351 protein-coding genes, 7 tRNA genes, 1 rRNA gene, 2 pseudogenes, 2 riboswitches and 1 other annotated feature (1 of these 364 running past the window's edge) are annotated in these 392,500 nt (G+C 37.3%); of the genes and pseudogenes, 311 read left to right on the forward strand and 50 right to left on the reverse strand.

Annotated elements, in window-relative coordinates:
• From EUBELI_RS00085 to rsmI, 15 genes are all read left to right on the forward strand, one after another.
• A 23S ribosomal RNA gene (locus EUBELI_RS00085) occupies positions 1-502 on the forward strand (it extends 2,386 nt beyond the left edge of the window).
• Positions 503-664: 162 nt separating this feature from the next.
• A tRNA-Asp gene (locus EUBELI_RS00090) sits at positions 665-738 on the forward strand.
• Between the two features lie 53 nt (positions 739-791).
• Positions 792-864: transfer RNA gene (locus EUBELI_RS00095), tRNA-Val, on the forward strand.
• Positions 865-872: 8 nt separating this feature from the next.
• Positions 873-944: transfer RNA gene (locus EUBELI_RS00100), tRNA-Thr, on the forward strand.
• A 45-nt stretch (positions 945-989) separates the two neighbouring features.
• A tRNA-Tyr gene (locus EUBELI_RS00105) sits at positions 990-1,071 on the forward strand.
• 49 nt (positions 1,072-1,120) lie between these two features.
• Positions 1,121-1,194 (forward strand) — tRNA-Met (locus EUBELI_RS00110).
• A gap of 4 nt (positions 1,195-1,198) precedes the next feature.
• Positions 1,199-1,271, forward strand: a tRNA-Phe gene (locus EUBELI_RS00115).
• A gap of 92 nt (positions 1,272-1,363) precedes the next feature.
• Positions 1,364-2,404 (forward strand): L,D-transpeptidase family protein, encoded by a 1,041-nt coding sequence (locus EUBELI_RS00120; protein WP_012738297.1) that lies wholly within the window; start codon positions 1,364-1,366, stop codon positions 2,402-2,404.
• 20 nt (positions 2,405-2,424) lie between these two features.
• Positions 2,425-3,828, forward strand: coding sequence for an aminotransferase class I/II-fold pyridoxal phosphate-dependent enzyme (locus tag EUBELI_RS00125; protein ID WP_012738298.1), 1,404 nt, complete (start codon positions 2,425-2,427; stop codon positions 3,826-3,828).
• The gene (locus EUBELI_RS00130) at positions 3,816-4,418 is read left to right on the forward strand and encodes a nucleoside/nucleotide kinase family protein (RefSeq protein ID WP_012738299.1); all 603 of its coding nucleotides are present in this window, start codon (positions 3,816-3,818) and stop codon (positions 4,416-4,418) included. Before EUBELI_RS00125 ends, EUBELI_RS00130 begins: the two co-directional genes overlap by 13 nt.
• Positions 4,408-4,848: a YaaR family protein gene (locus EUBELI_RS00135; protein WP_012738300.1), complete on the forward strand. Its 441-nt coding sequence runs from the start codon at positions 4,408-4,410 to the stop codon at positions 4,846-4,848. The genes EUBELI_RS00130 and EUBELI_RS00135 overlap by 11 nt, the downstream gene beginning before the upstream one ends.
• A 51-nt stretch (positions 4,849-4,899) precedes the next feature.
• Positions 4,900-5,895: a DNA polymerase III subunit gene (locus EUBELI_RS00140; protein WP_012738301.1), complete on the forward strand. Its 996-nt coding sequence runs from the start codon at positions 4,900-4,902 to the stop codon at positions 5,893-5,895.
• A gap of 14 nt (positions 5,896-5,909) precedes the next feature.
• Positions 5,910-6,824 (forward strand): PSP1 domain-containing protein, encoded by a 915-nt coding sequence (locus EUBELI_RS00145; protein WP_012738302.1) that lies wholly within the window; start codon positions 5,910-5,912, stop codon positions 6,822-6,824.
• Entirely contained in the window at positions 6,817-7,536 is a 720-nt protein-coding gene (locus EUBELI_RS00150; protein ID WP_012738303.1) for a tRNA1(Val) (adenine(37)-N6)-methyltransferase, read from the forward strand. The genes EUBELI_RS00145 and EUBELI_RS00150 overlap by 8 nt, the downstream gene beginning before the upstream one ends.
• A gap of 13 nt (positions 7,537-7,549) precedes the next feature.
• On the forward strand, positions 7,550-8,428 hold the full coding sequence (gene rsmI, locus EUBELI_RS00155) for a 16S rRNA (cytidine(1402)-2'-O)-methyltransferase (RefSeq protein WP_012738304.1): 879 nt from the start codon (positions 7,550-7,552) through the stop codon (positions 8,426-8,428).
• Between the two features lie 4 nt (positions 8,429-8,432).
• On the opposite strand, the gene EUBELI_RS00160 is transcribed toward rsmI, so the two are convergent.
• Positions 8,433-9,050, reverse strand: a complete 618-nt coding sequence (locus EUBELI_RS00160) for a TetR/AcrR family transcriptional regulator (RefSeq protein ID WP_041687853.1) — start codon at positions 9,048-9,050, stop codon at positions 8,433-8,435.
• A gap of 401 nt (positions 9,051-9,451) precedes the next feature.
• On the opposite strand from EUBELI_RS00160, the gene EUBELI_RS00165 reads away from it, so the two are divergent.
• From EUBELI_RS00165 to EUBELI_RS00175, 3 genes are all read left to right on the forward strand, one after another.
• Positions 9,452-11,542 (forward strand): efflux RND transporter permease subunit, encoded by a 2,091-nt coding sequence (locus EUBELI_RS00165; protein WP_012738306.1) that lies wholly within the window; start codon positions 9,452-9,454, stop codon positions 11,540-11,542.
• Positions 11,543-11,558: 16 nt separating this feature from the next.
• Entirely contained in the window at positions 11,559-13,943 is a 2,385-nt protein-coding gene (locus EUBELI_RS00170) for a hypothetical protein (RefSeq protein WP_012738307.1), read from the forward strand.
• Positions 13,944-14,208: 265 nt separating this feature from the next.
• Entirely contained in the window at positions 14,209-15,549 is a 1,341-nt protein-coding gene (locus EUBELI_RS00175) for an ATP-binding protein (protein WP_012738308.1), read from the forward strand.
• Positions 15,550-15,594: 45 nt separating this feature from the next.
• On the opposite strand, the gene EUBELI_RS14300 is transcribed toward EUBELI_RS00175, so the two are convergent.
• Together EUBELI_RS14300 and EUBELI_RS00180 are read right to left on the reverse strand one after the other, a co-directional pair.
• Positions 15,595-15,753, reverse strand: a complete 159-nt coding sequence (locus EUBELI_RS14300) for a hypothetical protein (RefSeq protein WP_012738309.1) — start codon at positions 15,751-15,753, stop codon at positions 15,595-15,597.
• Between the two features lie 30 nt (positions 15,754-15,783).
• Positions 15,784-16,221 (reverse strand): MarR family winged helix-turn-helix transcriptional regulator, encoded by a 438-nt coding sequence (locus EUBELI_RS00180; protein WP_012738310.1) that lies wholly within the window; start codon positions 16,219-16,221, stop codon positions 15,784-15,786.
• Between the two features lie 159 nt (positions 16,222-16,380).
• Between EUBELI_RS00180 and EUBELI_RS00185 the strand changes: the two genes are divergently transcribed.
• From EUBELI_RS00185 to EUBELI_RS00230, 10 genes are all read left to right on the forward strand, one after another.
• Positions 16,381-17,394, forward strand: a complete 1,014-nt coding sequence (locus tag EUBELI_RS00185) for a sugar kinase (protein ID WP_022099174.1) — start codon at positions 16,381-16,383, stop codon at positions 17,392-17,394.
• Positions 17,395-17,454: 60 nt separating this feature from the next.
• The gene (locus tag EUBELI_RS00190) at positions 17,455-18,846 is read left to right on the forward strand and encodes a sodium:proton antiporter (protein WP_049777825.1); all 1,392 of its coding nucleotides are present in this window, start codon (positions 17,455-17,457) and stop codon (positions 18,844-18,846) included.
• A gap of 16 nt (positions 18,847-18,862) precedes the next feature.
• Positions 18,863-19,846, forward strand: a complete 984-nt coding sequence (locus EUBELI_RS00195; protein ID WP_012738313.1) for a cytidylate kinase-like family protein — start codon at positions 18,863-18,865, stop codon at positions 19,844-19,846.
• A 389-nt stretch (positions 19,847-20,235) separates the two neighbouring features.
• Complete coding sequence (gene ileS / locus EUBELI_RS00200) at positions 20,236-23,433, forward strand: isoleucine--tRNA ligase (protein WP_041688344.1); 3,198 nt, start codon at positions 20,236-20,238, stop codon at positions 23,431-23,433.
• Between the two features lie 518 nt (positions 23,434-23,951).
• Positions 23,952-24,437: a DUF2500 domain-containing protein gene (locus EUBELI_RS00205; protein WP_012738315.1), complete on the forward strand. Its 486-nt coding sequence runs from the start codon at positions 23,952-23,954 to the stop codon at positions 24,435-24,437.
• An 89-nt stretch (positions 24,438-24,526) separates the two neighbouring features.
• A complete protein-coding gene (locus EUBELI_RS00210; protein ID WP_012738316.1) occupies positions 24,527-25,897 on the forward strand; it encodes a hypothetical protein in 1,371 nt (456 codons plus the stop codon).
• A 7-nt stretch (positions 25,898-25,904) separates the two neighbouring features.
• Positions 25,905-28,001, forward strand: a complete 2,097-nt coding sequence (locus EUBELI_RS00215) for an ABC transporter permease (RefSeq protein ID WP_012738317.1) — start codon at positions 25,905-25,907, stop codon at positions 27,999-28,001.
• 154 nt (positions 28,002-28,155) lie between these two features.
• Positions 28,156-30,630: a glycogen/starch/alpha-glucan phosphorylase gene (locus EUBELI_RS00220; RefSeq protein ID WP_012738318.1), complete on the forward strand. Its 2,475-nt coding sequence runs from the start codon at positions 28,156-28,158 to the stop codon at positions 30,628-30,630.
• A 141-nt stretch (positions 30,631-30,771) separates the two neighbouring features.
• Positions 30,772-31,575: a M23 family metallopeptidase gene (locus tag EUBELI_RS13455; RefSeq protein WP_012738319.1), complete on the forward strand. Its 804-nt coding sequence runs from the start codon at positions 30,772-30,774 to the stop codon at positions 31,573-31,575.
• Positions 31,576-31,755 (forward strand): hypothetical protein, encoded by a 180-nt coding sequence (locus tag EUBELI_RS00230; protein ID WP_012738320.1) that lies wholly within the window; start codon positions 31,576-31,578, stop codon positions 31,753-31,755. It abuts the gene before it with no gap.
• Here EUBELI_RS00230 and trhA read toward each other — a convergent pair whose 3' ends face one another.
• The gene (gene trhA, locus EUBELI_RS00235) at positions 31,756-32,406 is read right to left on the reverse strand and encodes a PAQR family membrane homeostasis protein TrhA (RefSeq protein ID WP_041688348.1); all 651 of its coding nucleotides are present in this window, start codon (positions 32,404-32,406) and stop codon (positions 31,756-31,758) included.
• Positions 32,407-32,645: 239 nt separating this feature from the next.
• On the opposite strand from trhA, the gene EUBELI_RS00240 reads away from it, so the two are divergent.
• Positions 32,646-33,446 (forward strand): tRNA threonylcarbamoyladenosine dehydratase, encoded by an 801-nt coding sequence (locus tag EUBELI_RS00240; RefSeq protein WP_012738322.1) that lies wholly within the window; start codon positions 32,646-32,648, stop codon positions 33,444-33,446.
• A gap of 107 nt (positions 33,447-33,553) precedes the next feature.
• Positions 33,554-34,492 carry a cysteine synthase A gene (gene cysK, locus EUBELI_RS00245; RefSeq protein ID WP_012738323.1) on the forward strand — a complete coding sequence of 313 codons (939 nt, stop codon included), beginning with the start codon at positions 33,554-33,556 and terminating at the stop codon, positions 34,490-34,492.
• A gap of 53 nt (positions 34,493-34,545) precedes the next feature.
• Here cysK and EUBELI_RS00250 read toward each other — a convergent pair whose 3' ends face one another.
• The 6 genes from EUBELI_RS00250 to EUBELI_RS00275 form a co-directional block, all read right to left on the reverse strand.
• The gene (locus tag EUBELI_RS00250) at positions 34,546-36,126 is read right to left on the reverse strand and encodes a glucose-6-phosphate isomerase (RefSeq protein WP_012738324.1); all 1,581 of its coding nucleotides are present in this window, start codon (positions 36,124-36,126) and stop codon (positions 34,546-34,548) included.
• A 169-nt stretch (positions 36,127-36,295) separates the two neighbouring features.
• Entirely contained in the window at positions 36,296-36,844 is a 549-nt protein-coding gene (locus EUBELI_RS00255; protein ID WP_041687854.1) for a ferritin family protein, read from the reverse strand.
• 168 nt (positions 36,845-37,012) lie between these two features.
• Positions 37,013-37,414, reverse strand: coding sequence for a Fur family transcriptional regulator (locus EUBELI_RS00260; protein WP_012738326.1), 402 nt, complete (start codon positions 37,412-37,414; stop codon positions 37,013-37,015).
• 18 nt (positions 37,415-37,432) lie between these two features.
• On the reverse strand, positions 37,433-38,497 hold the full coding sequence (locus tag EUBELI_RS00265; RefSeq protein WP_012738327.1) for an undecaprenyldiphospho-muramoylpentapeptide beta-N-acetylglucosaminyltransferase: 1,065 nt from the start codon (positions 38,495-38,497) through the stop codon (positions 37,433-37,435).
• 52 nt (positions 38,498-38,549) lie between these two features.
• Entirely contained in the window at positions 38,550-39,353 is an 804-nt protein-coding gene (locus EUBELI_RS00270; RefSeq protein ID WP_041687855.1) for a radical SAM/SPASM domain-containing protein, read from the reverse strand.
• Positions 39,346-39,594, reverse strand: coding sequence for a TIGR03905 family TSCPD domain-containing protein (locus EUBELI_RS00275; RefSeq protein WP_012738329.1), 249 nt, complete (start codon positions 39,592-39,594; stop codon positions 39,346-39,348). The genes EUBELI_RS00270 and EUBELI_RS00275 overlap by 8 nt, the downstream gene beginning before the upstream one ends.
• A 183-nt stretch (positions 39,595-39,777) precedes the next feature.
• Between EUBELI_RS00275 and EUBELI_RS00280 the strand changes: the two genes are divergently transcribed.
• From EUBELI_RS00280 to EUBELI_RS00290, 3 genes are all read left to right on the forward strand, one after another.
• On the forward strand, positions 39,778-40,470 hold the full coding sequence (locus EUBELI_RS00280) for a 5'-methylthioadenosine/adenosylhomocysteine nucleosidase (RefSeq protein WP_012738330.1): 693 nt from the start codon (positions 39,778-39,780) through the stop codon (positions 40,468-40,470).
• Positions 40,471-40,548: 78 nt separating this feature from the next.
• Positions 40,549-40,743, forward strand: a complete 195-nt coding sequence (locus EUBELI_RS00285; RefSeq protein WP_022099195.1) for a hypothetical protein — start codon at positions 40,549-40,551, stop codon at positions 40,741-40,743.
• 33 nt (positions 40,744-40,776) lie between these two features.
• A complete protein-coding gene (locus tag EUBELI_RS00290) occupies positions 40,777-41,739 on the forward strand; it encodes a D-2-hydroxyacid dehydrogenase (protein WP_012738332.1) in 963 nt (320 codons plus the stop codon).
• A 98-nt stretch (positions 41,740-41,837) separates the two neighbouring features.
• Here EUBELI_RS00290 and EUBELI_RS00295 read toward each other — a convergent pair whose 3' ends face one another.
• The gene (locus EUBELI_RS00295) at positions 41,838-42,110 is read right to left on the reverse strand and encodes a hypothetical protein (RefSeq protein WP_012738333.1); all 273 of its coding nucleotides are present in this window, start codon (positions 42,108-42,110) and stop codon (positions 41,838-41,840) included.
• A gap of 1 nt (position 42,111) precedes the next feature.
• A complete protein-coding gene (gene dtd, locus EUBELI_RS00300; protein ID WP_012738334.1) occupies positions 42,112-42,558 on the reverse strand; it encodes a D-aminoacyl-tRNA deacylase in 447 nt (148 codons plus the stop codon).
• Positions 42,559-42,961: 403 nt separating this feature from the next.
• Between dtd and EUBELI_RS00305 the strand changes: the two genes are divergently transcribed.
• The 4 genes from EUBELI_RS00305 (at position 42,962) to EUBELI_RS00320 (ending at position 48,435) form a co-directional block, all read left to right on the forward strand.
• Positions 42,962-44,191 (forward strand): 6-phosphofructokinase, encoded by a 1,230-nt coding sequence (locus EUBELI_RS00305; RefSeq protein ID WP_041687856.1) that lies wholly within the window; start codon positions 42,962-42,964, stop codon positions 44,189-44,191.
• Between the two features lie 140 nt (positions 44,192-44,331).
• Complete coding sequence (locus EUBELI_RS00310) at positions 44,332-44,787, forward strand: MarR family winged helix-turn-helix transcriptional regulator (RefSeq protein WP_012738336.1); 456 nt, start codon at positions 44,332-44,334, stop codon at positions 44,785-44,787.
• Positions 44,781-46,526 carry an ABC transporter ATP-binding protein gene (locus EUBELI_RS00315; RefSeq protein ID WP_012738337.1) on the forward strand — a complete coding sequence of 582 codons (1,746 nt, stop codon included), beginning with the start codon at positions 44,781-44,783 and terminating at the stop codon, positions 46,524-46,526. The genes EUBELI_RS00310 and EUBELI_RS00315 overlap by 7 nt, the downstream gene beginning before the upstream one ends.
• Before the next feature lie 10 nt (positions 46,527-46,536).
• The gene (locus EUBELI_RS00320; RefSeq protein ID WP_012738338.1) at positions 46,537-48,435 is read left to right on the forward strand and encodes an ABC transporter ATP-binding protein; all 1,899 of its coding nucleotides are present in this window, start codon (positions 46,537-46,539) and stop codon (positions 48,433-48,435) included.
• Positions 48,436-48,498: 63 nt separating this feature from the next.
• On the opposite strand, the gene EUBELI_RS00325 is transcribed toward EUBELI_RS00320, so the two are convergent.
• The gene (locus EUBELI_RS00325) at positions 48,499-49,722 is read right to left on the reverse strand and encodes a 6-phosphofructokinase (protein WP_012738339.1); all 1,224 of its coding nucleotides are present in this window, start codon (positions 49,720-49,722) and stop codon (positions 48,499-48,501) included.
• A 171-nt stretch (positions 49,723-49,893) separates the two neighbouring features.
• On the opposite strand from EUBELI_RS00325, the gene EUBELI_RS14530 reads away from it, so the two are divergent.
• The 7 genes from EUBELI_RS14530 to EUBELI_RS00360 all read left to right on the forward strand — a co-directional run bounded on the left by EUBELI_RS14530 (position 49,894) and on the right by EUBELI_RS00360 (position 57,381).
• Positions 49,894-50,589 (forward strand): HD domain-containing protein, encoded by a 696-nt coding sequence (locus tag EUBELI_RS14530; protein WP_012738340.1) that lies wholly within the window; start codon positions 49,894-49,896, stop codon positions 50,587-50,589.
• Positions 50,586-51,278, forward strand: coding sequence for an NUDIX domain-containing protein (locus EUBELI_RS00335; RefSeq protein WP_012738341.1), 693 nt, complete (start codon positions 50,586-50,588; stop codon positions 51,276-51,278). The genes EUBELI_RS14530 and EUBELI_RS00335 overlap by 4 nt, the downstream gene beginning before the upstream one ends.
• Entirely contained in the window at positions 51,275-51,898 is a 624-nt protein-coding gene (locus EUBELI_RS00340) for a flavin reductase family protein (protein ID WP_012738342.1), read from the forward strand. Before EUBELI_RS00335 ends, EUBELI_RS00340 begins: the two co-directional genes overlap by 4 nt.
• A gap of 103 nt (positions 51,899-52,001) precedes the next feature.
• Positions 52,002-53,534: a peptidoglycan DD-metalloendopeptidase family protein gene (locus tag EUBELI_RS13460; RefSeq protein ID WP_049777827.1), complete on the forward strand. Its 1,533-nt coding sequence runs from the start codon at positions 52,002-52,004 to the stop codon at positions 53,532-53,534.
• Between the two features lie 205 nt (positions 53,535-53,739).
• Complete coding sequence (locus EUBELI_RS00350) at positions 53,740-55,035, forward strand: UDP-N-acetylglucosamine 1-carboxyvinyltransferase (RefSeq protein WP_012738344.1); 1,296 nt, start codon at positions 53,740-53,742, stop codon at positions 55,033-55,035.
• 121 nt (positions 55,036-55,156) lie between these two features.
• On the forward strand, positions 55,157-56,665 hold the full coding sequence (locus EUBELI_RS00355; protein ID WP_012738345.1) for a sensor histidine kinase: 1,509 nt from the start codon (positions 55,157-55,159) through the stop codon (positions 56,663-56,665).
• Between the two features lie 26 nt (positions 56,666-56,691).
• On the forward strand, positions 56,692-57,381 hold the full coding sequence (locus EUBELI_RS00360) for a response regulator transcription factor (protein WP_041687857.1): 690 nt from the start codon (positions 56,692-56,694) through the stop codon (positions 57,379-57,381).
• A 128-nt stretch (positions 57,382-57,509) separates the two neighbouring features.
• On the opposite strand, the gene EUBELI_RS00365 is transcribed toward EUBELI_RS00360, so the two are convergent.
• A complete protein-coding gene (locus EUBELI_RS00365) occupies positions 57,510-58,187 on the reverse strand; it encodes an RluA family pseudouridine synthase (RefSeq protein WP_012738347.1) in 678 nt (225 codons plus the stop codon).
• Positions 58,188-58,319: 132 nt separating this feature from the next.
• Here EUBELI_RS00365 and EUBELI_RS00370 point away from each other — a divergent pair, with 132 nt between their 5' ends.
• The gene (locus EUBELI_RS00370) at positions 58,320-59,390 is read left to right on the forward strand and encodes an AI-2E family transporter (protein WP_012738348.1); all 1,071 of its coding nucleotides are present in this window, start codon (positions 58,320-58,322) and stop codon (positions 59,388-59,390) included.
• A gap of 93 nt (positions 59,391-59,483) precedes the next feature.
• The gene (proS, locus tag EUBELI_RS00375; RefSeq protein WP_012738349.1) at positions 59,484-60,923 is read left to right on the forward strand and encodes a proline--tRNA ligase; all 1,440 of its coding nucleotides are present in this window, start codon (positions 59,484-59,486) and stop codon (positions 60,921-60,923) included.
• Positions 60,924-61,000: 77 nt separating this feature from the next.
• Here the strand turns inward: proS and EUBELI_RS00380 are convergent, their stop codons facing one another.
• Positions 61,001-62,254: a CCA tRNA nucleotidyltransferase gene (locus tag EUBELI_RS00380; protein ID WP_012738350.1), complete on the reverse strand. Its 1,254-nt coding sequence runs from the start codon at positions 62,252-62,254 to the stop codon at positions 61,001-61,003.
• A 201-nt stretch (positions 62,255-62,455) separates the two neighbouring features.
• On the opposite strand from EUBELI_RS00380, the gene EUBELI_RS00385 reads away from it, so the two are divergent.
• From EUBELI_RS00385 to EUBELI_RS00415, 7 genes are read left to right on the forward strand one after another with little or no spacing between them, the layout of a single operon-like run.
• Positions 62,456-63,577: a protein kinase family protein gene (locus EUBELI_RS00385; RefSeq protein ID WP_012738352.1), complete on the forward strand. Its 1,122-nt coding sequence runs from the start codon at positions 62,456-62,458 to the stop codon at positions 63,575-63,577.
• Between the two features lie 46 nt (positions 63,578-63,623).
• Entirely contained in the window at positions 63,624-65,012 is a 1,389-nt protein-coding gene (locus tag EUBELI_RS00390; RefSeq protein ID WP_165437528.1) for a PEGA domain-containing protein, read from the forward strand.
• A gap of 5 nt (positions 65,013-65,017) precedes the next feature.
• Positions 65,018-66,208: a DegT/DnrJ/EryC1/StrS family aminotransferase gene (locus EUBELI_RS00395; RefSeq protein ID WP_012738354.1), complete on the forward strand. Its 1,191-nt coding sequence runs from the start codon at positions 65,018-65,020 to the stop codon at positions 66,206-66,208.
• Between the two features lie 42 nt (positions 66,209-66,250).
• Complete coding sequence (locus EUBELI_RS00400) at positions 66,251-66,970, forward strand: sugar transferase (protein WP_012738355.1); 720 nt, start codon at positions 66,251-66,253, stop codon at positions 66,968-66,970.
• Between the two features lie 7 nt (positions 66,971-66,977).
• A complete protein-coding gene (locus EUBELI_RS00405; protein ID WP_012738356.1) occupies positions 66,978-68,033 on the forward strand; it encodes a glycosyltransferase family 2 protein in 1,056 nt (351 codons plus the stop codon).
• Positions 68,033-69,898 carry a polysaccharide biosynthesis protein gene (locus tag EUBELI_RS00410; protein ID WP_012738357.1) on the forward strand — a complete coding sequence of 622 codons (1,866 nt, stop codon included), beginning with the start codon at positions 68,033-68,035 and terminating at the stop codon, positions 69,896-69,898. Before EUBELI_RS00405 ends, EUBELI_RS00410 begins: the two co-directional genes overlap by 1 nt.
• Before the next feature lie 43 nt (positions 69,899-69,941).
• Entirely contained in the window at positions 69,942-71,252 is a 1,311-nt protein-coding gene (locus EUBELI_RS00415) for a hypothetical protein (RefSeq protein WP_012738358.1), read from the forward strand.
• Positions 71,253-71,276: 24 nt separating this feature from the next.
• On the opposite strand, the gene rfbC is transcribed toward EUBELI_RS00415, so the two are convergent.
• The 4 genes from rfbC to rfbA form a co-directional block, all read right to left on the reverse strand.
• Positions 71,277-71,888: a dTDP-4-dehydrorhamnose 3,5-epimerase gene (gene rfbC / locus EUBELI_RS00420; protein ID WP_012738359.1), complete on the reverse strand. Its 612-nt coding sequence runs from the start codon at positions 71,886-71,888 to the stop codon at positions 71,277-71,279.
• 21 nt (positions 71,889-71,909) lie between these two features.
• Positions 71,910-72,827, reverse strand: coding sequence for a dTDP-4-dehydrorhamnose reductase (gene rfbD / locus EUBELI_RS00425; protein ID WP_012738360.1), 918 nt, complete (start codon positions 72,825-72,827; stop codon positions 71,910-71,912).
• 31 nt (positions 72,828-72,858) lie between these two features.
• A complete protein-coding gene (gene rfbB, locus EUBELI_RS00430) occupies positions 72,859-73,878 on the reverse strand; it encodes a dTDP-glucose 4,6-dehydratase (RefSeq protein ID WP_012738361.1) in 1,020 nt (339 codons plus the stop codon).
• A 65-nt stretch (positions 73,879-73,943) separates the two neighbouring features.
• Positions 73,944-74,843: a glucose-1-phosphate thymidylyltransferase RfbA gene (rfbA, locus tag EUBELI_RS00435; protein ID WP_012738362.1), complete on the reverse strand. Its 900-nt coding sequence runs from the start codon at positions 74,841-74,843 to the stop codon at positions 73,944-73,946.
• 135 nt (positions 74,844-74,978) lie between these two features.
• On the opposite strand from rfbA, the gene EUBELI_RS00440 reads away from it, so the two are divergent.
• From EUBELI_RS00440 to EUBELI_RS00710, 56 genes are all read left to right on the forward strand, one after another.
• Positions 74,979-76,223, forward strand: coding sequence for a MerR family transcriptional regulator (locus tag EUBELI_RS00440; RefSeq protein WP_012738363.1), 1,245 nt, complete (start codon positions 74,979-74,981; stop codon positions 76,221-76,223).
• A 98-nt stretch (positions 76,224-76,321) separates the two neighbouring features.
• Positions 76,322-77,479, forward strand: a complete 1,158-nt coding sequence (locus tag EUBELI_RS00445) for a glycosyltransferase family 4 protein (RefSeq protein ID WP_012738364.1) — start codon at positions 76,322-76,324, stop codon at positions 77,477-77,479.
• Positions 77,480-77,494: 15 nt separating this feature from the next.
• The gene (locus EUBELI_RS00450; RefSeq protein ID WP_012738365.1) at positions 77,495-78,787 is read left to right on the forward strand and encodes a glycosyltransferase family 4 protein; all 1,293 of its coding nucleotides are present in this window, start codon (positions 77,495-77,497) and stop codon (positions 78,785-78,787) included.
• Positions 78,788-78,860: 73 nt separating this feature from the next.
• Positions 78,861-79,946, forward strand: a complete 1,086-nt coding sequence (locus EUBELI_RS00455; protein ID WP_012738366.1) for a hypothetical protein — start codon at positions 78,861-78,863, stop codon at positions 79,944-79,946.
• Position 79,947: 1 nt separating this feature from the next.
• On the forward strand, positions 79,948-81,546 hold the full coding sequence (locus EUBELI_RS00460) for an MBOAT family O-acyltransferase (RefSeq protein WP_012738367.1): 1,599 nt from the start codon (positions 79,948-79,950) through the stop codon (positions 81,544-81,546).
• Between the two features lie 24 nt (positions 81,547-81,570).
• Positions 81,571-82,362, forward strand: a complete 792-nt coding sequence (locus EUBELI_RS00465; RefSeq protein WP_012738368.1) for an ABC transporter permease — start codon at positions 81,571-81,573, stop codon at positions 82,360-82,362.
• A gap of 22 nt (positions 82,363-82,384) precedes the next feature.
• A complete protein-coding gene (locus EUBELI_RS00470) occupies positions 82,385-83,653 on the forward strand; it encodes an ABC transporter ATP-binding protein (protein WP_012738369.1) in 1,269 nt (422 codons plus the stop codon).
• Between the two features lie 16 nt (positions 83,654-83,669).
• A complete protein-coding gene (locus EUBELI_RS00475; protein WP_012738370.1) occupies positions 83,670-86,171 on the forward strand; it encodes a glycosyltransferase family 2 protein in 2,502 nt (833 codons plus the stop codon).
• 15 nt (positions 86,172-86,186) lie between these two features.
• Positions 86,187-88,181 (forward strand): glycosyltransferase family 2 protein, encoded by a 1,995-nt coding sequence (locus EUBELI_RS00480; RefSeq protein ID WP_012738371.1) that lies wholly within the window; start codon positions 86,187-86,189, stop codon positions 88,179-88,181.
• Positions 88,182-88,209: 28 nt separating this feature from the next.
• Positions 88,210-89,280 carry a mannose-1-phosphate guanylyltransferase gene (locus EUBELI_RS00485; protein WP_022099227.1) on the forward strand — a complete coding sequence of 357 codons (1,071 nt, stop codon included), beginning with the start codon at positions 88,210-88,212 and terminating at the stop codon, positions 89,278-89,280.
• A gap of 52 nt (positions 89,281-89,332) precedes the next feature.
• Positions 89,333-90,145 (forward strand): glycosyltransferase family 2 protein, encoded by an 813-nt coding sequence (locus tag EUBELI_RS00490; protein WP_012738373.1) that lies wholly within the window; start codon positions 89,333-89,335, stop codon positions 90,143-90,145.
• A gap of 9 nt (positions 90,146-90,154) precedes the next feature.
• Positions 90,155-90,997: a LicD family protein gene (locus tag EUBELI_RS00495; RefSeq protein ID WP_012738374.1), complete on the forward strand. Its 843-nt coding sequence runs from the start codon at positions 90,155-90,157 to the stop codon at positions 90,995-90,997.
• A gap of 9 nt (positions 90,998-91,006) precedes the next feature.
• Positions 91,007-92,269, forward strand: coding sequence for a lipopolysaccharide biosynthesis protein (locus tag EUBELI_RS00500; protein WP_012738375.1), 1,263 nt, complete (start codon positions 91,007-91,009; stop codon positions 92,267-92,269).
• Positions 92,266-93,150: a LicD family protein gene (locus EUBELI_RS00505; RefSeq protein WP_012738376.1), complete on the forward strand. Its 885-nt coding sequence runs from the start codon at positions 92,266-92,268 to the stop codon at positions 93,148-93,150. The genes EUBELI_RS00500 and EUBELI_RS00505 overlap by 4 nt, the downstream gene beginning before the upstream one ends.
• A 24-nt stretch (positions 93,151-93,174) precedes the next feature.
• A complete protein-coding gene (locus tag EUBELI_RS00510; protein ID WP_022099228.1) occupies positions 93,175-93,876 on the forward strand; it encodes a glycosyltransferase family 2 protein in 702 nt (233 codons plus the stop codon).
• Positions 93,873-94,241 (forward strand): DUF2304 domain-containing protein, encoded by a 369-nt coding sequence (locus tag EUBELI_RS00515; protein ID WP_012738378.1) that lies wholly within the window; start codon positions 93,873-93,875, stop codon positions 94,239-94,241. Before EUBELI_RS00510 ends, EUBELI_RS00515 begins: the two co-directional genes overlap by 4 nt.
• Before the next feature lie 21 nt (positions 94,242-94,262).
• Positions 94,263-96,029, forward strand: coding sequence for a DUF2142 domain-containing protein (locus tag EUBELI_RS00520; RefSeq protein WP_012738379.1), 1,767 nt, complete (start codon positions 94,263-94,265; stop codon positions 96,027-96,029).
• A 53-nt stretch (positions 96,030-96,082) separates the two neighbouring features.
• Positions 96,083-97,747, forward strand: coding sequence for a sulfatase-like hydrolase/transferase (locus EUBELI_RS00525; protein ID WP_012738380.1), 1,665 nt, complete (start codon positions 96,083-96,085; stop codon positions 97,745-97,747).
• A gap of 145 nt (positions 97,748-97,892) precedes the next feature.
• Positions 97,893-99,368: an APC family permease gene (locus EUBELI_RS00530; RefSeq protein WP_012738381.1), complete on the forward strand. Its 1,476-nt coding sequence runs from the start codon at positions 97,893-97,895 to the stop codon at positions 99,366-99,368.
• 9 nt (positions 99,369-99,377) lie between these two features.
• Complete coding sequence (locus EUBELI_RS00535; RefSeq protein WP_012738382.1) at positions 99,378-100,298, forward strand: NTP transferase domain-containing protein; 921 nt, start codon at positions 99,378-99,380, stop codon at positions 100,296-100,298.
• 29 nt (positions 100,299-100,327) lie between these two features.
• Entirely contained in the window at positions 100,328-101,899 is a 1,572-nt protein-coding gene (locus tag EUBELI_RS00540) for an amidohydrolase (protein WP_012738383.1), read from the forward strand.
• A gap of 13 nt (positions 101,900-101,912) precedes the next feature.
• Entirely contained in the window at positions 101,913-103,673 is a 1,761-nt protein-coding gene (locus EUBELI_RS00545) for a phosphotransferase (RefSeq protein ID WP_012738384.1), read from the forward strand.
• A gap of 202 nt (positions 103,674-103,875) precedes the next feature.
• Positions 103,876-105,777 carry a membrane protein insertase YidC gene (gene yidC / locus EUBELI_RS00550; RefSeq protein ID WP_012738385.1) on the forward strand — a complete coding sequence of 634 codons (1,902 nt, stop codon included), beginning with the start codon at positions 103,876-103,878 and terminating at the stop codon, positions 105,775-105,777.
• Positions 105,778-105,799: 22 nt separating this feature from the next.
• On the forward strand, positions 105,800-107,611 hold the full coding sequence (locus tag EUBELI_RS00555) for an aminotransferase class I/II-fold pyridoxal phosphate-dependent enzyme (protein WP_012738386.1): 1,812 nt from the start codon (positions 105,800-105,802) through the stop codon (positions 107,609-107,611).
• 16 nt (positions 107,612-107,627) lie between these two features.
• On the forward strand, positions 107,628-107,846 hold the full coding sequence (locus tag EUBELI_RS00560; protein ID WP_012738387.1) for a hypothetical protein: 219 nt from the start codon (positions 107,628-107,630) through the stop codon (positions 107,844-107,846).
• A gap of 109 nt (positions 107,847-107,955) precedes the next feature.
• Positions 107,956-108,456, forward strand: a complete 501-nt coding sequence (locus EUBELI_RS00565; protein ID WP_012738388.1) for a GtrA family protein — start codon at positions 107,956-107,958, stop codon at positions 108,454-108,456.
• Positions 108,457-108,468: 12 nt separating this feature from the next.
• Entirely contained in the window at positions 108,469-110,028 is a 1,560-nt protein-coding gene (locus EUBELI_RS00570; RefSeq protein WP_012738389.1) for an amino acid adenylation domain-containing protein, read from the forward strand.
• Between the two features lies 1 nt (position 110,029).
• Positions 110,030-111,268, forward strand: a complete 1,239-nt coding sequence (locus EUBELI_RS00575; RefSeq protein WP_012738390.1) for a diaminopimelate decarboxylase family protein — start codon at positions 110,030-110,032, stop codon at positions 111,266-111,268.
• A gap of 104 nt (positions 111,269-111,372) precedes the next feature.
• Entirely contained in the window at positions 111,373-111,597 is a 225-nt protein-coding gene (locus EUBELI_RS00580) for a hypothetical protein (RefSeq protein ID WP_022097299.1), read from the forward strand.
• Positions 111,598-111,620: 23 nt separating this feature from the next.
• Complete coding sequence (locus tag EUBELI_RS00585) at positions 111,621-113,210, forward strand: MBOAT family O-acyltransferase (protein WP_012738392.1); 1,590 nt, start codon at positions 111,621-111,623, stop codon at positions 113,208-113,210.
• 18 nt (positions 113,211-113,228) lie between these two features.
• On the forward strand, positions 113,229-114,305 hold the full coding sequence (locus tag EUBELI_RS00590) for a hypothetical protein (RefSeq protein WP_012738393.1): 1,077 nt from the start codon (positions 113,229-113,231) through the stop codon (positions 114,303-114,305).
• Complete coding sequence (locus tag EUBELI_RS00595; RefSeq protein ID WP_012738394.1) at positions 114,295-115,350, forward strand: hypothetical protein; 1,056 nt, start codon at positions 114,295-114,297, stop codon at positions 115,348-115,350. Before EUBELI_RS00590 ends, EUBELI_RS00595 begins: the two co-directional genes overlap by 11 nt.
• The gene (locus EUBELI_RS00600) at positions 115,347-116,396 is read left to right on the forward strand and encodes a hypothetical protein (RefSeq protein WP_041687858.1); all 1,050 of its coding nucleotides are present in this window, start codon (positions 115,347-115,349) and stop codon (positions 116,394-116,396) included. Before EUBELI_RS00595 ends, EUBELI_RS00600 begins: the two co-directional genes overlap by 4 nt.
• 184 nt (positions 116,397-116,580) lie before the next feature.
• Positions 116,581-116,667, forward strand: a tRNA-Leu gene (locus tag EUBELI_RS00605).
• Positions 116,668-117,063: 396 nt separating this feature from the next.
• Entirely contained in the window at positions 117,064-122,259 is a 5,196-nt protein-coding gene (locus EUBELI_RS00610) for a right-handed parallel beta-helix repeat-containing protein (RefSeq protein ID WP_012738396.1), read from the forward strand.
• Positions 122,260-122,372: 113 nt separating this feature from the next.
• The gene (locus EUBELI_RS13465; protein ID WP_012738397.1) at positions 122,373-123,353 is read left to right on the forward strand and encodes a transglutaminase domain-containing protein; all 981 of its coding nucleotides are present in this window, start codon (positions 122,373-122,375) and stop codon (positions 123,351-123,353) included.
• A 106-nt stretch (positions 123,354-123,459) separates the two neighbouring features.
• A complete protein-coding gene (locus tag EUBELI_RS13470) occupies positions 123,460-126,255 on the forward strand; it encodes a C1 family peptidase (protein WP_012738398.1) in 2,796 nt (931 codons plus the stop codon).
• A 91-nt stretch (positions 126,256-126,346) separates the two neighbouring features.
• The gene (locus EUBELI_RS00625; protein ID WP_012738399.1) at positions 126,347-130,027 is read left to right on the forward strand and encodes a pectate lyase family protein; all 3,681 of its coding nucleotides are present in this window, start codon (positions 126,347-126,349) and stop codon (positions 130,025-130,027) included.
• A 119-nt stretch (positions 130,028-130,146) separates the two neighbouring features.
• Positions 130,147-130,926 carry a DUF4422 domain-containing protein gene (locus EUBELI_RS00630; RefSeq protein WP_012738400.1) on the forward strand — a complete coding sequence of 260 codons (780 nt, stop codon included), beginning with the start codon at positions 130,147-130,149 and terminating at the stop codon, positions 130,924-130,926.
• A gap of 28 nt (positions 130,927-130,954) precedes the next feature.
• The gene (locus tag EUBELI_RS00635; RefSeq protein ID WP_012738401.1) at positions 130,955-132,070 is read left to right on the forward strand and encodes a glycosyltransferase family 1 protein; all 1,116 of its coding nucleotides are present in this window, start codon (positions 130,955-130,957) and stop codon (positions 132,068-132,070) included.
• 14 nt (positions 132,071-132,084) lie between these two features.
• Positions 132,085-132,366 carry a hypothetical protein gene (locus EUBELI_RS13475; RefSeq protein WP_012738402.1) on the forward strand — a complete coding sequence of 94 codons (282 nt, stop codon included), beginning with the start codon at positions 132,085-132,087 and terminating at the stop codon, positions 132,364-132,366.
• Between the two features lie 86 nt (positions 132,367-132,452).
• Positions 132,453-133,130, forward strand: a complete 678-nt coding sequence (locus EUBELI_RS00640; RefSeq protein ID WP_165437529.1) for a galactofuranosyltransferase — start codon at positions 132,453-132,455, stop codon at positions 133,128-133,130.
• 34 nt (positions 133,131-133,164) lie between these two features.
• On the forward strand, positions 133,165-134,382 hold the full coding sequence (locus tag EUBELI_RS00645; protein ID WP_012738404.1) for a hypothetical protein: 1,218 nt from the start codon (positions 133,165-133,167) through the stop codon (positions 134,380-134,382).
• Between the two features lie 4 nt (positions 134,383-134,386).
• Positions 134,387-135,844, forward strand: coding sequence for a flippase (locus EUBELI_RS00650; protein ID WP_012738405.1), 1,458 nt, complete (start codon positions 134,387-134,389; stop codon positions 135,842-135,844).
• Positions 135,845-135,866: 22 nt separating this feature from the next.
• Entirely contained in the window at positions 135,867-136,982 is a 1,116-nt protein-coding gene (glf, locus tag EUBELI_RS00655; protein WP_041688373.1) for a UDP-galactopyranose mutase, read from the forward strand.
• A gap of 34 nt (positions 136,983-137,016) precedes the next feature.
• A complete protein-coding gene (locus tag EUBELI_RS00660) occupies positions 137,017-138,012 on the forward strand; it encodes a glycosyltransferase family 2 protein (protein ID WP_041687859.1) in 996 nt (331 codons plus the stop codon).
• A gap of 19 nt (positions 138,013-138,031) precedes the next feature.
• The gene (locus EUBELI_RS00665; RefSeq protein ID WP_012738408.1) at positions 138,032-139,114 is read left to right on the forward strand and encodes an acyltransferase; all 1,083 of its coding nucleotides are present in this window, start codon (positions 138,032-138,034) and stop codon (positions 139,112-139,114) included.
• A 146-nt stretch (positions 139,115-139,260) separates the two neighbouring features.
• Positions 139,261-139,629 carry a hypothetical protein gene (locus EUBELI_RS00670; protein ID WP_041687860.1) on the forward strand — a complete coding sequence of 123 codons (369 nt, stop codon included), beginning with the start codon at positions 139,261-139,263 and terminating at the stop codon, positions 139,627-139,629.
• 54 nt (positions 139,630-139,683) lie between these two features.
• The gene (locus EUBELI_RS14305) at positions 139,684-139,944 is read left to right on the forward strand and encodes a hypothetical protein (RefSeq protein WP_012738410.1); all 261 of its coding nucleotides are present in this window, start codon (positions 139,684-139,686) and stop codon (positions 139,942-139,944) included.
• A 154-nt stretch (positions 139,945-140,098) separates the two neighbouring features.
• Positions 140,099-141,529: a sugar transferase gene (locus EUBELI_RS00680; RefSeq protein ID WP_012738411.1), complete on the forward strand. Its 1,431-nt coding sequence runs from the start codon at positions 140,099-140,101 to the stop codon at positions 141,527-141,529.
• A 10-nt stretch (positions 141,530-141,539) separates the two neighbouring features.
• Positions 141,540-143,021 (forward strand): LCP family protein, encoded by a 1,482-nt coding sequence (locus EUBELI_RS00685; RefSeq protein ID WP_041687862.1) that lies wholly within the window; start codon positions 141,540-141,542, stop codon positions 143,019-143,021.
• 29 nt (positions 143,022-143,050) lie between these two features.
• Positions 143,051-144,814, forward strand: a complete 1,764-nt coding sequence (locus EUBELI_RS00690) for a DUF4012 domain-containing protein (RefSeq protein WP_012738413.1) — start codon at positions 143,051-143,053, stop codon at positions 144,812-144,814.
• Between the two features lie 62 nt (positions 144,815-144,876).
• Positions 144,877-145,398 carry a DUF6512 family protein gene (locus tag EUBELI_RS13480; RefSeq protein ID WP_148231321.1) on the forward strand — a complete coding sequence of 174 codons (522 nt, stop codon included), beginning with the start codon at positions 144,877-144,879 and terminating at the stop codon, positions 145,396-145,398.
• 117 nt (positions 145,399-145,515) lie between these two features.
• On the forward strand, positions 145,516-145,884 hold the full coding sequence (locus tag EUBELI_RS00700) for a GntR family transcriptional regulator (protein WP_012738415.1): 369 nt from the start codon (positions 145,516-145,518) through the stop codon (positions 145,882-145,884).
• A complete protein-coding gene (locus tag EUBELI_RS00705) occupies positions 145,881-146,792 on the forward strand; it encodes an ABC transporter ATP-binding protein (RefSeq protein ID WP_012738416.1) in 912 nt (303 codons plus the stop codon). Before EUBELI_RS00700 ends, EUBELI_RS00705 begins: the two co-directional genes overlap by 4 nt.
• Positions 146,785-148,890 carry an ABC-2 family transporter permease gene (locus EUBELI_RS00710; RefSeq protein WP_012738417.1) on the forward strand — a complete coding sequence of 702 codons (2,106 nt, stop codon included), beginning with the start codon at positions 146,785-146,787 and terminating at the stop codon, positions 148,888-148,890. The genes EUBELI_RS00705 and EUBELI_RS00710 overlap by 8 nt, the downstream gene beginning before the upstream one ends.
• Before the next feature lie 191 nt (positions 148,891-149,081).
• On the opposite strand, the gene EUBELI_RS00715 is transcribed toward EUBELI_RS00710, so the two are convergent.
• On the reverse strand, positions 149,082-149,336 hold the full coding sequence (locus tag EUBELI_RS00715; protein ID WP_012738418.1) for a hypothetical protein: 255 nt from the start codon (positions 149,334-149,336) through the stop codon (positions 149,082-149,084).
• Between the two features lie 127 nt (positions 149,337-149,463).
• On the opposite strand from EUBELI_RS00715, the gene EUBELI_RS00720 reads away from it, so the two are divergent.
• The 10 genes from EUBELI_RS00720 (at position 149,464) to EUBELI_RS00765 (ending at position 163,782) form a co-directional block, all read left to right on the forward strand.
• The gene (locus tag EUBELI_RS00720) at positions 149,464-150,204 is read left to right on the forward strand and encodes a glycosyltransferase family 2 protein (protein ID WP_012738419.1); all 741 of its coding nucleotides are present in this window, start codon (positions 149,464-149,466) and stop codon (positions 150,202-150,204) included.
• Between the two features lie 40 nt (positions 150,205-150,244).
• Positions 150,245-152,059 carry a glycoside hydrolase family 25 protein gene (locus EUBELI_RS00725; protein ID WP_012738420.1) on the forward strand — a complete coding sequence of 605 codons (1,815 nt, stop codon included), beginning with the start codon at positions 150,245-150,247 and terminating at the stop codon, positions 152,057-152,059.
• Positions 152,060-152,140: 81 nt separating this feature from the next.
• Positions 152,141-154,129 (forward strand): glycoside hydrolase family 25 protein, encoded by a 1,989-nt coding sequence (locus tag EUBELI_RS13485; protein WP_012738421.1) that lies wholly within the window; start codon positions 152,141-152,143, stop codon positions 154,127-154,129.
• A gap of 85 nt (positions 154,130-154,214) precedes the next feature.
• The gene (locus EUBELI_RS00735) at positions 154,215-155,666 is read left to right on the forward strand and encodes a hypothetical protein (RefSeq protein ID WP_041687863.1); all 1,452 of its coding nucleotides are present in this window, start codon (positions 154,215-154,217) and stop codon (positions 155,664-155,666) included.
• A 53-nt stretch (positions 155,667-155,719) separates the two neighbouring features.
• Positions 155,720-158,092, forward strand: coding sequence for a type I phosphomannose isomerase catalytic subunit (locus tag EUBELI_RS13840; protein ID WP_012738423.1), 2,373 nt, complete (start codon positions 155,720-155,722; stop codon positions 158,090-158,092).
• Positions 158,093-158,162: 70 nt separating this feature from the next.
• Complete coding sequence (locus EUBELI_RS00745) at positions 158,163-158,909, forward strand: polyprenol monophosphomannose synthase (RefSeq protein WP_012738424.1); 747 nt, start codon at positions 158,163-158,165, stop codon at positions 158,907-158,909.
• Positions 158,910-159,000: 91 nt separating this feature from the next.
• Positions 159,001-160,017, forward strand: a complete 1,017-nt coding sequence (gene galE, locus EUBELI_RS00750; RefSeq protein WP_012738425.1) for a UDP-glucose 4-epimerase GalE — start codon at positions 159,001-159,003, stop codon at positions 160,015-160,017.
• 10 nt (positions 160,018-160,027) lie between these two features.
• Complete coding sequence (gene glmM, locus EUBELI_RS00755; protein ID WP_012738426.1) at positions 160,028-161,380, forward strand: phosphoglucosamine mutase; 1,353 nt, start codon at positions 160,028-160,030, stop codon at positions 161,378-161,380.
• Between the two features lie 366 nt (positions 161,381-161,746).
• Complete coding sequence (locus EUBELI_RS00760; RefSeq protein ID WP_012738427.1) at positions 161,747-162,178, forward strand: protease complex subunit PrcB family protein; 432 nt, start codon at positions 161,747-161,749, stop codon at positions 162,176-162,178.
• 20 nt (positions 162,179-162,198) lie between these two features.
• Positions 162,199-163,782, forward strand: a complete 1,584-nt coding sequence (locus tag EUBELI_RS00765) for a DUF3794 domain-containing protein (RefSeq protein WP_041687864.1) — start codon at positions 162,199-162,201, stop codon at positions 163,780-163,782.
• 50 nt (positions 163,783-163,832) lie between these two features.
• Here EUBELI_RS00765 and EUBELI_RS00770 read toward each other — a convergent pair whose 3' ends face one another.
• Positions 163,833-164,435, reverse strand: coding sequence for a hypothetical protein (locus tag EUBELI_RS00770; RefSeq protein WP_012738429.1), 603 nt, complete (start codon positions 164,433-164,435; stop codon positions 163,833-163,835).
• A 66-nt stretch (positions 164,436-164,501) separates the two neighbouring features.
• Positions 164,502-165,884 carry an MATE family efflux transporter gene (locus EUBELI_RS00775; protein WP_012738430.1) on the reverse strand — a complete coding sequence of 461 codons (1,383 nt, stop codon included), beginning with the start codon at positions 165,882-165,884 and terminating at the stop codon, positions 164,502-164,504.
• A 215-nt stretch (positions 165,885-166,099) separates the two neighbouring features.
• Between EUBELI_RS00775 and EUBELI_RS00780 the strand changes: the two genes are divergently transcribed.
• The 7 genes from EUBELI_RS00780 to EUBELI_RS00815 all read left to right on the forward strand — a co-directional run bounded on the left by EUBELI_RS00780 (position 166,100) and on the right by EUBELI_RS00815 (position 172,337).
• Entirely contained in the window at positions 166,100-166,933 is an 834-nt protein-coding gene (locus tag EUBELI_RS00780) for an AraC family transcriptional regulator (protein ID WP_012738432.1), read from the forward strand.
• A 90-nt stretch (positions 166,934-167,023) separates the two neighbouring features.
• Positions 167,024-167,890: a 4-(cytidine 5'-diphospho)-2-C-methyl-D-erythritol kinase gene (gene ispE / locus EUBELI_RS00785; RefSeq protein ID WP_012738433.1), complete on the forward strand. Its 867-nt coding sequence runs from the start codon at positions 167,024-167,026 to the stop codon at positions 167,888-167,890.
• A 52-nt stretch (positions 167,891-167,942) separates the two neighbouring features.
• Complete coding sequence (locus EUBELI_RS00790; protein WP_012738434.1) at positions 167,943-168,611, forward strand: GntR family transcriptional regulator; 669 nt, start codon at positions 167,943-167,945, stop codon at positions 168,609-168,611.
• A gap of 124 nt (positions 168,612-168,735) precedes the next feature.
• Positions 168,736-169,371 (forward strand): stage II sporulation protein R, encoded by a 636-nt coding sequence (gene spoIIR, locus EUBELI_RS00795; protein WP_228003414.1) that lies wholly within the window; start codon positions 168,736-168,738, stop codon positions 169,369-169,371.
• A 22-nt stretch (positions 169,372-169,393) separates the two neighbouring features.
• Positions 169,394-169,885 carry a DUF1934 domain-containing protein gene (locus tag EUBELI_RS00800; protein ID WP_049777832.1) on the forward strand — a complete coding sequence of 164 codons (492 nt, stop codon included), beginning with the start codon at positions 169,394-169,396 and terminating at the stop codon, positions 169,883-169,885.
• Positions 169,886-169,913: 28 nt separating this feature from the next.
• Positions 169,914-171,365, forward strand: coding sequence for a nicotinate phosphoribosyltransferase (locus EUBELI_RS00805; protein ID WP_041687865.1), 1,452 nt, complete (start codon positions 169,914-169,916; stop codon positions 171,363-171,365).
• Between the two features lie 531 nt (positions 171,366-171,896).
• Entirely contained in the window at positions 171,897-172,337 is a 441-nt protein-coding gene (locus EUBELI_RS00815) for a hypothetical protein (RefSeq protein ID WP_012738439.1), read from the forward strand.
• Between the two features lie 658 nt (positions 172,338-172,995).
• Here EUBELI_RS00815 and EUBELI_RS00820 read toward each other — a convergent pair.
• Both EUBELI_RS00820 and EUBELI_RS00825 read right to left on the reverse strand, forming a co-directional pair.
• Positions 172,996-173,733, reverse strand: a complete 738-nt coding sequence (locus tag EUBELI_RS00820) for a lysophospholipid acyltransferase family protein (RefSeq protein WP_012738440.1) — start codon at positions 173,731-173,733, stop codon at positions 172,996-172,998.
• A 57-nt stretch (positions 173,734-173,790) separates the two neighbouring features.
• The gene (locus EUBELI_RS00825; RefSeq protein WP_012738441.1) at positions 173,791-174,819 is read right to left on the reverse strand and encodes an FAD:protein FMN transferase; all 1,029 of its coding nucleotides are present in this window, start codon (positions 174,817-174,819) and stop codon (positions 173,791-173,793) included.
• A 187-nt stretch (positions 174,820-175,006) separates the two neighbouring features.
• Between EUBELI_RS00825 and tig the strand changes: the two genes are divergently transcribed.
• The 3 genes from tig (at position 175,007) to EUBELI_RS00840 (ending at position 179,422) form a co-directional block, all read left to right on the forward strand.
• A complete protein-coding gene (gene tig, locus EUBELI_RS00830; protein WP_041687867.1) occupies positions 175,007-176,194 on the forward strand; it encodes a trigger factor in 1,188 nt (395 codons plus the stop codon).
• Between the two features lie 180 nt (positions 176,195-176,374).
• Positions 176,375-178,039 (forward strand): SulP family inorganic anion transporter, encoded by a 1,665-nt coding sequence (locus tag EUBELI_RS00835; protein ID WP_041688387.1) that lies wholly within the window; start codon positions 176,375-176,377, stop codon positions 178,037-178,039.
• Between the two features lie 6 nt (positions 178,040-178,045).
• On the forward strand, positions 178,046-179,422 hold the full coding sequence (locus tag EUBELI_RS00840) for an MATE family efflux transporter (RefSeq protein WP_012738444.1): 1,377 nt from the start codon (positions 178,046-178,048) through the stop codon (positions 179,420-179,422).
• A gap of 306 nt (positions 179,423-179,728) precedes the next feature.
• On the opposite strand, the gene metK is transcribed toward EUBELI_RS00840, so the two are convergent.
• A complete protein-coding gene (gene metK / locus EUBELI_RS00845) occupies positions 179,729-180,910 on the reverse strand; it encodes a methionine adenosyltransferase (RefSeq protein WP_041687868.1) in 1,182 nt (393 codons plus the stop codon).
• A gap of 164 nt (positions 180,911-181,074) precedes the next feature.
• Positions 181,075-181,173: riboswitch (SAM riboswitch) on the reverse strand.
• A gap of 143 nt (positions 181,174-181,316) precedes the next feature.
• Here metK and EUBELI_RS00850 point away from each other — a divergent pair.
• On the forward strand, positions 181,317-182,417 hold the full coding sequence (locus EUBELI_RS00850; protein ID WP_012738446.1) for an HD-GYP domain-containing protein: 1,101 nt from the start codon (positions 181,317-181,319) through the stop codon (positions 182,415-182,417).
• Positions 182,418-182,426: 9 nt separating this feature from the next.
• On the opposite strand, the gene spoIIID is transcribed toward EUBELI_RS00850, so the two are convergent.
• From spoIIID to EUBELI_RS00880, 6 genes are all read right to left on the reverse strand, one after another.
• Entirely contained in the window at positions 182,427-182,684 is a 258-nt protein-coding gene (gene spoIIID / locus EUBELI_RS00855; RefSeq protein ID WP_012738447.1) for a sporulation transcriptional regulator SpoIIID, read from the reverse strand.
• Positions 182,685-182,778: 94 nt separating this feature from the next.
• Positions 182,779-183,477 (reverse strand): YoaK family protein, encoded by a 699-nt coding sequence (locus EUBELI_RS00860; RefSeq protein WP_012738448.1) that lies wholly within the window; start codon positions 183,475-183,477, stop codon positions 182,779-182,781.
• A 90-nt stretch (positions 183,478-183,567) separates the two neighbouring features.
• A complete protein-coding gene (locus tag EUBELI_RS00865; RefSeq protein ID WP_118265326.1) occupies positions 183,568-185,103 on the reverse strand; it encodes a sodium:solute symporter family protein in 1,536 nt (511 codons plus the stop codon).
• A 145-nt stretch (positions 185,104-185,248) separates the two neighbouring features.
• Entirely contained in the window at positions 185,249-187,312 is a 2,064-nt protein-coding gene (locus EUBELI_RS00870; RefSeq protein WP_012738450.1) for a carbohydrate-binding domain-containing protein, read from the reverse strand.
• Between the two features lie 102 nt (positions 187,313-187,414).
• Positions 187,415-188,293 carry a YitT family protein gene (locus EUBELI_RS00875; protein ID WP_012738451.1) on the reverse strand — a complete coding sequence of 293 codons (879 nt, stop codon included), beginning with the start codon at positions 188,291-188,293 and terminating at the stop codon, positions 187,415-187,417.
• 46 nt (positions 188,294-188,339) lie between these two features.
• Positions 188,340-188,777 carry a MerR family transcriptional regulator gene (locus tag EUBELI_RS00880; protein ID WP_012738452.1) on the reverse strand — a complete coding sequence of 146 codons (438 nt, stop codon included), beginning with the start codon at positions 188,775-188,777 and terminating at the stop codon, positions 188,340-188,342.
• A gap of 306 nt (positions 188,778-189,083) precedes the next feature.
• Here EUBELI_RS00880 and EUBELI_RS00885 point away from each other — a divergent pair, with 306 nt between their 5' ends.
• The 3 genes from EUBELI_RS00885 (at position 189,084) to EUBELI_RS00895 (ending at position 192,091) form a co-directional block, all read left to right on the forward strand.
• The gene (locus EUBELI_RS00885) at positions 189,084-189,362 is read left to right on the forward strand and encodes a hypothetical protein (protein ID WP_041687869.1); all 279 of its coding nucleotides are present in this window, start codon (positions 189,084-189,086) and stop codon (positions 189,360-189,362) included.
• 536 nt (positions 189,363-189,898) lie between these two features.
• Positions 189,899-191,089: an aminotransferase-like domain-containing protein gene (locus EUBELI_RS00890; RefSeq protein WP_041687870.1), complete on the forward strand. Its 1,191-nt coding sequence runs from the start codon at positions 189,899-189,901 to the stop codon at positions 191,087-191,089.
• Positions 191,090-191,104: 15 nt separating this feature from the next.
• Positions 191,105-192,091: a D-isomer specific 2-hydroxyacid dehydrogenase family protein gene (locus EUBELI_RS00895; protein WP_012738455.1), complete on the forward strand. Its 987-nt coding sequence runs from the start codon at positions 191,105-191,107 to the stop codon at positions 192,089-192,091.
• On the opposite strand, the gene EUBELI_RS00900 is transcribed toward EUBELI_RS00895, so the two are convergent.
• Complete coding sequence (locus EUBELI_RS00900; protein WP_012738456.1) at positions 192,088-192,945, reverse strand: LysR family transcriptional regulator; 858 nt, start codon at positions 192,943-192,945, stop codon at positions 192,088-192,090. The genes EUBELI_RS00895 and EUBELI_RS00900 overlap by 4 nt on opposite strands.
• Before the next feature lie 76 nt (positions 192,946-193,021).
• On the opposite strand from EUBELI_RS00900, the gene EUBELI_RS00905 reads away from it, so the two are divergent.
• The 12 genes from EUBELI_RS00905 (at position 193,022) to EUBELI_RS00955 (ending at position 202,844) form a co-directional block, all read left to right on the forward strand.
• The gene (locus EUBELI_RS00905; RefSeq protein WP_012738457.1) at positions 193,022-193,936 is read left to right on the forward strand and encodes an AEC family transporter; all 915 of its coding nucleotides are present in this window, start codon (positions 193,022-193,024) and stop codon (positions 193,934-193,936) included.
• A 210-nt stretch (positions 193,937-194,146) separates the two neighbouring features.
• Entirely contained in the window at positions 194,147-195,493 is a 1,347-nt protein-coding gene (locus EUBELI_RS00910; RefSeq protein WP_041688393.1) for a sodium-dependent transporter, read from the forward strand.
• Positions 195,494-195,684: 191 nt separating this feature from the next.
• On the forward strand, positions 195,685-195,834 hold the full coding sequence (locus tag EUBELI_RS14310; RefSeq protein ID WP_012738460.1) for a hypothetical protein: 150 nt from the start codon (positions 195,685-195,687) through the stop codon (positions 195,832-195,834).
• A gap of 510 nt (positions 195,835-196,344) precedes the next feature.
• Positions 196,345-196,779: a cupin domain-containing protein gene (locus tag EUBELI_RS00915; RefSeq protein ID WP_041687871.1), complete on the forward strand. Its 435-nt coding sequence runs from the start codon at positions 196,345-196,347 to the stop codon at positions 196,777-196,779.
• A gap of 83 nt (positions 196,780-196,862) precedes the next feature.
• Positions 196,863-197,273: an aldo/keto reductase gene (locus tag EUBELI_RS00920; RefSeq protein ID WP_012738463.1), complete on the forward strand. Its 411-nt coding sequence runs from the start codon at positions 196,863-196,865 to the stop codon at positions 197,271-197,273.
• A gap of 35 nt (positions 197,274-197,308) precedes the next feature.
• A complete protein-coding gene (locus EUBELI_RS00925; RefSeq protein WP_012738464.1) occupies positions 197,309-198,022 on the forward strand; it encodes a LytR/AlgR family response regulator transcription factor in 714 nt (237 codons plus the stop codon).
• Complete coding sequence (locus EUBELI_RS00930; protein WP_012738465.1) at positions 198,019-199,389, forward strand: GHKL domain-containing protein; 1,371 nt, start codon at positions 198,019-198,021, stop codon at positions 199,387-199,389. The genes EUBELI_RS00925 and EUBELI_RS00930 overlap by 4 nt, the downstream gene beginning before the upstream one ends.
• Positions 199,390-199,566: 177 nt before the next feature.
• On the forward strand, positions 199,567-200,367 hold the full coding sequence (locus EUBELI_RS00935) for a FlxA-like family protein (protein ID WP_172676012.1): 801 nt from the start codon (positions 199,567-199,569) through the stop codon (positions 200,365-200,367).
• A gap of 21 nt (positions 200,368-200,388) precedes the next feature.
• Positions 200,389-201,144 carry a hypothetical protein gene (locus tag EUBELI_RS00940; protein ID WP_228003413.1) on the forward strand — a complete coding sequence of 252 codons (756 nt, stop codon included), beginning with the start codon at positions 200,389-200,391 and terminating at the stop codon, positions 201,142-201,144.
• 65 nt (positions 201,145-201,209) lie between these two features.
• Positions 201,210-201,806: a hypothetical protein gene (locus EUBELI_RS00945; protein ID WP_012738468.1), complete on the forward strand. Its 597-nt coding sequence runs from the start codon at positions 201,210-201,212 to the stop codon at positions 201,804-201,806.
• 27 nt (positions 201,807-201,833) lie between these two features.
• Positions 201,834-202,592 (forward strand): hypothetical protein, encoded by a 759-nt coding sequence (locus EUBELI_RS00950; protein ID WP_012738469.1) that lies wholly within the window; start codon positions 201,834-201,836, stop codon positions 202,590-202,592.
• 33 nt (positions 202,593-202,625) lie between these two features.
• Positions 202,626-202,844, forward strand: a complete 219-nt coding sequence (locus EUBELI_RS00955) for a hypothetical protein (protein WP_012738470.1) — start codon at positions 202,626-202,628, stop codon at positions 202,842-202,844.
• 75 nt (positions 202,845-202,919) lie between these two features.
• Here EUBELI_RS00955 and EUBELI_RS14955 read toward each other — a convergent pair whose 3' ends face one another.
• Positions 202,920-203,075, reverse strand: coding sequence for a hypothetical protein (locus EUBELI_RS14955; protein WP_012738471.1), 156 nt, complete (start codon positions 203,073-203,075; stop codon positions 202,920-202,922).
• A gap of 535 nt (positions 203,076-203,610) precedes the next feature.
• On the opposite strand from EUBELI_RS14955, the gene EUBELI_RS00960 reads away from it, so the two are divergent.
• The 3 genes from EUBELI_RS00960 (at position 203,611) to EUBELI_RS00970 (ending at position 207,642) form a co-directional block, all read left to right on the forward strand.
• Complete coding sequence (locus EUBELI_RS00960) at positions 203,611-203,985, forward strand: winged helix-turn-helix transcriptional regulator (protein ID WP_022097110.1); 375 nt, start codon at positions 203,611-203,613, stop codon at positions 203,983-203,985.
• 145 nt (positions 203,986-204,130) lie between these two features.
• Positions 204,131-205,966, forward strand: coding sequence for an NAD(P)-binding protein (locus tag EUBELI_RS00965; RefSeq protein WP_041687872.1), 1,836 nt, complete (start codon positions 204,131-204,133; stop codon positions 205,964-205,966).
• Positions 205,960-207,642 carry an NADH-dependent [FeFe] hydrogenase, group A6 gene (locus tag EUBELI_RS00970; protein WP_012738474.1) on the forward strand — a complete coding sequence of 561 codons (1,683 nt, stop codon included), beginning with the start codon at positions 205,960-205,962 and terminating at the stop codon, positions 207,640-207,642. The genes EUBELI_RS00965 and EUBELI_RS00970 overlap by 7 nt, the downstream gene beginning before the upstream one ends.
• Positions 207,643-208,094: 452 nt before the next feature.
• Here the strand turns inward: EUBELI_RS00970 and EUBELI_RS00975 are convergent, their stop codons facing one another.
• Positions 208,095-209,309, reverse strand: coding sequence for an IS256 family transposase (locus EUBELI_RS00975; protein ID WP_041687873.1), 1,215 nt, complete (start codon positions 209,307-209,309; stop codon positions 208,095-208,097).
• A 193-nt stretch (positions 209,310-209,502) separates the two neighbouring features.
• Between EUBELI_RS00975 and EUBELI_RS00980 the strand changes: the two genes are divergently transcribed.
• The 12 genes from EUBELI_RS00980 to EUBELI_RS01030 all read left to right on the forward strand — a co-directional run bounded on the left by EUBELI_RS00980 (position 209,503) and on the right by EUBELI_RS01030 (position 221,283).
• A complete protein-coding gene (locus tag EUBELI_RS00980) occupies positions 209,503-210,984 on the forward strand; it encodes an aminoacyl-histidine dipeptidase (RefSeq protein WP_012738476.1) in 1,482 nt (493 codons plus the stop codon).
• 58 nt (positions 210,985-211,042) lie between these two features.
• Positions 211,043-212,218 (forward strand): DUF819 family protein, encoded by a 1,176-nt coding sequence (locus EUBELI_RS00985; RefSeq protein WP_041687874.1) that lies wholly within the window; start codon positions 211,043-211,045, stop codon positions 212,216-212,218.
• Positions 212,219-212,543: 325 nt separating this feature from the next.
• Positions 212,544-212,921, forward strand: a complete 378-nt coding sequence (locus EUBELI_RS00990) for a hypothetical protein (RefSeq protein ID WP_041687875.1) — start codon at positions 212,544-212,546, stop codon at positions 212,919-212,921.
• Between the two features lie 103 nt (positions 212,922-213,024).
• Positions 213,025-214,311, forward strand: coding sequence for a DUF2971 domain-containing protein (locus tag EUBELI_RS00995; protein WP_041687876.1), 1,287 nt, complete (start codon positions 213,025-213,027; stop codon positions 214,309-214,311).
• A 289-nt stretch (positions 214,312-214,600) separates the two neighbouring features.
• On the forward strand, positions 214,601-215,503 hold the full coding sequence (locus tag EUBELI_RS01000; protein WP_012738480.1) for a hypothetical protein: 903 nt from the start codon (positions 214,601-214,603) through the stop codon (positions 215,501-215,503).
• Between the two features lie 233 nt (positions 215,504-215,736).
• Positions 215,737-216,597 (forward strand): FRG domain-containing protein, encoded by an 861-nt coding sequence (locus tag EUBELI_RS01005; RefSeq protein WP_012738481.1) that lies wholly within the window; start codon positions 215,737-215,739, stop codon positions 216,595-216,597.
• 595 nt (positions 216,598-217,192) lie between these two features.
• Positions 217,193-217,450 (forward strand): hypothetical protein, encoded by a 258-nt coding sequence (locus tag EUBELI_RS01010; RefSeq protein WP_156327325.1) that lies wholly within the window; start codon positions 217,193-217,195, stop codon positions 217,448-217,450.
• A gap of 317 nt (positions 217,451-217,767) precedes the next feature.
• Positions 217,768-218,820 (forward strand): helix-turn-helix domain-containing protein, encoded by a 1,053-nt coding sequence (locus EUBELI_RS01015; protein WP_012738483.1) that lies wholly within the window; start codon positions 217,768-217,770, stop codon positions 218,818-218,820.
• Between the two features lie 23 nt (positions 218,821-218,843).
• Positions 218,844-219,383: a flavodoxin family protein gene (locus tag EUBELI_RS01020; protein WP_012738484.1), complete on the forward strand. Its 540-nt coding sequence runs from the start codon at positions 218,844-218,846 to the stop codon at positions 219,381-219,383.
• 287 nt (positions 219,384-219,670) lie between these two features.
• Positions 219,671-219,778: a type II toxin-antitoxin system RelE/ParE family toxin gene (locus EUBELI_RS14910; RefSeq protein WP_148231323.1), complete on the forward strand. Its 108-nt coding sequence runs from the start codon at positions 219,671-219,673 to the stop codon at positions 219,776-219,778.
• Complete coding sequence (locus EUBELI_RS01025; protein WP_012738485.1) at positions 219,765-220,061, forward strand: helix-turn-helix domain-containing protein; 297 nt, start codon at positions 219,765-219,767, stop codon at positions 220,059-220,061. Before EUBELI_RS14910 ends, EUBELI_RS01025 begins: the two co-directional genes overlap by 14 nt.
• Positions 220,062-220,209: 148 nt before the next feature.
• Entirely contained in the window at positions 220,210-221,283 is a 1,074-nt protein-coding gene (locus tag EUBELI_RS01030; RefSeq protein ID WP_012738486.1) for a PBECR4 domain-containing protein, read from the forward strand.
• Positions 221,284-221,407: 124 nt separating this feature from the next.
• Here EUBELI_RS01030 and EUBELI_RS01035 read toward each other — a convergent pair whose 3' ends face one another.
• Entirely contained in the window at positions 221,408-222,160 is a 753-nt protein-coding gene (locus tag EUBELI_RS01035; RefSeq protein ID WP_041687878.1) for a helix-turn-helix domain-containing protein, read from the reverse strand.
• A 172-nt stretch (positions 222,161-222,332) separates the two neighbouring features.
• On the opposite strand from EUBELI_RS01035, the pseudogene EUBELI_RS01040 reads away from it, so the two are divergent.
• The 5 genes and pseudogenes from EUBELI_RS01040 to EUBELI_RS01060 all read left to right on the forward strand — a co-directional run.
• Positions 222,333-223,146: pseudogene (locus EUBELI_RS01040) on the forward strand (site-specific integrase); the annotation flags it as partial.
• A 183-nt stretch (positions 223,147-223,329) separates the two neighbouring features.
• Complete coding sequence (locus EUBELI_RS13490; protein WP_012738489.1) at positions 223,330-224,616, forward strand: hypothetical protein; 1,287 nt, start codon at positions 223,330-223,332, stop codon at positions 224,614-224,616.
• Positions 224,617-224,652: 36 nt separating this feature from the next.
• On the forward strand, positions 224,653-225,468 hold the full coding sequence (locus EUBELI_RS01050; protein ID WP_012738490.1) for a hypothetical protein: 816 nt from the start codon (positions 224,653-224,655) through the stop codon (positions 225,466-225,468).
• A 393-nt stretch (positions 225,469-225,861) separates the two neighbouring features.
• Entirely contained in the window at positions 225,862-227,313 is a 1,452-nt protein-coding gene (locus EUBELI_RS01055; protein ID WP_012738491.1) for a hypothetical protein, read from the forward strand.
• Positions 227,314-227,456: 143 nt separating this feature from the next.
• Positions 227,457-227,915: a low molecular weight protein-tyrosine-phosphatase gene (locus tag EUBELI_RS01060; RefSeq protein ID WP_041687879.1), complete on the forward strand. Its 459-nt coding sequence runs from the start codon at positions 227,457-227,459 to the stop codon at positions 227,913-227,915.
• A gap of 132 nt (positions 227,916-228,047) precedes the next feature.
• Here EUBELI_RS01060 and EUBELI_RS01065 read toward each other — a convergent pair whose 3' ends face one another.
• Positions 228,048-228,551, reverse strand: a complete 504-nt coding sequence (locus EUBELI_RS01065) for a GNAT family N-acetyltransferase (protein WP_012738493.1) — start codon at positions 228,549-228,551, stop codon at positions 228,048-228,050.
• Between the two features lie 365 nt (positions 228,552-228,916).
• On the opposite strand from EUBELI_RS01065, the gene mreB reads away from it, so the two are divergent.
• The 47 genes and pseudogenes from mreB to EUBELI_RS13505 all read left to right on the forward strand — a co-directional run bounded on the left by mreB (position 228,917) and on the right by EUBELI_RS13505 (position 281,552).
• Complete coding sequence (gene mreB / locus EUBELI_RS01070; RefSeq protein ID WP_012738495.1) at positions 228,917-229,915, forward strand: rod shape-determining protein; 999 nt, start codon at positions 228,917-228,919, stop codon at positions 229,913-229,915.
• Between the two features lie 103 nt (positions 229,916-230,018).
• Positions 230,019-230,789 (forward strand): flagellar basal-body rod protein FlgF, encoded by a 771-nt coding sequence (gene flgF / locus EUBELI_RS01075; RefSeq protein WP_012738496.1) that lies wholly within the window; start codon positions 230,019-230,021, stop codon positions 230,787-230,789.
• Between the two features lie 39 nt (positions 230,790-230,828).
• On the forward strand, positions 230,829-231,662 hold the full coding sequence (locus EUBELI_RS01080; RefSeq protein ID WP_012738497.1) for a flagellar hook-basal body protein: 834 nt from the start codon (positions 230,829-230,831) through the stop codon (positions 231,660-231,662).
• Positions 231,663-231,676: 14 nt separating this feature from the next.
• A complete protein-coding gene (locus EUBELI_RS01085; protein WP_012738498.1) occupies positions 231,677-232,111 on the forward strand; it encodes a hypothetical protein in 435 nt (144 codons plus the stop codon).
• 40 nt (positions 232,112-232,151) lie between these two features.
• A pseudogene (recD2, locus tag EUBELI_RS01090) lies at positions 232,152-234,408 on the forward strand (SF1B family DNA helicase RecD2).
• 46 nt (positions 234,409-234,454) lie between these two features.
• Positions 234,455-235,186 (forward strand): ComF family protein, encoded by a 732-nt coding sequence (locus tag EUBELI_RS01095; protein ID WP_012738501.1) that lies wholly within the window; start codon positions 234,455-234,457, stop codon positions 235,184-235,186.
• A gap of 51 nt (positions 235,187-235,237) precedes the next feature.
• Positions 235,238-235,657: a flagellar protein gene (locus EUBELI_RS01100; RefSeq protein WP_041687880.1), complete on the forward strand. Its 420-nt coding sequence runs from the start codon at positions 235,238-235,240 to the stop codon at positions 235,655-235,657.
• Between the two features lie 137 nt (positions 235,658-235,794).
• Positions 235,795-236,076 carry a flagellar biosynthesis anti-sigma factor FlgM gene (flgM, locus tag EUBELI_RS01105; protein ID WP_012738503.1) on the forward strand — a complete coding sequence of 94 codons (282 nt, stop codon included), beginning with the start codon at positions 235,795-235,797 and terminating at the stop codon, positions 236,074-236,076.
• Between the two features lie 14 nt (positions 236,077-236,090).
• The gene (locus EUBELI_RS01110) at positions 236,091-236,603 is read left to right on the forward strand and encodes a flagellar protein FlgN (protein ID WP_012738504.1); all 513 of its coding nucleotides are present in this window, start codon (positions 236,091-236,093) and stop codon (positions 236,601-236,603) included.
• A 194-nt stretch (positions 236,604-236,797) separates the two neighbouring features.
• Positions 236,798-238,738 (forward strand): flagellar hook-associated protein FlgK, encoded by a 1,941-nt coding sequence (gene flgK, locus EUBELI_RS01115; RefSeq protein WP_012738505.1) that lies wholly within the window; start codon positions 236,798-236,800, stop codon positions 238,736-238,738.
• 35 nt (positions 238,739-238,773) lie between these two features.
• Positions 238,774-240,345 (forward strand): flagellar hook-associated protein FlgK, encoded by a 1,572-nt coding sequence (gene flgK / locus EUBELI_RS01120; protein WP_012738506.1) that lies wholly within the window; start codon positions 238,774-238,776, stop codon positions 240,343-240,345.
• Positions 240,346-240,360: 15 nt separating this feature from the next.
• The gene (flgL, locus tag EUBELI_RS01125; protein ID WP_012738507.1) at positions 240,361-241,917 is read left to right on the forward strand and encodes a flagellar hook-associated protein FlgL; all 1,557 of its coding nucleotides are present in this window, start codon (positions 240,361-240,363) and stop codon (positions 241,915-241,917) included.
• A gap of 60 nt (positions 241,918-241,977) precedes the next feature.
• Positions 241,978-242,433, forward strand: coding sequence for a flagellar assembly protein FliW (fliW, locus tag EUBELI_RS01130; protein WP_012738508.1), 456 nt, complete (start codon positions 241,978-241,980; stop codon positions 242,431-242,433).
• Position 242,434: 1 nt separating this feature from the next.
• Positions 242,435-242,656, forward strand: coding sequence for a carbon storage regulator CsrA (gene csrA / locus EUBELI_RS01135; RefSeq protein ID WP_012738509.1), 222 nt, complete (start codon positions 242,435-242,437; stop codon positions 242,654-242,656).
• 128 nt (positions 242,657-242,784) lie between these two features.
• On the forward strand, positions 242,785-243,237 hold the full coding sequence (locus EUBELI_RS13495) for a flagellar protein FlaG (RefSeq protein WP_012738510.1): 453 nt from the start codon (positions 242,785-242,787) through the stop codon (positions 243,235-243,237).
• 3 nt (positions 243,238-243,240) lie between these two features.
• On the forward strand, positions 243,241-245,355 hold the full coding sequence (gene fliD, locus EUBELI_RS01145; RefSeq protein ID WP_012738511.1) for a flagellar filament capping protein FliD: 2,115 nt from the start codon (positions 243,241-243,243) through the stop codon (positions 245,353-245,355).
• A gap of 48 nt (positions 245,356-245,403) precedes the next feature.
• Positions 245,404-245,790 carry a flagellar export chaperone FliS gene (fliS, locus tag EUBELI_RS01150; RefSeq protein WP_012738512.1) on the forward strand — a complete coding sequence of 129 codons (387 nt, stop codon included), beginning with the start codon at positions 245,404-245,406 and terminating at the stop codon, positions 245,788-245,790.
• A 9-nt stretch (positions 245,791-245,799) separates the two neighbouring features.
• Positions 245,800-246,273 carry a hypothetical protein gene (locus tag EUBELI_RS01155; protein WP_012738513.1) on the forward strand — a complete coding sequence of 158 codons (474 nt, stop codon included), beginning with the start codon at positions 245,800-245,802 and terminating at the stop codon, positions 246,271-246,273.
• 148 nt (positions 246,274-246,421) lie between these two features.
• The gene (locus tag EUBELI_RS01160; RefSeq protein ID WP_041687881.1) at positions 246,422-247,234 is read left to right on the forward strand and encodes a flagellin N-terminal helical domain-containing protein; all 813 of its coding nucleotides are present in this window, start codon (positions 246,422-246,424) and stop codon (positions 247,232-247,234) included.
• A 77-nt stretch (positions 247,235-247,311) separates the two neighbouring features.
• On the forward strand, positions 247,312-249,318 hold the full coding sequence (locus tag EUBELI_RS01165; protein WP_012738515.1) for a LicD family protein: 2,007 nt from the start codon (positions 247,312-247,314) through the stop codon (positions 249,316-249,318).
• A 33-nt stretch (positions 249,319-249,351) separates the two neighbouring features.
• A complete protein-coding gene (locus tag EUBELI_RS01170) occupies positions 249,352-251,598 on the forward strand; it encodes a LicD family protein (protein WP_012738516.1) in 2,247 nt (748 codons plus the stop codon).
• A gap of 278 nt (positions 251,599-251,876) precedes the next feature.
• Entirely contained in the window at positions 251,877-252,017 is a 141-nt protein-coding gene (locus EUBELI_RS14320; protein WP_012738517.1) for a hypothetical protein, read from the forward strand.
• A gap of 467 nt (positions 252,018-252,484) precedes the next feature.
• The gene (locus EUBELI_RS01175) at positions 252,485-253,549 is read left to right on the forward strand and encodes a hypothetical protein (RefSeq protein ID WP_148231324.1); all 1,065 of its coding nucleotides are present in this window, start codon (positions 252,485-252,487) and stop codon (positions 253,547-253,549) included.
• A gap of 12 nt (positions 253,550-253,561) precedes the next feature.
• Complete coding sequence (locus tag EUBELI_RS01180; RefSeq protein ID WP_012738519.1) at positions 253,562-254,842, forward strand: radical SAM protein; 1,281 nt, start codon at positions 253,562-253,564, stop codon at positions 254,840-254,842.
• A gap of 14 nt (positions 254,843-254,856) precedes the next feature.
• Entirely contained in the window at positions 254,857-255,798 is a 942-nt protein-coding gene (locus EUBELI_RS01185; RefSeq protein ID WP_012738520.1) for a polysaccharide pyruvyl transferase family protein, read from the forward strand.
• 3 nt (positions 255,799-255,801) lie between these two features.
• A complete protein-coding gene (locus EUBELI_RS01190) occupies positions 255,802-257,607 on the forward strand; it encodes a methyltransferase domain-containing protein (protein ID WP_012738521.1) in 1,806 nt (601 codons plus the stop codon).
• A 4-nt stretch (positions 257,608-257,611) separates the two neighbouring features.
• Complete coding sequence (wecB, locus tag EUBELI_RS01195; protein ID WP_012738522.1) at positions 257,612-258,712, forward strand: non-hydrolyzing UDP-N-acetylglucosamine 2-epimerase; 1,101 nt, start codon at positions 257,612-257,614, stop codon at positions 258,710-258,712.
• On the forward strand, positions 258,712-259,803 hold the full coding sequence (locus EUBELI_RS13500; protein WP_012738523.1) for a glycosyltransferase family 2 protein: 1,092 nt from the start codon (positions 258,712-258,714) through the stop codon (positions 259,801-259,803). The genes wecB and EUBELI_RS13500 overlap by 1 nt, the downstream gene beginning before the upstream one ends.
• A gap of 22 nt (positions 259,804-259,825) precedes the next feature.
• On the forward strand, positions 259,826-261,193 hold the full coding sequence (locus tag EUBELI_RS01205; protein WP_041687882.1) for a glycosyltransferase family 4 protein: 1,368 nt from the start codon (positions 259,826-259,828) through the stop codon (positions 261,191-261,193).
• A gap of 10 nt (positions 261,194-261,203) precedes the next feature.
• A complete protein-coding gene (locus EUBELI_RS01210; RefSeq protein ID WP_148231325.1) occupies positions 261,204-262,133 on the forward strand; it encodes a class I SAM-dependent methyltransferase in 930 nt (309 codons plus the stop codon).
• 24 nt (positions 262,134-262,157) lie between these two features.
• A complete protein-coding gene (locus EUBELI_RS01215; RefSeq protein WP_012738526.1) occupies positions 262,158-264,023 on the forward strand; it encodes a polysaccharide biosynthesis protein in 1,866 nt (621 codons plus the stop codon).
• Positions 264,024-264,040: 17 nt separating this feature from the next.
• A complete protein-coding gene (locus EUBELI_RS01220; protein ID WP_041687883.1) occupies positions 264,041-265,795 on the forward strand; it encodes a rhamnan synthesis F family protein in 1,755 nt (584 codons plus the stop codon).
• Positions 265,796-265,816: 21 nt separating this feature from the next.
• Positions 265,817-266,449 carry a LicD family protein gene (locus EUBELI_RS14580; RefSeq protein WP_012738528.1) on the forward strand — a complete coding sequence of 211 codons (633 nt, stop codon included), beginning with the start codon at positions 265,817-265,819 and terminating at the stop codon, positions 266,447-266,449.
• 12 nt (positions 266,450-266,461) lie between these two features.
• Positions 266,462-267,217: a LicD family protein gene (locus EUBELI_RS01230; RefSeq protein WP_012738529.1), complete on the forward strand. Its 756-nt coding sequence runs from the start codon at positions 266,462-266,464 to the stop codon at positions 267,215-267,217.
• 14 nt (positions 267,218-267,231) lie between these two features.
• Complete coding sequence (locus EUBELI_RS01235; protein ID WP_012738530.1) at positions 267,232-268,359, forward strand: glycosyltransferase family 32 protein; 1,128 nt, start codon at positions 267,232-267,234, stop codon at positions 268,357-268,359.
• A gap of 110 nt (positions 268,360-268,469) precedes the next feature.
• Entirely contained in the window at positions 268,470-269,507 is a 1,038-nt protein-coding gene (locus tag EUBELI_RS01240; protein WP_041687884.1) for an ATP-binding protein, read from the forward strand.
• 26 nt (positions 269,508-269,533) lie between these two features.
• Entirely contained in the window at positions 269,534-270,190 is a 657-nt protein-coding gene (locus tag EUBELI_RS01245) for a ribulose-phosphate 3-epimerase (RefSeq protein WP_012738532.1), read from the forward strand.
• On the forward strand, positions 270,187-271,659 hold the full coding sequence (locus tag EUBELI_RS01250) for a CDP-glycerol glycerophosphotransferase family protein (protein WP_012738533.1): 1,473 nt from the start codon (positions 270,187-270,189) through the stop codon (positions 271,657-271,659). Before EUBELI_RS01245 ends, EUBELI_RS01250 begins: the two co-directional genes overlap by 4 nt.
• 9 nt (positions 271,660-271,668) lie before the next feature.
• Positions 271,669-272,343 (forward strand): IspD/TarI family cytidylyltransferase, encoded by a 675-nt coding sequence (locus EUBELI_RS01255; RefSeq protein WP_012738534.1) that lies wholly within the window; start codon positions 271,669-271,671, stop codon positions 272,341-272,343.
• 21 nt (positions 272,344-272,364) lie between these two features.
• Complete coding sequence (locus tag EUBELI_RS01260) at positions 272,365-273,381, forward strand: galactitol-1-phosphate 5-dehydrogenase (protein WP_012738535.1); 1,017 nt, start codon at positions 272,365-272,367, stop codon at positions 273,379-273,381.
• A complete protein-coding gene (locus EUBELI_RS01265) occupies positions 273,381-274,442 on the forward strand; it encodes a glycosyltransferase (RefSeq protein WP_012738536.1) in 1,062 nt (353 codons plus the stop codon). The genes EUBELI_RS01260 and EUBELI_RS01265 overlap by 1 nt, the downstream gene beginning before the upstream one ends.
• A gap of 107 nt (positions 274,443-274,549) precedes the next feature.
• Complete coding sequence (locus tag EUBELI_RS01270; protein WP_012738537.1) at positions 274,550-275,362, forward strand: flagellin N-terminal helical domain-containing protein; 813 nt, start codon at positions 274,550-274,552, stop codon at positions 275,360-275,362.
• 91 nt (positions 275,363-275,453) lie between these two features.
• Positions 275,454-275,876 (forward strand): hypothetical protein, encoded by a 423-nt coding sequence (locus EUBELI_RS01275; protein WP_012738538.1) that lies wholly within the window; start codon positions 275,454-275,456, stop codon positions 275,874-275,876.
• Positions 275,877-275,878: 2 nt separating this feature from the next.
• Positions 275,879-276,544 carry a glycosyltransferase family protein gene (locus EUBELI_RS01280; protein ID WP_012738539.1) on the forward strand — a complete coding sequence of 222 codons (666 nt, stop codon included), beginning with the start codon at positions 275,879-275,881 and terminating at the stop codon, positions 276,542-276,544.
• A complete protein-coding gene (locus EUBELI_RS01285; RefSeq protein WP_012738540.1) occupies positions 276,544-277,746 on the forward strand; it encodes a CgeB family protein in 1,203 nt (400 codons plus the stop codon). The genes EUBELI_RS01280 and EUBELI_RS01285 overlap by 1 nt, the downstream gene beginning before the upstream one ends.
• An 8-nt stretch (positions 277,747-277,754) precedes the next feature.
• A complete protein-coding gene (locus EUBELI_RS13850) occupies positions 277,755-279,695 on the forward strand; it encodes a class I SAM-dependent methyltransferase (RefSeq protein WP_012738541.1) in 1,941 nt (646 codons plus the stop codon).
• Positions 279,696-279,710: 15 nt separating this feature from the next.
• Positions 279,711-281,552: a CDP-glycerol glycerophosphotransferase family protein gene (locus EUBELI_RS13505; protein WP_012738542.1), complete on the forward strand. Its 1,842-nt coding sequence runs from the start codon at positions 279,711-279,713 to the stop codon at positions 281,550-281,552.
• Between the two features lie 18 nt (positions 281,553-281,570).
• On the opposite strand, the gene EUBELI_RS01300 is transcribed toward EUBELI_RS13505, so the two are convergent.
• The gene (locus EUBELI_RS01300) at positions 281,571-282,749 is read right to left on the reverse strand and encodes a CgeB family protein (RefSeq protein ID WP_041687886.1); all 1,179 of its coding nucleotides are present in this window, start codon (positions 282,747-282,749) and stop codon (positions 281,571-281,573) included.
• 128 nt (positions 282,750-282,877) lie between these two features.
• Here EUBELI_RS01300 and EUBELI_RS01305 point away from each other — a divergent pair, with 128 nt between their 5' ends.
• The 3 genes from EUBELI_RS01305 (at position 282,878) to EUBELI_RS01315 (ending at position 285,709) form a co-directional block, all read left to right on the forward strand.
• Positions 282,878-284,269, forward strand: a complete 1,392-nt coding sequence (locus EUBELI_RS01305; protein WP_012738544.1) for a class I adenylate-forming enzyme family protein — start codon at positions 282,878-282,880, stop codon at positions 284,267-284,269.
• 14 nt (positions 284,270-284,283) lie between these two features.
• A complete protein-coding gene (locus tag EUBELI_RS01310; RefSeq protein WP_148231326.1) occupies positions 284,284-285,264 on the forward strand; it encodes a LicD family protein in 981 nt (326 codons plus the stop codon).
• A gap of 85 nt (positions 285,265-285,349) precedes the next feature.
• On the forward strand, positions 285,350-285,709 hold the full coding sequence (locus EUBELI_RS01315; protein ID WP_012738546.1) for a hypothetical protein: 360 nt from the start codon (positions 285,350-285,352) through the stop codon (positions 285,707-285,709).
• Between the two features lie 74 nt (positions 285,710-285,783).
• On the opposite strand, the gene fliD (EUBELI_RS01320) is transcribed toward EUBELI_RS01315, so the two are convergent.
• Positions 285,784-287,115 (reverse strand): flagellar filament capping protein FliD, encoded by a 1,332-nt coding sequence (gene fliD / locus EUBELI_RS01320; RefSeq protein WP_148231327.1) that lies wholly within the window; start codon positions 287,113-287,115, stop codon positions 285,784-285,786.
• Between the two features lie 287 nt (positions 287,116-287,402).
• Here fliD (EUBELI_RS01320) and rpmG point away from each other — a divergent pair, with 287 nt between their 5' ends.
• The 15 genes from rpmG (at position 287,403) to EUBELI_RS01395 (ending at position 305,305) form a co-directional block, all read left to right on the forward strand.
• Complete coding sequence (gene rpmG / locus EUBELI_RS01325) at positions 287,403-287,552, forward strand: 50S ribosomal protein L33 (protein WP_012738549.1); 150 nt, start codon at positions 287,403-287,405, stop codon at positions 287,550-287,552.
• A gap of 22 nt (positions 287,553-287,574) precedes the next feature.
• On the forward strand, positions 287,575-287,778 hold the full coding sequence (gene secE / locus EUBELI_RS01330) for a preprotein translocase subunit SecE (protein WP_012738550.1): 204 nt from the start codon (positions 287,575-287,577) through the stop codon (positions 287,776-287,778).
• Positions 287,779-287,793: 15 nt separating this feature from the next.
• On the forward strand, positions 287,794-288,330 hold the full coding sequence (gene nusG / locus EUBELI_RS01335) for a transcription termination/antitermination protein NusG (protein WP_012738551.1): 537 nt from the start codon (positions 287,794-287,796) through the stop codon (positions 288,328-288,330).
• 157 nt (positions 288,331-288,487) lie between these two features.
• Positions 288,488-288,913 (forward strand): 50S ribosomal protein L11, encoded by a 426-nt coding sequence (gene rplK / locus EUBELI_RS01340; protein ID WP_021865796.1) that lies wholly within the window; start codon positions 288,488-288,490, stop codon positions 288,911-288,913.
• A gap of 72 nt (positions 288,914-288,985) precedes the next feature.
• Positions 288,986-289,681, forward strand: a complete 696-nt coding sequence (gene rplA, locus EUBELI_RS01345; protein WP_012738553.1) for a 50S ribosomal protein L1 — start codon at positions 288,986-288,988, stop codon at positions 289,679-289,681.
• A gap of 75 nt (positions 289,682-289,756) precedes the next feature.
• Positions 289,757-289,901: a sequence feature (ribosomal protein L10 leader region), on the forward strand.
• Between the two features lie 76 nt (positions 289,902-289,977).
• Positions 289,978-290,481, forward strand: coding sequence for a 50S ribosomal protein L10 (gene rplJ, locus EUBELI_RS01350; RefSeq protein ID WP_012738554.1), 504 nt, complete (start codon positions 289,978-289,980; stop codon positions 290,479-290,481).
• 82 nt (positions 290,482-290,563) lie between these two features.
• On the forward strand, positions 290,564-290,929 hold the full coding sequence (gene rplL, locus EUBELI_RS01355) for a 50S ribosomal protein L7/L12 (RefSeq protein ID WP_012738555.1): 366 nt from the start codon (positions 290,564-290,566) through the stop codon (positions 290,927-290,929).
• A gap of 293 nt (positions 290,930-291,222) precedes the next feature.
• A complete protein-coding gene (gene rpoB, locus EUBELI_RS01360; RefSeq protein ID WP_012738556.1) occupies positions 291,223-295,200 on the forward strand; it encodes a DNA-directed RNA polymerase subunit beta in 3,978 nt (1,325 codons plus the stop codon).
• A gap of 18 nt (positions 295,201-295,218) precedes the next feature.
• Positions 295,219-298,836, forward strand: coding sequence for a DNA-directed RNA polymerase subunit beta' (gene rpoC, locus EUBELI_RS01365; RefSeq protein WP_012738557.1), 3,618 nt, complete (start codon positions 295,219-295,221; stop codon positions 298,834-298,836).
• 218 nt (positions 298,837-299,054) lie between these two features.
• Positions 299,055-299,474 (forward strand): 30S ribosomal protein S12, encoded by a 420-nt coding sequence (gene rpsL, locus EUBELI_RS01370; RefSeq protein WP_041687887.1) that lies wholly within the window; start codon positions 299,055-299,057, stop codon positions 299,472-299,474.
• 219 nt (positions 299,475-299,693) lie between these two features.
• Complete coding sequence (gene rpsG, locus EUBELI_RS01375; RefSeq protein WP_012738559.1) at positions 299,694-300,164, forward strand: 30S ribosomal protein S7; 471 nt, start codon at positions 299,694-299,696, stop codon at positions 300,162-300,164.
• A 24-nt stretch (positions 300,165-300,188) separates the two neighbouring features.
• Positions 300,189-302,351 (forward strand): elongation factor G, encoded by a 2,163-nt coding sequence (fusA, locus tag EUBELI_RS01380; protein ID WP_012738560.1) that lies wholly within the window; start codon positions 300,189-300,191, stop codon positions 302,349-302,351.
• A 121-nt stretch (positions 302,352-302,472) separates the two neighbouring features.
• Entirely contained in the window at positions 302,473-303,666 is a 1,194-nt protein-coding gene (gene tuf, locus EUBELI_RS01385) for an elongation factor Tu (protein ID WP_012738561.1), read from the forward strand.
• A 105-nt stretch (positions 303,667-303,771) separates the two neighbouring features.
• Positions 303,772-304,320: a histidine phosphatase family protein gene (locus EUBELI_RS01390; RefSeq protein ID WP_012738562.1), complete on the forward strand. Its 549-nt coding sequence runs from the start codon at positions 303,772-303,774 to the stop codon at positions 304,318-304,320.
• A 160-nt stretch (positions 304,321-304,480) separates the two neighbouring features.
• The gene (locus EUBELI_RS01395; RefSeq protein ID WP_012738563.1) at positions 304,481-305,305 is read left to right on the forward strand and encodes a C39 family peptidase; all 825 of its coding nucleotides are present in this window, start codon (positions 304,481-304,483) and stop codon (positions 305,303-305,305) included.
• A gap of 59 nt (positions 305,306-305,364) precedes the next feature.
• Here EUBELI_RS01395 and EUBELI_RS01400 read toward each other — a convergent pair whose 3' ends face one another.
• On the reverse strand, positions 305,365-306,705 hold the full coding sequence (locus tag EUBELI_RS01400) for an MATE family efflux transporter (protein WP_012738564.1): 1,341 nt from the start codon (positions 306,703-306,705) through the stop codon (positions 305,365-305,367).
• 162 nt (positions 306,706-306,867) lie between these two features.
• Between EUBELI_RS01400 and EUBELI_RS01405 the strand changes: the two genes are divergently transcribed.
• Together EUBELI_RS01405 and EUBELI_RS01410 are read left to right on the forward strand one after the other, a co-directional pair.
• A complete protein-coding gene (locus EUBELI_RS01405; RefSeq protein WP_022097717.1) occupies positions 306,868-307,380 on the forward strand; it encodes a Gx transporter family protein in 513 nt (170 codons plus the stop codon).
• Between the two features lie 15 nt (positions 307,381-307,395).
• Positions 307,396-307,788 (forward strand): NusG domain II-containing protein, encoded by a 393-nt coding sequence (locus tag EUBELI_RS01410; protein ID WP_049777837.1) that lies wholly within the window; start codon positions 307,396-307,398, stop codon positions 307,786-307,788.
• Here EUBELI_RS01410 and EUBELI_RS01415 read toward each other — a convergent pair whose 3' ends face one another.
• Complete coding sequence (locus tag EUBELI_RS01415) at positions 307,789-308,679, reverse strand: class I SAM-dependent methyltransferase (RefSeq protein ID WP_012738567.1); 891 nt, start codon at positions 308,677-308,679, stop codon at positions 307,789-307,791.
• A 169-nt stretch (positions 308,680-308,848) separates the two neighbouring features.
• Between EUBELI_RS01415 and EUBELI_RS01420 the strand changes: the two genes are divergently transcribed.
• The 41 genes from EUBELI_RS01420 (at position 308,849) to EUBELI_RS01620 (ending at position 335,846) form a co-directional block, all read left to right on the forward strand.
• The gene (locus EUBELI_RS01420; RefSeq protein WP_049777838.1) at positions 308,849-311,038 is read left to right on the forward strand and encodes a SulP family inorganic anion transporter; all 2,190 of its coding nucleotides are present in this window, start codon (positions 308,849-308,851) and stop codon (positions 311,036-311,038) included.
• Positions 311,039-311,058: 20 nt separating this feature from the next.
• Positions 311,059-312,879, forward strand: coding sequence for an ABC-F family ATP-binding cassette domain-containing protein (locus EUBELI_RS01425; RefSeq protein WP_012738569.1), 1,821 nt, complete (start codon positions 311,059-311,061; stop codon positions 312,877-312,879).
• Positions 312,880-312,964: 85 nt separating this feature from the next.
• On the forward strand, positions 312,965-314,287 hold the full coding sequence (locus EUBELI_RS01430; protein ID WP_012738570.1) for a zinc ribbon domain-containing protein: 1,323 nt from the start codon (positions 312,965-312,967) through the stop codon (positions 314,285-314,287).
• 361 nt (positions 314,288-314,648) lie between these two features.
• A complete protein-coding gene (gene rpsJ / locus EUBELI_RS01435) occupies positions 314,649-314,963 on the forward strand; it encodes a 30S ribosomal protein S10 (RefSeq protein ID WP_012738571.1) in 315 nt (104 codons plus the stop codon).
• Between the two features lie 166 nt (positions 314,964-315,129).
• Positions 315,130-315,765, forward strand: a complete 636-nt coding sequence (rplC, locus tag EUBELI_RS01440; RefSeq protein WP_012738572.1) for a 50S ribosomal protein L3 — start codon at positions 315,130-315,132, stop codon at positions 315,763-315,765.
• Between the two features lie 28 nt (positions 315,766-315,793).
• Positions 315,794-316,414: a 50S ribosomal protein L4 gene (gene rplD, locus EUBELI_RS01445; protein ID WP_012738573.1), complete on the forward strand. Its 621-nt coding sequence runs from the start codon at positions 315,794-315,796 to the stop codon at positions 316,412-316,414.
• On the forward strand, positions 316,414-316,713 hold the full coding sequence (gene rplW, locus EUBELI_RS01450; RefSeq protein ID WP_012738574.1) for a 50S ribosomal protein L23: 300 nt from the start codon (positions 316,414-316,416) through the stop codon (positions 316,711-316,713). Before rplD ends, rplW begins: the two co-directional genes overlap by 1 nt.
• A gap of 56 nt (positions 316,714-316,769) precedes the next feature.
• Entirely contained in the window at positions 316,770-317,612 is an 843-nt protein-coding gene (rplB, locus tag EUBELI_RS01455) for a 50S ribosomal protein L2 (RefSeq protein ID WP_022097711.1), read from the forward strand.
• 56 nt (positions 317,613-317,668) lie between these two features.
• Positions 317,669-317,944 carry a 30S ribosomal protein S19 gene (gene rpsS, locus EUBELI_RS01460; protein ID WP_012738576.1) on the forward strand — a complete coding sequence of 92 codons (276 nt, stop codon included), beginning with the start codon at positions 317,669-317,671 and terminating at the stop codon, positions 317,942-317,944.
• Between the two features lie 28 nt (positions 317,945-317,972).
• The gene (gene rplV / locus EUBELI_RS01465; RefSeq protein WP_012738577.1) at positions 317,973-318,359 is read left to right on the forward strand and encodes a 50S ribosomal protein L22; all 387 of its coding nucleotides are present in this window, start codon (positions 317,973-317,975) and stop codon (positions 318,357-318,359) included.
• A 30-nt stretch (positions 318,360-318,389) separates the two neighbouring features.
• A complete protein-coding gene (rpsC, locus tag EUBELI_RS01470) occupies positions 318,390-319,067 on the forward strand; it encodes a 30S ribosomal protein S3 (RefSeq protein ID WP_012738578.1) in 678 nt (225 codons plus the stop codon).
• Complete coding sequence (rplP, locus tag EUBELI_RS01475) at positions 319,067-319,504, forward strand: 50S ribosomal protein L16 (protein ID WP_012738579.1); 438 nt, start codon at positions 319,067-319,069, stop codon at positions 319,502-319,504. Before rpsC ends, rplP begins: the two co-directional genes overlap by 1 nt.
• Positions 319,494-319,694, forward strand: a complete 201-nt coding sequence (gene rpmC / locus EUBELI_RS01480) for a 50S ribosomal protein L29 (protein ID WP_012738580.1) — start codon at positions 319,494-319,496, stop codon at positions 319,692-319,694. The genes rplP and rpmC overlap by 11 nt, the downstream gene beginning before the upstream one ends.
• A 43-nt stretch (positions 319,695-319,737) precedes the next feature.
• Positions 319,738-319,995 carry a 30S ribosomal protein S17 gene (gene rpsQ / locus EUBELI_RS01485; protein ID WP_012738581.1) on the forward strand — a complete coding sequence of 86 codons (258 nt, stop codon included), beginning with the start codon at positions 319,738-319,740 and terminating at the stop codon, positions 319,993-319,995.
• 39 nt (positions 319,996-320,034) lie between these two features.
• Positions 320,035-320,403, forward strand: a complete 369-nt coding sequence (gene rplN / locus EUBELI_RS01490) for a 50S ribosomal protein L14 (protein WP_012738582.1) — start codon at positions 320,035-320,037, stop codon at positions 320,401-320,403.
• Between the two features lie 11 nt (positions 320,404-320,414).
• The gene (rplX, locus tag EUBELI_RS01495; RefSeq protein WP_012738583.1) at positions 320,415-320,726 is read left to right on the forward strand and encodes a 50S ribosomal protein L24; all 312 of its coding nucleotides are present in this window, start codon (positions 320,415-320,417) and stop codon (positions 320,724-320,726) included.
• Between the two features lie 21 nt (positions 320,727-320,747).
• Positions 320,748-321,287, forward strand: a complete 540-nt coding sequence (rplE, locus tag EUBELI_RS01500; protein ID WP_022097710.1) for a 50S ribosomal protein L5 — start codon at positions 320,748-320,750, stop codon at positions 321,285-321,287.
• Positions 321,288-321,304: 17 nt separating this feature from the next.
• Positions 321,305-321,490 carry a type Z 30S ribosomal protein S14 gene (locus EUBELI_RS01505; RefSeq protein ID WP_012738585.1) on the forward strand — a complete coding sequence of 62 codons (186 nt, stop codon included), beginning with the start codon at positions 321,305-321,307 and terminating at the stop codon, positions 321,488-321,490.
• Between the two features lie 52 nt (positions 321,491-321,542).
• Positions 321,543-321,944, forward strand: a complete 402-nt coding sequence (rpsH, locus tag EUBELI_RS01510) for a 30S ribosomal protein S8 (protein WP_041687891.1) — start codon at positions 321,543-321,545, stop codon at positions 321,942-321,944.
• A gap of 96 nt (positions 321,945-322,040) precedes the next feature.
• Positions 322,041-322,583: a 50S ribosomal protein L6 gene (gene rplF, locus EUBELI_RS01515; RefSeq protein WP_022097709.1), complete on the forward strand. Its 543-nt coding sequence runs from the start codon at positions 322,041-322,043 to the stop codon at positions 322,581-322,583.
• Positions 322,584-322,600: 17 nt separating this feature from the next.
• A complete protein-coding gene (gene rplR / locus EUBELI_RS01520) occupies positions 322,601-322,969 on the forward strand; it encodes a 50S ribosomal protein L18 (RefSeq protein ID WP_012738588.1) in 369 nt (122 codons plus the stop codon).
• Between the two features lie 19 nt (positions 322,970-322,988).
• Positions 322,989-323,498, forward strand: coding sequence for a 30S ribosomal protein S5 (rpsE, locus tag EUBELI_RS01525; RefSeq protein ID WP_022097708.1), 510 nt, complete (start codon positions 322,989-322,991; stop codon positions 323,496-323,498).
• 40 nt (positions 323,499-323,538) lie between these two features.
• Entirely contained in the window at positions 323,539-323,721 is a 183-nt protein-coding gene (gene rpmD / locus EUBELI_RS01530; RefSeq protein WP_022097707.1) for a 50S ribosomal protein L30, read from the forward strand.
• A 22-nt stretch (positions 323,722-323,743) separates the two neighbouring features.
• Entirely contained in the window at positions 323,744-324,184 is a 441-nt protein-coding gene (rplO, locus tag EUBELI_RS01535; protein ID WP_041687892.1) for a 50S ribosomal protein L15, read from the forward strand.
• 1 nt (position 324,185) lies between these two features.
• Positions 324,186-325,505 (forward strand): preprotein translocase subunit SecY, encoded by a 1,320-nt coding sequence (secY, locus tag EUBELI_RS01540; RefSeq protein ID WP_012738592.1) that lies wholly within the window; start codon positions 324,186-324,188, stop codon positions 325,503-325,505.
• 120 nt (positions 325,506-325,625) lie between these two features.
• The gene (locus EUBELI_RS01545; protein WP_012738593.1) at positions 325,626-326,267 is read left to right on the forward strand and encodes an adenylate kinase; all 642 of its coding nucleotides are present in this window, start codon (positions 325,626-325,628) and stop codon (positions 326,265-326,267) included.
• A gap of 6 nt (positions 326,268-326,273) precedes the next feature.
• Complete coding sequence (locus EUBELI_RS01550; RefSeq protein WP_012738594.1) at positions 326,274-326,543, forward strand: KOW domain-containing RNA-binding protein; 270 nt, start codon at positions 326,274-326,276, stop codon at positions 326,541-326,543.
• Between the two features lie 16 nt (positions 326,544-326,559).
• Positions 326,560-326,778: a translation initiation factor IF-1 gene (infA, locus tag EUBELI_RS01555; RefSeq protein WP_012738595.1), complete on the forward strand. Its 219-nt coding sequence runs from the start codon at positions 326,560-326,562 to the stop codon at positions 326,776-326,778.
• Positions 326,779-326,896: 118 nt separating this feature from the next.
• Entirely contained in the window at positions 326,897-327,010 is a 114-nt protein-coding gene (rpmJ, locus tag EUBELI_RS01560; protein ID WP_003022746.1) for a 50S ribosomal protein L36, read from the forward strand.
• A 315-nt stretch (positions 327,011-327,325) separates the two neighbouring features.
• Positions 327,326-327,700 (forward strand): 30S ribosomal protein S13, encoded by a 375-nt coding sequence (rpsM, locus tag EUBELI_RS01565; RefSeq protein ID WP_012738596.1) that lies wholly within the window; start codon positions 327,326-327,328, stop codon positions 327,698-327,700.
• A gap of 33 nt (positions 327,701-327,733) precedes the next feature.
• Positions 327,734-328,129, forward strand: a complete 396-nt coding sequence (gene rpsK, locus EUBELI_RS01570; RefSeq protein WP_012738597.1) for a 30S ribosomal protein S11 — start codon at positions 327,734-327,736, stop codon at positions 328,127-328,129.
• Between the two features lie 20 nt (positions 328,130-328,149).
• Complete coding sequence (rpsD, locus tag EUBELI_RS01575; RefSeq protein WP_012738598.1) at positions 328,150-328,743, forward strand: 30S ribosomal protein S4; 594 nt, start codon at positions 328,150-328,152, stop codon at positions 328,741-328,743.
• Between the two features lie 57 nt (positions 328,744-328,800).
• On the forward strand, positions 328,801-329,769 hold the full coding sequence (locus EUBELI_RS01580) for a DNA-directed RNA polymerase subunit alpha (RefSeq protein WP_012738599.1): 969 nt from the start codon (positions 328,801-328,803) through the stop codon (positions 329,767-329,769).
• A 69-nt stretch (positions 329,770-329,838) separates the two neighbouring features.
• Entirely contained in the window at positions 329,839-330,375 is a 537-nt protein-coding gene (locus EUBELI_RS01585; protein WP_012738600.1) for a bL17 family ribosomal protein, read from the forward strand.
• A gap of 83 nt (positions 330,376-330,458) precedes the next feature.
• Positions 330,459-331,340: an energy-coupling factor transporter ATPase gene (locus tag EUBELI_RS01590; protein WP_041687893.1), complete on the forward strand. Its 882-nt coding sequence runs from the start codon at positions 330,459-330,461 to the stop codon at positions 331,338-331,340.
• Positions 331,321-332,166 (forward strand): energy-coupling factor transporter ATPase, encoded by an 846-nt coding sequence (locus tag EUBELI_RS01595; protein WP_012738602.1) that lies wholly within the window; start codon positions 331,321-331,323, stop codon positions 332,164-332,166. The genes EUBELI_RS01590 and EUBELI_RS01595 overlap by 20 nt, the downstream gene beginning before the upstream one ends.
• 10 nt (positions 332,167-332,176) lie before the next feature.
• Positions 332,177-332,986: an energy-coupling factor transporter transmembrane component T family protein gene (locus tag EUBELI_RS01600; RefSeq protein WP_022097703.1), complete on the forward strand. Its 810-nt coding sequence runs from the start codon at positions 332,177-332,179 to the stop codon at positions 332,984-332,986.
• 63 nt (positions 332,987-333,049) lie between these two features.
• Positions 333,050-333,811: a tRNA pseudouridine(38-40) synthase TruA gene (gene truA / locus EUBELI_RS01605; protein ID WP_012738604.1), complete on the forward strand. Its 762-nt coding sequence runs from the start codon at positions 333,050-333,052 to the stop codon at positions 333,809-333,811.
• Positions 333,812-334,003: 192 nt separating this feature from the next.
• Entirely contained in the window at positions 334,004-334,432 is a 429-nt protein-coding gene (gene rplM / locus EUBELI_RS01610) for a 50S ribosomal protein L13 (RefSeq protein WP_012738605.1), read from the forward strand.
• A gap of 30 nt (positions 334,433-334,462) precedes the next feature.
• Positions 334,463-334,867, forward strand: coding sequence for a 30S ribosomal protein S9 (gene rpsI, locus EUBELI_RS01615; protein ID WP_012738606.1), 405 nt, complete (start codon positions 334,463-334,465; stop codon positions 334,865-334,867).
• A gap of 202 nt (positions 334,868-335,069) precedes the next feature.
• A complete protein-coding gene (locus tag EUBELI_RS01620) occupies positions 335,070-335,846 on the forward strand; it encodes a Cof-type HAD-IIB family hydrolase (RefSeq protein ID WP_012738607.1) in 777 nt (258 codons plus the stop codon).
• A gap of 73 nt (positions 335,847-335,919) precedes the next feature.
• Here the strand turns inward: EUBELI_RS01620 and EUBELI_RS01625 are convergent, their stop codons facing one another.
• Together EUBELI_RS01625 and EUBELI_RS01630 are read right to left on the reverse strand one after the other, a co-directional pair.
• Positions 335,920-337,938, reverse strand: a complete 2,019-nt coding sequence (locus EUBELI_RS01625) for a hypothetical protein (protein WP_041687896.1) — start codon at positions 337,936-337,938, stop codon at positions 335,920-335,922.
• Between the two features lie 30 nt (positions 337,939-337,968).
• Complete coding sequence (locus EUBELI_RS01630) at positions 337,969-338,790, reverse strand: AraC family transcriptional regulator (RefSeq protein WP_012738609.1); 822 nt, start codon at positions 338,788-338,790, stop codon at positions 337,969-337,971.
• Between the two features lie 209 nt (positions 338,791-338,999).
• Between EUBELI_RS01630 and EUBELI_RS01635 the strand changes: the two genes are divergently transcribed.
• From EUBELI_RS01635 to EUBELI_RS01650, 4 genes are all read left to right on the forward strand, one after another.
• On the forward strand, positions 339,000-341,882 hold the full coding sequence (locus EUBELI_RS01635; RefSeq protein WP_012738610.1) for a hypothetical protein: 2,883 nt from the start codon (positions 339,000-339,002) through the stop codon (positions 341,880-341,882).
• 155 nt (positions 341,883-342,037) lie between these two features.
• On the forward strand, positions 342,038-343,078 hold the full coding sequence (locus tag EUBELI_RS01640) for an FAD:protein FMN transferase (RefSeq protein WP_012738611.1): 1,041 nt from the start codon (positions 342,038-342,040) through the stop codon (positions 343,076-343,078).
• A 147-nt stretch (positions 343,079-343,225) separates the two neighbouring features.
• Complete coding sequence (locus tag EUBELI_RS13510) at positions 343,226-344,638, forward strand: FMN-binding protein (protein ID WP_012738612.1); 1,413 nt, start codon at positions 343,226-343,228, stop codon at positions 344,636-344,638.
• A gap of 89 nt (positions 344,639-344,727) precedes the next feature.
• Positions 344,728-346,185 carry a penicillin-binding Tp47 domain C-containing protein gene (locus EUBELI_RS01650; RefSeq protein WP_012738613.1) on the forward strand — a complete coding sequence of 486 codons (1,458 nt, stop codon included), beginning with the start codon at positions 344,728-344,730 and terminating at the stop codon, positions 346,183-346,185.
• 93 nt (positions 346,186-346,278) lie between these two features.
• Here EUBELI_RS01650 and EUBELI_RS01655 read toward each other — a convergent pair whose 3' ends face one another.
• The 5 genes from EUBELI_RS01655 to sstT all read right to left on the reverse strand — a co-directional run bounded on the left by EUBELI_RS01655 (position 346,279) and on the right by sstT (position 350,732).
• Positions 346,279-347,028 (reverse strand): DUF4097 family beta strand repeat-containing protein, encoded by a 750-nt coding sequence (locus tag EUBELI_RS01655; RefSeq protein ID WP_012738614.1) that lies wholly within the window; start codon positions 347,026-347,028, stop codon positions 346,279-346,281.
• Between the two features lie 2 nt (positions 347,029-347,030).
• Positions 347,031-348,011 (reverse strand): permease prefix domain 1-containing protein, encoded by a 981-nt coding sequence (locus tag EUBELI_RS01660; RefSeq protein ID WP_012738615.1) that lies wholly within the window; start codon positions 348,009-348,011, stop codon positions 347,031-347,033.
• Positions 348,012-348,014: 3 nt separating this feature from the next.
• Complete coding sequence (locus tag EUBELI_RS01665; protein ID WP_012738616.1) at positions 348,015-348,353, reverse strand: PadR family transcriptional regulator; 339 nt, start codon at positions 348,351-348,353, stop codon at positions 348,015-348,017.
• A 215-nt stretch (positions 348,354-348,568) separates the two neighbouring features.
• Complete coding sequence (locus EUBELI_RS01670; protein ID WP_041687897.1) at positions 348,569-349,483, reverse strand: amidohydrolase family protein; 915 nt, start codon at positions 349,481-349,483, stop codon at positions 348,569-348,571.
• A 25-nt stretch (positions 349,484-349,508) separates the two neighbouring features.
• The gene (gene sstT / locus EUBELI_RS01675) at positions 349,509-350,732 is read right to left on the reverse strand and encodes a serine/threonine transporter SstT (protein ID WP_012738618.1); all 1,224 of its coding nucleotides are present in this window, start codon (positions 350,730-350,732) and stop codon (positions 349,509-349,511) included.
• Between the two features lie 132 nt (positions 350,733-350,864).
• Between sstT and EUBELI_RS01680 the strand changes: the two genes are divergently transcribed.
• The 8 genes from EUBELI_RS01680 to EUBELI_RS01715 all read left to right on the forward strand — a co-directional run bounded on the left by EUBELI_RS01680 (position 350,865) and on the right by EUBELI_RS01715 (position 361,031).
• Positions 350,865-351,983: an SLC13 family permease gene (locus tag EUBELI_RS01680; protein WP_012738619.1), complete on the forward strand. Its 1,119-nt coding sequence runs from the start codon at positions 350,865-350,867 to the stop codon at positions 351,981-351,983.
• 37 nt (positions 351,984-352,020) lie between these two features.
• Positions 352,021-353,583, forward strand: a complete 1,563-nt coding sequence (locus tag EUBELI_RS01685) for a hypothetical protein (RefSeq protein ID WP_012738620.1) — start codon at positions 352,021-352,023, stop codon at positions 353,581-353,583.
• A complete protein-coding gene (locus tag EUBELI_RS01690; RefSeq protein ID WP_012738621.1) occupies positions 353,570-354,382 on the forward strand; it encodes a TPM domain-containing protein in 813 nt (270 codons plus the stop codon). The genes EUBELI_RS01685 and EUBELI_RS01690 overlap by 14 nt, the downstream gene beginning before the upstream one ends.
• Positions 354,383-354,413: 31 nt before the next feature.
• Positions 354,414-355,766 carry an AAA family ATPase gene (locus tag EUBELI_RS01695; protein ID WP_012738622.1) on the forward strand — a complete coding sequence of 451 codons (1,353 nt, stop codon included), beginning with the start codon at positions 354,414-354,416 and terminating at the stop codon, positions 355,764-355,766.
• A 360-nt stretch (positions 355,767-356,126) separates the two neighbouring features.
• Complete coding sequence (locus EUBELI_RS01700) at positions 356,127-356,663, forward strand: histidine phosphatase family protein (protein ID WP_012738623.1); 537 nt, start codon at positions 356,127-356,129, stop codon at positions 356,661-356,663.
• 560 nt (positions 356,664-357,223) lie between these two features.
• Complete coding sequence (locus EUBELI_RS01705; RefSeq protein WP_041687898.1) at positions 357,224-358,651, forward strand: hypothetical protein; 1,428 nt, start codon at positions 357,224-357,226, stop codon at positions 358,649-358,651.
• Positions 358,652-358,663: 12 nt separating this feature from the next.
• The gene (locus tag EUBELI_RS01710) at positions 358,664-359,995 is read left to right on the forward strand and encodes a M18 family aminopeptidase (RefSeq protein WP_012738625.1); all 1,332 of its coding nucleotides are present in this window, start codon (positions 358,664-358,666) and stop codon (positions 359,993-359,995) included.
• A gap of 16 nt (positions 359,996-360,011) precedes the next feature.
• Positions 360,012-361,031 (forward strand): tRNA dihydrouridine synthase, encoded by a 1,020-nt coding sequence (locus EUBELI_RS01715; RefSeq protein ID WP_041687899.1) that lies wholly within the window; start codon positions 360,012-360,014, stop codon positions 361,029-361,031.
• Positions 361,032-361,053: 22 nt separating this feature from the next.
• Here EUBELI_RS01715 and EUBELI_RS01720 read toward each other — a convergent pair whose 3' ends face one another.
• Positions 361,054-361,818 carry an SDR family NAD(P)-dependent oxidoreductase gene (locus EUBELI_RS01720; RefSeq protein ID WP_012738627.1) on the reverse strand — a complete coding sequence of 255 codons (765 nt, stop codon included), beginning with the start codon at positions 361,816-361,818 and terminating at the stop codon, positions 361,054-361,056.
• 636 nt (positions 361,819-362,454) lie between these two features.
• Here EUBELI_RS01720 and EUBELI_RS01725 point away from each other — a divergent pair.
• From EUBELI_RS01725 to EUBELI_RS01745, 5 genes are all read left to right on the forward strand, one after another.
• A complete protein-coding gene (locus EUBELI_RS01725) occupies positions 362,455-363,006 on the forward strand; it encodes a YcxB family protein (RefSeq protein ID WP_012738628.1) in 552 nt (183 codons plus the stop codon).
• 81 nt (positions 363,007-363,087) lie between these two features.
• Complete coding sequence (locus EUBELI_RS01730) at positions 363,088-364,461, forward strand: citrate/2-methylcitrate synthase (RefSeq protein ID WP_041687900.1); 1,374 nt, start codon at positions 363,088-363,090, stop codon at positions 364,459-364,461.
• 25 nt (positions 364,462-364,486) lie between these two features.
• Positions 364,487-365,782 carry a 3-phosphoshikimate 1-carboxyvinyltransferase gene (gene aroA, locus EUBELI_RS01735; protein ID WP_012738630.1) on the forward strand — a complete coding sequence of 432 codons (1,296 nt, stop codon included), beginning with the start codon at positions 364,487-364,489 and terminating at the stop codon, positions 365,780-365,782.
• The gene (locus EUBELI_RS01740; RefSeq protein WP_012738631.1) at positions 365,779-366,960 is read left to right on the forward strand and encodes a CgeB family protein; all 1,182 of its coding nucleotides are present in this window, start codon (positions 365,779-365,781) and stop codon (positions 366,958-366,960) included. The genes aroA and EUBELI_RS01740 overlap by 4 nt, the downstream gene beginning before the upstream one ends.
• Before the next feature lie 137 nt (positions 366,961-367,097).
• Positions 367,098-367,991, forward strand: a complete 894-nt coding sequence (locus EUBELI_RS01745; protein ID WP_012738632.1) for a hypothetical protein — start codon at positions 367,098-367,100, stop codon at positions 367,989-367,991.
• An 80-nt stretch (positions 367,992-368,071) separates the two neighbouring features.
• Here EUBELI_RS01745 and EUBELI_RS01750 read toward each other — a convergent pair whose 3' ends face one another.
• Positions 368,072-369,505, reverse strand: coding sequence for a serine hydrolase domain-containing protein (locus EUBELI_RS01750; protein WP_012738633.1), 1,434 nt, complete (start codon positions 369,503-369,505; stop codon positions 368,072-368,074).
• A gap of 160 nt (positions 369,506-369,665) precedes the next feature.
• Here EUBELI_RS01750 and EUBELI_RS01755 point away from each other — a divergent pair, with 160 nt between their 5' ends.
• Complete coding sequence (locus EUBELI_RS01755; protein ID WP_041687901.1) at positions 369,666-370,835, forward strand: cation diffusion facilitator family transporter; 1,170 nt, start codon at positions 369,666-369,668, stop codon at positions 370,833-370,835.
• Here EUBELI_RS01755 and ymfI read toward each other — a convergent pair whose 3' ends face one another.
• Complete coding sequence (ymfI, locus tag EUBELI_RS01760; protein WP_041687903.1) at positions 370,836-371,567, reverse strand: elongation factor P 5-aminopentanone reductase; 732 nt, start codon at positions 371,565-371,567, stop codon at positions 370,836-370,838.
• 615 nt (positions 371,568-372,182) lie between these two features.
• Between ymfI and hpf the strand changes: the two genes are divergently transcribed.
• From hpf to EUBELI_RS01860, 20 genes are all read left to right on the forward strand, one after another.
• Positions 372,183-372,710: a ribosome hibernation-promoting factor, HPF/YfiA family gene (gene hpf / locus EUBELI_RS01765; RefSeq protein WP_012738636.1), complete on the forward strand. Its 528-nt coding sequence runs from the start codon at positions 372,183-372,185 to the stop codon at positions 372,708-372,710.
• A 194-nt stretch (positions 372,711-372,904) separates the two neighbouring features.
• The gene (gene secA, locus EUBELI_RS01770; RefSeq protein ID WP_041687905.1) at positions 372,905-375,472 is read left to right on the forward strand and encodes a preprotein translocase subunit SecA; all 2,568 of its coding nucleotides are present in this window, start codon (positions 372,905-372,907) and stop codon (positions 375,470-375,472) included.
• A 72-nt stretch (positions 375,473-375,544) separates the two neighbouring features.
• Positions 375,545-376,663, forward strand: coding sequence for a peptide chain release factor 2 (gene prfB, locus EUBELI_RS01775; protein WP_012738638.1), 1,119 nt, complete (start codon positions 375,545-375,547; stop codon positions 376,661-376,663).
• A gap of 49 nt (positions 376,664-376,712) precedes the next feature.
• On the forward strand, positions 376,713-377,213 hold the full coding sequence (locus tag EUBELI_RS01780; protein ID WP_012738639.1) for a chemotaxis protein CheW: 501 nt from the start codon (positions 376,713-376,715) through the stop codon (positions 377,211-377,213).
• On the forward strand, positions 377,206-378,822 hold the full coding sequence (gene malQ, locus EUBELI_RS01785; RefSeq protein WP_012738640.1) for a 4-alpha-glucanotransferase: 1,617 nt from the start codon (positions 377,206-377,208) through the stop codon (positions 378,820-378,822). The genes EUBELI_RS01780 and malQ overlap by 8 nt, the downstream gene beginning before the upstream one ends.
• A gap of 128 nt (positions 378,823-378,950) precedes the next feature.
• Positions 378,951-379,037, forward strand: a riboswitch (cyclic di-GMP riboswitch).
• A 76-nt stretch (positions 379,038-379,113) separates the two neighbouring features.
• Positions 379,114-379,905 (forward strand): CAP domain-containing protein, encoded by a 792-nt coding sequence (locus EUBELI_RS01790; RefSeq protein ID WP_041687907.1) that lies wholly within the window; start codon positions 379,114-379,116, stop codon positions 379,903-379,905.
• A 408-nt stretch (positions 379,906-380,313) separates the two neighbouring features.
• Positions 380,314-380,763 (forward strand): ACT domain-containing protein, encoded by a 450-nt coding sequence (locus tag EUBELI_RS01795; RefSeq protein WP_012738642.1) that lies wholly within the window; start codon positions 380,314-380,316, stop codon positions 380,761-380,763.
• Positions 380,764-380,795: 32 nt separating this feature from the next.
• A complete protein-coding gene (locus tag EUBELI_RS01800) occupies positions 380,796-382,013 on the forward strand; it encodes a homoserine dehydrogenase (protein ID WP_012738643.1) in 1,218 nt (405 codons plus the stop codon).
• Positions 382,014-382,034: 21 nt separating this feature from the next.
• Positions 382,035-383,351, forward strand: coding sequence for an aspartate kinase (locus tag EUBELI_RS01805; protein WP_012738644.1), 1,317 nt, complete (start codon positions 382,035-382,037; stop codon positions 383,349-383,351).
• A 24-nt stretch (positions 383,352-383,375) separates the two neighbouring features.
• On the forward strand, positions 383,376-383,846 hold the full coding sequence (locus tag EUBELI_RS01810) for a hypothetical protein (RefSeq protein ID WP_049777843.1): 471 nt from the start codon (positions 383,376-383,378) through the stop codon (positions 383,844-383,846).
• Between the two features lie 115 nt (positions 383,847-383,961).
• The gene (locus tag EUBELI_RS01815) at positions 383,962-386,253 is read left to right on the forward strand and encodes a Tex family protein (protein ID WP_012738646.1); all 2,292 of its coding nucleotides are present in this window, start codon (positions 383,962-383,964) and stop codon (positions 386,251-386,253) included.
• A 12-nt stretch (positions 386,254-386,265) separates the two neighbouring features.
• Positions 386,266-386,799 carry a YcxB family protein gene (locus tag EUBELI_RS13515; protein ID WP_012738647.1) on the forward strand — a complete coding sequence of 178 codons (534 nt, stop codon included), beginning with the start codon at positions 386,266-386,268 and terminating at the stop codon, positions 386,797-386,799.
• Between the two features lie 19 nt (positions 386,800-386,818).
• Positions 386,819-387,250: a tRNA (adenosine(37)-N6)-threonylcarbamoyltransferase complex ATPase subunit type 1 TsaE gene (tsaE, locus tag EUBELI_RS01825; protein WP_012738648.1), complete on the forward strand. Its 432-nt coding sequence runs from the start codon at positions 386,819-386,821 to the stop codon at positions 387,248-387,250.
• Complete coding sequence (tsaB, locus tag EUBELI_RS01830) at positions 387,247-387,948, forward strand: tRNA (adenosine(37)-N6)-threonylcarbamoyltransferase complex dimerization subunit type 1 TsaB (protein WP_012738649.1); 702 nt, start codon at positions 387,247-387,249, stop codon at positions 387,946-387,948. The genes tsaE and tsaB overlap by 4 nt, the downstream gene beginning before the upstream one ends.
• On the forward strand, positions 387,938-388,387 hold the full coding sequence (gene rimI / locus EUBELI_RS01835) for a ribosomal protein S18-alanine N-acetyltransferase (RefSeq protein WP_012738650.1): 450 nt from the start codon (positions 387,938-387,940) through the stop codon (positions 388,385-388,387). Before tsaB ends, rimI begins: the two co-directional genes overlap by 11 nt.
• 55 nt (positions 388,388-388,442) lie before the next feature.
• Positions 388,443-389,357 carry a ribonuclease Z gene (locus tag EUBELI_RS01840; protein ID WP_012738651.1) on the forward strand — a complete coding sequence of 305 codons (915 nt, stop codon included), beginning with the start codon at positions 388,443-388,445 and terminating at the stop codon, positions 389,355-389,357.
• A gap of 3 nt (positions 389,358-389,360) precedes the next feature.
• Positions 389,361-389,948: a DUF6715 family protein gene (locus EUBELI_RS13520; protein ID WP_012738652.1), complete on the forward strand. Its 588-nt coding sequence runs from the start codon at positions 389,361-389,363 to the stop codon at positions 389,946-389,948.
• 10 nt (positions 389,949-389,958) lie between these two features.
• Positions 389,959-390,990, forward strand: a complete 1,032-nt coding sequence (tsaD, locus tag EUBELI_RS01850) for a tRNA (adenosine(37)-N6)-threonylcarbamoyltransferase complex transferase subunit TsaD (protein WP_041687908.1) — start codon at positions 389,959-389,961, stop codon at positions 390,988-390,990.
• On the forward strand, positions 390,990-391,673 hold the full coding sequence (gene ispD / locus EUBELI_RS01855; protein WP_012738654.1) for a 2-C-methyl-D-erythritol 4-phosphate cytidylyltransferase: 684 nt from the start codon (positions 390,990-390,992) through the stop codon (positions 391,671-391,673). Before tsaD ends, ispD begins: the two co-directional genes overlap by 1 nt.
• A 57-nt stretch (positions 391,674-391,730) precedes the next feature.
• Positions 391,731-392,435 (forward strand): hypothetical protein, encoded by a 705-nt coding sequence (locus EUBELI_RS01860; RefSeq protein ID WP_012738655.1) that lies wholly within the window; start codon positions 391,731-391,733, stop codon positions 392,433-392,435.
• Positions 392,436-392,500 lie beyond the last annotated feature (65 nt).

Below are 392,500 nucleotides of genomic sequence, written 5' to 3' on the forward strand. Positions count from 1 at the left end.
GGTATGAAAGTGGGATTGCCATCGCTCAACGGATAAAAGCTACCCTGGGGATAACAGGCTTATCACTCCCAAGAGTTCACATCGACGGAGTGGTTTGGCACCTCGATGTCGGCTCATCGCATCCTGGGGCTGTAGTAGGTCCCAAGGGTTGGGCTGTTCGCCCATTAAAGCGGTACGCGAGCTGGGTTCAGAACGTCGTGAGACAGTTCGGTCCCTATCCGGCGTGGGCGTAGGATATCTGAGAGGAGCTGTCCTTAGTACGAGAGGACCGGGATGGACTGACCTCTGGTGCACCGGTTGCATTGCCAAATGCATAGCCGGGTAGCCAAGTCGGGACGGGATAAACGCTGAAGGCATCTAAGCGTGAAGCCCCCCTCAAGATGAGATATCCCATAACGTAAGTTAGTAAGACCCCTTGAAGACGACGAGGTAGATAGGCAGAAGGTGGAAGTGTGGTGACATATGGAGCTGATCTGTACTAATAGGTCGAGGGCTTAACCAAGAGAAAAGGTTAAGACGGTTTGGATAGAACAAAGAGAGTTATTCTTAAGAGTAATCGGATGAAAAAGTATTTGCAAAGACAGATATGATATGATATATTTAATGTGCAGTTTTGAAGGAGCAATCTTTCAAAAGAGTTTATCTCTTAATTGCGAAAGCGATTGGCCTGGTGGCTCAGCTGGTTAGAGCGCCGCCCTGTCACGGCGGAGGTCGTGGGTTCGAACCCCATCCGGGTCGTTGTTATCATTTCCCAGATGATAACTTGCTGGAAACAGCTCACAATTATATATGGGGTCTTAGCTCAGCTGGGAGAGCATCTGCCTTACAAGCAGAGGGTCACAGGTTCGAGCCCTGTAGGCCCCATCAATTTTGCCGACTTGGCTCAATGGCAGAGCAGCTGATTTGTAATCAGCAGGTTGTTGGTTCGACTCCGACAGTCGGCTCTATATTAATAATGTGAGAGCATTATTAGTATTAATTTAATAGATGGGTGGATTCCCGAGTGGCCAAAGGGGACAGACTGTAAATCTGCTGGCACTGCCTTCGAAGGTTCGAATCCTTCTCCGCCCACTTTGATGTATATTTTACATCTATTTAACATAATATATATAGTGAATGCCGCGGGGTAGAGCAGCTCGGAAGCTCGTCGGGCTCATAACCCGAAGGTCACAGGTTCAAATCCTGTCCCCGCTACTAAGCCTAGATAGCTCAGTCGGTAGAGCAGAGGACTGAAAATCCTCGTGTCACTGGTTCGATTCCGGTTCTAGGCACTTAAAGCTGTTTCGTGATGAAACAGCTTTTTTTGCGTTAAAAACATTTATAAACACATATTATTTTTTTGTAATGGACAAAGGAGGATATTATGTCAAAAGGAAACATTAATTATAAATATTTAAAAAGAAGAAAGTCATGGTTCAGGAGAAATCTGACACTTGTTATATTTATTGCTGTTGTTGTGATTGCTATTGCAGGAGCAGTAACTGCTGGAATTATGTTGTCTCATTATAATAAGGAAAAACAGGATGATAATCATGGGAGTAATGATGAACAGACAGTTGTTTCAACAGAAGAGACAACAGCGGCAAGGGAAGTTGTGTGGATTGATAATAAAGAGCCTGAATCAAAAGAACAAGAATACATTGCACCAGAAGGAGTTTATCTTCCATATTTTATTAAAGTAAACAGAGCTGCTAACTGTGCTACAGTGTATGGGATTGATGAGAATGGAGAATACACTATACCAGTCAAAGCATTTGCAACATCATGTGGAAAAGCAGGCGACGAAACTATTGTGGGTGACAATTATGTAACATCAGATAAGTACGAATGGGGATATATGGTTGATGGTACTTATGGACGTTATGCATTCAGAATAAGTGGAGGTTATCTGTTCCATTCTGTTCCATATTATTCAATGAATAAGGGTGATCTGGAGGATGGACAGTACAATAAGCTTGGTGATTATGCTTCTCTTGGATGCGTTAGAATGTGCGTTAGGGATGTAAAGTGGATATATGATAACTGTCCATCGGGAACAGGTGTAACTATATATGATGATGCAGTTAATCCTGGACCACTTGGTAAGCCGGATTCTATAAAGATTTCAGAGGACAGTGCATATGCCGGCTGGGATCCTACAGACCCTGACGAGAATAATCCGTGGAATGCTTATAGTGCTAAGATAGAAGGGGCAAAGGACATTCAGACAAAGATTGGTCAGAGTATAGATGTAATGACAGGGGTTACTGCAACTGATACTTGTGGTAATGATATTACTGCAAAGATTGTGACTGTTGGAAGATATACATTTGACCAGACAGGTACTTATGATATTAAGTATGAAGTTACAGATGCAATTGGAAGCCATGATGAAGTAACAGTAAAGCTTATGGTTACAGAATAAGAGATAATGGAGTTGTATTGATGGGAAATATAGATATTCTGGAAAAACTTGAAGAGTATTCAAAAGCTGGTTATGTGCCGATGCATATGCCGGGAGGAAAGCGCAATACTGAATATGCAAGTACTTCAGAACTTGATATTACCGAGATTGACGGATTTGATAATATGCATAATGCGGATGGTATTATTAAAAATGCGTCTGACAGGGCAGCAAAATTGTATGGAGCAGATAAAACACTGATGCTTGTAAATGGAAGTACAGCAGGAATATTATCAGCTATATGTGGTGCGACGAAAAGAAAAGGAAAGATTATCGTTGCAAGAAACTGTCATGTGTCAGTGTACAATGCATTGATTATGGCACAGTTAGAGCCAGTATATGTTATACCGGAGGTTGATAATGATACAGGAATATACAGAGGACTATCATTAGAACAGATTAGAAAATGTGTTGAAAATAACAGGGATGCACAGGCGGTTATTATAACTTCTCCGACTTATGAAGGTGTTGTGTCAGAGGTAAGGGAGATTGCCAGTTATCTGCATGAAAAAGGAATACCACTTATAGTTGACGAAGCGCATGGGGCACATTTTGAATTCAGTGAGGAATTTCCAGAGTCGGCAGTAAAAGCTGGGGCTGACATTGTAATTAACAGTATTCATAAAACATTACCGGCACTTACACAGACTGCACTTCTACATATTTCTGGAAATTATGTAGATTATGATAAAGTGGAAAGATTTTGGAATATATATCAGACAACCAGCCCCTCATATATTCTTATGGCGAGTATTGACAGGTGTATGAGAATTATTGAAGAACAGGGAGATTATATTTTTAAGGATTATATCAAAAGACTTAAGAATTTAAGAGAAAATATTGCAAAACTTAATAATATAAGATTGATGGATAGTGATGATATTTCTAAGATTATTCTTATATGTGATGATGGAAAGTACCTGTATGACAGGTTATTGGATGAATATAAGGTGCAGCTTGAGATGGCATCATTTAAATATGTTATTGCAATGACTTCAGTTGCTGATAAACAGGAGTATTATGACAGATTTCTTAGTGCATTGAAGGAGATTGATGAAAGCTGGAAAGTTGAAAGCAAAGACAGTGAAAATGATGTAGGGGAAAGCTTAGGGTATGCGATTAACAACAAGCCGGAAGTATGTATGTGTCCGGCAGATGCAATTGATTTAATGGATGAAAATGGATATGAAGATTTATCTGTTAATTCACCTGATATATGTGGTAGAATAAGTATGTCATCGGTTCTTATATACCCACCGGGAATGCCTGTTGTTAATGTAGGCGAGCGGATTACCGGTGATGTATGCAGAATTATTAAGAGTGCGATAAATGCCGGGCTGGAAGTACCCGGTCTTAAGGAAGGAAAGATAAGATGCCTGAGATAGCATTTATTATGGGAAAAAGCGCGTCCGGCAAGGATAAAATATATAAAAACCTAATTGAAGATGAAAGTCTGAAGCTTAATACTGTTATATTGTATACAACAAGACCAATGAGAGCCGGGGAGACCGATGGGGTTGAGTATTTTTTTGTAAATGATGAGACAGCTGTTAAGATGCAGGAGAGCGGCAGGATTGTTGAACTGAGAGAATATAATACTGTGTATGGTGTGTGGAAGTATTTTACAGCTGATGACGGACAGATTGACCTTAACAGTGGTAACAGGTATCTGGTTATAGGAACGCTTGAAGCGTATGATAAATTCTGTGAATTCTATGGAAAACAGCATATTATGCCGATATATATTGAGGTAGAAGATGGATTGAGACTCACAAGGGCTATCCACAGAGAACAGAAACAGGATAATCCACACTATGAGGAAATGTGCAGAAGATTTCTTGCAGACAGTGAGGATTTTTCAGAAGAGAATATTGCTAAGGCTGGTATTACAAGAAGGTTTAGCAATAATGGAGAGTTAGAGGATTGCATTAGTGAAGTTAAAAGTGCCATATTAGGAGGTATGTATGGATATTAAGGTTAAAGATATAGCACCGGCTAATCAGACCACTCCGGTTAAAGCACAGGAAAAATCAGATGATAGTTTTAAGTTTACACTGATTAGCAATATTGAGGAGAAAGACCTTCAGGAAAAACTGGGAAATATGATGCAGGAAATTACCGAGCAGGGTGAAAAGATTGCAAAGCATATGGATATAAGAGATATGAAGAAGTACAGAGAGCTTGTTAAAGGATTTCTAAATGAAGTTGTAAACAGATCACACAAGTTTTCAAGAGAGAACTTTCTTGACAGAAGGGGAAGACACAGGGTGTATGGAATTGTTAAGATGGTAGATGAAAATCTTGATAATCTTGCCAGAGAACTGGTAAAAGATGAAAAGGATCATCTTGCAATAGTCGGAGCTATTGATGATATCAGGGGATTGTTATTAGATATTTCAACATAGGAGCATTATGTGTTATAATATTACAGATAAGTAACGAAAAGAGGAATAAGTATGGGTAATTTTTCAGACATATATGGATATGAGACTATTAAAGAACATTTGCAGAGTGCAATATCTATGGGAAAGGTATCTCATGCTTATGTAATCAGCGGAGGACTTGGTTCAGGAAAGAAGCTTATTGCCAGCACATTTGCACAGACACTGCAGTGTGAGGCGGGCGGTGTTGAGCCTTGCGGGGTGTGCCATTCCTGTGTGCAGGCAGCAGGCAGGAACCAGCCGGATATTATCTGGGTTGGACATGAGAAGCCGGGAAGTATTGGTGTTGATGATATAAGAGACCAGCTTGTATCGGATATGCAGATTAAGCCTTACAGCAGTCCTTACAAGATATACATTATTGATGAAGCAGACAAGCTTACTGTTGCAGCACAGAATGCAATGCTTAAGACAATTGAAGAGCCGCCGGCTTATGGAATTGTTATTCTGCTTGCTAATAATCCGGATGTTTTCTTACAGACTATTCTGTCAAGATGTGTTGTGCTTGATCTTAAGCCACTAAAGGATGATATAGTTATTAAATATCTTAAAGACCACTATGATAATATCAGTGATTACGAGTGTAAATTTGCAGCAAGATTTGCAGCTGGACGAATCGGCAGGGCAATGACTATGGTTGAATCTACTGAGTTTGCAGAGTTAAGACGTGATGTAATGGATGTTATTAAGAATGCTAAGGATATGGATTCGACTGATATTATGACATCGGTGAAAAGAGTTACCAATTATAAGCTGACTATTGATGATTATCTTGACCTTATGCTTATGTGGTACAGGGATGTACTTATGTTTAAGAGTACGAATGATACTAATCTGCTCATATTTAATGACCAGATGACACTGATAAAGAGTCAGGCACAGACTATGTCATATGAAGGTTTACAGGATATTATTAATTCTATTGACAGGGTTAAGGTGAGACTTCAGGCAAATGTTAATTTTGATCTGGTTATTGAATTGCTTATTATGGCGATTAAGGAAAATTCATAGAATGGAGAGTATAGATGACTAAAGTTGTTGGAGTTAGATTCAGACAGGTTGGAAAGATATATTTTTTTGCACCTGGGAAATATTCAGTCGAAACAGGACAGCATGTTATTGTTGAGACTGCCAGAGGAGTTGAATATGGACAGGTTGTTCTAGGTGAAAGAGAAGTTGAAGATACAGCGGTTATCCAGCCTCTAAAGGCAATCATAAGGATTGCAACACCAGAAGATGATGAAAGAGAATTAAAAAACAGAGAAAAGGAAAAAGAAGCATTTAAGATATGTCTTGAGAAGATTGCAAAGCATAATCTTGATATGAAGCTTATTAAGGCTGAGTATACATTTGACAATAATAAGGTGCTGTTCTATTTTACTGCTGATGGAAGAATTGATTTCAGAGAGCTTGTTAAGGATCTTGCTGCAGTATTTAAGACAAGAATTGAATTAAGACAGATTGGAGTAAGGGATGAGACTAAGATTCTTGGTGGAATTGGTTCCTGCGGAAGACCTTTATGTTGTGCCACATTTTTACCAGAATTCAATCCGGTATCTATTAAGATGGCTAAGGAGCAGAATCTGTCACTTAATCCAACTAAGATTTCAGGTGTGTGTGGACGACTTATGTGTTGTTTAAAGAATGAGCAGGATACATATGAGGAATTAAATAGTCATCTGCCTAATGTGGGAGATTCTGTTACTACACCAGATAAACTGGTTGGTGAGGTTTCAAGTGTCAATGTTTTAAGGCAGAGAGTTAAGGTATTAATAACTCATGATAATGACGAAAAGGAACTTAAGGAATATCCGGTTGAGGAACTTCGTTTTAAGAGAAAAAGAAGATTTGATAAGGTCAGAATTGATGATGATAAGGAACTTAAGGCACTTGAGGAATTAGAAAGAAAAGAAGGAAAAGCCCATATTAGTGATGATTAATGAACGAATTGATGATTTGATGAGAGATGGACTAAAGCTTATACAGAATACAGATATTTTCTGTTTTGGAATGGACGCAGTGCTGTTGTCTACTTATGCCATGGCAGGGAAGAAAGACAGGGTGCTGGACATGGGTACAGGTAATGGTATTATTCCGGTGCTTATGCAGTCTAAGAATCCAGGTAGCACATACAGTGCTCTTGAGATTCAGGAGGGAAGCGCACAGCTTGCCAGAAGAAATGTGGAGCTTAATCATCTTGAGGACAGAATCAGTGTTGTTAAGGGTGATATTAAGGAAGCTTCCACTATATTTGGGGAAGCTTCTTTTAATGTTGTGACGAGCAATCCGCCATATATGAATGAAAATCACGGTATTGTTAATCCGGACAGTGCCAAGGCAATTGCAAGGCATGAGCTTCTGTGTAGTCTTGATGATGTTATAAGGGAAGCAAGCCGTTGTCTTAAATCTAAAGGGAAAATGTATATGGTTCACAGACCGAACAGACTTGTTGATATATTTGACACTATGAGAAAGTATCATCTTGAGCCGAAGAGAATGAGGCTGGTGTATCCTTATGTGAATAAGGCTGCCAATATGGTGCTTATAGAAGCGGTTAAGGGTGGTAATTCCCAGCTTATAGTTGAAGAACCGCTTATTGTATACAAGACGGACGGTACTTACACTGATGCGCTTCTAAAAATGTATGAATAGATAGAGGTTTATTATGGATAATGAAAAAAATGTAAAGAAAGACGGACCGGGTATGCTGTATCTGTGTGCAACGCCTATTGGTAATCTTGAGGATATTACTTACAGGGTTCTGCGTGTGCTTTCAGAAGCAGACCTGATTGCAGCAGAGGATACAAGAAACAGTATTAAGCTGCTTAATCATTTTGAAATAAAGACACCTATGACAAGCTATCATGAATTTAATAAGTATGATAAGGCAAAGGTTCTTGTTGATAAAATATTAGGTGGAATGGATGTGGCTGTAATTACTGATGCAGGAACTCCAGGAATATCAGATCCTGGTGAGGAGCTTGTAAAGCAATGCAGGGCAGCAGGTATCAGGGTTACTTCACTTCCGGGACCGGCTGCATGTATAACTGCACTCACAATGTCAGGACGCGAGACAAGAAGATTCGCATTTGAAGCATTTTTACCAGCGGATAAGAATGAGAGAAAAGAAGTTCTTGCAGAGTTAGCATGTGAAACAAGGACTATGATTATATATGAAGCACCGCATAGACTTACTAAGACACTTGCAGAACTGCAAGATACGCTTGGGGGCGACAGATTGATTACTATATGTAAGGAGCTTACCAAGAGATATGAGAATTCTATGGAATTCACGCTTGAATCTGCATGTGAATATTATGAAAATAATGAGCCGAGAGGCGAATATGTGCTTGTGATTGCCGGAAAGAGCCGTGAGCAGTTAAAGGCCGAGGCAAGAAAGCAGTGGGAAAACATGAGTGTGGCAGAACATGTGCAGATGTATATGTCGCAGGGTATGGACAAGAAAGAAGCCATGAAAGCTGCGGCAAAGGACAGAGGTGTGTCAAAGAGGGATATATATCAGGAGCTTGAAGGGAAAGCGTAAGCAGCTACTGGATAGTGTGCTCTCTTATGATTGCGCGTACTGTCTTGAAGAGGTAAGGTTTGATAGTATCTATGTCAGCAGGTTCTTTATAAAGAATTGCGCTGTAGCAAGTTGAACTTACAAGCTCAACAATAAGGAAGAGCATTATTTCAGGCTCTTCAAGTGAGATATCCTCAGCGTTAATCATTTCATAATATACATCTTTAAAGTTAATATCATCAGATGCAACCTTAGTTGTGAGAGCTTCCTTGAAGATTCCCCAGCTAAGGTTTTTTGATATAAATGTAAGAAGAGTCTGATTAGAATTCAGTTCATCTACAATATGATTAATTATAAATATTATTTTTTCTTCGAAACCTAACTGTTCGTTCTTTTCTTTAGAAAATTCCTCTAAATCAGCGACGGCATTCTTAAATAATTTACTTGATTCATGTGATATAAGACGGTTTCTTATATCATACTTATCCTTAAAATACAGATAAAATGTACCCTTAGCAATACCTGCTTTCTGAGAAATTTCCGCAATAGAAGTCTTCGTAACCCCCTGGGTAGTAAAGAGATTAAATGCAGTATTCAGCAGAGAAGTAAGTTTCTGTTGTTTGTTAGCTTCAAGCTTTCCCATATCAATCACTCACCTTTATTAGTGTTAATTATTAGTTGGTTATAGTGTGTATTATGAGTTGGTATGGTAATTGATTTCAGGTGCTTTGGAGCCACCGGCACTTAACAAGTTGCAGGAACTGCAACGAGTTTAGTGTCCGCTGTGAGCGACAAGCAGCGCAAGCGTGCCTGAAATTGATTACCATGCCAACTCATTCATAAATACATTATACACCAACTCAATTATAAAATAAATATTAAAAAATGACTTTTGGTCAATTTTCTATTGACTATGTGTTTTGAGGTGCTATAATGTCAACTGAAATTGAAAATGACTATCGGTCATATTTGTTAAAGACATGAATACTTATATGACTAAGGGTTGTTGGCATTTGCATCTTACAGAAAGGCGTGGTTATTTATATGAAAAAGTTTGGAAAAGTTGTTGTTAAGTTAAGAATTCCAATTCTGGTTCTTAGCTTCCTGCTGTTGATTCCATCAGTTCTTGGTTACTTTAATACCAGGGTTAATTACGATATCCTGTATTATCTGCCAAGTGATATCGACACTATGCAGGGACAGGACATTTTGCTTGATGATTTCGGAAAGGGCGCTTATGCAATGGTCGTCGTTGACGGAATGAATAAGTCAAATGTTTCTAAGTTGGTAAAGAAGGTTGAGGGGGTTGACCATGTAGCGTCAGTTATCTCTTATAGTGGAATAGTAGGAGATGATGTTCCTTCAGAAATTCTTCCTGATAAGTTCCGTTCTTATTTTGAAAATGAGGATTCAGGAGCTACATTGTTTGCAATATTCTTTGATGATACAACATCAAGTGACGATACAATGAAGGCTATTCAGGAAGTAAGAGATGTTACGGATAATCAGTGTTATATTGCCGGTATGTCTGCTGTAGTTACAGATACTAAGACAATGGCAGAAAAGGAGACTCCTTTTTATGTACTTGTAGCGGTTGTTCTTGTATGTATCGTACTTGCTATATTTATGGATTCATTCCTTGTACCAGTATTCTTTATGTTAAGTATAGGTATGGCAATTGTGTATAACCTTGGTTCTAATTATTTCTTAGGTGAGGTTTCATACATAACGAAAGCACTGGCAGCGGTACTTCAGCTTGGTGTAACTCTGGATTATTCTATATTCTTATGGCACAGTTACAAGGAAGCTAAGGAAGAAACTCCAGATGATCATCAAGAAGCTATGGCGGTTGCTATTGGGAATACACTTACATCAGTTGTTGGTTCTTCCATAACAACTGTTGCAGGATTCATCGCACTCTGCTTTATGAGCTTTACACTTGGTCTTGACCTTGGTGTTGTTATGGCAAAGGGTGTTGTATTGGGTGTTATTGGTTGTGTTACAATACTTCCTTCCCTTATTCTTACATTTGACAAGGCTCTTGAGAAGACAATGCATAGAGAGATTATGCCGAATTTTGATAAGCCGGCAAGATGGATAGTTAATCATTCATGGATATTCCTTATAATATTCGTTCTGCTTCTTGGCCCGGCAATCTACGGATATAACAATACTAAGGTTTACTATGATTTATCTGATACACTTCCAGAGAAGCTTAACTGTTCGCAGGCTAACAAGCTGCTTGCCGACAACTTTGACGGAACTAATTCTATATATATGATTCTTGCAGACAGTAATCTTTCAGCAGAGGATTCTAATGCAATGATGAATGAGGTAAATGATCTGGACGGAATTTCATTTGCATTAAGTATTGACTCAGCACTCGGTGGAGAAATCCCTACGGAAATGCTTCCTGATTCGCTTGTTTCAGAGCTTAAGGGTGATGAATACCAGATTATGATGGTATCAACTAATTACACAATTGCTTCTGATGAAATCAATGACCAGATTAATAAGGTTGATGCAATTGCAAAGAAGTATGATGCTAAATCTATGGTAATTGGAGAAGCTCCTTGTACTAAGGATCTTATCACTATTACTGATAAGGATTTTAAGACAGTTAGTGCAGTTTCAATTGTTGCGATATTCTTTATTATTTTCTTCGTATTAAAGTCAATATCTCTTCCGGTTATTCTGGTTGCTGCTATTGAATTTGCTATATTTGTTAATATGGGTATTCCATATTATACAGGAACAACGATACCATTTATATCTTCGGTAGTAATCGGAACTATTCAGCTTGGTGCGACAGTCGATTATGCAATTCTTATGACTACAAGATATAAGAGAGAAAGAGCCGCTGGTAACTCTAAGAAAGAGGCTATATCAATAGCACTTGGAACATCTATTCCATCTATTATTGTCAGCGCACTTGGTTTCTTCGCAGCAACATTTGGTGTAGGTATGATAGCCAGTGTTGATATGATTGCTTCACTTTGTACACTTATGGCACGAGGCGCAATCATCAGTATGTTTGTCGTTATATTTGTTCTTCCATCACTTTTCGTATTGCTTGATAAGGTGATTATTCATACAAGTTTAGGTTTTAAGCCGAAGAAGAACAGTCAAAATTAAATTAGGAGGATTTATTATGGTAAAGAAGAATTTATTCAGATATAGTTCAGTTTTAATGTGTGTTGTTCTTACTGCGGCAAGTCTTGTTGGCTGCGGTGCTAATACAGCTGCAACAACAGGAACGGATACAGCTTATGTAACAGAGATGGCAGCAGGCAGTACAGAGGCTACGATTACACAGGCAATAACTAATGAGCTTGCAGTGTCTAACAAGAGCACACTTGCAACTAACACAAGACAGGAAACTGTTTATGTATTCAATGACGCTTCAGGTAACAAGAATCACATCACTGTCAACGAAAAGATTACAGACGCTAACGGCAATGAGACTCTTAATAAGACTGAGTCAAGTGAAAATGCGCCAGTAACAATGAAGGTTACTTACAAGCTTGATGGCAAGGAAATTAAGCCGGAAGACCTGGCTGGAAAGAGCGGAAAGGTTACAATACGCTTTGATTACACTAATAATCAGAAGAAAACTGTAACAATTAATGGTAAAAAGCAGACAGTTGCCGTACCATTTACAATGATTACAGGCATGATGCTTCCAACAGATGTATTCTCAAATGTTGAGGTTACTAATGGTAAGCTTACTAAGGTCGGTGATAATATTGTGGCAGTCGGTATGACAATGCCAGGACTTAAGGATACTATGAATCTTAAGTTTAATGATAAGTCACTTGACCTTGATATTCCTGAGTATTTTGAATTAACAGCAGATGTTAAGAATTTCTCACTTGATATGACAATGTCTGTTGCAACATCTAATCTTCTTTCAGATATGAATGCTGATGACATTACTTTAGATGATTTAAAGAAAACTGTTGCTTCATTAGATGATGCAGCAACACAGCTTGCAGACGGAACGGTTACATTACAGGATGGAACACAGCAGTTAAGTGATGCAATTCCGGCACTTACTGATGGTGTTGACCAGTTAAATACAGGTGCTTCTTCTCTTAAGGATGGTATATATGCATACGCAGATGGCGCTGCAAGTGCATATGAGGGTTCAGTTTCACTTAATGACAACATGAAGACATATGCGGACGGAATCGGAACTCTTTATAATACTCTTAAGGATAACAATCTTGACAGCAGTGTTGCTTCGGCAGCTAAGGGGGCAGGTGATCTGGCAGCAGGCGCTGCAACACTTGATGCAGGAATTGATAGTGCTTTATCTGGTGCAGGAGCGCTTGTTACTGGGGCAAAGTCATTGACAGATGGAACGGGAGAATTGGCAACGGGTGCAGCAGCATTAGCTGAAGGAGCAGATAAAATAGGTGGAACATTAACATCAGGAATGACAGAAGCAAAACAAAAATATGATAATGCGTATGACAGTTTTTATCAGTTAGCAATGGCAGTTATTGGTGGAAAATTAGGATATAATCCGGCTGCAATGACAGGTGAGCAGAAAATTACAGCTGCGACAACACTTGCTAATGTAGGTATATCTGCTACAGCAGATATTACAGATGAAAATCAGTGTACCAAGGCAGCCGCATTTATAATGCAGAACTATAATGATACAGACATTACAACAGGTAAGATTGGTATAAGAACAGCAATGGTTAGTGCATTAACAGCTAAATATGCAGCAGCAGATACAGAACACAAATATACATTAGATCAATTAAAAGCAAAGGCAAATAGTGATTCAGACGCAAATCTTGTAGCTATTTCCAGTGGACTTTCACAGGCTTATAAGGCATACGGTCTACTTAATGATACGATGACATCCCTTACAGCTGGCGGAGAGAACAGTTTCTTTAATGGAATTACTAAATTGAATGAAGGAGCAGGTCAGGTTAATACTGGTGCAAATGCCCTTAAAGCAGGAATTGACCAGTTAAGCGCTGGTGCAGGACAGTTAAGTGCAGGTTCTAAGCAGCTTAAAGCAGGCCTTGGTACATTAAGCACAGGTCTTAACACACTCAGCACATCAGTTGGTTCATTCTCAACTTACAAGGAGGGAACTCTCTGCTCAAGTTTATATGCATTAAATCTTAATGCAGGAAAGTTACAGCAGGAAGGAACAGAAGCCCTTCAGAGCGGACTTTCACAGCTTACAGCTAATAATGATACATTAAAGAGTGGAGCTTCACAGCTTGCTGATGGAACAGCTACCTTAAAGGATAGTTCAGGAACACTTGCAGATGGAGTTACACAGTTAAACGAAGGTGCAATTACATTAAAGGATGGAATGGCACAGTTTAACAGCGAAGCAATTGAGCCTATCACAAAGCTTGTAGACTCAGACGCACAGACAGCCGTTGATACAATCAAGGCAGTAGTTAAGGCAGGTCAGGAATACAATTCATTCTTAGGCAAGTCAGATGACAAAGCCGGAAGTGTAACATTTGTCTATAAGACAGCAGGCATCACAGCCAATAAATAAGCTTTTTTCTTTCAAACACTTTCATATAAAGATGGAACAGCCACCCGCGGGGAAACCTAAGGGTGGCTGTTTCCATATGTTATATATGAATAAATGTTAATATTACAAGGTATAATCTATATGAACGGGGATTTCGCAAAATATTATACTTAATGAATGGGGATTTGGGTAGAAATCGAGGTAATATGAATGGGGATTTGCGCGAAAATGGTATTTACACGAACGGGGATTTGCGTTATATTATATTAAAAGGGGTGATAATACTATGGGAAAACCTGTGTTTAAGAGAAAAATATATGAAGAAATACTTGAGTGGAAAGAGAAACGAAGCAATAAATATGCACTTTTAATAAAAGGCGCAAGACGAGTTGGGAAGTCTACGATAGCAGAAGAATTTGCCAAGAATGAGTTTAAATCTTATATATTAATTGACTTTGCACATACAAGTAAGGAAATTATAGAATTATTTGATGATACTTATAATCTGGATTTTTTCTTTTTAAAATTACAACAGTTAACAGGTGTCAGATTATATAAGAATGAATCTGTGATAATATTTGACGAAGTACAGCTGCTTCCAAAGGCACGGCAGGCAATTAAATATCTTGTTGCTGATGGAAGATATAAATATATTGAGACGGGTTCTCTTTTGTCAATAAAAAAGAATACAAGAGATATATTAATTCCGAGTGAGGAACATAAGATATCGATGTATCCAATGGATTTTGAAGAATTTTTGTGGGCTATTGGTGATGATATAACTGCTGACACGATTAAGATGTTATTAAAGAATAAAAAAGCTGCCGGCAATGCCATGCATAGAAATCTTATGAGGGTTTTCCGGTTATATATGCTTATAGGAGGAATGCCGCAGGCAGTAGAAACTTATATAGAGCAAAATAATTTACAGGCAGTTGATGAAGTAAAAAGAGAAATTGTTGATTTGTATGAGGAAGATTTTACTAAAATTGACGGAACGGGACTTGCAGGAGATATTTATGACGCTATTCCAGCCAACCTTAGCAGTAATGCGTCAAGGTATGTTTTGTCTAATGCAAGAGAAGGAACCCGTGCAGAGCAGGTGCGTGAATTAATACCAGATATGCTCAGTTCATTTACAGTTAATATTGCTTATCATGCTAATAATCCTGGTGTAGGAATGTCATTAACTAAAGATTCTGGAAGATATAAGTTGTTTTTATCTGATGTTGGATTATTTGTGACACTTGCATTTAAGGATAAGAATTATATTGATAATGTGATATATAATAAGCTTCTTTCAGATAAACTTGATGCTAATTTAGGGTATATATATGAAAATGTTGTAGCTCAGATGTTAACTGCGAAAGGCAATAATCTCTTTTACTACACAATGGATAGTGATACATCTAATCATTTGTATGAAATTGATTTCCTGATTTCAGTAAGAGATAAAATATGCCCGATTGAAGTAAAATCCGGTAACTACAGAAGTCATAAGTCATTAGATGTATTTTGTGACAAATTTAGTAATCGCATAAGTGATAAATATGTTGTTCATACTAAAGATTATAAATGGGAAAATGCCATTAATTATATTCCAGTATATATGGTGCCGTTTTTATAAAAAAATCAAGTAGAATTGTTATGTAATAATTCTACTTGATTATAATTAATTATTATTCTTATGTTTCTTGATTATCTCTTCATATCTGCGCTGGGAAGCTTTTTCTTCCTCAGTAAGTTCTTCTGGCGCGTCTTCAATATCGTTAAGCTGTGCAAATACATCAGCTAAATCGTCTAAATTGAGTAAATTCTTGTTGTCTGGCATAATACCCCTCCTTTATTAAGCTGATTGTTATTATGGAATCTGATGGAAGAAATCTTCCAGCCGTATAAATGTTTTCGTAAGAACCTCAGCTTCTTCTTTTGTTAAATCCTTTGTGATATGTCCAATCATATCCTTGTGAAAATTCTCATGATGTCTGTATGCGGCAATTCCTTTGTCTGTAAGAGAAGCATAGACTATACGGCGGTCTTTCTCACCGCGCTTTCTTATCACATAGCCTTTCTTGACAAGTCCGTTGATTCCGACTGTAAGAGTTCCCATTGTTACTCCAAGTGACTTGGAAATTGTGGACATAGTACGAGGTTCTTCAATGCCGATTGCTTCTATAATATGCATATCTGTAACAGAAATATCCTTAAATTCTTCTGTGATAAGAGCCCTTTCTTCAATGTTCAAGATATCATTGAACAAGTCTACAAGCACAGAATTCAGAGACTCAAATATATCCATAAACACGTACCTTAACCTTACTTATTAATAAAATAATTATATCTTATTAAAAAGTAATATGCAAGTTTGCAATTTGAACAAATGTGGTGTAATATGTCATTGGAATATGCAAAACTGGGTATTTGATGCCCTTAATCTATTATGACGTTGGAGGAAGACATGAAATTTATAGCAATTGGTGAATTGATGTTGAGATTATCACCACCTAACTATGAAAAACTTGTAACTACACATGATTTCAGAGTTAATTATGGCGGAGCAGAGGCAAATGTAGCGGTTTCCCTTGCAAACCTTGGTGTTGATTCAACATTTTTTACAGTATTACCTAACTCAGACCTTGGAAAGTCAACTATTAATTATCTTAAGTCTAATGATGTGCATACCAAGCACATTATAAGATCAGAAGGAAGAATGGGACTTTATTATCTGGAAGAAGGTGTTTCTGTCAGACCTTCACAGGTAATATATGATAGAGCTGATTCTGCATTTGCAGAATACGACTATAAGGATGTTGATTTCGAGGAGATTCTTAAGGATTATGACTGGCTCCATATTAGCGGTATCACTCCTGCTCTTTCTTACAACTGCCGTAAGATGATGGATATGGCAGTTAAGGCAGCTAAGAAGATGGGACTTACTGTCAGCTTCGACCCTAACTGGAGAAGTACGCTCTGGTCATTCGAGACTGCAAGAGATGTTCTTAGTAAGTACCTTCCTTATGTTGATGTGCTTATTGGAATCGAACCTATCCATGTATACAGAGAAGATGGAACTGATGTTAAAGACGGTCTTACAATGGACCCATCATTTAAGGACATGGACAGAGTATTTAAGGCAATAGACGAGCAGTATCATATGAAGGCTATTGCAAGAACTGTAAGATATGTACACTCAGGAAGCAACAACTCTTTAAAGGCTTTCTATTATACTAACGGAGAGACTTATGAGAGCAAGACAATTAATTTTGAGATAGTAGACCGAGTTGGTGGCGGCGATGCATTTTCATCAGGACTTATCTATGCCCTTATGGACAATATGACTCCTGAAGATACTGTTAACTTCGCTGTTGCTTCTTCAGTAATGAAGCATGCTATCAGAGGTGATACTAATATCACATGTGTTGACCACATTAAGAGACTTATGAAGAATTCGTCTTTCGATGTGCAGAGATAATTTAATATTAAGATTACCTGTTCCGTGTGTGGAACAGGTTTTTTTACGGAGGCTTAAGTTATGAGTATTAATATTTGTCCAATGGTTGCACTGGCAGCCGAGCTGACGAATGTGCCTTTATGGCTTTGTATACCATTTGCATGTCTGCTTTTGTGTATAGCCATAATTCCACTTGTAAAAGGAGAATGGTGGGAAAAGTACAGACCATTTGCTGTAATATTCTGGTCACTGCTTTTCATAATTCCGTTCGCAGTTAAGTATGGTGCTGGAACAGCAGCAGAGACTGTACTTGAATGTCTGGTAAATGATTATCTTACATTCATTGTACTGCTTTTTGGTTTGTTCTGCGTAGCAGGTAACATAACAGTTGAGGGAAGTCTTGTTGGTTCACCAAGAGTAAATGTTATTCTTCTTGGAATAGGAACCTTTCTTTCAAGCTGGATTGGAACGACAGGTGCGTCAATGCTTCTTGTAAGACCTGTTATTAAGATGAATTCTTGGAGAAGAAATAAGGCTCACATTATGGTGTTCTTCATTTTCCTTATATCTAATATGGGAGGAAGTCTTACACCTATCGGTGACCCACCACTTCTTATGGGATTTTCAAGAGGTGTTCCTTTCTTCTGGAGTATAAGATTCTTTCCGATACTGCTCCTTAACATGATTATTCTTCTAACAGTGCTTTATTTTATTGACAAGAGAGCATACAGGAAGGATATAGCAGCAGGTTATATGCCGGAGATTAAGGAAAATGAGCCACTTATAAGATTTGAGGGATTACATAATATTATATTCATCGTAATTATTGTTGTAGCAGTTATATTAAGCGGAGTACTTCCGGATGTATCATTTTTCCAGAATGCTGCCGGCGAGGTAATCTCAATTCCTATATTTGGAGAGGTTAAGCTTGCAATTACTTCACTTATTGAAGTGGTTATGATTCTTTTAGCCGCATTTTTATCATTCAAGACAACTAATGCAGAGATAAGAAAGAAGAACCATTTCACATGGGGTGCCATTCAGGAAGTTGCTGTACTTTTTATAGGTATATTTATTACTATGCAGCCAGCTCTTATGATTTTAAAGAGCGCAGGTGCGGAACTTGGACTTACACATCCATCACAGATGTTCTGGGTAACGGGTGCACTTTCAAGTTTCCTTGATAATACACCAACTTACCTTGTATTCCTTACAACGGCTGGTTCAATGGGATTTGTGTCAGGACTTACAACAGCTCTTGGAGTTGTTCCTGCAAAAATGCTTACAGCAATATCATGTGGCGCGGTATTTATGGGAGCAATAACTTATATCGGTAATGCACCTAATTTCATGGTTAAGTCAATATCAGATGAAAATGGTGTTAAGATGCCAAGCTTCTTTGGGTATATTGTGTGGTCATTGTGCTGCCTTGTACCAGTATTCCTTATTGACACACTGTTATTCTTTATATAATTAGGAGGTGCGCATTATGGCAGATAATGATAAAATAACTGAACTTGCGAACAGAATATACGCACTGGATGAGAAAGTATATAAAGCTACAGGTTCTAATCTGGGACGTGTATATCAGGGAAACAAGGAAAAATGTATTAATGATTTAAGAGATTTGCTTAAATCCAGTGCGGATTCTTCAGTTCTTAGAAGTGAGCTTGCACTTATAAGTAATATGGCAAGAACCACTAAAAAGAATCCTCAGCTTCATAAAGAAATAATGCATGAATATGGTGAGATATTTGATGAAGCAATGGCTATGCAGGAAGCGAGAGAGGGAAATGATATTATTGACCCGGAGCATGCAGAGCTTAATATGTCCAATCTTGCAAACAGATTTGGAAAGGACGACAATCTTATTATATGCATAGGCCGTTCATATGGCTGTGCCGGAACAGATATTGGTTTCAAGCTTGCTGATAAGTTAAGAATCAGCTATTATGATGTATCTATCATGAACGAGATATTACAGCGTAATGAAGAACATGAAGAAACTGACAGAGCTTTATTCCAGAATAAAACAGCAAGGACACCGGCTCAGTGGTGGAGAGATTTTAGGAAGTACCATGGTCTTTCAAGGTCGGATGTACAGTTCTTTAATACATCTAAGAAGCTGGTCGATTTAGCAAAGCAGGAACCATATGTTATCATGGGAAGATATGCGGATAATATTCTTACTAAGAACCACATTCCTCATATAAGCATATTTATCACAGCTCCTAAGAAGCTGCGTATACAGAGAACTTACCATACAAGCAAAGAGAAGCTTACTTATAAGCAGGCTGCGAAGTATGTTTCAAAAGAGGATAAGGCACATCTTAAAAGATACGCATTCTATACAGGCAAGAAGTGGGGCGAAGCAGATAATTACGACCTCACAATTAACAGTTCAACTTATGGAATTGACGGAAGCGTAGATCTGATTATGAGAATTGTGGCTAAGAATCAGCTTGACAACTAAACATTTATTATATAAAATCTAATCAAATGCATTGACGAAGACAGTAGGTTGGAGTGAAAAGCATGAGCGAGCCGGGATGGTGAGAGCCGGTGCGAGTACTATCTATCCGAACATCACTTCTGAGCATCTTCGCTGAAATCATCACGAGACTAAGCGGGGACGGTAATCCCATCGTCAGGTTAAAGCCAGGGACGCATATGATAGTATGTCGTAATCATTCAGATTTTAGGATAAGTATGTTACCCCTCTGTTGTATTACGGCAGAGGGGTTTTTCGTAAGAAATGAGTCTGCAGGCAGCCATCAGGCTTGCTTGTATGACAGATTTATGACGAATGCCCGTAATGTACTAGAAAATATAAGCCACAAGGCAAGAAAGGAAGCTGCAATGATTTATCAGAAAGTTTCTGCGGATATGAAGTTCGTAGACAGAGAAAAAGAAGTTGAAAAGTTCTGGAAAGACAATGATATCTTCCAGAAGAGTATTGATAACAGAAAGGAAGGCCCAACTTACACATTCTATGACGGACCTCCAACTGCTAATGGTAAGCCACATATTGGACATGTACTTACAAGAGTTATTAAGGATATGATTCCAAGATACAGAACAATGAAGGGTTATATGGTTCCTCGTAAGGCCGGATGGGATACACATGGACTTCCTGTTGAGCTTGAGGTTGAGAAGATGTTAGGTCTTGATGGCAAGGAACAGATTGAAGAATATGGTATTGAGCCATTTATCAAGCATTGTAAGGAATCTGTATGGAAATACAAGGGTATGTGGGAGGATTTCTCATCTACTGTTGGTTTCTGGGCTGATATGGATAACCCATATGTAACATATGACAATAACTTTATCGAGTCTGAATGGTGGGCTTTAAAGCAGATCTGGGATAAGGGTCTTCTTTATAAGGGCTTCAAGATTGTTCCTTACTGTCCTCGTTGTGGTACACCTCTTTCTTCACATGAGGTTGCCCAGGGCTACAAGACTCTTAAAGAGCGTACAGCAGTTGTAAGATTCAAGATTGTTGGAGAGGATGCATATTTCCTTGCATGGACAACAACTCCTTGGACACTCTGCTCTAATATTGCTCTTTGTGTTAATCCAGATGAGACTTATGCGAGAGTTAAGGCAGCAGATGGATTCACATACATCATGGCAAAGGCACTTCTTGACAAGGTTCTTGGTGGAATCGAGAGAGAAGAAGGCACACCTGCTTATGAGATTATTGAAGAATACAAGGGTAAAGACCTTGAATATAAGGAATATGAGCCACTTTACCAGTGTGCAAAGGATGCCGCTGACAAGCAGCACAAGAAAGCATTTTTCGTATACTGCGATAATTATGTAACTATGGAAGATGGTACTGGTATCGTTCATATTGCACCTGCATTTGGTGAAGATGATGCAAGAGTTGGTAGAAAATATGACGCTCCATTTGTTCAGATGGTAGACGAGGCTGGTGTTATGAAGCCTGAGACTCCATTTGCAGGAATGCGTGCTAAGCCAACTAAGAAGGAGATGGAAGCAGGCGCTATCAACTGTGATGTTGAGGTTCTTAAGGAACTTGAGGGCAGAGGAATCCTCTTCTCAGCACCTAAGGTAGAGCATGAATATCCTCATTGCTGGAGATGTGATACACCACTTATCTACTATGCAAGAGAGTCATGGTTTATCAAGATGACAGACCCAGAAGTTAAGGCTAACTTAATTGCTAATAATAAGACAATCAACTGGATTCCAGAGACAATCGGTACAGGACGTTTCGGAGCATGGCTTGAAAATGTTCAGGACTGGGGAATTTCACGAAACAGATACTGGGGTACACCTCTTAATATCTGGCAGTGTGAGGACTGCGGTGAGATGATGTCTATCGGAAGTATCGAAGAACTTAAAGAAAAGTCAGACAATTGTCCAGATAATATTGAGCTTCACAGACCATATGTTGATGCAGTTACATGTAAGTGTCCTAAGTGTCAGGGAACAATGAAGAGAGTTCCAGAAGTTATCGACTGCTGGTTCGATTCAGGTTCAATGCCATTTGCACAGCACCACTATCCATTTGAGAATAAAGAATTATTCGAGCAGCAGTTCCCAGCTAAGTTCATATCTGAAGCTGTTGACCAGACAAGAGGATGGTTCTACTCATTACTTGCTATCTCAACACTGCTCTTTAACAAAGCTCCATATGAGAATGTTATCGTTCTCGGACATGTTCAGGATGCAGATGGACAGAAGATGAGTAAATCAAAGGGTAACGCTGTTGACCCATTTGACGCATTACAGAAGCATGGTGCTGACGCAATCCGCTGGTACTTCTACGAGAATTCAGCTCCTTGGGTTCCTAACAGATTCAAGGATGAGTGGGTTTCAGAAGGTCAGAGAAAGTTCATGGGAACATTCTGGAACACATATGCATTCTTTGTACTGTATGCTAATATTGATAATTTTGATGCTACTAAGTATCAGCTTGAATATGACAAGCTTTCAGTTATGGACAAATGGTTATTATCAAAGCTTAATTCTTTGGTTAAATTCGTTGATAATAACCTTGAGAACTACAAGATTACAGAGACTGCAAGAGCGCTTGAGGACTTCACTGACGAGCTTTCTAACTGGTATGTAAGAAGAAGCCGTGAAAGATTCTGGGCTAAGGGAATGGAGCAGGATAAGATTAATGCTTACATGACTCTTTACACAACACTTGTAACTCTTGCTAAGATTTCTGCACCAATGGTTCCATTCATGACAGAAAGCATTTATAGAAATCTTGTATGTAGCATTGATAAAAATGCGCCTATTTCAATACATTTATGCGACTTCCCTAAGGTTAATGAGCAGTTCATTGACAAGAAGCTTGAGGAGACTATGGATGATGTATTAGACGCAGTTGTTATCGGACGTGCATGCCGTAATTCAACTAATATCAAGAACCGTCAGCCAATTGGCAAAATGTTTATTAAAGCAGACTGGAAGCTTGATGAGTTCTATACAGCTATCATCGCTGATGAGCTTAATGTTAAGGAAGTTGAATACACAGATGATGTCAGAGCATTTACATCATACTCATTCAAGCCACAGATGAAGACTCTCGGACCTAAGTACGGAAAGCTTCTTAATGCAATCAGAACAGCTCTTACAGAGGTTGACGGTAACGCAACTATGGATAAGCTTAACGAGTCAGGAAGCTTCGAGTTAAATGTTGAAGGTCAGGCTATTGAGCTTTCTAAGGACGATGTTCTTATCGAGATGACTCAGAAGGAAGGATTTGTTGCAAGCAGCGACAAGGGAATCACTGTCGTACTTGATACTAACTTAACTCCAGAGCTTATCGAGGAAGGTTTCGTAAGAGAGGTTATCTCTAAGGTTCAGACTATGCGTAAGGACGCTGGTTTCGAGGTTATGGATAAGATTAATCTCTATGTATCAGGCAACGACAAGATAGCTGATATTGTTAATAAGAATGCCGCTCAGGTTAAGACTGTAGTTCTTGCACAGGATATTATCACAGACAAGACTGCCGGATTTGAGAAGGAATGGGATATCAATGGCGAGAAGGTTACACTTGCTGTTGAGAAGCTTGCTTAAGCAGGATAACTAAATAAATGTTAAATAAAGCTGTGTGCTGGTCTTTCGGGGCTGGGGCACAGCTTTTTTGCATGCAGTAGTGGGATTTTTTATTTGTATATGTTATATTTTAATCAGAATGGTATTATATCATGTTGGAAAATTGTATATGACAATGACGGAAAGCCATATACACTGAAGCTTGTGGATAAGGACATTTTTGCTGATTAACAGTAATGATTATTGCTAATATGTCATGTCAAGTGCAGAATGTACCATATATTACCAAATGTGCCATTTTGTATATATTAATCTTAAGATATGGAGATAATTGACATATATTAATATCTATGATAATATTTAATTAGAAAAGAGCTGGATATGCAGGTGATGCTGCATATGGTTCATCGGGACATTTGCAATATTATATTTGGGCACATGAGAGAAGTAATAATTCACATTGATATTATTGTATAGAAAAGGATAGGCTTTTAATAGCACAGATATATTGATATATTTGATGAAAGGGGTGCTTTTTTATGACAACATTCACTCAGATTGGCGCAGTGGGAACAACTGATAATTTGGAGGTCGCACCACACTGGTTAGGCGTGTTAATACTAACTGTATTTGCAGTAGTTGTGATTGCTATATTTATATTTATGGCAAAAGATTTTATCATGCAGGTGTTGTCTAAAAGAATCACAACGACAGCAACTCTTGCATCTAAATTTCAGGAGGAATATGTTAATAAGCGGATGTATGCTGGAACTGGAGCTATCCAGGAAGGACTTGCAGAGAAAGGAATTGCTTATTATTTTACCATGAATCTTGATACTGGAAAAATAGTTACTTTTCCAGTATCTAAGGATATGTATGATGTCTATGCGGAAGGAACGAAGGGAATACTTACATATAAGTATAAAACATTGATGTCCTTTGAGGCAGAAACAGAAGGAACCAAGGTCAGAAAAGATATAAGCGATTTAGAGGGATATTTTGTATCGATGCAAGATAAGTTATAAAATTGCGAACTATAAACATGTGCTGCTTGAGAATCCTAAATGAGTTTTCTTAAGCAGCATTATTTATTAAGATAAAGGGGGAGATTCTATTGAAGAAGGCAGTATTAGCAATATTGATTGCAGGAATGGCTGTATTAACAGCATGTAGTAATAATAATACGGTTAAGAAAGATGACAATGTTTATAAATATTCTGATTATGAATATAAAGATGAGGCTCAATTTTATATGAAGAAAAATGCTGCGGCTGCGGAAAAAGGATATTATTATCTTTCAAATTCTCCAGTTAGCGGTGAGAATTATAAATTTATGTATTACTATGATATGATTAATAACAATAGCGTAGCGTTATGTTCAAAAGTAGATTGTGCGCATGATGATGCAGAGTGCGAGGCATATTTGTCAGATTATGAATGCTTAGGAAGCGCAGTATGGTATTATGATGGAAGAATATACATGATAGAAAAGACAAAGGAGAAGGATATCCTTGTGTCTTATGATAAAACATTAAGAGATAAGAAAACGGAAAAGACATTATCAATAGATGGAATGTCCATATCATCAGCATGGGGTGAAATTAAATATGCGGATGTTGTCAATGGATATATGTATTATCTTCTATATAGTGACTCAGGGATGCTTATGTGTAAGGCGAATCTTGATAATTCATCTGAACCAGAAATAGTAAAGAAATATAATGCACCGTTTAGTGGTGGAACTGATTTCATAGTTACTGACTTGGCATCACTTAATGCAATAGATAATAAAATTTACATTAATCGCAGAATGAGCATATCATTAGAGGCAGAAGAATATATTGTGGAATGTCTTGATACAGATACGGGAAATATTGATTGCTTTATTGATATAACTAGTGATGACGAATTATCTGAGAAAGCAGAATCTAAATATTGGGTTACATCAGAATTATTTTATGACAAAGATGACAACATGTATTTTGCAGGAGTAGATTCAAGTGCATGGTGTCTTTATAGAATGAATCTTAAAACACAGGAAATAAGTGAAGTATTTAAACTGGATAATAAATCAAACAGAAATTATACAAAACTTGCAGGATATGATGGACAGTATTTTTATGTATTTGATAAACCAGACCTTTCTAAAGGGAAAAAGAATATTACAACTGATGATAAAAATATTGTTTATATAGTGGATACAAATGGCGAGATAAAAGATACTTTAGAATTTAATAAGGATCGTACTAAGATGATTGCTGATGTAGATATATTGGGAGGAGACAGAAGATATTTGTTAGTGACAACAACAGACACAGATATTCAACAGTTCAAAGCATCATCTGGCTTAATGGACAAATATGAGAAGATGGTAAAAGAACTTGGAAATAAACCTAAAATAATTAAAGTATGTTTAAGTGCAGTGTTGGACAAAGCTGACATTGGAACAGGAAACAAGGAGTGGATACAGATTACTCCGGAATAGGAGCAAAATGGAATTATTGAGAGTTTTACGGAAAAGTGTTGTATTTATTGCTATTTTTCTTGGAATAATAATCTGGTTGAGCATTTTTAAGATTAATAACACGAATGATAAAAAAGTATATGCTTATTATAATCAGTTGATGTATGAATATGCTAATCAAACAGAAATGATTGGATCATTAACATACAGCAGGTATGCACATGATAAAGGAGATGACTACGAAGCTGACAGGGAATATATTGAAGAAGCAATAAAACTTTTACAGGAAAAATATAAATATGTCAATGCTTCTGATATGTCAAGGGCAGAGAATAATTACAAGAAAATTATTAGCAGTACATTATTTGCAGAGGAGCAAAGCTACTATGTACTTAATGCGCAAAAGTATATGGCAGATTTGGAAAGCAGAGGGGAAATCAATTTCTCTATCACTAATACTACTGCTATAGAAAAACTGGTATCAGACAAGCAACTTCCGGTTATTTTTCTGATGATGATGATATTTGTGCTTATAACTTTTATGGAAGAGTTTGAAAATAATATGTTTCTTCAGATTAGAGGCAGTAAAAATTCCAGAAAAGTATTACCAGTAAAAAGATGTTTTATTATATTGCTTATATCAATAGTGCTTTCATTTGTTTTTAATGGTGTCATTCTGGCAATATATAAGAATATTTATGGCTGCAACATGGGAAGTCCGATACAGAATTCTTATATGTTTAATATGTTCCCGTTAAAGACAAATGTAGCTGCATTTTTTATTATATATTGTATAACATTTGCGATAGCTATGAGTGTGTTGTCATGGCTGGTATATTTTGTTTTCCTTATTACCGGTAATTACAAATTATCAATAGCAGGAACTGGGTTGTTTTTAGTTTTTGAATATATAATTAATATTAATATATCATCTAAGAGTGCATTTTCATTTTTAAAATACATAAATTTTTCAAATGTATTGTTTCCGGGGCAGTCATATTACATATATGAAAACTGGGGAACGGATAATTTTATTACTGATATTCAGAGTACGGCTTGGATTCTGACAATATTACTGGCAATAACAGGATTGATAGGAGTATATATTACATATTCTCATAAATATGCACAGGGCAGGAAGAGTGCCATAACAAAAATAATAGAAAAGTGCTCTCAGTTTATACAGATGTTATTGGGAAAAGTTCCTTTATTTGTATCTGAATTATATAAGACTTTTATATTACAAAAGGGAATAATATTGCTTGCTGCTGCTGTTTATTTATTGATATCATGCAGAATGTACAGAGGTGTTGATTACAGTAATACGGATTTTTCAATGAATAATTTTTATTCTATGTTTAGTGGAAATACCGGAGATAAAGAGTGTGAAGCATATATTGAGGAATGTCGTAATGCTGTCGAAGAGTTAGGAAAAAAATCAGAGACAGATGCTAATTATAAATATAAATTCCGTGAAGCAAGTCAGACTCTTGAAAATATGGAGAATTGTCTGAAGTATGTAAGAAAAGTTAATGAGGAAAAAGGGATAGAAGCTAGAATTGTAAATCCCGCTGCTTATGAGGATATATTTGGCTCAAGGAAATATCAGAACACGGAAAGTCAGAATCTTGTATGCGTAATATTTCTTATTCTCATAATATCAGGTGAATATGTATATGAAAAAAGATGCCATATGATAGCTTTTCTTAACACTTCAAAAGAGAGAAGCAGTGTAAAGGCTGTTAAATTATTAAAAATACTTATTATATCATTTCTTATATGGGGACTTTCTGCATTTATTGATATTTTTAATATATGTCAGTTGTACAGATTAGAACAATTGTCAGCACCAATTCAGAGCCTTCAGATTTTTTATGACCTTCCTTTTAATATCAGCATAGCCGGGTATATGGTAATTGGTCAGGCATTCAGACTGGTTTTATTATTAATAATGTCAATTGGAATATATGGAATTACAAGGGCTTTAGATTATAAAGGCTGTCTTGTAATTACATTTATGGTGTTTGTTATGCCATATATGTTATTTAAATTAGGTATTAATTCTATGAGATATTTTTCTGTTGAGATTCTGATGGATTTTGGAAGAATTATAGGAAAATATTGAAAATATGGCTTGAGAACAATTGAATAATAAAGTTTGCATTTGTAAATATTATTATGTATAATTAAAACATCTATTGTGGGGCGGATTATAATTTTTACAAGGTATTATCGGCGTATTGGGGAGCCGTCCATATTCAGAAGGGAGTTTTAAATACATGGCGACAAGTTTAACACAGAATTTCAGTAAGGAAGAATTCAAGAAGAATGTAATCAGTAATTGTAAGTCTCTTTATAGAAAGAATATTGAAGAGGCTAATGATCAGGAAGTTTTCCAGGCAGTTTCTTATGCTGTTAAGGATATTATTATTGATAAATGGATTGCCACCCATAAGCAGTATGAGAAGGACGATCCTAAGATGGTTTATTATATGTCTATGGAGTTCCTTATGGGACGTGCACTTGGTAACAACATGATTAATCTCTGTGCTTATGATGAGATTAAGGAAGCACTTGACGAGCTTGGTCTTGATATTAATGTTATTGAGGATCAGGAGCCGGACGCAGCTTTAGGTAATGGTGGTCTTGGCCGTCTTGCTGCATGTTTCATGGATTCTTTAGCAACTCTTGAATATCCTGCATATGGATGTGGTATCCGTTATAAATATGGTATGTTCAAGCAGGAGATTAAGGACGGATATCAGGTAGAAGTTCCTGATAACTGGTTAAAGGATGGCAACCCATTTGAAATTAAGAGATCTGAATACAGATATGAAGTTAAATTCGGTGGATATGTTCGTTCTTACAGAGATGAAAAGACTGGAAGAGATATGTTTGTTCAGGAAGATTACCGTTCTGTAATCGCTGTTCCATATGATATTCCTGTTCTTGGATATGGCAATAACACTGTTAACTCTCTTAGAATCTGGGACGCAGAGCCTGTTAATACATTTAACCTTAACTCTTTCGATAAGGGTGATTACCAGAAGGCTATTGAGGAGGAGAACCTTGCAAAGAATATCGTTGAGGTACTTTATCCTAATGATAACCATTATGCCGGTAAGGAATTAAGACTTAAGCAGCAGTATTTCTTCGTATCAGCAAGTGTACAGAGAGCTGTTGACAGATATAAGTCAATGAATAATGGGGATGTTAAGAACATTTATAAGAAGGTTACTTTCCAGCTTAATGATACACATCCAACTGTTGCAGTTGCAGAGCTTATGCGTATCCTTATGGATGAGAACGGACTTGAATGGGATGAGGCATGGGATATCACAACTAAGACTGTTGCTTATACTAACCATACAATTATGGCTGAGGCACTTGAGAAGTGGCCTATTGAGTTGTTCTCAAGACTTCTTCCAAGAATTTACCAGATTGTAGAAGAGATTAACCGTCGTTTCGTAGAAGAGATTAAGGCTAAATATCCTGGAAATCAGGAGAAGGTTCGTAAGATGGCTATTATCTATGACGGACAGGTTAAGATGGCTAATCTTGCAATTGTTGCCGGATATTCTGTTAATGGTGTTGCAAAGCTCCACACAGAAATCTTAAAGAAGCAGGAGTTAAGAGATTTCTATGAAATGATGCCAGAGAAGTTTAATAATAAGACTAACGGTATTACTCAGAGAAGATTCTTAAAGCATGCTAACCCACTTCTTTCTGACTGGATTACAGATAAGATTGGTGATGGATGGGTTACAGATTTAAGCCAGCTTGAAAAGCTTATGCTCTATGTTGATGATCCTAAGGCTCAGCAGGATTTCATGCAGATTAAGTATAAGAACAAGGTTCGTCTTGCCAAGTATATCAAGGAAAATAACGGAATTGATGTTGATCCTAATTCTATCTTTGATGTACAGGTTAAGAGACTTCATGAATATAAGAGACAGTTACTTAATATCTTACATGTTATGTATCTGTACAATCAGATTAAGAGAAATCCTGATTATGATATGGTTCCAAGGACATTTATCTTTGGTGCCAAGGCAGCAGCAGGATACAAGATTGCTAAGCAGACAATCAAGCTTATCAATAATGTAGCTAACGTTATTAATAACGATGCTTCTATCAAGGGCAAGATTAAGGTTGTATTCATTGAGAACTACAGAGTATCTAATGGTGAGATTATATTTGCGGCAGCAGATGTAAGTGAGCAGATATCTACAGCTTCTAAGGAGGCTTCAGGTACAGGTAACATGAAGTTCATGCTTAATGGTGCAATTACTCTTGGTACTATGGATGGAGCAAATGTTGAGATTGTTAATGAAGTTGGTGCTGAAAATGCACAGATATTTGGTCTCAGCTCTGATGAAGTTATACGTTTCGAGAATGAGGGCGGATATGATCCTATGGAAATCTTTAACAATGATCAGGAAATAAGAGATGTTCTTATGGAACTTATCAATGGAAAATATTCTCCAGAGGATACAGAGATGTTCAGAGATATCTACAATTCTCTTCTTAACAATGATGGAGGCAGAAGAGCAGATACTTACTTTATTCTTAAGGACTTCCGTTCATATGCAGAGGCTCAGAGAAAGATTGATGAAAGATACAGAGATACTAACGGCTGGGCTAAGACTGTTATGACTAATACAGCCAAGGCAGGTAAGTTCTCATCAGACAGAACTATTGAAGAGTATGCTACAGAAATCTGGAAGCTTACTAAGACTCCTGTTGAGATGTAATATCGGATTTGTCAGAAGATTATTGAATATTTCCCCGCACTTTGTGTGCGGGGATTTTTACATTTAAAAACAGTATAAACTTTACGAATCTGGAAAACATATTAACATCAAAGCTTTGCGAAATGATAGGAGGATGTTAGTATGGCGAATGTAAGAACGCGAGGAACCGACAAGGTTAAGGTTGTGTCAGCGGTTATTACGCTGGCAGTTATTGTTGCACTTGTGTTTGGGATATTTTCAGTAGCACAGAATGTTAAGAAATCTAAGAACAACAATCTGGTCAATCTGAATGAAACTGAAGGAAATGTGGCTATCAAGACAGATGATGACCCGGATATTCCAGTGGAAGAACCTACAGTAGGTGATGATGATATTATTAATGCCAACGCAAGAGCAAGCATGTCTGATGATGGTGATGGAACTGAGGATGAGGTTACGGAGCAGACAAAGGAGTCTCAGACAGAGGAACAGACGGTCAAGCCTATGACTGAAGCGGAGGTTATGGCAAATGCTATAAGTAAGTATACATTTGACCAGGGAGAGCTTATATACTGGCCTGTCAGCGGAACTGTTACGCTTGGATATAATATGGATTCTACTGTGTATTTTAAGACTCTTGGCATGTACAAATGCAGTCCTGGTATGGTAGTTGCTTCAGATGTCGGAACTAAGGTATGTGCAGCGGCATCAGGTGTAGTTGTTGATGTTGCTGAAAACACTGAAACAGGACTTACTGTAAGGCTTGCAGTAGGTAATGGGTATGAGATGACAACAGGTATGCTTTCAGATGTGAATGTTAAGATTGGAGATACAGTTACAGCCGGTCAGCTTCTTGGTACCGTGGCCGAGCCAACAGCATACTATAAAGAAGAGGGCCCAGGAATATATTTTGCAATGACAAAGGACGGTATTCCTGTTAACCCGATGGATTTCCTCGGTGAATAAATGTTGACAATACGCGTAAAACCGGCACCTGTTAATGATTTTACAAGCAATGTGTGCGGAGAAACAGCCGGCAGTCTCCATTATATAAGTGGGATAACGCCTGAAAGGGCAAAGCAGGTGCTTAATATAGATAAAGGCGGCGGGAATCCGCCGCTTACATATTTTATGGGTGTGTGGTGATTACATAATCGCAACAAAGTTGTACATCAGTATGAAGTGGCAGAGGCTTCCAGCCATAACAAATACATGAAAGATTTCATGTGTTCCGAAGTTAGGGTGCTTTGCGTTAAATGCAGGCATTTTAATTGCATATATTACGCCGCCAATAGTGTAGAAGATTCCGCCGGCGAGAAGCCAGAAGAAAGCGGCTCCGGCAAGTGCTGAATATATCTGAGGAAGAGCCATAACACATGTCCAGCCCATTACAATGTAGAGAACTGAAGATATCCACTTAGGACAAGTTACCCAGAGAAGCTTGAATGTGATAGCAAGAATGGCGATTCCCCACACGATGCCAAACATAACATAGCCATATATATTATGAAGTACAATTAGGCAGACTGGAGTGTATGAGCCTGCGATAAGAACAGGAATCATGCAGTGATCAAGCCTTTTCAGCACAATATTGACATTACTTGATATATCAAATGTGTGATAAGTTGTGCTTGCTGCATACAGAAGAATCATACTTACCATAAATACAGTCATTGAAACAATAGATACGGTTGTTCCATAAGAGGCTGCTTTAAGAATAAGTGGGAATAATCCTGCAATTGCACAGAGCATGCCGATAAAATGTGTTATCGAACTGCCAGGGTCTTTAATAATCATCTGGGCCTTTATCTTAGTGTGTATATTATCATTCTGTAAATGAAGTGCTGGTGCAAAAGTTGTCATAATAAATCCCTCCTCTTATAATGACATGTAGTATTAAAAACTACATCTTGTTGACATGATAATATAACAAATGGTTTGATAATGCAAGCGTTTTATATAAAATTAATAATTATTGACATACCATGTAAGTAGGAATTAAAATTTAGATACAAAAAGCAAAGAAAGGACAAACTATGTTAAATCAGTTTTCAAGAACAGAGCTTCTGTTTGGAAAAGAAGCTATGGATATATTAGAAAATTCCCGTGTCGCAGTATTTGGTGTAGGCGGCGTTGGTGGATATACAGTGGAGGCACTTGTAAGAAGCGGTGTAGGTGCGATTGATGTGATAGATGATGATAAGGTGTGTCTTACCAATCTTAACAGGCAGATTATTGCAACAAGAAAAACAATAGGACAGTATAAGACAGATGTGTGCAAAGAGAGAATTCATGATATTAATCCGAATTGTGAGGTTACTGTACACAAATGTTTTTTCCTTCCGGAGACTAAAGATCAGTTTGATTTTTCAAAATATGACTATGTAGTTGATGCGGTTGATACTGTAACAGCCAAGATAGCACTTGTAATGGCGTGTCAGGAAGCAGGAACCCCGATTATAAGCAGTATGGGTGCTGGTAATAAACTTAATCCGGCGGAATTTGAGGTTGCTGATATATATAAGACATCGGTATGCCCGCTTGCCAAAGTTATGAGAAGAGAATTAAAGAAGAGGAATGTTAAGCACCTTAAGGTCGTATACTCTAAGGAAAAGCCCGTTCGTCCTATTGAGGATATGGGAATCAGCTGTCGTACTAATTGCATATGTCCTCCGGGAGCAGCCCACAAATGTACAGAAAGACGCGATATTCCGGGTTCAACTGCATTTGTACCATCTGTTGTAGGACTTATAATTGCCAGTGAAGTTATTAAAGATATTACACATGATGCAATGGTTAAAACCCGTCATGAAAATGGTGTTGACATTGAAGGCTGATAGTGGTATTTTATATTCAACAACACATTTACACATCAAGTTAGTAGGTTAATGGGAACGCAAAAGCATATTTGCAAATGCATTCATAATAAGGAGGAAAATAAAACATGAGTAAAGTAATTAATAGTGCATTGGAACTTATTGGAAACACACCTCTTCTTAACGCAAGCCGTTACGCTAAGAATGCAGGAATTGAAGGAGTTACACTTCTTACAAAGCTTGAGTATCTTAACCCGGCTGGTTCAGTTAAGGACAGAGTTGCCCTTGCTATGATTGAGGACGCTGAGAAGAAGGGTGAGCTTAAGCCAGGAGCAATGATTATAGAACCAACATCAGGTAATACAGGTATTGGTCTTGCTGCAGTTGCAGTTGCTAAGGGATACAGAGCAGTTCTTACTCTTCCTGATACAATGTCAGTTGAGAGAAGAAATCTTCTTAAGGCTTATGGTGCAGAGATTGTTCTTACAGAAGGCGCTAAGGGTATGAAGGGTGCTATCGCTAAGGCTGAGGAATTAAAGGAGCAGAATCCTGGTTCAGTAATCTTAGGCCAGTTCGTAAATCCAGCTAACCCAGCAGTTCATAAGGCTACAACAGGTCCTGAAATCTGGGAGCAGACAGAAGGAAAGGTTGATATATTTGTTGCAGGTGTGGGTACAGGCGGAACTGTTACAGGTGTTGGTGAATACCTTAAGTCACAGAACCCGGATGTAAAGATTGTTGCTGTAGAGCCAGCTACAAGCCCGGTTCTTTCAAAGGGAGAGGCAGGACCACATAAGATTCAGGGTATTGGTGCAGGATTTGTTCCAGATACACTTAATACTAAGATATATGATGAAGTTATCGCAATCGAGAATGAAGATGCATTCGTAGAGGGTAGAAGCTTTGCAAAGAGCGAGGGTATACTTGTTGGTATCTCTTCAGGTGCAGCACTTAAGGCAGCACAGATACTTGCAGCCCGCCCAGAGAATGCAGGAAAGACAATTGTTGCACTTCTTCCAGATTCAGGTGACAGATATCTTTCAACAGCACTTTTTAATGAACAGTAATATATTAGAAAAAAGGCAGGGACTTGAAAATTTCAAGTCCCTGCCTTTTTTCGTTAGATATTAAGTAAATCACTATATACCTTTAAAGCACCATCTGTATCATGAGCAAGTACCTTCTTGGCAAGTACTTTACCAAGCTGGACACCTTCCTGGTCAAAGCTGTTGATGTTCCATACGAAGCCCTGGAACATAATCTTGTTTTCGAAGTGAGCAAGTAAAGCACCAAGTGTCTTAGGAGTAAGTTTGTCTCCGATAATAATGCTTGAAGGTCTTCCGCCCTTGAAGTTCTTGTTAAGGTTCTCATCTGACTTTCCGCATGCAAATGCGACAATCTGAGCAGCAACATTTGCACAAAGCTTCTGCTGGCTTGTGCTGTCCTGAATTGTAACATCTGTTTCTAACTGGTTGTTCTTAAATCCGATGAACTGTAATGGCACAATGTCAGTTCCCTGATGAAGAAGCTGGTAGAATGAATGCTGACCGTTAGTTCCCGGTTCACCAAAGATAACTGGTCCTGTAGGATAAGTAACTGGCTCACCAAATCTGTTTACTGACTTACCGTTAGATTCCATATCAAGCTGCTGAAGATGAGCAGGAAAACGGCTTAAAGCCTGTGAATATGGAAGAACGGCTGTACAAGGATAACCTAATACATTTCTTTCGTATACACCGATAAGGGCATCTAACATCTCAGGGTTCTTGCGCATATCAGGATTAGCTGATAACTTGTCCTCCTCTGCAGCACCATCAAGGAATTCTGCAAATACTTCAGGTCCGAAAGCAAGTGATAATACTGCACCGCCAACTGATGAAGTAGAAGAGAAACGACCTCCGATATAATCATCCATGAAAAATGCGTCTAAATAATCATCACTCTTGGCAAGTGGTGAAGTCTCGCTTGTTACAGCAATCATGTGCTTAGAAGGATCAAGTCCTGCCTTCTTTAATGCATCCTTAACAAATGATTCATTAGTAAGAGTCTCAAGAGTTGTTCCTGACTTAGAAACAAGTACGAATATAGAATGTGCAACATCAGTAGAAGCAAGCACTGCGGCAGCATCATCTGGATCAACATTGCTTATGAACTTAGCTTCCATCTTAAATGCATTGTTCTTCTTAGCCCAGTTCTCAAGTGCTATGTACATTGCACGAGGACCGAGGTCGCTTCCGCCAATACCAATCTGAACAACAGTAGTGAACTTCTCACCGGCTGCATTAGTAATCTCACCGTTATGTACCTTGTTAGCAAATTCTGCAATTCTTTCCTGCTGTGTCTTGTAAAATGTTCTCTTATCAACGCCATCAGCTTCAACTGCGTCACCTAACTGTCCTCTTGTCATATGATGGAGAACAAGTCTCTTCTCACCAGTGTTAACAACTTCTCCGTTATATAAAGCCTTAAACTTGTCTGCAAGCTGAGCCTCATCAGCGAGCTTTTCAAGTGCAGCAAGCACATTTTCATTAACCTGCTTAGATGCGTAGTTATATGAAAGTCCGGCAGCCATAGGTACGCTGTAATTCTTAACGCGTTCTGCACCATTATCACCAGACATAACCTCTGTAAGACAGGCTGGCTTAACATCTGCTAACTCCTTGTAAGATGAAAGTGTGTCTAAATTGTTCCATGAAACCATAATCCATATCTCCTTCTCTACAAATATTTAATTACACAATAAATTATAACAAAATTATACTATTTAAGGTTGTCGAATTCAAGGAAAAGGAGAAATTAAAAAGAGGAATAAGTCCAAAAACTTATTCCTCTAAAAATCCTTATATTATCCGATTCTATTGGTTTTACAATTAACCAAAGTATCTCTTAAGAAGTCCCTCGAATGCCTTACCATGTCTAGCCTCATCTCTAGCCATCTCATGAACTGTATCATGGATTGCGTCAAGGTTAGCAGCCTTAGCTCTCTTAGCAAGGTCAGTCTTACCTGCTGTTGCGCCGTTCTCAGCTTCAACTCTCATCTCAAGATTCTTCTTAGTGCTGTCTGTTACAACTTCGCCGAGGAGTTCAGCGAACTTGGAAGCATGCTCAGCTTCTTCCCAGGCAGCCTTCTCATAGTAAAGACCGATTTCTGGATAACCCTCTCTGTGAGCAACTCTTGCCATAGCAAGGTACATACCAACCTCTGAACATTCACCTTCAAAGTTAGCTCTTAAATCAGCAACGATATCCTCGCTTACGCCCTTAGCTACGCCAACAACGTGCTCAGCAGCCCATTCTCTTTCTCCTGTCTGTGCAGCGAACTTGCTTGCTGGTGCCTTACATACTGGACAGACGAAATCTGCTGGAAGAGATTCTCCTTCATAAACATAACCACAAACTGTACATACATACTTCATAATAATAATCTCCTTTCGTTTATAAACATAACAGGCATGAGCCTGAACTCTACTTATCGGAACTTCTGAAAATGTTTCATCAGTTCGTAACTAGAATATAACATAAATAAATCAGCTTGTCAATAAAAATAGGAATGATTACTATTTTTATTTTGCTGACTTGTAAAAACGTTAATTTTCCGAAGCACATTTTTCACACAATCCATAGAAGCAGACTGAACCAGCCTCGATTTTGCCCGGAAAATGTGATGAAACATTAGCTCCGAGGTTTTCAAGGATTTCATTGTCTGATGGATTGGTAATATCAATTAAACATTTGCATCTTCTGCACTGAAAATGCAGATGCGGCTTCGTATTGGCATCGTAATGAACGAAACCGTCCTCACATGGAACAGTAACGGCTTCGCCATGCTCCACAAGAAAGGAAAGGTTTCTATAAACTGTTCCAAGACTTATGCTTGGAAAATCATTTTTGACAAATGTGTATACAACATCGGCAGTTGGGTGGTCTTTGCGTGACATAAGAAATGTTTTGATAGCGTCACGCTGACGGCTATGTTTAACAGCGCCCATAAAATCACCTCCGGATTATTATTTACTATTATCTTTAATTAAATTCATAATTTTGTCAATAGAATCCTGCTGCTCACTTTTTTCCATATTAATGATGTACTGGTGTCTGTCAGCATAAAGCTTGCGGACTGCGGCAAGTAAGGTATCCTTATTCATATCCTCCTCCGTAAGAACCATGGAATAACCATGCTCCTTGAAAGAATTGGCATTAAGAATCTGGTCGCCACGGCTTGCATTAGCAGAAAGCGGAATCAGAAGATTAGGCTTCTTGAGAGCAAGCAGTTCGCATATGGCATTGGCACCCGCACGCGAGATAACAATAGAACTGATTGCGAAAAGGTCGCGCATCTGCTCGCTTATGTACTCGAACTGGACATAGCCGGGAGTTCCATTGAGAGAATCGTCCATCTTTCCTTTTCCACACAGGTGAACAACCTGAAAATCCTTAAGAAGTTCAGGTAAAATGCTTCTTACAGCATCATTTACATGGACAGCGCCAGTACTTCCGCCGACAACAAGAATAATAGGTTTGTCAGTTGTGAAGTTGCAAAGGTCAAGTCCGGCAGCTTTGTTGCCAAGCAAAAGCTCCTGTCTGATAGGAGAACCTGTAAGAACAGCTTTTCCTTCAGGAAGGTACTTGAGTGTCTCTGGGAAATTGCAGCATATTTTAGTTGCTTTTCTCATAGCAATCTTGTTGGCAAGGCCGGGTGTCATATCAGATTCGTGGATAATTACTGGAATATGACGGCTTCCGGCGGCAAGAACAACAGGTACAGACACGAAGCCTCCCTTAGAAAATACGATATCAGGTTTGATTTTTTTCATAAGTCTCTTAGCCTGAAAAAGTCCATGAAGCACACGGAATGGATCAGACAGATTCTTAAGACTTCTGTATCTTCTTAATTTGCCGGATGAAATACCATAATAAGGAATTCCAAGATCTTCAATAAGAGTTTTTTCAATACCGGTATATGAACCGATATAGAAAACCTCGTAGCCGGCTTCCTTAAGGCTTGGAAGCAGGGCAATATTAGGTGTTACATGTCCGGCAGTACCACCACCGGTAAGTACTATTTTTTTCATAGGTCATTCTCCTGAAAATATAATAAAATGTCCGATTTGTTCAAATGTATCATTACATTTTATGAGCAAATCTTTCCTTAAAGCTGCAATGCATGCAGAGCGGTTCGACCGCAGTCTTTTTCTTGAATCCTTCCATAAATGCAACGCTTCGTGGGCTTGAAAGGATTTCCTCAAGTGTTGAATCAAGAATATTGCCAAGAGCCATCACACCGTTACCGTCAAGACAGCATGGAACGACAGTTCCGTCACACAGAATAGCCATATGCTGGCGGAGTCCCTGACAGAATCCGCGCTCATTGCAATAAGTGCTGTTCACATCAGGCCATTCAAACGGAGACTGAACATTAATATAAAGATGTCTCTTGATTGTGCAGTTCTTCTCACCAAACAGAAAAGGCTCTTTCTTAGTATTCCAGAGTCTTAGTGAAATCTCTGTTTCAGTCTTATCAAGAAGCGTCTCGCAGGATTCAAAAAGATTATGAATATAAGAATCCATGTCAATGCAGTCGTTATCGTCAGCGCTGTGAAGCGACACATTAATCTGATGTACAGGATACTCCAGTAAAACCGGAAGCTTCTCTTTAATAAGAGTGGCATTGGTAGTAAGATTTACTGTCATATCAGCGTCCTGACATATCTTAAGAATTTCACCAAGCTGTGGATGCAGAAGCGGCTCACCTTTAACATGAAGATAAATGTAATTAGTATAATGTCCGATTCTTTCAATCACTGTGCGGAATTCGTCCACACTCATAAAATGTGGTTTTCTCAGAGTTTCCTGACAGAAAGAACAGTGCAGGTTGCAGCTGCTTGTTATCTCGACATAAACTCTTTTAAATCGCGCGACACTATTCATTATCTTTCTTATATTCCTTTAAGGCTTTGGCAAGCTGGTCAGGACATGATGTGTCCTTATAGCCACATTTGATACCGTCCATTCTTTTGATAGCTTCGTCAATGTCCATGCCCTCGATAAGAGCAGCAACGCCCTGAGTATTGCCGGCACATCCGCCAGTGAAATGCACATTAACAACCTTTCCATCAACAACATCAAAATCTATCGCGCGTGAACATACGCCTGAAGTCTTAAATTTCATAAAAATCTCCTTACTTATCTTTTTTTACAGTATAACACTTTTACATGATATGAAAAAGCATAAGTTGTTTTATTGCAAATGTTCAATTATAATGTATGCAGTTAGAAATGAATATATTAAGGAGGCTAAAATCCTCTCCTCGCCAAGGGGCTCGGATTTTGCTTCGCAAAACAAGGAGGATTTATGATAGGTATTATTGGTGCAATGGACGAAGAAGTAGAACAGCTTGTTGAGGTGATGGAGATTACCCGCGAGGAAACTAAGGCATGCATGACATTTAAAGCAGGAAAGCTTGCCGGGAAAGATGTTGTTATTGTAAGAAGCGGAATCGGTAAGGTTAATGCAGCGGCATGCACACAGATTCTTGTCGATGACTTCAAAGCAGACTACATTATTAATACAGGAATCGCTGGTTCACTTAAGGCAGAGATTGATATTGCAGATGTTGTTATTTCATCAGATGTTCTTCATCATGACATGGATGCGACAGGATTTGGATATCCTTTAGGACAGATTCCAAGAATGGATACACTTTCATTTGCAGCAGACGAAAGACTTATTAAACTTGCTGGCGAGGCTTGTAAAAATGCAGTTCCGGAAATCGGAGTACATGTCGGCAGAGTTGTAAGCGGCGACCAGTTCATATCAGACAAGGCTGTTAAGGAGAGAATCAGCAGCAATTTCGATGGCTTCTGTACAGAGATGGAGGGAGCAGCGATAGCACAGGTTTCTTACCTTAATAAAGTTCCATTTGTAATATTAAGAACTATATCAGATAAGGCTGATGACAGCGCAACAATGGATTACCCTGCATTTGAAAAGCTCGCAATTGCTAACAATGTCAAGGTTATGAAGGAACTTGTTGCAAATATTTAATCAGACGGTGGTTCGACAATATCTGCTTTAATTAAGATGTATAATGCGGTAGTATTCAATGTCTTTTGGGAGGTTTGTATGCAGACTGTATTAATAGCAATCAGGAATTATGCAGATGATGACAGCGGAAATGTCGATATACATAGCAGGCTGACTGTAAAACCATTTAAGAAAATGAAAGGCGCAGGACGACTTTTTTTACTAAAAAATGTAGACAGGGAGCTTGTGAAACTAAATAAACAGTACAGGGAAATTATTAAAAATGTACGATAATTATGCAAAAATGTGCAGAAACGGAGGATTATTATGAAGATACTTATGTTGGAAACTATGACATACGGGGATGATATTTCGCTTGAGCAGTTTAACAGGCTTGGCGAGGTTGTGACATACAGCTTAAGTTCTTATGAGGAAGCTGTTGCAAGAATGAAAGAGCATAATCCTGATGTCGTTATTATTAATAAAACTAACATGAACGCAGAGTGCATGGCAGCTGCGCCTAATCTTAAGATGGTGGCAGAGGCAGCTACAGGCTACAACAATATTGATATAGAATATGCCAAAGCGCATGGAATAAGGGTTGCCAATGTTGCCGGATATTCAACACAGTCAGTTATACAGCACACATTTGCACTTGCATTTTATCTTATCGAGAAGATGAGATATTATGATGACTTCGTAAAGAGCGGTGAGTATGCCGAGTGGCCTTGCTTCTCACATTTTGCAAATGTGTTTCACGAACTGGCAGGAAAGACATGGGGAATTGTCGGACTTGGCAATATAGGAAGAGGCGTTGCTAAGATTGCGGCAGACTTTGGCTGTAATGTAATATACTATTCAGCAAGCGGTCACAGCTATGATGTGCCATACGAAAGATATGAGCTTGATGAATTTTTGAAGAAATCGGACATTGTGTCAATTCATGCACCGCTTAACAAATATACAGAAAATCTGTTTAATTATGAGACACTTAAGAAGATGAAGAGCAGCGCAGTTATTCTGAATCTTGGACGTGGCCCGATTGTTAATGACGCAGACCTTGTAAAAGCGCTTAACGAAGGCGTGATTGCAGCGGCAGGACTTGATGTAATAACTACTGAGCCGGTTGTTAAGGACAATCCTCTTCTTACAATTAAGGACAGCAACAAGCTTATCGTTACCCCTCATGTTGCATGGGCGACATACGAGGCGAGAACCCGCCTGATGGACGAGATATATCTTAATATCAGGGCATATATGGACGGGGAAGAGCGAAATGTTATTGTTTAATGTATGGTAATAATTAGATGTTAAAAAGAAGAATGCTTTTTTAAAACGCAATATATCAAATAAGATTGATATTCTTCGCGCAAAAAGTCAATGAATTTCTAATCTTCCTCAATAACCTCAATTTCCATATAAGCAAATTCGATATCTTCAACAAAGTTATCTTTAGTGAAGCGTACTTTCGAGTGGCGCTGGAATTCTGAAACATTGGAATCGAGCCAGATTGGCTCGGCAAGGTCGAATTCATAGCATGCGTCATGAATAGCAGCGAATATTTTGCGGGTTCTGTTTAAATCAGAATCCGCATTTTTAATTACAGTGTCTTTGATAAGATGCCCTCTGTCGTCAAAGAGCTTACACCACATTCTAAACATATCAGAAATCCTCACTATCTATCAGTATTGTGAATGGACCGTCGTTTTCAAGGCTGACCTTCATATCAGCACCGAATCTGCCGGTTTCAACTTTAGGAACACGTTCACGGCACATTGCCACAAATTTTTCATAAAGGGCGTTAGCCATATCAGGCGCGCCGGCATTAGTAAAGCTTGGACGGTTGCCTTTGCGGCAGTCCGCATAAAGTGTAAACTGGCTTACAATAAGCAGCTCGCCACCGACATCTGCCAGTGACAGATTAGTTTTGCCATTCTCGTCCTCAAAAATACGCATTTTGCATATCTTGTCTACATATTTTGGAAGCATTTCTTCTGTATCGTCCTGACCAGCCCCGAAAAGAATCAGAAGCCCATGTCCGATATTTCCAACAACTTCGCCATCTATCTTAACATTTGCATGATTAACACGTTGTATTACGAATCTCATATTAAACTCCTTAAATGTGTGAATAACTGAATATTATACGCTTAGGGGGGATGTGTCAACTTGTTAAGGAACATTATTATTATATGAGTTTTATCTTCTGTCTGCCGATTTAGACGCCGTTTCCTATAAAATTTAAAAATAAGTTAACTTTATAGGTAGAATTTGAGAAAAATAGGTGTATTTTGAAAAAAATGTTGTGAAAATGCAGAAAAAGACCTATAAGATGACTTCAAAAGAAAATTTATAGGAACATTTTGCTGTGTAGACAGCTTAAATGATAGAAAATGGCTGAAATGTTCCTATAAGAAAATAAAAAATGCGACTACCGATAGGTATCATGTTGCAATCAATAATCGACAGGTGATACAATCTAAGCAACAGCAATAAGGTAGGAGGCATGAGTATGTTAAAGAATATTCTGGTAGGTCAGTCAGGCGGACCGACATCGGTTATTAATTCATCATTATATGGAGTGATTGAGGAAGGACTTAGAAATAAGGAAAAGATTGGCACTGTGTATGGCATGGTGCATGGAATTGAGGGATTTCTGGCAGGCAATTTCATTAATCTTTCTGAAGTGGCAGATAATGAGCCAATTGATAGATTAAAGATAACACCGGCTTCTTTTCTTGGAAGTTGCAGGTATATGCTTCCAGAAGATTTAGGGGATAATGTGTATGATAAATTGTTTGATACATTTGCACAGATGAACATTGGATATGTGTTCTATATTGGTGGCAATGATTCAATGGATACAGTGTCAAAATTATCAAGAGTGGCATTATTGAAGAAATCGGACATAAGATTTATAGGTGTACCTAAGACAATTGATAATGATCTTGTAATGACAGATCATACTCCAGGGTATGGTTCAACTGCAAAATATGTTGCTTCAACATTAAAAGAAATTATACTTGACGCAACATGTTATGCACATCCGTCTGTGACAATTGTTGAACTTATGGGAAGGCATGCAGGCTGGGTTACAGCGGCATCAGTACTTGCTAGAACAGAGTATAGCAGAAATCCTTATCTTATATATATGCCAGAGCATGCATTTGATATGGAAGAATTCAAGAAGTCACTTAAGGCGGCACTTGAACAGGAAACTGCAGTTGTTGTGTGCGTATCAGAAGGAATTGCGGACAAAGACGGCAGATTCATATGTGAATATGCAGATGCAGCATCGGTTGATGGTTTTGGACATAAGATGCTTACAGGCTGTGGAAAGTATCTTGAAAATTATGTTAAAGCAGAATTTGGAATCAAATGCAGAAGTATTGAGCTTAATCTTCCACAGAGATGTTCATCACTTCTTGCTTCAGCAACAGATATTGATGAAGCCGAAAAAGCAGGAAAGGCAGCGGTTGTAGCAGCTCTTGACGGTGAAACTGGAAAAATGATTACGTTTGTAAGAGATGATACTAACGGATATGAGATTAATTACGGACTTGCAGATGTGAACGATATATGCAATAAGGAAAAGAAGTTCCCAGCAGAATGGATAACCGCAGATGGAACAGATATTTCTGATGAGTATATTAAGTATGTAAGACCACTTATTCAGGGAACTAATATTGCGGAGTATTCAGATGGGGTGCCGGTTCATCTGAAGCCTGCTTATTACAGATAACATTAAATATTAAATAAAAATAAAAATGACAGCACGCTATTGACAGCGTGCTGTCATTTTTGTAATATATCAAAGCTACTTAAGAATTTTATTAAAAGAATGGCAGGTTAGGATGCCGTTTTGTTACGAAGGGAGCAGATATGCAGCGGGAGTCACTCCATTGTGGAGAGCTTATAAAGCGTCTTAATGATATTCTTGGAAGATGTTCCAATGAGGAGTTAAGAGCAGATGACATGACATCTTCACAGGTTAAGATGCTTATGATGATTAATGAAACTAAAGATGAATGTATTACGCTTAAGGAGCTTGAGAAGCACTTTGGCGTAGCCCAGGCGACAATAGCGGGAACAGCAGCGAGGCTTGAAAAGAAGGGAATGATAGAAAGCTTCTATGACCCTTCGGATAAAAGAGTCAAGCATGTGAGAATAACAGACAAGGGCAGAACCATGTGCGTTCATGCAGGTAAGGCAATGCATGACAAAGAAAAATGGTTTCTTTCATCGCTTTCTGCTGACGAAAAAGAAGAATTACACCGTCTGTTACAAAAAGTATACGATGATGTGAATAACTGTGAAAGGAAGTGTAAGAAATGTTAAAAACTTTATCAGCATATATTGGTGAGTATAAAAAAGTCTCGATAAAAACGCCAATATATATAATTGTTGAAGTGCTTATGGAAATACTTATTCCGTTTGTTACGGCAAGTATTATCGATAAGGGTATTCAGGCGGGAGACATGAGCAAGGTGTTGATGTACGGTGGACTTATGCTTGTGCTTGCATTTATAAGTCTATTTGCTGGAATTCAGGCAGGAAAATATTCGGCTTTGGCCTCTACCGGCTTTGCATGTAATTTAAGAGAGGGAATCTATTCGAATATCCAGAATTTCGCATTCTCTAATATAGACAAATACAGCACAGCAGGTCTTATTACCCGTATGACTACTGATGTTACAAATGTGCAGAATGCATATCAGATGATTCTTAGAATTGCGGTAAGAGCACCACTTATGATGATATGCAGTATGGTTATGTGCTTTATTATCAATCCTACATTAAGTTTTATATTCTTAGGTGCGCTTATTCTTCTTGGATTTGTACTTTTCTTTATTATATATAAGGTTACTCCAATATTCACAGAAGGTTTTGCTAAATATGATGATTTAAATGCGAGTGTTCAGGAGAATGTCACAGGAATCAGAGTTGTCAAAGCATTTGTAAGAGAAGACCATGAGAATAAGAAATTCAGTAAGGCTGCCGGGAATCTTTACAAAATATTTGTTAAGGCGGAATCATGGCTTGCATTCAACAATCCTATTATGATGTTTGTTATATACGGAAGTATTATTGCACTTTCATGGTTTGCAGCACATTTTATTACTGATGGAACTATGACAACGGGTAACCTGACATCAATGTTTTGCTATGTAATGAGCATGATGATGTCACTTATGATGCTTTCTATGATATTTGTTATGGTTTCGATGAGTGTGGCGAGTGCAAGACGAATTGCTGAGGTTCTTAATGAGAAGGCTGATATTACTAATCCGGAGAATCCGGTTATGGAAGTACCTGACGGAAGAATTGATTTCAACCATGTGAACTTCACATACAAGAAAGACAGCGACAAGGATGCTCTTGAAGACATAGATATCCATATAAATGCGGGCGAAACAATCGGTATTATAGGCGGAACGGGCTGTGGAAAGTCAAGCTTCGTTAATCTGATAAGCCGTCTGTATGATGTTAAGGATGGTTCTGTATGCGTAGGCGGAATTGATGTAAGAGACTACGACCTTGAAACTCTTCGTAATGAGGTTTCAGTTGTTCTTCAGAAAAATGTGCTTTTCTCAGGAACTATTCTTGATAATTTGAGATGGGGCGATGAAAATGCGTCTGAGGAGGATTGCATAGAAGCCTGCCGTCAGGCCTGTGCAGATGAATTTATCGAGAGAATGCCTGATAAATACAATACATGGATTGAGCAGGGGGGAAGCAATGTTTCCGGTGGTCAGAGACAGAGACTTTGTATCGCAAGAGCACTGCTTAAGCACCCGAAGGTTCTTATTCTTGATGATTCAACAAGTGCTGTTGATACAGCCACAGACGCTAAGATTAAGAAAGCATTTGCAACAAAGATACCAGGAACTACCAAGATTATCGTATCACAGAGAATTTCAAGTATTCAGGACGCAGACAGAATATTGGTGCTTGAGAATGGCTGTGTGAGTGGTTTTGATACTCATGAAAATCTTGTTGAGAACAATAAAGTTTACCGCGAAATCTACGAGGTCCAGACACAGGGCGGCGGTGATTTTGACGAGGCAGGAGAATAGGAGGCAGCATATGGATAAGAATATTGATATGAAGAATAAGAAGAATAAAGAAAATCCACTTCATCTTATGAAGAGGCTGCTTGGATATATTTTAAAGAATTACAAGTTTTCGTGTATAGCAGTGCTTGTGTGCATTCTTGTTTCAGCACTTACAACACTGATAGCAACGCTGTTTATCCAGAAGCTTATTGACAGTTATATTATTCCGCTGACACAGTCAGCAGTACATGATTATGCACCGCTTGCAGGCGCACTTATTAAGCTCGCTGCAGTTCTTATGGTCGGTGTATTATGTTCATATTGCTACAACAGAATTATGGTAAATGTTGGTCAGGGAACTTTAAAGAAGTTGAGATTAGAGCTGTTTACTAATATGGAGTCACTTCCTATTAAGTATTTTGATACTCATGCACACGGCGATATCATGTCAGTATATACTAACGATATCGACACATTAAGACAGCTTATAAGTCAGAGTATACCTCAGGTCATCAATTCATGCATTACACTTGTATCTACATTTGTAAGTATGATTGTGCTTGATATTCCGCTTACAATCGTATCGGTTGTGATGGTTGTTATTATGCTTTATGTAACTTCCAAGCTGAGTGCACTTTCCGGAAAATATTTCGTTGAGCAGCAGAAGGATATCGGTAAGGTTAACGCTTATATCGAAGAAATGATGGAAGGACAGAAGGTTGTCAAGGTGTTCTGCCACGAGGACAAAAGTATTGAGCAGTTTAAGGAGATTAACAACAGGCTTCGTGAGAGTGCCAATAACGCTAACAAGGTTGCTAATATCACAATGCCTGTTAATGGTAATATAGGTAATATCAGCTATGTATTATGTGCAATAGTTGGTGGTATTCTTGCTCTGAGTGATTTTTCAGGACTTACAATTGGTACACTTGTTGCTTTCTTAAGTCTTAACAAGAGCTTTACACAGCCTGTAACACAGATAAGCCAGCAGGTGAGCAGTATCGTTATGGCGATGGCTGGTGCCGGAAGAGTATTTGAGTTATGTGACGAGAAGCCGGAGGTTGACGAAGGTTTCGTTGAGCTTGTAAATGTAAGATACAACAAGAACAATGAGCTTATTGAGACTAAAGAAAATACTGAGATGTGGGCATGGAAGAAGCCGGCAAAGGACGGCAGTAGTGCAGAGTACACAAGACTTGCTGGTGATGTAACATTTGACGGAGTTGACTTTGGCTATAATCCGGACAAAATGGTACTTCACGATATTAAAATGTATGCTACACCGGGACAGAAGATTGCATTTGTCGGAAGTACCGGAGCAGGAAAAACTACAATTACTAATCTTATCAACAGGTTCTATGATATTCAGGATGGTAAAATCAGATATGATGGAATTAACATCAACAATATTAAGAAAAATGATTTAAGACGAAGCCTTGGTATCGTTCTTCAGGATACTAACCTCTTTACGGGTACAATCATGGATAATATCAGATACGGAAGGCTTGAGGCGAGTGATGAGGAATGCATCGCAGCAGCAAGACTTGCCAATGCTGATGGATTCATCAAGAGACTTCCGGATGGCTATAATACTGTGCTTTATGGCGGAGGTGCTAATTTAAGCCAGGGACAGAGACAGCTTCTTGCAATTGCAAGAGCAGCGGTAGCAGACCCACCTGTACTTATTCTTGATGAAGCTACTTCATCTATTGATACAAGAACAGAGCGACTTGTCCAGAAGGGTATGGATGCGCTTATGTCAGGAAGAACATCATTTGTTATTGCCCACAGACTTTCTACAGTCCGCAATGCAGACTGTATTATGGTTATGGAGCAGGGAAGAATTATCGAGCGTGGAACACACGACCAGCTCATGGAAGAGAAGGGCAGATATTATCAGTTGTATACTGGTAAGAGCATATCAGCGTAGACAGAAACAAAAAAGCAGGTGAGGAAAATCCTACCTGCTTTTTATTATGTAATAAGATTATTATTATGCATTAATATTAAGATGTCTTGGAAGACCGTCTACCATGATTGGTGAAAGCTCAGCCTGGATAAGTGGTCTGATGTAGTGGATGAGGTCGTCTGTTACGAAGTCATCATCTGTAATCCACTCAAGAGGAACTTTCTTCTCGATGTTAGCAATCTGGTGAACATCATTAGTCTCTGTGATGCACATATATGGATCATCAGAAACTCTCTTAAGAACAACAACCTTACCTGTCTCGCCTTCAAATGCAGCCTTAACAGCAGCACCACCAACGTTGTATGCTTCTGTGATATCTGTACGGCTTGTCATATGAGCTGCACAACGCTGAAGTGTTGAAAGCTCGATAGCACGAGTCTTGATGCCAAGTTCAGCACCAATCTTGTTAGCAAGGAATTTAGCTGAGCCAGCAAGCTGCTTGTGACCAAATGCATCTACGAATTCTACATGCTCTGAAAGCTCGAATACATATCTTCCGTCAGCAACCTTAATACCTTCTGAAACAGCGATAACCATTGAACGGCCCTTAGCTGCAATTTCTTTAACTCTTGCCATGAAATGGTCGATATCAAATACTTTCTCTGGAAGGTAGATAAGGTCTACACCTTCGCAGTCATCACTCTTTGCAAGAGCAGCAGCGGCTGTAAGCCATCCGGCATTACGTCCCATAATCTCTACAATAGTAACTGTAGGATAATCATATACAAGACCATCTCTGATGATTTCCTTCATAGTAGCTGCGATAAACTTGGCAGCAGAACCAAATCCTGGTGTGTGGTCTGTAACAGCTAAGTCATTATCAATAGTCTTAGGTACACCCATGAATTTAATATCGCTTCCGGTTACGATTGCGTAATCAGATAACTTCTTGATAGTATCCATTGAGTCGTTACCACCAATATAGAAGAAATATTTGATATCAAGATCATCAAGAATCTTGAAAATCTTATCAAATGTTTCTCTGTCTTCGCTTATCTCAGGAAGCTTGTACCTGCATGAACCAAGATAAGATGAAGGTGTTCTCTTTAATAAATCAATATCCATTGTTGAGTTAATCTTCTCTGAAAGGTCAACATACTGACCATCAAGAAGTCCCTTAATACCGTGGAGCATACCATAAACTTTCTTAGCTCCTCTGTCTATGGCTGTCTTATATACCCCAGCAAGACTTGAGTTGATAACAGAAGTAGGTCCTCCTGACTGTCCAACTATAACATTACCATCCATATTATATTCTCCTCCGAATCATATTTCTGCATAAAAAATGCAAGTGATTATGTGCATAGTTTAGCACAATTTCTATAATCATACAACTTAAATGTTGAATATATTAATAATTATATTTATGCAAATGTACAGGCTTTTATGATATAATTTTCAAGGTGATTTTAATGCCGCATGTACAAGATTATGAGATTATGTTTATGGGCAGGAATGGAGATTAATATGTCAGTTAAGATTAATTCTTACAAAGGGAGAAGCATAAGACAGGTATACAAGGAGAGAATCAAGAAGGATGAATATTCTAATGCGATTGACAGAATATGTAATAGATATAAGTTAGGACACATTAAGCAGAATGAGTCTGGCAGGGAATATAAGAACAGGATGAATAAGCTGTTTTCAGATGATGTGATACAGAGTATGAAGAAATATTCGCATCATGGACGTACAAGCCTTTTCGGGCACAGTGTACATGTTTCTTATTATAATTATCTTGTGTGCAAGAAATTACATCTTGATGAGAAGGCAGGAGCTAAGGCAGGACTTTTACATGACCTGTTTCTGTACGACTGGCACAAGTATTCGCCTGGGAAGGGTGAGAGACTTCATGGTTTTGAGCATCCTACAAAGGCACTTAAGAATGCAGGAAAGTATTTTGATATAACAGAAAAAGAGGGAGACATGATTGCAAAGCATATGTTTCCATTGACAGTTACACCACCAAAATATAAAGAAACATTTGTTATTGTACTTGTAGATAAATTCTGCAGCTTTAATGAGGTGCTGGATGATTTCATACACAGGAAGTTCTGTGGAGCAAAGGATACAAGAATTAAATGGTTTGGTGCAGGTAAGGGAGAGAAACGATGAAATATTTAAGTGAAGAGCAGAATAAATGTTTTGTGGGAACGGGAGAACTTAATAAAGCTGGTGATAGTCTGGCTGTTTTCCTTGACAAATACGACCCTGATAAATATCAGAATCCATGCAACACTGTGGATACGCTTGTATTTACAAAGGAAGATTCACAGGTTAAGAGAATTCTTCTTATAAAAAGAGGAAATCATCCATGTATTGGATTGTGGGCGTGTCCGGGAGGCTTTGTTGAGTTTAAAGAGAATCTATATGATGCGGCTTTAAGAGAGCTTCAGGAGGAAACTGGTCTGCATGATATTGAAGCAGAACAGCTTAAATCATATGGCGATTATGACCGTGACCCAAGAACAAGGATTATTACAACAGCATTTGTTGCATTGATAGATGAAGGCAGCCAGAAGGCTCAGGCTGGTGATGATGCAAGAGAGGCCGGATGGTTTGATATATCAGATGAACTGGTTAATAAGACAGAGGATAAGTCACTTATTAAGGAAGAATGGCTGTGCAGGCTGTCCAATGCTGATAAGAATATTAATATCTGTGCAAGGGTGGAAGTTACCTATAGAAAAGGTATTCTTAAGAACCGCACATATAAGGTTGTTGACGGCGATGGGCTGGCAGCAGACCATGCGGCTATTATACTGGAAGGATACCATCATGTTAAGGAGGCATTTAACGCATGAGTGAGAAGATAAAGAAGAACGAGAAAGCTAAGAAGCAGACATGGAGAGCCGGCAATATGCTATATCCTGTGCCTGCTGTTATGGTAAGCTGTGCAAGAAAAGGAGAGAAGCCTAATATTATTACGGTTGCATGGGCAGGAACTGTATGCTCTGATCCGGCGATGGTTTCGATATCTGTAAGAAAAGAACGCTACAGCCATGACATTATTAAGGAAACAGGAGAATTCGTTATTAATCTTACAACAAGAAAGCTTGCGAGAGCCACTGATTATTGTGGAGTAAAATCTGGCAGGGACGTTGACAAATTTGCAGATATGCATCTTACAGCAGCACCGTCAGTTAAGATTGAAGCTCCAGCAATTGCAGAAAGTCCTGTCAATATCGAATGTAAGGTAAAGCAGGTGTTAGAGCTTGGAAGCCACGATATGTTTATAGCAGAGGTTATGGCTGTAAATGTAGATGAAAGCCTGTTAGATGAGAAGGGAACACTGCATTTGTCAGACGCAGACCTTATTGCATATTCGCATGGAAGATATTATGGACTTGGTGATTTCATAGGTAAGTTCGGATATTCCGTACAGAAGCCTTCTAAGCCAAAATCTTCCAGAAAGAAAAAATAGGGTTTACAAACCCAATATCCTGTGTTAGTATAATTGTTACGAAATTGTTACAAATATATTACAAGAAGATAACTATATATTAACATAGTATTTGGAGGAACTCATGGAACGCTTGTCAAGATATGGCAGACGAATGAAGCTCACAATGATTAACACAATGACAGTTGCGAGCCTTGTCTGTATTATAGCAATTCCATTTTTGACTAAAAATTTATTAAAAACGGAAGCTGATTATTATAGTATAACAATTAATGGCATGAAGGTTGGTGCAGCCAACACTGAAGAAGAGGTTATTATTGCTCTTGCTTCAGCAAGACAGGAATTAAGTGCACAGTATAGTGATGTTGTGTATATGGATCCTGACATTGAGATTAATAAAGAAAGCAGGAATGTTGCACAAAGAATGAGTGTGAATCAGTTGTCAGGCGCTATTTACAGTTATATGTTCGATAATGTTATGGATGTTGATTTCCATATGTATTATACAGTAAGACTTGGAGATTTCGTTGTTACATTGGAGTCTAAGGAAGATGTAATAAAGTTATTTGAGAAGCTGATACAGAAGTATGATCCGAACAATGCATTTACAGTGTCTCTTGATACACTTGATGCTGCTACAGGAACTTATACTGTTTCAGTTAATGAGAAGGCTAAAGAAAGTACAGCAGCAGAGATTGTTTCATCAGCTATCAGTGGTACAGCGGTATCACAGGATGGGCAGACTGTTGCTGACGGAGACGGGCTTACAGGTATTGGTTTCAGTAATGATGTGGTTGTTGTTGAAGTACCGGCAGATAATGCTGTAACAACTTCAGTTACAGATGCCTATGAAAATATAACTAAGGAGCATGCTGAAAAGACAGTATATACTGTTCAGGCAGGAGATGTTTTATCAGTTATTGCCCAGAATAACGGACTTACAATATCAGAGTTATTAAGTCTTAATTCTAATCTGACAGAGAATAGTGTTATTGCACCAGGAGACTCAATAATTATTACTGTTCCAAAGTCAGAGATATCAGTTATAACAACTTATCAGATGAGTTATGAGGAGGATTACGAAGCAGAGCCTAATTATGAGGATGATAATACTAATTACAGAGGAACCAATACTGTTATATCTGAAGGCACTGTAGGACACAGAGCAGTAATAGCAGAGGTTACTTATACTAATGGTAATGAGACTGGAAGAACATATGTAAAGGAAGATATTATTAAGGAATCTGTTCCTAAGACTATTGCGGTTGGAACACTTACCCCTCCAACATATTTAAAGCCGGTAGCTGGAGGTTCGTTCTCGTCAGGATATGGCTACAGATGGGGAAGTCTTCATAAAGGTGTTGACTGGTCTGTAACACAGGGAACAACAGTTACAGCAGCAGCAGCAGGAACTGTAACAAGAGCAGGATGGTTTGCTGATTATGGATATTGCGTAGATATAACGCACAGTAACGGAACAATGACAAGATATGGTCATCTTAGTTCTATAAATGTAAGCGTTGGACAGAGCGTATCACAGGGACAGGCTATTGCCGCATCAGGTAATACAGGCTACAGTACAGGCCCGCATCTTCATTTTGAAATATGGGTTGGAGGTTCTCCTGTTAATCCGCTTAACTATGTTAATAAGTACTAGAGTGATAAAATTACCGGATATTTTTATAAGGCTGCCCTGATAAAGGACAGCCTTTGTTATGTGACAAATTGCAATTTTTTGCATATAATTATAACAAGGGTGAATTTGCCATATTTTTATAAATGTATTTGCAACGAAAATCTTTACAAATCAAAGTTCTGTGATATACTTTATAAGATGTGACTATTATGTTTAGAGGTGCTATATGGAACAATATGTTGTCAAGGGTGGAGTGCCACTCAGAGGAAAAGTTTCCATTGGTGGTGCGAAGAATGCAGCTTTAGGTATTCTTGCAGCAGCAATTATGACAGATGATACTGTAACAATTGAAAATGTACCTAATGTTAGAGACACAAGAGTTTTACTTCAGGCTATAGAAGGAATTGGTGCTAAGGTTAAGTATGTTTATAACAATTCCGTTCAGATAAATGGTGGTTCAATCTGTGATACCAATGTAGAATATGATTATATAAGAAAAATAAGAGCATCTTACTATCTGTTAGGTGCTTTACTTGGTAAGTACAATGAGGCTCATGTTGCACTCCCAGGAGGATGCAATATCGGAAGCCGTCCAATTGACCAGCATATCAAGGGCTTTAAGGCACTTGGTGCGGATGTTGATATAGATTGTGGAGTTGTACATGCAAAGGCAGAGAAGCTTACAGGAGCTCATGTTTATTTTGATGTTGTAACAGTTGGTGCAACAATTAACCTTATGATGGCTTCATGTATGGCAGAGGGAGACACTATTCTGGAAAATGCGGCTAAGGAACCGCATATAGTTGATGTAGCGAATTTCCTTAATTCTATGGGTGCTAACATTAAAGGTGCAGGAACTGATGTAATCCGTATCAAAGGCGTTAAGAGACTTCACGGATGTACTTATTCTATTATTCCGGATCAGATTGAGGCCGGAACATTTATGATGGCAGCAGCAGCTACACATGGTGATGTTGTTATTCAGGATATTATTCCTAAGCATATGGAATCAATATCTGCAAAGTTAATTGAGATGGGATGCAGGATTGAGGAAGGTGATGACAGCTTAAGAGTTATAGCAGAGGGCTGTACACTTAGGAGTACTAATGTTAAGACTTTGCCATATCCTGGATTTCCAACGGATATGCAGCCACAGATTTCAGTTGTACTTGCACTTGCTGAAGGTTCAAGTATGGTAACTGAGAGCATATTTGAGAACAGATTCAAATATGTAGATGAGCTTGGAAGAATGGGTGCCAAGATTAAGGTTGAGGGTAACACAGCCTATATTGAAGGTGTTAAAAGTTTTTGTGGTGTGCAGCTTAATGCTCCGGATTTAAGAGCTGGTGCGGCACTTGTTATTGCTGCGCTCGCAGCAGATGGTATATCAGAGATTGATGATATTGAGTATATCCAGAGAGGTTATGAGGATTTTGAAGGAAAGATTACTAACCTTGGTGGAATTATTAAAAGAGTTGATTCAGAGAGAGAACTTCAGAAGTTCAGGCTCAAGATAGGTTAATTGCAGGCTGTAGCGGATATTCCGTTACAGCTGTTTTAATTTATATTTAATAAAATTAATACATTTGTAATGTTACAAATATCCCTGTATATGGTAGTATTGAGAGGAAAAGGGGTTAATTATGAAGCTAAAGAATAAGTTGTATATTTCTTTCTGTATTATGGTTATACTTCCTGTGCTTCTGAGTGGTCTTGCTCTGGGAGGTCTGTATTGTGTACAGAAGGAAAGCATTGAGAGAACATATAATGTAGATGATGGGGCAATTCTCGTTGGCGTATATTCACCTATAATACTTTTTGGAAAGATTACTGACAGCATATATAAGGATATGAAGACGGAGGTTGATACTTCGCCGGAGCAGTTTACTAATAAGGAATATCTTGATGAATTATCAGGAGAGCTGTCATCTAAGATGTCCTGTCTTGTTGTAAGAAGGAATGGAATTATTATATATAATTCAACAGAAGCACCAGACAGCGAAATTGTAAAGATTCTTCCTGATTATTCTGCTGATGAAGAGAATGTTTCTGATGTTGGAACTTACAAGGGGGGAGAGTACCAGAGTCTTATAAAACAGCTTAATTTTAAGGATTCAGAAGATAATTTTTACAGCGTGTCAATTGTTACTTCATTGAAACAGATTCTTCCACAGGTTAAGACATTTATAATGCAGGTTATATTTGTTATAATTATGGTGTTAATTATTACAAGTCTTGGACTTACTCTGTGGATATACAGTTCTATTGTTAAGCCACTTAATAAGCTGAAGCTTGCAACTGATAATATTAAAGAAGGCAATATGGATTTCGAGATGCCAAAGGTATCTAATAATGAAATCGGAGATGTATGCCGGGATTTTGAGGAGATGAGAGTCGTACTTAAGCAGAGTGCGGAGGATAAGATTAAGTCTGATGCCGAGGAAAAGGAGCTTATCAGAAATATTTCACATGACTTAAAGACACCGCTTACGGCTATTAAAGGATATGTGGAAGGCTTGCGTGACGGAATTGCCAACACGCCTGAAAAGCAGGCTAAGTATATCCAGACTATTGCTAACAAGGTTAATGATATGGACAAGCTGATTGATGAGCTTACTATATATTCAAGGCTTGATACTAACAGGGTTCCATATACATTTGTCAGATGTAATGTAAGTGACTATTTTGGAGACTGTTGTGAAGAGATAGGCACTGAGCTTGAGGCAAGCCAGATTGAACTGGAATATAATGACCATCTTACTGAGCCGGCATATATGAATGTTGATCCGGAGCAGCTAAAGAGGGTTGTTAATAATATTATAAGTAACTCAGTTAAGTATATGGCTGAGGGACGACAGGGAAAGATTAAGATTGACCTGTACGATGAAGGCGACTACATTCATGCAATATTCTCAGATAACGGTATTGGCATTGCAGCTAAAGATGTTGAGAGAATATTTGAGCGTTTCTATAGAACTGATGAATCAAGAAACAGCAAGCATGGTGGAAGTGGTATAGGCCTTGCAATTGTTAAGAAGATTGTTGAGGACCACAAAGGAAAAATATGGGCAGAGAGTGTAGAGGGCGAAGGCACGACCATGCATCTTAATCTGCTTAAAGCAAAGGATGAAGAGAATCCTGAGAATGCATAATGAAACTACACGAAAGGGGACTGGCTATGAGCAAGATATTAATTGTAGAAGATGAAGAGAGTATTGCAGATATTGAGAAGGATTACCTTGAACTTAACGGATATGAGGTTGAGGTATGTAATGATGGAACAAGTGGCCTTGCGGCTGCACTGCATGAGGATATTGATATGTGTATCCTTGATATTATGCTTCCCGGAACTGATGGTTTCGAGATATGCAAGCAGGTAAGAGAAGTTAAGGATATTCCTATTATCATGGTATCTGCCAAGAAGGAAGATATTGATAAGATAAGAGGGCTTGGAGTTGGTGCGGATGATTACATGACCAAGCCATTCAGCCCTAGTGAGCTTGTTGCAAGAGTAAAGGCACATCTTGCAAGATATGACAGACTTGTAAGTAATTCTAAGAACAATAACAATATTATTGAAATCAGAGGAATAAAGATTGATAAGACAGCAAGAAGAGTATTTGTTAATGGTGAGGAGAAGCCATTTACAACAAAGGAATTCGACCTTCTTACGTTCCTTGCAGAGAATCCTAACCATGTCTTCACTAAGGAAGAACTTTTCAAGGAAATCTGGGATATGGATTCAATCGGTGACATCGCAACTGTAACTGTCCACATCAAGAAAATCAGAGAGAAGATTGAGCTTGATACAAGCAAGCCTCAGTATATTGAGACAATCTGGGGAGTAGGGTACAGATTTAAAATGTAAAAGACTAAACTTATAGGCTATACCATAATGCAGAATGAGTTTGAAAACATACAAATTGACCTACTAGTTATGAATAGAAAGCTTGTTCAATAGGTAATTGGCCACATCCAGCAAAATACCAGACAGTATCACCCAATCGAAAACTCAGGTGTAACTCTGAATGTTTCATTCTCAATTGTAAGTGAAACAGCGCACAGTGCAATCTGGTTTCTTTTAAATGCCACTGCTTTAACGGCGTTATCCATGCCGCAATCAGCAGTGGCATATTTATAATCTCCAACAAGCGGGTGCCTGCGGCTTGCAAACTGTACTCTTATCTGGTGATGTCTGCCGGTAATCAGATGTATTCTTACATGTGTAATGTCTTTAACTTCATCATAAGATATCACTTCATATTCAAGCTTTGAAAGCTTTGCTTCTTTATCATTAGCGGCGGCGTCTGCCGGAACTATGGCTGATGTGTTCGTTCTTCCATCTTTCTTTAAATAATCAACAAAAGTTCCTTTTGATTCGGATAGTTTTCCACATATTAAAGCTTCATATTGTTTATTAAATCCGCCCTCCTTCTGCATTAGTGTGGAATACTTTGCTGCTGCAGACTTATTCTTTGCAATAAGCACAAGTCCCGAAACCGGCCGGTCGAGGCGGTTGATTATTGCTGCATATGCAGGCTTTCCCTGTGAAGCGTTGTAAGTCATAACTTCGCTTACAAGGTCCAAATCAAATCCTTTCGCACCCTGGGATAGCTGTCCGGCTGGTTTATTCACTATAATAATGTCTTTAGTTTCGTGTATTATATTAAGCATGGTTGTGTCCTTTTTATGTTTTTATTAAGAATACATGCGTTTTAATAATTAATCAACAACATTCGGCGAATAAATGTCCCAGCCACGCACACACTAATTAAACGATAAGTATTAGCAGGTGTGAGGTGGCATATGGGTGAAAATGTGTGGGATTTCAGGAAGCGGCTGACATTGCTTTTTGGCAGTGCCGTTATTATTGCGGTGGTTTTCTTTATATTCAAGGTGCTTTTTTATTATGTGTGGCCGTTCATGCTTGCATTCTGTTTTGCGGTGCTGCTTCAGAAGCCGATAGTGGGGCTGGCGAAACTTTTAAGGGAGAAAAAGACTCTTGCTGCGAGTATAGTTGTAACAATGGTGACGCTTATAATTCTTTCAGTGCTGTTGTATGTCGGTTATATGGCGTTTCGCGAACTTAAAGATTTCATAGCTAATTTTGATGAGAACATTAACAGCCTTGATGGGCAGTTTAAGCTTGTATGCTGCCGTATTGATGGCTGGATTAAGTTGAAAGAAGGCTGCAGTTACGCATTTTTTGAAAAATGTAAAGGGATAATTATAGATGGAGACGGACAGCAGATGTTCTTTACAATTATGAGAAAACATTCTGTTCCGGTTATAACATGGTGCGTTATGGCGGTTGCCGGACTTGTGGTGTGCTTTATTGGAACGATATATGCGGCGGCTGGAATTGAGAAGTACAGAAGCTGGCGGGAGAACACTATATTTAAGGGCGAAGTCGGGGCGGTGCATGTGGGACTTCGCAATTTGATAAATGTATATTTCAGGGTGCAGCTTATTATAATGTCGATAAATATTGTGGTGTGTTCAACAGCATTTTTAATGATAGGCAATCCTTATGCGATTCTTCTTGGTGTGCTGACTGGGATTATTGACGCACTTCCGATATTTGGTACGGGAACAGTACTGATACCATGGGCTGTGGGAAGCCTGCTTTTCGGACATGTGAAAAATGCGGTGATTCTTGTGGTGTTGTATATTGTCACATATTTTGTGAGGGAGATTATGGAGTCAAAATGTATGGGTGACAGAATGGGAATTGCACCATTTACAATGCTTGCGGTTATATATATCGGGATACTTGTGTATGGGGTTGTCGGATTTATTCTTGGACCAATATCATATTGTATAATAAAAGCACTTGTTCTTTACTTGAAAAGCATTTTAGAACATGATAAACTCTAGTGGTGCCGTCAATGGCAGGCGGACAATGCGAAGCAGCATTCGCATCAGGCTCCGTATGAAACGGGTCTGTAATGTCATAGAAAGAGGTTTATTATGGCAGAAGATAAGAAATTAGTAGAAGCGATTACATCCATGAAAGAGGATTTCGCTCAGTGGTACACAGATGTGTGTAAGAAGGCAGAGCTTATGTCTTACTCAAGCGTCAAGGGATGCATGATTTTTAAGCCGGCTGGATATGCAATCTGGGAGAATATTAAGAATGAGATGGACAGAAGATTCAAGGAAACAGGTGTTGAGAATGTTTATCTTCCAATGTTCATTCCAGAGAGCCTTCTTGAGGTTGAGAAGGATCATGTAGAAGGATTTGCACCAGAAGTTGCATGGGTAACTTATGGCGGACTTAATCCACTTCAGGAAAGAATGTGTGTAAGACCTACATCAGAGACACTTTTCTGTGATTTCTATAAAGATGAGATACAGTCATACAGAGATTTACCAAAGGTATATAACCAGTGGTGTTCAGTTGTAAGATGGGAGAAGGAGACAAGACCATTCCTTCGTTCAAGAGAGTTCTTATGGCAGGAAGGCCATACAGCACATGCTACAGCAGAAGAGGCTGAGGCACGTACACAGCAGATGCTTAACCTTTACGCTGACTTCTGTGAGGAAGTTCTTGCAATTCCTGTAATTAAGGGACGTAAGACTGATAAGGAGAAGTTTGCAGGTGCAGAGGCTACGTATACTATCGAGGCGCTTATGCATGATGGTAAGGCCCTCCAGTCAGGTACAAGCCATAACTTTGGTGATGGATTTGCCAAAGCATTTGGTATCCAGTACACAGATAAGGATAATAAGTTAAAATATGTTCACCAGACTTCATGGGGAACAACAACAAGACTTATCGGTGCTGTTATCATGACTCATGGTGATGATTCAGGACTTGTGCTTCCACCTAAGGTTGCACCTGTTCAGGTTGATGTTATTCCTATTATGCAGAAGAAGGCAGGCGTTCTTGACAAGGCTTATGAAGTTGGCCAGGCTCTTAAGGCAGCAGGACTTCGTGTTAAGGTTGATGATTCAGATAAGAATCCTGGCTGGAAGTTCTCTGAGCAGGAGATGCGTGGTATCCCTGTAAGAGTTGAGATGGGACCAAGAGATATTGAGGCTAATCAGGCTGTTATTGTTCGTCGTGATACAAGAGAGAAGATTACTGTATCCATCGATGAGCTTGCAGACAGAATTCCAGAAATTCTTGATACTATCCAGAAGGATATGCTTGAGAGAGCAAGAGCTCACAGAGAAGCTCATACATATACAGCTCTTAATTATGATGAATTCAAGGATACAGCAGCTAATAAGGCTGGATTCATCAAGGCTATGTGGTGTGGAGACCAGGCTTGTGAGGACAAGATTAAGGAAGATACTACATGTACATCAAGATGTATGCCATTTGCACAGGAGAAGTTAAGTGATGTGTGCGTATGCTGTGGTAAGCCGGCTAAGGCTATGGTTTACTGGGGTAAGGCATATTAATTCTAAGAAGTGTTAATTATAATAACCCTCATCGGATTTGCCAGAAGGCAGCCGGTGAGGGTTATTTTATGATTATATTATTTGATATGTTCAATCATTGCAATAAGAGTAGCTTTATCATTGAGCTTAGGGTTCTCTATAACGATATCAAGCAGGGATTTCAGTGTTTCACCGATTTCGTGTCCCTGAAGGCCATATTCAATAAGGTCATTTCCTGATATGTCGAGGGCTTTTATTGTAAAACAGTCACCGCGTGCAAGAATATCTGTCCCAAGACGCTTTAATGTGAGAAGATGCTTTACCTTCGCCGGATTACTTATTCCTGTGATGTCTTCAGATGCCTGGATTACAGCCATCATAAGCTCATGCCACAGAGGCAGGAAATCTCTGCCATACTGATTAAGGGCAGTACGAACGGCCGGCTCAGTTTCTTCTATATCAATCTTTGATAATTTAACAAGCTTAGATACTGTGTCAACAGTCTTGTTATCCAGTTTAAGTGCTCGAAGTGTCTTAGCTGCTTCGTCAGGTGTAGAAGCTATGAAAAGTGCAGCATAGCGTAAGTATATATTATCAGGTGTGTGTTGTAATGTTGCAAGTATTTTGCGCTTATAGCGGCTCTTTAGGGAATTGTCAATTACCGGAAGAATCGGCTCAAAAAGTCCTGCTTCTGAATATTGAGCAACATAATCGGGATGTGCAGACATAAGTGTTTTGCCAAGCTCTACATGCACACGCTCCATGCTTATTTTGCTGATTGATGGGGCAAGCTTTTTAATTGCATTCCATGTTGCTTCATCAATGGTAAAGCCAAGCTGTGCAGAAAATCTTATGGCACGCATCATTCGCAGAGCGTCCTCTGTAAATCTTAATTCTGGTTCACCAACGCAGCGTATTATTTTTGCATCCAAATCATCAAGACCGTTAAATTCATCAACAAATCCATCAGTGTCGTTGTATGCCATGGCATTTATCGTAAAATCACGGCGGCACAGGTCATCAACAAGCCTGTCTGAAAATTCTACAGATTTCGGATGCCTGCCATCCTCGTATTCGCCATCAATTCTGTATGTTGTAACTTCGTATCCGGTTTTATCTATCATTATAGTGACGGTTCCGTGGGCGATTCCAGTATCAACAGTTCTTTTAAAGAAAGTTTTTATCTGTGATGGAACAGCAGAAGTGGTTATATCCCAGTCATCCGGGTTTCGACCAAGGATACTGTCTCGTATACAGCCGCCAACAGCATAGGCTTTGAAGCCGTGTTCTTCAATTGTATGTATAATGTTCCTGACAGCTTCCGGCATGTCAATATGAAAGTTTTCAGGCATAATTTTCCCCCGCAGTATTGTTTGATTTATATGTGGATTCAGATTCCATATTTGTCTATTATAAGAGAAAAATGCATTTTCATCAAGATAATGATTGTAGTAAATCGCAGGAATATAGAAGCATTTAATTTCATAAGATAAGGCAGACGCAGGCGTATGAGAATACAGTGTCTGTATTAAGTGCGGAAACGGGGGGGCTTTATGAACGAAAAATCATTAGAATGTCTTAAATTTTATGATATGCAGATTAAAAAGATGGTTAAGGGAAGAGGTGGAGTAATTCTTTTTACAGACAGAGGATGCAGGCTGTTCCTTGAATGTACAAGAAATGACGGATTTTACTACAGGGATGATGCTGTTACAAATGCAGTTCGTGAGGCTGGATTTAACAGGGTTGATACCTATGTAAGAAACGACGACGGGGAATTGTTCACATCAGGAGAGGATGGGCGCAGATATGTTATGAAGAAATGGTTTAGTGGAAGAGAGTGCGATGTAAAGTCTGCAAATGATGTGACGGAGGCAGTCAGAACGCTTGCGCGGCTGCACATTTGTTTAAATGTAGTTTCTGCTAAAGGTGTAAAATATGTGTGTGACAATGGAAGCCAGAATATAAATAAACAGTGGGAGTGTATGGCGTTGTCAGAGTTGGAAGGTGAGAAACCGGAGGCAGAATTGAAAGCAAGTGAAAGCTGTGTGCAGAATGTTGTGCGGTTCGACAAAGGAAGCGGAATAAGACAGAATGTTGACAGGCATACAAGAGAGATTAAGAAGGCTGCTAATTATATGAGAGGCAAGAAAAAGAAAAATGAATTTGAGCAGATAGCGCTTGGAGCTATAGATCAATTTTACGATGAAGCAAGTGAAGCGGGGGCGTGTATAAAATCACAGCGGTTTGATGCGCGTTTTGAAAGAATGGAGCAGACAAATGAACTTGTACACGGAAGCTATAATTATCATAATGTTTTTCTGGATGCAGATGGCAGTGAAAATGCTGTTACTAATTTTGAAAAATGTCATAATGACTGTCAGGTTGCAGATTTGTACCAGTTTCTAAGGAAGGTCATGGAAAAGCATGACTGGGATATTAATATAGCATACAGGCTTGTTGATGAATATGATAAATTAAAGCCTCTTGATGATGATGACCTTGACATGCTGGCAGCAATGTTAAGCTTTCCAGAGAAATTCTGGAAGATTATCAACCAGTATTATAATGCTGGAAAAGCGTGGGTTCCTGCTAAGAATATTGAAAAGCTCAAAACAGTAATAGCGCAGAATATGCGTAGAAGAGAATTAATTGATAAAATGTGTGGTCTGTGATAAAATTGGAGGATACGAGGGGAAAAGTTATTTGTGAGGAATGCTTATGAAACGAATGTATAATTGGATACATATTTTGAGGCAGGCAGCAGTTATAGGGATGATGCTTGTGCTGTTTTTAAGTCAGACAGCATGTACAGCTTCTGGCAGTAAGAAAGGAAATGCAATGGTACCGGGAAGCAGTATAACGCCGGCACCAACAGTTAATAAAGATATAAAGGGAGATGGTGAGAATCCAACCTTTACAGGTGTGTTGAGTCTTCAGGATTTTAGCGGGTTTAAAATGCGCTTTGTTGATATAAACAGTGGAACAGAATATGAGGTGCCATATTCAGGTGGTACGGATATCCAGGATGCCTATGGTAAGGTAAAAGCGGCATCTACCATGGATGTGGGTGGCATATATGATGTATATGTTGATAAAAAAGGCAAGGCGGCGAAGATTTATGGAAGCAGTAATTCCTGGGTAAGATACGATGTTTCAGGAATAACTGTAGATGAAAGTTCAAGAAAAATAAGTATTGGTGCATCCAATATGGTATATGAAAGCTACACAGTGGTACTTTCAGGAGATGAAAGAATAAGTATTGCACAGCTTGTTGATCAGGATAAGATGGTCATAAGAGGCATAGGAGACAAAGTCTATTCTGTTGAAGTAACAGACGGACACGGATATCTTAAGGTTACCGGTACAGATGCACTTAATGGAGGCTATATAAGTATAGGAAACAGACAGCTTCTGGGTATTACCAGGGATATGCTGGTGACTGCACCTGTTGGTACATTTACGGTTAATGTCCGTAATGGTAGCCTGTCAGCAAGTAAGACTGTTACTATATCAAAGGATGCAACTACCACAGTTGATTTTTCAGAAGTCCAGACGGATCCTGTTAAAACAGGTGCGGTTAATTTCTCGGTTACTCCGTCCGGTGCAGTAATGAGTATAGATGGAACTGAGGTTGATTATTCATCCCCTGTTTCTTTGACTTATGGAACTCACAGAATTAAGCTGGTAGCCAACAATTATCAGGAATACTCTGAGATTATAAATGTTAACTCAGCTTATGTTACGAAGGTTATCGATATGACTTCATCCGGTACATCAACAAGTACAGCGGCTGATAATACAAGTGGATATAAGGTATCAATAACAGCACCTAAGGGAGCGGTACTTTATGTTAATAGTGAATACATAGGAACTGTTCCGTGTTCATTTGATAAATCATCTGGAAAGAAGACGATTACACTTTCGCAGAATGGATATAATACAGTTAGTTATACAATATCAATTGCTAATACAGCAGGAGACCTGACATATGCATTTCCAGAAATGATAAGTGGAGGTACCCAGGAGACTACAACACAGGTACAGGTTCCAACAGTCACTCCTGCAACAACAAAGTCATCTACAAAGCAGAGTACGAAAAGGAGATAAGAGTTATGAATATTTTATTTTCACCACCAGATATAACCGAGGAAGAGATTCAGGCAGTTTCTGAGGCTTTAAGGTCAGGATGGATTACAACAGGTCCAAGAACTAAAGAGTTTGAAAGAAATATTGCTCAGTTTACAGGCTGTAACAGGGCGGCATGTCTCAATTCAGCTACAGCATGTCTTGAGACTGCACTCCGCCTGTTAGGAATCGGTGAGGGCGATGAGGTTATTGTACCGGCATACACTTATACAGCATCTGCAAGTGTCGTTGCGCATGTTAATGCAAAGCTTGTTCTTATTGATGTTGAAAAGGACACATATCACCTTGATTATGACGCGCTTGAAGCTGCAATTAATGAGAGTACCAAGGCTGTAATACCTGTAGATATAGGTGGTGTTATGGTTGACTATGACAGGATAAGAAAGATTGTCGAGAGTAAAAAGAATATATTTAAGGCTTCAACACCCCTTCAGGAGGCACTTGGCAGAGTTGCAATTGTTGCTGATTCTGCACATGGTTTCGGAGCAAGTGAGGGTGGTGTTATGAGTGGAATGAAGGCTGACTTTACAAGCTTTTCATTTCATGCAGTCAAGAACCTTACAACAGCAGAAGGCGGAGCTCTTACATGGAGAAGTATTCCGGGAGTTGATGATGAGGATATATATAAGCAGATAATGCTTTACTCACTTCACGGACAGTCTAAGGATGCGCTTGCAAAGACTAAGCTTGGTGCATGGGAATATGATATCAAAGGAACTTATTACAAATGTAACATGACTGATATTATGGCTTCTATTGGGCTTGTACAGCTTAAGAGATATCCGGGACTTCTTAAGAGAAGAAGAGATATAATTGAGAGATATACACAAGGGATTGCAGCCGATGATGTGGATATTATGAAGCATTTTACAGATGAATATACTTCAAGTGGTCATCTGTATCTTGTAAGGCTTCTTGGAAAGGATGTTAAGGAGCGTAATGAACTGATTACAAGACTTGCTGAGGCAGGTGTTGCAACTAATGTACATTATAAGCCGCTTCCAATGCATACGGCATATAAGAACATGGGATTTGATATTAAGGATTTTCCACATTCATATAATATGTATCGTAATGAGATTACACTGCCGCTTCATACATGTCTTACTGATGAACAGGTAGAATATGTAATAGAGCAGTTTAACAGAATGAAATAATCGGACATTAGTTATACAACAACAAAAAGGGGATTGATTACGATGGAGTTAAGACCATGGCAGCTTCTTCCTGATGAAATGAGAACTAAGGAAGTAAGAAAATACTATAATATACTTATGAAACACAGAATGTGGTTAGAGATGAAAAGAGTGCTTGATGTTATTGTTGCTGGTATTATGCTGGCAGTTTTAATTATTCCAATGGGAATAATTGCACTTGCAATCAGACTTGATTCACCGGGACCTGTTTTTTTCAGGCAGGCGAGAGTAACACAGTATGGAAGAATTTTTCGTATATACAAGTTCAGGACTATGGTTGACAATGCAAGTAAGCTAGGGGCAGCAGTGACTGTAGATAATGATTCAAGAATCACTAAGGTTGGAGCATTTTTACGCAAATACAGAATGGACGAGTTTCCTCAGCTTTTTAATATACTTGCAGGGGATATGACTCTTGTCGGAACAAGACCGGAAGTTCCTAAGTATGTTAAGAAGTACACTAAGGAGATGTATGCGACACTTCTTCTTCCTGCCGGACTTACATCAAGGACAAGTATTGCTTATAAGGATGAGGACAAGCTTCTTGGTGAGGCTGTTGATGAAAAAAGTACAGATAATATATATCTGAATGAAGTGTTACCGGCAAAAATGCGTTATAACCTTGAAAGTATGAAACATTTTGGCGTGAAGGCTGATGCGGCTGTATTGTGGGATACATTTACATCAGTAGTTGGAAGTGAAAGAATGACTGTTAAGAAGTAGGTAGAGTATGTTTATTACAATTGCCGTTATTGCATATAACGAGGAGAGTACGATAAAGAATATTCTTGATGACATAAGCAGGCAGGATTATGATCATAGTCTTATGGAGGTTGTGCTTGTTGATTCTGCATCCACGGATGGAACAAAGGCTGTTATGCAGAAGTTTGCTGATGAGAATAAGATGGGAGCAAGACAGATAATCGTGCTTGACAATCCTAAGAAGACGCTTCCGTGTGGATGGAACGTGCTGCTCGATAATTATGCAGGGGAAGCTGTTATAAGAGTTGATGCGCATGCACATATCCCGGTGGATTTTGTCAGCAAGAATGTTAAAGTATTAGAAGAAGGCGAGATGGTTGTCGGTGGTGTCCGACCTAATATAGTTGATGAAGAGACACCATGGAAGGATACGCTGCTTCTTGCTGAGAGTTCGATGTTCGGCTCAAGCATAGCACCTTACCGTAATGGTGGGAATGGAACGGAAGAAAAGATATATATGAAATCGTTGTTCCATGCTGCATATAGAAGGGAAGTTTTTGAAAAAATCGGACATTATAATGAGGCTCTTGCAAGAACTGAGGATAATGAAATTCATTACCGTATGAGAAAAGCAGGGTTTAAATTAAGATTCTGTCCGGATATAATATCGTACCAGCATACAAGAAGTTCACTTCCTAAGATGCTTAAGCAGAAATATGCTAATGGATACTGGATTGGAAAGACAAGCAAGGTATGTCCAGGATGCCTTTCTATATATCATTTTGTTCCATGGGCTTTTGTCATGGCTATTATTGTTACAACAGTTGCAAGTGTGTCATGTAAGCTGCTTGCTGTGAAGTCGATTTTTTCGCGTATTGTATATGGACTTACAGGACTTATGTGGGGAGCATACTGGCTGTTGGCAGTAGTTATGTCGATTGTTGCAGTAATAGGAGCAAAGAAGGAGCGCAATAAAACATGTTTTGCATTGCCATTTTTATTTTTTCTGTTGCATATTTCTTATGGAATTGGTACAGTATGTGGGTTAGCAGCTAAAAAGCCTGCTAAAGAAACGAGGAACTGATGATGGGTGAAACTAAAAAGGACAGAATACAGCTTCTGGTAAGAAGATTTTTCTTGTTTTTAACAGATACATTTTTACTGAATGCATGTGTATATCTGTCGCTTATTATGAGATTTGATGTAGGTATTGTATCTATTGAACCTCAATATATTAACAATTATGTAGACAATATGCTGTTCTATACAATAATATCGCTGCTTATATTCTGGGTGTTCAGATTATATCACAGTCTGTGGCAGTATGCGAGTATAGCTGAGGTGTACAGGATTGCTGAAGCATGTATTACTGTAGAAGTGGTACATTTCTTAAGTAATAAGATGGTGGGTAATATGCTTCCTAGAAGCTGCTATTTTAATGCGGCAATATACCTTATTATTGCAATATGTGCAAGTCGTTTTATGTACAGAATGATAAGAACTGTTCTTAACAAATACAGAAATATTAAGACTTCCAACAATGTAATGATTATTGGTGCCGGAGAGGCAACTAATGTCATTATGAGAGAAATACAGAATTCGAGCTATCTTGCCAATTCTAATATTGCATGTATTATTGATGATGACCGCCGCAAGGTTGGTAAATACATACGAGGCGTCAAGGTTATAGGAACAAGGGACAAGATTAAGGAAGCAGCAAAGCTTTATGATATTGATGAGATTATATTTGCAATTCCATCAGCATCTAATGAAGTTAAAAGGGATATATTAAACATTTGTAAAGAGACTGATTGTACTCTTAAGATTCTGCCAGGTGTATATCAGATGGTAGATGGAGAGATTAATGTTAATTCTATCCGTAATGTTGATGTGCTTGACCTTCTTGGAAGAGACCCGATTGAAGTAGATATTGAATCTATCATGGGTTATGTTAAGGATAAGGTCATTATGGTAACAGGTGGTGGCGGTTCTATTGGTTCAGAGCTGTGCCGCCAGCTTGTAAGTCACAAGCCTAAGCAGCTCATTATATTTGATATATATGAGAATAATGCCTATGATATTCAGCAGGAATTAAAGATTAATTATCCTGATGCCAATGTTGTTACTCTTATTGGTTCGATAAGAAATGTTTCAAGACTTGAAAGCGTATTTGCACAGTATAAGCCAGATATTGTATATCATGCAGCAGCACATAAGCATGTACCGCTTATGGAAGTCAGTCCTGATGAGGCTGTTAAGAATAATGTTGTTGGTACATGGAATGTTGCAAGGATGGCTGATAAGTATGGGGTTAAGAAGTTTGTTATGATAAGTACAGATAAGGCTGTTAATCCAACTAATGTAATGGGAGCAACAAAGCGTATCTGTGAGATGATTGTTCAGACATATAACGGGATATCCAAGACAGATTTCGTTGCTGTAAGATTCGGTAATGTACTTGGAAGTAACGGCTCAGTCATTCCTCTTTTTAAGAGACAGATTGAGGCTGGCGGACCGGTTACGGTTACAGATCCTAATATTATAAGATATTTCATGACTATACCAGAGGCGGTTTCACTTGTTCTTCAGGCAGGTGCATATGCCAAAGGTGGAGAGATATTCATTCTTGATATGGGTGAGCCTGTTAAGATTGATGACCTCGCAAAGAACCTTATCAGATTGTCAGGTTATACACTTGGCGTTGATATGGAGATTAAATATACGGGACTCAGACCAGGAGAAAAATTATATGAGGAACTTCTTATGAAAGAGGAAGGACTTCAGGAGACAGACAACAAGCTTATTCACATTGGAAAACCAATTGAGTTTGATAAAGAGAATTTCTTTAATAACCTTGAGAAGCTTAAGGAAGAAGCTTATTCAGAAACAGGTAATATAAGAGAATCACTTAAGAAGGTGGTTGTTACTTACCATCCGGATGAACATTAATTTTATCTGGCTATAGAATGTATTTATATGGGGGAGAAGGTATATGGGGATATATCAGAAGTTAAAGTTTTTTATTGGAAAGGTAACTGTGCTTATTATGGCAGTTATCTTTCCTTTTGCTGTTATTGTACAGAACAGAAAAGTATCGTCTTTTTTTTGTAATGTTTTTATAGTGATGGCGCTGCTGGTATTACTGTGTGCGGTTATTAATGAGTTGGTTAACAGTAAAGATGCTTTTAAGGATTTTATAGCTGCGGATGTAAAAAGCAGATATGTTGTGTCAGGCATTCTGATATTTTTGGCAATAATGTGGTGTTTTATATCACCAGCTATAGGCTGCGAATTTAGTGGAGCAGGAAGCAGAATTCAGGGAATGTTATTTTTTATAGGATGTGCATGTATATATATTGTTATATCTGAATGTTATTCGTATGAAGAAACAGATATGGCGATTATGATTTTTGCATCTGTAATTATAAATATAATTACAATATTGAGGTTCTTAATTTCTGCTAAAGGCTGTACAGATGAGTATTGTATGTATACGGTTATGATGTTTGCAGTTTGTGTATATTCATTCCTTTTATCAGATGATAATAAAAAAATATATTACCTGGCAGCGGCTTGTTTATGTGAAATGGGGCTTATATCTGCAACAGGTAATATGGCTGTTACGGGTATGGTAATAGTGCTTCTTGTTATGCTGCCAATAGCATTAAGAAAATATGAATGCTTTACGAGATATGAACTTATAGTGCTTATGATTTTTATTCTGGGAAGGCTGTTTGCATATATAAATGTATTTACAAATAAGGTTACTGCATTGCCTGTGTCATCAGCATTTCTTACATCATATAAGACAACGGCATTTATAATAGCCGGTTGTATAATATATATGATGCTTATAATATTTGATGATAGAGTTAAGGGATGTATAAAAAATATCAGAAAAGTTGTGTTAAACCGTATATATATGTGTATTACAGGATTGGATATAATTGGGATAATTACAATCGTTATGATTAATAACTATAGAAATAATTATACTTTTTATCTAATGATTTTTATAGGAATTATTCAGATATTGATGTCTGTTGCAGTGTTTATATTTACAACGCATAGTGTGTTGGAATCGATAGAGGACAGGACTAAACCAGAAAAAGATATTAGCAATAGCAATGATGATTATTTGCTGCAGGGATATGGAAGCAGATATATGATAACGGCAATAGGAATAGCGGCAATAGCATACATTCTGCAGGGAACAGGAAATCTTTTTGAATTTGAGGTCTTCCCGGTGTTTATATGTTTTGTAGCAATAATGAGTACATATAATAAAAACTGCGGTTCATAAGAGCCGCAGTTTTTATTATAATAACTAATCAAACTTAAATGTGTTCTCAAGTGTATCCCAAAGCTGATCCTTATCACTTAAGTTGAGCTTTGTTCCATCGCTTAAAGCATAGCCTTCGCCTGAAGCTGAGCCATTGTAAGTGCCTGTAAGCTCTGGCCATTCAATACCGATTGCAGGGTCATTCCATGCGAGACCACCCTCGTCGTTAGGATGATAGAAGTCATCGCACTTGTAGCAGAATTCCGCTGTATCAGTAAGAACGAGGAATCCATGTGCAAATCCCTTAGGGATAAGGAACTGCTTCTTATTCTCCTCTGTGAGAAGGATTCCGTACCACTTTCCATAAGTTTCAGAGTCTGTACGAAGGTCAACAGCTACATCAAAAACAGCTCCCTTGATAGCTCTTACAAGCTTTGTCTGTGGGAAATGCTTCTGGAAGTGAAGACCACGAAGAACACCCTTAGTACTCATAGACTGATTGTCCTGAACAAAGTTAATATTGATACCAGCTTCTTCCATATCACGTTGGCTGTATGTTTCCATAAAATAACCACGGTTATCGCCGTGAACAGCAGGAGTGATGACACAAAGTCCTTCGATACCTGCGACATTCTTTTCAATTGTAATCTGTCCCATGATAAAATCTCCTTTGAAATATTAAATCTCACCGATTTCCTTTAAGAATCTGTGAAGAGCATCCTGCCATGTTGGAAGCGGAGTGAATCCGTTAGCAGTAAGCTTGCTCTTATCTAAACGGCTGTTAAAAGGTCTTGCAGCTTTAGAAATGCCGTATTCAGCAGTAGTTACAGGTGTAACCTTAGTAGAAAGACCTGCCTGTGCATAGATTTCCTTAGTAAAGTCATACCATGAAATGTATCCACCTTCATTAGTTGCATGGTAATAACCGTATTTGTCAGTTTCAACCATATCAACAAGAAGTCTTGCAAGATCTAATGTGTAAGTTGGTGTACCAATCTGGTCGTTGACAACACGAACCTCGTCATGAGTCTTTCCTACATTAAGCATAGTCTTAATAAAGTTCTTTCCATTAACACCAAATACCCATGCAATACGCACGATAAAGTATTTATCAAGAGTGTTAGAAACAGCAAGTTCTCCGGCAAGCTTAGTCTCTCCATATACATTAAGAGGCTTGTAGTCCTTGCAGTCTGGTTCCCAAGGTGTTTCACCCTGACCATCAAATACATAATCAGTACTGATGTATACCATCTTGCAGTCAAGCTGTTTGCAGACATTGGCAATATTCTGAGTACCATCTGCATTGATAGCCTTAACCTTGGCTTTCTTATCATCATCTTCAGCAGCGTCAACGGCTGTCCATGCTGCGCAGTGAATTACAACATCAGGTGAAACCTTAGTGATAACTTCAGAAACCTGGGCAGCATCAGTTATATCCATAGGTACATATTCGGCTGTTGTGACAGCGCTTCCATCAGCAACTCCTGAATATTCAGGTGCGATGTCGCTGCCAACGCCTGTATGACCTCTGCCTATCAGTTCATTCATAACGTCGTGGCCAAGCTGACCGCCAACGCCGGTAACTAATATCTTCATGTCAAATCTCCTTACAGAATAAATGTGTTAATTAGCGGTTGCTATACATTTTCTCATAGTAGTTCTGATATTCGCCAGAAATGATTGTCTCCCACCATTCCTTATTATCAAGATACCACTGAATTGTCTTCTTGATACCATCTTCAAACTTAGTTTCTGGAAGCCATCCTAATTCATTGTGAATCTTAGTTGGGTCGATAGCGTAACGCATATCATGTCCCTTTCTGTCACCTACATGAACGATAAGTGATTCAGGCTTGCCAAGCTCCTTGCAGATAAGCTTAACGATATCAATATTTCTCTTCTCGTTGTGTCCACCAACGTTGTATACTTCACCAACACGTCCCTTGTGGATGATAAGGTCGATAGCCTTGCAGTGATCCTCAACATAGAGCCAGTCACGAACGTTAAGACCTTCGCCATAAACTGGAAGTGGCTTATCGTTAAGAGCATTAGCAATCATAAGAGGGATAAGCTTCTCTGGGAAGTGGTATGGTCCATAGTTATTAGAGCATCTTGAAATAGTAACAGGAAGTCCATAAGTTCTGTGGTAAGCAAGAACAAGTAAATCTGCGCCAGCCTTTGATGAGCTGTATGGGCTTGATGTATGGATTGGTGTCTCTTCTGTGAAGAAAAGGTCAGGTCTGTCAAGTGGAAGATCGCCGTATACTTCATCAGTAGATACCTGATGGTATCTCTGAATACCGTACTTTCTGCAGGCATCCATAAGAACCTGTGTACCAAGAATATTAGTTATAAGGAAAACTTCCGGGTTCTCGATAGAACGGTCAACGTGTGATTCAGCAGCGAAGTTTACAACCATATCTGGATGCTCTTCTTCGAAAAGTTTGTAAACAGCTTCGCGGTCTGTGATGCTTTCCTTAACGAATCTGAAGTTAGGGTTAGACATAACAGGCTCAAGAGTTGAAAGATTACCTGCATATGTGAGGCAGTCAAGACAGATGATTCTGTAGTCTGGGTATTTGTTTAACATGTGAAATATAAAGTTACTTCCGATAAATCCGGCTCCACCGGTAACAATAATTGTCATAATTAATCTCCTTAATATTTAAAATGTGTTCTTATATGAAAAATGTTTTAACTAAATGTACTTAATTATTCATGAAGCTTGTCGACATATTTGCCGTCTAAGACATCCTTTAAGTACTGACCATACTGGTTCTTCTTTAATACTTCATATACCTTGAGGACGTCATCTTTGTTAATCCAGCCGTTTAAGTAAGCGATTTCTTCAAGACATGCAATCTTTCTGTGCTGATGAGTCTCAACAGTCTTAACAAAGTTAGTAGCTTCTACAAGACTTTCATGTGTTCCTGTATCAAGCCATGTAAATCCCTGACCGAGAAGCTCTACATTTAAAGTACCCTTATCTAAGTAGATACGGTTAAGATCAGTAATCTCAAGCTCGCCTCTTGCAGATGGCTTTAAGTTCTTAGCGTATTCAACAACCTTGTTGTCATAGAAGTAAAGACCTGTTACACAGTAGTTGCTCTTAGGCTGTGCTGGCTTTTCCTCGATAGATACGGCCTTTCCTTCATTATTAAATTCAACAATACCAAATCTTTCAGGATCATCAACATAGTAACCAAATACTGTTGCACCCTTTCCTGATTCAGCATTCTCAACAGCTGCCTTAAGTCTCTTCTTAAGACCGTGACCTGCAAATATATTATCACCAAGAACCATGGCAACAGTGTCATCACCGATGAATTCCTCACCGATAATAAATGCCTGTGCAAGTCCGTCCGGGCTTGGCTGTACAGCGTAAGTAAGGTTGACACCGAACTGGCTTCCGTCCTTTAAAAGCTCTTTGAATCTAGGAGTATCCTGTGGTGTAGAGATGATAAGAATATCTCTGATACCAGCACTCATAAGAACTGAGAGTGGATAATAAATCATTGGCTTATCATAGATTGGAAGAAGCTGTTTACTAGTTACCATTGTGAGTGGGTAAAGGCGTGTGCCAGAACCACCAGCTAAAATAATACCCTTCATAATTGAAGTTCCTCCTTGTTTGTTAAAATGTTATGTTAATTTTCAAGTAGACATTTTTTAAGTCATGTATATAATAAAAGGTGACGCAGCGTCACCTTCAAGTGTTTTTTGAAAAATTTTTACAAGGAGTAATATATGCATAAAGAGGGATATTATTCTTCAGGGGAATTTGCGAAGAAAGCAAATGTTTCGGTAAGGACTATAAGATATTATGACCAGCAGAACATATTAAAGCCATCACTTCTTACTGATGAGGGAGTGAGATTTTATACGGATTCAGATTTTACAAGGTTACAGCAGATATTATTGCTTAAATATCTTGGATTTACACTGGATGATATAAGAAATATGACAATTGGTGATTCAGATTATCATGTGCTAAAGAATTCACTTGAACTTCAAAAGCGAATGATACAGGACAAGATTGCACAGATGCAGCTTGTATGTAAAGCTATTGAAGAAACAGAAGACTCTATTAAAGAGGGAAAAGGAGTTGACTGGAGTAATATGCTGGAGATTATCCATCTTACTAATATGGAAGACAGCATGAAGAATCAGTACATTAATGCTGGAAATATATCTGCAAGAATTAATCTTCATAACAGGTTTTCAGTTAATAAACAGGGATGGTTTCCGTGGGTATATGAGCAGTGTGGTATTGTTAAGGGGATGAGAATTCTTGAGATTGGGTGTGGTGATGGAACATTGTGGGTTGACAATATAGGTCAGCTTGCCATGACAGGAAAGAGAAATGAATTTTCAGGGAAGAAAAAAAACATATATATAGAGCTTACAGATATATCAGAAGGCATGATAAGTGATGCGAGAAGAAATATAAAAAAAGCAACAGAGAGCTGGAAGGAAAGAGATATTGATGTGTCATTCAGGTTCAGAGTGGCTTCATGCGAAAAGACAGGGGCAAAAGATGAATCGTATGATCTGGTGATTGCTAATCATGTGCTGTTTTATTGTAAAAATGTCAATAAGGCACTTGATGAAATTGTGAGGGTGTTAAAGCCTGGAGGAGTGCTTGTGTGCAGTACATATGGCAGCAGGCATATGCAGGAGATAAGCCGCCTTGTGTCGGGATATGATAAGAGAATTGCACTTGAAGCAGATAAGCTTTTTGAAAAATTCGGACTTGATAATGGAGATAAGATATTAAAAAAACATTTTTCAGATGTTGAGAGAAGAGATTATAAAGATGCGCTTGTTGTTGATGAAGCAGAACCGCTGGTAGATTATATACTATCATGTCATGGCAATCAGAAAGAGTACCTTGTGGATAAGTATACAGATTTTAAAAAATATGTAGAGAAAAAGCTTGTGAAACCTATGACAATAACCAAAGAGGCTGGTGTATTTGTGTGTAGAAAATAATGTATAGCAATTATATCTATAATATGGTAAAATCAAAAGAAACATGTTTTGTTACAGGGATAGTTTGAACATGCATATTATGGAAATACTCTGATAGAATGAAAGATTATTTATTGGGGGCAGAGAATACAGTTATGAAGAAATTAAAGATTGCTGTTGATGCAAGAACTTTAGGCAGCAGACCAAGCGGTGTGGGCATGTATCTTAATGACTTCTTAGAACAGCTCATAACATATGATGAATTTGAATGGATTCTTTTTACAGATGTTAAAGAGAGTGAATATATTAAGAGATTTGAGGCTAGAGGAATCAAGGTTATTGAATGGGGAAAGCCTGTATATAAAAGTGTCGGAGTGTATGCATATTTTGCATTTGTTAAGAAGGAATTAAAGCAGGTGAAACCGGATATATTCTGGGAGGTTAATTCGATTATACCTATTAATCTTAGTGGAAGCTTTAAGACACTTATTACAATACACGATATGTTTCCTATTCAGTATGTAAGATACTTTGGAAAAATATACAGCTATTATTTTAAGTTTAATCTTGGTGTGACTTTAAGACATACAGATATGATTCTGTATAATTCGGAGCAGACTAAGGATGATACAGAGATGTATTTTCCAAAGGCTAAGAAGATTCCAAGCTGCAATGCCTACATTATATCTAATCCGCTTACAAGATATGTACCGCCTAAGGATGAGAATTATTTCTTGTATGTAGGTAATATGGAGAAGCGTAAGGGCGTTGATATCCTTATTAAAGCGTACAGAAGATACAGGGAAGAAGGCGGAACAAGACCTCTTATTCTTGCTGGTAAGATGCAGGAGGATGATATTGAGCAGCTTCTTGAGACTGCACTTACAGAGGTTGAAGGTCTTACTTATCTTGGTTATGTATCACACACTACAAGATATGACCTGTATAACAACTGCTCATGCTTTGTGTTTCCTTCCATGGCAGAAGGCTTCGGAATGCCTATATTAGAGGTAATGAAGCATAATAAGCCAATACTTGCAAGTAATCTTAAAATATTTGACGAGGTAGTAGGTGACTGTGTGGAAAGATTCAGTCTTGCCGGTGATGATGATGATAAGGTTATAAGTCTTGCGAATGGAATGAAGAATATAGATAAGAAGATTAATTCTGGACTTGTTGATGAGAATGCATACAGACATGCGTTGGACAAGTATACACCGGAAAGACTTGGTGGTATGGTGAGAGACTTTATTAACAGCCAGATGAATAACAGATAGAATGTTGAGGTTTATATGGGTTTATCAAAATTTTTTCTTAATACGGGAGAAGCATTGAGACCGGTGCTGACAAAGATTATTCCTATGAAGCTTTTAAGTAAGATGAAAGCAGGGATAATTAATAATGCCACAGACAAGCTGTCGGCTGATTCTATTGAAAAATATGAGGCAGGAAGATACAAATGTGGTGCCAATATAATAGGTAATATTAAGGGCGATAACGGACTTGGACAAAGCGCAAGAATTATGTGCAGGCTGCTTGATGAGAATAAAGAACCTCATGTTATAAGGGATTTCTTTGTTCCACCAGGAGGTTCAAGAAGCAATGATACGTATGATGACAGATTCACAGAGGAGCTTCCTTTTGATGTGAATATTATTCATGTTAATGCAAGTGAATTCATGGTAGCATATTTAAGCCTTGGAAAAGAAGTATGGGATTACAGATATAACATAGGATACTGGGCATGGGAGCTGGAGACATTTCCAGAAGAGTGGCTTCCGGCATTCAAGCTTGTTGATGAAGTCTGGACACCGTCTGATTTTGTTACGAATACTTTGAAGAAATACACAGACAAGCCTGTAATAACAGTTCCGCACTGTGTTGCACCGCAGACGGATACTGTGAAGTTTGATAGAAAGCATTTTAATCTTCCAGAAGATAAGTTCTTATTCCTTGTAATGTATAACAGTGGAAGCGTTATGGAAAGAAAGAATCCGCTTGCCGCTATTAAAGCATTTAAAGAAGCGTTCTGCAAAGATGAACAGATGAAAGAAAAATACAAGGATGTCGGACTTGTTATCAAGATAAGCGAGGCAGAATTATCTGCAGAAGATGAAAAGATTATTGGTTCTGTAATAGAGGACTGCGATAACATTTATTATATGTGCGGTCATATGGGAAGATGTGAGGTTAATACACTTCTTGCAGATGTGGATGTGTATGTTTCGCTCCACCGTTCAGAAGGCTTCGGACTTGTTATGGCTGAGTCAATGTATGTTGGTACACCTGTTATTGCAACTGACTGGTCGGGCAATACAGAGTTTATGAACAGTGATACAGCATGCATGGTCGGTTACGACATGATAGAGCTTGATAAGGACTATGAGCCGTTCAAGAAGGGCAATGTATGGGCTGATGCACATGTTGATGAGGCAGCAGACTATATGAGAAGGCTTTATGAGGATAAGGATTTCTACGAAAGAATTGCTGGGAATGGTCAGAAATATGCAAGGGAACATCTGGCGTATAAGCGTTCTGCGGATATTGTCAGCGAGAGGTTAAAGAAAATTCATGGAGAGAATTGATTGACAGGGAAATGAATGCGTAATATTATCAGTAATCGATATTTTGTAAAAAGATGATATATAGAAGGTAGTTATGAAAAAATTTAAACCAATAATAAGGTGCGTAATATTCTTAGCTGGACTTGCAGCTATAATGGGAGTGATTGATTTTGCCTGCGTACAGACAGGCTATGTTAATTACATTTTAAGAAATGTGTGTGCTAAGGATAATGGTACTGATTATGATACAGTTGTAATCGGAGCATCACATGCAAGGGCATCATCTGATCCGGAGCAGATTGATAAGAATGCGGGAACATATTCGATTAATATGGCAATTCCGGGAGAAACAGTAAAAGATTCGTATTATGTACTCGAAGAGACATGCAGAACTAATGATATTAAGACAGTTATTCTTGATATTGATTATCAGTATTATTTCAATCCTCCTAAAGAAGGATTCTATACTGAACAGTTTATCCAGTGCCAGATGAACTGGGGTTCATATGTAAAGTGGCAGTATATATATGATAACATGAATCGTATGGAAATAAGAAATGTTTTCACAAGAAGACAAGCATGTGATTTTACACTTACCAGTATGAAAGAAAATATCAAACAGAAATTATCAAAGGGTTACAAAGATGCAGATATTTATTCTCTTGATGTAGATGGTGGAACATATGCTGGAAGAGGCTATTTCTATATTAAGCCTGTTAGTGGAGAACTGGCAGGTAAAGAACTTATAAAAAGCTGGAGTGTAAGAAGCAGAGAGCAAATTACAGGTTATCCTCTGAAGTATATTAAGAAAATAATAAAATATTGCAGAGATAATGATATTGATCTTATCGCAGTAACATCTCCAATAACTCCAAGCAGTGTAGGTACTCTTCATATGGAGAATGTTCATAATACAATAAATAATCTGCTGGTAGAGAATGGAATCTTCTATTATGATTTCAACATGGCAAGACAGGATGTACTGCCAAGAACAGATTCGGACTTTGTTGATAAAGAAGGACATATGAATGGAGAATTTGCAAAAGAATATTCAGAATTTCTTGGCAAAGTTATTAAAGAACATAAACAGGGAACTAAAGATATTAATAGATATTTCTACAGTTCATATCAGGAAATGTATGATACTGATGCAGGGCTGTACGGGGTAGTGGAGAAATAAAATGTCATTTACAACAGCGTTATTTTGGTTTTTTATATTAATCGGAGTAGTTATATATTATGTACTTCCATCTAAAGTAAGATGGATGTGGTTACTTGTGTTAAGTTATCTGTATTATTTTTCATTTAATGTGAAGAATAGTCTTTTCATGGTTGCAGCATCGCTTGTTATATATCTCGCGGCGTTAGCAATGGAATACATACAGGATAAGTCAGATGCATATCTGAAAGAACACAAGGCAGAGATTGACAGGGAACAGAAGAAGAAACTTAAGAATTCTGTTAAGCATAAGAAGAGAATAATACTTGTAATAGCAATGCTTATTAATTTCGGAGTACTTGCAGTATTAAAATATGGTGGTTTTATCACAGGCAATATTACAGCAGTTCTTAATAAGATAGGAATTGATAAGACTGTGTATGCATTAAGCAATTATGTGATGCCACTTGGTTTATCATTCTTTACATTCCAGTCAATATCTTATGTTATTGATATATATCAGGGGAAATACAGAGCAGAAAGGAATCCATTCAGGATATGTCTTTTTGTATCGTTCTTCCCTCAGATTATGCAGGGACCTATTGGAAGATTTGATAAGCTGCAGAAAACACTTTTTGCAGGTAATGCATTTAATCTTCAGAATATACAGTTTGGTATTCAGAGAATATTCTGGGGACTGTTCAAGAAGATGATTCTTGCAGACAGGGCTGGAGTATTTGTAGCAATGATATTCAACAAGCCTGATGAATACGGTGGAGCAATGGCAATAATAGCGGTGCTTATGTATTCAATCCAGTTATATGCGGATTTTTCAGGTGGTATTGATATAGTAATCGGTGTTGCGCAGCTTTTTGGTGTAACTATGGATGAGAACTTCAGACAGCCATATTTTAGTAAATCAATCGGAGAGTTCTGGAGAAGATGGCATATTACACTAGGTACATGGATGAAGGATTATGTCTTCTATCCATTCTGCTTGTCAAAGGCTATGAACAAGTTCGGAAAGTGGGGCAAGAAGCATCTTGGTGAGCATGTTGGCAAGACGCTTCCTATATGTCTTTCTAATCTTCTGATATTTTTTATAGTTGGTATATGGCATGGAGCAGAATGGCGTTATATCATGTATGGTATGTATAATGGAGTAATAATAGCATTCAGTAACCTTGTAGAGCCACTTTATAAAAAATGCTTACATGCATGTCATATTAACCCACATAAGAAGTGGTGGCAGTGTGTGCAGATATTAAGAACATTTATACTTGTTAATATCGGATGGGTATTCGATTGCAGTGCAGCAGGTATGGGTTCTGCAGTCAGAATGATAAAACGAATGATTACAGACTTAAGATTTGACCAGCTTAACGCTGTAATGTTCAAGAGTATTGGTTTAAAGTCGGCCGATTACATAATTCTGGCAATCGGATGCGTTGTTGTATTAATAATAAGCATACTTAAAGAAAGAGGAGTACAGATAAGAGCTGCCGTAGCAGCAAAGCCAATAGCTGTAAGATGGCTTATTTATTACGGTCTTATAGTAGCAATATTTGTTCTGGGATATGCAAGTGACGCTGGAAGCGGATTCTTATATGCGAATTTCTGACAGCCATAATTAAATGGAGGATTTATGAAACATTTAAAGGAAATGTATGAATACAGAGAAATGATATTTTCTCTGGTAAAGAAAGATTTACGTGGAAGATACAAGGGCTCTGTGCTCGGATTTATGTGGACATTTATTAACCCGTTGTTACAGCTTTTAGTGTTTACACTGGTTTTCTCAATAATTATGAGAGCCAATTATGAGCAATATTATCTGTTCCTTTTCGTAGCGCTTGTACCATGGATGTTTTTCGGCTCAAGTGTTCAGGATGGTTCAACATGTATAATGCGTGAATCTAACATGGTTAAGAAAATATATTTTCCAAGAGAGGTTATTCCAATATCTACAGTAACAAGTGCATTCATTAATATGATTCTTACATTTGTTGTTGTGTTTATCGTTCTTCTTATCTCAGGAAGAGGAATTAATCCGGTTGCATTATTATATCTTCCTGTTGTAATGATTGTTGAATATATATTATGTCTTGGAATTGGACTTATAGTTTCTGCACTTACTGTTTATTTAAGAGATTTACAGTACATTCTTGGAATTGTAGTTATGGCATTACAGTATATGACACCAGTTATGTATGGCGCTGATATGGTAGAGAATGCTAATGTTCCACAGATATTAAAGACAATATTTAACTTAAATCCAATGACACCAATAATCAATATATACAGACAGATTCTTTACTATAAGGAAATTCCAGATTTGTCTACATTATTGGTTGCTATTATAACAGGCGTTGTTTTTGTTATTCTGGGAGCAATTATATTCAGAAGACTTCAGCGCGGATTCGCAGAAGAGTTTTAATGTTTAAGAAAGTGAGATAAGTATGCTTAACAACGAGAATTCAATCGAAGTAAGGAATGTATCCAAAAGCTTTAAAGTGTATTTTGATAAAGGCAATGAACTTAAAGAGAAAATGCTGTTCTGGAAGAGAAACAGATATGAAAACAGAGTTGTTCTTAATAATATAAGTTTTACAGTAAAGAAGGGTGAGGCAGTAGGTCTTATTGGAAGAAACGGCTGTGGTAAGAGTACAACACTTAAGCTGTTGACTAAGATTATATATCCAGACAGCGGTTCTATTGAAATGTGCGGAAGAGTTTCAAGTCTTCTTGAACTTGGAGCAGGATTCCACCCTGACATGAGTGGAAGAGAAAACATATACACTAATGCTGCGATATTTGGTCTTACTAAGAAAGAGATAGATGAAAGACTTGAGGATATTATCGAGTTTTCAGAATTACAACAGTTTATTGATAATCCTGTAAGAACATATTCATCAGGTATGTACATGAGACTTGCATTCTCAGTAGCTATTAATGTTAATGCAGATATCCTTCTTATTGATGAGATTCTTGCTGTAGGTGATGCGAATTTTCAGGCAAAATGTTTCAACAAGTTAAGAGAGATTAAGGCTAATGGAACAACTATTATTATTGTATCACATGCTCTTGGACAGATTGAAGAGATATGTGATAAGTCAATCTGGATTAAAGATGGACAGATTGAGCAGGAAGGTGATCCAAGAGAAGTTGACATTGCTTATCTTGATTATATGAATCAGGAAAGATTAAGCAAGGATGAGCAGGAAAGAGCCAGAATCTTAAGAATTGAAGCAGAGCAGAGAAGACTTAAGAAGGCTGAGGAAGAGAATAAAGAAGGTGGTAACGATAAGCGTTACGGAAGTTTCGAGGCAAGAATTAATGATGTTATCTTGTCTTGTGATGACGGCAATAGGACAGAAACTCTTGAAACAGGAAGAAAAGCCGTGATAGAGATAGATTATTCTGTTGAGACTCCGGTAAAAGAAGTTCATGCAAGATATATGATTTACAGAATTGATGGTCAGTTATGCAGCGGAAGCAGTACTAAGATAGACAGACTTGATGCATTTGACCTTGAGAAAGATGGAAAGATTGTTATTGAGTTTGACAGTATGACACTTACAAGAAGCCAGTACTGGGTTGATATAGTGCTTGAGAAAGCTGATGGAACACCAATTGATTATTATAAAGAAGCAGCAAGGTTTAATGTTGTATCAGGAATTGAAGATATGGGTGTTGCAAGAATTGAGCATACATGGAAGAACTGTTAATTGAAAGGTAGTAGCTATGAAAAAGAGTGATAATGTAATTAATATACAGCTTTCAGATAATCAGGGAAAACTTCATATTAGAATTGCAGGCTGGTATATTCCTAAGGATTTTGATGATTATTCATTTGAATTATTTATTAATGGGGGAAAAATAGAGTGCAGTGTTGAACATATAACAAGAGAGGATAAGCTAGATCTTCTTATAAGTAACAATCTAAAGCGAGACAGCAAGATAGGATTCATTATTAAAACAGATGTTAATAAGAGCGATGTTAAGACTATTGAATTATATGTAGTTGATGCAGGGGTAAGAAGTAAGATTGCAAGTGCTGATGAGAAGGATGTTGTATATACGGTACAGGATCAGATATTACAGTATAATATAGACAGAATATGGCCGGAAAAGACTATCGATGACAAGCATGTTTACAGGGTAGCAGGATGGGTTGTTGCACAGGAAGGTGATGTTGTAATCAATATGACAGATACAAGCAATAATCCGCTTGAATTCAAGAATGTGCGCTGTGAACGTCTTGATTTAATTGATAATGGTTATACAGAAGATGAAAAAAAAGCGGTTGGATTCACAATTACAATAGATGAAAAACCTGGATATGTATTACATTTTAAGTCGGATGCCAAGAGCATTGATATTAATATAGATGAAGAGATTAAGAGACAGAGAAGAATTTACAATATAGATAAGACCAAGAGAATGATTAAGGCTGTAACACCACATAATGTCGCACGCCTCTGTCATCACATAAGATTATATGGATTTAAAGATCTTAAAGAGTATGTATATGGCGGATTATATGGCGTTATGGATCAGGCTGAGATATATAAGAAGTGGTTTGCAATTCATAAAGCTACACAGGAAGAGCTGGATAATCAGAAAAAGGTGAAGTTTGCTTATGAACCAAAGGTAAGTATTATTGTTCCAACATATAATACACCTATTAAGTATCTCGAAGAGATGATCCAGTCAGTAATTAACCAGTCATACAGTAACTGGCAGCTTTGTATAGCAGATGGAAGCTGCGGTAATGCAAAGCTTGAGAAGGTTCTTGAAGATTATCATAAGAAAGATTCAAGAATTGTATATAAGCTGTTAGACAGTAATAAGGGAATTGCAGGCAATACTAATGCTGCACTTGAACTGGCTGACGGTGAGATAACAGGGCTTCTTGATCATGATGACACATTAGAGCCAGATGCTTTATATGAAGTTGTTAAAGCATTTCAGGATAAGATGGTTGATGCTGTATATACAGATGAAGATAAGATATTAGGACCGGATTGGATAAATGTTGATCCTAATTTTAAGACAGATTACAACATTGATTTGTTAAGATCTCATAACTATATAACACATTTCTTCTGTGTTAAGACAGAGCTTCTTAAGGAAATCGGTGGCTTTAAGGCTGATTATGATGGTGCACAGGATTATGATGTTATATTAAGATGTACTGAGAAAGCCCGTAAGACTGAGCATATTGCCAAGATATTATATCATTGGAGAATGCATGATAATTCTACAGCAGCTAATCCAGCAAGTAAGGCATACTGCCATGAAGCAGGAAGAAAGGCTGTTGAGGACCATCTTAAGAGACTTGGAATACCGGCTAAGGTTGAACTTTGTAAGTTATTCGGAGGGAGCAGGGTTATATATGAGACACCAGGAAATCCGCTTGTTTCAATTGTAATTCCTAATAAGGATCATATTGATGATCTTGATAAATGTGTACGTTCACTGTTTAATGTCAATACTTATAAGAATATAGAAGTTATTATTGTTGAAAATAACAGTACGCAGAAAGAAACATTTGAATATTATGACAGTATACAGAAGGAATATTCTAATGTTAAGGTGTTGGTGTGGAAGAGAGAATTTAATTATTCTGCAATTAATAATTTCGGTGTTAAGGAAGCAAAAGGTGATTATATCTTACTGCTCAACAATGATACTGAAATGATTGCACCGGATTCTATATCAGACATGCTTGGTTACTGCATGCGTCCGGATGTGGGAATTGTTGGTGCCAAGTTATTGTACCCGGATGGAACAATCCAGCATGCTGGTGTAATTATCGGACTTGGCGGAATTGCAGGACATGCATTCATAGGTCTTGATGCTAACCAGTACGGATATATGTCAAGAGCATATCTTTCAAGCGATTATTCTGCGGTTACAGCTGCATGCCTTATGATATCAAAGGAAATATACAACGAAGTAGGAGGTTTGTGTGAACAATATGCAGTTGCATTTAATGATGTTGATTTCTGCATGAAAGTCAGAAGCAAGGGATACCTTGTAGTATATGATGCATTTTCACAGTGGTATCATTATGAATCTAAGTCAAGAGGATATGAAGATACTGAAGAAAAGCAATTAAGATTCAAAGGCGAGATTGATACATTTAAGAGCAAATGGCAGAAAGAATTAGATGAAGGAGATCCTTTCTATAACAGGAATTTCCCTCTTAACACAGAATCATATACACTGGAATTAGAGTAATTATCAGAGGTAAAAATGTTTTTAACGAGAGCAGCACAGATTATTGGAAAAGAAGGCTTTAAGACATTCGGGTATGCATTACAACAGAAGATGCATCAGAATATGACAGATGAGAAAGCTTATAGCATTTATCAAAAAAAAATCGCACCAAAACAGCGTATTACTGATAATAAGGCTGACTGCACAGCAATATGCAGACATAGTGGAAGCTATGAAAGCATGCTGGCAGCAGTGTCTGGAATGGATGCTGAATATATAGCCGTGTGTGATGAAAGCTGTGAATTCGATAAAGATTATACAGCAATTGTTTCACATTATATAAGGATTCAGAAAAGGGCAGGACGCAGTCTTATATATATATATACTGATTCGGAAAAGTATAATCAGGAAGCTGGATGCGGACTTCCTGACTGCAAGCCTGATTATTCATGGGATACACTGTTATCTTACAATTATATTGGCGATGCATTTGTTGCAAAGAAGAATGCTCTTATAGATGCTATTAATGAATGTAAGAATCATGGCGCGGTTGATAATATTAATTATTATGAATTGTCTTTAATAATTCTTTCAAAGTGTAAGACGTCAGATGTTGGGCATATCCATCAAGTGCTTGTTAAGGACATAAGAACTGACAGTAAATCATACAGGACTGCTGATGACGGAATGGCAGCTTTTAAGAAAATGATTCTGGAAAGTTCAGAAATTAATGTGAACATCGTAGCAGATAAGCATGATTCAGCAGTTGAGCATGTGCATTATATTACGAATGAATATGATCTGGTGAGTATAATTATTCCATCAAAGGATAATCCAGACATATTAAAATGCTGTTTACAGAGTATCCGCAAGTTCACGAAATATATTAATTACGAAATTGTTGTTGTTGATAACGGAAGTAATGACAGCAACAGAAAAGAGTATGAGAAGCTTGTAGATACATTTGAAGGACAGGCATCATATGTGTATGAAAAGGCAGATTTTAATTTCTCACATATGTGTAATATTGGAGCAGCTAAAGCAAAAGGTAATCTGTTGCTGTTCCTTAATGATGATATTGAAATAATCGGACAGGATTATGAAGACACAGACTGGCTTTCAGTACTTGTCGGACAGGCAAAGCAGGAAAGTACCGGCGCGGTTGGTGCAAAGCTTCTGTATCCGGACTCATCATATATCCAGCATGTGGGTGTAATTAATTATGAATCAAGCTGTTTTGCACATCTGTATGCGAAGGCAGTTGATGATGAGAATATCAAGGCTCACAGGAATTACGCTGATTATGACTGCCTGTGTGTTACAGGAGCATGCTTTATGATTGAGAAGGCTAAATTCGATAAAGCTGGTGGATTTGATGAAGCATTTGAAGTAACACATAATGATGTTGATATATGCCTGACTTTGTATGAACAGGGATATTACAATGTCTTAAGAAATGACGTGGTCCTTTTTCACCATGAATCATTCTCAAGAGGTGATGATGAGGTTGATGAAGAAAAGAACAGACGTAATATGCATGCAAGGGATATGACATATGAAAAACATCCAAAGCTTGAGAAATATGACCCTTTCTATAGTCCGCTTCTTACGCAGACGGAGAATAACTACAGATTCGGAGATGAGATATATTCTGTAATATACAGAAAACCTCAGAAAGCTGACAGATTAAGGCCGGCTGCAGGATATATGGAAGTATCACCTACAGTTAAGGTGACAGAAACAGGGTATCATGATGATATGCAGCTTAGGGGATTTGCATATAACGGAAATAAAGTGTATTATAATCCCGTAATTTTTCTGTGGAATGAACAGAATTGTTATAGGATTAAGGTACAGTCAGTATGTGACAGAGTATTTCATTTAAGAAAAGGTGTGGATAAGAACATTAACTATGCACCGTTTTTTTGTGGAATAGATACAACGGATATGGAAAGCGGCACATATAGATGTGCTATCAGAGCTGATGGTAAATATTATGATGCACAGACAGATGTCGTAATTGATGGTTAAAACAATATGGCAGAACAAGGAGGAATTTATGAAGACTACAGCACTTATTATGGCAGGTGGTAAGGGAGAGCGATTCTGGCCAAAGAGCCGTGTTAATATGCCAAAACAGTTCCTTTCTCTTACAGATGACGGAAAGACTATGATACAGCTCACGGTAGAGCGAATCAGCCCATTGGTTGATATTAAGGATGTTTATGTTGCTACTAACAAGAACTACAGAGAACTTGTAAAGCAGCAGCTTCCAGGTATTCCAGAGGAGAATATCTTATGTGAGCCTGTTGGAAGAAATACAGCACCATGTGTAGGTCTTGGAGCAGTTCATGTTGCAAGCAAATATGATGATGCAGTTATGATTGTACTTCCATCAGACCACCTTATTAAGAATAATGAGGTGTTTGCAGATACATTTAAAGAAGCTGTTCAGATTGCAGAAGAGGGGGCTAACCTTGTAACGGTAGGTATTACTCCGAATTATCCAGAGACAGGCTATGGTTATATTAAGTATAATCAGGATGACAAGAAGAATAATGCTTATTCAGTTGAAAAGTTCGTTGAGAAGCCAGACCTTGAGACAGCTAAATCATACCTTGCTGACGGAACATATCTGTGGAACAGTGGAATGTTCGTATGGAAGGTATCTACAATATTAGACTGCTTTAAGAAGTTCATGCCGGATACATATGAAGGCTTATTAAAGATTAAGGCAGCAGTTGGAACAGCAGATGAAAATGCAGTGCTTGAGGCAGAATTCCCTAATCTTGAGTCACAGTCAGTTGACTACGGTATTATGGAGAAGGCAGATTCTATCTACACACTTCCAGGCAACTTCGGTTGGGATGATGTAGGTTCATGGCTTGCAGTAGGAAGAATCAAGAAGAATGATGATAACAGCAATGTAATTAACGGCAATGTAGTTGCAGTTAATACTAGGGGCTGTGTAATAGAAGGTGGCGAAAAACTTATTGCCACAGTTGGTTTAAGAGATATCGTAGTTGTTGATACTAAAGATGCAACTCTTATTACAACTAAAGAGAATGCAGGCGAAATCAAGCAGGTGCTTGCAAAGCTTCGTGAAGAAGGAAAGAATGAGTATCTGTAGAAGATAGTATGAAAATACATATGCTTAAAACAAGGCGTTTGGAGGAACTATAATGACAAAGGAACATGTCAATACTAATCATACATTTGCGATATGCGCTTATAAGGAGAGTCCATATCTTGAAGAGTGTATTACATCACTTATGGAACAGACTGTAAAGTCAGAGATATTTATTGCTACATCTACACCTAATAAGTATATTGACGACATAGCAGCAAAATATAATTTAAAGGTGTATGTCAATGAGGGAGAAAGCGGAATTACACAGGATTGGAATTTTGCTTATTCTAAAGTACAGACAGATTATGTCACTATAGCTCATCAGGATGATAAATATGCGCCTGAATATGTAGAGAATCTGTTAGCGTATACAGCTAAAGCTAAAAAGCCGCTGCTTTTCTTTACCGATTATGCAGAGATAAGAAATGGCGAGATTGTAACAACCAATAAGATTCTTAAAGTAAAGAGAATAATGCTTTTCATAATGCGTCCAAAGGCAATGTGGGGAAGCAGATTTATAAGAAGAAGAGTGTTATCGCTTGGCTCACCAATATGTTGTCCATCAGCAACATATTACAGACCTAATCTTATGAAGCAGGTATTCCTTAATGGATTCAGAGCTGATGAAGACTGGGAAGCATGGGAGAGATTATCAAAGCTTAAGGGAGACTTTATATTCTGTAATAAGATACTCACATATCACAGAATACATGAGGACTCAGAGACAACTAAGATTCTTAATGATAATAAGAGATCTGAAGAAGATTACATTATGTATCAGAAGTTCTGGCCCAAATGTATTGCTAAAATGCTTACTAAGGCATACAGCAAGAGTGAAGAATCTAATAATATGAAGCAGGGATAGGAGTTAACGATGAAAGAATACGATGAGGCAACCCTTAAAAAGGTACAGCAGACAGAGATGGAAATTCTTAGAGATTTCATCAAAGTGTGTGACGAGAATAATCTTACATGGTTTGGTGATGCCGGATCAGGAATCGGGGCAATAAGACATAAGGGATTCATTCCATGGGATGATGATATTGATGTAATGCTTCCTAGAAAAGATTTCGACAAGATGATGGAAGTTATTAAAAGAGATTACAGCGATAAGTATTCAATTGCCAATGTTGAAACAATGAAGAATTATCCATTGATGACAACAAGAATTATGATGAAAGGAACAACATTTATAGAGGAACCTCTTAAGAATATCAAATGTGATCTTGGAATATTCCTTGATGTGTATCCGCTTGATAATATATCAGATGATGAGGAAGAACTTAAAAAGCAGGCTAAAGCTGCCTGGTTCTGGAGCAAGCTTCTTATTCTCAGACATGTTGCGTTCCCGGTACTTCCTTATAAGGGAGTTAAGGCTAAGATAACACATATTGCAACAGCAATTATTCATGCCGGACTTGTTGTGTTCAGAATTTCACATAACTGGATTGCTGGCAAATGCTTAAAGATTGCATCAAGATATAATGATGTGGATACTAAGAGAATGGCATTCTTATTTGATACAGATCCATATTATCATATAATGTTAAAGGATGAGATATATCCATTACAGATGTATGATTTTGAAGATATTAAGATGCCTCTTCCAGCCAACGAAGATGAGAAGTTAAGAAATATGTATGGAGATTATATGCAGCTTCCTCCAGTTGAAAAGAGAAAGAATCATTACCCATATAAATTGGAATTTAAAGACTAAGAGGTATATATGAATATTATTTCAAGAATAATGGGTGTGGATAAGACACCAGAAGATAAGTACAAATATATCTGGTTTACAATGGGAACAGCATGTTTCGCACTTGCCACGCTTGTTATGACAATTGTTATAAGCCGTTTCTTAGGTGAGGCTAAAGCGGGAATGTTCTCGATTGGTCTTTCAATTGCACAGTGGCTTGTTACAATAGCCTATTTCGAAATAAGAACATATCAGGTTACTGATGTTAAGAATGAGTATCCTTTTGGATATTATTTCACTTTAAGACTTATGATGTGTCTTATAACATTTCTGGCAAGCATAGTATACGTTGTATTTAACGGCTACAGTCCGGAGAAAGTTACTGTTATATTGCTTGTATGTATCTATAAGATACTTGATTCGGTAGCTGATACATTTGAAGGTGAATTCCAGAAAGAGGAAAGAATAGATATGTCCGGTAAATCAGAGTTTTACAGGATATTCTTCAGTATACTGGTTCTTGTTGTAACAGTAATTATAACAAGAAATCTGATATTCTCTCTGATATGTATGAATGTAGTTGCATTGCTTATAATTCTGTGTCTTGATGCATCTGTTGCAGCAGGCAGGGTTAAGATATGTATTGTCAGGGATTACAGAAGAGTTTTCGTACTTTTTAAAGTGTGTCTGCCTCTTGCTATAAGCACATTTTTAAGTAACTATATTATCAATTCATCGAAATTATCTGTTGACAGAATGTTAGGTGATGCAGCACAGCTGTATTATACGGCGGTATTCATGCCTAATATGGTAATTAATCTGTTTAGTGGTATAATATTTAAGCCGATGCAGACATCAATGGCTGTTAATTATTATGAGAAGAAGTATAAGAATTTCTGGCACATAATATTCAGGATGTTTGCTATAATAGCAGGATTTACACTTATATGTGAGGTCGGGGCATATATACTGGGAATACCGGTTCTGTCATGGCTTTATGGTGTTAATCTTAAGGATTACAAGATGACACTGCTTCTGCTTCTGTTATGTGGAGGCGTTAATGCGGTCAATATAATATTCTATTATGTACTTGCCATAATGCGTAAGCAGAAATACATGACTATTCTGTATCTTATTGTATGCGGAGTTGCGCTGATTATTATGGATCCGATTACAGGCAGACTTGGTCTTAACGGAGCTGCACTCGGCTATCTGATACTTGTTGTGTTATTAGGCGTATTATTGATGGGATATATCTTATACCAGATTAGAAAGGATAGAAAAAGACAATGAGCCAGAATGAACAGTATGATCCAAAGGTTTTGAGAAAGTTACAGCTTGCAGAATTAGAGGTGTTTAAAGATTTTATTAAAATATGTGATGAGAACGGACTTTCATATTTCCTGTTTGCAGGATGTGCAATCGGAGTTGAGAGACATAAAGGATTTATTCCATGGGATGATGATATAGATATCGGAATGCTCAGAGATGATTATGAGAAGGTTCTGAAGATATATAGAGAGAAATATACAGATAAGTATGTAGTTCTTGATATAGATTCACAGGAAACATTTCCTTTCTATAATGCAGAGATAGCAAGAATTGGAACTAAGAATATACCATATGTATTCAAGGATGCTAATGTTCCTATGGGAATTGATATTGCGCTTTATCCTTATGATAATGTTCCTGATGATGCCAAGAAGAGAAGAAGACAGAGATCATCAGTATTCTTCTGGAGCAAGTTAAGAATATTAAGAGAATTCAAGAAACCTGTGCTTTTCATGCATGGATGGAAGAGAAAAGTTGTAAGTGCAATGTGTATAGTAATGAACAGATTACTTACATGGACACATTTCTCAAGAAAATTCATCAACAGACGTTATATGAAGAGCGCACTTAAGTATAACAATGAGAAGACAAGATGGGTTGCATGTTTCTTTGGTGAGATGGATCCTTTAAAGCAGGCTATAAAGTTAGATGACCTGTTCCCATTGGTTGAAAAGCCATTTGAAGATATAATGGTTAAAGTCCCTAAGAATAATGATGTATTTCTTAAGAGAATGTTTGGCGATTATATGAAGATGCCACCAGTAGAGAGCAGAAAGAATCATGTACCTGAGGTTCTGGAGTTCGGACCATTTGATGAGGAACTGAAAGATATTGATATTTAAAGCATGGACAATTATGGAGAAAATATGAAAAAACTTATAATAATTCCAGCATATAACGAGAGCGAAAGTATAGAGAAGACAGTCAGAGATATTATAGAGAATGCACCATCATTTGATTATGTAGTTATCAACGACTGCTCAACTGATAATACACGACAGATATGTGAAGATAATGGATTTAATATTGTTAATCTGCCAGTTAATCTGGGAATAGGCGGAGCTGTTCAGACAGGATATCTGTATGCAGAAAGATATGGATATGATATTGCTGTACAGGTAGATGGTGATGGACAGCATGATGCGAAATTCCTTGGAGAGATGGCTGATTATCTTGAAAAGAATGACCTTGATATGGTTATAGGTTCAAGATTCATAGAAAAACAGGGATTCCAGTCATCTAAGGCAAGACGAATTGGAATTAACTATTTCACTGGCTTGATAAAGTTATGTACAGGTCAGAAGATAACAGACCCTACATCAGGATTAAGACTTATAGGAAGACGTACAATAGTACAGTTTGCCAAGAAGTATCCTAAGGATTATCCAGAGCCGGAAACAGTTGTGGCAATATTAAAGAAAGGTTTCAAGGTGGCTGAGATTCCAGTTGTCATGAGAGAAAGACAGGGCGGAAGCTCATCAATAACACTTAAGAAATCAGTATATTATATGGTTAAGGTTACACTGGCAATATTGTTTGAGAATTTCAGAGGAGATAAGCATAGATGAGTATAAGAATTAAATGCGTTATAATTGTTGTTCTTATATTAGGACTGTTAAAGATATTAGGTCTTATCAAGAAGAACAAACTGGAATTAAAATATGCACTTTCATGGCTTTTTCTGGAGGTTGGAATATTAATAATTACATTAATACCTAATCTTCTTAATGTTATATCAAAGGCACTGGGAATATATAATGAGATTAATATGTTGTTCTTTTTAGGGTTTGTCTTTATTATACTTGTTATATTCTCGCTTACAATGTCGCTTTCAAGAAACTCGGAAAGAGTAAGAAAGATGGTACAGGAGATTGCATTGAATAGTTATGCTAATGATAAGAAGGAATCGGGTGAAATAACAAAGGAAGTTTAATGGTATTATTTGGAGGATATAATGTCAGAAGTTAAAATGATTAACAAAAGAAAAAAACTTATAGTAACTTTTATAATAATGCTGATACTGGTATTTTTATTTAACAGAGCTATGTACTGGTCAGAATTCAGTACATGGAAAAATAAATTGTTTGTTGGTGTAATAAGCATATTTGGTGTTATATGTATACCATTATTGCTGACTTATATAAAAGCTGCATCTGATTATATAGATACTTTCATAGCTAATAAGATAAATCAGATAAAGTATCTTGCTGCTCATTGGAAGAAGACACTTTTATTTACTTGCATATTCGCTATTATAATAGCAGCCGCCGTTTTATTGGAGAAAATTATCTTCAGTAGAATTTATGATGGATATTCTAACTTGAGGATGTATTTTTTCGTTGGAACGGGAATACTTATTTTTGCAATTGTATTATGTGGCAAGATAGCATATAAACGTGTAGAAGTATTATTTGCAGCAGCAGCATTAATAATGGGACTCACATATATAATGGTTTCACCAAGACATTTACTTGTGACATGGGATGATGAGACACATTATTTAAGAAGTGTTTCTCTCGCGGATGTTTTTGATAATACTAAGTTTAATGCGGAAGGTTTATTCTATGATTCTCAGCCCGCTGCATATATGTATACACAAGGAGATTTAACACAGGAAGAGTTTAAGGCAATTCTTGATAATGTTGAATATCAGTATGAACAGAAACGTACAGATAACAGATTTGGAAGTGAAGTGGGAAAGGAGTTTGTTGCTTATACCCCTGCTGCAATTGGAATAATTATGGGAAAAGCGCTCAGATTATCGTTCTTCCATACATTTTTGCTATCCAAAATGGTGATACTTTGTACATATGTTTTATTAATGTATTTCGCAATAAAAAAACTAAAAAATGGTAAAGTACTTTTGGCTGTTATTGGATTATCCACAACAACAATGTTTATGGCATCTTCAATGTCATATGACTTTTGGGTTATTGGATTTACAACATTAGGATATTCATTCTTTATTTCGGAACTTCAGAATAGAGATAAAAAATTAGAATATAGAAATATTATAATGATGAATATATGCTTTTTACTTGGAATAGCTCCCAAAGCAATATATTTTGTTATAATGTTTGTTCTTTTATTTATGCCTGTTGATAAATTTAAGGATAAAAAGCAAAGAAGGATATATTATTCTATTATTGTAGGTGTGGCAATATTCCTTATGATGACATTCCTTCTGCCGATGTTAATTAATTCTCCAGGAACAGGAGACTCAAGAGGTGGATCAGATGTTAATTCAACTGAACAGATAAAGTATATACTTTCAAATCCTATAGAGTATTCAGGTACATTATTAAATTTTCTGAAAGATTATCTTAACCTTGATTATGCTTCAGAATTTATTAGTTCTATGGCATATATGGGATATGGAATTGGTACTGCAATTACATTAATGCTTATTGCAGCGTTAATGTACATAGACAGAGGTGAAGAGAAAGTAAGAATGCCATATGTAAGAGCTTCATATTTCTTTAGTGCGGCCGTATGTGTAGTACTGGTAGCGACAGCATTATATATATCATTCACAGCAGTTGGTGCAGACTATATTGCGGGATGCCAGCCACGCTATCTGCTTCCGTTGTTATTCCCAATGGCATATTTTATAGGTGTCGATGGTGTGACAACAAAAATTAATAAAAATGCTATGGCAGTAGCAGCAGTGAGTATAATGTCATACTTCTTTATGAATAATATGTGGGCTACATGTTTTTAATAATGTAAGAAAAATTTCATTGAAAGCGGCAGCTAACTAACAGGGAGATTACTATGAAGAAGATAAAAGATAAATTAATAACGATTTATCCTCAATTGATATTTCTTATTGTAACATTCTGTATATTTATGCCGGCATCATTATTTCTTGGTAATCTTGATGAATTTGCAGTAGGTTTCACGGCACTTATACCGCTTCTTATAGCAGCATCGTTAATTACGGCAGCAGTTGTTATACTGATAGGTCTGATTGTGCCAAAGAAGATATGTAACATATACGCAGCGGTCATATTTGGCGGTGCATTAGCTGCTTATGTGCAGGGGAATTTTCTTAATCCGGATTTTGGTGTCCTTAATGGAAGGCAGATTCAGTGGAGCCAGTTTAGGGTAAATGCAATAATAAGTACAGTTGTATGGATAGTACTTATAGTTGTTCCTGCAGTTGTTGTATGCTTTAAGAAAGATATAATGACAAAGATAATGAAGTGGGGCAGCCTGTTTCTTTCAAGTATACAGATTGTTACACTTGTAGTGCTTATAGTGGCTTCTAAGAGAACTGTTGATTATTCATATGTAGTTACAAAGAATGATGAGTTTGCGTTATCTTCGCAGGGCAATGTGGTGGTATTCATTGTTGATACACTTGATAATGATGATGCACAGAATTATGTTATTGACAGATACAGTGAAGAGCTAAAGGATTTTACTTATTTTGATAATATGATAGGCGGCGGTGCACCTACAGCACTTGGGGTTCCACTTATGCTTACAGGTTATCAGTATGATACCACACAGTCACTGGCTGATTACAGAAAGAAAGCATATGAAGAAGGTTCGCTTATTCAGGACATGTCAGATAACGGATATGATGTTAAGTTGTATACTTCAAGTGAGTATCTTAATGGAGTTAATCAGGAGGCAGTAGCCAATACTGCAGGTGGACAGAAATACAGAATATCAGACAAAGTTCAATTCTTTAAGAATATATATAAAATGTCGGCATTCTATGCATTTCCACAGATTATAAAACAGTATTTCTGGTTTTATGGTGATGATTTTGCAGCATGTCAGGCTCCAAAGAATAACAATATTATTCAATATGAACTGGATGATTCACAGTTGTATGCTGATTTTAATAATAATGGCGGTATAACAGTTGATGCTGGAAATAAAACATTTACACTGTATCATATGGTAGGGGCACATGCACCTTATGAGATGAATGAACAGTGTGTAGATGTGGGAGAAACAGAGACTTCTCTTGATAAGCAGATACAGGGTGTGTTCAGATATATTAATGAATATATGCAGCAGATGAAGGATAAAGGTGTGTATGATAACAGCACAGTTATAATTACAGCCGACCACGGCGGATATAGATTGTATGAACGTCCTGCTGTATTTGTGAAAATGGCTGATACTCATAATGATGTAATGCAGGTTAATTCAGATTCTGTAACATTTAAGAATCTGTATGCTACTTATGGCAAGGCAGCACTTGGACAGAAGAGTAATTATGGGAATACGCTTTTTGATATGGATGGTGTTTCTCAGTCAAGATATCATGTTGCACCATGGGATGTGTCAAAAGGTATGTACCCGGCAGATGAATATCTTAAAAACAGAGATTATTCGGTGTTCAGAATAGATGGGTACGCTGTTAATCCACAGATATCTGTAATTAAAGATGAGCAGCAGATGAAGAATATTAATAATTGATGATGAAGCAGCAGCTATAGCCATGGAAGGTTTATAGCTGTTGCTTTTATACTGGTAATTTAGTTTATTATCTGATATAATCCATTTTGTTCACGCAGATGGACAAAAATATGACCGAATGAATAAACTGTGAGAGGGGATATTTATGAACGAGAATAATCAGCTGGTTCGTGCTTTAGGGCTTAAAGAATCAATTAGTATGACAATTGGAACAGTTGTAGGTGTAGGACTTTTTACCTGTGGTTCAGCACAGATAGGAAGTGTAGGATCATGGATAATAGGATTCACATTTGTTGCACTTCTTATATCTATATGGCCATGTCTTATATATGGAGAGATGTCTGCAGCACTTCCTTGTGCGGGTGGAACATATAATTATGCCAAGAGAGGACTTAACAGAGTATGGGCTAATATGGCAGGATGGCATTATATAGTATCTGTTGTAGCTATTGGTGCAGGTGAGACGCTTGCATTTGCCAATTATTTTAAGATTCTTATGGAACAGCTTGGAATAAGCATTGTTAAGCTTGATTCAAGAATTATAGCTATTATCCTTGTTGCAGTTTTCCTTATTCTTAATTTCAGAGGTATTGAGCAGTCAGGTAAGGCACAGACAGCATTTATGTTTTTCTTCTGGGGCTGTTCAGTGTGCTGGTTCCTTTATATGATACCTAAGGTTCATGTTGAATATTTTGGTGGAATAGCAATGAACTCATTGCCTCCATTTAATGAGATGATGTATATATTTGGTCTTGTATGGTGGTGCTATACAGGATTTGAGACATGTGTATCTATGGGTGCAGAGACTAAGTACCCACAGTATACACTTCCAAGAGCATTAAAGATTTCGGTATTTATGGTATTTGCACTTAACGCATTATTCCAGTGGTTTCTTGTAGGTCTTGTACCTAAGGAGTTTTATGGAATTCTCGCAGCGGCAGATGCTCCATATGCAGAAGGACTTAAGGCGGTCGGACTTGTTGGATTTCCTATTATACTTTTATGTATCGGTATTGCATTTGGTGGTGATTTATCTACTATTAATCCAGGAATTGCTGCACCTGCAAGATACATTTATACAATGGCAGAAGATGGCGCATTACCAAAATTCCTTGGAAAGATTCATCCAAAGTTCAAGACACCATATGTTGCTGTTATTGTGGTTGGTGTTATCAATTTTATACTTATTGCAACAGGTTCAATTAATTACATAGCGTCAGTATCGCTTATATCACTTGCTATATGTTATATGATAGGCTGTCTTTCATATATGGGGCTTAAGAAGAAGTATCCTGATATGAAGAGACCTTATAAAGCACCTCTTGGAGTTGTTGGATGTATATTTACAATTGTTGTGTATTGCTTCATGTTAATATTTGCGGATAAGGCAGCACTTATTACATCAGGAATCATAACAGTATTATGTGTAATATTTTATTTTGCATATTCTCACAGAAAAGAGTGTGTTATGCCGACAATTGAGGAAGAAATTGGCGTTATAGAAGAGCCGGATGAGCAGACTAAGGCTAAGATGGACAGACAGTACACCATATGGAAGGTATGCACAATTATTGTTACATGCATTGCACTTGGAATCTATATAATTCCAATGGTGCTGTAAGGAGGAAATATGAATCGTTATCAGTTTGAAGTACTTACATATATTGAAAAGAATGGTAAGAAAGATTATCCGATGAGAACTCTTTCAGATACATTAAAGATTTCAGGAACAGCTATATCCAAGGCACTTGATGAGTTAGAAAATGATGTGCTTATTAAAAGATGTGAAGACCAGATGGAGATTACCGAAAAAGGTCTTGAGGCACTTGAGCCATACCGCGTAAAGAGAGCGGTTATTATGGCAGCAGGATTTGGTTCAAGAATGGTTCCTGTTACATTAGACAGACCAAAGCCAATGGTTGCTGTTAATGGAGTAAGAATTATTGATACATTACTTGATGCACTTGTTTCTGTAGGAATTAAGGATATAACTCTTGTGAGGGGTTATAAGAAAGAAAAATTTGATGAGATTCTTGATAAATATCCATTTATCAATCTTATTGATAACGATATATATGATAAAACCAATAATATATCATCAGCAATGGCAGCATTAGAACATATTGACCAGTGCTATTTATGTGAAGCAGACCTGTATATATCTAATCCGGCTATTATCACAAAGTATCAGTACTGCAGCAATATCCTTGGCTCTTATTCATTAGAGACTGATGACTGGAGCTTTAAGCTTGATAATGGACATATAACAGATTACCAGAAGGGTAATACATATTGCTTTAATTATTATGGAATATCTTACTGGACAAAGGAAGACAGTGCAAGATTAAGAGAAGACTTTGCACAGGTATATAATGAAGAGCCGGAGGGTAATGATTATTTCTGGGAATTCATTCCATTAGTACTTCGCAAGGAAAGATATGCGGTAGAGGTAAGACCTTGTGAGAAATCAGATATTATGGAGATAGATAATTTTTATGAGCTGGTACAGTTAGATTCTTCTTATAAGGATTATCCGGGACAGGAACAGTAAATGCAGATATAAAGGGAAGGTGAATGTCTATGATATGTTATAAGGGAAAGGTTCTTACAGTTGACAGCAATGATACAGTAGCCGGTTATCTCGTTGAGGATAAAGGAAGAATTGTGTATGTTGGTAACGAACTGCCAGAACAGTATAAGAATGTGCAGACAGTTGAACTCGGAAAGAAGGTGCTGGTTCCGGCATTCGTAGATACACACCAGCATATGGCATCATTTTCTACATTTCACGCAGGACTTAATGTTATGGATGCAGAGTCAAATGAAGAGATTGCACAGATGGTTAAAGAATTCGTGCAGTCAAGCGGTAATAAAAAGACACTTATAGCATTCGGTGCGTCACCATATTCAGTTAAAGAAGGAAGACTTATAAGCAGGAAAGAATTAGATAAGGTTTGCCCTGATAAGGAAATCATGGTTGTCAAATATGATGGACATGCGTGTGTAATTAACAGCAAGCTTCTTGATAAGCTGAAGGGGAAAGTAAGTAAGTTAAGAGGTTATCACGAAGATACCGGCGAGATGAATCAGGAGGCATTCTTTGAATGCTCTAATTACATTACCAATTCACTTTCTATTATTGAACTGTTTAAGAATATGCAGAGTGCCATTGATTTTCAGGCGTCTCATGGAATTGGCTGTATTCATACTGTAAGTGGTGTGGGTTTTACAGGCAATCTTGATATTACATTTGAAAAAATATTTGCAAAATCCTTAACTAATGGATTTCAGGTAAGAGTATTCCCACAGTCAATGAATGTTGATGTCGCATTAAAGAGAAAGCTGCCAAGAATAGGCGGGTGTTTTGAATGTGCGCTTGATGGATGTTTCGGTTCACACGATGCAGCTATGAATGAACCATATATTGATTCTTTAGGCGGTGACGGAGTACTTTATTATGATGATGAAAAGGTTATTGATTTCTGCAAGAAGGCTAACAGAGCCGGACTGCAGATAGAGATGCATGCGATTGGGGATAAAGCGTTTGACCAGGCATGCAGGGCACTTAAGGCGGCACTTGACGATTATCCAAGAAAAGATCACAGACATGGAATTATACATGACTGTCTTCCAACTGAAGAGGGAATTAAGATATGCAGGGACTATAATATACAGATGCCTGTACAGAGCGCTTTCATTAACTGGAAACAGGAACCTGATGAGTATCTTGAAAGCATTATGGATAAAGAAAGAACAGAAAGACTTAATCCGCTCAGAACATTTAATGAGAACGGAATAGTTGTTTCATGTGGTTCTGATGCTCCATGTACATCACCGGATCCTATTGTATGGATTGACAAAGCTGTTAATAATATGAATCAGTCTCAGGCAGTATCGGTTCAGGAAGCACTAAGGATGTGTACATATAATGGATATTATGTAACATTTGACGAGAAGGAAAGAGGAAGTCTTGAGGCAGGAAAGATTGCCGATATGGTGGTTCTTTCAGATGATTTGTATTCGGTTGACAAGAAGGACATAAAGAACATTAAGGTAGAGGGACTTATACTTTCAGGAAAGAAGTATGAATTATGCAGAGAAAATGTAATCAAAGCAGTGATTCGAGGAGTGTTCTCAGGAAACATGGCATAAGGAGATATGTATAATGAGAAAAGAAGAGTTTTATGTATTGAACAGTTTGTATAATGGAAGCATTGGCAGAGCAGGCTGCACTTATGATGTTGAGGAGACAAAAGCTCTTAATGACACAAATATTTATAATAAACTTGTAAAAACAGGGTATATTGAAAAAGAGTCTGGTAGTCTTACAAAGACTGGATTAGAGGCACTTGAACCATACAGGGTTAATAATGCCGTTATTCTTGCAGCTGGCGCATCTACACGTTTTATTCCTTTATCACTTGAACAGCCAAAGGGTCTTTTTGAAGTTAAGGGTGAACGTCTGATTGAGAGACAGATAAAGCAGCTTCAGGATGCTGGCATTAAGAATATTACAGTTGTACTTGGCTATAAGAAGGAGATGTTTTACTATCTTGAAGACAAGTATGGTGTAAAGTTCATTATTAATGATTCATTTAATATAAAGAATAATATAGAAAGTCTTTATCTTGCAAGAAAAGAACTTAAAAATACTTATATATGCGTAAGTGACAGTTATTATATCGAGAATCCTTTTAATCAGTTTGAATATCATACATTTTATTCAGGTTATTATGGAAAGGAAACAACAGATGAAGTATATGCAAGAGCTGACGGATTTGGAAAGATAACAAGAATTGCCAAGGATAATAAGATTGATGGATATGTTCTTATGGGACATTCATTCTGGAGAAAAGAATTCTCAGAAGCATTTATTAATCAGGTTGAAGCTGTACGTGAATCTGGGGTTTATAATAACTGCTATTGGGAGATTCTTGTAAAAGATAAGCTGGATGAGCTGCCTGATATATTCTTTAAAGAGTATCTTCCAGGTAATATATTCGAGTTTGACTATTTCGATGAGCTTAGAAAGTTTGATTCACAGTATCTTGGACATACACATAGTGAGATTATAAGGAATATCAAGCTTGTATTCAGATGTGATGAGGAAGATATAATTGATTTCAGGAATGTAAGCGAAGGAATGACCAACACATCATTTATATTCAAGATTGACGGAATTGATTATATATACAGACATCCAGGCGATGGAACAGAAAGTATAATCAATAGAAGAAATGAAAAAAAATCACTTATTAAAGCCAAAGAAGCTGGTGTAGATCCTACATACATATATGCAGATGTTAATGAGGGCTGGAAGATATCCATATTCATTCCAGAATTCAGAGAACCTGATTATAATTCTTTTGAGGACTCAAAGAAGATATTGGCTGTTTTAAGAAAGCTGCATAAGGCAGATATAACAGCCGATTATGGAATGAAACCTTGGGAAGATGCACTTGATATGGAGAAGCTTCTTGAGAAGAAAGATCCTGTGTGCTTCGTTCAATATGAAGGACTTAAGAACAACATAGGACAGTTGTATAAGATGACTCTAGCAGATGGAGTTGAAAAATGTTTCTGTCATGGCGATACATATAAGCCAAACTGGATGATAAGACCAGATGGAAGTGTTATACTTATTGACTGGGAGTATTCTGGATATTCTGACCCGGGAATTGATGTTGGATATTATGTGGTTGATGCCATGTATGATTTTGATAAGGCTGAGGAATTCATAAAGGAATACCTTCAGGAAGATTATAATGAGACAACAAGATTTCATTATATGGCATATGTTGCTATTATTGCGTACTACTGGTTTGTATGGGCTATGTACAGGGAATCATGTGGTGCAGACATGGGAGAGGCATTGGAGAACTGGCGAGACATGGCAGTTAAATATGCTGAGTACCTTTTGAAATAAATAATATTAAAAGGACACTGTATTATGTAAGAACAGTGTCCTTTTTTGTGTGCAAAACATGTAAAATTTATATTGGATATGTAAAAAAAGTATATCGGATATGTAAAAACACCTTTCAATAATTGATAATAAGTGATATGATTAATTATTGTGTTGGATGATTTTGACATAATCAATCAAATCTTCAAAAGAGGAGTTATTTATGGAAATATTATCGACAGCCTTAGGTTATGTAATGAATTTTTGTTACAAACTACTGCATGATTATGGATTGGCAATTATATTATTCACTCTGATAAGTAAGATAGTTCTCTTACCAGTATCAATCTGGGTACAGAAGAATTCAATCAAAATGGTTAAGATGCAGCCTGATATTAACAGGATTCTTATTAAACATTATGGTGATAAGGATGAGATAGCAGAGGAACAGTCTAAGCTTTATAAAAAAGAAAAATATAATCCACTGGCATCACTTATACCTCTTATTATACAGATAATACTTCTGCTTGGAGTTGTTGCTGTTATTAAGGATGGAATTAACGAAGGTGTTGCGAACATGAAGTTCTGTGGTTATGACCTTACATGGATTACCACAAAACAGTGGGGATTATCAATAATTACACCAATTATAGCAGGTGTATCAGCATGGCTTTTATGTGTTGCACAGAATGCAAGTAATGTATTACAGGCAGAACAGAGTAAGCTTAATAAGTATGGTATGATGATATTTTCAGTAGGTCTGTCATTATATTTAGGATGCTTTGTATATGCAGGAGTAGCTCTTTACTGGACTGCCAGCAACATATTTGCAATTCTTCAGTTATATCTTCTTAACTGGGCTATTAATCCTAAGAATTATGTTGATTATGAGGCTCTTGAGGAAACTAAGAAAGAACTTGCAGAGATTGAAGCTCTTGGTACGAAAAAGGGTAAAAGAAACAAAGAAGATATTAAGAGAGAAAAAGCTGATTATAAAAAGTTTTTTTCTGTTGTTAATAAACATCTTGTCTTCTATTCAGAGGGCTCAGGTTTCTATAAGTATTTTAAAGGGATAATTGAATACATACTTAACAATACGAATATTACAATTCATTATGTAACAAGTGATCCTGATGATCAGATATTCAGAATTGCAGAAAAAGAAAGTAAGATTAAGCCTTATTATATAGGGGAAAAGAAACTTATAACACTTATGATGAAGATGGATGCAGACGTTGTTGTTATGACTATGCCTGATATTGAGAATTATCACATTAAGAGAAGTTATATCAGAAAAGATATTAATTATGTTTATGTTCCTCATGGCATGGACAGCCTTAATATGACAATGCGAACCGGTTCAATGGATCATTATGATTCTGTATTATGTACAGGAAAGATTCAGAAAGAAGAAATAGAAAAAACTGAAGAAGTGTATAATCTTCCTAAGAAGGAGCTTGTTGAGTGGGGATATTCATTGCTTGATGAGATGCGTGAGGATTATGCAAAGATGCCAAAGAAGGAAAATGATATTAAGTCAATACTTATTGCTCCATCATGGCAGAAAGATAATATTGTAGACAGCTGTCTTGAGGACATACTTGATAATCTTAAGGGGCATGGTTATAAGATTACAGTTCGACCACACCCACAGCATGTAAGACATATGCCTGAGAAGATGGAAAGACTTAAAGAAAGATATAAGGATGATACAGATATAGAGATTCAGACTGATTTTTCATCAAACAGTACTGTTTTTGAAGCAGATCTTATGATTACAGACTGGTCAGGTATAGCATATGAATATGCTTATACTACATGTAAACCGGTTCTTTTCATTGATACACCAATGAAGATAATGAATCCTGAATACAAAAAGATTGGAATTGAGCCACTTAATATATGGATGAGATATGAAATCGGGCGAGTACTTAAGCTTGATGAAATTGATAAGACAGCTGATACAGCAGCAAAGATGCTGGCAGCTTCTGATACATATAAGGACAGCATAGACCAATTTGTTAAAGAATATGTGTATAATCTTGGAAGTAGTGCATCGGTTGGAGCTAAATATATTATTCAGGAAATTCAAAAAGCAATAAAAAGACATAAGGAACAAGAGTAGAGTCAGATTATAGGAGGGGATTATGCAGGCAATTATTTTAGCAGCAGGAATGGGAAAGCGTTTAAAAGAACTTACCCAGAATAATACCAAATGTATGGTAAAGGTTAATGGAGTATCGCTTATAGATAGGCTTTTGCATCAGCTTGAGAAACATCATCTCTCAAGAATAGTGATTGTTGTGGGTTATGAAGGACAGAAGCTGATTGATTATATAGCGACATTAGGAATTAAGACACCAATTTCATATGTTGACAATGCGGTATATGATAAGACAAACAATATTTATTCACTTGCGCTGGCAAAGAATTATCTTATGGAAGAAGATACTCTGCTTTTTGAATCAGATGTAATTATTGAGGATTCTGCAATTGATGAACTTGTAAAAGATCCGAGAGATACACTTGCCATGGTAGATAAATATGAGAGCTGGATGGATGGTACATGTGTAAAGCTTGACGAATATGATAACATTGTTGCATTTGTTCCAGGAAAGAGCTTTGATTTTAAGGAAAAAGAGGAATACTATAAAACTGTAAATATCTACAAATTCAGCAAACATTTTTCACAGGATATATATGTTCCTTTCCTTGAGGCATATTGTAGTGCATTGGGAGAAAATGAATATTATGAACAGGTTCTTAGAGTTATAACGATGCTGGACACACCTGGAATTAAAGGTATGAGATTATCAGGTCAGAAATGGTATGAAATAGACGATGAGCAGGATCTTGATATAGCAACAACACTTTTTGCTCCGGATGATGAGACAAGAATTAACCTTATGCATAAAAGATATGGAGGATTCTGGAGATATCCGGGATTGTTGGATTTCTGTTATCTTGTTAATCCTTATTATCCGCCTAAAAAGCTTAAGGATGAACTGCGTGCGAGCTTTGATACACTTTTGACAGAATATCCTTCAGGTATGGGAGTTAATTCTTTACTTGCAGCTAAGAATTTTGGTGTTCATAAAGACAACATAATAGTTGGAAATGGAGCAGCAGAACTTATTAAGTCTCTTATGGAGAGCTTTTCTGGAAAGACAGGCGTTATCAGACCTACATTTGAAGAATATCCTAACAGATATGCTGTTGAAGACGAAGTGGTATTTACACCGGTAAATGACAATTATACATATTCGGTTGAAGAACTGATAGAGTTCTATACATGCAACAAGGTAGATAATATTATTATTATTAATCCTGATAATCCATCTGGTAATTATCTGAAAAAGGAAGAGATTATAAGGTTAATAAAATGGACAGACAGTCAGGGAATCAAGCTGGTGGTTGATGAGTCGTTTGCTGATTTCTCCGATGAACCGGATAATTCTCTTATAGAACAGAAACTTATTGAAACATATAGCAGATTATATGTTATGAAAAGTATATCTAAATCATACGGTGTGCCGGGACTGAGGCTTGGAGTCCTTGTTTCCTCAGATACAGAAGCGATTGCAGCAATGAAAAAAGATGTTGCAATATGGAATATTAATTCATTTGGAGAGTATTATCTTCAGGTTGCAGAAAAGTATAAGAAAGATTATGCAGCTGCAATGGACAAATTCCGCGTAGAAAGAAAAAGGTTCTATAATGAACTGGAGCAGATATCTGGTATAAGGGTCATCCCATCACAGGCTAATTATTTTATGATTGAGATAACTAATGGAATGACAGCAAAGGAACTTATGATAAAACTGTTTAAGAATCATTATCTTCTTATAAAGGATCTTACATCAAAAGTACATGATGGAAAACAGTATATAAGAATTGCAATCAGAAATGATGTAGATAACAACAAGATGATTGAAGCATTAAAAAAAGAACTTAATTAAAAAGGAGATAAAAAGTATGTTGACATTATTAAATTTAAATGTAGCAGGTTACATTGACCCATCTGTTATGACTTATGCCATTCAGGCTATTGCCGGAGTGATAATTGCTGTTGGTGCATTCCTTGGTATTTATTTAAGAAAGGCAAAGAAAAAGCTTAATAACAAGCTTGGAATTGATGAAAACAGAAACAAGGAAGTTGAGACAGATGATATCGTTATCAACGAATCAAAATAATAAATGCATTTTCAGGACGCCGTTTTTATACGGCGTCTTTTTCTTGATTTGTTATTGATAAAAGTATAAAATAGTGTAGCATTATATTAATAAAAACAGTGAGGTAATTATGAGTAACAATACAGATAATAATATGCAGGAAACTAAGCCGGATATATTTGATAAGATTATGCATCTGCCGGGTCTGAGGGTGTTTGAACCATTGTATAAGAAGTATAAGGAAGTGCTTTTATATCTTTTCTTTGGAGTACTTACAACAGTAGTAAGTATTGGTTCATATGCGCTCTTTAATGTTGCAATGGGAATTAATGAGCTTATTGCAAATGTTATATCATGGGTACTTGCAGTACTTTTTGCATTCTTTACTAACAGGATATGGGTGTTTGCAGCACCAACTAAGACTGTGGAAGAATTTATGAAACAGTTGGTTTCATTTGCGGGTGGAAGAGTATTAACTCTTGTAATTGAGGAGATAATTCTTCTTGTGTTCATTACAATGCTGCATTTCAACAGTATGTTAATAAAGTTTATTGCGCAGGTTGTGGTAATTATACTTAATTATGTTATAAGTAAGCTGCTTGTATTCAGAAAAGATAAGAGTGAGAAGTAAAAGGAGAAGGTAATGGAAAAGAATGTATTAGAGTTTCTTGAAAACTCACAGAGAATGTATGGGGAAAAGACAGCGTGTGCGGACATGAATAATGAACTTACATACACACAGCTTATGAATCAGGCAGAGTTCATAGGAAGCTGTCTCTCACTTAAGATTAAGCCTACACAGGGAGTTCCTGTGTATATGGATAAGACATGTAATACATTATCTTTATTTATGGGAATTGTGTATGCAGGCGGATATTACTGTATGCTTGATACAACTCATCCGGCTGAGAGAATTAATCTTATATTAGATACGATCCAGGCAGATATTCTGGTTGTAGATAATAAGTCAGCCAAGAAAGCAGAAAAGCTCGGATTTCAGGGCGAGATTATTAATCTTGACGAATTGCTTGAAGAGTATGACGGACAGGCTGTGGATTCAGAGGCTCAGGAGAGACTGGAAAAGATAAGAGAACAGGCACTTGATACAGATCCTCTGTATTCAATATTTACATCAGGTTCAACAGGAGTTCCTAAGGGAGTTATTGTCAATCATCGTTCAACAATAGATTTTATTGATTGCTTTACGGAAACATTTGGAATTACTAATGAGGATGTTATAGGTAATCAGGCACCTTTTGACTTTGATGTATCAGTTAAGGATATATATTCAAGTTTAAAGACAGGCGCAACCTTACAGCTTATTCCTAAGATGTGCTTTTCGTTCCCAACCAAACTGCTTGATTTCCTTGATGACAGAAAGGTTACAACTATTATATGGGCTGTATCAGCGTTATGTATTGTAACAACTCTTAATGGATTCGAGTATAAGAGGCCATCTTCACTTAACAAGATTATGTTCAGCGGAGAGGTTATGCCTATAAAGCATCTTAATGCATGGAGAGTGCAGTATCCGGATGCAATGTTTGTTAATCTTTACGGACCAACAGAGATAACATGTAATTGTACATATTATATTATTGACAGAGAGTTTGGTCTTGACGAGAAGCTTCCGATGGGAAAGCCATTTGCCAATGAAAGAGTATTCCTGTTAGATGATGAGGATAAGCTTGTTGATGCAGGCAGACCAGGCGAGTTAGGAGAAATATGTGTATCTGGAACAGCTGTAACTATGGGGTATCTGCGTAATCCTGAAAAGACAGCAGCGGCATTTGTACAGAATCCTCTTAATGACAGATATCTGGAAACTATATACCGCACAGGTGATCTTGGTTACTATAGTGAAGATGGTGAACTTTTCTTCTCATCAAGAAAGGACTTCCAGATTAAGCATATGGGACACAGAATCGAGCTGGGCGAAATTGAGACATACATGAATGCTATAGAGGGACTTCTAAGAAGCTGCTGTATATTTGATACAGACGAGAATAAGATTCTCGGATTCTTTGAGATAGAAGGAGCAAGTGAGCTTGACAGAAAGGGCGTAACACATGCTCTCAAAGATAAAGTGCCACAGTGGATGATTCCAAATGTGCTCGTTAAGGTTGAAACAATGCCGATTACTAAGAATGGTAAAATTGACAGAAAAGAACTTATGAAGATATATAAAGAACAGGAGGCATAGGATGGTAGGAGTTAATGAATTAAAAGAGATTGCCATAAAATGTGGAACACCATCGTATATATTTGATACAGATGAGCTATGTGCAAGGATTGATGCCATGCAGCAGATTTTGGGATGCGGTGTTACAGTGTGTTATGCAATGAAGGCTAATCCGTTTCTTATCAGCGTGCTTGACAAGAAGCTTGACAAATTCGAGGTATGTTCTCCGGGTGAATTTGCGATATGCGAAAAAGAAGGCATAAACAGGGAGAAGATTGTACTTTCGGGTGTTAATAAGGAAAAGAAAGATATTCTCTACACAATGAAGACAGGTGCTGTTGGAATCTACACTGTGGAATCGCTTAACCAGCTTGAACTTATCAATTCATGTGCAGTTGAGTGTGGCATTAAGGTTAAGGTTCTTATAAGAGTTACCAGCGGCAACCAGTTCGGTATTAATGAGCGTCAGGTATATGAGATTGCAGACAGAAAGGATGAACTTAAGGGAATTATCCTTGAGGGAATCCAGTGCTATTCGGGAACCCAGAAGAAGAAATTAAGCCAGATAGAAGCTGAGGTAGTATGGTTACAGGCAATAGCACATACATGTGAGGCTGAACATGGTGTTGAGCTTAAAGAGATTGAATATGGTCCTGGCCTGTCAGTTGATTACTTTGTTACAGACAAATGTGATGCCATGAATACTGATTTTGACGAGCTTAAAGAGTTTGCTGTGATGATTAAAGAAATGTCCGAAAAGTTCAATGTTACTCTTGAGATGGGACGATATATTGCAGCTACCTGTGGAATACTTATAAGCAGAATTGCTGATATGAAGATGAATGACACAACAAGATACGCAATTATTGACAGTGGAATTAATCATATTAATTATTATGGACAGGCTATGGCTATGAAGAAACCAAGATGTGAATTCATTCCAATGGAGTACACAGAAGGGTTTGCTGATGGCGTAGATCATGAGGTGGAAGTGTATTCACAGGGAGTGCAGCCGTATAATATATGTGGTTCATTATGTACAGTAGGAGATGTAATTGTTAAGAATCTTGAATTAAAGGATGCTAAGATTGGTGATATGATAGCATTTTATAATATTGGAGCGTATTCTGTTACAGAGGGAATATATCTGTTCCTGAGCCGCCGAATGCCTGCAATTGTGATGTATTCAATGAAGAATGGCTACAGGATTGTTAGAAATCCAGTGGACACTTTTTTAATAAACAGTGTTAGTACACAATAATTTTACAATTTTGTAACAAAATATGATTGACTATATGTGAATGAGAAGATAGAATGTTTTCTGTTCACAGATGTGTGATTAATAATTTTTTTGCGAGGTTTATTATGGATCAGTTATTAGACATTTTGAATGAAATTAACAGTGATGTGGATTATGAAGTATGTGATACTCTTATTGATGATGGAATATTCAGCTCATTTGATATTGTATCACTTGTTGGTGAGTTAAACGATGCATTTGACATCGATATCACACCAGTTGATATAGTACCTGAGAACTTTAATTCAGCAGAGGCTATGTGGGAGATGATTCAGCGTCTGCAGGATTAATCCAGAAAGTGGGGTAAAACAATATGTCACTAGTTTCTACCGGATTTCTGGTATTTTTATTAGTGGGAGTAATTGTATATTATCTTATACCTAAGAAGGCACAGTGGGCATGGCTTTTGATATTAAGCTATGCCTACTATTTATGTTCGGGATATAAGACTGTTGTGTTCATATTACTTACAACAATCGTTACTTTCACATCAGGAATCCTTTTAGAGAGAACAGAGGATAATCTTGCCAAAAGTCTTAAAGCAGAAGGACTGGCAAGAGAAGATAAAAAGGCTTTAAAAGAAAAGGCAAAGACATATAAGAAAAGAGTTGTAGTACTTGCTCTTCTTCTGGTATTTGGTGTGCTTGCAGTTGTTAAGTACCATAATTTTGCGATAGAGAATGTTAATGGCATAATTAAGGCATTTGGTGGTAATGGCAGGATATCAACATTTACACTGCTTCTTCCACTTGGAATATCTTTCTATTCATTCCAGTCGATATCATATGTTATTGATGTATACAGAGGCAAAGTAAAGGCATGTAATAACATTTTTAAATATGCTTTGTTTGTTTCATATTTTCCTCAGATAACACAAGGACCTATAGGAAGATATGACAGGCTTGCACCACAGTTTTTTGCAGAGCATAAGTATGATTTAGTTGTTATACAGCATGGATTGCAGCGTATGGCCTGGGGACTTTTCAAAAAGTTCATTATAGCCGACCGTGCAGGAGTCGTGTCTGATCTGGTATTTAATAATCCGGGTCAGTATCATGGAATATATGTAATAATAGGTGTTCTTGCTTATTGTGCACAGCTATACGGAGATTTTGCCGGTGGAATTGATATGGTTATGGGTGCTTCCGAGATGTTTGGAATTCATCTGGATGATAATTTTAGGCAGCCATTCTTCTCTCATTCTATTGGAGAATTCTGGCGCAGATGGCACATAACACTTGGTACATGGATGAAGGATTATGTGTTCTATCCATTCAGCTTAAGTAAAGCTATGAATAAGCTTGGTAAGTTTTTCAAGAAACATAGTAAAACAAGATTTGGTAAATACATGGCAAAGGCATTACCTATATGTCTGGCAGATTTACTCATATTTTTTATAGTAGGTGTATGGCATGGAGCAGCATGGAAGTATATCGTATATGGTATGTACAATGGTATAATCATGAGCTTTAGCAGTATTATGGCACCTGTTTATGAAAAAATGTTTAAAATAACTCATATTAATAAGAATGCACGCTGGTACAGAGGATGGCAGATAATAAGAACATTTATACTTGTTAATATAAGCTGGTATTTTGATAACGCAGCTACTCTTACAGATGCATTCAGACTTATGGGAAATACATTTAAACATGCATCATTAAGCATGGACGCCGTTGTAAAAATGTCTGGAAGCCAGCTGGATTTAATAATATTGCTTGTGGGCTGCTTTGTATGGCTTATTATAAGCATACTTAAAGAGAAAGGCATTGTAATCAGAGAAGCTCTTGACAGAAAGCCTCTGATTATCAGATGGGCTGTATACATAGCTCTTGTTATGTCGGTTGCAATGCTTGGCTATATTTCTAATACATCGGGTGGATTTATGTACGCCCAGTTCTAATCAGAGGTGCAGGATACCATGAAGAAGAAAGCATTTAAAGAGATATTAAAATATGTGAGGGTGATAGTATTCTTTGCGGTTATAACTATACTTGTTGAAGCAGTTAATTATGTAATGGTTCAGCCGGGGTATGCAAGATATATAATCCATACAGTTGACAATCCGGATGATGGCTCTGATTATGATTGTATTGTAGTGGGAGCTTCACATGGAAGGGCTTCAATTGACCCGCATTATTTTCTGGAAATGGAATATGCAGTTAATCCAATTAATATGTGTATTCAGGGTGCCACGGTTATTGATAATTATTATATGATCAGAGAAGCGTGCAATAATAATGATGTAAAGAAGATAATTCTTGAACTTGATTATCAGTACTGGGATAAGAATCTGAAGCGCGATTCGGATTTTGGAGATCTTCTTGTATATGGGCAGCTTCCATTTACGAGTCTTAAAATGGAATATATAGTAAACCAGCTTATGGATAAAGACTTCAGGACAATATATTTCAGAAGATACGCATTTGCAAAGAATTGGAAAACGGCTAAGAAATATATGGCTACAAAGAAGACTGATGAATATAAGAATTTTCAGATTGAGGGAGTTGCCGGAATTGATACAGAAGGACCATATCAGGGACTGGGATTTTTCTACCGTACCAAGGTAACTGATAAGAAGGGAAAGATTAATCCATCACCATGGACATATGATGACCTTAATCCTAAGGTGCAGAAATATTTTCAGAAGATAGTTAAGTATTGTAAGGATAATGGAATTGAGCTTATATGTGTTACCACACCAATTCCACCATCATCTGTTGCTTCAGGTGCTGCAAATGAGGCTAATACATATTTCAGACAGATATGTGATGAGAACAATGTGAAATATATTGATGGCAATCTTATTAAGAATGAGGTGCTTGATGTAAGTGATGATGATTTCTCAGACTGGGAAGGACACATGAATGGTGAACTTGCAGAGCAGTTTTCAGAGATACTTACAGAGATACTTATGAAGGAAGATAATTCGGAATATTTCTATAGCGGCTATGATGAGTGTATAGAAGCAATTAAGGTGAGGGGTAATGAAAACTAAGGTGTTGAAGTATATAAGGGTGGTAGTATTTATCGCTGTTATAGCCGGACTGGTAAAATGCATAGATTTTGCAATGATGCCATCCGGATATATAAGATATATAATTCATGCAGCAGGAAATCCCGGTACAGAGGAGGGATATGACTGCATTATACTTGGAGCGTCACATGGAAGGTCTTCCATTAATCCTAAGTATATGATTAAGTCCGGATATGCAAAGAATCCTCTTAGTCTGTGCATTCCGGGAGAATCAGTTGTTAATTCTTATTACCTTTTAAAAGAGGCATGCAGAAACAATGCTGTGAAGAAAGTTGTGCTGGAGATGGATTACCAGTATTGGACTAATGATGAAGCAAGAGACTCAGAATTTGGGGATTTGTTTGAATATGTCCAGCTTCCAATGTCTAAAGTAAAGTTAGAATATATCAGAGATGAATTAATAGATAAAGATTTTAGAACTGTATATTTTAAGAAACTGGCATATACTTCAGATTTTAGTGAAGTTAAATACAACATTAAAACAAAGCTGACAAAAGAATACAGGGATTACGATATCAGTGCGGTTAAGGTGTGTGATGCTAATGGACCATATATGGGCAGAGGCTTTTTTTACCGGGAGAATAATAATGATAACAAATGTGATTTCTGGGTTCAGGAGTGGACTGAAGATGATATAAGCAGAAAAGTTATAAAGTATTTTCAAAAGATTGTAGATTATTGCAAGGATAATCATATAGAAATGGTGTGTATTACAGAGCCAATAACACCAACAGCTGTTGTAAAAGGACCTTCGAGAGATGCCAATACATTTTTTAAAGACATTTGCAGTAATAATAATGTAAGATACATTGATTTTACATTATTAAAAAATGATGTATTTGATATTACAGATAATGATTTCTGTGATTGGGAAGGACATATGTATGGAGAGGCAGCAGAAAGGTTTTCTGGGATTATGTCAGAGGTTCTTGCAAATGGTAATGAAGAATATTTTTATGATAGTTATAAGGCTAAGATTGATGAAATAGAGAGGAAAAAGCCTTGAAATATTTAAGAACAGTGCTTTTTATGGCAGTGATTGCCGGCATGATTCTTATAATGGATTATGCACTTGTTCCATCCGGGTATATAAGGTATATAATTCACGAGACTAATAATGCTGGTAGTGATGATGGATATGACAATATAATAATCGGAGCTTCACATGCAAGATCTGCTATAAATCCAGTAAAGCTAGACGAAGCAGGAGTGTCTGACAATGCGTTTAATCTTGCTATACCGGGAGAGACTGTAACGGATTCATATTATCTTTTAATGGAGAGTGACCGGCATAATAATGTAAAAAGAGTTATATATGACCTTGATTATCAGTACTGGTGCAATTATGCAGAGAGGGAGTTTGAAGACTGTTTCATATACACATGGCTTCCTTTCAGTAATGTAAAGCTTAAGTATATAGCTGATAATCTGCTCACAAAGGATTTTCGTACTGTATATTCAAAGAGATGGGCTTATGAGATATCACCGTCTGCTATTATGAATAATCTTAAGGTTAAGAGCAGTGCGGCATACCGCAACTACAGTATGGATGCAGTTGAGATACATGATGCCGGAGGACCTTATGCTGCCAAAGGATTTTTCTATAGAGATATGAAGATGGACAGCCTCGTGCCATCTGATATTGTTGCATGGGATGAGAGTGGAATCAGTGATAAGGTTCTGGATTCATTTGAAAAGACTGTTCAATATTGTAAGAAGAATAATATTGAACTGGTATGCGTTACATCACCTATTACGCCGACAACATCAGTTAACGGTTATTCGGAACAGGCAGGAGCATATTTTACGAGGCTTTGTGAAGAATATGGTGTTGAATATTATGATTTCAATCTGTTAACAATGGATACACTTCCAAGAACAGATGATGACTTCTTTGATGAAGAAGGTCATATGCTTGGAGAACTTGCCGACAGATATTCAGATATACTGGCATCAGTTCTTCTTGACAAATGTGACAAAAGTACCGCTTTTTATGGTACTTATGCACAGTTAGAGCTGGCAGTTTATGAAAATTATGTGACAAAACAGTGAAACTGACAAAATATGCTTGCTATAAACATAACAATGTGCTAAACTTCATTCACTGCATATGTTGAATCTGCAGGTAGTAAAGAGTCGTGATGTACTACATATCTGTTATTGCATTTGGGACACTTAGGCTGCGCCAGAGGAAGTCATATGTATTAATAATACGCCTGCTATGCAGGCACTTTACGCCGGTGTGGCGGAACTGGCAGACGCACAGGACTTAAAATCCTGCGGGACTTATACTCCCATACGGGTTCGATTCCCGTTGCCGGCATCTAATTATGGCTGTACAAGAATGAGTGGATTCTTGTACAGCCTTTTTTGTTTATAGAAGAAAATAAAAAACCTAAAATTTGTGAAAAATTACAATGCGTCTAATATATAAGAAAAATGTCGGAAACCAGTAAATGCGATGGTTGCAAGGTTTGAGTACAAGAGGCAAAAAAGAGTTTTATTGCTTTTAGAAAGATAACAATGTTGATATTGTGGAAAATGCACAAAATAGACACTGAATATCAGAGTAGAGGGCGACATAGTTACCAATGGTTTAAATTGACTGGGTGAACTGTTTGTGATAATCTTATGAAAGATTTCGGGAAATAAGGGAATTTCCCGTGCAACAATGAGATATCGTATGAATTACGATGTTTTAGGAACAAGGAGGCAATTTATGAAAAAGAACAGAAAAAGGATTGTGGCGGCGTTCATGACTGTTCTCATGGCGTTGACATTAGTCCCAACATGGCTGTTGGGTGGCGTGTTTGCTACTACAGCTAAGGCGGATGACGCTGTTTATACAGCTACATCTGGTACAATTGGCGACTATTTCAAGCTTCAGAATAAGGTTGTAGATGATGCAGGAAATAGTGCAAAAGTTTATCTGTTAGACGGCAAGGAAGTTAAGTCAAAAGGCCGAATCAAATTAGGCACAGTGGAGAGTTCTAAGGATACAGGTTCTATTACTTTTACAGTAGCTGAAGGTAAAAAGGCTAAAGTTGAGGTATGGGCTATATCTGCTAATAGTACTACAGATTCAGAAATAGGAATATTTACATCATCAGGAGATGTTAAAGCAAAGGCAATATCGTATGCAACAAAAAATAAAAAGTTGGGTGACATTGAATATGGTAAAGCTAAAAATGGTATTGAACTTACAGTAAGTGCTGATGAGTTAACTGCTGGAGATTATTATATTGCGACAGTTAAGGGTGCAGCACAGCCATCAAATGTTTATTATGTAAGGGTTACAGAGACATCAGCGGGTCCTGTAGTTGGTGACAAACCATCAGTAAAGGCTGATTCAGTAAAGGCTGTATATAATTCAGAGACAGGCAAGATTGATGTTACATGGGAAGCAGCAGTTGAAGGTTCAGGATCTTCAGTATTCAATATTTATGTAAATGATTCTAAGAATCCAGTTAAATCAGTACCTTGTACTGAATATTCATATTCTTATGAGCCAACAGCATCAGGGGAATATACATTTACAGTAAAGGGTGCTCTTGGAACAGATGAAGAGGAGACAGGTGCAACAGGGAAGACTACATGCACACTTCCACTTAGTGCACCAACAGTTAAAGCAACAAGAGTTCCAACAGATGGAACAAAGATTAATGTTGAAGCATCTGGTTCAGAGGCAGAAAAATATGAGTTCTCTGTATATGATTCAGATAAGAAGCTTGTAAAGACTGTAGAGGCCGAAGCTAAAGACGGTAAGGCAGCAACAACAGTTGAGGGTCTTAAAGAAGGATATAAGTATTATGTTTCAGCTACAGCTGTAAGAGGAGAAGAGAAGAAAGAATCTGACGGTGAGAAGATGGCAAGCGTAATGCCATATGCTGAAAAGGATACATCACAGGCAATACCTGGAATGACAGTTATTAATACTAATGATGCAGATAATTCTAAGACAGTAAGTCTTACAATAGTAAGAGAAAATGGAACTATAAAAGCAGGTCAGACAAGCGGAAAGAGTTCTAAGATTGAAAAGACAGGCATTAAGTATGGAAGTTTAATAGCAGCTCCGGCTACTACAAAGGACTTCACATTTTCTGCAACTATTAAGGTTACAGGTGCTGAAAGAGGAACATCTACATCAAAGCAGCAGGGCGTGTACTTAGGTGCATTTGCAGATACAAAGCAGGCAACTAAGGACATTATTTCAGCTGAACTTGGCACAGATGGAAAAGCATATTCAGCTTATATTGGAATCAAGAAAGATGGCGAATTCGACAGAGATGGCGGAGTGGATGCTAAACTTGATACAGAGTATAAGGTTACAATCACAAGAACAGGCAGTGTATATACATATTCAGTAAAAAATAAAAATGATGATGTTGTAATGCAGGAGTCTGTAACAGCAACAGCAGATGCGTTAAAGGAAGGCGGAGCAGCTATTCCAGCGATTGCACTTGTTGGTGCGACAGCTACTATAACAAACATTAAGCTTACGGTAGATGGAAAGGCTGAAGTAGATGCAGCAAACTTTACTGGATCATTTAATCCATTCGTTGATAACTGGGCAATTGTTGATGCTCCGGTTTTATCAGATGTAACAACAGAAGAGAATAAGAAAGATGGAAAGATTACTATTAAAGTTGATGAAGAAATCAGCCCAGTAGGAGCAGCAGAAGTATCAGTAGATATGATTGATGCCGAGGGTAAAGTTGTTGATACAAAGGTAGCCTCTTCTACAGGAGCAAGTGTTACTTTTGAACCAAAGGCAAGTGGTGATTATTCATTTAAGGCATATGCAACAAGACCAACAGAGACAACAAAGAAGGAATCAGAGTCAATAACAGTTAAGGGATTTGTTCTTCCGATAAAGGCTCCTGTTGTTAATGCAAGAACAGCTACAGATAGTAAGGTAGAAGTTTACTGGGATGCAGTTCCAGAAGCTAATACATATAAAGTTGAGTATAAGAAGAATGGCGATGAAAGCTTTGCGGTATTGACAGAAGGAACAACAGCTCTTTCAGCTATGACACCTTCACTTACAGCAGGCGAAACTTATATCTTTAAGGTTACAGCAACAAGAACATCAGATGGACAGTCAAAGACATCTAATGATGTAATATTTACAGTAGCAGATCATGAGCAGTTCGTATGGAAATTCTCTGCATTTGGTCAGGGCGTAACAATTAATGAAGATAAGCTTAACGATAAGAAGAAATCAAATAATGGTTACTCAGGAAGCGTTAATACAGGTGATGGTTCTGTTAATGTATGGTCAGTTGGAAGCAAGGGTAAGTTAGTACCAGCTTCAACAGATGGTGTTGCTTTCTATTATGCAACAATACCTGCAAATAAGAACTTTACACTTACAGCTACAGCTAATGTTAATTCTTGGACATATACTAATGGTCAGGAAGGTTTTGGTCTTATGGCTGCAGATGCTGTAGGAACTAATGGAGATTCATCAGTATTCTGGAATAACTCATACATGGCTTCAGCTACAAAGGTTGAGTATTACAGCAGTGTTGATGAAGAAACAGGTGTGGCTTCAGTGAGCAAGACATCAGGAGACAAGATTTCTATGAAGCTTGGTATTGGCTCACAGGAAAAGATTGGCGTAACAAACGACAATATTGATAAATTAAAAGATAACGATACTGATACAGTAACTAATGAATTTAAGACATCAATGTCAACTCTTGATACATCTAAGTTAGGTAGCGAGGCAGGAACATATAATCTTATTGGTAACTATACTAATACAGATTCAACATTTGTAGGTACAACAGTTGAGAATCCAATTACAACTATTAAACTTACTATTCAGAAGAATAACACAGGTTATTTTGTAAGTTACACAGATGCAAATGGAAATACAACAACTAAGAAATATTATGATACAGAAGCACTTAGTAAGCTTGATGCAGATAATGTATATGTTGGTATGTTTGCATCAAGAACTTGTGATGTAACATATACTGATATTTCGCTTACAACTATTGATCCAGCAGATGATGCTCCAGCAGAAGAAAGACCAGTTGAGTACAAAGATGTAGTATTAAGCGTGTCTTCAGCTTCAACATCAAGCTCAGAGAATTACAAGCTTAAGGGTATGTCTAATGTAGATGGTCATGTAGTAGTAACAAAGGGCGAGGAAGTTGTTGGCGAAGGTGATGTTAAGGCATCAGAAGCATTCGCATTTGATACAAAGCTTAAGGTTGGTGATAACAAGTTTGTTGTTACACTTACTCCAGATGAGAACTTCAAGTTTGGTGATTACGAACTTCCAACATCATATGATCCGGTAGAAGTATCTAAGACAGTAACATATGCATACTTCACAGGTGATTTGATTTATGTAAGTGCTGAGGCAACTGCAGCAGTTGATGAAGCTAAGGCTAATGAGACTTATTCATCAAAGGCACAGATTAACTCAGGCAAGGGAACAAAGGGCAACCCAATTGATATCTACAATGCAGTTGCTTATGCAAAGGCAGGACAGAAGATTCTCCTTCTTGCAGGTGACTATAAGGTAGCTAATAACTTATTAATTCCATTTGGAATTGATGGTACAAGCGAGAAGCCAATCTACATGATGCCAGAACAGGCAGGAACAAGAGTAGTTCTTGACTTCGCGGGTACAACAGGAGAAGGTATAACACTTTGCGGTAACTACTGGTATATCCAGAACATAGATGTAACAAATTCAGCTAATGGTAAGGATGGTATCCATGTAGCAGGAAGTTACAATGTATTAGATTCAGTTAATACATACAACAATGGTAACACAGGTATTCAGATTAGTAGATTTTCAAATGTTCAGGCTAAGTCAGACTGGCCAGCATACAACACAATTAAGAATTGTACATCACATAACAATGCAGATGCAGGTTATGAGGATGCAGATGGATTCGCAGCTAAGTTAACAATTGGTAAGGGCAATGTATTCGTTGGATGTATTGCACATAACAATGCAGATGACGGATGGGATTTATTTGCTAAGGTTGAAACAGGAAATATTCCTGCAGTTGTAATCATGAATTGCGTAGCTTATGCTAACGGATATCTTGAGGATGGAACAGATGCCGGAAACGGAAACGGATTCAAGATGGGTGGTTCAAGCCTTGCAGGTGGACATGTACTTCTTAATTCAGTAGCATTTGAGAATAAGGCTAAGGGTATTGATAGTAACTCTTGCCCTGATAATGTAGTAGTAAGCTCAACATCTTACAACAATAACAACTACAATATAGCATTATATACTAACGATGCTAAGAATACAGATTACACAGCATATGGTGCTCTTTCTTACAGAAATAAGTACCAGAGTGTCTCAGATAGTTTTAAGGCTAAGGGAACACAGGATGCAGCTAAGTTATATCAGGCAACTGATTACTACTGGAAAGCAGCATCGGGTGATGCTAATGAAGCAAGCACAGCATTAACAGACAGCAGCTTTGTTTCAGTTAATACTAATTCAGTAAATGTTGATACAGCAACAGCATTAACAGAGACTGCAACATTACTTGCTGATACAGCTTCAGCAATCAAGTATACAGCAGAGCCTGTAACAAGAAATGCAGATGGAACAATCAACATGAACGGAATCATGATGCTTACAGCAGAGACAAGAGCAGCATTAGGAGCAGGCGTTGGTGCTGACGCACTTGATAAGGCTCCACAGCTTACAGCAGAGTCAAAGCAGATTCTTATTAATGCATTAGGCGAGGAAGAGTTCAACAGAATCGCAAGCTTATCATTTGCTTCACCAGTTCTTTCAAGAGAAGGTAATGAAGGAACACTTACAAAGGATTCAAGCAATATGGCATTAATGATGATATTACTTATGGCATCTGTAGCAGCTGCAGCTGGTGTAGTAGTATTTGAAAAGAAGAGAAGAATGGCTAGATAATTCTTTGAAAGTGTTAATACAGCAGAATGAAAACTAAATAATCTATAGTATTAAATTCCTGAGGAGTATATAATATATACGACTCAGGAATTTTTTTAGGGGATTATATTATTATGAAGAGACGGATAGTAAGTGCAGGATTTGTGTTAATAATAACTGCGTGCATGTGGATAAGTATGACCACATTTGCAGCAGATGTGGATATTAAAGCAGAGAGTGAAGACAAGGGGTATGTGTATTGCGAGAGTGGAGAGCAGGCACTTGCCAAAGTGAATGAGTATCTTGATGATGTATGCTGGGATGACAGGACGGGGATATATGTTGTTTATCCGGGAAATGATGTGTCAGGAAGTGTTACGGTTAATAATAATCACAGCATTGCGGATTCTTATGCGGATTTTATATTTGATGTACAGGTAAGTAATGAGAAGATAACGCTGCAAGGAGCTGGGTATAATCTTTTGAATGTGAAGAGATGTGCTTATGAGACACATTCATATGGTCTTACAAGGGAGCAGGCACTGGAGGCAGACGCAGTTGCAGATGAGATAGTGAACAAATGCAATGCAGAAAGTACTTTGGACAAAATAAGCTATATATATAATTATTTGTGTGAAAATGTGGTTTATGACAGTGCATATGAATTTGGCAGCATATATGATGCACTGGTCGGTGGAAAAACTGTGTGCTCCGGTTATGCTGCCGCATTCCAGGTGATGATGGAAAAGCTGGGGATACCCTGTAAAATTATGGCGGGAAATGTTAATGGAACAGCACATGCGTGGAATGCAGTAAATGTATCTGGTAAATGGTATTATGTTGATGCAACATTTGCGAATACGATGGGCATGCGCGCTGATTATCTGTTATTTGGAAGTGACAGACGCGCTGACGTTTATGGAATTGGGGTTGTCGGCCGAGATTATGATAGTAGTGATGAGACAGTTGCAGAAGAAGTCTCTGAGAATATAGATGATAATGGCAATGAAGCTGATAAGAACAGTCTGGTATATGTGGCTGTCATTGCTGCTGGAGTGCTGGCTGCTGGCGCTGCGGCTGGATGGGGAGTTTTGAGGAAGAGGAATAAAATGTGAAAAAATAGACGGAAATATTATTTATTTTCCCCCAATATGATGATATAGTAAGAAAAAACGAATGTAACAATTAACTGTAGACAAAGAATAAAATGAGGTACTGAATATGAAAAGAAAAAACTTATTGGGAGTTTTGTTAAGCGCTGTGTTATCAATTAGCGCAATGGGAGTTATACCACATATGGTATATGCTGATACTAATTCAGATATGGGAAATGATTATACTGGGTATGCAGGTGGTTATATAGCAGGAAATCTGGATGATAATACTCCAATATATGAGCCTGAATATGTTACATATGCTGATTCATTGATTCCGGAAAAGTATCCGGATAATATGGATGAATTCAAGGTAAAATATCCGGCTTTGAGAGATCAGGGAAGTTATGGAGCATGTTGGGCTTTTTCATCTATAGGACTTGCGGAATTTGATCTTATTAATGATAAGACAAAAGATTCAAAAGTTGATTTAAGTGAGTTACAACTGGCATATTTTACATACAATTCAGTTCTTGATCCATTAGGTGGAACAGAAGGGGATTATACAAAATATCATTCAGAGAATACAAATACCAGCTATCTCAATGCAGGAGGAAACTATCAGTGGGCTATGAAGCGATTCAGCCAGTGGGTAGGAACTGTTAATGAAAATGATGTACCATATGACAATGCACTGGATTCTATTTCTTATGGACTGGATGATAAATATGCATATGGTTATGATGTCGCCCATCTTCAGAATGCATTTGAAATAGATATAAAAAGTCAGACACAGGATGTAAAGCAGCAGATAATAGAACATGGTGCTGTAGGTGTTTCTTATACACATAAGAATGCTGGTGTTAATTATATTAATAAGTCATATTATGATACATCAGATACAGTTATAGGATATGGTGACGGCGGACATGCAGTAATGGTAGTTGGATGGGATGATAACTATTCTAAGGATAATTTTACATCTACTAATTCGGCAGGAGAGACAGTTAAGCCTTCGAATAATGGTGCATGGCTTGTTAGAAACAGCTGGGGAGAAAGTACATCATATTATAACCAGTTAGATTATTTTTGGATGTCATATGAGACATACTCTTTAAATACAACCGCATGGGTATTTGATTTTTCAGCAAATGATGGATTTGATAATAATTACCAGATTGATGGCGGTCTGGAAAATCAGGTTGATTATTATTATGATAATGTTGCAAATGTATTTACAGTAGGTAGTAAAGAGGGTGTTAAGTCAGAAACATTAAAGTCGGTATCATTGTTGTTTTCTCAGACGGCAAATGTTGGATATACAATAGATATATATACTGATATGACAGACAGTTTAAATCCATTAAGTGGAACAAGAACATCAGGGGCAAATGGAGTGACATCATATGCAGGTTATTACACAATTCCTCTTGATAACGAGGTGGAATTAAAACCGGGAAGTACATTTGCAGTAGTTGTCAAGACTGACAAAAAAGCAATAGAATATGAATATACATGGTCAACCCAGCAGGACATAAATAGTAGTAATTCAACTGTTATATGGGAAAGAGAAGTAAGTAAGAATTTTGATGGAAACCAAAGAAGCCTTTATTATTCATACGGAAAGTTTGGGGTATCACCTTGGAATAACTATTGTATAAAGGCGTTCACATCAGATAATTACTATAAGAGTGATGCTGAGGAAGTCAAAATTGCAAAGACGGTAATAGAGAATGCACTTAAAGATGTGGAAGCTGATAATGAATTAACTGATACAGATATACAAAGAATTATAGATGAGGCATTAAGCAAAGCTGGAATATTAGAAATAAAGACTAAAGTAACAGATTTTAAAAAGGCAGAAGCAACAATAGAGAAAGCAGGAAGTATAGATGCAAGTATAGCAGTTACTTATGGTAGTGCAGCAGATACGGTTGTGTATAGTACAGTAATAAAACAGTTACCAAAACCTGCACCAGAACCTGTTAAGAGAAATGGTCTGTGTAAGGCAGATGATGGAAATTATTACTATTATGTAAATAATGTGATTGATACAGGTTTTACAGACATAATACCATTTGAAGATGAGTGGGTTTATGTAGAGAATGGAAAATTAAACTTTGATTACACAGGAATCAGAGAAAATATGAATGGCTGGTGGAGAATAGAGAATGGAAAGGTAAACTTTAACTTCACAGGCTTGGCAAATAATGAGAATGGAAGATTCTATATAGAAAATGGACGGGTAAACTTTAACTATACAGACGTAATACCGGATGGAAATGACTGGGTATATGTACAGGATAGTAAAGTAATGTACGACTATACAGGAATCAGAGAAAATATGAATGGCTGGTGGAGAATAGAGAATGGAAAAGTAAACTTTAACTTCACAGGCTTGGCAAATAATGAGAATGGAAGATTCTATATAGAAAATGGACGGGTAAACTTTAACTATACAGACATAATACCGGATGGAAATGACTGGGTATATGTACAGGATAGTAAAGTAATGTACGACTATACAGGAATCAGAGAAAATATGAATGGCTGGTGGAGAATAGAGAATGGAAAGGTAAACTTTAACTTCACAGGCTTGGCAAATAATGAGAATGGAAGATTCTATATAGAAAATGGACGGGTAAACTTTAACTATACAGACATAATACCAGATGGAAATGACTGGGTATATGTACAGGATAGTAAAGTAATGTACGACTATACAGGAATCAGAGAAAATATGAATGGCTGGTGGAGAATAGAGAATGGACGGGTAAACTTTAACTTCACAGGCATAGCAAGTAATGAAAATGGAGAATTTTATATAGTTAATGGAAAAGTAGATTTTGGCTACAATGGAAGTTATATAAAAGATGGAATTTCATACATGGTTTTAAATGGAAAAGTTGTATATAAATATTGAGAAGGTTATGCAAATGTGATACAATTGACTTCAATCGGTGACATAAATTGTGATGATTGCACAAATCACTGGATGAAGGGAGTATACATTTATGAAAAGGTTTTTCAGGAAAGGGGTTGGCGTTATTGCTTCAATTGCATTGGCTGTTGGAACAATAACATCAATGGTAACGCCTGGTATTGTAGCATCAGGCGCGTCACTTACAGACAACAATTTCAGTAGTGTGGGAGGATTTAACGAAAGTATTTATGCACAGATTACTGGAATTAAGGATGCAGATGTTACAGGTGTATCATATACAGGAACATCATCAGGAACACTTACAGGACAGGATCTAGAGTATCTTGTAAGAGATAAAAATAATGGAGTACGCGTTGATATTCCAGGGGTTACTCCGGGTACATATACTCTTACAGTTACAACTAAGAATGGTACTATTACTAAGAGTGGAATTACAGTAGATGCACAGGATCGTTCAGGATATGCACATTTTAATTATACAGATGGTGTTGGTGCATATAATGATGACGGTACATTGAAGAACAATGCGATAGTACTTTATGTAACAGATGAGAATAAGAATGATGTAACTCTAACATATGGAGGAGTTACCGTTAAAGGAATTGGTAATATACTTAATTCAGTTGGTAAGGCTTGCGGAGAGGCTGGACATGAAACTGATTGTAAGAAAGTCTCAGATGGTAAAACCTATTATGCTAAGGGAAATACTAATCAGGGAATAATTGAGAAACTTGCTGAAGCAGGAATTCCATTAGATATAAGATTTATAGGAACAGTAAGTGATAGTGGCTTATATAAGAGCGGTACATTTGATTTAAAGTCAAATAGCGGACTTATAGATGGACTTACTGCTTATGATTCAAATGACTTTGGTGGATCAGATGGTGACAACGGCCATATGGCAAGAATAAAATCTGGCAAAGATATTACTCTTGAAGGTATTGGAACAGATGCAGTTATTGATGGATGGGGATTCCATTATATGTCAGAGAGTGCTAAACCAGATTTAGGAAAGAGTTTTGAAGTTCGTAACCTTACATTTATTAATACACCAGAAGATGCTATTGGTATGGAAGGTGTACAGGAAAAGGCAAATGTTTCATCAGATCTTTCAGCAAGTGTAGAGCGTTGCTGGATACATAATAATGAGTTCTATTGTCCGGATGTTTCAAGCCCGGCAGAATCAGATAAGAGTGAGGGTGATGGTTCAGTAGACTTTAAGCGAGGTCAGTATTTTACATGTAGTTATAATTATTTTGAAGGATGCCATAAGACTAATCTGGTAGGTTCATCAGATGCAAGTCTTCAGTTTAATCTTACATATCATCATAATTACTGGAAACTGTGTAAGGCAAGAGGACCATTAACACGTAATGCAAATGTCCATATGTATAACAACATATTTGAGGGACAGACAGATTATGCTATGAATGTAAGAGTTAATGCTTATATATTCTCAGAATATAATCTGTTCTATATGAGCAAGAACCCACAGAGAGATGATACAGATGCAGGTGTAATCAAGAGTTATAACGATTCATTCTCAAGCTGTATCGGTTCAATGGATGGCGTTAAAGTTACAGATAAGTCACAGACTGTAGATAATAAATGCCGGTTTGCAGCAAGAAATATTGATTACAGCAAGTTTGATACAGATAGTAATCTTTCATATATTCCAACAGGAGATTATCAGCTGCAGACAAGCATAACAGAAGCAAGAAAAGTTATAGAATCTAAGACAGGAGTTCTTAATGAAAATCCTGTTGCAGCATCAGTTGTTACAATGTCACAGATTTCGTATCTTCCAAGTGGAGTTACTCCTGAAAATATTACATCATTACCAACAACATTAACACCAGGAAAAGTATCTAAGACAGTGTATGCATTTACAGTTGGTGGAACAGTTGATGTAACAATTAATTATGCAAGTGATGCACTCTCAGATACAGGAGTGCTTGTTAATGAAGCAGGAGAAAGTTTCCTTATAGCAAGTGGAACTGCAGTTAATCTTCCAGCAGGAACATATATGATTCAGCCATATAACGTTCAGGCTGGAGATGGCAAGAAAATGCAGAATCCTACATTTAAGACAGTAACAATTAACTCTATTGAAATAAGAGCAAATGATCCAAATGCACATTATCATGATTTTAAACTGGTAAGTACAACAGATGCAACTTGTGATAAAGAAGGAAGTAAAATATATAAGTGTTCATGTGGAGAAAAGAAGATTGAGATAATTGCAAAGACAGCACACAAATATGGTGAATGGGTAATTGAAAAAGAAGCAACAGAGACAGAAACTGGTATAAAGATCCGTACATGTACAGTGTGCAATAACAAAGAGACACAGACAATACCTGTCAAGGGAACTGTTGATCCGACACCAACTCCAACACCAGGAGGAACATATTCATATAACTTTACAAGTCCGGAAACAGGCAGTGATATCTATAAGATAAAGGGAAATACATCTACTAGTAAAGGATCTGTACAATATGCAGGATTAACTCTTACTACATGCTTGAAAATGGAAGGCTCAACAAGTGTTGATTTTACAGCACCTTCAGATGGAACACTTACATTAGTGTTCGGAGCTAATGGTTCGGCTGTCTCAGGTAAGAAAGTAAAAGTTAATGAAACAGTATATACGTGTGATTCAGATGGTATAGTCACTGTTCCTGTGAAAGCAGGAAGCGTGTCAATAACAAAGGGTGATGCAATATTCTTGTTCTATATGAACTATGAACCAGATAGTACGACACCGGATCCAACACCAGATCCAGACCCAACGCCAGATCCTACACCTACTCCGGAAGTAAAGAATGGCTTACAGAAAGCTGATGATGGTAATTATTACTATTATGTAGACGGCAAGGTTGATACAAGCTTTACAGATATAATACCTGATGGAGATGATTGGGTTTATGTAGAGAATGGAAAATTAAACTTTGATTACACAGGAATCAGAGAAAATATGAATGGCTGGTGGAGAATAGAGAACGGAAAAGTAAACTTTAACTTCACAGGTTTGGCAAATAATGAAAATGGAAGATTCTATATAGAGAATGGACGAGTAAACTTTAACTATACAGACATAATACCAGATGGAAATGACTGGGTATATGTACAGGATAGTAAAGTAATGTACGACTATACAGGAATCAGAGAAAATATGAATGGCTGGTGGAGAATAGAGAATGGAAAGGTAAACTTTAACTTCACAGGTCTGGCAAATAATGAGAATGGAAGATTCTATATAGAAAATGGACGGGTAAACTTTAACTATACAGACATAATACCGGATGGAAATGACTGGGTATATGTACAGGATAGTAAAGTAGTGTACGACTATACAGGAATCAGAGAAAATATGAATGGCTGGTGGAGAATAGAGAATGGAAAAGTAAACTTTAACTTCACAGGCTTGGCAAATAATGAGAATGGAAGATTCTATATAGAAAATGGACGGGTAAACTTTAACTATACAGACATAATACCGGATGGAAATGACTGGGTATATGTACAGGATAGTAAAGTAATGTACGACTATACAGGAATCAGAGAAAATATGAATGGCTGGTGGAGAATAGAGAATGGAAAAGTAAACTTTAACTTCACAGGCATAGCAAGTAATGAGAATGGAGAGTTTTACATTAAAAACGGTCGTGTAGACTTTGGATATTCAGGATTATATAGACAATGGAATACTACATATATAATTGTGAATGGTAAAGTTGTAGGAAAATAAAGAAACTTAAATTAACTGCGCATGGAATATACCTATGCGCAGTTTTTGAATGTATTGACAACATACATTAGATGAGATAACATTAATCAGATATATTGATAATACGAGAGAGAGATACTATGAATAAAGATATTAAAATTATTATTGCGGCACATAAAAAGTATGATATGCCAAGTGACAAGATGTATATCCCTGTTCAGGTAGGTTCAGAGGGAAAGAAAGATATTGGTTATCAGAGGGATAATATAGGTGAGAATATTTCAGCAAAGAACCCTATGTATTGTGAATTAACTGGTTTGTATTGGGCATGGAAGAACCTTGATGCTGATTATATAGGTTTGGCACATTACAGAAGACACTTCAAGGGAAAGAATAAATCTGCAAATATAATGGATAATGTTCTTTCTTATAAAGAAGCATCGGATTTATTAGACAAGCATGACATACTTGTCACAAAGAAAAGAAATTATATAATTGAAACTCTGTATAGTCATTATGCACACACACATCATGTTGAAACACTTGATTGTACAAGAGATGTAATAAAGGACATTTATCCAGACTATCTTGATTCTTTTGATAAAACTATGAAGAAAACACATATGCATGCATTTAATATGTTTGTTATGAAAAAGGAACTGTTAAATGATTATTGCGACTGGTTATTTAATATTTTATTTGAAGTTGAAAAAAGATTGAAAGATAAAACATATGATGCATTTCAGGCCAGATATCCAGGTCGTTTGAGTGAAATGCTGTTAGATGTATGGATTAATAAGAATGAATTAGGTTATAAAGAAGTGCCTTTCATGTATACAGAAAAAATTGACAGAGTTAAGAAAGTTAAGTCCTTCTTAAAGGCTAAGTTCTTAAAACAAAAATATAATGGTAGTTTTTAAAAATAACTTTTGATAAAAGGGGCAAAGTATGTGCATTAAAGTATTAGTGTTTGGAATGACAGACAATCCGGGTGGAATGGAAAGCTGTGTAATGAATTATTACCGTAATATTGATAACAAACAGGTTCATTTTGATTTTTTGTGTAATTGGGAGCACATGGTATATGAAGATGAGGTTAAGTCAAATGGGTCGGTTGTATACACTATTCCACAGAAAAGCAGTGATTTCAAAGCATACAAGAAGGCTATGCATGATTTCTTCAGCCAGCATGCAAAAGATTATGATGTGTTATGGTATAATACATGTACATTAGCTAATATCGACTACCTTATGTATGCTAAAAAATATGGAATAAAGAAAAGAATAATCCATGCACATAACTCAGGAAATGAGACATCTAAATTAAGAGGAATACTTCATTATATTAATAAAACAAGGTTAAAAAAATATGCAACTGATTATTGGAGCTGTTCAATGTCAGCTTCTAATTATTTTTATAATAATAAGATTATAATGTCACATAGGCATCATGTTATAAATAATGCGATACAGGTTAAACAGTATGCCTATAATGAGCATGTCAGAAATGATATGAGAGAAGAACTTGGACTTAAGGACAAATATGTGATTGGACATGTCGGCAGATTTCAATATCAGAAAAATCATGAATTCCTTATTGATATTTTTAATGAATATTTGAAATTGGATTCGGATGCATTTTTAATGCTAGTAGGACAGGGGGAGAACGAGGGCGTCATCAGAGACAAGGTTAAAGAGCTTGGCATACAAGATAATGTGATGTTTATGGGAGTTCGTTCAGATGTCCATAAGCTTATGCAGGTTATGGATGTATTTTTACTGCCATCAAGATTTGAAGGACTTCCATTAGTGTTAGTGGAGGCACAGGCGGCAGGATTAAAATGCTTTACATCAAAAGATGTAGTTTCGGATGAATGTAATGTAACCCAAAGCGTCAGATTTATTTCATTAGATAGTGGTGCGAAGGTCTGGGCAGATAATATTTTATCGTTTAAGGAAGATACTGAATTCATATCAAGAGATGATTATGCATATAAAGTAACTCAAGCAGGATTTGATATTAATGCGGAAACAGATAAAATAAAAAAGTATTTAAATGAATAGTGAAAAGGACAAATATGGGAAATAAATATTATATAAATATTAAAATGAAAGAAAATAATAATGCAGGATCTAAGGCTGTTAATGATTGCAATAATATATTAAAACAATGTGGAATAGAACCATATACATTAAACATAAAAGGAGAGGGCTTACTAGGAAAAATTAATAAAGTATTTGAATTTGAAAAATTAAAGAAAATACCAGAGAATAGCGTTTTATTTATTCAACATCCAATTTACATAAATAAAAATTATTATATTGATGTATTGAAAAATACAAAAAAGAAAAAAATTTAAAACTTGTTTTTTTAATTAATGATTTAGATTCTTTGAGAAAAATGTTTCCCGAATCACAACATATATTTGAGCATATTGACGAAACAATGTATGAAATAGCAGATTATGTTATTGCACATAACAGTAAAATGAAAAGATATCTTATTGAACATGGGGTTGAAGAAAGTAAAATATATGAATTGGGAATCTTTGATTATTTAACAAATATTAATCCAAATAATAAAAGCATAAGATATTCAAAAACATTAAATATTGCTGGAAATTTAGATGCGAATAAGAGTAATTATATTAGGGAGTTAAATGGTGTAGATAAAACAATTAACTTTAATCTATATGGACTTAATTTTGATAAAAATGTTTTGACATCTGAGGCAATTCACTATAAAGGAGCATTTCCTTCAGATGAAATACCTTCACAGTTAACTGAGGGATTTGGACTTGTATGGGATGGTAATACCGCTAGTTGTTGTGCAGGAAATACAGGTGAATATTTAAAATATAATAATCCTCATAAACTTTCTTTATATATGGTATCAGGTCTTCCAGTTGTTATATGGAGTCAGGCGGCAGAGGCAGAATTTGTAAAATGTAATAATGTAGGATTGGTGGTAGATAGTATAGAGGATTTTAGCATTAAATTTGATAATTTAAGTGAAAATGATTATTATAAAATGGTGGAAAATGCAAAAAATGTTTCATACAAATTAAGAAATGGTGAATATCTAAGAAAGGTAATACAAGATATTATAAAAGATTTAAAATAAAACAAAGCATAAGAAGAGATGAGAGAGTATTAAGATGAAAAAAATTTTCAAAAAAAAAGAATTTTTTATGTATACTTTGCTGAGTGCATATATTTTTTTAACAACATTTTCTAATACAGCGTGGTATGTAATTAATGAGGGAACAAAAGTTTATGCCCTCTTAAAATTAATAAGATATGTGTGTTATATAATGTTTGTTGCTATTGTTATAGGTAAGAATGTAAAACATAGATATAGCATAGAGTCAATAATATTTATGATGGGGCTTTTAATTTTTTCAGGCATAGCAGCGTGCACAGGTAAGGAAAAAGTGTTGCTTTTTATGGTGCTTTTTCTTGCTGCAAGCTATGGCGTAAAGAGTGATAAAATATTAAAGTGTGCTTTGGGAGTACAAGGGGGATTACTTTTTTTAACAATATTTGCGGCGTTTTTAGGGATTACGGATAATTCTTTACTTGATGTGGAAAGAAAAAGATATTCTTTAGGCTTTGCGTGGTCAAGTTTAGCGCCTATTTTATATTTTTTTGTGATTATGCTATACATATATGCACGAAAAACAAAAATTACGCTTATTGAATGTTTGGTACTGGAAATAATTAATATTTTTATCTATAAATATACAAACACTAGAATGAGTTTTTGGGTTTCAACTATTTTATTAGCTGTTTTGGCTACTTGCTTGTTTTCGATAAAGTTTAAGGATGCTTTGTATAGATTAATAATCAGATTAAAAAAAATGATTGTATTGATACCAGTCATTAGCTCCGTAATCTCATGTATGCTTCCGTTGTATACGGCAAATGGAGGAGTATGGGAAAAATTAAATACGATACTGTCTGGAAGATTATGGCAATGCAAGAACGCAATATTTACATATGGATTTTCGTTATTTGGAGTACATATGAGTGTTGATGGGTTTACTGTTGCTAATAAGGGGGCTACAGATACATCATGTTTTATAGATATGGGATATCTTCATATTGCAATTGAATACGGATTATTTGTGTTAGTGATGATTGTATCTATATATACAATATGTATATGGAAGGCATACAAAAATAATGATATTTGTATGGTGTGTATAATAGTTGTTTTATCATTATTTTGTATTAATGATAGATTTTTATTACATGCATTTAATGTATTTATAATATATGCTTTTTGTGATAACGATGTTTTTAAGGAAATAAATATATTGAAGTCAATGTCGAAACCAATTTATAAAATAATAGGAATGAAGAGAGATAATTAATGTAATGGGTAAACAAAAGTCATTAAAACTTAATTTTATAATGAATGCAATACTCACCATGTCCAGTTTTTTATTTCCCTTGATTACATTTCCGTATGTATCAAGGGTTTTATTACCGGCAGGAACAGGCAGGGTATCATTTGCTAATTCAGTAATTACATATTTTGTGATGATATCACAGCTTGGTATACCTACATATGGTATAAGAGCATGTGCTGTGGTGAGAGATAACAGGGAAAAACTGAAAAAGACAGTGAATGAACTGCTTATAATTAACACGGTTATGAGCGTATTTGCATATGTTGTATTTTTTGCAGCGTTATTCAGTGTACCAAGATTAAGAAGTGATAAGACTCTTTTTGTAGTTATGAGTTTGCTCATATTCTTTAATACAATAGGCGTTGAATGGCTGTATAAGGCATTGGAGTATTATACATATATAACGGTACGTTCAATAATATTCAAATTTATAGCCTTGATAGCAATGTTTGTATTAATTCATGATGTGAATGATTATGTTATTTATGGAGGAATCTCTATATTTGCGGCATCAGCATCGAATGTATTTAACTTTATAAGGCTTAGAAAAATCGTTGGAAGTGAAAAAGTTGGCAAACTGGATTTCAAACAACATTTAAAACCAGTATTTACATTCTTTATAATATCATGTGCTACGACTATATATACTAATCTGGATAATGTCATGCTTGGATTTATGAAGGATGATGTAGAAGTTGGATATTATAATGCTGCTACTAAGATAAAGAATATACTGGTAAGTATAGTTACATCCTTAGGAACAGTTCTTATGCCTAGAGCATCTTATTATATACAGCAGGATATGTGGGATGAATTTTATGCATTGTCCAAGAAGGCAATTAAATTTGTATTACTGGCGGCTACCTCAATGATGGTATATTTTATGATATTTGCGAGAGAGGGCGTATTATTTTTGTCAGGAGATGCATTTGAGGGTGCAATAATGCCTATGATAATAATAATGCCAACATTATTATTTATTGGACTTACTAATATTATGGGCATTCAGATGCTTATCCCTATGGGGCAGGAAAATGCGGTAATGATATCAACATTTGTTGGCGCAATTGTTGATTTAGTTCTTAATACCATACTTATACCACAGCTTGGAGCTAATGGTGCAGCTATTGGTACATTAGCAGCAGAGCTTGTAGTTTTGATTGTACAGATGGTATACCTGAGAAAAGATATTTCATTCTTGTATGCAAAGCAGAGTTATATTAAAATATTATTGGCGCTGGTTATTTCATCAGCGGTTGCTTATATTATAAAAATACTTTCAGTAGGAATATTTATAAAACTTGTTATATCAGCGATAGTTTTCTTTGGCATATATGTTGTGGCATTATATCTTATGAAAGAAGAAATTGTAAGGGATAATGCAGATAAAGTTATTAAAAAAGTTTTCAAAAGAAATAAATAAAAGAAGAAAAGAGGATATTTTTATGTACGATTATTTAGTAGTAGGTTCAGGATTATATGGAGCAATATTTGCACATGAAGCTAAGAAAGCAGGAAAATCAGTGCTTGTAGTAGATAAAAGACCTAATATAGCAGGTAATATCTATACAGAAAAGCAGGAAGGAATTAATGTACATATGTATGGTGCTCATATTTTCCATACTAACAATAAAAAAGTATGGGATTATATAACACAATTTGCAGAATTTAACAGATTTACTAACAGCCCTGTTGCTAACTATAAGGGTGAATTATATTCAATGCCTTTTAATATGTATACATTTAATAAAATGTGGGGAGTTGTTACTCCAGAAGAAGCTGCAGCTAAGATTGAGGAGCAGAAGAAGGAGATAACAGGTGAGCCTAAGAATCTTGAAGAGCAGGCAATATCATTAGTCGGACGTGATATATATGAGAAGCTTGTAAAAGGTTATACAGAAAAACAGTGGGGAAGAGACTGCAAAGAGCTTCCAGCATTTATCATTAAGAGATTACCGGTAAGACTTACATTTGATAATAATTACTTTAATGCATTATATCAGGGAATTCCTATGGGCGGTTATACTAAGATGATTGAGAATATTCTTGATGGAATTGAGGTAAGACTTAATACAGATTATCTTGAACATAAAGAAGAACTTGATGCTATTGCAGACAAGGTTGTATATACAGGTCCGATAGATGCTTATTTTGATTATAAGTTAGGTACATTGGAGTACAGATCTGTAAGATTTGAAAATGAGACACTGGACAAGCCTAATTTTCAGGGAAATGCAGCTGTAAATTATACAGACAGAGAAACACCATGGACTCGTATTATTGAGCATAAGTGGTTTGAATTTGGTAAGGATGAGGATGGAAATGATTTACCTAAGACTATAATCAGCCGTGAGTATTCATCAGAATGGAAACCAGGGGATGAACCATATTATCCGGTTAATGATGAAAAGAATGGTAAGCTATATGAAGAATATAAGAAACTTGCTGATTCAGAAGATAAGGTCATATTCGGTGGACGTCTTGGTGAGTATAAGTATTATGATATGGATACAACAATAGCTTCTGTTCTTGATAAATGTGAGAGTGTTTTTGGAAAATAGTTGACTGGTATTAGGTAAAGTGGAGAAAAGTAAAGTGAAACAGACAGATATTAGTGTAATTATACCTGCACATAATGCATCCGATTATATCGAAAGAGCTATAAAAAGTATTATTACGCAGACAGATATGTCGTGGGAGATTATTATTGTAGAGAATGGTTCAACGGATGATACATATATTAAAAGTATGAAATATGCTGAAAAATATTCTAATATAAATATCTTCCAAAGTGAAAAAGGTGTATCAAAGGCACGTAATTATGGATTGAAAAAAGCAACAGGAAAATGGATATGTTTTTTGGATGCAGATGATTATATTTATCCAGATGCTTTTAATGAGATTTATAAATATATGGAAGATGAATCGGATTTGATATTATTTGGTCATAATAGTGAGACACATATGGTAAAAGGTAAATGTGTTAAATTTGATGGCAACGAGGAATATCAGAATTTAAGATGTGAAATGATAAAAAATCCTACACAGAATATGACAGTCTGGGGAAAGCTTTTCAAACATCAGATTATTGAAAAGAATAAAATTGAATTTGATGAACAATTGGAACTGGCAGAAGATAGTGATTTTACATTTCGATATATGCAGAATGCATCGAAAGCATTAAGAATTACTTCACAATTATATCATTACTCTAAAGATAATGCATCAACAGTTAGAACATACAAAGCAGGATCGGAAGAAAAGTACATTAAGTCTTTAAATCATACGAAAGAATATACGATAAAGGATACTAAGGAAATACAAGAAGCTTATAATCAGTATATAATAGCTAATTTATTGATTATATTAGTGCATGATATATATTGTCACGAGAATCCTGAATCATCAAAACAAAGAAGAAATCATTTAAAGAAGTTAGTGCGGGAAAATATTTTTTCAGAAGCAATTAAAAATATAAAATTTAGTGATTGCAGGAACATCAGGATGATACCAGCATTATGTCTCAAACTAAAAATGTATTTCTTAACTATTATTATGATTAAAATAAGAGTGTACCAGAATACAAAATGAATAAAAGGGACTTTATGATATGACAAATAATAGAATTATAAAGCTTGATATAGCGAGAACATTTGCAATAATATGTGTTGTTCTTTGCCATTGCAGCCAGATGGTATATACACAGCAAAGTGTGCTTATAAAAGACCTTGGCTTTATGTCACGAGTATTTTTTATGGCAACATTTACTATAGGAAGGTTGGGAGTTCCGATATTTTTATATCTTTCAGGAGTTTTACTGTTGGAAAAATCAATAGAAAAAGATGAAGATATATTCCGTTTTTATAAAAATAATTTATTACCATTATTAATTGTTAATGAAGTATGGATTGTGATATACAATGTATATAATATTTTTGTCCTAAAAGGAACTTTTTTAGTGACGAATTTTATAAAGGAATTACTGCTTTTAAAAAATTCAGACATGTTAAATATGTGGTATATGCCAATGATAATTGGTGTATATATTGGAGTTCCATTTTTAGCTAAAATTGTTAAAAGTTTTTCTTTTAAATCATTTAAACCTATTATGATTGTTATGTTTATTTTCTTTTTTATTGTACCAGCATTGAATGTGTTTTCATCCATATTTGGTATTAACCAGACATTTGGTTCAGGGATGAATGTGGCATACATGGGGGGTACATACGGTTTATATCTTCTTGTGGGGTATTACATATATAATAGGAAATGTGACAGATTGAAAAATTGGATGCTGGTAGTTTTATCTTTAATTAGTTTCTTTATTATTTTATATGTTGAAGTTTATTCTTTATATAATGCATATGGATCTATATATTATGTATGGTATGATTTTCCTTTTCTGTTAATATGTACGGGGGGTTTATTTGTTCTTTTTACAAGAATTAAAGATGAATATGTAAATAAAAACATAGCCAGATTATTTACATATATAAGCAGAATAAGTATGGGGATATATTTTGTACATAGCTTGATAATATTGGCAGAGATAAAATATATAGGGCAAATGACTGGAAAATTATCATTAGATGTTTTTCTTCTTATGGCAATTACGATTATTACATCAGTGTTTATTGTGTGGATTTTTAGCAAGAATAGATGTTTGAGAAAATATATGTTTATGATAAAATAGAATAGGAGAAAAAATGGGAGAGAACATAAAATCGAAGAGAAATTCTAATATAGAATTATTAAGAATACTTGCAATGCTGATGATTATTGTATATTTTTACATTGCGTAAATTATCAGCTTACAGATTTCACAAGTGATAATTCTACATGGCAGTATTTTGTCAATACTGTATGTATAAAAAATTATTGATTTTAGCTTCAGTTTCTCCCATGTGGCAGATAGGAAATGGAATATTTATACTTATATCAGGATATTTTATGGCAAACAAAGGGAAAGATATAGATTTGACAAAGATGTCGAAGAAACTTTTAATACAAATGGGATTTACATCAATAACATTAACAGTTATGTCTATGATATATAGTTTTGTTTCACAGAGCCATCAAGCTAAAATACTGAATTTTAATATATTTAATGACATGGCATGGTTTATAGGATATTATTTTGCAGTCATTGTTTTGGTAAAAGTTTCCTTAACAATTGGTTTTCTAAATGGAATCAAAAGAATTAAATGATGTTTATAATGGTTACATTTACTATGACTCAGATTGGATGAATTATTCCGTAGAATGGCAATTAAGACAAGCAGAGTGATAAATTATTTAGGAGCATCTACATTCATGGTTTATCTTATTCATGATAATCAATTCTTTTATGATATCTGGCGTAATTTGGATTGGCTTGCAATTTTACATAATAATCCAGGATTATATATAATCAAAAATATTTACTGGGTGATTATAATGTTTGCTTTAGGCGTGGCATCATATACTGCCTATATATTAATTGAAAAATTGTTTAAGCTAATTAAACCTATTGCGATAAAATAATTATAAAAGGTGTCAGGTAGCAATTATTGCCTGACACCTTTTTAACATTTAATTAGCTTGCGAACTCATTATAGATGTTGTAAAATTACAATAAATATGTCAAAAAATGATATATTGATTATGGTGCATAACTAATGGAGGTTATATATTATATATGTTTGAATATACTAATAAAACAAGAGACAATATACAGAATATGATATTGTTCTTTACGGATTCGCTATGTATGCTGCTTGCTTATTACATATCGGGTGTTTTGTGGCTTATAGCATACAGGAAATATAGTGTTTATGATACTTTGAGCATGTTGAGGGGTAGCTTTGTAACAGTATTGTTTGCAGTTATTATTACAGCTTTGTTTGTTAATGTAAGCTCAGATTTTGTAATAAGAGGGAAGTTTGAGGAATTAAAGTCTGTATTACAGAAGTCACTGGTATTTGCAGCGTGCGTGGCTGTATATGAATTGATTAGAAAGACATCGGAGATACCAAGAGGTGTATATATATTTACTATTATAGTTGGCGGGATTCTTATGTATCTCACCCGTTACATAGTAAAATGGTATCTTGTTGCACGTAATAAGAGCAAAATGCATGCATCAAGAGTTATTCTTGTTACGATGAAAGACAGGGCTCAGCTTGATGTCAAGCTTATTAATAAGGATGAAGACTGGGTAAGAACTGTCGCTGGTATTGTTATAGTTGATGACAATATGGTTGGAGAAGAATTTGAAGGTATTAATGTTGTAGCTAATACACATACCATGATGCGATATATCAAGAATGAAGTTGTTGATGAAGTATTTATTGATCTTGATTATAAACTCAGGGAACAGATAAGACCTATGGTTATGGAGCTTGAAGACATGGGCATTATGGTTCATTTAAGAGTTGAAGTGCTGGACAGCTTTAAGGATTTCGATACATCGCTTGGACATCTTGGAAGGATACCTGTTATTACATTTGCTAACAGAATCTTTGATTACAAGGAACTGCTTGTTAAGAGATGCATAGATATTTTTGGTGGGATAATCGGAATTGTTATTATGTTTATTGCTATGATTTTCGTAGCACCAGCATTAAAGCTTGAGTCTAAGGGTCCTCTATTTTTTAAACAGAAGAGAGTTGGAAAGAACGGAAGATATTTCTACATATATAAGTTCAGGTCAATGTATGTTGATGCTGAGGACAGGCTTAAGGATTTGATGGAGCAGAATGAGATGTCAGGTCTTATGTTTAAGATGACTGATGATCCAAGAATTACCAAGGTTGGTAAATTTATAAGAAAAACAAGTATTGATGAATTACCGCAGTTCATTAACGTGTTAAAGGGTGACATGAGTCTTGTAGGAACAAGACCGCCTACGGTTAATGAGTTCAAGCAGTATGAAGGACACCATAAGAGAAGACTTTCAATGAAGCCGGGGCTGACAGGCATGTGGCAGGCATACGGAAGGAATACTGTTCAGGATTTTGAAGATGTTGTTAAAATGGATCTTGAATATATAGACAATTGGAACATAGGACTGGATTTCAGAATAATATTTAAGACAATACTTACAGTAATTACTGTTGGTGGCAAGTAAGGTTTGGATTATGAGTAGTAAAACAGCGAAAAAGCGTAAGAAGAAAAATAGTCAGGCATTGATGATATCAGGACTTGTATTATCAGCAGTACAGTTTATTGTGTCTGTAGTGATGATAGTATTTATACATTATATTGGATTGATTCCAACATCAATTAAGGTAGCAGCAGGAATTATTCTGATAGGATGTTCTCTTATCACAGCAATAACACAGAGGTGGAAAGTACTAGGTATAATAACTAAAGTATTATCTGTAATACTTTCTGTAATTATGGTTGTTGGATGTGCATACCTTGGATTCACAAGGGGATATCTTGGAAAGATGACTGGTAAAAAGACACAGACAGATATTGTTGGTGTATATGTTTTGTCAGGCGATGTAGCACAGAGTCTTGAAGAGATAAATGGATATACATGTGGCAGAATTCCTACGCTGGATTCAGACAATCTTGAGAAAATGCTTGATGATATCAGCAATAAAGATGTAGCACTTTCTTATAAAGATTATACATCTATTATGGATGCTGTGGATGCACTTTTGAATAAGGAAGTTAAATCCATAATAATCAATGAAAGTTATCTGGGCGTTTTTGAGGATATGGATGGTTATGAGAATCTTGAAAGCAGAATCAGATGTATATATAGTGAAAAGTATGTAACGCAGGTAGAAGACAGCAATTCTAAGTACATGAGTAATGAGAATGTAATAGGAATATATATAAGCGGAATAGATACTTCTGGACCTCCTAATACAACAAGCAGAAGTGATGTTAATATTCTGTTGTTTATGAATACTAAGACACATCAGATTCTTATGATTAATACACCAAGGGATTATTATGTTCCGTTAAGTATATCTAATGGTGTGAGAGATAAGCTTACACATGCCGGAATATATGGAATAGATTGTTCAAGAGAAACATTGGAAATGTTGTATGGAATTAACGTTGAATATTACCTTAAGGTTAATTTCACAGGATTTCTTAATGTAATAGATGCTTTAGGAGGAGTTGACATAACATTAGATTATGATGCAACGCTTTCACAGACTGGCAATCTTACGGTTCATAAAGGTGTTAATCATTTTAATGCACAGCAGGCACTTACTTTCTCAAGAGAAAGACATGCATATGCTGACGGAGACAGACAGCGTGGAAAGAATCAGATGATGGTTATTAACGCTGTAATCAAGAAGATGGCATCACCAAGTATGATAACTAATTACACATCAATCCTTAATACTGTATCGGACAATATGATTACTAATATGTCATACGATAAGATATCTGAACTGGCACAGTTACAGATTAGCAAGAATATTGACTGGGATATCCAGAGTTATAGTGTAAGTGGTGAAGGCGCATCTGCGACAACATTCTCTGCAGGAAAGCAGAAGCTGTATGTCATGGTACCTTATGAAGATCAGGTAAAGCAGGCAACGGCATATCTTGAGCAGATGTGCAGGGATGAGATTATAAATGTTAGTGAGTAGATGACGAGTAAATAAAAGAAGGTACATACATGAATTCAAGAAAAGAAAGTGGATTTACATATATAGTGAGAACTGCATTTTGTTATGCGTTATCTATACTGATTGCAATAGCATTTATTACGATTGTAAGCATGGGGCTGGATACGATGCAGATGGCGGGAAAAGCAAAGAGTCTGAAGGCTGATCTTGGAGAACTGACAGCGAGTATAAATGAGAAAGACTTTGAGAGAGCTGATGTGGCGACTGATAAGCTTGACAGTACCGTTGATGATATAGATGAACTGCTTGCTGGAAAGACATGGAGAACGGCAGCAAAGATGCCGGTTGTGGGTGAATATGTTGGTGCAGTAGACAGTCTGGTTGATATTGTGAAGATTGCTACAGGAAGAATGATAAAGCCAGCTCTGACTGTAATACAGGATTATCCGCTTGATTCTATAAAGGTTGGGGATGAGGGCTTTAATACATATACCATGGAAGCATACATAGGACTTCTGGAGGAACTGAATCCGGCAATTAATGATATTATAGGTTATCTGGATGATATTAATATTCCGGATAGTCTTGGTGGCAAGGTTACTGAGTATACAGATAAGATGACATTGATTACGGATGCATATGCAGTAGCAGAAGATTATCTGCCATTGCTTAAGGCATTTCTTGGTGGTGGAAGTGACAGGACATACCTTCTTGCAGCACAGAACTCAACAGAGATTCGTGCGGGTGGTGGTTTCCCTGGTTCAATAGGTACAATAACGATTGTTGATGGAGTTCTTACAATTGGTGATTTTAACAGTGTGTATGATGTGCTGCCTTATGGTACTCCGGCATCGGTTGGACCAAGTGAGTTAGAGAATACATTATTTGGAAACTGGATGCATTATCCAAGAGATGCAAGTTTTAATCCTGATTTTGAGAGAGTTGCTGAAATTTGGGCTAAAGCATACGGTAATAAGAGTAATACAACTGTTGATGGCGTAATATCGCTTACTCCAACTATAATCCAGAGACTTCTTAGCTATATGGGAGAAGTACAGTTATCTGACGGAACAGTCCTTAATGGTGAGAATGCAACACAGATGTTACAGCATGACTTGTATTACAAGTATTTTAATAATGCATCATATACAGACGGTACTAATGATGTGGTAGATTCACTCTTTGCTGAGACAGCCAAGACAACTATGAGCAGACTGGTAGATGATTTTGACCTTAACAAGATTGCAGGTTATTTGTCAGTGTTTAATGCCGGTGCAGAAGACAGAACAATTATGATGTGGATGGCAGATGAAACAGAACAGCAATATGTCAGGGATGTGGGCTGCTCAGGAGGACTTAATGATAATCCTGAGAATCCGGAAATTGGTGTATACATCAGTGGTTCAGACCCATGTAAGCTTGGATGGTATGTGAATGTCAACACGCAGATTGGAGAAGCACAGGTTAATGAAGATGGAACGAGAACATATGATGTAACAGTAACTGTTGAGAATACTATTGATAATAATACAATCAAGACAGCTGGCACTTATATCCTTGGAAGCTATGAGGGCGCATGGAGAGGCTATATACATCTTTTCGCACCAGCAGGCGGAACAATATCTGATGTAAAGGCAGACAGCAACGGTGGATTTAGAAAGTCCAAGTATGAAAATCTCGAAGTTGCTTATAATCTTAACGTTATGATATATCCACAGAAGTCAATGAATATAACTTATAAGGTTACGACAGCTGAGGGAGTTACTACTGTCCCTAAAGTCAGCATGACACCTACATTGCAGGGATACAGATAATGAATACCGAGCTCCTTACCTGCATATACTTCTATTATTCAACAATAATGGAGGTGTGCATTGTGAACAGAGTAATCAAAAAACTTAATATAACCATGATAATAGGGATTCTGGCAGTATGGGTGTCAGGATCCTTATTTCATTTTGTGTATGACTGGACTGGACATAACACATTGGTCGGGCTGTTCTTTCCAACCAATGAATCTACATGGGAGCATATGAAGCTGGCGTTTCTGCCAATGAATCTGTATGGAATATATACATGGTATGCCTTAAAGGATAGATTTGCAGCAAGCGGTTTTGCAATTCTTCTTGGCGCAAATGTGGCAACATGGGCAATTCCGTTTCTGTACTACACATATATGGGAGTTCTTGGATTTTCAAAAATGTGGCTTGATATTGCAACATTTTTTGTGGCAGTGCTAACCGGTTTTGCTGTGGAGTATCATGTGTTAAGACATGCCGGGCATGAGAGCTTTGTACTTGGAACATGGATTATGGCAATTGTTGATTTTGTGATGGCAGCAGCATTTGTTTCATGCTCATATGGCGCGCCTGCGCTTGGCATATTTGCAAAACCTTAAAAATAACAGTTGACAATATCTAATTATAATAGTATGCTACAACTGTACTAATTAACATAGTACAGTTACTACACAAGCTTGTAACCAGTTTAAATAATACACAGAAAGGAAAGGAACATGTTCACTATAGATGTCATGTCGCGAGTGCCAGTCTATGAACAGCTTATTAAGCAGGTGGAAGACCAGGTGCTTAAAGGAATTATGAAGGAAGGCGATAAGATGCCGTCGGTACGGTCGCTATCGATGGAGCTGTCTACTAATCCGAATACAATCCAGAAAGCATACATGGAGTTGGACAGAAGAGGAATTCTGGTGAGTGTACCGGGAAAGGGTTCTTTTATATCGGCAGAGGCGTTAAAGATTGTCGGTAATCAGTCTAAGGAAAAGCTGTCAGATCTTAAGGAGATTGTAAGAAAGCTTGCATACGCAGGGGTGAGTAAGAGTGAGATAACAGATATGATTGAGGAGGTTTATAAGAAAATATGATAGAGGTAAAAGGTGTTACTAAATCATTTGATGACTTTACAGCACTTGACAATGTTACCTGTAATATAGCGGAGGGCTGTATATATGGTATGGTTGGTTCTAACGGTGCAGGAAAGTCTACGCTGCTAAGAGTTCTGTCAGGTATATATAAGGCAGATAAGGGAGAAGCAATAATCGATGGAATTAATGTATATGAGAATACATACATGAAGAATAAGCTGGTGTTCGTTGCAGATGAATTATTCTTTCTTGCAGGTGCGAACATGAAGAGCATGGCTAAGTTCTATAGTTCAATATATGATAATTTTGATATGGACAGATTCGCAGAACTTACGAAAACATTTGGACTTGATCCATCTAAGAGTATATCAAACTTTTCAAAAGGAATGAAGAGACAGGCAGCTATAATACTTGCGCTTTCAACAAGAGCTAAGTATATGTTCTTTGATGAAACATTTGACGGACTTGATCCTGTTATGCGTAATCTTGTCAAGAAGTTAATATGTGGTGATGTTGCAGAAAATAACGCTACTGTTATAGTCACATCACATTCATTAAGAGAATTGGAAGACTTATGCGATCATTTGTCACTTCTTCATAAAGGCGGGCTGGTGCTTGACAGCGATGTATTTGAACTAAAGACGAGTCAGTTCAAGGTACAGGTAGCTTTTAAGGATGATTTTGATGAGAGTAAGTTTGAGGGCATTAGAATTACAAGATACCGTCAGGAGGGGTCAGTTGCCAACATGATAGTAAGTGGCGACAGGGAACAGACCATGGACATTATAAATGCCATGAATCCGGTAGTATTTGATGTCCTCCCACTTACGCTTGAAGAAGTATTTACTTATGAGATGGAAGCACTTGGTTATACATTTGATGTGAAGGGGGATAAGACGCATGAATAATAAGAAAGTATTCAGCTTTCATATGTTTTTACAGACATTGAAGCAGACAAGACTTGCGGGCTTTATAATGATGGCGGTAATTACACTTATATCAGTTGTACCGATTATTTCATCATTAAGCTATATTAAAGAATATAAACAGGTTAATAATGTAGGTGGAATTTCAGGAAATTATTTTCTGGTATTAGTATTCATAATTGTTGTACCTGTTATATCATTGATAGTATGGAGTTTTCTTAATAAGAGAAGCAGCAGTGATTTTTACCATTCAATTCCATATACAAGATTGTGCATATATCTTAGCAAGACAGCAGCAATACTTACATGGATTGCCGGAATACTCGTTGTGTCATATGTATCACAGGCTGTTTTATTCATGGCTAACAGGCAGTATTTTAACGTGGATTATGCAACAATGTTCAGGATGTATCTTTCGATATTTATATGCAGCCTTTTATGCATGGCAATTATAAATGTATCAATATCCATTACAGGAAACATATTAAGCAATATATGTGTTACAGGACTTATAATGTTTCTTCCAAGATTTATTGCGTTAATGGTTACAGAACTGACTGTGTTTCATGGAGAAACTTACATGATAAGTAACAGTGGTGTGGGGTTACTTGATTCTTCCAACAATATGATTGTTGGCTGGGTATTTTCTGTATTTGATATATACAATGGTCCATCAGGAATAGCAGATATGGTTCTCAGCCTTACAAGTAACTTATATACACTCGTGCTTGCACTTATATATATAGCGCTTGGCGCACTTCTCTTTGTAAAGAGAAAAAGTGAGACAGCAGGAAAAGCAGCTAATGGAAAGGTTCTGCCAATGATTATCAGAACACTTATCGGCTTTTCAATTGCGTTTATAGGTGTAATGATAGCATATACAAGTATAGATAATGATGAGACAATAGCAGTTGTTGTGCTGTTTATTGTAAGTGCATTGGTTGTGTTTGTTTATGAATGTATAGTAAGTAAGAAGATGAATGTTATAAAGCAGTGTATTCCATCAATTCTTCTTGGATATGTTCTTGCAGTGGTAATTGGAACAGGAGCTAATTCATTTGGCAAATATGAGGCATCGTACGAACCGGATGCTTCAAAACTTGCGTATGTATCAATACAGCCAATGGATATGTACTATGCTTCAGATAACGGATATTTCAGTTCTATATCATCGAAGGTTCAGTTTACAGATGAAGAGATTCTCAAATATGTATCAGAGAAATTTGGCGCATATAAAGATAAATGTATATCAAATGGTGTTCATAATTATATTTATAATGGCAGAGGCTCAGTGACTAATTATAAGGTTGGTTTCAGACAGAATGGTGTTACACATTACAGAAGGATTCAGCTTACAGACAGTGATGCCAATAAACTATCAAGTCTGTTAAAGAAGGATGAGAAATTTGTTAAGGCATATATGGACCTTCCGGATAGTGACAAGATTTCTGTTAATTATATAACAGGTAATATGGAGGATTCTGACTGTAAAGATATATATGAAACAATTACAAGTGAAATTAAACAGATTGGTTTTGAGAAATGGTATCAGACAGTTACTTCAGATGTTGATACATTCTTGATGTCAGTACGCTTTTCGAAAAAAGGCGTTACTTATGATATGGTTCTTCCAATCAGTAAGAATATGCCACAATCTTATAATAAGTATATTGGTATACGGAATGAATATGCCATTAGGAATAATGAAAAAGAGCTTGGGACAATGAGCGATATTTTAAAGCAGTATTTAAATGACAGTTCCAGAACATGGGATAAATATACTAGTGGATATGAAACTCTTTCAGCAGTTCTTGTATATAATGATACCAGAACATATATTAATATGGATTCATATGTAAGAAAAGATGAAGAAAAAGCACAAAAAGTATTAAATGGACTTATAGAGTCCCTTGACAAGAAGAATTTTAATAAAAATATAAATGCAGATAATCCTTGTATTGTATTGAATTATGAAAAATATAATCCTGACAATGGTGAAACTGTCCTGGCAGATGCTATTATACAGTTAAATGGTTATACAAGGACAGAAGATTATATATCTGATATTGATTATTATTAATTACTTCTTATGTTGAATTAATGTAATATAATAAGTATAAGTAATGGGGTGGTGCGTCGGCATCATCCAATTATTTAAGATAGAAAAGGAACAGGATTATGTACGATTACAATGATGCTGTTGTGGCAGCAGCACTTGACTGTGCCGCAAATAATATATAATTGCAGGTGGTGGGGTGACCCATAATAAAGTCACCCCTGAAAATTGTCACTTGCCTTGCGGTCACATAACTGACTATATATATCAGGACCAAGTCCTGTCTGTAATTCTGTATAGGCTTTTCTTAACTGTTCGTCAGTCATATGCTCACGTTTTCTTTCGATTGCATTAATGCTGTCTAGAATCACTTTGTCCTGATTATCGTGAGTTTCCCAATTATACATAGTTTGCCCTTTTACGATAGATTTATTGTTGTTGTCTGTTGGAAGATTTTCTGAGTTATTCATATCTGTTCTCCTCAATTATTTTTTAGAATCTTCTAATATTATCTGCGTTAATTACGTGTCTATACTTGAAAAAGTCATCATAGCATTGTAATATTAATGAATGTGCAGACACGAGAGGGGAATTTCAATGGTTAATCTGGATGGGATGCTGTCAATAGTTATGCCAGCTTATAATGAGGAAAAGCTTATATATAACAGTATTAAAGAAACACTCAGAATTGTTGAAAAGTTTGTTCCAGAATTAGAGATAGTTGTGGTTAATGATGGCAGCAGGGACAATACGAAATCTGAAATTGAAAAAGCAGTTAAAGAGGACGACAGAGTGCGTATGATAAGTTCTACCAAGAACAGAGGCAAAGGTAATGCTATAATTGCCGGTGTTTCACAGGTGGAAGGAAAGTATGTTGCATTTGTTGATGCAGATCTCGAATTGAATCCATCACAGCTTGAAGGTTATCTTCAAAAAATGCTTGACGATAATAAAGATGTTGTAATTGGATGCAAGTTCCATAAGGATTCCAAGCTGGATTATCCATTTAAGAGAAAGGTTATAAGCATGGGGTATTACATAATGCTGCTTGTGATGTTTCATCTTAATGTAAGGGATACACAGACAGGGCTTAAGGTATTCCGAGTGGAGGCAATCAAGCCGGTGGCACATCTTGTCAGGACATCAGGATTTGCCTATGATATAGAGCTTCTGGTTGCTATACACAGAAGAGGTTTTACGATTGCACAGATGCCAGTTGAAGTTGTATATGTCAGAGATTCGGGTAGCCGACGAATAGGTATGAAAGATATATGGCAGGCATTTATTGATACATGGGCAATATTTGGAAGAGTGTACTTTAAGCATTATTATGATTAAAATACATGTGGTTTAGGAGAATTAGGAGATACGATTAAGAATGAAAGGATTTATTGAAGGTTTAGCAGGTAAGTTAGCAGTAGTATGGAAGTCAGTATTTGTGGCACATGCCAAGATTTGTATTATTACAGGTGCAGTTGCGGTGTCGGGAACTGCGGCAACAGTTACAGGTGTTGAGTATGTTAAACATAATAACACTAAAAATGTTGTGCAGGCACAGGAAACTGAGCATGAGTCTGAGACTGAAACTGAATCAGAAAGACTTGATAAACTTAATAAGATTCTTGCAGAAACTCAGGAAGAAACAGCTGAAGAAGAGAGCTCATCAGTAGAAGAGCTTGAAAGTCTCATGGAGGAAGCACTTTCAAGTGATGATACAACAAGTGAGGAACTTAATCAGATAATTGAAGCTGTTGCAGACAGTGGTGCTGGTCCTGTTGCAGTAAAGGATATAGAAGAGCTTGAGGTAGTTGAAGATAATTCATCAGAGCCATCAAGAGAGGATGCAGAGGTTTCAGATTCAGGAACTGAGGAAACATCAAGTTCTGATCAGATATATGAAGTTAATCAGCTTGTGTATGGTATAGATGTATCAAGATGGCAGGGAGATATAGACTGGTCAAAGGTTGCTGCCGATGGAATTACATTTGCAATGATTAAATGTGGTGGCGGAGATGATGGTTTATACGAAGATAGAAAATTCAAGCAGAATATTCAGGGGGCATTAGCTAACGGTATTCAGGTAGGAATATATTTTTATTCGGGTGCAACAGATGCAAAGACTGCGTATGATGAAGCAAGTTTCTGCATTAATCTTATAAAGGATTATCAGATAACATATCCTGTAGCGTTTGACTGGGAATTAGATGGTGATTATAATTCAGTAACAGAAGCATGTGAGACTTTCTGTAATGTAATAAAGAGTTATGGATATCAGCCAATGGTATATTCTAACAGAAACAGATGGTACAATAACTTTAATGGGGAAAAGCTTTCCAACAAATTCAAAGTATGGATGGCAGCATACTGGAGCGAGTACTATTATACTTCAACACGTTGGACATATGGTGATGACCTTGCAAGCTTTAAATGGCATTATGATATGTGGCAGTATGGTGTAACAGATACTGTTGATGGTATTGATGGATATGTTGATATGAACATTGCATTTTTCGGATATGCCAACTATAAAGTTAATGGTGCACAGGATGCTGCATTGACAGTAACTAATACTAACATAACAAGATATCTGGGACATGATTCGGGAAAGCTCAATGAGGGTGTGGATTTCATGTCAGGAGTTAAAGGAGTTAATTCAATAGGCTATGAGATGGACGTGGATTATGATATAATTAATTCTTCAGGAAATTCAGTTGATGAAGAAGATGCATTATCACAGCCAGGCAGATATACAGTCAGATATTCATTTAAAGACCCGAAATCTGGTAATATAACAAAGGATGCAGTCCTTAATATCGTTGATGTTACAGCAAAATTTGTAACACCGGATATTAATGTACAGTCAGATGTCTCAGGTAGACTTCCGGCAGGTTTCAGCTTTGTAAATGGAGTGTCTGGAACCAACAGCTTATCTGAAAATGCAACACTTACACAGTATGAGGTTATCAAAAGAAATATTGCAACCGGTGAGGAAATAACTATGTCACCGGAGCAGGCACTTGCAAATGTGTACGATGTAAAGAATTATACTTATTCTGTTGTATATTACTTTGATGTGCCAAAGGATGGAACTGTAAAACAGACTGCTGTAATGACAGTTATAGTAAAGGAAACAGAAACAGAAAAAGAAACTCAGAAGGAGACAACGGAAGAGACGGTAATTAACAATAAATAATAACAACGGGTTACAAACGGCGCTATCATATGAAATGTAGCGCCGTTATTGAGATTATACAACTTTTAAAATGGAGAAAAAATGTTTTCATTAAAGAAATTATTTAAGAAAGATACAATAAGTGAACAGGAAGTTGTTTCTCAGGATAGTGAGTATGAGATATTAGAGATTACAGAACTTTCTTTTATACAGACAGCAAAGATATGGCTTCAGAATTTTTTCAGGGTAAAGAAGCATGTTATTATAACGGCTGTAAGTGGTGGTGCTGTTGTTGTGGCAGTTGCCGGAATAGTTATTACGGTGTCAGTTGTCAGTCGTATTGGGAAGCAGAAAAGTACTGATGTTGCAGCAGCAATAGAAGATACATCAACACAGATGGAAACAGCAGAAGAAATGAAAGCACCAGTTTTGTCACTTTATCTGGAGGCGGTAGCAGATGAAAATACTATTACTGCAAGTGTGTATGGCGAAGATGGAGAGATTCTTTCAGGACATAATCTTGTATTTAACCTTTTAAGTGGAAGTAAAGAAGATAATGAAGAGCAGATTGAAAAACTGAAGTCTGCATATGCAGGACAGAATGTTGAGGATGTTGATAAGGAAGTTTATGAAGATGATGACAAGGATGGTACAGTTCTTATGCCGGATCTTGAAACGGGAACATACACTTTGGTAGTGCAGGCTGAGGAAGGGTATAAGACTCCGGATGCAGCAGAAGCGACAGTTGAGACATTTGCAGTAATGGATGACATTATGGAAAAGGTTGTGGCAGATTCAGCTGCTACACAGAAAGAGGATCCATCAAAGAACCGTTCTAATTCTTCACCTGCAGTTTCTGTACCTGAAACAACAGCTTCAGCAGGGGAAGTCAATGTTACTGTTTTAAAGAAATCGGGTGACAATATAATCTATAAGATAACAGGCAGAAGTACAATGCAGCTTACGGACGATGAAGCTGCCAGATATACAGCTGGCCCTGTTTTAATAGATGATCATAGTGTGTCTGCATATTCAGGATACATATATGAAACAGGAAAGATTCAGATAACAGGAGGACAGGCAGATGTTGTAACAAAATTCCTTGTACCTGAGCGAAATATTAGTGCTGAAAATGTTGAGATGATTAATAATACAACAGTATTTGCAGATAATCTTAAGGAAACTGCAGCAGGAACTAAAGAAACACAGAGTGAAACAAAGACAACAGGTGAGAGTACTAAATCAGAAGAAACTTCTAAAACAGAAGAAACTACTAAGGGAGAAAATACTAAACCATCTGATAATCAGAGTATGGCAGCCAGAAAAAATTATGTCCTTCTTTCATTAGAAGCTGAGACAGAGACTGTATATGCTGATGGATGGCAGAATATACAGGGGAAAACATATTATTTCAGAAATTCGCAGGCGGTTACGGGATGGAATCAGATTGACGCATTACAATATTATTTTAATGGAGACGGTTCGCTTGGCTCACATCTGGTAATAGATGTATCTACTTATAACGGAGATATTGACTGGAATCGCGTTAAGGCAGCAGGAATTGACTATGCAATTATACGTGTAGGCTACAGGGGATATGAGACTGCAAGACTGGTAAAGGATAAACGATTTGATACAAACATGAGGAATGCAACAGCAGCAGGTGTCAAAGTTGGAGCCTATATTGTTACTCAGGCGGTTAATACTAATGAAGCTGTTGAAGAGGCAAGTTTTATTATATCTGCATGTAGTGGGTATAATGTATCTCTTCCGCTGGCAATAGATGTAGAGAGTGCAGGAAATGGAAGCGGAAGAGGAGATAAAATATCGGTTGCGGAAAGAACGGCTGTTATTAATGCATTTGTACAGACGATAAGGGGTGCCGGGTATTCGGCAATGGTATATGCTAATAAAGACTGGATGACTAACAGAATCAATGCAGGAGGACTTGCTTCTGGAAGTACTGTATGGCTTGCACAGTATAGAAGCAGCTGCACTTATGGTGGAAGCTACCAGATGTGGCAGTTTACAGAGTCAGGTTCTATACCGGGCATTTCTGGAAATGTAGATATGAGTGCATGGAAATATTAAAAAGGTGACAATTCTTTAACATAGTGATATAATTATACGAAGTGTTTATTTAAATGGATAAATATATGCAGAAATGAGGAGTAATATGAGTAAGAATGATGAACAGTTAGTTAAGCTTATTAAAGATGTTGTTTCTGGTAATCAGGATAAGGAAGTATTCTGCAAGGAATTTTATAAGGAAGTATATGCACTTGTATACCCGGTATTTGGAGATAATAGCAAGAAAGTAACTAGCAGGGCATTTATTTATTTATGTAATAATATTGATAAAATTGATGTTAGTAAAAATATACACAGGCAGGTAGCAACACTTGTATCTGCATTTATGTTTGGACTGATTGACAAGAATACAATTAAAAATAATGTGACCGGATTAGAATATGAATTTAATAGGATTAAGGAAGATGCTGAATTATATAATATTATCAGAGATAATGTTAAAATGTTCAGAAATCCGGCAGATTATGATAATACCAGTGAAGCTATCAGAAGTTTATCCAGAGTACAGACAATCCTTCTTGAACTTTACGGATATGAAATGCATTCTGTTGATGAAATAGAAGAACTGCTTGATGTAGACAGTGCATTTATATGTGAATTAATTGTTAAGACAAAAGCACAGATGCTTGGTGTTGAACTTGAGACAGAAGAATCAGAATATGAAGAAGAGAATGGCTCTGATGATGAGTATGAGGCTGACAGATATGAAACGGAAGATGGTGCCCAGCCTGATGCATTGTATTATGAGTCTGAAGAAACAGACGACGACTCAGAGCCGGAAGATGATGAAAAGTCATATTTTGAAGATGATGATATAGAAGATGATAGTGATGAACATCCATTCAGAAGAACAAAGGCGGATCGTAGCGCTGCAATGAGAAGAGCAGATGCATCAAATCCTGTTGTGAGAAAGCTGGCAGGAGTTGTAGGAAAATTGTTTCCGTCATTATCGCAAGCTGCAAGAAGAATTGTGGTTTATGTAGCTGGAGGCGTTATATTATTTGCAATAGTTTTATGTGTATTTTTATCGGCTGTATTATCAGGTGATTCTAAAACAGCTGCTAAGAAGAATAATAATTCAAACAATACAAGGGTTACAACAGCTGAAACAACAACATCTAAGGAAAAGGTAACTCAGGCTAAAGCTACGAAGAAAGCAGATGATACAACAGCAGCTGATAATGAAGCTGTAAAGGAGACTACAAAGGCTGATGAGTCCACAGAAGAAAATACTAAGAGACCAAATAAAGCAACTATAAAAGATGCTGAGGAAGAGACTGTAGAAGATTCTGCAAGTGGCATAGATGATAATAATGGTGGAGAAGAGGAAAAGGACGAAAAAGAAACAGAGCCATCAACAGAGGCAACAGAAGCCACAACAAAGGTAACAGAGGAAACTGAAGCTACAGAAGAAACAACAAAAGCAACAGAAGCAACAAAAGCAACAGAAACAACAAAAGCAACAGACGAAACAAAGACAACAGAAGCTGTTGATAATACAACTGTTGCGGCAGATGTTAATGCTAATAATAATTAAGTAAATCAGGAGTAAATAATACAGATACATAACAGGATTAAGGAAGGAATGCTATGAAATGTGTAATTTTAGCCGGAGGTAGTGGTGATAGTTTATGGCCATTATCAAGAAGGCAGTTTCCAAAACAGTTTATGAAAATAAAAGAAGGCCGTTCCATATTACAGGAAACTGTAGTAAGGAATATGCCTTTCTGTGAGGAATTTATAATAGTTACCAATGAGAGCTATAAGAATATTGTTAATGGACAGATGAAGGCATTTCAGAGTCTTAAGTACAGAGTTATCCTTGAGGGTACACCCAAGGGAACAGGAGCAGCTGTATTGTTAGGGACTATGTTTGCCAACCCGTCAGAATTAGTTCTGGTTGTTAATTCGGACAACCTGATTGAGGGTGATGGTTATAAAGATTCAATAATTGAGGCTAAAGAATATGCAAAAGAAGGATATCTTGCTGTATTAGGCATTAAGCCGGAATCACAGTCATCCACTTATGGGTACATTCTCCGGGATAAAGAGAATGTTAAGAAGTTTATTGCAAGAATGGATTTCGATGAAGATGAGACAGAAGGTCTGCTTGGATATGATTATGATGAGGGATATCTGTGGAACAGTGGAATACTTGTATTCAGAGCAGGGGATATGACTAATGCTGCAAGACGCCTTGCATCAGAACTGTACACTACCTGTAAGACAGCTAAGAGAAAGGTGCCGGCAATCAGAAGGTCTGTCAGATTTTCGGAAACAGTTATGAAGTCTATGCCGCATGGCAGTATTGAAACACTTCTCCTTGAAAAATGTGATTCAATAAAAGTAGTTGAAGCACATTTTGAGTGGATGGATGTCGGCAATGCCAGCGATTTAGCTGAATTTGGAAACAATATCAAGTCAGAATGTGTTATCAAGAATGACTGCGATAATGTTAATATTATAAATAATGCACCAAAGAGGCTTGTTGTCGCCAATGATTTAAGAGATCTTGTAGTTGTTAATACAGATGATGCAACATATGTATCTTCTAAAAAGTCTGCTGATAATATTAAGCAGATTATGAAAGATAATATGGATACTTATGAAGCGTTTTTCGATTATAACAGGACTACTTATAAGGAATGGGGAATACAGGAGATACTTAATTATTCACAGGGATATAAAGTCAGGAAACTTACTGTTTTTCCAGGAATGTCAATGTCTCTTCACCGGCATGAAAAGAGAACTGAGCATTGGTCAATAGTTGAAGGTATTGCTACAATTACTCTTGGTAATGAAACTGCTGATTATAACAAATATGAAAGTGTGTTCATTCCAGTGGGAACGAAACACAGGATTGCTAATAAGACAGACAAGAATGTGGTAGTAATAGAGGTTGGTATTGGAGATAATATATCAGATACAGATCTTGTTAAGATATATAATAAGGATAATCCACAGGCATCTGCTAATTATGTAAGACTGGATAAGAGTCCTATTGCGAAGCTTGAACCTGCATTTAAGGATAATCTGTGGGGTGGAACCAAGATTCGTGATGTATATGGCAAGAAATGTGATTATGATGTCATCGGTGAGAGCTGGGAACTTTCAGCTCATCCTGATGGTCAGAGCCGTATAGCTGATGGAAGATATAAAGGAATGCTCTTTAATGAGTACCTTAATATTATAGGAAAAGAAGCATTAGGCTGGAAATGTCAGGCACAGGACAGATTCCCTATCCTTATAAAATTCATAGATGCAAAGCAGGCACTTTCTATACAGATTCATCCTGATGATGAATATGCTCTTGAGAATGAGAATGAATATGGAAAGAATGAGATGTGGTATGTAGTGGACAGTGAACCGGGATCATATCTGTACTGCGGGCTTTCAAGAGACGCATCTAAGGAAGAAATTCTTGAGAGAATTAATAATAATACAATCACAGACATACTTAATAAGATAGAGGTTAAAGCAGGCGATGTTGTTATGGTTAAGGCAGGAACAATCCATGCAATAGGCGCAGGTGTATTCATATGTGAGATACAGCAGAATTCTAACTGTACCTACCGTATGTATGATTATGACAGAAGGGACAAGTTCGGTAATCCGAGAGAACTTCATGTAAAGAAAGCACTTGATGTTGTTGATAACCATAAATATGTCAAGGACAATAAGACAGAAGTTGTTATTGCAAGAAATGAACATTTCACAGAAGAAAGACTTGTCCAGTGCAAATACTTTGAAGTATATAAGTATGATGTCAATGACGAAGCAAAGATTACTGTTGATGAGGCATCCTTTGTTTCTGTACTTTTCATTAACGGGTCAGGAACTATTGAAACTGATGATTATGAAAAGACTATGGAGTTTAAAGCAGGCGACAGTTTCTTTGTAAGTGCAGGCCTTCGTTCAATAATAGTTAAGGGACAGGCAACCATGGTTGTTACCAGAGTATAAAAAAATGTTTTACTTTGTCGTATATTGATGTATAATGACGAGAGAATTCTTTTTAAAGGAGAGTATAATAATGTTATCAGTAGTAATACCAACATTTAATGAAAGCAAGAACATCAGAAATCTTGTAGCACAGATTGATGTTGCTTTGAAGGGTGTTGATTATGAAATTGTCTTTGTTGATGACAGTAAGGACAATACACCTGATGTAATTACGGAAGTTGCTAAGGAATATCCACAGGTGAGAATGGAACACAGAAAGAATGGTACAGGATTAGCAACTGCTGTTCTCGATGGTTTTAAGCTTGCAAAGGGAGAATATATGGCATGTATGGATGCTGATTTACAGCACCCGCCAATCGTTCTTAAATATATGTATAAGGCTATGGAAAGTGGTGCAGATTTCTGTATACCTAGCCGACTTATTCCGGGTGGAGATGATGGCGGACTTAACTGGTACAGAAAGTTCGTATCTGGAACAGCAAGAAAGATAGGACAGGTTATGTTGCCTTGCCTTAGAAAGATATCAGATCCTACAAGCGGACTCTTTATGTTCAGAAGAGAAGTTATTGAGAATGCTGACCTTCAGCCAATCGGATGGAAAATTATGGTTGAGGTTCTTGCAATGGGTACATACAGCAAGGTTGTAGAAATCCCATATAAATTCCAGCAGAGAACAGAAGGTGAATCAAAGCTTTCAGGAAAGGTTACATTAGAGTACTTAAAGCAGCTTAAGAATCTCAGAAAGAGATACAATAAGAGCAACAGGTACGAGGTTGAAATATGGTCAACTGAGCGTATGATGAAAGGCGACAAATAATATCGTAACACAAGACATATAATAAGCCACAGAACGACATGTTATATGAAGTTTTGTGGCTATATTAGTATAGAACATAAAGGAGATAATAATGGCAATATTAGTTACAGGCGGAGCAGGCTTTATTGGAAGCCACACAGTAGTAGAACTTCAGAATGCGGGTTATGATGTTGTAGTAGTTGATAATCTTGTAAATTCAAGCAGAAAGTCTTTAGACAGAGTTGAGAAGATTACAGGAAAGAAAGCCACATTTTATGAGGCAGACATTAATGACGCTGCAGCATTAAATGAGATATTTGAGAAAGAAAGTATCGATAGTGTTATACATTTTGCAGGACTTAAGGCAGTAGGTGAGTCAGTAGCCAAGCCGCTTGAGTATTATATGAATAATATATCCGGTTCACTTACACTTTTTGATGTTATGAGAAATCATGGTGTTAAGAATATTATATTCTCATCTTCAGCTACAGTTTATGGAGATCCTGCATTTGTACCTATTACAGAGGAATGCCCTAAGGGTGAGATTACTAATCCTTATGGCAAGACTAAGGGAATGCTTGAGGAGATTCTTACAGATATCCAGAAGGCTGACCCGGAATGGAATGTAATTCTTTTAAGATACTTTAACCCAATTGGAGCACATGAGAGCGGAACAATAGGAGAGAATCCTAACGGAGTTCCTAATAATCTTATGCCATATATAACACAGGTTGCTGTTGGAAAGTTAAAGGAGCTTGGTGTATTTGGTAATGATTATGATACTCATGATGGAACAGGTGTAAGAGATTATATCCATGTGGTTGACCTTGCACTTGGACATGTTAAGGCTATAGAAAAGCTTAATGATAATCCGGGAATTGCAATATATAATCTTGGAACAGGCAATGGATATTCAGTGCTTGATATAGTAAAGAATTTTGAGGCTGCTACGGGAATACATATACCATATGTAATTAAGGCAAGAAGACCAGGTGATATCGCAACATGCTACTGTGACGCAGGTAAGGCAGAGAGAGAGCTTCACTGGAAAGCAGAGCGAGATTTAAAGACTATGTGTGCTGATTCATGGAGATGGCAGAAGAATAATCCTAACGGATATGATGATTAAGGAGTAGACAATGGGTAAGTATTTTGGAACTGACGGATTCAGAGGAGAAGCAAATGTAACTCTTACAGTTGACCATGCATTTAAGGTGGGAAGATTCTTAGGCTGGTATTATGGAAAGAATCATGAGGATGGTAAGGCAAAGATTGTTATTGGTAAGGATACAAGAAGAAGCAGTTATATGTTTGAGTATTCTTTAGTTGCCGGACTTACAGCTTCAGGAGCAAATGCATATCTTCTTCATGTTACAACTACACCAAGTGTTTCTTATGTAGCAAGAACAGAAGATTTTGATTGTGGAATTATGATATCTGCAAGCCATAATCCTTTCTACGATAACGGAATTAAGCTTATTAATGCCGCAGGTGAGAAGATGAAAGAGGATGTTATCGCTGAAATCGAGAAGTACCTTGATGGTGAGCTTGGAGAAATTCCATACGCAACACGAGAAAACATTGGATGTACAGTTGATTACACAGCAGGTCGTAACAGATATATGGGATATCTTATGAGTCTTGCAATTTATTCATTCAAAGGAATAAGAGTAGGTCTTGATGCTTCTAATGGTAGTGCATGGACACTTGCAAAAGCTGTATTTGACGCACTTGGAGCTAAGACATATGTTATAAATGCTGCTCCGGACGGAACTAATATTAATGCAAACTGCGGTTCTACACATATTGAAGGACTTCAGGATTTAGTAAGGAGAGAGCATCTTGATGTAGGATTTGCGTTTGACGGTGATGCTGACAGATGTCTGTGTGTAGATGAGAAGGGCGAGGTCATAACAGGTGACCATATTCTATATATCTATGGATGTTATATGAAGGATAGAGATAAGCTTGTCGGAAACAAGGTTGTAACAACAGTAATGTCTAACTTCGGACTTTACAAAGCATTTGATGCAGTAGGAATTGAGTACGAAAAGACTAAGGTTGGCGATAAGTATGTATATGAGTGTATGTCAGAGAACGGCTACCGTATAGGTGGAGAGCAGTCAGGACACATCATATTCTCTAAATATGCAACAACAGGTGATGGAATTATCACAGCCCTTAAGATGATGGAGGTTATGCTTGCAAAGAAGAAGACATTGTCAGAGCTTGCAGCACCACTTGTTATATATCCACAGGTTCTTAAGAATATCAGGGTTACAGATAAGACACAGGCACAGGACGACGCAGATGTTAAGGCTGCAGTTGAGGCAGTTGCCAATGCACTTGGCACAGATGGAAGAATACTCGTACGCGAAAGCGGAACAGAACCTGTTGTCCGTGTAATGGTTGAGGCAGGAAGCACAGAAGAGTGCGAGAAATATGTCGATCAGGTAATAGATGTCATTAAAAGTAAAGGGTATGCAGTGTAAGGTTAAAAAATCTTACTATCTATTATTTATGCTCATTCGGCATATGTATAACCAGCTCCCAGTGTCTGTCTGTGGCTTACGCTTGAATTATGACGAGCTGTGTAAGAGTTAATGCCGCTATATACATAAGTTCAGTGTGTGAAAGCTCGTTCAAACGAAGTGCGTTTGCTTTCGCACACTGTAATAAACTTTGTAGATAGCGGCATTTACTCATACTAAGCGCAGGAATACTGAAAGTGTAAGCCATAGACGGACACTGGGAGCGTGCGTGTTCATATGGTGAGTGAACACAAATCAAAACTTTATATGAATATTTTAAGTACCTCCACATAAGATTAATTAGGTCTTATTGTGGGGGTGTTTTTTATGTGTGGGAAATTATGGGGAAAAGTTGTGACTGTTGTGTTGGCATTGCTGATAATTATGCCTGCGTGTGCAATGACAGGGTGTTCTGGCAGCAAAGAGCCAGATAATAAGACCAGTGTTGATTATACAGTGGTTGAAAATGCAGACCTGCCGGAAGAGCTTAAGAAGCTTATTGAAAGCAAAAAAGATAAAGTGATGAGGCTTACATACACGACTAAGGATTATACATATGTTGTGGCCGGTTATGGAACAAGGGAAACAAGTGGATATTCAATTAAGGTAAATGATGTATACACAGGAGATAATGCACTATACATTGATCTTAATCTGATAGGTCCGGCAGCGGGGGAAGCTGTAAATGAGGTTGAGACATATCCGGTAATAGTGCTTAAGATGGAAAGACGTGAAGAAAGCGTTGTTTTTAAAATGTAGAATGTATAGGAGGTCAGTCTGTGAGACTCAGAACAGAAAATATTCATGAATACCGTTTGAAATGTAATACAGTGGCACAGATTACGCTTGATGATGATTTTAATGTGCCGGACACAAAAGATGATATTGAACTTATAGTGAAAGAATGGGGAAATGTCCAGACCGACAGTGTAAAGGTAAATAAGGATAAAGCTACAGTTGATGGTGAATTAAAATTTTCACTTCTTTATATAGGTGCATCATCTGACTCAGAAAGAATGCAGCCGGTAAAAATGACAGGGAAAATGAGTTTTTCTGAAAATGTCAATCTTTCGGGTGACTGTACAGGTGATTATGTTACATGTCAGGCATCAATAGAAGATCTTAGTATTAAAGCAATTAATTCAAGAAAAATAAGTGTTAAGGCGATAGTTACCCTTAAACTTATATGCGAGAGTCTGCAGGATATACAGATGATAACGGGTGTGGATGAGACGGAGAATACGGACATCCAGCAGTTAAAGGAAGAATTGGAATTTGTGCAGCTTGCAGTTAATCAGCGTGATAATTTCAGAATAAGAGAAAATGTATCACTTCCGGCAGGAAAACCAGAGATACAGGAAATAATCTGGGATGATGTAGATGTAAGGAATCTGAATACAAGGCTTGCAGATGATGGACTTAAGCTTGCTGGTGATTTAGATATATTTGTAATGTATATAGGAAATGGAGAAACAGGAAATGTGCAATGGTACGAGACAACAGCATCATTTGAAGGAAGTCTGGATATAAGTGGCTGCAATGCAGATATGATTCCATATGTTAATTTTCAGATAATTGGAAAGACAGTTGAGGAGCGGCCCGACTTAGATGGTGAAAACCGCGATATTGCAGTTGAAGTGGTTCTTGATATGGATGTAAAAGCATATGAGGAGCGTAAGAAGGATGTTATAGCAGATATATACTCGCCTTCATATGATATGGAAATAGAGAATGCAGATACACAGCTGCGTTGCCTTGTTGTACGAAATAATGTATCAAGCCGTGTTTCAGGTAATCTCCAGCTTGAGAATTATGCTGACCTTATGCAGATATGTAACTGTACAGCTACGGTGCAGCTTGACGATGTGACATATAAAGAAGGAGAGCTGGTTGCGGAAGGTGTTGTAAGTGCAAATGTATTTTACATAACTTCAAGTGACAGTCAGCCGCTTGGCAGTGTGCATACAATCATTCCGTTTGCAGGTACAGTTAAGATTGATGGTGTCAGTAATGATTCACTTGAATACAACATAAAGCCGTCAGTACAGCAGCTTTCAGCCACAATAAACAGTGCTGGTGTAATAGAGGTTAAATCATCAGTTTCACTGGATGTAATTGTTTTTAGAAACTTTGAGTATAGTGGCATAAAAAGTGCTTATATGTCAGAGGAAAAATGTGATCTGTCAAAGATGCCGTCAATGACCGGGTATATTGCTGATGGCACTAAAACATTATGGGATGTATCTAAGATGTATCATACAACAGCAGATTCAATAAAGGCAAGTAATCCTAAATGTGCTGATGGACTGTCAGAGTCTGTGATTATACCACGGGGTACCAAGCTTCTTCTAGTGAAGGCTTAGACATAAAAAGAGGTACAGTCTGTAAAGTCTGTACCTCTGAAAATGTCTGATTATGAATTCTTACCGGCAAAGTAATCGTCGAATTTCTTAAGAACAGCATCTCTTGTGTTCTGGGAAATATCAGGGAGTTCCTTGCCCCATGTTTTAGTGGCTTCTTTAAAACCTTTTTCAAATGCTTCTTTCATCTTAGTCATCTTTTCTTCATCATCACCTGCGAGTGCCTGTGCAAATGAGAAGATCCTTTCAGATGTCTGTTTAACACCCCAGTAACCGTTTTCAGAAATATCTTCCTTAGCCTGTGCAATAGTGTCAGCGTCTGCTGTGAAGTTACCGCCTGCAAGTGCTTTCCACATATCAACAGCAGTTCCAATAGTTATTCCCTGTTTAGAGAACATCTTAGTAACGAGGCTTTGCATCTGAGCCATGCGTGTTTCCTGGTCAGCCTTTAACTGTGCAACAATAGAAGCGTTAGAAGCTTTCTTATTAACAGTTGCTACTAAACCTTCAGACTGTGAAGCATGCTCATAAGTTGCTGCTACATCAGAATAAGCTGTAGTCTTTGAAATCTCTTTAGTTGAAACCTTTTTATCAGAACCTGAAACAGTATTTGTTTCGTAAGCCTGATAATTTGAATTAACTCCGTTTAATGACATGATATCCCTCCTTGGACTTTTATTGTAGTATTTCTATAGTGTATATCGGTAAATGTATTTCTTTAATTAACCTTCTGTTTTTTCAATTTTTATAGTAGATTTCTTCCATATTCCTGTCCAATAGAGACCATAAAGTATGGCAGCAGAAGTTCCATTACTGATAACAACAGCGTACCATACAGATTCAACCCCCATATTAAGCACATTGGCACATACCCAGAGGGTTAGCAGACGGAATATCCAGATTCTTGAAGCGTCGACAATCATGGTTATCATGGTGTGACCGCTTCCTTGAAAAAGTCCCTGGGTGACATTGTAAAATGCGTTGCTCCAGCACCAGAATGCCATAAGTGATAGGAAATCTGTTGCCAGCGGAATAACTCTTTCATCAGTTGAGAAAAATGTTACCATAGTCTGCGATATAAATCTTCTTGACAGAATCAAACCAAAGAATAACAGAAACAGTGCACCCATACGGAGTGCGTAATGGTAAGCTTTGTCTGCTCTGTCTTTCTGTCTGGCACCAATATTTTGCCCTACGATAGTTGATATGGCAGAGCCGATACCATTTGCAGGCATTGTAATGATGCTGTTTATTTTGTTTCCGATACCATAAGCGCTTGTTGCAATAAATCCGTAAGCATTAACATTTTTAGTCATAAGAAGGAAACCAAGCTGCATAGTGCTTCCTCCGATTGCGGTAGGAAGTCCGATTTTTACAATCGAACCCATCTTGCTTTTATCAAACTTAAATCCCCTGAAATCAATTCTGATAAGCTGTCCTGGTCTTGTAAGTACAATAAGTGCAATAACTGCACATGGAATTTTGGCAATGAGAGTTGCAAGGGCAGCACCACCGATACCCCATTTGAAAACCATAAGGAATAACGGGTCTAATATAAGATTAATAACAACGCCAAACATATTAAGAAGCATTGGTTTTACTGTGTCGCCCTGAGACTGTTTGACTGATGTGAAAAGGTTAATGGTAAACAGAAAAGGCAGATCAAGTACTACAATTCTTATGTATGTAAGTCCGTATTTATATATACTTCCTTCAGCACCGAGCCATTTCACAAGTCCCGGAGAGACAAGCCAGCATATAAGTGCGCATAATACTGAAAATGCAAGTGAAGTAAGGCAGATGTGGTTAGCCATTGAATTAGCCTGTTCATCCTCTCTTGCACCGAGGTACTGTGATATAAGAATTGCACCTGCAGTTGTTATGCCGTTACCGAAATTAATCAGGATATTCTGGAAAGGTGAAACAAGCGTGATAGCCGACTGGTTCTCAGTACCTATTCTTCCAAGCCAGAAAGTATCTGTAAGATTGTACATTGACTGGATAAAACTATTGATCATAACAGGAATTGCAAGCATGAGAATTGCATGAAAGAGATTACCATTAAGAATCATATTTCTTTTATCTTCACTTATTGGTTTTGCCATGATAAGCCCCCTTATCTTAATAAACGTGTTGAAAATGCTTCTTTAATACAGAAAAATAATTAAAATACTGATTTTTTGTTGACATTTCAAAGTCTTTTATACATAATATAAGCATAAAAAACAGTGATTTCTACAATTAAACGAAAAAATATTGCTAATAATACAGAAAAATTACTATAATAGACGCAAATGTATTTGAGATAAGGAGAGATTATATGTTCCAGGATATGTCGAAGGATTTTGATATTAAGAGGATAAAAAGAAGTAATACCAGTTGTAGTACAGGGGTAGGGGCACATGTGCATCCGTTTAATGAGATATTTTATCTTTCGAGCGGAGAGTGCACAAGTTTTATTGACCACAACATTTATAAGTTCGGAAAGGGCGATCTTGTGATTGTTCCAAGTGGATGTCTTCACAGGACAACTTATAATGGAAAAGGAATGCATGAAAGAATTGTTATAAGCTTTAGAAATGAAGCAACTGAATGGATTCAGAACCAGACTGGTAAAGAACTTATGGAAAACTGCATGAAGCCGGGAGTTGTTAATATTCCTGAGAAGAGAAGGGATTATGTTGTTGCCCTGCTTGATAAGCTGATATTTGAAAATGATTCTCCTGATGAGCTGTCACCTGCATTTATAAAGGTTGGGCTAATTGAACTTCTGCTGTTTATTATTCGCTGTAAGAATTATGAGGAAAATGTTATTAAGGAAATAGATGTGGATAACAGGATTATTCAGGAAGTTGCCACATATATATATGAACATTATGCAGATAATCTGTCTTTAGAGTATGTTGCAGATAAATTTAATCTTAGCAGGTCATATCTTTCAAAGAAATTTAAGACAGCAACCGGATTTGGATTTAAGGAGTACATTATTAATGTAAGAATACAGAACGCCTGTAATCTGCTGCTTGAAACAAACAAATCAATTACTGATATTGCATTTGAATGTGGCTTTAATGACAGTAATTATTTTGGAGATGCTTTCAGGAAGGCAAAGGGGATATCTCCACATAAATACCGTAAGAATGAAACTTTTTAAAGGTGCATTTTAAATATTGTACTTGATTTCATACAATATCTTTAATATAATAGTTTTAAAATGGATTTTGTATACAAGGTTAGGTAATATATGGAAAGTATCAGATTAAAGGCAAGAGCCAAGATTAATCTTGGACTTGATGTTATTGGAAGACGCGAGAACGGATATCATGATGTAAGAATGGTAATGCAGACTGTTGGTTTGTATGACCGTATTATAATGACAAGGATTCCGGAGGAAGAGATAAGAATTAAGACTAATATAGGATTTCTACCTGTGAATGAGAATAATCTTGTTTATAAGGCAATTATGCTTATGAAGAATAAGTATAAGCTGGATGGTGGAATTGAGGTTGATCTTAATAAATTCATTCCGGTTGCGGCAGGAATGGCTGGAGGTTCAAGTGATGCGGCATGTGCATTATTTGGAATGAACAGGCTTTTCGAACTTAATGTTCCAATGAGAGAGCTTATGAAGCTTGGTGTTGAGATTGGGGCAGATGTTCCATACTGTCTTATGAGAGGAACAGCATTAGCTGAAGGAATTGGAGAGAAGCTTACAAGGCTTCCGGATATGCCATTTTGTCATATTCTTATAGCAAAGCCTCCGGTAAATGTATCAACTAAGCTTGTGTATGAGAAACTGGATAACACAGATGTTAAGTTGCATCCAGATATAGATGGAATAATTGAGGCTATTAAGTTAAAGGATGTTGCACTTGTTGCTTCAAGAATGGGAAATGTTTTAGAGTCAGTTACAATTCCGTTGTATCCTGTCATTGACAGCATTAAGAAAGATATGATAGAACATGGTGCAATTAATGCTATGATGAGTGGCAGTGGACCGACAGTTTTTGGAATATTTCCAGATGAACAATCAATGATAGCCTGTCAGCAGTTCTTAAGACAGAAGGGCGAGGCAAGGCAGGTGTATACAACGGAAACATTTACACCATAATATATGTGGAAATAATACACATTCAGAGTAATAGAGAAAGGCAAGGTTTTATATGAAAGGTGAACTTAAGATGGATGTTAATGACTATCTCCCATTAAGAGATGTGGTTTTTAATACTTTAAGACAGGCAATTCTCCGTGGTGAGATGGAGCCAGGTGAAAGGCTTATGGAAATTCAACTCGCCGATAAGCTTGGAGTGAGCAGAACTCCTATAAGAGAGGCAATCAGAAAGCTTGAGCTGGAGGGTCTTGTTATAATGATTCCAAGAAAGGGAGCAGAGGTTGCCCATATAACCGAGAAGGACATGAGAGATGTCCTTGAGGTAAGAGCGGCACTTGAGGAGCTTGCAGCAACACTTGCATGCCGCAATGTTACTCCAGAGCGAATCGAAGAGCTTAAGATGGCAAATAAGAGATTCGAGGCAGCAATTATATCTAAGGATGTGGTTGCAATTGTAGATGCTGATGTGAATTTCCATGATATTATATATGCAATGACAGATAATCAGAGACTTATTCAGATCATTAATAACTTAAGAGAGCAGATGTACAGATACAGACTGGAATATGTTAAGGATGCAAGAGCACATTCTATTCTTATCAGCGAACATAATGACATCATTGATAAGCTTTCTAAGAAAGATGAAGAAAATACTAAGATTGTCATAAGACAGCATATTACTAATCAGGAAAAGGGTATTATCAGACTTCTTAACAAATAATCTTTAGATTACACGGAGGCTGGCTGTATATGCCAGCCTTTGTTAGTTTGTAAATTCCTGTTTATTATGGAAATATATGGATATAATCCCAGATATGAAGATATATCAGGGGGGTAAATATCATATGAACATTAAAAAGAAACTTGGAATTCTGCTTATTGTTATAATAGCTGTCAGTGGACTGGTTGGTTATTACAGAGTGTCTTATGCAGGAAATTTAGAGGCAGTTACAGAAGGCATATCTGAGAGTATTATAAGATTCCATGTGAGGGCCAACAGTGATTCTCAGGAAGACCAGGAGGTTAAGCTTAAGGTTAAGGAAGCAGTAGTTGATTACATAAGACCGGCTCTTTCAGAGTCAGATTCTCTTTCAGAGTCAAGAACTATATTAGAGGCAGAAGGTGATAATATCAGAAATGTTGCTATTAAAACCTTGCGGGATAATGGATTTATGGAAGATGTAAGCGTGTATTTTGAGAAAAGTTATTTTCCGGTTAAATCATACGGTGATGTAACATTTCCAGCAGGATACTATGAGGCTTTCAGGGTTGATATAGGTGATGCAGAGGGAAAGAACTGGTGGTGTGTGCTGTATCCGCCATTATGTTTTGTAGATGCGGTGTATGGCGTAGTTCCAGAGGATTCTAAGGAAAAGCTTGCAGGAGTTCTTACAGACGAAGAATATAAGACAGTAACTGACAGGGGCTGTAAAGTCAGATTTAAATATTTAACATTTATAAATGAACTGCTTGGGTTATAAGCAGTCAGTGGAGGAAAGTCGATTGAATAATAAGGATAAGGTCTTTATTAAGATTAAAGGATTATATACGGGAACAATGGACGAGGAAGCCTCGTGTGAAGGTGAAGAGGTTGAAGTAATTGAGTCACAGGACGATGAGGTTGAAGTCATAAATGTTGGCACATACTCAGTTGTCAACGGCAAGGAATATATACGGTATGAGGAAGTGTATGATGATTCACAGGAACGGTCAAGCAGCATAATCAAGATTGATGGTGACAGCGTAGAGGTGACAAAGAAAGGTGTTGTTTCTACGAAGATGAGGTTTACCATGGGCAGTAAAAATATGACTTATTACCAGACACCTTATGGAAATATGAGTCTGGGGATTATAACGAAAAGTCTTGAAATTGAACGAACTGAGGATACAATAAGTATATATCTTGTGTATGGAATGGAAGTGAATTGTGAACATCTTTCAGATTGTGATATGCAGATAACAATAACAACCAGAGAACTTAGAATTGATGAATAGTACATTTTTCTTTGAAAAAGGAGTAGTTATGAAGAAACAGTTTGATGAGAGAAATCTTACAATGGTAATGGATTTTTATGAACTTACAATGGCTAATGGTTATTTTAAGGATGAGGACAAGGAAAGAAAGGTTGCATTTGATGTGTTCTACAGAAAGAATCCTGATAATGCCGGATATGCTATATTTGCAGGTCTTGAACAGATTATTGAATATATAGAGAATCTGCATTTTGATGAAGATGATATTGAATACTTAAGAGGTCAGGGGCTTTTTGGGGAAGAATTCCTTGCATACCTTGCTGATTTTAAGTTCAGGGGAGATATTTATTCATTCCCGGAAGGAACTATTATGTATCCTAATGAACCTGTAATTACTGTTGTTGCACCATTACTTGATGCACAGCTTGTTGAGACTGCAATTCTTCTTCAGGTTAACCACCAGTCACTTATTGCAACTAAGACAAGAAGAATCGTGCGTTCAGCTAAGGGACGTGCTGTATCAGATTTCGGCGCGAGACGTGCACATAACATGGATGCAGCAGTATATGGTGCAAGGGCAGCTTATATAGGTGGTGCGGTTGGAACAGCTACTGTTCTTGCCGGTCAGATGTTTAATATTCCAATCAGTGGAACAATGGCACACAGCTGGGTAATGTTCTATCGTGATGAATTTGAAGCATTTAAGCATTATGCAGAGAATTACCCGGATGCAACTGTGCTTCTTGTAGATACTTATGATGTTGTTAAATCAGGTATTCCTAATGCCATCAGATGTGCAAAGGAAGTGCTTGAGCCAATGGGCAAGCGTCTTAAGGGCATCCGTCTTGACAGTGGTGACCTTGCATACCTATCTAAGAAGGTAAGAAAAATGCTTGATGATGCGGGGCTTACTGACTGCAAGATAGTTGTTTCCAACAGTCTTGATGAATGGACTATTATGTCAATCTTAGAGCAGGGCGGCTGCATTGACAGCTTTGGTGTAGGTGAGAGACTTATAACAGCAAAGTCTGATCCTGTATTTGGAGCTGTGTACAAGATTGCAGCAGTAGAGGAGAATGGAGTATTCCAGCCAAGAATTAAGATTTCTGAAAATGTTGAGAAGATAACGAACCCGGGACTTAAGAAGGTTTACAGAATATATGACGAGAATAAAAAGGCAATAGCAGACCTTATAGCAGGTGCTGATGAGGTTGTTGACCTTTCAAAGCCTTACCGCTATGTAGACCCTGTAAAGCCTTGGAAGAACAGATACTTTGAAAACTGCACAGCAGTAGAGTTACAGCAGCTTGTTGTAAAGAACGGCAAGCGTGTAATGGACAGAGTATCTATTGATGAGATTAAGAAGTATGTTCAGGATCAGCTCACTGATAATATATGGGAAGAAGAGCAGAGATTTGAGAATCCTCATAACCATTATCTTGACATGAGCCCGGCATATTATGATATGAAGATGTCACTTCTTCATAAGTTGACAGACTAGGGGAGAAGTGGCAGACGGACGGGCGCATAGTGTGTATATGTTGCATCGTAAGACACGCTTCCGCTCGTGGAAAGGCGTAGCGGTACTAGGCGCACTGCCTCACTTCGTGAGGTGCGTTTGCCAAGTGCCGACGTCTTTCCAACGGTCTTACGCTACAGCATATGCACACCCTGCCCCCTTATACTGTCACTTCCCCTGTCCGCCTTTGGCGGAGGTGGGGCTGGCGAGAGAGATTTCCGCAGAGAGCGATGGTGCCAAAGGCACCAAGCAAGAGTTTGTGGGGAGGTGGTCGGAGTGTGTGGGTATATGTTATTTTCAGACCGTTGGAAGTGCGTCGGCACTTAGTGAACACACCTCACGAAGTGAGGCAGTGAACTTAGTGTCCGCTACGCACTTTCACGAGCGGGAGCGTGTCTGGAAATGACATATACCCATATACTCCGACCCAAGTCCAACACAAAACACTTGCAATTACTGATTGTTTTGATATAATTGACTAGTATATGAAAAGTTAACGAAGGAGTAGTAAATATGCCAGTTTGGAGTATTGTTTTATTGATAGTTATTGCTGTACTTATAGCAGCACTTGTTGCACTTACTATTGTGGGTAGAAAGCTTCAGAAGAAGCAGGAAGCTAATAATGCACAGTTAGAGGCTGCAAAGCAGGTTATGTCGATGCTTGTCATTGATAAGAAGATGATGAAATTAAAAGATGCCGGACTTCCTAAGATGGTCTTAGATCAGACACCTAAGGCTCTCAGAGGTCGTAAGATGCCAATCGTTAAGGCAAAGATTGGACCAAGAGTTATGTCACTTATGTGTGATCCTAAGGTATATGACCAGATTCCAATCAAGGCAGAAGTCAAGGCAGAAGTAAGTGGTATCTACATTGTAGGTATCAAGTCTGTAAGAGGCGGAAAGATTGTAGTTCCTGAAAAGAAAAAGAAGGGACTTTTTAAGAAGAATAAGTAAGAACGAGAGACTACATTAGCGGCTATGCTGGTGTGGTCTTTTTTCTGCCATGAAGGTAGGGCGTGGATGTGTATATATGCCGCTTTTGGACGCGTTTTCACTCGGACGAATGCGTAGCGGGTACTAAGCGCACTTCCTCACGCTGTGAGGTGCGTTTGCCAAGTACCGACGCATTCTTACGGTCCAAAACCGGCATATATACACATCCACGCCCATCTTTCCGGTAGAAAAACGCTTATTTACGGCATTGCCGGTAATGACGCTGTCTGTGTTCAGTGTAGTTTTGCAATGAAAATTGGGAATTACGGATGAAATGACTGATTTTATATGATTTAGTAGGCTTTTGCCAATAAGTAAGCAAAAAGACAGCGTGAAAAAAGGGCTGTACCGCAACGGCAAAAAATGTTGCGGCACAGCCAACCCCAGCAAGCAAGGTTTCCCAAAGGGAAACCAAAGCGAATTGTAAGTTTGTGTGAAGTGTAAGGTCATGAGGCGGAAGTATGTGACAGCTTCGGACCGTAAGAATGCGTCGGTACTAAGCGCACTTTCTCACAAAGTGAGAAAGTGCGCTTAGTACACGCTACGCATTCGTCCGAGCGGGAGCGCGTCCGAAGCTGGCATATACTTTCGCCTCATGACCGTCCCCTCTCACACAAACCTACACAAGCGCCTTATTTTCCTCGTACATCTTCTCAATAAGATCCTGCACATCTTTAGCAAGAGTCTTTTTCTGCTCGCGATCCATGCTGGCGACATCGATTGGTTTGCCGAATTCAAGGACAGTGTGAGTCTTTTTAAAGAATGGAAGGTGGTCTTCTAATGCAGCAGCTGTGTTGTTCTGTACCATAGGAATAATCTTGCAGCCTGATTTTTCAGCAAGCTTAAAGCTTCCTGCATGGAAAGGGAGAACACCATCAATGCTTTTATTTCTTGTTCCTTCAGGGAATATAACAATTGAAGTTCCAGCTTTCAAGTAATCAATGCCGGTAAGGATAGTCTTTAAACCTTCTTTCATATTTTTTCTGTCAAGGAAGAGACAGTAAAGATATCTCATCCATATATTAAGAAGAGGGACTTTTTCAATCTCTTTCTTGGCAACAAAGCCAGTTCTGGGCTTCATGTATGTGTAAGAAATAATTGTGTCAAAGAAACCATGATGATTGCCTACAAAAAGTACAGCTTCTTTGTCTTTAGGGAGATTTTCAAGTCCTTTTACGGTTGTTGTAACACCAGACAGAAAAAGAACAACCTTAAAAACACCCTGTACAAAGCGGAGACTTCCGCGATCCTTAGCATCCTGATTGAACTTGCCAATAAGCCAGAATATAGGAAGCATTATAAGGCTGGCAAAGAATATTATTATTGCAAATATAACGATTAATATGAGTCTTATCATTGTATGTTCTCCATTTCATTTTTTGATATTAAGTTAAGCCTGGTACCGCGAGATATCTCAGCTCTTTACATAGGCCTTTGCTCCACTGGAATAGTGAATTTCACCTTCATTAGTCACAAATATAGCTTCAATTCCATCAAGGCTTTCAATAAGCTTCATACCGTCTTCAAGCCCGAGGCAGAAGCAGGTTGTACTTAAGCAGTCTCCGGTGAGCGAATCCTTTGATAAAATAGTGACATCGGACAGGTCATTGTCATAAGAATAGCCTGTGGCCGGGTTAAGTATATGATGGTAAAATGTGCCGTCGTCAGCATAGAAATACCGCTCATAGTTGCCAGATGATACAACAGAGGAATCATCAACAGAAAGAGCAACCAGCACTTCATTATTGGCTGCAAATGGCTTCCTTACGCCAATTCCGAAGTTATCTGTGTTAGTTTTCTTACCAATACATAAAACATTGCCACCAAGATTGATTATAGCATGTTTTACACCATTTTCTTCAAGAAAATCTTTGATTTTGTCAGCAATATAGCCCTTAGCAACAGCTCCGAGGTCAAGGATGACATCATCGGGTTTACTTATGGAATAAGTACCATCACCGTTATCGGACACACTGACCCTGGTGTAATCGACATGTGTCAAAGCTTCGGCAATCCGTCCGCTGTCAGGAACTTTTGGCGATTCTGCAGTGAAGTCCCACAGACTTGAAACGCTTCCTATTGTTATGTCAAATGCTCCATTACTCAAAGCAGCATATTCAAGTCCGGCGCTGATTAATTCATACAGTTCCTTAGATATGTCAGTTGTCTGGTTAGAATTAACCCTTGATAATTCGCTGTCTTCTTTAGTTCTTGAAAAAATGTTTTCATAGTAGTCACACAGATTGAGAGCCTCATTAAGAGTTTTTTTCGGAATACCTGAGTAAGAGTCAATCTGCACAAATGTGTTTAACTTAAAGCCGTTCACAGACTCCGGGGTAGTCAGAGTAACCGCAGGCTTCTGACATGCTGTGAGCAGAAAACCAAGAATCAGAATGACAAGAATTACATACGAAAAATATGTGATTTTATTAAGTTTTTTCATAGAATAATTACCATTGTTAAACGGTATCCTCCCAAATGTTTTAGTACATTGAGATTATAACAGTTTAATGCTGTATAAAAAAGTGAAATTAGTGTGAAATTACTTTTATTTTTATCGTAAATGTGCTATAAATATAAGGCTTGCTGTTAAGCAGCTAATGTTTATGTATATAGAAACGAGGAAGTATATGAAAAAGAAATTATTCAGTGTGTTACTTGTTGGTGCACTTGCAGCATCTTTAGTAGCATGTGATTCAAAAAAGAAGGAAGTTGATAAGACACCTTCGACAGTCAACACAGAGATAAATGCAGATGAATATGCTGCAACAATTACAGATAATGCTGGTATATATAAGACATTTGTATCACTTTCAGATTGGAAAGGAATGTCAGTAGACCTGGCAGAATCTGATTATAAAGTAACTGATTCAGATGTTGAGGATTATATACAGAGCCTTCTGGAGGCAACTGCAACTACAGATGCCCAGACAACAGGTACTACAAAGTCAGGTGATACAATTAAGCTTGATTATAGCGGAAAGCTTGACGGAACAGCATTTTCAGGTGGAACAGCAACAGATGCTTCTTACACAATTGGTTCAGGTAAATTTATCGATGATCTTGATAAAGGACTTGTTGGACTTACAGTTGGTGTAGAGACAGATATTCCATGTACATTCCCTGAAAGCTACCAGAATTCAGACCTTGCCGGAAAGCAGGTCGTATTTACAGTAACTGTAAAGGAAATTGATGTAACAGTTGTTCCGGAGCTTAATGATGAATGGGTAACAGCTAATGCATCAAAATTAGGTGTTTCGGATGCTGAACTTACAAATGTTGAGGATTTAAGAGCATATGTTAAGAATTACCTTGAAACACAGGCAGCGTCTAACAGATCAAGTACAGTATTTGAGACTGCTTATTCACAGATGTCAGATGGTCTTGATGTTTCAGAATATCCAAGCGAAGAGCTTGCAGACCTTTTGAAAACACTTAATAATAATGTTGATTCAGAGTATCAGTCATACAGTTCATCATATTCATCAAAGGAAGATTATCTTAAGAGTGCATATAATTTTGATTCTCTGGATGCATTTAACGAATATGCAGACAATTATGCAAAGCAATATCTTTTACAGAAAATGATTATTACAATGATTGCTGCTGATAATAATATTACAGTTAGTGCGGATGATATTAATTCAACAGGTGAAGAACTTGCTTCTTATTATGGATATAATGATTATCAGGAAATTCTTGATACCTATGGAAAGACAATGAATGCAGAGATAGGATATCAGGTACTTTATCAGAAGGTTGTTGAGTTTGTATGTGATAATGTAACAATTAATGATACATCTTCAACAGAACAGTAATCGTGACTAATTAAATATTAATATGATTGACAGGACTAGGGTTGCACAGCTATTAATGGGTGTGCAGCCTTATTTATTCTTATTATTTCCGCATTAAAACGGGATTTACATATATCAGCAGGCATGTTATGCACTATTAAGAATATGAGAAATGTGGTAAAACCACTTAAGGGGAAAACAATGAATCAATTCGTACCAAAGCTTTTTGATGTTATGAAAGGCTATTCTAAGAAGCAGTTTGTTAATGATGTTATTGCAGGTATTATAGTTGCAATCATCGCGTTACCATTATCTATCGCACTTGCGTTGGCATCAGGAGTGGGTCCTGAGCAGGGTATCTACACAGCTATATTTGCTGGTTTTGTTATTTCATTCCTTGGCGGAAGCAGGGTTCAGATTGCAGGACCTACAGCTGCATTTGCAACTATTGTTGCAGGAATTGTGGCACAGAACGGAATGGATGGCCTTATTGTTGCAACAATTATGGCTGGTATCATTCTTATTATCATGGGATTTCTTAAATTTGGTAATCTTATCAGATTTATTCCTTATACAATTACAACTGGATTTACATTTGGTATAGCTGTTACTATTCTTGTAGGACAGATTAAGGATTTCTTAGGCCTTGATACTTCTGCGTATACAGGACCAACTATTGAGACGCTTGATAAGTTAAATGCAGTGTTTAAATGTATTAACACATTTAACTGGCAGGCGCTCGTTGTAGGTGGTGTTTCACTTGCAATTCTTATTATATGGCCTAGATTTAAGAAGTTAGAGAAGATTCCGGCATCTTTAATTGCTGTTATAGTTTCTGTAATTATGGTTAAACTTGGAATGCAGGCTAAGACTATTGGAGATTTATATACAATTTCAAGCAAGCTGCCGGGTATCAGCATACCACATGTTAATATAACAATGGTTAAGAATCTTTTGCCGGATGCATTTACAATTGCGGTACTTGCAGGTATTGAGTCACTTTTATCATGCGTTGTTTCTGATGGTATGATTGGAAGCAGACATAAGCCTAATATGGAACTCGTTGCGCAGGGTGCAGGTAACCTTGTGTCGGCTTTATTTGGTGGAATTCCGGCAACAGGCGCAATCGCGAGAACAGCAGCTAATGTTAAGAATGGTGGACGTACACCAATCGCGGGTATGGTTCATTCTGTAACACTTCTTCTTATCCTTGTTGTGCTTATGCCATATGCAGCATGGATTCCAATGCCGGCAATTGCAGCAATTCTTTTCATGGTAGCTTATAACATGAGTGGCTGGAGAGAAATGATTTCTCTTTGTAAGACTTCACCTAAGAGCGATATTCTTGTGCTTCTTACAACAGCAGTACTTACTATTGTATTTGACCTTGTTGTTGCTATTGAAGTTGGTGTTGTGCTTACAGCACTTCTTTTCCTTAAGAGAATGGCTGATGTTACTGAAGTTAAGAGCTGGAAATATATTGGTGATAATATAGATGAGAATAACGATCCTGACAATATTAATCTTAAGCAGGTTCCTAAGGATACGCTTGTATATGAGATTAATGGACCAATGTTTTTTGCAGCTGCGGACAAGTTTCTTGATATCCAGACAGTATCAGGTTCTAAGGCAGTTATTGTAAGAATGAGAGGTGTTCCTGCAATGGATGTTACTGCTCTCAGATCTTTAAGAAATATTCATGCGGTATGTAAAAGACATGGCGCTGTTATGATTCTTTCACATGTTAATGAACAGCCTATGTCAGTCATGGAGCATGCTGGCTTTGCAGATGAGATTGGAAGAGATAATTTCTGTGCCAACATTGATGCAGCTCTTGAGCATGCTAAAAATATTGTAGAAGGGTAATGCTAAATGAAGGAAGATACACTTTCCTATATAAGAAATAATAAAGAGATTACATTTGAACAGAAGATAAGACTTGTAATTATGCTGAGTCTGCCTACGATTCTGGCACAGGTGTCATCAATTATAATGCAGTATATTGATGCGTCTATGGTTGGAAGACTGGGGGCAGGCTGTTCGGCTTCAATAGGTCTTGTATCGACAACGACATGGCTGCTTGGAAGCCTTGCTTCTGCACCATCACTTGGATTTTCAATTCAGGTGGCACAGCTTGTCGGGGCAAAGAAGTTTAACAGGGCAAGAAGAGTGTTCTTACAGTCATTTGGAATTGTTCTTCTTATATCAATTATTATTGGTGCTGCCGGAGCCATGATAAGCTGGGGACTTCCAGCATGGCTTGGTGGAGAAGAGTCGATACAGAAGGATGCGGCAATGTATTTTCTTATAACATCATTGTCTATGCCGGCATTAGGATTTAACCGTCTTGGTACGAGAATGCTGCAGAGCTGCGGTAATACGAGGACGCCGGGAATTCTTAATTCTATGAATTGTTTACTTGATGTTATATTCAATTTTATATTCATATTCAGATGGCGTGGTTTTGGCTTCGGTCTTGGAGTTATGGGTGCAGCACTCGGAACAACAGCGGCAGAGATTGTCACTACAATTATTATGTTTTATGTTCTGATGTTCAGAACACCTATGCTATCAAAAGGTTACGGAACAGATTCTGATGAGAAGGCAGGTCTTGCGACAATAAAGAAGTCATTTGTTTTATCGCTTCCTGTTACATTTGAAAATGTAGTTATGTTCGGGGCGATGATTACAATTACAAGAATTGTTGCACCATTAGGAGTTGTGGCTGTGGCTGCCAACTCATTTGCAATAACTGCAGAAAGCCTGTGCTATATGCCTGCTTATGGAATTGAGGAGGCTGCAACAGCACTTGTTGGACAGAGTATCGGTGCAGGCAGAGGAAAGCTTGCGTTGTCTTTTGGAAGAATTTCAGTTGCCTTCGGAATGGGAATAATGGCATTCACCGGACTTCTGATGTTTATATTTGCACCATTTATGATTGGAATTCTTACACCTGATCCGGCAGTAAGAGAGCTTGGTGTAACTATACTTAGAATTGAAGCATTTGCAGAGCCACTGTATGGCGCATCAATTGTAGTAACTGGTGTGCTTCGTGGGGCAGGAGATACTCTTGTTTCAAGCCTTATGAATTTCTTCAGCCTGTGGGCTATTCGTGTCGTCCTTTCATTCCTGCTTGTCGGCAGATATGGACTTGTTGGTGTGTGGATTGCGATGGCTGCAGAGCTTTGCTTCAGGGGCGCAATATTCCTTGTGCGCATGGAGCGGAAGAAGTGGCTGAAGAAGGTGTGAAAATAGAGTTGTTATTACTTGCATAAATAAAATATGCATGATATAATTCAATTGAAAAAGGTGCTGCCGTGAAGCAAGACGGCTGCTCTGAAATAATGGTTTACAAAAAGTAATCGTCATTCCAGTGCCAATGGGACGATTACTTTTTTGCTTTATGTATGTCTTTTCCGAGAAGATATTTATATATAATTAAATAAAATATATTTTTAAAATATTAAGACAAATTAAAATAACAGACACATATAGATGTATGTGGGGTGCCCATCAATGAAAACTATATGTGTCTGTTATTCTATTTAAATATCATTAACCAAGATACTTAGCAAGTACATCAACCTTGTCAAGCTTCTCCCAAGGGAGATTAAGATCTGTGCGTCCAAAGTGACCATAAGCAGCTGTCTGCTTATAGATAGGTCTTCTTAAGTCGAGCATCTTAATGATTCCGTTAGGTCTTAAATCGAAGTTCTCACGGATGATTTCAACGATTTTTTCTTCATCAAGCTTTCCTGTACCAAATGTATCAACCATGATAGATGTTGGTCTTGCGACACCGATTGCATATGAAAGCTGGATTTCACATCTGTCAGCAAGTCCGGCAGCAACAATATTCTTTGCAACATATCTTGCAGCGTATGCAGCAGAACGGTCAACCTTAGTGCAGTCTTTACCAGAGAAAGCACCACCACCATGTCTTGCGGCACCACCGTAAGTATCAACGATAATCTTACGACCAGTAAGACCTGAATCTCCGTTAGGACCGCCAATTACAAAACGGCCTGTAGGATTGATGTATATCTTAGTATCAGCGTCAATCATAGCTGGGTCAACGATAGCGTCAATAACATATTTCTTAATATCCTCATGAATCTGTTCCTGAGATACTTCTGGAGCATGCTGTGATGAAACAACGATAGCATCAAGTCTTATTGGCTTTTTGTTTTCATCGTATTCAACTGTTACCTGAGTCTTTCCGTCTGGTCTTAAGTAAGAAAGAGTTCCATCCTTGCGAACCTTTGTAAGCTGCTTAGAAAGCTTCTGTGCAAGTGCAGAAGAGTAAGGCATGAATTCAGGAGTTTCGTTAGTTGCGTAACCAAACATCATACCCTGGTCGCCGGCGCCACCCTCTGAATCATCAATTTCGCCGTCTTTGGCTTCAAGAGCCTTATCAACACCCATAGCAATATCAGCTGACTGCTTGTCTAATGCAACCATAACAGCACAGGTATTACCATCAAATCCCTTATCAGAGCTGTCATAACCAATATCTGTAACTGTTTTTCTTACAATAGAAGGAATGTCTATGTTAGCCTTAGTTGTAACCTCGCCCATTACCATAATAAAACCTGTGTTAGTAAGAGTTTCGCAGGCTACTCTTGAGTATGGATCCTGCTCATAGAGAGCATCTAATACTGCATCTGAAATCTGGTCGCAGATCTTATCTGGATGTCCTTCTGTTACTGATTCTGAAGTAAATAATCTTTTTTCCATGTTATCTCCTTTTTGTTTTATCGTGAATATGTCTATCCCATACCTTATCGTGTCTATTCTCATCGCTACTCGCGCTCGTAGCTCAGACGCCAGAATTACATTGCTATCGCTACTCGCACAAAAAAAGGTCCCCGACAAGGGACCCGATAGACTGTATCGAAATCCTCTTATTGTTCGACTAATATCGCTCAGGTTGGCACCTTCCTCAAAAGGGGTTGCCGGGTTTCATAGATCCTATGTATCTCCACCGCTCTTAATAAGGGATATAAAATATTCAATTAATATTACCGCATAAGATACTACACAATATTTAAACATTCGTCAAGAGTAATTTGACATTTTCTATATGGAAATTTATAATTAATTCATATTTAGCGTACAGATGTAAAGCACAAGGGGAAGAGTGATGAGTGAAAAAATAATTTTTATATTTGATGCGAAAGAGGGAGACCAATTATCTGAAGATGTGAATACACCAGATGGAAAGATTCTTGTAAAAAAAGGTACAATACTTGATTATGATATAATTGCAAATATTTCTAATCATCATATTCTGGAAGTCAGGATATATGATAATGATGAATTAGAGGATAATCAATCAGGGATAGACTCCAAGAGAAATACAGAGAATGAAAAATATTTTGACAAAATCAGAAAGAGCAGACAGTTCAAGAAGTTTAAAAAGACTTACGATGAGAATATAATTGATATCAAGGATGGACTTAATGAGGTAGTAACCAATAATAGTCCTATTGATACTGATAAGCTGATTGAAGGAACACAGCAGATTCTTTCTGAGAATAATAACAGTTTACAGCTTTTTGATATGCTTCACAGCATGAGACAGTTTGATGACCTTACATATGTTCATTGCGTGAATGTAGCATTGATATCGTCTATTATTGGGCAGTGGCTTAAGTATAGTAAGGAAGATATAAGGATTCTTATTATATGTGGATTGTTGCATGATATCGGAAAGTTAATGATTCCTAATGAGATTCTTACAAAGCCGGGCAGACTTACAGAGGATGAATATAAAATCATGAAGCAGCATGTTAATCTTGGCTATGAGAAGTTAAAGAACCAGAATATTGATATGCGTATTAAGGAGGCATGCCTGCTCCATCATGAAAAATGTGATGGAACAGGATATCCATTTGGCTTGAAGAGCGAGAGTATTCCGGTTTCTGCAAAGATTATTGCGATAGCAGATGTATATGATGCCATGACTGCTGCCAGAGTGTATAGAGGTGCATTGTGTCCGTTTGAGGTTATAGAAACAATGCATTGTGATGCATTCACCAAGTTTGATCCTAAATATATTCTGCCATTTCTTAAAAATGTTGCATCATCATATATTCACAATGATGTAAGACTATCAGATGGAAGAACAGGAAAGGTTATACTTATTAATGATAATGCGTTAAGCCAGCCTGTTGTACAATGTGGTGACACGTTTGTTGACTTATCAAAGGAACATGGACTTAAAGTGTCATCAATATTGTAATATTTTAAATTATCTGGCACATGCGTGGAGGTATTTTTCTTTAGTAGCCATACCTCCGCGGATGTGTCTTTCTTGTTTATTGACATCAAGAACCTTTCTGGCTTCTTTGGCTAGTTCAGGATTGATTTCCATAAGTCGTGCAGTTACATCTTTATGTGCAGTGCTTTTGCTTACATTAAATACTTTGGCTGTCTGTCTTACAGTGGCTTTATGCTCAATTATGTAATATGCCAGCTGGGTGGCACGTTCTTCTATATAGTCTCGCATGTCGGGACTCCGGAAGTTTCATTTATACAATCTATGCCACGGATTGGGGTTTTATGTTAGAATGTGTTATGACTATGATAAGGAATCATTTACATTATATTTTTAATTTCTCCGCAAACATAAGAAGTACGCTGATTGAAAGCAGTGCACTTGAAATCCATATTGTGTGGATTCCGAACAGCATTGAAAGGTTTCCACCGATACCTGCGCCGATTGCAAAGAATAATATTATGCCAAAATAATATCCGGCTTTCTTAAGAGATGTTTTATTGCCAGTACGCACAAATACTGAAAGTGCGTCTGTACCGCTTCTTAAGTTACCGATGCACATGGTGCTTGCATAGGAATAGCCATTGACTTTTCTAAATGCCTGTACCTGCATAGCACATGAGAACGATACGATTATTGTTGCAAACATGTCCATTGAGTGGGGCATGAAGCCAACTGCAATTAAGATAATAATTTCAATAAGTAATATTGCCTGCCGCCAGTGAAGTCTGGTGGCATTTTTATATTTGCCCTGAATCCGCTCTGTTACGAATACGCCAAGACCAAATGCTAAGAATGGCAGAAGATATTTTAATCCCTGATACCATTCACCCATCATAAAATGTGTACTCATAAGAACCACATTACCGGTCTGTGCGTTGGAGAATACTTCATTTCTTGTAAAATATGTATATGCATCCTGAAGTCCACCGGACATGGCAAGGAATACGCAGTTTATGAAGGCTTCGGACATCTGTATATCCGGAAGCTTCTTAGCGAGGGCGTTGTGAAGCTTTGATGCCATAAATAACCTCCTTGTGTTTTATAACTTTGGTTGTTATAGCACAAGGAGGTTTTGTTGTAAAGGGTATATAAATATTAGATATGTTGCGAATTATTTTCCAAGTGCTGTCTTCTGTGGCACTTCTGTTTCTTTTTCGTAGCATGCAAATGCGCTGTCGACAAGTTCTTTATCTGGCTTCGGTGTAAACAGGCTGACTACAGGAACGATAATCATTCCGGCAAACATTGCAAATGCACCGCAGTTGATAGGTGACTGGAGCCATGTTGGGAAGCCTGCTCTGAAGAAGATGTTAGCAAGCATAAGTACTGAGCTGAATAAAAAGCATGCCCAGCATGATGCTTTGGAAACCTTCTTAGAGTAAAGCGAGAACATAAATGGTGCAAGGAATGAACCTGCAAGTGCACCCCAAGATATTCCCATAAGCTGTGCAATAAATGTTACAGAACTCTTGTACTGGATAAGTGCAAGTATTGCAGATATCGCAATGAATACAACAACAAGAATTCTTATGTATAATACCTGTTTCTTTTCACTCATATTCTTGATAAAGTTATCTTTTAAGAAGTCAATAGTAAGTGTTGAGCTAGAAGCTATTACAAGTGATGAAAGTGTAGACATTGAAGCTGACAACACGAGAATTACAACTAATGCAATAAGCGCAGGACTTAAATTAGAAAGCATTGTTGGTATTATTGAGTCGAAGCCGTTAGCCTTGACATCTATCTGGTCAGAGAATAATCTTCCGAAACCTCCGAGAAAATAGCATCCGCCTGAAACTATAAGCGCAAATATTGTTGAGATTACAGTACCCTTCTGTATAGAAGCTTCATTATCAATGGCATAGAATTTCTGAACCATCTGAGGAAGTCCCCATGTTCCAAGTGATGTAAGGATTACAACGCATAAAAGGTTGAATGGGTCAGGTCCGAAAAATGAAGCAAATATACCGGGAGTATCGCTTACTGCCGGGTCAGACACATTTGCAAGACCCTGCAGTGCAGACATGAAGCCGCCCTTAGAGTGGATTACGGCAGCAATAACTGCAACGATACCGAATAACATGATAATTCCCTGAATGAAATCATTGATTGCAGTAGCCATGTAACCGCCGGCAATTACATAGATTGCGGTAAGAGTTGCCATGATTATGATACAGACGCTGTAATCAATGTTGAAAGCCATACCGAAAAGTCTTGAAAGTCCATTGTAAAGTGAAGCTGTGTATGGAATCAGAAAAATGAATATTATAACAGAAGCACCGATTTTTAATGGATTGCTTCCGAATCTTTTTCCAAAATACTGTGGCATGGTTGCTGAATCAAGGTGCTGACTCATAATTCTTGTTCTTCTGCCAAGTACAACCCATGCAAGAAGTGAACCTATAATTGCGTTGCCGATACCAGCCCAGGTTGCGGCAATGCCGTATTTCCAGCCAAACTGGCCTGCGTATCCAACGAATACAACAGCCGAGAAATAAGATGTTCCATATGCAAATGCGGTGAGCCACGGACCAACGCTTCTTCCACCGAGAACGAAACCATTAACATCAGTTGCATGCTTGCGGCAGTATAATCCAATGCCTATCAGCACCGCAAAGTAGATAATAAGAATAACCAGTTTTAACATAAAAACCCCCATATTAAATGTATTATAGCTTACTTCACGGGTTTAAAGCGTAACGCTTTAAATCAATAAAGTAAACATAAATGGATTGTAGCATATTGGGGAGGGATTGGCAAGGAGAAAATAAGGAGAGTAAATGTGAAGTATCTTATCGTCTGCCACCGCCGAAGCCACCATTCTGACCGCCCATGCCGCCCATGTTACCGCCGCCAAAGCCGCCAGTGCCAGAAGCTCCCATTGTTCCAGATTCCTGAGTCCAGTCTGCAATAGAGTCTGCCCCCCGGTAGAGTGTGTAGCTTGAGCCGGTTGTAAGAGTGTCAGAACATATCCAGCCGTTGCTAAATGAACCGTCAACAGTGAAGCTTATAACTTCGTTGCCAGAAGAATCTTTAAGTGAATAGCTTCCAGAACTGAATGATACGGAACCTAATACATAAGCATTAGCAGAGTTTACAGGTGTTTCGCATACACCACCGAGGGCAACGCATGTTCCACCGGTTATCGTTACGGTACCATCTACATCAATTGATCCTGATACATTTCCAGATGAACTGCCACCTTTAACTAATACAAATCCACCGGTCTGTACGTAATTTCCATTAGAATCAATACCATCAGTATCACCAGACGTAGTTGTGACATCTATATATCCACCAGTTACATTGACAATTGGAGAAGTCTTTCCATCACCTGTGCAGGCATTAATGCCATCATCAGTAGCGTATACATATATCTTGCCGCCATTTAAGTTGATAGTCATAGCCTCAAGTCCTTCATATGAAGTTACTACATTAATGTAACCGTCATTGACATCAAGCTGTTTGTCAGCGTGCATGCCGTCATCGCCAGAAGAAATTGTAATTGAACCGCCGTTGATAACAATAGTTCCTTTGCCGTCCTCACCGGTTTCAAGTACACCTGAGTCAGAGTTGGCATGGATACCATCATCTGTTGAACATATGTTAATTGTAAAGCCTGAAATATTTATTTCGCTTTCAGCTTTAATACCCTTAGTTGAGTAGGACTGTCCAGAAGAATTACCGGATTCATTAAAGTCACCAGGCATTCCTGGACGGTTGCCACCGGTCTTATTTCTATCAGAGCTGCCGTTCATATTGGGAGCGTTGCCGTTACTCATATCTGGAGCATTGCCGCTACCCATGTTGCCACCACCAAAGCCGCTAGGTGCGTTGGCAATAGTGTCAGAAGTTGCCACATAAGAAACAGTATTGGCAGAAGCAGACTTGTTAGCAGAGCTGTCCCGGCCAGAAGACGTGCCTGAAGAACTGCCTGACGAAGTAACTTCTTCACTATATTCAGAGTAAGTATCTGTATAAATGTTTAAGTTACCGTCACCTGATATATCTGCCCCGTAAGATGCGTCTATACCGTCACAGGCTGCATAAATATCAATGTTACCACTAGTGATTGTAACGATTCCCTTCTGGTTGCCCTTGTTAGAAATACTGCTGTTAGAAGTCTTGATGCCATCGCCTTTAGCGGAGATTGCAATTATATTTCCAGATTCAATATCAACGGCATCGTTGACTTTGACTGCGTTGTTCACAGCAGTAACTTTAACAATCACATTTTTAATAGAAAGGTCATCCTTGCTCTGGATACCATTATTGTAATTACCTGTTACAACTAAGGCTCCTTTGCCGACGAGTTTTAAATCGCATGTTGCATAGATTGCTGCGTTGCCAGCGTCATCAGAAGAATCTTCTGTAGCTTCGTTACGATTGTCAATTACTTCGTTAAATGAGTTCTCTTCTGATTTAATCTTGACTTCTGAAGCATTTTTAACGTATATAGGTGAACCACTTGAGCATGTGATAGATGTTCCGTTCAATACGATAGTAACCTCGTTCTCATTACCTGCGTCAACGATAAGCTGTCCTTCTGATAAAAGTCCTGTTACTGTATATTCACCAGCCTTTGTGATTGTGTATACAGAACCTGACTGTGTAACTCCATCTGATGTATCAGATGTCACAGTGAAATCACCTGTAATGGAGACTCTGTAATTCTCAGCATCATCTGCGTGTGTTACATCTGTGTCTTCTTTAGTAATGGCTGAAGTGATGGTAGTCTCACCGCCTGATGCAGTAGTAGTTGAAGTTGAATTTCTGGCACAGCCAGCAGTCATAAGACACATAGTAAGAATAACTGCGGCTACGCAATTCCTTTTGATTTTATTTAATTTAATCATAGTCATCTCTCCATTTCTTTAGTGTATGTTAATTGATTGTCTATAGTTTATTGGAGAAATTTGACTAAAATATGGTATGAGTGCGAATATTCTGTGTACTGATTAATCATGTGGAATATCGTTAAATCTGCCGTCAAGCTCTTCGGTTTTTACCACATTTATAAATGCGTGCTTGTCAATTGAGCGTATCAATGTGATAAGCTCACGTTTCGCTTCGGAGTTGATTACGGAGTATATGAGCGTGCGCTCTTTTTCCTCGTAGCAGCCGATTCCCTTGAAAAGCGTGGCGTCGTGGTTGGTTGTATTCTTTATGGCGTGATAGATTTCTTCGGATTTGTCAGAAATGATGAATAATGTCATCTTCTGGTAGCGTTTGTACATGAACTGGATTACCTGAGTGCTACAGAACTGGTATATTATTGAGTAGAGCGCGATTGACCAGCCAAACAGTCCGCCTGCGATGAGCAGAATCACAACATTACCAAGAAGAATATAGTTCCATGCGTCTATTCCTTTAACATGAGAAAAATAAATGCTTATGAAATCGGTTCCGCCTGTGGTAGTGCCGACATTGAGGCACAGGCTTATTGCAAATCCGTTGATAATGCCACCGAACACGCTTATAAGCAGGATATCTTCTGTAAAAATGTATGGAGGAAGGATATCAACAAGCACACTGGAAAGTATAATTACCACGATTGAGTAGATGGTAAACTTCTTACCGATGTAGCGGTATGCAATGTAGGCGGGGAAAATGTTAAGTGCCACATTGAATATTGTAAATGGGATGCTGATATAAAAAAAACGTAGTCCGATTGCCTGAAATAACAGGGAGACTCCTGAAAAGCCTCCTGGCAGCAGGTCTGCGACTTTGGCAAAGCATCTTAAATTCCATGCGTACAGCACGGAAGCAATTATAACTATAATGAATCTGAATACCTGATAAAACTTAGGATATTTAACTTCTAAAGATTTGAACATATATTAGCCTCCATATTTTGTGTTAAATATAATAAGCAAATAATAATTATTTGTGTGAGTTGTCGTAGGCAGCCTGAATATTGGCGGGGAGCTTGTCTGGAAGCATTGAATGTATTCCGTCCTCGTTGCCGTCCTTGATAGCCTGCTCGTAATAGAAGCACTTGAAAGTAAGCATATCAAGAGTTTCCTGCATCTTCTCCATCTCTTTCTCAACAGCAGCTTTCTGTCTCTCAAAAAGCTGTTTTCTGAGTTCGTAAGTTCTGCTGCCTTCCTGACACCATTCCATAAACTGCTTGATGTCGCGGATTTCAAGACCTGATTTTTTGAGACATTCAATAAGCTTAAGAGCAGCAATTTCAGTGTCAGAGAACTGTCTTATTCCAGAAGCACGCTGCATAAAAGGGAATAATCCTTCTTTATCATAATATCTTAATGTTGAAACGGGAAGATTAAACATTTCTGAAACCTGTCCTATTGTGTACATAACACACCTGCTTTCTGTAAGCTATGCTTACCTGATATTAGTTTTTTACAAATGTGATAATAAAATTCACAAAATGTTCACTGTTATTGGGTTGACCTAAAGTTAGGTTTACCTCTTATGCTTAAATAGTAGCACAGAGAGACTTAAAATACAATTTAAAGTTGATTTAAAGTGAATATGATAGTGTTTTTAATAAAGAGGTGATCATATGTATGTAATGCTAATGTATTTTTGTATTACTTTTTTTGGATTGATAATTATTATGATGGCAGTGGAAGGATGACATATTCTATGGAGGATAAATGTATGGAATGGAGACAGGAAAAAGACATGCCGGTATTTATGTATATTTTTCTTAATAAAATAGAGGATGCCGAGGAAGTAAGATGGACAGAGAAAGAGAAAAATGAGGGGTATAATACATATAAAAAGTTGTTAGAACTTACAGAGGGTGATTCATCCGATGTAATTAAAAAATGTCTCAGGATAATTAAAGAAACAAGACATATTGTAGAGTATGAGCTTTGGAATAAGATTGTATATTTTATGACTGATTATATTAATGGTGAGACTGTGTGGGGATAAGTGAAAAGTTGTCTGATAATTTTGTAATATTTGAAAAGAAAAACAATATACTTGTAATGTCTGATGGCATGTGATACAATGTCATTGGAAGACAAACATGTTCATATAATGAACGAAAACCCCACGAGTTGGTGGCTCGTGGGGTTTTCTATGCCGTTGTGGAAGGGTGGCTTAGTCCCCAGGCTGGCTACCTGTGATTATCTCTATCCAGCCATTTGCAGATATAGTATGAAACTATCTCAGCCATAATAGTGATAATTAGAGACATAAACATGTCCATATAATACGCCTCCTTTCTCTACCAGGTATAGGAGGGGTAGCACTAAAAATTATATCATAACAATATATAACAAACAAGTATATAAAAAATATAAATAATAATCATTGCTATGATTTATGATTTTATAACTAACATGTATTTTACAGGAATGACACATGGGGGTATGATACATTTATCAAGGGCAAAGGAGCCGGAAGTCTTTAGGGGATTCTGGCTCTTTTTTTGCATTAGCAAGTATTTGAAGGAGGAAATATATATGGAATACGAGATTTCTAATCGTTTATCAGGTGTTCATGGTTCGATGATAAGAGAACTTTTTAAGTTAGGAGCAAGCAAGGATATTATATCTTTTGGCGGTGGCAATCCGTCAGCAGAGACATTCCCATGCAAGGAAATAGAAGAGATAGCAGCGAAGGGTCTTGGCGAGAATCCTGTTTCTTTATTACAGTATGGACTGAGTGAAGGTTATACACCTCTGCGTGATACTATGAAGAAATATCTTGAGAAGAAGGAAGGCTTTGATTTCGAGAATAATGAGCTTTTCATAGTGTCAGGCGGACAGCAGTGTGCGGACCTTACAACTAAGGCACTTGTTAATGAAGGAGACGTTGTGCTTACTGAAGAGCCTGCATTTGTAGGCTGCCTTAATACATTCCGTTCTTACGGTGCAAAGCTTGTAGGAATCCCAATGGAGCAGGACGGAATGAATATAAATGCGCTTGAGGAGGCTTTAAAGGCTAATCCTGATGCAAAGCTTTTATACACAATTCCATCTTTTCAGAATCCTACAGGAATTACAACTTCTCTTGAGAAGAGAAAAAAAGTATATGAGCTTTGCTGCAAATATGATATCGCAATATTAGAGGACAATCCTTATGGTGAATTAAGATTTGCAGGTGAAAATGTGCCAACTATCAAGTCGATGGATACAGAGGGCAGGGTTATATATGCAGGAAGCTTCTCAAAGGTAATGGCACCTGCATTCCGTCTTGGTTTTCTTGTGTTTAACAAGTCGCTCACAGGACCGCTTACAGTTGCAAAACAGTGCACAGATGTACATTCAACTGTCCTTTTCCAGTACATTTGTAATGAATATATTAATAACTATGATTTCGACAAACATCTTGAGGATTCAAGAAAGGTGTATGAGCACAAATGTAATCTCATGATGGAGTGCATGAAGAAGGAATTCCATCCTTCAGTAACCTTCGGTCACCCTGAGGGCGGACTTTTCGTAATGGCATTCCTGCCAGAGGGAATGGATTCTGCACCATTTGTAAGGGAGGCTATTAACAGAGGTGTTCTCTCAGTTCCGGGAGCAGCGTTCTTAGCAGATGAGAGCCAGAAGTCTAATGGATTCAGACTTAATTATTCGACACCTTCTGATGAGCAGATTGTTAAGGGAATCGAAATTCTTGGAAAACTTACATATGAGTGGATTAAGTAGGAGGAGTGAAAAGTTATGAAGATAGCAGCATTCAGCGTTCGTCAAGATGAAAAACAGTATTTTGATACATTTGCAAATGTATACAAGGTGGAATTACAGATTAATAGGAGCGGATTTACAGCAGATGATATAGAAAGTGTCAAAGGCTGTGAGGCTATGTCGGTGTGCGATGGCATGTGTGACTTGTCAGCACCTGTTCTTGAAAAGCTTGCAGCAGAGGGTGTAAAGTACATCGGTTTCAGGACAATCGGATATAACAGTGTTGACCTTGAGGCAGCAAAGCGCCTTGGAATCCGTGTTGCACACAGCGGATATTCGCCATATTCAGTTGCCAATTATACAGTAATGCTTATGCTTATGTGTATCCGCAAGGCTTTGTATGTAATGATGCGTTCACACACAGCAGATTATTCACTTGGTCCTATATGTGGACGTGAAATGCAGAATATGACAGTAGGTATTATCGGAACAGGAAGAATTGGAAAGGCAGTAATTAAGAATCTTTCAGGATTTGGATGTAAGATTATTGCGTATGACCCATATCCGGCAAAAGACCTTGAAAATGTTGAGTATGTAACTCTTGATGAATTGTATGCCAGAGCAGATATTATCTCGCTTCATACTTTCTTAAGTGATGAGACATATCATATGATTAATAAGGATTCAATTGCAAAAATGAAGGATGGCGTTATCCTTATAAATGCGGCAAGAGGCGCGCTTGTTGATACAAAGGATCTGATTGAGGCTGTTGAGAGTGGCAAGATTGGTTCAGTTGGAACTGACTGCTGCGAGGGTGAGGATGAATTTATCCGTACAGACCGTAAGTATGATGACCTTGTTGTTAATCACGATTACATCATACTTAAGTCTTTTCAGAATACTATTGTCACACCTCATGTTGCATTTTTCACAGATCAGGCTGTGTCTGACATGGTTGAGTCTTCAGTTAAGAGTGTTGTGCAGTTTGCAGCCGGTGAAGACACACCATTAGAGGTGCATTAATTATTCAAATTTTTGAAATATTCTTCAAGCTGGTGCTCGAAGATTCGCTGATTTTCTGAGCAGAATGAGCCAAGCGGCTGATAATAAATGCTTCTGAAATGTGGACAGTCATCTATATGCAGCAGGCTTATGTTTTCAGGAAGGCTGCTGCTTGTCCATGTTACAGAGGCAACAAATGATACTCCAAGACCGAGACTTATGAGTTTGCCCTGTAATATGTAATCATTGCATGAGTAGGCTATCTGAGGAGTTTTCTTACATTTACTGAATATTGAATTGAACACTCCGGCATAAGATGGAGTATCTGCAAGGTCAATGAATTTCTCATTCATCATCTGTTCTACTGATATGTGTCCGGTATGGGCAAGTGGATGTGATGATGAAACGGCAAGGCAGATTTCTTCTGTCATAAGAAGATGTGCATTGTCTGGAATATCATAAGCTGATGAGACAGAGTCAATCAGCAGGTCACACCCTTTTGGTTCAGAAGATATTGAAAAGCTGACATGAGGGTGCTCATGGATAAAATCTTTAAGTACATTGCTGACAAGAACTGCACTTGAGCGGAGACAGAGCCTTATGTCGCCTGCATCGCCAAGACTTTCACTGACAGCACGCGTAGCATCTTCTGAAAGAGCCAGTATTCTGTCTGCATATTCAAGCAGAATTTCTCCCTGACGGGTACATTCGAGCCCTTTTTTATTACGGATAAAAAGCTGTGCGCCAAATTCTTCTTCAAGCTTATGGATTGTCTTGCTTAATGCCGGCTGTGCTATGCACAGTTCACTGGCAGCACGGGTCATATTCTTGTGTCTGGCGGCAGCCTGAAACTGCCTGAGCTGATATAATTCCATGTTCGCACCTCTCTTGTATGTAGTATTTTATAAAAATTACAATTAACATAATATAGAAATCAGGATATTTACGATTATGATAACACAAATATTATTAACGCAGACATTTATAATGTTTATTCTTATGATTCTGGGACTGATTCTGTCTAAAACAGGTCTGCTTACAGAACATGGCAGTAAGGATATGGCCAATATTCTGCTGTATGCGGTTATTCCGTGTGTAATTATAAGAAGCTATATAACAGATTTCACGATGGAGAAGCTGTATGGACTTCTTATGTCGGCGGTACTGGCTGTAGCTGCATTTGCAGTGGCGATAGCTGTATCATATATAATATACGGCATGCGAAAGCCAATAGACAACTTTGGAACGGCTTTCTGTAACGCAGGATTTATCGGAATTCCACTTGTAACTGCGGTATTTGGAAATGAAGCGGCATTCTATGTTGCATCATTTGCAAGTATTCTTAATCTGTTGCAGTGGACATATGGAATTGTGATAATAACCCGCCGCAAGGATATGATAAATATAAAAAAGGTATTCGTCAATCCTGTGACAATATCACTTGTTATAGGACTGTTTCTTTTTATTACGGGAATTAAACTGCCAGGTGTAATAAACAGCACGATGGCTGGAGTTGCGGCACTTAATACACCTGCAGCCATGATAGTACTGGGATATTATCTGTCATGTGTCAGGATCCGTGACTTACTGCTTAATCCGTCCCTGTATCTGGCATCGTTTGTCAGGCTTATAATAATTCCGCTGCTTACACTGCTTGTGCTTTATATTATACCGGCGGGACACGGTCAGATTGGAATGATTACACTGATTGCTGCGGCAACACCGGTTGGAACGAGTACGGCAATATTTGCACAGAAATTCGGGCAGGATTATGAGCGGGCAGTATGTATGGTCTGCCTGTCAACGCTGTTTTCAATTATTACAATGCCAGTTGTGATGTATCTGGCACAGATGTGGATTATGTAGTTTAACTATTATTTCTGGTTATGGTTTTATAACCAACATGTATTTTACAGGAATAACACAATGGTATATTATACAGACATCAAAGGCAAAGGAGCCATGACCCGGAAGGGGTAATGGTTTCTTTGCCTTTTTTGCGTATAAGATATCTTTGCAGGAAAATGTATAGCGAATACGGCTATTCATAATATGAGGAAGAAAGGAACTAAAGCTATGGGAAATAACGGAATTGAATTGGAAAGAGATGGCTTTAAGAGCCGTACAGGTTTTATTCTTGCCTGTATCGGTTCGGCAGTAGGAATGGGAAATATATGGCGTTTTCCATATATGGTATCTGCATGGGGTGGTATGACATTTTTAATACCTTATGTATTATTTGTAATATTGATAGGTTCAACAGGTGTTATCGAGGAGATGGCACTTGGCCGTGCGACTAAGGGCGGACCTATTAAAGCATTTGGCGACTGTATGCAGATGCGTACAGGAAAGAGAAAAGCAGGTGAGGCAATTGGTTTTATTCCTGTGCTTGGCTCACTGGCTCTGGCAATGGGCTATACTGTAGTTGTTGGCTGGATATTCAAATATACTTATCTTGCATTTTCTGGAAAGCTTTCAGCAATGGGCAATGATATGTCAGCTATTGGTGGTATGTTTGGAAGTACAGCAAGCACATTTGGAAATAATATGTGGCTTATAATCGCAATGGTTGTAACTGCTGTTATTATGGCACTTGGTATTGCAGGCGGAATTGAGAAAGCAAACAAGGTCATGATGCCTTTGCTTTTCATCATGTTTGTAGGTCTTGGAATATACATTTTCACACTTCCAGGTTCAAGTGCAGGTTATAAATACATATTTACACTTAACCCTAAGGAACTTCTTGATATAAAGCTCTGGATATATGCATTTGGTCAGGCGTTCTTCTCACTGTCTATCGCAGGTAACGGAACTGTTATCTATGGTTCATATCTTAGTGATAAGGAAAATATTGTTTCTTCTGCAAGAAATGTTGCAGTATTTGATACTATTGCTGCTTTATTAGCTGCATTTGTTATTATTCCTGGTATGGCAGCAGGCGGTGCCGAGTTATCATCAGGTGGTCCCGGACTGATGTTTATCTATCTTGTAAATGTATTTAATGGTATGCCGGGTGGCAAGATTGTAGGAATTGTATTCTATGTATGTGTTCTGTTTGCAGGTATGAGCTCACTTGTTAATCTGTATGAAGCTCCGGTTGCAACTATTCAGGAGAAGCTTAAGCTTAACCGTGTTGCATCTGTTGGAATTATCGCAGTGGCTGGCTGTGTTGTGTCACTTGTAATACAGGGTATTGTATCAGGCTGGATGGACGCAGTATCTATCTATATCTGCCCACTTGGCGCAATGCTCGCAGCAATTATGTTCTTCTGGGTTGAAGGAAAGAAGTTTGCTGTTGATGCTGTTAATGCAGGTGCAGATAAGCCTATTGGAAAGTGGTTTGTACCACTTGGCAAATATGTCCTTGTTCCACTTGCACTTGTTGCACTTATTGCAGGTGCTTTACTTGGTGGAATTGGCTGATGGAGGATTGGACTGGTTGATTGAGACTGGCGGATTGCTTTGCAATCCGCCTTTTTTGCGTGGTGGGGAGCGGGAGCGTGGCGGAATTGACCTTGAGGCGGAGGGGAGGCACGCGGAAGTCCAAAAGGAGTGAGAAAGAGTGGAGGATTGGACTTTGAAGCGGAGGAGAGGCAGGAGGAAGTCCAAAAGGAGTGAGAAAGAGCGGAGGATTGGACTTTGAAGTGGAGAGGCAGGAGGAAGTCCAAAAGGAGCGAGAAATAGCGGCGGATTGGACCTTGAGGCAGAGGAGAGGCACGAGGAAGTCCAAAAAGAGCGAGAAAGAGCTGAGGATTGGACCTTGAGGCAGAGGAGAGGCAGGAGAAAGTCCAAAAAGAGCGAGAAGGAGAGGAGGATTGGACCTTGAAGCGGAGGAGAGGCACGAGGAAGTCCAAAAGGAGCGAGAAAGGGCTGTGGATTGGACTTTGAGGCGGAGGGGAGGCACGAGGAAGTCCAAAAGGAGCGAGAAATAGCGGAGGATTAGACCTTGAGGCAGAGGAGAGGCAGGAGGAAGTCCAAAAGGAGCGAGAAATAGCGGAGGATTGGACCTTGAGGCAGAGGGGAGGCAGGAGAAAGTCCAAAAGGGGTGAGAAATAGCGGAGGATTGGACCTTGAAGCGGAGGGGAGGCACGCGGAAGTCCAAAACGCAAGTCGGTGCACAAGAGCGTAAGACCAGACATCACATGACCAGACATCACATTTGTGCAAAAATTTATATAAAATCCCATAAACCGCTTGTCCTAAAGCTAACTTCAAGTCGTATCATACAGGTATCAAATAATTTACATTTTTATGAAAGAAGAGGTGTTATTATCATGAAATTTATGGATAAGGATGATTTTGAAAAGCAGAATGTCTTCGGAACAGGTCAGGCAAATACAGCATATGCTAAGTATTTTATTGGTGATTCTTTCCTGAATCCGCTGACAGATCCTAAGTGCGGGCTTTTTCTTGCAAATGTGACTTTTGAGCCGGGATGCCGTAATAACTGGCATATCCATCATGCAACAAAGGGCGGCGGACAGATGCTTATATGTACAGCTGGAGAGGGCTGGTATCAGGAAGAGGGCAAGGAGCCTGTAAGCCTTGTGCCGGGAACTGTAATCGCAATTCCACCAGAAGTTAAGCACTGGCATGGAGCTAAGAAGGACAGCTGGTTTTCACATATTGCTGCAGAGATTCCGGGCGAGAATACAAGTAATGAATGGTGTGAGCCTGTAACTGATGAAGAATATAACAGATTAGGATAATGTCTTATATGGCAGGAATGGAGGATTACAATGGCTAAGGAAGTATGGAAAGAAGATTAATTGAAAGGTTTAGGTAAGAACTGATGAGTGTTTTGAGCAAAAATTATACATTGAACAACGGTGTGGAGATACCAAAGCTTGGACTTGGAACATGGTTTATTGATGATGCGGACGCGGCAGATGCAGTTAGGGCTGCTGTTGCAACGGGCTACCGTCATATTGATACAGCGCAGGCTTACGGTAATGAGCGCGGTGTCGGTGAAGGTGTCAGAACCTGTGGTGTGCCGAGAGAGCAGCTTTTTGTCGTATCGAAGGTCGCTGCGGAGCATAAGACCAATGAGTCGGCAGCCAAGAGTATTGATGAGACTTTGGAAAAAATGGGTCTGGATTATCTGGTCATGATGATCATTCATTCGCCACAGCCCCTTTTCACAACAAAAAAAGGTCAATTCACAACATTCCAGATAGATATTGCAAGAACTTATCCGATATAATAGCTATAAATATATGTAAGCAAGGAAGTGACAATATGCAAATAGCTATCTGTGATGATGAAGTATCTATGGTTCAGATACTGGAGAAAAAGATAAAAAAGTTATTGCCAGATGCGGTTATAGATAAATATTTATCGGGTGATGAACTGATTGCAAGTGGCATTAAGCCGGATATTCTTTTTCTGGATATTCAGATGCCGGGAATGGATGGGATGGAAACGGCAAAGGTGCTTCGTCAGGACAATGAGGATATGATACTCGTTTTTGTGACAGCAGCAGAGGCGTATGTTTTTCAGGCATTTGATGTCGGAGCATTTCATTATCTGGTTAAGCCATTTTCCGATGAGAAATTTAAAGAGGTTGTGACAAAGGCAGTTCATAACATAAAAAGAAGTTCCAGACTTGAAAAAGACGAAAAATATATCATGGTACAGACAGCCGGAAGTCATATAAAAATTTTTCTGCGTGATATTGTGTATGCCGAGGTGTATAACCGGAAAGTTATTATCCATACACGAAGTACGGATATTGAATACTATGGTAAATTACAGGAATTAAGTGATATGGCAGGAACAGATTTTTTCCGAACACACAGAGCCTATCTTGTACATTTTAAATATGTAGAAAAATATGATGCAACTTGTGTAACTATGAAAAATGGAACTGCATTGATTGCAAAAAAGAATTATCCAGAGTTTGTGAAGCAATATCTGAAGTATAACCAGAGGAAAGGAAATGAAGTCAGATGAGTTTAGTGGAAAGATGTTGGATGATCACATCGAAGTTTTCTGTTATTGCAATTTTGATTATTACAGGAATCTGTTTTGGTGTTTTTGTATATCCATATATGAAAAAGAAAAGGGAAGCTGCTCTGGTCAGTATTGTTTATATTGGAATTATGTCTGTGCTGTATCTGATACCGCAGCAGATTGGCAATTTTTCTGCATATATGCTGGGAGTTGTGGCTGCATTTCTTGTGATGTATGTACAGGACAGAAGAAACATTTATCAGAAAATATTTCTTGCAGTGACATTTTTTTCTATCCGTTGGCTTGCGGTTGCAATGGCAGGCAGAATGGATGATTTTATCACAAAAGCTCTGGTTTTTGGAAATACGATTGCAGGAAGACAATGGCTGCAATATGTACTTTATGCTGGAACGAGAATTCTGGATATTGTGCTTTGTATCGTTTTCCTTGCAGTTGCAATCGGTCTGATCAATAAAGCATATGTATACAAAAATGATGAAATGAGCGTTAAAGAGCTGGTAATGCTTATCATTCCTTCTCTTGTGGGAGTTACAGGATATGGCATTCTGCAATATTATCTGAATATTTATGAAAAAGATACAGGAAAGAGCCTTACAGATACCTATGGATTTTATGGAGCTTTAAGCTTTGTGCATTATTTTATCTCTATCATAGCAATTCTTGTTATGACTACGATGTTTCAAAACTGGAAGGTGGCACAGGAAGAACAGACAGGGCAGGAGTTGGTATTAAATCAGGTCAGTGACATGAAAAAGCATATCGGGGAAGTGGAAAAGCTGTATCAGGATATCCGCAGCCTGCGTCATGACATGGGGAATCATATACAGATGCTGGAACATCTTGTGGCAGAGAATCATATGGATGATGCAGCAGAATATATGGAGCATTTGAAAAAGGAGTGGAATGAAATATCTCCCGAGATAAAAACGGGGAGTCCTGTCATTGATGTGATTCTGATGGAAAAGTTAAGAGAAGCAAAGGAAAAGCAGATTCGTTTTATATCAGATTTTCATTATCCGGGGGATACGAAATTAAATGCATTTGATTTAAGTGTGATCTTAAACAATGCACTGGATAATTGCATGGAAAATGTAAGTGGAGAAAATCCTTATATCTGTATCTCTTCTTTTCGGAAAAACAGTATTTTTATGATAACCATAAAGAACAGATATGAGGGAGAGTTAAATTATAAGGACAGTGATCTGCCGGAAACAACGAAATCCGGGAAGGAGCATGGAATTGGACTGCATAATATCCGAAGGGTTGCAAGGATGTATATGGGAGATATATCTTTAGAGCAGGAGAATCAGGAAGTGGTTCTAAGTATTATGTTACAGGTAGAATAAGGACAAAAAGCACCTTCGAGGTGTTTTTTATTTGCTTCACAACAAAAAAAGGGCGGTTCACAACATCGCTGTTTATTGTAAAGAAAGATATGCCGAAAGAATCAGTAAAGAGAAATCATGTTGTACAGATTTTTAAGGAAACGGATTTCAGAATTTAAGCTCAAGGAGGACAATACAATGAGAATCAATGGATTTAGTGGGACAAATACGCAGACAGGAACAATGGGAATGACACAGGGGAATGATTCTGTAAGTAAAAATATTCAGAATCAGATTGCAAATGCACAGCAGAAGCTACAGGATTTATCATCGAATGAAGAAATGTCATTAGAGGATAAGATGAAAAAGCGTCAGGAGATACAGCAGGAGATTAACAATCTCAATCAGCAGTTAAGACAGCACCAGATCGAGCAGAGAAAGGAACAGCAGAGTAAAAATTCGTCATCTATGGATGATATGGTGGCTGGAACAAGTAGCACTTCTAAAAAGAAAGACACCGGATTGTCACAGGCAAGTATGCAGGCGATGATCTCCGCAGATTCTTCCATGAAACAGGCAAAGGTGCAGGGAAGTATGGCAACACAGATACAGGGACGTGCCAGTGTGCTTGAATCTGAAATCAAACAGGATGCCGGAAAAGGAAATACTGAGAAGAAGGAAGAAGAACTGGCAGAGCTGCAGGCAAAGGCACAGTCTGCGACAGCAGCACAGATGTCTACACTTGCAGATGCAAATAAATCAGTAGAAGAAGCTGCAAAAGCAGAGAACAGCAATACAGAAGACACTGCAACAAAGAACAATACTGATAAATCCGAGAAAACACAGGAATCTGCGGGGGCTGCGGCAGAGGAGACAGACAGCGTAAAGAATACGGATATCAAAGGGGAAACACAAGTGACAGTAGAAACACCGACTCTGGAAAATGCACAGAATGCAACACAGCAGGCAGTGTATACACCGATTGATATTCGTTTATAGTTGGTAAAGGAGAATGGTATTATGTCAGAGATTAAGAGTTTTAGTGATTACACAAGTAAATATAACAGCAATGTAGATTATTCCGCATTATTTGGAGGAACTTCCGACAGTTCATCCGTAGGAAACACCAATATGCTTTCTGATTATGCTGCGATTAAAAACGGAAGCTATGGAAAACTTATGAAAGCATATTATGCAAAGCAGGATGCAGAAAAATTATCGGGGAAAGGCGATACTTCACAGAAGCTTACACTGATGAAAACAAGTGCGGATTCCCTGAAAAAATCAGCAGATGCACTAAACGATGCGTCACTCTGGGAAAAAAAGAAAATAAAAAAGAAGGATGAAAAGACCGGGGAAGAAACAGAGGTAGAGGATTATGACTGGGATGCAATTACCAAAAAAGTGAAATCTTTTATTGATGATTATAATGATGTTGTTAAGGAGGCAGGAGAATCCAATACAAAAGATGTCCTTAGAAATGCTTCATGGATGACAGGCATGACAGACAAAACCAGTCATTTACTTTCTAAAATAGGTATTACCATAGGAAAGGGGAATAAGCTGGAGCTGGATGAAGATGAATTGAAGAAAGCAGATATCAGTTCATTGAAAACGATTTTTACAGGTTACAATTCCTTTGCAGGCAAAACAGCCCAGAAAGCAGCTGGTATATCAAATGCTGCAAACCGGGCAAGTGCAACGTATACAAACAATGGTACATATTCTAAAACGGATTCCTCTCTAACGTCACGTAAGATAGATAAGGAAGTATAGTATGTTAAGCCTAAATGACAAGAAGAAAAATCTTTTGTATTAATTTGTCGGGAAGGAGGAACCAGATGAGTTTTACAGTCAATTTATCCGGTGGAGGTTTATTGATAAATAGATTTAATAGTTCTAATATGTTGAAAAGTACACAGGAAAAATTGCAGCGACAGCAGGAACGGGATAATAAGGTGGCTTTTTTTGAAGCACAAAAAGAAAATCTGAAAAACCGAAAGGCTGACACTTTGGAAGAAATCTCTGAAAAGCTGGAAATGTTTCATAATTATGAGAATGAAATTGCGGCAGCAAATCAGGAGTATAATAATTCGCAGATGTTTCATGTCATGGACGAGGCAGAAGAACATGGCGAAAAGATTGCGGAAGCTGCTGAGAGGAATAAGCCTAAAACAGAAGAAGAACGAAAGGAAGAAATGGTGGATGAAGCTCTTGGAACAGAGGAAAACAAGGGCATGATGTCTGAAATCATGGACGAACTTTCGGAGACAACCGAAGAAATGACAGAGCAGATGACGGAAAAAACTATGGAGAATATGGAAGAACTTCCAGACGAGGTTTTGCAGGAGCAGCTTGTTACAGATAGTTTAGAGGCAGCAGAAATGGTACAAACAGAGACAATTAAAAGGTATGTGCCGATTGATATTAGAGTCTAATGGTATTTATCTGGGAAGGAAACAGCTATGAAGATTTACAATAATACAAATATTACATATTCTGCAATCGAACATAACAGCAGGAAAAATACGAAGCAAAATTTTCCAGCAGATTTAGAAAAGAAAATGACACAGTATACAGATACAGTATCTATTTCTAAAACGGGGCAGGAGAGATTTAGGTATTTATCTTCTGTCAGCTCTATGGATTATCAGAACCGTTTTGAGAGGGAAGTGACGGATATATTTGTCAAAGAAGATACAGAGAGTGTAAAGTCCGATTCCTTTGAACATCATGTAAACAGAATGGCGACAGCATATAACAAAATGAAAAACAGCATTGAAGAAAAATATGCGGAACAAGATTATGAGCTGGAGTATTATGTGACAGAATCGGGCAAAATTGAGGAATTGACCAAAGAAAAAGAACTGGATATGCTGAATCAGGCATATGAAAACCACAGTAATTTTATGGCAACTTCCACAGAAATCTGGTCAGAATTACAGGATTTTACACCATCGGTAGTTTACCATAAAGAAAGTGAACAGACAGCAAATGAACAGAACATAGGTGAGAACCAGGAAAATACTGCAAAATCTAAAGAAAAGGGGGTTATCAAAAATTCGGCATATCAGGCATTTTTATCCGCCATCCAGTCGGATAACCAGAAATTATCGCAGCAGTATTTGGGTGATTGGAAAGATTTAAGGCTAAATCTGAATGTATCAGATGGTAATCGGAAAATGCTTAATGGTATTTGGGATTATTATGCTAATAAAAGGTAATGAAAGCTTTGTAATACGAAAGGAGATGTTAGTATGGCAGTTACAGGTGTAAACAATTACTCTAATATTTACACAAATGCTTATACCGGTAATATACGGAAAAATAATGCTAAGGAAACCACAGAAAAGCAGGTTGTGGAGCAAACAGAAGATGTAAAGACAGGGATAACCCGAAAAACTGCAGCGGATGAACTTTCCTATCTTTCTAAAAAATTTGACAGTGATGCGGTGTGGATACGGTATCAGTGTTAAAAGTCGAGGTGGCAAATCATCAACAATATGTTGAGATGATTTGCCGCCTTTTTGAAGTCTATACGTTTCTCCCTTTTATACCGATACATCAATAGAATTACGAACGAGTCTGTTACCATTTTGGACAAGTGTAGCTTCTATGGATTCTCTTGTGACATTATCAAGAATGCCTGTATCAAATGCTTGTCCGGGCTTCAAATTTGGATTGACTGATTTTACGGCTGCGTACATAGCAGCTCTGTACTGTCCTTCATATTGTTCTAAAGTCCATGTACCACTTAAACGATTACAGTAACATCCATACCTGTAACACCATTTGCATTCAGTAAATCTCCGTCCGAATAAAACTGCTAATATTCATTGACATATAAAAGCCTCCCTGCAAATAAATTCAAAACCTGTTTAGAATGTGCGTATAATCATAAAAATTAGAACTAACATATATGCGCATAATCTGGAGGAACCATGATATTAAAAAGAAAAATATATAAAAAACTACTGGAATGGAAAAATGAATGTCAGGGGAAAAAGCTTTACTGATAGAAGGCGCCAGACGTATTGGAAAGTCTACCATCTGAGAAGAATTTGGAAAAAACGAATACGAAAGTTATATTATTCATCCAAGAAATTTAATTGTAAAAGATGGAATTATATGCATTCCCCCATATATGACGATGAATATATAAAAATCTGACATACACACTTGATTTTAAAATAATTGTTATTATGATATTATAAAGAAATGCCAAAAACAAAGGAGAGGTGTATGTATCACAAGAAATTAGAATCAGATATCAGATGTCCATTGGAATACGGCCTGGAAGTATTTGGAGGCAAATGGAAATCAAGAGTTATATGTGTTCTGGCGGATAAGAAGATATTAAGATATAGTGAGTTAAGGGCAGAACTGGTGAATATTACAGATGCAGTTCTTTCAACAACATTAAAGGCACTGATTGCGGATGATATTGTATCAAGGAAATCATATGATGAGATTCCGCCAAGAGTTGAATATTCACTTACGGAAAAGGGCTTATCTGTAATGCCGATATTGCAAAGTATATGCGACTGGTCATGTGCATTTTACAAGAAAGAAACTGACAAAGAATCGAGCCAGTGCATGAAGTGCGACCATAAGTAATGGATGAAGGGAAGGTTATTGTGTGAAAAAAATAACCTTCCTTTTCAAATTAACATATATTGTGTAAAATGTTACATGGAACTGCCTAGCGGTATACTGGCAAGCAGCAATACGACATACGCAATATGCAGAAATGGAGCGGGAATTGAGCAGATTAACAATTATTACTAAGGATAAGGCTCAGGTTACAATGGAGTCTTTATATCAGGATTTAGAGAGAAGAATAGTAGCAAGTCCACCGGGATTGTGTACTATTGACCTTACGAGGTCATTTATAAAAATGTGTCTTGCACAGTCATGTGGCAAATGTGTCCCATGCCGTGTGGGACTTAGACAGCTTGCGAGACTTTTTGATGATGTGCTTGATGGTAACGCAACAGAGGAAACTCTTGATGTTATCAGGCTCACAGCAGAGGGAATCTATTATTCGGCCGACTGTGCAATTGGATATGAGGCGGCCAAGCTTGTATTAAAATGTATTGATGGCTGCGAGGATGATTTCAGGTCACATATGGAGAGGGGATTTTGTTCATGTAACAGTAACCAGCCGGTTGCATGCGTGAAATCATGTCCTGCAGGAGTAGATATTCCGGGATACATAGCACTTGTGCATGAAGGCAGATATGCAGACGCGGTTCGTCTTATAAGAAGAGACAATCCAATGCCTACAACATGCGCATACATTTGTGAGCATCCATGTGAAAACAGATGTAAGAGAACACTTATTGACGCGCCAGTCAACATCAGGGGACTTAAGAAAATGGCAGTTGATAATGCCGGTGATGTTCCGGTTCCAGCATGTAATGAGCCAACAGGTAAGAAAGTTGCAATAATCGGTGGTGGTCCGGGAGGACTCAGTGCTGCATATTATCTGGCTCTTATGGGACATAAGGTTACTATATTTGAGCAGAGAAAGCAGCTTGGCGGAATGTTAAGATATGGAATTCCTAATTACAGACTTCCAAGAAAGAAGCTTGATGCAGAGATTAATTCAATTCTGTCTACAGGAATAGAAGTTAAGAAAAATATAAGCGTAGGAACAGATATTACGCTTGAGGATATTAACAAAGAATATAATGCAGTATACATTTCTATCGGAGCACATGCAGACAAGAAGATTGGAATTGATGGTGAGGATGCTAAAACAGGCGTAATATCAGCAGTAGAAATGCTTCGTGCAATTGGTGATGATGAGATGCCTGATTATACAGGCAAGCGTGTAGTTGTTATTGGCGGTGGAAATGTAGCAATGGATGTTGCCCGTTCTTCTGTAAGATTAGGTGCTGAGAAAGTAAGCATTGTATATAGAAGAAGAAAAGCCGACATGACGGCACTTCCGGAAGAGGTTGAAGGTGCAGAGGCAGAGGGCTGCGATGTTCTTGAACTTATGTCACCAGTTAGAATAGAGAAAGATGAAAATGACGCAGCAGTTGGTTTATGGGTTCAGCCACAGATGATAAGCAGGATAAAAGGTGGCAGACCATCACCTAAGACTGCAGCTAAGGACGAGGTTCTTATTCCTTGCGACCTTATTGTAGTTGCCATCGGACAGGGTATCGAAACAAGATATTTTGAGGAGCATGGCGTTACAGTCAAGAGAGGAACAATTGAGGCACTTGATACAAGTGAGATTAAAGAACGTAAAGGAATATTTGCAGGAGGAGACTGCGTAACAGGACCTGCAACAGTAATCAGGGCTATAGCAGCCGGAAAGGTTGCGGCAGCCAACATTGATGAATATCTTGGCTACCATCACGAGATAACTTCAGATGTAGAGATACCTTATGCCGGATATGAGGACAAGGTACCTTGCGGACGAGTTGAGGTCGCACTGCGTGATGCCGCAGACAGAAAGAAAGACTTTGAACCTATTGAATATGGATTTTCATGCGAGGAAGCATGTCAGGAATCTGGACGCTGCTTAAGATGTGATCATTTTGGATTTGGTTCATTCAGAGGAGGCAGAGAGAAACAATGGTAAATTTAACAATTAACGGTAAAGCTGTATCAGTAAAAGAAGGAACTACCATTCTTGAAGCTGCCAAAACAATAGGAGAGACAATACCTACACTCTGCTATCTCAAAGAAGTCAACGCAATTGGTGCATGTCGTGTATGTGTTGTTGAAGTAGAAGGTACTGACAGATGTGTTACAGCATGTAATAACTTCGTAGAAGAAGGCATGGTTGTCTACACTAATTCAAGAAAAGTGCGTACAACAAGAAAGACTAATGTAAAGCTCATACTTTCACAGCATGATTACAAATGTGGTACATGTATAAGAAGTGGTAACTGTGCATTACAGTCAATTGCAAATGAACTTAATATATCAGAGATGCCATATGATTCAATCTTAGAAAAAGATAATTGGGATAAAACATTTCCACTTATAAGAGATGCCCAGAAATGTATCAAATGTATGCGTTGTGTGCAGGTGTGTGATAATATTCAGGGAATGCACATATGGGATGTTGTAAATACAGGTTCGCGTACAACTGTAAATGTGCGTGCAAACAAGAACATTGCGGAGACTGCATGTACACTTTGTGGTCAGTGTGTAAGCAACTGCCCTGTAGGTGCACTTACAGAAAGAGATGATGTCGGAATTGTGCTTGATGCAATTGAAAATGAGGATATCATTACAGTAGTACAGATTGCACCAGCAGTAAGAGCAGCATGGGGCGAAGATTTTGGTATGTCTAAGGAATATGCGACAGCACAAAGACTTGTTGCAGGACTTAGAAGAATAGGATTTGATTATATATTTGACACAACATTTGCAGCAGACATGACAATTATGGAGGAGGGAAGCGAGTTTCTTGAAAGGCTTCCAGAAATCAAGGAGTCAGGACTTCCAATGTTCACATCATGCTGTCCAGGATGGGTGAAATTCGTAAAGAGCGAGTTCCCTGAGATGGCAGGCAGACTTTCAACAGCAAAGTCACCACAGCAGATGTTTGGTGCAATAACAAAGTCGTATTATGCAGAAAAGCTTGGGGTTGACCCGGAGAAGATATTCTGTGTGTCAATCATGCCTTGTCTTGCAAAAAAGGACGAGTGTACATGGGACGGAGGCAAAGATGTTGACGCAGTTCTTACAACAAGAGAAGTTGAAAGAATGTTCAAAGCATTTTTCATAAAGCCGGAAGAACTTGATGAGGACGAGTTCGACAATCCTTTAGGTGAAGGAACAGGTGCTGGCGTTATATTCGGTGCAACAGGCGGTGTTATGGAGGCGGCACTCAGAAGTGCTTACTATCTTGTGACAGGAAATAATCCTGATGCGGATGCGTTCCAGTCAGTGAGAGGTCTTGAGGGCTGGAAGGAAGCTTCATTTGACCTTAATGGGACAACTGTAAATGTAGCTGTTGCCAGCGGACTTGGCAACACAAGACGTTTGGTGAATGCTATTAAGAAGGGCGAGGTTCACTATGATTTCGTTGAAATCATGTCCTGTCCGGGCGGCTGTATCAACGGTGGCGGACAGCCTTACAAGGAAGATGCTGTGATGGTTGAGGAGCGACGTCATGTGCTGTACGGGCTTGATAAGCGCGATAATCTTAGATTCTCACATGAGAATCCATCGGTTAAGCAGTGCTATGAGGAGTATTTTGAGAAACCGTTGTCACATAGGGCTCATGAGATATTGCATGTGTAGGGTGTAGACAGCCTGCTCTGCGGGTGGGGAGTGCGGGGCATCTGTTTTCAGTATTCCTCGCTTAGTAGAAGTATATGCCGCCAGCTGCAGCGGGTGGTGTGTTATGTGACTTTGTTCATTTGGAATAGTGTCAAATAGCACATGAAATCAGCGCATAAGTAGGGAAAAGCCTACTAATGTTGCTAAATGTGATGAATTAGTAGGTTTATTTAGAAGAAATTATGATGAAAATAGAGGAGAAAAAAGAAAATTGCCTACTAAATTTATGATTTATGCGAAAATAGTAGGTTTTTTGACTGATAAGAAATGTCTAATATTATAAACGTATGAGAAAAAGACCTACTAAAGTGTGAAATGTGATGAATTAGTAGGCATTTAATGGGGGAAAGAAGCATAATAAAAGTCAAGTCCAAATTTGTGTGTAAATTCATCTTTCAGTTATGTGGTTTTATCTACGCTACTTTTATCTTCAAAAGATTTGACTGAATGGAGCTTAGTTTATCATAGTACTCTTTCATATCAAAGATTTTATGACCTACACTCCATTCATTATGATCATCTTGAAGGACTGCACCAATTAATCTAATAATAGATTCTGTATTTGGAAAAATCTGAATAACTTTTTCGCGTCTTCTGATTTCTCTGTTCTCGCGTTCTATTATGTTGCTGGTTCTTAATGCTATACGATATTTTGAGGGAAGTGCCATGATGGTAATACTATCTTCAAATCCTTCATCAAGGACAGTCATTGCTTCATTTGCAACATCCTGATATTCATCGTATATAGATTCTTTTAAACGACGGGCCTCTTCAATAGTAGCTGCGTTAAACATGTCTCGTAACTCAGAAGCTAAACCAGTGCTGTATTTTTTAGGACACTTATTTATGATGTTTCTTGTAAAGTGAGCCTGACATCGCTGCCATGAAGAGCCAGAGAAACTCTCCTTTATTGCTTCAACAAGCCCCGCGTGTGCGTCAGATATTACAATATCTACACCGCGCAAACCGCGACTTTTAAGATTTTCAAAAAAGTCTCTCCAGGTGTTCACTTTCTCTGAATCATAAACTTCAAATCCCAGGACTTCTTTGTGCCCGGTATTGTTTATTCCAATTGCAACAAACAACGCTTTTGATTTAACACGATGATCTTCACGAGCTTTTAAATATATCGCATCAACAATAATAAACGGATAGTGTTCCGGCAATAAGCGCTCCTTGAAATGCTTAACAGGGACATCTAGTTCCTTGCAGATTTCAGAAACAGCAGATTTTGAAAAAGATTCTCCACAAAGCTCTTCAGTTACTTTTTTTATATTTCTGGTTGATACGCCTTGCACAACCATTTCCATCATTGTTGTAATTAAAGCCTGTTCATTACGCTGATAATTTTCGAACAAGGAAGTTTTAAATGGAACATTACGATGTCTTGGAACCTGTAATTCAATCTTTCCAATACGGGTGGTTAATGTTCTTGTCCTAACTCCATTTCTATAATCAGAACGTTCTTGAGATCGTTCGTAATTACTTGCTCCAAGCTGTTCAGTAGATTCAGCCTGAAGAACCTGATTAAGTAAAGCTTCCATAAGTTTGCCAAAAGCTTCATCCTTAGTTTCTGAAAAAAGTCCTACAAAAAAATCACTATCTAATGTAAAATGTAATTGAGCCATGAGTTTCATCCTTTCAATTATGTTTTTGTGTGGTAACTTAATTATAACTGAAAGATGAGCTCTCGGCTCTTTTTTATATAAATTTGTAATTTACACCATTATATGGACTTTATCATAATAAACCAACTAACGATGTAAAAAAGACCTATCAGATTGTGAAAATTGATGAAAAAGTAGGTTTAGGAGGCTTTTTATGGATATAAATGAGTTATCACCATCAGAGGTTTTCTCTTATTTTCAGGAGATTTGTGCGATTCCGCATGGTTCTGGGAATACCGGGATGATTGCGGATTATTGTCTGGAGTTTGCTAAGTTGCATGGACTTAAGGCAAGGAAGGATACGTCTGATAATGTTGTTATATTTAAGGCTGGTTCTTCTGGATATGAGGACTGTGAGCCTGTGATTTTGCAGGGACATCTTGATATGGTGTGTGAGAAAGAGCCAGATTGCGATATTGACATGAGTGTACAGAGCATTAAGGCTTGCACTGATGGTAAGATGGTGTGGGCTGACGGCACAACTCTTGGCGCTGATGATGGAATTGCTGTTGCATTTATACTGGCAGTGCTTGCTTCGGATACGATTGCGCATCCTCCTATACAGGCAGTGCTTACGAGCGATGAGGAGATTGGAATGCTTGGCGCAAGAGACCTCGACACTTCTGACCTTACAGCAAAGAGACTTATCAATATTGATTCTGAAAATGAGGGAATATTGTATGTAAGCTGTGCTGGTGGTGTGAGAGCTGAGTGTGACATTCCGGTTGCGTATGAGGATGCTGCGGGCTGGGTGGCAGATGGTGCAATTGATGTGCAGAATGGTTCGGTATGCTTCGAAGTTAAGATAAGCGGGCTTGCCGGTGGTCATTCCGGCGTTGAGATTCACAAACAGCACACTAATGCTATAAGATTGCTTGCTTCATTACTTTCACATGCCAGCGGGGCAGCAGATTTCCGTCTTGTGTCGCTTTCAGGTGGCGGCAAGGAAAATGCAATTCCAAAAGAAGCAAAGGCAGTTGTAAGTGTCAGAAGCTGCGATGCCACAACATTTGAACAAAGCATCAAAGAGAGTGCGGCTGTGTGGATGCAGGAAATCAGCGCGACAGAGCCATATGCTAAGATTGAGCTTGAAAAGACAGACATTGCAGCAGACAAGGTTCTTGATTCCAAGAGTACTGCAAATGTAATATATGCCCTCTGGTTAAGTCCTGATGGTGTGTACAAAATGAGTCAGGAGATTAATGGCATGGTGCAGACTTCGCTCAATCTGGGAACTGCTTACCTCGACGCAGACAAGCTTGTGTACAAATATCTTATAAGAAGCAATACAGCGGCTGGAAAGAAATTATTGCTTGAGAGAGTCACCACATTTGTAAAACATTTGTCAGGAAAAGTAGTCACAATGTCGGACTATCCTGCGTGGGAATACAAGAGTGATTCGCAGTTAAGAAAGATATGCGTTGATAGCTTTACAAATGTGTACGGCCACGAACCGGAAGTGACCTCAATCCACGCCGGACTCGAATGTGGCATACTTGCCGGGAAAATGCCGGGAGTAGATATGATATCATTTGGACCGACACTTGAAAGTGTGCATACGCCTGATGAGTGTATGGACGCGGCTTCAGTGGAGCGGACCTGGGAATATCTGATGGAGATACTTAAAGAAATGTAATATACTACAGAAAAATGGGTAGAATATGCTATATATTAACCATAAGGAGAATTTATACATGATAAAAGATGGATTTTTATACCTTGCGGCGCTTATATTTGCAGCTGCAGTATTAGTAAATCTACCCAAGATTTTTAAAGGAAAAAAGGCGCAGGTGTTCTTTAATTTTGCACCGCCGATTGTACTTATATATCTGGGGCTTATGCTCCTTTGCACAATGAAAGTGTGGGATCTTAGTGCAACAAGCGCTGTGTACAAATCAGTCAAGAACCCAATATTATATGCGATGCTTTTCATAATGCTGCTTCGCTGTGATTTGAAGAAAATCATCAAGCTTGGACCTAAAATGCTTATCGGTTTCTTCGCAGCAACATTGTCAATCGGACTTGGATTCTTCGTTTCTTATGCGATATTCCACCAGCTCTTAGGCGCAGGTTCATGGAAAGCGCTCGGCGCGCTGTGCGGAAGCTGGATGGGCGGCGGCGGCAATATGCTCGCAATCCAGGCAGCACTTGATGTTGACGAAGCAACAATGGCTTACGCCCTTGTTATGGATTCAATCTGCGCGACACTTTATGTAATGTTCCTTCTGTGGGCAATCGGAAATCACGAGAAGTTCAACAAATGGACAAAGGCAGACACAAGCATAATCGACGGCGTTGGCGCTGCACTCGAAGAGGAAGCAAAAGCCAACACAAAGCCGCTTGTATGGCAGAACATCATTCTTCTGCTCGGTTCAGGACTCCTAGTATCTGCAGTTTCAATGGAGCTTGGCAGCATGATTAATGCACATTTATCATTCTTTGACAGCACAACATGGACAGTGCTTATCGTATCAGTGCTTGGTATCGTATTCGCCCTGACACCATTTGGCAAGATTAAGGGAACTGAGGAGATTTCAAATGTAATGCTTTATATAGTCATTGCCTTAATCGCTTCAAGAGCAGACCTCGGAGCAGTTGGCAATGCCCCAATATGGCTTCTCGCAGGATTCGTAATCCTCCTTATCCATGTGGCAATAATGATTGCACTTGCGAAGATATTGAAACTCGACATCTTCACATGCTGCGTTGCTTCCCTCGCCAACATCGGCGGAACAGCAACAGCACCGGTTCTCGCCGGCGCATACTCAAATGCCCTCGTACCAGTTGGTATCATGATGGCGCTGCTCGGCTATGTCGTCGGAACCGGCGGCGGCCTGGTTGTGGCTAATCTGATGAGTATATTTGGGTAGAGTTTAATGGAATAATTGATGGAATGGATAGCACTTCGGCAGTAGATTGGTACTGCCGGGGTGCTGTTTTTTATATGGGATAGAATGGGGAAAATAAAAAAGAAACGAGCTACCCGCTTGAGCAGTAATGCTGTACACGACAAAAAACTCATTTCTTAGTTAGTATATTATAAAATATGTGTGAGATAGTCAAGCGGAGAAAAATATATGGTTGTGGAGCAGATTAAATAAATTGTAATAGGCGAGATATTTTTATTACTTTCGACAAAATACGACAAAACATATGTTATAGCAAGTATATACTATTAGTATGGAGGATAGGACAATGATGTATTTTGAAAAAGATTTAGTAAATAAGGCAATTGAGTTAATAGATGGGAAAAGTAAAAGTGATGAATTGAAGGCATTTACAGATGTGAATGACATTAATAATATGATTAGAAATCTGCAAATAAATAGAGATTATCAGTGTTATGCTATTAAATTAAATCAAAGATTGAGAGAAGAGTATCCAAGTATAGAAAAGTTGCTGAATTTGGGAAGAAGTATGGTTAATAATAGTGTGGGTAACAATACAATATATGATGTTGTTTCTGCAATTATAGCTGACTTGAATGCAGATAAATATGGAATATATGCGGATGTGCTTCTTAAACATGAGGTTATAAATGATATGAAGAAGTTTATAGAGAAGGTGGATTAATGTAAAAATGACTCTGGAATAGTCGATTATAATTCTTTATAATTAGTTTAAAGTACATTTTAAATAGATGATGAGGATTTTCATATCTAAGAGAAAGGATTACATGGATATATTTGAAGAAAAAAGACAATTAATTGAAAAGTTTGCATGTCAGAAAGAATACACTTTAGAATCGAAGATGGAGTTAAAACAACTTTTATTAAAGGACACTAATGGAGGGAAATTATATAAATACAGGTCGTTTGATAAAGATGGATATTCTCTTAAAAATCTTGAAGAAGGAACTTTACATTGTTCTTTGGTGGAAGCTTTTAATGATCCGTTTGATAGTAAATTTGGGTATTCATTTGAAGCTCTGTACAAAGAAATGAGTAGGGACTATGAAAAAGAAATAAGTGAAAAGATGTATATATTTGAACAGGCTATATATGTACTTAAAAGGGATAAAGAAATTGAAGATTTTAATAAAGAAGAACAAAGAAAAATTAATAAGTTATTGCAAAATAGAAAAATTATAGATTTTTGGGAAGCATTTAAAAAAGAAAATGCTGATAAAGATAAAATTAGTTTGGAAGATAACAAAAATAATATTATACAATTAATAATGATTGCTTTATTAGATGGAGACTCAAAACAATATAATGGAGTTGATGAAGGACTTTTAAAATTAATATTGATTAATATGAATGAACAATCGATGGATATGCTTGCAAATGAAGATTTTAACATGAATGAGTTTGCCATAGCAAATGGAATTACAAAGGATGTAGATGAAATAAGTTTAATCTCAGAAGTATGGAAGAAACTTTGCCCACAATTCAAAAATATACTAGAAAAAGTATTGGAAATTTTTGGCGATAAATGTGGTGAGATTGATAGATATATAAATGAATTATATTTAGTTGGATGTTTATCAAGTGATTTTAAGAATAGACTCATGTGGTCACATTATGCAGATTGTCACAAGGGATTCTGTATTGAGTATGATTTTAGTGCTTTAGAAAAAATACAAAATGATCAATATCTTTTGCCAGTGCTGTATGATAATAAAAGACCATTGTTTCCATGGAGTATTGCATTTGATCAATCTGAAAGTAGCATAAAAGAGGCTCAGAAAAAAATTTTATTAAGTTTGTTAACTAAAGATAATGTTTGGAGTTATGAAAAAGAATGGAGAATATTTATTAGAAAACAAAGAAGTTCTGAATTAATAATGCCTCCAATAACATGTATTTATTTGGGAGCATGTATTGATAATGAAAGTAAAAATGCAATTATTAATATTGCTAATAAGCGTAATATTCCAGTGAAACAAATGCAATTAGATAGAGTAACATATGATTTGCATGCTGAGGATATTACTAATAAATATAATACCGTAATATTTTGAGTAACTGAATTAGGTATTAGTGTTTCTGAATTTATAACATTAGTAAAAGAAGATTCATAAATTTAAAATTGAGGAGTTAAATAAAGATAAACCATAATGAACAAAGCAACCATTTGAGTAGGAACAACTGAGGTGTGTTTTCACATGATTATGACATATAAGAATGTCGAAGAATTAAGTAAAGGTGCGGATATTTGTGAGTTTAGTGTAAATTATATTGATTTTATTAAATTGTAAAGTTAAATTAGAACTTCAACATGATTGAATTAGGATAGACCAGGAGGTGTAAATGAATAGGCATAAACATATTTTTAGTTTTATTTTTACTGTAGTATCAGTCCCTTTAGTGCTTGCAGTACAGGAGTTATGTTCTGATATACAATATTCTTTAAAGAACTATTTGATAATACTATTGATTATATCGATTGCTGGAATTTCAGCTTGGATTGAGTATGGTCAATATAAATCAGAGAAAGAAATTGAGGAAAAAGAAAAAGTTGAAAAACAAAATGAGAGAGCTAAAATGGTACTATCTCAAATAGTCCAATTGATTGATAGAAAAGCAGGAAATATTCGTGACAATACATATGAATTAGTAATTACAACTAAAGAGTGGCCATATTTTTATGGTGCTCATAAGTATTTGCATGAAGTATGTGAAAATTTAAAATTTACTGTTGCGAAGATAATTAAGGCTGAAAATGATTATGTAGATGTTTCACTTATATATAAATATTATGGAGAAGAGGAATGGAAATGGCTCGCTGGGAAATCAGGAGTTAGTGGTGCAGTAAATTTAAATGAATTTATAAATGATTCTGAAACGTTATATAACTACATATTATCACATAAAGATGAATCACCAATATTTTGTAATGATAAATCAAAAAGTAAAATATATAAATGGGGCAGAAGAGATAACCTTTTTGGTGGAAAGGGATCGTTTTATGTAATGCCGATAACATTTTCTAATAATCAAGAAGCTTTAGTTGAAGCGGTTTTATTGATTTCTACATATGGAGTTAATTTTATAGCTTTAAATTCAACTAAAGAAGAAGAAAATGAATTTAGAAGGATATTAGCTTATGAAGTTGTTCCTTACTATGTGTCTATAATTCAATCAGAATTAGGTGCTTTGTACATGCGGCATAATATAGACAGGATAAAAAGAGTTTTATTAGAGGACAAGTGATATCTAAATAAAATTATTATCCCGTGGCATAGAGACATAATTTAGAAGTAAAAAAGCCGGAAATTTTTGTTATAAATGTCAAAAGATTTACGAAAAGAGTTGCACCTAAGAGCATAGATGAGATTGTATGATGAGAACCTTATTGCTGTAATTTGTGGAAAGAGTGGTATTTCATTAAAATGGAAAGCAAAGATTGTACAAGATAATCTGAAACTAAAATTTAAGGAGGAAATATGTTATATAAAATCCAAAATTTTGAGAATAAAACACCATCAGACATTTCTTATGAGGAAATAGAACTTGCATGTGGTAAAAAGATAAAAGTATATGATATTGAAATGGTTCATGATTTGACACAGTTTATAGGGTTTGGCAAATATATGAATAATCAAAAATGTAATGTATATTTACGGGGGCAAAATGATTTATATAATGGCAAACTGATACCATCTTTGTATAGAGGACGTACAAATCTAGAGAGTATAACTAAAAAATACAATAAGAGGATGAACAAATTGAAAGTCGATATAGATTCCTTTAGCCAATATGATAGATGTGTATTGGAACCTTTATTGCAGCATTATGGTGTAAAGACCACATATTTAGATCTTGTTGATAATGTCTGGGTGGCATTGTGGTTTGCTCTTCATCAAACCAAAAGTGAATCGATTAATTCACATGAATATGTATATTATTCTAGTAATACAAATAAGTATTCGTATATTATACTAGTTGCAACAGATGCAATAAATGTATCTGATAAAAATGGGGTTTATGAAGGTGAAACAACGCGATTGGTCGATTTAAGAAAGGCATTGCCATCATATTTTTTACGACCACATGCTCAACATGCATATATGTTGAAGAAAAAGGGTGAAATTGAAAGTGACTATTCAGACTTAATAATAGGTATTGCCAAAATCCCAACAGAATTAGGTTTTAAATGGATAGGTACAAGTGAATTCCTAACAGTTAGTTCGCTGTTTCCTGCTGCATATTTCGATTCTGGGTACAAAATTCTTTTGAAAAAGTATCCAGAAGAAGAGCAAGGGATAATTAATCAATATGGGTCAATTCAAATATTGACCGACTAATTGAAATTCAAATTCTTTCATTGAGGTTGTGGATACAGAAAGCGTATGATTAACGGAGTTATTTACCATCTTAGGTAAATGGTATAAAATGTGAGTAGCTTTCAGGATGGCGGTGTCTACTACATCATAATCAGAGAAATGATTTTCTTGTTTTCAATGACGAAGTCAGTAAGCTTATGTGGGTTCATATTTATCAGTGTTTCTGCAAAATCACATTATTGGATTTGTTGCTAACATCAATATCAACATAAAGAGTGCTCACAGTAATCGCTATCTTTGTAAATGAAAGGGATTAATTAGCTTGATAAAATACATAATCATGTACTTAAGTAAGTAGCCAGCTGGTTTGGAGCTGACTTTCATGTCAGGGGAATAAACTTTTGATGAAGTAACCATTACTTGTACAACAGAAGGTACAAGAACTATTACCTAATTGACACTGAGACAATTATGTTATAAATTTAACCAAGCTTATTGGAAAAATCAACAGGATATTGCATTTAGTGAGATACCTTTTTGCCGGAGTCTTCCTAATCTGCATTGTATGCAGATATTAGACCATTTGCTTGAGAAGGAAGGAGTTACGCTGGATTGTGTGCACACATTAGGTCATTTTGACCTGCATCAGCAGACGGCACAGGAGAATCTGGCGACATGTTTCAGCTTGTTTATGTATCTGCCACATTTGCACGAATTGAACTTATATAATGACAATAAGCTGCTGGTGTTTCCTATAAAAGATTTGACTGAAACCAATCCGGTATACATATTTATGAATAAGGATAATGCGTATGTTGAAGGAACTGATGGATTAAAGAATTTGTTGAAAAATGAAGTGGAAAATTATGTTTAGATAATTTAGATTTTCGTATACAATAATTATGCCCTGATTGATGAATCTATAGATTATAGAATATTTATAGATTCATCAATCAGGGTTTTTATTTTGTTGATAATTTACCTGCGAGGTAAATTATTGATTGACATGAGAGTTGACAGATGTTAATATAAATTTACCACAAAGGTAAATTTGTATTAAGAGGTGGTTCATTGGATATTACATACAAAGACAAGAAAATTAAGAATATTTGTATGGATGCTAAAGCTGCCGATAGAACCTATGGAAATAGTGGATTATCATTAGTTGGAATATGAATAGGAGGTAGCAAAATGGTGAGAAGTCGCAGTATAATTGCAACGCCACCAGGAGCAACAATAAAAGAACAGCTTAACGACAGGGGGATGAGTCAGAAAGAGTTTGCTGTAAGAATTGATATGACAGAGAAACATGTCAGCAAACTCATTAATGGAGAGGTTCAGTTGACACCTGAGGTGGCTGTTAGATTGGAAATAGTGCTTGGCGTGCCAGCAAGGTTTTGGAATAATTTGGAGGCAATATATAGAGAAAAACTTATAAAGATTGCAGCGGAAAAGGCTATGGATGCGGATGAGAATTTGGCTAGACAATTTCCATATAGTGAGATGGCTAAGTTAGGCTGGATACCACAAACAAGGAATTCTAAGGAAAAAGTTATTAATCTTAGAAAGTATTTTGAAGTGGTTAGTTTATCATTGTTAGAGAATACACAGATTACAAGAATTGCATGCAGAAGACTTGCAGTGACAGATAAGAGTGATTTGGCTTTGCTAGCATGGACACAGGAAGCTAAAATTCAGGCACGTGGCATAGAAACGAAACCAATTAATATTAAGGGTCTTATAAGTGTTATGCCAGATATAAGAAAGATGACTTTAAAAAAACCAAAAGATTTTTGCTTTGAGCTTAAATCATTGCTTGCAGAAAATGGAGTTGCATTGGTATTTTTACCACATTTGAAAGGTTCATTTTTACAAGGCGCTACATTTATAGATGGGAATAAGATTGTTGTTGGATTAACAGCAAGAGGCAAGGATGCAGATAAATTCTGGTTTAGTCTGTTCCATGAACTTGGACATATTATTCTTGGGCATGTGGGGAAAAATGGTGGAACAACAGAACAGGATGAACAGGATGCAGATGTATGGTCAAGAGATGAATTGATTCCATTAGAGACATTTAAAATGTTTAAAGAAGAACAGAATTTTTCGGTTGCAAGTGTAAAAAGATTTGCAAAAGAGAATAGAATTGCTCCGGGAATTGTTGTTGGACGATTACAGAATGAAGGCTGTATTGAGTACAATATGTTAAATGAATTGAAGGAACATTATGTAATTACTGTATAAGAATTTACATAAGGAGGATTTTCATGAGCAATATTATTGTTTTGTCAGGCAGCCCGCGTAAGGGTGGCAATACTGACCTGTTGGTTGACGCATTTGTTAAAGGTGCGGAAAAGAGTAATAATGTAGAAGTCGTTTCTGTGGCGTATTATAAGGTCAACCCATGCATTGGCTGCAATTCGTGTTTTGACAGGGCGGGGCATGAATGTTTTCAGCAGGACGACATGCAGATAGTTTATGATAAGTTAAAATGTGCTGATGTGATTGTCGTTGCCTCGCCAGTGTATTTTTATGGAGTGAGCGCGCAGCTTAAAGCAATTATCGACAGGTTACATACTCCTATGAGAAATGATTTCAAAGTCAAGAAGCTGGCATTGATACTAGTGGGGGCAGCAGTTTTGCCAGAATTGTTTGATTCTATTAAGATACAGTATCAGCTTGTGCTTAATTTCTTCAAACTTGAAGATGCGGGAATGGTGCTGGTCAGAGGTGCTAAGGATAAAGGTGATGTCAGGAACACTGATGGGCTGGATGAGGCTTATCGGCTGGGATTGGCGATGGAGTGATGAAATAATAAATTAAAGGTAACATTATTATGTATGGAGGGGATATGTTTCCAATAATTGATAAAAGAGAAACCGGGATTAATATAAGAAAAATCATGGATTGTCAGGACTGACGGCAAAAGATGTTCAGCAATAATAAGATTGAATGAATTACAAACTCAATGACAAATATTAAATACACCGTTAGAATATTAGTAGGAATAGTATTCTAATGGTGCATTTTTGTTTGGTGGATATATATTTAGAAAAGTGGTTTGGTATGATTACATTAAATGGATAATTGACGAATGGGTTTTATTAAAAAGACACAGAAAACTCCAAAAGAAGAGATACAGATTGCAAAGGATAGACGAAAGGATTTCATAGAAAGGGTGATGAGGGATGAGAACATTTGATGATATGCTTTCTAAGCAATTACAGGACGAAGAATTTAAAAAAGAATATGATGCAATTCAGCCAGAGATGGACGTTATAAGGGCTATTGTAGATGCTCGTACTTCTCAGAACATGACACAGAAGGAACTGGCTGAACGCACTGGTATTAATCAGGCAGATATCAGCAAGCTTGAGAATGGAACACGGAACCCTTCTGTTAATTTGCTTAAAAGGTTAGCGGATGCGGAAATGGTGCTGGTCAGAGGCTCTAAGGATAATGTGAAGCCGACACAAAATGATTAGGCAACGGTTGACTTCGTTGACATTGAATTTTGTGTATGATAGTATAAGGAAAGTGAAGGAGCTAATATTTTATATGTATATGCATATATTAATAAAGATTCTTTTAGCTTACGGGCGAAGAATCTCTTGGCTGATGAAGTTTGTGTGAGTGATACCAAATGCAAATGGAGGTCTTCATGTTGGTTTATGCATTGAGCCAACAGTATCTTACTCTTCGGAGGAAAAGGCGAAAATGCTTATAAATGTCTTCTGGGATTTCCTGGAAGACATTTATTTTTTATGGAGGGAAAATTTGAATATTATTAAAGATATTATTGTGGATTACGAAAAACTAATAAAGACAAGTGTTAAGATACCATTAAACAATGGAGATAGTATTAAGTTTACATTTAATCCACAGGATTTACCTCATTTATTAGGTTTGCAGCATTTGGTTGATAATCCTATATTGTTTGAGTACAGTGAAAAACGCTTAAGTGCAACTGAACTATACAATAGAATGTGTAGTGACGGGGATGATTCAATTGATACCGATGAATTTGAAAATAGTGCGTATTTTGATGAGTTATATAAGGGCAGAATACAGTATTTTAGCAGTGAATTAATATTAGATATAATTCGTGCAAAGCAAATTGTAAAATTTGATTATTCAAAAGTTAAAAACTTTTCAACAAAGCTGGATAAGATAGAGTATATGTTTTGGAAAAAATATAAGGATAAAAATAATAATTATGGGTATTTTGGTGTTGGATTTATGGCATCAGGAAAAGATACAGATGTGAATTATCCTAATACTTTTTTCTTTCGATTAGGTGATGATTATATAAAAAATCAAGAAGAAGTTTTACCATATTCATTTATGAAGAAAGATAAGAATGGAAAGAAATTTTTTGAGATATACTGGAAACAGATATGGAAGGTGTTAGAGAAAAATAAGCATTATAAAAAATTGAAAAATGGATATATAATGGAAGATGGTTCAATTGACGAAAATAGTATAAAGAATTGTGTAAATGCGGATATTTTAAAACATTATGAACTTTTGCAATTAGATGCACTGGACAAGATCTATTTGCCATATATGAAAGAAGAATTTCGTTGGACAAATGATGAAAAACGTTATATTTTGAAGAAAATAAAAATTTCTGACAGGGATTTACTGCCCAATGAAATAAAGCAGTTGTTGAATGAGTATAAACAGAGTTGCAGGATGATGATATGATAATTGCTTCTCGGACAGCAGTTTTGCTGGGATTGGTGATGGGATGAAAAGTCAATGTATCTGTAAATTTATCGTTTGCAGATACATTGACTTTTAAATTAATATTTATAAATAATAGTGAAAACTAAGCCACATAATAATTGTGGACTTCATCTCCTGTGTAGTTTAATAATTGGAGTAAAATATGTTCACATACAATTGTCTGATGTAACTGAGATGTCGTATCAGATTTGTATGAAAGAAAGGCATCTATAAGAAATCTTTCAATATCAGAGGGCAGGTAAATGCTATATAATGGATTGAATTTGTATTTGTTGCATGTATTGCACACTTTTTCTGCCAGGTTATTTATTTCTGAGTTGTTAAACAATCCTTCATTAGGGTAAAATAAATCATTAGCCAATAACTTCAATTGTAATTCATAATCAAAGCATGAATAATTAATTCTATAATGTAACTGATTAAGCCATTCTTTAGACTTAAGAAGAAAGACCAATCTGGAATAAATATTAGTAATTTCCAAAGATATATTTAGAAGATCCTCAAGCATGTTGTCATTATACTTAATAAAAGTATGTCTATAAATGTCGTGAATAACATTTTGTGAAGACAATATATTAATTGATGCTAAAATCTCCTTTTTTATAAATGCAAAATCTATAGAACCTGATTGACCAATTGGAAATTCAGGCATTTTTTCATTTTCCTCAAGTAAATTGTAAGGAAAGACCTCGAAATAGTTGGCTAATTTAAGAATAATTCTCGTAGAGGGAGTGGAGCTTTCCCAACGGCGGATTGTTCTTACATCAACGTTTAGGTCTTCGGCTAATTTTTCTTGCGTGATTTTTTTCATTTTACAGAATTCTCTTATTTTCATAATGTTATACCTCGCTTTCAAATGAATAATAATATGTTTAGCATATAAAAAACAGGACATTTATTATAAAATTTGTAGCATTTATTAAAAAGTTGAATTTGAAAACAAGATGAATATTATTGACATTTTTGTCAAAAATATTCAATGATAAATTAATTAACTAAAAATACAAGTGTTACGGCCAGCCTTTCAGATGGCTGTGCATGATGACGTTTTTATGAAAAATCCCTTCCAAATTTTAATTAGCCGGAGTAGTAGCCAATGATGCTGTTACAAGAGAAGTAATTACAAAAGACCAGATGCGAAAATTCTTAAAATTTATACATGTTGATGTGGTTTATTGTAAATATTATGAAGAGATTTATATTTTTTTTCACACTGGTATGAGAATTTCGGAATTTTGTGGACTTACGATGATGGATATTGATTTAGAGAAAAGAACAATCAATATTGATCATCAGCTGCAAAGAACTTCCAAAAGAGAGTATGTAATTGAGCCAACAAAAACCAATGCCGGAACAAGGGTTATTCCAATGACAAATGAAGTGACAGAAATGTTTCGAGCAATTATTGAGGATAGACCAGATTATAAGGTTGAGAAAGTGATAGATGGTTATACGGGATTTCTTTTTCTGGACAAAGATGGAATGCCACTTGTATCCATGCATTGGGAACACAGATTCAATCATATGGTCAGCAGGTACAATGAAATCTATAAGGTTCAGATGCCCAATATTACCCCTCATGTTTGCAGACATACATATTGTTCCAATATGGCAAAGTCCGGCATGAATCCTAAAACACTGCAGTATTTGATGGTACATTCGGATATAGCTGTGACGCTCAATGTCTACACCCATGTAGGACTTGAGGATGCTGAGAAGGAACTTCAGAAGATGCAGGGATTGGAAAATGCCAGAAAAGAGATGGGAATTTCGGATACGGATGATAAACCTTTGAAACAGAATATGTTCAAGGTGGTATGATAATATAATAAGGAAAAAATATAAAAAGCACTCAGCCTGTTTGGGTTGAGTGCTTTTTATATGGTGTGAATTCAGCTGGTATGGTAGAATAATTTTGTTAAGGGGGATTTATAGGGGCTAACAAAATTGAAATGTAAAGGCTGTTTAATACATATTATTATTTTTTGAATATTATGAGGAAGGGTGATTTTTATTTTAGATACCTCTGTTAAGAAAATAGATGTAAAGGTTGGAATGAAGTTTGGATGTTTGCAAATCTTGGATGATGGCACGGAATATTTGCAAATAAAAGAAACGTGTATTTCAGATATTAAAGAAGAAAAGATGGGGTTTCTTCAAGCTGTGAAAGAAGGTAAATATGTTCGAAGAGATTGGACTGGATGGGATGGTGGAAAGACAATTGTTACACCAGCATATATATATAAGCCGATTAATTTTAACGTGTATAGAGAGTCAGTAACATTTTCTGATTTTGATAAAGCAATTGAAGAGTTACAGAAGAGTACAGGAGTAAAACATTATAAATGTAGATGTAGAAAATGTGGAAAGATAAGATATTATTCTGAAGAAACATTGCAGACAGAACCTAAGGTTTGTTACAAGCCTGTATATTGTTCGTCAAGGTTTACTTATTCTATAAAGGCAAGTAATGCCAATTATAATAAAAGAAAGAAGTACGAGAATAATGAGGCAGTATGTCTAGTGAATGATAAGGAGGCTGTTATTCCATCAGATGAATATTGTAGTGCTTGGAATGATAAGCGAGAGAAAGAGTTATTCAAACAAGCAGAAAAAGATGCTCAGATTATTGCAGCAATTCCAAGAAAAAATGCAATAAATTATGATAAAGATTATACGGGATTGATATATGAGTCACTAGAGGTGCTTGAATGTGTAAACGATAAATTGGAAAGTGTCCCAATTCCTTATTATACGCAAAGACATCAAAAGAAATATCAAGATATTATTGTCTATAAAGAATATAAATGTCAATGTTATCTATGTGGAAATAAAAAAATGGTGACTTGTGATAAGTTTGGTATCTTTCCACCAACTGAGTATGGTTACAGATCTTACAATGGATATTGGAGTGCTGTTTCTTGTGAATGCCATAAGATATCTTCTTTTCAATGGATTGTAAATGATATTTTAATAAAAAATGGGATCAATTATAGAGTCGAAGTAGCAGTTGATGGGGTATATGGAATAGATAATGAAACTCCTTTGAGATATGACTTTGCAGTTTATAAACAAGGGAAAATTGTTGCATTTATTGAATGTCAAGGCGAGCAACACTATAAGCCTGTTACTGAATTTGGTGGAGAGAGAAGGTTTGCTATTCAACAAAGAAATGATGAAGAAAAGCGAAAGTATGCTAAAGAACATGAAATAAAGCTGATTGAAATTTCATATAAGAATAAAAAATATGAAATAGTAGAATCTATATTACGAAATAACCATATTATTTAGGTTGACACATATATAAATTTAGGGCGGTGATTGTAAATGAAATATATAGATGCAAGAACACAAGGTAGCTTAAAACAAGGTGTAATGGAATTCTTAAACCTTTCTGCAGGTGGATTGATACGGTTATTTGTTTCTGTTTATGAAGATACGGAGAGGGAACCGTGGGAGTGCGTTGAAGATTTTCTTTCTGAACACATTGTAGATGAGAAACTTGAATATATTCAAATGTTTCATTTATCACGAAGGCTGAATGGAACTGACTTGAAAGCGAACAACAATCTGGAGAAACTCTTATTAGGGAGTTCTCCGCTGTCTAATTTCTTTAGAAAGTATAAGGTAACTTTTGAATCTGGTGAAGGACACATTAATTTGTATTGTAATGGAATACTACAATCGCTTGATAATGAATTTGCATATAATGATGGCAATGTTTGTTATGTGAAATCCAGACTTGGATATTTCAAAAATCAAGATTATTGTGTAAACGGGTTTGCATTTCGCTCATATTTAGAGCAAAATCATTATTATTCTTCGTTGGCGAGTTGTCCTGAATTGGTGGGTAATATCGAAAGACTTCTCGGAATCAAGGGAATGTGTGCTGATTATTATAGTAATAGCAAATATTATTGCATTGAGTATTTGATACCCATGTCGGAGGTGATTTTTGATATGGGGAATCCACCAGAAACTGACTGTGAAAAGACTGTGGAATTTTTGAAACAGGCAATATTAAGATTGTATAATGAATGGCTAGGAAGTAGTTTTATTTGTGATGAGAATCTCATATTAAGGCTTCCAGATGATGAATGTATTGAGTCAGAGTGGTTTGTGAATGCAGAAGAATTAGCATAAAAAGGCATACCTATTTCAGCCCCTTTCGTTAAATAATGCACATTCCATCAGTAGTCTGACCCCCTTAACTGACTACGATTTGACTACTACACACTGCTTTGAATTGCACCATTTTGAAGTATTTTGCAAAAAGTGTAGTTATAAACAAGAAAAATACGATGCCCAGAAAAGCCGATAAACCAACGCAAAACTCGGCATTACAGGGCATTTCAGAATAGGAGAAATTTATGATTAGAGTACTTTTCATCTGCCACGGCAGGAGTTTCCGTTCTTATTAAGTTTCCTTATTTTATGAAGGGATAACATAGCAGGATAAGATTTACAACAGTTTTACAACTGTTGAGAGATGTTCAGACATGATTGAGAATTTGATTAAAAAGGGGTCAACTGTTTATGTTGAATTATATAAATAATAATTTAGTATTAATAAATGAATATCAAAATCTATATTTACATGAGATTAGCATCGATAAGTTAATAGAAGGATTTAGAACAGAAGAAATAATTATGCATAATGGCTTTGACTATGGAAGATTTCGAGTGTTTATCGATAGTTGTTTGTTATTATTAAATAAAGAGAAATTGAATAATTATTATAAAAATAGATATAGTTTTAAGGACTTTATAAAGGAAGTAGAAAATGATATTAATTTAAAAGATTACTATGAATTAATTAAACAAGAGCAGTTAACCAGTGATATTTCCAATATATGCTTGTATCATTCTTTTGAAAATAAAAAGAAAAATCCGTGGGATCAAGTTATGACTATACGAAATGCAATGGCACATATGCAATATGGATATTTTTCTTCGCAAAAAAATGGTACGATGATTTACTATTATCTGTATAACAAAGACCATGGAATAAGAAAAGACTCTGGGATTGTTTTTGAATGGGTTCTTCACGAATTGATCCAACGTTTTTTTAGTAACTATAGTTCTGGACTCCTATTTAAATATACTTTTTTTTCGAGATATTCTTTTAGATTACGAAAAAAAAGTATTTGGAAATATTATTTTTATGAAATCACACCTAAAATATGTAATGAAAATTTATATAATGGATACAATCAAGGGATAATGAGTAAACTGGCAAAAGTGTCTCAAGATAACAAAAAATTGTTGCGGTTTTTGAAAGAAAATAATGAAAGGATTAATGTTAAGGAACTAGAATTAAATAGAACTATAAAAATAAGAAATTATAAAAAATTAGCGAAAAAATTGAAATTACAAACACGAGATGACTATATTTATGGATTAAAAGCATTTCTTGATTTTGAAGGGGAACTGTCAAATTTTTTGATACATATTAGTCAACTTAATAATGTATTTTATAGTTACTGTACAAAACGTGATAGTGAGAATGTTACTCAAAATGAAATTGAAAAATATAAGAAACAACTTGAAAAATCATTACTGGAATTGCGTGAAGACAAAAATGCAAAAATTTCGTTTAAGATAGGTTTTGTTTATTTATATGCTATGAATTTTGCATTGCGAACAGAAGATGATGACTATGAGGAATTGAAATATCAAGAACTTAATGTATCTAAGTTCAAATATCAAAAAGAAAATTGGATACAATATAGCCAAAGAAATAAAACACAAAATTGCTTATTCCCACGATATATTGTTGAACGTATGAGAAATTCTTTAATGCATGGTAATATTGAAATTCTACTGAATAATAAAGGGAAAATAGAATTTATTTTTCGAGATAAATATAATAAGCGAGATGAAGTAATATCTATTATATTGGAAGATTTAGAAGAATTTTTGTCTCAAAAGTGTTTATATACGGGGATACCAAAAAAGACGCTAACTTTTCTAGTACAGAAAAGTTAAATGTGCATTTCATAATTATTTCATAATTTTTTACCATCAAAACATGAGAAATTATAAAAGTTATATGATAACCGCAAAATCAATAAAGTCCCGAAAAGCCTTTAAATACAAGGAAAAGTGAAAATTTAAGGAGATATAAAAATATGATAAAAGTACTATTCATCTGCCACGGCAACATCTGCCGAAGCACTATGGCAGAAAGCGTTATGACATATTTAGTTGAGAAAGAGGGACTTGCTGATAAGTTCTATATTAATTCAGCGGCGACAAGCCGCGAGGAAATTGGTAATGGAGTGCATCATGGCACTGTTGCCAAGTTGAAGAAAGAAGGGATTCCGGTGATTCCCCACAGGGCAGTGCAGATGACTCTGAATGATTATGAGGAATATGATTACCTTATTGGAATGGATACTGAGAATATCCGCAATATGCAGAGGATATCGGACGGAGATCCGGATGAGAAGATATATAAGCTGCTTACTTTTGCGGGGAGTGGGCTTGATGTGGCAGACCCATGGTATACGGGAGATTTTGAGGCAACCTACAGGGACGTTCTGGCAGGTTGCAAAGGGTTGCTTGAATGCCTTAAGGAAGAATTGTAGGCGGCTACAGGTAGGTTGTATGAGCAAGTGCCACGGCAATATATGTGAATAAAAAGGGTCGGGCAAGGCAGGCTGTCTTCAACGGGGACAGCCTGCCTTGCCCGACAGCCACTACCTACCGGTTGCCATTACCTACCACGGCAGAATATACATATTCCTCTGGTAAGAACCGAATACAGTGGCAGTTGCCTTAAGCTCTGCGCCGAGACGGCGGAAAGACGAATTGCTGGCGACGTTGTCAGGGTGGGCTACGGCGAGGATTGTGTCGATGCCGCGGTTGCGGGCAATTGAACAGAGGCGCTTGTTAAGCTCACACATAAGGTTGTGACCGCGGAAGTCAGGGTGAACCATGCATCGTCCGACTTCAGCTACATTTGTAGAACGAATGTCGAGACCGAGCTTTTCAGCTTCCTCGGCAAATTCATGCTCATTAAAGAAAAGGGCGCTGGCGGCAACAAGTTCATTATCGTCATTAAATGCACCTAAGAAGCATGTCCAGTCAGCATCAAAGAAATGCGAGCGTTCAATATCATCAATAGGAATCCACCATTCCGGAACAGGGAGAGCATTTTCTATAGTAAATATAAGCTGTTCGAGAGCAGCCTTATCATTTTTATCTAATACACGGATATTCATAGCAATCTCCTATACACTTAAATTCAGAATTACCTTAACATATGTAAGTTATAATCCTGATCCACCACATTATAATATGTATGTATCTCAAAATCAAAATATTTTTAAATTCGCGGGCAGAATATTAAGCAGACACAAATTAATGCCGATATACATTTATAAGACATATTGCTTCTTGAATATTTATAAAAATATATATTTAGATAGATTTTTTTTATTTAGGGCTTTTAAATTTCCTTTTTTATGTATATAATGGTGTTTAGCCATGGGCACACATGGCTTCTAATGACTTTTGAGTTTATGTTTTATCTGAATATATCGGACAGACAGAGGTCCGCATTGTTTTATAAGAAAGGGGAATTATCATGTTATCAACAGATATTGGTATAGATTTAGGTACTGCAAGTATTCTTGTGTACATCAGAGGCAAAGGAGTTGTTCTTAAAGAGCCTTCAGTTGTTGCATTTGACAGGGATACTAATAAGATTAAGGCTATCGGTGAGGAAGCAAGACTGATGCTTGGTAGAACACCAGGTAACATCGTTGCTGTAAGACCTCTTCGTCAGGGTGTTATCTCTGATTACACTGTAACTGAGAAGATGCTTAAGTACTTTATCCAGAAGGCTATCGGCAAGAGAATGCTTAAGAAGCCTAGAATCAGTGTATGCGTACCTTCAGGTGTTACTGAGGTTGAGAAGAAGGCGGTTGAGGATGCTACTCTTCAGGCAGGTGCAAGAGAGGTTGCTATTATTGAAGAGCCTATCGCAGCAGCTATCGGTGCAGGTATTGATATTTCAAGACCATGTGGTAATATGATTGTTGATATCGGTGGTGGTACAACTGATATCGCTGTTATCTCTTTAGGAGGAACTGTTGTAAGTACTTCTATTAAGATTGCCGGTGATGATTTTGATGAAGCTATCGTAAGATACATGAGAAAGAAGCATAATCTTCTTATCGGTGAAAGAACCGCAGAAGATATTAAGATAAAGGTTGGTTCTGCTTATCCTAAGGCAGAAGTCACAACTATGAATGTACGAGGAAGAAACCTTGTAACAGGTCTTCCTAAGACTGTAGAGGTAAGCTCAGAGGAGACAGAGGAAGCTTTAAGAGAGGCAACTTCACAGATTGTTGAAGCTGTTCACAGCGTTCTTGAGAAGACTCCACCAGAACTTGCATCTGATATTGCAGACAGAGGAATCGTCCTTACAGGAGGCGGAAGTCTTCTTTCAGGACTTGAGGATTTAATTGAAGCCAAGACAGGAATTAATACTATGACAGCCGAAGATCCAATGACATGTGTTGCTATTGGTACAGGTAAGTTTATTGAGTTCCTTGCAGGCTACAGAGACGAAGTTAAGTAACCTGGAACATTTTTAATAAGATTATTACAAATGTTTCTTAACATTCTGGCAGAATGGACAATTTTTATGCCGGAAGAATATATTATCAAGAAAGAGGCGGGCTATGGTAAAAGGGCTTTATACAGCGTACTCTGGCTTGACAGTTCAGCAGAAGAGACTGGATGTAGTGTCTAATAATCTGGCTAATGCAACTACCACAGGTTATAAGAAAGAAGGCCTTACGACACAGTCGTTTAAAGATGTTTATGGCATCAAAGTTAAAGATGAAACTGTGGGCTATATTAATCAGAATATCGGAACTCTGAATCTTGGAGCGAAAGTAGGAGAATCCTTCAGAAGCTGGGATCAGGGTTCTTTCCAGAATACTGGCAATACATTTGACTTTGCGCTTAGTGGAAGTGGATTGTTTTCGATTTCATTCACTAACAAAGCTGGAGAAACTTCAACGCTTTATACCAGGGACGGATCTTTCCAGATGAACCGTGAAGGTTATCTGGTAACCAAGGATGGTGATTTTGTATTGGGCGAGAATGGTCCGATACAGTTACCTACAGACTTTGAGAGCCTTACTGTAGAAGAGAGTGGCGAAATATATGCTGACGGACAGTATGTTGACAGGCTTGCGCTTGTAGATTTTGAGGATTACGATTATGTTGAAGCGTATGGAGAGAATCTTTACAAGGCAGTTGATGGCGCAACACAGACAGAAGCTACAGCAAAGGTTAATCAGGGATATTTGGAGGCTTCCAATATTAATGTGGTAACAGAGATGGTAGATATGATATCTATCGCAAGAGATTTTGAAAGTAATCAGAAGATTATGAATACTATCGATGAGATGTTAGGAAAGATGGTATCTATTTCTGAAATTTAGTGACAACTGTTAGACATTTACATATGGAGGACTAACGATATGATGAGATCATTGTGGACTGCTGCATCAGGAATGATGAGCCAGCAGACAAGCGTAGATACTATTGCCAATAATCTGGCAAATGTTAATACAATCGGATATAAGCAGGAGCAGACTCAGTTTAAGTCTCTGCTTTATCAGAATCTTCAGGCAAAGACTACTTCAGCTAACGGAGATGATAAGCCTGTTGGAGCACAGGTAGGACTTGGCTCAAGAGTTTCAGCAGTAACATCAATATATACACAGGGTGCTCTTAATGCAACTGACAGTTTAACTGATTTTGCTATTGATGGAAATGGTTTTTTTGCAGTGAGGGATACTAACACAGGTGATACTGTTTATACAAGAAATGGACATTTTACATGGGCAACAGCTACAGAAGGCGTAATGCTCAGTACTTCTGAAGGATATCCTGTGCTCAGCGCAGATGGCGCAGAGATTGTTCTTGGGCAGGATGCTAATGGGGAAGATTATAAGACGAATCTTATAACTATTGATACGGATGGCAATCTTTTATATCCTGATGAGTCTAACAATCCGGCACCTATTGGAATTAAGATTGGTCTATATCAGTTTTCTAACCCGGCAGGACTTGATAAGCTTGGAAGCAGCTATCTTGGCGAGACAGAAGCTTCAGGTGTTCCGCTTAATGAGGATTATGATGAAGTTGGGAAGAAGAGTTCCTTAAGACAATCATATCTTGAGGCATCTAATGTTCAGGTTGCAACTGAGATGGTTAATCTTATTACAGCACAGAGAGCATATGAGTTATGCTCTAAAGCTATAACAACATCTGATACAATGATGGAGCAGGCTAATAACCTTAAGAGATAAGTGGGGTGCAGTGTATGAGTGATTCTATCACAGGACTTAGCAGTATGAATTATTCAGATGTGTATGATTCTAAGGCGGGTTCTTTAACTAATAAACTTACCGGTACTGATTATTCTAAGGCATCAGACGATGAACTTATGTCTGTATGCAAGGATTTTGAAAGTTATTTTGTTGAACAGGTTCTTAAGTCAATGGAGAAGATGGCTAAGATTGATTCGGATGACGAAGATAGCAATCTGTTCTCTTCTATGGCTGGAATTGGTGGAACAGAGGATACTTCACTTAATACTTTGGGGAGTTACTTTGGAGATGAGATGGTGTCATCTTATGCCAAGCTTATGACTGATTCTAATCATGGCAAAGGACTTGGAATAGCACAGACGCTTTATGAGCAGATGAAGAGAAATTATTCTACAGAGTCTATTCCTAAGGCAGATGAGCAGAAATAATATTTAACATAAAGGAGATAACAGATTGGATTACGAGTCTGTGAAATATGTAGAGGGCTTTGTGGAGAATATTATCTTCAGGAATGAAGACAATGGATATACGGTTTTTAATATTGTATACGATGATGAAGAAATCACCTGTGTTGGAGTGTTAAGCTATATCAACACAGGTGAATTTATTACCGCACAAGGCGAATTTGTTAAGCATGCAGTTTACTACATGCAGTTTAAAGTCACATCTTATGAGTTCAGAGCGCCGGATGATGCTGCATCCGTAAGGCGTTATCTAAGCTCCGGGGCAATAAAGGGTATCGGCGAGAAGATGGCTGAACGAATAGTTAAGACATTTGGCGATGATACATTCAGGATTATGGAAGAAGAACCGGAGCGTCTGGCTGAGATTAAAGGAATAAGCATGTCTAAAGCTATGGATATAGCGAACCAGCTTATTGACAAGAAAGACATCAGAAAAGCAATGATGTTTCTTCAGCGTTATGGAATCCAGATGAATCTTGCCAACAAAATATTTAAGCGTTATGGAAACGACATTTATAACATTCTTGAACAGAATCCGTACAGGCTTGCTGATGACATAGAGGGTGTCGGTTTTAGGACGGCTGATGAGATTGCTTCGCGTGCCGGAATCAAGATTGATTCTGAATTCAGGATTAAGAGCGGAATATTTTATGTGCTTAATCAGGCGACAATGCAGGGGCACACATATCTTCCGTATGATAAGCTTGTGCGTCAGGTAAACGAATTGCTTTTGATTGATGTTCAGGATTATGACAAATATCTTATGGACCTGACAATGGATAAGAAGATAGTTGTTAAGGTTAAGGACAATGTAAAATGTGTCTATGCCCGTATGTATTACAACATGGAAGCAAATGTTGCAGCTATGCTTAATAATCTTGACGTCCAGATTGAGGAAGACCAGAAATTCATAGATGACAGGATTGCAAGGATTGAGGATAAAGAAGGAATAACTCTTGATGATATCCAGAAAGAGGCTGTTGCGAAAGCAGTAAGAAACGGGCTTGTTATTGTTACTGGCGGTCCGGGAACCGGTAAGACTACAACTATTAATACAATAATCAAATATTTTGAGCTGGAAGGTCTGGAAATCAGGCTGGCAGCGCCTACGGGACGTGCAGCCAAGAGAATGACAGAAGCCTGTGGATATGAAGCACAGACTATCCACAGAATGTTAGAGATAAGCGGCGGCGTTCCTGAGGGTGACAGAAAGTCGGCGGCAACAGGGCTGTCTATGTTCTTTGAGAGAAATGAGGACAATCCGCTTGAAGCTGATGTTATTATTGTTGATGAGATGTCAATGGTAGACATTAGCATTATGAATTCACTTCTTAAAGCTGTTTCGATTGGAACAAAACTGATTCTTGTAGGTGATGTGGACCAGCTTCCAAGTGTAGGTCCGGGAAATGTACTTAAAGACATTATAGAATCCGGATGTTTTCCGGTTGTTAAGCTGGAGAGGATATTCAGACAGGCGGCACAGAGTGAGATTATTATTAACGCCCATAAGATAAACAGGGGTGAGGAGGTAGTACTTAACAAGTACAGCAAGGATTTTCTCTTTGTTCACAGAAACGGTGCTGACAATATTATAAATGCGATGAAAACGCTTATTAAGGACAAACTTCCGGACTATGTAGGTGCCGATGTGTATGACCTTCAGATTCTTACTCCATCGCGAAAATCCAATGTCGGGGTGGAACGTCTTAATAAGATTATGCAGGATTTTCTTAATCCGGCTGATGCTATCAAGCAGGAAAGACAGGTCGGTGATGTTACTTTCCGTGAAGGTGATAAGGTTATGCAGATTAAGAATGACTATCAGCTTGCATGGGAAAAACGAAGCAGATACGGTATTCCAACAGAACAGGGAACGGGCGCATTTAACGGGGATACCGGAGTTATTAGAGAGAATAAGCACATTTGATGAGAATGTAACTGTGAAATTCGAAGATGGCAGATTCGTTACTTATGAATTCTCTCAGCTTGATGAGCTTGAACTTGCGTATGCGATTACAGTTCACAAATCACAGGGAAGTGAGTACCCGGCGGTTATTATTCCGATGTCGCAGGGACCAAGAATGCTGATGAACAGGAATATTCTGTATACGGCAGTTACAAGAGCAAGAAAATGTGTGTGCCTCGTTGGGGAAGAGGAGATATTCAGGCTTATGGCTGACAATGTATCAGAGTCAAAACGATATTCTTCACTCACAGACAGGATTGAAGAAATCAGACATATTGAAGATTTTGGACAATGATAATTGATATGTTTATATGTGATAATGATGACAATAATGGGGGATTATGGATTATAAGAAGGTATTAATGGAGGCAGTTAATGCGGTACTTCCGCCAGCGTGTCCTATGTGTGGAAAGCCGGCACCTTTTGCTGGGGGCAGCAGGGTTGATATATGCCCGGACTGTATGCGCAAGGTGAGCTATGTCAGTGAGCCGGTCTGTCTTAAATGTGGCAAACCGGTTGAAAATGATGAAGTGGAATATTGCAGTGATTGCAGCAGGAAAGAACATGTTTATGACCAGGCATGCGCTGTGTATGAATATTCTAAGTGCATCAAGGATTCAATATACAGATTCAAGTATCACAATAAAAGGGAATATGCAGGTATCTATGCAAAACAGATTGCAGACAAGTGTGGCAGCATGATTCATGCCTGGGCGCCAGATGCACTGATTCCTGTGCCTATTCACAGTTCAAGACTTAAGGAAAGAGGGTTTAACCAGGCAGAGCTGATTGCAGGAGAATTGGAACAGCTTATTGGTATCCCTATGGATTGTGAAGCTCTTGTGAGAGTTGTTAAAACAGTTCCTATGAAAGAACTGGATAATGCACATAGGGTTAAAAATCTGCAAAATGCTTTTCAAGCAGGAGAAAAAGTTGTAAGATATAGTAAAGTTTTAATTGTGGACGATATATATACAACAGGAGCAACATTTGATGCATGTGCTGCAGTACTCAAGCATGCTGGCGTTCAGGAAGTGTATGGGGTAAGTTTGTGCATTGGCGACGGATTCTAGTGCGGATGCGGTTTTGTTTTGCAAAACAATGATGCTTAACAAGGAGGATTTATGGAAGTTAGAAATTGTAAGAATTGTGGAAGATTATATAATTATATCGGGGGCGCATACAGACTCTGCCCTGACTGTATGAAGAAACTTGAAGAAAAGTTTCAGGAGGTTAAGCAATATATAGAAGATAATCCAAGATCTGATATGAGAGATATATCAGAGAACTGTGATGTAAGTACAAGACAGATTGAGCAGTGGATAAGAGAAGAAAGACTGTCGTTCAGTGATGATTCACCTATTGGCATTGCATGCGAAGTATGCGGAGCTACCATAAAAACAGGAAGATACTGTGAAAGATGCAAGTATGACATGGCTAACAGGCTTGGCAGCATGTATGGAAGTGCTACATCGGCCGTAGGCAATGTTGACAAGGAAAGAGCGAGAAGAGAAAAGGCAAGAATGAGATTCCTTGATAAGTAATTAAAGGGTGAAACTTACCCGGATAATTAATTAGCATTTTTTCAAAAGAGGTATAAAGTATTTTGAAAAACCGTCCGATATCTTACACATAAAGCAGGAGTTATCTGTTTTAATTAATAGAAAGTGAGGCGGTTAATATGCGTATAGATGCTTATAATGCTGTTAATCAGATATATCAGACCAGCCAGATTTCTAAAGCTAAGGCTACAGCAAAGACATCATCGGCTAGTGATAAGTTTGAAATTTCTGACACAGCCAGGACATATCAGACAGCCAGAACAGCAGTGAGCGCGGCTTCCGATGTTCGGGAAGATAAGATTGCCGATATCAAGGCACGCATGGCAGCAGGAACATATAATATCAGTTCAGAAGCTGTTGCAGATAAGATTTTGAACAACATTTCTACATTAACATTTTAGCGGGGTTTTATTAGATGGCAAGTTTGATTGATTCTTTGATTAATATAATGGATGATGAAAACAGACAGTATACAGCACTGCTGGACTTGTCTAATAATAAGACTGCTGCTATTGTTAATGGCAATGTTGAGCAGCTTCAGGAAATATTTGGGAAAGAGCAGAAGCTGATTGATGTAATCACAAGACTTGAGACGGAACGAGAGGCGTGTGTTACAGACATATGTAAGATTTTGCATCTGTCACCTTCAGAGGTTAAAGTCAGAGAGATTGTAAGACTTTTGGAGAAGAAGCCTAAAGAACATGATGCACTTGAACAGTCGTATCTTAATCTTAAGAATACTGTTAAACAGCTGACAGAAGTTAATGATAATAATAAGCAGCTTCTTAAGCAGTCTATGGATATGATAGAATTCGAGATTAATCTGGCCAGGAATGCAAGCATGGCACCACAGACAGCTAACTATGGAAAGGGAGCTTATGAGGAGAACAGCGGCTTAGGCGGTGGCAGTTTTGATGCAAAGCAGTAATGGCTGCATGAATGATTTTACATTTATAATTGGATATTATCACGGATGATGTATATGTGCTTATCCGTGTTCGGGAATGAGCCACATTTTCACAATGAGAATGTGGCTTTTTTAAGCCCTGAGGGGTGTTTTATCAGAAAAATGTGTCGATATACATATCAGATGATTTTAAATTTTAAGAAAGAGGTGACCTTATGGCTAACGGAATGGCGGGGCTGTTTATTGGAACAACAGGGCTTAAGACAGCACAGACAGCACTTAATACAACAGCACACAATCTGTCAAATATTAATACATCGGGATATACAAGACAGCAGGTCACATTTTCAGATACACAGTATGTAAGAGTGAATACCAGTGATAAGGTGAGTTCACCGGATTATGGACTTGGTGTTGCGGTTTCTGAAGTGAGAAGAATAAGAGACCAGTTTATAGATCAGGCATACAGAAATGAAAATTCCAGACTTGGATTTTATGAGAGCCAGTATAAGGCGATTGAAGAGATAGAAGACCAGTTTGGCGAGATGCAGGGCGTTACATATGAATCATATCTTATTAATCTTTATAATTCTGTTAATGAGCTGGCCAAGAATCCTACAAGTACAGTAGCGAGGTCATCGCTTATCCAGAATGCAACAGCTTTTATTGAAAAGTCTGAAAATGTATATAAAGGACTGAAGGATTACCAGACAACACTTAATACACAGGTTAAGAATATGGTTGATTCAATTAATAAGCTTGGAGACAAAATCTATACACTGAATAAGAAAATATCAAAGATTGAGTCTACAGGAATTGAGGATGCCAATGATTTAAGAGATGAAAGAGATGCGGCAATCGATGAACTCAGCAAGTATATTGATATTACATATTACGAGAATGACAGCAAGGAAGTAGTTATATCTGCTGAAGGAATTCCATTTATAACAATGGGAGAACTTGCGAAGATGGATACAAGAGTTGTTGAAGGCACGAACCTTGTTATTCCTACATGGCCGGGATATGAAAGAGATGTGTATGATTTAAGTACAGAGGCATCTAATGTAGATGATACAGACAAGGGTGAACTTAAGGGACTTCTTATTGCAAGAGGCAATATGGTTGTTGATTATACGGTTGTTCCTGAAGCACCAAGCAGTTCGGATTATGATATGAGTACTGCTGATGGAAGGGCAGCATATCAGGAAGCATATAACAAATATTACAAGGCACAGGAATATTACAATACTTATATTGAGCCATCTGCAATTCTTAGTGCTATGGCTGGATTCGATAAGCTTGTCAATGGCATTGTTGAGAAGATTAATAATATACTTTGTCCGGAAAAGTCAGAGGTAAGGAATAATCCTTATATGGCGCCAGACGGAACAGAGATTCAGGCAGATATATATACATACAATTCTGTCAGCCAGCAGGTGCTTTTCGACAGATATGGACGCGAGGTTACCGGAACTGATAATGGAGATGGAACATACAGCTTTTCTTCCGGAGAAAAGTTATATATGAGCTTCGGGGGCGCAGAAGTGCCGGTTGATTCATATACATATTCAATGCTTGATATGGACAAGACCGGATATGGAATGGATGATGATAAGACGGTAGGAACAGAGCTATTTTCAAGAAAAGGCACTGACAGATATATTAAGACAACTGATGATTCAGGAAAAACAATTTATATAAGAAATAATCTTAATGAAACAGATTATGAATCGCTTTATAAGCTTGGCAATCTACAGATTAATCCGGAAGCAGCCCAGAATGTTGGAAAGATTCCACTTTCTACAGTTCAGGGAAAAGAAGATTTTGACAGGGCTAAGGAACTGGTAGATGCATGGGATGAAAAGTTTGCGTCACTTAATCCTGATACATATGCCAAATCAGATTTCATGACATTTTATAATAACTTTATTGGAGAGTATGCGACACTAGGAAAAGCGCTTGGCAATTATGTAAGCAATCAGACTACTATGGTTGATGGATATGATAACCAGAGACTTCAGTCTGAGGGCGTTTCTTCCGATGAAGAATTAGAGAAAATGATTAAATACCAGCAGGCATACAATGCAGCATCACGATATGTCAATGTTGTAAATCAGATGTTAGAGCATCTTGTAACATCGCTTGGTAATGCATAAAACAGTCGCAGCTGCTTCACAAATAAGGAGGATTTATGGCATCAACATTTTTTGGATTAACAATTGCATATACAGGATTGCAGGCTGCACAGACTTCAATCAATGTTACATCACATAATCTTGCCAATATTAATACTAAAGGATACACAAGGGAATCTGCATCAACCAAAGCAGCTGATGCGCTGAGAACTTATGCAAGATATGGAACACTCGGTTCAGGAGTTGTTGTTGATGCAATCAACCAGACAAGAGATTCCTACTATGATGAGAAGTACAGGAATAATAATACTAATTATGGACAGTATAATGTTAAGAACAGTTATATGTCACAGATAGAGAATTATCTTAATGAATTTACTTTAAAGGGATATTCCACAGAGTATGAAAATTTCTTTTCAGCACTTAACCAGCTTGACCGTACTCCGGCTGACACATCTGCAAAGAACCAGCTTATTAATAATGCAAAGAGTCTTACAGATTATTTTAATACTTTATCAACTAACTTAAGAAATGTTCAGGTTGATGCCAATAATGAGATTAAAGATGCTGTACAGCAGATTAATTCCCTGGCACAGAATATTTCATCGCTTAATAAGCAGATTAACCAGATTCAGGCAAATTACGGTAACGCCAATGATTTGAAGGATCAGAGAAATGCCTTGATTGATGATCTGTCACAGATTGTTAATATAACAGTAAGCGAAAGTGATATGGGTAACAATCTTACTAATCTTCAGATAACAATCAATGGTAATAGTCTTGTTGATGGGTATAACTACCATACTCTCCAGACTGTTGCAAGGGAGAATCCAAGAAATGTATCTGATGCAGCAGGACTTTATGATATACAGTGGGAGAATGGTCAGGAGTTTTATATTTACAGTGATTCTTTAAGTGGTGAATTAAAAGGACTTATTGATATAAGAGATGGCTGTAATGGTGAAATTGAGAAATACGCATCTACAACAGATGCTGCCGGTAATTCTACATATAAGACAGATGCAGATGGTAATATTCTTACAGAAACTGAAAGCCAGAAGGATAAGAACACACAATATAAAGGTGTTCCATATTATCAGTCACAGCTGAATCAGTTTATACAGACATTTGCATCATCTGTTAATGAGATACTTAATAAGGGTGTAACTTCTGATGGTTCGGCACAGGGGATTTCACTTTTTGTTATGAAGGAAAATTCACAGGCGCTTACAGCAAGCACAGTTACGGTTAATCAGGCTTTACTTGATAACGCAGACCTTCTTGCAACCAAGTACAATGTAAGCGATGGTGAAGCAAATGTAGATTTGATAGTAGACCTTATTAATACTAAAGATGCCAGAATATATGATGGCGGTACAGGTTCATTTTTCCTTGAGAGTATCGTCAGTGATATGTCAATAGATTCAAGTAAGGCAATCAATTTTACAAAGAATTATATGAATCTTCAGACAACTATCCAGAACCAGAGACTTTCTGTAATGGGAGTTGATACGGATGAAGAAGCAATGGACCTTGTAAAATTTCAGGAAGCTTATAATCTCAGTTCAAAAATGTTAAGTGTTATGAATGAGTTATATGACAGACTTATAAATAACACGGGAGTATAACAAGGAGACAAAATTATGAGAATCACTAACCAGATGATGATTAACAGTTCGATTTCGAATATTCAGGTTAATAAAAATCAGATAAATACTCTGAGTACAGAACTTTCTACACAAAAAAAGATAAGCAAGCCATCTGACGATCCAATTATTGCGATAAGGGCATTAAGACTTCGTTCGAGTCTTGATGAGGTAACCCAGTATCTTGGAAAGAATATACCGGATGCATCATCATGGCTTAGTGTTACACATGATGCACTTGATGAAAGTAACAGTATTATCAAGGATTTATACAAATATTGTGTGCAGGGCTCTACAGATTCTTATTCAGAATCTGAAAGAAATACTCTTGCAGAAAGTCTTAATAAGCTTGTGGAGGCTTATTATGAACAGGGAAATGTAGATTATGCAGGAAGATATGTATTTACGGGACATGCAACTGACAGACCGCTTACATATCAGTCCGATGCAGATGCTAAGAATGTTGATTATTCAATTACCCAGAATTTTACAAGGGAAGATCTTTCTACAAAGACAGCATATACTAATGCCTACAGTAATGATGATATATTAAATCTTACAGTTAAGACAGATGCTAATGGAAATATAATTACACCTAATATCCAGAGTGTAAACAGAATACAGTTAGCTTATGATGAGATTAATGGCGGAACATTTACATTAGGAATGGGAAATAATAATTCTGCAAATGTTACTATCAATGCAGATGGAACAGTTACAATGAATGGCAGCCTTACAGCTGATATAACTCAAGCAGATGGCAGTGTTGTGCAGAATCAGGTAAGCGTTGTTACAACATCAGATCCTGACTATATTCCGGGAGATAATGAGATTGCCATAAATGCAACAACAGGGGAGCTGCTTCTTGGACAGAATGTATATCAGTCTGTATACCAGAATAATGAATTCTCAGTTACATATGAAAAGAGCAATTTCATAAAGGGTGATATAGACCCGACAATGTATTTTGACTGTGTTGATAATAATACAGGAGTTGTATATGATAAAAAGAGTGAGGATATTGAATACATAGTTAATTTCTCACAAAAGTTAAAGGTTAATACAGAGGCTGACGAGGCTTTTAACATATATCTTGGTAGAAACGTTAATGACCTTGTAAATACAGTTCAGAATGTTCTTGATATTGATGCCCAGATATCTAAGGTTGAATCAATGCAGAAGGATTCGCAGTATAGCGATGATGCTTCACAGGAAAAGCTTAAAACTATTATGGAAGGACTTACAAAGCAGAGAGATTTTGCAAAGTCTGAGATGAAGAATGCTTTTGAGGCAGGAATTGGTCAGATGCAGGGATATATGGATCAGGTATCAAATGCTAAGGCAGATGTTGGAAACAGACAGATAAGACTGGATCTTACTAAGACACGACTTACAGAACAGAAGACTAACTTTACTGATTTGAAGTCACAGAATGAAGATATTGATCTTGAGGAGATTGTTGTTACATATACATCAGCAGAGCTTGTATATCAGGCAGCATTATCAGCAGCCAGTAAGGTTGTACAGCAGTCACTGCTTGATTTCCTCAGATAGTAAGTTTTAGCAGGATATGTAGCAGGGATAAAGGATAGATTATAAAATTGGAGGTTTGACATGAAAGTACAGACTAAATGGTTTGGAGAGATTGAAGTTAGTGAGGATAAAATCATCACATTTGATAAGGGAATTATTGGATTTGAGGACTGGAAGAAGTATACTCTTGTGTATGACGCAGAGAAAGAGGAGAATATATCAATTATATGGCTTCAGGCGATTGATGAGCCAACACTTGCACTTCCTGTCATGAAGCCGGAATTTGTGTTTGAGACATATGATCCTGTTGTTGAGGATGAGCTTCTTAAGGCTCTCGGAGATGATATACAGGATGATAATATCAGAGTGTACTGTGCGCTTACGGTACCACGGGATATTACTAAGATGACAATTAATCTTAAAGCTCCTATCATTGTTGATTTTGATACGATGAAGGGAATACAGCTTATAGCAGATAATTCTGAATATCAGGTAAGATATCCTATATACGATATTCTAAAGAAGGAGGAGAACTAATATGCTCGCATTATCAAGAAAGAAAGACGAAGCAATCATTATTAATGATGATATTGAGATTACAATAATCGAAATCAAGGGCGACCAGGTAAAGCTTGGCATATCAGCTCCGAAGTCAGTACCTATATATCGTAAGGAAGTGTATGCACAGATACTTGATTCTAATAAGGAAGCAGCAAGTTCGGTTGATGTGAAGACTCTTAACCAGTTATTTAAGAAATGATTTGTTTTATTTGTGTATATTTTTGTCCAAAGGGTTAAATTTTACTTAACATTTTCCGATATATGCAGTACAACATGAATGTAACTACAGGATAAAGTTTTGTTTTCACACGGAGGTGGAATTGTATCATGGGAATGGAAGTTAATGGAGTAGCGGCAGCGTCAAGCTACCAGAGCCAGAATTTACAGGCTGCTAAGCCGGTATCACAGGTAAGCAGTGTTACATCAGCTACAGATAAGAGCAATGAGGTTGTTGTTGATTCAGCAAAGTCAGCAGCATCTAATGTAGCAGTTTCTGTAGGACAGGCAGCAGACAGTGAGAAGAATGGCAACAACGCTAATGACAATGACAAGGCAAAGAAGCAAGCTGAATCTATGGCTGATGTTAAGGATATAAGGAAAGTCCTTAACAACAATACGATTGCAGAATTCGGCTACAACGAACCAACTAACAGAATCACAATTAAGATTAAAGATAAAGATACAGACGAAGTTATTAAGGAGATACCTTCAGAGAAAGCTCTTGAGATGCTTGCCAAGGCATGGGAGCTTGCAGGTATCATAGTAGATGAGAGGAGATAAGCTATGGCAATAAGATTATCTGGTATGGTATCGGGTATGGATACAGAATCACTTGTTTCAGCGCTCGTATCATCATATAAGTTAAAGAAAGACAATCTTGTTAAAGCACAGACCAAGCTTTCATGGAAGCAGGAAAAGTGGAAGACCATGAATACAAGTATTTATGGGTTCTATAGCGGAAAGCTTTCAAGTGCAAGATTTTCTACAAGTTATAATCTGAAGACATCAAGTGTGTCTAATGATAAGTATGCTAAGGTTTCTGCAAGTTCATCTGCGGTAAGCGGAACACAGAGACTTAAGGTTAAGCAGCTGGCGTCAACAGGATATCTTACAGGTGGACAGATTAAAGCTGCTGATGGAAGCAAGGTTACAGGTGATACTAAGATATCAGACATAGTTGGAACAACAGATGGTTCTATAAGTTTTAAGACTGCTTCTGGAACCAAGAGTATTGATATAACATCAGATATGAATGTTAACCAGTTCGTATCTAAGTTAAAGGAAGCTGGCGTTAATGCAAGCTTTGATGAGAATAATGCAAGATTCTTTATAAGCTCTAAGGAGTCAGGCAAGGATAACGATTTCTCGCTTGTGGCTAATGACTCTAACGGACTTAATGCATTACAGAAGCTTGGAATATATACAGTTAATGATACTGATTCAGCAGAATACAAGAGACTGGCAGCTTTAACAGAGGGCAGTGATGCATATAATACAGAACTTGAAGGTATGTATAGTAAGATTACAGCTGAGGATACTGCCAAGAGTTATGCTGATAAGTATAATGCAGCCAAGGATAAGCTTGATGCACTGGCAGCAGATGATACTTGGGATCATTCATTGACATTAGATGAATATGTCGCAAAGCTTAAGACAGAGACACCAGATATTCTTAATGCTTATGATAAGTATAAGAAGGAAAAGGTGGATTCAGAGGGCAATACAGTTAAAGATTCTGATGGCAAAGTTGTGTACGAATATGACACAGAGGCTATGGAAAAAGATGGTGTCAAGGATGAATATGAGGCTGCGGTAAAGAAAAAAGCGTCTAATGAATCACTGATTAAGGTGTATGATGATAATTCCAAGGTTATTGAGGATACTAAGGATTATGTAACAATCGGCGATGATGGAAAAGCTGTGGCAGATGCTTCTAATGCCAATATATTACAGGAAGTAAACGATACTAATGCTGACAGACAGGCTAAAGCTAAGGCATTGCTTGACTCTAAGATTGCAATGGCATCAAATGTTGCTGGTAGTGCGTCATCTTCAGGTGCTGTCAGAATAACAGGACAGGATTCAGAGATTGAGCTTAATGGGGCAACATTTACTAACAACTCTAATAACTACTCAATCAATGGTCTTACAATTGAGGCAATGGAAGTTACTGGTAATGATGAAGTAACTATCACAACCAACACGGATGTAGATGGCATATATGATATGATTAAGGGCTTCCTTAAGGATTATAACGATCTTGTCAAGTCTGTAGATGTTGCCTACAATGCGGCAAGCTCTAAGGGCTATGAGCCTCTAACAAGTGATGAGAAAGATGCAATGTCTGATGATGAGGTTAAGAAGTGGGAAGAAAAGATTAAGGATTCACTTCTTAGAAAAGATTCAACACTTGGAAGCGTTCTTGATACTATGAAGAATGATATGGCAAGATCATTCAAGGTGGGAGATAAGTCCTATTCACTTTCTAGTTTTGGAATAGCCACACTTGGATATTTTAATTCTCCAGAGAATGAAACAGGTGTATATCATATAGATGGTGATAAGGATGATTCTAAGACATCAGCTAATACAGATAAACTGAGAGAAATGATAGCAAGTGACCCTGATACGGTTATATCATTCTTTTCACAGTTATCTACACAATTGTATACTGATCTTGGAAAGAAGATGGCAGCATCATCAACAAGTAGTGCTTATACTATATATAATGATAAGCAGATGAATACACAGTATTCAGAGTATAATACTAAGATATCAGAAGCAGAAGATAAAGTTACTACATGGGAAGATTATTATTATAGTAAGTTCTCAGCAATGGAATCAGCATTGGCTAAGATGAATGCGCAGTCATCATCGTTGACAGGTTTATTCAGTTAATTATAGAATATATTAAATTATGGGATATCCATATATCATGGAGGAGTTATGGCGTTTAATCAGAATATCGCACAGGAGTATAACCGTAATAAAATTCTTACAGCAAGTCCGGCAGAGCTTACACTTATGCTTTATGAAGGGGCAATTAAATTCTGTAATATTGCATTAATTGCTATAGAGAAGCAGGACTATGAAAAAGCAAATATTAATATTAAGAAAGCTGAGAACATAATAACGGAGTTTAAGGTGACACTTAATCATAAGTATCCGGTTGCTAAGGATTTTGAAAATGTATATAATTATATATATTCATTATTGGTTGATGCTAATATTAAAAAAGACACTGAGATACTTAATAGGGCACTTGATGAAATCAGGGGCATGAGAGATACATGGAAAGAAGTTATGAACCGAACAAGGTCAATGAATAAGTAGGAGACAGGTATGACTACTAATTATCTTCAGATTATGATAGACAGTCTTAAGAAGAAGAAGGATATTCTTGATAAGATTATAGTTCTTAATGAGACTCAGAATAAGATACTTTCTAATACAGAGTTTGATCATGATGTATTTGAAAATAATATGCATGAAAAGGGTGAATGCATTGATGAATTGGAGAAGCTTGATGAAGGCTTTCAGAGTGTATTTGACCGTATTAAGGAAGAACTCAGTGATAATAAACAGATGTATTCTGATGAAATCGAAACTATGAAGACACTTATTAAAGCAGTTACAGAACTTGGCGCTAAGATAGAAGTTCAGGAAGCTCGAAATAAGGTTAAGGTTGAGGCAATGTTTCGCAGGGAACGTCAGGAGCATAAGGAAGCTAAAAGAAGTGCTTCAATGGCGAAGTCATATTATCAGAATATGAGCCGTGTAAGTGATGAACCTCAGTTTATGGATACGAAGCAGTAAAAGTTTTTTAAAAAGTTATATTACGGACTAAAGTTTTGGTACTAAGGTCCGATATATAAAGTACAAGGGAACAGAAAGTTTCCTGTAAACCATAACTAGATGCAGCATGGAAGCTGCATCACAATATAATTTCAAGGAGGAAAATATTATGGTAGTACAACACAATTTATCAGCAATGAACACAAACAGACAGATGGGTGTAGTTACAAGCGCACTCCAGAAGTCAACAGAGAAGTTATCATCAGGTTATAAGATTAACCGTGCTGGTGATGATGCAGCTGGTCTTTCAATCTCAGAGAAGATGAGAAGCCAGATCAGAGGTCTTAATAAGGCATCTGATAATGCACAGGATGGTATCTCTCTTATCCAGGTAGCTGAAGGTGCTCTTAATGAGACACATTCAATTCTTCAGAGAATGAATGAGTTAGCAACACAGGCTGCTAACGATACTAACACATCAACAGACAGAACTGCAATAAAGGCTGAGATTGATCAGTTAACATCAGAAATTAACAGAATCCAGTCAACAACACAGTTCAATACACAGAATCTGTTAGATGGAAAGTTCACAGGAAAGAATCTTCAGGTTGGTTCTCTTAAGGGACAGACAATCAAGATCAGCATCAGCAACATGAATGCTAAAACATTAGGTGTTAGTGGACTTACAGTTGATAAGAACAGTACAGCTGGAGTATCAATGTCAAAGATTCAGGCAGCTATTGATAAGGTATCAACACAGAGATCTAATCTTGGTGCACTTCAGAACAGACTTGAGCATACTATCAACAATCTTGATACAACATCAGAGAATACATCAGCAGCAGAGTCTCGTATCCGTGATACAGATATGGCTGATGAGATGGTACAGTACAGCAAGAACAACATCCTTGCACAGGCTGGAAATTCAATGCTTGCTCAGGCTAATCAGCAGACACAGGGAGTTCTTTCACTTCTCGGTTAATAATTATTACTACTATAAGCAGAAGAGTCGGTGCTTGCACCGGCTCTTTTTGTCTTTAAAGAAAAAGGGGTACATTAATGAAATTTGACAAGAGTTTTTTTGAAGCGGAAGTAAGAGATGGATTTTATGTAACATCAGAGATGAAGCAGGTGTGGGCTGCACAGCTGGAAGTCCTTAATGATGTAGATAATGCATGTAGAGAGAATGGAATACAATATTTTGCAGAATGGGGAACACTGTTAGGTGCAGTCAGACATCATGGGTTCATACCATGGGATGATGATATGGATATATGCATGAAAAGACCTGATTATAATAGGTTTTTGGAGATAGCAGAAAAAATAATGCCATCTAATTATAAAATATATAACCTGAAGTCTCATAATAATGATGGAAACATGGTATCAAGGATTATTAATACAGACCAGATTTCATATGATGCCGAGAAATTAAAAAAATATCATGGTGTACCGTATGTTATAGGACTTGATATATTTCCTTTGGATTATATATCAGATAATAAAGAGGATGATGAGCTTCAAAGCAATGTGATTGTTATGATAAGCTCAATCATGAATGTGATAAAAAGCATTCAGGATAATAATGTTCAGTTAGATGAAGAAAATTTAACGCAGATTAATATGCAGCTTAGTCAGGTAGAGAATATATGTGGAGTTACTATAAACAGAGAGGATGATATAGTACAACAGCTCAATATACTTATTGACAGAATGTGTGGAATATACAGAGAGAATGAGGCAGAATATATAACAATAATGCTTTTATGGGTAGGAGGCAAAAACTATCGATTTCCGAAAAAGTATTATGATAAAGCAATAAGAATACCTTTTGAGAATACTACAATTCCTGTTCCGTATGCGTATGATTCTATTTTAAAAAAGAAATATGGTGATTATATGAAGCTTGTCCATACATGGGATTCACATGACTATCCATTCTTTGAGAGTCAGAAAAAAATTATTGAAAATGCAGGAGTAGATATTAACAAATATACAGACGATTATAGAAACTATAATCAGTTTAAGAATAAGATAGAAGAAATAAGAATAGATAAAGAGAAGAAAGATTATAAAGATAAGAAAATGGTAGTATTTATGCCATTTAAAGCAAAATACTGGAATATGATGGCGGGATTATGGAAAGAGTATGAAAGAAGCGGAGAATATACTCTTATTGCCATACCTGCCCCATATTATTATAAAAATATTGATGGAACAATTGAAAAATTTAATGATGATAAGCAGTATCCGGAATATGTTAAGATTGTATCACCAGAGAATTTTGATTTTGATAATGAATATGTAGAAAAAATTATAATTCAGAATCCATATGATTCTTATAATGCAACAACAACTGTGTATCCACAATTTTATGCAAAGAAGCTGGCAATGTGCACTAAAGAATTGATATACATACCTTATTTTGAAACAGAAGAAATTAATCCATCGGATATGAGAGCTTATGTAAGTATGGATTCATATGTAACAATGCCTGGAGTTGTATATTCAGATAAAGTTATTGTCCAGTCTGAAGGTATTAAGGAATTGTATGTAAAAAAGTTATCTGAATATTTTGGTGAAGAGACAAGGGATATATGGAACACTAAAATTATTGGAAATGGAAAGCATTATATTGAGATGGAAAATTCCGATTCAAAGTATGATGATATACCGGAGAAATGGAAGGGTTATATAAAAAAATCGGATGGTTCTTATAAAAAAGTAATATTGTATTTTATATGTACAAATGATGTCCTTGAAAATGGACACAGAGTATTTGATAAAATAAAAAGGTCTATGGATACATTTTTAGAATATGAGGATAGTGTGGTTCCATTGATGATGTTTGAATCAAACATTGATGAAATATTACAAATGGAAAATCCAGAACTGCTTGAAGATTATAATGAAATTAAAATGAATTTTACTCAATATATTGTTAATGAAAATGAATTGGATAAGGCCATGAATTTGTGTGATGCATTTTATGGAGATGCAGGATCAGAGGCGCAATTATGCAGAAATTCAGGTAAGCCAGTTATGATTCAGAATGTAGAAATTTAGAACATACGATAATAAGGAGTGACTAGCTGCGTAATGTTAGAAAAATATTTTGAAGATGAAGTCAGGGATGGCTTCTATGTTCCATCAATGATTAAACGCTCATGGGCTGTGGCATTAGATGTGCTTTCAGAAGTTGACAGGATATGCCGGAAATATGATATTAAGTATTACGCAGAGTGGGGAACTTTATTGGGAGCAGTAAGACACGCAGGATTCGTACCGTGGGATGATGATCTTGATATTGCTATGCCAAGAAATGACTATATTAAATTCTGTCAGGTTGCGAAGCAGGAATTAAAAAATGGATATGAAATATTTAATTTTAAAAATCATGATAATTTTCATCATTTTCTTGCAAGAGTAACCTGTACCAGCAGGATATGTTTTGAGGATAAGTATTTAAAAGAACATCATGGATTTCCTTATATTGCAGGATTGGATATATTTGTACATGATAATGTTTCAAGGGATAGAAAAAATCAGGAACATTGTGAGAAAATAGCAGAATATATAATAACAGTGGCTGATAATATTGCGGATGGCAGTATGAATAGTGAGCAGGAGAAAGATGCTTTAAAAAGAATCAGTCAGTTATGTAACTGTGATGTATCTGCATATCAAAATAAAGAGGAAGAAAGAATACAATTATATACTCTGGCAGAAAATATATTTGCTGCATTTAAAGATGATGATTGTGATGAAATGACACAGATGATGCCTTGCAGCATGTATGGAAACCATATGAGAATTCCTAAAAAATATTATGATGAGATAGTCAGAATTCCATTTGAGAATACGACGATTCCAGTACCGATAGGCTTTGATGCTATGCTTAGCAAGAGATATGGAGACTATATGAAATTGGTAAGAAATACCGGTGGGCATAATTATCCGTTTTATGAATCTCAGAAAAAGCAGTTGGAAGTACTGATGGATTTTAAATTGCCACAGTATACATTTGATGGAAAGAAAGCTGTAAGAAATGATGATGCGGCAAATACAGGATATAAAAAAATAATAACTGATGTGATGCATAGTGTAAAAGAAGAAATTGAAAAAATCGGACATCACATTAACAACGGGAAATTCTGGACTGATAATCAGACGGAAGATATTATTAAAAATGTTCAGGAAAAACTTGCTGATATTCAGCAGGCTTTGATTGAAACTGGCAATCTTATAGAACAGATAAAAGGCGAAAATACGCAAAGTGTCAAATGTATTGAAAAATTTTGTGACACATTATATATGGTTTATCAGGGAAATACATATGACATAACAGGTGAGTTTGATAATTTGAATTCTGTTATAGAAAATGAAATAATAATGCGGAAAGAAATAGTTATTATGCCGTATAGAGCTGCTGACTGGAGTTATGTAAAAAATATATGGGAACAGGCAGAAAAGAATCCAGAGACAGATGTGATAGTAGCTGTATTACCATACTATTATAAGGAGTATGATGGCAGTGTAAAGGAATATGTCAATGAACTTAATGATTTTCCAGAAGAGATAAATGCAATAGATATATGTAGTTATAATTTAGAACTCCATCATCCTGATATGATATATATACAGAATCCATTTGATAATGAAAATAAAGCAGTCAGCGTTTATAAAGAATACTATTCTGATATTTTAAAGAAGAATACTGATAAACTGGTATATGTCCAGTCATTTCATCTCGAAGAATTCAGCAGTAATGATGAGAGGGCATATAAGAATATGTCGTCTTACTGTACGGTTCCGGGAGTGGTAAATGCTGATGAGGTATATGTACAGTCTGATAATATGCGAGAAATATATATTAAAAAGCTGACTGAATTCGCAGGAGATAACACAGAAGATATATGGCGCAAGAAAATATGTGTTAAGCCGGAATGGATGAATGACAAGAAAGAAACAACCAGCCATGCAGGCGGTAAAAAGAGAATATTATTTTATACATCTATAAGTGGCATTATGCAGAATCAGGATGGGGCGGTGGAGAAAATTGAACGGGTTCTGAAAACATTTAAACAATATTCAGAAGAAATAGAAGTTATATGGTGTGTTCAGGAATTGGTTGATGCAGTACTCCCAAGTCTTAACAGAAAGTTATATGAATGTTTAAATAATATAAGGAATAATTATATGCTTGAAAAAATCGGACATGTATATAATGATAAAGATAAGAAATTGCTTTGTTCGTGTGATGCATATTATGGAGATACATCCCCGGTTGTACAGGAGTACAGGAATAACGGGAAGCCAGTTATGATAATGGATTATATGGTTTAATGTTAATGCAATAGTTGAGAATATGATATAAGGCGAGGTGCAATTAATGGGGGTATATCTGAGTCTTGGAAATGATGAAAAAGCATATTGTATGTCGTATTGGCATATATGACAGGAATATTACCAATTAAGAAATAATATGGAGAACATTCGACATTGAACATGTTTCATGAGTATTTGATGACTAATTAGTGTAAATTGGTAGATTATAAAGGTTTTACAGATGAAGTGATAGAATTATGTATTTAGTATGATATGCCATATAAAAATGAAGTGGTATGGGATTTGGTAGTTATGAACTTAAAGGCGTTTGGATATATAATTCAAGGCCTGTAGTTTTGATACTTAGGTGGCATGATTTTGATAGTTATTGGATTAAGATAGAAACATATGAAGCATTAAAAGAATATACAGCTTGATATGTACAACCTTAAGAAATTTGTAAAAGGGCTTAAAGAGGAGAAAGTGTACCTGTGAAAGCAGCTTAGTTCCCCCAAAATGAAACAACCATAATTATTACAGGAGATGTCCATCGAAAGGAGGGGAATCCTGTTGGACATGAAAGGTGAGCTGCCATATAGGTATGGGTATACATCGAGGTCATTTAAAACGGATAGTGATAATGTTTTATTTAGTGTACACATTATTATATATCTGCTCTGTATTAGGTAAAGATTACTCTATAACCCTAGTCCTATTCAATAACAAGTATCGAAAGGTATTGAATTTATTGGAAAATACTTGATTATATGGAGAGGTTAATAAACATCTGAAAAGTCCCGATATAAATATATGATATAATATCCCGTAAACAGGGAAATTATAATAAGTAGTTTATGATAGCTCTATGTATGGATATACAGAATTTTTTATAAAGGTGAATGAAATGAATAGACAGTATATAAATTTTTCTTTGAATGCTTGTTGTATTTGCACAACAAGTAAAGTAGTGTGGTTTGTGCATTGGGGGATGCCGGCACTTTTTAAATATAATTTTGAAAGGGAAAAAATAATTCTTGTAAGGGAAATTCCGAATGTTTCATATGGAAAAGCTGGAAGCGGATTTAAAACAATAATAGAAATTAATGATAAATTATTTTTAATCCCGTGTAGAGCAGATAACATAGTTGTTTATGATATTAAACAAGACAAATTCACAGAAATAGAACTTAAATCTCCAGCAGAGGTGATGTTTTCAAAAGGGTTTTTAATAAATGGAAAAATATATTGTATTCCTTATTTATATGATTGGATTGTTTCTGTGGACATAGACACATATGATATTGAATATTTGATAAATTGGAAAAGTGAATTAAATATTATAGGAGATGGATTGAATATAGATGCTGCGAGCATAGCTAAAGAAACAATTTTTTGCATAATTCCAATGACGAATGTATTGATTAAATTTAATTATATTAGTAAAAAAATAGAATTAGCAAGGATAAATGGACTTTCAAATATTATAAGTATTTGTTGTATAGATCAAAAAGTATATGTATATGATAATGATTCTATGGAAATATGTATATTAGATTCACAATTAAAAAATGTTGAATTTAAAAGAAAAATTAATGTAAAGAATGTTGATTTGCATAGTGTTTTGAATACATACATCGTAATAGATTGTATACATGAGTCGAAACAATTTTATTATGATAAAAACTTAAATTATGTTAGAGAATCCATTCATAATTGCACTGAAAAAAAATATATGAAATCATTTTATTCTGTATCTTGTTGGAGCGATTACAATGCTCATAATAATTTACAGTGTGTTTTATATGAAGATGATGAATTGCAGGTATTTAATAAAAATGCTAGTAAATCTTACAATATTAGAATTACAGAAAATGAGGCTGTTTGTATTAGAAAAGAACTAGCAAAAGAATTAAGTTTTTACGAAAATCCTTTGATGAATTTAAATGATTGGATAAAACAATTGATATAGGAAGGATAGGATATGGAAGATATAATATTAACACCGTTTTGCTTTGAAAGTATAATAATGTATCATAAATTGAGATTACAAGGGTACAATGTTATTAGTTTTTTTGATAGAAATATTTATCTACAAGGGAAAATATATAAAAGTATAGATGGGGATTGTAGAGTTGAATATCCATGGAGATGTTTTTCTTCAAAAGTAATTATTTGTAAAAATGAGTATAAAGATGAAATTATGGAACAGATGTTATCATTTGGATACAGTAATTCAAACATTTGTTTTGTAAATGATTTTAATTTTGAAATGAGTAATATAAATATTTGGAGAAGAGTAAATGTTGATTCATTGTATGATATATGGGGGTATTCTGATGGACAGAAAATAATTAATTTAAAAAAGCATATTAGATTAGCCAACATAATAAAAGAAAATAGGCAAGAACAATTTTGGGGACAAAGAAGAGAAGAATATTATATAGATAATGATGGTATACATTTTATTTTTTATAGACTTGAAATAGACTTAACATCGAGGTGTACATTAAAGTGTAAGAAGTGTTGCAATATGATGCAATACTATCAAAATCCCAAAGATATCAATGTGGAAACGATAAAAAATGATTATTCGAGAATGATGGAAATAATTGATTGGACCGATGACATTATGCTTATTGGGGGAGAACCATTTTTATATGGACAATTGAGAGAAATAGTTGAATATATATTTCATGAGAAAAATACATCTGAAAAAGTTGGTGTGATTCGTATAGTGACAAATGGAACTATTATTCCAAGCGAAGATATTTTTGAAACTTTTTCAAAATGTAATGTTCATGTTTTAATTTCAAATTATGGTCTTCGAAGTAGAAATATAAATAAATTGATAGATGAATTGGTAAAACATAATATTAATTATGCAGTTCAAGATACAACACAGTGGTGTGATGTTGAACAATATGTTGATGGTATAGAAGAAGCAAATGACATAAATTTTATTAAAAATAAAATTGACGATTGTATAACATTATGTAGAACAATAGATTCAGGAAAGTTTTATATGTGTGCACATCTTAAATCACTAAACGATTTACAAGCTTTGCCAAGTGAGATACCTAAATGTTACATAGATATATATGAATCTAATGTCAAGGAGTCATTGCTAAAATACTTAAAAAGGGATGTTCATTATTTTAAAGCCTGTGCATGGTGTAATGGTTGCTCAAAAGATATGTGGGATGGAATGAAAATATCTGTGGCAGAGCAAACTTCTAAACCATTGGAGTATGTAAAGTATTAAATGGAGGAGATTGTATGTATATTACAAACAATAATAATTGTTGGTATACAAATATAGGAGAAGCATTTATTGACATTGGGGTAAAGAACATATTTAAAAATATTTCGAAAGACAATAAAAATATAATATTTAATACAATATCACCCATGTCAAAATTCTATATTGGTAATATGTATGCGGGGAAGGAAATACTAAAAAATGTTATGGATCCTGCAGATTGGATAAAAACAGATTTATTTATTCTTCCTGGAATGTTTGGAAGTATAGAGTTTGTAAAAAAAAGTTTCTCAATAAATATGGCTAGAAAATTGAAAGAAAATGGTTCAGAGATTGCTTTCCTTGGATTTGGAGCGTGTGAATATACAGAACAAGAGAGAAAAATTGTTTTAGAAGCAATGCAACAATTGAAACCATTATTTGTTATAACTAGAGATGATAAAACATATCAAATGTATAAGGATTATGTGAATTGTATAAAAGGATTGGATTGTGCTTTCTGGGTAAATGACAATTTTAATCCTGCTGGTATGAGTCTTAATAAAGAATATATTGTTTCGACATTTAACAGATCTGATGAACCTGAGAATGTTGCTAATGTAACGAAAAATTTAATTCATCCTTGGCATATGCCATATTATTTGAATAAAAGTAAAACTCGATTTTTGGCTAAAGAAAATTTAATGGTTTCAGATAATCCATATGATTATATTACTTTATATGCAAATGCGAAAACAGTATATACAGATTTAGTTCATGCTACAATTATCAGCCTGTTATATAATACACCAGTAAAATATTATAAAATTGATAATAGGCGAGATGCATTTGAGTCTGTTAAATATTTAAAATATGATAAAGATGGATTTATGTCAATTGATAATTGCAAGTTGAATGAAGAAAAGAAAGAAATAGAAAAAATCATAAATGTAATTATAAAAAATAAATGGAGAAAATAATTAATGAATAAATATATTTTATTCGGTGCGGGAGTATACGCAAGAAAAGCTATTGAATTAATAGGTAAAGATAACATAAAATTTATTGTAGATAATAATCCTGAGAAAGCAGGTTCATTATTAGATGGTATAAAAATCTATTATTATAAAGAAAAAAAAGATTGTATTAAAGATAAAGTTATAATTGCTGTTTCTGACAAATATTTTGATGAGATAAAGATGCAATTAGAGCGAGATGGTCTAAAAGATTATATATCTATATCAAAAATTGAATATGAGATAACAAAAAAAAATATTCAAAGCAGATTTGACTTAATTGGCGTATATAGGAAAGCTATAGAATGGATATTAAAGAATTCTATAGATAATAATCGAATAATATGTAATTCTCAAAAACGGAAGGGATATCCAGAAGTTACAGGATATTATATACCATCTTTAATGAGGTGGGGATATAGAGATCTTGCTTATAATTACTCGTTGTGGCTTCTTGATAAAAAAAAGATTAATGGATCATGGTATGATACGGATGACACTGCACCATATATATTTGATACCGCTCAGATATTAAAAGGATTATTAGCGGCAAGAAAATTACATAGCAATAAAAGTAGAATTGATTCTGTAATTAAGGAAGGCTGTGAATGGATTTTTAGTTGCATGACAGAGGAAGGACAATTAGAGACTCCAGATAAACAATGTTGGGGTAATAATGAGAATATGTGTTCAGAGTTGATACATGTATATTGTTTATCGCCATTGATAGAAGCAGGAAGGTTATTTAAGAAACAGGAATATATTGAGAAAGCAAAAAAGATACTTGATTATTATAAAACAAAGTATTATGACAAAATTGTGAATTTTAGTTTGTTATCTCATTTTTATGCATATGTTGTTGAGGCAATGTTAGACTTAGGAGAAATAGATTTAGCTAAAGAAGCAATGAATAATATTGCAAATTATCAGAAAAAATCTGGGGCGGTACCTGCATATAACAATGTGGACTGGGTTTGTTCTACTGGATTATTTCAATTGTCTTTAATATGGTTTAGATTAGGAAATCTTGAAAGGGGAAATAAAGCATTTGAATATGCGTGTAGATTACAAAATAAATCCGGCGGTTGGTTTGGAAGTTATATCTCAGAGGAAAATGCTGAAGAGAGAAATACATATTTTCCTTCAGAAGAAATTAGTTGGGCCAATAAATATTTTTTAGATGCGTTATATTATAAGAATAAAGCAGAATTCGAAGCAACATATGATTGTTTTTTAAGTGAAATTGATATAAACGATGAGCGATATTCTGTAGTTAAAAATGTGGTTTCGGAGTTTAATAATATTAGAGTTTTAGATTTGGGCTGCGGTAAAGGACGCTATTTGAAAAATCTTTTAGATGATTTACCACAGAATAGATATTTTGGTGTAGATATTTCCGAGAATGTAATGAAAGGATTAGAAAACCTTTCAGTCTATTGCAAGGTTGGTCTTTTGACGGATATACCATATGATGATGACGAGTTTTCTGTGGTTTATACCTGTGAGGCACTCGAACATGCAGTTGATATCAATAGTGCACTTAGAGAAATGGCGAGAGTAACGAAATCTGGCGGAAAAATAGTTATTATTGATAAGAATGATGATTGTTATGGAGAGTTAGAAATAGGCGCTTTAGAACAGTGGTTTAATATTGATGATTTGAAACATTTGATGGATTTATATTGTGATAATGTTGAAGTGAAAAAAGGACTTAAATGTAAAGGAGTGTACAATTCTAATCTGTTTACTGCTTGGATTGGAACAGTAAGGTGAGAACATGAAGGTAATGTCAATATTTGGAACAAGACCCGAAGCCATAAAAATGTGTCCGGTTATAAAAGAACTTGAGAGTAGAGAAAAAATAAAAAGTGTTGTATGTTTAACAGGACAACATAAAGAGATGCTTCAGCCTGTTATGAAATTGTTTGAAATAAAAGAAGATTATAATCTTCGGATAATGACAGAAAATCAATCATTATCTAGTATTACATGTAAAATTTTGGATATGCTGGAAGAACTATTAAATAAAGAAAAACCAGATATGATACTTGTTCATGGCGATACCACGAGTGCTTATGCAGCAGCATTATCAGCATTTTATCATAATATTCCTGTAGGTCATGTGGAAGCAGGACTTAGAACATATAATATGCATTCTCCTTTTCCGGAAGAATTTAATAGACAATCAATTGATTTGGTATCTGATATATTGTTTGCTCCAACTCAATATGCTAAAGATATGTTGCTATCAGAGAAAAAAGGTGAAAATAAAATATTTGTTACAGGGAATACGGTAATTGATGCTTTAAAGACAACTGTTTGTAAAAGCTATAATATTACGGAATGTTGCGAAGATGATAAATTGATTTTACTTACTGCACATAGACGTGAAAATATAGGGGAACCAATGAAAAATATATTTTCAGCAGTAAACAAGATAACAGAGGATTATCCAGAAATTAAGGTGATTTATCCAGTTCATAAAAATCCAAAGATTAGAGAGATTGCAAATCAATTTTTTGCTAATAATAGCAGGGTGAAAATGATCGAACCAATGGATGTTTACGACTTTCATAATGTCATGAACAAAAGTTATTTGATTTTAACAGATAGTGGTGGAATTCAAGAAGAAGCAACATCTCTTGGAAAACCAGTTCTCATATTGAGAGATACTACAGAAAGACCAGAAGGAGTTGCAGCGGGAACATTAAAAATTGTCGGAACCCAGACTGAGAATATATATTTAGAAACAAAGAGATTATTAACAGATAAGGATGAATATAACAGAATGAGCAAATCTGTAAATCCATATGGAGATGGAAACGCATCAAAAACAATTGTTGATATAATCGAAAGATATTTTGAGGGGAAGCTATAATGCCAAAAGTGTCCGTTATTTTACCTACATACAATGGAGAAAAATATATAAGAGAAGCTATTGATAGTATTATAAATCAAACTTTTACAGATTGGGAATTAATTGTTGTTAATGATTGTTCTACGGATAGTACGATTACAATTATAAATGAATATGAAAGAAAAGATTCACGTATAAAAGTAATAAACAATCCATATAATCAAAAATTACCCAAGTCACTTAATATAGGATTTTCTAGTGCAGAGGGAGAATATTTAACTTGGACATCAGATGATAATATTTTTCTTCCAAGTGCATTAGATGAAATGAATAGTTTTTTGGATCAGAATCCTAATAAGATAATGGTTCGAGCAAGATATACAATTATCGATGAAAATGGAAATTATCTTTATGAGCCAGATGGATATGATTCTGAGACGGTTTTTGTAAATAATTGCATTGGCGCATGTTTTTTATATAGAAGGGATGTATTAAGCAAAGTTGGAGAATATAATGCCGAAAAATACCTGGTAGAAGATTATGATTACTGGTTAAGGATATTATTTGAATATAAAGAAATAGGAAGTCTTGATGCAGTTATATATAAATACAGAATACACTGTAGTAGTTTGACTGCGACGAGAAAAAAAGAAATACATAATAAACTTTTGAAGTTGAGAATGGAGTATATTAATCACATAATTGAAAATTTAGAAAATAGAAAAGATTTATTATGTGAAATTTACTATGAATTTAAGCAAGCCAATATGCTTAGTGAAAATTTGAATATGATATTTCATGATATTATTCCTGAATTAAATTTTGATTGTGAAGTTATTGAAAATAGACCTTCCATTGTATATGGTGCAGGTTTGTATGGAGAAAAAGCATACAAAAAGTATGCAGAAATAATATCTTATTTTGCAGACAAGAACAAATATGGTTCTTTGATTCATAATAGAGCTATTATTTCGTTAACAGAACTTCAAAAAATTTATAATGATTATCAAATATTAGTTGCTGCAAGTCCACATAATGTATATTCATTTTTATGTACCCTGAATCAGATTAATATTAGGAAGTGTACAGTGCTGATATTTGATAACGAATAAATAAATAGTAAGGGTGAGAATTTTGGATAAGAAAAAAGTTGTTTTGTATGGCACTGGGAATTTATATAATAAATATTACGATAAGTTTTATGATCTAGAAATTGTTGCAGTCCTTGATAGTGATAACAATAAAATTGGAAAATGTATTAATGGTTATATAGTAAATTCACCTTTGTATTTAAATGAGATTAAATATGATTTTATAATATTGTTAATTGTTGATTATAACAAAGTAATGTATAATTTGATAAATATTGGAATAGATAGGGAAAATATCAAAACTATAGATGATTATAGATTTTTTGAAAAATATCGTGAGATTATTGATGTCAGAGATAATACAGAAAAAAAAGAAATATTAATGGTATCGCATGAAATGAATTACCGTGGAGCACCACTAATGTTATTAAATCTCGCGGATGTTCTTGTTGAATCGGGATTTTGTGTTGATATTGTGTGTGATTCAAAAGGCGATTTATATGAGACATTATTAAAAAAAAAGTATGGATTATTATATTTTACGGACTTCAATTTTGGAGAAAAAGAAATAGAAAAATATTTTGGTGAATATAAGTTGATAATTGTTAATACATTAGCATTATGGAGAATAATTACGAGATTGGAATGTATTAATAAAAAAATAATATGGTGGTTACATGAGGAAGAAAGTGCATATGCAATTTTAAAACCAGATTTTAGTAAAATAAAAATATATAATAATTTGAAAATTTATGGCGTTGGAGCAAAAGCAATTGATGCATTTAAAAAGTTTTGCGCCAAAGATATAAAGATAGATTCTTTTAGATGGGGAATAGAAAATAAGTACAGTGACACAAAATTTGATTATAATAATGGTAAATTGGTCTTTGCTATAATAGGCCCAGATTCTTATATTAAAGGACAAGATTTTTTGATAGATACTTTAAAGAATTGTTCGCGAGATATCTTGAATAATATTGAGGTGTTATTGATTGGCGATATTTCAGAATCTAAAAAAGAAATATATGAAAAAGTTCCAGCAGTAAAATGTTTAGGTATTATGACTCATACTGAGCTTATGGAAATGTATGAAAGGATAGGTGTAATATTAAGTGTTTCAAGAAATGATACATTTCCTGTAGTTTTAATTGAAGCAATGATGAGAAAAAGAGTGTGTATGATGTCTGATGTGGTTGGAACAGCGGAATTTATTTCTAATTATAGAAATGGAATTATTTTTAAGTCAGAGAATTCAAATGATTTAATAAGTTCAATTGAGTGGTGCCTTAATAATAGGAGGAAATTAAACGATATTGCTTATGCTGGATATGAAACATATCAGAAATACTTTTCAAAAGATATTTTTAAACTAAATGCTTGCAGTATAGTTGAAAAATATATTAATAAATAATGGAGCAAATATGGATAAAATAGTTTTATTTGGTGCAGGACAAAAAGGAAGGCAGCTTCTTGGCTTATATGGTGCTAATGTAGTAGCTATTATTGATAACGATGTTAATAAACAAGGGACAACAATAACTGAAGGTACTAATACAGTACCTGTTATTAGTATAAAAAAATATATAGAAGAATACAAAGACGTTCCTGTTATACTTGCTGTTTTAAAATGCAAAGAAATCATAAAGGAATTGGAAAAGGAAGGAATAACAAATTATAAAGTGGAAGATTCCTTGTTTAAAACAGATGATGTTTATCAGGATGATACTATAAGTCATGATAATTGGATTGAATTTTTAAGTGAAAAATTTAATAAAAAAGGAATGCGTGTTTTGGAGGTTGGCTCAAGAATAGTAACAGGTGCATGTAATAGAAGCAAATTTGATAAGGCTGAGTATGTGGGATTTGATTATTATTCTGGACCTAATGTTGATGTTGTAGGAGATGCACATAAATTAAGTGAATATTTTAATGAAAAATTCGACTTGATTTTTTGTGCTTCTGTTTTTGAACATTTGGCAATGCCGTGGAAGGTGTCTATCGAAATGATAAAGTTACTTAAGCTGGGTGGATATGTATTCATTGAAACCCATTACTGTTATGCGAGTCATGAAAGACCATGGCATTTTTTTCAATTTTCAGAAAATGCTTTGGACGTTCTTTTTCCAGAAAAGATGGGAATGTTGTGTGAAAAAAAGGGGTGTAGCAATTTAATTGCAGGAAGGTTTACAGAATATTCTTCTGATTATTTAAAGGATACTTATATTAATGGCATGTATTGCCATTCTGAGTACTATGGAAAGAAGATAAAAGAAATAGATAAGTTATCTTGGGATGATATATTATTAGAAGATGTGTCAAAAGGAACAAAATATCCGTGTCCAAATAGATAACAAGTGTGAAGTGAGAGAAAATATATGTACAGAAGTGCAATTTATGTGGTGTATGATAAAGATAATATTATAGACAGATATGTAGGCTATTTTCTTAATCAATTGAAATCTTGCGTTGATGAAATATATGTTGTCGTTAACAGCAAGGAGATAATCAGGGGTATGGAAAATTTTGAAGCTGCTACAAAGGTTTATTATAGAGAAAATGAAGGATATGATGTAGGGGCTTTTAAAGATGCAATTGTTAATTTTATTGGAATTGAAAAGATAAGAACCTACGATGAGGTGTTATTGATAAATGATTCTTTTTTTGGACCTTTTGTAAGTTTTAAAGATATATTTATTATGATAAATAAAACACAATGTGATTTCTGGGGAGCATCAAAACATAGCAGGTATATAGAAAAATCTTATGAAATTGAAGAACATTTGCAGAGTTTTTTTATTGGTATAAGAAATAGGATGCTGAATACAAAAGAGTTTTATCAATATTGGTTAGATATGCCATTAATTAATAACTATTCTGATGCAATAAGATTTCATGAATTGAGGTTTACAAATTATTTCAAACAGAGAGGATATACATATTCTTGTTTGATGGATGTAGAGGCTAATGACAATGTTAATCCAATGTATAATTATTGCCAATATGCATATATTCAACAGGAATTAGTATTAAAGAGAAATTTCCCATTTTTAAAAAAGAGACCTATAGAAATAGAGTATAAAGATATGCAGACGCAAGAAAATTGGAGCAAGGTTCTTGACTATGTGGATAATAATACTGCATATGATGTGGATATGATTTATGAAAATTTAATTAGATTATATAATCATGCTGATTTGTTCGAAAAATTAAATTTACAATATGTTTTGCAAACAAGGGGAGAAAAAGAAATATCTTTAAAAAATGCAATTGTTGTAATTTGTGGAAATGTTAAATTGATATCGAATGAGATAGATGAATATATTCAACGTATAAAAGATGAGATTAAGGTTATATTTATTACGGAATCAAAAGAAGGCTGTGAAGAATTAAAAAATCAAATAAGAGAATATGAATATGTTTGCTTGATTAATTGCGATATTATTTTGGAGAATAATACTTTTAGTTGTGTTAATAAATCAGCACTTTATGGCGTTTTAGAGAATCTTATAAAATCTAACTCGTATATTTCAAATGTTATGGGAATATTTAAACGAAATAAAAAAATAGGGGCGTTGACAATTCCAGAACTAATACATGCAGACTTTCTAGGTAAAGCATGGAAGAGATGGGTGCAAATACGTCAAAAAATATCATATATTTTAGATTCCAAGCAAATTCATTGTATTTTTTCTATGGATAAAATGCCAATAGTCAATTCTGATAACTTGTGGGTTAGGAGGGAATTGTTAGAGCAAGCTATAGAGTATAATGATAATAAAATAAAAAATGTAGGGTATTTATTAGGTTATGTTGCCCAGAGCAAAGGAATGTTATCAGGTGTGTGTGAAACAGCAGAATATGCGGGAATGAATCAAATAAATCAACAGGGATATTTAAATGCATTAGTAAAACAAATGTATAGGCAGGGAAATAATGTGGATAGCTTTTTGGATATGCAGAAGTCAATTACAAGGGATAAGATTGATAATTTTGTAAAAAAATATAAAAAAATATTGATTTATGGAACAGGGAAGAAAGCAAGAGAATATGAAGATCTTTTATGTATTGACTATGAATATGTGATATCAGATGGAATGACAAAAACTAATAAAGGGGAATTATATCTGTCCCAGGTTGTTCCTGACAATGATATGGGAATTATCGTATGTTTGAATGAATCAAATCAGAGAAAAGTAATTCCGTTATTAGAAAAAAGAAATATTAATTACATGTGTATTTAACAAAATGGAGACCAGCTATGAACAAACGCTTAACAATTTATATGACATACAATAAAAATGGAATAATTGATGATTATATTGTTTATATGTTAAAGCAGTTAGTCAATGTTTCTTCAGATATAATTGTTGTGAGTAATAAAAAGCTTAAGCAACGAGAAAAAGAAAAAATTGCATTTGTATCTGAATACATAGAGCGCGGTAATGAAAAGTTTGATGTAGGGGCATATTCACAAGTTATTAAGGAATTGTATGATAAAAGACAGATTTATGAATATGATGAACTTGTATTAATTAATGATTCTGTATTTGGACCTTTTTTTGATTTAAATGATATGTTTAGTGCTATGGATAGAAGAAAGGGACTGGATTTTTGGGGAATTACCAAAAGAGGCAGATCTGATTTTGATGGTGGAGCTGGAGTTTATCCAGAACATATTCAAAGCTATTTTTATGCTTTTAGAAAAAGTATTATTTCACAGGATGCATTTAAGGAATACTGGCAGCAAGTAGTTGATGAAATTTCAGATTTTAGAAGTGCAATACTTAATTATGAATTTAAATTGACAGAACATTTTGAAAAACTAGGTTTTAAATGGGATACATATTGTGATTGTAATGATTATATTGGAAACAATATAAATAGGAATTTTAGTCCATATCATTATTCTACCTATGAATTGATTAAGGATAAAAGATGCCCTTTTTTAAAGCGAAAACTTTTTACAGGTGATTTTGTAAATAAAGAATACACAGATGCAGTTGATTTAAAAAATGCATATAATTTCATTAAGGACAATACAGATTACGATTTGAATTTGATATGGGATTATGTTTTAAGAGAATATGAATTATCTTCAATCATGAATGCAATGCAGATGGTTGAGATAATAGACAAACCAATACAAGAGGAAAATGAATCCAAAGATAAAGCAGAGTTGTTCTTTTTTATAAAGAGGGATGATGAAAGACTATCATATATAGAACAAAAGGCTAATGAAAATGTTTTAAACAACATTAACGATGAAAGATATCTAGGTAGTATCAAATCGTTGTTTAATAATGATTCCAGATTAGGGGTTCTCATACCGCCGATGAAAACATTTGGAAAGGTGAGTTTAAGTCTTAGTCATAGTTGGATTAATTTAAATGTTTTCGAAAAAATGAAGGATAAATTAGAAATAACAGTTCCTTATTTATTGGATAAAGCTCCTGTTTATCAAATAAATGGATTAGTGTGCAGGAAAGAACTATTATCAAACGATGTTATTAAATTACTGGAATTGGATAAAACAGGTACAATTTTACAGATGATTCCGCTAATAGCACAGGAAAAAGGCTATTACACAAAACAGGTGATTACTAAAGATTATGTTGCCACACAGATTTATAATCTTACAGGGATGTTAAGCGTGTTAGGAGAAAAGATTTCTGATAATGCTAGAAATTATTCTGTCAGAGAAATGACTGACCAGTTGATGGAAGAAAAAATAAAACATTTTTTAGTTTCGGCTAAAAAAGTGTACATATATGGGGCAGGAGAGTTAGCTTGCCGCGTTGCAGAAATTGCAAAAAAATATTGCAATTTAAGGGGAATTCTTGTCAGCGACAAGAGAAGTAATCTTTCGAATATTTGCGGAATTCAGGTTATGCAGTATTCAGAATTAAAATATAAGGATATTGATGTAATTGTTGCCGTAGGAAAGAAAAATAATAGAAATATAGAGAGAATATTAAAAGATGATAATATAAAGAATATTCTTTATGTGGATTAAACAGCAGGATATGGATAAGTTATGAGTAAAATAATAGTGTTTGGAACGGGGAAATATGGTAAAGAAGCATATGATTTTTTTGGAGACGATAATGTTTTATGTTTTGCAGACAATAATGCGGCATTAACAGGGAAATATCTGTATGAGAAGGAAATTATTTTGCCTAGTGATATACAATCTCATTATAAGGAGTACTTAATTATTCTTGCGGCTAGGGAAGAATTATGCATTGAAATGGAATATCAGTTGATGAAGATGGGAATTGAAAATTCATTGAATTTTATTTTTATCAGAGACTATATTCTAAGTGGTCGGATAGATTTTAACGAATTTATTGATAGATACCTTGATGATGCATATATTTATAAGCTTAAATATAAGCAAGAGTTAAGGAAAGAAAAGCAGTGTTTGGAGAAAATAGAATTTTTTCAGCAGATTGCAGATATAAGGCATTTAAAACCAGCAAGGGGAAAGTTAAGAAAAAGACAGAAAGAAAGCTTGGATTTGTTAATAAAGGTTGATAGATATGCTAGGAATATAGGGCTTAATGTTATTCTTGAAGGAGGAAATCTTTTAGGCGCAATTCGGAATGGGGGATTTGTTCCATGGGATGATGATATAGATGTTGTTATGTTACGGAATGAATACAATTAGTTTATTCAATATTTGTATCAGAATGGGCTGCTTCTGATTCCGGATTCATCACCTGGGGACTACAAAAAAATCAATTTTCAGATAAGAAACTTAATAAAAGCAAATGAGAGCAACATAGCATTTTTATTAAATGGTATGTTTTTGGTTGGTTATTCAATTGGCACTAACGAAGAACTGATTAATGTTGACATATTTCCAATGGATTATTATAAAGAAGATTGTAGTTATAAAGAACTTTTAGATTATATAGCAAATATCGAAATGGAAATAATAAAAGAAAATGATATAAAATCTTACATAAGATTTAATTCCAAACTAGAGAAGAATAATCCATATACAAGTAAGGAACCTACTCAAAGAATTGGATATGGAATTGAAACATTTTTTTGCTTAAAATCATGTGATGAATTTTTTAACTATAATGATATTTTTCCATTAGTAGAGATAATGTTTGAAAATAGAAAGTTTAAAGCACCTTTTAATAGTGACTCATATCTATTAAATTTATACGGTGATATTTATCAGTGGCCATATGATGTTGCTGAATCACCTCATTCAATAGGAAGACATTTTCAAGTGTTTAATTCTGAATATAATGCATTTTATATATCATCAATCAGTGATGCAATAGAGTTTGTTAATAACATGGGACTATTTTATAATAATAAACCGATAGTAGAAAAATATAAAATTAAAGTTTGGAATGAGTATATCTCAATAATAGATTATTTAGATGAAAATAATGTTGATTACATAGTATACGCATAAAGAAGGGAGTACCTATGGTCCTTAAGTTTGATTCATTTGATAAAATTAGAGAATATGTGAATAAAAAGGAGACTCCAGTTGTTATATATGGAGCGGGGATGATAGGTCAGATTATTATGCCTTATATTGTTGTTGAGTATGGCATTGTAGATAAACTTTTGTTTTATGTAGACGGAGATTCAAAAAAACAAAACGAAACTATCCATATTGGAAATAGGAATATTGAAATTAAGTCGCTGGATGTTCTTCCAGATATTCCTAAGGATGCTGTGATTCTTATAACAACTAGTAACTATACTGGGGTTATTAGTATGCTTAACACAATTGAAGAGTTAAGAGAGAATATAGTTGCTATTATTCCGGTTATCTTGGCATTGAATGCAGAACAAATGCCAGATAGCAGCATGATCACAGAATCAAAGAAATTTAATATTCCTAAAAAAATTCACTATTGTTGGTTTTCCGGAAACCCAATGCCTGACTATTTGAATAAATGCATTGAATCGTGGAAAAAATTCTGCCCAGACTATGAAATTATCAGATGGGATGAGGATAATTATAATGTTGAGAAGAATCTATATATGAAGCAGGCATATGAGGCTAAAAAATGGGGATTTGTTCCTGATATAGCAAGATTGGATATTCTCTATAATTATGGAGGTTTATACATAGATACTGATGTCGAGGTTATCAGAAATCTTGATGATCTGCTTAAATACGAGGCATTTGCTGGTGTTGAGAAGTGGGGGAATATTAATATGGGTGGCTGCAGTGGAGCGGTTCCTCATCATCCAGTGATTAAGGAAATGTTAGATTTTAGGAAGAACGAACCATTTGTTATGCAAGATGGGAGTTTTAATCTGACAACATGTGGTTATTATGAGACAATGCCATTAATTAAAAAGGGTTTTAAACCTAATAATACAGTTCAGAATATAGCTGGTATGACTATTTTTTCTTCAGACTATTTTCATCCATATGATTATATGAGTGGCGAAACATGTATTACAAAGAATACCTACTCAATTCATCATTTTAATGGAGGATGGCTTGATGAGAAACATCGAAAAGATAGGGAAAAGACAAAGAAAGAATATCAATGTATTATAAATAGTATTAAAAGGTTGAGCAGAAATGTATAAATATAGGATTGTATAATTATTGACAAAACCAGTAAAAAGTAGTAAAACAAATTAAAACCAGTAAAAAGTAGTAAAACAAATTAAAACCAGTAAAATTTATGGAGGTTTTCATGGATAATCCATATTCTATGGTATTTGGGAAAGAGCCGGAGCTATTTGTTTCAAGAGCAGCTCAGGAAAATAAGGTGATTAATGATTTTAGTGGTGATAATCCTACTTATCAGACATATCTTCTGACAGGAGTGCGAGGTTCTGGAAAAACTGTTATGATGACAGAAATCGCCAATAAATTACGCAAATCTGATGAGTGGATTATAGTAGAACTTAATCCGGACAGAGATTTGCTTAACGGACTTGCGGCGAATCTCTCAAGCAATAATAAGTTGGCAGCTATATTTAAAGATGCGAGAATTAACTTGTCGTTTCTGGGATTTGGTGTTGAGATTAGTGGAGTTGCCCCTATTACAGATATAGAAGTAGCTTTACATGAAATGATAGCAAATCTTAAAAAGCATAATAAAAAAATACTGATAGCAATAGATGAAGTGACTAACAACGAAAATATAAAAGTTTTTGCGAGCGCGTTTCAGATTATGGTCAGGAAGGATTTGCCAGTATTCTTATTAATGACAGGGTTGTATGAGAATATTAATGCAATTCAGGACGAGAAGAATCTTACATTTTTATACAGAGCACCGAAGCTGGAAATGAAGTCATTAAATATAGGTGCTGTAGCACAGAAATATGCTGATACTTTTGATATAGATTCGGACAATGCAGTTGAAATGGCTAAACTTACGAAGGGATATCCATTCGCATTTCAGGTATTAGGGTATCTTACATGGAACAATAATGGAGATTATAAAGGGGTATTAGCAGAGTATCGTCAGTATCTTGAAGAATATGTATATGAGAAGATATGGTCTGAGTTGTCAGCAAAAGATAAGGAAATTGCATTTGCAATTGCTAAGTGTGATACAGGTAAGATTAAGGATATCCGGGAATTAATGCATATCGATACGAATCAGTTCAATCCATACAGAAAGCGCCTGATAAAGAAGGGAATTGTGGATGGCAGCGAATATGGTATTGTAAGATTTACATTGCCATTTTTTGAACGGTTTGTCATAGAGAATTACTACGAGTAGTTGTTTAGATACAGGAAGGAATATATATGTACACAGAATTAACAGCGTCTATGATGTGTGCCAATTTTGGCAATTTAGAGAAAGAGGTCAGAGAACTTGATGCGGCAGGAATTGATTCATTCCACATTGATATTATGGATGGGCGTTATGTACCGAATTTTGCAATGTCTCTTAATGATATGAGATATATTCGTTCTGCAACGGACAAGCCATTAGATGTTCATCTTATGATTGAACATCCTAATACTCATATTAATCTGTTTCTTAATTCACTTAAGGAAGGAGACACTGTGTATATTCATCCTGAGGCAGAATATCATCCTTCTACTACATTACAGAAGATAATTAATGCAGGACTTATTCCGGGAATAGCTATTAATCCGGGAACAAGCATTGAGACTGTTATGGAGATGCTGCAGATTGTAGATAAAGTACTTGTTATGTCTGTTAATCCGGGAAATGCAGGGCAGATGTATCTTCCATATGTCGGTAAGAAGATAGAAAGACTTCTTAAGATTCGGGAAGAAATGAATTTTGAAGTGTACTGGGATGGTGCATGTGGTGCAGACAAAATATCTACATTTGCACCGATGGGAGTAAAAGGATTTGTCCTTGGAACAACATTGCTCTTTGGCAAGGGGAGGCCATATGCTGATATATTAAAGGAGATAAGAAGATTATGATTCTTGATAATAATGTCTACGATATGTCAGAAAATATGATAATTGAATATGCTAATAAGTTAGCAGATGCAATAGAATGTAATCAGCTTCTTGAAGAGTATAATTCAGGACAATTAACATATGAATATCTTATTGCAATGTTTTTGGCAACACAGGCAATGGAAAATGGAGACAAGCTATATAATTATTGCTACGATGCAGTTATTGCATGTGGAAAAAGAAATATAGATTTTAAATTAAAGCAAAATAAAAAAATTAAAGTGGCTTTTTTGCCTATATCAGCGGCAGAATGGCCAGCAGAATACATATATAGAAAATTAGAAACGGATACAAGATTTGAACCGGAAGTAATACCAGTTCCATTGATTGGAAGACCTAAAAAGGAACGCGGTAAGGTATATATGCAGACATATGACTTTTTTGCTAATGGTAATTACAATGTAAAGAAAGTATATAATGCTGAAACAGAAGAAATTGTTGGCTGGGAAGATATTGGAGGTATGCCGGACATTGTTGTGCATGTTACGCCATGGTATCTTAATATAGCTAAGGATTATCAGGTTGGACAATATCCGTTACATGTACTTAATGTGTATATTTCATATGGGGTGACTCTGGGAAATTCGATTGATGGTACATATGCAGAAAAATGTCTGTATAACAAAGAGTTTGTTAATATAATGTGGAAAGTTTATACTGAGACCACTACGAACTATGAGTGTTATAAGAAATATCAGGTGTTAAAAGCTAAGAATGTAATTAATAGTGGATATATTAAGATGGATTATTTTGTTGAAAAACATCAGTATTCTGACGATTATATCAGAAAAATATGGCCGTTTCCGTCTGGTTCGGATATAAAAGGCTATAAAAGAGTTCTTATTACACCACATTTTTCGGTTGGAAATACTAATATATTATCGTTTTCAACATTTGACAAGAATATGTATTTCTATATATATCTGGCAAAGAAGTACAGGGATAATGTTTCATTTATATTTAAACCACATCCAAATCTGCGCAATGGACTTATCGAAAATGGATGTATGAAATCAGTTGATGAGTATGAAGCATATCTGGATGAGTTTAGAAAGCTGCCTAATGCATCTGTATGTGAAGAAGGGGATTATCTTGCACTTTTCGATACATCTGATGGTATTATAAATGATTCTATATCGTTTATTGGTGAGTATTTGTATGTTGATAAACCTATGCTGTTTCTTGAACGGCCAGAACAGTGTTTTGATGAATTAGGAAGGACACTTATCAAGGCCCATTATAAAGCTTGTGGAGAAGATTATATGGGAATTGATAATTTTGTCAATGATGTTGTGATTAATGAAAATGATTATATGAAACAGCAAAGGGAAGAAATATTTTCAGAGGAATTGGATTATTATTCAAAGAATGGAATAAAGGCATCTGAATATGTGTATAAAGACATTGTGGATGGTGTTTTCAGGCTGTAAAGGAGTAATATGAATATAGCATTAGTGCTTGCCGGTGGAACGGGTACAAGACTTGGAGCAGATATTCCAAAGCAGTATATTGAAGTGCGTGGAAAGATGATAATTGATTATTGTCTTGAGACAATGGAACATTCGAATGATATTGCTGAAGTGTGGATAGTTGCAGATGAAATGTGGCGTGAACACATTAAGAAAGTTGATAAGTTTAAAGGATATGCGTGTCCTGGCAGAAACAGACAGTTATCTATATATAATGGATTGAAAGCAATTGAGGAGTCATTAGCTGATAAAGAGAAAGAAGTTAATGTTCTTATTCATGATGCAGCAAGACCATTTCTTACGGAAAAACTTATAAGAGAGTGCGTTAAGGCGGTTGAGGGTCATGATGGAGTGCTTCCGGTTCTTCCTATGAAAGATACAGTTTATTATAGTGAAGACGGAAAAGTTATTTCATCACTTATTAATCGTGATAAGTTATATGCAGGACAGGCTCCGGAGTTATTCAGGCTGCAGCCTTATATTCAGGCAAATGAAGCTTTGCTGCCAGATAAGATTCTTTTGGTTAATGGTTCTACAGAGCCGGCAATTATGGCAGGGATGGATATTGTTATGATTCCGGGAGACGAGAATAATTATAAGATAACTACGAAGACAGATATGAAGCGGTTCACAGAAATGATGTAGATTTATTTTTTCAGGAGAAAAATGATGAAAGCACAAGTGTTATATGGCATGGGTGATTTAAGATATAAGGATATAGAGAAACCACAGCTTAAAGAGGGCTGGGTAATGGTTAAGGTTATGGCAGCAGGCGTATGTGGTTCTGATATTCCAAGAATATATAATACAGGAGCACATGTTCATCCTATTGTTCCTGGACATGAATTTTCAGGTGAAGTAGTAGAAACATTTGATAAGAACTCCCGATGGAATGGAAAAAGAGTCGGAGTATTTCCTTTGATTCCATGTGGAAAATGTTCAAGCTGTAAAAAGAAAATGTATGAGATGTGCAGTAATTATAACTATCTTGGTTCAAGATGTGATGGCGGTTTTGCAGAATATGCTGCTGTACCAGAGTGGAATCTTATAGAGCTTCCAGATAATGTGACATACAGGCAGGCTGCAATGATGGAACCAATGGCAGTTGCAGTACACGCAATGAGAAGATTTAGTATATCGAAGGATTCAACAGTGTGTGTTATTGGACTTGGTACGATAGGATTGCTTCTTACAATGTTTCTTAAATCAGAAGGCATAGAAAATGTATATGTATTTGGCAATAAAGATGTGCAAAGAGACTATGCAAGGAAATTGGGCATTGATGATGAATGTTATAATGCCAAACATATAAGTGCAGATTATGTATTTGAGTGTGTTGGAAAGAATGAAACTGTCAATCAGGCAATAGAATTAGCAGCACCAGCTGGACATATTACTATGGTTGGAAATCCTTATTCTGATATGGAGATTTCTAAAGATTTATATTGGAAAATATTAAGAAAGCAATTAAAAATAAGCGGAACATGGAATTCATCATATACAGGAGATGTTAATGATGACTGGCATTTTGTGCTTAATAAGCTTGAAAAAGCGGAAATTGATCCAGAAAGATTTATAACGCATGAATATTCTATAGACGGTATACAGACGGGAATGAAAATTATGCGGGATAAGTCAGAAGATTATGTGAAAGTTATATGTATTGATGAAGAGGACTTTTAATGATAAGAGTTGATATATTATCTCCAGTGGGTGGGAAAGTCGGGGGAATAGAGAATGTTATTAAGTTATGGACAAAGAATCTGTCGCAGCCAGATTATGTCGTAAGAGTAATACATATGTCGCCGGGAACTAAATACCTTGATGGTTATGAGTACGCATATGCATTCTGTGATAAGGAAGATGAAGATTTTAATGAAAAGCTTAAAAGATTTGTAAAAAATTATGCAGGGTTTATTAATGAATACGGCGCACCAGATGTATGTATAGCTACAAACTGGCCGGTTATGTGTGTTGTTGCAGAAACTGTAAGAAGAATATTAAAATCTGATTATAAAATTATTTCATGGGTGCATAGCAGCATTGCAGAATATAAGAAAGCAGGTCTTGGTGGGATTGATGAAATGCTATGTGCGGATGCACATTTATGCATAAGCAGGAATAATGAACGGCATTTACTGGAATATGTGGAAAGAACGAAAGTATATTATGTTGGAAACCCGGTTATTATGCAGTCATTTATTGAAAAAACACATGGTGAAAAGCAATTGTGTTATGTGGGCAGATTACAGGAAATAAAGCGGGTTGATATTATTTTAGAAGCTTTATACAGAGCACATAATAAGTGGAATTTAAGAATTATTGGAGATGGGGAATCTGCACAGGATCTTAAGGAAATAACCAGGTATCTGAAATTACAGGACAGAGTTGAATATACAGGATGGAAAGAAAATCCGTGGGAGTATTGCAGGGATGCATGTGCATTAGTTGCTGCATCAGAATATGAAGGATTTATGCTTACAGGGGCGGAAGCAATGTCTATGGGATTGACGGTTATATCAACACCTGTTGAAGGGTTAATAGATTATCTTATACCGGGAAAGAATGGCTATCTGTTTGAAAAAAATAATGCTGAAGAGCTTGCACAGGTTCTTGATTATTTATATGATGGGAAATTGCCAATGTGTGATAGAAAAGCATGCAGAGAGTCCGTTGATAAATACAGCGAGAATAATTATATAAAAAAAATTAAAAAAAATTTAGAAGAGTGGTTAAGTATTTGAAATGCTGTCCGATAAATAATACATAAGTGATAAACAGATAAGAATAATAAATAATGTTTATTATCTGATATAAAAATGGAGTTATACATATCAAGGAGGAATTAATTATGGTAGTACAGCATAACCTTTCAGCAATGAACACAAACAGACAGATGGGAATAGTTACAGATGCCCTTCAGAAGTCAACAGAGAAGTTATCATCAGGATATAAGATTAACAGAGCAGCAGATGATGCAGCAGGTCTTTCAATTTCAGAAAAGATGAGAGCACAGATTAGAGGCCTTGATAAGGCATCTGATAATGCACAGGATGGTATCTCTCTTATCCAGGTAGCTGAAGGTGCTCTTAATGAGACACATTCAATTCTTCAGAGAATGAATGAGTTAGCAACACAGGCTGCTAATGATACTAACACATCAACAGACAGAACTGCAATAAAGGCTGAGATTGATCAGTTGACATCAGAAATCAACAGAATCCAGTCAACAACACAGTTCAATACACAGAATCTGTTAGATGGAAAGTTCACAGGAAAGAATCTTCAGATTGGTTCTCTTAAGGGACAGACAATCAAGATCAGCATCAGCAACATGAATGCTAAAACATTAGGTGTTAGTGGACTTACGGTTGATAAGAACAGTACAGCTGGAATATCAATGTCAAAGATTCAGGCAGCTATTGATAAGGTATCAACACAGAGATCTAATCTTGGTGCTCTTCAGAACAGACTTGAGCATACTATCAACAATCTTGATACAACATCAGAGAATACATCAGCAGCAGAGTCTCGTATCCGTGATACAGATATGGCTGATGAGATGGTACGATACAGCAAGAACAACATCCTTTCACAGGCTGGAAATTCAATGCTTGCTCAGGCTAATCAGCAGACACAGGGAGTACTTTCACTTTTACAGTAATAACAATTGAGTAGTTTAAGCTGGTGCTTTGCGATAATAATCGTATTAGTACCAGCTTTTTTGTATATAAAATATATCGGGTAAATGATTTATGAAAGAAAATTCATATAAAAATGTAATTAATAATCTGCTTATAGAGAATACTGAAGAATCAGTTTCTAAGCTGGTAGGAATTTATAAAGATATAGATTTTCGAAAAGAATATATGTTATATGATGAGGATTTGCTTTATTGTTATATTGCAGTATGTGTCTATAGAATAGAGAAAGCACATAATATTTTTAATCATATATTATCAATGGGGCATGATTTAAAATGTATTACGGGTCTGATATGCAGACTCAAGTTTCTAATATGGAGAATAGAATTTGGTGACGGAGCTTGTGGTGTTAATGAAATGTTAGAATGTATCAGACGTAATAAATTATCAGGCGTAGCTGTAGAGGAGATTATTAATCAGGTATCTTTTGATAAAGAAAATGTATATAAGAAAATAGCAGCATATGGTGAATAAATATGAACGATAAAAAGATATGTTTTATAGTATGTGTCAATAATGATATGTATATAGATGAATGTGTTTATTACATAAGAAATCTTGAAATTCCATCAGAATATGAAATTGATATTATAACGGTACAGGATGCTGGTTCTATGACATCAGGGTATAATGCTGCTATGCAGGAATCTGATGCTAAATACAAAATTTATATTCATCAGGATGTATTTTTAACAAAAAGGGACATGATTTACGATATACTCAGGATTTTTAAAGACAGTAGTATTGGAATGATTGGATTAATTGGAACACAAAAGCTTCCGGATGATGGTTGTATGTGGCATGGAAAACGCGTGGGGCGGATATACACTAATAATATATTATCCTCAAAGGAATTTATTGCTTCAGAGGATAATGAAAAGCCGTATATGCAGGTTGAGGCTGTAGATGGATTATTTATGGCTACACAGTATGATATAACATGGAGAGAAGATTTATTCACAGGATGGGACTTTTATGATGTATCTCAAAGCCAGGAATTTTTAAAGGCTGGTTATAAAATAGTAGTGCCATATATGGATAAACCGTGGTGCATTCATGATGAAGGGTTTTTGAATCTTGACAGATATGAAGAGTTCAGGAAGATATTTCTTGAAGAATATATGGGAGGAAATAATCATTAATGAATATATTAATGTTTGGAAGCCGTAATTTTGGCATCGAAGATGTAGAAGAGTGCTTTATGAAAAAGGGCTATAAATATACATATATTGATGACACATCATACAGGGACAGGGTAAACAGGCAGATTGATGCAAAGTTTGCTGATAGTATAGAAAAGGGCATTGAAGGAGAAAAATACGATTGCGTATTTACATTTAACTATAGTCCGGTTATTTCTAATAATTGTAAGAAAATAAATATTCCATATATTTCATTTGTATATGACAATCCACAGATACAGCTTTATTCATATACTGTAATTAATTCATGTAATTATATATTTATTTTCGATAAGGCACAATACATGGAACTGAAGAATGGTGGTATAAATACGGTATTTTATGCACCATTAGCAGTCAATATTGACAGGATGAACAGAATGTTAGGTACGAATGGAAGCTGTAATGATAGATATAAAAGTGATGTATCATTTGTTGGATCCATGTATAATGAAAAACATAATCTTTTTCAAAGATTAGAAGGAGTATCTGAACATACAAAGGGATATTTAGATGCGATAATTCAAGCACAACGACAGGTGTATGGATTATTTTTTCTTGAAGATTTATTGAAAGACAGAATCCTTGATGATATGCTAAAAAATTATCCGGTTGAGGTAAATACGGATGGCGTTGAATCTGTTGAATATATATATGCTAATTATTTTCTGGCAAGGGAACTTGCAACAGAAGAACGGTATGATATTATGAAAAAATTAGGTACAGAGTTTGGAAAAGATTACCTGATAAATTTATATACTCCGAATGGTTCTTTAAAAATAGATGGGGTCATGAATAAAGGCCCAATTGATTATTATAATGAAATGCCATATGTTTTTAATAATTCAAGAATTAATCTTAATATAACACTAAGAAGCATTAAATCTGGAATACCATTAAGAGCAATGGATATATGTGGGGCAGGCGGATTTTTATTGTCAAATTATCAGGCAGACTTTTATGATTTTTTTACTCCGGGAGAAGATATCGTATTGTATGAGTCAATTGATGATATGTTAAGTAAATGCAAATATTATCTCACACATGATTCGGAGAGGGAACGAATTGCGAAAAATGGTCGTGCAAGAATAGAAGAGGCACATACATATGACATTCGTTTTGAAGAGATTTTTAATATGGTGTTTAATACGCACAGGAAGTAGGAGAAAATATGATTGATTTAGGAAAATATGGATATTATGGGGATGATCCCAAACCAGTCTTTAATACATCGTTTTATAGGGGAGAGGATTTGTATTCAGATGGAGATATTGAAAATGAAGTTATTAAGATAATAGCTGCTAATCCAACTACAGATTATGAAGAAGCAATAAGCAGAAATTATTCATGGCCGGTATTTTATCATCTCACGCGTATTAGACAAAATCTTCTTAACTGGTATCCGTTTAAAGAACAGTCAGATGTACTGGAAATAGGATGTGGGATGGGAGCAATAACAGAATTATTATGTAAGAAATGTAATTCTGTTACAGCGGTTGAATTGTCTAAAAGAAGGGCAACGGCAACTTATTTAAGATGCAGAGAATATGATAATCTGGAAATAATAGTGGGAAATCTTAACGATATTGGGTTTGAGAAAAAATATGATTATATTACTCTTATAGGTGTATTGGAATATCAGAATAATTTTACATCATCGAGCAATCCTTTTAAGGATTTCTTATCTAAAATAAAACAACTTCTTAAGCCGGAAGGGAAACTTATAATTGCGATTGAAAACAAATATGGTCTTAAATACTGGTGTGGTGCACCAGAGGATCATAGCGGTATTCCATATGACGGAATAAATAATTATATATACAGTAATATTGCGAGAACTTTTTCAAAGAAACAACTTGAAAGACTTGTCAAGTCAGTGGGATTTAGTAATACATACTTTTATTACCCATTGCCAGATTATAAGATGCCACAGGTTGTATATTCAGAAGAATATTTGCCTAAAAATGGTTCTATAGATAACTGGATTCCATACTATGAGCCTAATGGAAATTCAATGATTTCAGATGAAGAACATATATATGGTGATCTTGTAGATAATGATGTATTTGAGTTTTTTGCCAATTCTTTTATGGTTGAATGTTGCGCAGGAAATGAAGATATCGGGGAAATACAATATGCAGTATCATCACCTTTTAGAAATAAAGAATATAATATGATAACCGTTTATTCTAAGAACGATGGATTTTATAAGATTGCAGATTCTGATAGTGTTAATGCATTAAAGTCAACAGATAATAATCATAAGATGCTGGATAAAAGAGGTCTACTGGTATCAGAAACAAACATTAAAGGAAATGTTATGTATACAAAGGAGATAACCGGGACTCCTTTGACAGAAATATTGTTGAGAGAATATGCAGATAAGAATGAGAATGAAGTATATAAAATCTTTGATAAAATATATGAAGAGATAATAAGAAGTTCTGAAGAATCGGATAAATTAAATCCAATATTTAATAGTTCGGATGAGATGCATTTATCTGTGCTTGAATCTAATGATAAAATATTGAAGAAGATATATATTGATATGATTCATAAAAATTGTTTTGTCCAGGAAAATGGTGACTATGTATGGATTGATCAGGAATGGTGTCTTGATGATATCCCTGCAAGTTTTGGATTATACTATAATATAATTGAATTGTATGCTTCTAATATGTGGATAGATACATGTATCCCTATGAAACAAGTACTGGAGCATTATGCTTTAACGGATAAGAGCGATTGCTATTATAATCTTAAACAGGCATTTCTTAATACTGTTCAGAACAGATATTCAACATTTAATTACTGGCAGTTGTCTCAATTAAATAAAGATAATATAACAACTAATATAAAATTGCTTTATAACAATATGAATAACTGCCCAAAACAGCATTTATCTGAGACTGAGGCAAGGATTAATGAGATTCTTAAAAATGGAACAATCATGGATGTAATTGAATATGTGGGTACGCTTACTGATGAAATTATATTGAAGGATATTCCACAGATGCCACAGTTTATTGTCAGATATCTTAAAGCAAATGATAATGAAAAAGCAGTTATGCAGCAGAGTATAAAACGATACGATGATATTAAAAATATGTAGCTTGGGGGAAGTAACATGTTAAATGACACAGCTAAAAATATGCAGACAATTATATGTCAGGCAATTGATTCCGGAAATTATTATGCTGCATATGAAGCTTTAATAATATATACACAAACATTTTCAGTGGATGATTTTGTTGAGGAATATAAATGGCTTATAAATGAATATGGTCCTCAAGTATCTGTTATATGCCTAGATAATAATGAATCAGCTATTGATGAATTTATTAAAATGCAGACATATAAAAATATTGAATTGGCTAAATTGTCGGAAGAGGATTCAAATGCAGATATAATTGAGTATATAAAAGCAACAAGCAGTAAATACATATGTTTTTGGGAAGTTAGTTGCGAATATGATAATGATAAGATATCAGAGATGGTATGGAAATTAGAAAGTTCAAAACAATTTAATGTGGTTATGACACCTAGAATGTATGTGGATGCTGTCGGAAATATAATCGGACACAAAGATTATGCATATGAAGACATTTTTAATAATGTTATTGTAAAGGGTGAAACATTATTAAATTATTGTGTTAGTAATAATATTAATCTGTATGGTTCTTTATCAGACATTATGTTAAATAAAAATTGTGCGTATGACATGGAGTGTCAGCATATTTATAAGTCAGCAGCAATTAACAGGCTGAATATGTTGTTTCAGATATTAGAAGGACAGAAGATTTTTTATATGGAACAATCTCTTGTCAGAGCGAAACTGTCTGCCAAATGTGATGAAACTGATGAAATTAATGAGTATAAAGAGCTCGAAGCTTCCGTAAATAGTAAACAATCCAATGCAATTTCTGCATTGTCTGAGAAGAGCATAAAGAAAGAGATAACATTCTTTTATACAGATAAGGGTGAATATTATAATTTGGAACCTATTGCAAATGAAGCTGGCAAAAGAGGCTATAAAATCAGATTTACAAAAGACAAAAAGGAAAAAGCGGAAATAGGAGTATATTGTCAGCATGTGTGTTACCCTGAAAATTCTAAATTTTCATTGATTTTATTACATGATTTGGCGCAGGGACATAACAAATGGCCAAACTTATGGGAAAGTGAAAGATGGAACAAATTTGATATAGGAATTGTCCCTGGAAGAACATGGGCAGACAGATGGAGACAATGTGCATCTTTTTATTATGCTAATCCGAGAAGTGGTACATATGAATTTGGATATCCAAAGAGTGATTATGTCAATGATGAAAGTATTATCTGCAGAGCAGCAGATGTTAAGAAAAAACTTGGAATTCCTGATAAGTTTACAGTGCTATATGCACCATCATGGGAGTATGATGGGAAAGAAGAAGATTTTATTAAAGCTGTTAAAGACTTAGATGTTAATATGGTTGTAAAACAAGCGTGTTGGTCTGAGGATTATAGTATAGTTACGAATAATATGCGTTCATTACATGAAGGGATATATAAGAATTTATACTATGTTGAACCGGAAGAAAGCATTATGACGGCATTAGCTTTATGTGATATGGTTGTTTCTGATGAGTCAAGCGTTATGGCTGAAGCACTTATGTTTGGAAAACCAAGTGTTGCTGTAACAGACTGGATGATACCAGATGAGGATCCGCCAAGACCAGCAAGTGTTCCTATGGATTATGTTATAAAATGTGAGAAGAAGGATTTAAGAGAGAAAGTTTTATCAATTATGAATCATTCGGAAGAGTATGAAGATGTATTGCAGAAGGGAAGAGATACATTTAGCAATCAGGGGAATGTATGCAAAGATATAATGGATGCAATAGACTATTATACTCAGGAAGGAACAGAAGATGGCTTTATGAGCAGGAAACTGGAATCTGAATACAGAGCATTCAATATGTGGAATTAAAAAAGTCGTTCCCACCCATTACCGGGCTGGGAACGACTTATCTATTATCTGGAGCATACGGATGTCGTATGTATGGTTATTTACAATGGTTTCATATCCGTGTCGTGCTATTTCATTTCTTTCATCATCGTGTGTCAGGTAATAAGCACATAATTCTTTGAGATGATTTTCACTTTCATATGCAACAAGGTCTTTGCCTATTTCAAAGAATTCTGGTAATTCTGCCTGATAATTGGTTATAAGGAAGCCTCCGCATCCAAGAACATCGAATATTCTGAGCGAAAGACCAGAACGGATGGATTTGGCTGTTATATTAAGATTTATTTTACTGTTGTGGAATATAACAGGCATTTCGCTAAGTGATTTAGCAAAACCCTTGTTGTGTATGTGAGGCAAGCTGGTGGTGTCGCTACCTGTATATATGTCAACATTAAATGAATCAGACAACATCTTTAACAAACGCAGCCTTTCCTGTTCAGCAACCTTAACACTTAAATATTCCTGTGCAAGCAGGGCTTTATTATTGGCACGGTACCCTTCTGGAAATTCATAATGCTGTGGAATGCAGTTTAATAATCTTTCTGTCATATCATCAGTAAGCATATCTTCGATAAAATTGTATCCATAGACACCGAGCTGTGCATTAATAATTCCATCGACATAACCTTTTTCATATTCTGGAAGAATTGCGCGGTTGAAAGGGCATTTTTCCTGATATGTAGAGCCAATGAATGATATATCGCTTGTAAATTTTCTGTTTTCCTGTGCACTTGCATTCTTTATAACTTCATCGTTACGGCGGACATTGGTTGCCAGTGGAATATGAAAAATATGTTCCTTGTTATATGGCTCAAATTCGTTAAATAACATTTTGTCAAAGAGGAATACTCTGTTGACGGAATTAGACAGGGATTTGGAATATAGTTCAAGTACCGGGCTGTCTACAATAAGGCTGATATACACGACATTAACAATCTGGCACACATCAGAAAGCCATGGGAAAAAGTTAATTGTGAATACAAATGTATAATTATTATTCATTAATTTAGGAGAAACGATTGATACACATTCGCCTGGTAATAAATTTTTTTTGCTTATCTCAATAGTTTCTTCATCAACATCAAGTCCTAATCTTTTGAAAGAATCTATAACATCAGGTTCGCAGATACTGCCATATCTGTAAAAATATATTTTCATAGGAACCTCCAACTCTATATTTATGTTAATCATTATACAATAACAGTGTTGGCATTTTCTACGCTAAATGCTATAATTTTTTATATTTGATGCAGGATTTATGACTATTTTTAGAAACGGAGAAAATCATGACAGATAAAAATACATTTTATAATATGTTAAAGAATAATGCGCAGAAACATCCGGACGCTGTGGCTGTCGTATATGATACGATGAAAGTTACTTATGCGAAGCTTTTTGATGATGTCACGAAAAAGGCATTGCATTTCCAGAAATTTGATGGCGAGAGAATTGCAATATTCGGACAGGCTTCATACAGATGGATTGTTAATATGTTTGGAACAATAGTGGCAGGAAAGGATCTGGTTCTTGTTGATTTCTTTCTTCCACATGATTCGAGAGTGGATCTTCTTAAGAAAACAGAGGTCAATTACACACTGACATCAACTAACCAGTATATTCTTTCAGATGAGAATTCTATTATTATATCAAGTGCAGAAAAGGATGATGTTGAAGGGCTGATATATGATGAGAATACCACAGAGGGAGATATCATAATGTTCACAGCAACAGCAGGTGAATGTGACAAACCGGTTGTTTTATCAGTGGATAATATTCTTAATACAGCCACTGAAATAAGCAACAGAGTGGAATGTACAGAAGATGATATCGTGCTTGCACAGATTCCTCTGCATAATGAATTTGGTCTTATATATAGTCTTATATGGCCGTTATGCTGTGGAGCTATGGTGTGTATAGGAAGAGGCTTAAGACATATTGATGCAGACACTTATTATTACGATCCGACTATTCTTATAGGTACACCGTCTATGATTGATTATCTCAGGGCTGTGAGTGGATTTAACAGTGAACTTAAAACTATCATAATAGGTGGTGCAAGCTGCCCATTCAGGCTTTTTGAGAATCTGTGTGACAGTGACTTAAAGGTCTATAATATATATGGAACGACAGAGACATCGGGCTGTGTCGGAGTTAATGAGCTGTATGACGGTTCTTATACACTTTTTGACAAGGATGCGGTTACAATTGCTGAAGACGGAGAGATTCTTGTAAAAGGTCCATGTGTTATGAAAGGATATTACAAGGATGATGAAGCCAATAATAAAGTTTTAAAGGATGGAGTATATCATACAGGTGATTACGGACGGATTAATAATGCAGGCAGACTTGTGTTATTACAGCGCAATCCTGATATTATACTGCTTCCTACAGGAGAGAAAATAAGCCGTGTAAGAACTAATGAACAGATTACAGCTATTAACGGAGTTGCCGAAGGGTTCATTACATTTTACAATAACAGACTTACAGCGATTATTGTACCTATTGATAAGGGAGCAACAGAGGATATATTCAAGCGCCGGATTGATAAGTATAATGAGAAAAAGGGATACCGCTGGGAGATTCAGAAGATTGTGTTAAGGAAAGAGCCTTTGCCAAGAAATGCTGATGGAACTGTTGATGAGGATGCGGTGTGTGAGTTTATAGAAAAGATTAAATAATAATGGAGAAAGAATTGGAATTTAGTGCGGATTATTTTAAGACAGAAGTGAGGGATGGCTTTGAGATTCCGGCAATGATGAAGCGTGCATGGGCTGCACAGATGGAAGTTTTACATGTGGTAGCAGGTGTTTGTAAAAATAATGGGATAAGATATTTTGCTGATGGGGGAACGCTGTTGGGCGCTGTAAGACATAAAGGAATGATTCCGTGGGATGATGATATTGATATATGCGTAGTAAGAGAAGAATATAACAGATTAATTCAGGTGTTACCTAAAGCACTACCACATGGATTTGTTGTTGCTGGAATGTATGCTGATTCGGAAAGGCTGCAGAAGGCAGCGTTTGTACCTCATTTAAGAGTTATAGCAGATGAAACACTGTGGAATTTTAACGATTACATGAGATATTTTCATGGATTTCCGTATCAGAGAGTTGGCATAGATATTTTTCCAATGGATTATATTTCAAGAGATATCGGAATTACGAATGTTCAGAAACAAATTATTCGATTGGGCATTGAAACTTTAAGGGATTGGAATAAGCTGGAAGAGAATGGAATGCTTGATGAATATGTGAATGGATTCCAGAAGTTGTGTAATGTTAGTTTTGACAATGTAAATAATGAAAAAAATTATATGTGGAAAATAATTGATAAAATATCATCAATAAGTTATCGTGAAGAGGCAGATTATATTACTAATATTTTTTACTGGCTTGACAATGACAATTATAAAATGAAAAAAGAATGTTATGATTACACAATAGAGCTGCCATTTGAAAACATGAATATAGTGGCACCTGAGATGTATGACGAGGTTCTTAGAGCGGAATATGGAGATTATATAGTTCCGGTAAAAGGGGCAGCTGATCATGATTATCCATTTTATGGACATATGGAACCGGAGTTGATAAAACAGATTAGAAATGTTGGCTTTAAAGGAAGTGTAGATGAGTTCTGCGAGGAAGTTGCAAGCGGAAGATTAAGAGTATAATAATTTCCAGTGCAAATGATATTAATTTCCCACCCAGAATGCCGATATATATTCAAAAGGTTCATAAAGAAAGGTGATTAGAATCATGGATGATTACAGACAGCAGCAGATAGATGTACTTAAGGAAGCTGTTCCTTACAGTGAGAAGCTTATTGGAGCAATAGAGAAAGTCTCAGATGAACTTGCAGGAGTTCCTTTTCCAGAGACTCATGATGCGGTGAATGTTATTATTGAAGGGCTTAACTGGCTTTTTGAAGTATATAATGGAACTAAGGATATTATTGAGGCTGGGGCAGTTGACGAGGCAGAAGCTAATTCTGGTGTTAAGGAGCTTTCAGAGGCTGTAAAGGCTGATGATGATGTGGCTGTTTCTAAAGCACTTGTAAGGCTTAGTACATTTGTTAAGCAGTTACATGATGCAGGAAGCAGACTGATTAATGAATAATAAGAAACATAAAGGCATCCGCCGGTTTATGTATTACATGAACCAGACGGATGCCTTATTTTATATTATGGTAGTTAGATATAGCCATTGAACATCATGCCTGAGTAGGCAGAAAGATTATAAGGGTCATTCACAGGCTTATGCGGATTCTTATAAGCGACAATCTTATTGTTTACATAGTTCATAGGGTTGATGGAGATATCATCAGCCTTTCTTTGGATTGATTTCTTGAATGAATCCAAAGCGTTAAATACATCGGAAAGTGTGCCGTCAGAAGCAGCTTTCTGAATAACCGCCTTATTAACTTCAATTGTTCCAGAGGAATCAACAGTTAGACCATTCTTTTCAAGCTGTGGCTGGTAATCCTTCATTATTCTTGAAAATTCTTTCTTTAACTTGGCATTGCCCTCAAACTTATCGTTCTCTTTATCAGCAGCAATTGAAAAAAGCCTGTTGTATCCTGAAACAAGTTCGCCAATACTTTCTGTTATCGAATCAGTATCTTCCCTGAGACTTATGGTTACAGGCTCCTCCGTAGTACTGTTGAAGTTTATTGCAAATGCTTTGTTAATTGTAATATCGTTGGATGCCGAAGACCGTTCCTCTCCATTAATTGAAAATATTGCATTAGATGGATATTGTGATACTCTGTCTAAGCCAAATGCATTAATGAAGTTAGTATTATTTTTCATTGTTGGTTCATCAAAGCCTTCAACGAAATCAGGATTATTGGTCTGGATATCATTGTTAGGACTGATGTTAAATATTGTTGGTTTAATACCGCTTATACCAGTCATGTCTGAAACTATTGAGAGAGCAGTGTTGCCGAGGCTGTCTTCATTGACATTGGCTGCTAATCCGATGTTCGATCGGTTGATGAGTCTTGCCAGCTTATTCTGTATGTCAGAATTACTTTCTTCCTCATCTACCGTAAACTGGAATTCATAGGTCAGGTTATTGATGTTAAGGTCAAATGAATAATCACCTGGTTCCACAGCGCGATTGTTAGGCTGTAAGAAATTACCGGTGTTAATCTGGCTGGTTGCCAGCTGCTTTACATCAATTTCAAAGCTTGAACTGTCAGGTGAAGTGCTGTCGCCTATGTATTCTGCGGTTACACTTTGTGGGTTGCTGGATACTGCTGATTTCTTAAATACCATGCCGTGACCGTCGCTTCCTGAAAGCTCGTTGGCAATGTTACTTAATTCTCTGGCGTTCTCTTTAAGGTCGATTGCATATTTCTGTGCGGCCTCTGACATATCTGTCTTATATGTAGGAGTCTGACTGTTAGATTTCAGAACTCTGCCATATGTATTCTTTAATTGTGCTTTAGTGTGTGTATCGTACTTTGAGTTAGTCTTATGTCCATACTGGGCAAGATAATAGCTGTACACGCTGCTGATCATAACAGTCACCTCCTTGTCTGTAATAATCTCTAGAAAAAAGGAAATCCATTTCCTTATATATATCGTATTTATTTGTACAAATATTATAATATGAAGTGCATTTTTTGTCACTATATTTTCTTTAAAAAAGTTGTTGACGAGTTGGATTATACTGTGCTATATTAGAACGGCTATGGAAGCGGTCTTTTTTGCGTGCCTGAAATTCAACAACCCAACATTGAGAGGGCGGGCAAAGAAACCAATTGGTGTTTTAACACCTACAAAAATAATAATTGGAGGTGGAAGTTGTGCGAGTAAAGATAACATTGGCATGTACTGAGTGTAAACAGCGTAATTACAACATGACTAAGGAAAAGAAAGCTCATCCAGACAGAATGGAAACAAAGAAGTATTGTAAGTTCTGTAAATCACACACATTACACAAGGAAACAAAGTAATTAGTACAGTGAGGAGTATTTCATGGGTGATACTGTAAAAGCTAAGAAGCAGAAAAAGAACTGGTTCAAAGGTTTGAAAGCTGAATTTTCAAAGATTATTTGGCCAGACCGTCAGTCGCTTACTAAGGAAACTGTAGCTGTATTGGCTGTATCCGTATTATTAGGTGTAATCATTGCAGTTGTGGATTTGATTGTCCGCTTTGGAATTGAGTTCATTGTAAAATAAGGAATAGGTGATTGTATGGATGACGCAAAATGGTATGTAGTTCACACTTACTCAGGTTATGAGAATAAGGTGAAAGCTAACATTGAAAAGACAGTTGAAAACAGAAATCTTCACGATCAGATTCTTGAAGTTATCGTTCCGCTTGAAACAGTAGTGGAGATTAAAGATGGCTCTAAGAAAGCTGCTCAGAAGAAGATGTTTCCTGGATACGTTCTTGTAAAGATGGTAATGAACGACGATAGTTGGTATGTTGTCAGAAATACAAGAGGTGTTACAGGGTTTGTTGGTCCTGGATCAAAGCCAGTACCACTTACACCAACAGAGATTAAGAATCTTGGCATAAGCCTTGAGGAAGAACAGGAAGTTAAGCCTGTTATCCAGTTCGCTGGCAAGGTCGGCGATAAGGTTATGATCCTCTCTGGTGCATGGGAAGATACAGTTGGTGAGATTACTAACATTAATGAGGGCAAGCAGTGCCTTACAATTAATGTTGAGATGTTCGGTCGTGAAACACCGGTCGAAATTGATTTCACAGATGTGAAGTTATTGTAAGAAGCAGTCCCGATCCTGGGACGTGGGAGACCAGAATGAATTTACTGCGTAAATTCATTCACAAGAATTGCCCGATGGTCAATTCTTGAGGAGTGAATATTGCAGGATGTATTATGATGGTCGCCAATTACCACATTTATTTTTAGGAGGTGCCAAAATGGCAAAGAAAGTAACAGGATATATTAAATTACAGATTCCTGCCGGCAAGGCTACACCAGCTCCACCAGTTGGTCCAGCACTTGGTCAGCACGGTGTTAACATCGTAGAATTCACAAAGCAGTTCAATGCTAAGACAGCAGATCAGGGAGATCTTATCATACCTGTAGTTATTACAGTTTATGCTGATAGAAGCTTCAGCTTTATTACAAAGACTCCACCTGCAGCAGTACTTCTTAAGAAGGCTTGCAACATTAAGTCAGGATCAGGCGTACCTAACAAGACTAAGGTTGCTACTATTAAGAGAGCAGAAGTTCAGAAGATTGCTGAGCTTAAGATGCCAGATCTTAATGCTGCATCTATCGAAGCAGCTACTTCTATGATCGAAGGAACAGCTAAGAGTATGGGTATCGTTGTAGAGGATTAATCTACATTTGATTCATGATTATTGTGGGAGGAAAGATAGAATCCTTCCGATATTACCACTAGGAGGTTTATAATGAAAAGAGGAAAGAAATACGTTGAGGCAGCCAAGAATATTGACCGCCAGACATTATACGAAGCAGCAGACGCTATCTCATTAGTAAAGAAGAACGCTACTGCTAAATTCGACGAGACAATCGAAGCACATATCAGAACAGGTTGTGATGGACGTCACGCTGAGCAGCAGATCAGAGGAGCTGTTGTTCTTCCACACGGAACAGGTAAGACTGTACGTGTATTAGTATTTGCTAAGGGTGCTAAGGCTGATGAGGCTCTTGCAGCTGGAGCAGATTTCGTTGGCGGTGAGGAACTTATTCCTAAGATCCAGAACGATAACTGGTTCGAGTTCGACGTTGTTGTTGCAACTCCAGATATGATGGGTGTTGTTGGTCGTCTTGGTCGTGTACTTGGTCCTAAGGGATTAATGCCAAACCCTAAGGCTGGTACAGTTACTATGGATGTAACAAAAGCTGTTAATGATATCAAGGCTGGTAAGATCGAGTACAGACTTGACAAGACTAATATCATTCACGTGCCAATTGGTAAGGCTTCATTCACAGAGGAGCAGTTATCAGACAACTTCCAGGCTATTATGGATGCAATCGTTAAGGCTAAGCCATCTTCACTTAAGGGAGCTTATCTTAGAAGTGTAGTTCTTACTTCTACTATGGGACCTGGTGTTAAGTTAAGCACAGCCAAGTATGTGGGTTAATCAGATTTTTGATTAAAAACGGTTGACATTAATATATTTTGATAGTATACTATCAGCTTGTGAGCAGCGTTTTGCTGTTAACATAATATTTTGCCGTAGACAGCAGGTCCGGATTCAGTATTACTGATGACGGTTAAAGGTAACACGCCTACCGAGGATTTAAGGATTTGATTAATTATTCCCTCTCTGTCTTAGGCAGAGAGGGTTTTGTTTGTAGGGAAACTATAGACGAATAATCTTCACTTAGGCAAAATCGCTTCTATATGAAGCAAGAATCTAACAGGAGGTAATTATTCATGGCTATTTTAAAGAATGTAGGCCTTAAGACATCTACTATCGATGAGATCAAAGATAACTTTGATGGCGCTCAGGGCGTTGTTGTAGTTAACTACAGCGGTCTTACAGTAGAGCAGGATACACAGCTTCGTAAGCAGTTAAGAGAAGCTGGTGTAGTTTATAAGGTTTATAAGAACACTTTAGTAAAGAGAGTTGTTGCTGGAACAGAGTTCGAGCCAATCGCTGATACTCTTGAAGGAACTAACGCTATTGCATTCTGTAAGACAGATGCTACAGCACCTGCAAGAATCTTAGCTAACTTCGCTAAGACAGCTGATGCTCTTGAGTTAAAGTGTGGCGTTGTTGAAGGAACATTCTACGATGCAGCAGGTATCGCTACAATCGCTACTATCCCTTCAAGAGAGGAACTTCTTTCAAAGTTACTTGGAAGTATCCAGTCACCTATTACAAACTTTGCTCGTGTTATTAAGCAGATTGCTGAGAAGAACGAGGAAGTTGCTTAATCAGTTTAACACTGAATTAACTATGAAAGCAGCATAGATGCTCTTTCAATTTTAGAATAATATTAAAAAGGAGATTATAATAATGACAACACAGGAAATCATTGAAGTTATTAAAGGTTTATCAGTATTAGAGCTTAACGATTTAGTTAAGGCTTGTGAAGAAGAATTTGGCGTATCTGCAGCAGCAGGCGTTGTAGTTGCAGCAGCAGGTGCTGGCGCAGCAGCAGCTGAAGAGAAGACAGAATTTGATGTAGAGCTTACAGAAGCTGGAGATCAGAAGGTTAAGGTTATCAAGGTTGTTCGTGAAATCACAGGTCTTGGATTAAAGGAAGCTAAGGACGTTGTTGATGGCGCACCTAAGGTTGTTAAGGAGCAGGCTTCTAAGGAAGAGGCTGAGGAAATCAAGAAGAAGCTCGAAGAAGTTGGAGCTAAGGTTACTCTTAAGTAATTCACTTGATTGTTCTAATGAATATAATAAGAAAGACAGCGGGCCTTCACGGCTCCTGTCTTTTCTTTTTTCTATAAATCACATCTTTATTTTATTATGCCAGCTATGGTAGAAACACTATTATCTTTATACAATTCTAAATATTCATGGAAATTTTTTAAAAATCCCTTGACATATATATATCTTTGATGTACTATGGACAATGCACTATTGTGGTAAATTGTGCTTATTCTTTGCACATTTACTGATAATGTAATATATTAATGTGAAGAAAACTAAGGGGTGAAACGTCAATGGAGAAAAACAGATTACGCCCAATAACGTCGGGCAAGGCAATGCGTATGAGTTTCTCAAGACAGAAAGAAGTTCTTGAGATGCCTAACCTTATTGAGGTGCAGAAGGATTCTTACCAGTGGTTTTTGAATGAAGGCTTGAAAGAGGTCTTTGATGACATATCTCCAATTGCAGACTATAATGGAAGATTAAGTCTGGAATTCGTAGATTTTGCGTTATGTGAAGACGAAGTTAAGTATTCAATTGAAGAGTGTAAAGAAAGAGATGCTACATATGCAGCGCCTCTTAAGGTTACAGTAAGACTTCATAACAAAGAGACAGAAAGCATCAGCGAGCATGAGATTTTCATGGGAGACCTGCCATTAATGACTAAGACAGGTACATTTGTAATTAATGGTGCTGAACGAGTTATTGTCAGCCAGTTGGTACGTTCACCTGGTATTTATTATGATATACAGAAAGATAAGTATGGTAAGATTTTCTTGTACAGCTGTCAGGTAATTCCTAACAGAGGTGCATGGTTAGAGTATGAAACAGATGCTAATGATATATTCTATGTTAAGGTTGACCGTAATAAGAAGGTTCCTATTACTGTTCTTATCAGAGCATTAGGATTTGGTACTAATGCGGAGATTCTTGATATTTTTGGTGAGGAACCTAAGCTTCTTGCTACTATGGAGAAGGATACTTCTACTAACTATCAGGAAGGTATTCTTGAACTTTATAAGAAGTTAAGACCAGGAGAACCATTATCTGTAGAGAGTGCTGAAGCACTTATTTCAGGTATGTTCTTTGACCCAAGAAGATATGATCTTGCACACGTAGGAAGATATAAGTTTAATAAGAAGCTTTCTTTCAAGAGCAGAATTACAGGACAGGTTCTTGCTGAGGATGTTGTTGATGAGAACGGAACTGTTATTGCAACAGCAGGTGAGAAGCTTACAAGAGAATCAGCACAGGCTATTCAGGATGCAGCTGTTCCTTCAGTATTCATTACTGTAGAAGTTAAGGCTGCTGATGGTACAGTATCTGACAGAGTTGTTAAGATTCTTTCTAACCGTGCGGTTGATATTACTAAATGGGTTGATATCAGCGAAGAAGAAGCTAAGGAGCTTGGTGTAACAGAGTATGTATACTATCCTGTTCTTGCACAGATTCTTGCTGAGAATGAATCTTTAGAGGATATTAAGGAAGCTATTACTAAGAATATTGCTGATCTTATTCCTAAGCATATTACAGTGGAAGATATTCTTGCTTCTATTAATTATAATATGCACCTTGAATATGGTGTTGGTACTAAGGATGATATCGATCACCTTGGAAACAGACGTATCAGAGCTGTAGGAGAGCTTCTTCAGAACCAGTTCAGAATTGGTATCTCAAGAATGGAAAGAGTGGTCCGTGAGAGAATGTCTACACAGGATCTTAGCGGAATATCTCCACAGTCACTTATTAATATTAAGCCTGTAACAGCTGCTATTAAGGAATTCTTTGGAAGTTCGCAGTTGTCACAGTTCATGGATCAGAATAACCCTCTTAGTGAGATTACTCATAAGAGACGTCTTTCAGCCCTTGGTCCTGGTGGTCTTTCAAGAGATCGTGCAGGTTTCGAGGTTCGAGATGTACACTATACTCATTATGGTAGAATGTGTCCTATCGAGACTCCTGAAGGACCTAACATTGGTCTTATTAACTCTCTTGCATCTTATGCAAGAATTAATGAATATGGATTCGTTGAAGCTCCTTATCGTATTGTAGATAAGTCTGATCCTAAGAATCCAAGAGTTACTGATGAAGTGCGTTACTTCACAGCTGATGAGGAAGATGATTTCCATGTAGCACAGGCTAATGCTGAGATTGATGAGAATGGTTATTTCGTAAGAAATACTGTATCTGGACGTTACAGAGAAGAAACTTCTCAGTTCGATAAAAGCCAGATTGATCTTATGGATGTATCTCCTAAGATGGTATTCTCAGTTGCTACATCAATGATTCCATTCCTTCAGAATGATGACTGTACACGTGCCCTCATGGGTTCTAACATGCAGCGTCAGGCCGTACCTCTTCTTATGACAGAAGCTCCTGTTATCGGAACTGGTATTGAGAATAAGACTGCTGTTGACTCAGGTGTATGTGTAGTTGCAGAGGCTGATGGTGTTGTTCTTTCTTCTGAATCTAACAAGATTGTTATCAGAGAAAAGGATGGCAAGGCGCGCGAATACAAGCTTACTAAGTTCTCAAGAAGTAACCAGAGTAACTGCTATAACCAGAGACCTATTGTTTTCAAGGGTGATGAGGTTAAGGCAGGAGATGTTATTGCTGATGGTCCATCTACATCTAATGGTGAGATTGCTCTCGGTAAGAACCCTCTTATCGGTTTCATGACTTGGGAAGGTTATAACTACGAGGATGCTGTACTTCTTAGTGAGCGTCTCGTAAGAGATGATGTGTATACATCTATTCATATTGAAGAATATGAGACAGAAGCAAGAGATACTAAGTTAGGACCTGAAGAGATTACAAGAGATCTTCCTTCAACAGGTTCAGACGCTGTCAAGGATCTTGATGAGAACGGTATTATCCGCGTTGGTGCTGAGGTAAGAGCCGGAGATATTCTTGTTGGAAAGGTTACTCCTAAGGGTGAGACAGAGCTTACTGCTGAAGAGAGACTTCTTAGAGCTATCTTTGGTGAGAAGGCAAGAGAAGTAAGAGATACTTCACTTAAGGTACCTCATGGTGCTTATGGTATTGTCGTTGCTGTTAAGACATTTACAAGAGAGAACGGAGATGAACTCTCACCAGGAGTTAACAAATCTGTTCGTATATATATTGCACAGAAGAGAAAGATCGGCGTTGGTGATAAGATGGCTGGTCGTCATGGTAACAAGGGTGTCGTTTCAAGAGTACTTCCTGTTGAAGATATGCCATTCCTTCCTAATGGCCGTCCTCTTGATATCGTACTTAACCCACTGGGCGTTCCTTCACGAATGAACATTGGACAGGTCCTTGAGATTCATTTGAGTCTTGCTGCCAAGGTACTTGGATTTAACATTTCTACTCCAGTATTCGATGGTGCAGATGAGAATGATATTATGGATACTCTTGATATGGCAAATGCTTATGCTAACCATCCATTCGATGATGAAGAGCTTGCAGCCCAGAAGGCTGAGGCTGAGAAGAATGGCGAAGAATATCCTGAGGATATGGTTACATTTACAGCACAGTATAAAGATGTTCTTAATAAAGAGGTATTTGATTACCTTTCAGAACACAGAGATCACAGAGCTGAGTGGAAGGGTGTTCCAATCGGCCGTGATGGTAAAGTAAGACTTAGAGATGGTAGAACAGGTGAGTACTTCGACAGCCCTGTAACTATCGGATTCATGCATTACTTAAAGCTTCATCATCTTGTTGATGATAAGATTCATGCACGTTCAACTGGTCCTTACTCACTTGTAACTCAGCAGCCACTTGGTGGTAAGGCTCAGTTCGGTGGACAGAGATTCGGAGAGATGGAAGTTTGGGCACTTGAGGCTTATGGTGCTGCTTATACTCTTCAGGAAATTCTTACTGTTAAGTCTGATGATGTTGTAGGACGAGTTAAGACTTACGAAGCTATTATTAAGGGTGAGAATATTCCTGAACCAGGAGTTCCAGAATCATTCAAGGTTCTTCTTAAGGAACTTCAGTCACTCGCACTTGATGTTAGAGTTCTTGATCAGGACAACAATGAAGTCAGACTTCTTGAGAGTTCTGAATATGAAGTTACTGATTTCAAGAAGGTTCTTGATGAAGGTAATGGATACAGAAGAAACAGCAGAGAGGAAGAGGCAGAGTACAAGGCTGGCGGTATGTCAACAGTTACTCTTAATGAAGATGGAACAGAAGATGCTGTAGATTCAGATGATGGTGCTGATTTTGATATGGCCGATGATTTTGATGATGATTACGGCGATGGCAATTCAGATGAATATTAATTAGAAGGGAGCACTATAATGGCAGAAGAAATTAAATCAAATAAGTCAATGAAATTTGATAAGATTCAGATCAAGCTTGCTTCTCCTGAGAATATTTTGGAGTGGTCTCATGGTGAGGTTACCAAACCTGAAACAATTAACTATAGAACACTTAAGCCAGAAAAGGATGGACTTTTCTGCGAAAGAATATTTGGTCCTAGCAAGGACTGGGAGTGCCACTGCGGTAAGTATAAGAAGATTAAGGACAAGGGCATTGTCTGCGATAAATGTGGTGTTGAGGTTACTAAGGCCAGCGTAAGAAGAGACCGAATGGGTCATATCCATCTTGCTGCACCAGTATCTCACATCTGGTACTTCAAGGGTATTCCTAGCCGCATGGATCTCATTCTTGATATTGGTCCTAAGAACCTTGAAAAGGTATTATATTTTGCTTCATATATTGTAATTGATCCAGGTGAAACAGATATTCCTTTCAAGAAGATTCTTTCAGAGACTGAATACAGAGAACTCTGTGAGCAGTACGGAAGCAAGGCTTTCCGTGTTGGTATGGGAGCTGAGGCAATCCTCGAGCTCCTCCAGATGGTTAACCTTGAAGAAGAAGAAGTAAGACTTAAGGAAGAGCTTGCTAACACTACTTCTCAGAAGGCTGCCAGACTTATAAAGAGAATAGAAGTTGTTGAAGCATTTAAGAATGCAGGAACTAAGCCTGAGTGGATGATTCTTACAGAAATCCCTGTAATTCCACCAGATTTAAGACCTATGGTCCAGCTTGATGGTGGACGTTTTGCAACTTCAGATCTTAATGATCTTTACAGAAGAATTATTAACAGAAATAACAGACTTGCAAGACTTCTTGAGCTTGGAGCTCCTGAAATTATTGTACGTAACGAGAAGAGAATGCTTCAGGAAGCTGTTGATGCTCTTATCGATAATGGACGTAGAAATGGTCGTCCAGTAACAGGTCCTGGTAACAGAGCACTTAAGTCTTTATCAGATTTATTAAAGGGTAAGCAGGGACGTTTCAGACAGAACCTTCTTGGTAAGCGAGTTGACTACTCAGGACGTTCAGTTATCGTAGTAGGACCAGAACTTAAGATTTACCAGTGTGGTCTTCCTAAAGAGATGGCTATTGAGTTATTCAAGCCATTTGTTATGAGAGAGCTTGTAAGACGTAATCTTGCAGATAATATTAAGAAAGCTAAGAAGAGCGTAGAACATCTTGAGCCAGAAGTATGGGATGTACTTGAAGACGTTATTAAAGAGCATCCAGTTATGCTTAACCGTGCTCCTACACTTCACAGACTTGGTATTCAGGCTTTCGAGCCAATCCTTGTAGAAGGTAAGGCTATTAAGCTTCATCCACTTGTATGTACAGCGTTCAATGCCGATTTCGATGGTGACCAGATGGCTGTCCATCTTCCGCTTTCTGTTGAGGCTCAGGCTGAGTGTAGATTTATGCTTCTTTCACCTAACAACCTTCTTAAGCCATCTGATGGTGGTCCTGTTGCCGTTCCTTCACAGGATATGGTACTTGGTATTTACTACCTTACACAGGAAAGACCAGGTGCAAAGGGTGAGGGCAAGATTTTCAAGAGCATTAATGAAGCAGTTCTTGCTTATGAGAATGGTATAATTACATTACATGCCAAGATTATGGTTCATGTAACTAAGAATGTTAACGGAGAAGAGCTTTCAGGTAATATTGAGTCTACACTTGGAAGACTTATATTTAATGAGATTCTCCCTCAGGATTTAGGATATGTTGACAGAAGCAAGGAAGAGAATTTATTACTTCCAGAAGTTGATTTCCATGTAGGAAAGAAGCAGCTTAAGGATATCTTACAGCATGTTATCAATACTCATGGTACTACAACAACTGCAGAGGTTCTTGATGATATCAAGGCTATGGGTTATAAGTACTCTACCAGAGCTGCCATGACTGTTTCTATTTCTGAGATGACAGTGCCACCAGTTAAGAAGCAGCTTCTTGCTGAGGCAGAAAAGAAAGTTGAACAGATTACTGTTAAATATAACAGAGGTCAGGCTACTGACGAGGAAAGACATAAGAATGTTATCCGCGTATGGCAGGAGACTGATGATAAGATTAAGGATGCCCTTCTTCAGGGTCTTGATAAATATAACAACATCTTCATGATGGCTGACTCAGGTGCCCGTGGTTCTAACCAGCAGATTAAGCAGTTAGCAGGTATGCGTGGTTTGATGGCTGATACATCAGGTAACACTATCGAACTTCCTATCAAGTCAAACTTCCGTGAAGGTCTTGATGTTCTGGAATACTTTATTTCAGCTCACGGTGCCCGTAAAGGACTTTCAGATACAGCCCTTCGTACAGCCGATTCAGGATACCTTACAAGAAGACTTGTTGATGTTTCTCAGGATCTTATTATCAGAGAGACAGATTGTAGCGCAGGTAAGCAGATACCTGGTATGTATGTTTACTCATTTGTTAATAACAGAGCTACTAACTCAAGTGATGCCAAGGAAGATATCCTTGAGCCATTACAGGAGCGTATTACAGGAAGATACTTAGCTGAGGATATTGTTGACCCGGCTACAGGCGAGATTATTGTTGAAGCTAACCATCTTGTAACTCCTAAGAGAGCAGAAGCTATTATTAAGACTGGTGTTGATAAGGTTAAGATTAGAACAATCCTTACTTGCCGTTCACACATTGGTGTATGTGCTAAATGTTATGGAACTAACATGGCAACTGGTCAGACTGTTCAGGTTGGTGAAGCTGTTGGTATTATCGCAGCCCAGTCAATCGGTGAGCCTGGTACACAGCTTACTATGAGAACATTCCATACAGGTGGTGTTGCCGGTGATAATATTACTCAGGGTCTTCCTAGAGTAGAAGAGCTTTTCGAAGCAAGAAAGCCTAAGATGCTTGCTGTACTTGCTGAGTTTGGCGGAACTGTAAGTATTGTTAAGACTGAGAAGAAGACTGAAATCGTTATAACTGATGATGAAGGTAATTCAAAGGCTTATCCATTATCTAAGGATACAAGAGAAAAGGTTGTTGAAGGACAGGTTGTTGCTAAGGGTGAGGAAATCACAGAGGGTTCTGAGAATCCACATGATATCGTAAGAATTCTTGGTGTAAGAGCTGTTCAGGATTATCTCCTTCGTGAAGTTCAGAAGGTTTACCGTATCCAGGGTGTTGATATCAATGATAAGCATATTGAGCTTATCGTTCGTCAGATGCTTAAGAAGATAGTTGTTGATGAAGCTGGAGATTCTAAGTTCCTTCCAGGATCACAGGTTGATACAATTGAGTTCCAGGAAGTTAATGAGAGACTTGAGGAAGAAGGAAAGACACCTGCTACAGGTACTCCGATTATCCTTGGTATTACTAAGGCTTCACTTGCTTCTACATCATTTATGTCAGCTGCCTCATTCCAGGAGACAACTAAGGTTCTTACAGATGCAGCTATTAACGGAAAGATTGATCCACTTATTGGTCTTAAAGAGAATGTTATTATTGGTAAGCTTATCCCTGCCGGTACAGGTATGAAGCGTTATCAGGATATCAAGATCAGTTCTACAGATAACTACATTGAAGAAGATGAAGATGAGTCTGGTGAAGACGAGCTTGTTTTCACACAGGAAGATTAATTCTTTATAGAAACTTATGGCGTGTCAGATTGATAAAATCTGGCACGCTTTTGTCTTTTTTTGAAAAAATGCTTGACACTGAATTTGCAAATATATATACTAATAAAGCGTGCGAATAGGCAAGTACTATTTTTGCGCTGTTTTGGTGACAAAACATTTTCTTAGTTGATACTAAGATGCAACCATTCATTATTCTAATTTCGGGAGGTGAAAACGGAATGCCAACATTTAACCAGTTAGTAAAACAGGGAAGAAAGACTGCAGTAAAGAAGTCTACAGCACCAGCTCTTCAGAAGGGTTACAACTCACTTCAGAAGAAGGCAACAGATATCTCTTCTCCACAGAAGAGAGGTGTTTGTACAGCTGTTAAGACTGCTACACCTAAGAAGCCTAACTCAGCTCTTAGAAAGATTGCCAGAGTACGTCTTTCTAATGGTATCGAGGTAACATCTTACATCCCAGGTGAGGGACACAATCTTCAGGAACACAGCGTTGTTCTTATAAGAGGTGGAAGAGTAAAGGATTTACCAGGTACAAGATACCACATCATCAGAGGAACACTTGATACAGCAGGTGTTGCAAAGAGAAGACAGGCTCGTTCTAAGTACGGTGCTAAGAGACCTAAGGACGCTAAGTAATTAAGCCTGAATTAAGACACGCATTTATATGAATGCATGCAAGTTTTACAATTTGCAAGAGTCAGATTTGTAAGAATCTGATTTTTACGAACAAATTAAATTTTGAATTGTGCCGGAATTAGATTAATCAAGAGGTTGCAGGTTAATATATACGGCGCGAACACATTTTTTATTTGTGAGTACCTATGATTTAATAAATTTATTAAGGAGGGAAGAACCGTGCCACGTAAAGGACATACACAGAAAAGAGATGTATTAGCAGATCCTATTTACAACAATAAGGTAGTTACTAAGCTTATCAACAACATTATGCTTGATGGTAAGAGAGGAGTAGCTCAGAAGATTGTTTACGGTGCTTTTGATAGAGTTGCAGCTAAGACTGAGAGACCAGCTATCGAAGTATTTGAAGAAGCTATGAACAATATTATGCCAGTTCTTGAAGTTAAGGCTAGACGTATCGGTGGAGCTACTTACCAGGTACCTATCGAAGTTAAGCCAGACAGAAGACAGGCTTTAGCTCTTCGTTGGATGACTACATTCTCTAGAGCAAGAGGCGAGAAGACTATGGAAGAAAGACTCGCTAACGAAATTCTTGATGCAGCTAACAACACAGGTGCATCAGTAAAGAGAAAAGAAGATATGCACAAGATGGCAGAAGCAAACAAGGCTTTTGCTCATTACAGATTCTAATTATAATTATAGGAGGTTTTATCCATGGCTGGAAGAGAATATCCATTGGAGAGAACCAGAAATATCGGAATTATGGCTCATATTGATGCTGGTAAGACAACATTAACAGAGCGTATCCTTTATTATACTGGTGTTAATCACAAGATTGGTGATACTCATGAAGGTACTGCTACTATGGACTGGATGGCCCAGGAGCAGGAGAGAGGTATCACAATCACTTCAGCTGCTACAACATGTCACTGGACACCTGAGAAAGAGGGTAAGCCAGATAAGACACAGCCAGAATACCGTATTAACATTATCGATACTCCAGGACACGTTGACTTCACAGTAGAGGTTGAGCGTTCACTTAGAGTACTTGATGGTGCCGTAGGTGTATTCGATGCACAGAACGGTGTTGAGCCACAGTCAGAGAATGTATGGCGTCAGGCTGATAAGTACAATGTACCTCGTATGGCTTTCATGAACAAGATGGATAAGATGGGTGCTGATTTCTTCGGATCATGCAACCAGCTTATTACAAAGCTTGGAAAGAATCCTGTACTTGTACAGATTCCTATCGGTAAGGAAGATGACTTCAAGGGAATTATTGACTTATTCGAGATGAAGGCTTATGTCTTCAACGGAGATAAGGGTGATGATATCGCTGTTGGTGAGATTCCAGACGATTTAAAGGATCAGGCTCAGGAATATCATGACAAGCTCGTTGAGCAGTGTGCTGAACTTGATGAAGACCTTATGGAGAAGTTCTTTAATGATGAGGAAATTTCAGTTCCAGAGTTAAAGGCTGCTTTAAGAAAGGGTACTATCGAGGGTACAGCTATTCCTTGTCTTTGCGGTACAGCTTATAAGAACAAGGGTGTTCAGAAGCTTCTTGATGCTGTTATCGAGTACATGCCAGCTCCTACAGATATCCCAGATATCACAGGTGTTGACGAAGACGGTAACGAAGTAACAAGAAAGTCATCTGATGAAGAGCCATTTGCAGCTCTTGCATTCAAGATTATGACTGATCCATTCGTTGGTAAGTTAGCATTCTTCAGAGTTTACTCAGGTACATTAAACGGTGGTTCATATGTACTTAACTCTAATAAGAATAAGAAAGAAAGAGTTGGCCGTATCCTTCAGATGCACGCTAACCAGAGAAAAGAAATTGATAAGGTTTACTCAGGAGATATCGCTGCTGCAGTAGGTCTTAAGGTTACAGTAACAGGTGATACTATCTGTGATGAAGCACATCCAGTTATCTTAGAGTCTATGGAATTCCCAGAGCCAGTTATCGAGCTTGCTATCGAGCCAAAGACTAAGAATGACCAGGGTAAGATGGGTGAAGCTTTAGCAAAGCTTGCTGAAGAAGATCCTACATTCCGTGCTCATACAGATCAGGAAACAGGTCAGACAATCATCGCTGGTATGGGTGAGCTTCACCTTGATATCATCGTTGACAGACTTCTTCGTGAGTTCAAGGTAGAGGCTAACGTTGGTGCACCTCAGGTTGCTTACAGAGAGTGCTTTACTAAGGCAGTTGATGTTGATAGTAAGTATGCTAAGCAGTCAGGTGGACGTGGTCAGTATGGTCACTGTAAAGTACGTTTCTCACCACTTGAAGCTAACGTTGATAAGTTTGATGTTGAGACAAAGAATACAGTATTAATTAACGAACCTCCAGTACTCTTCTGTGAGTCTTCAGTAGTTGGTGGTGCTATTCCTAAGGAATATATCCCTTCAGTTGCTGACGGTATCAGAGAAGCTGCTAATTCAGGTATCTTAGCTGGATTCCCAGTTCTCGGACTTAGAGCAGATATTTACGATGGTTCATACCATGAAGTCGATTCTTCAGAAATGGCATTCCACATTGCTGGTTCTATGGCATTCAAGGATGCTATGGCTAAGGCAGCACCTGCCCTTCTTGAGCCTATCATGAAGGTTGAGGTTACTATGCCAGAAGAATACATGGGTGATGTAATCGGTGATATCAACTCACGTAGAGGACGTATTGAGGGTATGGAAGATATCTCAGGTGGTAAGATGATTAAAGCATTCGTTCCACTTGCTGAGATGTTCGGATATGCTACTGACCTTCGTTCTAAGACACAGGGTCGTGGTAACTACTCTATGTTCTTCGATAAGTATGAGCAGGCTCCAAAGTCTGTTCAGGACAAGGTTATTTCTGATAGAAATAAGTAATAACTATAAAAATATAGTTGAAATATTTCACTAAATGAAATATAATAAATATCAGCTATGACAAAGCCCGAGGGGGATACCCCTCAGGGCAATCTAAATATTTTTAGGAGGATTTTAAACAATGGCAAAGGCTAAATTTGAGAGAACAAAACCACATTGTAACATTGGTACAATCGGACACGTAGATCACGGTAAGACTACATTAACAGCTGCTATCACAAAGACTCTTCATGAGAGACTTGGTACAGGTGAGGCTGTTGCATTCGAGAATATTGATAAGGCACCAGAGGAAAGAGAAAGAGGTATCACTATCTCTACAGCTCACGTTGAGTATGAGACAGAGAAGAGACACTATGCACACGTTGACTGTCCAGGACATGCTGATTATGTAAAGAACATGATCACAGGTGCTGCTCAGATGGATGCAGGTATCCTTGTTGTTGCTGCTACTGATGGTGTTATGGCTCAGACAAGAGAGCATATCCTTCTTGCTCGTCAGGTTGGTGTTCCTTACATCGTTGTATTCATGAACAAGTGTGATATGGTTGATGATCCAGAACTTCTTGAATTAGTAGATATGGAAATCAGAGAACTTCTTAACGAGTACGGATTCCCAGGAGATGATACTCCAATCATCCAGGGTTCAGCTCTTAAGGCTCTTGAAGATCCTAACAGCGAATGGGGTGATAAGATCCTTGAGCTTATGCATACTATTGATGAGTATGTTCCAGATCCAGAAAGAGATACAGATAAGCCATTCCTTATGCCTGTAGAGGACGTATTCTCTATCACAGGACGTGGTACTGTTGCTACTGGTAGAGTAGAGAGAGGTGTTCTCCACGTTAATGAGGAAGTTGAAATCGTTGGTATCCACGAAGATATCCGTAAGGTAGTTGTAACTGGTATCGAGATGTTCAGAAAGCTTCTTGATGAGGCTCAGCCAGGTGATAACATTGGTGCACTTCTTAGAGGTGTTCAGAGAGACGAAATCCAGAGAGGACAGGTTCTCTGCAAGCCAGGTTCAATCACACCACACCACAAGTTTACAGCTCAGGTTTACGTATTAACAAAGGACGAGGGTGGACGTCATACTCCATTCTTCAACAACTACAGACCACAGTTCTACTTCAGAACAACTGATGTAACTGGTGTTTGTGAGCTTCCAGCTGGTACAGAAATGTGCATGCCTGGTGATAACGTAGAGATGACAGTTGAACTTATCCATAACGTAGCTATGGAGCAGGGTCTTCGTTTCGCTATCCGTGAGGGTGGTAGAACAGTTGGTTCTGGTGCTGTTGCTACAATCATTGAGTAATTGTTATTAATACAGTTCTTTCAAGGGTTTCCGAGGTTATCGGAAACCCTTTTTTGCGCGAGCAGCGATGAGAGAACCAGAGTGTGATAAAAAGAGGAGTACAACATGCTATACATAATGCGTCATGGCAGGACGGACTGGAATGTACGTCATAAATTGCAGGGAAGAACAGATATACCGCTTAATGATGAAGGCAGAATGATGGCGGCAGAGGCTGGGAAAAAGTATGCAGATATACATTTTGATGAGTGTTATTCATCACCTTTGGCAAGAGCAAAAGAGACCGCCGAGATTTTTCTCAAAGGAAGGGGAGTACCTGTATATACAGATGACAGGCTTGTTGAGATGGGATTTGGAATATATGAGGGAATAGAGAATTCATTTGCAATAAAGGATTGTCCAATTAATTCTCTTTTTAAAAATCCAGAGGATTATGTGACGGTTGAAGGCGGAGAAAGTTTTGAACAGCTTTTTGCAAGAACAGGAGAGTTTATAGACAATGTGGTTATGCCACAGGTTAATAGTGGCAAAGATATACTGATTGTTGGTCATGGTGCGATGAACTGCAGTATTATAGCAAAATTCAGAGGAACACCACTGGATAAATTCTGGGATGGAATGACTGATAATTGTCAGGTTGTTAAATTAATGTAAGTTTTTGATATAATTTTAAACCAATTTAAGTCTATTTTCGTATATTGAAATAGAGGGAATAATAAAATCTGTATAGGGGAAAGGTTAAATTGGTGATGTTATAAACGCAAGAACAGCAGTAAGAAGGTACAATAAGCAGGCTGCCAGAAGGCAGATAGCAGTGACAAAAATATTGATAGCAGCTACATTTGTAATGATAATTCTGGCGGTTGTAGTTTTATTTATGAATTATGAAAATGGTTATTATGATGAAATTAAAAGTGTGATAAACCTGAAATCAAGTAATGACGAGATTAACCACAACGAAGATACCGCATTAGTTGATGTAGAATTGGTTCAGATGGAAGAAGCTGGAGAGATAGCTGAGCTCGGAACTGAAAATGTGCAGATGCAGACAGAGACTATTGAGAATTATTATAAGATAGAAGATTTTAAATGGTTAAATCAGAATCCGGAACTTCCTACAGGATGCGAAATTACTTCTCTGACATCTGTGCTGAATTATTATGGAATAAATGTTAAGAAAGAAACTATGGCGGATGATTATTTAAAGAAAGGTAATGGAAGTTATTACAAGATGTTTCTTGGAAATCCAAGGGATGCTGGCAGTTTCGGATGTATGGCACAGCCGATAGTTGATGCTGCAAATCTTTATTTCAAAAAGAATAATGTCAGTATGAAAGCATCAAATGTAAGCGGTGTATCATTTGAGAAGATATTGGAGTATGTTTCACAGGGAGTACCTATGATTGTGTGGAATACGATGGGTATGGCTCCAGCTTATGAATCGAAGACGCTTACTCTTGATGGGCGCGAATACACGTGGATTGCGCCTGAACATTGTGTAGTAGTTGTAGGATATGACCTTGATAATAATGAAGTTTATGTTGCTGATCCTATGACAGGCATGGTTACAAGGAATTTGAAAATATTTGAGGAGCGATATGTTTCTTTAAAGAGACAAGCTGTTTATGTTACAAGATAGATATTATGCGAAATGCTGTCCGGTCTGAATAAGACGGACAGCATTTCGCATATTTAAAATTATTTAGAATGTCTGGCATGAAGCTTCCTGGCACAATGTATGAATGCAGGAAACAAAAATGCGTCAGCAGCAATCCAAGCGATTGGTGAGGCGAGGCATGCACCCATGAATCCAATACTTGGAATAAGTATGATGGCTGCAAATGCACGGCCAATCATCTCTAAGATACCAGCTGATATTGCAAATACTGAGAAGCCCATACCCTGTATGCAGAAGCGGACTACATTAACACCTGTAAGCGGAATGTAGAAGCATGCAGATGCAAGGATGAACTGTCTTGTAAGAGCAATTATTGTTGTCTCTGATGCATTAACGAATAATAATGCAATATAATCTGTAGTGAAATACAGTGCAATAAGAGAAAGAACACTGTATACTGAACCGATTATCATAGCGGAGCGTACGCCCTGACCAAGTCTTTTAATCTTGGCAGCTCCAACATTCTGTCCGGCATAGGTTGCCATGGTTGAGCCGAGTGCATCAAATGGACAACAGGTAAAGTTAAACATCTTAGAACCGGCAGTCATTGCGGCTACATATGTTGAACCAAGTGTATTGACAGCAGCCTGAAGGATTGTACTTCCGATGGCTGTTATTGAATACTGGAGTCCCATAGGAACACCGTTCATACACAGGTTGGTGATGAATCTTCTATCAAGTACCCTTTCTGATTTGTCACCTTTTAAGATGTCATATTTCTTATACATATATATAAGGCAGGTAAGTCCCGAAATTAACTGTGATGTTACAGTTGCCCAGCCAGCTCCGGCAACACCCATCTTACATACAAGAATAAGAAAGAAATCAAGTACTACATTTATTATTGAAGAAAGGACAAGGAAAACTACAGGTGTCTTACTATCGCCAAGCGAACGGATAACACCGGACACCATGTTGTACAGGAATACAGTTGGGATTCCTATGAATATAACTACTATGTAATTATAGGCATGGTCAATAATATCTGCCGGTGTATTCATGATAATAAGTATCCTGCGGCAGAATATTACGGATGCAAGCGTAAGCACTATGGCAAACACAATACTGCAGATATATCCGTTAAATACATATTTTCTAAGGTCAGCAGGCTTCTTTGCACCAAAGCATTGGGCAACCGGAATCACGAATCCGTTACAGACTCCCATACAGAAACCGATTATCATGAAGTTGATAGAACCTGTTGCTCCAACTCCGGCAAGAGCTTCAACACCGAGAGTTTTACCAACGATTATTGTGTCAACAAGGTTGTAGAACTGCTGAAACAGCATTCCGAACAGCATTGGAACTGCAAATCCAAGAATATGCTTGGAAGGCGAACCATTTGTCATGTCTTTTACCATAGGATTTCCTCACTTTCGTATATTTATAAAGCCAAATGATTATACTATATTTTTACAAACTGTCAAACTGATTTTGCACGAATTTGAATTAATTTAACGAATTATTGTCTTAATATGAAATGTCTGTTAAAATGCATAGGTAATATTTATGCGGAGGCAGACATGAAGAAAACTTTTGATGTTAAGAGACTTACAACGCTGGCATTACTTACAACAATTGCGCTGACAATATTTGTTGTGGAATCAGCGATACCTACGCTTGTTCCAATACCGGGAGTTAAGTTAGGACTTGCCAATATAGTCACACTTTTTGTATTAAAAAGGTATAAATTCAGTGATGCAGCTATTGTGCTGGCTATGAGAATTATACTGGCTACAATATTTACAGGGCAGGCGGTATCATTTATATATAGTGTAAGTGGTGGATTCTTATGCCTTATTGTGATGGCAGCTGTTAATAAATTGCTTAGGGGACAGTATATATTTCTTACGGGAATACTTGGCGCGGTGTCGCACAATGCAGGTCAGATTCTTGCTGCATTTTTCATACTCAGATTGTCAGGTATATTTGCGTATATGCCGTTCCTTGTGATAAGCGGTGTAATAACAGGTCTGTTTACGGGACTTGTGTGCTTCTTTGCAGACAGATATATTCCTAAAAAATATACTATGTAGCAGATGGAGGAGATTGTGGAAAAAAGAGTTGTTGCAGTGGTGGCTGTGATTGTCCTGCTTGTCGGGGCAAGTGTGGCTTCTATTATATATATGAAATCAGGAAAGAATGATGGTAGTAAGACCGCTTATATATACAGAGATAACGAATTGTTAAGAACTGTTTCGTTAGATGATGTTAAGAATCCGTACACGTTCAGGATTGAATACGGGGATGGAGAGTATAATGATATTCTTGTCGAGAATGGAAAGATTAAGATTGCTGATGCAAGCTGTCCGGATAAGCTGTGTGTGAACATGGGCTATATATCTGAGCCTTTAATGCCAATCATATGTCTGCCTAATCATCTTGTTATTAGAATTGTGAATGACGGCGAAGAATCGCCGTCACTCGATGGTGTTGTGTATTAATTATTTCATCCAGCGGCCAGAAGCTCCACATGGAAGTACAAGTCCGTTACTTGAAACAGGAAGACCTACTTCCTGTGAATCACAGTGTCCGCCAAAGCTCTTAAGTTCTGTGCTTAACATATAAGTAAGAACGGCTGGCTGAAGACCTGTAGTGTATGAATTAATAAGGAAAAATAATGGTTCATCAGAAAGAAGCTGTGCACAAAGCTTAACAAGTGGGTGTATGGCTTCTTCTATTTTCCAGATTTCTCCTTTAGGACCACGTCCATATGAAGGTGGATCCATGATGATTGCGTCGTAATGGTTGCCTCTTCTTATCTCTCTTTCTACAAACTTTACACAGTCATCAACTATCCAGCGGATAGGCTTGTCAATAAGTCCTGAAGACTGTGCATTTTCTTTAGCCCATGCGACTATACCCTTAGAAGCATCTACATGTGTAACATTAGCACCAGCGGCTGCACATGCAAGTGTTGCTCCACCTGTATAAGCAAACAGGTTAAGAACCTTTACAGGTTCGCTGCCACGCTTTTTCCTGGCATCAGAGATTATCTTTCCAAACCAGTCCCAGTTAGCAGCCTGCTCAGGGAATATTCCTGTGTGCTTGAAGCTGAATGGCTTTAAGTTGAATGTCAGCTCCTGTTCAAATGAAGGACTGTTGTAGTGAATCTGCCACTGCTGTGGAAGGTCAAAGAACTCCCATTCTCCGCCGCCCTTAGAACTTCTGTGGTAATGACCGTTCATATTCTTCCAGCCACGCTCTTTCTTAGGAGTGTCCCATATTACCTGTGGGTCCGGGCGTACAAGAATATACTTGCCCCAGCGTTCAAGTTTTTCACCTTTAGAGGTATCTATTACTTCATAATCTTTCCAGTTATCAGCTATAAACATAATTAAGTATCCTTTTCTATATAAAAATATGTTGCAGTTTGGTACCGCATTTGTTATTAAATAATTATATACGAAAATATTAATAACTGCAATCGTGCAAAAATGTTTTGAACAGCTGTGTTTTATGTTAATATATTTCTATCGAAATCTGATTAAGGGGCGATGCATATTGAAAAATGTTAGTTTAAAGAATATACAGAAGGATATTGTATCAGGAATAATTGTTGCACTTGTGTCAATTCCTATATCAATGGGGTATGCACAGATTGCGGGACTGCCTGCTGTGTATGGTCTGTACTGCTCTATTCTGCCAGTGCTTATATATGGACTTGTGACATCTTCGCCGCAGTTTGTGTTGGGAGTGGATGCAACTCCGGCGGCACTTGTCGGTGGAACACTTGCAACGCTTGGGATAGTGTCAGGTTCTGAGGAGGCGAAGGCAGTAGTTCCGTCGATAACTTTAGTTGCAGCATTGTGGCTGCTGCTTTTCTTCTTTATCAAAGCAGGCCGTATTGTCAATTACATATCGACACCTGTAATGGGTGGATTTATAAGCGGTATTGGTGTGACAATAATTCTTATGCAGACTGCGAAGCTGTTTGGCGGTAATGCGGGAACAGGAGAGGCAATAAAGCTTCTTATACATATAGCCGGGGAGATGAAGTCGTTTAATCTGTTGTCAGCAGTGCTTGGAGTCGGAACAGTAGTGATTATTCTTGTAGCGAAGAAGTTCATTCCAAAGTTTCCGATGTCAGTACTTCTTATGGTAGTTGGTGCACTTGCAACTGCAATTTTTCATATTGACAGATTCGGTGTTAAGCTTCTTCCGCATGTTGATAAAGGGCTGCCGGGATTCTCACTTCCTGATATGTCAGTTGTGTTTAAGAATCCGTCAGATATAATACTTCTTGGACTTTCAGTGGCAGGTGTTGTCATGGCGCAGACATTGCTTGCAACTAATAATTATGCCAACAAATATGGCTATAAAGTAAGCAATAACAGAGAAATTCTGTCTTATGCTGCTGCAAATGCGGCTTCTGCTGTAATTGGCGGATGCCCTTTGAATGGAAGTGTGTCAAGAACAGGAATTGCAGACCAGTTTGGTTGTAAATCACAGGTTATGTCAATAACAGCTTCTCTGACAATGCTTCTTATAGTGCTTTTTGGAACACCGGTGCTTGAGTATCTTCCTGTACCAATACTTACAGGAATTGTTGTTGCAGCACTGATAGGAATTACTGAATTCGGGCTTGCAGTTAAATTATGGAAAACAGACCATACGGAGTTTGCAATATTTGTAGGAGCATTTTTAGGTGTTCTGTTATTCGGAACGATACATGGAGTTGTAATCGGTGTTATTCTTTCATTCATTGCTGTTATTGTCAAAGCAGTTGAACCGCCAAGAGCATTTCTCGGAGTTATACCGGGACAGGAGGGGTTCTACAGCCTTAACAGATACCGTAATGTAAAGAAGATAAAAGGTGCGGTTATATACAGATTTAACGGTGCGCTTTTCTTTGCAAATATTAATACATTTGTTGATGATATAGAAAAAAATCTTGATGATAATACTAAATGGGTAATTGTAGATGCCGGAGGCGTAGGTTCTATTGATGTGACGGCAGTTGACAGACTTATGTCTTTATATAAGGCACTTGAAAAGAAAGGCATCAGATTCTATATTACAGAGCATGAACACACACTTAATGACCAGCTAAGAGAGCTTGGCGCAGGTGAGTTTGTTGAAAAAGGTGTTGTTAGAAGAACGATTCCGCTTGCCCTAAGAGATGCAGGGCTTGACAGACCTTATCCTGTCGAGGAGGGGGAAGAAGAGCAGGCTGTTTCTGGCGAGGCACATGAGGATAACGAAAGGCTTGCTGAGATTGAGTGGGCTTTTGGTGCGGATGCAGACGAATGGCTTGAGAAGATGGCAGCAGAGATGGCTGATGAGATTGGCAGTGTCAAGAAAGATGAGAAGAATGTTATTGTTGATGCTGAAAAGCATGCTGCATGGGGAAGAATCGGACTCTTTGATGAGAATGAACTGCTTGAGCGACTTGAGATGCATTTGTTTGACGATAAGAAATATCCTAATCTTGATATTGATGATATTGAGAAAAGAATTGATGAGCGCCGCGTTGTTGTTGAGAAGAAGCTGGCACAGATTAATCCTGACGCAATACAGATGCTTAAGGAACACAGAAAACAGATGCTTGACAGAGTGAAGCTTCATAATCCATATGCGTATGAGCACACGATGGAGCAGAGGAGAAAGCATTATGAACATCTGCAGAAGAAAGACCCGGAGCTTGCACAGAAGCTTAAGAATTTTTATAATCTATCAGATGATGACAAATAATTTATATAACGGAGATAATAGTGAATATATTAAATGTTGAAAAGGTCAGCAAGACCTACGGAGAAAAGGAACTTTTTAATAATATAAGTCTGGGAATTAACAGTGGTGATAAGATTGGGCTTATAGGTGTGAATGGAACGGGTAAGTCTACTCTTTTAAAGATTATTGCGGGCATTGAAGAGCCAGATGAAGGACAGGTTGTAAAGGGTAAGGGGATTGAGCTTGCATATCTTGCACAGACGCCTCTGTATTATGATAATGAAAATGTACTGGAATATGTTATGCGTGGAAAGCATGTAGACAGCCAGCCGAAAGCAAAAGAGATTCTTAACAAGCTTGGAATAACAAATCACGCTGCAATGATGAATATTTTATCAGGCGGTCAGAAGAAAAGAGCAGCGCTTGCAAGAACTTTAGTTGAGCCGGCAAGGCTTCTTATTCTTGACGAACCTACTAACCATCTTGATAATGACATGGTACTCTGGCTGGAGCAGTTCATTAAGAATTTCAAGGGAGAACTTATTATGGTTACTCATGACAGGTATTTCCTTGATAATGTAACTAACAGGATTGTTGAGCTTGATAAAGCTTCCCTGTACAGCTACGATACGAATTATTCAGGCTTTCTTGAGCTGAAGACTCAGCGTGAGGAGATGGAGAGGGCGACTGAAGCCAAGAGACAGAATATATTAAGGAAGGAACTCGCGTGGATAAGAAGAGGATGTCAGGCTCGTTCTACTAAGCAGCAGGCCCGGATTGATAGATTTGAGGATATGAAGGAAGCTTCAAAGCAGGCGAGAGCAAGATTTGACAAGCAGCTTATGGATATGAATTCAGTCAGCAGCAGGCTTGGAAGAAAGACTGTTGAACTCCATAACATTTGTAAAAGCTTTGGAGAGCGGACAATAATTGACGATTTTACCTACATTTTTTTAAGAGATGACAGAATCGGTATTGTCGGTGATAACGGATGCGGCAAGTCTACGCTTATGAAGATTATAGCAGGCCAGCTTGAGCCGGACAGCGGCAGTGTTGAGGTTGGAGAGACTGTAAGAATCGGATATTTCATGCAGGAGAACGAACCACTTGACGACAGCCTTACTGTGTTAGAGTTCGTAAGAAGCATAGGCGAATATGTTACGACGGCAGATGGAAAGGCAACAGCGTCACAGATGTGTGAGAAGTTTCTTTTTACACCGAAGCAGCAGTGGACGCCTATAAGCAAGCTGTCAGGTGGTGAGAAGAGAAGACTTTATCTGTTAAGTGTTCTTATGAGCGCGCCAAATGTACTTATTCTCGATGAGCCTACCAACGACCTTGATATTGAGACTCTTGAGATTCTTGAGGAGTATCTTGATGGATTTGCAGGTATTGTAATCACAGTTTCACATGACAGATATTTCCTTGACAGAGTTGTTGACAGGATATTTGCATTTGAGGCAGGAGGCCACCTTACACAGTACGAAGGCGGTTATACGGACTACAGGGATAAATGTGTTTCTTCTATATATAATATGGCATCAAATGGAATATCTGATACATCCAAATCAAAGGCAGCAGGGCAGCTGAAGAAAGCATATAACAGCCATGAGGATAAGATTAAGTTCACATATATGGAACAGAAAGAATATGAAACTATCGATGATGATATAGAGAAGCTTGAAACTAAAGTTTCTGAACTTGATGACGAGATTGTAAAGAATGCAACTTCTTATTCTAAGCTTGCAGAACTTACTAAGGAAAAGGAAGATGTGGAGAGAAAGCTTGAAGAAAAGATGGAGCGATGGGAATATCTTAATGATCTCGCAGAAAAAATAGAAAAACAGAAACAGCAGGGATAGCTATTATTTTAGTTGAAAGAATCATTTAGATATGGTATGATTTAAAATGATTTACTATATTAATCATATGAGGGAGGATTAATTTATGTTTTGTCCTAATTGTGGAACAAGCAATGATGAAGGCGCATTATTTTGCGCAAATTGTGGAACACGTCTTGAATTTGAACCTGTTGTAACAGAGGGATCAGCAGCTTCAGATGATAATGCAGTTCCGCAGCAGCCAGAGGTGCAGACAGCACAGGTTACACCAATGTATGAGCAGCCACAGAATGACACAATGGGAAATTCTGCAAAGAAACCATTCAAGCTTTCTAAGAAGATTGTAATTATTGGTGCAGTAGTGGTTGCGGTTATAGCAGCGGTTATTGTGTTTATATGTGTTGGTAACAGTCTTACTAATTATAAGAAGACAGCTGGCAGCTATGTTAAAGCGGTTGAGGAATGTGACTGGGCTAAGGCATATTCACTTGTCCAGATTCCAGATAGTGAATTCCTTACAAAGAATGCATTTATAACAGCTCATTCAGAAGCAACAGGAAGTGCAGTAGGGAATATGAGGGTTATTGACAGTTTTTCTTCTAAGGGACGTCTTCCAGGTAACAAGGCCGTAAGTGTTATATATACGACAGCTACGGGTGCTGATTCACAAGATTTACTTCTTACAGTTACTGATAAGCATTATATGTTATTCTTTAAAAAGTATAAAGTAAGTACCGAAGATACAGTAGTTTCAGACTGCACAATAAATGTTCCTAAGGGACTTACATTATTTATTAATGATGTTCTTGTTGGGGATCAGTATAAGAGCAAGGATTCTGGTAAGAACTCAAGCTATGATGTGTATAAGATTCCATATTTGTTCAATGGAACAACAATACTTAAGGCTACAAGTGAATTTACTGAGGATTATACAAAGGAAATATATCCATCATATGACGAGTATACAACATCAATCAGTTCATATGATATTAAGTTTGCAGAAGATAAGATTAACGGCCTTAAGGACCAGGCTAAGAAGGATGTAACAGAGTTCTTTGATGCAGCACAGAAGAAGAGTGATTTTTCAACTGTAAGTGATAAATTCACATCAGATATGCAGTCATCTGCAAAGTCAACATACAATGGCTATGTTGATACATTTAAATCAACATATAAACAGATATCTAATTTTAAGATTACAACATTAAATCCTTCAATGTCAGATACTACTTTCAGAGTTGATTCAAATGATGGCTGTCCGACAATAAAGGTTGGATATAAGATTAGTTATTCATATACATATAAGTATTCTAGTGATACTAAGTCACATGAAAGAAATGATTCAAAGAGCTCAGCATATGTGTATTACAAATATGCTGATGGACAGTGGAAAATCAGTTCTATGGGACTTGGAGTTTCTATTTACTAATTGGATTGTAAAGTCGGGGCAGGTTTAATGCCCTGACTTTTTGTTCTAAAAAAAATACAATTTTTCTTGTTGATTTTATATACAGAGTAGTGTATATTAATACTTGCTGTGACATTGATAGCTGTGAAGCGTGAGGTTGCTGCTTTAATAAAGCAGGTTTTCCGTGGAGCGAATGTCAATGCTGGAGATAATCTCCGGCGAAGAAACTGGCGACAAGTCACTGTACCAAAATCATCTGCAATCCGCAGAAATGACGCGCGTGGGTCGAATTATGAATGAGACTATATGATACGCGTGGGAGTGTGTACAGTCACCGCTTGTCGTACTTAAACAATAAAGTGCGAAGGAGGCGACTTTTTTTATGGCAAATCAGGTAATCAGAATTACTCTGAAAGCTTACGATCATCAGTTGATTGATCAGTCAGCTAAGAAAATCATCGAAACTGCTAAGAAGACAGGAGCACAGGTGAGTGGTCCGGTACCTCTTCCAACAAAGAAGGAAGTTGTTACTATTCTTAGAGCTGTTCACAAGTACAAGGATTCAAGAGAGCAGTTCGAGCAGAGAACTCATAAGAGACTTATCGATGTATTATCACCATCTCAGAAGACTGTAGATGCATTATCTAAGTTAGAGATGCCAGCTGGTGTATTCATCAACCTTAAGGTAATGAACTAATCATTATCTGGAATTTTTCATTATTAAAGCAATAATCCTAAGGGTTTAATATAGAAGTAACAAGCAGTGGTGCGGGTTCCACTTATATTAGCTGTTCTAGGATGACAGGATGCGCTGTGTATCACACATCATCTTGTCCGCTGTAGATTAAACAGGAGGAAAATCAATGAAGAAGGCAATTTTAGCTACAAAAGTCGGAATGACTCAAATCTTCAACGAAGACGGTGTTTTAACACCTGTAACTGTTCTTCAGGCTGGTCCTTGTGTTGTTACACAAGTTAAGACAGTAGAAAACGACGGTTACGATGCAGTTCAGGTTGGTTTTGCTGACATTAGAGAAAAGTTAGTGAACAAGCCTGTTAAAGGACATTTTGATAAGGCAGAGGTTCCTTATAAGAGATTCTTAAGAGAGTTTAAGTTTGAGAACGCTTCAGAGTACTCTGTAAAGGACGAAATCAAGGCTGATATCTTCGCTGCAGGCGATAAGGTTGATGCAACTGCTATTTCAAAGGGTAAAGGTTTCCAGGGCGCAATCAAGAGATTAGGCCAGTCAAGAGGACCTATGGCTCATGGTTCTAAGTTCCACAGACATCAGGGTTCAAACGGATCAGCAACAACACCTGGTAGAGTATTCAAGGGAAAAGGAATGCCTGGACATATGGGTTCTAAGAGAATCACAATCCAGAATCTTGAAGTAGTAAGAGTTGATGTTGAAAACAACGTAATCTTAGTTAAGGGTGCAGTACCTGGACCTAAGAAATCATTAGTAACACTGAAAGAAACAGTAAAAGCTGCTAAGTAGTTTTTGCTAAGGAAGGAGGACCACACAGATGGCAAACGTATCTGTTTACAATATTGAAGGCAAAGAAGTTGGTTCAATCGAATTAAATGATGCTGTATTTGGTGTTGAAGTTAACGAACATCTCGTACACATGGCAGTAGTTAACCAGCTTGCAAATAATCGTCAGGGAACACAGAGCGCAAAGACACGTTCAGAAGTTTCTGGTGGCGGAAGAAAACCTTGGAGACAGAAAGGAACTGGTCATGCAAGACAGGGTTCTACAAGATCTCCACAGTGGACAGGCGGTGGTGTTGTATTTGCACCAAAGCCAAGAGATTATTCATTCAAGATGAATAAGAAGGAAAAGAGAATTGCTCTTCTTTCTGCATTATCATCAAAGGTTGCTGACAACAAGATCGTAGTTCTTGATGCATTTAACCTTGACGAGATTAAGACAAAGAAGTTCGCAGAAGTTATGAGCAACTTAAAGGTTGATAAGGCTTTAGTAGTTATCGAAGGCGAGAACAAGAACGTAGTTCTTTCAGGAAGAAATATTCCTACAGTTAAGGTTTCAGCTACTAACGAAATCAACACATACGATGTATTAAAGTATGAAACATTAGTAGTTACTAAGGCTGCTGTTGAAAAATTAGAGGAGGTGTATGCATAATGGCAAACGTACAGTATTATGATGTAATCCTCAAGCCTGTAATCACAGAGAAGTCTATGGCTGATATGGCAGATAAGAAGTATACATTCTTAGTTCATACAGATGCTAACAAGACAATGATTAAGGATGCTGTTGAGAAGATGTTCGAAGGAACTAAGGTTGCTTCAGTTAACACAATGAATCTTGATGGCAAGAAGAAGAGAAGAGGCAGAACAGCTGGTACAACTTCTAAGACTAAGAAAGCAATTGTACAGTTAACAGCTGACAGCAAGGAAATTGAAATCTTTGAAGGCCTTTAATTAGTAGCTTTAAAGTGTAGAAAACAATATTACACAGACTCGAAAGGAGAGAAATAATGGGAATTAAGACATATAACCCATATACACCTTCCAGAAGAAATATGACTGGATCTGATTTCTCAGAGATTACAAAGAGTACTCCAGAGAAGTCATTACTTGCTAAGAAGAGCAAGAATGCTGGTCGTAACAACCAGGGTAAGATTACTGTAAGACACCACGGTGGTGGAAACAGACAGAAGTATAGAATGATTGATTTCAAGAGAAACAAGGAAGGCGTTCCAGCACAGGTTATCGGAATTGAGTACGATCCAAACAGAACAGCTAACATCGCTCTTATCTGCTACGCAGATGGTGAGAAAGCATATATCCTTGCTCCTCAGGGATTAACAGATGGCATGACAGTACAGAATGGTGCTGGTGCAGAAGTCAGAGTAGGTAACTGCTTACCACTTTCAGAGATTCCAGTTGGTACTCAGGTACACAACATTGAATTATATCCAGGTAAGGGTGGACAGCTTGTTCGTTCTGCTGGAAACTCAGCTCAGCTTATGGCTAAGGAAGGCAAGTATGCAACACTTAGATTACCATCAGGCGAGATGAGAATGGTTCCAATTATCTGCCGCGCAACAATCGGTGTTGTAGGTAATGGAGATCACAACCTTATTAATCTTGGTAAGGCTGGACGTAAGAGACATATGGGTATCAGACCTACAGTTCGTGGTTCTGTTATGAACCCTAATGACCATCCACATGGTGGTGGTGAAGGTAGAGCACCAGTTGGTCGTCCAAGCCCAATGACACCTTGGGGCAAGCCAGCTATGGGTCTTAAGACTCGTAAGGCTAAGAAGGCTTCAAACAAGCTTATCGTAAGAAGAAGAAACGGAAAGGCTATTAAGTAATTAGCCCACAATCGTAACTATTATTATTCACGAAGATTATAAGGAGGTTTCAACCTATGGCTCGATCACTTAAAAAGGGAGCATTTGCAGACGAGAGCTTACTTAAGAAAGTTGACGCTTTAAATGCTGCAAACGACAAACAGGTTATTAAGACTTGGTCTCGTCGTTCAACAATTTATCCTCAGTTTGTAGGTCATACAATCGCTGTTCATGATGGTAGAAAGCATGTGCCTGTATATGTTACAGAGGATATGGTTGGTCATAAGCTCGGTGAGTTCGTTGCAACAAGAACTTACAGAGGACACGGCAAAGACGAAAAGAAGAGTAGATAATTTGAATTTTTGAAAGGAGGTTTAATCCATGGCTAACGGACATAGATCCCAGATTAAACGTGAAAGAAACGCTGTTAAGGATACAAGACCAAGCGCAAAGTTATCTTACGCTAGAGTATCTGTTCAGAAGGCTTGTTTCGTATTAGATGCTATCAGAGGCAAGAGCCTTGATGAAGCACTTGCAATTGTTATGTACAATCCAAGATATGCATCATCTATTATAGAGAAGTTATTAAAGTCAGCAGCTGCTAATGCTGAGAACAATAACGGTATGGACCCAAGTAAGTTATATGTAGAAGAGTGCTACGCTAACAAGGGACCAACAATGAAGAGAGTACATCCAAGAGCACAGGGTAGAGCTTACAGAATCGAAAAGAGAATGAGCCACATCACTGTTGTTTTAAATGAAAGATAATTATTTTCTAAGAGATAGAAAGGAGTCTTTATGGGACAGAAAGTTAATCCTCATGGTTTAAGAGTCGGCGTAATCAAAGACTGGGATGCAAAGTGGTATGCAGAAGACGATTTCGCTGATAACCTTGTAGAAGATTATAACATTAGAAAATTCCTCAAGAATAAGTTATATGCTGCAGGAATTTCAAAGATTGAAACAGAGAGAGCTTCAGACAGATTAAAGATCGTTATTCATACAGCTAAGCCTGGTATCGTAATCGGTAAGGGCGGTGCTGAAATCGAGAACTTAAAGAAGCAGGTAGAGAAGTTAACATCTGCTAAGAAGTTAAGCATTGATATCAAGGAAGTTAAGAGACCAGATAAGGATGCTCAGCTTGTTGCAGAGAACATCGCTCAGCAGTTAGAGAACCGTATCTCTTTCAGAAGAGCTATGAAGTCTTGCATGGGCAGAACAATGAAGCAGGGAGCTAAGGGTATCAAGACATCTTGCTCAGGACGTCTCGGTGGAGCTGATATGGCTCGTACAGAGTTCTATAGCGAGGGTACAATTCCTCTTCAGACACTTCGTGCAGATATCGACTATGGATTTGCAGAAGCAGATACAACTTATGGCAAGGTTGGTGTTAAGGTTTGGATCTACGAAGGTGAGGTTCTTCCTACAAAGAATAATGCCAACGCTAACGTAGAAAAGGAAGGGAGCGATAAGTAATGTTACTACCTAAGAGAGTTAAACATCGTAGACAGTTCCGTGGTTCTATGGCTGGTAAGGCTACAAGAGGCAATAAGATCACTAATGGTGAATTCGGTATTGTTGCAACAGAACCTTGTTGGATCAAATCAAATCAGATAGAAGCTGCCCGTGTCGCTATGACAAGATATATTAAGCGTGGTGGTAAAGTATTTATAAAGATTTTCCCAGATAAGCCGGTAACAGGTAAGCCTATCGGTGTTCGTATGGGTAAAGGTAAAGGTAACTTGGAGTGCTGGGTAGCAGTAGTTAAACCTGGACGTGTAATGTTCGAGATTTCAGGCGTTGCTGAAGAAACAGCAAGAGAAGCTTTACGTCTCGCAACACATAAGCTTCCTTGCAAGTGCAAGATTGTTTCACGTGCAGACTTAGAAGGCGGTGATAACAGTGAAAATTAATAAGTATGTAGAAGATTTAAAGGCAAAATCAGCTGCAGAGTTAAATGAAGAATTAGTAGCTGCTAAGAAGGAACTTTTCAATTTAAGATTCCAGAACGCAACAAATCAGCTGGACAACACAAGCAGAATTAAGGAAGTTCGTAAGAACATCGCTAGAATCCAGACTGTAATTGCACAGAAGAATGCTTAATTAAGGCATATAGACTTAGATATCCTAAGAAAGGAGAATAACTGTGGAAGAGAGAAATTTAAGAAAAACTCGTACAGGTAAGGTTATAAGCAATAAGATGGATAAGACAATCGTTGTTGCAGTACAGGACAACGTTAAACATCCACTTTACAATAAGATCGTTAAAAGAACTTACAAGTTAAAGGCACACGATGAGAACAATGAATGTTTAATCGGAGATGTTGTTAAGGTAATGGAGACTAGACCTTTATCTAAGGATAAGAGATGGAGATTAGTTGAGATTATCAGTAGAGCAAAATAATAAGAATTTATTTGTGATATTACTGAAAGGAGTAGTATTATGGTACAACAGGAAACCAGACTTAAGGTTGCTGATAATACTGGTGCTAAGGAAATTCTTTGTATCAGAGTTATGGGCGGATCTACAAGAAGATATGCAAATATCGGTGATGTAATTGTCGCTACTGTTAAAGAAGCAACACCAGGCGGCGTTGTTAAAAAGGGTGACGTTGTTAAGGCCGTTGTCGTACGTTCAGTAAAGGGCGCACGTCGTAAGGACGGTTCATATATTAAATTTGATGAGAATGCTGCTGTTATAATTAAAGATGATCAGACTCCTAAGGGAACTCGTATCTTTGGTCCAGTAGCCAGAGAGTTAAGAGATAAGAAGTTCATGAAAATCGTATCTCTTGCTCCAGAAGTATTATAGGAGGTACCACAATGTCAGCTGTTAGAATTAAAAAGGGTGATACTGTTAAGGTTATCGCAGGAAAAGACAAAGGCAAAGAGGGCAAGGTATTGTCTGTAAATGCTAAGAATCATACAGCATTAGTTGAGGGCGTTAACATGGTTACAAAGCATGCTAAGCCAAGCGCAGCTAATCAGCAGGGTGGAATTCTCCACCAGGAAGCACCAATCGATATCTCAAATATCGCTTACTCATTAAAGGGTAAGGAAACAAAGATTGGTTATGACTTCAAGGACGGTAAGAAAGTTCGTGTTGCTAAGGCAACTGGCGAAGTTATCGATTAATAAAGGAAGGAGGCAATAATTTTGAGTAGACTTAGAGAATTATACGATAATGAAATTACTAAGAAGATGACTGAGAAATTCGGTTACAAGAACCCAATGATGGTTCCAAAGATCGACAAGATCGTAATTAACATGGGCGTTGGCGAAGCTAAGGAAAATTCAAAGCTTCTTGACATAGCTGTTAAAGAAATGGAAACAATTGCTGGTCAGAAGGCAGTTCTTACAAGAGCTAAGAATTCAATTGCTAACTTCAAGTTAAGAGAGGGTCAGGCAATTGGTTGTAAGGTTACATTAAGAGGAGAGAAGATGTATGAATTCCTTGACAGATTAGTAAACCTTGCATTACCACGTGTACGTGACTTCCGTGGCGTTAGCGCTGATTCATTTGATGGAAGAGGTAACTATGCTTTAGGTATCAAAGAGCAGATTATCTTCCCAGAAATCGAATATGACAAGATTGATAAGGTTAGAGGTATGGATGTAATCATTACAACTACAGCTAAGACTGATGAGGAAGCTCGTGAGTTATTAAGATTATTCAACATGCCATTTAAGAAATAATTAAGGAGGGAAATTCAATGGCTAAGACTTCTATGAAGGTTAAGCAGCAGAGAGCACCTAAGTTCTCTACAAGAGCGTATACACGTTGTACAATATGTGGTCGTCCACATTCTGTTTTAAGAAAATACGGAATCTGCAGAATTTGCTTCCGTGAATTAGCTTACAAGGGACAGATTCCTGGAGTTAAGAAAGCATCTTGGTAAAATCAATTAACGTAGTCCTGGTAACAGGAAACCAGTTAAAATAAGGAGGAAAATTTCAATGACAGATCCAATTGCAGATATGCTTACAAGAATTCGTAATGCAAATACAGCAAAGCACGACACAGTTGATGTTCCATCATCTAAGATGAAGCTTGCAATCGCTAAGATTCTTTTAGACGAGGGTTATATTAAGTCTTATGAGCTCGTTGAGAACGGTAAGTTCAACGATATCCGTATTACATTAAAGTACGGTGCTTCTAAGAATGAGAAGATCATTTCAGGTCTTCAGAGAATCTCTAAGCCAGGTCTTAGAGTATATGCAAACAAGGAAGAACTTCCAAAAGTTCTCGGTGGTCTTGGTGTAGCTATTATATCTACAAACAAGGGCGTTATTACTGACAAGGAAGCTAGAAAGCTCGGCGTTGGTGGAGAAGTTCTTTGCTTCGTTTGGTAATTATTGAACACTTACACACAGGGAAACGGGAATCCTATCCCATCGTAGTTCAGCGTATATGAATGTTTCCCTCATTATAATTAGGAGGTGCACGGCATGTCACGTATAGGAAGAATGCCTATCGCTATCCCAGCAGGAGTTACTGTTGAGATTGCAGAAAATAATAAAGTGACTGTAAAGGGTCCAAAGGGAACTCTTGAGAGAGTTTTACCAGCAGAGATGGACATTAAGCAGGAAGGTTCTGAAATCGTTGTTTCAAGACCAAATGACTTAAAGAAGATGAAGTCATTACATGGACTTACAAGAACACTTATTCATAACATGATTATTGGTGTTACAGAAGGCTATGAGAAGAAGCTTGAAGTTAACGGTGTTGGTTATAGAGCACAGAAGCAGGGTAAGAAGTTAGTTCTTTCATTAGGCTACTCTCATCCAGTTGAGATGGAAGATCCAGAAGGAATTGAAACAGTTCTTGATGGAACAAACATCATCATTGTTAAAGGTATCAGTAAAGAAGCAGTTGGCCAGTACGCAGCTGAAATCAGAGCAAAGAGAGCTCCAGAGCCATATAAGGGCAAGGGTATCAAGTATGCTGATGAAGTTATCAGACGTAAAGTTGGTAAGACTGGTAAGAAATAATTAAAGGAGAAAACATAATGGTTAGTAAGAAATCAAGAACAGTAGTTCGCGAACAGAAGCATAGAAGATTACGTAATCGTTTCAGTGGTACTGCAGAAAGACCACGTTTAGCTGTGTTCAGAAGCAATAATCATATGTATGCTCAGATTATTGACGACACAGTTGGAAAGACACTTGTATCAGCATCAACTCTTGATAAGGAAGTTAAGGCAGAGCTTGAGAAGACAAATAATGTTGAAGCAGCAGCTGCTGTTGGTACAGTCGTAGCAAAGAGAGCATTAGAAAAGGGAATCAAGACTGTTGTTTATGACAGAGGCGGTTTCATTTATGCAGGTAAAATTAAGGCATTAGCAGAGGCAGCTCGTGAAGCTGGCCTTGAATTCTAAGCGGAAGGGAGATTACAGTATGAAACGTACAATAATTGATGCTAGTCAGTTAGAATTAAATGATAATGTAGTATCAATCAAGCGTGTAACAAAGGTTGTAAAGGGTGGACGTAACATGCGTTTTGCAGCATTAGTAGTTGTTGGTGACGGCAACGGACACGTAGGTGCAGGTGTTGGTAAGGCAGCTGAAATTCCAGAAGCTATCCGCAAGGGAAAAGAAGATGCTATCAAACATTTAGTAGAAGTTCCAATCGATGAGAACGGTTCAGTTCCACATGATTTTCTTGGAAAGTTCGGAGGAGCTACAGTATTATTAAAGAGAGCTCCAGAAGGTACTGGTATCATCGCTGGTGGTCCAGCACGTTCAATCCTTGAGCTTGCAGGTATCAAGAATATCCGTACAAAGTCACTTGGATCAAACAACAAGCAGAATGTTGTATTAGCAACAATCGAAGGACTTAAGTCTATGAAGACTCCAGAAGAAGTTGCAAGACTTCGTGGAAAGTCAGTTAGCGAGATCCTTGGTTAATTAAATTGTGATTCCTGCTAAGCAGGAGATGGAGGTTAAAATGGCTGAGAAGTTAAGAATAACTTTAGTTAAGTCTCCAATCGGCGCTGTTCCTAAGCATAGAAAAACTGTTGAAGCTATGGGTCTTACAAAGATGCATAAGACAGTTGAACTTCCAGATAATGCTGCTACAAGAGGACAGATTCAGCAGATTGGTTATATGTTAAAGGTAGAAGAAATCTAATTACAGATAAGGAGGTGCAATGATGGATTTATCTAATTTGAGACCTGCAGAAGGTTCAGTATTAAGCGATAATTTCAGAAGAGGTCGTGGACATGGCTCAGGTAACGGCAAGACAGCTGGTAAGGGTCATAAAGGACAGAAAGCTCGTTCAGGAGCACCAAGACCAGGTTTTGAAGGTGGCCAGATGCCATTATATAGAAGAATTCCTAAGAGAGGATTCACTAACAGAAACCGTAAGGAATTCGTTGCTATTAATGTTAATGTATTAGATCGTTTTGATAACGGTGCAGAGGTTACTGTTGATACATTAATTGAGTCAGGAATCGTTAAAGATCCTAAGGACGGAATCAAGATTCTTGCAAACGGCGAGCTTACAAAGAAGCTTACTGTTAAGGCTAACGCATTCAGTGCTGCAGCTAAGGAGAAGATCGAGGCTCTCGGCGGAACCTGCGAGGTGATCTAATATGTTTAAAACACTTGTAGGCGCTTTTAAGAACAAAGATATAAGAAAAAAGATAATATATACATTATTAATTCTTGTTGTTGTCAGAGTTGGAAGTTTACTTCCAATCCCTGGTGTAGACACCAATTATTTTAGTAGCTTACTTAGTGGAATTAATACTGGTGATTTAAGTTATCTCAGTGCTTTTACAGGAGGTTCATTCGAAAGAATGTCCCTCTTTGCGCTGAGCATAACACCATATATCACATCTTCAATCATTATGCAGCTTCTCACAATTGCAATTCCTAAATTAGAGGAAATGCAGAAAGAGGGAGAAGATGGTAGAAAGAAGATTGCATCGATTACAAGATACGTAACAATTGGTCTTTCTTTAATAGAAAGTATCGCTATGGCGGTTGGCTTTGGTAGAACAGGTCTTATCAAAGATTCAGCACAGCTTAGCACATTACATTATGTAGTATGTATAATCGTAGTTGTAGCTGCACTTACAGCTGGTTCAGCAGTATTAATGTGGCTTGGTGAGCGAATCACTGAAAAGGGTGTTGGAAATGGTATTTCAATTGTACTTTTAATTAATATCATATCAGGTATGCCTAGTGATTTTGCTACATTATATAGCACATTTGTTGCACCAAAGACACCTGCAAAGGGTGTTTTAGCAGCAGTAATAATATTAGCAATTCTTATTGTTATGGTAGTTCTTGTATGCTTCCTTCAGGATGGAGAGAGAAGAATTCCTGTTCAGTACTCTCAGAAGGTCAGCGGTAGAAGAACAGTTGGCGGACAGTCAACAAACATTCCATTAAAGGTTAATACTGCAGGTGTTATGCCAATTATTTTCGCATCATCACTTATGCAGTTTCCAGTTATAATTGCACAGTTATTTGGTAAATCATATGAGTGGACCAGATATCTCAGCTCATCATACTGGTGCAGAGTTGAAGCTCCAAAGTATTCAATTGGTTTATTAGTATACATAGTACTGCTTATAATATTTGCATACTTCTATACATCAATAACATTTAACCCAATTGAGGTAGCTGATAACTTAAAGAAGGCTGGTGGAGTTATCCCAGGAATAACACCTGGTAAGTCTACAAGCGAATATCTTAACAAAATACTTAATTATATCGTATTTATTGGAGCTGTCGGACTTTTAATAATTGCCCTCATTCCAATAATGTGTACAGGATTCTTTAATGCTTCTGTTTCATTCGGTGGAACATCAATTATCATTATTGTTGGTGTTGTACTTGAGACATTAAAGCAGATTGAGTCTCAGATGTGCAATCGTTACTATAAGGGATTCCTCAGTGAGTAATTCTTTATATCACGGATGATATTAGTATAAAATATTGACTTGCCCGGTTTATGCCGGGTAAGTCCTTTGTGTATTATGATTTATTACGAATATTTATGATTTTGGAATGGAGAAAATATTATGAAGATAATTATGTTAGGTGCTCCAGGAGCAGGTAAAGGTACACAGGCTAAGAAGATAGCAGCAAAATATGCTATACCACATATCTCTACAGGAGATATTTTCAGAGCTAATATTAAGAACAATACAGAGCTTGGACAGAAGGCAAAGACATACATGGATAAGGGAGAGCTCGTACCTGATGAATTAGTAGTAGATCTTATCATGGACAGATTCAAGGAAGCGGATTGTGCTAACGGATATGTACTTGATGGATTCCCAAGAACAATTCCTCAGGCAGAGGCACTTGATAAGGCTCTTAGTGCTAATGGAGAGTCAGTTGACTATGCAATCAATGTCGAAGTTCCTGATGAAAATATAATAAACAGAATGTCTGGAAGAAGAGCATGTGTAGGTTGTGGAGCAACATACCATATCCAGTTCAATCCAACAAAGGTTGAAGGAATATGTGATGCATGTGGCGAGAAGCTTATCTTAAGAGATGACGATAAGCCAGAGACAGTAAAGAACAGACTTTCAGTATATCATGAGCAGACACAGCCATTGATTGAATACTATTCAGGAAAGGGTGTACTTAAGGAAGTTGATGGTACACAGCCTATGGATGATGTATTTGCTGCAATAGTTAAGATCTTAGGTTAATCATCTATGAGTGATATAAAGGGATATTTTGCAAGTTCTAAAGCAGGCCATGACAAAGGTACTGTGTATATGATTCTCGAATCTGATGATGTATATGTTTATCTGTCGGACGGTAAATTAAGACCGACAGATAAACTTAAAAAGAAAAAGCTGAAACATGTTCAGCTCATAAAACAAAAAGATAGTGATCTTGCAGAAAAGATAGAGAAAAACCTGTTTATAAGTAATGAAGAAATAAAATATGCGATTAAGCAGATTAAAACCAGTGCCAAATAATAGGAGGTAAACTTATATGTCAAAGGCAGATGTAATTGAAATTGAAGGAAAGGTAGTTGAGAAATTACCTAATGCATTTTTTAAAGTAGAACTTGAGAATGGACATCAGATACTTGCTACAATCAGTGGTAAGTTAAGAATGAACTTCATCAGAATTCTTCCTGGTGATAAGGTAACAATTGAGTTATCACCATACGATTTAACAAAGGGAAGAATCATTTGGAGAGATAAATAAAAACAATAGGAATATATGTACAAAATATTCTTTATAAATTTTGTAAAATTTTCCTTGCGTTGATAGAAAAGGTTGTGCTATAATAGCAACCGAACTTGTCTGAAAGGAGGCTTTTGCAGTGAAGGTTAGATCATCAGTTAAACCAATTTGTGAAAAATGCAAAGTCATTAAAAGAAAGGGCAGCATCAGAATTATCTGTGAAAACCCTAAGCACAAGCAGAGACAGGGCTAATTACCCTGAAGCAGAGAAGTAGAAGTACTTCTCATATTTCTGCGTTATAGTATCAATGTCACTAGTTGGTATTATAACTAATTCTGTCTTTAATATAATGGACAGAGAACAGTTTTGCGGCTGCAGCGATGACACATCCGGATAAGTTGACGGTGTTCATTGCTATCAAATATAGTAGACTGAAGGTGACGCACACATTTCAGGCGTTCAAAGCGGGGGATAGAGCTTAGAACGAGCTGCGTAGGAATCGGACTACATTTTTCTATCTTTATTATTAATATTAATTTAATTGATCAAACGGAGGTTAAAGAACACATGGCTCGTATTTCAGGTGTAGACTTACCAAGAGAAAAGCGTATTGAAATAGGACTTACTTATGTTTACGGTATTGGCCGAGTAAGAGCATCTAAGATTCTTGAAGAGGCTGGCGTTAATCCAGATACACGTGTTAAGGATCTTACAGATGAAGAAGTTGCAAAGATTGCTAAGGTTATCGATGCTGATCCAGAACATTTAGTAGAAGGTGACTTAAGAAGAGAAGTTGCCATGAACATTAAGAGATTAAAGGAAATCGGATGCTACAGAGGAATCCGTCATAGAAAGGGACTTCCATGCAGAGGTCAGAAGACAAAGACTAATGCAAGAACATGTAAGGGTCCTAAGAAGACTGTAGCTAATAAGAAGAAATAATTGAATTGTTAAACTCACAGGAGGTTAGTTATCATGGCTCAGAAAGTTACAAAAAAAGTGACAAAGAAGCGTGTTAAGAAGAACGTTGAAAGAGGACAGGCACATATTCAGTCATCTTTCAATAATACAATAGTTACATTAACAGATGCAGAAGGAAATGCTTTATCATGGGCATCTGCAGGTGGACTCGGATTCAGAGGATCTAAGAAGTCTACTCCTTATGCAGCACAGATGGCAGCTGAGACAGCAACAAAGGCTGCATTAATCCATGGATTAAAGTCTGTAGACGTTATGGTTAAGGGACCAGGTTCAGGTAGAGAAGCAGCTATCAGAGCACTTTCAGCAGCTGGTCTTGAAGTTACAAGTATCAAGGATGTTACTCCAGTTCCACATAATGGATGCCGTCCACCAAAGCGTAGAAGAGTTTAATTTAGGGAGGTAAGATTACAATGGCAGTTAATAGAACACCTGTCCTCAAGAGATGTAGATCTCTTGAAATGGATCCTGTATATTTAGGAATAGATAAGAAATCTAGAAGAAAGGCAAAGAACGCTGGTAGAAAGGTTAGCGAGTATGGAATGCAGCTTCGTGAGAAGCAGAAGGCTAAGTTCATCTATGGTGTATTAGAGAAGCCTTTCAGAAATTACTATAAGAAGGCTGAGAGACAGAAGGGTATGACTGGTGAGAACCTTATGATCATGCTCGAGCTCAGACTTGACAATGTTCTTTTCAGATTAGGATTCGCTAGAACAAGAAAAGAAGCAAGACAGATCGTTGATCACAAGCATGTATTAGTTAATGGTAAGTGCGTAAACATCCCTTCATACCTTGTAAAGGCTGGAGATGTTATCGAAATCAGAGAGAAGTCTAAGTCATCAGCAAGATACAAGGAAATCCTTGAGTCTACTAACGGAAGACTTGTTCCAGAGTGGTTAGAGGCAGATGCAGACGCTCTTAAGGGATCAGTTAAGTCAATCCCTACAAGAGAAGTTATTGACGTTCCTGTAAACGAGATGCTTATCGTCGAGTTATATTCTAAGTAATCCGTACCGGAAATATAGAATAAAACTTATAAAACCCATAAAAAGGAGGGACTATACATGGTTGATGCAGATTTTAATTTCAAGATGCCAAAGATTGAGATGACAGAAAAATCAGAAGATGGCAAGTATGGAAAATTTGTTGTTGAGCCACTCGAAAGAGGATATGGTTTAACATTAGGTAATTCTTTAAGAAGAATTATGCTCTCTTCATTAGTTGGTACAGCTGTAAGCAGTATCAAGATTGAAGGTGTACTTCATGAATTCAGCTCAATTCCAGGTGTTAAGGAAGATGTTACTGAGATCGTCATGAACATCAAGCAGTTATCAATCAAGAACAACGGAAATTCTGTTGAGCCTAAAGAAGCACATATTGACTTCGTAGGCGAAGGTGTAGTTAGAGCATCAGATATTCAGGTTGATCCTGATATTGAAATAATCAATCCGGATCTTGTTATTGCACATCTTAATGGTGCAGACAGCAAGCTCACAATGGAACTTACAATCACTAATGGTCGTGGTTATGTAAGCTCTGAGAAGAATAAGAGAGATGATCAGCCAGCAGGCGTTATCGCTATTGATTCAATTTACACACCAGTAGAGAGAGTTAATATGGCAGTTCAGAATACTCGTGTAGGTCAGGATACAGATTTTGATAAGCTTACACTTGATATTTTCACTAATGGAACAATAGAACCAGATGAGGCTTTAAGTCTCGCAGCTAAGGTTTTAAGTGAACATTTAAAGGGATTCATCAATCTTTCAGAGAACGCTCAGAAAGTGGAAATCATGGTTGAGCAGGAAGAGGATGAGACTACTAAGGTCCTTTCAATGAGCATTGAAGATCTTGAATTATCTGTTCGTTCATCTAATTGTCTTAGAAGAGCTGGTATCAACACAGTTGAAGAGCTTTGCAATAAGACATCAGATGATATGATGAAGGTAAGAAACTTAGGTAAGAAGTCTTTAGATGAAGTTCTCCTTAAGCTTAAGGAAATGGGCTTACATCTTAGACCTAACGAAGATTAATTTGTAGATACGGCGGCTATACAGTAAGTCCATAAGCGCATGTGTAGCTGTTACAAATGGAGGTAAATCATGGCAAAATATAGAAAGCTCGGCAGAACATCTAGCCAGAGAAAGGCTTTATTAAGAAGTCAGGTAACAGCATTAATCGAGAATGGCAAGATTGTTACTACAGAGGCAAGAGCCAAGGAAGTAAAGAAGATGGCTGAAAAGCTCATCACACTTGCAGTTAAAGAGAAAGACAACTTCGAGACAGTTAAGGTTTCAGCAAAGGTTCCTAAGAAGGATGCTGAAGGCAAGAGAGTTAAGGAAGTTGTTGATGGCAAGAAGGTTACTGTATATGAGACAGTAGAGAAGGAAATCAAGAAGGATCTTCCTTCAAGACTTCATGCTAGAAAGCAGATGGATAAGGTTCTTTACACAGTTACAGAAGTTCCTACAGCAGCTGCTGGAAAGAAGAAGAATACTAAGACTGTTGATCTTACAAACAAGTTATTTGATGAGATCGCACCTAAGTATGCTGGTCGTCAGGGCGGTTATACAAGAATCGTTAAGATCGGTTTAAGAAAAGGTGATGCAGCAATGGAAGTTCTTCTTGAATTAGTTTAATTTCAATTGCAATTTAAGCGGGTAAGGAAACTTATCCGCTTTTTTTGGAATCTGCGGTAAGACTTAAAAGGGCAGGAGGTCATATGGGAATAGTTAAAGCAAAAAACCTCACATTTGAATATATAAGACGAGATGAAGATGGTAATGTTGAGGGAATAACTAAGGCTGTTGATAATGTGAGTATTGACATTAAGCAGGGCGATTTTGTTGCCGTGTTAGGTCATAATGGCTCCGGTAAATCAACATTTGCAAAACATCTGAATGCGCTCGTTATGCCGACAGAGGGAACTGTGTGGGTTGATGGTATGGACACAAGGGAAGAGGAGAATACTTTAAAGGTAAGACAGACTGCCGGAATGGTATTTCAGAACCCTGATAACCAGATAGTTGGAACTCTTGTTGATGAAGAGGTTGGATTCGGACCAGAGAATATTGGTGTTCCAACGGAAGAAATATGGGAACGAGTTGAAAAAAGCCTGAAAGCAGTAGGAATGTATGCTTTCAGAAACCAGTCGCCAAACAAGCTATCTGGAGGACAGAAGCAGAGGATAGCGATTGCTGGAATTGTAGCAATGAAGCCAAAATGTATTGTCTTAGATGAACCAACGGCAATGCTTGATCCGTTGGGACGAAAGGATGTACTTAATGTGCTCCATGAATTGAACAGGCAGGAAAATGTAACGGTTATACTTATCACTCATTACATGGAAGAAGTAATTGATATAGACAAGCTTTATGTAATGGATGATGGAAAGCTGGTAATGTCAGGAACACCAAGAGAAATATTCTCACAGGTAGAGAAATTAAAGGAATTGAGACTTGATGTGCCACATGTTACAGAATTAGCCTATGAACTTCAGAAGGAAGGAGTTCCATTAAAGAATGGAATATTGACTTCAGAAGAATTTACAGAGGAACTCATTAGAGTTAGAAATGAGGGTTTCAATGTCAATAATAGTAGATAATATCAGCTATATTTATGAAAAAGGCACTGGCTTTGAGAGGCAGGCTTTGAAAAATGTGAGCTGTGCAATAGAAGATGGTGAATTTATCGGGCTTATTGGTCATACAGGTTCGGGTAAATCCACATTTATACAGCATCTTAATGGACTTGTTAAACCGACTGAAGGTCATATATATTACAATGGCAGAGATATATATGAGCAGGGCTTCAATATGAAAGAATTAAGAAGCAGGGTAGGACTGGTTTTTCAGTATCCGGAACACCAGCTTTTTGAGACTGAGATATTCAAAGATGTATGTTTTGGTCCTAAGAACCTTGGCCTTTCACAGAAGGAGGTTGAAATCAGAGCATTTGAGTCGTTAAGACTGGTTGGAATAGATGATAATATGTTTTATCAGTCGCCATTTGATTTGTCAGGTGGACAGAAGAGAAGGGTTGCGATTGCAGGTGTACTTGCGATGAAACCTGATGTTCTTATTCTGGATGAACCAACGGCTGGCCTTGACCCTAAGGGAAGAGATGATATTCTTAATTGTCTTAAGTATTTAAGGGAAGAGACAGGAATGACTATTATTCTTGTGTCACACAGCATGGATGATGTTGCTAACTATGTGAGCAGAATTATGGTAATGAATGATGGTGTGCTGACATATGATGACACTCCAAGAAATGTATTCAGGCATTATAAGGAGCTGGAGGCAATAGGACTAGCAGCACCACAGGTAACTTATTTGATGAATGATTTAAAACAGGCAGGCTTTGATGTTAATACAGATGCTATCACAATAGATGAAGCGAAGGAAAGCATTTTGTCAGCACTGGGATAAAGGAAGTAATATGATTCGAGATATAACAATAGGACAGTATTATCAGGCAGATTCGGTAATACACAGACTGGACCCGAGAGTTAAGCTTATGGGTACCTTAATATTCGTAATATCCCTGTTTCTGGGAAGTAATATATGGCTGTATCTGGTTGTAGCAGCATTTTTGGCGATAGTAATTGCACTGTCAAAGATACCTCTTAAATTCATTCTTAAAGGTCTTAAGGCAATTGTAATATTAATTGTAATCAGTGCGGCATTTAATCTGTTTCTGACACCAGGAACGCCTCTTATTAAGATATGGAAGCTGACGATAACGCATGAAGGCCTTAATACGGCTGTATTCATGGTTATAAGGCTTATTTTTCTTATTATGGGTTCATCCCTTATGACACTTACAACAACGCCTAATAACCTTACAGACGGGCTTGAAAAGGGACTTGGTTTTCTTAAATATATTAAAGTTCCGGTTCATGAAATTGCAATGATGATGTCTATTGCATTGAGGTTTATCCCGATTCTTATTGAGGAAACAGATAAGATAATGAAGGCACAGATGGCGCGAGGTGCAGACTTTGAGTCAGGTAATATTATTAAGAAGGCAAAAGCTATGATACCTATTCTTGTACCTTTATTCATATCAGCGTTCAGAAGAGCAAATGAACTTGCAATGGCTATGGAGGCGAGATGTTATCACGGTTCTGAGGGAAGAACCAAGATGAAGCCGCTGAAATACTCCAGAAGAGATATTAATGCATATCTTATTATCGCATTGTATCTTGCATGCATTATTGTGGTTAAGGTTACGCTTAAGTTAATATAATCAGTGTGTATACAGATATGACATTTATAATAGGCTGATTCTGGCTGAATAAGGAGGAACGCCATGCGAAGAATAAAGCTTATCGTAGCTTATGATGGAACAGAATATTCCGGCTGGCAGATTCAGCCGGAAGCACCAACTATAGAAATGTGTCTTGACAAGGCAATTCGCGAGCTTACAGGTGAAAATGTGCATGTGACCGGAGCAAGCCGTACAGACGCAGGTGTGCATGCATATGGAAATGTAGCTGTATTTGATACGGAATCGACAATACCTGGAGACAGATTCACATTTGCACTAAACAGATTCCTGCCGGATTCAATTGTTATTCAGGATTCATGGGAAGTGTCTGGAGATTTTCACCCAAGGCACTGTAACACAAGAAAGACTTACGAATACCGCATACTTAATACTGTTGTTCCGTTGCCTCAGAAGCGCAATTTCACATGGCATGTTACTGGAAGTATTGATATTGAAAAGATGAAAGAAGCTGCCGCATATATTGTTGGTGAACATGATTTCAAAAGCTTCTGCTGTGTGAGAACTCAGGCAGAATCGACTGTCAGGACTATATATTCACTTGAGGTTCTGCAGGAAGGCAGTGAGATAATAATCCGTATTAAAGGAAATGGATTCTTATACAACATGGTAAGAATTATTACAGGCACGCTTATTCAGGTAGGAAAAGGAAGATTCAAGCCTGAATATGTGAAGCAGATGTTAGAGGCAAAGGACAGGACTGTTGCAGGGCAGACTGCTCCTCCACAGGGACTTACACTTGTTGGCATTGAATATGTGGATAATGATGACGCAAGGGTTGTCTGATGTGGATAACTTTTTTGGATAAAACATTTGCAAAAGTATATTGACACACGTGGTTATGTGTTATATAATTCAGAAATGTGGCGTGATAAGTGCGCCCATAATTAAGGTTTTAAGTGTTTCACCAATGCCCCGGAGAGACATTTATATACATTAATAATTAAGCATTATAGCAATATTTCAGGAGGAAAACTAATGAAAACTTATATGGCTAGTGCATCTACAATCGAGAGAAAATGGTATGTAGTAGATGCTGCAGATTATACATTAGGTCGTTTAGCATCACAGGTTGCTGCTGTGTTAAGAGGAAAGAATAAGCCAACTTACACACCATTCCTTGACTGTGGTGACAACGTTATCGTAATTAACGCTGATAAGGTTAAGGTTACAGGAAAGAAGCTTGACCAGAAGGTTTATTACAGCCACTCAGACTATGTTGGTGGTTTAAAGGAAACAACACTTAAGGAAATGATGGAAAAGAAGCCTGAGAAGGTTATCGAGCTTGCTGTTAAGGGAATGCTTCCAAAGGGACCTTTAGGACGTCAGATGTTCACAAAGCTTCATGTTTATGCTGGTCCAGATCATGAGCAGGCAGCTCAGAAGCCAGAAGTATTAAAGTTTTAATATAAGGACACATATAAGGAGGAATTAACAGTGGCTAAGAAAGCAAACGGAAAGTTCTACGGAACAGGTAGAAGAAAAAGCAGTATTGCTAGAGTATATTTAGTACCAGGTACAGGTAATATCACAATAAATAAGAGATCACTTGATGAGTATTTCGGTCTTGAGACACTTAAGGTTGTTGTAAAGCAGCCATTAGCTCTCACAGAGACAGCTGACAAGTTCGATGTAATCGTTAACGTACACGGTGGCGGATACACAGGTCAGGCTGGTGCTATCAGACATGGTATCTCTAGAGCACTTCTTCAGGTTGATTCAGACGAGTACCGTCCATCACTTAAGAAGGCTGGTTTCTTAACAAGAGATCCAAGAATGAAGGAAAGAAAGAAGTACGGTCTCAAGGCTGCACGTCGTGCTCCACAGTTCTCAAAGAGATAATATTTACAATCCAAAGCGTCTTATGGCGTTTCAGAAAAGTATATTACACCTCGGAATTCCGGTTCCGGGGTGTTTTTTTAGTTTGTGAACTGTGGTATTATTATAATATAATGATTTTTCAAAAGGTAAAGCGAGTAATATGAGATTTGATAAGAGAACGTTTTAATAATGTATTATATCAAACAGTATTGGAGAGCCATATATGATTAAAATAGCATTTTTCGATATAGATGGAACATTGTTGAAAATGGGATGTAAAGAACCGACAGATAAAACAGTTAAAGCGTTAAATTCTCTTCACCAGAATGGAATATTGCTTTGTATGGCAACTGGCAGAGGCTATCTTTCAATCCCTGAATTCAAAGATATTACATTTGATGTGCTGCTTACATTTAATGGTTCATATGTAATGGCTGGAGAAAAGATTATTTTCAGAAATCCCCTGAATAATAATGATAAACATCAAATAATTCAAAATCTTAATAAAATGAACAGAGCAGCTGCAATCAGCAATGAGCATTTTATTGTTACTAATGGCACAGATGAGCATCTGGAAGAGTACTTTAAATTTGGAAATGAAACATTGACAATTGCAGATAATTTCGATGAGTTATGTAAAGAAGATATTTATCAGATTATGTGTGCGTGCAGAAAAGAAGAATACGCCCAGATACTGCAAGGAACTGAAAATACCCAGATAACTGCATGGTGGGATAAAGCAGCAGATATAATTCCATTAAATTGTGGTAAGGGAAATGCTGTAAATGCAGTGCTTAATTATTATGGATTATCGAAAGATGAGGCGATTGCTTTTGGTGATGGTAGAAATGATATTGAAATGTTAGAAGCTGTTGGTACAGGAGTGGCCATGGGGAATGCCATTGATGAAGTCAAAGCAAGAGCAGATGTCATATGTAAATCCGTTGAAGAAGACGGAGTGTATCATTACTGTCTGGAGAAAAAACTCATTAAATGCTGATGGACTTATTATACAGCAGGGTTGCAGAGTGTTATATACTCTGCAACCCTGTTAGTCATTTATAGTCTTAATTTTACCACCACTTCTCACGGTAAGAGTATTCACCGCGGTAATTAGAAGCATTATAATCAGGATACTTGAAAGGTGCATATACATCATCCTTAGGTGCATCATCCTGTGTATATATGTACATTGAATCATAATCCCATGTGACAATCTCATCACGCGCATCGCCGTAGAGGTTTACAGCTTCAGCACACATGGTAGGATGACCATCATCAGGGAATTTAACAACCTGGATACCATTGCCATCAATCATTCCACCGCGCTCTACATCAGCATTAAGAAGGATGAAGTCCTGACCGTCACCAGTCCAGTTTACAGGAGTTAAGAGATTACCATTAAGCTCATTCTCCATTTCCCATAACTGATTACCCTCGCTGTCATAGAAATATATAATTCCCTGGTGTCCCCAGAAATTAACAACAACCATTTCATAGCCTGGGCGGTTAGGAAGATAATTAGCAAGACTTACACGCTGTGCATGACCTATGCCGTCCTTCTTAAGAAGCTTTCCGTTAAAATCAGATATCAGGAAGCCTTCCTTTCCTGCAACACAGGCAAAGAATTTAGTACCTTTGTGTGGTCCTGACTCAAATCTGCCTGGAACAATCTCATCAATATGGTCTTCATTAACAGGCATAGTCCACATTTTATTACCGTGGCAGTCAAGCATGTTATAACCAACTAAAAGTTCATCATGTCCATCCCCGTTAATATCAATTGCAAAAGGAAAATGTCCGGTATTCTTATCACTTTGGAAATGCCACATAACCTCAAGGTCATCGTTAAGTGCATATACTCTGCAATAACGGTCCTTAATGAGAATATCGCGTGGCTTTTCAAGTCCACGGAAATTACATATACGCATACCATCAGGATTAATTCTGTCAAATGCGTAGATTTTATCAGGAACACCGATAATAGTTCCGTCCTCTTCTGGTGTAGAGAAAGGTGTTTTGGCACGTTTCTTCACTTCACCTGTTTTGCCATCAAGAATCAGCACTTCAAAATTCTTGGCTGTAATAACCTCATCAAAGCCATCACCGTCAATATCATATATCTGCATAGGCATATCTGCTGATATAGTTCCAATGTCGTGATTATCAGTAGGTTCACCATGCTGCCATAATATATTGCCATCAAGGTCAAATGCGGTGAGACAGCTGATTGTTCCATAAGCATCACGGTTTACTCTTTTCTGGCACTGAGCCATAACCATCTGATACTCGCCATTGCCAAGAAGATGACCGAAACGAAGTTGTCTTCCGGTGCCGCAGCCTTTAAGGTCAATTTTCTTAAGAAGCTTCATCTTAGGATAATGTGCCTGTGCATCTTCGCATTCAGCTTTATAAGCATTTCTTGCAGCATCAATAGAAGCAGCAGTACTTTCAGAAGTAGTAACATTTACAAAACCAAACTGTGTTGGGATAGTTGCAGTAATGGCAACCTTGCCACCCTGCCTTGCATATTCAGTGTCAAGGTCAAAATAAACCTTATCATCAACACTGCATATAACATGGCTGCCTTTAATCTCAGCCTTAAGTACATAAGTATCATCACAGTTGTAATCAAAAGGTACAGAATCGAGTACAGTAACATCCTCCTTATGACGATACTCAAGTCTTAACTCATGCTCTTCAAAAACAAGGACAAGAAGATTAGCAGAGTTCTGACAACAAAAACCAATGCCGGCATTGCCCCATTTGGTAGTAAACATACGCACACTTGCAGTTATAGTATAATCGCGCCAGAATCTGTCACCGCTTGTGAGCATAGGAAATGTGCGGTGTGGCTTGTCATTGCGGATACGCATCTGCTCCATAAAATGTTTTCCATTATATTCAGAAATAATCCAGGAAGCCCCCTGACCGTTATAAACGTGGTTGCATACCGGGTCATACCATTTACCATAATATCCAGGATAATGGATAAAATGATACTCACCCATTGCCGAATGATTCTTATCATAAGGAAATTCACCAATAGGAAAATCAGAGAAATCTTCATCAAGTAAAATAAAATCTGCCATAATAACCTCCATTCTAAAATAAAAAAATAATTAGTGGCTCTTTCTGTAGCTTCCGGGCGCTTCGCCCATGATTTTTTTAAATGTTCCGCCCATAGTATTACTGTCGGCGAAACCGCATTTGTCAGCAATCTCAGTAATAGAGAGGCTGGTGTTGACTAAAAGGTCTGCTGCTGCGTGCGTTCTTACATTAATAAGATACTCTCTGAACCTGAAGCCTGTAAAAGCCTTAAATTTCTTGGAAAGGCTCGATTCACTCATATTAAAAAGTTCGGCGGTAGCAGCCATAGTTATGTCATTATGATAATTCTCGATAATATATTCAATAACCTTCTGGATAAGTTCATTACCTGTATCCATTTTCGTAATAACATTATCTTCGTACATCTGACAACGCAGAATAAAAAGTATAAGTTCATGAAAATAAGAATGTATGAAAGATAAAGACAGACTATCTACACCATTGTGTTCATAAGAAATCTTCTGGATAATTGATGATATATAATCAAGTCGTCTTTCTGGTATATGGATAACAGGATGTTCATGAAAAATGCTTTCTATATCCAGAGAAGAATCATCAGCAATCCACTTTAATTCATCATTATTAAAATATAGCACATATCTTGTATGGTCACTTCCTGCAAGGTAAGTAGTCATATGGGCTGTATCTGGTGAAATAAGAGCAAGTCCGCCCGGATTTAACATATATATTTCATCACCTACATAAAGGGTGCAGGAACCAGAATATATAAACATCAACTCCCATTTGTTATGTTCATGAAAATGTTTCATCTTATAAGATGGTGGCACAGTAGCAATATCCGTGAGGAAATTGTCATTAATAAAATGGTACATTGCCGTCTCCTAGGTATATAAATAATATCTTACGAAGCAAAATCATATACTGATTATAGGTTGTTTATAGAGAAAATGTTACTGATTTTTTACATATTTTTTTGATTTTAGAAGATTTCGTGCTGTTTTTTTGTATATATAAAAATACAATGTGAATATAATGGAAGCATCTTAAGAAGCAGAAACAATTTAATATAAGGAGGAATAATATGATACGAAGAAACAAAATTATTGCTTCTGTTGCCGTCAGTGTTATGACCGGCGTTCTTGTTGCAGGTAACTTAGTTCCATTACAGGGATATTATGCATTTGCACAGGAAACAGGAGTAACAGCTATGAGATATTCAGCAGTAAAAGACATTAACAAAACATTAGAAGGTTACACACCAATCGACAGTTCTGATCCGGTTGAATTCGGTGGAACTTACATTAAGTATCAGGGTGAGACAATCCAGTTGTCGGAGACAGCCATATATCTTGATGGTTCGTTATCAGACGAGCTTGCTGCCCAGTACCCATATGTATATAACGACATTACTAAGGCATTGTCAGCAGACGCATTAAAAAATGGAACAGCAGATAATCCAATGACAGTATATGTTGCACCATATGTATACTGGATAGATGATCCGGCAGCAACAGATACAGTACAAAAGACAGAAGGATATTCAGTACCTTATGGAATGGTTGTTAATTCAGATTATCTTACTATCAAAGGTCTTACAGGAAATCCTGATAATGTTGTATTAGCTGGAAACAGAGGACAGTCACATGCCTCTAACGGTAACTATACCATGTTCAGATTCAACTGCAGTGGCGCACTCACAGTTAAGAATATAACAATAGGTAATTATTGTAGTGTTGACCTTGATTATCCACTTATGAGTGAACTTAATCAGGCAAAGAGAACAGATACAATCACTCAGGCACAGCTTGCTGATATGTCTGGTGACAAAATGTTTGCAGATAATTGTAACTTTATAAGCAGACTTAACCTTGTTCCAATCAGTGGTGCTTTAAGAAATCTTTACAATAACTGTCATTTTGAAAGTACCGATGATGCTCTTAATGGAAATGCTGTATATGTAGGATGTGATTTTGATTTCTATGGAAACAGACCATTATATTCATCTTATAATACTGGTTCAACATTCTTAGGCTGTACATTTAATTGTAAGATATTAAATGTAGAAGCAGAACCAACACAGTTCTTTACTAAGGAAGGCGGTACAATAACTGCAGTAGACTGTGTATATAACAGTAATTTAAGTGTGCCTATAACAATGGGATGGACAAAATTCCCATCTGATTCATTAAAATGTTACCAGAGTAACATCATACATAATGGAAAGAATATCACAATAGGCGGAGAAGGTGCTAAAGAAACCGTTGATATGACAGGAAAATCAGTGCTTAATGCCTACAAGGTAGTATCAGGTGGTAAAACATATTACAATACATATAATCTTTTAAAGGGCAGTGACGACTGGGATCCATTAGGAGTTAAAGATGTAATAGCTGCAGCAGGGCAGGAAGCAATTGCAACACAGCTTACAATAAAATCAGATGTTTCAGAGATTGAATCTGGAAAAGAAACAGCTTCAGTTGGAGGAACAGTTAACTATTTCTATGGAACTAATGATACAACACAGAAGATAACATACAGCGTATCAGACGAAGATAAGGCATATGTGAAGTTAACAGATAATGGTGACGGAACATGCAAAGTAGAAGGTACTAATAATGATGATGCAGCTAAGAAGGTTATTATAAATGCATCTACAGAGTCAGGTCTTGAAGCAGCAGTTGGAATTACTGTAAAGCCAAGCAAACTTGATGCACCAGAGTATATCAAGACACCAGTTATTACTAATGATGGACAGGGTAGTCTTAAAGTAGATTACTCACTTGATTTAGGAAGCAGAGAAGACATGTCTGCAATCTCATGGTACAGATGTACAGATGCAGAGGGAAGTAATAAGGTACTTGTAGCAGTAACGAGAAACGATTCACCAGAATATACATATAAGTTAACAGCAGGTGATGTTGGATATTACATCATGGCTAAGGTAGAATCTAAGAACATCAGAAGTGATTATGGAACACCAGTAAATACAGTATATGACAAGGCAATCGGAGTGAAAGATGTAAGAAGCAAGAACCTTTCTACAGATTTCTCTAACTTCCCTAATATAAAGCAGTCAGAAATCAAAGCTGGCTTCTGGACAGTAGATTATAACCGTCCGGCAGATACAGAAAGCTTTGGAAAATGGCAGGGAGCAGATACAGAAGAGCCATGGGTATACGGAGTAACAGGTAATGGCTGTGTAGGAGCAGGATTATATCAGGGAACACAGGGTTCAAGACTTATGTATACACCAGTAGAAGGAACATATGGTGATATGTCACTTAAGCTTGTAGTTGACCCGGCTAAGACAGCAGGTCAGGGATTTGGTAGTGCAGGACAGTATATGGATGTACTTCTTAAGTTCGATACATCAACACTTACAGGATACGGATTAAGAATAATAAGAACTAAAGCGTCATCTAATGCTGTAACATTTGTACTTGTAAAATATGACAATGGAGCAGTAACAGAAATCTCTGATGAAGTAATTGCAAGCTGCTATGTAACAGGATGTACAATTAGTTTAAAGACTGAAGGTAATAAGCTCACTGCTCATGTTGAGACACCAACAGAACAGCTCGCAGATCAGGCAGCTAAGGGATATCCTCATGTAGTTGACCTTACAGCAGATATCGCAGCTAACAGCTTTGGTGGTGTTGCAATACAGCATACAGGAACAACAGGAACTGGTGGATGGCAGAATACAACAATGCTTCATAATTTAGATATTACATGGGAAGGTGAGAACAACCAGAACCCAGAATATGTTGAAGAAAATCCATCAGATAACGAGAATCCTGCCGAGACACCAGATGATTCAACAGGAACTTCAACAGGAGCAGATACAACAGTTAATACAGGCGATATGAGCCATGCAGGAATGTATGCCGCATTAACTACAGCAAGCCTTTGTGCATTGCTTGGAATGGCAGCAGTATACATGAGAAGAAGAAAAGATATCTAATTTCATAAGAATTTTCTTTACAGGAGCACCCGCAATTATATTGCGGGTGTTTTTGCGTGGTGAATGTGTGACCGTATGTGATTGACATTTTAATTATTATGCTATAAAGTTTTATAGAACTAACCAGTATAAGATGGAGGATAAAACTTAAAAGCATGAAATATAATATCAGAAAATATATATTGGCAGGAATTACAGCAATTCTTGCAGCGGCTGTTTTGACGGCATGTGGTGGCAGTAAGCCAGAGAAGGACGATACAGTCCAGAGTACACAGGAAATATTTGCAATGGATACATATATGTCGCTTACTGCATATGGCAGCAATTCAGAGGAAGCAGTAAGTAAAGCAGTTCAGGAGATTAACCGGCTTGATGCAATGTTTTCGGTAGGAAATGAGGACAGTGATGTTACTAAGATAAATGAAAATGGAAGCGGTGAAGTATTGGAAGAAACCGCATTTATAATGAACAGGGCAATGCAGGTATCTAAAGAAACTAAAGGTGCTTTCGATATTACGATATACCAGGTTATGGAGCTGTGGGGATTTACCACCAAGAATTACAGAGTGCCTGAAAGCAGCGAGATTGCGGATGTACTTAAGCATGTTTCTTATACAAATGTGGAGGTTAACGGGCAGCAGGTGACATTGTCAGATGGTGCAAGCATTGACCTTGGAGGAATTGCCAAAGGTTATACTTCTTCAAGGGTGATTCAGATTATGAAGGACTGCGGCATAGAGCACGCAATCATTAATCTTGGAGGCAATGTGCAGGTGCTTGGAACTAAGACTGATGGCTCAGACTGGAGGATTGCCATACAGAATCCTGACAGTGAAAGCAGTTATCTTGGTGTATTAAGCACTGCTGATAAGGCAGTTATAACATCAGGTGGATATGAGAGATATTTTGAGCAGGACGGACAGGTATACCATCATATTATAGACCCACAGACAGGTTATCCATCAGAGAGCGACCTGACCTCGGTTACAATTGTATGCTCTGACGGAACAACAGCAGATGCATTATCAACTGCGCTTTTTGTAATGGGGCTTGATGGTGCGAAAGAGCTGTATAGAAGTGGCTCACTTGATTTTGAGATGATACTTTATGATGGAAGCAAAGTATATATGTCAGAGGGAATAGCTGACAGTTTTTCAACCAATATGAACACGGAAATAATTACCAGACAGCCTTGATGAGAATTATTATTAACAGTCTGTATTGACAAATGCAGGGCCTAAAATATATTCTATAGAACAGTTAGTAAAAACTAATCGAAGATAGATGAAATTACTTTTGTTTATGAAAACTAACCTTGAATATAAAGACTAGAAGGAGCAGACATGTTATTAATAATATCACTTATAATCGTATCTTTATTCATATATTTTCTTAAAGGTTCACTAAAAAAACACGCGGGTATCTACTATATAGGGGCAGCGGTAATCTCTATTGCAGTATTCCTGCTTGAGTTTCTGTCAATGCCTTTGTTTGTAAAGAACAATATATTAGGAATATTTGCAAAAGGCTCTCTTGGAACGGCAATGTTTGTTGTGGTAATGTACACTGGCGCATTACCTAAGGGCAACAAGCTGATTGCACCGCTTATGAAGATAAGAGGCGAATTGTCAATTACAGCGGCAATACTCGTCCTGTGTCATAATTTCACATATGGAATGACATATTTTAAAATGCTTTTTATTAAGCCGGAGGCATTATCAGCAACACAGCTTACAGCAGCAATAATAAGCCTTGTGCTTATCATAATAATGATTGTGCTTACAGTAACTTCATTTCAGGCTGTAAGAAAGAAGATGAAGGCTAAGAAGTGGAAACAGTTACAGCGCACAGCATACGTATTCTACGGTCTTATGTATGTACATATAATGCTTATCAATATTCCATATGCAAGACTTGGACTTGGTACTTATATTGCAAATGTTGTTATCTACAGCATAGTCTTCTTAGGATATGCAGCTATGAGAATAGCAAAGGCTGTATCAGTAAAGGCAGCAAGAGCCGGAAAGACATACGGTAAGAAACCAGAGACGGTTCTGTATGGACTGGCATTGGTTATATGTGCAATGATGACGGTGTCGTGCTTTGCAGGAAGACAGACAGTGTCGGCATCGGAAGACAATGAGGAATGGAACGATTTCTTTAACGAAGAGACAGTTGCAGCAATGGTCAAAGAGATTGAGAGCAGTACGGCTAAGACAGATGCCGAAGGAACAACACAAGAGAGTCTGGAAGAATCAGTTTCATCGGATGGACAGTCAGACTCACAGGCTGGTGGTGTAGGAAATGAAGTGTCGGGAAATAGCAATAATTCCGGTTCGGATAATGTTTCTGGTAATTCATCAGGTAATAGTTCTGACAGTGGTAATCAGTCAGCTCAGCCGGATAATGGTTCTGACAATAGTGGAGAGCTGAGCGGCGGTTCAGGCAGTGACGCACCGGCTAATACAAAATTTAAAGCAGATGGAACTTATACAGGTTCCGCTGTGTGTGAGACTTATAACTACAATGTAACGGTTACAATAGTCATATCAGGAGATACGATTACATCGGTTACTGCTGAATCAGAAGCGGGTGCGCAGGATGTACAGTATTTTAATATGGCAAATGCAAAGATTCCTGCACAGCTTCTTGCAAACCAGAGTACATCAGGTGTTGATGCAGTATCTGGTGCAACCAAATCAAGCAATGCCATCAAGAAGGCATTTTACTATGCTTATAAATCGGCTAAGAAGTAGGCGGATTTGTAATAGAAAAATTATAAGGAGGCAAAATTCCTCTCCTCACCAATGGGTTCGGATTTTGCTTCGCAAAACAAGGAGGAATTATGAGAAAGAACATTTTTACTAAGATTGCTGCGGTTGCAGCTGCTACTGTTCTTGCTGTAACAGCACTTCCAGCACTTGTGTCAGATACACATGCAGCAGATGATGAGTATTCATATGTATATGCTGGTCTTACATGGCAGGAATACTGGGCTAACGAGGGCGTATATAACGCAGGGGATGTAACATCATCTAATGAGAAGGATACACATGGTGAATATGATAAGGGTGCTTTTGATACAGTAACAAGAGCTACAACTAACCATGGTCTTCACAGAGGAAGCTACCAGTGCATGGCAACAATTGATACAGAAGATGGTAACAAATATGAGCTTGCCGGCTGGAGCAGTGATGGAAAGCAGATGATACTTACAGATGGTACACAGCTTTCATACAACAGAGGCACAATTACTAATGCAGATGGTTCAACATCTAAAGTTTCTTCTTATGAAGTAACTGGTATTAAGTATGTTCCGGTTAAGGTTAAGACATCTGATCTTGCTGATTTTGAGCAGCATTACAGAGTTGTCAAGAATGGCGAAAAGTTATACGGTGGATTTGGTGAGAACAAGCTTAGCTCATATGAGTATACAGCAGCAGTTAATGCAGATACTAACGGACTTAAGACAGCAGTTAAGAATGCAGATGGAACATATTCATTCTCTGCAAGACAGACGGGAAGTGGAAAATCATTTGCAGAGCAGGATATAAGTGTGGCTGCTAACATTACATCTACAGTAAAAGATGCTACAGGTTCATACGGTGAATTCTTAAGAGTTGATATTAATGGTGATGGTTATGGCGCATTAGGTGCTATGATGCAGGCTGTTAAGTGGACATATTATGGAAATGATGCAACAAGAACAAATGCTGTTGCTACATATGGTACTAAATTCGCAGCAGATAACTGGATGCACAAATCAATGGGAATCCAGCTTGGACTTACTGATTCAGCACGCTGCCAGTTACCAGCAGGATATGATGGAACAGGTTACTGGTCACTTACTGTATATGCATTAGGATATACTGATACTACAATTGATTTTGAAGCTACTGATGCTAATATCGTTAAGATTAAAGCACCTGTAAGTGATACATCAAAGCTTTCAGCAGCTATTGCAGCAGCAGATGCACTTAACGAAGCTGATTACACAGCCGAGTCTTGGGCAGCTATGAAGCTTGAGTATGAGGAAGCAGTCGATGCACTTGCAGTTGCAGAATATCAGGCAGATGTTGATGAGGCAACAGAGCATCTTACAGCAGCAATCAATGCATTAGTAAAGGTTGATGCAGGTACACCTTCTGATTCAGAAGAACCGGATAATACAGATGACTCATCTGTAGAAGATGTTCCAACGGGTGATGCAAATAACATGATGGCTTATCTTGCAGCAGCTTTACTTGCTTTAACAGCAGGTGCTGCAGTAACATGCAGACGTAAGATTAAGAATGTAAGATAATTGATACGCTAAAATCTAATAAAACTATAAACAAGCCAGAGAACCGGGGCGGAGAGAATCCTTTGTGGGATTCACTTCCGCTCCGGTTCTTTATTACCTGTTAATCTTAATATCACCCATATTAACATCAGCGTTTATACTTTTACCGCTGCCGGCATTATTAGTATAGCTGTGAGAATAAGTAGAATCATTAACCTTAATGTCGCCTAAGTCTACAGAGAGATTAGCACGGTATTTATCAATATCCATACCGCTTATTTTCAGTGAGCCCATATCAACGGAAAGGTTAAGAGCATCACTGCCGCAATTGGTAAGCTTAATATCGCCCATATTGTTATCAGCAGTTAAATTCTTAACGGCAGAATCAACGATCTTAAGAGAACCCATATCAACAGAGAAATCAGCAGAAGAAGCATGTATATTGTTAACATCCATATCACCCATATTAAGGTCAGCCTGAATAGAATTAAGACAGATATTGTCAGGAATAGTAATTGTAAGTGTGCAGTCTGAGTTTTTGATATTAGTCATAAGATGTACTTTTACATGCTGTTCAATATTTAATGAAGTTCCAGAAACAGATACAGCAGGTTTAAACTTTTCAGCACCTGTATAGATAACTTCAAGCTTGCTGCCTTTCTTAATCTCAACACTGCCAAGATTCATATCAACAGATATGTCTGACACATTATCATAAATAGAAGAATTTTCAATATATTTGCCACTGGATGCCATAGTCATGCGTGTAAAAGGAGAAATGTTAAATACATTACCAAGAACGCCAATAATTATGCATATAAGTGTAATAAAATATATAATTGACAGATAAATTCGTTTCTTCATAATTACACCTCCCTGGAATCGTCTTTAAGTATACTCTTAAATATAGCATGTATTACAGCCGCAACAGGCCATATAACCCATGTTAAAGCCCATGCAAATGTGATGAAACTGACTGACAGATATATACATGTAACTGTAGGCCAGAAAACAGACATAATAGTTGTTGCAGTATTGTTAATATATCTGACTTCTTTATTCTCCTTCTTAACATAGCTGCCTGCTACATTGTCACCATTAAGAGCAAGTAAAGTCTTACATGAAGTCTCAACCATTGAACCGAAAACAATAAGGAATACGCCGACACTTACTATACAGATCATTGCTGCACCGCCGATATCGTCAAGTCCCTGTACTGGGATTGCATCAAAAACAGCGGCAGGGACAAAGCTAATGATACACATTATAATTCCCAGGGTGCGGCACACAATAGAAATGTTACGAAGCTGATCCTTCTTATCCTGCACATATCCGACAGTGGCATAATCGATGATACATTCATGTTTCTTAATATAGTTGTATTTACTCATTAAAGAATTGGTTATTATAAATATGCCAACACCGCAGGCTGCTATAATAAACAGAGCAACTGTGCCCATTGTCTCAATAAAATTATTATGAATTGCACTGCAGGCTGCCACTGGAACTACTGAGAAAATACATAAGAAAACTCCTAATGCAGTCAGAAATGCATGTCGGCTGCCGGCACTTACAAAGCTTCTGGCTTCCTCCTGTGTTAAAGTGCGTCTGTTATCAACAGGAGCAGAAGACTGTCTGTTAAGTCCGAGAGTTTCTGCGAGTTCGTCAAGATTGCCGAATTCTGAGATAACAGTACCTACAGCCTCATTCTCGCTTTTACCTTCACTGATAAGTTCATTATATTTGTCCTCCATCATGCCCCACAGTTCATCTTTAGCCTTTAAAACTTCTGCTGTTGCGGGGAGATTGGCAAACATAGTTTCAAGATAACTTTTAATAGTATCCATACATTAATTCTCCTTCACAATAAATTTTTCGATAACTTCTTTAGTAAGAGCCCACTCTTCACATTTTGACTGATAATACAGCCGTCCTTCGTCAGTAATCTGATAATAGGTGCGCTTTTTTCCACCATTCTCGCCTACTCCAGGGAAAGAAGTAATATATCCGTTCTTTTCCATTCGTGTAAATGCAGAGTAAAGAGTAGTTTCTTTAACAATATATTTCTCATTGGTCATGGCTTTAATCTGCTTAGAAATCTCGTAACCATAAGACGGCTTATCAAGCAGAAGATACAGGATAATTGTATCGTTGTAGCCTCGTATAATGTCGCTGCTGATGCCAGCCATGCATACTCCTCCCTTCGAATTAATTGAAGGTGATGATTCACCTGATAATAAATATTAAATAAATGATAATTACTACGACAGGCGATACTACGACAGCCGTAGTACATCTGTCGTAGTATATATAACATGATATGCATAATATGTCAACAGGAGAATATAAAAATCCCTCAAAAGCAGGTAAATAGTGCTTTTGAGGGATATATTAAAAATGTGGATTATTTGAAATATACTTTAGCTGCAGTAGCAGCCATGATATTTTCCTTGTCGGGTGTTGATATTTCATTGCTTAAGACAATGTAATCAATAAGGTGTCTGTAGCTGTCCTTGCACAGATTCATAGGCAGGTCACTTCCCCACATAAGTCGGTCGCTTCCGACAAGTTCGATGGCGCGTTTAATATAATGGATTGCGTCAGGATAAGGGTATGTGGCGTCTTTACCCTGATTAGAAGGAAGGCTTGCAAGGTCGAATACAACATTGTCAAGCGTGAGTGCCTCCATTCCTTTAAGCCAGACATTTTCCTGAACAAGACCTCTTGGGGCAAGTAGATGGCACACAACAAACTGCGTGTCAGGGTGTCTCTTAATTGCGCGGGCGAGGGCTTCCGGCTGCCAGCACTCGGCAGGGTAGCGTCCAATATCGAACACAACAGTATTATTATGCATTTCAGCATATGACAGCATTTCCTCAATAACATCACCATCAAGGGGAATAGTAGGATGGTAACTCATAAGACCGCTTCCGGTACTTACTTCGAATTTTACAATCTTAATTCCGAGGTCTTCAAACAAATGCTTCCGTATAGAATCAACATTTCTGCAGAATGGGTCATAAGTGGCTGCTGCAGCAAGACGGTCAGGATATTTCTTTGCAGCCTCATAAGTGTAGAGATTCTGCGGTCCTAAGAAATTGCCCTGAAGCATAACAGCCTTGGAAACACCAGCTTCATCCATAACCTTAAGAACCGCTTCCGGAGTTACATCATATTCACCGAGACACTCTGGTATCATCTGGAATATAGTTCCATCAGCGTAGCTTGCGTAACCTCCGCCTATAGCCTGCATTTCTCCGCTGTTTCCAAATCCATTGATGCAGCGGCATATATGAATGTGTGAGTCAATTATGTTCATAGTTAAGCCTCCTTGTTGCCGGATGTTAATATGTAATCTCCCTGCCTTCTTTTCTCCACTGTCTGAATTCAGCAGAAGCAGAAAGTAAAAGGTCAGATGATGAGTTAAGTGCAGTTTCAACAGAATCCTGAATAACACCGATGATGAAGCCAATTCCGACAACCTGCATTGCAACATCATTAGGAATACCAAATAATGAGCATGCCATAGGTATAAGCAGGAGTGAACCACCGGCAACACCAGAAGCACCACAGGCAGAAAGCGCTGCAAGAATACTTAAAAGAATTGCGCTTGGAATATCAACAGTAATACCTAAAGTATTGGCTGCGGCAAGTGTCATAACAGTGATAGTTATTGCAGCACCATCCATGTTAATAGTTGCACCGAGCGGAATAGTTACAGAGTAAGTATCCCTGTCGAGTCCCATATCCTCACATTCCTTCATATTAATAGGAATATTGGCAGCGGAGCTTCTTGTGAAAAATGCAGTGAGTGCGCTCTTTTTTAAACATCTGAATACAAGTGGATAGGGATTCTTGTGTGTACACCAGAAAACAAGAATCGGGTTGGTAACGAAATAGATAAAAAGCATAGTACCAACGAGAAGCATAAGAAGCTTTCCATATTCCTTAAATACTGACATACCATTGTTTGACACAGTATCAAATACAAGTCCCATAATACCAAATGGAGCAAAATTAATAATCCAGGTAACAACCTTGGAAAGACCATTAGAGATATCTACAAGCATATCTTTAGTAGATTCCTTGGCATGTCTACATGCAATACCGATAACAACAGCCCATGCAAGAATACCTACATAGTTAGCTTTAGTAAGAGAAGTAATAGGATTCTCAACAATATTCATGAGCAGGGAGTTAAATACATCACCAATACTTCCCGGTGATGACATTTCTTCAAAGCCCTCTGTCAGAGTGAGTGTAACCGGAAATAATTTGCTTGTAAATACTGCGATTACAGAGGCAAGAATAGTACTGAACATGTACAGAATAATTACGGTTTTAATAACGCCGCCATGACTTTTTCCTGAATGACATAAAGAACTTATGACAAGCACGAAAACAAGAAGCGGTGCGATAGCCTTAAGTGCGCCAACGAAAACGCTTCCGAAAAGAGCAATGCCGGAAGCCTTTGGAACGAGCAGGCCAAGAATAATACCAAGTGCCAGTCCTCCAATAATTCTTTTAATGAGACTAATACTAATCCATTTGTCTAATAATTTTTTCATATCTAACAGATTCTCCTATGCAAAACTTTTTCTATTATAAACTTACAGAATTTATTTGACAACTAATACTGTAAAGGATAAAAAATATATTGTAAAATATAAAGCAATTACTATATTAAGAGAGAAAATGTCATGGAGAGAATCTATAATTATTTAAAGAAAGATGCAGTACTTACAATAAGCTGGGTGCTTGCAATCGTTTCAATGTTTTTTATAAAACCAGACAAAGCATATGCCGGTTACATAGACTGGCGTTCACTTGGAATATTGTGGAGTTTGATGATAATAACGAAAGGCTATATGCAGAACGGCATTTTTGAAAAAATCGGACATGCCCTTCTTACAAGAACACGAAAAATGTGGCAGCTTATTGCAGTTCTTGTAGGACTGAATTTCTTTAGCAGCATGATTATAACAAATGATGTGTCGCTTATAACATTTGTCCCATTTGCAATAATGATGCTTAAGCAGTGTGGCAGGCAGGAGCTTATGATACCAGTAGTTGTATTGCAGACGATAGCTGCGAATCTTGGAAGTATGCTGACACCGATTGGTAATCCGCAGAATCTGTATCTGTATGGGCTGGCTGGAACAGGAATCGGAGAATTCATAATGTGGCTGCTGCCATACACAATAGTTTCAGCCCTGCTTCTGGTTATATCAATTCTTCTTATAAAGAATAAGAACGAAATAATATGTATAGAAGATACAGACAGCGAAGCTGCACATAATACATCAGTGCCACGAGTCATGGCCTACAGTGTATTATTTATTCTTGCACTTTTAGTTGTCGCAAGAGTGCTGACATGGTATATACTTGCAGCAGCCGTTCTCATAACGGTATTACTGCTGGAGAAAAATGTGCTTGCGAAGGCAGATTATGCACTGCTATTAACATTTATCGGATTCTTCATATTCACAGGCAATATGGGAAGGGTTGAACCTGTGGCACATTTTCTTGCAGGAATCGTGAATGGCCGGGAGCTGGAAGCCGGAATAATAACAAGCCAGTGCATAAGCAATGTTCCGGCGGCACTGTTATTATCAGAATTTACAGACAATATAAAGAACCTCGCAATAGGGGTGAACATCGGAGGTCTTGGTACGCTTATAGCGTCAATGGCGAGCCTCATATCGTACAAGCTGTATGCCAATGAAGTGCCAGAGAAAAAGGGAAAATATTTTGCCGTATTTACAGTTTACAATATAATATTTCTAGTGGTGCTGTATGTGTTTACGAAATTGATATAACATATGGAAAATCTTACATAAAACAGGAGGGGAAGAAATGTATGGATGTCCAGGTTGTGGAGCCGAGTTAAAATACGATATAAAAACAGGTAAATTGCGGTGTTCACGATGCGGTAATAAATATGATGTACAGGCAATAAAAAAGGACAAAGATGCTGAAAGTTCTCTATATGAAATAAATGAATATGTATGTCCGTCCTGTGGCGGAAGAATATATACGGCAGATAATACAATAGCGGGATTTTGCAGCTATTGTGGTGCATCTGCAATTTTACAGCAGAGAACGGAAACAATAGATGCGCCGAAATCAATAGTCCCTTTTAAAGTTGAAAAGCGTGTATGTAAGACAAAATTCAAGAATTTTGCAAAAAAGAATATGTATGTACCTGATGAATATAAGACAGCGGACGGAATCAATGAATTCAGAGGAATATATCTGCCATATCATAGTTATGATGCGGAGGTTGCCGGTGTTTATGATGCATATGGCAGTACAGAGACAACCAAAAAGAAAAAGAAGAAAATATATACAACAAAAAAATACTGGAAAATACACGCGCCAGTTCATGGTTATGTAAAAGGTATTACACATGATGCCTCGGGATTATTCCGGGATGATTTAAGCGAGGCGGTAAATGATGCAACTGATTCAAAGGCAGTAGTGGATTTCAGACCAGGTTATCTGTGCGGATTTTACGCAGATATGTCGGATGTGCCAGCTTCAGAATATGAGAATTATGCATATGTCAATTCGAAAGAATACATAAATAATCAGATTAAATGCAAAGTCGGAAGCAACATGTACATAAATAAGACAGAACAGGAGCCACAGATTAAGATATCCTGTAAAGAGGACATTTTAAAACCGGTATGGTTTATGTCTTATCAGAACAGAAACAGGGTAGCATATGCTGTTATTAATGGACATACAGGGAAAATGAATTGTGATCTGCCGGTAGATTTAAAGAAGTTTTTTGGTGTGTCAGCAATCATATCAGCCATTTTATTTATAATTCTTATGTGCTTTCAGAGTGTCATGTTTACAGCAAAGACAATGATAGGAATAGCAGCAGTATTTAATCTTATAGCAGGTTTATTTTACGATGCCAACATAAGAAAAATGTATGACAGGGAAATAAAAAGAACTTATAAATTGAAAAAATCGGACATATCAAAATTAGTTGCAATTACAGTTGGAGCATTTATGCTCATGTACTTTATTATAAGTTTTGTCATAACAATTAATTCCGAATACAGGGAAAGCAGCAAATGGGTTAAAGCTGTAATATGTGCAGTAACATTTGTAATGCAGGTGATTATGATTATTAAGAACTATCATAAATATGAGGCACTTAAGAAGAATAATACAGTGCCATCACCGGTTTTTGTGCTTTCAGTTATAATTAACATAATCATTATGGCAGTCGCAGTTATTAATCCTGTGCATGATATATGGTATTATGTCGCGACAGCCATGGCATTGGCATCAGAAGTAATTGTGGTGATTGGAATTATAAGAGATTATAATTACAGCTGTACAAGACCATTGCCGCAGTTTAAAGAATACAAAGGAGGACAGGAAAACATTGAGATATCTTAAAAAATTTCTGACAGTAATTATAATTTTCTGTTCCTTTATTATATGCGGCATATCTGGCACACAGCAGGTAAGCGCCAGTGAAAGTGGTAAAACTGACACCAGTTATACAATAATATATGATGATAGTGCTTATCTGATAAAAGATACTGATAAGCCGCAGTTGTATGATGTTATGGAAAGCATATCCAAGGATACAAATGTTATATTTTATACAACAGATTCAACAGAATATGGAAGGAACACAGCTGATATCTGTCAGAATTATTGTGCAGAACATTTTGGCAGTTCAAAGACTGCACCAGTAATAATGTTTACAATAGACATGTATAACAGAGAAATATATATGTACTGTACAGGTAGTACGCGTAAAATAATCCGGAATGCAGAAGCTAATTCAATAACAGATAATGTCTATAAAAGTGCTACAGCAGGAGATTATGGCAAATGCGCAATAAATGCATTTACACAGGCAGAAAATTGCCTTGCAGGTGGTAAAGTCAAAAGACCAATGCAGATTATTAATAATGTGTTACTGGCTATGCTGCTCGGAGTAACTGCTAATTTTACAGTTCTTAAAATATCAAGAGCAAGCAGAAAATCAGCAGATAGATGTGGAGAAATGGTTGGAATAGCAAACAATTCATTTGTTAGTGTAAAGGTCAGCAAGGAACTGATAAAGGAACATACTACGGTAAGGAGGGAGTCATCTGATTACAGTGGTGGCTCTGGCGATTATTCGGGTTCTGGAGGGGGTTCGTCTGACGGAGGTGGAAGTTCCGGCGGAGGACATAGCTTTTAAATGACTCTATAAAAATAATGGGGAGATAAATATGGATTCAATTAATATGTGCTACGAAATGTGTGATTATATAGAGCAGAATGGCATTGTGAAGCTGGTAGGAAATACAAGGCTCCGCGACAATCTTAAGAAGGAGTTTCTGCATTTTCTAATATATATATCAATGATAGATGAAAGGTACGGCGAGCAGGAAAAAGCATTTATAAAGAAGAAGCTGGGGTTTGAGGTCAGTGCCTTAATGGCGGCTGATATTAAGAACCGCAACATGCTTGGAGCAGGCTATATTACAAAAATGCCAGAGACATTTAAGTATTTTATACTTGCCAATGCAGGCCACAAGATTAAGAACGACAGATACGACAACAAAGAGGCGCGGACGCTGGCAGAAAGCTACAGGAAGCTCGGACAGGAATATCTGGCTGCGAATACTGAAAGCACCGAGGTCGAGATAAATGTTTTATCATCATACTGTGTGATGCTGGACGAGAATCTTAAATCATACGGTCTGCTGCGTCCTGATTACAAGAGTGTGACAATACAGGCAGAGACAGAAGATGACGAAAAGCCGGACGCTGATGAACTAATTGCAGAACTTAATTCACTGACGGGACTTACTGCAGTTAAAGAAGATGTCAATGCACTTATTAATCTTCTTAAAGTTCAGAAAATGCGTGAGCAGATGGGAATGAAGCAGACAAGCGTCAACAAACACCTTGTATTCATGGGAAATCCAGGAACAGGAAAGACGACAGTTGCAAGACTGCTTGCCAGAATATATAAGGCAATAGGGGCAATCTCAAAAGGACATCTTGTGGAAGTAGACCGTTCAGGACTTGTGTGTGGTTACATAGGTCAGACAGTGACGAAGACTGCAGAGGTAATAGAATCAGCACTTGGAGGAGTCCTGTTCATAGACGAAGCATATACACTTACTAATGGAAAAGGTCAGGGCGATTTCGGACAGGAAGCTGTAGACACATTATTAAAAGGAATGGAAGACCACAGAGATGATTTAGTTGTAATAGTGGCAGGTTATACAGAACTGATGGAGGAATTCTTAGATTCCAATCCGGGACTGCGTTCAAGATTTAATAAATTCATTAACTTCGAGGATTATACAGCCGAGGAAGAGGTTGAGATACTTATAAACAACTGCAAGAAACAGGAATACATGCTTTCCCGTGATGCGCTTGAGGAAGCAAGAAGATTCTTTACAGACCGGGTAGCCGATAAGCCAGAAGGCTATGCTAACGCAAGAGATGTAAGAAACTATCTCGAAAAAGCCATATCCAATCAGGCAACAAGGATAGTTGGACTTAAGGATGTGGATAAGAATATACTGGCGATGCTGGAGAAAGAGGATCTGGTAGGGATTGAGTTGTGACATACGGGAGGTTGTGGCAGACGGACGCGGCAGGCGGGTGGATAGTGTCATTTTCAGACACGCTCTCGCTCGGTGAAAAACGCAGCTGTACTAAATTCACTGGTTTGCCGCATAAAATGCGGCTCCCAGCTCATTAAGTGCAGGCGTTTTTCAACGGTCTGAAACTAACACTATCCACCCGACCGCCGCTCACTTCGCCAGCGCCTCCAGATGTCGCAAGCTCATCTGGAGGGGGAGTGGATTTTAGCGTGTAGGGAAGGTTTGATGAAGTCCAAAAGGGAAGCTGAAGCGTGGCGGATTGGACGTTGAAGCGGGGAGAGGGCATGATGAAGTCTAAAAAGGCAAGAGAGGAGAAACACGATGGGAATAGTGTATTTTACAAGGCATGGTCAGACTGTCTGGAATGTTGAGAATAAGATATGTGGGGCGACGGATTCGCCGCTCACAGAGTTGGGGCATGAACAGGCTGTAGAATTGGGGAAAAGAATTCTGTCAGAGGGAATACATATAGATGAAATCCTGTATTCGCCACTTATAAGAGCGAAAGCTACAGCACTTCATGTATCTGAGATTACAGGAATACCAGCGCGCGAAGAGATAAGACTTAAGGAACAGAATTTCGGTAAATACGAATCAACTCCAAGAGATGGAGAAGAATTTGCTAAAGCCAAATGTAACTTTATATGCAGCTTTGATGGAGGAGAGACAATGCTTCATCTTGCACAGCGCATTTATAATCTGATTGACGATATAAAGGCGCAGCCTGATAAAACATATCTTTTAGTTGCACATAATGGAATTGCACGAATGGTAAAGTCATATTTTGAGGATATGGGAAATGAGGAGTTTTCGGCTTTTAAGATAAAGAATTGCGAGATATTGAAGTTTGAGTTTTAAGATTGACGTCTGGGAGGTGGTGGCGGACGGACGCGGCGGGCAGGTGGATAGTGTCATTTTCAGACACGCTCCCGCTCGGTGAAAAACGCAGCTGTACTAAATTCGTTGGTTTGCCGCATAAAATGCGGCTCCCAGCTCATTAAGTGCAGGCGTTTTTCAACGGTATGAAACCAACACTATCCACCCGCCCGCCGCTTACTTCGCCCCCTCCCAGATGTCACAGGCTTATTTGGGAGGAGATGTGATGCCGGCAGGTTTACGACACCGTGCAGTGCTGAGAAAGCCAGCCGTGTTAATTATGTATATTCCCCGACACAGACCGTTGGAAAACGTCGGCACTTAACGAGCCTGAGAAGCCGCGTAAAGCGGCGCACGACAAGGCGAGTTTAGTACCGTTACGTTTTCCACCGAGCGGGAGCGTGTCTGGGGAGGGAAATATACATAATTAACGCGGAGTCCGTCTCTCACAATTTACAAAAACAAAACTAGACCGAAATATTACTTTGCGTTATAATCAGACAGCGAAAGATGCAAATATATCAGAAGAAAGAGGCATAAAAATGTTTAATAAATCAATTATAAAAAAGGCAGCGGCGATAGCAGCAGTAATACTTGCAGTGACAGCACTTCCGACTAATATGACGAAGGCAGATACACAAACATCAGGAAGTACCGTAAGCCAGACAACATCAGAATACACAGAAATCCGAACAGCGTCAGAACTTGTGGAAGCAGCTAAGAGTGCGTCAGGAAATTATAAACTGATGACAGATATAGATATGACAGGAGTTGAGTGGACGCCATGGGATTTTTCGGGAACATTTGACGGTAACGGACACAGCATACTTAACCTGTCAGTAAAGACAGTAAGCAAGAAGACAATGAAGACCTATGACGGCAACAGAAAAGAGTACAAAACATACGGCGCAGGCTTCTTTGGGGTGCTTACAGGTGCGAAAGTAACAGGACTGGATATATATGGAGCAAGAATTGAGATTACTACAACGGAACCATGTTTTGCGGCACCAATAGCAGGGCTTGCAGACGACAGCGACATATCAGACTGTATAATTAAGGATACATATGTGTCACTCACAGATTCAGCTAAAATGTGGGGAACAGGCGGAATCGCTGGATTTGGAAGCGGCAATCTTGATAATATTACTACAGATGTGACACTTGTATGTGTAGATACAGACGCAGCGGTCAGGGACGAGCAGTTCATGGGAGGCGCGTATGCAGCAGGTTTCCTTAATATAAGGAATTGTTCTATAACAATAGATGGATATGATTCAGACCACGGATATGTGCATGATGGCGGACTTGTCGGCATGTATATGGTATATCCATTGGAACTGTCAAAGACATATCAGGGCGAAGTGCTTAACAACAAAGTTAAGGGAATGATAACATTTTTCGAAGACAATACAGACCGCCGTGCATACTGTCAGGCAAATATGGGTGAGGTCATGAACTGGACATATGCATATTCAGGCTTCACATCAGATTTTAAGAGAAATGAGACATATGATTATTCAGTGACACTGCTTCCGGAAATGTGCAGCAATCCTTCATACACAGATGTAGTGACAGAAGCAACAGCATCAGACTTTGGATACACAACACACACCTGCAGTACATGTGGCTACACATATTCAGACACTTACACAATACATGAGCATAAGGTCGACAGTTACAGCGTGGTAAAGGAAGCAGCCAGCACAGACAAGAAAGACGGAATAGAGGCAGGAACATGCAGCCTGTGCAATCAGACAGTTTACAGGGAATATGCTGCAAATGTAGTAACAGACGATAATACACAGGCAACAGACAATAAAGCATCAGGCACGGCTGTCAAAAAAGGAATGAAAGAAAGTACAGCAGTATTTGCAGTAATATTGGTGGTAATAGTTATTGTAATAATTATAACAGTAGTCATGATGGTACAGAATAATAAAAGAAAAAGAAGATATAACAGACGCAGATAGAAGGGAGCAGTTATGGAAGAGAACACATTTATAAATGTATCAAAAGATATGATGTCGTTCATAGAAAAAAGTCCTACAGCATTTCATGTAACGGCGAATTTTATGGATTTGCTGGACGATGCCGGATTTGTGCGCCTTAACGAAAGGGACAGATGGCATCTTATATCTGGCGGCAAATACTACGCTACAAGAAACGATTCTTCCATAATAGCATTCAGGATGCCTGCCACAGAGGGTTTTGCTAATTACCAGATTGCAGCCGCACACAGTGATTCACCGTCATTTAAGGTAAAAGAGAATCCTGAGCTGACACCGGACAAGAATTACGTTTCGTTAAATGTGGAAAAATACGGCGGCATGCTTATGGCACCGTGGTTTGACCGGCCTCTTTCGGTTGCTGGAAGGGCAATAGTAAGAGAAGGTGCAGTATTAAAGCCTGTCCTTGTAAATGTAGACAGGGATTTATGCATAATACCAAATCTTGCAATTCACATGAACAGGGAAGCCAACACAGGGCTTAATTATAATGCACAGAAGGATATGATACCGCTTATAGGAGAGGCAGAATCCAAAGGGCTTTTTGACAGCATAATAGCAGACGCTGCACAGACAGATAAAGAGTCAGTGATAAGCAGTGATCTGTTTCTGTATAACAGACAGGCAGGAACTATATGGGGTGCGGATAATGAATTTATATCAGCACCAAGACTTGATGATGTGATGTGTGCATATTCATGCATGAACGCGCTTATAGACAGTGATGAGAGCAACCAGGAAAGCGTTGCGGTATGTGCGGTATTTGACAATGAAGAGGTTGGCAGCAGCACCAAGCAGGGAGCAGATTCAACATTTTTATCAGATGTGCTTATGCGTATAGCTGCGTGTGCCGGCAAGGATAATGAGGATTATATAAGGGCGTGTGCAGGTTCTTTCATGCTTTCAGCGGACAATGCGCATGCGGTTCATCCTAATTATCAGGAGAAAGCTGATCCGACTAACAGACCTCATATGAACAAAGGTATAGTCATCAAATACAATGCCAACCAGAAATACACAACAGATGCGGTTTCTGCGGCAATATTTAAAGAAATATGTACAAGAGCGGGAGTTCCGACACAGGAATTTGCTAACCGTTCAGATATTCCGGGTGGTTCAACACTTGGAAATATAGCTAACTGCCATGTGTCAATGAACACAGTAGATATCGGGCTTGCGCAGCTTGCAATGCACTCACCTTACGAGACAGCAGGAATTATGGACACAGAATACATGATAAAGGCAGTAAAAGAATTTTTCGAGACAGCCATTGTGACTAACAGCAACGGCACATTTACATTAGAATAACAGAAAGATACAGTATATGAGCAATACTATATATATGGCCCCAATGGAGGGGCTTACAGATTTTACATACCGTAACGCCTACGAGAAAACATTTGGAAAAGGCAGAATTACAAAATATTTTACACCGTTTATCTCACCTAATAAGTCAGAGAATTTTCTTGCAAGAGAGATAAGGGACATAGACCGCGGGCATAATAAGGATACATATACGGTTGTACAGGTCATGACTAATGAAGCTAAGGATTTTATATGGACAGCAAAAATGCTTTATGAAAAATACGGCTACAGCGAGATTAATCTTAATGCCGGCTGTCCGTCAGGCACAGTTGTTTCAAAGGATAAAGGCTCAGGAATGCTTCGCGACACAGAAAAGCTCGACCGTTTTCTTGATGAGGTGTTTGAGGATGCATTTATAAGAGAGAATATTAAGGTTTCGGTCAAGACACGAATCGGTGTTGAAGATGATGACAGTTTTCCACAGATAATGGAGGTGTATAATTCTTATCCTCTTGAGGAACTTATTGTTCATCCGAGAGTGCGTACAGATTATTACAGAAATGAGCTGCATCTTGACGCTTTCCGTTATGCTGTTGATAACAGCAGGAATAAATTAGTGCTTAACGGAGATATATTTACAAGGAAGAATTTCCTTGAAATGAAGGAGATGTTTCCGGAGGTTGATACATTTATGCTTGGAAGAGGGCTTATCGCGGACCCCGGACTGATTAATGTATTAACAGATGATAATCCTCAGGCGATGGTGCGGGACCTTAATGCAGACAAGAAGCTGATGAAAGAGCTTCACGACCTTGTATACGCAGCCCGCACAGCCATAATGCCGGGAGATACACATGCCATACACAGAATGAAAGAAATGTGGTGTTATATGGAATATGTGTTTGATGACTGCAAAAAAGAAATCAAGGCAATCAAGAAATCCCAGAGAATGGCTGATTACAAGGCTGCAGTTGATGTGTTCTTCAACAAGGCAATGCTTGTTGAAAGAAAGAATATTATATTTTCAAAAAAATTCTAAATCAGTGACAGGCAGTATCATATCAGATATTGTCTGTCTTCTTTTTCTGCTGGTGACCTGTCATAAAGGCAAGCACCTGTCTTGGCAGGAATCTGCTGCCAAAAACTCCGGCTTTCATTGTAAATGTCGGAATAATGGTAAGTTTGCCTGTAAACATTTTACAAAGTGCATAATAGGCGCAGTAATCAGCAGGAATTCCGGATAATGCGAACTTTACATTGGCAACATTGTTGAAGTTGGTATCAACAGGACCTGGACAGAGCATGCTTATGTGAACGTTACTCTTTAAGTCGCGCAGTTCCCCGTGGATTGCAGTGGTAAGGCTTGTCACATATGCTTTGGTTGCATAATAGGTAGACATATAAGGTCCACCCGGAAGCAGTCCGGCACTTGATGCAACATTCATGATGTAGCCCCTGTCACGCTGTATAAAGCCTGGAAGTACGGCCTTTGTAAGTATATGCACAGCTTTAATATTGACATTAATCATGTTAATGTCATTCTTAAGCTTAGTTTCTGTGAATTCACCAAGTTCTCCGAACCCGGCATTATTAATCATAATATCAAGTGGATACTGACGAAGCTTCCTTCCAAGCTTTACGCACGATTTCTCATCAGACAAGTCACATGTGATACATTTGCATCTGACAGCAACATTGTTAGCAATTTCGTGAAGCGCGTCTGTGTTTCTTCCGACCAGAATCAGGTCATATTCAAGGTCTGAAAGCAGATATGCAAATTCTTTTCCAATGCCGGAAGATGCTCCGGTAATACAAGCAAGTTTCATAAGAAGACTCCTTTCTTTTCGCTAGGCTATCCATACATTTTTCTGTTTTCTGATTTCACAGACATTTATCTGTGAAATACTTGCGCAGTATTGTCAGAGAATATTGAGAAAAACCTATAAGAAGATATTATTTCTTTTGTTTATAGGCAGAAATAGTATGATTCCTGCTCATAAAGCGCAGATTTCACTGTAAATACCTATAGATGACATAAAACTGTGTTGTTTATAGGTGGTTTTCAGCTTTCTGGCAAGGATAATGTTTGGTGAGATAGAAAAAAGTGCAGGGAGTACCTATAAGCTGTCAGAATATACGACTACCTATAGGTATCACGACAAAAAAATCATACCATACAACTCTTCATCAATAATAATATGCCTATAAATTTTGAAACATAGATATCCTTATAGGAAATGTATAACAGCATTATAGCAGATTCATCCAATATATGCTACAAAACCAGAGCCGGCACCAAGTCAGGCACACGACTGTCAGCCAGCCACTCGGCATCCAGCCGCACAAGCCCACCGCCCTCGCAATATAACATTGACACACCTCCCCGCCGGGCTTAAAATTATTCTTTAGATAAAGCCTGCTAAAGAGGCGTTCATAATGTAGTGTTATACAGGGAGGAATTGATGACAATTAAGAATGAAACAGCATTCACAAAGGAATGTATGGAAGGTGCCATGCGTGCCAGTAATTTTGATAACAGTAGATATAAGACTTTTAAGCTGATTTATAATATGTTTGGACTTATATTCGGAATGATGATGATAAGAGAGCTTGTTCTTAAGATGACAGGTAATGAGCAGGCGGACACATTTATGATAGTACTGTTCGGGCTTGTTGCAGTGGTATTCTTATACATTGGAATGGTTGGAATGGATAAGAGCAATAAAAAGAAATTTTATAATATATATGGAAAGATGGTAGGAATTAAATTCTCATATGAGATAGATGCAGAGAATATTATTATTACAGATGAAGAAAACGACAGTGATACATTCAGTTGGAATGATATTGTGAAATGGAATCAGGATCCTGATAATATATATCTGTTTGTTGGGGATGATAATTGTCTGGTTGTAGGCAAGAAAGGGTTTACCCAGGGAAGTGCAGATGATCTGAGGCAGCTTGCTGATGCTGTAATCGGGATGAGAAATGAGACAGAAAACAGCCAGCAGTAAATTGACAAACACTATTAGTAGCAGATATAATATCTTCATCTGCGTTTAGCTATGCGGGAAATAATCAGGAGGAGGAAAGCCATGAACAATCAGGAAATGATGGAACTTTCAACAGTAGATAAGAGCGATTTTGAGGAACTTGTAAAAGAATGTACAGCCTCAGGTATAATCGATCAGAATCTGTATACAGAGTATGATGTAAAGAGAGGTCTTCGTGACAGCAATGGTAACGGCGTACTTACAGGTCTCACAGAGATATCAGATGTATTAGGTAACCAGAGTGTTCACGGAAGAAAGATACCTGTAGATGGAGAATTATATTTTCAGGGATATAATGTTGAGGAGCTTATCAAGAGAAGCAGCCTTGATAGATTCAGATTTGAAGAAGCGACATATCTTCTGTTATTCGGAGTACTTCCAGACAAGGATCAGTTAGACAGATTTATAAGAATCTTAACAGACCTTCAGGAACTTTCAGGGGCATTCATCAGAGATGTTATTATGAAAGCTACAAGTACTAATCTTATGAATTCGCTTATGAAGAGTATCTTAAGTCTTTATTCATATGATGAGAAACCGGATGATATTTCAATTCCTAATGTATTAAGACAGAGTCTTCAGCTTATAGCCAAGATGCCTCTTCTTTCAGTATATGCTTATCAGTCATACAGACATTTTAAGCTTGATGGAACACTTATGATAAAGAATCCTAAGAAGGGTTATTCAACAGCCGAGAATATCCTCTATATGTTAAGAGATGACGGAGACTTTACAGAACTTGAAGCAAAGGTACTTGATATTTGTCTTGTTCTTCATGCAGAGCATGGTGGTGGTAATAACTCAACATTTACAACTCATGTTGTTACTTCATCAGGAACAGATACATATTCAGCAATTGCTTCATCAATCGCATCCCTTAAAGGACCTAAGCATGGTGGTGCTAACTTAAAGGTTCAGGAAATGTTTACAGATATTAAGGCACATTGCAGCGATTGGGACAATAAAGATGAGATATGTACATATCTTAACAAGATCCTTGACAAAGAAGCATTTGACCATGCAGGACTTATCTATGGTATGGGTCATGCGGTATATACTAACTCAGATCCTAGAGCAGTTATTCTTAAGAAATTTGCGAAACAGCTTTCAGAAGAGAAGGGAATGCAGAAAGAATTTGCATTATATGAGCTTGTTGAAAGCGAGGCAGGACAGCTTATCATGAACAAGAGAAAGATGTTTAAGCCAGTCTGTGCCAATGTCGATTTCTATAGTGGATTTGTATACACAATGCTTGGTATTCCAGAAGAAATGTTTACACCAATGTTTGCAACTTCTAGAATTTCAGGCTGGTGTGCACACAGACTTGAGGAACTTGTTAATGCAGGAAAGATTATCCGTCCTGCATACAAATATGTTGGACATCACAGACCATATGTTGATATGGACGAGAGATAATTACGTTTAATGGAGTAGTAAAATTATGTCACAGTACAAGGTTAAGAAGCTGGACCACCCGATTCACTGTACAGTTGAAGTGCCTGGTTCAAAGAGTATTACTAACAGAGCGCTGCTTATGGCAGCTTTATCACAGGGTGAATGTACCCTTAAAGGAGTTTTGTTCAGTGACGATTCGAGACATTTTCTTTTAAGTCTTATCGCACTTGGATATATTATCGAAGTAAACGAAGTTGAACGATATGTTATCATTCATGGACATGGAAGAGATATTCCAAAGAAGAGAGCAACAATCAATGTAGGAAGTGCCGGAACAGCGGCAAGATTCCTTACAGCCATGCTTGCGTTATCAGATGGTGAGTACACAATTGAAGCTTCTGAACAGATGAAGAAAAGACCTATGCTTCCGCTTTTTGAAGCATTACAGAGTATGGGAGCAGAGATTGAGTTTCTAGAGAAAGACGGACATCTTCCGGTTAATGTAAAAGGTGCAGCGTATGGTGGGAAGAAGCCACAGAATCATGTTTCAATAAGTATAAGTGAAAGCACACAATTCTTAAGCGCGCTTATGATGACATCTCCGATGCTTGAAGAAGGAATACATGTTCATATTACAAGTAATAAAACAGAAGGATCATATGTGCGTATAACAGCTAAGATGATGGAACAGTTTGGATGTGTGGTAGACCATAAAGGGGCAGAATATGTAGTCCCTGCGGGTTCGGGTTACTATCCACAGACATATTATATTGAACCGGATGTTTCAGCAGCCTGCTATTTTTATGCAGCAGCAGCTCTTATAGGCGGAACAGCTATTGTCAAAGGTGTACATTCAAATTCAATGCAGGGTGACCTTAAGTTCATAGATGTGCTTAAGCAGATGGGTTGTGCTGTGACAGAGGAACGCGAGGGTATATGCGTCAGCGGACCTAAGGATGGAGAATATTGCGGTGTGGATGTTGATATGAATGATTTCTCAGACCAGTCAATGACACTTGCAGCTATTGCTCCATTTGCAAAGACTACTACAGTTATCAAGAATATTGAACATATACGATTACAGGAGTCAGACAGAATTGAGGCTATGGTCAACGAGCTTAACAATCTTGGTGTTGATGTCAAAGAGGGAAGAGACCGTATAGAGATATCTCCAGCCAATGTTAAGCCAGGTGTAGTTGACACATATAATGACCATAGAATGGCAATGTCTTTCGCACTAATCGGCCTGCGTGTTGATGGAATAATAATTGATAATTATGAATGCTGTTGTAAAACATTTGAGAACTATTTTGAAGTACTTGAAAAGGCATGTGCACAATGAGAATACTTTTATACAGATGGAAGGTGTTCAATCAGGATGATGTAAAGTCTGCGATTGAATATTTCGGACATGAAGTACATGATTACACAGAAACAGTAATAGACAAGGATGATGAGACCGGCTTTAAGCTCCGCGATTATGAGGAGCTTAGGCAGGTCTTTTCTGCATACGATTGTATTTTTTCACTTAATTATTTTCCACATGTATCGGATTTATGTGAAGAGCTTGGAAAAAAATATATCGCATGGACGGTAGATAGTCCGCTTATATCACTGTATCATCAGTCATTATTTAATAAATGTAACTATATATTTATATTTGACAGATTTTATTGTGAGGAACTAAAAAATCTTGGAGCAGAACATGTGTGGTATCTTCCACTTGCTGTAAACTGTTCCCGTGTTGGTAAGATAACAGGTTCACTTACTGCTGATGAACGGAACAAATGGCACAGTGAAGTATCATTTGTTGGAGGAATGTATCACAGGAATTCTTATGATGAAATAAAAGATAGGCTGCCGGAATATTTAAGAGGGTATTTTGATGCGGCAATGGCAGCACAGATGGAAATCTATGGTGACAGCATATTCGATAAGGTGCTTACAGTTGATATACTTGAAAAGTTATGTGAGCTTATAGATTTTAAGCAGGATGAAAGAGCATTTTCAGATATTGCACTTGTGTTTTCATCAACATTTTTAGGTTTCAAACTTGCTAATATAGAGAGGGTGCAGATACTTAACAAGCTTGCAAAGCATTTTCCGACAGACCTCTATACGGATGATCCGGATAAAGAGCTTATAGGGGTTAATCTTAAGGGTGCAGTTAATTATATGACAGATATGCCGAAGGTGTTTAATTGCAGCAGGATTAATATTAATCCTGTAATGCGTAATATCCGTACGGGAATTCCGCTTCGGGCGTGGGATATTGTCGGTGCAGGTGGATTTCTTATGACCAGCTTCCAGCTTGAATATATGGATTTTTTCGAGAATGGAAAAGACTATGTGTATTACGAAAGCCATGATGACTTGTTAAGAAAGACAGAGTATTATCTTAATCATGAGGATGAGCGTGCACAGATTGCAAGAAACGGACATGAAAAAGCAGAGAAGTTTCATTCATATGAAAAGAGAATGGAGTTCATACTTGATAAATGTGGTATGTTAAAGCATTAAAGTTCAATTTATAACAGTTTACTATATTGAAATGTGCATATATGACCATTGTTTACAATAAATATATATGGTATTATAAAAAAGGTTGAGACAACAGCCATACAATATTATAACTTTTACTTTAAGGAGGGAAAAAAATGAGTTTTTGTAAGTATTGTGGAAGACAGTTACAGGATGGAGAAGTCTGTACATGTCAGCAGGCACAGCAGCCAGCCGGAGCGGCACAGCCACAGCAGGAATTTAACCAGCAGGCAGCACAGCAGCCAGCCGGAGCAGCACAGCAGACATTCCAACAGGGAGCAGGTCAGCAGACATATCAGCAGGCACAGCAGGGATTTAATCAGCAGCAGGCTTCACAGCAGATGGACGCTGTTAAGAAGGCGGGAGCTAATGCAGCCCTTGATTATGTTAATGTATTGAAGGGATTGTTTACATCACCGGTAGAAACGGTATCAGCATTTGTTGCTAAAGCTAATGTTATTATGATTGCAATACTTATTGGTGGTCAGGCAATTATTAACATGCTTACAAGATTATTTGATATGTTAATTGCTAACAGTAAGGCAAAGGTTACAACAGGAAGTAAAGAGCTTGACAGCTTACTTTCATCTTACTACAGCTCATATACTAATACCAAGCCATATCCAGCAGGCTCAATATTCAAGAACATGCTTCTTGAGATTCTTCTGGTAGCAGTAGCGGCAGCTGTAATTGCACTTGTAGTTATGCTTCTTGCAAAGGCATTTAACAAGGCTAATGTTACATATATGCAGGGCCTTGCAGTATATGCCATTACAGCAGTACTTGGTATACCAGCAGAGTTACTCAGCTGGGTAACAGGTCTTACATCAGTAGGATTCATTGACAGAATATCTTCATGCGTAACAGTATTTTCTAATGTAGCAGGATATGCATTTGTATACATAGCAATCCGTGCATTATGCAAGGATGAGAAGAAGATACCTCTTATAATGGCAATCTCATATGTTGCAGTTAATTTCCTTACATGGGTATTAAGACTTATGTTCTAATTAACAATTTGATAATTGGTTATAATTAATGATTCCCGGCAGACCGGAAGTGTGAATACACAATGGTCTGCCGGGAATTTTTAGTTTTTAAGCTTTCCACTGAACACACCATCGTATTCATTAAAATAACTCTCTTCAAGCTTTCTCATCATAACTGTAACATAATCATCAATATAGCTTAATGATATATACATATTGCCGACGGAACTATCAATAATCTGCACTTTGATAAGAAGATTATTGTCTGCTCTGAAAGCTGCGCTTGCACCACATTTGAAATTATAATCAGGGAAGTTCTGGAAAACATTCTTTCCGAGTCCGAAATGCAGCTCGTGATTTCCTGTTGCATTAGTATAGAAAAATGTTCCTTCATCTCCGTTAAATGTAAGCTTTATGTCTGTTACACCACATGGATTAGTGCCAAATTCGTAGTTTTGTCCGTTGATTTTGCTTACAAGGTCTGAACTATATTCGCCCGGCTGCACAAGAAGCTGGCGTGAATTCTCGAACTTCTGGAATTCTTCATAATCACTATTATCAGTACATGTATCAATATGGCTGTATACTTCTTCGTAAAATGTATCATATATCAGCTGTACTCCACCCTGACGACCCTGTGCATCAGCAGTGGTAACAAGAATAACATCTTTATCTGGGTAATATACGGCAAGCTGTCCGCCCATGCCAAAAAATGCATAACCATTGTGAGTTGTCATCCATATCTGGTAGCCATAGCCCTGCATTTCTTCCCATGAACCTGATTTTCCATAAGGGTCACTATGCTTAACAGTTGCCTCCTTAAGATATCCGGAAGGCAGCAACTGCTTTCCATCAAGTTTACCATTCTGAGATACAATATACATAACCTTAAGAATATCCTGTGGTGTTGCACACATTCCTGAACCGCCCATGCTTACTTTGCCATCAGGAGATTTTAATATAAATGCTTCTTTAGAAAACCCTAATTCATCTAAGAATTTCGTTCTCAGATAATCAAGCAGTTCCATACCCGTGAGCTTTTCAACAAGTGCACCCAATGTATGTGTTGAAGCTGTATCATAAGAGAAATTAGTTCCAGGAACATGGTCGGGTGTAACAGTGAAGAAAGAACCTACCCAGTCAGGGGAACCTCCGATTTTGTATGCATTCACATCATGACATGTTCTCATTGTGAGCATCTGCCTTATTGTGAGCATCTGCATATATGGGTGCACACCTGTTTCGGGCTGCTTTTCAGGGAAATAATCTGCAATATGGTCATCAAGTGATATTCTGCCTTCATCAGCAAGTAGCCCTATGGCAAGTGAAACAAATGATTTAGTGACAGAAAACATTCTGTGAAGAGTGTCTTTCGTGTATGGTGCATAGTAGCTTTCCATACATATCTTACCATGTCGCATAACAATTATGCTGTGCATCGGAAGGTTGTTACATTCAAGCTTTCTGGCAAAGCTGATAAGTCCTGTGGAAGATATTCCTACCTCCTCTGGTATTACTTTTTCAAAGTCTAACATTGTTGTCCTCCAAGATAGTTGTAATGATTAAACACAATAATTATTTTTATTATAATCCTTTTTGGTATATACTGTAAATCAAAAAATATGAATCTTTAAATTAAGTCCAATATAGTATATACTTAATGTAAATATGCCAGAGAGCATGAAGGAGAAGGAAATGATAGATTTATTACTTAAGAGGTTCGTAAAAGATTATGATAAGACGAAGAACCCCGAAGTCCGTACAAGATACGGTGTGTTTGCCGGGATTGTGGGAATAATCTGTAATCTTATACTGTTTTTAGCAAAGATACTTGCAGGAGTGCTTACGGCATCAGTTTCAATAATGGCGGATGCGGTCAATAATTTATCGGATGCAGGATCTTCAATTGTTACACTTATAGGCTTTAAGCTTGCTGGAAAGCCGGCTGATTATGAACATCCGTATGGTCATGGAAGAATCGAATATATATCAGGCTTCATAGTATCAGGAGCAATTATAATTATGGGCTTTGAACTGATGACAACATCATTCAGAAAAATACTTCATCCTACGCCGCTTGAGGTATCCGTACCATCTATTATTATACTTGTGTTATCAATCCTTATGAAAATGTGGATGGCTAAATTCAACAAATATCTTGGCAATAAGGTGGATTCTGCTGCAATGAAGGCAACGGCTACAGACAGCCTGTCAGACTGCGTTGCAACATCAGTAGTCCTTATAGGAGTGCTTCTTACCCTGTTTTCGGATATTAATATAGATGGAATAGCAGGAGTTGTTGTTGCAGTATTTGTAATATTAGCTGGTTTTGGTGCGGCAAAAGATACATTGCAGCCACTTCTTGGTCAGCCACCAACGAAAGAATTTGTACAGGAACTTGAGAATATTGTTCTTCAGGATAAGCATATAATAGGAGTTCACGACCTGATTGTGCATAATTACGGTCCGGGCAGAGTATATGCATCGCTTCATGCAGAGGTTCCGGCTAATATGGACATGATGGAGGCACATGATTATATAGATATGGCCGAAAGAAGAGTTGAAAAGCGCATGAAATGCTTTATAAGCATACATATGGATCCGGTAGTTACAGATGATGAGGTGATAAATCATTTGCGAAAGATGACTATTGCGGTTGTAAAGTCAGTAGGTGAGGAACTGGATATACATGATTTCAGGACTGTTAAAGGTCCATATATAACGAATCTTATATTTGATGTGCTTGTTCCTTATAATTATCATCTTTCAGATGACGAGATAAAGAAACAGATTCAGAAAAAAATCACGGAGAAGCAGAGCGAGTGCCACGCCGTGATTAATATTGATAAAAGTTATACAGGCTGATTAAATCCAGCCGCCATCAAGAGTTATTATCTGACCAGTAAGGTAGTTGTTAATTCCGGAAAGAGATTTAACAAGTTCAGCGACTTCCTGCGGGGCTCCAAACCGGCCTGCAGGAATCTCTTCGGCAAGTTCTGCCTTGTCATCATCTGAGAGATGACCGTTCATCTCTGTGTCAATAGCTCCGCAGGCAACAGCGTTGACTTGAATACCACTAGGAGCAAGTTCTTTTGCAAGTGCCCTTGTAAATGAATTGACTGCCCCCTTGGTTGCTGAATATGCAACCTCACAGCTTGCACCATATAATCCCCACACAGAAGATATATTAATAATCTTACCACAGTGCCTTTTCATCATATCTTTAACGGCAAAATGGCAGCAGTTAAAGACAGAATCTATATTAGTGTTACATATCCTGTGCCACTCATCTTCGCTCATATCCTGAAAAAGCCCGACAACAGATATTCCGGCATTGTTGATAAGCACATCAACCTGGCCGAAACGCTGAAGGCACATGTCAAACATTTTCTGTACATCACTGTAATTTCCCATATCGCCTGCAAATGTTTCACATTCACTTCCTTTTTCCTCAATAATGGATTTTACTTCATTTAGTTTATCCACATTATTCACACAGTTAATAACAATATTAGTATCTTTTCCAGCGAGTTCTATTGCAATGGCTCTTCCGATTCCTCGGGATGCTCCTGTTATAACTATAGTTTTTTTCATGATAATATGCCTCTCTTAAAACGATTTGATTTTAATAATATCGTTATTATAATACAGGAAAACACTGGATATTTCCATATAAAAATTAAAAACATATATTGACAAAAACTGCCTTGTGCATACTTACCAAAAAGAAATTCAGATTGTATTTATTTCAATAATTGCTTGACATTAATTTTGAATATTAAAAAAAGTTATCCACAATAAAAAATGCCAATTTTATCTAAAAAAACACTTATCAACTAAGTTATCCACATTATCCACAGAAATCCACAAAAAGTTAATCATGTTTAACTGCAGGTAAAAAAGAATAAATGTTTTGTTAAATATTGCAAAAAATCAAAAAACTTTAATATGATACTTGACATATATGCATAAAATAATTAAAGGACATACTTGTTAATTTACAAATATATGATATAATACTTACATAAAATAAGCATACAGAAATGTATCTTAGGTCGTGTTAGCTGCATGTGTATATATTCTTTCGACACATGCGGTGATTTAAGAAGGAAGAATGTCTGATAGATTTTATAAAGAGAAGGTTGGAAAGGAATTACGATCAGATTCTTACCTCTGCCCACGATTATAAAACACGTAAAGGAGTTGGACATCATGAGATTTATAATTACAGGAAGAAATATTGATATAACAGAGGGATTAAAGTCAGCAGTAGAGGAGAAGCTTGGAAAGCTTGACCGATTCTTTGCACCAGAGACAGAAGTTAATGTGACTTTAAGTGTGGAAAAAGAAAGACAGAAGATTGAGGTAACTATTCCGGTTAAGGGTAACATCATAAGAAGCGAGCAGGTAAGCAGCGATATGTATGTTTCAATTGATCTTGTAGAAGAGGTTATCGAGCGTCAGTTAAAGAAGTATAAGAATAAGATTGTTGACAAGCAGCAGAATGCAGCAGCATTTGCACAGGAATTCGTAGAGAAAGATTATGATGATGATGAGGTTAAGATTATCAGAACCAAGAGATTTGGAATCAAGCCAATGGATCCTGAAGAAGCATGCGTTCAGATGGAGCTTCTTGGACATAATTTCTATGTATTCTTTAATTCAGAGACAGAGGAAGTTAATGTTGTGTATAAGAGAAAAGGCAACACATATGGTTTGATTGAACCAGAATTAGATTAATTAGTTTAGTATTTTTTTCATATTACCACTTTCTGAAGATACCGTCTGTTGATTTAATACCAGCAGGCGGTATTTTTGCCATGGAATTGTTTTTAATTAATAAAATTTTAATGGTTTAACTTTACTTGATAGAATGTCTAAATAGTGATACAATTACAACACAAATAGGCTTTTATAAGGAGAAGTATAAAGTAATGGGATTAGCTCAGAAATTATTTGGAACACATAGTGAACATGAATTAAAAAGAATATATCCAATTGCAGATAAGATTGAAAGTTATAAAGAATCTTATGGCAAGTTAAGCGATGAAGAGCTTAAAGCAAAGACTAAAGAATTCAAGGACAGATTAGCAAAGGGAGAGACTCTTGATGATATTCTTCCAGAAGCATTTGCGACAGTAAGAGAGGCTGGTAAGAGAGTTCTTGGCATGGAACATTATCATGTTCAGCTTATTGGAGGTATTATTCTTCATCAGGGAAGAATTGCAGAGATGAAAACTGGTGAAGGTAAGACACTTGTGTGTACACTTCCTGCATATCTTAATGCACTTACAGAAGAGGGCGTAATCGTAGTTACTGTTAATGACTACCTTGCTAAGCGAGATGCTGAGCAGATGGGTATGATACATGAGTTTTTGGGTCTTAAGGTTGGCGTCGTATTACATGACTCAACAAGAGAAGAAAGACAGGCTGCATATGCGTGTGATATTACATATGTAACGAATAACGAGCTTGGATTTGATTATCTTCGTGATAATATGGCTATATATAAGAATGAACTTGTATTACGAAATCTTAAGTACTGTATTATAGATGAGGTCGATTCTGTTCTTATTGATGAGGCACGTACACCTCTTATTATCTCAGGACAGAGCGGAAAATCTACTAAATTATATGAACTCTGTGATATACTTGCAAGGCAATTACAGCGAGGCGAATATAAGGGTGAGAGAACTAAGATGCAGGCAATCATGAACGAGGAAGTTGAAGAAGATGGAGACTTCATCGTTAATGAGAAGGATAAGGTAGTTAACCTTACTGAACAGGGTATTCACAAGGTTGAGCAGTTCTTCCATATAGATAATTATGCAGATCCTGAGAATCTTGAAATTCAGCATAATGTTACACTTGCACTTCGCGCTCATAATCTTATGTTCAGGGATAAGGATTATGTTGTTAAAGATGATGAGGTACTTATAGTAGATGAATTTACAGGCCGTATTATGCCAGGACGTCGTTATTCAGATGGCCTTCATCAGGCTATTGAAGCTAAAGAGCATGTTAAGGTTAAGAGAGAGAGCAAGACTCTGGCAACTATTACATTCCAGAACTTCTTTAATAAGTTTGAGAAGAAGGCTGGTATGACAGGTACAGCCCTTACAGAAGAAAAGGAATTTCGTGAAATTTATAACATGGACGTTGTTGAAGTTCCAACTAACAAGCCTGTTATAAGAGTTGATAATAATGATGCTGTATTTAAGACTAAGAAAGGTAAGTTCAATGCAGTTGTGCAGTCCGTAATTGAATCTCATGAAAAGGGACAGCCTGTTCTTGTAGGTACAATAACGATTGAGACTTCTGAAATGCTTAGCGAGATGTTAAGAAAGAAGGGGATTCCACATAATGTACTTAATGCCAAGTTCCATGAGCTTGAGGCGCAGATAGTATCAGAGGCAGGACGTCATGGTGCAGTTACTATTGCTACTAACATGGCTGGTCGAGGAACTGATATTAAGCTTGATGATGAGGCTGTTGCTGCAGGTGGTCTTAAGATTATTGGTACAGAAAGACATGAAAGCCGTCGTATTGATAACCAGTTACGTGGACGTTCTGGACGACAGGGAGATCCTGGTGAATCAAGATTCTACATTTCTCTTGAAGATGATCTTATGAGGCTGTTTGCACAGGAAAGACTTATGAATATTTTCAACAGTCTTGGGGTATCTGAGGATGAGCAGATTGAGCATAAGATGTTAAGCAAGGCTATAGAGACAGCTCAGAAGAAGATTGAGACTAATAACTTTGGTATCAGAAGCCATCTTCTTGAGTATGATCAGGTTATGAATGAGCAGAGAGAGATTATGTATGCTGAAAGAAGAAGAGTTCTTGATGGAGAAAGCATGCGTAATTCTATTATGAAGATGATAACAGATTATGTAGAGAATGTTGTAAACCGTTGTGTTGGTGAAGATAAAGATGCCAATGAATGGGATTATAACGAAATTAATGAGCTTCTGCTTCCTACAATTCCGATTGAAAAGGTTGTATATAGAGAAAACATCAGGAATAAGAATGAATTAATACATGATTTAAAAGAGAAGGCTGTCAAACTATATGAGGATAAGGAAGCGTTATTCCCAGAGTCAGAACAGATCAGAGAAATTGAGAGAGTAATCCTGCTTAAGGTAATTGACAGAAAGTGGATGGATCATATCGATGATATGGATCAGTTGAAACAGGGTATAGGACTTCAGGCTCTTGGTCAGAGAGATCCGGTTGTACAGTATAAGATGATGGGCTATGACATGTTTGATGAAATGACAGCAGGTATAGCGGAAGATACAATAAGACTTCTTATGCATATTCAGGTTGAACAGAAGATAGAACGAGAACAGGTAGCCAAGGTGACTGGAACTAATAAGGATGAAGGACCTTCTGTAAAGGGTCCTGCAAGAAGAACAGAGAAGAAGATATATCCTAACGATCCATGCCCTTGTGGAAGCGGTAAGAAGTATAAGAACTGTTGTGGAAGACAGGCATAAGTTTATAATATGACTTTTGGGACGCGGAATGTCTGGAATATCAGCGTCCGCGTCTGTTGTTTTGGAGGATATATGGTAGAATTAGACCAGTTCAGATACAGAATTTCAGGATATGATAAGCCTATGGCACAGATTAAGAAATCACTGGATCTTGACAATAAGCAAAAAAGAATTGAAGAACTGGAAGCAGATATGGAAGCGCCAGGTTTTTGGGATAATCCGGATAAATCACAAAATGCTATGAAAGAACTTAAAGGGTTAAAAGATGCATTTGAAAGATATAATGAGCTTGAAACAGGTCTTGATGATGTTAAGACACTTATTGAGATGGCAGAAGAATCCAATGACCAGTCGCTTATTCCAGAGATAGAAGAAGAGATAACGAATCTCGAAGATAAGATGGAAAGTTTAAGAATTGAAACATTGCTTTCTGGAGAACATGATGCATGTGATGCCATTCTTACACTTCATGCAGGAGCAGGTGGAACAGAAAGCTGTGACTGGTGTCAGATGCTTTTCAGAATGTATACAAGATGGGCGGAAAGTCACGGATATACAACAGAAACACTTGATTATCTTGAAGGTGAAGAAGCAGGAATTAAGTCGGTTACTATAGAGATAAGAGGAGAGAATGCATATGGACATCTGAAATCTGAACATGGTGTTCACAGACTTGTAAGAATATCTCCATTCAATGCGGCAGGTAAGAGACAGACTTCTTTCGTATCATGTGACGTAATGCCTGATATTAATCAGGATATAGATATTGAGATTAATGATGATGATTTAAGAATTGATACATATCGTTCAAGTGGAGCTGGTGGACAGCATATTAACAAGACATCATCTGCAATCAGAATTACACATCTTCCAACAGGAATTGTTGTACAGTGTCAGAATGAAAGATCTCAGCACCAGAATAAAGATAAAGCTATGCAGATGTTAAAGGCTAAGCTCTATCTTTTAAAGGAGGCTGAGAATGCAGAGAATCTATCTGGAATCAGAGGAGATGTCAAGGATATTAATTTTGGAAGCCAGATAAGAAGTTACGTTCTTCAGCCATATACAATGGTTAAGGATAACAGAACTAATAAGGAAGTTGCTAATGCAGGAAGTGTTCTGGATGGAAACATTGATCCGTTCATAAATGCATATTTAACATGGATTAGTACGGGAAAAACTGAAGAGTAACAGATATTAAGGTAGTAAACTGAATGATAGTGAAAGGTGGTACATCAGTATGGCGGATTATATTAAACCGGTGATTTTCAGATTAGGCAATCAACAGTTTGGAGTAGATATTAATCTTGTCCAGTCGATAGAACGGGAGATTAATATTGTGAGAGTTCCTAATGCAATGGAGTATATCAGTGGAATTGTTAATTTGAGAGGGGAGGTTATCCCTGCTTTCAGCTTAAGAAAAAAGTTTGGCACGGATGATGCTGTTGGAAGTATTGGCGAAGACAGTACAATTATTGTTAATATTCCTGGCGTGGTTAAGCTGGCACTTGAAGTTGATGATGTACTTGAGATTGGAGATATTGATGCAAATGGTATTGTTCCTATGCCGGCTCTGGCTAGAACGGATGATACAGCATATCTTGACAGGGTCGCCAATGTTAATGGGGAATTAGTTATTCTTCTTGATGTAGAGAAATTACTTACACAGTCAGAAGCAGAGAGCGTTAAGAAATTTACGGAAGAAATGAGTAATGATAATGGAGGTGCTGCAAATGGCTGAAACGAAATTTAAAAGAAATGCAGGTATACTTATGCCAGTAAGTTCATTGCCATCACCATATGGCATAGGAACATTTGGCAAGGATGCATATGATTTTGTTACATTTGTTAAAGAGTGTAATCATAAGTACTGGCAGGTACTTCCGTTAGGACCAACTACTTATGGTGACAGCCCATATCAGTCATATTCTGCATTTGCAGGCAATCCGTACTTTGTTGATCTTGATATGCTTATTGAGGAGGGGTTCTTGTTAAAGTCAGAGGTTATTTCAAGAGACTGGGGCGATGGAATTGTGCCTGTAAATGTTTCTGAAGATGACGCTGTTAATGGAAGATTCGGAACCTACAGAGATGGAAATATTGGCGACGAAAGATATGTCAGTTATGAGAAGATATATAATAACAGATTTGATATATTAAGAATTGCTTACGACAGATTTAGGGATGCATGTGCAGAAAGCAAGAAGACGCTTGCCAAGGGACTTCCTCTTTATAAGCAGTTTGATAATTTTGTTAAAGATAATGCAGACTGGCTTGAGGATTATGCTCTGTTTATGGCATTAAAGTCTCACTTTAACAATGTCTCATGGGGTGAATGGGAAACTGATATAAAGTTCAGAAAGCCAGAGGCGATGAGCCAATATGAAGAACAGCTTTCGGATGATATAGGATACTGGAAATTCATACAGTTTGAATTCTACAGACAGTGGAATGCGCTTAAACAATATGCTAATAGTAATGGTATAGAGATTATAGGTGATATACCTATTTATATGGGATATGACAGCGTAGATGTATGGGCTAATCAGGGAGAATTCCAGCTGGATGAGAATTTAACACCGATAAAGGTTGCAGGTGTACCGCCAGATGCATTTTCTGATGCAGGACAAAAATGGGGCAATCCTCTTTATGATTATGATAAAATGGAAGCAAATGGATTCAGCTGGTGGAGAAAGAGAATGGCAGCCTCAGCAAAGCTGTATGATGTCATAAGAATTGACCATTTTATAGGAATTGTGAAGTACTATACAATTCCATCAGATATGCCTGATGCAAGACAGGGTGAGTACAGACAGGGACCGGGACAGAAACTGCTTGATGTTATTAATGAATCTATCGGTGATAAGAAGATTATTGCTGAAGACTTAGGTGTTGAAGTTCCTGAAGTGGCAAAGATTCTTAAAGAAAATGGATATCCGGGAATGAAGGTCCTTGAATTTGCATTTGGAGGAGATAGAAAGAATCCGCATCTTCCATATAATTATAAACAAAATCTTGTGTGCTATGGTGGAACTCATGATAACGAAACCTTGCTTGGTTTCTTTGAAGACAGGGGCGACTGGGAATTAGGATATGCTTATGACTATCTTGATACAAGAGATAAGGGAAGAATGGTTGACCAGGTATTCAGGGCTGCGTATTCAAGCGTTGCTGTTCTTACAGTATTTGCTGTTCAGGACATTCTAAAGCTTGGAAACTGGGCAAGAATGAATCTTCCATCAAGCATGGGCAATAACTGGAAATGGCGAATGCAGAAAGGTCAGTTAGGCCAACATGAACTGGAATGCATGAGATATCTTGCAAGTGTATTTGATAGAGAAAGAAAGTAATATTAGGATGGGGAAGGAAATTGGTAATAAATTTCCTCCCCCTTTTTTGAATGAAAAATAAAAAATAGTTCGATGGTACTATTTACATATTTTAGATTGGTGGTATTATATTCATATAAAGAGACAAGTTAATATGTTGGCAAAGTAGTCGAAAGGCTATGACGCAAAGCCAAGGGTCTTAACTGATTTTATCAGAATGACAGCCGGTTGCATTACAATCAACGCAAATGATTAGTATTTTTCAGGCATCCGGTTATCGGGTGCCTTTTTTGTTGAACGGGGGATATGGATATGAAAAGGAATAATTCTAAAAAGTGGATTAAAAATGTAACGATAGCAACAGCAGTACTTGTATTTGGTATCGGTGTTGGTTTCGCGGCTAAAGTAGCAGGAACACCTAATTCAGATAATGATGGTGCCAAAACAATAGTTGCGGCAGCTAATGATGCAACAGATTCAGTAGTTAAGGAAACAATTGCCCAGAAAGAAACAGAAACTGATACAGAGACAGCTGCTATAGAGGCAACAACTGAAGTTACAACAGAAGAAGCCACAGAGGCAGTAACAGAACAGAGCAGTACAATTGCAGAGACTCAGCCACAGACAGAGACTGCCACAGAGGCAGTTCAGGTAACAGAACATACGGAGGCTGCGACAAAAGCACCAGTACCTGTTGTACAGACTCCATCAGATGAAAGAGTTGCACAGGTTATATCAGGAATCAATGCAGAACGTGCAGCAGCAGGTGTGTCTGCAGTTACATATGATGCAATTCTTACAGATATGGCTCAGGTAAGAGCATCAGAGAATGCAGTTAATGATTACTTTGTTATAGAGAATGGCAAGCATAAAAGACCAGATGGAAGAAATGCTTCTTCAATATGTTCAGATTTTGGACAGGCCGGATATTTCGGTGAGGTCATGGGCAGATATCAGACAAGCCCTGTAGAGATAGTAAATGGCTGGCACAATTCAGCAACACATTATGCATGTATGACAAGTACTAAGTACAGCAGAGTTGGTGTAGGTGTTGCAGCAGACTCAGAAGGATACCTTTACTGGGTAGCAATCTTCATGGATTAATTATAAGCAGACAATAAATTACATAATATAGATACAACTTAATATGGTAAGAACAATGTATTTGCGGCATTGTTTTTATAAAGCTTCACAAGAAGCGAAACCCTCACATTCCTCTCCCGTTGTGTGAGGGTTTCTTTTTGCGCGAGTAGCGCGGAGAATATACTTAATGAAAGGACAGGCATGCTTGCATGGCCTGTCCTTTTGTTAAGTATATTCGAGAAGCACCGCGACAATGCCATAACGAAGTTATGGCATCTGCGCTACTCGCAAGGAGAATATAATTATATGCTTGCAATGTGTATACATATATGGTAATATTCTTTGTGCGGTAGACAGTTGTTTATCAGAGAAAGACATTGAAGAACAATTGTCTTTGTAAAACGGACAATAGAAAGGTACAGACGCAGTATGGCAGATAATATTAAGTATTATGTCGTTAAGCAAAAGGCTCTGCCTGAGGTTCTGCTTAAGGTAGCGGAGACGAACAGAATTATTGAGACTGAAAATATATCTGTTGCAGATGCTACAGAGAAAGTTGGAATAAGCAGAAGTTCTTATTACAAGTATAAGGATGATATTTTTCCGTTTAGAGAGAATGTAAAGGGTAAAACCATTACATTTGTATTGTCTATGGACGATGAACCAGGGCTGCTTTCCCTGGTATTGAAGAAGGTTGCAGAATTCAAGGCGAATATTCTTACTATTCATCAGACAATTCCTGTTAATGGAATTGCTTCGCTGACGCTCAGCGTGGATATTCTTCCAACTACAGGAGATTCTTCAGAAATGATAGAGCAGATAGAAAGACTTAAAGGGGTAAGATATCTTAAGATATTAAGCAGTGATGCATCTATCTGATATATAAGCAATTAAAGAAAACGGAGGCAGATATGGCAAAGATTGCAGTGTTAGGTTATGGAACAGTAGGATCAGGAGTGGTTGAGGTATTAAATACCAATGGTGCTTCAATTGCAAAGAGAGCAGGAGATACTATTGAGGTTAAGAGTGTACTTGATTTAAGAGATTTTCCTGGAGATCCAATTCAGGATAAAATCGTTCATGATATAGATCTTATAATTAATGACCCTGAGATAGAGGTTGTTGTTGAGGTTATGGGTGGTGTAGAGCCGGCATTTACATTTGTTAAGAAGGCACTTGAAGCAGGAAAGAGTGTGTGTACATCTAATAAGGCACTTGTTGCTGCACACGGTCCGGAGCTTCTTGAGATGGCTAAAGAAAGAAAACTTAATTTCATGTTTGAGGCATCAGTAGGCGGTGGAATTCCAATTATCAGACCGCTTAACCAGTCTCTTACAGCAGATGAGATTACTAAGATTACAGGTATTCTTAATGGAACAACTAACTATATTCTTACTAAGATGAGCAGAGAAGGAATCTCATATCAGGAGGTTCTTAAAGAGGCACAGGCACTCGGATATGCAGAAAGAAATCCGGAGGCTGATGTTGAAGGTTACGATGCATGCAGAAAAATAGCAATTCTTACATCACTTGCATTTGGAAATACAGTGAAATTCGAGGAAGTGTATACAGAGGGAATAACAAAGATTTCTAATGAAGATTTTGCATATGCTAAAGAACTTGGATGCGTTATCAAACTTCTTGCAACAAGCTACAGCAAGGATGGCAAGGTATATGCAATAACAGCACCATTCATGATTGACAGCACACATCCATTATATAATGTTAATGACGTTCTTAACGGAATCTATGTACACGGCAATGTATTAGGAGATGTAATGTTCTTCGGAGCAGGAGCAGGAAAGCTTCCAACAGCAAGTGCTGTAGTATCAGATGTAGTTGACTGTGTTAAGCATAAGGGTAAAAATGTTATGACAATCTGGAGTTCAGTAAAGCAGGAGCTTGGTGATACATTTGACGAGACAAGAAGATTCTTTGTAAGAATTAAGGGCGATGATGTCCAGGCAGCCAAGGCAGCATTTGGTGAAGGACAGGTTGTTAAGGTTGATGGAATTAACGGAGAGTTCGGATTTGTTACAGAGCCTATGACAGAGAGAGCATTTGAAGATGCTAAGGATAAGGTTTCTGTTATAAGCAGAATCAGAATAGATGATACTAAATTACAGTAATAATATAAGGGAGTAAGAGTAATGGTTAAAGTAGTTAAATTTGGTGGAAGTTCACTTGCAAGCGCAGAGCAGTTTAAGAAGGTTGGTAATATTATCCGTGCTGATGAGGACAGAAAGTATGTAGTTCCTTCAGCACCTGGAAAGAGATTTCCAGAGGATACTAAGGTTACTGATATGCTTTACAAATGTTATGCAGAGGCAGAAGCTGGTAAGAATATTGAGAAGAGCCTTAAGGCAATTGAGGAAAGATATAACGAAATAATAAAGGGGCTTGGACTTAAGCTTTCATTAAAGGAACAGTTCGAGACAATCAAGAAGAATTTTGAGGCACTTGCAGGAAAAGATTATGCAGCTTCAAGAGGTGAATATCTTAATGGTATTATCATGGCTAACTATCTTGGATATGAGTTCATAGACGCTGCTACAGTTATCTGCTTCGATAAGGATGGAGAGTTTGATTCAGAAAAGACTAATGAAGTGTGTGAAGCAAAGTTTGCTAATATTGTAAGAGCAGTTGTACCTGGATTTTATGGAGCAATGCCTAACGGAAAGGTTAAGACATTTTCAAGAGGCGGTTCTGATGTAACAGGATCAATCGTTGCAAGAGCACTTAAGGCTGATATGTATGAGAACTGGACAGATGTATCAGGCTTCCTTGCAGCAGATCCAAGAATTGTAAATAATGCAAAGCCAATCAACGTTATTACATATAAGGAATTAAGAGAGCTTTCATACATGGGTGCATCAGTGCTTCATGAATCAGCTATCTTCCCTGTAAGAAAGGGTGGAATTCCTATCAATATTAAGAATACTAATGCTCCGGAAGATAAGGGAACAATGATTGTTGAGACAACATGTAATATGCCGGAATACACAATTACTGGTATTGCAGGTAAGAAGGGATTCGTTGCAATCAGCATTGATAAGGATATGATGAATTCAGAAATAGGATTCTGTAGAAAGGTTCTTTCAGTATTCGAGGATAACGGAATCTCAATCGAACATATGCCTTCAGGAATTGATACTATGACAGTATTTGTTCATCAGGATGAATTCGTAGAGAAGGAACAGAAGGTCCTTGCGCAGATTCATAAGGCAGTTAATCCGGATTCTGTTGAGCTTGAAGCTAACCTTGCACTTATTGCGGTAGTCGGACGTGGAATGAAGAACAGTACAGGTATTGCTGGTAATATCTTCTCAGCACTTGCAAAAGCCAAGATTAATGTTAAAATGATAGATCAGGGATCTTCAGAGCTTAACATCATCATTGGCGTAAGAAACAGATACTTTGAGGATGCTATTAAGACTATCTATGGAGTGTTTGTTCCAGAAGAATAATAAGTGAATAGGGGGATATGGGATATGAAGGAAGCTAAGAATGAGTTGTTACAGTTTGTCGGCGGCGTAATAATGCTTGTAGTAGGACTGTACATATTGTCACAGAAAGTTATGGTATCATCTTCATATGGGTTCTTCTCATTATGGGGTGGCAGGTTCTCATCAGGTCTTATTATGGTACCATTAATAATTGGAGTTGTATGGATGTTTGCTTCAGGCGGCTCATTTGTATCTAAAGTATTTACCGTACTATCAGTGATACTTATAATTGCGGCAATTGTTGCGTCAACAAGAATCTGGCTTGTAACTATTACAATGTATGAATGGGTTCTTATACTTGTTCTTATATTTGGCGGCACCGGATTGGTTGCAAAGGTATTGTTTGCTAACAATAAGTCAGAAAAGTCCAAGAAAGATAAGTCAGAGCAGACAGGCGGCAGTTATACATCAAGTGTAGATGATGAACTTGATAAGATGAAAAAGAATATGAAGTAAATTTCATTCCCCGCACATGGAGTGCGGGGATTCTTGCGTTTATGCAACTGTTGATAAACTTTGATGAAATTGATATAATTAAATGTAATATGCGTATGAAAACGGAGGAAGATTAATGGATATCGCAAAGAAGATAGCGGAAGAGCTGGAAATTAAAGTAACACAGGTAGAAGCTGCTGTTAAACTTATAGATGAGGGGTGTACAATCCCTTTTATTGCAAGATACAGAAAGGAAGTTACAGGAGCGTTAAATGATGAACAGCTCCGTAATCTTGATGAGAGATTAAAGTATTTAAGAAATCTTGAAGACAGAAAGACTCAGGTTCTCGCAAGCATTGAAGAACAGGGAAAGCTTACAGAAGAACTTAAGGCTGCTATTACAGCAGCAGAAACAATGGTTCTTGTAGAAGATCTTTACAGACCATATAAGCAGAAGAGAAGAACAAGAGCAACAATTGCGAAAGAGAAAGGTCTTGAACCACTTGCACAGTTCATATATGCACAGGAAGCTACAGAAGATGTAGAAGTCAAGGCAGCAGAATTTATCAGTGATGAAGAGGGTAAGGAAGTTGCTACAGCACAGGATGCAATAGCAGGTGCATTAGATATAATTGCAGAGCAGATATCAGATGTTGCAGATTACAGAACATATATCAGAGACATCACAATGAAAGAAGGAAAGCTTGTTGTAACAGCCAAAGATGAAAAGGCTGAGTCTGTATACGAGAATTATTATGATTATAGCGAGGCACTTTCAACAATTCCGGGACACAGAATTCTTGCAATTAACAGAGGAGAGGATGAGAAGTTTCTTACTGTTAAGGTAGAAGCACCGGAAGAGAGAATATTAAGATATCTCGAAAAGAATATTCTTAAAGACAATGCATTTACAGAAGAGTACCTTAAGAACTGTATTGCAGATGCATATGGAAGACTTATCGCACCAGCTATTGAAAGAGAGATAAGAAGCAGCCTTACAGAGACAGCAGAGGATGGGGCAATCAAAGTCTTTGGAAAGAATCTTGAACAGCTTCTTCTTCAGCCACCTATTGCCGGCAAGGTTGTTCTTGGCTGGGATCCGGCTTTCAGAACAGGCTGTAAGCTTGCAGTTGTAGATCCTACAGGCAAGGTGCTTGCAACTAAAGTTATATACCCTACAGAACCACACAATAAGGTGGCTGAATCTAAGGCTGAGGTTAAGAAGCTTATAGATAAGTACCACGTTAATCTTATTTCGTGTGGTAACGGAACAGCTTCAAGAGAATCAGAGAAGATTATTTCAGATATGATACATGAGATGAATCTTCCTGTTGATTATGTAATCACTAACGAGGCAGGGGCTTCTGTATATTCAGCAAGTAAACTTGCAACAGAGGAATTCCCTGACTTTGATGTGGCACAGAGAAGTGCAGTTTCAATAGCAAGACGAGTTCAGGATCCATTGGCAGAGCTTGTCAAGATTGACCCTAAATCAATCGGAGTAGGTCAGTATCAGCATGATATGAACCAGAAGAAGTTAGAGAATACACTTACAGGAGTTGTTGAGGACAGCGTTAATAAGGTTGGAGTAGACTTAAATACTGCATCGGCCTCACTTCTTGAGTATATTTCAGGTATATCTAAGGCAGTAGCTAAGAATATAGTTGAATATAGAGAGACTAACGGAAGATTCACGAACAGAAAGCAGCTTTTAAAGGTTGCAAAGCTTGGACCTAAGGCATTTGAACAGTGTGCAGGATTCATGAGAATATCAGGCGGCGATAATCCGTTAGACGCAACAAGCGTACATCCTGAAAGTTATGAGGCAGCAACAAAGCTTCTTGCACTTTTAGGTTATGATATTAATTCAATAACATCAGGAGAACTTATAGGACTTAAGAGCAAAGTTGAAGATTTTGCCAAGATGGCGGATGAACTTGGAATAGGAACAATGACACTTGAAGATATAGTTAAAGAACTTGAGAAGCCGGGAAGAGACCCAAGAGATGAGATGCCTAAGCCTATATTAAGAAAAGATGTTCTTGATATGAAGGATTTAACACCGGGCATGATACTTAAGGGAACAGTCAGAAATGTTATTGATTTCGGAGCATTTGTTGATATCGGAGTGCATCAGGACGGACTTGTACACATTTCCCAGATGAGCAGCACAAAGAGAGTTGAGCACCCTCTTGATGTTGTAAGTGTAGGAGATATCGTAGATGTAAGAGTTATAGATGTTGATATCCCTAAGGCAAGAATTTCACTTTCAATGATACTTGATGAAAAAGAGGCAGCTAACAGAAAGTACACTAAGGATAATTCCAATAATAAGAATAACAGAAACAACGGCAAAGGAAACAGACAGGACAGAAAGCCTAAGAAGGAAGGCCTTAACCTTTCAGGTCTTGCCAAGTTCATGCATTAATAGGAGTACTGTATGGAAGATAGAATAGAATTTGACAGCGTAATTACAGAGAAAGCACTTAATGATTTCAAGATGTATCACATTTTTCACAATGTTGGGGGAGTATTCGGATATGTTTTTGCAGCATTTGCAATAGTCATGTGCGTGCTTGGCGTAATATTCAAAATGTCTCCTAAATATATAGTCATGATGGGACTTTTTGGAGTGTTTTTCTTCTTTTATCCAATTGTTAATATGAGGCTTGGAACTAAAAAGCAGATGAAAACAGTTGCAGCATTTAAAGAGCCTATGCATTATAGTGCCGGGGAAGACAAGATAATTGTAAGTCAGGGTGATATGTCAGAAGAACTTGCATGGGAGCAGATATACAAGATAAGATTCACAGGAAGCAATCTTATTCTGTATCTTTCATCTGTCAGAGCCAATGTGCTTACAGTTAACAGTATGGGTGAGGCAGCAGTTCCTTTTGTTAAAATGTGTCAGAAGAAATTAAAGTCTTTTCAGGTTAAGGTTAATATGGATAAGCTTGCTAAGGCTGTAGCTTAAGTAAGCAGATAGGAATAATATGGTTAAAGAAACATTTAACGCTAAAGAAACATTTGAAGCAGGATATGAGATGGGTAAGAAGGCTCTTCCGGGGCAGATATACTGTCTAAATGGAGATTTAGGTGTCGGAAAAACAGTATTTACGCAGGGCTTTGCGAAAGGTCTTGGAATAGAAGAGCCTGTCAACAGCCCTACATTTACAATTATTCAGGAATACCATGAAGGCAGACTGCCATTGTATCATTTTGATGTATACAGAATTGGCGATGTTGAAGAGATGGATGAGCTTGGATATGAGGAATATTTCTATTCAGACGGGGTGTGCCTTATTGAATGGAGCACACTTATACAGGAGATAATTCCAGATAATGCGATAGAGATAGTTATAGAAAAAGACCTTGAAAAAGGCTTTGATTACAGGAAAATAACTATCGGGCAGGAGGCAGTATGAGAATATTAGCGATAGAAAGTTCAGCAGTTACAGCATCAGTTGCGATTCTTGAAGATGATACACTTGTTGTTGAATACACAATTAATCATAAGATGACACATTCACAGACACTTCTTCCAATGATAGATGATATATTTTCAATGGTTCAGTTAAAGCCTGATGATGTTGATGTTATAGCAGTATCAAAGGGACCGGGTTCGTTCACGGGCCTAAGAATTGGTGCGGCTACAGGCAAGGGAATTGCACTTGCGCTTGACAAAAAGATGGTGGCAGTACCGACACTTGCGGCTATGGCATATAATTTATATGGAGACAGCAGATACATATGCCCTGTAATGGATGCAAGAAGAAAGCACCTGTACAGTGGAATATATACATTTGACGGCGACAGGCTTATTACAGTAAGAGATGTTAATCTTGAGTCATATGATGAGCTTGCAGAAGAACTTGCTGGACTTGATAGACAGGTTGTATTAGTAGGTGATGGTGTAGATGTCGCAGGTGATGTCCTTAAAGAGCAGCTTGGTGACAAATGTGTTCTTGCACCGGCTCATATCAAGACACAGAGAGCTGGTTCAGTAGCGCTTTTAGCAAAGCAGATGGCAGATAATGGTGAGTATACAGATGCTGATGAGTTAAAGCCTGATTATCTGCGCCCTTCACAGGCAGAAAGAGAGAAGGCACAGCATGAGTCTTAAATATGTGATAAGACCGATGACGGAAGATGATACATTTGCAGTGGAACTGATAGAACAGGTAATATTCTCGCTTCCATGGTCGCAGAAATCATTTGCAGATGCGTGCAGGAATCAGGACAATGTGTATCTGGTATGCGAGGCAGACGGAGTAATAGCAGGATATTGTGGTATGTGGACTGTGCTTGGAGAAGGCAATATAACCAACATGGCAGTATCACCGGATTACAGGCGGTGCGGCATAGCACAGATGCTTATGCAATCAATGGAAAAGTATGGTAATGACAAGAATGTTACATCATATTTCCTTGAAGTCAGGCAGAGCAATCTGCCAGCAATAGCCCTTTATGAAAAAATGGGGTATAAGAATATAGGAATAAGAAAAAGATTTTATGAAAAACCAGTTGAGGACGCAGTAATAATGTCTAAAAATATTGGGTGAAATAATAGACTGCATAATATATATTGATGTATAATAACAGAAGGAGGTGCGATTAATGCTTGATGTATGTTTACTGGGAACCAGTGGCATGCTTCCCCTGCCGGGAAGATGGCTGACATCGCTTATGACACGTTACAACGGAAGCAGCCTGATGATAGATTGCGGAGAGGGAACACAGATAGCTGTTAAGCAGAAAGGATGGAGTTTTAATCCTATAGATGTTATCTGTTTCACACATTATCATGCTGATCATATAAGTGGTTTGCCGGGGCTTTTGCTCACAATAGGTAATTCTGACAGAAAGAAGCCCTTAACTCTTGTAGGACCCAAGGGGCTTGGCAGGGTAGTTTCTTCGCTCAGGGTAATCGCACCAGAGCTGCCATTTGAACTTAAGTTTATAGAACTTACGAATCAGCAGGAGCATTTGTCAATATGCGGATATGAGATAGATGCATTCAGGGTTAATCATGCTGTTATATGTTATGGGTATTCGATTAGTATTCCAAGAATAGGCAAGTTTGATGTAGAGAAGGCGAAAGAACTTGGTATTCCGTGCAGCATGTGGAATAAACTGCAGCATGGAACAGCGGTTACAATAGATGATAAAGAATATACGCCGGATATGGTTATGGGGGCGGCAAGAAAAGGGCTTAAAGTAACATATTGTACAGATAGCAGGCCTGTTCAGATTATATCAGATAATGCTAAGGAATCAGATCTTTTCATATGTGAGGGTATGTATGGAGAGGATGGTAAGGAAGCTAAGGCAAAGGAATATAAGCATATGACCTTTACAGAAGCGGCACAGCTTGCAAAGAATGCGGATGTCAGGGAAATGTGGCTGACACATTATAGTCCTTCACTTGTAAGACCTCAGGATTATGTTGATAAGGCAAGAAAGATATTCCCTGCTACAATAGCAGCTAATGATGGAAGAACAGTTGAGTTGAAGTTTGACGATGAGGGTTAGATTATGAAAAAATACGGAAGGACGATAATTGTAATAGCAGTATTGGTTGCGTTGGGACTGGTGTATTACTATTACCTTGCTAATAAGGATACAGGTAAAGATGCTACTGATATTGCAGCAGATACAAGTGAGGTTTCTGTGCTTATTTCAAAAGATATTATGGCTAATTATCCGGAATCACCTAAGGATGTAGTTAATCTGTATGCAAGAATAACGAAGGCATATTATGATACATCACTTACTGATGAGCAGATTGAAGCATTAGGAAAGCAGGCACGTCTGATGTTTGATGATGAATTAAAGAATACGCAGACAGATGCGGATTTCTATGAGAAACTTAAGGAAGATATAGGCAATTATAATTCAACCAAAACACGTATAAGTTCATATGCTATACAGAGTGCTGCCAAGACTAAATATTCAACATTCAAAGACAGACAGTATGCATCAATCGCATTAGTGTATTATCTGAGACAGGGTGACAAGCTTATAGATTCACCAACAAAATTCACCTTAAGAAAAGATGATGATGGACACTGGAAGATTCTTTTCTGGGAGCTTACTGAAATAAGCAGTGATTCAGAACAATAGGAGATATAAAATGAGCGAAAAAGATGATGTTCTTATCCTTGCAATAGAAAGTTCATGTGATGAGACAGCGGCAGCAGTAGTGAAGAATGGAAGAGAGGTATTGTCAAATGTGATTAATACCCAGATAGCCATACATACAGAGTATGGTGGTGTAGTTCCTGAAATTGCGTCAAGAAAACATATAGAAAATATTAACCCTGTAATAAGGAAAGCACTTGAAGATGCAGGAGTAACACTTGATGATATAGATGCAATAGGCGTTACATATGGTCCTGGACTTGTAGGTGCGCTTCTTGTCGGAGTTGCGGAGGCTAAAGCAATAGCATTTGCAAAGAATAAACCATTAGTAGGAGTGCATCACATAGAAGGCCATATTAGTGCCAACTATGTTGAGAATAAAGAACTCGAACCTCCTTTTGTTGCACTTGTTGTTTCGGGAGGACATACACACCTTGTTAAGGTCAATGACTATGGCGAGTATGAAATAGTTGGAAGAACAAGAGATGATGCGGCAGGAGAAGCATTTGACAAGGTTGCAAGGGCAATAGGATTGGGATATCCGGGAGGACCTAAGATAGATAAGCTTGCAAAGGAAGGCAATCCGGATGCAATAGAATTTCCGAGGGCACATGTTGATGATGCTCCTTATGATTTTTCGTTTAGTGGAATAAAGTCAGCAGTGCTTAATTATATTAATTCTGCCAATATGCAGGGCAAAGAGATAAACAGGGCTGATGTAGCAGCGTCATTCCAGAAGGCGGTAGTAGATGCTCTTGTTTCACGGGCAGTAAGGCTGGCAAAAGAATGTGGAATGGATAAGCTTGCAATAGCTGGAGGAGTTGCATCTAATTCTGCGCTTCGTGCAGCAATACAGGAAGCGTGTGCAAAGAATAACATTGGCTTCTATTCGCCATCACCTATACTATGTACAGACAACGCAGCTATGATAGGGGCAGCAGCATATTATGAATATATTAAGGGGGTACGTCATGGCTATGATTTAAATGCTGTGCCGAACCTTAAATTAGGAGAACGCATATAATGAATACGGCTATAGTTCTTGCGGGTGGAAGTGGAAAAAGAATGCATAGTGAAATTCCAAAGCAGTATATGCAGCTTAATGGAAAGCCTGTTATATATTATTCGCTGAAAGCATTTGAAGAAAGTGAACATGTGGATGAGATTATTCTTGTTACAGCAAAGGAATATATAGAATATGTCAGAAATGAAATTGCAGGTTCTCAATTTGCTAAATTAACAAAAATCATTGAGGGCGGCAAAGAACGTTTTGATTCAGTGTGGGCAGGTTTACAGCAGATTAGTGAAAAAGGGTATGTATATATACATGATGGGGCAAGACCATGTATAAATCAGAATATAATAAATGCGTGCTGGGAAACGGTCGTCCAGACTGATGCGTGTGTTGCGGCAGCACCGGTTAAAGACACAATAAAAGTTGCAGATGCTGACGAGTATGCAATAAATACACCGGACAGAAAAACATTATGGCAGATTCAGACGCCACAGGTCTTTTCAGCAGATGTAATTAAAGAAGCATACAGCAGGCTCTATGAACAGAATTGCTTTGATGGGGTTACAGATGATGCGATGGTTGTGGAAAGATATGGCAACTCAAAAATAAAACTGGTTAATTGTGGTTACTGTAATATTAAAATAACCACGCCAGAAGATATGGAGATTGCGGGCATATTTTTAAAAGGTTGACGAGTTATCAAAATGATAATATAATTAATAAAAATTTTATAAAATAAGGAGAGAGGTATGAAAAACTTTTCAGTAAAAAACATTAATTTTGTTGGTGCTGGAGCGGCATTACTTGCATTTATTTTTACATTTATACCGTTTTATAAGCTTCAGCCAACAACATATTTTCTTCAGAATGAAAGTACGGCAGCTCTGTACACTATAACAAAGAACCTTGTTACATATAACTTCTTTGGTGTTCTTTGCCTTATTCTGGCATTAGCTGCAATAATATTATATGTATGGAATGGATCAGAGAAAATAACGATGGCAGCAATAGTTGTATCAGTAGTTGATTTAATATCACTTTTTCTTGCGTTGATAGTTGGAAATAGTGATATTAAAGATGTTAAGTCATTAATAAATGCACTTGTGCAGTATAGTGGTACATCAGCAAATGCAAATTTATTCTTAAAATCTTCCGTTGCGGCTGGTTTTGTTTTAGAACTTCTGATGATACTTGTAATGATAGGTTCATACTGGATTAATGAGCTTGTAATCAAGCCATATGTATTTGGTGATAAGTCTGGCGCAAAGCTTAACCCGTTTGAAGGGGTGACAGGAACAGCTAAAGCACGTGCGCAGGCAGCACCTCAGGGATTTATTCAGCAGCCAGTGCAGGGACAGGCATTTGGACAGGCACCGCAGCAGCCAGTACAGGGACAGACATTCGGTCAGGCACCGCAGCAGCCAGCACAGAATCAGAATAACAATGCGCAGTAATTTATAATTATGAATTTGATATATAGGGGGAAGCTTTTATTATCAGCATAACAGACACCATGAGA

Origin of the sequence: [Eubacterium] eligens ATCC 27750 (genome assembly GCF_000146185.1) — a bacterium.
GTDB classification, from domain to species: Bacteria; Bacillota; Clostridia; order Lachnospirales; family Lachnospiraceae; genus Lachnospira; species Lachnospira eligens.

Excerpts from the sequence above, each read along its gene's own strand:
- EUBELI_RS01630 (WP_012738609.1), bottom strand. The coding sequence starts at position 338,790 with ATGTACCATTTTATTAATGACAATTTCCTCACGGATATTGCTACTGTG.
- rimI (WP_012738650.1), top strand. The coding sequence starts at position 387,938 with ATGAGTCTTAAATATGTGATAAGACCGATGACGGAAGATGATACATTT.
- EUBELI_RS01240 (WP_041687884.1), top strand. The coding sequence starts at position 268,470 with ATGGATAATCCATATTCTATGGTATTTGGGAAAGAGCCGGAGCTATTT.
- trhA (WP_041688348.1), bottom strand. The coding sequence starts at position 32,406 with ATGATTATTAAAGACCCTGGCAGTTCGATAACACATTTTATCGGCATG.
- EUBELI_RS00315 (WP_012738337.1), top strand. The coding sequence starts at position 44,781 with ATGTTAAAAACTTTATCAGCATATATTGGTGAGTATAAAAAAGTCTCG.
- rsmI (WP_012738304.1), top strand. The coding sequence starts at position 7,550 with ATGGATAATGAAAAAAATGTAAAGAAAGACGGACCGGGTATGCTGTAT.
- EUBELI_RS01705 (WP_041687898.1), top strand. The coding sequence starts at position 357,224 with ATGTTTAATAAATCAATTATAAAAAAGGCAGCGGCGATAGCAGCAGTA.
- EUBELI_RS01190 (WP_012738521.1), top strand. The coding sequence starts at position 255,802 with ATGAATAAATATATTTTATTCGGTGCGGGAGTATACGCAAGAAAAGCT.
- EUBELI_RS01215 (WP_012738526.1), top strand. The coding sequence starts at position 262,158 with ATGTACAGAAGTGCAATTTATGTGGTGTATGATAAAGATAATATTATA.
- EUBELI_RS01260 (WP_012738535.1), top strand. The coding sequence starts at position 272,365 with ATGATGAAAGCACAAGTGTTATATGGCATGGGTGATTTAAGATATAAG.
- EUBELI_RS00145 (WP_012738302.1), top strand. The coding sequence starts at position 5,910 with ATGACTAAAGTTGTTGGAGTTAGATTCAGACAGGTTGGAAAGATATAT.
- EUBELI_RS00190 (WP_049777825.1), top strand. The coding sequence starts at position 17,455 with ATGAGTATTAATATTTGTCCAATGGTTGCACTGGCAGCCGAGCTGACG.
- secY (WP_012738592.1), top strand. The coding sequence starts at position 324,186 with ATGTTTAAAACACTTGTAGGCGCTTTTAAGAACAAAGATATAAGAAAA.
- EUBELI_RS00805 (WP_041687865.1), top strand. The coding sequence starts at position 169,914 with ATGAAGAAACAGTTTGATGAGAGAAATCTTACAATGGTAATGGATTTT.
- rplL (WP_012738555.1), top strand. The coding sequence starts at position 290,564 with ATGACAACACAGGAAATCATTGAAGTTATTAAAGGTTTATCAGTATTA.
- yidC (WP_012738385.1), top strand. The coding sequence starts at position 103,876 with ATGGAAATATTATCGACAGCCTTAGGTTATGTAATGAATTTTTGTTAC.
- EUBELI_RS01620 (WP_012738607.1), top strand. The coding sequence starts at position 335,070 with ATGATTAAAATAGCATTTTTCGATATAGATGGAACATTGTTGAAAATG.
- EUBELI_RS00380 (WP_012738350.1), bottom strand. The coding sequence starts at position 62,254 with ATGCCTGAAAACTTTCATATTGACATGCCGGAAGCTGTCAGGAACATT.
- EUBELI_RS13455 (WP_012738319.1), top strand. The coding sequence starts at position 30,772 with ATGGCGAATGTAAGAACGCGAGGAACCGACAAGGTTAAGGTTGTGTCA.
- EUBELI_RS01840 (WP_012738651.1), top strand. The coding sequence starts at position 388,443 with ATGCTTGATGTATGTTTACTGGGAACCAGTGGCATGCTTCCCCTGCCG.
- EUBELI_RS00290 (WP_012738332.1), top strand. The coding sequence starts at position 40,777 with ATGAAGATACTTATGTTGGAAACTATGACATACGGGGATGATATTTCG.
- EUBELI_RS00770 (WP_012738429.1), bottom strand. The coding sequence starts at position 164,435 with ATGTCATTAAACGGAGTTAATTCAAATTATCAGGCTTACGAAACAAAT.
- EUBELI_RS01035 (WP_041687878.1), bottom strand. The coding sequence starts at position 222,160 with ATGAAAATAAGAGAATTCTGTAAAATGAAAAAAATCACGCAAGAAAAA.
- EUBELI_RS13510 (WP_012738612.1), top strand. The coding sequence starts at position 343,226 with ATGTTATTAATAATATCACTTATAATCGTATCTTTATTCATATATTTT.
- rplC (WP_012738572.1), top strand. The coding sequence starts at position 315,130 with ATGAAGAAGGCAATTTTAGCTACAAAAGTCGGAATGACTCAAATCTTC.
- EUBELI_RS00275 (WP_012738329.1), bottom strand. The coding sequence starts at position 39,594 with ATGAAATTTAAGACTTCAGGCGTATGTTCACGCGCGATAGATTTTGAT.
- EUBELI_RS00815 (WP_012738439.1), top strand. The coding sequence starts at position 171,897 with ATGCCAGTTTGGAGTATTGTTTTATTGATAGTTATTGCTGTACTTATA.
- EUBELI_RS01005 (WP_012738481.1), top strand. The coding sequence starts at position 215,737 with ATGTTATATAAAATCCAAAATTTTGAGAATAAAACACCATCAGACATT.
- EUBELI_RS01680 (WP_012738619.1), top strand. The coding sequence starts at position 350,865 with ATGGAGAGAATCTATAATTATTTAAAGAAAGATGCAGTACTTACAATA.
- EUBELI_RS00635 (WP_012738401.1), top strand. The coding sequence starts at position 130,955 with ATGTGCATTAAAGTATTAGTGTTTGGAATGACAGACAATCCGGGTGGA.
- EUBELI_RS00135 (WP_012738300.1), top strand. The coding sequence starts at position 4,408 with ATGGATATTAAGGTTAAAGATATAGCACCGGCTAATCAGACCACTCCG.
- prfB (WP_012738638.1), top strand. The coding sequence starts at position 375,545 with ATGGTAGAATTAGACCAGTTCAGATACAGAATTTCAGGATATGATAAG.
- EUBELI_RS01650 (WP_012738613.1), top strand. The coding sequence starts at position 344,728 with ATGAGAAAGAACATTTTTACTAAGATTGCTGCGGTTGCAGCTGCTACT.
- EUBELI_RS00265 (WP_012738327.1), bottom strand. The coding sequence starts at position 38,497 with ATGAAAAAAATAGTACTTACCGGTGGTGGTACTGCCGGACATGTAACA.
- EUBELI_RS01590 (WP_041687893.1), top strand. The coding sequence starts at position 330,459 with ATGGGAATAGTTAAAGCAAAAAACCTCACATTTGAATATATAAGACGA.
- EUBELI_RS01055 (WP_012738491.1), top strand. The coding sequence starts at position 225,862 with ATGTTGAATTATATAAATAATAATTTAGTATTAATAAATGAATATCAA.
- EUBELI_RS00280 (WP_012738330.1), top strand. The coding sequence starts at position 39,778 with ATGATAGGTATTATTGGTGCAATGGACGAAGAAGTAGAACAGCTTGTT.
- EUBELI_RS01000 (WP_012738480.1), top strand. The coding sequence starts at position 214,601 with ATGAATAGGCATAAACATATTTTTAGTTTTATTTTTACTGTAGTATCA.
- EUBELI_RS00930 (WP_012738465.1), top strand. The coding sequence starts at position 198,019 with ATGAGTTTAGTGGAAAGATGTTGGATGATCACATCGAAGTTTTCTGTT.
- EUBELI_RS01685 (WP_012738620.1), top strand. The coding sequence starts at position 352,021 with ATGTATGGATGTCCAGGTTGTGGAGCCGAGTTAAAATACGATATAAAA.
- EUBELI_RS01255 (WP_012738534.1), top strand. The coding sequence starts at position 271,669 with ATGAATATAGCATTAGTGCTTGCCGGTGGAACGGGTACAAGACTTGGA.
- EUBELI_RS01730 (WP_041687900.1), top strand. The coding sequence starts at position 363,088 with ATGAACAATCAGGAAATGATGGAACTTTCAACAGTAGATAAGAGCGAT.
- EUBELI_RS00980 (WP_012738476.1), top strand. The coding sequence starts at position 209,503 with ATGGATATAAATGAGTTATCACCATCAGAGGTTTTCTCTTATTTTCAG.
- EUBELI_RS13470 (WP_012738398.1), top strand. The coding sequence starts at position 123,460 with ATGAAAAGAAAAAACTTATTGGGAGTTTTGTTAAGCGCTGTGTTATCA.
- rplM (WP_012738605.1), top strand. The coding sequence starts at position 334,004 with ATGAAAACTTATATGGCTAGTGCATCTACAATCGAGAGAAAATGGTAT.
- EUBELI_RS00880 (WP_012738452.1), bottom strand. The coding sequence starts at position 188,777 with ATGTACACAATAGGACAGGTTTCAGAAATGTTTAATCTTCCCGTTTCA.
- csrA (WP_012738509.1), top strand. The coding sequence starts at position 242,435 with ATGCTCGCATTATCAAGAAAGAAAGACGAAGCAATCATTATTAATGAT.
- rplW (WP_012738574.1), top strand. The coding sequence starts at position 316,414 with ATGGCAAACGTACAGTATTATGATGTAATCCTCAAGCCTGTAATCACA.
- rpmD (WP_022097707.1), top strand. The coding sequence starts at position 323,539 with ATGGCTGAGAAGTTAAGAATAACTTTAGTTAAGTCTCCAATCGGCGCT.
- EUBELI_RS14910 (WP_148231323.1), top strand. The coding sequence starts at position 219,671 with ATGGGTTTTATTAAAAAGACACAGAAAACTCCAAAAGAAGAGATACAG.
- EUBELI_RS00900 (WP_012738456.1), bottom strand. The coding sequence starts at position 192,945 with ATGGAATTATATCAGCTCAGGCAGTTTCAGGCTGCCGCCAGACACAAG.
- EUBELI_RS00960 (WP_022097110.1), top strand. The coding sequence starts at position 203,611 with ATGTATCACAAGAAATTAGAATCAGATATCAGATGTCCATTGGAATAC.
- rplP (WP_012738579.1), top strand. The coding sequence starts at position 319,067 with ATGTTACTACCTAAGAGAGTTAAACATCGTAGACAGTTCCGTGGTTCT.
- flgK (WP_012738506.1), top strand. The coding sequence starts at position 238,774 with ATGGCATCAACATTTTTTGGATTAACAATTGCATATACAGGATTGCAG.
- EUBELI_RS00720 (WP_012738419.1), top strand. The coding sequence starts at position 149,464 with ATGGTTAATCTGGATGGGATGCTGTCAATAGTTATGCCAGCTTATAAT.
- EUBELI_RS00385 (WP_012738352.1), top strand. The coding sequence starts at position 62,456 with ATGAACGAAAAATCATTAGAATGTCTTAAATTTTATGATATGCAGATT.
- EUBELI_RS00890 (WP_041687870.1), top strand. The coding sequence starts at position 189,899 with ATGGAATACGAGATTTCTAATCGTTTATCAGGTGTTCATGGTTCGATG.
- EUBELI_RS01025 (WP_012738485.1), top strand. The coding sequence starts at position 219,765 with ATGAGAACATTTGATGATATGCTTTCTAAGCAATTACAGGACGAAGAA.
- EUBELI_RS00560 (WP_012738387.1), top strand. The coding sequence starts at position 107,628 with ATGTTGACATTATTAAATTTAAATGTAGCAGGTTACATTGACCCATCT.
- rpsD (WP_012738598.1), top strand. The coding sequence starts at position 328,150 with ATGGCAGTTAATAGAACACCTGTCCTCAAGAGATGTAGATCTCTTGAA.
- EUBELI_RS01405 (WP_022097717.1), top strand. The coding sequence starts at position 306,868 with ATGAAGAAAACTTTTGATGTTAAGAGACTTACAACGCTGGCATTACTT.
- EUBELI_RS00350 (WP_012738344.1), top strand. The coding sequence starts at position 53,740 with ATGGAACAATATGTTGTCAAGGGTGGAGTGCCACTCAGAGGAAAAGTT.
- EUBELI_RS01670 (WP_041687897.1), bottom strand. The coding sequence starts at position 349,483 with ATGAACATAATTGACTCACACATTCATATATGCCGCTGCATCAATGGA.
- EUBELI_RS13520 (WP_012738652.1), top strand. The coding sequence starts at position 389,361 with ATGAAAAAATACGGAAGGACGATAATTGTAATAGCAGTATTGGTTGCG.
- EUBELI_RS01790 (WP_041687907.1), top strand. The coding sequence starts at position 379,114 with ATGAAAAGGAATAATTCTAAAAAGTGGATTAAAAATGTAACGATAGCA.
- EUBELI_RS00310 (WP_012738336.1), top strand. The coding sequence starts at position 44,332 with ATGCAGCGGGAGTCACTCCATTGTGGAGAGCTTATAAAGCGTCTTAAT.
- flgK (WP_012738505.1), top strand. The coding sequence starts at position 236,798 with ATGGCTAACGGAATGGCGGGGCTGTTTATTGGAACAACAGGGCTTAAG.
- EUBELI_RS00320 (WP_012738338.1), top strand. The coding sequence starts at position 46,537 with ATGGATAAGAATATTGATATGAAGAATAAGAAGAATAAAGAAAATCCA.
- ispE (WP_012738433.1), top strand. The coding sequence starts at position 167,024 with ATGGAAAGTATCAGATTAAAGGCAAGAGCCAAGATTAATCTTGGACTT.
- truA (WP_012738604.1), top strand. The coding sequence starts at position 333,050 with ATGCGAAGAATAAAGCTTATCGTAGCTTATGATGGAACAGAATATTCC.
- rpsL (WP_041687887.1), top strand. The coding sequence starts at position 299,055 with ATGCCAACATTTAACCAGTTAGTAAAACAGGGAAGAAAGACTGCAGTA.
- EUBELI_RS00180 (WP_012738310.1), bottom strand. The coding sequence starts at position 16,221 with ATGGATATATTTGAGTCTCTGAATTCTGTGCTTGTAGACTTGTTCAAT.
- EUBELI_RS00205 (WP_012738315.1), top strand. The coding sequence starts at position 23,952 with ATGACAACATTCACTCAGATTGGCGCAGTGGGAACAACTGATAATTTG.
- rpsJ (WP_012738571.1), top strand. The coding sequence starts at position 314,649 with ATGGCAAATCAGGTAATCAGAATTACTCTGAAAGCTTACGATCATCAG.
- EUBELI_RS01655 (WP_012738614.1), bottom strand. The coding sequence starts at position 347,028 with ATGAAGAAACGAATTTATCTGTCAATTATATATTTTATTACACTTATA.
- flgM (WP_012738503.1), top strand. The coding sequence starts at position 235,795 with ATGCGTATAGATGCTTATAATGCTGTTAATCAGATATATCAGACCAGC.
- EUBELI_RS00940 (WP_228003413.1), top strand. The coding sequence starts at position 200,389 with ATGTCAGAGATTAAGAGTTTTAGTGATTACACAAGTAAATATAACAGC.
- EUBELI_RS01245 (WP_012738532.1), top strand. The coding sequence starts at position 269,534 with ATGTACACAGAATTAACAGCGTCTATGATGTGTGCCAATTTTGGCAAT.
- EUBELI_RS00460 (WP_012738367.1), top strand. The coding sequence starts at position 79,948 with ATGTCATTTACAACAGCGTTATTTTGGTTTTTTATATTAATCGGAGTA.
- EUBELI_RS01220 (WP_041687883.1), top strand. The coding sequence starts at position 264,041 with ATGAACAAACGCTTAACAATTTATATGACATACAATAAAAATGGAATA.
- EUBELI_RS01175 (WP_148231324.1), top strand. The coding sequence starts at position 252,485 with ATGAATAGACAGTATATAAATTTTTCTTTGAATGCTTGTTGTATTTGC.
- EUBELI_RS00915 (WP_041687871.1), top strand. The coding sequence starts at position 196,345 with ATGAAATTTATGGATAAGGATGATTTTGAAAAGCAGAATGTCTTCGGA.
- fusA (WP_012738560.1), top strand. The coding sequence starts at position 300,189 with ATGGCTGGAAGAGAATATCCATTGGAGAGAACCAGAAATATCGGAATT.
- EUBELI_RS00820 (WP_012738440.1), bottom strand. The coding sequence starts at position 173,733 with ATGATAAGACTCATATTAATCGTTATATTTGCAATAATAATATTCTTT.
- EUBELI_RS14320 (WP_012738517.1), top strand. The coding sequence starts at position 251,877 with ATGGGATTTGGTAGTTATGAACTTAAAGGCGTTTGGATATATAATTCA.
- malQ (WP_012738640.1), top strand. The coding sequence starts at position 377,206 with ATGGCTGAAACGAAATTTAAAAGAAATGCAGGTATACTTATGCCAGTA.
- EUBELI_RS01815 (WP_012738646.1), top strand. The coding sequence starts at position 383,962 with ATGGATATCGCAAAGAAGATAGCGGAAGAGCTGGAAATTAAAGTAACA.
- EUBELI_RS01305 (WP_012738544.1), top strand. The coding sequence starts at position 282,878 with ATGACAGATAAAAATACATTTTATAATATGTTAAAGAATAATGCGCAG.
- EUBELI_RS01860 (WP_012738655.1), top strand. The coding sequence starts at position 391,731 with ATGAAAAACTTTTCAGTAAAAAACATTAATTTTGTTGGTGCTGGAGCG.
- EUBELI_RS01660 (WP_012738615.1), bottom strand. The coding sequence starts at position 348,011 with ATGGATACTATTAAAAGTTATCTTGAAACTATGTTTGCCAATCTCCCC.
- EUBELI_RS00485 (WP_022099227.1), top strand. The coding sequence starts at position 88,210 with ATGAAGACTACAGCACTTATTATGGCAGGTGGTAAGGGAGAGCGATTC.
- EUBELI_RS01745 (WP_012738632.1), top strand. The coding sequence starts at position 367,098 with ATGAGTTTTTGTAAGTATTGTGGAAGACAGTTACAGGATGGAGAAGTC.
- EUBELI_RS14300 (WP_012738309.1), bottom strand. The coding sequence starts at position 15,753 with ATGCCAGACAACAAGAATTTACTCAATTTAGACGATTTAGCTGATGTA.
- EUBELI_RS00700 (WP_012738415.1), top strand. The coding sequence starts at position 145,516 with ATGTTCACTATAGATGTCATGTCGCGAGTGCCAGTCTATGAACAGCTT.
- EUBELI_RS01585 (WP_012738600.1), top strand. The coding sequence starts at position 329,839 with ATGGCAAAATATAGAAAGCTCGGCAGAACATCTAGCCAGAGAAAGGCT.
- EUBELI_RS00140 (WP_012738301.1), top strand. The coding sequence starts at position 4,900 with ATGGGTAATTTTTCAGACATATATGGATATGAGACTATTAAAGAACAT.
- EUBELI_RS00975 (WP_041687873.1), bottom strand. The coding sequence starts at position 209,309 with ATGGCTCAATTACATTTTACATTAGATAGTGATTTTTTTGTAGGACTT.
- EUBELI_RS00710 (WP_012738417.1), top strand. The coding sequence starts at position 146,785 with ATGAATAATAAGAAAGTATTCAGCTTTCATATGTTTTTACAGACATTG.
- EUBELI_RS00920 (WP_012738463.1), top strand. The coding sequence starts at position 196,863 with ATGAGTGTTTTGAGCAAAAATTATACATTGAACAACGGTGTGGAGATA.
- EUBELI_RS01165 (WP_012738515.1), top strand. The coding sequence starts at position 247,312 with ATGAAATTTGACAAGAGTTTTTTTGAAGCGGAAGTAAGAGATGGATTT.
- EUBELI_RS00970 (WP_012738474.1), top strand. The coding sequence starts at position 205,960 with ATGGTAAATTTAACAATTAACGGTAAAGCTGTATCAGTAAAAGAAGGA.
- EUBELI_RS00955 (WP_012738470.1), top strand. The coding sequence starts at position 202,626 with ATGGCAGTTACAGGTGTAAACAATTACTCTAATATTTACACAAATGCT.
- EUBELI_RS01110 (WP_012738504.1), top strand. The coding sequence starts at position 236,091 with ATGGCAAGTTTGATTGATTCTTTGATTAATATAATGGATGATGAAAAC.
- EUBELI_RS01700 (WP_012738623.1), top strand. The coding sequence starts at position 356,127 with ATGGGAATAGTGTATTTTACAAGGCATGGTCAGACTGTCTGGAATGTT.
- EUBELI_RS13850 (WP_012738541.1), top strand. The coding sequence starts at position 277,755 with ATGATTGATTTAGGAAAATATGGATATTATGGGGATGATCCCAAACCA.
- EUBELI_RS00950 (WP_012738469.1), top strand. The coding sequence starts at position 201,834 with ATGAAGATTTACAATAATACAAATATTACATATTCTGCAATCGAACAT.
- EUBELI_RS00415 (WP_012738358.1), top strand. The coding sequence starts at position 69,942 with ATGGGGATATATCAGAAGTTAAAGTTTTTTATTGGAAAGGTAACTGTG.
- EUBELI_RS00760 (WP_012738427.1), top strand. The coding sequence starts at position 161,747 with ATGTGTGGGAAATTATGGGGAAAAGTTGTGACTGTTGTGTTGGCATTG.
- rpsK (WP_012738597.1), top strand. The coding sequence starts at position 327,734 with ATGGCTCAGAAAGTTACAAAAAAAGTGACAAAGAAGCGTGTTAAGAAG.
- metK (WP_041687868.1), bottom strand. The coding sequence starts at position 180,910 with ATGGAAAAAAGATTATTTACTTCAGAATCAGTAACAGAAGGACATCCA.
- EUBELI_RS00985 (WP_041687874.1), top strand. The coding sequence starts at position 211,043 with ATGATAAAAGATGGATTTTTATACCTTGCGGCGCTTATATTTGCAGCT.
- EUBELI_RS00870 (WP_012738450.1), bottom strand. The coding sequence starts at position 187,312 with ATGATTAAATTAAATAAAATCAAAAGGAATTGCGTAGCCGCAGTTATT.
- EUBELI_RS01080 (WP_012738497.1), top strand. The coding sequence starts at position 230,829 with ATGATGAGATCATTGTGGACTGCTGCATCAGGAATGATGAGCCAGCAG.
- rplF (WP_022097709.1), top strand. The coding sequence starts at position 322,041 with ATGTCACGTATAGGAAGAATGCCTATCGCTATCCCAGCAGGAGTTACT.
- EUBELI_RS00745 (WP_012738424.1), top strand. The coding sequence starts at position 158,163 with ATGTTATCAGTAGTAATACCAACATTTAATGAAAGCAAGAACATCAGA.
- EUBELI_RS13505 (WP_012738542.1), top strand. The coding sequence starts at position 279,711 with ATGTTAAATGACACAGCTAAAAATATGCAGACAATTATATGTCAGGCA.
- spoIIID (WP_012738447.1), bottom strand. The coding sequence starts at position 182,684 with ATGCGAGACTATATAGAAGAACGTGCCACCCAGCTGGCATATTACATA.
- EUBELI_RS01780 (WP_012738639.1), top strand. The coding sequence starts at position 376,713 with ATGGCGGATTATATTAAACCGGTGATTTTCAGATTAGGCAATCAACAG.
- EUBELI_RS01155 (WP_012738513.1), top strand. The coding sequence starts at position 245,800 with ATGACTACTAATTATCTTCAGATTATGATAGACAGTCTTAAGAAGAAG.
- EUBELI_RS01750 (WP_012738633.1), bottom strand. The coding sequence starts at position 369,505 with ATGTTAGACTTTGAAAAAGTAATACCAGAGGAGGTAGGAATATCTTCC.
- EUBELI_RS13495 (WP_012738510.1), top strand. The coding sequence starts at position 242,785 with ATGGGAATGGAAGTTAATGGAGTAGCGGCAGCGTCAAGCTACCAGAGC.
- rplJ (WP_012738554.1), top strand. The coding sequence starts at position 289,978 with ATGGCTATTTTAAAGAATGTAGGCCTTAAGACATCTACTATCGATGAG.
- wecB (WP_012738522.1), top strand. The coding sequence starts at position 257,612 with ATGAAGGTAATGTCAATATTTGGAACAAGACCCGAAGCCATAAAAATG.
- EUBELI_RS01280 (WP_012738539.1), top strand. The coding sequence starts at position 275,879 with ATGAACGATAAAAAGATATGTTTTATAGTATGTGTCAATAATGATATG.
- rpsS (WP_012738576.1), top strand. The coding sequence starts at position 317,669 with ATGGCTCGATCACTTAAAAAGGGAGCATTTGCAGACGAGAGCTTACTT.
- fliW (WP_012738508.1), top strand. The coding sequence starts at position 241,978 with ATGAAAGTACAGACTAAATGGTTTGGAGAGATTGAAGTTAGTGAGGAT.
- EUBELI_RS01595 (WP_012738602.1), top strand. The coding sequence starts at position 331,321 with ATGTCAATAATAGTAGATAATATCAGCTATATTTATGAAAAAGGCACT.
- EUBELI_RS00220 (WP_012738318.1), top strand. The coding sequence starts at position 28,156 with ATGGCGACAAGTTTAACACAGAATTTCAGTAAGGAAGAATTCAAGAAG.
- EUBELI_RS00780 (WP_012738432.1), top strand. The coding sequence starts at position 166,100 with ATGTTCCAGGATATGTCGAAGGATTTTGATATTAAGAGGATAAAAAGA.
- EUBELI_RS00340 (WP_012738342.1), top strand. The coding sequence starts at position 51,275 with ATGAGTGAGAAGATAAAGAAGAACGAGAAAGCTAAGAAGCAGACATGG.
- EUBELI_RS00555 (WP_012738386.1), top strand. The coding sequence starts at position 105,800 with ATGCAGGCAATTATTTTAGCAGCAGGAATGGGAAAGCGTTTAAAAGAA.
- rplN (WP_012738582.1), top strand. The coding sequence starts at position 320,035 with ATGGTACAACAGGAAACCAGACTTAAGGTTGCTGATAATACTGGTGCT.
- EUBELI_RS00215 (WP_012738317.1), top strand. The coding sequence starts at position 25,905 with ATGGAATTATTGAGAGTTTTACGGAAAAGTGTTGTATTTATTGCTATT.
- EUBELI_RS00715 (WP_012738418.1), bottom strand. The coding sequence starts at position 149,336 with ATGAATAACTCAGAAAATCTTCCAACAGACAACAACAATAAATCTATC.
- EUBELI_RS00520 (WP_012738379.1), top strand. The coding sequence starts at position 94,263 with ATGTCAGAAGTTAAAATGATTAACAAAAGAAAAAAACTTATAGTAACT.
- EUBELI_RS00260 (WP_012738326.1), bottom strand. The coding sequence starts at position 37,414 with ATGGGCGCTGTTAAACATAGCCGTCAGCGTGACGCTATCAAAACATTT.
- tuf (WP_012738561.1), top strand. The coding sequence starts at position 302,473 with ATGGCAAAGGCTAAATTTGAGAGAACAAAACCACATTGTAACATTGGT.
- EUBELI_RS01300 (WP_041687886.1), bottom strand. The coding sequence starts at position 282,749 with ATGAAAATATATTTTTACAGATATGGCAGTATCTGCGAACCTGATGTT.
- EUBELI_RS00990 (WP_041687875.1), top strand. The coding sequence starts at position 212,544 with ATGATGTATTTTGAAAAAGATTTAGTAAATAAGGCAATTGAGTTAATA.
- secA (WP_041687905.1), top strand. The coding sequence starts at position 372,905 with ATGGGATTAGCTCAGAAATTATTTGGAACACATAGTGAACATGAATTA.
- EUBELI_RS13460 (WP_049777827.1), top strand. The coding sequence starts at position 52,002 with ATGGAACGCTTGTCAAGATATGGCAGACGAATGAAGCTCACAATGATT.
- tsaE (WP_012738648.1), top strand. The coding sequence starts at position 386,819 with ATGGTTAAAGAAACATTTAACGCTAAAGAAACATTTGAAGCAGGATAT.
- EUBELI_RS01060 (WP_041687879.1), top strand. The coding sequence starts at position 227,457 with ATGATAAAAGTACTATTCATCTGCCACGGCAACATCTGCCGAAGCACT.
- EUBELI_RS00585 (WP_012738392.1), top strand. The coding sequence starts at position 111,621 with ATGTCACTAGTTTCTACCGGATTTCTGGTATTTTTATTAGTGGGAGTA.
- tig (WP_041687867.1), top strand. The coding sequence starts at position 175,007 with ATGAAAAAGAAATTATTCAGTGTGTTACTTGTTGGTGCACTTGCAGCA.
- EUBELI_RS01430 (WP_012738570.1), top strand. The coding sequence starts at position 312,965 with ATGTTTTGTCCTAATTGTGGAACAAGCAATGATGAAGGCGCATTATTT.
- EUBELI_RS00575 (WP_012738390.1), top strand. The coding sequence starts at position 110,030 with ATGGTAGGAGTTAATGAATTAAAAGAGATTGCCATAAAATGTGGAACA.
- rfbD (WP_012738360.1), bottom strand. The coding sequence starts at position 72,827 with ATGAAGATATTAGTTACCGGCGTTGGCGGTCAGCTTGGCCACGACGTT.
- EUBELI_RS00865 (WP_118265326.1), bottom strand. The coding sequence starts at position 185,103 with ATGTTAAAACTGGTTATTCTTATTATCTACTTTGCGGTGCTGATAGGC.
- EUBELI_RS00610 (WP_012738396.1), top strand. The coding sequence starts at position 117,064 with ATGAAAAAGAACAGAAAAAGGATTGTGGCGGCGTTCATGACTGTTCTC.
- rpoC (WP_012738557.1), top strand. The coding sequence starts at position 295,219 with ATGGCAGAAGAAATTAAATCAAATAAGTCAATGAAATTTGATAAGATT.
- EUBELI_RS00850 (WP_012738446.1), top strand. The coding sequence starts at position 181,317 with ATGAGTGAAAAAATAATTTTTATATTTGATGCGAAAGAGGGAGACCAA.
- EUBELI_RS00895 (WP_012738455.1), top strand. The coding sequence starts at position 191,105 with ATGAAGATAGCAGCATTCAGCGTTCGTCAAGATGAAAAACAGTATTTT.
- EUBELI_RS00505 (WP_012738376.1), top strand. The coding sequence starts at position 92,266 with ATGAGCCAGAATGAACAGTATGATCCAAAGGTTTTGAGAAAGTTACAG.
- EUBELI_RS13515 (WP_012738647.1), top strand. The coding sequence starts at position 386,266 with ATGGAAGATAGAATAGAATTTGACAGCGTAATTACAGAGAAAGCACTT.
- EUBELI_RS01580 (WP_012738599.1), top strand. The coding sequence starts at position 328,801 with ATGGTTGATGCAGATTTTAATTTCAAGATGCCAAAGATTGAGATGACA.
- EUBELI_RS01625 (WP_041687896.1), bottom strand. The coding sequence starts at position 337,938 with ATGGCAGATTTTATTTTACTTGATGAAGATTTCTCTGATTTTCCTATT.
- EUBELI_RS01390 (WP_012738562.1), top strand. The coding sequence starts at position 303,772 with ATGCTATACATAATGCGTCATGGCAGGACGGACTGGAATGTACGTCAT.
- secE (WP_012738550.1), top strand. The coding sequence starts at position 287,575 with ATGGGTGATACTGTAAAAGCTAAGAAGCAGAAAAAGAACTGGTTCAAA.
- EUBELI_RS00370 (WP_012738348.1), top strand. The coding sequence starts at position 58,320 with ATGGGTGAAAATGTGTGGGATTTCAGGAAGCGGCTGACATTGCTTTTT.
- EUBELI_RS14305 (WP_012738410.1), top strand. The coding sequence starts at position 139,684 with ATGGCAATTAAGACAAGCAGAGTGATAAATTATTTAGGAGCATCTACA.
- EUBELI_RS00490 (WP_012738373.1), top strand. The coding sequence starts at position 89,333 with ATGACAAAGGAACATGTCAATACTAATCATACATTTGCGATATGCGCT.
- spoIIR (WP_228003414.1), top strand. The coding sequence starts at position 168,736 with ATGAACATTAAAAAGAAACTTGGAATTCTGCTTATTGTTATAATAGCT.
- rfbC (WP_012738359.1), bottom strand. The coding sequence starts at position 71,888 with ATGGGACAGATTACAATTGAAAAGAATGTCGCAGGTATCGAAGGACTT.
- EUBELI_RS00775 (WP_012738430.1), bottom strand. The coding sequence starts at position 165,884 with ATGGCAAAACCAATAAGTGAAGATAAAAGAAATATGATTCTTAATGGT.
- fliS (WP_012738512.1), top strand. The coding sequence starts at position 245,404 with ATGGCGTTTAATCAGAATATCGCACAGGAGTATAACCGTAATAAAATT.
- flgL (WP_012738507.1), top strand. The coding sequence starts at position 240,361 with ATGAGAATCACTAACCAGATGATGATTAACAGTTCGATTTCGAATATT.
- EUBELI_RS00195 (WP_012738313.1), top strand. The coding sequence starts at position 18,863 with ATGGCAGATAATGATAAAATAACTGAACTTGCGAACAGAATATACGCA.
- EUBELI_RS01505 (WP_012738585.1), top strand. The coding sequence starts at position 321,305 with ATGGCTAAGACTTCTATGAAGGTTAAGCAGCAGAGAGCACCTAAGTTC.
- EUBELI_RS01235 (WP_012738530.1), top strand. The coding sequence starts at position 267,232 with ATGGTCCTTAAGTTTGATTCATTTGATAAAATTAGAGAATATGTGAAT.
- EUBELI_RS14580 (WP_012738528.1), top strand. The coding sequence starts at position 265,817 with ATGAGTAAAATAATAGTGTTTGGAACGGGGAAATATGGTAAAGAAGCA.
- EUBELI_RS00360 (WP_041687857.1), top strand. The coding sequence starts at position 56,692 with ATGAGCAAGATATTAATTGTAGAAGATGAAGAGAGTATTGCAGATATT.
- EUBELI_RS00450 (WP_012738365.1), top strand. The coding sequence starts at position 77,495 with ATGGGTTTATCAAAATTTTTTCTTAATACGGGAGAAGCATTGAGACCG.
- EUBELI_RS00630 (WP_012738400.1), top strand. The coding sequence starts at position 130,147 with ATGAATAAAGATATTAAAATTATTATTGCGGCACATAAAAAGTATGAT.
- EUBELI_RS00445 (WP_012738364.1), top strand. The coding sequence starts at position 76,322 with ATGAAAGATTATTTATTGGGGGCAGAGAATACAGTTATGAAGAAATTA.
- EUBELI_RS00525 (WP_012738380.1), top strand. The coding sequence starts at position 96,083 with ATGAAGAAGATAAAAGATAAATTAATAACGATTTATCCTCAATTGATA.
- EUBELI_RS00530 (WP_012738381.1), top strand. The coding sequence starts at position 97,893 with ATGAACGAGAATAATCAGCTGGTTCGTGCTTTAGGGCTTAAAGAATCA.
- fliD (WP_148231327.1), bottom strand. The coding sequence starts at position 287,115 with ATGATCAGCAGCGTGTACAGCTATTATCTTGCCCAGTATGGACATAAG.
- EUBELI_RS00355 (WP_012738345.1), top strand. The coding sequence starts at position 55,157 with ATGAAGCTAAAGAATAAGTTGTATATTTCTTTCTGTATTATGGTTATA.
- rpoB (WP_012738556.1), top strand. The coding sequence starts at position 291,223 with ATGGAGAAAAACAGATTACGCCCAATAACGTCGGGCAAGGCAATGCGT.
- EUBELI_RS00130 (WP_012738299.1), top strand. The coding sequence starts at position 3,816 with ATGCCTGAGATAGCATTTATTATGGGAAAAAGCGCGTCCGGCAAGGAT.
- EUBELI_RS00925 (WP_012738464.1), top strand. The coding sequence starts at position 197,309 with ATGCAAATAGCTATCTGTGATGATGAAGTATCTATGGTTCAGATACTG.
- rpsM (WP_012738596.1), top strand. The coding sequence starts at position 327,326 with ATGGCTCGTATTTCAGGTGTAGACTTACCAAGAGAAAAGCGTATTGAA.
- EUBELI_RS00545 (WP_012738384.1), top strand. The coding sequence starts at position 101,913 with ATGAGAAAAGAAGAGTTTTATGTATTGAACAGTTTGTATAATGGAAGC.
- rplX (WP_012738583.1), top strand. The coding sequence starts at position 320,415 with ATGTCAGCTGTTAGAATTAAAAAGGGTGATACTGTTAAGGTTATCGCA.
- sstT (WP_012738618.1), bottom strand. The coding sequence starts at position 350,732 with ATGAAAAAATTATTAGACAAATGGATTAGTATTAGTCTCATTAAAAGA.
- tsaB (WP_012738649.1), top strand. The coding sequence starts at position 387,247 with ATGAGAATATTAGCGATAGAAAGTTCAGCAGTTACAGCATCAGTTGCG.
- EUBELI_RS14955 (WP_012738471.1), bottom strand. The coding sequence starts at position 203,075 with ATGTACGCAGCCGTAAAATCAGTCAATCCAAATTTGAAGCCCGGACAA.
- EUBELI_RS00410 (WP_012738357.1), top strand. The coding sequence starts at position 68,033 with ATGATGGGTGAAACTAAAAAGGACAGAATACAGCTTCTGGTAAGAAGA.
- nusG (WP_012738551.1), top strand. The coding sequence starts at position 287,794 with ATGGATGACGCAAAATGGTATGTAGTTCACACTTACTCAGGTTATGAG.
- EUBELI_RS00905 (WP_012738457.1), top strand. The coding sequence starts at position 193,022 with ATGATAACACAAATATTATTAACGCAGACATTTATAATGTTTATTCTT.
- EUBELI_RS13500 (WP_012738523.1), top strand. The coding sequence starts at position 258,712 with ATGCCAAAAGTGTCCGTTATTTTACCTACATACAATGGAGAAAAATAT.
- glf (WP_041688373.1), top strand. The coding sequence starts at position 135,867 with ATGTACGATTATTTAGTAGTAGGTTCAGGATTATATGGAGCAATATTT.
- EUBELI_RS01805 (WP_012738644.1), top strand. The coding sequence starts at position 382,035 with ATGGTTAAAGTAGTTAAATTTGGTGGAAGTTCACTTGCAAGCGCAGAG.
- EUBELI_RS01020 (WP_012738484.1), top strand. The coding sequence starts at position 218,844 with ATGAGCAATATTATTGTTTTGTCAGGCAGCCCGCGTAAGGGTGGCAAT.
- EUBELI_RS01635 (WP_012738610.1), top strand. The coding sequence starts at position 339,000 with ATGATACGAAGAAACAAAATTATTGCTTCTGTTGCCGTCAGTGTTATG.
- EUBELI_RS01800 (WP_012738643.1), top strand. The coding sequence starts at position 380,796 with ATGGCAAAGATTGCAGTGTTAGGTTATGGAACAGTAGGATCAGGAGTG.
- EUBELI_RS01210 (WP_148231325.1), top strand. The coding sequence starts at position 261,204 with ATGGATAAAATAGTTTTATTTGGTGCAGGACAAAAAGGAAGGCAGCTT.
- EUBELI_RS00230 (WP_012738320.1), top strand. The coding sequence starts at position 31,576 with ATGTTGACAATACGCGTAAAACCGGCACCTGTTAATGATTTTACAAGC.
- EUBELI_RS00125 (WP_012738298.1), top strand. The coding sequence starts at position 2,425 with ATGGGAAATATAGATATTCTGGAAAAACTTGAAGAGTATTCAAAAGCT.
- EUBELI_RS00185 (WP_022099174.1), top strand. The coding sequence starts at position 16,381 with ATGAAATTTATAGCAATTGGTGAATTGATGTTGAGATTATCACCACCT.
- EUBELI_RS00580 (WP_022097299.1), top strand. The coding sequence starts at position 111,373 with ATGGATCAGTTATTAGACATTTTGAATGAAATTAACAGTGATGTGGAT.
- EUBELI_RS00440 (WP_012738363.1), top strand. The coding sequence starts at position 74,979 with ATGCATAAAGAGGGATATTATTCTTCAGGGGAATTTGCGAAGAAAGCA.
- cysK (WP_012738323.1), top strand. The coding sequence starts at position 33,554 with ATGAGTAAAGTAATTAATAGTGCATTGGAACTTATTGGAAACACACCT.
- EUBELI_RS00475 (WP_012738370.1), top strand. The coding sequence starts at position 83,670 with ATGAAAAAGAGTGATAATGTAATTAATATACAGCTTTCAGATAATCAG.
- EUBELI_RS00305 (WP_041687856.1), top strand. The coding sequence starts at position 42,962 with ATGTTAAAGAATATTCTGGTAGGTCAGTCAGGCGGACCGACATCGGTT.
- rplR (WP_012738588.1), top strand. The coding sequence starts at position 322,601 with ATGGTTAGTAAGAAATCAAGAACAGTAGTTCGCGAACAGAAGCATAGA.
- flgF (WP_012738496.1), top strand. The coding sequence starts at position 230,019 with ATGGTAAAAGGGCTTTATACAGCGTACTCTGGCTTGACAGTTCAGCAG.
- EUBELI_RS01160 (WP_041687881.1), top strand. The coding sequence starts at position 246,422 with ATGGTAGTACAACACAATTTATCAGCAATGAACACAAACAGACAGATG.
- rplV (WP_012738577.1), top strand. The coding sequence starts at position 317,973 with ATGGCTAACGGACATAGATCCCAGATTAAACGTGAAAGAAACGCTGTT.
- EUBELI_RS00390 (WP_165437528.1), top strand. The coding sequence starts at position 63,624 with ATGAAACGAATGTATAATTGGATACATATTTTGAGGCAGGCAGCAGTT.
- EUBELI_RS01315 (WP_012738546.1), top strand. The coding sequence starts at position 285,350 with ATGGATGATTACAGACAGCAGCAGATAGATGTACTTAAGGAAGCTGTT.
- EUBELI_RS00625 (WP_012738399.1), top strand. The coding sequence starts at position 126,347 with ATGAAAAGGTTTTTCAGGAAAGGGGTTGGCGTTATTGCTTCAATTGCA.
- EUBELI_RS00570 (WP_012738389.1), top strand. The coding sequence starts at position 108,469 with ATGGAAAAGAATGTATTAGAGTTTCTTGAAAACTCACAGAGAATGTAT.
- EUBELI_RS01400 (WP_012738564.1), bottom strand. The coding sequence starts at position 306,705 with ATGGTAAAAGACATGACAAATGGTTCGCCTTCCAAGCATATTCTTGGA.
- rplK (WP_021865796.1), top strand. The coding sequence starts at position 288,488 with ATGGCAAAGAAAGTAACAGGATATATTAAATTACAGATTCCTGCCGGC.
- EUBELI_RS01695 (WP_012738622.1), top strand. The coding sequence starts at position 354,414 with ATGGATTCAATTAATATGTGCTACGAAATGTGTGATTATATAGAGCAG.
- fliD (WP_012738511.1), top strand. The coding sequence starts at position 243,241 with ATGGCAATAAGATTATCTGGTATGGTATCGGGTATGGATACAGAATCA.
- EUBELI_RS00670 (WP_041687860.1), top strand. The coding sequence starts at position 139,261 with ATGGCAGTATTTTGTCAATACTGTATGTATAAAAAATTATTGATTTTA.
- EUBELI_RS01065 (WP_012738493.1), bottom strand. The coding sequence starts at position 228,551 with ATGAATATCCGTGTATTAGATAAAAATGATAAGGCTGCTCTCGAACAG.
- rplD (WP_012738573.1), top strand. The coding sequence starts at position 315,794 with ATGGCAAACGTATCTGTTTACAATATTGAAGGCAAAGAAGTTGGTTCA.
- EUBELI_RS01050 (WP_012738490.1), top strand. The coding sequence starts at position 224,653 with ATGAAATATATAGATGCAAGAACACAAGGTAGCTTAAAACAAGGTGTA.
- EUBELI_RS00690 (WP_012738413.1), top strand. The coding sequence starts at position 143,051 with ATGAATTCAAGAAAAGAAAGTGGATTTACATATATAGTGAGAACTGCA.
- EUBELI_RS00285 (WP_022099195.1), top strand. The coding sequence starts at position 40,549 with ATGCAGACTGTATTAATAGCAATCAGGAATTATGCAGATGATGACAGC.
- EUBELI_RS00470 (WP_012738369.1), top strand. The coding sequence starts at position 82,385 with ATGCTTAACAACGAGAATTCAATCGAAGTAAGGAATGTATCCAAAAGC.
- EUBELI_RS00465 (WP_012738368.1), top strand. The coding sequence starts at position 81,571 with ATGAAACATTTAAAGGAAATGTATGAATACAGAGAAATGATATTTTCT.
- EUBELI_RS01270 (WP_012738537.1), top strand. The coding sequence starts at position 274,550 with ATGGTAGTACAGCATAACCTTTCAGCAATGAACACAAACAGACAGATG.
- EUBELI_RS00335 (WP_012738341.1), top strand. The coding sequence starts at position 50,586 with ATGAAATATTTAAGTGAAGAGCAGAATAAATGTTTTGTGGGAACGGGA.
- EUBELI_RS13840 (WP_012738423.1), top strand. The coding sequence starts at position 155,720 with ATGAAATGTGTAATTTTAGCCGGAGGTAGTGGTGATAGTTTATGGCCA.
- EUBELI_RS00540 (WP_012738383.1), top strand. The coding sequence starts at position 100,328 with ATGATATGTTATAAGGGAAAGGTTCTTACAGTTGACAGCAATGATACA.
- EUBELI_RS00240 (WP_012738322.1), top strand. The coding sequence starts at position 32,646 with ATGTTAAATCAGTTTTCAAGAACAGAGCTTCTGTTTGGAAAAGAAGCT.
- EUBELI_RS00295 (WP_012738333.1), bottom strand. The coding sequence starts at position 42,110 with ATGTTTAGAATGTGGTGTAAGCTCTTTGACGACAGAGGGCATCTTATC.
- EUBELI_RS00175 (WP_012738308.1), top strand. The coding sequence starts at position 14,209 with ATGGGAAAACCTGTGTTTAAGAGAAAAATATATGAAGAAATACTTGAG.
- EUBELI_RS01095 (WP_012738501.1), top strand. The coding sequence starts at position 234,455 with ATGGATTATAAGAAGGTATTAATGGAGGCAGTTAATGCGGTACTTCCG.
- EUBELI_RS00835 (WP_041688387.1), top strand. The coding sequence starts at position 176,375 with ATGAATCAATTCGTACCAAAGCTTTTTGATGTTATGAAAGGCTATTCT.
- rplO (WP_041687892.1), top strand. The coding sequence starts at position 323,744 with ATGGATTTATCTAATTTGAGACCTGCAGAAGGTTCAGTATTAAGCGAT.
- EUBELI_RS01170 (WP_012738516.1), top strand. The coding sequence starts at position 249,352 with ATGTTAGAAAAATATTTTGAAGATGAAGTCAGGGATGGCTTCTATGTT.
- EUBELI_RS00150 (WP_012738303.1), top strand. The coding sequence starts at position 6,817 with ATGATTAATGAACGAATTGATGATTTGATGAGAGATGGACTAAAGCTT.
- EUBELI_RS01600 (WP_022097703.1), top strand. The coding sequence starts at position 332,177 with ATGATTCGAGATATAACAATAGGACAGTATTATCAGGCAGATTCGGTA.
- EUBELI_RS00685 (WP_041687862.1), top strand. The coding sequence starts at position 141,540 with ATGAGTAGTAAAACAGCGAAAAAGCGTAAGAAGAAAAATAGTCAGGCA.
- aroA (WP_012738630.1), top strand. The coding sequence starts at position 364,487 with ATGTCACAGTACAAGGTTAAGAAGCTGGACCACCCGATTCACTGTACA.
- rpsC (WP_012738578.1), top strand. The coding sequence starts at position 318,390 with ATGGGACAGAAAGTTAATCCTCATGGTTTAAGAGTCGGCGTAATCAAA.
- EUBELI_RS01665 (WP_012738616.1), bottom strand. The coding sequence starts at position 348,353 with ATGGCTGGCATCAGCAGCGACATTATACGAGGCTACAACGATACAATT.
- EUBELI_RS01795 (WP_012738642.1), top strand. The coding sequence starts at position 380,314 with ATGGCAGATAATATTAAGTATTATGTCGTTAAGCAAAAGGCTCTGCCT.
- dtd (WP_012738334.1), bottom strand. The coding sequence starts at position 42,558 with ATGAGATTCGTAATACAACGTGTTAATCATGCAAATGTTAAGATAGAT.
- galE (WP_012738425.1), top strand. The coding sequence starts at position 159,001 with ATGGCAATATTAGTTACAGGCGGAGCAGGCTTTATTGGAAGCCACACA.
- EUBELI_RS00840 (WP_012738444.1), top strand. The coding sequence starts at position 178,046 with ATGAAGGAAGATACACTTTCCTATATAAGAAATAATAAAGAGATTACA.
- EUBELI_RS00120 (WP_012738297.1), top strand. The coding sequence starts at position 1,364 with ATGTCAAAAGGAAACATTAATTATAAATATTTAAAAAGAAGAAAGTCA.
- EUBELI_RS00165 (WP_012738306.1), top strand. The coding sequence starts at position 9,452 with ATGAAAAAGTTTGGAAAAGTTGTTGTTAAGTTAAGAATTCCAATTCTG.
- EUBELI_RS00590 (WP_012738393.1), top strand. The coding sequence starts at position 113,229 with ATGAAGAAGAAAGCATTTAAAGAGATATTAAAATATGTGAGGGTGATA.
- EUBELI_RS00270 (WP_041687855.1), bottom strand. The coding sequence starts at position 39,353 with ATGAATAGTGTCGCGCGATTTAAAAGAGTTTATGTCGAGATAACAAGC.
- EUBELI_RS00325 (WP_012738339.1), bottom strand. The coding sequence starts at position 49,722 with ATGGATGGTAATGTTATAGTTGGACAGTCAGGAGGACCTACTTCTGTT.
- tsaD (WP_041687908.1), top strand. The coding sequence starts at position 389,959 with ATGAGCGAAAAAGATGATGTTCTTATCCTTGCAATAGAAAGTTCATGT.
- EUBELI_RS01015 (WP_012738483.1), top strand. The coding sequence starts at position 217,768 with ATGGTGAGAAGTCGCAGTATAATTGCAACGCCACCAGGAGCAACAATA.
- EUBELI_RS00650 (WP_012738405.1), top strand. The coding sequence starts at position 134,387 with ATGGGTAAACAAAAGTCATTAAAACTTAATTTTATAATGAATGCAATA.
- EUBELI_RS01545 (WP_012738593.1), top strand. The coding sequence starts at position 325,626 with ATGAAGATAATTATGTTAGGTGCTCCAGGAGCAGGTAAAGGTACACAG.
- EUBELI_RS00860 (WP_012738448.1), bottom strand. The coding sequence starts at position 183,477 with ATGGCATCAAAGCTTCACAACGCCCTCGCTAAGAAGCTTCCGGATATA.
- EUBELI_RS14530 (WP_012738340.1), top strand. The coding sequence starts at position 49,894 with ATGTACAAGATTATGAGATTATGTTTATGGGCAGGAATGGAGATTAAT.
- EUBELI_RS00395 (WP_012738354.1), top strand. The coding sequence starts at position 65,018 with ATGAATATTTTATTTTCACCACCAGATATAACCGAGGAAGAGATTCAG.
- EUBELI_RS00170 (WP_012738307.1), top strand. The coding sequence starts at position 11,559 with ATGGTAAAGAAGAATTTATTCAGATATAGTTCAGTTTTAATGTGTGTT.
- infA (WP_012738595.1), top strand. The coding sequence starts at position 326,560 with ATGTCAAAGGCAGATGTAATTGAAATTGAAGGAAAGGTAGTTGAGAAA.
- EUBELI_RS00495 (WP_012738374.1), top strand. The coding sequence starts at position 90,155 with ATGAAAGAATACGATGAGGCAACCCTTAAAAAGGTACAGCAGACAGAG.
- EUBELI_RS00535 (WP_012738382.1), top strand. The coding sequence starts at position 99,378 with ATGAATCGTTATCAGTTTGAAGTACTTACATATATTGAAAAGAATGGT.
- EUBELI_RS00405 (WP_012738356.1), top strand. The coding sequence starts at position 66,978 with ATGTTTATTACAATTGCCGTTATTGCATATAACGAGGAGAGTACGATA.
- EUBELI_RS00735 (WP_041687863.1), top strand. The coding sequence starts at position 154,215 with ATGAGTAAGAATGATGAACAGTTAGTTAAGCTTATTAAAGATGTTGTT.
- EUBELI_RS01275 (WP_012738538.1), top strand. The coding sequence starts at position 275,454 with ATGAAAGAAAATTCATATAAAAATGTAATTAATAATCTGCTTATAGAG.
- rplB (WP_022097711.1), top strand. The coding sequence starts at position 316,770 with ATGGGAATTAAGACATATAACCCATATACACCTTCCAGAAGAAATATG.
- rplA (WP_012738553.1), top strand. The coding sequence starts at position 288,986 with ATGAAAAGAGGAAAGAAATACGTTGAGGCAGCCAAGAATATTGACCGC.
- rfbB (WP_012738361.1), bottom strand. The coding sequence starts at position 73,878 with ATGACAATTATTGTTACCGGTGGAGCCGGATTTATCGGAAGTAACTTT.
- EUBELI_RS00515 (WP_012738378.1), top strand. The coding sequence starts at position 93,873 with ATGAGTATAAGAATTAAATGCGTTATAATTGTTGTTCTTATATTAGGA.
- rpsE (WP_022097708.1), top strand. The coding sequence starts at position 322,989 with ATGAAACGTACAATAATTGATGCTAGTCAGTTAGAATTAAATGATAAT.
- glmM (WP_012738426.1), top strand. The coding sequence starts at position 160,028 with ATGGGTAAGTATTTTGGAACTGACGGATTCAGAGGAGAAGCAAATGTA.
- EUBELI_RS00945 (WP_012738468.1), top strand. The coding sequence starts at position 201,210 with ATGAGTTTTACAGTCAATTTATCCGGTGGAGGTTTATTGATAAATAGA.
- EUBELI_RS01720 (WP_012738627.1), bottom strand. The coding sequence starts at position 361,818 with ATGAAACTTGCTTGTATTACCGGAGCATCTTCCGGCATTGGAAAAGAA.
- EUBELI_RS00160 (WP_041687853.1), bottom strand. The coding sequence starts at position 9,050 with ATGGGAAAGCTTGAAGCTAACAAACAACAGAAACTTACTTCTCTGCTG.
- EUBELI_RS00510 (WP_022099228.1), top strand. The coding sequence starts at position 93,175 with ATGAAAAAACTTATAATAATTCCAGCATATAACGAGAGCGAAAGTATA.
- EUBELI_RS13475 (WP_012738402.1), top strand. The coding sequence starts at position 132,085 with ATGGGAAATAAATATTATATAAATATTAAAATGAAAGAAAATAATAAT.
- EUBELI_RS01550 (WP_012738594.1), top strand. The coding sequence starts at position 326,274 with ATGAGTGATATAAAGGGATATTTTGCAAGTTCTAAAGCAGGCCATGAC.
- EUBELI_RS00995 (WP_041687876.1), top strand. The coding sequence starts at position 213,025 with ATGGATATATTTGAAGAAAAAAGACAATTAATTGAAAAGTTTGCATGT.
- EUBELI_RS01085 (WP_012738498.1), top strand. The coding sequence starts at position 231,677 with ATGAGTGATTCTATCACAGGACTTAGCAGTATGAATTATTCAGATGTG.
- EUBELI_RS01640 (WP_012738611.1), top strand. The coding sequence starts at position 342,038 with ATGAAATATAATATCAGAAAATATATATTGGCAGGAATTACAGCAATT.
- EUBELI_RS00455 (WP_012738366.1), top strand. The coding sequence starts at position 78,861 with ATGAAAAAATTTAAACCAATAATAAGGTGCGTAATATTCTTAGCTGGA.
- EUBELI_RS00910 (WP_041688393.1), top strand. The coding sequence starts at position 194,147 with ATGGGAAATAACGGAATTGAATTGGAAAGAGATGGCTTTAAGAGCCGT.
- EUBELI_RS00480 (WP_012738371.1), top strand. The coding sequence starts at position 86,187 with ATGTTTTTAACGAGAGCAGCACAGATTATTGGAAAAGAAGGCTTTAAG.
- rfbA (WP_012738362.1), bottom strand. The coding sequence starts at position 74,843 with ATGAAGGGTATTATTTTAGCTGGTGGTTCTGGCACACGCCTTTACCCA.
- EUBELI_RS00640 (WP_165437529.1), top strand. The coding sequence starts at position 132,453 with ATGTATGAAATAGCAGATTATGTTATTGCACATAACAGTAAAATGAAA.
- EUBELI_RS01715 (WP_041687899.1), top strand. The coding sequence starts at position 360,012 with ATGAGCAATACTATATATATGGCCCCAATGGAGGGGCTTACAGATTTT.
- EUBELI_RS00885 (WP_041687869.1), top strand. The coding sequence starts at position 189,084 with ATGGAATGGAGACAGGAAAAAGACATGCCGGTATTTATGTATATTTTT.
- EUBELI_RS01710 (WP_012738625.1), top strand. The coding sequence starts at position 358,664 with ATGGAAGAGAACACATTTATAAATGTATCAAAAGATATGATGTCGTTC.
- EUBELI_RS00825 (WP_012738441.1), bottom strand. The coding sequence starts at position 174,819 with ATGAAAAAACTTAATAAAATCACATATTTTTCGTATGTAATTCTTGTC.
- EUBELI_RS01265 (WP_012738536.1), top strand. The coding sequence starts at position 273,381 with ATGATAAGAGTTGATATATTATCTCCAGTGGGTGGGAAAGTCGGGGGA.
- EUBELI_RS01180 (WP_012738519.1), top strand. The coding sequence starts at position 253,562 with ATGGAAGATATAATATTAACACCGTTTTGCTTTGAAAGTATAATAATG.
- EUBELI_RS00705 (WP_012738416.1), top strand. The coding sequence starts at position 145,881 with ATGATAGAGGTAAAAGGTGTTACTAAATCATTTGATGACTTTACAGCA.
- EUBELI_RS00400 (WP_012738355.1), top strand. The coding sequence starts at position 66,251 with ATGGAGTTAAGACCATGGCAGCTTCTTCCTGATGAAATGAGAACTAAG.
- EUBELI_RS00645 (WP_012738404.1), top strand. The coding sequence starts at position 133,165 with ATGAAAAAAATTTTCAAAAAAAAAGAATTTTTTATGTATACTTTGCTG.
- EUBELI_RS00680 (WP_012738411.1), top strand. The coding sequence starts at position 140,099 with ATGTTTGAATATACTAATAAAACAAGAGACAATATACAGAATATGATA.
- EUBELI_RS01810 (WP_049777843.1), top strand. The coding sequence starts at position 383,376 with ATGAAGGAAGCTAAGAATGAGTTGTTACAGTTTGTCGGCGGCGTAATA.
- EUBELI_RS01250 (WP_012738533.1), top strand. The coding sequence starts at position 270,187 with ATGATTCTTGATAATAATGTCTACGATATGTCAGAAAATATGATAATT.
- proS (WP_012738349.1), top strand. The coding sequence starts at position 59,484 with ATGGCAGAAGATAAGAAATTAGTAGAAGCGATTACATCCATGAAAGAG.
- EUBELI_RS00665 (WP_012738408.1), top strand. The coding sequence starts at position 138,032 with ATGACAAATAATAGAATTATAAAGCTTGATATAGCGAGAACATTTGCA.
- EUBELI_RS00725 (WP_012738420.1), top strand. The coding sequence starts at position 150,245 with ATGAAAGGATTTATTGAAGGTTTAGCAGGTAAGTTAGCAGTAGTATGG.
- hpf (WP_012738636.1), top strand. The coding sequence starts at position 372,183 with ATGAGATTTATAATTACAGGAAGAAATATTGATATAACAGAGGGATTA.
- EUBELI_RS13485 (WP_012738421.1), top strand. The coding sequence starts at position 152,141 with ATGTTTTCATTAAAGAAATTATTTAAGAAAGATACAATAAGTGAACAG.
- EUBELI_RS01755 (WP_041687901.1), top strand. The coding sequence starts at position 369,666 with ATGATAGATTTATTACTTAAGAGGTTCGTAAAAGATTATGATAAGACG.
- EUBELI_RS00790 (WP_012738434.1), top strand. The coding sequence starts at position 167,943 with ATGAAAGGTGAACTTAAGATGGATGTTAATGACTATCTCCCATTAAGA.
- EUBELI_RS00875 (WP_012738451.1), bottom strand. The coding sequence starts at position 188,293 with ATGTTCAAATCTTTAGAAGTTAAATATCCTAAGTTTTATCAGGTATTC.
- EUBELI_RS00565 (WP_012738388.1), top strand. The coding sequence starts at position 107,956 with ATGAGTAACAATACAGATAATAATATGCAGGAAACTAAGCCGGATATA.
- EUBELI_RS00500 (WP_012738375.1), top strand. The coding sequence starts at position 91,007 with ATGAATATTATTTCAAGAATAATGGGTGTGGATAAGACACCAGAAGAT.
- EUBELI_RS01100 (WP_041687880.1), top strand. The coding sequence starts at position 235,238 with ATGGAAGTTAGAAATTGTAAGAATTGTGGAAGATTATATAATTATATC.
- EUBELI_RS01740 (WP_012738631.1), top strand. The coding sequence starts at position 365,779 with ATGAGAATACTTTTATACAGATGGAAGGTGTTCAATCAGGATGATGTA.
- EUBELI_RS01415 (WP_012738567.1), bottom strand. The coding sequence starts at position 308,679 with ATGTTTATAGCTGATAACTGGAAAGATTATGAAGTAATAGATACCTCT.
- EUBELI_RS01725 (WP_012738628.1), top strand. The coding sequence starts at position 362,455 with ATGACAATTAAGAATGAAACAGCATTCACAAAGGAATGTATGGAAGGT.
- ispD (WP_012738654.1), top strand. The coding sequence starts at position 390,990 with ATGAATACGGCTATAGTTCTTGCGGGTGGAAGTGGAAAAAGAATGCAT.
- EUBELI_RS00595 (WP_012738394.1), top strand. The coding sequence starts at position 114,295 with ATGAAAACTAAGGTGTTGAAGTATATAAGGGTGGTAGTATTTATCGCT.
- EUBELI_RS01185 (WP_012738520.1), top strand. The coding sequence starts at position 254,857 with ATGTATATTACAAACAATAATAATTGTTGGTATACAAATATAGGAGAA.
- EUBELI_RS00935 (WP_172676012.1), top strand. The coding sequence starts at position 199,567 with ATGAGAATCAATGGATTTAGTGGGACAAATACGCAGACAGGAACAATG.
- mreB (WP_012738495.1), top strand. The coding sequence starts at position 228,917 with ATGTTATCAACAGATATTGGTATAGATTTAGGTACTGCAAGTATTCTT.
- EUBELI_RS13465 (WP_012738397.1), top strand. The coding sequence starts at position 122,373 with ATGAAGAGACGGATAGTAAGTGCAGGATTTGTGTTAATAATAACTGCG.
- EUBELI_RS01285 (WP_012738540.1), top strand. The coding sequence starts at position 276,544 with ATGAATATATTAATGTTTGGAAGCCGTAATTTTGGCATCGAAGATGTA.
- EUBELI_RS00365 (WP_012738347.1), bottom strand. The coding sequence starts at position 58,187 with ATGCTTAATATAATACACGAAACTAAAGACATTATTATAGTGAATAAA.
- EUBELI_RS00250 (WP_012738324.1), bottom strand. The coding sequence starts at position 36,126 with ATGGTTTCATGGAACAATTTAGACACACTTTCATCTTACAAGGAGTTA.